Source organism: Thermodesulfobacterium sp. TA1, assembly GCF_008630935.1.
Lineage (GTDB): Bacteria > Desulfobacterota > Thermodesulfobacteria > Thermodesulfobacteriales > Thermodesulfobacteriaceae > Thermodesulfobacterium.
Genome location: NZ_CP043908.1, coordinates 1,364,761 through 1,826,133, shown reverse-complemented (window position 1 = coordinate 1,826,133; position 461,373 = coordinate 1,364,761). Strand labels below are relative to the sequence as shown.

417 protein-coding genes, 15 tRNA genes, 3 rRNA genes, 2 other RNA genes, 8 pseudogenes, 2 CRISPR repeat arrays and 2 riboswitches (2 of these 449 cut by a window edge) are annotated in these 461,373 nt (G+C 36.5%); of the genes and pseudogenes, 240 read left to right on the top strand and 205 right to left on the bottom strand.

Annotation, left to right across the window (positions count from 1 at the left end; all coding sequences use genetic code 11):
- The 6 genes in view from F1847_RS09150 to F1847_RS09125 are tightly spaced (at most 53 nt apart) and all read left to right on the top strand, a layout consistent with a single transcriptional unit that may run on beyond the window.
- Positions 1-1,543 carry the 3' portion of an amylo-alpha-1,6-glucosidase gene (locus F1847_RS09150; protein WP_150072731.1) on the top strand. Its footprint begins 410 nt before the window's first position, so the window shows 1,543 of its 1,953 coding nt (coding positions 411-1,953); its start codon lies off the left edge, out of view; its stop codon occupies positions 1,541-1,543.
- 23 nt (positions 1,544-1,566) lie between these two features.
- On the top strand, positions 1,567-2,865 hold the full coding sequence (locus tag F1847_RS09145) for a glycosyltransferase family 4 protein (RefSeq protein WP_150072730.1): 1,299 nt from the start codon (positions 1,567-1,569) through the stop codon (positions 2,863-2,865).
- 5 nt (positions 2,866-2,870) lie between these two features.
- Positions 2,871-4,073: a glycoside hydrolase family 57 protein gene (locus tag F1847_RS09140; protein ID WP_150072729.1), complete on the top strand. Its 1,203-nt coding sequence runs from the start codon at positions 2,871-2,873 to the stop codon at positions 4,071-4,073.
- 3 nt (positions 4,074-4,076) lie between these two features.
- Complete coding sequence (gene glgP, locus F1847_RS09135; RefSeq protein ID WP_150072728.1) at positions 4,077-6,644, top strand: alpha-glucan family phosphorylase; 2,568 nt, start codon at positions 4,077-4,079, stop codon at positions 6,642-6,644.
- Positions 6,645-6,697: 53 nt separating this feature from the next.
- The gene (locus F1847_RS09130; protein ID WP_150072727.1) at positions 6,698-7,309 is read left to right on the top strand and encodes a twin-arginine translocase TatA/TatE family subunit; all 612 of its coding nucleotides are present in this window, start codon (positions 6,698-6,700) and stop codon (positions 7,307-7,309) included.
- Between the two features lie 45 nt (positions 7,310-7,354).
- The gene (locus tag F1847_RS09125; RefSeq protein ID WP_150072726.1) at positions 7,355-7,675 is read left to right on the top strand and encodes a YtxH domain-containing protein; all 321 of its coding nucleotides are present in this window, start codon (positions 7,355-7,357) and stop codon (positions 7,673-7,675) included.
- 5 nt (positions 7,676-7,680) lie between these two features.
- On the opposite strand, the gene F1847_RS09120 is transcribed toward F1847_RS09125, so the two are convergent.
- Positions 7,681-8,484: an NAD(+)/NADH kinase gene (locus F1847_RS09120; RefSeq protein ID WP_150072725.1), complete on the bottom strand. Its 804-nt coding sequence runs from the start codon at positions 8,482-8,484 to the stop codon at positions 7,681-7,683.
- 184 nt (positions 8,485-8,668) lie between these two features.
- On the opposite strand from F1847_RS09120, the gene F1847_RS09115 reads away from it, so the two are divergent.
- From F1847_RS09115 to rsmD, 4 genes are all read left to right on the top strand, one after another.
- Positions 8,669-8,742 (top strand) — tRNA-Pro (locus F1847_RS09115).
- Positions 8,743-8,800: 58 nt separating this feature from the next.
- A complete protein-coding gene (locus F1847_RS09110) occupies positions 8,801-9,250 on the top strand; it encodes an S-adenosylmethionine decarboxylase family protein (RefSeq protein ID WP_150072724.1) in 450 nt (149 codons plus the stop codon).
- On the top strand, positions 9,247-10,068 hold the full coding sequence (locus F1847_RS09105) for a spermine synthase (protein ID WP_150072723.1): 822 nt from the start codon (positions 9,247-9,249) through the stop codon (positions 10,066-10,068). The genes F1847_RS09110 and F1847_RS09105 overlap by 4 nt, the downstream gene beginning before the upstream one ends.
- 13 nt (positions 10,069-10,081) lie before the next feature.
- A complete protein-coding gene (gene rsmD, locus F1847_RS09100; RefSeq protein ID WP_150072722.1) occupies positions 10,082-10,666 on the top strand; it encodes a 16S rRNA (guanine(966)-N(2))-methyltransferase RsmD in 585 nt (194 codons plus the stop codon).
- Here the strand turns inward: rsmD and F1847_RS09095 are convergent.
- Genes F1847_RS09095 through F1847_RS09080 form a run of 4 tightly spaced genes read right to left on the bottom strand, consistent with a single transcriptional unit; the run spans position 10,635 to position 14,275 of the window.
- Positions 10,635-11,360: a hypothetical protein gene (locus F1847_RS09095; protein ID WP_150072721.1), complete on the bottom strand. Its 726-nt coding sequence runs from the start codon at positions 11,358-11,360 to the stop codon at positions 10,635-10,637. The genes rsmD and F1847_RS09095 overlap by 32 nt on opposite strands.
- A gap of 12 nt (positions 11,361-11,372) precedes the next feature.
- Positions 11,373-12,212 carry a fumarate hydratase gene (locus tag F1847_RS09090; RefSeq protein ID WP_150072720.1) on the bottom strand — a complete coding sequence of 280 codons (840 nt, stop codon included), beginning with the start codon at positions 12,210-12,212 and terminating at the stop codon, positions 11,373-11,375.
- Positions 12,205-13,122, bottom strand: coding sequence for a glycoside hydrolase family 3 protein (locus F1847_RS09085; protein ID WP_168194320.1), 918 nt, complete (start codon positions 13,120-13,122; stop codon positions 12,205-12,207). Before F1847_RS09085 ends, F1847_RS09090 begins: the two co-directional genes overlap by 8 nt.
- A gap of 34 nt (positions 13,123-13,156) precedes the next feature.
- The gene (locus F1847_RS09080; RefSeq protein WP_150072718.1) at positions 13,157-14,275 is read right to left on the bottom strand and encodes a cysteine desulfurase family protein; all 1,119 of its coding nucleotides are present in this window, start codon (positions 14,273-14,275) and stop codon (positions 13,157-13,159) included.
- A 139-nt stretch (positions 14,276-14,414) separates the two neighbouring features.
- Here F1847_RS09080 and rgy point away from each other — a divergent pair, with 139 nt between their 5' ends.
- The 3 genes from rgy to F1847_RS09065 all read left to right on the top strand — a co-directional run bounded on the left by rgy (position 14,415) and on the right by F1847_RS09065 (position 19,634).
- On the top strand, positions 14,415-17,915 hold the full coding sequence (rgy, locus tag F1847_RS09075; RefSeq protein WP_150072717.1) for a reverse gyrase: 3,501 nt from the start codon (positions 14,415-14,417) through the stop codon (positions 17,913-17,915).
- 84 nt (positions 17,916-17,999) lie between these two features.
- Complete coding sequence (gene ccsA, locus F1847_RS09070; protein ID WP_150072716.1) at positions 18,000-18,902, top strand: cytochrome c biogenesis protein CcsA; 903 nt, start codon at positions 18,000-18,002, stop codon at positions 18,900-18,902.
- Positions 18,903-18,920: 18 nt separating this feature from the next.
- Positions 18,921-19,634: a CBS and ACT domain-containing protein gene (locus tag F1847_RS09065; protein WP_150072715.1), complete on the top strand. Its 714-nt coding sequence runs from the start codon at positions 18,921-18,923 to the stop codon at positions 19,632-19,634.
- Here F1847_RS09065 and F1847_RS09060 read toward each other — a convergent pair.
- From F1847_RS09060 to F1847_RS09035, 6 genes are all read right to left on the bottom strand, one after another.
- Complete coding sequence (locus tag F1847_RS09060) at positions 19,620-21,491, bottom strand: transglycosylase domain-containing protein (protein ID WP_150072714.1); 1,872 nt, start codon at positions 21,489-21,491, stop codon at positions 19,620-19,622. The two genes, F1847_RS09065 and F1847_RS09060, sit on opposite strands and share 15 nt — an antisense overlap.
- A 72-nt stretch (positions 21,492-21,563) precedes the next feature.
- Positions 21,564-21,680: ribosomal RNA gene (gene rrf, locus F1847_RS09055) — 5S ribosomal RNA — on the bottom strand.
- A 61-nt stretch (positions 21,681-21,741) separates the two neighbouring features.
- A 23S ribosomal RNA gene (locus F1847_RS09050) occupies positions 21,742-24,767 on the bottom strand.
- Positions 24,768-24,847: 80 nt separating this feature from the next.
- Positions 24,848-24,923: transfer RNA gene (locus tag F1847_RS09045), tRNA-Ala, on the bottom strand.
- A gap of 39 nt (positions 24,924-24,962) precedes the next feature.
- Positions 24,963-25,038: transfer RNA gene (locus F1847_RS09040), tRNA-Ile, on the bottom strand.
- 83 nt (positions 25,039-25,121) lie between these two features.
- Positions 25,122-26,695 (bottom strand): 16S ribosomal RNA (locus tag F1847_RS09035).
- The 16S, 23S and 5S rRNA genes sit together here with 2 tRNA genes alongside, the layout of an rRNA operon.
- Before the next feature lie 601 nt (positions 26,696-27,296).
- Here F1847_RS09035 and F1847_RS09030 point away from each other — a divergent pair.
- Both F1847_RS09030 and mtaB read left to right on the top strand, forming a co-directional pair.
- Positions 27,297-28,091: a RimK family alpha-L-glutamate ligase gene (locus F1847_RS09030; protein WP_150072713.1), complete on the top strand. Its 795-nt coding sequence runs from the start codon at positions 27,297-27,299 to the stop codon at positions 28,089-28,091.
- Positions 28,088-29,422 (top strand): tRNA (N(6)-L-threonylcarbamoyladenosine(37)-C(2))-methylthiotransferase MtaB, encoded by a 1,335-nt coding sequence (gene mtaB, locus F1847_RS09025; RefSeq protein ID WP_150072712.1) that lies wholly within the window; start codon positions 28,088-28,090, stop codon positions 29,420-29,422. Before F1847_RS09030 ends, mtaB begins: the two co-directional genes overlap by 4 nt.
- On the opposite strand, the gene F1847_RS09020 is transcribed toward mtaB, so the two are convergent.
- Both F1847_RS09020 and F1847_RS09455 read right to left on the bottom strand, forming a co-directional pair.
- Complete coding sequence (locus F1847_RS09020; RefSeq protein WP_150072711.1) at positions 29,398-29,970, bottom strand: CDP-alcohol phosphatidyltransferase family protein; 573 nt, start codon at positions 29,968-29,970, stop codon at positions 29,398-29,400. The two genes, mtaB and F1847_RS09020, sit on opposite strands and share 25 nt — an antisense overlap.
- 48 nt (positions 29,971-30,018) lie before the next feature.
- Positions 30,019-31,563 carry an AAA family ATPase gene (locus F1847_RS09455; RefSeq protein ID WP_150072710.1) on the bottom strand — a complete coding sequence of 515 codons (1,545 nt, stop codon included), beginning with the start codon at positions 31,561-31,563 and terminating at the stop codon, positions 30,019-30,021.
- Positions 31,564-31,663: 100 nt separating this feature from the next.
- Here F1847_RS09455 and topA point away from each other — a divergent pair, with 100 nt between their 5' ends.
- From topA to F1847_RS08990, 5 genes are all read left to right on the top strand, one after another.
- On the top strand, positions 31,664-33,316 hold the full coding sequence (topA, locus tag F1847_RS09010; RefSeq protein ID WP_150072709.1) for a type I DNA topoisomerase: 1,653 nt from the start codon (positions 31,664-31,666) through the stop codon (positions 33,314-33,316).
- A 112-nt stretch (positions 33,317-33,428) separates the two neighbouring features.
- Positions 33,429-33,501 (top strand) — tRNA-Lys (locus F1847_RS09005).
- Between the two features lie 121 nt (positions 33,502-33,622).
- Positions 33,623-33,844: a 50S ribosomal protein L31 gene (gene rpmE / locus F1847_RS09000; protein WP_150072708.1), complete on the top strand. Its 222-nt coding sequence runs from the start codon at positions 33,623-33,625 to the stop codon at positions 33,842-33,844.
- Positions 33,845-33,846: 2 nt separating this feature from the next.
- Positions 33,847-34,953, top strand: coding sequence for a peptide chain release factor 1 (gene prfA, locus F1847_RS08995; RefSeq protein ID WP_150072707.1), 1,107 nt, complete (start codon positions 33,847-33,849; stop codon positions 34,951-34,953).
- A gap of 22 nt (positions 34,954-34,975) precedes the next feature.
- A complete protein-coding gene (locus F1847_RS08990) occupies positions 34,976-35,329 on the top strand; it encodes an Mth938-like domain-containing protein (protein ID WP_150072706.1) in 354 nt (117 codons plus the stop codon).
- A 6-nt stretch (positions 35,330-35,335) separates the two neighbouring features.
- Here the strand turns inward: F1847_RS08990 and F1847_RS08985 are convergent, their stop codons facing one another.
- Positions 35,336-36,550: a hypothetical protein gene (locus F1847_RS08985; protein WP_150072705.1), complete on the bottom strand. Its 1,215-nt coding sequence runs from the start codon at positions 36,548-36,550 to the stop codon at positions 35,336-35,338.
- Positions 36,551-36,804: 254 nt separating this feature from the next.
- Here F1847_RS08985 and F1847_RS08980 point away from each other — a divergent pair, with 254 nt between their 5' ends.
- The 5 genes from F1847_RS08980 (at position 36,805) to F1847_RS08960 (ending at position 42,331) form a co-directional block, all read left to right on the top strand.
- Positions 36,805-37,998 carry a radical SAM protein gene (locus tag F1847_RS08980; protein ID WP_150072704.1) on the top strand — a complete coding sequence of 398 codons (1,194 nt, stop codon included), beginning with the start codon at positions 36,805-36,807 and terminating at the stop codon, positions 37,996-37,998.
- Between the two features lie 232 nt (positions 37,999-38,230).
- A complete protein-coding gene (locus tag F1847_RS08975) occupies positions 38,231-39,304 on the top strand; it encodes a glycosyltransferase family A protein (RefSeq protein ID WP_150072703.1) in 1,074 nt (357 codons plus the stop codon).
- Positions 39,301-40,359, top strand: coding sequence for a glycosyltransferase (locus F1847_RS08970; RefSeq protein ID WP_150072702.1), 1,059 nt, complete (start codon positions 39,301-39,303; stop codon positions 40,357-40,359). Before F1847_RS08975 ends, F1847_RS08970 begins: the two co-directional genes overlap by 4 nt.
- A 206-nt stretch (positions 40,360-40,565) precedes the next feature.
- On the top strand, positions 40,566-41,336 hold the full coding sequence (gene rfbF, locus F1847_RS08965; protein WP_150072701.1) for a glucose-1-phosphate cytidylyltransferase: 771 nt from the start codon (positions 40,566-40,568) through the stop codon (positions 41,334-41,336).
- Positions 41,330-42,331, top strand: coding sequence for a GDP-mannose 4,6-dehydratase (locus F1847_RS08960; RefSeq protein WP_168194319.1), 1,002 nt, complete (start codon positions 41,330-41,332; stop codon positions 42,329-42,331). Before rfbF ends, F1847_RS08960 begins: the two co-directional genes overlap by 7 nt.
- Here F1847_RS08960 and F1847_RS08955 read toward each other — a convergent pair.
- The 8 genes from F1847_RS08955 to F1847_RS08920 are packed head-to-tail and all read right to left on the bottom strand — an operon-like array spanning position 42,270 to position 50,802.
- Positions 42,270-43,364: an NAD(P)-dependent oxidoreductase gene (locus F1847_RS08955; RefSeq protein ID WP_150072699.1), complete on the bottom strand. Its 1,095-nt coding sequence runs from the start codon at positions 43,362-43,364 to the stop codon at positions 42,270-42,272. The two genes, F1847_RS08960 and F1847_RS08955, sit on opposite strands and share 62 nt — an antisense overlap.
- Entirely contained in the window at positions 43,352-44,485 is a 1,134-nt protein-coding gene (locus tag F1847_RS08950; RefSeq protein ID WP_150072698.1) for a radical SAM/SPASM domain-containing protein, read from the bottom strand. Before F1847_RS08950 ends, F1847_RS08955 begins: the two co-directional genes overlap by 13 nt.
- A 3-nt stretch (positions 44,486-44,488) precedes the next feature.
- A complete protein-coding gene (locus F1847_RS08945; protein WP_150072697.1) occupies positions 44,489-45,622 on the bottom strand; it encodes a class I SAM-dependent methyltransferase in 1,134 nt (377 codons plus the stop codon).
- Complete coding sequence (locus F1847_RS08940) at positions 45,619-46,122, bottom strand: NUDIX domain-containing protein (RefSeq protein WP_150072696.1); 504 nt, start codon at positions 46,120-46,122, stop codon at positions 45,619-45,621. The genes F1847_RS08945 and F1847_RS08940 overlap by 4 nt, the downstream gene beginning before the upstream one ends.
- A gap of 13 nt (positions 46,123-46,135) precedes the next feature.
- A complete protein-coding gene (locus tag F1847_RS08935) occupies positions 46,136-47,938 on the bottom strand; it encodes a thiamine pyrophosphate-binding protein (protein ID WP_150072695.1) in 1,803 nt (600 codons plus the stop codon).
- 24 nt (positions 47,939-47,962) lie between these two features.
- Positions 47,963-48,538, bottom strand: coding sequence for a hypothetical protein (locus tag F1847_RS08930; protein ID WP_150072694.1), 576 nt, complete (start codon positions 48,536-48,538; stop codon positions 47,963-47,965).
- Between the two features lie 2 nt (positions 48,539-48,540).
- Entirely contained in the window at positions 48,541-50,070 is a 1,530-nt protein-coding gene (locus tag F1847_RS08925; RefSeq protein ID WP_206202408.1) for an N-acetylneuraminate synthase family protein, read from the bottom strand.
- Between the two features lie 21 nt (positions 50,071-50,091).
- Positions 50,092-50,802 (bottom strand): sugar phosphate nucleotidyltransferase, encoded by a 711-nt coding sequence (locus tag F1847_RS08920; RefSeq protein WP_150072693.1) that lies wholly within the window; start codon positions 50,800-50,802, stop codon positions 50,092-50,094.
- An 800-nt stretch (positions 50,803-51,602) separates the two neighbouring features.
- Between F1847_RS08920 and rfbH the strand changes: the two genes are divergently transcribed.
- The gene (gene rfbH / locus F1847_RS08915) at positions 51,603-53,258 is read left to right on the top strand and encodes a lipopolysaccharide biosynthesis protein RfbH (RefSeq protein ID WP_206202407.1); all 1,656 of its coding nucleotides are present in this window, start codon (positions 51,603-51,605) and stop codon (positions 53,256-53,258) included.
- Between the two features lie 136 nt (positions 53,259-53,394).
- On the opposite strand, the gene rpe is transcribed toward rfbH, so the two are convergent.
- From rpe to F1847_RS08895, 4 genes are all read right to left on the bottom strand, one after another.
- Complete coding sequence (rpe, locus tag F1847_RS08910) at positions 53,395-54,051, bottom strand: ribulose-phosphate 3-epimerase (RefSeq protein WP_150072692.1); 657 nt, start codon at positions 54,049-54,051, stop codon at positions 53,395-53,397.
- A 12-nt stretch (positions 54,052-54,063) separates the two neighbouring features.
- A complete protein-coding gene (locus F1847_RS08905; RefSeq protein ID WP_150072691.1) occupies positions 54,064-55,809 on the bottom strand; it encodes a hypothetical protein in 1,746 nt (581 codons plus the stop codon).
- A 33-nt stretch (positions 55,810-55,842) separates the two neighbouring features.
- Complete coding sequence (metE, locus tag F1847_RS08900) at positions 55,843-58,098, bottom strand: 5-methyltetrahydropteroyltriglutamate--homocysteine S-methyltransferase (protein ID WP_150072690.1); 2,256 nt, start codon at positions 58,096-58,098, stop codon at positions 55,843-55,845.
- A 137-nt stretch (positions 58,099-58,235) separates the two neighbouring features.
- Positions 58,236-58,517: riboswitch (cobalamin riboswitch) on the bottom strand.
- Between the two features lie 479 nt (positions 58,518-58,996).
- Positions 58,997-59,233: a hypothetical protein gene (locus tag F1847_RS08895; RefSeq protein ID WP_150072689.1), complete on the bottom strand. Its 237-nt coding sequence runs from the start codon at positions 59,231-59,233 to the stop codon at positions 58,997-58,999.
- A 240-nt stretch (positions 59,234-59,473) separates the two neighbouring features.
- Here F1847_RS08895 and F1847_RS08890 point away from each other — a divergent pair, with 240 nt between their 5' ends.
- From F1847_RS08890 to F1847_RS08865, 6 genes are all read left to right on the top strand, one after another.
- Complete coding sequence (locus F1847_RS08890; RefSeq protein WP_240702798.1) at positions 59,474-60,352, top strand: radical SAM protein; 879 nt, start codon at positions 59,474-59,476, stop codon at positions 60,350-60,352.
- A 10-nt stretch (positions 60,353-60,362) separates the two neighbouring features.
- Positions 60,363-62,369 carry an excinuclease ABC subunit UvrB gene (gene uvrB / locus F1847_RS08885; RefSeq protein WP_150072687.1) on the top strand — a complete coding sequence of 669 codons (2,007 nt, stop codon included), beginning with the start codon at positions 60,363-60,365 and terminating at the stop codon, positions 62,367-62,369.
- A 31-nt stretch (positions 62,370-62,400) separates the two neighbouring features.
- Positions 62,401-63,780, top strand: a complete 1,380-nt coding sequence (gene rsmB / locus F1847_RS08880; RefSeq protein WP_150072686.1) for a 16S rRNA (cytosine(967)-C(5))-methyltransferase RsmB — start codon at positions 62,401-62,403, stop codon at positions 63,778-63,780.
- A 15-nt stretch (positions 63,781-63,795) separates the two neighbouring features.
- Complete coding sequence (locus F1847_RS08875; protein WP_150072685.1) at positions 63,796-64,317, top strand: ferritin; 522 nt, start codon at positions 63,796-63,798, stop codon at positions 64,315-64,317.
- A gap of 23 nt (positions 64,318-64,340) precedes the next feature.
- On the top strand, positions 64,341-67,760 hold the full coding sequence (gene dnaE / locus F1847_RS08870; RefSeq protein ID WP_150072684.1) for a DNA polymerase III subunit alpha: 3,420 nt from the start codon (positions 64,341-64,343) through the stop codon (positions 67,758-67,760).
- 133 nt (positions 67,761-67,893) lie between these two features.
- Positions 67,894-68,619: a CBS domain-containing protein gene (locus F1847_RS08865; RefSeq protein ID WP_150072683.1), complete on the top strand. Its 726-nt coding sequence runs from the start codon at positions 67,894-67,896 to the stop codon at positions 68,617-68,619.
- On the opposite strand, the gene F1847_RS08860 is transcribed toward F1847_RS08865, so the two are convergent.
- From F1847_RS08860 to F1847_RS08820, 8 genes and pseudogenes are all read right to left on the bottom strand, one after another.
- Positions 68,602-69,426 (bottom strand): EAL domain-containing protein, encoded by an 825-nt coding sequence (locus tag F1847_RS08860; protein WP_150072682.1) that lies wholly within the window; start codon positions 69,424-69,426, stop codon positions 68,602-68,604. The genes F1847_RS08865 and F1847_RS08860 overlap by 18 nt on opposite strands.
- Positions 69,398-70,444: a GGDEF domain-containing protein gene (locus tag F1847_RS08855; protein ID WP_150072681.1), complete on the bottom strand. Its 1,047-nt coding sequence runs from the start codon at positions 70,442-70,444 to the stop codon at positions 69,398-69,400. Before F1847_RS08855 ends, F1847_RS08860 begins: the two co-directional genes overlap by 29 nt.
- Before the next feature lie 9 nt (positions 70,445-70,453).
- Complete coding sequence (locus F1847_RS08850) at positions 70,454-71,017, bottom strand: hypothetical protein (RefSeq protein WP_150072680.1); 564 nt, start codon at positions 71,015-71,017, stop codon at positions 70,454-70,456.
- Between the two features lie 110 nt (positions 71,018-71,127).
- Positions 71,128-71,553, bottom strand: a complete 426-nt coding sequence (locus F1847_RS08845; protein ID WP_150072679.1) for an arsenate reductase ArsC — start codon at positions 71,551-71,553, stop codon at positions 71,128-71,130.
- Positions 71,554-71,603: 50 nt separating this feature from the next.
- On the bottom strand, positions 71,604-72,296 hold the full coding sequence (locus tag F1847_RS08840; RefSeq protein WP_168194318.1) for a Crp/Fnr family transcriptional regulator: 693 nt from the start codon (positions 72,294-72,296) through the stop codon (positions 71,604-71,606).
- Between the two features lie 22 nt (positions 72,297-72,318).
- Positions 72,319-72,951 (bottom strand): flavodoxin family protein, encoded by a 633-nt coding sequence (locus F1847_RS08835; protein ID WP_150072677.1) that lies wholly within the window; start codon positions 72,949-72,951, stop codon positions 72,319-72,321.
- 112 nt (positions 72,952-73,063) lie between these two features.
- Positions 73,064-73,351, bottom strand: a pseudogene (locus tag F1847_RS09605) (transposase).
- Positions 73,352-73,416: 65 nt separating this feature from the next.
- Positions 73,417-73,674, bottom strand: coding sequence for a hypothetical protein (locus F1847_RS08820; RefSeq protein ID WP_150071130.1), 258 nt, complete (start codon positions 73,672-73,674; stop codon positions 73,417-73,419).
- Here F1847_RS08820 and F1847_RS08815 point away from each other — a divergent pair.
- On the top strand, positions 73,630-74,829 hold the full coding sequence (locus F1847_RS08815; protein ID WP_150071129.1) for an IS110 family transposase: 1,200 nt from the start codon (positions 73,630-73,632) through the stop codon (positions 74,827-74,829). The two genes, F1847_RS08820 and F1847_RS08815, sit on opposite strands and share 45 nt — an antisense overlap.
- 3 nt (positions 74,830-74,832) lie before the next feature.
- Here F1847_RS08815 and F1847_RS08810 read toward each other — a convergent pair whose 3' ends face one another.
- The 4 genes from F1847_RS08810 to F1847_RS09595 are packed head-to-tail and all read right to left on the bottom strand — an operon-like array spanning position 74,833 to position 75,826.
- Entirely contained in the window at positions 74,833-75,093 is a 261-nt protein-coding gene (locus F1847_RS08810) for a transposase (RefSeq protein ID WP_150072675.1), read from the bottom strand.
- Positions 75,078-75,218, bottom strand: coding sequence for a transposase (locus F1847_RS09600; RefSeq protein WP_150072674.1), 141 nt, complete (start codon positions 75,216-75,218; stop codon positions 75,078-75,080). Before F1847_RS09600 ends, F1847_RS08810 begins: the two co-directional genes overlap by 16 nt.
- On the bottom strand, positions 75,194-75,544 hold the full coding sequence (locus F1847_RS08800) for a hypothetical protein (RefSeq protein ID WP_150071514.1): 351 nt from the start codon (positions 75,542-75,544) through the stop codon (positions 75,194-75,196). The genes F1847_RS09600 and F1847_RS08800 overlap by 25 nt, the downstream gene beginning before the upstream one ends.
- 42 nt (positions 75,545-75,586) lie before the next feature.
- Positions 75,587-75,826 (bottom strand): Slp family lipoprotein, encoded by a 240-nt coding sequence (locus tag F1847_RS09595; RefSeq protein WP_150072673.1) that lies wholly within the window; start codon positions 75,824-75,826, stop codon positions 75,587-75,589.
- Between the two features lie 280 nt (positions 75,827-76,106).
- Here F1847_RS09595 and F1847_RS08790 point away from each other — a divergent pair, with 280 nt between their 5' ends.
- The 5 genes and pseudogenes from F1847_RS08790 to F1847_RS09590 all read left to right on the top strand — a co-directional run bounded on the left by F1847_RS08790 (position 76,107) and on the right by F1847_RS09590 (position 80,165).
- On the top strand, positions 76,107-78,128 hold the full coding sequence (locus F1847_RS08790) for a TonB-dependent siderophore receptor (protein ID WP_168194315.1): 2,022 nt from the start codon (positions 76,107-76,109) through the stop codon (positions 78,126-78,128).
- 25 nt (positions 78,129-78,153) lie between these two features.
- Positions 78,154-79,173 (top strand): ABC transporter substrate-binding protein, encoded by a 1,020-nt coding sequence (locus F1847_RS08785; protein WP_150072671.1) that lies wholly within the window; start codon positions 78,154-78,156, stop codon positions 79,171-79,173.
- 203 nt (positions 79,174-79,376) lie between these two features.
- Complete coding sequence (locus F1847_RS08780; protein ID WP_150072670.1) at positions 79,377-79,655, top strand: hypothetical protein; 279 nt, start codon at positions 79,377-79,379, stop codon at positions 79,653-79,655.
- Positions 79,656-79,669: 14 nt separating this feature from the next.
- Positions 79,670-80,029 (top strand): annotated as a pseudogene (locus F1847_RS08775) (transposase); the annotation flags it as partial.
- A complete protein-coding gene (locus F1847_RS09590; protein ID WP_150071512.1) occupies positions 79,923-80,165 on the top strand; it encodes a transposase in 243 nt (80 codons plus the stop codon). The pseudogene F1847_RS08775 and the gene F1847_RS09590, both read left to right, overlap by 107 nt.
- Positions 80,166-80,457: 292 nt before the next feature.
- On the opposite strand, the gene dapA is transcribed toward F1847_RS09590, so the two are convergent.
- From dapA to F1847_RS08715, 11 genes are all read right to left on the bottom strand, one after another.
- Entirely contained in the window at positions 80,458-81,339 is an 882-nt protein-coding gene (gene dapA / locus F1847_RS08765) for a 4-hydroxy-tetrahydrodipicolinate synthase (RefSeq protein ID WP_150072669.1), read from the bottom strand.
- Between the two features lie 22 nt (positions 81,340-81,361).
- Positions 81,362-82,219 carry a diaminopimelate epimerase gene (dapF, locus tag F1847_RS08760; RefSeq protein ID WP_150072668.1) on the bottom strand — a complete coding sequence of 286 codons (858 nt, stop codon included), beginning with the start codon at positions 82,217-82,219 and terminating at the stop codon, positions 81,362-81,364.
- Between the two features lie 36 nt (positions 82,220-82,255).
- The gene (aroB, locus tag F1847_RS08755; protein ID WP_150072667.1) at positions 82,256-83,335 is read right to left on the bottom strand and encodes a 3-dehydroquinate synthase; all 1,080 of its coding nucleotides are present in this window, start codon (positions 83,333-83,335) and stop codon (positions 82,256-82,258) included.
- Between the two features lies 1 nt (position 83,336).
- Positions 83,337-84,140: a tryptophan synthase subunit alpha gene (trpA, locus tag F1847_RS08750; RefSeq protein ID WP_150072666.1), complete on the bottom strand. Its 804-nt coding sequence runs from the start codon at positions 84,138-84,140 to the stop codon at positions 83,337-83,339.
- Positions 84,137-85,336 carry a tryptophan synthase subunit beta gene (gene trpB / locus F1847_RS08745; RefSeq protein ID WP_150072665.1) on the bottom strand — a complete coding sequence of 400 codons (1,200 nt, stop codon included), beginning with the start codon at positions 85,334-85,336 and terminating at the stop codon, positions 84,137-84,139. Before trpB ends, trpA begins: the two co-directional genes overlap by 4 nt.
- Positions 85,337-85,424: 88 nt before the next feature.
- A complete protein-coding gene (locus F1847_RS08740; protein WP_150072664.1) occupies positions 85,425-86,225 on the bottom strand; it encodes a RimK family alpha-L-glutamate ligase in 801 nt (266 codons plus the stop codon).
- 2 nt (positions 86,226-86,227) lie between these two features.
- Positions 86,228-86,497: a hypothetical protein gene (locus tag F1847_RS08735; protein ID WP_206202406.1), complete on the bottom strand. Its 270-nt coding sequence runs from the start codon at positions 86,495-86,497 to the stop codon at positions 86,228-86,230.
- A 12-nt stretch (positions 86,498-86,509) separates the two neighbouring features.
- Positions 86,510-87,955, bottom strand: coding sequence for a M48 family metalloprotease (locus F1847_RS08730; RefSeq protein ID WP_168194314.1), 1,446 nt, complete (start codon positions 87,953-87,955; stop codon positions 86,510-86,512).
- 29 nt (positions 87,956-87,984) lie between these two features.
- Positions 87,985-88,077: transfer RNA gene (locus tag F1847_RS08725), tRNA-Sec, on the bottom strand.
- 17 nt (positions 88,078-88,094) lie between these two features.
- Positions 88,095-88,192, bottom strand: an RNA gene (ffs, locus tag F1847_RS08720) — signal recognition particle sRNA small type.
- A 43-nt stretch (positions 88,193-88,235) separates the two neighbouring features.
- Complete coding sequence (locus F1847_RS08715) at positions 88,236-88,661, bottom strand: hotdog fold thioesterase (protein ID WP_150072662.1); 426 nt, start codon at positions 88,659-88,661, stop codon at positions 88,236-88,238.
- 129 nt (positions 88,662-88,790) lie between these two features.
- Here F1847_RS08715 and F1847_RS08710 point away from each other — a divergent pair, with 129 nt between their 5' ends.
- From F1847_RS08710 to F1847_RS08700, 3 genes and pseudogenes are all read left to right on the top strand, one after another.
- Positions 88,791-89,141, top strand: a complete 351-nt coding sequence (locus F1847_RS08710; protein WP_150072661.1) for a hypothetical protein — start codon at positions 88,791-88,793, stop codon at positions 89,139-89,141.
- Positions 89,123-89,173: pseudogene (locus tag F1847_RS09585) on the top strand (hypothetical protein); the annotation flags it as partial. The gene F1847_RS08710 and the pseudogene F1847_RS09585, both read left to right, overlap by 19 nt.
- Before the next feature lie 7 nt (positions 89,174-89,180).
- Complete coding sequence (locus tag F1847_RS08700; protein WP_150072660.1) at positions 89,181-89,423, top strand: transposase; 243 nt, start codon at positions 89,181-89,183, stop codon at positions 89,421-89,423.
- A gap of 122 nt (positions 89,424-89,545) precedes the next feature.
- Here F1847_RS08700 and F1847_RS08695 read toward each other — a convergent pair whose 3' ends face one another.
- The 5 genes from F1847_RS08695 to F1847_RS08675 all read right to left on the bottom strand — a co-directional run bounded on the left by F1847_RS08695 (position 89,546) and on the right by F1847_RS08675 (position 98,744).
- Positions 89,546-92,131 carry an ATP-binding protein gene (locus tag F1847_RS08695; protein WP_150072659.1) on the bottom strand — a complete coding sequence of 862 codons (2,586 nt, stop codon included), beginning with the start codon at positions 92,129-92,131 and terminating at the stop codon, positions 89,546-89,548.
- Positions 92,132-93,376: a DUF1156 domain-containing protein gene (locus F1847_RS08690; protein ID WP_206202405.1), complete on the bottom strand. Its 1,245-nt coding sequence runs from the start codon at positions 93,374-93,376 to the stop codon at positions 92,132-92,134.
- A 150-nt stretch (positions 93,377-93,526) separates the two neighbouring features.
- Positions 93,527-93,901: a nucleotidyltransferase domain-containing protein gene (locus F1847_RS08685; RefSeq protein ID WP_150072658.1), complete on the bottom strand. Its 375-nt coding sequence runs from the start codon at positions 93,899-93,901 to the stop codon at positions 93,527-93,529.
- 8 nt (positions 93,902-93,909) lie between these two features.
- Positions 93,910-95,445 carry a DUF1156 domain-containing protein gene (locus tag F1847_RS08680; RefSeq protein WP_150072657.1) on the bottom strand — a complete coding sequence of 512 codons (1,536 nt, stop codon included), beginning with the start codon at positions 95,443-95,445 and terminating at the stop codon, positions 93,910-93,912.
- On the bottom strand, positions 95,442-98,744 hold the full coding sequence (locus F1847_RS08675) for a helicase-related protein (protein WP_150072656.1): 3,303 nt from the start codon (positions 98,742-98,744) through the stop codon (positions 95,442-95,444). Before F1847_RS08675 ends, F1847_RS08680 begins: the two co-directional genes overlap by 4 nt.
- A gap of 227 nt (positions 98,745-98,971) precedes the next feature.
- Between F1847_RS08675 and F1847_RS08670 the strand changes: the two genes are divergently transcribed.
- The 4 genes and pseudogenes from F1847_RS08670 (at position 98,972) to F1847_RS08655 (ending at position 99,962) form a co-directional block, all read left to right on the top strand.
- Positions 98,972-99,322: a hypothetical protein gene (locus tag F1847_RS08670; RefSeq protein ID WP_150072655.1), complete on the top strand. Its 351-nt coding sequence runs from the start codon at positions 98,972-98,974 to the stop codon at positions 99,320-99,322.
- A pseudogene (locus F1847_RS09580) lies at positions 99,304-99,354 on the top strand (hypothetical protein); the annotation flags it as partial. The gene F1847_RS08670 and the pseudogene F1847_RS09580, both read left to right, overlap by 19 nt.
- Before the next feature lie 7 nt (positions 99,355-99,361).
- Positions 99,362-99,604, top strand: coding sequence for a transposase (locus F1847_RS08660; protein WP_150072524.1), 243 nt, complete (start codon positions 99,362-99,364; stop codon positions 99,602-99,604).
- A gap of 85 nt (positions 99,605-99,689) precedes the next feature.
- A complete protein-coding gene (locus tag F1847_RS08655) occupies positions 99,690-99,962 on the top strand; it encodes a DUF2934 domain-containing protein (RefSeq protein ID WP_150072654.1) in 273 nt (90 codons plus the stop codon).
- 4 nt (positions 99,963-99,966) lie between these two features.
- Here the strand turns inward: F1847_RS08655 and F1847_RS08650 are convergent, their stop codons facing one another.
- Genes F1847_RS08650 through rmuC form a run of 3 tightly spaced genes read right to left on the bottom strand, consistent with a single transcriptional unit; the run spans position 99,967 to position 103,536 of the window.
- A complete protein-coding gene (locus F1847_RS08650) occupies positions 99,967-100,182 on the bottom strand; it encodes a heavy-metal-associated domain-containing protein (protein WP_150072653.1) in 216 nt (71 codons plus the stop codon).
- A gap of 21 nt (positions 100,183-100,203) precedes the next feature.
- Positions 100,204-102,627: a heavy metal translocating P-type ATPase gene (locus F1847_RS08645; protein ID WP_150072652.1), complete on the bottom strand. Its 2,424-nt coding sequence runs from the start codon at positions 102,625-102,627 to the stop codon at positions 100,204-100,206.
- A gap of 24 nt (positions 102,628-102,651) precedes the next feature.
- A complete protein-coding gene (rmuC, locus tag F1847_RS08640) occupies positions 102,652-103,536 on the bottom strand; it encodes a DNA recombination protein RmuC (RefSeq protein ID WP_150072651.1) in 885 nt (294 codons plus the stop codon).
- Positions 103,537-103,868: 332 nt separating this feature from the next.
- Here rmuC and F1847_RS08635 point away from each other — a divergent pair, with 332 nt between their 5' ends.
- The 4 genes from F1847_RS08635 to F1847_RS08620 all read left to right on the top strand — a co-directional run bounded on the left by F1847_RS08635 (position 103,869) and on the right by F1847_RS08620 (position 106,599).
- The gene (locus tag F1847_RS08635) at positions 103,869-104,450 is read left to right on the top strand and encodes a hypothetical protein (protein ID WP_150072650.1); all 582 of its coding nucleotides are present in this window, start codon (positions 103,869-103,871) and stop codon (positions 104,448-104,450) included.
- Between the two features lie 9 nt (positions 104,451-104,459).
- The gene (pal, locus tag F1847_RS08630) at positions 104,460-105,044 is read left to right on the top strand and encodes a peptidoglycan-associated lipoprotein Pal (RefSeq protein ID WP_150072649.1); all 585 of its coding nucleotides are present in this window, start codon (positions 104,460-104,462) and stop codon (positions 105,042-105,044) included.
- A 21-nt stretch (positions 105,045-105,065) separates the two neighbouring features.
- Positions 105,066-105,614, top strand: coding sequence for an OmpH family outer membrane protein (locus F1847_RS08625; protein WP_150072648.1), 549 nt, complete (start codon positions 105,066-105,068; stop codon positions 105,612-105,614).
- Positions 105,615-105,678: 64 nt separating this feature from the next.
- Complete coding sequence (locus F1847_RS08620; protein WP_150072647.1) at positions 105,679-106,599, top strand: ROK family protein; 921 nt, start codon at positions 105,679-105,681, stop codon at positions 106,597-106,599.
- On the opposite strand, the gene tsaE is transcribed toward F1847_RS08620, so the two are convergent.
- Together tsaE and F1847_RS08610 are read right to left on the bottom strand one after the other, a co-directional pair.
- On the bottom strand, positions 106,535-107,005 hold the full coding sequence (gene tsaE, locus F1847_RS08615) for a tRNA (adenosine(37)-N6)-threonylcarbamoyltransferase complex ATPase subunit type 1 TsaE (RefSeq protein WP_150072646.1): 471 nt from the start codon (positions 107,003-107,005) through the stop codon (positions 106,535-106,537). The two genes, F1847_RS08620 and tsaE, sit on opposite strands and share 65 nt — an antisense overlap.
- Before the next feature lie 17 nt (positions 107,006-107,022).
- A complete protein-coding gene (locus F1847_RS08610; RefSeq protein WP_168194313.1) occupies positions 107,023-109,563 on the bottom strand; it encodes a pitrilysin family protein in 2,541 nt (846 codons plus the stop codon).
- A gap of 332 nt (positions 109,564-109,895) precedes the next feature.
- Here F1847_RS08610 and F1847_RS08605 point away from each other — a divergent pair, with 332 nt between their 5' ends.
- From F1847_RS08605 to F1847_RS08555, 11 genes are all read left to right on the top strand, one after another.
- Positions 109,896-111,662: a formate--tetrahydrofolate ligase gene (locus tag F1847_RS08605; RefSeq protein ID WP_150072644.1), complete on the top strand. Its 1,767-nt coding sequence runs from the start codon at positions 109,896-109,898 to the stop codon at positions 111,660-111,662.
- Between the two features lie 14 nt (positions 111,663-111,676).
- Positions 111,677-112,582 carry a bifunctional methylenetetrahydrofolate dehydrogenase/methenyltetrahydrofolate cyclohydrolase FolD gene (gene folD / locus F1847_RS08600; RefSeq protein WP_150072643.1) on the top strand — a complete coding sequence of 302 codons (906 nt, stop codon included), beginning with the start codon at positions 111,677-111,679 and terminating at the stop codon, positions 112,580-112,582.
- A gap of 77 nt (positions 112,583-112,659) precedes the next feature.
- A complete protein-coding gene (locus tag F1847_RS09300) occupies positions 112,660-114,129 on the top strand; it encodes a 4Fe-4S binding protein (RefSeq protein ID WP_206202404.1) in 1,470 nt (489 codons plus the stop codon).
- A 16-nt stretch (positions 114,130-114,145) separates the two neighbouring features.
- The gene (locus F1847_RS08590; protein ID WP_150072642.1) at positions 114,146-114,481 is read left to right on the top strand and encodes a hydrogenase iron-sulfur subunit; all 336 of its coding nucleotides are present in this window, start codon (positions 114,146-114,148) and stop codon (positions 114,479-114,481) included.
- A 12-nt stretch (positions 114,482-114,493) separates the two neighbouring features.
- On the top strand, positions 114,494-115,162 hold the full coding sequence (locus F1847_RS08585; protein WP_150072641.1) for a methylenetetrahydrofolate reductase C-terminal domain-containing protein: 669 nt from the start codon (positions 114,494-114,496) through the stop codon (positions 115,160-115,162).
- Positions 115,163-115,175: 13 nt separating this feature from the next.
- Positions 115,176-117,323, top strand: coding sequence for an acetyl-CoA decarbonylase/synthase complex subunit delta (locus tag F1847_RS09390; RefSeq protein ID WP_150072640.1), 2,148 nt, complete (start codon positions 115,176-115,178; stop codon positions 117,321-117,323).
- Positions 117,324-117,351: 28 nt separating this feature from the next.
- Positions 117,352-119,571: an acetyl-CoA decarbonylase/synthase complex subunit alpha/beta gene (acsB, locus tag F1847_RS08575; protein ID WP_150072639.1), complete on the top strand. Its 2,220-nt coding sequence runs from the start codon at positions 117,352-117,354 to the stop codon at positions 119,569-119,571.
- A 36-nt stretch (positions 119,572-119,607) separates the two neighbouring features.
- A complete protein-coding gene (gene acsC, locus F1847_RS08570; protein ID WP_150072638.1) occupies positions 119,608-120,966 on the top strand; it encodes an acetyl-CoA decarbonylase/synthase complex subunit gamma in 1,359 nt (452 codons plus the stop codon).
- Between the two features lie 22 nt (positions 120,967-120,988).
- Positions 120,989-121,885 (top strand): dihydropteroate synthase, encoded by an 897-nt coding sequence (locus F1847_RS08565; protein ID WP_150072637.1) that lies wholly within the window; start codon positions 120,989-120,991, stop codon positions 121,883-121,885.
- The gene (gene folE2 / locus F1847_RS08560; RefSeq protein WP_370516792.1) at positions 121,867-122,676 is read left to right on the top strand and encodes a GTP cyclohydrolase FolE2; all 810 of its coding nucleotides are present in this window, start codon (positions 121,867-121,869) and stop codon (positions 122,674-122,676) included. Before F1847_RS08565 ends, folE2 begins: the two co-directional genes overlap by 19 nt.
- 117 nt (positions 122,677-122,793) lie before the next feature.
- Positions 122,794-123,495, top strand: a complete 702-nt coding sequence (locus F1847_RS08555) for an RNA methyltransferase (RefSeq protein WP_168194312.1) — start codon at positions 122,794-122,796, stop codon at positions 123,493-123,495.
- On the opposite strand, the gene F1847_RS08550 is transcribed toward F1847_RS08555, so the two are convergent.
- The 4 genes from F1847_RS08550 to F1847_RS08535 all read right to left on the bottom strand — a co-directional run bounded on the left by F1847_RS08550 (position 123,463) and on the right by F1847_RS08535 (position 126,741).
- Entirely contained in the window at positions 123,463-124,056 is a 594-nt protein-coding gene (locus F1847_RS08550) for an indolepyruvate oxidoreductase subunit beta (RefSeq protein ID WP_150072634.1), read from the bottom strand. The genes F1847_RS08555 and F1847_RS08550 overlap by 33 nt on opposite strands.
- 3 nt (positions 124,057-124,059) lie before the next feature.
- Positions 124,060-125,754 carry a thiamine pyrophosphate-dependent enzyme gene (locus tag F1847_RS08545; RefSeq protein ID WP_150072633.1) on the bottom strand — a complete coding sequence of 565 codons (1,695 nt, stop codon included), beginning with the start codon at positions 125,752-125,754 and terminating at the stop codon, positions 124,060-124,062.
- 33 nt (positions 125,755-125,787) lie between these two features.
- Positions 125,788-126,444 (bottom strand): lytic transglycosylase domain-containing protein, encoded by a 657-nt coding sequence (locus F1847_RS08540; protein ID WP_150072632.1) that lies wholly within the window; start codon positions 126,442-126,444, stop codon positions 125,788-125,790.
- Positions 126,445-126,667: 223 nt separating this feature from the next.
- Positions 126,668-126,741 (bottom strand) — tRNA-Arg (locus tag F1847_RS08535).
- 86 nt (positions 126,742-126,827) lie between these two features.
- Between F1847_RS08535 and F1847_RS08530 the strand changes: the two genes are divergently transcribed.
- The 10 genes from F1847_RS08530 (at position 126,828) to lpxC (ending at position 136,253) form a co-directional block, all read left to right on the top strand.
- Positions 126,828-127,601 (top strand): glucose-1-phosphate thymidylyltransferase, encoded by a 774-nt coding sequence (locus F1847_RS08530; RefSeq protein ID WP_150072631.1) that lies wholly within the window; start codon positions 126,828-126,830, stop codon positions 127,599-127,601.
- 14 nt (positions 127,602-127,615) lie between these two features.
- Positions 127,616-128,479 carry a peptidylprolyl isomerase gene (locus F1847_RS08525; protein WP_150072630.1) on the top strand — a complete coding sequence of 288 codons (864 nt, stop codon included), beginning with the start codon at positions 127,616-127,618 and terminating at the stop codon, positions 128,477-128,479.
- 27 nt (positions 128,480-128,506) lie between these two features.
- The gene (locus tag F1847_RS08520) at positions 128,507-129,124 is read left to right on the top strand and encodes a ribonuclease H-like domain-containing protein (protein ID WP_150072629.1); all 618 of its coding nucleotides are present in this window, start codon (positions 128,507-128,509) and stop codon (positions 129,122-129,124) included.
- Positions 129,096-130,583, top strand: coding sequence for a DegQ family serine endoprotease (locus F1847_RS08515; RefSeq protein WP_150072628.1), 1,488 nt, complete (start codon positions 129,096-129,098; stop codon positions 130,581-130,583). Before F1847_RS08520 ends, F1847_RS08515 begins: the two co-directional genes overlap by 29 nt.
- A gap of 5 nt (positions 130,584-130,588) precedes the next feature.
- A complete protein-coding gene (locus tag F1847_RS08510) occupies positions 130,589-131,521 on the top strand; it encodes a SurA N-terminal domain-containing protein (RefSeq protein ID WP_150072627.1) in 933 nt (310 codons plus the stop codon).
- A 4-nt stretch (positions 131,522-131,525) separates the two neighbouring features.
- Positions 131,526-132,296 carry a DNA repair protein RecO gene (gene recO, locus F1847_RS08505; protein WP_150072626.1) on the top strand — a complete coding sequence of 257 codons (771 nt, stop codon included), beginning with the start codon at positions 131,526-131,528 and terminating at the stop codon, positions 132,294-132,296.
- A 1-nt stretch (position 132,297) separates the two neighbouring features.
- On the top strand, positions 132,298-132,978 hold the full coding sequence (locus F1847_RS08500; protein ID WP_150072625.1) for a TIGR00730 family Rossman fold protein: 681 nt from the start codon (positions 132,298-132,300) through the stop codon (positions 132,976-132,978).
- Complete coding sequence (locus F1847_RS08495) at positions 132,969-133,937, top strand: aspartate carbamoyltransferase catalytic subunit (protein ID WP_150072624.1); 969 nt, start codon at positions 132,969-132,971, stop codon at positions 133,935-133,937. Before F1847_RS08500 ends, F1847_RS08495 begins: the two co-directional genes overlap by 10 nt.
- Positions 133,921-135,204, top strand: a complete 1,284-nt coding sequence (locus tag F1847_RS08490; RefSeq protein ID WP_150072623.1) for a dihydroorotase — start codon at positions 133,921-133,923, stop codon at positions 135,202-135,204. The genes F1847_RS08495 and F1847_RS08490 overlap by 17 nt, the downstream gene beginning before the upstream one ends.
- Before the next feature lie 155 nt (positions 135,205-135,359).
- On the top strand, positions 135,360-136,253 hold the full coding sequence (gene lpxC, locus F1847_RS08485) for a UDP-3-O-acyl-N-acetylglucosamine deacetylase (RefSeq protein ID WP_150072622.1): 894 nt from the start codon (positions 135,360-135,362) through the stop codon (positions 136,251-136,253).
- A 5-nt stretch (positions 136,254-136,258) separates the two neighbouring features.
- Here lpxC and F1847_RS08480 read toward each other — a convergent pair whose 3' ends face one another.
- Complete coding sequence (locus F1847_RS08480) at positions 136,259-137,185, bottom strand: L,D-transpeptidase family protein (RefSeq protein WP_150072621.1); 927 nt, start codon at positions 137,183-137,185, stop codon at positions 136,259-136,261.
- Here F1847_RS08480 and cysS point away from each other — a divergent pair.
- The 8 genes from cysS to F1847_RS08440 are packed head-to-tail and all read left to right on the top strand — an operon-like array spanning position 137,174 to position 145,372.
- On the top strand, positions 137,174-139,498 hold the full coding sequence (cysS, locus tag F1847_RS08475; protein WP_150072620.1) for a cysteine--tRNA ligase: 2,325 nt from the start codon (positions 137,174-137,176) through the stop codon (positions 139,496-139,498). The two genes, F1847_RS08480 and cysS, sit on opposite strands and share 12 nt — an antisense overlap.
- Positions 139,498-140,148: an endonuclease III domain-containing protein gene (locus F1847_RS08470; protein WP_206202403.1), complete on the top strand. Its 651-nt coding sequence runs from the start codon at positions 139,498-139,500 to the stop codon at positions 140,146-140,148. The genes cysS and F1847_RS08470 overlap by 1 nt, the downstream gene beginning before the upstream one ends.
- Positions 140,149-140,157: 9 nt before the next feature.
- On the top strand, positions 140,158-141,045 hold the full coding sequence (locus F1847_RS08465; protein WP_150072618.1) for a DMT family transporter: 888 nt from the start codon (positions 140,158-140,160) through the stop codon (positions 141,043-141,045).
- Positions 141,046-141,054: 9 nt separating this feature from the next.
- The gene (locus F1847_RS08460) at positions 141,055-141,570 is read left to right on the top strand and encodes a cob(I)yrinic acid a,c-diamide adenosyltransferase (RefSeq protein WP_150072617.1); all 516 of its coding nucleotides are present in this window, start codon (positions 141,055-141,057) and stop codon (positions 141,568-141,570) included.
- Entirely contained in the window at positions 141,567-142,628 is a 1,062-nt protein-coding gene (mqnC, locus tag F1847_RS08455) for a cyclic dehypoxanthinyl futalosine synthase (protein WP_150072616.1), read from the top strand. Before F1847_RS08460 ends, mqnC begins: the two co-directional genes overlap by 4 nt.
- Before the next feature lie 2 nt (positions 142,629-142,630).
- Positions 142,631-143,857: an amidohydrolase family protein gene (locus F1847_RS08450; RefSeq protein ID WP_150072615.1), complete on the top strand. Its 1,227-nt coding sequence runs from the start codon at positions 142,631-142,633 to the stop codon at positions 143,855-143,857.
- On the top strand, positions 143,850-144,689 hold the full coding sequence (locus tag F1847_RS08445; RefSeq protein WP_150072614.1) for a menaquinone biosynthetic enzyme MqnA/MqnD family protein: 840 nt from the start codon (positions 143,850-143,852) through the stop codon (positions 144,687-144,689). The genes F1847_RS08450 and F1847_RS08445 overlap by 8 nt, the downstream gene beginning before the upstream one ends.
- Entirely contained in the window at positions 144,689-145,372 is a 684-nt protein-coding gene (locus F1847_RS08440; protein ID WP_150072613.1) for a ubiquinone/menaquinone biosynthesis methyltransferase, read from the top strand. Before F1847_RS08445 ends, F1847_RS08440 begins: the two co-directional genes overlap by 1 nt.
- Before the next feature lie 4 nt (positions 145,373-145,376).
- Here F1847_RS08440 and F1847_RS08435 read toward each other — a convergent pair whose 3' ends face one another.
- The 21 genes and pseudogenes from F1847_RS08435 to acs form a co-directional block, all read right to left on the bottom strand.
- Positions 145,377-146,600: a methyl-accepting chemotaxis protein gene (locus F1847_RS08435; protein WP_168194311.1), complete on the bottom strand. Its 1,224-nt coding sequence runs from the start codon at positions 146,598-146,600 to the stop codon at positions 145,377-145,379.
- Between the two features lie 49 nt (positions 146,601-146,649).
- Positions 146,650-146,892 carry a transposase gene (locus F1847_RS08430; RefSeq protein ID WP_150072611.1) on the bottom strand — a complete coding sequence of 81 codons (243 nt, stop codon included), beginning with the start codon at positions 146,890-146,892 and terminating at the stop codon, positions 146,650-146,652.
- A gap of 1 nt (position 146,893) precedes the next feature.
- A pseudogene (locus tag F1847_RS09575) lies at positions 146,894-146,956 on the bottom strand (hypothetical protein); the annotation flags it as partial.
- Complete coding sequence (locus F1847_RS08420) at positions 146,932-147,279, bottom strand: transposase (protein ID WP_150072610.1); 348 nt, start codon at positions 147,277-147,279, stop codon at positions 146,932-146,934. The gene F1847_RS08420 and the pseudogene F1847_RS09575, both read right to left, overlap by 25 nt.
- A 19-nt stretch (positions 147,280-147,298) precedes the next feature.
- Positions 147,299-147,442: a hypothetical protein gene (locus F1847_RS09245; protein WP_168194309.1), complete on the bottom strand. Its 144-nt coding sequence runs from the start codon at positions 147,440-147,442 to the stop codon at positions 147,299-147,301.
- A 71-nt stretch (positions 147,443-147,513) separates the two neighbouring features.
- Positions 147,514-149,184 (bottom strand): (Fe-S)-binding protein, encoded by a 1,671-nt coding sequence (locus F1847_RS08415; protein ID WP_150072609.1) that lies wholly within the window; start codon positions 149,182-149,184, stop codon positions 147,514-147,516.
- A 23-nt stretch (positions 149,185-149,207) separates the two neighbouring features.
- Positions 149,208-150,071 carry a respiratory nitrate reductase subunit gamma gene (locus F1847_RS08410; protein WP_150072608.1) on the bottom strand — a complete coding sequence of 288 codons (864 nt, stop codon included), beginning with the start codon at positions 150,069-150,071 and terminating at the stop codon, positions 149,208-149,210.
- Between the two features lie 107 nt (positions 150,072-150,178).
- Positions 150,179-150,646 carry a 4Fe-4S dicluster domain-containing protein gene (locus F1847_RS08405; protein WP_150072607.1) on the bottom strand — a complete coding sequence of 156 codons (468 nt, stop codon included), beginning with the start codon at positions 150,644-150,646 and terminating at the stop codon, positions 150,179-150,181.
- A 13-nt stretch (positions 150,647-150,659) separates the two neighbouring features.
- Positions 150,660-151,589: a respiratory chain complex I subunit 1 family protein gene (locus tag F1847_RS08400; RefSeq protein ID WP_150072606.1), complete on the bottom strand. Its 930-nt coding sequence runs from the start codon at positions 151,587-151,589 to the stop codon at positions 150,660-150,662.
- Complete coding sequence (locus F1847_RS08395; RefSeq protein WP_150072605.1) at positions 151,577-152,035, bottom strand: NADH-quinone oxidoreductase subunit B family protein; 459 nt, start codon at positions 152,033-152,035, stop codon at positions 151,577-151,579. Before F1847_RS08395 ends, F1847_RS08400 begins: the two co-directional genes overlap by 13 nt.
- 3 nt (positions 152,036-152,038) lie before the next feature.
- Positions 152,039-153,154 carry a proton-conducting transporter membrane subunit gene (locus F1847_RS08390; protein WP_150072604.1) on the bottom strand — a complete coding sequence of 372 codons (1,116 nt, stop codon included), beginning with the start codon at positions 153,152-153,154 and terminating at the stop codon, positions 152,039-152,041.
- Positions 153,151-154,911 (bottom strand): NADH-quinone oxidoreductase subunit L, encoded by a 1,761-nt coding sequence (locus tag F1847_RS08385; protein ID WP_150072603.1) that lies wholly within the window; start codon positions 154,909-154,911, stop codon positions 153,151-153,153. The genes F1847_RS08390 and F1847_RS08385 overlap by 4 nt, the downstream gene beginning before the upstream one ends.
- Position 154,912: 1 nt before the next feature.
- Entirely contained in the window at positions 154,913-155,314 is a 402-nt protein-coding gene (locus tag F1847_RS08380; protein WP_150072602.1) for a 4Fe-4S dicluster domain-containing protein, read from the bottom strand.
- Positions 155,315-155,326: 12 nt separating this feature from the next.
- The gene (locus F1847_RS08375; RefSeq protein ID WP_150072601.1) at positions 155,327-156,424 is read right to left on the bottom strand and encodes a nickel-dependent hydrogenase large subunit; all 1,098 of its coding nucleotides are present in this window, start codon (positions 156,422-156,424) and stop codon (positions 155,327-155,329) included.
- Positions 156,417-156,776: an NADH-quinone oxidoreductase subunit C gene (locus tag F1847_RS08370; RefSeq protein ID WP_150072600.1), complete on the bottom strand. Its 360-nt coding sequence runs from the start codon at positions 156,774-156,776 to the stop codon at positions 156,417-156,419. The genes F1847_RS08375 and F1847_RS08370 overlap by 8 nt, the downstream gene beginning before the upstream one ends.
- A 3-nt stretch (positions 156,777-156,779) precedes the next feature.
- On the bottom strand, positions 156,780-157,760 hold the full coding sequence (locus F1847_RS08365) for a thiamine pyrophosphate-dependent enzyme (protein WP_150072077.1): 981 nt from the start codon (positions 157,758-157,760) through the stop codon (positions 156,780-156,782).
- Between the two features lie 4 nt (positions 157,761-157,764).
- Positions 157,765-158,934: a transketolase C-terminal domain-containing protein gene (locus F1847_RS08360; protein WP_150072599.1), complete on the bottom strand. Its 1,170-nt coding sequence runs from the start codon at positions 158,932-158,934 to the stop codon at positions 157,765-157,767.
- A 1-nt stretch (position 158,935) separates the two neighbouring features.
- Positions 158,936-159,229, bottom strand: coding sequence for a 4Fe-4S binding protein (locus F1847_RS08355; RefSeq protein WP_150072075.1), 294 nt, complete (start codon positions 159,227-159,229; stop codon positions 158,936-158,938).
- Between the two features lie 14 nt (positions 159,230-159,243).
- Entirely contained in the window at positions 159,244-159,792 is a 549-nt protein-coding gene (locus F1847_RS08350) for a 2-oxoacid:acceptor oxidoreductase family protein (protein WP_150072598.1), read from the bottom strand.
- 10 nt (positions 159,793-159,802) lie between these two features.
- Complete coding sequence (locus tag F1847_RS08345; protein ID WP_150072597.1) at positions 159,803-160,876, bottom strand: DRTGG domain-containing protein; 1,074 nt, start codon at positions 160,874-160,876, stop codon at positions 159,803-159,805.
- Between the two features lie 49 nt (positions 160,877-160,925).
- Positions 160,926-163,019, bottom strand: a complete 2,094-nt coding sequence (gene acs, locus F1847_RS08340; RefSeq protein WP_150072596.1) for an acetate--CoA ligase alpha subunit — start codon at positions 163,017-163,019, stop codon at positions 160,926-160,928.
- A gap of 683 nt (positions 163,020-163,702) precedes the next feature.
- On the opposite strand from acs, the gene F1847_RS09440 reads away from it, so the two are divergent.
- The 7 genes from F1847_RS09440 (at position 163,703) to F1847_RS08310 (ending at position 171,744) form a co-directional block, all read left to right on the top strand.
- Complete coding sequence (locus F1847_RS09440) at positions 163,703-163,825, top strand: hypothetical protein (protein WP_255449521.1); 123 nt, start codon at positions 163,703-163,705, stop codon at positions 163,823-163,825.
- 324 nt (positions 163,826-164,149) lie between these two features.
- The gene (locus F1847_RS08335; RefSeq protein ID WP_150072595.1) at positions 164,150-165,913 is read left to right on the top strand and encodes an L-lactate permease; all 1,764 of its coding nucleotides are present in this window, start codon (positions 164,150-164,152) and stop codon (positions 165,911-165,913) included.
- A complete protein-coding gene (locus tag F1847_RS08330; protein ID WP_150072594.1) occupies positions 165,903-167,294 on the top strand; it encodes an FAD-binding oxidoreductase in 1,392 nt (463 codons plus the stop codon). Before F1847_RS08335 ends, F1847_RS08330 begins: the two co-directional genes overlap by 11 nt.
- A 3-nt stretch (positions 167,295-167,297) precedes the next feature.
- Positions 167,298-168,587 carry a (Fe-S)-binding protein gene (locus F1847_RS08325; protein ID WP_206202401.1) on the top strand — a complete coding sequence of 430 codons (1,290 nt, stop codon included), beginning with the start codon at positions 167,298-167,300 and terminating at the stop codon, positions 168,585-168,587.
- The gene (locus F1847_RS08320; protein WP_150072593.1) at positions 168,587-169,123 is read left to right on the top strand and encodes a lactate utilization protein; all 537 of its coding nucleotides are present in this window, start codon (positions 168,587-168,589) and stop codon (positions 169,121-169,123) included. The genes F1847_RS08325 and F1847_RS08320 overlap by 1 nt, the downstream gene beginning before the upstream one ends.
- 66 nt (positions 169,124-169,189) lie before the next feature.
- Positions 169,190-171,307 (top strand): L-lactate dehydrogenase (quinone) large subunit LdhH, encoded by a 2,118-nt coding sequence (gene ldhH / locus F1847_RS08315; protein WP_150072592.1) that lies wholly within the window; start codon positions 169,190-169,192, stop codon positions 171,305-171,307.
- Positions 171,308-171,309: 2 nt separating this feature from the next.
- Positions 171,310-171,744 (top strand): PPC domain-containing DNA-binding protein, encoded by a 435-nt coding sequence (locus F1847_RS08310; protein WP_150072591.1) that lies wholly within the window; start codon positions 171,310-171,312, stop codon positions 171,742-171,744.
- Positions 171,745-171,793: 49 nt separating this feature from the next.
- On the opposite strand, the gene F1847_RS08305 is transcribed toward F1847_RS08310, so the two are convergent.
- Both F1847_RS08305 and F1847_RS08300 read right to left on the bottom strand, forming a co-directional pair.
- Positions 171,794-172,813, bottom strand: coding sequence for an alpha-hydroxy-acid oxidizing protein (locus F1847_RS08305; RefSeq protein WP_150072590.1), 1,020 nt, complete (start codon positions 172,811-172,813; stop codon positions 171,794-171,796).
- A 151-nt stretch (positions 172,814-172,964) separates the two neighbouring features.
- Positions 172,965-173,858, bottom strand: coding sequence for a universal stress protein (locus F1847_RS08300; RefSeq protein ID WP_150072589.1), 894 nt, complete (start codon positions 173,856-173,858; stop codon positions 172,965-172,967).
- Positions 173,859-174,351: 493 nt separating this feature from the next.
- On the opposite strand from F1847_RS08300, the gene F1847_RS08295 reads away from it, so the two are divergent.
- Positions 174,352-174,699 carry a hypothetical protein gene (locus tag F1847_RS08295; protein WP_150072588.1) on the top strand — a complete coding sequence of 116 codons (348 nt, stop codon included), beginning with the start codon at positions 174,352-174,354 and terminating at the stop codon, positions 174,697-174,699.
- Positions 174,659-175,129 carry a hypothetical protein gene (locus F1847_RS08290; RefSeq protein WP_168194308.1) on the top strand — a complete coding sequence of 157 codons (471 nt, stop codon included), beginning with the start codon at positions 174,659-174,661 and terminating at the stop codon, positions 175,127-175,129. Before F1847_RS08295 ends, F1847_RS08290 begins: the two co-directional genes overlap by 41 nt.
- A 3-nt stretch (positions 175,130-175,132) precedes the next feature.
- Here F1847_RS08290 and F1847_RS08285 read toward each other — a convergent pair whose 3' ends face one another.
- Positions 175,133-176,452, bottom strand: a complete 1,320-nt coding sequence (locus F1847_RS08285) for a sigma-54 dependent transcriptional regulator (protein ID WP_150072586.1) — start codon at positions 176,450-176,452, stop codon at positions 175,133-175,135.
- A complete protein-coding gene (locus F1847_RS08280; protein WP_150072585.1) occupies positions 176,431-177,705 on the bottom strand; it encodes a nitrogen regulation protein NR(II) in 1,275 nt (424 codons plus the stop codon). Before F1847_RS08280 ends, F1847_RS08285 begins: the two co-directional genes overlap by 22 nt.
- Before the next feature lie 215 nt (positions 177,706-177,920).
- Here F1847_RS08280 and F1847_RS08275 point away from each other — a divergent pair, with 215 nt between their 5' ends.
- Positions 177,921-178,832, top strand: coding sequence for a cation diffusion facilitator family transporter (locus tag F1847_RS08275; protein ID WP_150072584.1), 912 nt, complete (start codon positions 177,921-177,923; stop codon positions 178,830-178,832).
- Between the two features lie 13 nt (positions 178,833-178,845).
- On the top strand, positions 178,846-179,934 hold the full coding sequence (locus F1847_RS08270) for a DUF763 domain-containing protein (protein WP_150072583.1): 1,089 nt from the start codon (positions 178,846-178,848) through the stop codon (positions 179,932-179,934).
- Here the strand turns inward: F1847_RS08270 and F1847_RS08265 are convergent.
- Positions 179,931-180,683 (bottom strand): MBL fold metallo-hydrolase, encoded by a 753-nt coding sequence (locus F1847_RS08265; RefSeq protein WP_150072582.1) that lies wholly within the window; start codon positions 180,681-180,683, stop codon positions 179,931-179,933. The two genes, F1847_RS08270 and F1847_RS08265, sit on opposite strands and share 4 nt — an antisense overlap.
- Positions 180,684-180,858: 175 nt before the next feature.
- On the opposite strand from F1847_RS08265, the gene F1847_RS08260 reads away from it, so the two are divergent.
- Both F1847_RS08260 and thiE read left to right on the top strand, forming a co-directional pair.
- Positions 180,859-181,551 (top strand): anaerobic ribonucleoside-triphosphate reductase activating protein, encoded by a 693-nt coding sequence (locus F1847_RS08260; protein WP_150072581.1) that lies wholly within the window; start codon positions 180,859-180,861, stop codon positions 181,549-181,551.
- 4 nt (positions 181,552-181,555) lie between these two features.
- On the top strand, positions 181,556-182,182 hold the full coding sequence (thiE, locus tag F1847_RS08255; RefSeq protein WP_150072580.1) for a thiamine phosphate synthase: 627 nt from the start codon (positions 181,556-181,558) through the stop codon (positions 182,180-182,182).
- Here thiE and F1847_RS08250 read toward each other — a convergent pair.
- The 3 genes from F1847_RS08250 to F1847_RS08240 all read right to left on the bottom strand — a co-directional run bounded on the left by F1847_RS08250 (position 182,179) and on the right by F1847_RS08240 (position 184,470).
- Positions 182,179-182,817: a flavodoxin family protein gene (locus F1847_RS08250; RefSeq protein WP_150072579.1), complete on the bottom strand. Its 639-nt coding sequence runs from the start codon at positions 182,815-182,817 to the stop codon at positions 182,179-182,181. The genes thiE and F1847_RS08250 overlap by 4 nt on opposite strands.
- Positions 182,818-182,823: 6 nt before the next feature.
- Positions 182,824-183,027, bottom strand: coding sequence for a hypothetical protein (locus F1847_RS08245; protein ID WP_150072578.1), 204 nt, complete (start codon positions 183,025-183,027; stop codon positions 182,824-182,826).
- Positions 183,028-183,270: 243 nt separating this feature from the next.
- Entirely contained in the window at positions 183,271-184,470 is a 1,200-nt protein-coding gene (locus F1847_RS08240; RefSeq protein WP_150071129.1) for an IS110 family transposase, read from the bottom strand.
- On the opposite strand from F1847_RS08240, the gene F1847_RS08235 reads away from it, so the two are divergent.
- Positions 184,426-184,683, top strand: a complete 258-nt coding sequence (locus F1847_RS08235; RefSeq protein ID WP_150071130.1) for a hypothetical protein — start codon at positions 184,426-184,428, stop codon at positions 184,681-184,683. The genes F1847_RS08240 and F1847_RS08235 overlap by 45 nt on opposite strands.
- A 42-nt stretch (positions 184,684-184,725) precedes the next feature.
- Positions 184,726-188,516: a CRISPR direct-repeat array (repeat unit 35 nt; unit sequence GTCGCAATCCCTTTTTAAGTAGGGCAGGTTTCAAC).
- Positions 188,517-188,929: 413 nt separating this feature from the next.
- Here F1847_RS08235 and cas2 (F1847_RS08230) read toward each other — a convergent pair.
- The 18 genes from cas2 (F1847_RS08230) to F1847_RS08145 all read right to left on the bottom strand — a co-directional run bounded on the left by cas2 (F1847_RS08230) (position 188,930) and on the right by F1847_RS08145 (position 205,435).
- Complete coding sequence (gene cas2, locus F1847_RS08230) at positions 188,930-189,175, bottom strand: CRISPR-associated endonuclease Cas2 (protein ID WP_168194307.1); 246 nt, start codon at positions 189,173-189,175, stop codon at positions 188,930-188,932.
- A 22-nt stretch (positions 189,176-189,197) separates the two neighbouring features.
- Complete coding sequence (gene cas1 / locus F1847_RS08225) at positions 189,198-190,073, bottom strand: CRISPR-associated endonuclease Cas1 (RefSeq protein ID WP_150072576.1); 876 nt, start codon at positions 190,071-190,073, stop codon at positions 189,198-189,200.
- Positions 190,074-190,082: 9 nt separating this feature from the next.
- Entirely contained in the window at positions 190,083-190,343 is a 261-nt protein-coding gene (gene cas2 / locus F1847_RS08220; protein WP_150072575.1) for a CRISPR-associated endonuclease Cas2, read from the bottom strand.
- Positions 190,328-191,008, bottom strand: a complete 681-nt coding sequence (locus F1847_RS08215; protein ID WP_150072574.1) for a hypothetical protein — start codon at positions 191,006-191,008, stop codon at positions 190,328-190,330. The genes cas2 (F1847_RS08220) and F1847_RS08215 overlap by 16 nt, the downstream gene beginning before the upstream one ends.
- Before the next feature lie 409 nt (positions 191,009-191,417).
- Positions 191,418-192,008: a DUF996 domain-containing protein gene (locus tag F1847_RS08210; RefSeq protein WP_150072573.1), complete on the bottom strand. Its 591-nt coding sequence runs from the start codon at positions 192,006-192,008 to the stop codon at positions 191,418-191,420.
- A 44-nt stretch (positions 192,009-192,052) separates the two neighbouring features.
- Positions 192,053-192,880, bottom strand: a complete 828-nt coding sequence (locus tag F1847_RS08205; RefSeq protein WP_150072572.1) for a hypothetical protein — start codon at positions 192,878-192,880, stop codon at positions 192,053-192,055.
- Between the two features lie 58 nt (positions 192,881-192,938).
- Complete coding sequence (locus F1847_RS08200; RefSeq protein WP_150072571.1) at positions 192,939-193,691, bottom strand: complement resistance protein TraT; 753 nt, start codon at positions 193,689-193,691, stop codon at positions 192,939-192,941.
- Between the two features lie 10 nt (positions 193,692-193,701).
- Positions 193,702-195,072: a CRISPR-associated CARF protein Csx1 gene (gene csx1 / locus F1847_RS08195; protein WP_150072570.1), complete on the bottom strand. Its 1,371-nt coding sequence runs from the start codon at positions 195,070-195,072 to the stop codon at positions 193,702-193,704.
- Position 195,073: 1 nt separating this feature from the next.
- Positions 195,074-195,988, bottom strand: coding sequence for a CRISPR system precrRNA processing endoribonuclease RAMP protein Cas6 (cas6, locus tag F1847_RS08190; RefSeq protein WP_150072569.1), 915 nt, complete (start codon positions 195,986-195,988; stop codon positions 195,074-195,076).
- The gene (csm5, locus tag F1847_RS08185; protein WP_150072568.1) at positions 195,985-197,130 is read right to left on the bottom strand and encodes a type III-A CRISPR-associated RAMP protein Csm5; all 1,146 of its coding nucleotides are present in this window, start codon (positions 197,128-197,130) and stop codon (positions 195,985-195,987) included. The genes cas6 (F1847_RS08190) and csm5 overlap by 4 nt, the downstream gene beginning before the upstream one ends.
- Positions 197,117-198,058 carry a hypothetical protein gene (locus tag F1847_RS08180; RefSeq protein ID WP_150072567.1) on the bottom strand — a complete coding sequence of 314 codons (942 nt, stop codon included), beginning with the start codon at positions 198,056-198,058 and terminating at the stop codon, positions 197,117-197,119. The genes csm5 and F1847_RS08180 overlap by 14 nt, the downstream gene beginning before the upstream one ends.
- Before the next feature lie 31 nt (positions 198,059-198,089).
- Positions 198,090-198,827, bottom strand: a complete 738-nt coding sequence (gene csm3 / locus F1847_RS08175; RefSeq protein WP_150072566.1) for a type III-A CRISPR-associated RAMP protein Csm3 — start codon at positions 198,825-198,827, stop codon at positions 198,090-198,092.
- A 35-nt stretch (positions 198,828-198,862) separates the two neighbouring features.
- The gene (csm2, locus tag F1847_RS08170; protein ID WP_150072565.1) at positions 198,863-199,336 is read right to left on the bottom strand and encodes a type III-A CRISPR-associated protein Csm2; all 474 of its coding nucleotides are present in this window, start codon (positions 199,334-199,336) and stop codon (positions 198,863-198,865) included.
- Positions 199,323-201,902 carry a type III-A CRISPR-associated protein Cas10/Csm1 gene (gene cas10 / locus F1847_RS08165; protein WP_150072564.1) on the bottom strand — a complete coding sequence of 860 codons (2,580 nt, stop codon included), beginning with the start codon at positions 201,900-201,902 and terminating at the stop codon, positions 199,323-199,325. Before cas10 ends, csm2 begins: the two co-directional genes overlap by 14 nt.
- Positions 201,903-201,967: 65 nt before the next feature.
- A complete protein-coding gene (locus F1847_RS08160; RefSeq protein ID WP_150072563.1) occupies positions 201,968-203,446 on the bottom strand; it encodes an SAVED domain-containing protein in 1,479 nt (492 codons plus the stop codon).
- Complete coding sequence (locus F1847_RS08155; RefSeq protein ID WP_150072562.1) at positions 203,433-204,251, bottom strand: hypothetical protein; 819 nt, start codon at positions 204,249-204,251, stop codon at positions 203,433-203,435. The genes F1847_RS08160 and F1847_RS08155 overlap by 14 nt, the downstream gene beginning before the upstream one ends.
- Before the next feature lie 36 nt (positions 204,252-204,287).
- Entirely contained in the window at positions 204,288-204,986 is a 699-nt protein-coding gene (locus tag F1847_RS08150) for a hypothetical protein (protein WP_150072561.1), read from the bottom strand.
- Positions 204,983-205,435, bottom strand: coding sequence for a hypothetical protein (locus F1847_RS08145; RefSeq protein ID WP_150072560.1), 453 nt, complete (start codon positions 205,433-205,435; stop codon positions 204,983-204,985). The genes F1847_RS08150 and F1847_RS08145 overlap by 4 nt, the downstream gene beginning before the upstream one ends.
- 248 nt (positions 205,436-205,683) lie before the next feature.
- Between F1847_RS08145 and F1847_RS08140 the strand changes: the two genes are divergently transcribed.
- The 12 genes from F1847_RS08140 to F1847_RS08085 all read left to right on the top strand — a co-directional run bounded on the left by F1847_RS08140 (position 205,684) and on the right by F1847_RS08085 (position 220,389).
- A complete protein-coding gene (locus tag F1847_RS08140) occupies positions 205,684-206,781 on the top strand; it encodes a Xaa-Pro peptidase family protein (RefSeq protein WP_150072559.1) in 1,098 nt (365 codons plus the stop codon).
- Between the two features lie 25 nt (positions 206,782-206,806).
- Positions 206,807-208,825 (top strand): ferrous iron transport protein B, encoded by a 2,019-nt coding sequence (feoB, locus tag F1847_RS08135; protein WP_150072558.1) that lies wholly within the window; start codon positions 206,807-206,809, stop codon positions 208,823-208,825.
- Positions 208,826-208,879: 54 nt separating this feature from the next.
- Positions 208,880-210,583, top strand: a complete 1,704-nt coding sequence (locus F1847_RS08130; protein WP_150072557.1) for an FAD-dependent oxidoreductase — start codon at positions 208,880-208,882, stop codon at positions 210,581-210,583.
- The gene (gene hisS, locus F1847_RS08125) at positions 210,580-211,905 is read left to right on the top strand and encodes a histidine--tRNA ligase (RefSeq protein WP_150072556.1); all 1,326 of its coding nucleotides are present in this window, start codon (positions 210,580-210,582) and stop codon (positions 211,903-211,905) included. The genes F1847_RS08130 and hisS overlap by 4 nt, the downstream gene beginning before the upstream one ends.
- The gene (gene trpE, locus F1847_RS08120) at positions 211,896-213,392 is read left to right on the top strand and encodes an anthranilate synthase component I (RefSeq protein ID WP_150072555.1); all 1,497 of its coding nucleotides are present in this window, start codon (positions 211,896-211,898) and stop codon (positions 213,390-213,392) included. The genes hisS and trpE overlap by 10 nt, the downstream gene beginning before the upstream one ends.
- Positions 213,393-213,395: 3 nt before the next feature.
- Positions 213,396-214,049, top strand: a complete 654-nt coding sequence (locus F1847_RS08115) for an aminodeoxychorismate/anthranilate synthase component II (RefSeq protein WP_150072554.1) — start codon at positions 213,396-213,398, stop codon at positions 214,047-214,049.
- Positions 214,050-214,056: 7 nt separating this feature from the next.
- Complete coding sequence (locus F1847_RS08110; RefSeq protein ID WP_168194306.1) at positions 214,057-214,779, top strand: 1-acyl-sn-glycerol-3-phosphate acyltransferase; 723 nt, start codon at positions 214,057-214,059, stop codon at positions 214,777-214,779.
- A 3-nt stretch (positions 214,780-214,782) separates the two neighbouring features.
- Positions 214,783-217,203 carry a DNA gyrase subunit A gene (gyrA, locus tag F1847_RS08105; RefSeq protein ID WP_150072552.1) on the top strand — a complete coding sequence of 807 codons (2,421 nt, stop codon included), beginning with the start codon at positions 214,783-214,785 and terminating at the stop codon, positions 217,201-217,203.
- 162 nt (positions 217,204-217,365) lie between these two features.
- Entirely contained in the window at positions 217,366-218,472 is a 1,107-nt protein-coding gene (locus tag F1847_RS08100; RefSeq protein WP_150072551.1) for an inositol-3-phosphate synthase, read from the top strand.
- 14 nt (positions 218,473-218,486) lie between these two features.
- Positions 218,487-219,644 (top strand): LL-diaminopimelate aminotransferase, encoded by a 1,158-nt coding sequence (locus F1847_RS08095; protein ID WP_150072550.1) that lies wholly within the window; start codon positions 218,487-218,489, stop codon positions 219,642-219,644.
- 17 nt (positions 219,645-219,661) lie between these two features.
- The gene (gene folK / locus F1847_RS08090; RefSeq protein ID WP_150072549.1) at positions 219,662-220,150 is read left to right on the top strand and encodes a 2-amino-4-hydroxy-6-hydroxymethyldihydropteridine diphosphokinase; all 489 of its coding nucleotides are present in this window, start codon (positions 219,662-219,664) and stop codon (positions 220,148-220,150) included.
- Positions 220,147-220,389, top strand: a complete 243-nt coding sequence (locus F1847_RS08085; RefSeq protein ID WP_150072548.1) for a YHS domain-containing protein — start codon at positions 220,147-220,149, stop codon at positions 220,387-220,389. Before folK ends, F1847_RS08085 begins: the two co-directional genes overlap by 4 nt.
- Here the strand turns inward: F1847_RS08085 and F1847_RS08080 are convergent.
- Positions 220,386-221,417, bottom strand: a complete 1,032-nt coding sequence (locus tag F1847_RS08080; protein WP_150072547.1) for a rod shape-determining protein — start codon at positions 221,415-221,417, stop codon at positions 220,386-220,388. The genes F1847_RS08085 and F1847_RS08080 overlap by 4 nt on opposite strands.
- Positions 221,418-221,519: 102 nt before the next feature.
- On the opposite strand from F1847_RS08080, the gene F1847_RS08075 reads away from it, so the two are divergent.
- Positions 221,520-223,904, top strand: a complete 2,385-nt coding sequence (locus F1847_RS08075) for a DUF2344 domain-containing protein (protein ID WP_150072546.1) — start codon at positions 221,520-221,522, stop codon at positions 223,902-223,904.
- Between the two features lie 23 nt (positions 223,905-223,927).
- Positions 223,928-225,190, top strand: a complete 1,263-nt coding sequence (locus F1847_RS08070) for a diguanylate cyclase (RefSeq protein ID WP_150072545.1) — start codon at positions 223,928-223,930, stop codon at positions 225,188-225,190.
- Positions 225,191-225,271: 81 nt separating this feature from the next.
- Here the strand turns inward: F1847_RS08070 and F1847_RS08065 are convergent, their stop codons facing one another.
- Together F1847_RS08065 and F1847_RS08060 are read right to left on the bottom strand one after the other, a co-directional pair.
- Entirely contained in the window at positions 225,272-226,258 is a 987-nt protein-coding gene (locus F1847_RS08065; RefSeq protein WP_150072544.1) for a radical SAM protein, read from the bottom strand.
- Positions 226,251-227,363, bottom strand: a complete 1,113-nt coding sequence (locus F1847_RS08060) for a 3-deoxy-7-phosphoheptulonate synthase (protein ID WP_150072543.1) — start codon at positions 227,361-227,363, stop codon at positions 226,251-226,253. Before F1847_RS08060 ends, F1847_RS08065 begins: the two co-directional genes overlap by 8 nt.
- A 226-nt stretch (positions 227,364-227,589) precedes the next feature.
- Between F1847_RS08060 and F1847_RS08055 the strand changes: the two genes are divergently transcribed.
- The 6 genes from F1847_RS08055 to F1847_RS08030 all read left to right on the top strand — a co-directional run bounded on the left by F1847_RS08055 (position 227,590) and on the right by F1847_RS08030 (position 234,258).
- Positions 227,590-228,804, top strand: a complete 1,215-nt coding sequence (locus F1847_RS08055) for a glycosyltransferase (RefSeq protein WP_150072542.1) — start codon at positions 227,590-227,592, stop codon at positions 228,802-228,804.
- A complete protein-coding gene (locus tag F1847_RS08050; protein ID WP_150072541.1) occupies positions 228,801-229,916 on the top strand; it encodes a glycosyltransferase family 9 protein in 1,116 nt (371 codons plus the stop codon). Before F1847_RS08055 ends, F1847_RS08050 begins: the two co-directional genes overlap by 4 nt.
- 9 nt (positions 229,917-229,925) lie before the next feature.
- Entirely contained in the window at positions 229,926-230,660 is a 735-nt protein-coding gene (locus tag F1847_RS08045; protein WP_168194305.1) for a lipopolysaccharide kinase InaA family protein, read from the top strand.
- 215 nt (positions 230,661-230,875) lie between these two features.
- Positions 230,876-232,462 carry a hypothetical protein gene (locus F1847_RS08040; protein WP_150072539.1) on the top strand — a complete coding sequence of 529 codons (1,587 nt, stop codon included), beginning with the start codon at positions 230,876-230,878 and terminating at the stop codon, positions 232,460-232,462.
- A gap of 10 nt (positions 232,463-232,472) precedes the next feature.
- On the top strand, positions 232,473-233,531 hold the full coding sequence (locus F1847_RS08035) for a glycosyltransferase family 4 protein (RefSeq protein ID WP_150072538.1): 1,059 nt from the start codon (positions 232,473-232,475) through the stop codon (positions 233,529-233,531).
- Positions 233,494-234,258, top strand: a complete 765-nt coding sequence (locus F1847_RS08030) for a hypothetical protein (protein ID WP_150072537.1) — start codon at positions 233,494-233,496, stop codon at positions 234,256-234,258. Before F1847_RS08035 ends, F1847_RS08030 begins: the two co-directional genes overlap by 38 nt.
- 128 nt (positions 234,259-234,386) lie before the next feature.
- On the opposite strand, the gene F1847_RS08025 is transcribed toward F1847_RS08030, so the two are convergent.
- Genes F1847_RS08025 through F1847_RS08000 form a run of 6 tightly spaced genes read right to left on the bottom strand, consistent with a single transcriptional unit; the run spans position 234,387 to position 241,055 of the window.
- Positions 234,387-236,879: a PEP/pyruvate-binding domain-containing protein gene (locus tag F1847_RS08025; RefSeq protein WP_150072536.1), complete on the bottom strand. Its 2,493-nt coding sequence runs from the start codon at positions 236,877-236,879 to the stop codon at positions 234,387-234,389.
- 6 nt (positions 236,880-236,885) lie between these two features.
- Positions 236,886-237,263, bottom strand: a complete 378-nt coding sequence (locus F1847_RS08020) for a response regulator (protein ID WP_150072535.1) — start codon at positions 237,261-237,263, stop codon at positions 236,886-236,888.
- 40 nt (positions 237,264-237,303) lie between these two features.
- Positions 237,304-237,684 (bottom strand): response regulator, encoded by a 381-nt coding sequence (locus tag F1847_RS08015; protein WP_150072534.1) that lies wholly within the window; start codon positions 237,682-237,684, stop codon positions 237,304-237,306.
- A complete protein-coding gene (locus F1847_RS08010) occupies positions 237,681-239,393 on the bottom strand; it encodes a PAS domain-containing sensor histidine kinase (RefSeq protein ID WP_150072533.1) in 1,713 nt (570 codons plus the stop codon). The genes F1847_RS08015 and F1847_RS08010 overlap by 4 nt, the downstream gene beginning before the upstream one ends.
- Positions 239,390-239,704, bottom strand: a complete 315-nt coding sequence (locus tag F1847_RS08005) for a NifB/NifX family molybdenum-iron cluster-binding protein (protein ID WP_150072532.1) — start codon at positions 239,702-239,704, stop codon at positions 239,390-239,392. The genes F1847_RS08010 and F1847_RS08005 overlap by 4 nt, the downstream gene beginning before the upstream one ends.
- A 1-nt stretch (position 239,705) precedes the next feature.
- Complete coding sequence (locus F1847_RS08000) at positions 239,706-241,055, bottom strand: sigma-54-dependent Fis family transcriptional regulator (RefSeq protein WP_150072531.1); 1,350 nt, start codon at positions 241,053-241,055, stop codon at positions 239,706-239,708.
- A gap of 804 nt (positions 241,056-241,859) precedes the next feature.
- On the opposite strand from F1847_RS08000, the gene F1847_RS07995 reads away from it, so the two are divergent.
- The 6 genes from F1847_RS07995 (at position 241,860) to F1847_RS09430 (ending at position 247,920) form a co-directional block, all read left to right on the top strand.
- Positions 241,860-242,348: a hypothetical protein gene (locus tag F1847_RS07995; protein ID WP_168194304.1), complete on the top strand. Its 489-nt coding sequence runs from the start codon at positions 241,860-241,862 to the stop codon at positions 242,346-242,348.
- Between the two features lie 137 nt (positions 242,349-242,485).
- A complete protein-coding gene (locus F1847_RS07990; RefSeq protein WP_150072529.1) occupies positions 242,486-243,745 on the top strand; it encodes a sulfite exporter TauE/SafE family protein in 1,260 nt (419 codons plus the stop codon).
- Positions 243,746-243,747: 2 nt separating this feature from the next.
- On the top strand, positions 243,748-244,488 hold the full coding sequence (locus tag F1847_RS07985) for a hypothetical protein (protein WP_150072528.1): 741 nt from the start codon (positions 243,748-243,750) through the stop codon (positions 244,486-244,488).
- A gap of 3 nt (positions 244,489-244,491) precedes the next feature.
- Positions 244,492-245,283, top strand: coding sequence for a universal stress protein (locus F1847_RS07980; protein ID WP_150072527.1), 792 nt, complete (start codon positions 244,492-244,494; stop codon positions 245,281-245,283).
- Positions 245,284-245,348: 65 nt separating this feature from the next.
- The gene (locus F1847_RS09435; RefSeq protein ID WP_150072526.1) at positions 245,349-245,879 is read left to right on the top strand and encodes a PEP/pyruvate-binding domain-containing protein; all 531 of its coding nucleotides are present in this window, start codon (positions 245,349-245,351) and stop codon (positions 245,877-245,879) included.
- A gap of 13 nt (positions 245,880-245,892) precedes the next feature.
- Entirely contained in the window at positions 245,893-247,920 is a 2,028-nt protein-coding gene (locus F1847_RS09430) for a PEP/pyruvate-binding domain-containing protein (RefSeq protein WP_255449524.1), read from the top strand.
- A 70-nt stretch (positions 247,921-247,990) separates the two neighbouring features.
- Here F1847_RS09430 and F1847_RS07965 read toward each other — a convergent pair whose 3' ends face one another.
- The 10 genes and pseudogenes from F1847_RS07965 to F1847_RS07920 all read right to left on the bottom strand — a co-directional run bounded on the left by F1847_RS07965 (position 247,991) and on the right by F1847_RS07920 (position 255,187).
- A complete protein-coding gene (locus tag F1847_RS07965) occupies positions 247,991-248,233 on the bottom strand; it encodes a transposase (protein WP_150072524.1) in 243 nt (80 codons plus the stop codon).
- 7 nt (positions 248,234-248,240) lie between these two features.
- Positions 248,241-248,297: pseudogene (locus F1847_RS09570) on the bottom strand (hypothetical protein); the annotation flags it as partial.
- A complete protein-coding gene (locus F1847_RS07955) occupies positions 248,273-248,623 on the bottom strand; it encodes a hypothetical protein (RefSeq protein ID WP_150072522.1) in 351 nt (116 codons plus the stop codon). The pseudogene F1847_RS09570 and the gene F1847_RS07955, both read right to left, overlap by 25 nt.
- Positions 248,624-248,678: 55 nt before the next feature.
- Entirely contained in the window at positions 248,679-249,110 is a 432-nt protein-coding gene (locus F1847_RS07950) for an ACT domain-containing protein (RefSeq protein ID WP_150072521.1), read from the bottom strand.
- A gap of 14 nt (positions 249,111-249,124) precedes the next feature.
- Positions 249,125-250,429: a phenylacetate--CoA ligase family protein gene (locus tag F1847_RS07945; RefSeq protein WP_150072520.1), complete on the bottom strand. Its 1,305-nt coding sequence runs from the start codon at positions 250,427-250,429 to the stop codon at positions 249,125-249,127.
- Positions 250,430-250,457: 28 nt separating this feature from the next.
- Positions 250,458-250,877: an ACT domain-containing protein gene (locus F1847_RS07940; protein ID WP_150072519.1), complete on the bottom strand. Its 420-nt coding sequence runs from the start codon at positions 250,875-250,877 to the stop codon at positions 250,458-250,460.
- Positions 250,878-250,887: 10 nt separating this feature from the next.
- Positions 250,888-252,189 carry a phenylacetate--CoA ligase family protein gene (locus F1847_RS07935; RefSeq protein ID WP_150072518.1) on the bottom strand — a complete coding sequence of 434 codons (1,302 nt, stop codon included), beginning with the start codon at positions 252,187-252,189 and terminating at the stop codon, positions 250,888-250,890.
- 31 nt (positions 252,190-252,220) lie between these two features.
- The gene (locus tag F1847_RS07930; RefSeq protein WP_150072517.1) at positions 252,221-254,152 is read right to left on the bottom strand and encodes a molybdopterin biosynthesis protein; all 1,932 of its coding nucleotides are present in this window, start codon (positions 254,150-254,152) and stop codon (positions 252,221-252,223) included.
- Positions 254,152-254,904, bottom strand: a complete 753-nt coding sequence (fdhE, locus tag F1847_RS07925) for a formate dehydrogenase accessory protein FdhE (RefSeq protein ID WP_150072516.1) — start codon at positions 254,902-254,904, stop codon at positions 254,152-254,154. Before fdhE ends, F1847_RS07930 begins: the two co-directional genes overlap by 1 nt.
- Positions 254,905-254,929: 25 nt before the next feature.
- Positions 254,930-255,187: a hypothetical protein gene (locus tag F1847_RS07920; protein ID WP_150071130.1), complete on the bottom strand. Its 258-nt coding sequence runs from the start codon at positions 255,185-255,187 to the stop codon at positions 254,930-254,932.
- On the opposite strand from F1847_RS07920, the gene F1847_RS07915 reads away from it, so the two are divergent.
- Entirely contained in the window at positions 255,143-256,342 is a 1,200-nt protein-coding gene (locus F1847_RS07915; RefSeq protein ID WP_150071129.1) for an IS110 family transposase, read from the top strand. The two genes, F1847_RS07920 and F1847_RS07915, sit on opposite strands and share 45 nt — an antisense overlap.
- A gap of 141 nt (positions 256,343-256,483) precedes the next feature.
- Here the strand turns inward: F1847_RS07915 and F1847_RS07910 are convergent, their stop codons facing one another.
- Together F1847_RS07910 and fdnG are read right to left on the bottom strand one after the other, a co-directional pair.
- Complete coding sequence (locus tag F1847_RS07910) at positions 256,484-257,212, bottom strand: 4Fe-4S dicluster domain-containing protein (protein ID WP_150072515.1); 729 nt, start codon at positions 257,210-257,212, stop codon at positions 256,484-256,486.
- 66 nt (positions 257,213-257,278) lie between these two features.
- Positions 257,279-260,326: a formate dehydrogenase-N subunit alpha gene (gene fdnG, locus F1847_RS07905; protein WP_150072514.1), complete on the bottom strand. Its 3,048-nt coding sequence runs from the start codon at positions 260,324-260,326 to the stop codon at positions 257,279-257,281.
- Positions 260,327-260,665: 339 nt separating this feature from the next.
- On the opposite strand from fdnG, the gene F1847_RS07900 reads away from it, so the two are divergent.
- The 26 genes from F1847_RS07900 (at position 260,666) to F1847_RS07780 (ending at position 286,763) form a co-directional block, all read left to right on the top strand.
- The gene (locus F1847_RS07900; protein ID WP_150072513.1) at positions 260,666-260,965 is read left to right on the top strand and encodes a ferritin family protein; all 300 of its coding nucleotides are present in this window, start codon (positions 260,666-260,668) and stop codon (positions 260,963-260,965) included.
- A gap of 82 nt (positions 260,966-261,047) precedes the next feature.
- Positions 261,048-263,180, top strand: coding sequence for an LPS-assembly protein LptD (locus F1847_RS07895; RefSeq protein ID WP_168194302.1), 2,133 nt, complete (start codon positions 261,048-261,050; stop codon positions 263,178-263,180).
- Positions 263,144-263,635, top strand: coding sequence for a 23S rRNA (pseudouridine(1915)-N(3))-methyltransferase RlmH (locus F1847_RS07890; RefSeq protein WP_150072511.1), 492 nt, complete (start codon positions 263,144-263,146; stop codon positions 263,633-263,635). The genes F1847_RS07895 and F1847_RS07890 overlap by 37 nt, the downstream gene beginning before the upstream one ends.
- Positions 263,636-263,732: 97 nt before the next feature.
- Entirely contained in the window at positions 263,733-264,935 is a 1,203-nt protein-coding gene (locus tag F1847_RS07885) for a hypothetical protein (protein ID WP_150072510.1), read from the top strand.
- A gap of 2 nt (positions 264,936-264,937) precedes the next feature.
- Positions 264,938-265,594 carry a TmcC family electron transfer complex membrane anchor subunit gene (gene tmcC / locus F1847_RS07880; RefSeq protein ID WP_150072509.1) on the top strand — a complete coding sequence of 219 codons (657 nt, stop codon included), beginning with the start codon at positions 264,938-264,940 and terminating at the stop codon, positions 265,592-265,594.
- Between the two features lie 10 nt (positions 265,595-265,604).
- Positions 265,605-266,933 (top strand): (Fe-S)-binding protein, encoded by a 1,329-nt coding sequence (locus F1847_RS07875; RefSeq protein WP_150072508.1) that lies wholly within the window; start codon positions 265,605-265,607, stop codon positions 266,931-266,933.
- A 1-nt stretch (position 266,934) separates the two neighbouring features.
- Entirely contained in the window at positions 266,935-268,545 is a 1,611-nt protein-coding gene (hmcA, locus tag F1847_RS07870; RefSeq protein WP_150072507.1) for a sulfate respiration complex hexadecaheme cytochrome HmcA, read from the top strand.
- 147 nt (positions 268,546-268,692) lie between these two features.
- Positions 268,693-269,655 (top strand): 4Fe-4S dicluster domain-containing protein, encoded by a 963-nt coding sequence (locus tag F1847_RS07865; RefSeq protein WP_150072506.1) that lies wholly within the window; start codon positions 268,693-268,695, stop codon positions 269,653-269,655.
- 2 nt (positions 269,656-269,657) lie between these two features.
- Complete coding sequence (nrfD, locus tag F1847_RS07860) at positions 269,658-270,848, top strand: NrfD/PsrC family molybdoenzyme membrane anchor subunit (protein WP_150072505.1); 1,191 nt, start codon at positions 269,658-269,660, stop codon at positions 270,846-270,848.
- Between the two features lie 156 nt (positions 270,849-271,004).
- The gene (locus tag F1847_RS07855; RefSeq protein WP_150072504.1) at positions 271,005-273,092 is read left to right on the top strand and encodes a molybdopterin-dependent oxidoreductase; all 2,088 of its coding nucleotides are present in this window, start codon (positions 271,005-271,007) and stop codon (positions 273,090-273,092) included.
- A 16-nt stretch (positions 273,093-273,108) separates the two neighbouring features.
- The gene (locus F1847_RS07850) at positions 273,109-273,615 is read left to right on the top strand and encodes a 4Fe-4S dicluster domain-containing protein (protein ID WP_150072503.1); all 507 of its coding nucleotides are present in this window, start codon (positions 273,109-273,111) and stop codon (positions 273,613-273,615) included.
- Complete coding sequence (locus tag F1847_RS07845) at positions 273,599-274,114, top strand: NADH-quinone oxidoreductase subunit B (protein WP_150072502.1); 516 nt, start codon at positions 273,599-273,601, stop codon at positions 274,112-274,114. The genes F1847_RS07850 and F1847_RS07845 overlap by 17 nt, the downstream gene beginning before the upstream one ends.
- On the top strand, positions 274,111-275,316 hold the full coding sequence (locus F1847_RS07840) for an NADH-quinone oxidoreductase subunit D (RefSeq protein WP_150072501.1): 1,206 nt from the start codon (positions 274,111-274,113) through the stop codon (positions 275,314-275,316). The genes F1847_RS07845 and F1847_RS07840 overlap by 4 nt, the downstream gene beginning before the upstream one ends.
- A complete protein-coding gene (gene nuoI / locus F1847_RS07835) occupies positions 275,313-275,879 on the top strand; it encodes an NADH-quinone oxidoreductase subunit NuoI (RefSeq protein ID WP_150072500.1) in 567 nt (188 codons plus the stop codon). Before F1847_RS07840 ends, nuoI begins: the two co-directional genes overlap by 4 nt.
- Positions 275,876-276,259 carry an NADH-quinone oxidoreductase subunit A gene (locus F1847_RS07830; protein ID WP_150072499.1) on the top strand — a complete coding sequence of 128 codons (384 nt, stop codon included), beginning with the start codon at positions 275,876-275,878 and terminating at the stop codon, positions 276,257-276,259. Before nuoI ends, F1847_RS07830 begins: the two co-directional genes overlap by 4 nt.
- A complete protein-coding gene (locus tag F1847_RS07825; protein WP_150072498.1) occupies positions 276,241-276,741 on the top strand; it encodes an NADH-quinone oxidoreductase subunit C in 501 nt (166 codons plus the stop codon). The genes F1847_RS07830 and F1847_RS07825 overlap by 19 nt, the downstream gene beginning before the upstream one ends.
- A gap of 3 nt (positions 276,742-276,744) precedes the next feature.
- Positions 276,745-277,758: an NADH-quinone oxidoreductase subunit NuoH gene (gene nuoH / locus F1847_RS07820; RefSeq protein WP_150072497.1), complete on the top strand. Its 1,014-nt coding sequence runs from the start codon at positions 276,745-276,747 to the stop codon at positions 277,756-277,758.
- Between the two features lie 9 nt (positions 277,759-277,767).
- The gene (locus F1847_RS07815; RefSeq protein ID WP_150072496.1) at positions 277,768-278,289 is read left to right on the top strand and encodes an NADH-quinone oxidoreductase subunit J; all 522 of its coding nucleotides are present in this window, start codon (positions 277,768-277,770) and stop codon (positions 278,287-278,289) included.
- A complete protein-coding gene (nuoK, locus tag F1847_RS07810) occupies positions 278,276-278,581 on the top strand; it encodes an NADH-quinone oxidoreductase subunit NuoK (protein WP_150072495.1) in 306 nt (101 codons plus the stop codon). The genes F1847_RS07815 and nuoK overlap by 14 nt, the downstream gene beginning before the upstream one ends.
- 1 nt (position 278,582) lies before the next feature.
- The gene (locus F1847_RS07805) at positions 278,583-280,058 is read left to right on the top strand and encodes a monovalent cation/H+ antiporter subunit D family protein (RefSeq protein WP_150072494.1); all 1,476 of its coding nucleotides are present in this window, start codon (positions 278,583-278,585) and stop codon (positions 280,056-280,058) included.
- The gene (locus F1847_RS09240) at positions 280,055-280,204 is read left to right on the top strand and encodes a hypothetical protein (protein WP_168194301.1); all 150 of its coding nucleotides are present in this window, start codon (positions 280,055-280,057) and stop codon (positions 280,202-280,204) included. Before F1847_RS07805 ends, F1847_RS09240 begins: the two co-directional genes overlap by 4 nt.
- Before the next feature lie 12 nt (positions 280,205-280,216).
- Entirely contained in the window at positions 280,217-280,468 is a 252-nt protein-coding gene (locus tag F1847_RS07800; RefSeq protein ID WP_150072493.1) for a hypothetical protein, read from the top strand.
- A complete protein-coding gene (locus tag F1847_RS07795) occupies positions 280,458-282,230 on the top strand; it encodes a Na(+)/H(+) antiporter subunit D (RefSeq protein ID WP_150072492.1) in 1,773 nt (590 codons plus the stop codon). Before F1847_RS07800 ends, F1847_RS07795 begins: the two co-directional genes overlap by 11 nt.
- A gap of 12 nt (positions 282,231-282,242) precedes the next feature.
- Complete coding sequence (locus F1847_RS07790) at positions 282,243-283,718, top strand: NADH-quinone oxidoreductase subunit M (RefSeq protein WP_150072491.1); 1,476 nt, start codon at positions 282,243-282,245, stop codon at positions 283,716-283,718.
- Positions 283,719-285,113: an NADH-quinone oxidoreductase subunit N gene (locus F1847_RS07785; RefSeq protein ID WP_150072490.1), complete on the top strand. Its 1,395-nt coding sequence runs from the start codon at positions 283,719-283,721 to the stop codon at positions 285,111-285,113.
- 60 nt (positions 285,114-285,173) lie between these two features.
- Positions 285,174-286,763 (top strand): methyl-accepting chemotaxis protein, encoded by a 1,590-nt coding sequence (locus F1847_RS07780; RefSeq protein ID WP_150072489.1) that lies wholly within the window; start codon positions 285,174-285,176, stop codon positions 286,761-286,763.
- Positions 286,764-286,768: 5 nt separating this feature from the next.
- Here the strand turns inward: F1847_RS07780 and F1847_RS07775 are convergent, their stop codons facing one another.
- From F1847_RS07775 to trxB, 4 genes are all read right to left on the bottom strand, one after another.
- Positions 286,769-288,145 carry a sigma-54 dependent transcriptional regulator gene (locus F1847_RS07775; protein WP_150072488.1) on the bottom strand — a complete coding sequence of 459 codons (1,377 nt, stop codon included), beginning with the start codon at positions 288,143-288,145 and terminating at the stop codon, positions 286,769-286,771.
- Positions 288,135-289,613, bottom strand: a complete 1,479-nt coding sequence (locus F1847_RS07770) for an ATP-binding protein (RefSeq protein WP_240702788.1) — start codon at positions 289,611-289,613, stop codon at positions 288,135-288,137. The genes F1847_RS07775 and F1847_RS07770 overlap by 11 nt, the downstream gene beginning before the upstream one ends.
- 109 nt (positions 289,614-289,722) lie before the next feature.
- Positions 289,723-291,378, bottom strand: a complete 1,656-nt coding sequence (locus tag F1847_RS07765; RefSeq protein ID WP_150072486.1) for a PhnD/SsuA/transferrin family substrate-binding protein — start codon at positions 291,376-291,378, stop codon at positions 289,723-289,725.
- The gene (trxB, locus tag F1847_RS07760; protein ID WP_150072485.1) at positions 291,362-292,309 is read right to left on the bottom strand and encodes a thioredoxin-disulfide reductase; all 948 of its coding nucleotides are present in this window, start codon (positions 292,307-292,309) and stop codon (positions 291,362-291,364) included. Before trxB ends, F1847_RS07765 begins: the two co-directional genes overlap by 17 nt.
- A gap of 132 nt (positions 292,310-292,441) precedes the next feature.
- On the opposite strand from trxB, the gene hypB reads away from it, so the two are divergent.
- From hypB to hypF, 4 genes are read left to right on the top strand one after another with little or no spacing between them, the layout of a single operon-like run.
- On the top strand, positions 292,442-293,245 hold the full coding sequence (gene hypB, locus F1847_RS07755) for a hydrogenase nickel incorporation protein HypB (protein ID WP_150072484.1): 804 nt from the start codon (positions 292,442-292,444) through the stop codon (positions 293,243-293,245).
- A gap of 10 nt (positions 293,246-293,255) precedes the next feature.
- Entirely contained in the window at positions 293,256-294,266 is a 1,011-nt protein-coding gene (gene hypE / locus F1847_RS07750; RefSeq protein WP_150072483.1) for a hydrogenase expression/formation protein HypE, read from the top strand.
- Between the two features lie 9 nt (positions 294,267-294,275).
- Entirely contained in the window at positions 294,276-294,626 is a 351-nt protein-coding gene (hypA, locus tag F1847_RS07745; RefSeq protein ID WP_150072482.1) for a hydrogenase maturation nickel metallochaperone HypA, read from the top strand.
- Positions 294,616-296,868, top strand: coding sequence for a carbamoyltransferase HypF (hypF, locus tag F1847_RS07740; RefSeq protein WP_150072481.1), 2,253 nt, complete (start codon positions 294,616-294,618; stop codon positions 296,866-296,868). The genes hypA and hypF overlap by 11 nt, the downstream gene beginning before the upstream one ends.
- Here the strand turns inward: hypF and F1847_RS07735 are convergent.
- Positions 296,789-297,313 carry a HyaD/HybD family hydrogenase maturation endopeptidase gene (locus F1847_RS07735; RefSeq protein ID WP_150072480.1) on the bottom strand — a complete coding sequence of 175 codons (525 nt, stop codon included), beginning with the start codon at positions 297,311-297,313 and terminating at the stop codon, positions 296,789-296,791. The two genes, hypF and F1847_RS07735, sit on opposite strands and share 80 nt — an antisense overlap.
- 639 nt (positions 297,314-297,952) lie before the next feature.
- On the opposite strand from F1847_RS07735, the gene F1847_RS07730 reads away from it, so the two are divergent.
- Entirely contained in the window at positions 297,953-300,172 is a 2,220-nt protein-coding gene (locus tag F1847_RS07730; RefSeq protein WP_168194300.1) for a sensor histidine kinase, read from the top strand.
- Between the two features lie 25 nt (positions 300,173-300,197).
- On the opposite strand, the gene F1847_RS07725 is transcribed toward F1847_RS07730, so the two are convergent.
- A complete protein-coding gene (locus F1847_RS07725; RefSeq protein ID WP_150072479.1) occupies positions 300,198-301,397 on the bottom strand; it encodes an IS110 family transposase in 1,200 nt (399 codons plus the stop codon).
- Here F1847_RS07725 and F1847_RS07720 point away from each other — a divergent pair.
- Both F1847_RS07720 and F1847_RS07715 read left to right on the top strand, forming a co-directional pair.
- Positions 301,353-301,610, top strand: a complete 258-nt coding sequence (locus F1847_RS07720) for a hypothetical protein (protein ID WP_150071130.1) — start codon at positions 301,353-301,355, stop codon at positions 301,608-301,610. The two genes, F1847_RS07725 and F1847_RS07720, sit on opposite strands and share 45 nt — an antisense overlap.
- Positions 301,611-301,638: 28 nt before the next feature.
- Positions 301,639-302,058, top strand: coding sequence for a sigma-54 dependent transcriptional regulator (locus F1847_RS07715; RefSeq protein ID WP_150072478.1), 420 nt, complete (start codon positions 301,639-301,641; stop codon positions 302,056-302,058).
- Here the strand turns inward: F1847_RS07715 and F1847_RS07710 are convergent.
- From F1847_RS07710 to F1847_RS07695, 4 genes are all read right to left on the bottom strand, one after another.
- Positions 302,049-304,616, bottom strand: coding sequence for a PEP/pyruvate-binding domain-containing protein (locus F1847_RS07710; RefSeq protein ID WP_168194299.1), 2,568 nt, complete (start codon positions 304,614-304,616; stop codon positions 302,049-302,051). The two genes, F1847_RS07715 and F1847_RS07710, sit on opposite strands and share 10 nt — an antisense overlap.
- A gap of 98 nt (positions 304,617-304,714) precedes the next feature.
- Positions 304,715-305,329, bottom strand: coding sequence for a transposase (locus tag F1847_RS07705; protein ID WP_168194298.1), 615 nt, complete (start codon positions 305,327-305,329; stop codon positions 304,715-304,717).
- Positions 305,278-305,412, bottom strand: a complete 135-nt coding sequence (locus F1847_RS09565) for a transposase (protein WP_150072786.1) — start codon at positions 305,410-305,412, stop codon at positions 305,278-305,280. Before F1847_RS09565 ends, F1847_RS07705 begins: the two co-directional genes overlap by 52 nt.
- Entirely contained in the window at positions 305,394-305,582 is a 189-nt protein-coding gene (locus F1847_RS07695; RefSeq protein ID WP_150071618.1) for a hypothetical protein, read from the bottom strand. The genes F1847_RS09565 and F1847_RS07695 overlap by 19 nt, the downstream gene beginning before the upstream one ends.
- Before the next feature lie 351 nt (positions 305,583-305,933).
- Between F1847_RS07695 and F1847_RS07690 the strand changes: the two genes are divergently transcribed.
- The 6 genes from F1847_RS07690 to F1847_RS07665 are packed head-to-tail and all read left to right on the top strand — an operon-like array spanning position 305,934 to position 312,159.
- The gene (locus F1847_RS07690; protein WP_150072476.1) at positions 305,934-306,674 is read left to right on the top strand and encodes a GntR family transcriptional regulator; all 741 of its coding nucleotides are present in this window, start codon (positions 305,934-305,936) and stop codon (positions 306,672-306,674) included.
- A gap of 17 nt (positions 306,675-306,691) precedes the next feature.
- On the top strand, positions 306,692-307,213 hold the full coding sequence (locus F1847_RS07685; protein ID WP_150072475.1) for an HPP family protein: 522 nt from the start codon (positions 306,692-306,694) through the stop codon (positions 307,211-307,213).
- 10 nt (positions 307,214-307,223) lie between these two features.
- A complete protein-coding gene (locus F1847_RS07680) occupies positions 307,224-308,735 on the top strand; it encodes an SLC13 family permease (RefSeq protein WP_150072474.1) in 1,512 nt (503 codons plus the stop codon).
- Between the two features lie 10 nt (positions 308,736-308,745).
- Positions 308,746-309,456 carry a hypothetical protein gene (locus F1847_RS07675; protein WP_150072473.1) on the top strand — a complete coding sequence of 237 codons (711 nt, stop codon included), beginning with the start codon at positions 308,746-308,748 and terminating at the stop codon, positions 309,454-309,456.
- A gap of 9 nt (positions 309,457-309,465) precedes the next feature.
- Positions 309,466-311,196 carry an SLC13 family permease gene (locus F1847_RS07670; RefSeq protein ID WP_168194297.1) on the top strand — a complete coding sequence of 577 codons (1,731 nt, stop codon included), beginning with the start codon at positions 309,466-309,468 and terminating at the stop codon, positions 311,194-311,196.
- Between the two features lie 30 nt (positions 311,197-311,226).
- The gene (locus F1847_RS07665) at positions 311,227-312,159 is read left to right on the top strand and encodes a universal stress protein (protein WP_150072472.1); all 933 of its coding nucleotides are present in this window, start codon (positions 311,227-311,229) and stop codon (positions 312,157-312,159) included.
- Between the two features lie 7 nt (positions 312,160-312,166).
- On the opposite strand, the gene F1847_RS07660 is transcribed toward F1847_RS07665, so the two are convergent.
- The 15 genes from F1847_RS07660 to F1847_RS07600 all read right to left on the bottom strand — a co-directional run bounded on the left by F1847_RS07660 (position 312,167) and on the right by F1847_RS07600 (position 325,927).
- Positions 312,167-313,138 carry a biotin--[acetyl-CoA-carboxylase] ligase gene (locus F1847_RS07660; protein WP_150072471.1) on the bottom strand — a complete coding sequence of 324 codons (972 nt, stop codon included), beginning with the start codon at positions 313,136-313,138 and terminating at the stop codon, positions 312,167-312,169.
- 32 nt (positions 313,139-313,170) lie between these two features.
- A tRNA-Ser gene (locus tag F1847_RS07655) sits at positions 313,171-313,262 on the bottom strand.
- A gap of 193 nt (positions 313,263-313,455) precedes the next feature.
- Positions 313,456-313,626 (bottom strand): hypothetical protein, encoded by a 171-nt coding sequence (locus F1847_RS09235; protein ID WP_168194296.1) that lies wholly within the window; start codon positions 313,624-313,626, stop codon positions 313,456-313,458.
- Positions 313,627-313,757: 131 nt separating this feature from the next.
- Complete coding sequence (locus tag F1847_RS07650; RefSeq protein ID WP_150072470.1) at positions 313,758-314,525, bottom strand: tetratricopeptide repeat protein; 768 nt, start codon at positions 314,523-314,525, stop codon at positions 313,758-313,760.
- A 3-nt stretch (positions 314,526-314,528) separates the two neighbouring features.
- Positions 314,529-316,124: a hypothetical protein gene (locus F1847_RS07645; RefSeq protein WP_150072469.1), complete on the bottom strand. Its 1,596-nt coding sequence runs from the start codon at positions 316,122-316,124 to the stop codon at positions 314,529-314,531.
- The gene (locus F1847_RS07640) at positions 316,060-316,539 is read right to left on the bottom strand and encodes a hypothetical protein (RefSeq protein WP_150072468.1); all 480 of its coding nucleotides are present in this window, start codon (positions 316,537-316,539) and stop codon (positions 316,060-316,062) included. Before F1847_RS07640 ends, F1847_RS07645 begins: the two co-directional genes overlap by 65 nt.
- Before the next feature lie 4 nt (positions 316,540-316,543).
- Positions 316,544-316,981, bottom strand: coding sequence for a hypothetical protein (locus F1847_RS07635; RefSeq protein WP_150072467.1), 438 nt, complete (start codon positions 316,979-316,981; stop codon positions 316,544-316,546).
- Positions 316,978-318,297, bottom strand: a complete 1,320-nt coding sequence (locus tag F1847_RS07630) for a hypothetical protein (protein ID WP_150072466.1) — start codon at positions 318,295-318,297, stop codon at positions 316,978-316,980. Before F1847_RS07630 ends, F1847_RS07635 begins: the two co-directional genes overlap by 4 nt.
- Positions 318,294-319,190 (bottom strand): ExeA family protein, encoded by an 897-nt coding sequence (locus F1847_RS07625; protein ID WP_150072465.1) that lies wholly within the window; start codon positions 319,188-319,190, stop codon positions 318,294-318,296. Before F1847_RS07625 ends, F1847_RS07630 begins: the two co-directional genes overlap by 4 nt.
- A 1-nt stretch (position 319,191) precedes the next feature.
- Positions 319,192-319,365 (bottom strand): hypothetical protein, encoded by a 174-nt coding sequence (locus tag F1847_RS09230; RefSeq protein ID WP_168194295.1) that lies wholly within the window; start codon positions 319,363-319,365, stop codon positions 319,192-319,194.
- Between the two features lie 4 nt (positions 319,366-319,369).
- Entirely contained in the window at positions 319,370-320,569 is a 1,200-nt protein-coding gene (locus tag F1847_RS07620; RefSeq protein ID WP_150072464.1) for a type II secretion system F family protein, read from the bottom strand.
- Positions 320,569-322,209: a GspE/PulE family protein gene (locus F1847_RS07615; protein WP_150072463.1), complete on the bottom strand. Its 1,641-nt coding sequence runs from the start codon at positions 322,207-322,209 to the stop codon at positions 320,569-320,571. Before F1847_RS07615 ends, F1847_RS07620 begins: the two co-directional genes overlap by 1 nt.
- A 7-nt stretch (positions 322,210-322,216) precedes the next feature.
- Positions 322,217-323,998, bottom strand: coding sequence for a prepilin-type N-terminal cleavage/methylation domain-containing protein (locus tag F1847_RS07610; RefSeq protein ID WP_150072462.1), 1,782 nt, complete (start codon positions 323,996-323,998; stop codon positions 322,217-322,219).
- Between the two features lie 48 nt (positions 323,999-324,046).
- Entirely contained in the window at positions 324,047-324,655 is a 609-nt protein-coding gene (locus F1847_RS07605; RefSeq protein WP_206202400.1) for a prepilin-type N-terminal cleavage/methylation domain-containing protein, read from the bottom strand.
- 141 nt (positions 324,656-324,796) lie between these two features.
- On the bottom strand, positions 324,797-325,927 hold the full coding sequence (locus F1847_RS07600) for a YhjD/YihY/BrkB family envelope integrity protein (protein WP_150072460.1): 1,131 nt from the start codon (positions 325,925-325,927) through the stop codon (positions 324,797-324,799).
- Between the two features lie 343 nt (positions 325,928-326,270).
- Here F1847_RS07600 and F1847_RS09375 point away from each other — a divergent pair.
- The 10 genes and pseudogenes from F1847_RS09375 to hydE form a co-directional block, all read left to right on the top strand.
- Positions 326,271-326,666 (top strand): annotated as a pseudogene (locus F1847_RS09375) (hydrogenase iron-sulfur subunit); the annotation flags it as partial.
- A 102-nt stretch (positions 326,667-326,768) separates the two neighbouring features.
- Positions 326,769-327,095 (top strand): NADH-ubiquinone oxidoreductase-F iron-sulfur binding region domain-containing protein, encoded by a 327-nt coding sequence (locus F1847_RS09370; RefSeq protein ID WP_240702887.1) that lies wholly within the window; start codon positions 326,769-326,771, stop codon positions 327,093-327,095.
- Between the two features lie 26 nt (positions 327,096-327,121).
- Positions 327,122-328,885, top strand: a complete 1,764-nt coding sequence (locus tag F1847_RS07590) for an NADH-dependent [FeFe] hydrogenase, group A6 (RefSeq protein ID WP_150072458.1) — start codon at positions 327,122-327,124, stop codon at positions 328,883-328,885.
- Between the two features lie 23 nt (positions 328,886-328,908).
- A complete protein-coding gene (locus F1847_RS07585) occupies positions 328,909-330,285 on the top strand; it encodes a [Fe-Fe] hydrogenase large subunit C-terminal domain-containing protein (RefSeq protein WP_150072457.1) in 1,377 nt (458 codons plus the stop codon).
- A gap of 31 nt (positions 330,286-330,316) precedes the next feature.
- Positions 330,317-330,640 carry an iron hydrogenase small subunit gene (locus F1847_RS07580; protein ID WP_150072456.1) on the top strand — a complete coding sequence of 108 codons (324 nt, stop codon included), beginning with the start codon at positions 330,317-330,319 and terminating at the stop codon, positions 330,638-330,640.
- 109 nt (positions 330,641-330,749) lie between these two features.
- The gene (locus tag F1847_RS07575; RefSeq protein ID WP_150072455.1) at positions 330,750-332,198 is read left to right on the top strand and encodes an aspartate ammonia-lyase; all 1,449 of its coding nucleotides are present in this window, start codon (positions 330,750-330,752) and stop codon (positions 332,196-332,198) included.
- A complete protein-coding gene (hydG, locus tag F1847_RS07570; protein ID WP_206202399.1) occupies positions 332,189-333,694 on the top strand; it encodes a [FeFe] hydrogenase H-cluster radical SAM maturase HydG in 1,506 nt (501 codons plus the stop codon). The genes F1847_RS07575 and hydG overlap by 10 nt, the downstream gene beginning before the upstream one ends.
- Positions 333,669-333,929 (top strand): hypothetical protein, encoded by a 261-nt coding sequence (locus F1847_RS07565; RefSeq protein ID WP_150072454.1) that lies wholly within the window; start codon positions 333,669-333,671, stop codon positions 333,927-333,929. The genes hydG and F1847_RS07565 overlap by 26 nt, the downstream gene beginning before the upstream one ends.
- Positions 333,926-335,206, top strand: coding sequence for a [FeFe] hydrogenase H-cluster maturation GTPase HydF (hydF, locus tag F1847_RS07560; protein ID WP_150072453.1), 1,281 nt, complete (start codon positions 333,926-333,928; stop codon positions 335,204-335,206). The genes F1847_RS07565 and hydF overlap by 4 nt, the downstream gene beginning before the upstream one ends.
- Positions 335,167-336,204 (top strand): [FeFe] hydrogenase H-cluster radical SAM maturase HydE, encoded by a 1,038-nt coding sequence (gene hydE / locus F1847_RS07555; protein ID WP_150072452.1) that lies wholly within the window; start codon positions 335,167-335,169, stop codon positions 336,202-336,204. The genes hydF and hydE overlap by 40 nt, the downstream gene beginning before the upstream one ends.
- A 36-nt stretch (positions 336,205-336,240) precedes the next feature.
- Here hydE and F1847_RS09425 read toward each other — a convergent pair whose 3' ends face one another.
- The 9 genes from F1847_RS09425 to rnpB form a co-directional block, all read right to left on the bottom strand.
- Positions 336,241-336,639, bottom strand: coding sequence for a sulfite exporter TauE/SafE family protein (locus F1847_RS09425; protein ID WP_150072451.1), 399 nt, complete (start codon positions 336,637-336,639; stop codon positions 336,241-336,243).
- A 13-nt stretch (positions 336,640-336,652) separates the two neighbouring features.
- Positions 336,653-337,927, bottom strand: coding sequence for a sulfite exporter TauE/SafE family protein (locus tag F1847_RS09420; RefSeq protein WP_150072450.1), 1,275 nt, complete (start codon positions 337,925-337,927; stop codon positions 336,653-336,655).
- A 180-nt stretch (positions 337,928-338,107) separates the two neighbouring features.
- A complete protein-coding gene (locus F1847_RS07540) occupies positions 338,108-339,550 on the bottom strand; it encodes a putative nucleotidyltransferase substrate binding domain-containing protein (RefSeq protein ID WP_150072449.1) in 1,443 nt (480 codons plus the stop codon).
- Between the two features lies 1 nt (position 339,551).
- The gene (locus tag F1847_RS07535) at positions 339,552-340,199 is read right to left on the bottom strand and encodes an exonuclease domain-containing protein (protein ID WP_168194294.1); all 648 of its coding nucleotides are present in this window, start codon (positions 340,197-340,199) and stop codon (positions 339,552-339,554) included.
- A 14-nt stretch (positions 340,200-340,213) separates the two neighbouring features.
- Entirely contained in the window at positions 340,214-342,031 is a 1,818-nt protein-coding gene (locus F1847_RS07530; RefSeq protein WP_150072447.1) for a putative nucleotidyltransferase substrate binding domain-containing protein, read from the bottom strand.
- A gap of 1 nt (position 342,032) precedes the next feature.
- A complete protein-coding gene (gene actP, locus F1847_RS07525) occupies positions 342,033-343,571 on the bottom strand; it encodes a cation/acetate symporter ActP (RefSeq protein ID WP_150072783.1) in 1,539 nt (512 codons plus the stop codon).
- Between the two features lie 20 nt (positions 343,572-343,591).
- On the bottom strand, positions 343,592-343,885 hold the full coding sequence (locus tag F1847_RS07520; RefSeq protein ID WP_150072446.1) for a DUF485 domain-containing protein: 294 nt from the start codon (positions 343,883-343,885) through the stop codon (positions 343,592-343,594).
- Positions 343,886-344,019: 134 nt separating this feature from the next.
- Positions 344,020-344,610, bottom strand: a complete 591-nt coding sequence (gene yihA / locus F1847_RS07515; RefSeq protein ID WP_150072445.1) for a ribosome biogenesis GTP-binding protein YihA/YsxC — start codon at positions 344,608-344,610, stop codon at positions 344,020-344,022.
- A gap of 24 nt (positions 344,611-344,634) precedes the next feature.
- Positions 344,635-345,024, bottom strand: an RNA gene (gene rnpB / locus F1847_RS07510) — RNase P RNA component class A.
- A 131-nt stretch (positions 345,025-345,155) separates the two neighbouring features.
- Here rnpB and F1847_RS07505 point away from each other — a divergent pair.
- The 7 genes from F1847_RS07505 to F1847_RS07475 are packed head-to-tail and all read left to right on the top strand — an operon-like array spanning position 345,156 to position 354,376.
- Positions 345,156-346,154, top strand: coding sequence for a carbohydrate kinase family protein (locus F1847_RS07505; RefSeq protein WP_150072444.1), 999 nt, complete (start codon positions 345,156-345,158; stop codon positions 346,152-346,154).
- Positions 346,155-346,173: 19 nt separating this feature from the next.
- Complete coding sequence (locus tag F1847_RS07500) at positions 346,174-347,502, top strand: TldD/PmbA family protein (RefSeq protein ID WP_150072443.1); 1,329 nt, start codon at positions 346,174-346,176, stop codon at positions 347,500-347,502.
- A 27-nt stretch (positions 347,503-347,529) separates the two neighbouring features.
- Complete coding sequence (gene purF / locus F1847_RS07495) at positions 347,530-348,906, top strand: amidophosphoribosyltransferase (protein WP_150072442.1); 1,377 nt, start codon at positions 347,530-347,532, stop codon at positions 348,904-348,906.
- A 2-nt stretch (positions 348,907-348,908) separates the two neighbouring features.
- On the top strand, positions 348,909-350,375 hold the full coding sequence (locus F1847_RS07490) for a menaquinone biosynthesis decarboxylase (RefSeq protein ID WP_150072441.1): 1,467 nt from the start codon (positions 348,909-348,911) through the stop codon (positions 350,373-350,375).
- Between the two features lies 1 nt (position 350,376).
- Positions 350,377-350,868 (top strand): metallophosphoesterase, encoded by a 492-nt coding sequence (locus F1847_RS07485; protein WP_150072440.1) that lies wholly within the window; start codon positions 350,377-350,379, stop codon positions 350,866-350,868.
- Between the two features lie 10 nt (positions 350,869-350,878).
- On the top strand, positions 350,879-352,576 hold the full coding sequence (locus tag F1847_RS07480; RefSeq protein WP_150072439.1) for a proline--tRNA ligase: 1,698 nt from the start codon (positions 350,879-350,881) through the stop codon (positions 352,574-352,576).
- Positions 352,577-352,579: 3 nt separating this feature from the next.
- Positions 352,580-354,376, top strand: coding sequence for a KUP/HAK/KT family potassium transporter (locus F1847_RS07475; protein ID WP_150072438.1), 1,797 nt, complete (start codon positions 352,580-352,582; stop codon positions 354,374-354,376).
- Here the strand turns inward: F1847_RS07475 and F1847_RS07470 are convergent.
- Positions 354,373-357,027: a cytochrome ubiquinol oxidase subunit I gene (locus F1847_RS07470; protein WP_150072437.1), complete on the bottom strand. Its 2,655-nt coding sequence runs from the start codon at positions 357,025-357,027 to the stop codon at positions 354,373-354,375. The genes F1847_RS07475 and F1847_RS07470 overlap by 4 nt on opposite strands.
- Positions 357,024-358,067, bottom strand: coding sequence for a hypothetical protein (locus F1847_RS07465; protein WP_150072436.1), 1,044 nt, complete (start codon positions 358,065-358,067; stop codon positions 357,024-357,026). Before F1847_RS07465 ends, F1847_RS07470 begins: the two co-directional genes overlap by 4 nt.
- A gap of 143 nt (positions 358,068-358,210) precedes the next feature.
- Between F1847_RS07465 and F1847_RS07460 the strand changes: the two genes are divergently transcribed.
- Entirely contained in the window at positions 358,211-359,068 is an 858-nt protein-coding gene (locus tag F1847_RS07460) for a universal stress protein (protein ID WP_150072435.1), read from the top strand.
- On the opposite strand, the gene dnaB is transcribed toward F1847_RS07460, so the two are convergent.
- The 7 genes from dnaB to purB form a co-directional block, all read right to left on the bottom strand.
- A complete protein-coding gene (gene dnaB / locus F1847_RS07455) occupies positions 359,052-360,434 on the bottom strand; it encodes a replicative DNA helicase (protein WP_150072434.1) in 1,383 nt (460 codons plus the stop codon). The genes F1847_RS07460 and dnaB overlap by 17 nt on opposite strands.
- A 9-nt stretch (positions 360,435-360,443) precedes the next feature.
- Positions 360,444-360,890 (bottom strand): 50S ribosomal protein L9, encoded by a 447-nt coding sequence (rplI, locus tag F1847_RS07450; protein WP_150072433.1) that lies wholly within the window; start codon positions 360,888-360,890, stop codon positions 360,444-360,446.
- A gap of 19 nt (positions 360,891-360,909) precedes the next feature.
- Positions 360,910-361,161, bottom strand: coding sequence for a 30S ribosomal protein S18 (rpsR, locus tag F1847_RS07445; RefSeq protein WP_150072432.1), 252 nt, complete (start codon positions 361,159-361,161; stop codon positions 360,910-360,912).
- 1 nt (position 361,162) lies between these two features.
- Complete coding sequence (gene rpsF, locus F1847_RS07440) at positions 361,163-361,519, bottom strand: 30S ribosomal protein S6 (RefSeq protein WP_150072431.1); 357 nt, start codon at positions 361,517-361,519, stop codon at positions 361,163-361,165.
- Between the two features lie 64 nt (positions 361,520-361,583).
- Positions 361,584-361,655: transfer RNA gene (locus tag F1847_RS07435), tRNA-Val, on the bottom strand.
- A gap of 25 nt (positions 361,656-361,680) precedes the next feature.
- Positions 361,681-362,073 (bottom strand): (deoxy)nucleoside triphosphate pyrophosphohydrolase, encoded by a 393-nt coding sequence (locus tag F1847_RS07430; protein WP_150072430.1) that lies wholly within the window; start codon positions 362,071-362,073, stop codon positions 361,681-361,683.
- Positions 362,074-363,399 carry an adenylosuccinate lyase gene (purB, locus tag F1847_RS07425; protein ID WP_150072429.1) on the bottom strand — a complete coding sequence of 442 codons (1,326 nt, stop codon included), beginning with the start codon at positions 363,397-363,399 and terminating at the stop codon, positions 362,074-362,076. It lies immediately after the preceding gene.
- 162 nt (positions 363,400-363,561) lie between these two features.
- Between purB and F1847_RS07420 the strand changes: the two genes are divergently transcribed.
- Together F1847_RS07420 and F1847_RS07415 are read left to right on the top strand one after the other, a co-directional pair.
- On the top strand, positions 363,562-364,716 hold the full coding sequence (locus F1847_RS07420) for an MFS transporter (RefSeq protein ID WP_150072428.1): 1,155 nt from the start codon (positions 363,562-363,564) through the stop codon (positions 364,714-364,716).
- Between the two features lie 141 nt (positions 364,717-364,857).
- On the top strand, positions 364,858-365,526 hold the full coding sequence (locus F1847_RS07415) for an HAD-IA family hydrolase (protein WP_150072427.1): 669 nt from the start codon (positions 364,858-364,860) through the stop codon (positions 365,524-365,526).
- Here the strand turns inward: F1847_RS07415 and F1847_RS07410 are convergent.
- A complete protein-coding gene (locus tag F1847_RS07410) occupies positions 365,523-365,975 on the bottom strand; it encodes a putative metalloprotease CJM1_0395 family protein (protein ID WP_150072426.1) in 453 nt (150 codons plus the stop codon). The genes F1847_RS07415 and F1847_RS07410 overlap by 4 nt on opposite strands.
- A gap of 129 nt (positions 365,976-366,104) precedes the next feature.
- Between F1847_RS07410 and F1847_RS07405 the strand changes: the two genes are divergently transcribed.
- Positions 366,105-366,187: transfer RNA gene (locus F1847_RS07405), tRNA-Leu, on the top strand.
- Between the two features lie 13 nt (positions 366,188-366,200).
- On the opposite strand, the gene F1847_RS07400 is transcribed toward F1847_RS07405, so the two are convergent.
- The 10 genes from F1847_RS07400 to pstS form a co-directional block, all read right to left on the bottom strand.
- Entirely contained in the window at positions 366,201-368,084 is a 1,884-nt protein-coding gene (locus tag F1847_RS07400) for a pilus assembly PilX N-terminal domain-containing protein (protein WP_150072425.1), read from the bottom strand.
- Between the two features lie 2 nt (positions 368,085-368,086).
- Complete coding sequence (locus tag F1847_RS07395) at positions 368,087-369,100, bottom strand: PilW family protein (RefSeq protein WP_150072424.1); 1,014 nt, start codon at positions 369,098-369,100, stop codon at positions 368,087-368,089.
- On the bottom strand, positions 369,085-369,495 hold the full coding sequence (locus tag F1847_RS07390; protein ID WP_150072423.1) for a hypothetical protein: 411 nt from the start codon (positions 369,493-369,495) through the stop codon (positions 369,085-369,087). The genes F1847_RS07395 and F1847_RS07390 overlap by 16 nt, the downstream gene beginning before the upstream one ends.
- Positions 369,483-369,992: a type II secretion system protein gene (locus F1847_RS07385; RefSeq protein WP_168194293.1), complete on the bottom strand. Its 510-nt coding sequence runs from the start codon at positions 369,990-369,992 to the stop codon at positions 369,483-369,485. Before F1847_RS07385 ends, F1847_RS07390 begins: the two co-directional genes overlap by 13 nt.
- Before the next feature lie 165 nt (positions 369,993-370,157).
- A complete protein-coding gene (surE, locus tag F1847_RS07380) occupies positions 370,158-370,922 on the bottom strand; it encodes a 5'/3'-nucleotidase SurE (protein ID WP_150072421.1) in 765 nt (254 codons plus the stop codon).
- An 8-nt stretch (positions 370,923-370,930) separates the two neighbouring features.
- On the bottom strand, positions 370,931-372,079 hold the full coding sequence (gene argJ, locus F1847_RS07375) for a bifunctional glutamate N-acetyltransferase/amino-acid acetyltransferase ArgJ (RefSeq protein WP_150072420.1): 1,149 nt from the start codon (positions 372,077-372,079) through the stop codon (positions 370,931-370,933).
- Positions 372,080-372,082: 3 nt separating this feature from the next.
- Positions 372,083-372,844, bottom strand: a complete 762-nt coding sequence (gene pstB, locus F1847_RS07370; RefSeq protein ID WP_150072419.1) for a phosphate ABC transporter ATP-binding protein PstB — start codon at positions 372,842-372,844, stop codon at positions 372,083-372,085.
- A 12-nt stretch (positions 372,845-372,856) separates the two neighbouring features.
- Positions 372,857-373,732 carry a phosphate ABC transporter permease PstA gene (gene pstA / locus F1847_RS07365; protein ID WP_150072418.1) on the bottom strand — a complete coding sequence of 292 codons (876 nt, stop codon included), beginning with the start codon at positions 373,730-373,732 and terminating at the stop codon, positions 372,857-372,859.
- Complete coding sequence (gene pstC / locus F1847_RS07360; protein WP_150072417.1) at positions 373,720-374,661, bottom strand: phosphate ABC transporter permease subunit PstC; 942 nt, start codon at positions 374,659-374,661, stop codon at positions 373,720-373,722. The genes pstA and pstC overlap by 13 nt, the downstream gene beginning before the upstream one ends.
- A gap of 118 nt (positions 374,662-374,779) precedes the next feature.
- Positions 374,780-375,814, bottom strand: a complete 1,035-nt coding sequence (gene pstS / locus F1847_RS07355) for a phosphate ABC transporter substrate-binding protein PstS (RefSeq protein WP_150072416.1) — start codon at positions 375,812-375,814, stop codon at positions 374,780-374,782.
- Positions 375,815-376,041: 227 nt separating this feature from the next.
- On the opposite strand from pstS, the gene F1847_RS07350 reads away from it, so the two are divergent.
- From F1847_RS07350 to rsmI, 5 genes are all read left to right on the top strand, one after another.
- On the top strand, positions 376,042-376,716 hold the full coding sequence (locus F1847_RS07350; protein ID WP_150072415.1) for a response regulator transcription factor: 675 nt from the start codon (positions 376,042-376,044) through the stop codon (positions 376,714-376,716).
- Between the two features lie 3 nt (positions 376,717-376,719).
- Positions 376,720-377,757, top strand: a complete 1,038-nt coding sequence (locus tag F1847_RS07345) for a HAMP domain-containing sensor histidine kinase (protein ID WP_150072414.1) — start codon at positions 376,720-376,722, stop codon at positions 377,755-377,757.
- A gap of 69 nt (positions 377,758-377,826) precedes the next feature.
- A complete protein-coding gene (locus F1847_RS07340; RefSeq protein WP_150072413.1) occupies positions 377,827-378,387 on the top strand; it encodes a DUF996 domain-containing protein in 561 nt (186 codons plus the stop codon).
- 49 nt (positions 378,388-378,436) lie between these two features.
- A riboswitch (cobalamin riboswitch) is annotated at positions 378,437-378,716 on the top strand.
- A 15-nt stretch (positions 378,717-378,731) separates the two neighbouring features.
- The gene (locus F1847_RS07335; RefSeq protein ID WP_150072412.1) at positions 378,732-380,612 is read left to right on the top strand and encodes a TonB-dependent siderophore receptor; all 1,881 of its coding nucleotides are present in this window, start codon (positions 378,732-378,734) and stop codon (positions 380,610-380,612) included.
- A 156-nt stretch (positions 380,613-380,768) separates the two neighbouring features.
- The gene (gene rsmI, locus F1847_RS07330) at positions 380,769-381,608 is read left to right on the top strand and encodes a 16S rRNA (cytidine(1402)-2'-O)-methyltransferase (protein WP_150072411.1); all 840 of its coding nucleotides are present in this window, start codon (positions 380,769-380,771) and stop codon (positions 381,606-381,608) included.
- On the opposite strand, the gene ispG is transcribed toward rsmI, so the two are convergent.
- The 3 genes from ispG to F1847_RS07315 form a co-directional block, all read right to left on the bottom strand.
- On the bottom strand, positions 381,595-382,695 hold the full coding sequence (ispG, locus tag F1847_RS07325) for a flavodoxin-dependent (E)-4-hydroxy-3-methylbut-2-enyl-diphosphate synthase (protein ID WP_150072410.1): 1,101 nt from the start codon (positions 382,693-382,695) through the stop codon (positions 381,595-381,597). The two genes, rsmI and ispG, sit on opposite strands and share 14 nt — an antisense overlap.
- A 2-nt stretch (positions 382,696-382,697) precedes the next feature.
- Positions 382,698-383,510: a YkgJ family cysteine cluster protein gene (locus F1847_RS07320; RefSeq protein WP_150072409.1), complete on the bottom strand. Its 813-nt coding sequence runs from the start codon at positions 383,508-383,510 to the stop codon at positions 382,698-382,700.
- Positions 383,511-383,558: 48 nt separating this feature from the next.
- Positions 383,559-383,630 (bottom strand) — tRNA-Thr (locus F1847_RS07315).
- Between the two features lie 172 nt (positions 383,631-383,802).
- Here F1847_RS07315 and cas6 (F1847_RS07310) point away from each other — a divergent pair.
- Entirely contained in the window at positions 383,803-384,537 is a 735-nt protein-coding gene (gene cas6 / locus F1847_RS07310) for a CRISPR-associated endoribonuclease Cas6 (protein WP_150072408.1), read from the top strand.
- 24 nt (positions 384,538-384,561) lie between these two features.
- Positions 384,562-391,927: a CRISPR direct-repeat array (repeat unit 30 nt; unit sequence ATTTCAATTCCTCATAGGTAGGCTTAAAAC).
- 380 nt (positions 391,928-392,307) lie between these two features.
- On the opposite strand, the gene cas3 is transcribed toward cas6 (F1847_RS07310), so the two are convergent.
- The 5 genes from cas3 to F1847_RS07285 are packed head-to-tail and all read right to left on the bottom strand — an operon-like array spanning position 392,308 to position 399,136.
- Complete coding sequence (gene cas3, locus F1847_RS07305; protein ID WP_150072407.1) at positions 392,308-395,001, bottom strand: CRISPR-associated helicase Cas3'; 2,694 nt, start codon at positions 394,999-395,001, stop codon at positions 392,308-392,310.
- Positions 395,001-395,822 (bottom strand): CRISPR-associated protein Cas5, encoded by an 822-nt coding sequence (gene cas5 / locus F1847_RS07300; protein ID WP_150072406.1) that lies wholly within the window; start codon positions 395,820-395,822, stop codon positions 395,001-395,003. The genes cas3 and cas5 overlap by 1 nt, the downstream gene beginning before the upstream one ends.
- 15 nt (positions 395,823-395,837) lie before the next feature.
- Positions 395,838-396,866, bottom strand: coding sequence for a type I-B CRISPR-associated protein Cas7/Cst2/DevR (gene cas7i / locus F1847_RS07295; protein ID WP_150072405.1), 1,029 nt, complete (start codon positions 396,864-396,866; stop codon positions 395,838-395,840).
- Positions 396,859-397,224: a hypothetical protein gene (locus F1847_RS07290; RefSeq protein ID WP_150072404.1), complete on the bottom strand. Its 366-nt coding sequence runs from the start codon at positions 397,222-397,224 to the stop codon at positions 396,859-396,861. The genes cas7i and F1847_RS07290 overlap by 8 nt, the downstream gene beginning before the upstream one ends.
- The gene (locus F1847_RS07285) at positions 397,208-399,136 is read right to left on the bottom strand and encodes a hypothetical protein (protein WP_150072403.1); all 1,929 of its coding nucleotides are present in this window, start codon (positions 399,134-399,136) and stop codon (positions 397,208-397,210) included. Before F1847_RS07285 ends, F1847_RS07290 begins: the two co-directional genes overlap by 17 nt.
- A 316-nt stretch (positions 399,137-399,452) precedes the next feature.
- Here F1847_RS07285 and cas4 point away from each other — a divergent pair, with 316 nt between their 5' ends.
- The 9 genes from cas4 (at position 399,453) to F1847_RS07240 (ending at position 404,413) form a co-directional block, all read left to right on the top strand.
- Positions 399,453-399,953: a CRISPR-associated protein Cas4 gene (gene cas4 / locus F1847_RS07280; protein ID WP_150072402.1), complete on the top strand. Its 501-nt coding sequence runs from the start codon at positions 399,453-399,455 to the stop codon at positions 399,951-399,953.
- Between the two features lie 18 nt (positions 399,954-399,971).
- Entirely contained in the window at positions 399,972-400,937 is a 966-nt protein-coding gene (cas1b, locus tag F1847_RS07275; RefSeq protein WP_150072401.1) for a type I-B CRISPR-associated endonuclease Cas1b, read from the top strand.
- A gap of 3 nt (positions 400,938-400,940) precedes the next feature.
- A complete protein-coding gene (gene cas2, locus F1847_RS07270) occupies positions 400,941-401,225 on the top strand; it encodes a CRISPR-associated endonuclease Cas2 (protein WP_150072400.1) in 285 nt (94 codons plus the stop codon).
- 75 nt (positions 401,226-401,300) lie between these two features.
- The gene (locus F1847_RS07265; protein WP_150072399.1) at positions 401,301-401,651 is read left to right on the top strand and encodes a hypothetical protein; all 351 of its coding nucleotides are present in this window, start codon (positions 401,301-401,303) and stop codon (positions 401,649-401,651) included.
- On the top strand, positions 401,633-401,767 hold the full coding sequence (locus F1847_RS09560; protein WP_150072782.1) for a transposase: 135 nt from the start codon (positions 401,633-401,635) through the stop codon (positions 401,765-401,767). Before F1847_RS07265 ends, F1847_RS09560 begins: the two co-directional genes overlap by 19 nt.
- Positions 401,752-401,952 carry a transposase gene (locus F1847_RS09415; protein WP_150072398.1) on the top strand — a complete coding sequence of 67 codons (201 nt, stop codon included), beginning with the start codon at positions 401,752-401,754 and terminating at the stop codon, positions 401,950-401,952. The genes F1847_RS09560 and F1847_RS09415 overlap by 16 nt, the downstream gene beginning before the upstream one ends.
- 136 nt (positions 401,953-402,088) lie before the next feature.
- A complete protein-coding gene (locus F1847_RS09555; protein ID WP_150072397.1) occupies positions 402,089-402,334 on the top strand; it encodes a transposase in 246 nt (81 codons plus the stop codon).
- A 446-nt stretch (positions 402,335-402,780) separates the two neighbouring features.
- Positions 402,781-403,752: a 4Fe-4S dicluster domain-containing protein gene (locus F1847_RS07245; RefSeq protein WP_150072396.1), complete on the top strand. Its 972-nt coding sequence runs from the start codon at positions 402,781-402,783 to the stop codon at positions 403,750-403,752.
- The gene (locus F1847_RS07240) at positions 403,742-404,413 is read left to right on the top strand and encodes a formate dehydrogenase subunit gamma (protein ID WP_150072395.1); all 672 of its coding nucleotides are present in this window, start codon (positions 403,742-403,744) and stop codon (positions 404,411-404,413) included. The genes F1847_RS07245 and F1847_RS07240 overlap by 11 nt, the downstream gene beginning before the upstream one ends.
- Here the strand turns inward: F1847_RS07240 and ftsY are convergent.
- The 6 genes from ftsY to F1847_RS07210 form a co-directional block, all read right to left on the bottom strand.
- Positions 404,397-405,464 carry a signal recognition particle-docking protein FtsY gene (gene ftsY / locus F1847_RS07235; RefSeq protein ID WP_150072394.1) on the bottom strand — a complete coding sequence of 356 codons (1,068 nt, stop codon included), beginning with the start codon at positions 405,462-405,464 and terminating at the stop codon, positions 404,397-404,399. The genes F1847_RS07240 and ftsY overlap by 17 nt on opposite strands.
- Positions 405,465-405,490: 26 nt before the next feature.
- A tRNA-Ser gene (locus tag F1847_RS07230) sits at positions 405,491-405,580 on the bottom strand.
- Positions 405,581-405,685: 105 nt separating this feature from the next.
- Positions 405,686-406,684 carry a ketol-acid reductoisomerase gene (gene ilvC / locus F1847_RS07225; protein WP_150072393.1) on the bottom strand — a complete coding sequence of 333 codons (999 nt, stop codon included), beginning with the start codon at positions 406,682-406,684 and terminating at the stop codon, positions 405,686-405,688.
- 102 nt (positions 406,685-406,786) lie between these two features.
- Positions 406,787-407,626, bottom strand: coding sequence for a DUF4198 domain-containing protein (locus F1847_RS07220; RefSeq protein WP_150072392.1), 840 nt, complete (start codon positions 407,624-407,626; stop codon positions 406,787-406,789).
- 3 nt (positions 407,627-407,629) lie between these two features.
- Complete coding sequence (locus F1847_RS07215) at positions 407,630-408,118, bottom strand: hypothetical protein (RefSeq protein WP_150072391.1); 489 nt, start codon at positions 408,116-408,118, stop codon at positions 407,630-407,632.
- Positions 408,119-408,185: 67 nt separating this feature from the next.
- Entirely contained in the window at positions 408,186-408,980 is a 795-nt protein-coding gene (locus F1847_RS07210; RefSeq protein ID WP_168194292.1) for a 16S rRNA (uracil(1498)-N(3))-methyltransferase, read from the bottom strand.
- Between F1847_RS07210 and F1847_RS07205 the strand changes: the two genes are divergently transcribed.
- Positions 408,967-411,228: an exodeoxyribonuclease V subunit beta gene (locus F1847_RS07205; RefSeq protein WP_150072389.1), complete on the top strand. Its 2,262-nt coding sequence runs from the start codon at positions 408,967-408,969 to the stop codon at positions 411,226-411,228. The two genes, F1847_RS07210 and F1847_RS07205, sit on opposite strands and share 14 nt — an antisense overlap.
- On the opposite strand, the gene F1847_RS07200 is transcribed toward F1847_RS07205, so the two are convergent.
- Both F1847_RS07200 and F1847_RS07195 read right to left on the bottom strand, forming a co-directional pair.
- Positions 411,174-411,812: an HAD family hydrolase gene (locus F1847_RS07200; RefSeq protein WP_150072388.1), complete on the bottom strand. Its 639-nt coding sequence runs from the start codon at positions 411,810-411,812 to the stop codon at positions 411,174-411,176. The genes F1847_RS07205 and F1847_RS07200 overlap by 55 nt on opposite strands.
- Positions 411,813-411,818: 6 nt before the next feature.
- Positions 411,819-412,778, bottom strand: a complete 960-nt coding sequence (locus tag F1847_RS07195; protein ID WP_150072387.1) for a polyprenyl synthetase family protein — start codon at positions 412,776-412,778, stop codon at positions 411,819-411,821.
- 258 nt (positions 412,779-413,036) lie between these two features.
- On the opposite strand from F1847_RS07195, the gene sat reads away from it, so the two are divergent.
- The 21 genes from sat (at position 413,037) to rpoC (ending at position 435,550) form a co-directional block, all read left to right on the top strand.
- Positions 413,037-414,410, top strand: a complete 1,374-nt coding sequence (sat, locus tag F1847_RS07190) for a sulfate adenylyltransferase (protein ID WP_150072386.1) — start codon at positions 413,037-413,039, stop codon at positions 414,408-414,410.
- A gap of 33 nt (positions 414,411-414,443) precedes the next feature.
- On the top strand, positions 414,444-414,803 hold the full coding sequence (locus F1847_RS07185) for a hypothetical protein (protein WP_150072385.1): 360 nt from the start codon (positions 414,444-414,446) through the stop codon (positions 414,801-414,803).
- Positions 414,804-415,048: 245 nt separating this feature from the next.
- Entirely contained in the window at positions 415,049-415,540 is a 492-nt protein-coding gene (gene aprB, locus F1847_RS07180) for an adenylyl-sulfate reductase subunit beta (protein ID WP_150072384.1), read from the top strand.
- Between the two features lie 31 nt (positions 415,541-415,571).
- Positions 415,572-417,572 carry an adenylyl-sulfate reductase subunit alpha gene (gene aprA, locus F1847_RS07175; RefSeq protein ID WP_150072383.1) on the top strand — a complete coding sequence of 667 codons (2,001 nt, stop codon included), beginning with the start codon at positions 415,572-415,574 and terminating at the stop codon, positions 417,570-417,572.
- Between the two features lie 119 nt (positions 417,573-417,691).
- A complete protein-coding gene (locus tag F1847_RS07170; RefSeq protein ID WP_150072382.1) occupies positions 417,692-418,930 on the top strand; it encodes a CoB--CoM heterodisulfide reductase iron-sulfur subunit A family protein in 1,239 nt (412 codons plus the stop codon).
- Positions 418,931-418,933: 3 nt separating this feature from the next.
- Positions 418,934-421,135: an FAD-dependent oxidoreductase gene (locus F1847_RS07165; RefSeq protein ID WP_150072381.1), complete on the top strand. Its 2,202-nt coding sequence runs from the start codon at positions 418,934-418,936 to the stop codon at positions 421,133-421,135.
- A 12-nt stretch (positions 421,136-421,147) separates the two neighbouring features.
- Positions 421,148-422,344: a quinone-interacting membrane-bound oxidoreductase complex subunit QmoC gene (gene qmoC, locus F1847_RS07160; protein WP_150072380.1), complete on the top strand. Its 1,197-nt coding sequence runs from the start codon at positions 421,148-421,150 to the stop codon at positions 422,342-422,344.
- A 54-nt stretch (positions 422,345-422,398) separates the two neighbouring features.
- Positions 422,399-422,481, top strand: a tRNA-Tyr gene (locus F1847_RS07155).
- Positions 422,482-422,502: 21 nt separating this feature from the next.
- A tRNA-Gly gene (locus F1847_RS07150) sits at positions 422,503-422,575 on the top strand.
- Between the two features lie 21 nt (positions 422,576-422,596).
- Positions 422,597-422,672: transfer RNA gene (locus tag F1847_RS07145), tRNA-Thr, on the top strand.
- Positions 422,673-422,715: 43 nt separating this feature from the next.
- Positions 422,716-423,915, top strand: coding sequence for an elongation factor Tu (tuf, locus tag F1847_RS07140; RefSeq protein ID WP_150072379.1), 1,200 nt, complete (start codon positions 422,716-422,718; stop codon positions 423,913-423,915).
- 27 nt (positions 423,916-423,942) lie between these two features.
- Positions 423,943-424,113: a 50S ribosomal protein L33 gene (gene rpmG, locus F1847_RS07135; protein WP_150072378.1), complete on the top strand. Its 171-nt coding sequence runs from the start codon at positions 423,943-423,945 to the stop codon at positions 424,111-424,113.
- Between the two features lie 3 nt (positions 424,114-424,116).
- Positions 424,117-424,193, top strand: a tRNA-Trp gene (locus tag F1847_RS07130).
- Between the two features lie 26 nt (positions 424,194-424,219).
- Complete coding sequence (gene secE, locus F1847_RS07125; protein WP_150072377.1) at positions 424,220-424,441, top strand: preprotein translocase subunit SecE; 222 nt, start codon at positions 424,220-424,222, stop codon at positions 424,439-424,441.
- A 1-nt stretch (position 424,442) separates the two neighbouring features.
- Positions 424,443-424,970, top strand: coding sequence for a transcription termination/antitermination protein NusG (gene nusG / locus F1847_RS07120; RefSeq protein WP_150072376.1), 528 nt, complete (start codon positions 424,443-424,445; stop codon positions 424,968-424,970).
- 15 nt (positions 424,971-424,985) lie between these two features.
- Positions 424,986-425,411, top strand: coding sequence for a 50S ribosomal protein L11 (gene rplK / locus F1847_RS07115; RefSeq protein ID WP_150072375.1), 426 nt, complete (start codon positions 424,986-424,988; stop codon positions 425,409-425,411).
- A gap of 11 nt (positions 425,412-425,422) precedes the next feature.
- Positions 425,423-426,145 (top strand): 50S ribosomal protein L1, encoded by a 723-nt coding sequence (rplA, locus tag F1847_RS07110; RefSeq protein WP_150072374.1) that lies wholly within the window; start codon positions 425,423-425,425, stop codon positions 426,143-426,145.
- A gap of 161 nt (positions 426,146-426,306) precedes the next feature.
- Positions 426,307-426,834 carry a 50S ribosomal protein L10 gene (rplJ, locus tag F1847_RS07105; protein WP_150072373.1) on the top strand — a complete coding sequence of 176 codons (528 nt, stop codon included), beginning with the start codon at positions 426,307-426,309 and terminating at the stop codon, positions 426,832-426,834.
- Between the two features lie 38 nt (positions 426,835-426,872).
- On the top strand, positions 426,873-427,265 hold the full coding sequence (gene rplL / locus F1847_RS07100; protein WP_150072372.1) for a 50S ribosomal protein L7/L12: 393 nt from the start codon (positions 426,873-426,875) through the stop codon (positions 427,263-427,265).
- Positions 427,266-427,379: 114 nt separating this feature from the next.
- Positions 427,380-431,465 (top strand): DNA-directed RNA polymerase subunit beta, encoded by a 4,086-nt coding sequence (rpoB, locus tag F1847_RS07095; protein ID WP_150072371.1) that lies wholly within the window; start codon positions 427,380-427,382, stop codon positions 431,463-431,465.
- Between the two features lie 23 nt (positions 431,466-431,488).
- Complete coding sequence (rpoC, locus tag F1847_RS07090) at positions 431,489-435,550, top strand: DNA-directed RNA polymerase subunit beta' (RefSeq protein ID WP_150072370.1); 4,062 nt, start codon at positions 431,489-431,491, stop codon at positions 435,548-435,550.
- Between the two features lie 94 nt (positions 435,551-435,644).
- On the opposite strand, the gene rpsO is transcribed toward rpoC, so the two are convergent.
- Positions 435,645-435,914, bottom strand: a complete 270-nt coding sequence (gene rpsO / locus F1847_RS07085; protein WP_150072369.1) for a 30S ribosomal protein S15 — start codon at positions 435,912-435,914, stop codon at positions 435,645-435,647.
- Between the two features lie 174 nt (positions 435,915-436,088).
- Between rpsO and F1847_RS09290 the strand changes: the two genes are divergently transcribed.
- The 9 genes from F1847_RS09290 (at position 436,089) to F1847_RS07050 (ending at position 450,139) form a co-directional block, all read left to right on the top strand.
- On the top strand, positions 436,089-436,241 hold the full coding sequence (locus F1847_RS09290; RefSeq protein ID WP_206202397.1) for a hypothetical protein: 153 nt from the start codon (positions 436,089-436,091) through the stop codon (positions 436,239-436,241).
- A complete protein-coding gene (locus F1847_RS07080; RefSeq protein WP_206202396.1) occupies positions 436,225-436,629 on the top strand; it encodes an IS1595 family transposase in 405 nt (134 codons plus the stop codon). Before F1847_RS09290 ends, F1847_RS07080 begins: the two co-directional genes overlap by 17 nt.
- 397 nt (positions 436,630-437,026) lie before the next feature.
- A complete protein-coding gene (locus tag F1847_RS07075; protein WP_240702785.1) occupies positions 437,027-437,500 on the top strand; it encodes a Spy/CpxP family protein refolding chaperone in 474 nt (157 codons plus the stop codon).
- 4 nt (positions 437,501-437,504) lie between these two features.
- Complete coding sequence (locus tag F1847_RS07070) at positions 437,505-444,221, top strand: hypothetical protein (protein ID WP_150072368.1); 6,717 nt, start codon at positions 437,505-437,507, stop codon at positions 444,219-444,221.
- 1,029 nt (positions 444,222-445,250) lie between these two features.
- Positions 445,251-448,193 (top strand): hypothetical protein, encoded by a 2,943-nt coding sequence (locus F1847_RS07065; protein ID WP_168194291.1) that lies wholly within the window; start codon positions 445,251-445,253, stop codon positions 448,191-448,193.
- Between the two features lie 11 nt (positions 448,194-448,204).
- Positions 448,205-448,501 (top strand): hypothetical protein, encoded by a 297-nt coding sequence (locus tag F1847_RS07060; protein ID WP_150072366.1) that lies wholly within the window; start codon positions 448,205-448,207, stop codon positions 448,499-448,501.
- 69 nt (positions 448,502-448,570) lie between these two features.
- Complete coding sequence (locus F1847_RS09225) at positions 448,571-448,723, top strand: hypothetical protein (RefSeq protein WP_168194290.1); 153 nt, start codon at positions 448,571-448,573, stop codon at positions 448,721-448,723.
- A gap of 37 nt (positions 448,724-448,760) precedes the next feature.
- Positions 448,761-449,075: a FecR domain-containing protein gene (locus F1847_RS07055; protein ID WP_150072365.1), complete on the top strand. Its 315-nt coding sequence runs from the start codon at positions 448,761-448,763 to the stop codon at positions 449,073-449,075.
- Positions 449,075-450,139 carry an ankyrin repeat domain-containing protein gene (locus F1847_RS07050; protein WP_168194289.1) on the top strand — a complete coding sequence of 355 codons (1,065 nt, stop codon included), beginning with the start codon at positions 449,075-449,077 and terminating at the stop codon, positions 450,137-450,139. Before F1847_RS07055 ends, F1847_RS07050 begins: the two co-directional genes overlap by 1 nt.
- Before the next feature lie 131 nt (positions 450,140-450,270).
- On the opposite strand, the gene F1847_RS07045 is transcribed toward F1847_RS07050, so the two are convergent.
- Positions 450,271-451,470 (bottom strand): IS110 family transposase, encoded by a 1,200-nt coding sequence (locus F1847_RS07045; RefSeq protein WP_150071129.1) that lies wholly within the window; start codon positions 451,468-451,470, stop codon positions 450,271-450,273.
- On the opposite strand from F1847_RS07045, the gene F1847_RS07040 reads away from it, so the two are divergent.
- From F1847_RS07040 to rfaE2, 12 genes and pseudogenes are all read left to right on the top strand, one after another.
- A complete protein-coding gene (locus F1847_RS07040; protein WP_150071130.1) occupies positions 451,426-451,683 on the top strand; it encodes a hypothetical protein in 258 nt (85 codons plus the stop codon). The genes F1847_RS07045 and F1847_RS07040 overlap by 45 nt on opposite strands.
- A 25-nt stretch (positions 451,684-451,708) precedes the next feature.
- Complete coding sequence (locus F1847_RS07035) at positions 451,709-451,987, top strand: hypothetical protein (RefSeq protein ID WP_150072363.1); 279 nt, start codon at positions 451,709-451,711, stop codon at positions 451,985-451,987.
- 220 nt (positions 451,988-452,207) lie between these two features.
- Positions 452,208-452,432 (top strand): hypothetical protein, encoded by a 225-nt coding sequence (locus tag F1847_RS07030; RefSeq protein WP_150072362.1) that lies wholly within the window; start codon positions 452,208-452,210, stop codon positions 452,430-452,432.
- Positions 452,433-452,452: 20 nt separating this feature from the next.
- On the top strand, positions 452,453-452,740 hold the full coding sequence (locus tag F1847_RS07025; protein WP_150072361.1) for a hypothetical protein: 288 nt from the start codon (positions 452,453-452,455) through the stop codon (positions 452,738-452,740).
- 40 nt (positions 452,741-452,780) lie between these two features.
- Positions 452,781-454,391: a hypothetical protein gene (locus F1847_RS07020; protein WP_206202395.1), complete on the top strand. Its 1,611-nt coding sequence runs from the start codon at positions 452,781-452,783 to the stop codon at positions 454,389-454,391.
- Positions 454,392-454,446: 55 nt separating this feature from the next.
- A complete protein-coding gene (locus tag F1847_RS07015; protein WP_150072360.1) occupies positions 454,447-454,626 on the top strand; it encodes a hypothetical protein in 180 nt (59 codons plus the stop codon).
- Between the two features lie 107 nt (positions 454,627-454,733).
- On the top strand, positions 454,734-455,456 hold the full coding sequence (locus F1847_RS07010; RefSeq protein ID WP_150072359.1) for an SIMPL domain-containing protein: 723 nt from the start codon (positions 454,734-454,736) through the stop codon (positions 455,454-455,456).
- 100 nt (positions 455,457-455,556) lie between these two features.
- Positions 455,557-455,829: an acylphosphatase gene (locus tag F1847_RS07005; RefSeq protein ID WP_150072358.1), complete on the top strand. Its 273-nt coding sequence runs from the start codon at positions 455,557-455,559 to the stop codon at positions 455,827-455,829.
- Positions 455,829-456,968, top strand: coding sequence for a M20/M25/M40 family metallo-hydrolase (locus F1847_RS07000; RefSeq protein WP_150072357.1), 1,140 nt, complete (start codon positions 455,829-455,831; stop codon positions 456,966-456,968). The genes F1847_RS07005 and F1847_RS07000 overlap by 1 nt, the downstream gene beginning before the upstream one ends.
- On the top strand, positions 456,952-457,665 hold the full coding sequence (locus F1847_RS06995) for a ComF family protein (protein ID WP_150072356.1): 714 nt from the start codon (positions 456,952-456,954) through the stop codon (positions 457,663-457,665). The genes F1847_RS07000 and F1847_RS06995 overlap by 17 nt, the downstream gene beginning before the upstream one ends.
- Positions 457,665-458,222, top strand: a pseudogene (locus F1847_RS09550) (carbon-nitrogen hydrolase family protein); the annotation flags it as partial. The gene F1847_RS06995 and the pseudogene F1847_RS09550, both read left to right, overlap by 1 nt.
- 234 nt (positions 458,223-458,456) lie before the next feature.
- The gene (gene rfaE2 / locus F1847_RS09545; RefSeq protein ID WP_370516791.1) at positions 458,457-458,861 is read left to right on the top strand and encodes a D-glycero-beta-D-manno-heptose 1-phosphate adenylyltransferase; all 405 of its coding nucleotides are present in this window, start codon (positions 458,457-458,459) and stop codon (positions 458,859-458,861) included.
- On the opposite strand, the gene flgM is transcribed toward rfaE2, so the two are convergent.
- Positions 458,845-459,162, bottom strand: a complete 318-nt coding sequence (flgM, locus tag F1847_RS06985; RefSeq protein ID WP_150072355.1) for a flagellar biosynthesis anti-sigma factor FlgM — start codon at positions 459,160-459,162, stop codon at positions 458,845-458,847. The two genes, rfaE2 and flgM, sit on opposite strands and share 17 nt — an antisense overlap.
- A gap of 293 nt (positions 459,163-459,455) precedes the next feature.
- Here flgM and F1847_RS06980 point away from each other — a divergent pair, with 293 nt between their 5' ends.
- The 3 genes in view from F1847_RS06980 to panD are tightly spaced (at most 12 nt apart) and all read left to right on the top strand, a layout consistent with a single transcriptional unit that may run on beyond the window.
- Positions 459,456-460,316 (top strand): murein L,D-transpeptidase family protein, encoded by an 861-nt coding sequence (locus F1847_RS06980; RefSeq protein WP_168194287.1) that lies wholly within the window; start codon positions 459,456-459,458, stop codon positions 460,314-460,316.
- A 3-nt stretch (positions 460,317-460,319) separates the two neighbouring features.
- Entirely contained in the window at positions 460,320-461,168 is an 849-nt protein-coding gene (gene panC / locus F1847_RS06975) for a pantoate--beta-alanine ligase (RefSeq protein WP_150072353.1), read from the top strand.
- A 12-nt stretch (positions 461,169-461,180) separates the two neighbouring features.
- On the top strand, positions 461,181-461,373 hold the 5' portion of the coding sequence (gene panD, locus F1847_RS06970; protein ID WP_150072352.1) for an aspartate 1-decarboxylase. 173 nt of this gene lie beyond the right edge of the window; the window shows 193 of its 366 coding nt (coding positions 1-193); its start codon is at positions 461,181-461,183; the stop codon falls past the right edge of the window.

The following is a 461,373-nucleotide window of genomic DNA, read 5'->3' as shown; positions in this document are numbered from 1 at the left end:
AATCCTAAGACCTAAACTAAGCTTTAGAGACCACCATCAAGTAATTAACCGAGCGGATTGGGGGAAAGGGTTTGTAGAGGTTGAAACAAACTCCTATACAGGAATGGTAATAAAAGACCGGTTTTCTCTTTTTATCTATCTTTCTAAAGGTTTCTTAACCAGAGAGGACCTTTTTTATTATCAAGTATTTTATCCTATCGAAGAGATAAGAGGATATGAGGCTACCGAAGACCTTTATGCTCCTTTTAAAATAGAGGCTGAGCTAAAAGTCAAAGACAGCCTAAAAATCGTTTTTTGTGACGAAACGATAAAAGACTTAGAAGAGGCTTTAGCTCAAGTTGAAAAAAGATATCAACCACTTCCGGTGCTTATTCCACATAAAAAAGAGGTTTTTTCTCGCAAGGAATACTTTAAAATTTTAGAACAGATGGTAGAGGATTTCTTATTGGGAGATGACATAATCGCTGGGTTTCCTTGGTTTTATTGCTGGGGAAGGGATACTTTTATAGGTATTCCTGCGGTTTTTTATTTAGAACAAGGAAAAGAAAGAGCGTTAAAAATTTTTAAAAACTATGCCCGAAGGATGATAAACGGAGTTATTCCTAATGTAATAGAGGATGAAAACGAGACCAATTACAACTCGGTGGATGCAACCCTTTGGTTTGGACTAAGAATATTTCAGTTTTTAGAAACTTTTTCTCATGAGTTATCTTCATCTGATAAAGATGAGTTGTTTTCGGCAGTTAAAGAGATAATAGAAAATTTTTGCACTAATCCAGACCTTCCTTTTTTGTTAGACCCTGAAGATGGTTTTATAGAGATACCTCCTCAGACAAACAAGGCCTTAACTTGGATGGATGTGGTTTTAGATGGAGTGCCGGTAACTCCTCGTTATGGAAAACCTATAGAAATTCAAGGTTTATGGTACAATCTTTTAAAGTTTGCCGAAAAACATTTAGACAAACCATTTTTAAAAAAACTTCGCATCTTAAACCTTCTTAGACTTCAAGAGAAAAACTTTAATAAGTTTTTTAATGGAGAACTGTGGGCAGACCGTTTGTTTAATCAGGAACCGGTTTTTGAAATCAGACCTAACTATCTTATTGCCCTTTCTTTACCATTTGATATAGCAGAAAAACAAGCGATTAAGAAAGGGATTGAAATGGCTAAACAGGAGTTAGTAACTCCTTTTGGGCTAAGAACCCTTTCTCCTAAGGATCCTTCTTTTAGAAAAAAATACTTTGGTACCCAGAGGATGAGAGACCTTGCTTACCATAACGGCACAGTTTGGGTATGGCTTATCTATCCTTATGCTGAGGTGCTTAAAAAGGTTTATGCTGAAGACAAAGATAGGTTAAAGCTGGAGCTTGAAGGTTTGGTAAAAGTTTTTAGAGAGGGAATAACCCGAGGTAAAATGGGAGGTGTTCCTGAATTGTACGACGGTGAAAATCCTGGTTATCCCAAAGGTGCCCATGCTCAATTTTGGTCTGTAGCCGCCCTTTTTTTAGTAGAAAAAGCGATAGAAGAATTAACTACGGTGTAAACCTTTAAAGAGGATAAAAGGACATGAAAGTTTTAATGCTAACCTGGGAGTATCCTCCTTTTATAGTAGGTGGGCTGGGAATGGCTTGTTATGGGCTTTTTAAAGCCTTGGCTAAAAAAGAAATTAAAATTTATATGATACTTCCCACCCAAGAAAAAATTTTTTTTGAAATTTCTTCTTCCTGGGAAGCGGATTTTCCTTTAGCTAAATCCACTGCAGAAAAACAGCTAAAGCCGATACCTTTAAAGTTTTATCAGTTTACTTACTTAGAACCTGAAGGGGCTTATTTAGATACCCTTAAGTTTCTTATCCAAGAAGCATGTGAAAAAATACCTCTTGTAGCGAATAAACCTACTTTTAAACCCCTTCCTGTTGAGGCTTTAGAGCGGATAGAGAAACTACTTAACCAAGGGAACGACATGTTAAGCAGGGTGAGAAGGTACCATCAAAACGTTTTAGAGGTAGCCAGACATCTGGATTTTGATTTAATCCATGCCCATGATTGGATGACCTATCCTTCTGGACTATTTTTAAAGCATCTTCTTCAAAAACCACTTGTTGCCCACATACATGCTACAGAATTTGACAGGGCCATCGGCTATGGGCACCCTGTAGTACATGAGATAGAATGTTTAGGGCTAAATTTGGCAGACCGAGTAATAGCTGTTTCTAAATACACCGCCCAAGTAATAAAAGAACATTATAAAGTGTCGGAAGATAAAATCAGGGTTGTATATAATGCCTTTACCGCTTATACTAAAGAACCTAAGAAGATAAAAAAGTTTAAAAGTCCTGTAGTACTTTTTTTAGGAAGACTAACCCCTCAAAAAGGTCCTAAAATCTTTTTAGAAATAGCCAAAAAAATTCTTAGACAATATCCTAAAAAGGTTAGATTTTTGATAGCAGGGGCTGGGGAAATGGAAAGAGAGCTCATGCTTGAGGCTGCAAGCGAAGGTTTTGGCACTCAAATTTTGTTTACCGGTTTTTTAAACAGACAGGAAGTAGAAGAGGCTTTAAGTATGGCAGACATAGTGGTTATGCCCTCTGTTTCTGAACCCTTTGGAATAGTAGCTTTAGAAGCTATGCATTTTGGATGTGCTCTTGTTATCTCTAAACAATCAGGTGTCTCAGAGATTTTAAAAAATGCCTATACGGTTGATTTTTGGGATGTGGACAAGATCGTAACCATCGTGGTTGACCTTTTAAACCATCCAGACAAACTAAAAGACCTTCAAGAAAAAGCTAAGACTGAGGTAAAAGACTTTACTTGGGATAAAAGAGCTGAAGAATTGATAAAAATCTATAAAGAACTAAATGCCTAACTCCTATGCTTTATATAATATTTTATTTTCAAGTACATCAACCTTTTCGGGTAAAACGGTTTAACTTTGTAACCCTTAACCAAGGTTCTGACTATTTTAACGATGAGCTTAATGCAGCCGTTTTTAACAGAGTCGCGGAAAAATGCTATTTACCTACCAACAAACTTTTTAAAGAGCTTATAGAAAGGGCTGACGGAAGGTTTAAGATAGCTTATAGCCTTACCGGGACTTTTATCGAACAGGCCAAAAAATTTAGACCAGAGGTTTTAAAATCTTTTATAGACCTGGTTAAAACCGGTGCAGTGGAACTCCTTAATGAAACCTATTACCATTCTTTAAGTTCTATTTTTGATTTAGACGAGTTTGTAGAAGAAGTATTAGAGCATGCAGAGCTTGTCAAAAAAGAGTTTGGCTTTATCCCTACTACTTTTCGGAATACAGAGTTGATTTATTTTGATAAGCTTTCAGACATCCTCTTTGCTACCATGCCTCAAATAAAAACCATTTTAATAGAAGGAGCTGACAGGATTTTAAAAGGGGACTCTCCCCTTTATCCAAGGATTTCTGCCAATCATGCCCATTTACTTTTGTTAAAACACTACAAACTTTCAGATGACATAGCCTTTAGGTTTAGCGATAAAAGTTGGAAAGAATATCCTCTTACTCCTCAAAAATATCTCTCTTGGATAAAGGATTTGATGCTTACAGAAAAGGAAGGAAAAAATCTTTATTTAAACCTCTTTATGGACTATGAAACCTTTGGGGAACACCAATGGCCAGAGACAGGAATATTTGAATTTATAAAAGAGTTCGTCCTTTTAGCTTTAAAGGAAAAAAACTTAAAATTTCTGTGGCCTTCAGAGGTAAAAGACACTTTAAACTATACTCTTTGTCCTCTTTCTGTACCAAATCCAACTTCTTGGGCAGACACCGAGAGGGATCTTTCTGCTTGGCTTTCTAATTCTCTTCAGTGGAATGCCATGAAGACCTGCTATGAACTTATTAAAAAGGCTAAAGAGGAAAAAAGACAAGACCTCTTACCTATACTTAAAAAGCTCTCTACTTCTGACCATTTCTATTACATGTGTATCAAGTATTTTCAGGATGGGGATGTCCATAAATATTTTTCTCCTTACTCTTCCCCAGAAGAAATTTATCGGTATTATATGAGTATATTAGCAGACATAGAAAATAAATTAGAGGAATAAACAATGCCGTTTAAAAAATTTTTTGTTTATCCTCATATCCCTAAGGAATTAGAAAATCTTTTAAACATTTCTAAAAATCTTTGGTTTTCCTGGAATTATGACGTTCTTTCTGTTTTTTATAAAATAGATCCAGACCTTTTCAGAAAGGTTGAACATAACCCTTTTAAGTTTATCTATTATCTTCCTAACACCAAACTTAGAGCCTTAGCCAAAGACCAAACTTTTCTTATGGATTTAGAAGACCTTTGGGAGGCCTTTAAAGAATATCAAGAGTATGTACATCCAGAGATAAAAAAACATCGTTTAGGACCTGAGGATAAAATAGTTTATTTTTGCGCTGAGTTTGGGCTACATCCCATTTTACCTTTTTATGCCGGGGGTTTAGGGGTATTGGCTGGCGACTTTTTGATGTCTGCTTCGGACTTAGGTCTTCCTATGTTAGGAATAGGGCTTGTTTATCAACATGGTTATTTACGACAAGAAATAGACCATGCAGAAAAAACCCAAATAGAATCTCTGGATCCTTTAGACTTGTTTTTAAACTTTTTGGATGAAGTGAAAAATCCTGACGGAAGCCCCCTTATCTTATCTGTTAATCTTATGGGTATAGAGGCTAAACTAAGGGTTTGGAAAATTAAAGTAGGAACGGTTCCTTGTTATTTTTTAGATACTAACCATCCTGAAAATCCTGAAGAAATTAAAAATATTCTTAGGTATCTCTATCCAGGAGACTTAGAAAAAAGAATACAACAAGAGATCATCCTTGGTATAGGAGGGTACAAACTTCTAAAGGCCTTACACCTTGAACCCAAGATATATCATCTTAACGAAGGACATTCTGCTTTTGTGCTTTTAGCCAGATTAAAAGACCTTTTATCTCAGGGGTTTTCTTTAGATGAAGCAACTATGCTTATTAAAGAAACTACGGTGTTTACTACGCACACTCCGGTTATTGCAGGAAATGAACATTTTCCTAAAGAGCTGGTTAAAAAATATCTCTGGGAAGAAATAGAAGAATTAGTAGAAATAACCAAAGACAAAACCATACTTTCGGAGTGTTATAAAAAAGGGTTCTTAGAAGGGAACACAGAAATTTTCTGGCTACCAGCCTTAGCTATCAACAGTTCCTCTAATGTTAACGCTGTTTCTAAGCTTCATCAAAGGACCACAAAAAAGATGTGGCATTCTCTTTTTTCAGAACTTCCGGAAGAAGAGGTTCCTATAGACTATATAACTAATGGGGTGCATTGGAGGTGGTTAAGCGAGCCTTTTTATAATCTTTTTAAAAAGTATCTTGGACCTAACTTTATTTATATGTCTCCTGATGACCCAACCTGGAATGAAATCCTAAAAATTCCTGACGAAGAGGTCTGGGAAGCCCATAAAAAAAATAAATATAGACTTCTAAACTTTATCAAAAACCAATTAAAGGAAGAAGCTCTTAAGTTAAACCTACATGAAGAAGAAAAACAAAGTTTTCAACTTCCTAAGGCTCAAGACCTTATCATAGGCTGTGCCCGAAGGATTACAGCTTATAAAAGGAACTCTTTGATACTATATCATAAAGAAAAAATTTTAAGGCTCCTCAAAGAAAAAGATATAGTGCTGGTTTTTGCAGGTAAAGCTCACCCTAAAGATATAGAAGGAAAAAATATCATTAAAGAAATCTTAACTTTTAGAGAAACCTATAAACTTTACAACAAAATCTTTTTTTTAAAAAACTATAACCTTCATTTAGCGCGATATTTAATTTGGGGGGCAGATGTTTGGCTTAATACCCCCTTTAGACCGATGGAAGCTTGTGGAACCTCAGGAATGAAAGCCGCGATGAATGGGGTGCTAAATTTAAGTGTACTTGATGGGTGGTGGCCAGAGGGATATAACCGTCTTAACGGATGGGCCATCACCCCTAAGGAAGGCTTACCTCTTTATAACGATTATGAGGCCAACCAATTATACAATCTATTAGAAAAAGAGGTGTATCCACTCTTTGTAGAAAGGGACGAAGAGGGTATTCCTAAGGATTGGGTAAAAATGATGAAACAAAGTATGTATATTGCCTGTAAAAATTTTTCTACCAACAGGATGTTGCTGGAATACGTAGATAAATTTTACGCTCCTATCATAGAAAGGTTTAAAAAGCTTTCACAAAAGGGGTTTACTCTTTTAAAGGCTTTGGCTGAAGAAAAAAGAATACTAACCGAAGCTTGGGAAAAAATAAAATTTATAGAAGTAGAAGAAAACTTAGAAAAAAGTTTTTTACAAGAAGGAAACGAGGTTACAGTCTCTGCTAAAGTCTTTTTAGGAGGTTTAAATCCCGAATTAATAGAAATACAGTTTGTGATGATAGAAGAGATAGCTTGTGTATGTGAGGTTGGAGGAGAAGAGGAAAAGGAAAAATATGTACGAAGTTTACCTCTTCGGCTGGTAGAAATTAAAGATGGTATTGGAGTCTATCAAAAAACCTTTTATCTCCAAGCTCCAGGACCTAAAGAGTACAACTTTAGGATAGTGCCTAAAAATCCCTATCTTAGAAGGTATTATCCCAACTTAATAAAGTGGATTTTTTAATTTTCGTACTTATATTGTACATATAATACAAACACCTAAAAAAAGGAGGATCTATGGAAACTTTGATCTACCTTTTAATCTTACTTGCCTCTGGATTGACAGCATTAGCCATCTATGTCCTTTATAAAGTAAACCAAACCATAGACCGTTTAAATGCAAGATTGGAAGAATTAAGCCCTGTATTAAACAACCTTAAAGATGCTACAGACAAAGCCTCAACTACTTTGAGCTCAGCTCAACAGGCTATTACCAACTTAAACGAAGTTTTAATCGGATTAAAAATTATCCCTGAAATAGCAAAAGAGTTGGGTGAGAGTATTAAAGATTTTGAACGGTTTTTAAAAAACCAAACCGAGGTCATTACAGATGAGGTTAAAGAAATTTCTAATAAGGTAAAAACCAACTTAGAGCTTACTAAAGATAACTTAGAAAACATAAAATCCGCTACTTCTCAAATCAAAGGCTTAACCGAAAAGGTTATCTATGATTTAACCCCTGTTGTTAATTCAGTTACGGAACTTGGTCAAACCTCTAAAATAGTTTTAGAACAATTAAACCAGCAAATTAAAAAGGTATATGTAGAAGGAACCTCTTTAGCTTACGGAGCCAAAGAACTAATATACCAAATAAAAAAAATATTCCCTTTGCCTAAGTTAAAAAAGTAGAAAGGTTAGGTTTATAAGACAAAAATTATAAAAGGAGGAGGAGAAATGGAAGGGAAAAAAACAGCTGTTTTAGTTGCCTTTTTAGGAGGGGTAATAGTAGGAGGGATTGCAGCCATTCTTTTAGCCCCTGCTAGCGGTGCTGAAGTTAGAAAAAAAATCAAAGAAGAGGTAGACGAAGCCATAGAGAAGGTTAAAACAGAGGCTGAAACCTTAAAATCTAAGGCTGAAGAAATTACGTCGAAAGCTAAAGAAGTACTTGAGGCTAAAAAGGAAGAAGTTAAAGAGGCCATCGAAAAAAGTAAAGAAACTTTAAAAGAAAAAAAGGAAGAGCTGGCTTCTAAACTCTTAAAAAAAGAAGAGGTGTAAACTTTTTACCAGTTAAACTTGGATTTTAGTATATTAAGATAATTTTTTTCTGATAAACTAAAGATTTTAAGAGGTTTAGGTGCTTTTTTAAAACGAAGGGGTTCATCTTCTCTGATTACTAAGTTAGTTTGTCCGTCTATAAGAAGGTGAACCTCTTCGTTTTTTCCTTCTCTTTTTTTATGTAAAACTACTACTGTCTCAAAATGGTCAGGGATAACAAAAGGACGTAGGTTTATTTTAAATGCACAAATCGGGGTACAAACAAAAACTTTAGCTTCTGGATGGATAACAGGACCACCGGCTGAAAGATTATAAGCCGTAGAGCCGGTGGGGGTAGAAATAATCAGCCCATCCCCAGGAATGTTAGTAAGAAAACAATTTTCTATCTGGAGGCTCAAATAAATGACCTTACCTAAAGGACCTTTCATAATAGCCCCTTCGTTTAAAGCAATAAAGGTTTGGTTTTCGTAAGTAATTTCTAAAAGCGTTCTTTCTTGGATTCTAACCTCTCCCTTTTCTAATAAAGTTAAAAATACCGGTAGTTCTTCTAGACATATCTCGGTTAAAAAACCAAAATTGCCTAAGTTTACCCCTATTAAAGGTAGGTCATATTCGTAGGCATAAGGTACAGCCCGCAAAAAAGTGCCATCTCCTCCAAGCACAAGGATAGCTTTAAATGTTGCGACTTCTTCTAAAGGTAGGTCTGAAATTTTTTCTAAAGGGACAAGAAAAGTCTCTTTTCTTTTGATCTTTTCAAGAACTTCTTGCAGTTTTTGGGGGTCTTTTATTAAGTAAAAAAGTTTTAGCATAATATAATTTTATTCAGAACCTTAAGAAAAGCAATAACCGTGATTAACCGTTATAAACCTCTAAAAACCCTTAAAAACCTATTATAAACTTAAAGAAATAAAAATTTTGCTTAGGCTCTTGACATTTTTTAAAGTTTTTTTATTATAGAGGTTAAACAGAAATAGGTTATTTTTGTCTTTTGATCGGGACGTAGCGCAGCTTGGAAGCGCACCCGCTTGGGGTGTGGGGGGTCGGCGGTTCAAATCCGCCCGTCCCGATTTTTTTATTGGTATAAAAAATAAAATACCGGGCACCTTGCCTGGGAGGAGGTGAGTGATGAGCACAGTTCAAACCCTTAGTCAGGTGGAAAGATTAAATACCTGCCTTACCCAGCAAGGTGCGCTTAAACGATGTGTCTGGTCTTATCATATCATCGCTGAATTCTGGGGTTCCCCTTTTGAACTTCTGGCGGAAGCACCAATAGTAGAACAAGCTCTAAAGGATGCGGTATCTAATAATGGGAGCAAAAAAGAAGTTTTTGCCATAAGCTATCAGTTTCAACCTTTTGGGGTTTCTGCTCAAGTAAACTTAGGTTGTTCTCATGTATACATACACACTTGGCCAGAAAAGGGTTATTCTGCTTTAGATATTTTAGCAGAAAATAAAGAAGAAGCCCATAAGATTTTAGCTAAACTTCAGCGCAACCTCCAACCTAAAAGCATTTACATCGCTGAATTCGCAAGAGGGATTTCTGAAGATAATTTATCAGAGGGAGGAGAAACTTGACTGGAAACTTTTGGTGGCGTGAAAAAATCTTCAAAGACTTTGGACATGCCTATAAAGTTGAATTAGTTTTTGAAGAAAAGGGATTACAAGAAATACAGATTTTTAAGAACCCCTCATGGGGTTATTTTTTTGTTTTAGACGGTATTGTTCAGTTTACGGAAAAAGATGAATTTATTTATCATGAAACCATAACCCACCTTCCTGCAAGTCTCCTCCCCTCCCCACCTGAAAAAGTAGTAATTGTAGGAGGTGGGGATGGAGGAGTTTTAAGAGAACTCCAAAAAATTCCTACCTTAAAAAAATTAATCCAATTTGAAATAGATACCTTGGTGTTTAACCTTTGTCAAAAATATTTCTTTAAAATCTCAGGCGACTATAATGACCCAAGGGTTAGTCTGATTATCAAAGATGGTTACTTAGGTTTAAAAGAAAGCCCTTCAGAAGAATTTGATCTAGTAATAGTTGATTGCACCGACCCTGTAGGGCCAGCCAAAACTTTATATACCGTTGAGTTTTATCAAGAAGCTTTAAGAGTTCTTAAATCTTATGGGGTTTTTATTCAACAGGCAAGCTTACCGGCTTATTTTCCCCATATCATAAAAGAGGCTTACCCTAAAATCTGTCAAGTGTTTCCGTATGTAAAAATAGTCAGATGTTATGTACCTTGTTATGGGGAAGAGATTGCCTTTTTCTTAGCTACTAAAGAACCTAAAGACTGGTTTAATCCTAAGCAAATCTTCCAGGGTAGATATTATCATCCTGGATTAAACCCTTATTATTTTTCGTTACCTCAAACATGGTTAGAAATCCTTAAGTAAGGAACCTTTTGTTTTGAAAATTACAGGAGGATTTTTAAAAGGCCAAAAACTTTTTCTTCCTCCTTCTAAAACTTTAGAAATAAGACCGCTAAGAAGCAGGATTAGAAAATCGGTTTTTGACCTTTTAGGTCAGGACCTTTCTGGGATTAAGGTTTTAGACCTGTTTGCAGGAACAGGGGCCCTTGGAATTGAAGCCATCTCCAGAGGAGCAGAGCTGGTCTTTTTTATAGACCTTAATGAATTAAGTCTATCCCTCATCCGTAAAAACTTAGAAAAATTTAAACTTACTGATAAGGCCTATGTATTAAAGCTAAAACTCCCGGAAGGTCTTACTAAGCTTAGTAAAAACTATCCTGAGGTTAAGTTTGACTTAGTGTTTATTACTCCTCCTTATAGAACCGGGCTTAGCCTTAAAACCCTTAAAGCCTTACCGCTAAATCTTTTAACCTCAGAGGCAACAATTATGGTTGAAGAAGCTAAGGAAGTAAACCTTCCTGAAAAGACAATTTCATTTTTTTTAAAAGACAAAAGAACCTACGGGGAAACCTCTCTCTATTTTTATCAACCTATCTGTCTAAACAAAGAGGAGGGCTCTTAGGTCCTGGGATTTGAGTTCCTCTAAAGTTTAAAAGACTTCTTACCCGATAACAAGCTTTTCTTATAGCTGAACCCCGGTCTAAAAACTCTTCCTTTCTTACATAAAAGGTTTCCACTTTTTGACCTGAAGTTCGCTCTAATTCATAAGTAATAGGATAGTCAAGAGGCATTCCTTTTATGTCATTTTCTGGTTTTTTCCAAATCAAACGTACTGCATCTTCTGTTAAAACCTGACAGGTTATATTTTCCGGAAAAAGAGGAGGATTATGCCAATACAAAGTATTCGGAAACTCAACCCAGGTAGTTTTAACCAAAAAGTCTTTTTTAATCTTAACTCGATATCGGTACCCGTAACGATGTTTTACCTGATAATCTTGATAAACATACAGGTTACCCGCAGAGTGAAGTTTAGGGGAAAGTTTGATTTCATAAGTTTTGATTTTAGGTCTTCCCTCATCTAAAGGAAACTCCTCTTTTTCTATGATAAGAGAGCTTATTTTTACAAGAGGATATCCTCCTTTGGTTTCTGTAGGAAGAAAGATTATTAGTTCAAAACCTGCTTCTGTGGGTTTTACCTCAAAGGAAAACTCCTTAGGCACACTTTTAGAAGGAGGTAAGGGGGGATTTTTTTTACCACAACCGCTAAAAAGAACAAGGACTAAAAAACTTAATACCACCCAAACGACCTGTTTCATGTAGGCTCCTTTTTATAAAAGTTTTATTTTAGCTATTCGGTAGGCATGACACTGAAGGTTTACCGCTACAGGAAGGCTTGCGATGTGAGAAGGATAGGTTTCTATGTGCACCCCTAAGGCGGTGGTCTTACCTTTTAGGCCTAAAGGTCCTATCATAAGGGTGTTAATCTGGGTGAGAAGTTCTCTTTCCAAGCAGGCTATTTCAGGGTTAGGATGTAGCTTTCCCAAAGGTCTAAAAAGAGCCCTTTTAGCTAAAAGGGCTGCTTTTTCAAAAGTTCCTCCTATCCCTACCCCTACGGTTATCGGAGGACAGGGATTAGGTCCAGCCTTTTTAACGGTTTCTACTACAAACCTTTTAATACCTTCTACCCCAGCAGACGGAGGCAACATCACAAGGGCACTCATGTTTTCACTTCCGCACCCCTTAGGTAAAACCTCAATTTCTAAAACCCTTTCCGGGACTATCTCGTAATGTATAACCGCCGGGGTGTTGGTCCCTGTATTCTTTCTGGTAAGAACCTCACAAACAGAGGCTCTAAGCAATCCTTCTTTATACGCTAAAAAAAGACCTTCGTTAACAGCTTTTTCTAAGTTCTCTATCTTTACCTCTTCTCCCATCCTAACCCAGACTACTGGAATCCCTGTATCTTGACAAATAGGTAGGTTTTCTTTTAAGGCTATCTCTGCATTTTCTATCAAAACCTCTAAAACCGCCTTAGCTAATGGTTCTGTCTCTTCCTCTAAGGCCTTTTTCAAAGCTACCAACACTTCTTCGGGTAGAATTTTGCAGGCCTTTATGTAGGCTTCTTTTACTTTTTCTACTATTTCCTGATAAGCAACCTCTCTATCCATAAAATCTCTCCTTAAGTCTGTTTAACAGATACAAACTTTCAGAAAGTCTCGCTTTTAAGGTGGGGCTTTTTTCTATCTCGGTTTTTATGTCAAACAAACAGGAGGCTAATTCGTTCAAAGACCCACAAAAGATAAGTAGGTTATGCCCACTTGCCAAACTTAGGATTATTCTTTCAGCAAGTTCCCAACTTCCTAAAGCTCCCATGTTTAAATCATCAGTAACTATTCCTCCTTTAAAACCAAGCTGTTCTCTTAACATCTTAACAGCCTTTGAAGAAAAGGTAACCGGAAAATCTTCTAAGGTTTTAACCACAAGATGGGTGGTCATCAAAAAAGGCGCTTCTTTTTCTGCAAAAAACCGGAAAACCTCTAAGGAAGGTTGACTAACTTTTTCCTTTTGAGGAAGGGCTTTATGCGGGTCGATGTTAACTTCATCTAAACCAGGAAAATGTTTAACACAAGTAAAACACCTTAGTTTTTTATGTTCTGAGATTACTACTTCGCCTAATAGCTTAACCAATTCAGGGTCTTTACCGAAGGTGCGAGACCTTATAAACTCTTCTGCCTCAGCTCCTACTAAATCTACTACAGGCGCAAGGTTAAGGTTAAGACCCTTTTCTATAACTGCTTTAGCCAGGCTTTTTGCCCAGTTTTTTACCAAAGATATATCCCCGCTTTTTTGATAAGCTAAACTAATCTCTAAAGGAGAAGCAAAATCTCCGGGGATCCTGCAAACTCTTCCTCCCTCTTGGTCTACAGCTAAAAAACCTAACTCTCCTAAAGATTTAAGTCGGGTTAATATCTCTTGGAAATCACCTTGGAAATGTTCTTTAAAAAAGATGAAGTTAACGAACTTAAGATCTCGATATAGTTCCCTTTCTTCGGTAGACAAATCCTGTGGTTTTACCAAAAAAACTTCCCCTATACATTTAAACATATAACTTTTAAACAAAATAATCTTGGAAAAATTTTATTGTTCTTTCTATGTCTTCAAGGGTAGTATACCTTCCTAAAGAAAACCGTATAGTTCCTTGGGCTATTTTTTCGTTTACCTTCAAGGCAATAAGTGTGTTAGAACCTTTACGGTCATGGCAAGCAGAACCTGTAGAGGCACATATCTCTGGAAGGTCTTCTAAAATCTTTCGTCCGTCTTTTCCTACAAAAGAAATGGTTAAAGTATTCGGGAGGGTCTTTTCAGGCAATCCATAACGATAAAGATTAGGATAAACTTCTTTAAGTCCTTGATACAGGGTTTCTTTCAAAAAATTTAGCCTTTCTGCCTCAAAGTTTACGTCTTTTTTAGCTATCTCTGCTGCTTTAGCCAAGGCAGCTATCAGCCCAACCGGTTCAGTCCCAGGTCTTATACCTCTTTCCTGCCCACCTCCCCAAAAAAGAGGAGAAAGAGAGACCCCTTTTTCTACAAAAAGTCCTCCTATTCCTTTAGGGGCATACATCTTATGACCTGCAAAAGATAAAAGATGACAGCCTATTTTTTTTACATCTACCGAGATTTTACCCACTGCCTGACAAGCGTCTGTATGGAATAAAATTTCCCTTTCCCGACAAATTTTAGCGATCTCTTCAACAGGCTGTATAGTGCCTATCTCATTATTAGCTAACATCACAGAGACTAAAAAGGTATGTCTTTTTATTCTTTTTAATACCTCGTCAGGCTCTACATATCCTTGAGGATTAACAGGTATAAAATCTACCTCAAAACCCATTTCTAAAAGCTTAACAACCGGATTTAAAACCGAAGGATGTTCAAAGGCGCTTACTAAAACATGTCCTTTCCCTTGGGTTAAAGCTATTCCTAACAAAGAAAGATGGTTGGACTCTGTCCCTCCAGAGGTAAAAATTATTTCTTCTGAAAAAGCGTTTAAAAGACTTGCTACCTCCTCTCTAAACTTTTCAAGGGATTGTTTGACCCTTTTCCCTAAAGCATGTCCTGAACTTGGATTGGCAAATTCTTCTGAAGAATATCTATTAAAGGCTTCTAAAACCTCTGGTAAAACCGGGGTAGTAGCGTTATAATCTAAATATATCGGCTTTAAATCCTGCATAAAGTTTAATTTAAACTATTTTATAAGGATTACAACAAAAATTTAGTTTATTTTGTAGTCCTTGATATTTAAGTAGACAACCTTTAAAATCTAATATATATTTTAAGCCTTTGAACTACAAAAACATAAGGGGTTAGAGATGCTGTATTTTATCGATAATGGATGTCCCAATTGTAAGGGGATGGTCTCAGATGAAAGGTTAGGAAAAGGATTGCCTTGTGTATCTTGTCTTCCTGAGGAAAAAATTCCTGCAAATCCTTCGATTACATCGATTTGTAAAACCTTAGACCAAGAAAAAACCTTAAAATATCTAAAAATTTTTGGAGAGGTAGAAAAAAAAGTAACCAAGTTCAAAAAACTGTTTAAAGAAATCATAGAAGCTGAACCCTCTTCTTTACAGATAAACTGGGCTAAAAGGTTTTTCTTAGGGGAATCCTTTGCTATCATCGCGCCTACCGGTACTGGTAAATCAACCTTTGGACTATTAGGTGCTCTTCTTACCTCTAAAAAAGCCTTGATTATCGTTCCTACTAAAATGTTAGTTAATCAAGTAGAAACCAAAATAAACGAATTCCTTGATAAAACCTCTTCCAGCGCTTTAAAGAAAAAAAGGATTTTAGCCTATACCGGCAACAAAAAAGAAAAGGAACTTTTAGAAAAACAAAACTTTGATGTGTTTATTTGTACGTCAGCTTTTATGCACAAAAACTTTGAGGTTCTAAAAAAAATAGATTTTTCTCTTATCTTTGTAGATGACGTAGACTCTTTTTTAAAAAGTAGCAAAAACGTAGACAATCTGTTTTTGTTGTTGGGGTTTTCTGAAGAAGAAATAAGGCTGGCTTTAAAAAGAGAAAAAACGGAAGATGACTATTCAGAGCTTTTAAAAATCAAACAAAACCATAGAAACCATCAAAAACAGCTTATCATTTCTTCTGCTACGTTAAGACCAAGAACTAACAGAGTCTTTCTATTTCAGAACCTGCTTGGGTTTGAAATCACCAGGTTTATTTCTACCTTAAGAAAGGTGGTTGACACCTGTTTGGATTTAGGAGAGCCAAGGGATATCCATAGGCTTTCTGAAGAGGCGATAAAACTGGCAAAGGCCTTAGGTAAGGGTGGTTTAATTTTTATAGAAGAATCCTATGGAAGGGCTTATGTAGAAAAGTTTACCGAAGAACTTAGAAAAATGGGAGTAAAAGCTATTTCCTATTTAGAAACCTCTGAGGAGGAACTTTTAACTAAACTAAAACAAGGGGAGGTTGAGGTAGCGGTAGGTCTTTGTCATCTTGGCAATCCTTTAGTGAGAGGGTTGGATTTGCCTGAAATATTAAGATATGCAATATTTTTGGGGGTTCCTAAACATGTCTTTCCTCTTTCTACAAGCGGAGAAACCTTTTCCCTTTCTGCTACCCCTCAATTTTTACACAGTCTTCTTTTATCCCTTATGCCTCTTTTTAAGGATGAAGAGCGAATTACTGCCATCTCTTATGTAAACTATCTTAAGAGATTTTTAACCTTAAAAGAAGAGGATCTGCCTAAGTATGAAGGACTATATAAAAAAGTACTTTCTATCAAAGGGTTTTTAGAGGAAAAATTACAGAATCCTGAGTTTATAGAAAAACTTAAAACCAGTGAAGAAGTATTTTTAGAAAGAGACGAAAAAGGGGGGTACAACCTTATCGTAGGTAATGCCTCGTCCTATCTTCAAGCTTCGGGAAGGGTTTCAAGGCTTACCACCAAAGGGCTTATGCCTGGAATTTCGGTTATTTTGGTAGATAGTTTGAAAGCTCTAAACAGCCTTAAAAAAAGACTAAAGTTTTATTTGAGCGAAGAATTAGAGATAAAAGAAGTAAGCTTTAAACAAATAATCGAGCTTGACATCAAAATAAAAGAAGAAAGAAAAAAGATTTCAGCTGAAAAAATAGATTTTAAAAACTATCTCCTTATCGTAGAGTCCCCTCACAAAGCTAAAACGATAGCTAATTTTTTTGGAAAACCCTCTGTTAGAAGGTATAATAATCTCTGGATTTACGAAATCCCTATGGAAAACACCTTACTTTCTGTTTGTGCCTCTTTAGGGCATATATATAACCTTTCAAGGAAAAAAGGGATTTTTGGGGTTTTAAAAGATAATGGCAATTTTTATCCTGTTTTTAACACCATAAAAATAGATAGAGAGAAAGGAGAACAGTACATAGATGATGAAGAGATAAAAGAAAAGGAAAACCTCTTTGATAAAGGAGAAATCATAGAAGGGCTAAGGGTGCTTAGTTTTTGTTCGGACCAAACCTTTATTGCTTCTGACCCTGATTCTGAAGGAGAAAAGATTGCTTATGACCTTTACATCAACCTTAAACCTTTTCAAAAAAACATAAAAAGACTTGAATTCCACGAGGTTACTGTAAGAGCACTAAAACAAGCTTTAAGCGCACCTCAAGAAATAAACCTTCCTCGAGTTAAAGCTCAATTAGCCAGAAGATTAGCTGACCGCTGGGTTGGTTTTTCTCTTTCTCAAGAACTGTGGAAGGTTTTCCAAAAAAATTATCTTTCTGCCGGAAGGGTCCAAACTCCGGTTTTAGGTTGGGTTATAGAAAGAGAAAAATTAAGTAAACAATATAAATATAGAGTAAACTTTACGATAAATCAACATCCCTTTTCTATCGAGGTTGAAGACAAATCAGAAGCAGAAAAAATAGAAAAACACTTGCCTCAGGCTAAAATCAGCTTAGTAGGACAAAAAGAAGATGAGTTTTCACCTCCCCCTCCTTACACTACAGATACCATTTTAGAGGAGGCTTACCACTTTTTCAAATTTTCTACCTCTTATACCATGTCCCTTCTGCAAGAACTTTTCGAATTAGGGCTCATCACTTATCACCGTACAGATTCAACTCGCATTTCAGAGGTAGGAAGGTTTCAAGTAGCCAAGCCTTATATCTCAGAACGTTTTGGAGAAGAATTATTCTCTCCTCGAGAATGGTTCAGTGAAGGAGCCCATGAAGGTATAAGGCCTACCCGTCCTTGGGATGTAGAAGAATTAAAACTAAGGGTAGCCCATGGACTTCTTTCTTTTAAAAAATATAAAGATAGTTTTAGAATCTATGACCTTATCTTCAGAAGGTTTCTGGCAAGTCAAATGAGAAAAACCAAAGTCCTAAAAAAAACGCTTAAACTAAACCTCCCCTTCTTTACCTGGGAAGAAGAAGTAATAGTAGAAATCCTACTTAATGGTTATGATTTAATTTGGATTAAACCTCAGCTCTTTCCTGTCTCTTCTTCTTTAAAAATAGAAAACATCTCTTTAACCAAAATTCCAAAAGCCTTTCTGTTTAACCAAGGCTCCCTTATTCAAGAAATGAAAAAAAGAGGATTAGGAAGGCCTTCTACTTATGCAGAAATCGTCTCTACCCTTTTAAACAAGTATTATGTTTATGAGTTAAAAACCGGTGGGCTGGTTCCTACCTCCTTAGGGAAACAAGTTTATGAATACCTAAGCTCAAGATTTAACGCTTACGTCTCAGAAGAATTTACCAGAGAGTTAGAAACCTTTATGGATCAAGTAGAGGAAGGTAAAAAGGAGTGGGTAGAAATTTGTTATACCCTTTTACCTCTTTTAAAGGAGTTAAACATCATCTCTTAAAAACTAAAAAAATTATTAAGTTGTTGTTTTTTTGCCCTTTTTTAGTATACTTTAAATCTAATATCTTTATTAGGGGGCTTTTAAATGAGGTTTAAAAATATAGTTTTTGGTTTTCTGCTGGCTTTATTTGTTTATTTGGGGTTTTTTAGAACAACTATATTTCCAGAAAATAGTTTGATTTTTAGTTTGGCTACTTTTGTTTATTTTTTGGCAGCTTTAGTCTATTTTATTTATTGGATTTTTAAATGGGAAAAAGGCGGCTTTATAGGGTCTGTTATCGGATGGACTGGATTGTTTTTAAACCTTACCGCCTTTTTAGTAAGATGGTACCAAACCCATCAAGCTGGGTTTGGTTATGTTCCTCTTTCTAATCTTTATGAATCTTTAGTTTTTTTTGGTTTATGTATCGCTTTGATCTATCTTATCATAGAGTTTAAATTGCCTTCTAAGGCTTTAGGAAGCATCGTCTTTACCATAACAGCTCTTATCATGGCTTATGCTTCTCTTAAAGCTAATACTGAAATAAAGCCTCTTGTTCCAGCCTTAAAAAGCAACTGGTTAATAGCTCATGTTATCACATGCTTTTTAGGTTATGGGGCTTTTGCTGTGACCTTTGGTTTAAGCGTTTTCTATTTAATAGGTAGGAATAAATATCTTTCAGACCTTTTTCAAATTTCTTTAGAAAATTTTATTTACCGATTGATGCTTTTTGGATTTTTCTGGCTTTCCTTAGGTATCATAACCGGTGCTGTTTGGGCAGACCAAGCTTGGGGAAGTTATTGGAGTTGGGACCCAAAAGAAACCTGGTCTTTTATTACTTGGCTTATCTATGGTGGAGCTATTCACCTTCGTTTTCTTAAAGGTTCTTGGGGTGGTAAAAGACTTGCCTGGTTAAACATCATAGGATTTGCCTCAGTGCTTTTTACTTATTTTGGAGTAAACTTTTTATTGTCAGGGTTGCATAGTTATGCAACCCCTGGATCATAAAAACTGGAGGAAATACCAATGTTAGTAAAAGATTGGATGACCGAACCAGTAATTACCTTAGAAGAAGACGAACCTGTAACCAAAGCCATCCAACTCTTAAAACAGTATAAAATAAGAAGAATTCCTATTACTAAAGAAGGTAAATTAGTAGGAATCATAACTCATACCGACCTCAAAGAAGCCACCCCTCCCCAATTTGCAGGAATAGATTTAAAAGAGCTTTATGAGTTGTTTTTAAGCCTTAAGGTAAAAGACATCATGACCCCTAACCCTATTACTGTATCTCCAGAAGATACTATAGAAAGAGCTTCTATTCTTATGCTTGAGAATAAAATCTCTGGGCTTCCTGTGGTTAACGAAAACCTTTATGTTATAGGTATTATCACTCAAGTAGATATTTTCAAACTTTTTGTACAGCTTACAGGAGCATACTTTAGCCCTTATCATGTAGCCCTTTATGCAAATTCTCTAAATGCTGTTCCTGAAATCTTAGAAATTTTTAGAAACCTACAAGTTAACATCTATACTATTTTTGTTTGGAGAGATGAATTGTGTATAGAGGATACTTGTAAAAGAAGGATCTTTATTCGTTTTCAAGCAGTAGGTGAACAAAAAATAACTGAACTTTTAGAAAAACTCGGAGCCAAATTTCAAATCGTTGAATTTAAAAAAGATGATATAAGTAATATCTCTCCAAAACCAAAAGAAGAAAAAAATCTACTGATTTTCTAACCCTTCTTTAGTAGAATTATTTAAGGGCTGAATATAGACAGGAAAACCTTGAGGTATATGATTTGTTCCTTTCATCACGCTTAACCAAACAGGACAGGCAATCCTTCCTCCTGTTTCACCTCTTTCTAAGGTTTTACCAACATCATATCCTACCCAAACTCCACAGGTATAAGTAGGAGTAAAACCTACAAACCAAGCATCTTTATAGTCTTGAGTAGTACCTGTTTTTCCTGCTGCTGGCACCCCTAAGGCTCGAGCACAAGTCCCCGTACCATAAAGTACCACCGCTTGCAAAAAATCGTTCATCACCGAGGCAGTATAAGGAGAAATTACCGGTTTAGTAGCTACATTAGCCTTGTAAATCGGAGCTTTAGCAAACAGGCCGTCTCTTACCTCTTCTATAAATTTAGGCTTTACCATATTACCTAAATTAGGAAAAATAGTATAACTTCTGGTAAGCTCCATTGGAGTTAATTCATAAGTTCCAAGGGCTATACTATAATTTAGATCCTTTGGGATGTTAAGTTCTAACCTCTGAACCATATTATAAATTCTTTCTTTCCCCAACATCAAGGCTAATTTTACTGCTACCACGTTTCTTGATTTTGCAAGGGCATCTTTTAAACTAATAGGGCCTAAATATTGGCCATCATAATTACCAGGGGTCCAATCTTTTCCTTGATTGCCTCCTGGCAAAGATATAGGTTCATCTTCTATAATATCATCTGGAAATACCACACCATCCTCTATAGCCTTAGCCCAAATAAAAGGTTTAAAAGCAGATCCGGGCTGTCTTTTGGCTAAAAGTGCTCTATTATATGGAGACTGAAGATAGTTCTTACCTCCGATAAGAACCCTTACTCCTCCGTCTCTGTTTGACAAACAAACCACAGATACTTCTGGAGGTTCTCTATTAACAAACATACGACTAATAGTATTCATTAAATTCTCATAAGCCTTTTTTTCCCAGTTTAAATCGAGGGTGGTATAAACCACCAATCCCCCTTTTTCTAATACTTCTGCTGGAAACAGTTTTTTTAATTCTTCTTTTATAGCATCTAAAAAATAGGCAGCATAAGCAGGGATGTTTACATTTTTAGGGTTTAAATGGATAGGCTGAGAAGAGATAGCTTGAGCCTTTTCAGGAGAAATAAACCCTACCTCTGCCATTCTTTTAAGAACATAGTTTCTTCTAGCAAGAGATAAGTTGTAATTCTCAAGAGGACTATATTTAGAAGGCGCAGCAGGTAATCCAGCCAAAACCGCTGCTTCGTTTAAATCTAACTCCCAAACATGTTTATTAAAATAGGTCAAGGCAGCTGCCTCTACACCATAAGCTCCTTCACCTAAGTAAATATGATTAAGATATATGGTTAAAATCTGGTCTTTAGTTAAATATTTTTCTATTTGCCAAGCTAAAAACATTTCTTTAATTTTTCGATTAAGAGTTCTTTCAGGAGAAAGAATAAGAGATTTAACCACCTGTTGAGTAATGGTGCTTCCTCCCTGAACAACCTTTCCGTGAATTATGTTTTTATAAAGCGCTCTTAATAAACCCCAAAAGTCTATGCCTTTATGCTTATAAAAATTGGCGTCTTCTGCAGCTAAAAAAGCCTGAATTACATGAGGAGGAATTTTATCTATAGGAACAAAAATGCGTCTTACAGGTCCGATAAATCCTACCAAGTTGCCATTAACATCATAAACCAAATTTGCTTGATCAGGGTTATAATTTTTAAGTTTTGAAACACTTGGTAGACTAACCTTTAGATAGATAAAGCTTGTAGCTAACAATATAGAAAAAAACAAAAAAAATGATAAAAATAAAATAGCTATCAACTTAAAGTAAGAGTTCATAGAAATAATATTATAACTTGATTTTTAGTTTTGAGAATGTTTTTAAGAATTTTTCATTGAAAACAAAAAAATCCCGGGCACCGACCTACTCTCCCAGGGAGGTAACTCCCCAGTACCATCGGCCCTGGAGGGCTTAACTACCGTGTTCGGAATGGGAACGGGTGTGGCCCCTCCGGTATAGGCACCCGGGAAACTTTAATATTTTTTAACAAGTGAATAGGGTATCCTTTAGAACTTTTAAGCTGGTACTGCAGTCAAGCCGCACGGGCGATTAGTACCAGTAGGCTCCACCCATTGCTGGGCTTCCACCTCTGGCCTATCAACCAGGTAGTCTCCCTGGGCCCTTCAGGGGGTGGGTTGCCCCACCCTCGGGAGGCCTAATCTTGGGGTAGGCTTCCCGCTTAGATGCTTTCAGCGGTTATCCCTTCCGCACATGGCTACCCGGCTGTGCTCCTGGTGGAACAACCGGGACACCAGAGGTGCGTCCACCCCGGTCCTCTCGTACTAGGGGCAGATCCCCTCAAGCCTCCTACGCCCACGGTGGATAGGGACCGAACTGTCTCACGACGTTCTGAACCCAGCTCACGTACCCCTTTAACGGGCGAACAGCCCGACCCTTGGGACCTTCTCCAGCCCCAGGATGGGATGAGCCGACATCGAGGTGCCAAACCGCTCCGTCGATGTGAACTCTTGGGAGCGATCAGCCTGTTATCCCCGGGGTAACTTTTATCCGATGATCGACGGCCCTTCCACTCAGGACCGCCGGGTCACTAGGCCCGGGTTTCCCCCCTGCTCGGCCTATCGGCCTCGCAGTCAAGCCCCCTTATGCCCTTACACTCAACGGTGGATTTCTATACCACCTGAGGGGACCTTTGGGCGCCTCCGTTACCTTTTAGGAGGCGACCGCCCCAGTCAAACTGCCCACCAGGCACTGTCCCTCGGAAGGCTTTCTTCCGCAGGTTAGAACCCTGAGGCAGGAAGGGTGGTATCTCACCGGTGGCTCCACAGGGGCTGGCGCCCCTGCTTCACAGCCTCCCACCTATCCTGCACATCCTACCCCAAGGTTCAATGCCAAGCTGCAGTAAAGCTCCACGGGGTCTTTCCGTCCCACCGCGGGTACTCGGCATCTTCGCCGAGACTACAGTTTCGCTGGGCCCCTGGCCGAGACAGCGCGGCAGTCGTTACGCCATTCATGCAGGTCGGAACTTACCCGACAAGGAATTTCGCTACCTTAGGACCGTTATAGTTACGGCCGCCGTTTACTGGGGCTTAAGGGCAGAGCTTCGCGGAATTAATTTCCGCTAACCCCACCCCTTCACCTTCCAGCACCGGGCAGGCGTCGGGCCCTATACGTCCTCTTACGAGTTAGCAGAGCCCTGTGTTTTTGGTAAACAGTCGCCACCGCCGTTTCCCTGCAACCCGCCTCGGCTTCGACCGCGAGGGCCTACACCTAACGCGGGCACCCCTTCTCCCGAAGTTACGGGGCCAATTTGCCGAGTTCCTTAGCCAGGGTTACCCCACGCGCCTTGGCAGATTACTGCCCGCCCACCTGTGTCGGTTTGCGGTACGGTCACCAGGGCTTCAACGACCACGAGGTTATTTCTTGGCAGCGTGGTCCGAGCTCCTTCCTGAGGTCCGTAGACCTCAGTTACTTACTCCCCCTCACCCTCCGGACCGGGATTTACCTCGGTCCATCATCGGGCTAAAGGTTTGGAGGGCCAACCATACAGCCCCGGAGCCCTTCCCTTCTGCGTCACCCCTTGGTCTCCACCCTGGTGGCGGGGGAATATTAACCCCTCTTCCCATCCCCTACGCCTTTCGGCCTCAGGTTAGGGGCCGGCTAACCCTAGGCGGACGACCCTTCCCTAGGAAACCTTGGGCTTACGGCGGGAGGGATTCTCACCCTCCTTATCGCTACTCGTGCCCGGATTCTCTCCTCCAGGACCTCCAGTAGCCCTTACGAGCTACCTTCATCGGCAACTGGAGTGCTCCCCTACCGCTGAAAGACTCAAAGCCTTTCAGCCCGCAGCTTCGGCGCCTGGCTTTAGCCCCGAGTAATTTTCGGCGCACCCCCGCTCGCCCAGTGAGCTGTTACGCACTCTTTAAATGATGGCTGCTTCTAAGCCAACATCCTGGGTGTCAAAGCAGAGGCACATCCTTTCCCACTTAGCCAGGACTTAGGGGCCTTAGCTGGCGGTCTGGGTTCTTGCCCTTTTGTCCTAGGACGTTAGCGCCCTAAGACTCACTCCCGAGCTGCGCTTACCGGTATTCGGAGTTTGCCTGGGTTTGGTAGGCTGGTAAGCCCCCTAGCCCAAACAGTGCTCTACCCCCGGTAGCGACCACTCGAGGCTGCACCTCAATGCATTTCGGGGAGAACCAGCTATCACGGGACTCGATTAGCTTTTCACTCCTACCCACAGCTCATCCGAGGAGTTTTAACCCTCCACCGGTTCGGGCCTCCAGTGGGGATTAGCCCACCTTCACCCTGGCCATGGGTAGATCGTCCCGTTTCGGGTCTGCCGCCAGCGACTTAACGCCCTTTTCGGACTCGCTTTCGCTACGGCTCCGCCTCAACGGCTTAGCCTCGCCACTGACGACAACTCCCGGGCTCATTATGCAAAAGGCACGCCGTCAGGAAGAGTTGCCCCTTCCCTCCGACTGCTTGTAGGCTAGCGGTTTCAGGTTCTATTTCACTCCCCTCCCGGGGTTCTTTTCACCTTTCCCTCACGGTACTAGTGCACTATCGGTGTGCGGGTAGTATTTAGCCTTGGAGGGTGGTCCCCCCTGATTCACACGGGATTCCACGTGTCCCGTGCTACTCGGGATCTACACCCAGGGAGATTGCCTTCTTTTCGCCTACGGGGCTTTCACCCTCTCTGGCGGGCCTTTCCAGGCGCCTTCGGCTAAGAAGGCAATTTTGTAACTCCCCGAGAGGTTCGTGGCCCTCTCCGGTGTAGTCCCACGACCCCAGACAGGCAACGCCCACGAGCTTTTACACCTGCCTGGTTTAGGCTCCTCCCCTTTCGCTCGCCGCTACTCAGGGAATCTCGGTTGATTTCTTTTCCTCGGGGTACTGAGATGTTTCACTTCCCCCGGTGTCGCCTCCATAGGCTCTTAACCTATGGATGGCTGGGTATTACCCCAGCCGGGTTTCCCCATTCGGGCATCCCCGGATCAACGCCTGTTTGCGGCTCCCCGGGGCTTATCGCAGCTTACCACGCCCTTCATCGCCTCCCGCACCCGAGGCATCCACCGCTAGCCCTTAGTAGCTTGACTACAGGAACCAGCTTAAAGATGCTAAAGGATACCCATATTCACTTGTCAAAGATCTTTTTCATCCACCACTTGTCATTAAGTGGTGGAGGTGAACGGATTCGAACCGTCGACCTCCGGCTTGCAAAGCCGGCGCTCTCCCAACTGAGCTACACCCCCACAGTCCTTCCTCCTAAACCCATCCTCTAATCAAGAGAATGGGCCTAGGAGGATTCGAACCTCCGACCTCACGCTTATCAGGCGTGCGCTCTAACCTGAGCTGAGCTATAGGCCCGCAATCCGCTCACCTAACCTTTTTCAAAGATCTTAAAATTTATATAGAATAGCGTCCGCAAGGAACTCCTTCATACTCCTTAGAAAGGAGGTGATCCACCCCCACCTTCCGGTAGGGGTACCTTGTTACGACTTCACCCCAGTCACCAGCCCCACCGTAGGCGTCCCCCTCCAGACAAAGTCTGGTTAGGGTAACGACTTCGGGTGGAGCCAGCTTCCGTGGTGTGACGGGCGGTGTGTACAAGGCCCGGGAACGCATTCACGGCGGCATGCTGATCCGCCATTACTAGCGATTCCGGCTTCACGGGGTCGAGTTGCAGACCCCGATCCGAACTGAGGAGGGCTTTCTGGGATTAGCTCCCCCTTGCGGGTTCGCAACCCTCTGTACCCCCCATTGTAGCACGTGTGTAGCCCTGGGCATAAGGGCCATGAGGACTTGACGTCATCCCCTCCTTCCTCCGGGTTATCCCCGGCAGTCCCCTTAGAGTGCCCGGCCAAACCGATGGCAACTAAGGGCAGGGGTTGCGCTCGTTGCGGGACTTAACCCAACATCTCACGACACGAGCTGACGACAGCCATGCAGCACCTGTGCTAGAGCGCGTAGAGATAAACCCTACGCTCCCCCAGTGTTTCCACCAGGGTACAACCCTAGCATGTCAAGCCCAGGTAAGGTTCTTCGCTTTGCATCGAATTAAACCACGTGCTCCACCGCTTGTGCGGGCCCCCGTCAATTCCTTTGAGTTTCAGCCTTGCGGCCGTACTCCCCAGGCGGGACGCTTAACGCGTTAGCTACGGCACAGAGGTTTTAACCCCCACACCTAGCGTCCATCGTTTACAGCGTGGACTACCCGGGTATCTAATCCGGTTTGCTCCCCACGCTTTCGTGCCTCAGCGTCAGGATCTGTCCAGCTGGCAGGCTTCCCCACCGGTGTTCCTCCCGATATCTACGGATTTCACCCCTACACCGGGAATTCCGCCAGCCTCTCCAGCCCTCAAGCCAGACAGTATCATAGGCCTTTCCGGAGTTGAGCTCCGGGCTTTAACCTATGACTTGTCCGGCCGCCTACGCACCCTTTACGCCCAGTGATTCCGGGCAACGCTTGCCACCTGCGTATTACCGCGGCTGCTGGCACGCAGTTAGCCGTGGCTTTCTCCTGGAGTACCGTCAGTCCAGATAGGTTGTTCACCTATCTGGAGTTCTTCCTCCAGAACAGGGGTTTACGACCCGAAGGCCTTCTTCCCCCACGCGGCGTCGCTGGGTCAGGCTTTCGCCCATTGCCCAAGATTCCCCCCTGCTGCCTCCCGTAGGAGTCGGGCCCGTGTCTCAGTGCCCGCGTGGCCGACCACCCTCTCAGGCCGGCTACCCGTCGTAGCCTTGGTGAGCCGTTACCTCACCAACTAGCTGATGGGCCGCGAGCCCCTCCTCAGGCAGGAGCTTGCTATGCAGAGGCCCCCTTTCATCACCGAGCTTGCGCCCGGTGACTTTATCCGGTATTGTCTACCCTTTCGGGTAGTTATCCCAGACCCGAGGACAGGTTACTCACGTGTTACTCACTCGTCTGCCGCGGTACTAGGGCCGAAGCCCTTTCCCGCACGACTTGCATGGGTTAAGCGCGCCGCTAGCGTTCGCCCTGAGCCAGGATCAAACCCTCAGGAAAAAATTTCCCGGCCCTACCTGTCAAAACAGGCAGACCGCAATAGACTTATCAAAAAGGAATTGCGGAGCCCTTGCGAACGCTATTCAATTTTCAAAGACCACTACTTTTAAAAAATAAAACAAATTTTTAATTTGTCAAGAGAGATTCTTAAAAAGAACAAAAAAGTAAAAACAGATATTTAATTTAACATGCTTTACTTTTTTGTCAAGAGGTATTTTGCTACCTCTAAACCAAAATTCTTAACAAAGAGCAAATCATCACAAAAATAAAATTTAAACCTTTTTTTCAAATTGTCAAGAGGTGTTTTTTGTTTTTTTTACTTTTTCTTTTAACAAAGAGCAGGTTTAAACTTTTAAAGAAGTTAACATGTTTTTTTATTTTGTCAACCTCTTCATGTCGTGGTCCCTTTATGTTTTTTCAAAAAAGCACTGCTTTGTCATATTTGGCAAGACAGAGCTATCCTCATTAAGGGATGTGCCGTGTTTTTACCTAAAGGTCTATTAACCAAGTCGAACATAAAAAAGAATTGTAGCACTTTTTTCCGGGTTTAAACTTTTTTAATTATAGCAATCTTTTTAAACAGAGTTAAAATAACGTCTCTATGATAATATCTTTTTTACCCATATTTAAAGGTGATGTCAACTACTTTCAGTTTGAACCCTTAGATAGGGGTTTTTTTGATCTTTTATCTAAAGCTCAGGCAGTGATTTTTCCGCCTACGGTCACTCAAGATCTTTATTTTTTGGTTAAAAATTTAGGGATTCCGGTTTTTCCTGAATATACTTTAAGGTTTCAATATCCAGGGAAAATAGGCCAAATTTTTATGTTAAAACAACTTAAACTTCCACATCCAGACTGTATAGTATTGCCAAGACTTTGTGGTTTAGAAGAAAACCCTTATCGTAAAGGCATAAAGGTCAGTTTCCCTGTGGTGGTAAAAGGTAATTGGGGAGACGAAGGCACAGAAGTTTTTTTATTAAGAAATAAAGAGGATTTTCAAAAAATATTGCCTTTGGTTAAAGCTTGGGAGAGGTCTGGAAGATTTGGAATAATCTTTCAAGAATACGTGCCTGAAGAGTTTGATGCAAGAAGTATAGTTATAGGAGATAAAATATTAGTGTTTTTTAGGGCTGGAGGATTTAAGAAAAACTTGGTCCAAGAAGGGGTTATCATCCCGCCTCCTCAAAGGGGATTAAGTCGTAGAGTGGTTGAACTTACCAAAAAAGTGATGGCTAAAACGGGTTTTAATCTGGTAGCCATAGACTTTTTGTTTAAAGACAAAAAACCTCTTATAAATGAATTTAATTTTACCTTTGGTAGGCGTGCCTTAGGGGAAAAACGTTATGAAATCCTTCTTAAAAGGGCGATTAAAAAATTTTTAAACGAGGTTTTATGAAGTTTTTTATTAAAACCTTAGGTTGTAAAGTTAATCAGGTAGAAAGCGCCTATATCGTAGAAAAACTTCAAGAAAAAGGGTATAAACTTGCAGAAAAAGAGGAAGAAGCTGAGATTTTTATTCTCAATTCTTGTGTGGTAACAGCTAAGGCTGAGGCTGAAGGAAGGAAAATCATCAAGCGTTGGTCTAAACTAAATCCAAAACTAATCGTGGTTGCAGGTTGTTATCCTCAGGCCTACAAAGATGCTCTTTTTTCTTGGGTTCAAAAACAACAAATTAAAAACCTGGTTTTATTGGGTCAAAAAGAAAAACTAAAAATAGAAGTTTTTTTAGAAATGCTCTTAAAAACCTCCCACTTTTCTGAGCCTAAGGTTTTTATTCAGGATCTTTTTCAAGAAAAAGGAACTGAAGTTCTTTTTATAAAAAGGTTTTTTTCTCATTCAAGGGCCTTTGTCAAGGTACAAGATGGTTGTGACCAGTTTTGTAGCTATTGTATCGTGCCTTATGCACGGGGTGCTCCTAGAAGTGTTTCTTTAGAAGAGGTCTTAGCAGAAATAGAACGACTTATCCAGGCTGGTTATGAAGAAATAGTGCTTACAGGGATTCATCTTGGTCAGTGGGGAAAAGACTTAACCCCTGTTAAAAGTTTAACTGACCTTCTCTGGGAGATAGAAAAACTTTTCGCGAAACAGAAAAAAGACCTAATCTTAAGGCTTTCTTCATTAGAGGTAAGAGAAATAACCTCTAGTTTTTTAGAGTTTGCTAAAAACAGTGCTTTCTTAGCCCCTCATTTTCATATTCCTTTGCAAAGTGGTTCTGACAGGATACTACGTCTTATGAACAGACATTATACCTCTAAAGAATACTTAACGATTTTAGAAAAACTTTATAACCTTTATCCTCAGGCTACATTCGGGGCAGATGTTATCGTAGGTTTTCCCTCAGAAACAGAAAAAGACTTTTTAAAAACCTTAGAGGTTATCGAAAACTCTCCTCTAAACTGGTTACACCTTTTTCCTTTTTCCCCAAGACCAGGGACTCAGGCTGAAAAGCTTACTCCTAAGGTTAAGCCTGAAGTAATAAAAGCGCGGATAGAAATTTTAAAAAATATAGGCAAGAAAAAAAGGGAGGATTTTCTAAACCAAGAAGTAGGGAAGGTTAGAAGGGCGGTAGTTGAAACCATTAACGAATCTGAGATAAAAGGCCTTTCAGAAAACTACATCTCTCATAAAATAGTCCTCCCACCACCTTTCCCTTTATCAAAAGGAAAGATTTTAAAAGTTAGGTTTATGGCTAAAGAAGGAGATTATCTGTTAGGAAAAGTTTTATAAATCTTTATAAAAAGCAAGGTATAATGAAATCCTGAGGCTAACGTAAAAAAGATAACCAATTGTCCAAACACAAAAATAAACGTTGGGTCTAACGGGTAGACTAAAAGATGCACGATATAAGTAAAGATAAATCCTAATTGCATGGCAGTTGAAATTTTTCCCAAGTAGCTTGGCTGAAATTCAGCTTTTCTTGAAGACCTCAAATAAAGATAGATAGCTCCAAGAAGTATCCCAAGATCTCTAACAAAAACTATTAAAAAAAAGTCTAACGAAAGTAGACGATCAAAATAAAGCAAAAAGAATACTATGTTTATAAAAACTTTGTCTGCTATAGGGTCAAGAAGCTTCCCCAACTTGGTTTCCCAGTGAAAATTCCTGGCAAAAAACCCATCTAAGGCATCGCTAATAACTCCTGAAAAAAGTAGAAGTAAAAGAATATAAACAGGAAGGTTTTGGATCCAAAAATAAGGGAAGATGATGGCAAGAACAAGTCGATAAAGACTTAAAAGATTAGGAAATTTTAGTAGGTCTTTAAGCAGAGGCTTCACAAATTTTAAATAATACCATTATTTAAAAAAAAATAAAGGGTTATCGGCTTAATCATTAGAAATTTCAAGGATTTTTTCCAAGTTAAAAATCCTTTCTTCGTTACGAAGTCTGCAAAAAGCCCTAAGTCCCAAGAAAGGTTTTCCTTTATAAACCACTTCCTTTATCTCAATGGGAAGAACTTTTCTTCTGGTTTTAATATCCGAGCTTTTAAGATAAACAATTTCTATTTCTTTTTTTTCTTGTATAGCCTTTTGAATAAGGGCTATTTTTTCGTTTAAATCAAGTTTTTCTTTTGCTTTTAGATATTGAAGACTGGTTAAAAATTTTACTACTTTACGGTCTAACTTAACATGTCCTTTTTTAACCGGTTTAGTAAGGACAATACCTTCTAAACTGGTGCAACGGGAGAGGGCTACATAAAGTTGTCCATGGGCAAAGGTGCCTCTTTCAAGGTCTATGACTACCTTTTCAAAGGTAAGTCCTTGGCTTTTATGGATGGTTATCGCCCAGGCGAGCTTTAAAGGGAACTGAGTAAAAGACCCTACAGGCTTTATCTCAACCTTGGAAGAACCTTTATCAAAGTAATGTTCATAAACATCCCATTTAAATGGGGTTACTTCTATCTCGTAGCCTCTTTGTAGCTCCACTCCTATCAGCAAGTCCTCAGGGTCTATATAAACCACCCTACCTACATCTCCGTTTACCCATCTACCTTGAGGGTCGTTAGCTAACAAGATAACCTGAGCTCCTTCCTTTATTTTTAACCTTATCGGTGCAGGTAAATCTTCTGTTTCTATTTTACCTGAAAGTTTACCGTAAAACTCAAAAGTCTTTCCTTTTAATCTTTCTAACTTAGCAAGGTTAATTTGTTCTGCTTTAGCATTAGTAGTAGTAAGATAGACGTAAAAGTCTTCTTCCTTTGGCTCAAAATTAGGTATGACCCTTTGGTTAAGCCTTTCAAAGGTTTCCTCTTCTACTATACCGTTTCTTATTTGGTTTAAAATTTCGATAAAAGTTAAATCTGTCTGGCGGTAAATCTTTTCAAACTCTACAAATTCAAAAAGGTTTTGTTTAAAGGCCTTAGCCGAAAAGAAATAAGGGGTTTCATAAAGATATTTAAATATCTCCTTTTCTTTTGAGGTCACTACCGGTGGCAACTGGTATAGATCCCCTATAAGCACCATCTGAACCCCTCCAAAGGGCTTCCTTGGAGAGGGTCCCCATTTTCTTAAAAAAGCCTCTATACAATCGAAAAGGTCTGCCCTTACCATAGAGATTTCATCTATAATGAGGGTTTCAAGGTTTTTATAAACTTCTCTTAGCTCATCAGGTGGTTTAAGTTGATAGACTTTTTCTAAGGTTATGTCAGGTCTAAAACCAAAAAAAGAATGAATCGTTTGTCCTCTTACATTAAGAGCTGCTACCCCAGTGGGTGCAAGTACTGCCATAGACTTGGGCAGTTTTTTTATCAAATACCTAAGAAAGGTAGATTTACCAGTTCCTGCACGACCGGTTATTAAAAGATTTGGGGAGGAATTGGCAATAAGGTCCCAAGCCCTTTGAAACTGCTGGTTAAAATCAAGGTCTTTCATGAGAGTCCTTAAAAAATTTTAATCCTTTTTCTTTAAATTAAAAGTCGCACTTCATTTTCTTTAATAGCCTTTATTGATAAAAAGTGTTAGAATTAAACCTATGGCTAAAAAACTTTTTATCGTCGAATCTCCTACTAAGATAAAGACCTTACAAAAAGTCCTATCCTCAAAAGATTTTATCTTTAGAGCAACTTTTGGTCATATTAAAGATCTTCCCTCAAAAAGCTTAGGGGTTGACCTAAACACCTTTCAGCCTTCTTTTTATTATCTTAGTTCTAAAAAAAAGGTGCTGGAAGAACTTAAAAAATTGGCTTTAAAAGTAGAAGAGGTTTACTTAGCTACTGATCCAGACAGAGAAGGAGAAGCCATAAGTTTTCATCTGTATGAATATCTCAAGTCTATCAAAGAAAATCTGATTTTCAAAAGAGTTGATTTGATAGAGATTACTGAACTTGGGATTAAACAAGCACTGCGTTCGGTAAGAAGCCTTGATACAGGGCTTTATCTTGCCTATCAAACCCGAAGGGTTTTAGACCGACTGATAGGCTATCTTCTCTCTCCAAAACTTTCTAAGGCTCTTAAACTACCTCTTTCTGCAGGAAGGGTGCAAAGCCCTGCTTTAAGGCTTATCGTAGAAAGAGAAGAAGAGATAGAAAGTTTTGTTCCAGAAACGAGCTTTTCTTTGAGGGTTAAGGTCCAAGACAATAAAGACAGGGTATACGAACTTGAGCTCTGGTTTAAAAAGGGATTGTATAAAGATAAAGACAAAAAAAGCTTAGAGGAATTTTTTGCTAAGCATCTAGCTGGGCAAAGCATTATCTTAAACAAAATTACTGAAAAGAGGTTGGTTAAACAGCCTCCTTATCCCTTAAAAACTACTACTCTTATTGAAGTGGCTGGAAGTTCCTTAGGCTTTAGCCCTAAAGAAACCATGATTCTTGCCCAAGGGCTTTATGAAAAAGGGCTTATTACCTATATGCGTACCGATTCCGTAAGGGTTAGCCCTCTTGCGAAAAAGGCTGTTAAAGATTTTATACTTAAAACCTTTGGGAAGGAATATCTTGGGAAAGAAAGAAGGGTTAAAACCTCTAAGTTTGAGCAAGGAGCCCATGAATGTATAAGACCAACCAATCTTTTTAAGGACCCTGCGTTTTTAACCTCAAGAGAAAAAGCCCTTTACGAACTTATAAAAGTCTTCTTTATTGCAAGTCAGATGCGTGGGGCGGAATTTTTAGAGTTAAGCTATGTGTTTGGCCAAGACCTTTTGCCTAAGGGGTGGTTTTTGTTTACCAAACGCAAGGTGCTTGTTTTTGATGGCTTTTTAAGGGTTCTAAAAGATGAGAGTTCCTATGAAAACCCGCTTGATTTAAAGGAAGGCGAGAAACTCCAAGTGCTTTCTTTTGAGATAAAGGAGCATAAGACCAAACCTCCAGAGCGTTATACCCCTCACAGTCTGGTTAAAAAACTTGAAAGTTTAGGAATTGGTAGGCCATCAACCTATGCAACCATTTTGGACATTCTTTTTAAACGGAATTATATAAAAAAGGAAGGGAAACACCTAAAACCAACCGAATTAGGTAGGTTGGTATGCCAAACCCTTTTAGATGGGGCTCCGGTTTTTATGGACTATAAATATACCGCTGAAATGGAGGGAAAGCTTGACTTTGTGGCTAAAGGTGAGGCAACTTACGAGGATTTGGTAAAAAAAACCTATGGTTTAATCAAAAATTGCCGTTTTTCGCCCAATCTTTAAGAAAAAAATTTATAAGCGGCTTTTATATATAGTCTTATTTAAAAATTTAATCAAACAAATCTGAAACAACCTTGACAAAAATCTATAAAAGAGTAAATTAATAATACCACTTGGGCCGTTAGCTCAAACGGTAGAGCAATGGACTCTTAATCCATAGGTTGGAGGTTCGAGTCCTCCACGGCCCATTTTATTTTTAGTTCTTTTTTTCCTAGTTATCATTTCAAACCTACCTAAAGCTTCCTTGAGTTTTTTAAAATATGAGGTATATTTTAAAACTGAAAAAAATTTAAAGAGAGGTGTAAAGGAATGAAAAAGGGTATTCATCCAAAATACTATCCTGATGCAGTTATTAGGTGTGCCTGTGGTAACGAATTAAGGGTAGGGTCTACCAAACCTGAAATAAAGGTAGAAATCTGTTCTAAATGTCATCCTTTCTTTACCGGCGAGATGAAGTTTGTAGACACTGAGGGAAGGATAGAAAAGTTTATGAAAAAATACTCTAATTTTTATCAAAACAAAGATAAATAAGCATGAGTTTATCTAACCTTTATTTACTAAAATTAGAAACGATAGAAAAAAAATTTGAAGAATTAGCAGAAAAACTTTCAGACCCTGCAATCATTTCAGACCCTTCATTATATGCTAAGCTTGCCAAGGAACATTCTGAGCTTGAGGAAATTGTATCTACTTTTAAGGAATATAAAAAAGTTCTTAAAGAAATAGAAGAAAACAAAACTATCATCGAAGAAGAATCTGACGAAGAACTGGTAGAATTAGCCAAAGAAGAATTAAAAATCTTAGAAAACCGGGTAGATGAACTGGAAAAATTGCTTCCTATACTTCTTCTTCCCAAAGACCCAAATGATGAAAAAAACGTTATCTTAGAAATCAGAGCAGGAGCAGGGGGAGAAGAGGCAGCACTTTTTGCGGCTGACCTTTTGAGGATGTATCAAAGATATGCTGAAAGAAAAGGATGGAGGTTTGAAATTCTTGATACTAATGACACCGGGCTTGGAGGATTTAAAGAAGTTGTGGCTAAAATAGAAGGGAAAGGAGCTTATTCTCGTTTAAAATATGAAAGTGGGGTTCATAGGGTCCAAAGGGTCCCGGTTACGGAAAGTTCTGGAAGGATTCATACTTCTACGGTAACTGTAGCTGTTCTTCCTGAGGTAGATGAAGTAGACGTGGACATCAATCCTGATGAACTTAAGATAGAGACCATGAGGGCAAGTGGACATGGTGGGCAACATGTTAACCGAACCGAAAGCGCCGTAAGGATTACTCACATACCTACCGGGATAGTAGTTACCTGCCAAAATGAAAGAAGTCAACACCAAAATAAAGCCACTGCTATGAAAATCTTACGGGCAAAGCTCTATGAACTTGCCCAAAGGCAACAACATGAAAAAATACAAAAGGAAAGAAGGTCGCAAGTAGGTACAGGAGAACGTTGTGAAAAAATAAGAACTTACAACTTTCCTCAAAACAGGGTCACCGACCACCGTGTAGGCATCACCATCTACAACTTACCTGAGGTTCTTGACGGGGATATAGACCAATTCATAGACGCTTTAATCGCTCATTTTAGGGCAGAAATGTTAAAACAAGAAGAAAACAACCTTAGTATGGCGGCTTAATCCCTCGAAAAGGGATGAGAAAATGATCGAACATTATAGCTTTGGTAGTCTTACTTTCAAAGGACAAAACTATAATAAAGACCTTATTATCATCAAAACCAAAGATGGAGAAAAAATCTTTAGTTCTTGGTGGAGAAAAGAAGGACATAGGCTTCAGGTCGAAGATTTAGAAGAGGTGTGGAACGAAAAAATCAAATTTTTGATAATAGGGACAGGTGCAAAAGGACTGATGCAAGTTGACCCAGAGGTTGAACGTAAAGCCAAAGAATTAGGCATTATTGTTGAATCCTTTGATACTCAAAAGGCCACAAACAGATTTAACGAGCTTTATTCTCAAGGGGTTGAATTAGCAGGGGCCTTTCACCTTACTTGTTAGCACACCTCAGTCCCAACTCCAAGGATTGTTTTTATCGGTTCTGTTTTGAGAATTAGGAATTTGTTTAAGAGGCTGTTCTGGCATCTTTCCTTGAGAAGGCAAAGCTTGAGGCTGGGGACTGTATCCTTGATTAGCAGGGGATGGTTGAGATTGATAGGTTGGTAAAGGTAGATTTTGAGAAGGAGTTGGTGGAGTAGATGGAGTTGGTGATGGGGTAGGGGTGTAAGGCTGTGGTGGGAGCTGAGGCATCTGGATTACCTGAGTCTGATAAAACTGTGGGGTCTTTTCTTTTCTTTCTTTTATGAAAGGAAACTGAGAAAGAAATTTAGAAAGTATGCCTTCGTCTTCTTCCTGGTAGTAGTAATATGGAGGAGGAGAGTAAGGATAATAAGGAGTCCCGGGATAATAACCTGGATAAGGAGCTGGATAACCGGAGGTTGCGTTGGTCTGGTTTGACGAAGAAGGTTTACGCTTAGTTTCTTCATCTTCAGCCCAGCCAACAGTACCTTTGGTTACATCTATTACCAACCCTTTTGATAAGGATTCCTCGACATCTACGTCAGTAAAACCCTTAGCCCTGGTTACCTTAGGCTTAGATTCTCCTGTCCTTGGAGGAAAAAGATAAGGATAGTAATAATAATAACCTCTTTCAGGATGTTCTTTACTTATACCATAGGATGACATAGCATACATCGGTTCAGCACGATAAAAATCTTCTTCTGTGCCCTCTACGTAAACCTTAGATTTAAAAGCAAAACGAGTAAGCTGAGGGATAATCTCTGAAACCCCTTTTAACTCTTGGAAAAATTGAACCGGCTTTTTGGGGGAGGTTAAACTCATCATCTGAGCGTCTATACTAACCGATTCTCCTAAAACTGTAACACTTCCCCAAACCACATAATCTGCGTTAAATTTCTGCCCAAGAGACCGAGCGATTTCTTTATTGATCTTAGGAAGTCCTGTTAGTTCCATTTTTACCAATTCATAATCCACTACCTCGATCTTATTAGGGGTAAACAACCTACTAACCAACATCTCAGGAATAGCCTCTTTTAGATAAGATAAATCTTTATCTGCATAAACTTCAAAAGGAAGAATAAGGACCTTCTTTACAGTGCCGTTATCCTTAATGTTTTCTTCAGCCATCACCAAAGAAGCCCCTATCCACAAAAAACTTAAAATCAAGTAAAGGTTTATCAAAAGCCTAAGCATTTTTTTCATAACCACCTCACCTTACTCAGAAGTTGTAAACCTTTACTTAAAAGGTTAACCTATTTTTAAGTTTTGTCAAAAACCAAAAATTAAACACTCTAAAAATATTATCTCCTTCTCTCTAAAATACAATTCCAAATGGTCTACACTTTCCATCACCTTCTCAGGTAAAAAAACTGAAAAGTAAGCTTTAAAAGTAAAAACTTGACTTTTTGTGAAATAGAATTATTTTATTTTATAAAAAATGTTATTTAAGATCCAACATGATAACATTAGAAGAATTTCTTAAAGATTCTTTTCCTATAATTTATCACATTACGGTTACTGGAAAATGTAACGCAAGTTGTGAAGGTTGTTTAAACGGTTTGATTTACGGGGAAAGGAACTCTTTTGCTTCTTCTTGGGAAGAAGCTCCAGAAAAGACTTTTCAAGCAGTAGATTGGCTTTTACATAAAACTAACGGTAATCCTGTTTTTATAGCCTTTTATGGAGGGGAGCCTCTTCTTGTCTTTGAAAAAGTGAGGGAGATTTTCTATAAACTCAGGGCCCTTCATCCTTATAAACACCTTAAGTTTGTACTTTATACCAACGGAACCCTTTTAAAAAGGGTGGTAAAAGATGACCCCGAATTTTTCAAACGTCTTGATTTACTAATGGTTTCTATCGATGGGACAAAGGACCAGCATGAAAGGGTCCGAAAGGGTACTTCTTTACTTCAGATTGAAAACAACTTAGAATTTTTCAAATCTCAAAGCGATACCAAAGTGCTGATGTGGTCTACCTTGCGGGAAGAGATGAGTTTTCAAGACTGTTTAGAAGAATTTTTAAAACTTTATCAAAGAGGGGTTGTTGACTTTTTCTTCTGGCATCTTATAGAAAGGGACTATCCTATAAAAGATTTTATATCTTTTAGAGAAAATTATTTAAAAGACCTTACCTATCTTTTAGATAGGTTTGTAGTTGATTTATCTAAAGGGACGGTTTTACCTGTGCTTCCACTGGCTGAGCTTATGTTCTTTTTATTAAAAGGGATCAAGCGTGGGCAAACAGGATGTGGAGTAGAAAAACTAAGAAGCTTTGATGTGCTTTCAGGCAAGGTTATTCCATGTGTAGACATGGGAGAAAATCTGGTTTTAGCTGATTTTCGAAAAAATGAGGTTGAAACATTAGATTTTTCTAAAATCCAAAAAGAGCTTTTATCCTTGGTTTCCTATAAAGAGTGGTTAGGTTGTAACCTTTGTGAAGCAGAGTTTTTCTGCGGAGGAAGGTGCCCTGTGCTTATTAAAACCTCCCCTGAAAGGGCTAAACAATATTGTATCCTAATAAAAGACCTCGTTGATTTAGCAAAGAGTTTTTTACCGGAGGTAAAAAGAGCTCTTAAAGCTTCTCAACTATCAGAAGAAAGTCTGTACTATCCCTATGGTTACCTTAATCTTCTAACCGATGTAATTCCCTAAATATATGATTCTTAACTAAACTGCTTCCCATTTCTTGATTTTATTTAGGCTTTATATTATAATTTAATTCCTAAGGTTTCAAATTTAGGAAATTTATTAGAATTCATGTTAAAATTAAAAAATTTTGATATAAACCTAAAGATTAAAGTTCTACTTTTAGGTTTTTTTAAATCTTTAAATCTTTTAAAGTCTCTTATAAAACTTCCGAAAAAATAATTATAGGGGAACAAACATGAAAAAACTTTGTTTTGCTATTCCTACCTGGAATAGAGCTAAAAAACTTGAAAAATGTATACTCTCTATAGCTAATCAAATCCTTGAGCTTGGCGAACAAAACAACATCGGTATCTTCGTCTCCGACAACGCATCAACAGACGATACCCCTAAGGTACTATCAAAGCTTAAAAAAAAATTTCCCTTCCTCGAATATACCAGACTAAATAAACATGTAGATACCGCCGATAGCGGAGAAATTGCTTATCGCTTAGCTCAAGGAGAATATCTCTGGATTTTCGGTGATGACGATATCCTACTTAAAGATGGCCTAAAGGCTGTCTGGCATATCTTAAACACTAAAAACGCTCACCTTATCCATGCCGGTAACGGGTTTTTAACCCCTCATAGCTATAAAATATATGAAGGCTCTGTACTTGAATTCGCTAATAAAATGGGGTTTAATCAATTTATTGGATGGGCAACCTCGATAATCATTAAAAAAGATATCCTTATCCAATACATGTCTTTACCTCAATACCCTAAATACAAAGAAAGTGCTTATACTCATGTCTTAGGTATCTTACATGTAGCCTCCAATTCGCCTGCGGTTGTATTAGACTTCCCAATATGTCAACCCATAGAACCTCAAACTTCGGAAGATGTAAAAAGATGGGCTTTAAATAATATATTTTGGAGAACTATACTTACTATTAAGGGATTTAAAATTCTTTTTGACCTTGGCATTTTAAAGGAAAAAGTTAACCCTATGTTTTTTAAATACGATAGGTTTTATTTTTGGGATAGATGTATATTTTATATGATTAACAGCCATTTAACAGGTTGTCCCTTTCCAGACGAGGGGTGGGATTTGATTTTATCAATATCCGATATGATAGATAACGAAGAAATGGCAGAAATTATTAAAAATCGTGTTATGGAATCAAGGGAACAATGTGAAACCTTAAAAAAGATCAACATGCAGATTAAAGAAATTCAAAACACTTTAAACGAAATGTTAAAAGAACATAGCAGAAAAATATTTGAGTGGGGAGGATGGTGGAAAGAAGCTCAACAAGGGGAACAAACATGAAAAAACTTTGTTTTGCTATTCCTACCTGGAATAGAGCTAAAAAACTTGAAAAATGTATACTCTCTATAGCTAATCAAATCCTTGAGCTTGGCGAACAAAACAACATCGGTATCTTCGTCTCCGACAACGCATCAACAGACGATACCCCTAAGGTACTATCAAAGCTTAAAAAAAAATTTCCCTTCCTCGAATATACCAGACTAAATAAACATGTAGATACCGCCGATAGCGGAGAAATTGCTTATCGCTTAGCTCAAGGAGAATATCTCTGGATTTTCGGTGATGACGATATCCTACTTAAAGATGGCCTAAAGGCTGTCTGGCATATCTTAAACACTAAAAACGCTCACCTTATCCATGCCGGTAACGGGTTTTTAACCCCTCATAGCTATAAAATATATGAAGGCTCTGTACTTGAATTCGCTAATAAAATGGGGTTTAATCAATTTATTGGATGGGCAACCTCGATAATCATTAAAAAAGATATCCTTATCCAATACATGTCTTTACCTCAATACCCTAAATACAAAGAAAGTGCTTATACTCATGTCTTAGGTATCTTACATGTAGCCTCCAATTCGCCTGCGGTTGTATTAGACTTCCCAATATGTCAACCCATAGAACCTCAAACTTTGGAAGATGTAAAAAGATGGGAAAAAGAAAACATTGGCTGGAGATATTTTCTTACTGTTGAAGGATTAAAACTCCTTTTTCAGGCCGGTATTTTCAAAGAAAAATTGCCCTCTCTTTTTTTTAAATATCTTGATTTTTATCTCTGGGATAGATTTATTATCGTTATGATTTTCACCCATTTAACAGATAACCCCTATCCAGAAAAAGGATGGAAACTAACTTTAGATATAGCGGATATGCTAAAAGATGAAAATATGGCAAACTACATAAAAAAAAGAGTTAACGAAGCAAGAAAATTATGTGAACAAAGAAAATTTTTACTTTCTCAGTATGAAAAAGTTTATAAAAATTTACAAAAACTTTATATAACCCTTAATAATCCAATGTTTGAAAATGGTGGCTGGTGGAAAGAGCACGGATAAAGAGTCAACTGTTATAAAATAGGAGTTAAGCATGAGAGATATCTTGAATAAAAAACTTATAAAAAGCAAGATTAAAGAAAGAGCTTTTTTACGATTTTTGTCTCGCATACTATCCTCCCAAGTAACTCAAAGGGTTAAAACAAATGAACTTTAAACCAAAATATATAAAAATACCTAACATAAACATTGTGGGAGGATGATAAACCATGAAGGCTGTAATCCTTGCAGGGGGTTTAGGAACAAGACTTGCTGAGGAAACTAATATTAAACCTAAGCCAATGATAGAAATCGGTGGTAAACCTATACTGTGGCATATCATGAAAATTTATTCTGCTCATGGAATAAATGATTTTATCATCTGTACAGGGTATAAAGGATACAAAATTAAAGAATACTTTGCTAATTACTTTCTACATATGTCAGATGTAACCTTTGACATTAAAAATTATCAAATGATTGTACATTGTTCTGAAGCCGAACCCTGGAGAGTAACTATAGTTGATACTGGAGAACATACAGAAACCGGGGGAAGGCTTAAAAGAGTAGCCAAGTATCTTGAAGGAGAAGAAATCTTTTGTTTTACTTATGGAGATGGAGTTGCTGATGTAAACATAACCGAAGAAATAAATTTTCACAAAAAACATGGTAAATTAGCCACCATACTTGCGGTAAGGCCACCAGGAAGGTTTGGAGCTTTAGAAATTAACGATAATTTAGTGATTAATTTTCAAGAAAAACCTCCAGGAGATGGAGCTTGGATTAACGGAGGATTTTTTGTGCTTTCAACCAAAGTTATTGATTTAATAAAAGGAGACCAAACTTCTTGGGAGCAAGAACCTTTAAAAATTCTTGCTAAGAAAGGAGAGCTTGTTGCTTTTAAACATTATGGTTTTTGGCATCCTATGGACACCCTTAGGGATAAAAGATACTTAGAAGATCTTTGGGCAAGTGGGAAGGCACCTTGGAAAATATGGTAGATTTCTGGATTGATAGACCGGTTTTTGTAACTGGAGCTACAGGTTTACTAGGCAGTTGGCTTGTTAAAAGGCTTGTTGAGGTTAAGGCAGATGTAATATGTTTAATAAGGGACTGGGTACCTCAAAGTGAGCTTATCCTTTCAGGGTTCCTTGATAAGGTAAAGGTAGTAAGAGGAGATGTAAGGGATCAAGAACTCATTGAAAGAGTTCTTGGAGAATATGAGATTGATACGGTTTTTCATCTTGCCGCTCAGACGATTGTTGGGATTGCCAATAGGAACCCTGTTTCTACCCTCGATACTAACATAAGAGGGACTTGGGTACTCCTTGAAGCTTGCAGACGTTCTTCAACGGTAAAACAAATAATAGTTGCCTCCTCAGACAAAGCCTATGGAGAACATAAAATCCTACCTTATACTGAAGAAAATCCTCTGCAAGGTAAGCATCCCTATGATGTAAGTAAATCTTGTGCTGACCTAATCGCCCAAATGTATGCCTATACCTATAGGCTTCCTGTAGTAATAACGAGGTGTGGGAATCTATATGGAGGAGGAGACCTAAACTGGAATAGGCTTATACCTGGTACTATCCGTTCGATTTTAAGGGGGCAAAAACCTTTAATACGCTCAGACGGAAACTATGTGAGAGATTATTTCTATGTAGAAGATGCTGTTGAGGCATACCTTTTGCTTGCTCAAAAACTTTCTGAAGATAGAAATTTAATAGGAGAAGCTTTCAATTTTTCAAATGAAGAACCAATAACAGTTATTGAACTGGTTAATCTGATTATAAAATTAATGGAAGCTAATTTGACCCCTTTAATACTTAACGAAGCTTCAAATGAAATACGTGAACAATATTTAAGCTCAAAAAAAGCAAGACAAATTTTAAAGTGGAAACCACTTTTTTCTCTTGAAGAGGGATTAAATCTAACTATAAATTGGTATAAAAATTTTTTTGTGCTGAAAGATAAAATAAAAAAGTTTTTTTTATAGCCTCTTCTAAAGTTAAGGTTTGTTTTAATCCAAGTTCTGTTTGAGCTTTTTTAGTAGAAGGAATATACCTATCAACCCGCTTCTCTGGTGAAGCCTTCCCTTGAACTATAACGTCCACAGATTTACCTGTCAATTCTTTATATATCTCAGCTACTTTAAAAGCGAGGTCTTTGATAGTTATTGGTTCTTCTGAACCAACATTATATGGATCACAGTTTTTACCTTTAAAAAGAATAGTCCATAACCAAACGATCAACTCAGAAGCGTACATGTAAGATCTTACAGCACTTCCATCGCTTTTAACAATAATAGGCCCACCCATTAAAGCATCTCTTATAAAATTTCCTACAGCATAATGTAAATTCAATTGCAAATAGGGGCCAATAAAAGTAAAACATCTTGCTATTTTAATATCCATATTGTGTTTTTTAGAATAAACTGTACATAAAAATTCTGATACTTTTTTCCCGATACCTACTTCTGCGTTAGCTTCATTAATATTAGGTGATCCATTATATTGTTCATCTAATGATGATATAGATGGTGGTTGTTTACCATAAACAGCACCGCTACTTATGTATAAAAAACTTTTTGTATTATTATAAGCGGCGAAACGCAAAATATTTCGTGTACCATCTAAAATAATACTCAATCTTTCTTCAGGGTCCTCACATAAAAATTTGCTTTCTGCAGAAGCACTTGCTCCATGGATAATAAAATCGAATTTTTCTTTAGGGTATACAAAGGATCTAATATCACCTGTAACATATTTTAAACTTAAGGCATTGATTAGATGGGGATGTTTTTGCTTAAAAGCTTCGTAATTTCTTGTTAAAATTGTTGCCTGGGCATTAAGGTTTAATCTTTCATTAATCCATAAAAAACTCTCTAACATCCATATTCCAAAAAAACCTGTACCACCGGTTATAAAAAAATTAGCTTTATACGCATTAACCCACAAATCTTTAGTATTAATTAAAATATAGTTTAAGTCTTCTATAGGAAGGGTATATATATTTTTTATGTTCTCCATTTTAAAAAGCCTTCTTGTGTTTCAATAGCCTTCAACTCTTGTTCATTTTTAATAAAATCTTCTTCCGTAAATACTTTATACCAGGGTACAGGTAAGGGATTACCGTATATTTTTTTTACTACATACTCTTTTATAAAATATCGATCTTCTGCTATCAAACAGGTATCAACATATTTTCCAAACCATTTTATCTTTAAACCACGATTAATGATATCTTTTAAAGGTTCTTCGAAAAAATTTCCAAGAGAAACATGAATATAAGGGCAGGGCATTATATCACCATATTTAGTTATAGAAACCATTCTTTTTACTGCTATACATCCTAAATCTAACCCATATCCTGGGGTTAAATGGGTAAAGACATTATATTTTTTCTCCAGCTCTCTTACATAATCCATATCCTTTCTGTCCACAAGTACATCAAAGTTTCCCTCCCAAGCTCCAACAGGTTTAGCATAAGTTACAAAAACTCCTACTCCTTTTGAATTTAAAAATTCTAAAAATTTTATAAATTCTTCTGATCTTACCCTTTGTTTGGTCACTACTGTTTGAATGATTATGTTTAATCCTGCTTTTTTTGCTGATTCAAGGGCTCTCATACATCTTTGAAATGAACCATCTTTATGACGAAATTCGTCATGGTTAGAAGATTCAAGGCTATCAAGACTTAATTGTATCTTATCTACCCCTAAATCTCTCAAAAAAATTGCTTTTTTTTCATCAAGTAGCCATCCATTAGTATCTATAGTAATATAGAATTTCTGTGGATCTATGGCCTTAATAACTTCTTCAAGGTCAGGAAAAACTAAAGGTTCACCTCCTGTAATTACTATATGAGCTAAACCCATCTCGTCTGCCTGTTTTGATAATTCTTTAACCTCTTCTGGAGTAAAATACCTTGCGGTGTCTTTTTTCCTTAGTTTGGTAATACAGCAGTGTTCACAAGAAAAGTTGCATTTATAATCATATTGAAATTGAAGGATTGCTATGCTTTCGCCTTTTCTTACTTTATCTTGAAATGCTAAAATTTTTTTATAAACATAAGGTTTTTCTTTTTTTAACCTTTCTCTTTTATCAACTTCTCCTTCATGTACTTTTAATTTTAAAATTTTCTTTTCCATTAACTACCCTCTATTTATAATTTTTAAACGATTGCCTTTTATCATCCCTATAGGTTGTTTTATTTTCATTTCATTAATTATAATATTAGCTACTTCATCTGAATAACTACCAGCCATAATCAATATGCAATCAACAGGATCTTTCAATAGCCTTTCTGGTGCATAAATTGGAATATGGGTTGCAGGTGTATATTTGTTCTGTTTAAAAGTAGCAGAATCAACCACATAGCTAACTTTATTCTTTAAATCAAGTAAGGCAAGAAGTGCAAGTGATTGATGCCCTGCCCCCCAAACCGCTACTTTTTGATATTTTTTGATGAAATTTTCAACGGCAGCTTTAATATGATTAAGCGTTTCTTCAAAATAAAAATTAAGCTTTCGTTTTTTTCTAACGATAGCCGAAATTATGTAGTCATACCATATTTCTTTTATTTCTAAAACCTCAAACCCGTTTATTTCCAAAGTGGTTTTAAGAGTATCTTTAGTAAAATAAAAAATATGGTCTGTAATGAATTCTGAAAATAATTTCTTTCTTGCTATCATATCAAAATTAGGAACTTCTATCAATCCTAAACCTTCATCAGAAAGGTTCCTCCAAATACCTCTTAAAAATTGATTGGGATTTGGTATGTGCTCTAAAAAACTTAGGCACAAAAAAACATCGTATGGAGCTCCTTTTATTTTATATCGTTCATTTTCTATAAAACCTCTAAACACCTTTAAACCTTTATTTTTACAAACTAATACCGATTCTTCAGAGTATTCGAGACCATAAACTTCTACAGATAATGAATTTAGTATTTCAAGATATTCACCCTTTCCACAACCGATTTCAATAATTTTTTTGTCTTCAAGATCATATTTTTCTATAAATCTTCTAAAATAATCTTTTCTAAAATTAACCATATCTTTAGATATACCTATAGCTCTAATAACTTCTCTATAATAATTAACCGGCTTTCTATTAAGTTGAATCACACCACACCCTGAACATTGAAAAACTTTTAGGGTTAATCCTCTGTCTTTTTGCAAGCCTTTCTTATCTGGTAATTGTTGAGCACTCTTAGGTTGGTTTTTTAATTCAAAAATCGGCTTTTCAAATAATCTATTTTTACAGATTCTACAAGTTTTTCTCATAAATCTATATATTTTTTATAAATATGATGGACCTTAATCAAATTTTTAGGACAACCCTTATGCCACATCCACTCTCCATTTTTAGGTCTGCCAAAGCCTTTATATTTAATTTTTTCGGAAGGAGGTGATAAAAGTTTACATTTATATAATAATGAAATAAAATGTCCCCTTTCTTTTCTTTCAACTATAATCTCATTTATACAAAGAGGTTCGGCTTCAAATTCCACCTTAGCTCCTAATTCTATAAGCGCAACTTTGTTTATTCTTTCTTCTATTTTTTCTTTATACCGAATTATACCTCCAGGAACATGCCACCCTGGACCATAATATTTATCCTCTCTCCATGTCAAAAGGGTTTCATTTTTCTCATTTTTTATTAACAAATCCACATTTATAAGAGGAGTTATTCTACTAATTAAAAGAAAGATTTCTTCTGGTAAACCCTCAGAAGGATTAGCTATAAAACTTTCAATTTTTTCGATTAACTCTTTTAACGTCATTTAGACAAAATATTTAAGTATCGTTATCAAATTGAAGCTCCTTTTCTAACTCCTCTTTTTCTAAAAATGGCCATAGGTCTTCAAGTGGTTTAGATTCTATAGAGCCGTCTTCTTTGATAACTGAAGATAGCCTTGGAGCGATTTGCAAATCGGGATCGATCATAATTTCACACACGACAGGACCATTCATATCCAAAACTTCTTTTACTCTATCTTTAAGATTTTTCTGTTCTGAAATTCTAATAGTCTTTATACCATAAGCAGAAGCTATTTTACAAGTATCTGGAAGGGTAAGACCACTAGAAGGGTCGCAACAAACCAACCTCCCTTCAAAAAATCTTCTCTGCGTATTTCTTATGGAACCATAACCATTATTGTTTAATACAAATACCTTTATAGGAAGATTAAGCCTTTTGATCGTTTCTAACTCCTGCAGGTTATGTTGGAGGCCACCATCTCCTACTATACATATAGTTCTTTTCTTACCACTGGCAATACATACCCCTATGCTTTGAGGAAGCCCAAACCCCATTGAACCGAGTCCTGGAGAATTTATCACTCTTTGTCCTTTTTTTATTCTTATAGCTTGACAAGTTATCTCTGAACAACTTCCAGAACTTCCAGGCACTATAATATCGTCTTCGTTCAATAAATTAGACAGTACGTCAATAAAGGCATAGGTGTTTACATATGGCGAATCTTCAAGATATTCTGGCAAAATAACAGGATATTTATCTTTCCAGTATTTACATCGCTCTAACCATGGACTCCTATTAACCTTTTCGACTTTATCTATTTGTTTTAAAAACTCTTTTAAAAAGTCCTTTGCATCTGCAACTATTGGTAAATCGACCCCTTCAAGCTTTTGTATTTCCTTTTCATCGATGTCAACAATAACCTTTTTGGCATTTTTGGCAAACCATTTATAATTATATCCTACCTGAGAAAGATCAAGACGTGCACCGACAGAAATCAAAAGGTCTGCACTTTGAAGTATAAAATTGGCATATCTTGAGGCAATAGAACCAGGACGGCCAAAATTTAACTCATGATCTTCTGGGATTATATCGATTAATCTCCAAGTAAGAAGCACAGGTATCTTAAGTATCTCTATTAGCTTTAAAAATTCCTCTTCTGCCTTCGCAAGTCTTATACCCTTACCTGCTAAAATTACCGGTCTTTTAGCTTTGTTTAAAAGTTTTATAACTTCTTTTACTAAAGACTCTAAATTAAGAGAAGACACTTCATTAGAAATAAAACTTGTAGGTTGAAATCCTTCCAAAGAGTTTTCATCGATTACACTACCTTGCACATCAAGAGGTATATCAATCCAAACAGGACCAGGTCTGCCTGATTTTGCTAAATATATTGCTTTTTCTAAATGATATCTAATACTTTCCGGCTCCATTATAGTAAACGCATATTTCGTTATAGGCTTAACCATAGATACAATATCTACCTCTTGTACTCCCATTTGTCTAACACCTTTACCTAAACTCATATCTTTTCTTTTTACCTGTCCAGAAATAACCAAAAGAGGAGTAGAATCAATCCAACTTGCTGCAACACCAGTTATAGCGTTGGTTCCACCAGGCCCTGTGGTTACTAAAGCTACTCCAAGGTCATTTTTATATTGTGCATATCCATCTGCAGCTATAACTGCTGCCTGTTCGTGAAGACAGCAAACATAGTTAAGTTTGGCATTCCTACCAAGGGAATCAACCAAATGCATACAACCTCCACCTGGAAGAAGAAAAATCGTATCTACCCCAAGGGAGGCTATAAAATTGATAACATAATCTGAAAGCTTAATCATAGCTATAAAGCTTAACCCAACCTTTTATTTGGAATCAAAAATCAATTCTAATGTTTCTTTTTCGGTATTTTTTGAACTATTCCAAGGCGCAGGAAACAATATAGTAAATATTCCTAATGCCTTTGCTTGATTAATATTTTCTTCGTTATCATCGATAAATATGTCAACCTTTCCTAACCACTTTAAAAAATCCGCTTTATTTTGGTCATAGATCGGTGCAGTAATATCTTTTCTACTTGAAGGAACAAAATGAAAGGTTCTTATCCATTTCCCAAAATGTTTAAACACCCACTGAGAGGTAGTTGAAGCAGTAGATATAGGGGTTGAAGTAATCGCTATGTGACGAAATTTTTCCCCATATGTTTTAAACCATTTTAAAACCTCTTCTCTTGGTTGCATCTCTTGATAAAAATTAGAAAGTCTAAACTCATCAAGGGAAATAAGATACTCATCAAGAGATATGCCTAAAATTTTGTAAGGTGGATTCTCTTTCAAGTTTTGATATTTTAAATTTAAATTTTTTCCCATTTTATACCACTCAAACCAGCTTTCCATCAAGTTATTTAAAACATCATCTACATCCCAAGCAATGATTTTCATCTTTAATATAACCTTAACAGCCAATCTGTCCAGACGATGATGGGAGTTTTTCTATTTTTATTTAAAACGATAGTTTCGTCCTCATAAAAAGAATCATCAGGATAATGGGTAGTAGATATTTCTTCAAAAATAACCCCTATATCCGTTTTAAAAGAATGCTTAACCCCTCTTTCCACAATAACCACATCACCTTTCCTGCAAAATTTTCTTTCGTCATTTAAAGTTATTTCCATTTCACCAAATAGAATATGAAAAGCTTCCTCTTTTTTTTGGTGATAATGGACAGGATGTTTCTGATTAGGAAGAAGAATTATTAATTTTTTACAGTACTCACGGTTTATACAATTAATAATAACAGAACCAATTTCTTCAAACCGGTCAATCCCATAATGATGGGAAATCTCCATCTCCAGTTTATTAGGCAAAGGCACTCCACTTTTAACCAATATATCTCCGACTTTTTTTACAATCTCAAAAACTCTTCCTCTAAGCTCTCTGAAACTTACATCTGAATGCAAGATAGCCTCTCCTGGTTTTATGTCTTTTAACGCAATATATTCATGATACTTAGACATGTCGTTTGCAACCAGCTGACCCTCAAAATTAGGGATTGCAAAAAATGTATTAGAAATGTCTATCCTTTCTCCTTTTTTGATATCTCTTTTGGCAAAGACTCCTCTTTGCAAACCTTTTAAGTCTAATTTTTCTTTTTCCGTCGGTATATATCTTTGACCTAATAGACCACACATACTAAAAGCATCTGTGGCTGACTCAAGCCATTTTCTAATCTGCTCTGGTGTAGCAGAATAAGCGTTTATACCGTATTTTTCCGAACTTATAGCTACATGCTTTTCAAAGATTTTTGCCCCTTTAGCTATCGCAATTTTTATAGAATCAAAATTATCTGGTGATTCATGGGTAGAATACCCAATAGGAATATTAGGATATCTATTTTTTAAAAGGTCTATTTGATTTAATTGAAGATTTTCCTTTCTTGTAGGATACTCTCCTACACAATGCATAAGCGCAAAAACCTTTTTCCTATTTTCAAAAAAAAGTACGACCCTGTCTATGTCCTCAAGCGAGGCACCTGCCGTTGAAGCTATAATCGGTAAGTTTGTTTTCACGATTCTCTCAAGTAAAGGCCAGTCTGTAAAAGAACAGCTTGCAATTTTTATTATGTCGTACCCATGCTCTTCAACCAAATCAACGGATTTTTCATCAAAAGCTGTACAAATGGTTAAAAAACCTAATCTTTGGGCCTCTTCTTTTAAAATTTTCCTTTGCTCTGGAGTTAAATTTGTTTCTTTAAACCTTTTAATATATTTAAATTCTGTGGATTCTTTATAATTTGGATGAATAAAACTATCTAAATCACGATATTGAAATTTAAACGCAAATTTAAACTGAGGAAAATCTTTACATATTTTATATAATTCATTAATTATACGCAAACCATGTTCAACATCCCCCATATGATTGTTTGCCATTTCAAAAATAAAAAGATTATCAAAAATTTCATTATTATACATTTTTCACCTCTTAATGTATATTTATATTCCTTTAAAAATATTCTCTATAATTTGTTTATCTTTTATGGTCTCAACCGAAGACCAAAAGCCTTTATGTATGTAAGGAATACATTTATTCTCTTGGATTAAAGGTTCAATAATATCATTATGTAAATGTGTTTTATCTCCTTCTATCAATTTTAAAATTTTAGTTGAAAGCACAAAATATCCCCCACAAAGATAGCAATCATCACTATCTTTAAAATAACTATGCCCAGGATAAGGTCTTACCGATAGATAAGTACCTAACTTTCTATGTTTAAAATGATAATATATCTCATCAGCTAAATTAGCATCTGTCAGACAATCTCCATAGGTAAGTAAAAAGTATTCATCCTTTTCTAAATATTTAGATATACGTTTTAATCTACCTCCTGTTTCAGTATCTTCCCCTGTATCAATTAAATAAACCCTCCAAGGTTGAAGATCGCCTCTTGCAATTTCACAATATAAACTACTAGATGAAAATTTTTTTACTTTATAGGCTTTTTCCAAAAAGTATTCCTTTATCATTTCTTGTTTATATCCTAAACAAAGGATAAATTCATTAAATCCATGTCTAGAATATAAATTCATGATATGCCACAGTAACGGATAACCTGCAAGTTCAATTAAAGGTTTAGGCCGAAATTTTGTTAATTCTAAAATCCTTGTGCCTCTTCCACCTGCTAATATTACTACTTTTAGTAGCATAAACTACTCCTAAAATTTTTTCAAGTCTTTAAAATTTATCATAAAAGCCTTTTCTAAATGTTTACTCTCGGTCTGGGGTATCTTTCTCCCCTCTTTTTCTCAAAACCAAAAGTCAAAAGTAGAACTCTCAAATAAAATCTATTAGACCTTGTTAATTTTATATGATAAACCATCAAAATACCTAGCTAATCTCTATTAGGCTTATCTATCTCTTATTTTCTTTTGTTTTTTTTAAAATCGGAACAATTTTTAATTTCTTTAGCATATTATCTCTCTTGTTGTCTTTACACTTTTTTTGCCTTAGCCTCCTCTTTTTAACCTATTTAAACCGCTTAACCTGCTTAAACTTAACCTCTCCTATCTATCTTTATAAATCAAACATATCTATCCCTTAACTTGAGCTTAATCCAATAATTTTGGACCTCTTTTTACTTCCCTTTTTAATCTATAAAGCCGGTTATTCTTGGCACATAAATTATGATAACTTAATGAGCACCACATTAAAAAAGTTTTTGGTTGTGTTTCAATACTTTTATTTGGTAATCTAAAGTTGAGCAGTCTTTCAGGAATAGAAGGCTTAAATGTATTCAGAACAAGAGACAGAAACTTTCGCAGTGTATTTTTGCCTTACAAGAATATACAGAAGACCCAAAAGAACTTATAAAAACACCTTTCATGACTGAGGGGTAAAAAAACCGTAGAAGGATACGGTATGCTTTAATATTTAAAACTATACTTGCTTTTATAATAATTTGAGTAAAATTTTATATATAAAAATTAAAAACTTAGGAGATTTTACGATGGAAGATAATGATCATTTTTTGGCTATTAAGGATGGTAACATTGAGGTAGGAGATATTGTCGAATTTGAATTAAACGGAATTTTACACACTGGGATTATAGTATCCATTCTTTCAAAAGAAAAAGTTCTTATTGCTTTTTCATGCAAAGATAATGACAATTTCAATTTATATTTAAGATTATTATCTATAGAAAAAAATGATTTATCTTTTGGTTTTATTGAAGATAAATTAATGTTTGATCTTACCAATGTTTCCTCAATTTTAGTATTTAATATAACAAAAAAATTTGCTAAAATAAACGAAAACAAAGTCAAAGAACTTTTTTCTTTTTATTCCCAAAATCTTGCTAAAAATTATTATAAAACTATACATAGTAAAAAACATGTATTCAAACCAGGAGAATCAAAAATTAATTATGCTCAAAGAATATTTGATGAAAAAGAAATTTACAACTTATTAGAAGCTTCTTTAGAATTTTGGCTAACAGAAGGTAGATATTGTGAAGAATTTGAAAAAAGAATCGCTAATTTTTTAGAGGTTAAACATGTAATACTCGTTAATTCAGGTTCATCAGCCAATCTTTTAGCTTTTATGGCTTTAACTTCTCATGAACTCGGAGAGAAAAGAATAAAAAGAGGAGATGAAGTTATTACCACGGCTACCGCTTTTCCTACAACCATCTCTCCTATTATACAATATGGAGCAATACCGGTATTTGTAGACATAGAATTACCTACATACAATATTGATTGTAAAAAATTAAAAAAAGCTTTATCTAAAAAAACAAAAGCCATTATGTTAGCTCATACGTTGGGTAATCCGTTTAACATAGAAGAAATATTATCTTTTTGTTATGAAAACGATTTGTGGTTAATTGAAGATAACTGTGATGCTTTGGGTTCCAGATATTTTTACAAAAATAAATGGAAATATACCGGAAATTTTGGTCATTTAGCTACGTTAAGTTTTTATCCTGCACATCAAATTACAACCGGAGAAGGTGGTGCTGTATTAACTAACGATGATAAACTTGCCAAAATCGTTCGATCTTTAAGAGATTGGGGTAGGGATTGTTGGTGTAAAACCGGTCAAGATAACACTTGTAAAAAAAGATTTAAATGGAAACTTGGTGAACTTCCTTATGGTTATGATCATAAGTATATATATTCTCGTTTTGGGTATAATCTTAAAATGACAGAGTTACAAGCATCGATTGGATGTGCTCAAATAGAAAAGCTTCCCTTTTTTATTAAACGTAGAAAAGAAAATTGGCAGTTACTAAAAGATCTACTTTCAGACCTTTCAAATGTTTTTATCCTACCAGAACCTACTCCTAACTCAGACCCATGTTGGTTTGGATTCTTACTAACCATCAAAAACGATAAAAAAATATTAAGAGAAAAATTAGTAAAGTTTCTTGAAAACAATAAAATCCAAACGAGGGGGTTATTTGCCGGAAATATCCTTAAACACCCTTGCTTTAAAGACCTTCAGTCATCTAAAAAAAGTTATAAAATAATCGATAAACTAAATAATTCAAATAAAGTCCTTCTGAGCAGTTTTTGGATAGGTGTATCCCCTGGAATTACAGAGGAAATGATATATTATATGACTAACAAGATAAAAGAAGGAATAAAAGTTGCTAAAGCCTGATTTTATATAAAAAAAACCGTTAAGTAATAAGGATTTTAGCTTTAATTTTTAAATAGAGAACCTCCCTCTGTATAGGTTTTATAAAATGTATAGAACAAAACTTATCTAACTTAGTAATAATGAAGTTTGAACCATTTTATATACAAATTTCATTTTTTAAAGTTTCCATAAAGACTTTATAGTCTTTAGACCCAAAAAAAGCAGACCCCATAACTAAGATGTCTGCACCAGCCTCAGCTATAACCTTAGCGTTTTCTAATTTTACTCCTCCGTCAACCTCTACCAAGGTTTTTAGTCCTTTCTCTTTTATCAAACTTTTTGCCTTTTTAATTTTTTCTAAGCAAAAGGGAATAAACTTTTGTCCGCCAAAACCTGGGTTTACAGACATGATAAGAATTAGGTCTAAGTCCTCTAACAAGTCTTCCACCAAGCAAAGAGGGGTTGCAGGGTTTAAGGCTACCCCTGCTTTTACCCCCAATTCTTTAATCTGCCAAACGGTGCGATGAAGATGGGTGCAAGCCTCTACATGAACTACCAGATAATCTGCCCCAGCCGTTACAAAATCTTTAACATATCTTTCTGGAGAAACGATCATCAAATGGACGTCAAGGGGAAGGTTGGTAGAGTTTTTCACCGCCTCTACCACCAAAGGACCTATAGTAATGTTAGGAACAAAATGGCCGTCCATAACGTCTACATGAATAAGGTCTGCCCCGGCTTCTTCTGCTAATTTCACCTCTTCTCCCAGTTTTTTAAAATCAGCCGACAAAATAGATGGTGCAATCCAAACCATAACCCCTCCGTTTTATAAACTTTTTAAATTTTCTAACAAAAACTCTTTTACCACCCTATCCCAACTAAGTTTGCTTTTATATCTTTCAGCTTCTTTAGAGTGCTTTTCTCGTTCTATACGATTTTTTGGTATTTTAGCAAAGATTTCTTCAACCTTACTTGCTAAAACAAACTCTTCTAATCCCCGTCTTTGTTCTTCGGTTAAATCTTTCAAACGTTCTACAGAAAATTTTTCACCTATTGAGATAAAGTCTACTCCATAAAAGGGTTGTCCTTCCTTAGCAAAACTTTTTTCAAGAAAAAAGTAGACCCCACAAGAGGTAGAAGGCACTGATATCCCCCCAAAGGGAAGCACCTCTATGTGGGCTATTCCAAAAGGTTCATAGATAGACATCCCCAGTTCTAAGTCAGAGGCAATCCTTAGGTCTATGGTCTCTAAATCTTCTTTTAACACAAAAGGACACTTATAGTTAGAAAACCCTACCTGATTGATAAAAAGGGCTTTTATATTTTTAGCCTTTTGATTAAACCTTTCAACCCATCGATAAACCTCTATTTCATAACCTATGAGGTCAGGCCATCCTTCTCTATGTTCAAAAGGCCAAGGATAAGACTTAACCATCTTCTCTACCTCATGAGGTGGGCGCCCCTGACCTACTAAAGAGGAAAGCAAAATATATATTCCCTTAAGGTTGTGTTTACTTAAGAGGTCGTCTAAGTAAGCTAAAAAGATAAAGTCTCTCCAAATCCCTTTACTCTTAACTAAACGACAGATATGAGTAAGATAAAGGTCAGGCACAAATCCATAATAGCAGCTAAGCCATCTTCCTAACTTTTCCCTTGAGATTTCTTTTCTATCAAAATCTACATGATCTGAAGAAACTCCGTTATATACCAATCTTATTTTTTCTTCTTCTACATCAGGGCATAAGAATCGGTATTCTTCTACTACCCAATCTCCAACCGCAAATATCTGATCAACCCTTTTAGCAAGTTTTACCAAAGGGGTACGGTACCAATCGTCTTGTGGACCAAAAACCTCTTCTAATGAAAGGTTTGCTTCCTTAGCTTTTTTAAGGATGTTGTAAAAGCCTATGTCTCCTCCGCCGAGGTTTTCTACTATCCTTCTTACCGGCGCTACCTCATGGGCATAAAAAATCCTTTTATGCCTTTCTGGTTGATAGTCAGGATGAAGTTCTAAACTTAATAAAGTGGGTACACCCATGTATTCATGTCCAAAAAACACCATTTCCTTAGCTGAAGAAAAGATTAGTTGAACCAAATCTAAAAAGGGTAGGGCTATCCTAAAATACTGTTCATAGTCCCAATCTTTTTCATATTGATCTGAAGAAAGACCAAAGTTTTCCCAAAAAAGATACTTGTAAAAATTAAGGATGTCTTTTTTTACATGGGTTATGTCTACCAAAAGAATTTCTACCGTAGCTTTTCTTTCAGGATTAAGTTCGTTGACGATCCTTCTTTTTCCATATACCACATCTATGTTGTATTTTTCTAAAATAGGTTTAAAAAGAACTCCAAAATGTCCGGTATCGTAATGGTCTTTACTGCTGTAAAAGACTATCCCGTCTTTTCCTAAACGAGTGCTTGGAGACCCTAAATACTCAAAAAGAGGGCCATAAAGCAAGGTTTTATCAAAATAAGAAAGATAGGAAGGGGAGGTGCAAAGGTTGTTTATCACCTCCCCTATACCACCTATCTTATAAAGGGCTTCATGGGTTACATGGATGGCTACCCTCATTCTAAAATTTAGTTTACCATAAAAAACTTAAACTCAAAATTGTTGTCTTAGCTCTTTTGCTACCTCTACTAAGTTTCTAAGTGCAGGGATTACCTCTTCCCATCTTCTGGTTTTTAATCCACAATCTGGATTTATCCATAAAAGTTCCTTAGGTAAGATTCTTAAAGCCCTTCTTACTATTTCTTTCATTTCTTCTTTAGTAGGAAGGTTCGGAGAATGAATATCATAAACTCCAAGCCCAACCTGTCTATCCCAGCCTGGGAAGGTTTCAAAGGCCTCTATGATTTCTCCCTTGCTTCTTGAAGCTTCTATAGAGATAACGTCAAAATCCATCTGCGCGATGTAGGAGATGATTTCGTTAAACTCTGAGTAGCACATATGGGTATGGATTTGGGTCTCAGGATTTGCTTTAGCACAAAGTCTAAAGGCTTTTATAGCCCAGCTAAAGTATTGGTCCCAGTCCTTTCGTTTAATCGGAGCCCCCTCTCTAAAGGCTGGTTCATCTATTTGAATAATTTTAATCCCTGCTCTTTCTAAATCTTTTACTTCATCAAGCAAAGCTAAAGCTATTTGATAGGCTATTTGTTCCTTTGGAAGGTCTTCTCGATAAAAACTCCAGTTTAAAATGGTTACCGGACCTGTAAGCATACCTTTTACCGGTTTTGAGGTTAGACTTTGAGCATAGTTAATCTCCTCTAAGGTCATAGGGGCCTTTCTCCAAACATCACCAAAAATAATAGGAGGACGATAAACCCGCGAACCATAGGAAAGCACCCAACCTTGTTTGGTGGTAGCTATTCCTTCAAGTTTTTGGGCAAAAAATTCTACCATATCTGTCCTTTCAAACTCTCCGTGGACAAGAACGTCAAGCCCGAGGTCTTCTTGCAGTTTAATCACCTCGGCGATTTTTTGTTTGATAAATCGCTGATATTCTTCAAAACTTATCTCTCCTTTGTTAAACTTAGCCCGTGCGGCTCTTACCTCCTCAGTTTGAGGGAAAGATCCGATGGTAGTAGTAGGAAAAAGAGGAAGTTTAAGCCTTTTTTGCTGAAGTTTTATTCTTTCTGAATAAGGAATGCCTCGAGTAAAATCTTCTTCTGTAAGTTGAGAAACTCTTTTATTTATTTCTTCTTTCTGTCCAAAAGAAATTTGCACCTTCCTTTGGATGTCGGCTATTAAGTTTAAGGCCTCTTGGTCTCCTTCTAAACCTCTTTTGATAAGCTTTAGCTCTTCTAATTTTTCTTCGGCAAAAGAAAGCTTGTTTGTCAATTCGGCAGGTAGATGGTCTTCACCTACTAAAGAAACGGGAAGGTGAAAAAGCGGGCAAGAGTTGGCTATTACCAAGTCTTGAGTAAACTGCAAAAGGTTTTCTACTTCTCTAAGTTTATCCTCAAGTTTAGCCTTCCATACCTGTCTTCCGTTGATAATCCCTGCTATAAGAACCTTATCCTTAGGAAAACCTACAACTTTTAGATTGGCCAGATTTTCTTGGTTTGATACCAAATCCATTCCCAACCCTTTAACCGGAAGCTCTATAAAAGAAGAATAATCAGAAACACTATCATAGTAAGTCAATATCCATAAATCTATATCCCCAGAAAGTGCTTCATAGCTTTTTTTCACCAAACTCCATTCCCAAGGCTCTAAATCCATCACTAAACCAGGTTCTTCTATCAACACAGTTTTAGCCCCGGCTTTAGCCAGACTTTTTAATACCTCTTGATAAACAAGATTTAATCTTTCTAAAGCCTCTTCAAACACCTTAGGTTCGTTTATCTTTTCTACCTTAATCCCCTCGGCAGAAGGTTTTATCAGTTTAGCCAATTTTAAAAAAGTAAAAGGGCCTATAAATTTAGGAAAAGTATCAATCCCATGTTTTTGATAAAAAAGAAAATCTTTAAGCGGAAAGTTTTCTAAAAGAGAAAACTCTAACTTTTCTATCTCTGGAACCAGATAATGGTAGTTGGTGTTAAACCATTTGGTAAGTTCAAGGGCCTGTTTACCTTTAGCCATTTCAAAATAAGTCTTAAGACCTTGATAAGGTTGAAACCTGCCTGGAATGGCTCCCACCATAATCGCTGTATCCAGGATAAAGTCATAAAGTGAAACCTCGTTTGAAGGGAAAAGGTCCACGTTAGCCTGATAAACTTCAGCCCTTTTAAGTTTTAAATCCTCTATGCCCTGATAGAATTCTTCTTCAGAAAGCCCCCCTTTCCAAAAACTTTCAAGCAATCTTTTAAACTCTCTTTGTTTCCCAAGCTTAGGGAAACCATAGGCCAAGGTTTGCATAGTATTCTCCCTCCTTTATAAGAGTTTTGAAATTAAAAATGAGCCACCAAGTACTGATTAAACCTAACCTCTAAAAGGATGTAAAAGGACAAAAATAGACTTTAAGGCGGTGATTTGCTCATGGTTTTACCCCCCTCGAGGTTTTTTAAAGGCTGGATAGGTCTTCCGGCTTCCGGATCAACCTACTCGCCGCACCTTCCCGGTGCCTTTCGGCACCAGTGGTCTGTCGGCTAAGAGCTTTTAAACAAAAAGGCTCTTAGCCCAGAGAAGGAAGCCTCCTTTTGGGTTTTTAACCTACTTGGGACCTCCTTCCCCATCCGCAAACGATGCGGACAAGCGGCTTTCGTCCCCGGTCACGGCTGCGGGGCAGCGGGGGATTTTCACCCCTCTTCCCTTACATCCAGCCTTTTATGCCTAACTTTTACCACACCCTATGTTTATGTCAATAAGTCTTTTTATTTAGCTTAACCAGATAGCCCTATCCCACACCGCCTTATAAATCTTTAACACAATATTATAAAGAACATAGACGATTTAAAAAACCGCTATCGTCAGAAGACAAAAATAGCAAACCTTTCTATCACAAAACCAAAAGCCATTATGCCCATAATCGTTCTTATACAGGAAAGCAAAATTCTTTCCTCAGCTAGTTGAAGCCTTCTATTATGGACCTGAGGATGGAGTTTTTCCTTTATCTTGACGACTCGTAAAAAAACCGCCTTTTATATAAAAAAGTGTTTTTACAGAATTTATCAAAATTCGAAAAATCTTAAGGTTAGGAGTCAAAAATATAGTTTTGGGAATTTATGCTTTAAGACCTTGGAAAAAGCTTTAGAAAAGATCGGGCTGCCTCTCGGCAGCCCTTCTATCACCAATTTTTACTAAGTTTTCTACTCTTTTAGCAGCCTTCTACTTTTTTCTTGCCCCCAGCAGGCTGAGTGGTTTTATCTGGAGTAGCCCCTTTATTTTCTGCCTTTTTGCAAGCCTTTTTAACGGCTTTTTTCTTGGCTTTTTTCTCTACCTTTTGCTCAGTAGCATTACCTTTGGCAACCTCTGGCGAGGTGCCTTCTCCTGCTGCCCAAACAGGAGAGACAAAAAGTGCTAAAGCGGTCAATAAGCCTAATGCTTTTTTCATGGCCCAACCTCCTATGTTGGTTTTATTTTGCTAAATAAAAATATCAAAATTTATGCCTGATTTTTCTTTTTATAGATTGGGTATAAAGCTTGCCTATTTAAAGAAGTATTATTTTATATGACATATTTTGGTATACCCGTTTTTTGCAATCGATGCAAAAACTGCAAAAATTGCTTAAAACCATCTAACCCTAAAGCATAGACCTGATGAGATAAGCCTTAGGTTGAATTTTAAAGTAGTTTGCTTATATTTAATCATATGTCCTATATCTCTCTTTTTGACCCCTGGCAATCCCCGGTTTGTACTTGTCCGCCTAAATATTCTTTAAATCCCTATACTGGATGTGGACACGGATGTCTTTATTGTTATGCAAGCTCTTTTATCAAGGATTTTTATTCTCCTCGCCCAAAGAAAGATTTTTTAAAAAAAGTAAAAAAAGAGTTGTTAAAGCTTCCTCCAGGTAGTCTTATCTCTCTTTCTAATTCTTCAGACCCATATCAACCTTTAGAGAAAACTTATAAACTTACTCGAAGTTTTTTAAAACTGATCTTAGGTCTTCCTTTAAACCTACTTATCATTACCAAATCTAACTTAATTCTTAGGGATTTAGACCTTTTAAAGAAACTCAAGGTAGCAGTCGCCATAACCTTTACTACCAAGGATTATCAAAAAAAACTTGAGCCATGGGCTCCCCCTTTTGAAGAAAGGCTTTTGGCTTTAAAAACCCTATATAAGGCTGGTATACCTACGATCGCAAGGATAGACCCTATTATCCCAGGAATTAACGAAGATGAAAGCTTAGAGCTTTTAACCGAGGTTTTACCCTTTGTAAAACATGTGGTAACCAGCACCTACAAAGCTAAACCTCAATCTTTTAACCGTTTAACCAAAGCTTTCCCTGAGCAAGCAAGAAGGTTAAAGACCCTTTATGTAAAATTGGGAGAGAAAAAAAAGGGAGGAGTTTATCTTCCCGAAGAATTAAGAAGAGGTTTGATAAAAAGGCTTTATCAAAAGGTTAAGGAAATAAACGAGGTTAGTTTTGCCACCTGTCGGGAAGGGTTACCAGAGTTTGAGCTTAACGAAAGATGTGATGGAAGCTTTTTGATAAAAGGAGGTTAAGCAAAAAAGCATGGGAGGAAAGAAGGCAAACTTTAGTTTAAAGGCTGAGGTCGAGCCTAAGGGAGACCAGCCTAAAGCCATAAGAACGCTGGTAGAAGGCATAGAACAAGGGATAAAACATCAGGTTCTTTTAGGGGTTACCGGTTCTGGTAAAACCTTTACGATGGCTAACGTCATAGCTCAGGTAGGTAAACCTACCTTGATTATAGCCCCTAACAAAACCTTAGCAGCCCAGCTTTATAATGAGTTTAAAAGACTTTTTCCTGAAAATGCGGTAGAATATTTCGTATCTTATTATGATTATTATCAGCCAGAGGCATATGTGCCGGTTACCGATACTTATATAGAAAAAGACGCTTCTATCAACGAATTGATAGACCGTTTAAGACATTCTGCCACGGCTGCTGTGCTTTCGAGAAGGGATGTGATTGTTGTAGCCAGCGTTTCTTGTATTTATGGATTAGGTTCTCCTCATGAATATTTTCAGAAACACCTTTATCTAAGACGTGGTCAGACCATTTCAAGAGATGAGTTGCTAAGGGCTTTGGTTACGATGCATTATGAAAGGACTGACCTTGAGTTTACCAGGTCTACCTTTAGGGTAAGAGGAGACATTATAGAAATTTTTCCTTCCAACGAAGAAAAACGGGCAGTAAGGATTTCTCTCTGGGGAAACGAAATAGAAGAGATAAAGATTATAGACCCTTTTAGAGGTAAAGTTTTGGGGAAAGTAAACGAACTGCTCATTTTTCCGGCTACTCATTATGTAACCTCAGAAGATAAACTAAAGGTCGCTATAGAAGAAATAAAAAAAGAATTGAAAGAGAGGGTTGAGTGGTTTAAAGCTCAAGGGCAGTTTCTTTATGCAGAAAGGCTTGAAAAAAGGACTTTATATGACTTAGAGCTTTTACAAGAAGTAGGATATTGTAAAGGGATCGAAAACTACAGCCGATATTTAGACGGCAGAAAACCCGGAGAACCTCCTTATACCTTGCTTGATTATTTCCCAGATGATTTCTTAATTTTTATAGATGAAAGCCATATAACCATCCCTCAACTAAGAGGCATGTACCGGGGAGACCGTAGTAGAAAGGAGACTTTGGTAGAATATGGTTTTAGATTGCCGTCAGCCCTTGATAACCGTCCTTTGACGTTTGAAGAGTTCGAAGAAAGGGTTAATCAGGTAATCTATGTATCGGCTACCCCAGGAGATTATGAGATAGAAAAGGCTCAAGGAAGGGTTATCGAACAAATCATCCGTCCTACAGGGCTTCTTGACCCCAAGGTAGAGATAAAAAACTCTGAAAATCAAGTAGAAGACCTGTTTTTTGAGATAAAAAAACGGGCAGAAAGAAACGAGCGAGTCCTTGTTTGTACCCTTACTAAACGTATGGCTGAGGAACTTACCGAGTATTATCAAAATCTTGGTATCAAAGCCTGTTATATGCACTCTGATTTAAAAACCCTTGAAAGAGCAAAGATTATAAGAGATTTGCGTAGAGGGGTCTATGATGTGCTAATAGGTATAAACCTTTTAAGAGAAGGCTTAGACCTGCCTGAGGTTTCGCTTATCGCTATTTTAGACGCCGATAAAGAAGGCTTTTTACGTTCTGAAAGAAGTCTTATCCAGATGATAGGAAGGACGTCAAGAAACGTCAACGGCACAGCCATACTCTATGCTCAAACGATTACCCCAGCTATAGAAAAAGCTGTAAAAGAAACTGAGCGTAGAAGAAAACTGCAAGAAGAATACAACCAACGGCATGGTATCATTCCTCAAACCGTGGTAAAATCCTTAGATGACCCTTTGATGCGGATGGTAGAAGCAGACTTTGTAAACTTAGAAAAAGTGATTGAAGTTTCTGAAGTCTTTGAAAGCCTTGAAGATTTACAAAAAGAAATAGCAAGAGTTGAAAAAGAGATGAAAGAAGCAGCTAAAAACTATGAGTTTGAAAAAGCAGCAGTATTGAGGGATCGTCTTTTTACCTTAAAACAGATGGCCCTTCAGTGGACATAAAACTTTAAAATTTTTTAAAAAGGGAAACAATATGCCAAGACTACCCAAAACTAACCCTCGTGCCGTAGCCTTAAAGGTGCTTATTCGTTGGGAAAAAGGAAAACCTCTTTTAGATGAAGTCCTCTCCCAGGTTTTAACTAAAAGTGTTTTACCAGACGAAAGAGATAGAGCTTTGGTAGGTGAACTGGTAAACGGGGTTGTTAGACATCTCTATTATCTTGATTTTCTTATCGCAAGGTTTTCTGAACATCCCTTAGATAAAATGGACCCAGAAGTAAGAAATCTTCTACGTTTAGGTGCGTATCAACTGTTATATACTCGTATACCAGAAAAGGTAGCCATAGCAGAAGGTCTAAAAATACTCTCTCAAAGAAAAAGAGGAGAATGGATAAGAGGCCTGGTAAACGCCATTTTACATAAACTACTTGAAAACAAAAACTGTTTGCCTGAACCACCTGATTTTAATAAAATTTATTATCTTTCGGTTAAGCATTCTTTTCCTGAGTGGTTGGTAAAAAGATGGCTTAAAAGGTTTGGAGAAAAAGAAACCGAGGTTTTACTTAAAGCCAGTAATGAAAGACCTGCCTTAGTAATACGGGTTAATCTCTTAAAAGTCTCTCGTGACAATCTTTTGATTTATCTACAAAAAGACCAAGTACCAGAAGCTAAGGCTTGTCCTTATACCCCTTCAGGGATTGTGCTTGAAGGTTTTAGAGGTAAAGTTACCGAGCTCAAACCTTATCATTTCGGCTGGATAAGTGTTCAAGACTCAGCCAGTCAGCTGGTAAGTTACCTTTTAAATCCAAGGCCTGGAGAAAGAGTGCTTGACGCTTGTGCAGGGGTTGGAGGGAAAACTACCCATTTAGCTGAACTTATGCAGGATAAAGGCACCATTTGGGCTTTTGACCTTTATGAATGGAGGATTGAAAAACTTAAAGAAAATTTTCAAAGATTAGGGTTAAAACTCCCCCAGGTTTTTGTTGGTGATGTAGTAGAAAAACTTAACGAAATTAAACCCCCTCTTTTTGACCGTATTTTGATAGATGCTCCTTGCACAGGGACAGGGGTAATAAGAAAACATCCAGACATAAAATGGGCTCGAACAGAAGAAGATTTTTTGAAGATTCCAGAAAGACAGCTTAGACTACTTGAAGGTTTATCTCCTTTTCTTAAAAAAGGTGGTATAATGGTATATGCAACCTGCAGTTTAGAACCAGAAGAAAACGAAGAGGTAATGCAAAAGTTTTTACAATCTCATCCTGAGTTTGTGATAGAAGACCCTCTTAAAGTGCTTAGCCGAACCTGTCCAGAAAAAGTAAAAGAGCTTTGTTTAGAAGGTAAATACTTAAAAACCTATCCGCATAAACATGGCTTAGACGGCTTTTTTGCCATAAGATTGAGAAAAACTTAAAAAGGAGGAATAACCATGAAAAAAGAAATCGAAGCAGCTTTAAACGAACAAATTAAGTGGGAAATCTATTCAGGCTACCTTTATCTTTCTATGGCGGCCTATTTTGACGATTTAGGTTTAGAAGGTTTTTCTAAATGGATGAAAGCCCAAACCGCTGAAGAGTTTATGCATGCGATGAAGTTCTATAAGTTTCTTATAGAAAGAGACGGAAAGGTAGTTTTACAAGAAATTCCTGCCCCTCCTACCAACTGGAAGTCTCCTGAAGAGGTTTTTGAGTTTGCTTATAACCATGAAAAAGAGGTTACCAAAAGGATCAATCAACTGGTTAGTTTAGCTAAAAAACTTGAAGACTATGCTACAGATAATTTCCTTCAGTGGTTTGTAAACGAGCAGGTAGAGGAAGAAGCCTCTTTTAAGTCTATCCTCTCTAAGCTTAAGCTTATCAAAAACGACCCTCAAGCTTTATTTTATTTAGACAAAGAACTTGGACAAAGACCTTTAGACTTAAACCAACTCTTTTTAACCCCAAATGAATAAAACTCAACCATTTTGGAAAACCTATGGGAGAATTTGTCCACCTTCATCTTCATACTGAATGGAGCCTGCTTGACGGTGCTATAAGGATTAAAGATTTAGTTAAAAGACTTTTAGACTATAATCTTCCTGGATGTGCTATCACCGACCATGGAACCTTATATGGGATTATTCATTTTTACAAAGCTCTAAAAGATGCAGGACTAAAACCTATCATCGGATGCGAGTTTTATGTAGCAGAAAACTCCCGAGTTGATAAAAAGGTATCCAAACGGGGTGAGGCGGGGCATCACTTAGTCCTTTTGGCTAAAAACGAGATAGGCTATAAAAATTTACTTAAGCTTGCCTCTCTGGCTTATTTAGAAGGTTTTTACTACAGACCAAGGATAGATAAAGAACTTTTAGCCAAACATCATGAAGGATTGATAGCCCTTTCAGCCTGTTTGGAAGGAGAAATTCCTAAACTCCTTTTGTTTAATCAAACAGACAAAGCAGTAGAAGTAGCCAAATGGTTTAAAGAATTGTTTAAAGAGGATTTTTACCTTGAAGTCCAAAGAAACGACCTGCCAGAACAAGAGATTTGTAATCAAAAAATTTTAGATATAGCCGAAAGCCTTAACATAAAATGTGTAGCTACCGCAGACTGTCATTACTTAGATAAAGAAGATGCCTTAGCCCATGAGGTGTTACTCTGCATCCAAACAGGACACAAGCTTTCTGACCCAGACCGGTTTAAGTTTAACACCGATAAGCTTTATTTAGCAAGTGCAGAGGAAATGAGAGAAAGGTTTAAGGACCTGCCGGCTGAGGTCATTACCAATACCTTAGAGGTCTTTGAAAAAGTTAACTTAGAGCTTAAAACCGGAGAGGTCCTTTTCCCAAAGGCTAAAATCCCTGAAGGGGAGACTGCAGAAGATTGGTTTGCTAAAAAGGCAAGAGAAGGTCTTGAAAAAAGGCTTTTAGAATTAGAACAAAGAAACCAACTGGCTGCGGACAAAGAGGTTTATCGTCAGAGATTAGAACAAGAATTAGAGGTTATCATCGAAAAAGGATATGCCAGCTACTTTCTTATCGTTTCTGACTTCATAGAGTGGGCACGGTCAAAAGGAATACCAGTCGGTCCAGGAAGAGGGTCTGCAGCAGGTGCCCTTACCTCTTATGCCTTAGGGATTACCAACCTTGATCCTATAAGATGGGGGCTTCTTTTTGAAAGATTTTTAAACAAAGAACGTCCAAGCCTTCCTGATATAGACGTTGATTTTTGTATGGAAAGAAGAGATGAAGTTATAGAATATGTAGCCCAAACCTACGGAAAAGACTACATCGCTAAAATTGCAACCTTTGGTCAGTTAAAAGCTAAACAGGTGGTAAGAGACGTAGGCAGAGTCTTAGGGTTTAAACCTAAAGAAATAGACCCTATCGCTAAAATGATAAGCGCAGGACCTGATGTGTCTTTAGAAAAAGAGCTTGAAAGACCAGAATTTCAAGAACTTATGCAAAAAAACGAAGAGATTAAAAAACTTTTTACACTGGCTAAAAGATTAGAAGGCCTTCCGAGACATGCAAGTCAGCATGCAGCCGGAGTTATCATCTCAGGAAAATCGATCATAGAAGTAGCCCCTTTGATGAAAGGAGAAGAAAACGAAATTTTAGTCCAGTTTGACATGAAGGCCTGTGAAACCGTTGGCCTTATTAAGTTTGATTTTTTAGGGCTTAAAACCCTTACCATCATAGACAAAACCCTTAAACTTATCCAAAAATACGAAGGGATAGAAATAGATTTAAACCAGATACCGCTTGATGATCCCAAAACCTTTGAATTACTGAGAGCTGGAGAAACTGACGGAGTGTTTCAGTTAGAATCTCAAGGGATGAAAGACCTTTTAAGAAGGCTTAAACCTTCTGATTTTAACGACCTAATAGCGGTTTTAGCCCTCTATCGTCCAGGACCTTTAGAAGGTGGTTTGGTAGACCAATATATAGAGACTAAACATGGTAGAAGAAAGCCCGAATATCCTCATCCTCTTTTAGAACCGATCCTTAAAGAGACCTACGGAGTCATTGTTTATCAAGAACAGGTCATGCAAATAGCCCAAGTGATGGCAGGTTATAGCCTCGGAGAAGCAGACCTTCTCAGACGCGCCATCGGAAAAAAAGAAAAAGAATTGATGGAAAGTTTAAAAGAAGAGTTTGTTAGAAGGTCTGTAGAAAGAGGGATACCAGAAAATACTGCTAAGACGGTTTTTGACCTGATAGAAAAATTTGCTGACTACGGATTTAACAAGAGTCACTCTGCAGCCTATGCCTTGGTAGCTTATCAGACCGCCTATTTAAAAGCTCATTATCCTGTTTATTTTATAGCTTCTATTCTTACTTACGAAGCTAACAAAAGCGAAGAAGTAAGTAAATACATCTCAGTAGCTACTGAAATGGGTATCTCCATACTTCCTCCTGATATAAACCTAAGTGAAATAGGTTTCTCAGTAGAGAAAGGGGCTATACGTATAGGACTTCAAGCCGTAAAAAATGTAGGGGAAGAAGCAGTAAACGAAATCATCAATAAACGACCTTACCGTTCTTTTCTGGATTTCTGCAACAAGGTAGACACCAAAAAGGCCAATCGAAAAACCATAGAAGCCCTTATAAAGGCCGGAGCTTTTGACAGCATAGAACCAAACAGAGCAAAACTTATGCACAACCTACCTTCAGTTCTTTCTTTTACCTCTCAAAACAAGTTTTCTTCTTTATTTGGGCAAGCCACCCTTTTAAATCCAGCCACTTCTTATACCTTAGAAGAAGTTCCAGAATGGGATTTAGACACTAAACTTGCTTTTGAAAAAGAAGCCTTAGGATTCTACCTTACAGACCACCCAATAAAAAGACTTCGCCCTTGGATAGACATTTTTACCCCCTATAATTTAGAAAATATTTCCCAAGTAGAAGATGGCTCTCGGTTAATTTTGCTTGGGTTGGTTTCTGAAGTAAAGCTTAAACAGACCAAAAACGGGGACAAGATGGCTATCCTTAGGATAGAAGATGAGTTTTCTTCGGCAAGAGCACTGATTTTTCCAGACTTATATAAACAAAACTTTTCCGTTTTAAACGAAGGAGCCATCCTTTGGGTACGCCTTACCGTAGATAAAGACGAAGAATCGTTAACCCTTTTAGTAGAGGACCTTGCTCCTATCAACGATTTCAAGCTGTTTAAAGAAGGGGTACTCAAACTTATTATTCCTTCTAATCTGATTAACCAACAGTTTTTAGAATTTTTGAAAAACTTTTTAAACAGAGAGGAAAAAAACGCATTACCTATAAAACTCCAATTGCATTATCCTGATGCTATAGTACACTTTGAACTAAACGAAGCTAAGCTTTCCCCTTCCTATGAGAACCTCTTTTTACTTTTAGATAATTTTCCCCAGCTAAAAATACTCTTTTCTGAATAAGATTCTCCAAAATTCCCTTATTCTTTCAAACTAAAAGAATAACCTCAAATTACCCTTGATTTCATTTACAAACCTTCTATAATAGAAATTATATAGCACAGGTTTTAAAATTTTAGCACAAAAGGAGGATAAAATGCTGGTTAAAGATTGGATGACAGAAAACGTAGTAACTTTAGAAGAAAACGAAACCTTAGAAAAGGCTTTTAAGCTTTTAGAAGACTTTAAAACTTTTAGAAAAGTTCCTATTACTAAAGAGGGCAAACTTGCCGGAATAATAACCCTTACAGACATAAAAGGTCTTTTACCCTATAAGGCTAAGGAATTGATTAAAGACCCTAAGTTTGAAGAATTTTTTGATCAACTAAAAAAAATTCCTATTAAAGAGGTTATGACCAAAGACCCTATCTACACCTATCCTGATGAAACCATAGAGAAAGCCTCGGTTATTATGCTTGAAAACAAGGTTTCGGGCCTACCGGTAGTAGATAAAGCCCATAGAGTCGTAGGTATCATAACCGAGACCGATATTTTTAGGTTTTATACTTTGGTTTCCGGGGTTTATTTTGCCCCTTATTTGATGGGAGCCCTTATTGGATGCGTAGACGATATAAAAAGCATAAGAGATGTGCTTAACAACAAATTAGGGGCAAAGATTTCAAGTATTCTCATGTGGGATGCCCTTTTTCTTCTTAGTCATGATACCAACCTTAAAGACGTGATGGTTAGGTTTCAGCTTTCTAAACCTTTAGCCGACGTAGAAAAAAGTGTTATAGAAGCTTTTAATGAATACGAAACCATTAAGGTTCTTTTTGTCCGTAAAGATACGATAGAGGATGTGCCTTCAAGAAGATGGAAGTAAACCCTCATAAGTATTATACCACAGTTTATTAGAAATTATTAACTCTAGCTCTTTGATTTTCTTTTCTGCTAAAAATAGGGCTTCTCTTGGGTTTGGATTTGGATAAGAAAAAAAATATCCTTGGGCTAACGAAATGTTGTACTGTTTTAAAAATAAGGCCTCTTCCCAAGTTTCTACCCCTTCTGCAATGTTTAAAAAATCTAACTTTTGGCTAAGGATATCTATAACCTCTAAAAGTTTTTGTTTTTTCTCACCATTAGGGAGGTCCTCTATAAAGGTTTTAGCTAACTTTAAATATTGAATATCTAAACGGATCAATCTTTCCAAATTTGAATGCCTGGTTCCAAAGTCATCAAGGGCTATAGAAAATCCGTAATTTAAGTATTTTTCTGCAAAAGCAATCAGTTTGTCTGTATGGATTATTTTGGCTTCGCTTATTTCAACCACTATAGCTTTAGGATTTATGCCGTAATATCTGATTCTTTTTTTTATCCAATTAGTTCCTGCAAGCCCAAGGTCTATGGTTTCGCTGTTAACATTCAGAAAAAGGAGAAAATCCTTTTCCAGTCCAAAATCTTTAAATTTTTTCATAGCAAGGTCTTTACAAGTGCGGTCAAATTCTATCAAAACCCCTTCTTTTTTAGCCAGCTCAAAAAGAACATTAGGAGGGATGATAAGGTTTTTCTCTTGGTTTATTCCTCTAACCAAGGCCTCAAAACCTAACACTTTGCCTGTAAAAAGGTTGACTACAGGTTGAAAATAAATATCAAGGTTTCCCTCAATGAGTAACGGCTTTATTTCTTGCATAAAATTCTTCTTCCTCAGACTTATCTTTTCTTCGGTCTTTAAAGATTACGGACGTTCCTGCTTCTTTAGACAAAGCTTTAGCCTTTGCTTTAACCTCTGAAGCAATCGAGGCTAAATGAGCATAAGAGGTTATGTTTCTATTCAAACTACTTACTATCGACAAGGTAAGAGAAAGGAGAGGGAAAGTTCTTTCTTTACCTTCTCGGTCCTTAGACTGGTATCTTCCTACCAAGTAGTCCTTTCCGTGAAATTCAGGCAAAAAAGCTTCAAATCCCTTCTTAATCCTTTCAGCTATTGCTAAGGAAGCTTCTGGAGAAGTTACTACTATAAAGTCATCCCCTCCTATATGCCCAACAAAAGAGTTTTTCCAGAGACTAACCGCCTCTTTTATCACCTTTCCCAAGACAATGATTACTTCATCTCCTTTAGCAAAACCATAGCGATCGTTAAACGGTTTAAAATAGTTGATGTCTATATAGATTACCTCAAAAGCCTCTCCTTTCTCTATCTTTTCTTCTATAACACTTTTTATGGCCCAGTTTCCAGGAAGCCCGGTAAGGGGATTAGCATCTTTGGCAAGCATAAGAGATTTTTGAGCTAAAGCCTCTACTAAAAGAGAGACAGAAACCACCCCAAAATATCGGTTGTTATCAACCACTATGATGTCGTCATAGGTATCAGGAGGTTTTCTCTGTTGGAGTTTTATACCAGCCTCTTCTATGGTATTAAAGGCATCAAGAATGAGCCCTGGTGGCTCCATTATTTCTAATACCTTTTTATTTCCGTTAAGATGGATGCCATATCCATACTTTCCTAAAACAATATGTTCAAGAAACCTTCTTCTTTGTAGTTGTCCTACCACAAATTTATCTTGGTTTATTACCGGTATAAGGTTAAGTTTTTCATCCTGCATAAAAAGCAAAAAAGCCTCTCTTACAAAAACTTGATGATAAATCGGTTGAACTCTAACAGCTATATCTTTTAATCTTCTATCTAATAAAAAAACATCCACTATCATCCACAATCTTTAAGCCGCTAAATAGTTTTTCTTAGAAGAAAAACTATTGAAAGAATTTTGCGATAGATATCTTTTGGAAAGATACTCCTTAGGACCACTTATAAAATAAATTCCTAAATCTCCTATAGGAGCAATTCTATAATTAAAAGAAAGGTTTAACATTCCCCAAAGAGGTTGAATAGAGTTCACAGACTTAAAGCATTCTTGTTTTTTTAACTGAAACCTTAAGCTTGTTTGGTTTAACTCCTCTAAAACCTTTTGGGTTAATCTTTGTGTAAGTTCTTGTAAAGTTTTTAGACAAAAAGGCTCTAAATCCTTAAGTAAATTAAAATCTATCATAAAGTGAGGATATACCTTTTTAGCATAGTTCACCACCAAGTTTTTTTCTGCGGTTATCACTAAAACCATACCTAAAAAATCGTTTTCATACCATTCCTTATAGGAAAAATCTTTTAACCCTCCGGTTTTCTGGTAGTTAAAAAATTCAGTAAGTACAGGGACCTTATCAAACATCTCTATTCCCCACGCTTTTACAGACTTTTTTACAAGATTTACAAAAAATTCTTGATTCATCAGCCCACCTCCTCTTTTGGTTTTTTGACCTATTTTGAAGAAGATAATAAAGAAAAAAGGTTAAAAAAAGGTTAAAAACTTTTTAAATTTTGATAAAAATGGGAGAAGATTTAAGGACGCTTAAAGGAAAAGATTAGAATTTTTACCCTCTCTTTTATCTCGTCTCTTATTTTACGAAAAAATCCCAATTTTTCTTCCTCTGTGCCCTTGGCTTTAGCAGGGTCGTCAAGCCCCCAATGTTCTCTTTTTTGAGCAGGAAAATATGGGCAGGTTTCTTGAGCGTCTCCGCAGAGGGTTATAACCAGGTCAACCTCTGCCAAAGGGATTTCTTCTATAGACTTAGGATACTGAGAGGTTATGTCTATGCCATCCTCTGCCATGACCTTAATGACTAAGGGGTTAACCACAGGTTCAGGTTTTGAACCAGCAGAATAGACCTCTACGTTAACCCCATATAGATTAGCAAAGTGTTTAGCATATCCCTCTGCCATCTGACTCCTTGCAGAATTTCCTGTGCAAATAAAAGCTATTTTCATCCTTTATTTTCTCCTCCTCTTAGAGTTATCCTTCCTTGAAGGTTAAACCATTAGTCTCGGCCTTCGTTTAAGCTACAAGAGTTTGGGTTAACCCAAATGTATTTGCCTTCAACCTTTATAACCCCTTCTTCTTCAAGTTTTTTAAACAACCTGGAAAGGGTCTCTGGAGTAATCCCTAACAAAAGAGCCAGTTGAGCCTTTGGAATCTCAAGTTTTATAACCCTATCTGGCGACGATTCAGAGGCTTTATAAAGAAACTTCATCAATCTTTCTTTAGCGTCTTTTAAGGTTAGATTTTCCAAATTAGATAGCATTTCTTTTATTTTTAAAGCAAAAGTAGCTAAAAGAATAAGGCAGAGGTCTGGAGATTGAGAGATTAGGTTTTTAAAAAGTTTTTTTTCAAAGAAAATGACCTCGCTTTCGGTAAGGGCTTGAGCCCACACTGGATACTCTTCAAACCCTGCCAGTACTATCTCTCCAAAAATTTCTCCAGGTCCATAGATGTGAACTACCATTTCCTTACCTTCGGGAGAAAGCTTGTAAATTTTAATCCAACCCTCTTTTATTAAATAAAACCCAGTGGCTTTATCTCCTTCAGCAAAAAGATGAGTTTTCTTGGCTAATTTTTTTACCACACAGAGGTTGCTAATCCTTTCGAGATCCTTTTCAGAGAGTCTGGAAAAATAAAAAGTACTTTTTAAAAAAGCCTTTAAATTTTCTTGGTTTACAGTTTTATGTTCCACGTGGAACATTCCGCTAAACAAGTTATCTGATAAAGTTGGTAAAGGTTTTTATTTCTTTTTCAGGGGCAAGGTTTTTAGACCTTTTACCTTGGGTAGTTTTAAGCAGCCAGGCCAGATTTTTAGCTAAAACCCTTACGATTTGTCTTCCTTCTTCGTCCTGTAAAACCTCACCTGGGGTGAGTCCAAACACGCCATTCCAGTAATTAGAGGTAGCTACCACCATCTCGGCATAAGTAAGGTAGTGTAAAAGCTGGTCATAAGTGGCTACTCCGCCTGCCCTTCTACAAACCGCAAGCGCAGCCCCTACTTTATGCCTAAAGAGGTTTCCGTTAACCCCAGAAACCAAAAAGGCTCTATCTAAAAAACATTTCATCGTTCCTGTTATTCCTGAAAAATAAACAGGAGAAGCAAGAACTATTCCGTCAGCCTTTTTCATCTTCTGTATCCAATCGTTTACCTCATCTTCTATCGCACATCTTTCATTCTGTTTTTTTCTGCAGGTATAACAGGCAAGACATCCTCTTATAGGTTTATCTCCTACCTGAATAATTTCTGTCTTTATCCCTTGGGAAAGCAGTTCTTCGGCCAAAAGTTCAAGCGCCTGTTGGGTATTACCTTTCTTCCTCGGGCTTCCATTAAAGGCTATTACCTTCATTACCTCACCTCATTAGTAATTTTCTATTTATTTTAGCATCTTTTTAAATTTTACAAAAGACCTGCTTATTTTTGATGTGGACATTTCAATAACTGTGTCCATAGTGTCCCTTTTATTGTGTAAAAATTTTTCCGGGAAAGGCATGGTAGTTCCCAAATTCAATTTCATTAAACCCTCTTAACTTCCTTGAGTTTAACCTCTCATTCAGTTCTTTCAAGATTAAATATAACAACCTCTCAACAGAGCCTTCATCCGGAAATACTTCTATTACCTTTATCCTCCTTTTTATCTCTTTCGCTAACCTCTCAACCTAATTAGTTGTATAAATAAACTGCCTTATCTCTCTCGGATACCTCAAAAAGGTTAATAATGCATACGCTTTATCCTCCCATTTCTTCACTACCTTAGGATATACCTTACCCCATCTTTCCCTTAATCTTAATATCCCCTCCTGCAATTTTTATGTTAAGGTTTGTTTAACACATTTTGTTTTGTATAATAAAACAAAAGCTTATAAGTTAGAGAGGGACAGGGACTCCATTTTTGGTAGGCCTTTGAGCCTCTTAAGGAGTATGTCCCTCTGTCCCTCAACACCCGATAAGTTGGTTGGGCTACCAAAGCCCCAGCTACTCGGGAGGATGGTGTGAGGGACAAAAATCTTAAAAAGGAGGTAGCATCATGACCCATTACATCGGTGTTGACATTTCTAAAGATAACTTCCACTTCTGCATCCTTAACCATGAAGCTAAAACCCTCTCCTCCGGCAAACTCTCTATGTCTCTTCAAGGCTTCTCTGATTTCTTTAACCTTCTCAAAACCCTCTCTGACCCTATCGTTGTTATGGAATCCTCTGGTAGGTTCCACATCCCCCTTTACTGCTTCCTCGTTGAAAAAGATATCCAAACCTTCATCCTTAACCCTAAAATCGTCCACAGATTCTTTGAATTTATCTCCGCTAACAACCCCTCTAAATACGACACAAAAGATGCCAAAATCCTTGCACTCTTCGCTCTTAATAACCCTGAATTCCTTAAATCCTATCCTGAAAACTCTGAACTCCGTAGTGCTTCTCGTCTTATCCAAAAACTTAAACATGAACTTGCTGAAGCTAAAACTCAAATCAAATACGCCCTCACTGTTCTTTTCCCAGAAGCTGAAAAGCACTTTAATATTTACTCCCACTCCTTCCTTAACATACTCCTTAAATTCCCCTCTGCTAAAACCCTTAAAAAAGCTAAACCAAATGAAATTTCCGAAATTATTAAATCCTCTGTTCCTAAAGGTAAAACCCCTTCCTTTTCTCCCGATGAAGTCATAAACCTTGCTAAAAACTCTATCGGGGTTGACAATCCTTATCTCTCTCAAACTCTTATCATCTACATCGAAAAACTCTTTTTCCTTGAGCCAAGAATAAAAAAGCTTGAAGAGATGCTTGTAGAGAAAATGGATGAAGACCAGCAAGAACAAATTAAGCTCATTTCCTCTATAAAAGGTATTTCCTCTAAACTTGCAAGTCTCTTTTTGGCTGAAATCAGAGACGTAAAAAGATTTTCTAATGCCAAAAAGCTCATAAAGTTTGCGGGCACAGACCCAGTAACAAAACAATCTGGTAAGTATAAAGCTAAGATGAGCATATCTAAGCAAGGGTCGAGCTTTCTCAGAAATGTTCTTTTCCAGATGGCGGTAGGTGTAGTAAAATGGAATTTTTACTTCAGATCCTATTTTATACGTAAGAAGAAAAACTTTGGCAGTTATAAGAAAGCTATGATAGCAGTTGTAAACAAACTTATAAGAGTTATCTATGCAATTTGTAGAAAAAAAACTTTCTTTAATCCTGCTTTTTCTAAGTTCCCTGTTCTGGAGGTCTCTCATGTTTAATTCCTATTTTCTGATAGTTGACTCCTTAGCTCTTTCTTCTGTTTCTGCTCTATATATCCTTTTTAAATCTTCTGCAAATAAACCTCTATCTTTTGCCCGCACCTTATTTAAAGAATTCCTTACAGTATGTAATACACAAAGTTGCCATTCCGAAGCTGGATAAACCATCTTTATGGCATTTTCTATCCCAGGCAAATCATCCGTAATAAAAAGTTGAACTTTCTTTACCCCACGCCGATTTAACTCTCTTAAAGGTTTTCCCAATTCTTGGCACTCTCTCCTTCAGACCCAAATATCCAAAATCCAAGTATCTCTCTTCTCCCATCAGGCTTTATCCCTAAAGCTAAATATACTGGCTCCTTTGCTACCTCATTTCGCCGAATAGACAAATAAGTTCTTTAACTTCATCTTCAGTCACCTTTATTAACCGGGAAATGCTTTTCAGCCCTCCTTCTTTCAGGAAGTAGGAAGGCACGAAAAGTAAATCTCTGGTATAAAAACCATTTGCATAGTCTTCTTGCTCTTCTAAATAAATCCTTCTTTCTTCAAGCATAAGGTTTTCTAAAAGGTTTTTAATAAGATTGTTGACTTCTTGCTGAAAAAGGTTTAGAATTTCTTCTATAGGTTGTTTTGTTAAAGTTTTAGTTTTTTCTTTCACGGTAGCTTCCCCTCCTTTCTGGTAGTTTTGGTTATTATGCATTGGGGAAGCTACCATACCCTTCCCTTTCCCTCAAGTCTTTACACAATTAATGAGACACTACCAAAGGAGTTGAACTATTTCTAAGAGAGTGAGCTCTTCTTTATTTAAACAGCTTACAATTTTTCCGCCCCAGAGTATTTGAGAGTTTTGGTAAATTTCAGGAGAGCTTAAGACCAAGGATAGAGTGATATCTTTTTTAACTGGGATTTCCCTAAATTCTTTTGGTAAGGTAGCACATCCTTGGAGGATAAAAATTAAAACTAAACCAAGAATCAATGAACGCAAGATATTAATCATTATAAAAATTATATTCTACAAAAAAAAGTTTTTTCAACTATTGACAAAAATAAAATTTTTGTTATAAAAAATTTTGGGAAGTATAATTTTTATTAAAAAAGTAATTATGGAAAAGTTTTAGGTTTTTTGGTGCAAAAAATAAAAGTATTTGGAATTAGGGAGTCTAGTCAAGGTCTTAAAAAATATCTACTAAGCCAAGACACAAGAGAAAATTATACAGTTGAACGACTTTCCTATAAGGTGAAGAGAAGAATATAAATGAAAAATGGGGGGGATCAATATGAAAAATTTAAGGATTATTTTTCTGTGTATTTTTAGTTTAATATTTTACAGTATAGTCAAAGCAGAGGAAAAAAGTAGTGTATCATCTTATGAACTTAAAGAAATAGTTGTTACTGAATCAAAATATCCTCAAACTTCTCAAGAAATTACGCATAAGGTTGATGCAGTAGAAAAAGAAGAAATCAAACAAATAAACCTTCCTAATAGGAATCTTGCAGAGGCAATAAAGTATCTACCAGGTAATTTTGTAAATCCTCTTTCAAGAAACGATGCTAATTGGGGTTCTTATGGAGGACTTGGTCCAAAATATAATAGCTGGCTTTTAGATGGACTTCCAATTGATTCTTTTGTTGATCCGATGAGTCTTGATTTTATTTATCTTGATAGAATTGAGGTTCACAGAGGTCCAGCATCTGTTCTTTATCCAAATTATATGACGATGGATTTTGCTGGTAATGAAATTCCTTTAGCTGGAACAACTAATTTGATTTTAAAGGATAAGATAGAAAAACCCTTTACAAATATTTCGCTTGGTTATGGTAGCTGGGAAACAATAAATGCTAGAATTTATCACGAAGGGAATGCTGGTCCCTTTAATTTTTTTATCGGAGCTAATTATGAACAGTCAGATTACACTAATTACGGGACAAAAGATTCATGGTTAAGCATGATTGATGACCCAGAATATAAGAAAATAAAGGCTTATTTTAAAACTACTTATTTTTTTACGAGAGATACAAAGCTTTCTATGTTTGCTCATCATACTAAACATGATGGAGATACAGGTAGGCCTCATAGAGGCTATGACCATCAATACGATATAATAAATTTAAATTTTGTAGTACCTCTCAACAATGATTTAGACCTTCAGGTTAAAGGTGGCTATAGATACTACCACAGGTCTTGGGAGGAAGATAATTATCCAGCTAATTTGAGTTTAAGAGAAGAAGCAGGCGTTAAACAAAACATATATCCGTTTGATATTGTCTTACATTTTAAACACTGGGGTAAAAGTTTACTTACTTTCGGATTTGATACACAATACTCAACCTATAAAACTTATGCAAAAATTGGCGGAGTTAAAAACATTGGAAATGATGTAAAAGCAAAAAATTTTGGCTTTTATGTTCAGGAAAAAATAGTGTATAACAAATGGGTTTTCAGATTAGGAGCAAGATACAACTATACAAAACACAGTTATGACCTTATAAGTGGAGTTAAACCTTCCGTTGATGAGAAGTCTTGGGAGAAAGTTTTATGGAGTTCTGGTATACGGTATAACATTACTGATAAAATTGGAATTTATGCAAATGCAGGTTCAAGCTTTCTTGTGCCTTCAGCAAAATCTGTTGGTGGAACATTAAGACCTGAAGACAGAGGTGTTCCAGGAAGACATGGACAGCTTCCAAATCCTGGGATTAAACCAGAGAAAGGATTAAGTTTTGATTTAGGTACAGATATTTGGTTAACTAATAATCTTAACTTGGGCTTTAGGGGATTTTATCATATTGTAAAAGATACAGTTGTTACAAATGTGGTAAGCACAAACCCTTCACAGTCTCAGGATATAAATGCTGGAAAATCCTATACACGTGGTTTAGAGTTTGAAGTTAACCATTTTATAAGTGAAAAATTTAAATGGTTTGTTAATTTTACCTATACAGATACAAAAGTCAATAATAGAATTGACATAAATCAGGATAATAGTGATATCCCTTTTGTTCCAGAATTTATAACAAATATTGGATTTAATGCAAAACTTCCATACTATTTTACTGTTTCTTTCTATATTCAGTATGTAGGTAAATATTATGATACCACTGATAAGTTAAGTAGAAGAGATTTTGGAGATTACGCAACTGTAAATCTTAATATGCAAAAAATTTTCTATAAAAATGAAAAATACTATTCAAATTTAATTTTTGAGTTAAATAACATATTTGATAAGAAATATGAAATGCCATGGCAGTTTCAAGACCCTGGTTTCAATGCTATGGTAAGGATGGAGTTTAATTTCTAAAACAAAGGGGTTAAAAATTATATACTTGTCTAATAAAATTATGAGAAAAAAGATAATATACTTTATTTATACAGTTTTAATTGTTATTTTGTTTTACAATTCTACTGAAGCTATTATTATAGTTCAAGATTTTAGAGGTAAAGACATTATTTTGAAAAAGCCTGCAGAAAGAGTTGTCTGTCTCATTGAAAGTGCTTTAACAGGAATTTATATGCTTAACCAGCAACATAAAATCATAGGAATTCCTACAAATGTTTATGAAGAGGGTTACTATTACAGTGAGACATATAAATATTATGCTTCCTTAGATGAAAGAATTAGAAACAAGAACATACCTGCTGTTGGTAATTGGGAGAAAGTAAACATAGAAAAAGTACTTTCTTTAAAACCAGATTTAATTATAATTTGGGCAAGCCAAACTGATGCCATATCAACTTTCGAAAAATTAGGAATTCCCGTTTATGGAGTTTTTATAACAAAATTAGACGATGTTTATAAAGAGATTTTGGATTTTGGAAAACTTTTGGATGCAGAAAAGCGGGCAAAAGAGCTTGTCGAATATGCTCAAAGAGAAGTTAAATATTTTAAGAATATATCATCTAAAATACCAAATAAGAAAAAAGTATACTTTAGTTGGGCGCAACATAATTTCTTACAGACTTCATGTAAGGGAAGTATTGTAGATGAATTGATAACTTTAGTAGGAGCAAGAAATATTTGCTCTCACATTAAAGGAGAGTCGGTTACTTTAAATATTGAGAAATTAATCTATCTTAATCCAGATGTTATTTTAATGTGGTACAGCAAGTCATTAACTCCTTTGAACATTAAAAGTAATAAACAATTACAAATGATCAACGCTATAAAGAAAAATTCAATTTTTCAATTTTCAGATACTTTTTCTTTTGATTTATGGACTTTAAAATTTTTGTATGCCACAAAGTTTATGGCTAAAAATATATATCCTGAAATTTATAATTATAACTTAAAAAAAGAATACCAAAAGATTATGAGTTTCTTATATGGGAAAAATTTTTTATTATAAAATTTAACAAAACAAATCTAAAGTTTTATAGGTTGTACTGCACCCCATTTGTCAAGATATTTTTTATGTCCAAAAGTTGTAGAGGTTATGCTACCCTCCTTAACCTTTCTTCCTCATATCTTGCCTCAAATTCCTCCGGACTCAGATATCCAAGTCGGTAGTGTCTCATTAATTGTGTAAAGCCTTGAGGGAAAGGGAAGGGTATGGTAGCTTCCCCAATGCTTAATAACCAAAACTACCAGAAAGGAGGGGAAGCTACCGTGAAAGAAAAAACTAAAACTTTAACAAAACAACCTATAGAAGAAATTCTAAACCTTTTTCAGCAAGAAGTCAACAATCTTATTAAAAACCTTTTAGAAAACCTTATGCTTGAAGAAAGAAGGATTTATTTAGAAGATCAAGAAGATTATGCAAACGGTTTTTATACCAGAGATTTACTTTTCGTGCCTTCCTACTTCCTGAAAGAAGGAGGGCTGAATTAGACCTTACATCTACTGTTATTACCCTTTATGCAGTGGGAGTAAGCACAAGAAAAATTTCTCAGTTTTTGGAAAGTATTTATGGCGCATACTATTCACCTCAAAGCATTTCCCGGTTAATAAAGGTGACTGAAGATGAAGTAAAAAGTTGGAGGGAAAGAGCTCTTTCAGAGGAATATTTGGCAATATTTTTAGATGGAACTTATTTGTCTATTCGTCGAAATGAGGTAGCAAAGGAGCCAGTATATTTAGCTTTAGGGATAAAGCCTGATGGGAGAAGAGAAATACTTGGATTTTGGATATTTGGGTCTGAAGGGAAGGGGGTTAGCGAAAGAGATAAAAAGGAGGATAAAGGTAATAGAAGTATTTCCGGATGAAGGCTCTGTTGAGAGGTTGTTATATTTAATCTTGAAAGAACTGAATGAGAGGTTAAACTCAAGGAAGTTAAGAGGGTTTAATAAAATTGAATTGGGGAACTACCATGCCTTTCCCGGAAAAATTTTTACACAATAAAAGGGACACTATGTTCTCAAAAGAATCCTTACACAATAAAAGGAACACTATGTACTTAGGTGAAGCCACTTAAAGGATTTTCCTATTTTATGAATTACTTAAGTACGTTAAAATCCGTCTTAAGGTATAAAATCAATAAATGTCTATAAGAAGGGAAGGTCATAACTAATAAGGTGCTGGGTTAAAAAGCAGTAGGAGTACAAGACCATAAATCTGGTTTTAACGAAACTAATTTTTAAGAGAATCTCAAAGTTAAGAGGATGTTCCACGTGGAACATCCTCTTAACTCTTCTTATATAAGTCTATATTTTTCTTTTAAAAGTTTTTTTACCTGTTCTGCAGAGGCTTCGGTTAATCCGGCCAAAGGTAGTCTTACTTCGGGGGTCTCAATCTTACCCATCAACCAGAGGGCATGTTTGGCAGGAACAGGGTTGGTTTCTATAAACATAGCTTTATAAAGAGGATAAAGATAAAAATTAAGTTCATTAGCCTTAGCGATATCTCCGTTTAAGGCATACTTCATAAGGGTTGCCATCTCCTTAGGGGTTATGTTCGCTACCACCGAAATCACTCCTTTGCCTCCTAAGAAAACCGTAGCCAAAGCAGTAAAGTCATCTCCTGAAAGGACGATAAAGTCTTTAGGGCATTTTAACAACAACTCGGTAATCTGCTTAATGTCTCCGCAAGCTTCTTTGATGGCAACGATGTTTTCTATTTCTGCAAGTTTAGCCGCGGTATCAGGTAGCAGATTAACCGAGGTTCTACCTGGGACGTTATAAAGAATAATAGGAATTTTAGTGCTTTTAGCGATATAGCTATAATGAGCATAAAGACCGTTTTGAGTAGGTTTGTTGTAGTAAGGGGTAACGATAAGGGCTGCATCAAATCCCATTTCTTCAGCAAGCTTGGTGTATTCAAGAACCCGGGCTGTGTTATTAGTGCCAGTTCCTACGATAAGAGGGACCTTTCCTTTAGCTTCTTCTAAGGCTATTTCCATAACCCTTTTTCTTTCTTCTTTTTCCAGCGTCACTGCTTCTCCTGTGGTTCCAAGAACCAGGATACCATCTGTTCCTTGTTCAAGATGCCAGCGGATCAGCCCTCTTAATGAAGCTTCATCTACCTTTCCGTCTTTAAATGGTGTAACTAAGGCTACTATAGAGCCCTGTAGGTTCATTTTAGGTTCCCTCCTGCAATTTTTATTTTAACGCATCTTCTAAAGTTACACCTTTAAACACAAACAGGGTATCCCCTTCTAAGTAAATTTTATTTTCTTTTTCTTCTATGTAAACCGTAAGGATTTCTCCACCTCGAGTAAGGACGTTTACCGGAGAGGTAACCAACCCAAGTTTATAGGCGATGTAAGCTGAAGCCGCAGAACCGGTGCCACAGGCCAGGGTTTCTCCTTCTACACCTCGTTCATAAGTCCTTATTTGTATAACCTTTTTTCCTTCCTTTTCTACGATGTTAATAAAATTTACGTTGGTTCCCGCAGGACTAAAAGCCTCATGATATCTTATTTTAGGTCCGATTTTGTTTACAGGGGCGTTTTCTATGTCTTCCCAAAAGATAACTGTATGTGGGACACCGGTGTTTACAAAATGAGCTAAAAACCAATCATAATCAGTCCTGAGTACAAGGTTTAACTTTAAATCCTTAGGAGAAGTAAGGGCTACTTTTACGCGCTTTCCTTTAACCTCAGCATAGATAAGCCCAGCTTTGGTCTCAAAATAAAAAGGACTTTCGAAAAGCCCAAGTTCAGTTACCAGTCTTGCCACACATCTTGCTCCATTACCACACATTTCTGCTTCGCTACCGTCTGAGTTATAAAACCTCCAGGCAAACTTAGCCTGTGGGTTAGAAGGTCTCTCAATCAAAATAAGACCGTCTGCAGATACTGAAAATTTAGAACGACATAATTTTTTGGCAAGCTCACTTCCTTGTTCTGGGGTTATGTCTTGGGAAAAGTTTAAAATGACGATAAAATCATTGCCTGAGGCACAAAGCTTATAAAAGCCTATTTGACCAACTTCTGTTTTAGTTGTGGCTTCCTCCATAGGAACCTCATTATTTTTTATATTTTTTTTACAATTTTAACTTAATTCTTCTAAAACTTCAAGAATTTTAGGAAAAGGAGGGTCTTCATAGAAAAAAAACTTCCCTATCCGTTTAAGAAGGACTATGGTTAGTTTCCCTTGGGCTATCTTTTTATCTTTAGAAAGATGGTTAATCAATTTCTCTGGAGAAACAGAAGAGGGAAGTTTTAAAGGATAAGAGAGTTTAGCTAAAAGTTTTTTTATAGGGTAAAAAACCTCTTTTTCTGCTATGCCGAGAGTTTCTGAAACTCTGGCTTCAACCAACATTCCGATAGCTACCGCCAATCCATGGGGGATAGAGTAGTTTAACTCTGTTTCTATGGCATGCCCTATAGTATGACCAAAGTTTAAAACCCGTCTTAACCCAGCTTCTTTTTCGTCTTTAGCTACCACATAAGCTTTAATTTTACAGCTTTCATAAATAATATACTGAAGGTCTTCTGGAGGAAGTTCAAAAAGGGTTTCTCCTTTACGGGCTATAAAATTAAACAAATTTTTTTTTAAAATGCAGCCGTATTTTATTACTTCGGCAAGCCCGTTTTGGATTTCTTTCTTAGGCAAGGTTTTTAAAACTAAAGGGTCTATATAGACCTTAGCAGGTTGATAAAATGTCCCAATAAGATTTTTACCTTCTGGCAGGTCGACCCCGGTTTTCCCTCCTACTGAAGAATCTACCTGAGAAAGAAGCGTGGTTGGTACCTGCACATATTTTATGCCTCTGAGGTAGATACTTGCAAGAAACCCTGTAATGTCTCCTACTACTCCGCCTCCTAAGGCTATAAGGAGGTCTTTTCTGTCAAACCTATTTTGTATAAGTTTTCTGGCTAAAGAGACCACCGTTTCTATGTTTTTAGACTTCTCACCTGCCGGAAAAGAAAAAAGTTCGGCTTTAACGTTAGCTTTTTCTAACTGGGATAAAAGTTTTTCTCCGTAAAGAGATTTTACTCTATCGTCGGTAATAATCGCTACTTTACCAAAAATTAGTGAGTCTTTTAAGTCCTCGGCTATTTTATCAAAAACCTGAGGTTTGATGAGGATTTGGTAGGGTGGTTTAGTTTTAACGGTCAACACAGACATGTTACAAGTCTTTCAAACTTTTGAGAAAGGCTTTTATCTGTTTAGGAGAGTTTTTTCCTTTTTCTTCGACGATTTTTACGATAGCACTACCTATTATAAAGGCGTCTGCGAAAGGATAAAGAAGTTTAATCTGTTCCTTTTTAGAGATCCCAAAACCTACTGCTAAAGGTAGGTTCTCTCCGCAGATTTGTCTTGCCTTTTTTAATCTATCTGCTAAATCTTCTGGAAGAGTATCCCTGGCTCCGGTTATTCCGGTTATAGAAACATAGTAAAGAAAACCTTTGGTATATTTTACGATTTTTTTTATACGTTCTTCTGAAGAGGTAGGAGTAGCAAGAAATATGGTTGCCAGTCCTTTCCCCTGATTAACTTTTAGCCAAGGTTTAGCTTCTTCTATCGGTAAATCAGGGATGATAAACCCAGCAAGTCCTGATTGCAGTGCATAGTCTACTGTTTTTTCAAGGCCAAAACGAAAAATAATATTATAATAGGTCATGCAGACTATCGGGAAAGGAAAACCTTTTTGGTTGAGTCTTGCGATAAACTCAAAATAGGCTTCAAAAGTAGGCTGATGGTCGAGTGCACGGATGATGGCTTTTTGAATGGTTGGACCATCGGCTACAGGGTCTGAAAAAGGGAATCCTAACTCAACGCAGACTGGCTCAACCTCTGCGAGCTCCCAGAGTATAGCCTCAGTAGTTTCAAGATCAGGGTCCCAGCAACATATATAAGGAATAAGGGCTACTTCACCTTTAGCTTTGAGCCTATCTATAGCCTTTTTTATGGCTAAGGCATTTTTTTTCATAGGGCGTGCGCTTCCTCTAAGTATTCCTTTACTGAGGCTACGTCTTTATCTCCTCTTCCAGAAAGGGTTATTACTACTATAGAACCTTGGGGAAGGTCTTTAGCGATTTTTAGTAGATAAGCTACCGCATGGGCAGACTCAAGGGCAGGAATAATTCCCTCTTTTTCAGAAAGAAGTTGAAAGGCCTCAAGGGCTTCATCATCGGTAACTGACACATATTCAGCCCGCCCAGATTCTTTAAAATAAGCATGTTCTGGCCCTACACCTGGATAATCAAGCCCGGGGGCTACAGAGTGAGCTCCTTTTATCTGTCCTACCTTGTCTTGGAGAAGATAGGTAAGCATTCCATGTAAAACACCGGGTTCTCCTACGGCTAGAGTAGCTGAATGATGGTCTGTGTTTAACCCTTTTCCTGCGGCTTCAACTCCGATAAGCCTTACCTGAGTATCAAACCTAAAGGGATAAAAAGTCCCCATCGCGTTAGAACCGCCCCCTACACAGGCAAGCACAATATCTGGGAGACGGCCTTCTTTTTTAAGTATTTGTTTTTTTATTTCGTTTCCTATAATACTTTGGAAATCCCTTACTATCATCGGATAAGGATGAGGACCTACTACTGAACCTATTACATAAAGGGTAGAGTCTACGTTTGTAACCCAATCTCTTAAAGCTTCGTTTATGGCATCTTTTAAGGTTTGAGTACCAGAATAGACAGGAACTACCTCAGCCCCTAAAAGTCTCATCCTAAAGACGTTTAATTTTTGTCTTTCTGTGTCTTTAGCCCCCATATAGACTACACATTTTAACCCTAAGAGGGCACAGGCAGTAGCAGTGGCTACCCCGTGTTGTCCTGCTCCGGTTTCAGCGATGATACGAGTTTTACCCAATCTTTTAGCCAAAAGAACCTGACCGATGGTGTTGTTTATCTTATGGGCACCGGTATGAAGGAGGTCTTCTCTTTTAAGATATACTTTAACCTTACCCCCAAGATAACGAGAAAGATTTTCTGCATAATATAAAGGTGTTGGGCGACCGGCATATTCTTGAAGAAGGTATTTCCACTCTTTCCAAAAAGAAGGTTCTTTTTTTAGGTTAAGATAGGCTTTTTCTAAATCATAAAGCAGAGGGATTAAGGTTTCAGGAATAAACCTCCCTCCAAAACCTCCGAAATATCCCTTCCGATTAGGCCCTTTCATCTTAACTTTACAATATACTTCTTTTTTATTTTTTGACAACTTATTTAAAAAATGTGTAAGACCTATATTACGTGGTTAAAACACAGGCTTAAGGGGTGAGGTATAAAATTGGGTTGAATTTTTTTTCCCATTCAGAGTAATATTTTTGATGGAGATTGTTTATTATTTGGGTATACTGCTCGGTTGAAATCTTAGCTCCCTTTATTCCCCCTTTAAGGTTTATTTCTGAAAGATAAGGGCCTTTTTCCTCTATGTAAATAAGATCAAGATGGGCGTAAGGGAATTTTCCTCTTTCCATAACCTTTTGGCAAAAGGACAATTCTTCTTCTGAAAGTCGATAGGGAATAGATACTCCTCCCCAAAAGATGTTTTTTCTAAAATTAAGGTCGTTTACTCGCTCATAGGCTTCTACATAAAGATCCCCTAAGATGATAACCCGTACATCTCGGATGTTAGGATAAAAAGGTTGTAATACAAAGGGAAAAGGTAAAACCGGAGTGCCTGCGACGTTAAAAATTTCTTCTAACGAACCCCACAGCCTTATCCCTAAACCGCAGTTAGTTTGGTCATCCTTGGTAATAAATTTTTCAAAATTTTTATTTTGAGCAAGTTGAGTAAGGCTTGCAAGGAGGGTGTTTTTGTCTCTTACGACAAAAGTAAAAGGAGGCATAAACTCTTTTAATATTTCTGCCTGAAAGGTTTTGGAACTACATAAAAGTTGAGACAAAAAAGAGGGAAAGGCCTCTACCTTTCGGTAAATAAGGTCTATGATAAGCCCATGTTCTTCTTTTTTTAGGGGTAGTCTTATTCCTATAAGGTCTCCTTCTTTTAATTCAGAAAAATGCTTTCTAAAAGCTTGGTAGCTTAAAACTATATAGTAAGGCCTCATGTCTATTTATTCCGCAAATGGGTAAGGTCTGTGTTGCAGTTAGCACAGAAAAACTTAACCGGTCCCATAACCTCTACCTCTTCTTCTAAAGCTTCTAAACTGCCGTCTTCGTTCTGTAGGTAATAAATAAAGATGGTTGCGTTTTCGATTACCTCGTAGAATTCCTCATTGTTTTGACAATTGGGGCAGACGATTTTTTCCTTATATAAAATTTTTATGGGCTTTTTGATTTTAATCCTATGTTTTCTGATAGATGAAAAATTCTCTGCCATCAATCAACCTCTCTATTTTTTGTGTTTTATCTGAGCTATAGCCTTTTCTACTTCTAAATACATTTTATCTGTTTTAGGTAAAAAGGAAAGGGCTTTTTCGTAATGATAAAGCGCTGGCTTTAAATCACCTTTAAGTTGATAGTGTTTGGCAAAGTAAAAATGAGCCTCTCCCATCTTGTTTAACTGTGAAGCTAATTTTCCTAAGTTATAAAAAAAGTATGGGTCATAGCTAAGGGAAGAAAGGCTTAGAAACTTTTGCATAAGTTTATAAGCTTTTTGAGGTTCTCCAGTTTCTGCTAAGGCTAAAGCCTTTAGATAATCCAGTTTAGTAAGATAAAGGGTTTCATAAGGCTTTGAAGGGGTAATAGGTGGTATTTGATTTAACACGTTTAAGGCCTGTAGATATTCTCCTGAGGTTAAGTAGATGTCAGCTAAGTCTAAGAGAAAATAAGGCTTAAACGGAAGACCTTGTAAAGCCTTAACCAATTCAACCAAAGCATCCTTAAAATATCTCTGTTCTTTTAAAGCTAAGGCTAAGGTATATCTTGTCCAAGGGTCTTCTTTTTGGCTGAGTTCTACTTTTAGATTGGTTATCAAGGATGCCAAATCCTTCTTTTTTGAAAACACTTGAGCTTTAACCAGTAATCTTTTAAAATAATTCGGGTCTTCGGCTATTAGGTTTTTAGGAGACCTATCTGTGGTATAACGTTCAGCGAGGCTTATCAAATAGGCTACTCTTTCTTGAGGCAAAGGGTGGGTTAAAAGATATCTATACTCAAGCTCTATCGCCAGGTTGCCTTTTTTAGAGAGCCTTTCCATCACCGTTGCCATGCCCCAAGGATTGTAACCAGCCTTGGTTAAAATTTGAAAACCGGTCCTGTCTGCCTCTTCTTCATCAGCCCTGCTGTAAGCAAGAAGTCTCGTTTGAGCTATGGCCATAGAAGACAGACTTAAAGCGGCAGCCTTTTCCCCTCCCAGTATAATTCCTGCTAACGTTGCCGCTGTAACCAGAACTTGCATTTTTTTGATGTCCTCTATCCTCCTTGCGATATGCCTACCAAGGTTATGGGCCATTTCATGTGCCATAATACCTGCAAGCTCGTCTTCAGATTCAATACTGTTAAAAATACCTGAATTAATAAAGATATATCCTCCAGGTACAGAAAAGGCATTAAAACTGGGGTTGTTTATCAAAAAAAACTTAAAATCAAAAGGAGAAAAGGTTAGCCCCTTTTTTTTGAGCTCCTCTCCTATGGCATTAATATATAGGTTTAATTCTAAGTCATCTATAAACTCTACCTCTTTCGTAAGCTCAAACAAAACCTCTTTACCTATCTTGTCTTCTTCTTCTAACGAGATAAGGGCTTGGGCTACCTGCGGAGGGAACAATAAAAGAAAACCTAAGAATAAAGCAAGAAGGATTTTTAGTTTTAGGATGTAAGACCTGGTTTTAAGCAAAAAGGGCATTTTATTTTATAAAATTAAGGTGGCGGAGGCGTATGGGAATTGAACCCACCCACCCCTTTTGGGGGTGCACCGGGTTTGAAGCCCGGGAGAGGCACCAGCCCCCTCACGCCTCCTTTTTATCCCAAAAAGGGGCTATTGGGAAACCTGCGGCACCCGGAGAGCCTGGCTACCGTTGCTCCCTTTCGGGCCTGGCGGGGTTCACCAGGATCCGTCGCACAGGTCCCAATAGCCTTATTTTAAAATATACAACATTTTTTTAGATCTTAAACCCCTAAAAATATTCCTCTTTTCGATAAACCTGTCCGGTAAACATGGCAATCAGCCGTCCTGTTTCTTTTTCGAAAACCTTTACCTCATAAACCCCGGTTCGCCTGGTGAGGCTTAACTCCTTGGCTTCAGCGTAAAGATACTCTCCCTCTTTGGCTGAAGAGGTAAAGTAAATGGTAGAAGAAATGGCTAAAGCTAATTTTCCATGAGAGTTTGAAGCAATGGCAAAAGCAAAATCTGCAAAAGAAAAAAGGGCACCTCCTTGACAAACCTTAGCCGCATTAAGCATGTCTTCTCTAACCTTCATGCCTATTAAGGCATATCCAAAATCTACGTCTATCAAGTCTACCTGCAACCACACAGCAACCTTATCTTGGTTTCTCATAAATCTAGCAATCTCCCAAACCTTTTCTTTCTTCTGGACTTCCATCTGTTTCCTCCAATTTTATCCTATATTTATTTTTACAATCCATAATTTATATCTTTAATAAGTTTTTTACCAGAGCCAAGGAGGTAGTGTCTCATTAATTGTGTAAAGACTTGAGGGAAAGGGAAGGGTATGGTAGCTTCCCCAATGCATAATAACCAAAACTACCAGAAAGGAGGGGAAGCTACCGTGAAAGAAAAAACTAAAACTTTAACAAAACAACCTATAGAAGAATTTCTAGACTTTTTTCAGCAAGAAGTCAACAATCTTATTAAAAACCTTTTAGAAAACCTTATGCTTGAAGAAAGAAGGATTTATTTAGAAGAGCAAGAAGACTATGCAAACGGTTTTTATACCAGAGATTTACTTTTCGTGCCTTCCTACTTCCTGAAAGAAGGAGGGCTGAAAAGCATTTCCCGGTTAATAAAGGTGACTGAAGATGAAGTTAAAGAACTTATTTATCTATTCGGCGAAATGAGGTAGCAAAGGAGCCAGTATATTTAGCTTTAGGGATAAAGCCTGATGGGAGAAGAGAAATACTTGGATTTTGGATATTTGGGTCTGAAGGGAAGGGGGTTAGCGAAAGAGATAAAAAGGAGGATAAAGGTAATAGAAGTATTTCCGGATGAAGGCTCTGTTGAGAGGTTGTTATATTTAATCTTGAAAGAACTGAATGAGAGGTTAAACTCAAGGAAGTTAAGAGGGTTTAATGAAATTGAATTGGGGAACTACCATGCCCTTCCCGGAAAATTTTTTACACAATAAAAGGGACACTATGAGGTCTTCTGGCTTCCATGGTAAAATTCTTATATTTTCAAATCCTTTTTTATCAAAAAGTTCTTCAATCAATTATCTACTTCCCTTTATTTTAGGTAATTATTCAAAACTCAATCTAATTTCTCTTCTTCTATTTCTAAGCCAAGTTGTTTTATTGTTTCTATAATTTTGTCTTCGTATTCTGATTTAAGCATTTCTCCGTGCTTAGCTGATACCTCTATTTTTATATTGACGCTTTCAAATTTTTCATTGATAAGGTTTATTGTTTTAACAATGTTAGAGAATTTACCAGGAGTAATATTGAATTTAAGCAAAAGTTTACTAATTTTTGGTAGCGATACTTGTCTTTTTATTCCTTCAACTAATTCTTCTTTTTTGACAATCTCTTTCTTTTCAAATTCAGGTAAAGTCGGCTTTATAAATTCTATTGCAATTTCTTCTTTCGTTTTAAGGCTAATTTCTTCTCTACTTTCTACGCATAATTCTGGATTAATAATAACTTCCTTTTCTTCAAAATAAGGTTCCACATCAGTTTTTATATATTTACAAACTGGTTCCCCATTTTCTAAATAACCAAGCCCAAAAATCCCTTGTTTTACTCCCTCTCTAAGAGCATTTATAAGCACGCTTTTGTCTTTTATTCTTACTTCTCCGGGAGTTTTATAAAATGAATCAAGAATATTCTTTGTTTCTACATAAGCTTTCTCTCTTAAGTATTTCTCCTTCAGATAATGAGCACTTAATTTTTCAATAATCTTTCCTTCTTCTCTTAATCTTTCGTATATTTCTTCAGATATTATCTTTTTAGCTCCATAAGTAGGGATACCTAAATCCATTCTTTCAGGTTCATCCTTTTGTGGCAGATAAACAATACGGTAAACATACCTTATTCTTTCTTTAACATATTTTTCTGTCTCATTGATTTTATTTTCCACCTTTTCTTTTTGGTCAGTACTCAATTCAAGTGTTTTGTCCTTTTCTATTCTTTGCCAAGCAAGTCTCTCTTTTAAAGTTTTTTCGAAATTTACTTTTTCAGACTCTAAAGGACATAAGAATATCAATGAATTCCGATAAATTCTTGGTCTATCTCCATAGGTTTCTATAAATTTTCTAATTTTTTCACTGTTAATGTCTCTTAACACAATTAACTTCAATTTTTCCGTATCTGAGACATCTACTGGCTGTTCAGGCCAAATGTAGATATCAAAATGTTCGGTTTTCTTAAAAGCTTCACGCACTAATTTTTCTTCCTCCTCTTTAAGTTCCGTATCACTTATTGCATCTATCTTATTAAGCAAAATGCGATTCAAATTGGGTTTATTCGTGAAAAACAAAAGACTTTCAGAATCTGATAGATAAAATAGCGTATCTTTGAGTTTTCCTACGGTTTCTACAATTATACTGCTTTGAATACCAGTTTCTGCACAAGAAAGTTTTATTTCTCTTTGTGTTGCTCCTCTTTCCTGCCCACCAGAAAAGGAATACATAAAGATTGCTGTAGCTACTCTTGTGCCAAATTGATAAGAAAGATAAGAAGAACCGAGAGACGTATCAACCTTTTTTGCACCTGAATCAATTGACGTAATGTCAGCAGCTATAACACTATCATATTCTGGACCAATATGTTTAACCAATTCTTTTCTTATTTCTTCATTTTTAAGGTCAAAGTCTCCAAGTCTAATAAAAGGTTTCTGAGAATTTTTCAGAGATTGGACAACTAAGGCAAGTAATCTCAATACTCCCCTTGTCCTTTGAAAAGTTGTGAAAGAGCCCCAACGTTTGTATAAGACATCTATAACTTCTGGCTGAAAGGGATAACTTGCTTTAAACCTTTCCCGATATATTATTTTATCTATAGGTAAAAAACCCTCCCTTTCCGTATAATCAATAAATTCTTGTATTGTCTCTTCAGCTAATTTTTCATCAACATACTTAAAAAGTCTTCTTCTAATAACATGAGCTACTTCCTCATCTTCTACGGGTGTTAACACTTTTTCCATTCTTCCTACAACCTTCTGTAATTGTTGGAATCTCTTCTCAGCAACATCATCAAAATGTTCAAGCAAACTGGAAGGTAAAGTAAAAACCAAAACAGCTTTGGGGAGAGTAGCTAAGGTTTCGGTAAGCTCTTGCATAAAAGAAACAGTTTGAGTGCCTAAGGTTGTATCTCCAACTTTTATTCCATCTGCCTTGGTAGTATATTGTAAAATTTCATCCATAAGGATTAAAAGCGGCTGATATTTTTCCAACAGAGCTTTTAATTTTTCTTTTCCAGGAGAGATTTGTCCTCTAAGAAAAACCACTTTTCCGGTGAGTTGTTTTTCTATTTCTTCCCAAAGGAATGTGTCTTTTGGATCAAAGGCCGTTCCAGATAAGACTACCACATTAGCGTTAAACTCAGTTTTAGCCTTGTGATAAAGAGCTATCAAAGAATGAGTTTTTCCACCACCAAAGGGAGTTTGAAGTTGAATTACAGGGTCTCCACCTTTTCCTTCAAGTCTTTTCTTAACAACTTCAATCAAATAAGCTATACCTTTGGTAAGATATGTTTTTCTAAAAAATTCGTTACACTCTTGATACTCAAATGGAGCTTCACCTTTATGAACTTGCCATAAATCAGCAGCAAAAATATCCATTGTAAGCTGATTTTTGAGCACATCCTCATGGGGATGTGCTATGGTAATAAAAGGTCTCATTTAAAACAACCTCCCTTGTTTTTCTTGAAAGTTGTTTATTTCTATTATAAGTTTATCTTTTCCAGATAAAAATCCATCAAGAAATCTCTTCTCTTTGCTGTCTAAAGGAAGAGTTTCGGATATGGCTTGAGCAACTCTATAAAAAACTTCTTTATTACCCCAGCCACTTTCACTTAAAACTTTTTTCATCTCTTCCCTTTTACCTTGACCCCATAGTAAAAGTACATAATGAAGCACATCAATCAAGTCCTTTTCTCTTAAACTTTCAATTTCTTCTATCCTTCTTTCCTGAGGTCCCAAAACTTTTATATAATTTTTATCTTTTTTAATAAAACCCTTATTCCATTCTCTTTCTAAGTTAACACCTATGCTTTGTGCAAGCTTTCTTGCTTCATCGAATTCTACTTTTGCTTCTCCAAATGTCCATCTCCAAAGCAGATAAAATCTTGTAAGCGGGGAGAGCTCACCTGCGATGCCGTTGTGTAAGATCTGCCGAACTGCATAGTCAGTAACCACTTCCCGCACAAATTCAAGTAGCTTTTCAGCTCTTATAACATTTCCCTCATAATCCATAACCTTTTCGTATTTTCCAAAGACCTCAATTGCAGACCCAATACCAGCAATAAAGAAGTCTGCCCCAGAAATACCCTCAAGCCAAAGCTTATCAAGCTTTTCATTGAGATACCTCCTAATCTCATCCTTTACTTCACTAAACCAACCTACATCTTTTCTTTCCATTTTTCTGCAGACAATGTAAATTGATGAGGCAAGGGCAGCAGAATCTTGAGCCCTTAATCTTGATCTCATCTCTGTATCAATAGGCCAGCTTGCTATAGGAACTAAACCCGAATCTAAAAGGGAATTTATAAGGGTTTCCCAGCCACCGGTGGACTTGTGGGTATAAACAATTACTGCTATGCCATTTGGTTTTAAAACTCTATAAATTTCTTGGAAAGCTTTTCCAAGCATTTCCTCAAAATACCTCTTTCCTGCCTCAAAACCACCCTCACTGTGAGAATAAGCAACTATTTCTTTTGACTTAGGAGTTAAAGGTGTAGAAAATAGCTCTGGATATAAGTCTCCAATGCTTCTCTTTAACCAAACGTAGAAAAAGTCAGAAAGATAAGAGTAAGGCACATTATCATAATAAGGTGGGTCGGTAAAAACTGCATCAAAGTAGTTATCAGGATAAGGAAGTTCAGTAGCAGATGCTTGAAAAATCATTGGAAGATTAAGCTTTTTCATTTTTGTTCTCCCTTTACCTTTTTATAAAACTATAATAAAAAGACTCCATTGCCAGTGTATTGTAAACAAAATAATCAGAAATATCCTTAGTTGCTACAAATTTTGCATTATTCGTATGATTCTCAAACCTTATAACAAGATCAATGATCCTCATTTTAAAACCATTCTCTTAATTCTTTCGTATGTATTAGACATTTCAAGATATTCATGAAGAACTTTAAATCTTATCTCAAATAATTTTCTTTCGTCTTTACAAAAAAGCACTTTTCCAGTTTTTAAAACTTCAAACTGAATGTGTAAAGGTAGGCGATGAAAAAGCACAACATCAAAGACTGGTGAATACATACTTCCTATATCAGCTTCTAAATCTTTGCTTTGTCTTTCAAGAATTACCGCAATATCGACATCTGAAATCCCTTTCATCTTTCCAGTTGCATATGAGCCAAAAAGAATGATAGCCAGAACATCTGGGAATTCTTTGAGCTTTTCTATCAAAGAATTAAAAATTGCAGTTTTCTTATCCATACTTATTCTTAAACCTCAACCGGTGGGATTTGGGTAAGATGGGAGAGAACTTCTTGTATTTGTCCGGACATACTTTTCCAGGTTCCTGTCAAAATTGGAGAAAAAGGATTAAGTTCAGAGTAATCCCAATTCATAGGTAGGGCTTGTCTTGTAAATATATGTGTAGAAAACTCCCACTGAGGATGCCAGGCTGCCATAGAAGTTTCAAAATCTGCCATTCTTGAAACTGTAATAGCCAAATAACTCACCACCGCCTTTGCATACTCCTTATCGTATCCTTCTTCAATCATCTTATTATAAGCAAGACGAACCTTTTCTGTGAAAGTAATAAGCGCAAGTTTTTGGCGTGAATTGAAAAGGTCGCCCCATTTTAGCATTCCATAAACCCACACATTAATAACGCCAAAAGTTACCGGTACACGGGTTATTGGTTCATCCGGCACAGGGTCAATTCCCCATTCATCCATAAGTTTTGCTCTTTTCTCTTCAAGGTATCTTTCTGCTTCTTTGAAAGCTTTTAAGTCTCTTTGAGTTGCTAATCTGTAAGTTTTTCCTGGTCTATGGGGATGGTGTAAGACCACAGCAACCATTCTCTGCCCTGCCTTTCCTTCCTGAAAAAGCTTTCTTACCTTGTTGTCATCAACTATGCTACCGCAAACCGGACACTCTGCAATTGCTCGGGCAACCGTTCCTTTCTCTAGCTTAAAATCATAAGGGATGTTTGGTTTAAAATTAGGAATTGATGATTCAATAATCTTCCAGGCTTTTCCATCGTGTTGGATAATAGCAAATTCAACTCTATTATCAAATACATAAGGAAATAGAGAGATTTTCTTGTTTTCTTTCTTTGCAAGCCAAAACTGGCGCATAAGTGGAATTTCAGCCCCACATGATGGATTTTGACAAGAAATTGTCCTTGCCCATATGTAACCAACAGGAATTGAGCCATCCTCATCAGGTGGATAGAATTTTCCTATCTCCTCCTTTGCTAGTTTTAAAACCCATTCTCCCCACCTTTTAACATCTGCAATTAGTGAACTTTCTTCTTTTTCGGCTTTAAACAATCCTTCATTTTCTCTGTTTTTTCTTAGTCTTCCATATTTCTGCGGATACTCAAGTGTGCACTTTAAAATTAGAACTGCAACTGGATTGTATTCCACGGCATGTGTTTCCATTCCAAGCCTTAAACACTCTAAAGGAATTGAACCACCGCCAGCAAAAGGGTCTAAAACTTTTAAAGGTCTTCCACCATTTGCTTTTAAAATGTCTTCTCTTGCCTGTTTGATAAGTTTTTCGTTTAAAGAATTTTCCCACTTAGAAAGTTGAATTATAAATTCCTTTTTTCTTTGAATTTCGGAAGCACTTTCAGGAACTGGAATTAGAGAGGCATAAGCGGTTGCCCTTGATGAGGCAAGAGGACGCCTTGCCCACCAAATATGAAGGGTTGAAATATGTCCATGCCTTATGTTTTTCTCTCTTGCAGATTCTTCGCTAACCTCTTTTATTGGAAAACAAACTTCTATAAAACTCTTTTTCTCGCTCATACCCTTTCTCCCTTTTTCTTCCATTCTTCTAATGGGACTATAAATCTAACTACTTCCACTTTTTCTTTAGTTTTTAAATTTTCTGCAGGGTTGTTTATTATGTAAAGTGTAGGGTTTGAAATTGCATTACAAACTACATACAGCCAATAATTTTCTTTAAATCTCTTTGCCTTTAACCATTCGTTAACTGTCAAAGCAACATCACCTTCATCTTTTCTTGCTTTAACCTCTATATACCTTATTTCATCCTTTCCTTTTGACCTTATATCAAAACCGAGATTCTCCCTTGAAACATCTTCAGGTTCTCTTCCCTGATTTCTCTCATATTCCATAGCAATCTCCATACCAATCCTTTCTATCTCCTCATCGCTTATCATCTCGTCAACAATCTTAGGTCTTACTAAAACTGCCCCAATAAACCTCGGCATTGAAATGGATAGAGATTTTTCTTGTTCTATTTCTTTTTTTAATTCTTCTAAAGCTTGCATATAATAAGTTTTCCTTTCTTCTTTATTTCTTATAACTAAATCCACTTTCTCACCCTTTTCACCTCTTTCAAAGAGTTCTACAAGTTCTTCGTCCAATTTTCTTATGAAATATTCTAAAGACTTAATGCCATATTTACGTTTTATTTCTGCTTGTCTTTCCCTTTCATTTCCTACTTCTTTTTGGTAAAGTTGTATTAATTTAAGTGAAAACTTCTTGGCTTCCTCTTTTCTTTGTTCAATGCCATCAACAGATAAAGAAGTATTTTCTTCGTCAACCGGAATTAAATCCCATAAAATAGCTGGGTTTATTTCTCTAAAATCTTTTCCGTCATCATATATAGCAAAAATTCTTTTACCTGCTATTTCACCTTTTCCATCTTTTACTTCACCTTCGAAAAACCATATAATACCATTATATCTTCCTTCTGGGTCTTCAAAAATAGCTCCCTTTTGTAGTTTATTAAAGAAGTTTTTATTAACCCATTCTATCAAGGCTTCAAGCAAGGGATGTCCAAAGGATATAAACTCTGCATCTGGATTTTTAAAAGCCTTTTCTTTATCAAAGGTTGCTTTAGGATAGGTTGAAAGACTTAAATTCAACTTCTCTGCTATTCTTTTTAATTCAAATGGAATTGATTCAATACTGATAAAACCATCTTTTCTTATGTGATACCTTCCCCCTGCTCTTTGGAAAGCCTTTTTAAAAAATTCCTCTACATATTCTGGAATAAGTCTATTCTCTTTTGCCTTTTCAGAAAGTTCTCTTATTCTTGTATAGTCTATAAACTTTGTAGCAAGGCTTTCACCCAAGGCTTCTTTAACTCTTTTGATATATTCTTCATCCACCTTAATATCCAATTCTTGAATTATTTCATCTAATGTCCGTGCCTGAGAGACAGCTTCTAAGATAAGTTGATAAAGATTTTTTCCAAAGAATACATCACCGATAACATCAAAAACTCTGTCACTACCAAGCTTGTTTCTAATTTCCTCAAGTTTTTCAAAAAGTTTTGCTAATACTTCACCTTCTCTTGTATCTACTGCAACAAGATTAAATATGTAAACATCCTTTTGCTGTCCATATCTATGGATTCTTCCTATTCTTTGCTCAAGTCTATTTGGATTCCAAGGTATATCGTAGTTTATCATAAGGTGACAAAACTGTAAATTGATACCTTCTCCTGCAGCTTCAGTTGCAACCATAATTTGAGTTTTATCTCTAAAAACTTTTTCTGCGTTTACCCTTTCAGGAAGGCTCATACCACCATGTATATAGTTAACTGAATAACCCCAGGATTTAACTTTTTCTACCAAATATTCTAAGGTATCTCTTGACTCTGTAAAAATTAAAATTTTCTCATTTCCTCCTATTTTTCTTATTTCTTTAAATCCTTCTTCTATAGCCTTTTTTAGCTCATTAAGCTTAACTTCATTTTCTTCTTCCAATATTTTCTTAGCTTTCTCAATCAAGCTTTTAATAGTTTCTATTTCTTCTTTTAATTCTTTCTTATTTCTTGCTAAGCTTAAAGTTTCCCATTTTTTTTCTTCTTCCCATCTTTCTTGTTCTTGATAATCTTCAATTTCTTCTATATCTTTTAGGATAGGCATCCTCTCATTTAAATCTGGTTCTGAAAGTAGTTCCTCAAGTCTATTTTTTCTTCTTTCAAGGGATCTAAGAAGGGCATAAGTGCTTGAAGCCATTCTTCTTTGTAAAATTAAAAGGGCAAAAGCTACATTTCTCTTTTTATCAAGAGTTAAAGCTTTATTATACTGTTCAATAACATACCTTGAGAGTTCATTGTAAAGATTTTTTTCTTCATCAGAAAGCCTAAATTTAATGGTTTTGGGATAACGATTTGTAAATAAGGGTTTCCCTTCAAAATCTCTTAGATCTTCTTTAAGCCTCCTTATAAAAAGTGGATTATCTTTATTATTGATAGATTTTTCTACCATTTCTGATGTAGCAAAAAATCCAGGTTTTAATAAGTCAAGGAGTAGTCTAAAGTTTTCCGGATCTCCTTTATGAGGAGTAGCAGTAAGAAAAAGTAAATAAACTGAAGTTTTTGATAATACTTCTCCTAATTTATACCTTTCGGTCTTTTTAGTTCCTTCTCCATATTTATATGCAGCCATTTTATGAGCTTCATCAACTATAGTAAGATCCCAATTAACAGTTTGAAATAAAGGTAAAATTTCTTCTTGTTTAGCAAAATCCATAGAAGTTATAACTTGGTTTTCTTTAAGTAGAAAATTTTCTCCATAAAGAGACCTTAAAGAATGTCTATCAAAAACCACAAAAGTTTCTTGAAAACGTTCTTGCATTTCTCTAAGCCATTGGTCTTTTAAATGACCTGGAACAACTATCAAGATGCGTTTGGCAAGTCCTCTCAATTTGAGCTCTTTAATAATAAGCCCAGCCATAATTGTTTTACCAGCACCAGGATCATCAGCAATTAAAAATCTTATGTGAGGAAGCTTAAGAATATAACCGTAAACAGCTTCAATTTGGAAAGGTAAGGGGTCTACTTTAGAAATATTTACAGCAAGAAGAGGGTCAAAAAGAGAAGCATAACGGAAACGAAGAGCCTCAAGAGTTAAAAAGGCTTCAGAACCTTTACCAGAAAAATTTAGAACAAAAGCTTTTGTTTTTATTTTTGAAAAATCCTCCCAAGGAATGAAATCATCAATATATTTTCGTGATTGAATTGTTGAACCTATGATGTGATAACCTTCATCAAGTTTCTCAATTTTTTTAACTTCTAATGGTTCTGGCCAAAAAGGACCTTCAATTATTGCTCCTTCTTTAATCATAAAATTATTTAGTGTTTACATATTTTTGTAAAATAATTTTTAAAAAATTTTAAAAGTTTTTTGAAAAAAATCAAGAAAATTTCATCCTGTGTGGTTACTAAAAAAAATCTCTCCTAACCCTCCTGATCTCAAAACAATTTCAGAAATGAAATAAATTATCTTCTCTCTTAGAAAAAATTTGGTAGTGTCTCATTAATTGTGTAAAGACTTGAGGGAAAGGGAAGGGTATGGTAGCTTCCCCAATGCATAATAACCAAAACTACCAGAAAGGAGGGGAAGCTACCGTGAAAGAAAAAACTAAAACTTTAACAAAACAACCTATAGAAGAAATTCTAGACTTTTTTCAGCAAGAAGTCAACAATCTTATTAAAAACCTTTTAGAAAACCTTATGCTTGAAGAAAGAAGGATTTATTTAGAAGAGCAAGAAGACTATGCAAATGGTTTTTATACCAGAGATTTACTTTTCGTGCCTTCCTACTTCCTGAAAGAAGGAGGGCTGAAAAGCATTTCCCGGTTAATAAAGGTGACTGAAGATGAAGTTAAAGAACTTATTTATCTATTCGGCGAAATGAGGTAGCAAAGGAGCCAGTATATTTAGCTTTAGGGATAAAGCCTGATGGGAGAAGAGAGATACTTGGATTTTGGATATTTGGGTCTGAAGGGAAGGGGGTTAGCGAAAGAGATAAAAAGGAGGATAAAGGTAATAGAAGTATTTCCGGATGAAGGCTCTGTTGAGAGGTTGTTATATTTAATCTTGAAAGAACTGAATGAGAGGTTAAACTCAAGGAAGTTAAGAGGGTTTAATGAAATTGAATTGGGGAACTACCATGCCTTTCCCGGAAAAATTTTTACACAATAAAAGGGACACTATGAAAAGTCCTTGATAATTTTTTAAAAAATATATATAAATTTTAATTAAAACACTAAAATTTTTAGGAGGGGGTATGGATAAAAAGGCCTTAGAAGATGAAATCAGGATGGTAGCTTATGAGCTTTACGTAAAAAGTGGTTGTATACCAGGTAGGGATTTAGACAACTGGTTAGAGGCTGAAAGGATCGTTTTGGCTAAATATGGACTAATCCAAAACCAACCTTCTCAAGAAACAAGCCCTGGTTTAGCCCCTGAAGAAAAACCTAAATCCAAAGGGAAGTGTAAAAAGAAAGCAGAAGAAGGCACCGGGGTTAAAAGAAAAGGGCGTTGCAAGAAAAAGGAATAAATAATCATTCTGTTTCTGTTATTTTATAACCAAGTTTTTCTATTGCTTTAGAAACTTTATTAAGGTCTAATTCTTGAAGGACCTTTAAGGTGACCTCTTTTTTATTTCTGTCTGCTTTAACCAAAATAAGTTCAGGAAAAAGGGTTTTTAGTTCTTTTTCGATAATCATTTCACAATGAGGGCAGGTCATACCTTCTACTTTTAAGGTGTAAACTTTCATCCTTTTCCTCCTACTGAGTTTTTATAGGTTTATCTTTTTTAGCCGTAACGAATTAATAAGCACAAAAAGTGAGCTAAAGGCCATCGAAGCTGAGGCAAAGACGGGTTTTAACAGGATTCCAAAGAAAGGGTAAAGTACTCCCGCAGCTACTGGGATAAGAATAAGGTTATAGAAAAACGCCCAGAAAAAGTTCTGTTTTATCTTTTTGTAGGTTATTGACGCTAAATTTAGAGCTTTTAAGAAGTCTCTTAGGTCGTCTTTTACTAAAATTATGTCTGCAGTAGCTGAAGCAACCTCAGTCCCAGACCCTATAGCCACACCAAGATGAGCTTTAGCTAAGGCTGGGGCATCATTTACTCCATCTCCTACCATAGCTACCACCTTTCCTTTTTCCTTTAATTCTTCTATTTTGAGGGCCTTTTCTTGAGGCAAAACCTCAGCCCAAAATTCATCAATTTGTAGTTTGTGAGCCACTTCCTTAGCAGTGTCCCAAACATCTCCGGTAAGCATACCTACTTTAATACCTTTGGATCTAAGGGCTTGCAATACCTCAAATGCCTCTGGTTTAATTTGGTCCACAAACCACACTACGCAACACAACCTTCCGTCTACAGCTACCAAAATATAAGATCCCTTTTCCTGGTTTTCTTTTTCTAAAAGACTATCTAATCCTTCTAAGGAGACCCCTGCCTCTTCTATAAGGCGTTTATTACCTACTAAAATTTCTTTTCCCTCTAATTGAGCTACAACCCCTTTCCCAGGGAGATAGTAAAATTCCTCTGGGTCTAAAATATCTACACCTATTTGTTTAGCATAGTTTAATAAAGCCTTACCTAAAGGGTGTTCTGAGTTTTTTTCTGCAGAGGCAGCCAATTTTATAGCCTCTTTTTCTGAGCAATTTGAAATCACTTTAATCTTACTAACCACTGGTTGACCGTAAGTAAGGGTCCCTGTTTTATCAAACACTACATAGTTTAAGCGGTTAGTATATTCTAAGGACTCAGGATTTTTGATAAGAATGTTTTCTTCTGCAGCTTTTCCTGTAGCCACAGCAATGGCTGTTGGAGTAGCAAGCCCTAAAGCACAAGGACAGGCTACCACTAAAACCGAAATAGCGTTCATCAAGCTAAAGGTTAGACCATACCCTAAAAAAAACCAAACGATAAAGGTAAACAAAGAAATTCCTATAACCAGTGGTACAAACACCGAGGCTATCCTGTCCGCGAGTCTTTGAATAGAAGGTTTAGTTGCCTGGGCTTCCTTTACTAACCTTATAATATGGGCTAAAACGGTATCTTTTCCTATTTCTGTAACCCTAAGCTTAAAACTTCCGGTGAGGTTTAACGTCCCTCCTATAACCTTATCTCCAGTTTTTTTTTCCACAGGTAAGCTTTCTCCAGTAATAACTGACTGGTCTACCAATCCTATGCCTTCTATGATGTTTCCATCTAATGGAATCCTCTCTCCTGGTTTAACCAAAAGTATATCACCTACTTTAACTTCTTTTATAGGAACCTCTATTTCAAAACCCTCTTTAATAACTCTAGCTTTAGAAGGTTGAAGAGAAGCAAGTTTTTTGATGGCCTCTGTGGTTTTATGCTTGGCCTTAGCTTCAAGTAGACGTCCAAAAAGAATAAGTGTAATGATTACCGCTGCTGTCTCATAATAAACCTGTGGTTGCTGACCATAGGCCAAAAAGATGTTAGGAAAAAAGGTAGCTAAAAAACTATAGCCATAGGCTGCGCCTGTACCAAGGGCTATTAAGGTATTCATGTTAAAAGAAAGGTGGGTCAACCCCTTGAACGCTGCTTTAAAAAAACTACCTCCTCCATAAAAGACCACCGGGGTGGTTAAAATAAAAAGAACATAATTAAAAATTTCTCTTTTCTCCAGATGCCAAAAGATATGGGTTAGCATATCTAAAAGGATAAAACCGGTTAAAACTGCACTTATCAAAAAGCGTTTTTTTAATTCTTGTTGTTCCTTCTTTCTAAAAACTTCTTCATAAAATTCCACTTCTTCTTGTAAAATAACCGCTTGATCGTAACCCAACCTTGAGAGGATTTTTTTTATGTCTTCTTGATCGACCAAGGTAGGTACATAATCTAAAACCAGTTCTTCTGTGGCTAAATTGGCTGAGGCTTTTATTATTCCAAAAACTTTTAAAACTTCTTTTTCGATTGCTATAGGGTCTCCTAAAGATAATTTTTCTATCTTAAATGCCACCCGTTGAACCCCTAAGTCATAACCTCCTTTTTGCAGGGTTTTTCTTATGACTTTTAAATCAAGGCTGGACTGTTCCTCAACCTCTAAAACTGCTTTTTCAGTGATTAGGTTTACGCTTACCTTTTTTACCCCCGGAATTTTAAGAAGAAGGTCTGTTACTCTTTTAACGCAAGCTGCACAAGTCATCCCAACGATAGGTAGTTCAAAAACTTTACCCAAAAGACCTCCTATTTTATAAAACTTCTAACCGGTCTTTTCTTTAATCCTTTCTATATCTCTTTTTAACAAAATTAGGTTGTTTCTTACCCGAGAAAAAAGGTTTTCAACCGAACGAATTTCTTTAAAGAGTTGTTCTAAGTCTTTTTCCATTTCATAAAACCCTTTTTCTAACTTTACTAAAACCTCAGCAAAATCTGAGGCTTCTACTACTTGCCCAAACCTTTCCCAGAAGAAAAATACAAACATCAAAAAAGATAAAAGCAAACCATAGGGTACAAGTATGATTTTGTCTTTTTCTAATTCCTCTAAAAGTTTTGTCTTAACGAAATCATAAATTCTGTCAGGAAAGGTCATAACAGCAAAACCTACAGATTTTTCGTCTTTGGTATAAACCACTATCTCTTTAGCTCTTTTTTTAATCTTTTTTATAAGGTCTTTTATCTCTTCCTCTGAAAGTTTTTCTTTGCTAAGAATCTCTGGGGAGACAACCTTTGAATCTATGGGTAGATACTTTCCATTTTTTAAAGCAAAGGCAAATTCTACCTCTGATGAGCCCATCTTAAGGTTTCTTACAAGAAGGTTTGGGGGCAAAAGACTTAAAATCTCTTCTACTGCTTTTTCACCACCTTTTCCTGACTTTCTACTTAAAAAAATAGCGTTAAGCTTAGCTACATCCTCACTTACTCCTTTAAGCACCTCTTCTGCCAGATAGAGCTTGGTTAGGTCTCGTTTGATTTCCTGAAGGTCAGACATCCTTTCTTTAACTGAAAATAAAGGTTCTGCCAGGCTTTCTATTTTTTGTTGAAAAAAAGAAAATTTCTCGTCTACATAAGCCCTTACCTTAAAATAAAAAATCCCTAAGACCACAACTACCCCCAAGAAAAACAAAACCAACCAAAGATATTCCATAAATTATTATTATAGTTTATTAATAAATTAACGCAATTCTAAATAAGCAAATATTGGGGCTATTATTTTGACGACCTTTGTCTTTTCCGGTTAATTTATATGTTTAAAAACACTTTAAAGTTTAGTTTAAAACCATGTCGAAAACCAAAAAAGTTTTCGACATGGTTTTAAACTAATTTATCTTCTTCTTTTTGACAAAAGTTTAAAACCTTAAAACCTTGTTTAATTCTTATCTTCAAAATTTTTGTTCAAATAATCCAGGTTCATCATCTAACATCTTTTATTTTTTTTCTTTTAAATTAAAATCTTTAAAAATAATTAAAGAATAAACCATGTTGAAAAATCTAAGACTGATTAAACATTTAGACCCAGACCCAACCGCTTTAATGAAAGAGAAAATCCAAACTGCTGAAGAACTATTTGAAAACTGGAAAGATTATTTTTATCGAGATGATAAGTTTTTAGATTATTTAAAAAGATATGAAAAAGCAGTAAATCTTTCTAATCAAACGATGTTAAACTTAGAAACTTTTAACGAATGTTATGTTTGTTCGGTGATAGACAAAAAAGGTTGTTGTAAAGCTGGTATTGAAGCAGAGGTTACGATAAATATTTTACTTTTAAATCTTTTCTTAGAAAAACCTATTCCTAAAGATAGGGAGATTCCACTTAAATGCTTTTTTGTAGGACCTACAGGATGTAAAATCTTTGCCAGGCCTTTTATATGTAGGGATTATTTTTGTCGTCGTTTGCTAAATAAACTTTCTCACGCTGATTATACCTTAATAACCCAGATTCTAAACGATGAGCTAACTTTACTTTATGAAATAACGAGATATATTAGAAAACAATTAGAGTTTTTATTGGGTGATTTTTTATTAGAGTTAGACATAGTAGGTTATTGCTGGGAATAGGAGGATGCCGTGAAATTATGGGGATTTTTAATATTGACTCTTTTTTTATTGGTTAGTTGTGCTAAAAAAGAGGTTCCTCCTATAGTTGGAGGTACGGAAATTCCTGTCGTTCAACCTTCTCCAACTTCTCAACCTCAAAATCAGGTAGAGATTGATAAAAAAAAAGTTTCTTCTGAAGAAGAACAACCTTTTTCTTCTGAAGAAGAAAAAGGTTGTGAAAAAGAGGATTGGGAAAGGTGGATGTTGTATGGAAGAAGCACTCTACCTCTTAAAGCGATTTTTTTTGATTATGATGACTACTCTATAAAAGAAGACATGTGGGACCCTATAAAGCATAACGTTAAATATCTTCTTCAGCATAAAAACCTAAAGGTTGAACTACAAGGAAATTGTGATGAAAGAGGTACTAACGAATATAATATGGCACTTGGGGCTAAAAGAGCTCAAGAGGTAAAAAAGGTTTTGATTAAATTAGGGATAGACGAAGAAAGAATTAGTACCATAAGTTTTGGAGAGGAAAGGCCTTTAGCTAAATGTTCTAATGAGACCTGTTGGTCTATAAACAGAAGAGTTGATTTTGTTATCATCGAATAAGTAAAATAAAAGGAGGTATTTATGGAAAGAAGGGTGTTTTGGATTTTTTTTGTTGTTTTTTTGTTTTTTGGATTTTTTAAAGAGGTAAAGGCTGAAACATCTTTAAAGATAGGGGTTATAGATATTAAAAAGGTAGTTAATAAATCTAAATATGGAGAAGAAGTCATTCAAAAACTTCAGAAAAAATATGAGGAGCTATCTTTAAAAGTTCAAGCCAAGGCTAAAGAAATAGATGCCATGAAAGAAGAGCTTGAAAAGAAGGGCTCTCTTCTTTCGCAAGAGGCCAGAGAAAAAAAACAGGCTGAATATCAAAAGTTGCTAAGAGAACTCAAAAGTCTTCAGGAAGACGCCCAGTATGAGATGCAAGAATATGAAAAACAACTTCTTGATCCAGTCTTTAAAGAGTTAGAAAAGGTGCTTAAAGAGTTTGTTCAAAAAGAAGGGATAGACCTGGTTTTAGAAAAAAATCAACCTGGGATATACTATATTTCACCTAAGGTTGATTATACAGAGAAGCTGATAGAAAAGTTTAACGTTTACTACGAAAACCTAAAGAAAACTCAAAAATAGTAAGTTTTAACTTAGGTTCCTCGGGTAGTATGCCCGAGGAATTATTATATTTTTTTATCTTAAAATGTTATTAGCTGACATAGGGGGCACAAACTCAAGACTTGCCGTTTTAAAAGGTAAAAGATTTTATCAACTAAAGATTTATCGAACTAAAGGATACAAAAACCTTTCCAGCCTGATTAAAGAATATTTAACAGAGATTAGGGTTGATTTTCCTATTGAAAAGGCATATTTAGCGGTTGCCGGACCGGTTGTTGAAGGTAAAGCCAAGCTTACCAACTTAGGCTGGCAGGTATCCTCAGAAGAACTCAAGAAAAAGTTTGATTTTAAGGAAATTTTTTTAGTAAACGACCTTCATGGTTTGGCGCTTGGGTCTTCTTTTTTATCCCCCAAAGATTTTAAAACCTTAAAAAAAGGAAAAACCAAAAAAAGGTTTCCTAAGGTTTTTTTAGCCCCTGGGACAGGTCTTGGGGTTTCGGTGTTGATAGAAAAAGATAAGGTTTTACCTTCAGAAAACGGGCACATACCTTTTTGTGCTTTAAAAAAAGAGGAGTTTCTTTTTCTAAGCTACTTAGAACAGCAGCAAGAGGAGGTTTGTTGGGAAAAAGCCCTTTCAGGGAAAGGGGTTTCTCTTTGGTATGATTTTTATTTTAAGCAAAGGTTATCTCCTGAAGAAATTTTTACGCTTGCTAAAAAAGGAGACCAAAAAGGAATTAAAATCGTAGAAATCATGTTAGAGCTTTTAGGAAGAAAAACTTCGGAGTTAGCCCTGACTTTTTTGCCAGAAGGAGGTATTTATCTTTCAGGTGGTTTGGTTTTAGGACTAAAGGATTTTTTTAACCAAAAAAACTTTTTAGATAAGTTTTTAACAGGTTATTTTAAAAACCTTAAAATGGAGTTCTTGTTAAAACGTTTTGCGGTTAAGTTGATAACCCATCCTTATCCAGTTCTATTAGGAGGTCTTGCCATTCTCCATAACCGATAAAAGTGAGCTTTCTTTTAGAAAGGTCCAAATATTCAAAATACACCTCTAAAAAATCTTCTTTTAAAGGTTCGGTGAGACGGTCAGCCCATTCTATGATTACTATACCTTCGTTTAAAAATTCATGTAGGCCTAACTCTTCTAATTCTATGTGGTCTAAACGATAAAGGTCTACATGATAAATGGTATATTTTCCTTCGTATACATTAATCAAAGAAAAGGTTGGACTGGTTACGTAAATGTCTGGGTCTACCAATAAACCTTCTGTAATACCTTTTACGAAGGTAGTTTTCCCGCACCCAAGGTCTCCATAAAGAAGGATTAAGTCCCCAGGCTTTAAGACCTTAGATAGCCTTCGGGCTAATTCTATAGTCTCTTCTTCGTTTTCGGTAATAAAGCTAATTTCCATTTATAACTTTAAAAAGGTTATTTTCCTAAAATAAAAAGCACAGCTTTATCCTTTTGCAAATAAGTTTTTATAAAATTCTTTATATCCTCTTGTTTAAGAGATTTTAACATGGTTTCGTATTTTTGGCTATAGTCCCACCCAAGGTTTAAAACCTCGTTTACTGCCATATCCTCAGCCTTAGAAAGGTTGCTTTGTAATCCAAGTTTGAGTTTACCTAAGAGCCTGTTTTTGGCTCTTTCTATTTCTTCTTGGGTTAGACCATTTTGAGAAATTTCTTCTAATATTTCCCAAAATCCTGCTATGGCTGCTTCTTCTTTTTCAGGAGAGCAACCTATATAAAGCACAAAGGCAGATTTTTTAGGATAAAAAACCGTAAAAGAGGTTACGCTGTAGGCAAGAGCGCGTTCATCTCTTAAAATTCTAAAAAGCCTTCCGTCTTGCCCTGAAAGGGCACTGCTTAAAACCTCTAAAACCAGCTTTTCTTTAGAGGTCAGTCCAGGGGTTTGAAAACCAAGTAAAATTTGGTTTTGGAAGGTCTCTTTTTTAATTTTTTGAAACCTTTGAGAAGGTAGTTTAGGTTCTTCTTCTTCGGAAAAAGGAGCAGAAAAGGGTTTCCAATCCTTTAAAATAGTCTCAAGTTTTTGCTTTAAGATAAAGGGGTCTACGTCCCCTACTATGGTTAATACCCCTTTATTTGGATTGACAAACCTTTGATAAGCCTGTTTTAGGTCTTCTGAGTTAAAAGATTGATAAAACCTTTGGTCTCCAGCTATATTTAAACCATAAGGATGGTCAGAAAAAAGGATTTTTAAAAATTGAGTTACTGCCAAGCTAATAGGACTGTCTTCTTGCATAAGAAGCATAGAAATAAGTTCAGGTCTGGCTTTTTCACATTCCTCTGGTTTAAAAGTAGGATAAAGTAAAATTTCTTTAAAAAGCTCTAAGGTTTCCTCAAGGTTAGAAGAAAGAGAAAGGGCTTTTATTCCAAAGGTGTTTCTACCAGAAAACCCTTTTATACTGGCACCTAAGGATTCAAGCTTAAAGTTTATTTCTTCTGCACTATATTTTTGGGTGCCTCTTGTCCAAATAAGGGTTAAGGCCTGAAAAAGTCCGTTGGTTTGAGGGGTTTCAAACCTTAAACCTCCTGGAAAGGCTAAGGTTATACCTATAGTAGGTAGGTCTTTTCTTGGATAGATAAACACCTTAAGCCCATTTTCTAAACTAAAACTCTTTATGGTTTTTTCTTTTTTTACGGAGATAAGGTTTTTAAGGTATTCTTCAGTAAAAAGCCTTTTTTCAGAAAGGAAACCACCTACCATTTTGTTAAAGTCAAAATATTTTTTAGCTGCTTCTTTTAGGTCTTCAACGGTTGCCTCGTCTATTTTCTTTTTATACCACAGGATATCCTTATAGGTTCCTCTGTTTAATTGAAAAGCAGAAAGGGTGCTTGAAAGGCCCTCAGAAGTTTCTGCGTCAAACACAAAGTCAGAAAGGAGTTTTACCTTGGCCTTTTTTAATTCCTCTTCAGTAACTCCAAAATCTTTGATTTCTTCCAGTTCTGTTATTAATTGAGAAAGAACCTCTTTAAACTTTTCTGGGTCTGCCGTTCCAAAGATTTCTATCAACCCTGGTCCAGCAGGGGTAAAGGCAGACATAGAAATAGTTTTTACTAAGTTTAGGTCTCTTTTTAACCTCACATAAAGCCTGGAAGACTCTCCTCCTCCTAAAACTTCTGCCAAAAGTTCTAAAATAGGTGCGTCTTCATCCTTAAACGAAGCCCCAGGAAAGGTTAAAGCAAAATAACCCTCTTTTACCGGTCTTTCTACCCATACAAGCCTTGGTTTTTCTGTAAAAGGTTCCTTAGGAAACTTAACCTTTTTAAGCGTCCTTTTAGGAAGGTTGGTAAAATATTTGTCTACTAAGGCAAATAAACGGTCTTGGTTCACCTTTCCTATAACTGAAAGAACCATGTTTTCGGGAGTATAAAACTGGTTAACAAAGGACAAAAGGTCTTCTCTTTTAAAGGACCTTACCGTTTCCTCATAACCAATGATAGGCCTCCTATAAGGATATTTCTGATAAGAGGCCTTCATCACCTCTTCCCACAACACCACATGAGGGTTATCAAGCCTCATCTTCATTTCTTCAATCACTACTTCTTTTTCCCTTTCTAACTCTTTGGGGTCAAAAAAGGGATGAAAAACCACATCAGAAAGGATGTCTAAGGAATTTTCTAAAATCTTGGCTGGACCGGTAGCATAATAACAAGTATAATCAAAAGAGGTAAAGGCATTCATGTAACCACCAAGAGCCTCTATCGTTCCCACGATATCTTCAGGTTTTTTGGTCTCAGTGCCTTTGAAAATCATATGTTCTATCAGATGGGTAAGCCCTGCTTGTTTTTCGTTTTCGTAAGCACTTCCCACCTTAACACAAAGCTTAACCGTAACCACGTCTTCCCGGTCATAAGGATAAAAAAGAACAGTAAGCCCGTTTTTTAATTTTTTTTCTACCACTTTATTTACTATGTAATCAGAGTTCTTAGCTGTAGCCTCCATCCAAAATCCTCCTAAAAATAAAATAATAAAAAGCAATATCCAAACCGCATGTTTTAGCATTTCCAGACCTCATGTTTAAAAAAAAATTAATTAAGAATAATAATAACACATATCTAAATTTTATCCACAAAAAGCACTGTTAAGAGATTGGGTTGCCCTTTTAAGGGAGTTTATTTTCTTTTCTTATTTTTAAAGCTTTAAAAACCGAGCGCTTCAAGAAGTTTTTACACAATAAAAGGATTAAAAGGGATATAATGTTTTATTTTTAGATTGACGAAATCAGGTTTTTGTTATAAAACATATAGGCTAAAGACAGGAAATAAGAGGTTTTTATGAAAAGAAAAACAGACCCAACGAAGATGTCTACCTGGGAGATAGCCTATCAAGCTGAGAAACAAATGAAAAAAGTTTTTGAACTTGCAGAAGAGGCTGGGATCTTACCAGAAGAGCTTATCCCTTATGGCTACTATCTGGCTAAGGTTGATTATGCTAAAGTAATGAAAAGGTTAAAAAACAAGCCTAATGGTAAGTATATAAACGTTACGGCTATAGTTCCCACTCCTTTTGGAGAAGGTAAAACTACTACCACCATAGGTCTTATCCAGGGTTTGGCTAAAAAAGGAAAAAAAGTAAGTGGTGCTATTAGACAGCCTTCTTCAGGTCCTACGTTTAACCTTAAAGGAGGAGGGACTGGAGGTGGTTTATCTCAAGTAATACCTTTAGAAAAAATTTCTTTTGGGCTCACCGGAGATATAAACGCCGTGATGAACGCCCATAACCTTGGCATGGTAGCCCTTACCTCAAGGCTCCACTACGAAGAGATGTATTCAGATGAAGAGTTTGCAAAAATAGGGCTCAAAAGACTTAACATAGACCCAAAAAGAGTAGAGTTTCCCTGGATAATAGACTTTTGTGCCCAGGCTTTAAGAAAGGTGCTGATAGGTCTTGGTGAAAAAAAAGATGGCGTTTTGATGGAAAGTAAGTTTTGGATAGCACCTGCTTCAGAACTGATGGCCATTCTTTCTATTGTTAAAGATTTAAAAGATTTAAGACAAAGGGTAGGCAATATAGTGTTAGCTTATGATAAAAAGGGAAAACCTATCACCGCTGAAGACTTGGAAGTAGCAGGAGCGATGACAGCTTGGTTGGTAGAGGCTATAAATCCCACCCTTGCTCAAACGATGGAAGGTCAACCTGTTTTTATCCACACCGGGCCTTTTGCCAACATAGCTTTAGGACAATCTTCTATCATCGCAGACTATTTAGGATTAAAACTCTCAGACTATCATATAACTGAATCGGGTTTTGGGGCAGAAATAGGGTATGAAAAGTTTTGGAATATTAAATGTAGGTTATCTGGTCTTTCTCCTCAGGCTGTGGTATTGGTAGTTACTTTAAGGGCTTTAAAATACCACGGAGGAGCACCTATACCTCAAAAAAATAAACCTCTTCCCCAAGAGTATCAATCTTTAAGACCAGACTTAGTAGAAAAAGGATGTGAGCTTTTATCCCACTGTATAAACATCATCCAAAAAAGCGGTATAAAACCTGTAGTTTGTATCAATCGGTTTACCTATGATTTTAAAGAAGAAATAGAGGTGGTTAAAAGATTTTGCCAAGAAATGGGAGTGGTTGCGGTTTGTTCAGACCACTGGTTAAAAGGAGGAGAAGGAGCCCTTGAACTGGCTGAGGCAGTGATAGAGGCCTGCGAAACCCCAAACAATTTTTCTTTTCTTTATGAAAGCAAAGAAACTTTGCAGGCTAAAATAGAGAAAATCGCGAAAGAAATATATGGAGCAAAAGAGGTATGCTTTTCTCCCTTAGCCGAACAAAAACTAAACCAACTTAAAAACGAAGACCTTTCAGAGCTTTTTGTTTGTATGGCTAAAACCAGTCTTTCACTTTCAGACAATCCTAAATTAAGAGGGGTTCCTAAAGATTGGGTTTTTAACGTGAGAGATATCATGGTTTTTAGAGGGGCAAGGTTAATAGTTCCTATTTCTGGTGAGATAAACCTTATGCCTGGAACGGTTTCCAATCCAAGGTTTCGTAAGATAGAGGTTGATTTAAAAACAGGAAAAATTATAGGAATTGAATAAAGGGGTTAAAGACTATGGAGGCTAAAATTTTAAAAGGGACAGAAGTAGCAAAAAAAATAAGAGAACAAATTAAAAAAGAGGTAGAAGAGTTAAAAGAAAAACATAAAATAACTCCAGGTTTGGTTACTATTTTGGTAGGAGACAATCCAGCTTCAGTTTCTTATGTTACCGCTAAACAAAGATTAGCTAAAGAATTAAGTTTTTATTCAGTGCAAGAAACCCTTCCAAGAGACATTTCAGAAAAAGAACTATTAGCCCTTATAGAGCGCTATAACCAAGACCCAAACATCCATGGTATTTTGGTTCAGCTTCCCCTCCCTAAGCATATAGACGAAAAAAAGGTAATTTGCACCATAAACCCTGAGAAAGACGTAGACGGTTTTCATCCTTTTAACTTAGGAAGGTTGGTTATGGGTAGTCCTACGTTTATTCCTTGCACACCTTACGGTATTTTGCTTCTTTTAAAAGAAGCTGGAGTAGAGGTAGAGGGTAAAGAGGTGGTTATCATCGGAAGAAGTAACATCGTAGGTAAACCTTTAGCCATACTTCTTATGCAAAAGCTTAAACCTGTAGGTAATGCAACGGTTACGGTTTGTCATACCGCTACTAAAGACCTTGTTTTTCATACCAGAAGAGCAGACATCCTGATAGTAGCAGCCGGTAGACCAAGGTTTATTACAGCAGACATGGTAAAAGAAGGGGTGGTGGTGATAGATGTAGGGGTTAATAGGATCGGAACTTCTCCTGAAGGCAAACCTATCCTTTGCGGAGATGTAGACTTTGAAACGGTTAAACAAAAAGCCTCTTTGATTACCCCGGTTCCTGGAGGAGTTGGTCCGATGACGATTACCATGCTGATGAAAAATACCTTAGAGGCGGCTAAAGCCATAAAAGGACTTCCATCAGAAGTTCAGTTTTAGTAAAATCTCGATTTTTTATAGTCTTTTGGTATAGATATGTTATAATAACTTTAAAATTTTTTTAGCCGAGGTATACCTTGTTAGACGCTAAGGAACAGTTAAAAGACTTAGGGTTAAGTCTGGTTAAGGACTACGGTTTACATCTTTTTAAGCTTAAAGGATATCTGTTTAAAATAGAAAAAGCCTTATTTTCTGGAAATTCTATATCTTTAAAAAAACCAGAAAAATTAAATCTTTTAATTCGCCTTTTAGGATTAGAGGCTAATCTTCCCGAAAGGGTTTTGTTGAGTGAAACCATAAAAAAACTTTTAAGACTTTTTACTGATAATAACCTGCTAAACCAGGCAGGTGTTTTCTTTCCTCAAGAGATGTTTTTTCAGCTAAAAGACCAAGGGCTTTTACCTGATGGTATAGAAAAAGAAATAGCTTTTACCTATGATCAGATTTTTTCTAAAAAGATAGAAGAAGCTACTTTTAATAAACAGTTGATGAAGCTTTCTTTGGCTTATGTTTTTGGGGTAGAAATTTTTAGGTCTTGTTTTCAGGGTCTTGGGTTGAGTTTTGTTGAGGAAGACATAGAAGAAGAGGAAAAGGAAAGGTTTATAGAAGGGATCGGATGTGAAGACTTGATGCACACCCTTGGGGGAACTTTTCGGGCTTCCTTAGGTCCTATTAATGAAAACTTAAAAGCAGGCTATCTAAAAGGTTTGGTATTATTTGAAGGCTCTTTTTTAGAAGAACCTTATGTTTCTTTAATTAAAGGACTTTTAAAAGAAAACATATGGGTATGGTATGTAAAAGGAGATACAAAAGAAAACGGAAAGAAAAAGGCAATTTTTTTTGAGTGGATGGAGGAGGCTGGGGATAGGCTTAGAGAGTTTTTAGAAGCTTTTGGGTTGCCTCCGGTATTAGGTTTAAGAGGACAGGCTGAGGTTTTTTCTATCATGTCGGAAATGGTATCTTATGGAGGTTTAGGAAAAACTTTTGCAGAACTACCTTTGGTGGTTTTAAACTGTTCTGAGAAACATCTCAAAGGGGAAACCCCAGGGCTTTTTATTCCAGCCTTTTTAGGTTTAGGGGTAGAGGTTTTAGGTATAGGAAAGGAGTTTTTACCTTTTAATCTGTTTAGTAAAGGGTTTACCTTTTTTGAAGGGGTTAGCCCGATAGAACCGATTTTAGAAGTCATTTTGCAAAAGATAGAAGCAAAAAGAAAAGCTTTAGGTATAGAACAGCCAAAGCCTCGTGTGCTTTTTGACATGGAAATGAGGAGGGCTTTATCTTCTTCAGAGCATATATCTTTTTATCAAAAGGTGGTTTTACAAAGTATAAGGAATAGGTTCCCCTCTAAGGTTTCACCGCTAAAAATAGCTGAGCTAAACCGACAAAGGTGTATCACCTGTTTTGCCTGTTTAAAGGTCTGTCCTTTTTCCGCCATTTTTATAGACCATGGTTTAAACAGCCTTTTAATAGATTTGCAAAGATGTACAGGTTGTGGTGTTTGTGTGGGAGAATGTCCTTCTGAGGCAATAACCATTAAGGTCGTTTAACCCTTATGGAGGAAGAATGAAGATAAAGACTTTGGTTTTTGGTTGCAAGGAGCTTGGGTTAGAAGAAAGGTTTAAGGAAAAAGAAAACATAGTTTTTAAAACTTTAGACTGTGCAGGAAGTTTAACTTCAGTTGAGTTGTTGAAAGTTTTGGAAGAGGGATTTCAGCAGGTGTTTGTTTTAGCCTGTAAAAAAGGTATATGTAAGGGAAGGATAGGAAATCTTAGGGCAGAAAAAAGGATAGAGACCATAAAAAAATTTTTAGGAAGATGGGCAGAAGACTACAGGATAAGGTTTGATTATTTTAGTAAAGAAAAGGAAGATGCTTTGTGGAAAGAGGTTTTTAAAGTTTAACGGAGAAGGCTTATGGTAATTACTGAGTTAAAACCTGTAGAAAAACTTTGGGAAATTTTAAGTAAGTTTAAAAAGGTTTTAGTTTTAGGCTGTAGAGGATGTTCTGGGATTTGTGCTACCGGAGGGGACCGGGAGGTAAAGCTTTTGGTTTCAAGTTTAAACCTTATAGCGGCAAAGGAGGATAAAAAGTTTACCGCAGTTGGAAAAACCCTTATCAGGCAGTGTGATCCTGTAGGATTAAAGGGTTTACCTGAGGTTGCTAAAGAAGCCGACGCAGTATTAAGCTTAGCTTGTGGGGTAGGAGTAAACTTAATAGCCGACCTTTATCCTGAGTTAAGGGTTTATCCTGGAACCGATACCTTGTTTATAGGAGCACATCTTGGGGTTGGGGTCTGGGAGGAGAGATGCCGAGCCTGCGGAGATTGTTTTATCGATAAGACTGCAGGGCTTTGTCCGATTGCCAGATGTCCTAAAGGCCTTTTGAATGGACCATGTGGAGGGTCTCAAACAGAAAGATGCGAGGTCAATCCGGAAATACCTTGTGTTTGGTATGAAATCGTTACGAGACTCCAAAATAGAGGAGAACTTAACAATCTTGATGAGATTTTTCCTCCAAAGGATTGGAGGACAACCTACGGAGAAGGTCCAAGAAAAAGAGAAAGGGAAGACCTAACATTTTAATGGGAGAGGTCAGGTGAGGTTTAGAAGTCATTTAGAAAGGGTTTTAAAATCTGGTTATATGGCTATTACTTGTGAATTTGCTCCACCGAAGAACGCAAGTCTTGAGCCTTTAAAAAAGAAGGCAAGGGTGCTTAAAGGATATGTAGACGCAGCGAATGTGACTGACTGTCAAGTTGCCATGGTAAGGCTTTCAAGCTTAGCAGGTTGTTTAGCCCTTATGTCTGAGGGTATAGAGCCTATCCTGCAGATGACCTGTAGAGATAGAAACCGGATTGCTATGCAGTCAGACCTTCTTGGAGCTTGGGCCTTAGGAATAAAGAATCTTTTCTGCACTACAGGAGACCATCCAAAGTTTGGTAACCATCCCGAGGCAAAACCGGTGTTTGATCTAGACTCTGTTCAGCTGATAGCGATGGTTAATAAACTTAAAGAAGGAAAGTTTTTAAACGGAGAAGAAATAAAGGGAGAAAGGCCAGCCTATTTTTTAGGGGCTACAGAAAACCCTTTTGCTGATCCAACAGAATATCGTGTAAGAAGATTGGCTAAAAAAATTAGGGCAGGGGCTGAGTTTATTCAGACTCAGTTAGTTTATGATGTAACCAAGTTTAAACAGTTTATGTATATCGCCCACAACGAAGGACTTACGGAAAAGGCATATATCTTGGCTGGTATCGTTCCTCCTAAATCTTTTCGTATGATCGAATATATTAAAAGCAATTTGCCAGGGTCTTGCGTTCCTGAAGATTTGGTTAAAAGGATGCGCGAGGCTAAAGACCCCTTAGAAGAAGGCATCCAGATAGCGGTAGAGTTGATAGAAAAAATAAAAGAAATTCCTGGAGTAAGAGGATTTCATTTGATGGCTATAGGCTGGGAAGAGTACTTGCCTGAAATCCTTAAGAAAACAGGTTTTTATCCTCGTCCCTTACCTCCAGAAGACCTCGTAGAAGAGCAGAAGATCTTTTCTTTTAAAGACGAAGATAAAAGGCAGTTAGAAGAGGAGATAAAAAACTTGAAAGCTCATCTTTTAAGGCTTGAAACCTTAATTACAGGGAAAAAGGAGGAGCCAGTAAAAGAAAGGCCTTTAGAAAAACCGGTTGTTTCAGTAATGCCCAAAGAGCCGGTTTTAGTAAAGGAACCCGAGGCAAAAACTTCTGCTCCAAAGCCAGAACCCATAAAGATTATAAAAGGCGAATATCGCAGTGTTTCCGAAAGGATAAGAGGGCTTCCTGAAGAGTTGTATCGTGAACTTAGTTCAGGCAAGATTAGAGAAATATTCTTTGGAAAGGGAGACAAAGCATTAAACGTCGGAGGAGCTGAGGTTTTACCTTTTCATGGCTTTGAGGGTAATTTAGGCCAGCCGTTAAAGGTCGCTATGGAGGTTTTAGACGTAGTTCCGGAAGATTATCCAGAGGTGGTTGCTAAATACTTTAGAGATGTATGGCATGACCCAGGGGCTTGGGCTAAAAAATGTGTAGAAGAATATGGGGCAGAAGCCATCTGTGTGTACTTATTAGGTACAGACCCTAATTATTTAGACTTGGGACCAGACCATGCCAAAAAGGTTATACAAAAGGTTAGAGAAGCGGTAGAGGTCCCGTTGATTATATGGGGGAGTGATAATCCAGAAAAAGACACAGAAGTGCTTAAAGAGGTGGCAGAGGTTATAAAAGATGACAACGTATTTTTTGGGCCTATAGTTGAGGAAAATTACCGTACTTTAGGTGCGGTGGCCTTGGGTTATCAACTGCCGGTAATAGCCCAAAGTCCTATCGATGTAAACATAGCCAAACAGTTAAACATTTTACTTGAAAACTTAGGGGTGCCTTTAGAAAAAATCATCATGGACCCTTCTGTAGGGGCTCTTGGATATGGGCTTGAATATACCTACTCTGTGATGGAAAGAATAAGGCTTGCTGCCCTTTATGCCAACGACCAAAAGCTTCAAAACCCTTTTATCTGTAATATAGGTAGAGAGGTATGGAAAACTAAAGAGGTAAGCCTTCCTTCTGATGAGCTTATGGGAGAGGCTGAAATGAGAGGGGTGATGATGGAGACAATCACTGCCTTGTGTCTAGCTTTAGCAGGAGGGGAACTTTTTATCCTCAGACATCCCAAAACAGTAGCTTTAACCAAAAAAATGTTTAGTCTATTTTGGACTTAATGTGATCAAAAAACTTAAGAGGTAGGCGATGTCTAAGATAGTTTGTGAGATAGGTATAAAAGGGGCTTATTTGATTTTTGAAAAGGCCTTAGAGGAATATGAAGAAGCTGTAAAGGTTTTTGGGAAAGAAAAGGCTGTTGGGTTTCCTAATACTGCTTATTTTTTTCCTATAATCTATGCGCTTTTAGGATATCCTGTAAAAAGGTTAGGTGATTGTGGAGAGGTTTTGGAAGAGATTAAAAAGCTTTTGCCTAAGGATAGTTCTTCTGATTTTTTCTTTTGGGGTAAGGCTTTAGATGCAGGCATTGTAGCCCTTTTTGCTGAGGAAATTATCGAGGCTATTAGATATCTTAAACAACCGGATTTTTATTGTCTTTCTGAGGATCCTGAAGAGGGCAAACTTTGGCTTGGTGCGGCAGATGACGTGGTTTTTAGAAAAAGAGGGGTTGAGTTTGTAGATGGCACAGCCCCTGGTTTTGCAGCTATTTTAGGGGCTCCTGAAGACATAGAAAGTGCTATAAAAATCATCAGAGAGCTACAAGAAAAAAATCTGTATGTATTCCTTCACGGGACAGGGAAAGGGATTAGTTTAGCAGAATTACTTGCTAAAGAAGGAGTTCAACTTGGTTGGTCAACCAGGCTGGTTCCTTTTGGTCCTGAGATAAGTTCTGTTGCCTTTGCTATAGGATTTGCTTGCAGGGTTGCCATGTCTTTTGGAGGTGTTAAACCAGGAGAAGCACAAAAAAATCTTCTTTACAACAAAGACCGAACTTTTGCCTTTGTGTTGTCTTTCGGTGCTCCCTCTCCAGAGTTGGCGGCTAATGCCTTGGGTGTTTTTAACCTGGGATGTCCGGTAATAACCAACGTGGACCTACCTGAGATAAAAGTTCCTGGAGTATGTCTTTATGAACATTTAGTGGCTAATGTGCCTGTTGATAAGATGGTGGATACAGCCTTAGAGGTAAGGGGGCTTAAAATTACCTCGGTTAAGCTTGATATTCCTGTAGCCTATGCAGCCTCTTTTGAAGGAGAAAGGGTCAGGAAAGAAGACTTGTATTTAGAGTGTGGAGGTGGTAAAACCTTAGGGGTTGAGCTTTTGGTATCTAAACCTTTAGACGAGGTAGAAGATGGGAAGATAGAGGTTATAGGTCCAGACATTTCAGACCTAAAAGACCTTTCAGAACAGGGACCTCCTTATAGGTTGCCTTTAGCGGTGGTGGTTGAGGTAGCAGGGGCTAACATGCAAGAAGATTTTGAACCTATCATAGAAAGGCAGTTCCATTATTTAATAAACTATGCCCAAGGGGTTATGCATGTAGGACAAAGGCATTTGATGTGGCTTAGGATATCTAAACAAGCAGTAGAAAAAGGTTTTACCTTTAAACACTTAGGCTTAATACTTTATGCCAAGATTAAGGAAAAATTTAGCGCCATCTTGGATAAAGTGCAGGTAAAAATATATACTCGAGAGCCTGAGGTTAGAGAGATTTTAGAGAAAGCTAAAGAGATTTATCGGGTTAGAGATGAACGGATTGCTGGATTAGTTGACGAAAAGGTAGACGTTTTCTATTCTTGCACTTTATGCCAGAGTTTTGCTCCTTCTCATGTATGTGTAATTACCCCTGAAAGAGTGGGTATGTGTGGGGCATATAACTGGCTTGATGGCAAAGCAGGTTATGAGATAAATCCTACAGGACCTAATCGTCCCATTCCTAAAGGAGAAGGTTTAGACCCGGTTTATGGATATTTTTCTGGGATAAACGAATTCGTTAAAGAAGCTTCCAGAGGTAAGGTACAACAGGTAGCCCTTTATAGTATTATGAAAGACCCTATGACTGCTTGTGGATGTTTTGAGTGTATCGCTGCTGTACTTCCTGAGGTAAACGGAATCATGATAGTAAACAGAGACTATACAGGGCTAACCCCTACAGGGATGAAATTTTCTACCATGGCAGGAATGGTAGGAGGTGGAGTACAAACCCCAGGATTTTTAGGGGTAGCTAAACATTATATAGTATCTCCCAAGTTTTTAATGGCTGAAGGAGGGCTTAAAAGGGTTGTATGGATGCCTAAAAACTTAAAAGAAGAGTTAAAAGATAAACTTCAACAAAGGGCAGAAGAGATAGGAATTCCAGATTTGGTAGAAAAGATAGCAGACGAAACAGTGGCAAACACTGAGGAAGAGGTAAAAACTTGGGTAGAAAAGGTTAATCACCCGGTTTTAACCCTTCCTCCTTTGATAGAATAACAAAAATAGAAAGCAAGGATTAAAGGGGTAGTTTAGATGGCGCTTACAGGCATTCAAATAATGAAACTTCTTCCCAAGAAAAACTGTAAAGAGTGTGGGTTTCCTACTTGTCTTGCTTTTGCGATGAAGGTGGCAGCAGGACAGGCAGAGATAGACCAATGCCCTTATGTAGACCCTAAGGTTAAAGAAGAAATAGCCGAGGCAACCGCACCTCCTATAAGGACGGTTGTTATAGGAACTTCAGAAACACCTTATAAATTAGGAGGAGAGACCGTCCTTTTTAGACACGAAAAAAAGTTTGAAAACCCTCCTCTTATCGGAACCTATTTAAATACCTCTATGGAAGACCAAGAAATTACAAGACGGATTAAGGCTTATCAACAGCTTAGATGGGAAAGGGTAGGCAACCTCCTTAAGCCTGAAGTCGTTTGTGTTAGAGATGAGGGAAATGGAGAGAGATTTATAACCCTTATAAAAAGGGTAAGGGAAGAACTACCAGAGTTGGCTATAGTTTTAGATTCCCGAGACATAGAAACAGTAAAGCAGGCTATAGAGGCATGTGGAGGCTCGATTCCCCTTGTTTATCCAGGAAAAGTAGAAAATTTATCTTCTTGGGGGCAAATGGCTTTAGAAAAAAAGGTCCCTTTGGTGGTTTCTGCAAATTACTTAGGAGAGTTGGTCCCTTTGGTTGAAGGATTAACCAAACAGGGTTTAAAAGACTTGGTTTTAGACAGTGGAGCCTTACATCCTAAGGAGCTTTTCGAGGACTTAGTTATCATAAGACGTGCAGCAATAAAAAAACGGTTTAAACCTTTTGGCTTTCCGGTGATAACCTTTATGGATAGGTATACAGGAGACCTTTCTGAGCAATATCTTTTAGCCAGTATTTTTGTAGCCAAATATGCCAGCATTATTTTGGTTTCAGACCTAAAGGCTGAGTTGTTATTCCCTTTGTTGGTAGAAAGGTTCAACCTTTATTCAGACCCACAGAAACCTTTGGTGGTAGAAGAGGGGATTTATCCTATAAACGGACCAGATGCGTTTTCTCCGGTGGTAGTAACCTGTAATTTTGCTTTAACCTATTTTATCGTGTCTGGAGAGATAGAAGGAAGTAGGGTTCCTTGTTGGCTTTTAGTAAAGGATACAGACGGGCTTTCTGTGCTTACTGCTTGGGCTGCAGGAAAGTTTAATGCAGACAACATCGCAGAGTTTGTGAAAAGGTCCGGTATTGCCGAAAAGATAAAACACAGAACTTTAGTAATACCTGGATATGTAGCCAGCATCAAAGGGGAGCTGGAAGAGGAGCTCGGAGGTTGGGAGGTAGTGATAGGTCCGAGAGAAGCAAATGGATTACCTACAGCCTTAAAAGAGTTAGCAAAAAAACTTAGATCTTAAATAAAACTAACCGAGGGAAAAAATGGAAAAAAAAGTGGTTTGTGTAGGAGAAAGCATCAACATTATGTCTAAAACCATAGGTCCTGCCATCAAAGCCAGGGAAGCGGAGCCTATAAAAAAAATGGCAAAAGAGCAAAAAGAGTTAGGGGCAGATTATTTAGACCTTAACATAGGCCCAGCCAAAAAAGACGGAAAGGAGCTTGCAGTTTGGATAGTAACGTTAGTGGAATCAGAGGTAGACCTTCCCATATCTTTAGATACTACCAACGAAGAAGCTATGGCTGCAGGACTTAAGGTTTCAAAAGCTCCCAAACGGTTTTTGATGAACTCTATCTCTGCTCAAAAAGAAAGGATGGAAAGACTCATCCCCCTTGCTGCAGAGTACGGGTGCGAGGTGGTAGCGCTTTTATGGGGGGATGAAGGTTTGCCAAGGGATGCCAACGAACGGGCTGCTTTAGCAGTAGACCTTATTATGAATCTTAACGAGGCAGGTATTCCTAATGAAAAAATTTGGGTGGACCCTATCATTACCCCTATTACCTTAGGGGCAGAGCAGATAATAGAGGCTTTAAATTTTCTTAGTATGCTACAAGATTTGGCCCCAGGAGCTAAAAGCATCGTAGGCCTTTCCAACGTTTCTAATGGGATCAATCCTAAACTAAGACCTTATCTAAATAGAGTGCTGCTTATGATGCTTATGAAGTATAATTTATATGCAGCCATTTTAAATGTATATGACCGAGAACTTGTAGAAATAGCCAAAGGATTACATCCCGACTGGGTAAGGTTGGTGGAAAGGATTATGGATGAAGAAGAAATAGACCCTAAAGATTTAAGCCCTAAAGAGTTGGAGATTTATAAAACTACCAACGTGCTTCTTGGGAAAAACATCTTTTCAGAATTTTGGTTAGAACTCTGATGAAGCCAGAACTAATTGACGTACAAAGTCTTCCTCCAGAAGAAAAGATAGATATAGACAAAGTAGGAATTAAAGGGTTTAAACATCCGGTTACAGTGCTTGACCGAGAAAAAGGGCTACAGCATACGGTAGCAGAGCTTAATCTATATGTGGACCTTCCTTCTAAGTTTAAAGGCACTCACATGAGCCGATTTATCGAGGTGATAAACGAGTTTAAAGGGGAGATTCATGTAAAAAACGTGATAAAACTTTTGAAAAAACTCTCTCAAAGACTTTCTGCTAAAAGCGCACATTTAGAGATGTTTTTTCCTTATTTTTTACAAAAAAAAGCCCCGGTTACTCAGATTTCTTCTTTGATGGAGTATCAAGGTATTTTGTTAGCCAGTTATACTGAAGGCAAGAAAGACCTGATTATAGGAGCTAAGGTTCCGGTGATGACCCTTTGCCCTTGCTCTAAATCTATCAGTCGTTTTTCAGCCCATAATCAAAGAAGCTTGATTACCCTTAAGGTACGGTTTAAAAAGTTTATTTGGTTAGAAGAGTTGATAGAAATAGCTGAATATTCAGCCTCAAGCCCGGTTTATTCTCTTTTAAAAAGACCAGATGAAAAGTTTGTTACAGAGGTCGCTTATGAAAACCCAAGGTTTGTTGAGGATGTGGTAAGGGCTGTGGCCAAACGACTTTGGGAACATCCTGAAGTAAGCTGGTTTTTTGTAGAAGTAGAAAACTTTGAGTCTATTCATGCTCATAACGCCTATGCTTGTATAGAAAGGACTAAGTCCGAGTTTTAAAACCCCATGAAGTTTGTTTCTTCAAAATCAAACCCGGTCTTTAAATTTCTAAAGTCCCTAAAAGAACCTAAAGCACGGAAGGAGCATCAATCCTTTCTCTTAGAAGGTTTTTCGTTTGTGCAAGAGCTTTTACAACAAAGAGACAAACAAGTTCTTTTTCTGGTTTTAGAAAAGGAACGGCTTAAAAGGTTAGAACCTTTACTAACTTTGGCAAAACAAGCTAAAATTCCGATAATAGTGTTAGATGCTGCGCTTTTTAAAGAAGTTGCCGTCTCGGAGACACCTCAAGGGGTTTTAGCCGTAGTTAAAATTCCTACTCATAAAAATTTTTCTGAGGTTTTAGAGACCAGCCCTGCTTGCGTCGTGGTTATGGAAGAGATACAAGATCCTTCTAATGTAGGGGCAATCATTAGAACAGCTTCAGCGGTAGGGGCTTCGTGTGTGTTTTATACGAAAGGGACCGCAGATCCTTTTTCTCCTAAAGCGGTAAGAGCAAGCGCTGGAGCGGTTTTGAACCTTCCTGTAATAAAAATAGAAAACCTATTAAACCTAACCCCCACCCTTAAAGAAAAAGGGTTTAAATTAGTCGCAACCGTAGTTAAAGGAGGAGAGGACCTTTTTACTTTTTCTTTTCCTAAGAAAACAGTCCTTCTTTTAGGTAATGAGGCCAAAGGACTTTCTGCAGAGGGGATGGTAGCTTCAGACTATAAGCTAACCATCCCTATCATAGGAAAGGTAGAATCTCTAAACGTAGCCGTAGCCGCAGGCATTGTGCTTTATCAATGGTTAATCCAAAGATTTTATATAGTTAAAACCTAAATCAAAGGCCTTTAGGTTTACCTGATGAAGTTTTTCAGGTAAAAGTGCTATCATGGCAGAAACTAAGGCCTCTTTATCTATAGGAAATAGTTCTAAGGCTGTAGCTGCGCCTAACATCACCATGTTTAGGGCTTTAGTAGACCCAGCTTCTTTAGCCAATTCTTCTCCAGGGATAAAGAAGATGTGGTTAAAGTAAGAAGATATCTCTTCAAACAAGGGGGTTAGGTCTGGATAGGTAGACAATCCTTCTTTAACAGCCAAAGGTAACACAGGATTTTTGCTTATCAAAAATTTGGTATCCTTTTTAGCTCTTTGGACAAACCTTAAAGCCTCAGCAGGTTCAAAGGCTACGATAAAGTCTGCCTCTCCTTCTGAGGTATAAGGACTTTTCCCAAACAGACAAATAGAGCTTTCAACCACACCTCCTCTTTGAGCCATCCCATGGACCTCAGAAACGATGATAGGAAGGTTGGCCTTCAAACAAGCCTCTCCTAAAACCCTCGTAAAAAGAACAATACCCTGTCCACCTACACCTACCACCAAACCTTTTATCTTTTTCATAGCTTAACTCCCTTTTTGAGATTTTGTTTTGTATAAAATACAAGGGGCTTTAGAAATAATTACCGAAAGCTCTCTTTTTTCAAACAACGGCTGGATAAGCTCTTTTGCCTCTTCCTTTTTATAAGGATTGATTTCTACGCAAGGGATATCAAGGGCATCTACGATTTTTTTAATAGGTATGATTGGATGGTCTTGGATAATAGGAGATTTTATCGTTTGAGAAGGCACAGGCTGATGCCCGGTCATAGCGGTGGTGTCGTTGTCAAGAACCACTAAAGTAAAGTTATGTTTGTTAAACTTAGCGTTAACCAAAGGAGAAAGCCCAGCATGGAAAAAAGTAGAATCTCCGATAAAGGCTACCACCCTTTGGTCAGTAGCGACATCAAACCCACAAGGGGTACCTACGCTTGAGCCCATACAAAGAAGATAGTCTGCCATGTTTATAGGAGGTTGAATTCCTAAGGTATAGCAGCCTATGTCAGTAGGATAGATGGTATGTTCCTCTATACCCATCTCTTGTAAAACTTCTTTTATTAACTTATAGGTTTCTCTGTGAGGACAACCCGGACAGAGAACCGGAGGTCTTGCAGGAAGTTTGGTTGAAAAATCAAAAGGAGGAACCTCGATTTTAAAACCTTTTATGTTAAAAGCCTTAGCCAAGGCTTCTTTGACCTGGGTAGGGGTAAACTCAAAATATCTGGGTAAAAGTTTCTCTTTCTTACCTAAGATTTTAGTCTTAAGTCCATGGGTATAAGATATTACCTTCAAATTGTCTTCCAAATAAGGTTCAAGCTCTTCAACCACCACACAGGTTTCTACTTGAGAGAGAAAATCTAAGGCTAATTTTTCAGGGAAAGGATGGGTAAAGGTAAGTATAAGTAAAGAGACATCTTCTATTAAACCCAGGTCTTCTAATGCATCTAATACATAGTTAACCGCAACCCCTGAAGCACATACCCCAAGTTTTCCTTTAGGTATGAACTGATTAAGACTAAAGGAACTTGCTAAGTTTTGCATCTCCTCTAATTTTTCTAAAAGAAGTTTGTGTTGTTTTCTGGCTACTGCAGGCACAGGGACAAACCTGAAAGGATCTTTTTTAAAAAATCCTTTTTTAAAGGTTTGATAAAAATCAAAAGGCACGGTTTCTACTTCTACCTGCCCTCTGGCATGGGATACCCTGGTGGTAGTCCTTAAGACCACAGGCAATTTAAACCTTTCAGAAAGAGAAAAGGCTTCTTTGGTTAGAAGATAAGCGGTTTGAGGGTTATAAGCTTCAAACATTGGCACTTGAGCAAGCTTTGCATAATAACGGTTGTCTTGCTCGTTTTGACTGGAATGACAAGAAGGATCATCTGCGGTAACCACTACCAATCCACCTTCCACCCCTACATAAGCTAAGGTCATAAAAGCATCACTTGCCACATTTAACCCTACGTGTTTCATACAGGTAAGGCTCCTTAAACCACAGGCAGAAGCAGCTCCTACGATTTCCATCGCTACCTTTTCGTTTACCGCAAACTCAAAATAAAGCCCAGCTAAGTCTTTTTGTAGCTGAAAAAGATTGTTTCCTATTTCTGAAGAAGGAGTCCCTGGATAAGCAGCCCCTACCTGGAGACAACTTTCTACGGCTGCTCTCACGATGGCTTCATTGCCTAACAGAAATTTTTTACAGTTTTCTCCCTTTAAAATAGGATGCATAAACCCCTCCGTTTTTTTAATGGTCGTTAGTTATTAACGTTTAAAAAGTGAATAATAGTATAACACGTTTTTTACATAGTTTTGGGTTTCTGGATAAGGAGGTATACCTCGATAAGTTTTTACTTTCTCAGGTCCAGCATTGTAGGCTGCAAGGGCTAAAGTAAGGTCTTGAAACTCATCAAGAAGCATCCTTAAGTATTTGGCACCACCTTTAAGGTTTTCTAAAGGATGATATGGATCTTCAACCCCAACCAGTCTTGCAGTTTGAGGCATAAGCTGCATGATACCCATCGCACCTTTAGGAGATACAGCCCTTGGATTAAAGGAAGACTCAACCTTAGCAATGGCCTTAAGAAGGGCAGGGTCTAAAGAAAAGGCACGCCCTATCCTTTCGAACCATTCTTCATATTCAGACGGCACTTTAGTATAAAAAGAAAAATTAGTCCCTGAGGGTTTAAAAGAAAGATTTTTTAAAATTTTAGGACGTTCTTTAAGCACAAGTTGACAAGAAACAGTAGATAAAAACTTTTGAGAGTTGGTAAAAAACTCTTCACCGGTTTCAGGGTCTTTACATCGGTAGATATGAGCTAGAGAAAAACCAGATAAAAACCAAAAGATTATATTAAAAATTAAAGTAGAAATTACCAAACTTAAAAATCTACACCCAAAAAAATGGAAAATAGACTTCATCTTTTTCATAGTAATTTTACAATTATAGTATAAAATAAAGTAAAAGTCAAGAAAAGGAAATATTTTGAAAGATTAGCTTATTAAGCTATAAAGCATATTTTAAGGTTCGGAAACTGATTAAGAATAAACTAAGGAATAAAAGGATTAAACTTAGCGATAAGAATGAAAGTACGTAAGGTCTTTAATAAAAGAAAAATAAAGAAAATAAATTGAATTAAAGAAGCGCCCCCGGAGGGACTCGAACCCCCAACCTACGGCTTAGAAGGCCGCTGCTCTATCCTGTTGAGCTACAGGGGCGACTTGGTCGCTTAAATATATTTTAAAATTTTAATCAATTTTTCTGTTTTGACAAGTCTTTTTTTGGGTTTATAATTATTTCTAACATGATTAAATTAGTAGATTTTTTTGAAGACTTAGTAAAAGAAAAGATAGCCTCTCTTTTTGAAGGGTCTTATCCTTGGGAAGCCTTAAAAGCTTTAAAGACCTTTTTAAACGATATTGTGCCTTCTCTTCCTAAGGAGGTTCCTTTAAACTTGCCCTTGCCGGAAACTCTTTTGCTTACTGAAGAAGGAGAGGTTCTTTCTTTTAAAGAGTTAGAGAAGGGCGAAGATGGTTTTTATTTTAAAGGAGAAAAGGTGGAAGGAGCCCTTCTTATGGCAGGTGCCTTTTTATCCAGTGAAAAAATCTATTTTGAAAAAGGGGTGAAGGTTGAGCCCTTTGCCATCATCCAAGGGCCTGCCTATTTTTCGCAAGGGACAGAGGTTAGGCAAGGGGCTTATGTGAGAGGAAGCGTTTATACCGGGGTGGGTTGTGTGATAGGGCATACCACCGAGGTAAAAAATTCTATCTTTTTGTCTCAAGCTAAGGCTGCTCATTTTGCTTATGTAGGGGACAGCATTCTCGGGGCTCAAGTTAATCTTGGTGCAGGCACAAAATTAGCTAACCTAAAGTTTAACAAAAAAGAAATCATCTTTACGATAGAAGGGGAGGTTATAAAGACAGGTCTTAAAAAATTAGGAGCTATTTTAGGGGATGGTTGTCAGACTGGTTGTAATTCTGTTTTGCAACCAGGAACGATTTTAGGAAAGTTTTCTTTTGTTTTCCCAGCACGGGTGGCTGGACCAGGTTTTTTTGGTCCTTTTACTAAAATAAAATAGTTTGGAGGGTTTAGATGAAAAAGTGCTTATTGTTATGTGTTTTGGTTTTGATGTTTGTTTGGGGTAGACAAATCGGTTATGGAGCAGAAGCTAAGGTTTTAGCAGAGGTTGGTCCTTATAAGCTTTATGAGGAAGAGGTAGAGAAAGTACTTAATCAGGACCCTCAGGTTCAGGAACTTATCAAGTCTTCTCCAGGGGCTAAGGAACAGATTAAGAAAACTTTGGTAGAAAGATGGATAACCTTAAGTTTATTAGGCCTTGCAGCCAAGGATGAAGGATTGGATAAAACTCCAGAGGTGCAGAGAGAACTTGCAAACATAGAAAAACAAGTATTGGCTCAAAAGTATTTAAAAGCTAAGCTTGCAGGAATCAAGGTGTCTGAAGAAGAATTAAAAAGCTATTATGAAAAGAATAAAGAAAGATATGTAGAGCCTGAGGCAGTTGAACTAAAACATATATTGGTTTATCTATCCCCTAAAGCTAAAAAAGAAGAGGAAGAAAAGGCGCTTAAAAAAGCTAATCAAATCAGAGCCCAGCTGCTTAAAGGGGCTAAGTTTGAAGATTTGGCTAAAGCTTATTCAGATGACACCCAATCTAAGAACCAGGGAGGAAGTCTGGGGATTATAAAAAAAGGTGAAACCGACCCACAGTTTGAGGCGAAAATTTTTAGTCTTAACCCCGGAGAAATAAGCCAGCCTATTAGGTCTAACTATGGATACCACCTTATTAAGGTGGTAAAAAAGATACCTGCTAAAACTTTAACTTTTGAAGAGGCCAAACCCTTAGTGGAAAGAGATTTAATAGAAGAAAAGGAAGAGGTTTTGATGAAAGACTTGATCCAAAAACTTTCTCAAAAATATACCCCTAAGATATATTAAATTAAAAAAATAGATTAAATAAAGGAGATGTTAGAACTGAAAGGCATAATAGATAGAGAAGCCTTAAGTTTAGTAGATCTTTGTCTTCTTTGTGCTAAAAAGACCTCTTCTTTGTTGTTTTTAGACATAGAAACCGAGGGATTATCTAAGGAAAAAAACGACATAACCCTAATAGGGATTTACACCCAAGGGAAATATTTACCTTTTATTAAAGGGTTTAATTTAGAGCGTTCTCTTTCTCTTCTTAAGGCTTCTCCTGTATGGGTTACTTTTGGCGGAGAAAGATTTGATCTTCCTTTTATTAAAAAACGCTTCTCTGATCTTTCTATGCCGGTTGTTCATTTAGACTTGTATATTCTTTCTAGTTTTGTAGGTTTAAAAGGAGGGTTAAAAAAGATAGAAAAAGCTTTAGGAATAAATCGAGAGACAGACGGTATGAATGGATATGATGCGGTAAAATTATGGCAAAGATGGATAGAAGCTAAAGACAAAAGGGCTTTAAGAAAACTTATTCTTTACAACAAAGAAGATGTAGTAAATCTAAAAAAAATTTTTGAATATGTAGTTAACAAGCTTGTTGAGCAAAAAGGTGAAGGGCAAAAGGGAGGTGGAAAAGATGAGGTCAACCGTTTGGTGGCATTTTAGAAAATATAAGGTCATCTTATTGGTTTTGTTGTTCTTTGCCTTAGGGTTTGCCAGCAAGGCTTTTTTAGAAAAAAGCAGTTTTAAGTCAAGGCTTATTGCTCAAGACGGAGAGAGGATAAACCAAGAAAGTTTAACCCATGCCATTAAACTTTCTGAAGCCTTTTCGTATTTAGCAGAAAAGACAGCTTCAGCGGTAGTCTATATAGAAACCGAAAGGACGGTAGAAGTTAATCCCTTTCCTTTTGATTTTTTTAGAGATCCATTTTTTAGAAATTTTCCTTCGTTGCCAAGATATAGAGAAAGGGGCGCAGGATCAGGTTTTATTATTTCCTCTGATGGATACATCGTTACCAACAATCATGTAATCCAAAACGCTCAAAAAATAACGGTTAAACTTCTTGATGGTCGTTCTTTCTCAGCAGAAAAGATAGGGGCAGACCCTCTTTCAGATGTAGCCTTGTTAAAAATAAACGCTAACAACCTTCCTACCCTTTCTTTTGGAGATTCAGACCTTATTAAAACAGGGGAGTGGGTGATAGCGATAGGCAATCCTTTTGGTCTTACTCATACCATTACCGTAGGGGTTATAAGTGCTAAAAGCAGAAGCGGTATAGGTATCTCAGACGTGGAAGATTTTATTCAAACTGATGCAGCGATCAACCCTGGAAATTCAGGAGGGCCTCTTATCAACCTTAAAGGAGAAGTTATAGGAATGAATACCGCTATATTTAGCCGGTCTGGCGGGTATATGGGAATAGGTTTTGCTATTCCAAGCAACATCGTAAAAACGGTAGTAGAACAACTTAAATCTAAAGGTAAGGTAGAAAGAGGTTTTTTAGGGATAACCATCCAAGACTTAACCCCCAATCTTGCTAAGGTCCTTGGGATTAAAAACGTTTCTGATGGGGCGGTGATAACCGAGGTAATGCCTAATTCACCGGCTTATAAGGCGGGCTTAAAAGAAAAAGACGTAGTAGTAGGGTTTAACGGAAAAACAGTTAAAAATGCTTTGGAGTTGAAAAGTTACATCTTACTATCCAAACCAGGGACAGAGGTAGTGCTTGACGTGATTAGAGATAATAAACTAGAAAAAATTAAGGTTATAGTGGGGTCTCCTCCTGAAAATGCCTTTATTTCTAAGGCAGAATTAGAAGAAGCCCAAGAGATTTTAGAACAGTTGGGGTTTTATGTTGAGGAACTTACTCCAGCCCTTGCTAAAAGGTTAGGCCTAAAGCAAACCAAAGGTGTAGTGATAACAGAAGTTATCCCTGAATCTCCGGCAGATTATGCAAACCTAACCCCAGGTATGGTAATAGACGAGGTAAACGGAGTAAAGGTTAATAACCTTAAAGATTTTTTGAAAGGGCTTAAAAAAGCGGTTAAATCTAAAACGGTCTTGCTTGGAATAAGGGTAAACGGAGGGCGAAGGTTGGTTTCTCTTAGTTTAGAGGAGATGTAATCGCTATGAGACATAATTTACTAAAAGGATTTCTATTGTTTTTCTTTTTAGTTATTCCAATTTTTTCTTATGCTCAGGCGGTGGTTAAAATAAACCAGATAGTTGCAGTAGTAGGAGAAGAGTTTTTAACCTTATATGAGCTTGAGGACCTTTGTGCTCCTTTTTATCAAAAATTCTTGAAACCAGAAATGTCTTCAGAAGAGAAAGAAAAAGTCAAAGAAGAAATCAGGAATAAGGTTTTAAACGATTGGATAGAAGATACACTGGTAGGTTTAGAGGCTAAAAAATATGGGTTTAAGGTAGAAGACGAAGAGATAGAGGCTTATTTGAAAGAGGAAATTAAGTCCTTGGGAGGGGAAGAGAACTTCAAACAAAGGTTAAAAGAAAAAGGTCTAACCTTAGAGGAGTATAAGAAAAAGATTAAGGATATCCTTTTAAAGATGAGGCTTGTGCATTTTATGTTAAAAGAAAAGATTGTAATTACTGACGAAGACCTAAAGCCTCTTTATGCAGAGGAAATAAAAAGATATGATAAATCTTTTAGATACTGGCTTTCTGTTTTTATTACTAAAGATGAAGGTTTAGCTAAAAGTTTGTATGAGGAGTTGGTTAAAGGTAAAACCTTTGAAGACCTTATAAAGAACCTTTCTAAGGAAAAGGGGATGTTTTTTAACGAAAGTTTTAAAGAAGAGGAGCTTGATCCTAAGGTTTTACAAAAGGTCAAGGAGTTAAAACCAGAGGAGATAGCAGAACCTTTAAAGGTAGGAGATAATTTTTATCTTATAAAGCTGATTAAAAAAGGAGAAAATGAACCACCGGCTTTTGAGGAACTAAAGCCGAGACTTAAACAAAAACTGTTTGAAGAAAAAGCCCAAAAGTTTATAGAAAAATGGATCAAAGAATTAAAAGAGAAAAGGTATGTAAAGATTTATCTTTAAAAGGATGCTTTTTTCTATTGAAGGTTTAGTCCTTTCCAAGGAAAAGGTTGGTGAGATAGACCTTTTAGTAGAAACCTTAACCCCAAAAGGAAAGGTTTGGGCGATAGCTAAAGGGGCTCAGAAAAGCAAAAGAAGGTTTGTCAACCTTTTAGAAGATTTTAATCTTTTAACCCTTCATCTAAGGCGTAATTTTAAAGGAACTCTTCCTATCTTAGAAAAAGCTGACCTTCTTTTTATCCCTGAAAGCCTTTGGGAGGACCTTGAAAAATATGTTTTTTTTTCTTATTTAGGAGAGGTGCTTTCTAAGGTAAGTTTTAAGGGCTTAGAGGTGGAATATTTTAATTTTATTAAAGATTGGATAAAGTTTTTAGATAAAGAACCTAAAATAACCCTTTGGCATAAAGTTTTTTTTGAATGGCAGATGCTTGGTTTTTTAGGATGGAGTCCTCAGGTTGAGGGTTGCGTAAAATGCGGTTATCAACCTAAAAGAATTTTTTATTTTTCTGTAAGGGATGGAGGGGTGCTTTGTTATCGGTGTAAAGAAGAAAACGCTTTTAGGCTTACTTTAGAGCAAGTTGAGGTTTTGAAAATTTTTAGTAAAATGTCTAAAAAGCCTAAATTTTTAAAGGAACCTATGAAAAAAAACCGTTTATCTTCAGAAGTTTTGATGATTTTAAACAAAATTAGCGAAAGATTTTTTCAGTATTTTTTAGTATTTGACGTGATATCTCTAAAAATGGTAAAAGAAACTTTAGGTATGGAGGTAGTAAGCTAATATGGAAAAATTGCTAAATGAGAAGCTTTTTGAAGAAAAGCAATATGTGTTAGAAGGCCTTGCAGCTAAGGAGTCATGGAGACTTTTTAAGATTCTTGCTGAGTTTGTAGAAGGTTTTGAGGTTCTTCCTCGGGTTTATCCTGGGGTTACAATTTTTGGGTCTGCTAGAACTCCTGTAGACCATCCTGATTATCAGAAGGCGGTAGAGTTAGGTAAATTATTGGTTAAATCAGGTTTTTCGGTGATAACCGGAGGTGGGCCAGGAATTATGGAGGCGGCTAATAAAGGAGCGGCTGAGGCTAACGGATATTCTGTAGGGCTTAACATCAAGCTTCCTTTTGAACAGATACCTAATCCTTACGCCAACATAAGATTAGATTTTAAGTATTTTTTTATTAGAAAGGTAATGATGGCTAAATATTCTGTAGCTTTTGTGTTTTTCCCAGGAGGGTTTGGTACTTTAGACGAGATGTTTGAGGTTTTAACTTTAGTCCAAACCAAAAAGATAAAACCAGTACCTATAGTCTTGGTAGGAAAAGAGTTTTGGTTGCCTCTTTACAATTGGTTAAAAGAGTATCTGCTTGTGCAGAACAAAATTTCTCCTAAGGATATAGAGCTTTTTAGGATTGTAGAAACGCCAGAAGAAACCTTGGAGTATATAAAGGAATACTTATGGATTTAAGTCCTAAACCTCAGCATCTTTTGGACATAGCGTCTCTTTCTTCAGAGGAGATTATAAGTTTTTTAGAATTAGGCGAAACGCTTAAAGAGGTGTTAAAAAGACCCATTCCTAAGGTGCCTACTCTTAGGGGCAGGTTGGTGGTTTTGCTTTTTTATGAGCCTTCTACCAGAACTAGGTTTTCTTTTGACCGAGCAGCTAAAGCCCTTTCTGCCGATATTCTTACTTTTTCTGCTAAAGGTTCAAGTATAGAAAAAGGGGAGAGTCTGCTTGATACGGTGAAAAATTTAGAAGCTATAGGGGCTGAACTTTTGGTGATAAGACATCCGATAGAAGGGGCTCCGCATTTTATCGCCAAACACTCAAAGATTTCGGTAGTAAATGCAGGAGACGGAACGCATGAACATCCTACTCAAGCTTTACTTGACCTTCTTACAGTAAAAGAAAAATTAGGCACCTTTTTAGGGCTAAAAGTGGCTATTTTAGGAGACATAAAACACAGCCGAGTAGCTAGGTCAGACATCTTAGCCTTTCAAAAGATGGGGGCAAAGGTCTATGTTTCTGGGCCTGCCCATCTTTTGCCTACACCTTTAGAGGAAGATTACTTTAGAATTTCTTCGGATGGTTTTAAAGTTTGTTATGACCCAAAAGAGGCTTTAAAAGAGGCAGATGTAGTAATTGCCCTTAGGGTGCAAAAAGAGCGCCATGGCAAGGCACTTGTTCCCAGCTTAGTAGAATATCAAACCTTTTTTGGTTTAACCTTTAAAAATTTAGACCTGTTAAAACCTGGTGCTCTTCTTATGCATCCAGGTCCAATAAATTGGGGGGTTGAGTTGTCTCCAGAAATAGAAAAATATCCTTTTCAAGTTATCCTTGACCAAGTAGAAAACGGCGTAGCCATAAGGATGGCTATTTTGCTAAAACTTTTGACAGGTGGAAAACCCTATGAAGCTACTCATTAAAAAGGGAAGGATCATAGATCCTTCTCAAGGAATAGATCAAGTAGCAGACCTTTTGATTGAGGAAGGGAAAATAAAAGGAATAGCAGACGAAATACCTTCAGACCCTTATACTAAGGTTTTTTGGGCTGAAGGTAAATGGGTTTTGCCTGGGTTGGTTGATATTCATGTTCATTTGAGAGAACCGGGTCAGGAATGGAAAGAAGATATAGAAACAGGAACAAAGGCAGCCCTTTATGGAGGGATTTTAAGGGTTGCCTGTATGCCAAACACCAACCCTCCTAACGACAATCCAGAAATTACTGAATATATCTTAAAAAGGGCTCAAGAAAAAGGCTATGTAAAGGTTTATCCTATTGCCTGTATCACCAAAGCTCAAAAAGGAGAAGAAATTGCTGAATTCGGAAGGCTTAAACAGGCTGGAGCTGTAGCTGTGTCCGATGACGGTAAATGGGTCCCTAATTCAGAGGTGATGAAAAGGGCGATGCTTTATGCCAAACAGTTTGACCTTACAGTGATTTCTCATTGTGAAGATCCTTTTCTTTCTCAAGGGGGTCAGATAAACGAAGGCTATTTTTCGGCTAAGTTAGGACTAAAAGGGATTCCTTGGTCTGCTGAGGTTTCTGCTGTAGTAAGAGACCTGCTTTTAGCCAAGGAAACCGGCAAAGCCATCCATTTGGCCCATCTATCTTGTAAAGAAGTACTTCCTTTTCTAAGATGGGCTAAAGAAGAAAACGTGCCTTTTACCGCTGAAACTTGCCCCCATTATTTTACTTTAACCGAAAAAGAAGTAGAAGAATACAATACCTTGGCAAAGGTTAATCCACCTTTAAGAACTGAACAAGATGTAATAGCCATCAAACAGGCTCTAAAAGAAGGTTTGATCCAGGTAATAGCTAGCGATCATGCCCCACATAGCGTGTTAGAAAAAGAGGTAGAGTTTAATTTAGCCTCTCCGGGAATGATAGGCCTTCAGACATTACTTCCTTTAAGTGTGCGGTTGGTTAAAGAAGGTTGGCTTACTCCCTTAAAACTGGCAGAATATCTGATAAGTAATCCAGCTAAAGTGATAAACGTCGATCCCCCGAGCTTTAAATCTGGGAAAAAAGCAGAAGTTATCCTTTTTGACCCTGAGAAAACATATGTTTTAGATGAAACCCTTATTCAGTCTAAAAGTAAAAATACCCCGTTTCTTGGAAAAAAGCTACAAGGGATAACCTTATTAGCGGTTATCGAAGAAAAGGTTTGGGATTTTACTCAAGGTGTGTAGTTTTTTACACAGGTGTTAAATTTTTTATTCATCATCCTTAAGTTTACCCCCTCTAAAGCCTAATAATTTTCTTGTTTTTTTCAGGCATATTTTTTGAAAATAATAAAACGTAGACTAACTTAGACTGATTAGCTTAAGGGAAAGGAGTGCTTTAAATGGAATATCAAAAGACTTTATCAGAAAAGATAAGTTTAGAGGGACAAGGTATTTTTACAGGAAAAACGATAAGGGTAGAGATAGAACCTGCAGGGATAGATACAGGGATAGTGTTTATAAGAGAAGATTTAGCTCATAAACCAGAAATTCCGTTAAAGATAGAAAATGTGGTTGGGCTTGACGGAGCTACTGCCCTTACTGACGGCACTCATTTTATTTATTTGGTAGAGCATCTGTTATCGGCTTTACATGGGTTACAGATAGACAACGCCATCGTCAAGGTATATGGAGAGGAGGTTCCACTTTTAGACGGGTCGGCATATCCTTGGGTAAGAAAAATTCAAGAAAAGGGTTATCAATATTTGTTTTATCCCAGAAAAAAGTTTAGGCTTAAAAAGCCTTTTTATTACAAAAACGGCCATGGGGCCTTGGTGTTTAAACCAGCAAACACTTTAAAAATCAAGGCTTCTATCTCTTTTGACCATCCGGTAATAGGATATCAAGAAATGGAGTTAGAAATTAACCCAAGAAACTATTTAAAAGAGGTCTGTTTTGCGAGGACCTTTGGTTTTAAAGACATACTTTTAGAAAGGATAAAAAAGGGTATTTTAAAAGGTGGAGACCTGTCTAGTGCGATTATCCTTGACCAGGAAAAGGTCTTAAACCCAGAGGGACTTAGAAGTGAAGACGAGTTTGTAAGACATAAGGTGCTTGACTTAGTAGGGGATTTGTTTGCTTTAGGAAATTCTTTAATGGCTGAAGTAGAGGCGACGTCTTCTCATCATAGATTACACATAGAAGCTTTAAAAAGTCTTTATGCTTCAGGTTTGTTAGAAGAGGTAGAAGAGAGGGCATTAACTTTTTTGCTATTGTCTAAAAGGAAGAGGTTTTAGTTTCTTTAGTTAAAGGATTTAACCTCTCCTATTTGGTGGACCAGTCCGTCTGGTTGTTCAAATATTTTTTCAAGTTTTATCAGGTCTATTTTATAGTCTTTATCTTCTAAAAGTTGGTCTAGTTTTTTTAAGACATAAACCAAAGGATTTTTTATCTGGTTTTCTATGTCAGGGAAGGCCTGAAGATAGATTTTGTTTTTTTCGATAGATAGTTTATAAGGCTCGTAGATAATGAAGACCTTGGTGCCTATAGGCACGTTTTCGAAAAGAAGTTTTATATGTTGAGGATACATTCTGATGCATCCATGGGTAGACCTTCTACCGATGCTGTAGATTTTATTGGTTCCATGGATGGCATAAAGTCCTTTTGAAAGATAAAGTGCATGGCTTCCCATAGGATTATCAGGTCCAGGGGGTACCACATCTGGAAGCGTAGGGTCTTCTGCTTTGATAGAGGGGGGAGGATACCAATAGGGGTTTTCTTTTTTATTATAAATAAAATAGGTGTCTATAGGGGGAAGTTTTCCTTGGTCTCCGATTCCTATAGGGGCTATAAACAGAAAAGGATAGTTAAAGAAATAGAGACGCATTTCAGGAAGGTTTACCAGTATATAAGGAGATTGAGATTTAAACATAAACTCCTGAGGAACCAACACCTGATATGGGATGATGATGGTTTGGTTTTCTTTAGGTATCCAAGGGTCAACCCCTGGGTTGGCAAGGACTAAATGTTGATAACCAACCTCAAACTTAACGGCTAAGTCAACCAGGGTGTCGCCTTCTTTTATGGTATAAACTTGATCCTCAAGGTAAACGTATTTTTGGGGAACCATAGGAATAAACTGTAAAGGAGAGGCTGTAGCTTGGAAAGTTGATAAGACGAGGTAAAATAAAACCATTAAAATTGGAGGAAAAAGGAAATGCGGTTTCATAATGTTTTGCAAAAAATAGGTAATACCTCAATAATTAAACTATCTAAGTTAAAAGTCAAGTCTTCGGTAGAAATTTGGGGAAAGATTGAAAGTCAGAACCCTGGGGGGTCTATTAAAGATAGACCAGCGCTTTTTATGATAGAAGACGCAGAAAAAAAAGGCCTTCTTACTAAAGAAAAAATCGTCATCGAGGCTTCGAGTGGAAACACAGGTATAGGACTTTCTTTAGTATGTGCGGTTAAAGGTTATAAATGTATGATTGCTATGTCAGAGTCAGCTTCGATTGAAAGAAGAAAGATTATGCAGGCCTTTGGGGCAGAAATCCTTCTTACTCCAGCAGAAAAGGGAACTGACGGAGCGATAGAAGCGGTATACGAACTACTAAGAAATGAGCCTGAAAAGTATTTTTGCCCTGACCAGTTTAACAACGAGGCCAACTGGAAAAGTCACTACTATACTACAGGTCCGGAAATTTGGAGAGACACCGAGGGTAAAGTCACACATGTAGTCTGTGGTCTTGGAACCACAGGCACAGCTATGGGAATAGCCAGGTTTGCTAAAGACCATAATCTCCCGTTTAAAGTAATAGGGGTTGAGCCATATCCTCACCATAAGATACAAGGTTTAAAAAACATGAAGGAGTCTTATCCCCCTGGTATTTATAATAAAAAACTTCTTGAAAAGGTAATAAACATAGAGGACGAAGAGGCGTTTTTTTGGGCAAGATGGCTAGCTAGAGAAGAGGGAATTTTTGTAGGAATAAGCTCAGGGGCAGCTTTAGCAGGGGCTTTAAAAGTAGCTGAATCTTTAGACCAAGGGTTGATAGTGGTTATCTTTCCTGATGGGGGCGAGCGCTATCTTTCTACCCCTCTTTGGACTTTTGAGCCAAAAGACCAAACGATAGAAGCTAAAGCAGACCTTATCGTTTTCAACACCCTTTCTGAAAAAAGAGAGGTCTTTACTCCTTTAGTACCTCGGGAGGTTAAGATATACACTTGTGGTCCTACCTTAAACCTTCGTCCTCATGTAGGGCTCTATAGAAGGCTTATTACCGCTGACATACTTAAAGAATATTTAACCCTTAAAGGCTATAAAGTAAAACATGTGGTAAACCTTACGGATTTTGACGATAAAACGATAAAAAAAGCTTTAGAAGAGAAAAAAAACCTTTATGAAATTACTAAGACTATAGAAGAACAGTTTTATCAAGATGTCAAGTTTTTAAACCTTAAGGAGGCAGACTTTTATCCAAAAGTAAGTCAACATCTAAAGGAAATGGCAGATGTAGCTTTAAAAGCTATTGAGAAAGATAAAGCCTATGTAAAGTATGGAAGTGTTTATTTTGATATTTCAAGACTTGAGGATTATGGGAAGCTTTCTAAGGTAGACCTTTCTCGGTTAAAGCCAGGGGCTACTATAGACGTTGAAGAATACGATAAAGAAGAGCCTTTTGATTTTGCTCTACTTAAAAGGGTACATATACTTGAGTTAAAAGCAGGCTATTTTGTTGATACTTCTGTCGGAAAGGTTAGACCTACTTGGCATATCCATTGTGCAGCTTTAATCCTTAAGTATTTAGGAGAAGAGATAGACTTTTTTACCAGTGGGATAGACCTTCTTTTTCCTCATCATGAAAACACCAGAGCGGTGTTAAAGGCTTTAACAGGAAAAGAGACGGTTAAATACTGGCTACATACTGGGATGGTTTTTTATCAAGGAAAAAAGCTTTCTTCTGAAAATAGGGTAACCATAGAGGATGTAATACAAAAAGGATTTAGCGGGAGAGACCTTAGGTTTTATTTTTTAAGGACCCACTATAGAAATCCTTTTAATTTTAGTTGGAAAGGGCTTGAGGAAAGCGCTAAAATCCTAAGGAAGATCGACCAACATCTTTGCTTACTTGAGGCTTCTGTTAGACCGGAAAAAGAGGCTTCTCACCCTTGGGAACTTTTAGAGAGTTTTACTAATAATTGGGAAAGGGCTTTAAAAGAAGATTTAAACACTCCGGTGGTTATTTCAGAACTTATTTCTTTTCTAAAAAAACTTTATCCATACTTAAAACAAGGGGTTTCTCCAGAGTTTAGAGAAAAGGTCTTGGAAAACCTGAAAAAACTTAACGGGGTTTTAAAGGTTTTAAGGTTTCCCAAAAAGGTCGAAGAGGAAGAAGTGTTGAAGTTAGCCTGTTTAAGAGATGAGGCAAAAAGGTCAGGTAATTTTACAGAGGCAGACAGAATAAGAAATGAGTTGTTAGCTAAAGGTTTCTGGGTTTTTGACCTTCCCTGGGGTACAGAAGTGATTGCCCTGGAGGAATGATGAAGAGGAAAACTACCGAGATTTTACAAGAAATTTATGATAGGTTGTTTGCTTTTTTTGGTCCACAAAATTGGTGGCCTGCTGAGACCCCTTTTGAGGTTTGTGTAGGGGCGATCCTTACTCAAAATGCTACTTGGAAAAACGTAGAAAAAGCCATCAACAACCTTAAACAAAAGGGATTTCTTAATCCTCAAGCGCTTTATGAACTTTCATTAGATAAGTTAGCAGAGCTTATCAAGCCAAGTGGATTTTACAATCTTAAGGCCAAAAGGCTTAAAACCTTCGTAGAGTTTTTAGTAGTCAACTATCAAGGGGACCTTAACCTTATGTTTCAGCAACCATTACCTAAAATACGAGAAGAGTTATTAAATCTTAAAGGATTAGGGAAAGAGACGGTAGACAGCATCCTTCTTTATGCAGGCAACCTTCCAGTGTTTGTGGTTGACGCCTATACCTACAGGATTTTAAATCGACATCTTTTAATTTCTGAAGAAGCCAATTATGACGAAATACAGGCGTTTTTTATGGAAAACCTTCCGCTTGACCCTGCTCTTTTTAACGAATACCACGCTCTTTTAGTAGCTTGTGGTAAGACTTTTTGCAAAAAGGTAACCCCAGTTTGCGATCCCTGTCCTCTTAAAGGTATTTAGGTTGGTTTTATGCTGGGTTTTGTCTTTGCCATCCTTGCAGGTTTTTTGGTAGCGTTAAGTGATGCTTTAAATAAAAAATATTTTTCTCATTTAGGCACAGCTTATATGGTGTTGGCAAGGACTGTAGGGGCTTTACCTTTTCTGTTCCCTCTTTTTTGGTATCTTACCTTGGTTAAAGGAGAGGGGTTGGCCTATTTTTCCCCTCAGTTTGTTTTGGTAGTAGTAATTTTGCTTTCTTTAGAGGTTTTGGCTACCTTTCTTTATATGAAAGGCATAAAACTTTCCCCTCTTTCTGTGTCTTTGCCTTTTCTTTCTTTTACCCCGGTATTTATCATCCTTACCGGATATTTTTTGCTGGGAGAAAGGGTGTCCCTATACGGAGCTATAGGGATTGGATTGGTGGTAATGGGGAGTTATATAATCAACCTACCTTTAGCTAAAACCGGGATTTTAGAACCCATAAAAGCTATAAAAAAGGAAAAAGGAAGTTTCCTTTTGCTTCAGGTAGCTTTGCTTTATTCTATTACGTCGGTGCTTGGGAAAAAGGGGCTTCTTTTAACCGATCCTTGGTGGTTTTCCTCTTTTTATTTCACTTTACTTGGGATTTCTGCCGGTTTGGTAGTAAAAGTTTTATATCGCATAAAGGTGTGGGAATTTTTTAAAACTCAAACCAAAGGGGTTTTATGGGTAGGTTTAACCCAGGCGCTTATGTGCTATTCTCATATGTTAGCCTTAAGCCAGCTTGAAACTGCGTATATGATCGCTCTTAAAAGAACTAGTATTCTCTTTTCGGTATTATTAGGTTATTGTTTTTTTAAAGAGGCTTATTTTGGTACAAGGATGATAGCCGCAGGGCTGATGTTGTTAGGGGTTTTTTTGATAATGTTATTAAGATAAGAGGAGAAGATGGGGTTTAAAGGCTATATTCAGGTTTATACCGGAGACGGTAAAGGAAAGACTACGGCAGCCGTAGGTCTTACTATCAGAGCCTTAGGGGCTGGGCTTAAGGTAGCCTTTCTGCAGTTTTTTAAGGACGGGACTACTTCTGAAGTAAAAATATTAAAAACTTTGCCTAATCTGTATTATCAGCACTACGGACAAAAAGGTTTTGTAAGTGATATCACCCCGGAGTTAAAAGAAATTATTCAAAAAGGTTGGGAAGAGGCTAAAAGGCTGGTTTTTTCTAAAGAGTATAATATAATTGTTTTAGACGAATTTACCTTAGCCTTAAACTGGGGTTTGGTTGAGAAAGAAGAGGTTTTACAAGTTTTAAAAAATAAGCCTGAAGAAGTAGAAATAGTTATTACCGGAAGAAAGGCTCCAGAAGATTTATTAAGCTTAGCGCATTTAGTTACTGAAATGAAAAAGATAAAGCACTATTATGACCAAGGGGTTTTAGATAGGTTAGGGATAGAAAGATGAAAAAAGATATAGTGGTTAAAAAAGTGCTTGAAGGTAAAAGATTGAATAAAGAAGAGGCTTTAAGCCTTTTTGAAATTCCTATAGAAGAACTTGGTTTTTTAGCTCGAGAGGTTAGGTTTAGACTTAATCCAGACCGTGTGGTTACTTATGTGGTTGATAGAAACATCAACTACACCAACGTTTGTATCTCCGGATGTAAGTTTTGTGCCTATTATAAACCACCTAATTCTAAGGAAGGCTATGTGCTTTCTTTTGAAGAGTTAGGAAAAAAAATAGAAGAAACCATAAGTTTAGGAGGTTATCAAATCCTTTTGCAAGGAGGGCTTCATCCTGACCTTCCTTTTTCGTTTTACGAAGACATGTTACGTTTTATCAAAACCACCTTCCCTCAGGTTCATGTACATGGTTTTTCTCCTCCAGAGATAGTGTTTTTTAGTAAAAAGTTTGGGTTAAGCATTACAGAGGTTTTAGAAAGATTGATTAAGGCAGGGCTTGATTCTATACCTGGAGGGGGAGCTGAAATCCTTTCAGACCGTGTAAGGAAATTTCTTTCTCCTAACAAGGCCACGGCAGAGGAATGGCTAAACGTGATGGAAATAGCTCATAAACTTGGGCTCAAAACCACCGCTACGATGATGTTTGGACATATAGAGACTCAAGAAGAAATCATAGAGCATCTTCTTAAAATAAGGGATCTTCAGGATAAAACCAGAGGTTTTACCGCGTTTATTCCTTGGACTTTTCAGCCTAAAAACACAGGTTTAAGCCATTTGATAAAGGCAGGAGCAGCTTATTATTTAAAGGTATTGGCCATTTCTCGGATAGTGCTTGATAACGTCAAAAACCTTCAAGTTTCTTGGGTTACCCAAGGGCCTCACATAGCTCAGATTGCGTTAGAGTTTGGAGGTAATGACTTTGGGTCAACGATGATAGAAGAAAACGTAGTAGCTGCTGCTGGGGTTTCTCATCGTATGAGTGAAGAAGAAATCAGACATCACATCCTTAGCGCAGGCTATATTCCAAAAAGAAGAAAGATGGATTATACCCTTATAGAATAAAGATGAAAGAACTTCAGGTCCTTTCTTATCATCATCTTTTACTTCGGGCTAAATGGGTGGTTCCTGTAGATAGTCCTTCGATTTTAGACGGAGCGGTAGAAATAAAAGAGGGAAAAATTGTTAGGGTTGGTAAGTTTTCAGACCTGTTTAAAGAAACCTCTCAGGCTAAGTTGATAGATTTTGGGGAGACGATAATCCTACCTTGTCTTGCTAACCTTCACACCCATCTTGAACTCACCAGTTTTAGGTTTAGGATTAGACCTTCAGGAAGCTTTTTTGGCTGGGTTAAACAGGTTATCAAGCTTAAAGAAGAGACTTCCCCAGTAGAGTTAAAAGAAGGGGCTAAACTTGGTCTTTCTGAACTGTGGAGAGAAGGAGTAGGCATAATAGGAGAGGTTACCAACTCAGGGCTTACCTTAGACCTGGTTTGTCAAACCCCTTTATACGGATATATTTTTCGAGAGATTATAGGGTTTAAAGGTGGGGTTAAACTTCAACCGCTTGAAGACTATTTTTCTAAAAACAGGATTAAAACAACCTATTCAGCCCATGCCCCTTATACGGTTTCTCCGTTACTTCTGCAAGCTATAAAGGCCTATACCAAAAAGAGGAACCAAATCTTTGCGATTCATTGCGGAGAGTCTAAAGAGGAAGTAGAGTTTTTAAAAACAGGAGAAGGGGCAATTAAAAACTTACTAAAAGAAAGAGGACAATGGAACGAAAGCTTTTGCTCCCCAGGGCTAAGCCCAGTAAAATATTTAGCCAGTTTAAACCTACTTGACGAAAAAACCTTACTCGTCCATTTAGTGCAATTAGAAAAGGAAGACTTAGAGGTGCTAAAAAGACATAAACCTAAAGTGTGTGTTTGCCCAAGAAGTAATCTTTTTACTGGAGTAGGACTTCCTAACCTGCCTTTGCTATTAGAAGCAGGGCTTGAAATAGGAATAGGCACAGATAGCTTAGCCAGCAACACTTCCCTTTCCGTTTGGGAAGAATTAAAAACCCTTTATTCAGCCTTTCCAGACATCCCTCCAGAAATCTTCATTCGGATGGCTACTTTAAACGGAGCAAAAATTTTAGGTTATGAAAATTTAGGGGCTATTTGCCCAGGATACCTTCCTAATTTGTTGGTAATCGAAGTTTTTGATTACCTTACCGACAACCCTCAAGAAATGTTGAGTTCTCTTCTCAACGCTAAAAAGGAGGTTTTATATAGGTTCTATGGATAAACTAAAAATAGGGATTCCTCTTTATATAAACACCTTACCTTTACTTTTTTACCTTCCTAAAAAGAACCAGGGAATAGAACTAGTATTAGAGGTACCAAAAAGACTTAACCAACTTCTTAGACAAATGACCCTTTGTGCTAGCCTAAGTTCAAGCGTAGTTTATGCAAAAAACCCTAAGGAATTTTTGATTTTACCAGACTTGTCTATCAGTGCGGTAGGAGAGGTAAAAAGCGTGGTGCTTTATCACGAAGAGTCGCTATCTTTGTTAGATGGTAAACCTATAGGTATAACCCCTGAAACCGAAAGTTCTTTTTTGCTTTTAAGGGTCTTGCTTGAAGATTTTGTTGGTGTCAAACCTAAATATATAGAGCTTACTAAAAACTGGAAGGATTTAACAGAACAAGAAAAAAAGGAATTAAAAGGTTATTTAGCCATAGGAGATGAAGCTTTAATCCTCCAAAATGAAGAAAATAGGTATCTGATAACCGATTTAGCCGAGCTTTGGTTAAAATATACTAACTTTCCTTTTGTTTTTGCTCTTTTTATCATGAAAAAAGAGTTCATGAACCTTAAGCGAGAGATTACCAGTTTTTGTTTAAACCTTTATTACGCCAGAGCCAAGGCTTTTTCAAACCTAAAAGAGGTGGTAGATCGAAGCCATCTAAAACTCCCCAAGGATTTTGTCCATCGGTATCTTACTCACTTAGAGTATGATTTTTCAGGGCTAAAACAAAGAGCCTATCTTTATTTTTGTGAGCTTTTATATAAGAAAAAATTAATACCTGCCCTTCCTGAACTTAACTTTTTTAGTTTAGGAGATAGGCTTATATAATGAAGGTAGAAAAAGATTTTGTAAAACGTAAGTTTGATCGGATAGTCAGAAGATATGATTTAGTAAACCTAATAGGAAGCTTGGGGCAGGATAGACTATGGAGGAAAAAGGTTGCTTCTCTTTTAGCCGACGCCCCTCATCCTTGGCTTGACCTTTGTTGTGGACCTTTTACGTTAACCTTAGACCTCTACCATGAAAACCGATTAGCCCCAGTTTTTGCCCTTGATTTTAGCTTTGAGATGCTTTTTTTTGGTAAAAACCGGATAAAAGATACCCTTATCTATCCTATCTGTGGAGACGCAGAAGACTTGCCGTTTAAAAACAGCTCTTTTGGGGGAATTTCTATTGCCTTTGGTTTAAGAAACCTTCCTAACAAAGAAAAAGCTTTAAAAGAGTTTTTTAGGGTTTTAAAGCCAGGAGGAAGGCTGGTCATCCTTGAGTTTTCTTGGCCTAAAAATTTTTTTATTCAAAAGTTTTATAATTTTTACTTAAGTTATTATATGCCCTTTTTAGGTGGGGCTTTAACCGGAGACAAAGAGGCCTATAAATATTTAGCAAGTTCTATAAAATCTTTCCCTTCTCCTCAAAAGGTAAAAACCCTGCTTTTAAAAGCAGGGTTTTCAGAAGTAAATTTTATCCCTCTAACCTTTGGGATCGTAACGTTATATCAGGCGATAAAATAAAACCTTAATCTTTAGCCTTATGTAATCCTACCGCCTCTTTTAGAGTTTCACTTTCTTTTAGGACTTGAGCGGCTATCAATCCGGTATTTTCTTGAGCTTTATAGAGATTTTTTATTCTTTCTGTTATTTCGTTTAAATCCTTAGAGATGGTTTCTGTGTTAAACGAGATAGCCTCGCTTGAGTTAGCAATAAAGTCTATTTTTTCTTTTAGTTCTTGCGTTTTTTCAAAGATTTCTTTTAACATCCTTTCGGTTTGATTAGCTTTTTGTGTGCCCTGGACTAATTTTTCTACCGAACCCCTCATCACCTCTTCTACAGAGATTACCTTGTTTTGTATTTCTTTTATAACTTCTGCGATTTTTTCTGTAGCCTTGGTAGTATTATCCGCTAATTTTCTTACCTCTTCAGCTACCACAGCAAATCCTTTTCCATGTTCTCCTGCTCGAGCAGCTTCTATAGTAGCATTAAGGGCTAACAGGTTGGTTTGTTCGGCAATATCTTTTATCAACATAACTATCGAACCTATCTGGTCTGAACTATTTCTTAATTCGTTAATCACTAAACCTAATCTGTCAAACGTTTCTTTTAGACTTTCTACGTCTTTGGATAGTTGTGAAGAAAGTAGCATACCCTCTTTTGAACTTTCTGAGGTTTCACTGCTAAAGTCTCTTATTTGAGATAGGTTTTGAACGATGTTGGCTAAAGACTCTGTGATTTGATTAGCAGATATGGTCATCTGAGTAGATCTTTCGGTAAGAAACTTTAAATTTTCGATAAGTTCGGTTGAAACCTTGGAAATATTTGTCGAATATTTAAAAAGGTTCTCTGAAATATCCTTAGCCTGAGAAAAAAACTTTCTTCTCTTAAGAATAATTTCATGTAGAAGCTGAGAAGCTACCCCAAGTTCGTCTTTACTGTAAACGGTTATGTCAACGGTAAAATCTCCTTTGTGTAGGGTAGCCAATACCTGTTTTAGTTCGTTAGCACTTTTTACTAATTTATCTATAATTTTCCATCCCCAAAATACCTCTACTAAAACAGCGGTTAATGAGAAAAGAGATAAAAAAATAACTCTATAGTCTAAAAAATCTTTAAGTCTATCTTCTTTTATAACCGATTTTACTTCCCAAGATAAATATAAGAAACCAGCGTTAACCAAAAATAGCACCACAACGCTAAAGATTAGTAAACCCCAGAGTTTATTTTTTATTTTCTCCTGTTTTTCCATCTCTTTCACCCCCTTCTTTAGTTTAAAAAAACTTTTCATAGTGTCCCTTTTATTGTGTAAAAATTTTTCCGGGAAAGGCATGGTAGTTCCCAAATTCAATTTCATTAAACCCTCTTAACTTCCTTAAGTTTAACCTCTCATTCAGTTCTTTCAAGATTAAATATAACAACCTCTCAACAGAGCCTTCATCCGGAAATACTTCTATTACCTTTATCCTCCTTTTTATCTCTTTCGCTAACCCCCTTCCCTTCAGACCCAAATATCCAAAATCCAAGTATCTCTCTTCTCCCATCAGGCTTTATCCCTAAAGCTAAATATACTGGCTCCTTTGCTACCTCATTTCGACGAATAGACAATTAAGTTCTTTAACTTCATCTTCAGTCACCTTTATTAACCGGGAAATGCTTTGAGGTGAATAGTATGCGCCATAAATACTTTCCAAAAACTGAGAAATTTTTCTTGTGCTTACTCCCACTGCATAAAGGGTAATAACAGTAGATGTAAGGTCTAATTCAGCCCTCCTTCTTTCAGAAAGTATAGCAGGACGAAAACCACCATTCCTGACCCGGGGCACTTTTAAATCTTGGACCTTCCCATACTTTGTAAGTAAATCTCTTGTATAAAAACCATTTGCATAGTCTTCTTGCTCTTCTAAATAAATCCTTCTTTCTTTAAGCATAAGGTTTTCTAAAAGGTTTTTAATAAGATTGTTGACTTCTTGCTGAAAAAAAGTTTAGAATTTCTTCTATAGGTTGTTTTGTTAAAGTTTTAGTTTTTTCTTTCACGGTAGCTTCCCCTCCTTTCTGGTAGTTTTGGTTATTAAGCATTGGGGAAGCTACCATACCCTTCCCTTTCCTTCAAGGCTTTACACAATTAATGAGACACTACCAAACTTTTTAGTATAGCTTAAACATTAAAACATCTCTTCAAAGTTTAAAAACGGAGGGATGTCTGCCATGGCGTTGACTACTAAGTCTACCAATCCGCAATGGGTTATTCGATATTTCTCAAAAAGTTGATAAGTATGTTCCATCTCTCTGATGGTTCCTTTACAGTTAGAACAGGTAGCCACTACCAGTTTGATTTTGTCTTCTGTAAGAACATCTTTAAAGGTTTCTATTATCTGACAAAGTTTTACTTTAAGGCCTACTTTTTTTCGAAAAACTGGAAAGTTTAAACTTCCCATGATAGCAAACCCACTCCCTCCTCCGCAACAATAATTTTTAACCCCGGTTGGATTCATTTCCTTAAACCTTCCTTGAGGGACTACTTTTTTTAAGACTTCTCTTTGAGGTTTTACAATACCCATAAGTCTTACGATGTTACAAGAGTCATGTAAAGTAAAATAAAAATCGTTTCTTGAGGGGTCAAGCTTAAGTTTTCCGCTTTTTACTATTTCCCAAACCAAAGGAATGCAACTTTCTTTTTTTATCTCAGCTAAAGGAGAACTTGCAGGAAGCAACCTATCTAAAATTACACAAAAAACCTTATGCGCATGCCCACATTCTCCGACTAAAATTTTTTTAACCCCTAAGGAATGAGCTATTTTTAGATGATTGACTGCAATCCTTGCCAGTTCTATGTCATCATACCAAGCCCCATAGTTAACCCCATCATAGCCTAAGGGTTCACTACTTATGGTGTAGTCAATGCCTGCAGCATCAAACAAGATAAAGAATGCTTCCATATGGTCTGGCCAAGAGATGTACTCCCCTGCGTTATGAATAAAAAGATATTCTGCCCCCTTTTTATCTACAGGGATTTTTATTTTTTTCCCCGTTTTTTCTGCTATCTCTTCTTCTAAGAAGGTTATGGTATCTTTTATGCCTTGAGGGTTCATTCCGGTAGATGACCCAGCTTTTAGATGAAGTCTTGTCCCTTTTTGATAAACCTCAGGAGGAGCCCACCCTAACTCTTGACTAAAAAGTTTTCTTAATTCTCTGGCAATAAGCCCGTTGTCTACCCCTATAGGACAGTAGACAACACACCTTCTACAAAGGGTACACCGATACGCTAATTCAAAAAGCCTTCTTATAAGGTCATAACTAACCTCAATTTCTTCTCCAAACCAGGAATTTAATTTTCCAGTAAAAGTAAAATGTTTTTCATAAATCCTTCGTAAGACTTCAGCCCTAAAGTTAGGCCTGTATATTTCTTTTCTTCCGCTGGCTAAGTATAGATGACAGGCATCCGCACAGGTATTACATTTTACGCAATTTTCTAAAGATAGCTTGAGAGGTCTGATAAACGTCCAGTTAGACTTAGGGTTTAATAATTTAGAAAGGCCGTTTAAAAACCTTTTTACCACCTCAGCCTTTTCTTCCTCAGAAACAGGGTCTGGTTGAGGGAACATGGTATAGCCGTCTAAACTTAAATTATAGGTTTGATACCAACTTTCTGGGGTTTGGTCTTTGATCTCTTCTATACCAGGAATTTTTAGCGCTTCCTCTTCTTCTATCTTAACCAAAGGCTGTTTGCCAGGTTGGGCTAACGCTTTAAAACAAACCTCACATCCCTTAATCTCTTCTTCTAATTCATTTTTTATAAATTCTAATTCATTTTTTATAAAATTGCAAAGGCTCATCTCCTACTCCTCCTTTTATAGGTTTAATTTTGTGCGTTTTCAACCCAGTTTTTTTCAGGTTTTATGTGAGAAGCAGCCCATCCTACTTGATAATTCAACTGTTTTTGTATAAGCCTTTCTATTTTTGACCCTTTGGTCTGAGGTGCGTCATCCCATAGTATTTTGTGGTAAGTTAGATATTTAGCCGGTCCATGAAAAAACTTAGAAAAGGGAAGATATAATATAAATATATTAAATATAAGAAAATGCCAAAATATCCAACCTTTAACGTTAACCTCCTCTGGGTTAAAAGTAACGATCGCTTTAAAGTAAGAAAGGGCTACTTTTAGCCCTCCATCGGTAAATACCATTAAAAACCCTGTAAGGAAAAGAGCCAATAAAAGAAGTAGATTAATCCGGTCGATCGGGCTGGTATAAAGCTTAAGAGAGGGGTTAAAAAGCCTTTTAAAAAACAATCCCAAAACCCCTATGCTTCCTATCCCATACCCTAAAAAACCAACAAGCTTAATAAACCCTAAAGGTAAGGTAAACTTTGTGTTAATTAGGAGTAAACCTATGAATAAAAACATTAGCCATAAACCCCAATGAAGCCCCAGAGACCATAACCATAGCCCATAACGGTTATAAACTTTAACCCTTTCTAAAAAAAAGATTTCCTTTAAAGGCTCGAGCCACTCTCCTAAAAGGTCTTTTTCAAGCCTTTTTTCATACCAACCTAACTCTTCCATATAAGAACCACCATATTTTTTCTTTTCTCCAGGTTCATGAGGCACAGGATAAACCTCCCACCTTATGTTGATAGGTAGCCGGTAAAAACGATAAAACCTATAGATAATCCCTAAAATCCCTAAAAAAAAGGCGATGTAAGTAAACAACATAAGCCCCATATTTATACCTCCTTAGCATATATTTTTCTTTTTTTTATTTACTTTATAAGTATAAATATAAAAACCATATGTAAAAATTGTCAATCTTTTAAATTGGGGCTTACAAATTAAATCTGTTGTCTTCTACATTTAGGGCAAAGATTAAGATAGGATGGTATGTTTTTAGGAGGTTTACCTAATAGTCTTTCTAACAAAAGTTCCGGTTTAGGCATAGGCTCTCCGCAGTTTTCGCACTTTACCAGTTTGATTTCTGTAATTTCCATGTATTCATTTTTGGATATAGCCGTGCCTATCAGCCTGGGGATAAACTGCATAGCCCCAAAAGGACAGGCGTCAGCACAGTCCTTGCATGCAGTACATTTACACTTATTTATTATAAAAAGACTACCTTCAATCCTTATGGCATCAGAAGGGCATACATAAATACATAGTCTACAGCCTACGCATCTTTCCCCTCTATGGGTAGGATAACCGCGATAGGTAGTCCTTACTTCCTTAAGGCTTTTACCTTTAAACTCGATGGTTAAAGGTTTTTTAAACAGGTTTTTTAAAAGCCAGCCTGCAAGTTTTAGCATCTTCCTTGTCCTTTTACCAGGTTTTTAGTATCCAAGTTATTACTAAAAGTCCAGTGGCTAAAGGTATTAGATGTTTTAAATAAAGGGATGAAAATTGAGAAAGTCTTAGCCTGGCAGTTAGGTTTTCTACAAAACCAAACGCAAAGGTTAGAGAAAAAGCCCCTAATAAAAGTAAAATCAACCCGATTTTTGGAGAGATTTTTAAAACAGGAAGATAAAAAAAGGAAAAAAGAGAACCAAAAATCGCAAGTTCAAGTAGATAGTTAAGCTTAAAAAAAGCAAGGGCTAAGCCAGAGGCTTCGGTTAAAGGTCCTTCTAAAATTTCTGCTTCAGCATCTGGTATAGAAAAGGGATTCAATTTAAGTTTGGCAAGAACGGCAAATACAAAAAAGGGAAGGGTTAAAAGCTTTATTACTATGTCTAAGGGAGACCAAGCTTCTGCAATGGTTTTTATACAAAAACTATAAGGGGGGTCTCCAAGGAGGCTTAGAGTGGTGATAACCATGATAAAAAGGGCGTTGTAGTAAAAAAACATCTGTCCTGCTCTGGCTGCACCTACCATTCCGTAAGGAGACTTGGTAGAGTATCCAAAGATTATTTGGGCAAGAAGTGGGATTTCGGTTAGGTAAAAAACTAAGATAAGGTCAAAAGAAAAGGCTGTTTTTTCTTGATAAAAGGGATAAGGCATAAGAAGAAAACAGAAGATAAGGGTTATGGTAGGAATAAAAGGAATAAGAAGATACACAGAAGGAGCTACACCATAAGGTTTGGTGATGGTTTTAACCATAAGTTTGTTTAGGTCATAAAAAGGCTGGGTTATAGGAGGTCCTATTCTTAGCTGCATCTTAGCTTTAAGCTTTCTTTTTACACCCTCTAAAAGACCACCTAAAATAAAACCAAAAAATAGCCCTGGGTATAAAAACAGCTCTTTTAAAAACTCCATAGTTCTTCCTCTTCAGATAAAAATTGTGCCGCCCTTAAGATGCCTTCTAAAATCATGTTGGGGTGAGCAGAGCATCCTCCTACATACACATGCACAGGTATAAAGTTATCAACCGGTCCTAAGACATTATAACTTTTGGCAAACACCCCTCCACTAAGAGAACAAACCCCTACACTAACTACTGCTTTTGGTTTAGGCATCATATCATAAACCCTTAATAATGGGTCTCTGGATTTGCTAGTAACAGGGCCAGTAACCAACAAGATGTCTGCATGTTTAGGACTGCCTACCAGTTTTATCCCAAATCTTTCGGCGTCATACTTAGAGGAAAAAAGAGCTAAAATTTCTATATCGCACCCATTACAAGACCCGGTGTTTACATGAAAAACCCAAAGGGACCTTTTTTGAGAATACCTAAAAAACTGCTTGATAGGGTCTAAAAGCATTTATTACCACCCCTTAAAAAAACTTAGCATAAAAAAACTTAAAACTATCGTTAGGCTCAAAAACATAATTAAACCTGATTCAAGTTTAGGAAGAGGACTTTTAACCTTTTCTTCCTCTTCAGCCCCTAAAAACAGACTATGATAAGCCCTTATAAAATAGACCAACGTAAGACAACTTCCTAATAACATAAACCCAAAAAGTGGTTTAGAAATTTTAAGTACCTCTTGATAAAGGAAGAGCTTTCCCCAAAAACCTGGAAGGATAGGAACACCTATCAAGGTTAGAGCAAACACTAAAAAAGAGAAAGCTAAACCAGGATAATACTTAGCCAGTCCTTTTATCCTTCCTAAAAACAAGGGATGGTTGTTTTTTTCTATCTGGTAAACTATAAAGAACAAACCTAACTTAGCGATAACATGGTTAATCCACAATATTATAGCTCCATAAAGGCTTGCAGGAGAAAAAAGGCTTAACCCTATTAAAAGATATCCAGTATCATCGATCGTAGCATAGGCTAAAAGCTTCTTTAAGTTTCTTTCACAAAGGGCAAGCCCTGCTCCAAAAAGTAGGGTTAATATTCCTATAAGGAGTAAAAGCTCCTTTAACATAAGGAAAAACTGAGGAAAAAGGGAAGCTTCTTCTATTACCCGCCATAAAAGCACAAAGTCTATCAGCTCAAAAGAGCAGATAAAAAATCCAGCGGTTATAGCATCTATAGTTTTTACCACTATCGGAAGCCAAAGAAAAACAGGAAAAACCGCAAGTTTTAAAAGAAAGGCTATACAAAGTAAAGCCAACCCTTGAGGGGTATGAGCAAAGACCGTTTTCCCTAAGATAAGTAAAACCAAATAGATCCCTTCAACTAAACTTAAAACTTTAAAGGCGGTTTTATACTCTAAGAGATAAACCAAGGCTAATATGGCTACTACACTAAGTCCGTCAAACCAGATGGCATAAGGGGTTTCATACCAAAGTAAATATAGATTAGAAAAAGCTAATAACAGAACGCAAGCAAGGATAGCACCTTTTCTTTTAAAGTCTCGTAAATAAAAAATTCCACAAGAAAAGGTAATAATTAAGTAAATAAGGCTTAAAAAGGGGGTTAATGCCTTTATCATACTCTACCCCAAAACTTTTCTACCTTGTTTATGGTTTCATAAACTTTGGTTATTAACCTTTCTATCCAATTAAAAAATTTTACGATATATTGGTCTGGGTCTGCTTTTTGATAAAAAGATGCCAAACGAGTTTCTATGTCAGCCACAAAATCATCAGCGGTAGGGTTAAAGACCTTTTCATCTTCCCCACCTTTAAAAACCTCTGTTTCTTTTACGATACCTTGAGGTTTAATCCAGGCTAAATAAACCAACCCACCTAATCCTAAAGAAAAGAAAACTAGAAGTCCTATTAGAGGCGTAGGAAGCTGATACCAACTAAAGCCGACATGGGTAAGACTAAGTAAGGATAATACAGGATTTATAAGAAAGTCTATAGCTATTTGAGGAAAAATTCCAAAAATTACACAGGGGATCCCTAAAAGAGCTCCGCCTGTTATCATGAGTTTAAAAGGTTTTTCGTTAAGGGTTGAGACTTCCGTTTTAGGATTTCCTAAAAACGCGGTATCAAGGACCTTGATAAACGAAAGGGTGGTTAAGGTGCTTATGATAAGCCCTAAGGCTGCAGCCAAAGGATGGTTGGCTTCTATCGCAGCCTGGTAAAACATCCATTTACTTACAAAACCGTTAAACCCAGGTATTCCGGAAATAGAAGCAGCACCTATCAGATAAAGAAAGGTGGTTTTAGGAAGTTTAGAGGCAAGCCCTCCCATTTTAGAGAGGTCTCTGGTATGGGTTGCTTGTTGTAGAACCCCTGCTACCAAAAAGAGTAGCCCTTTAAAAAGGGCATGGTTTAGGGTATGAAAAAGGGAGGCCGCTAATCCAAGAGAGGTCCCAAGACCTATCCCTGAAACCATATATCCTATCTGACTTACCGTATGATAGGCTAAAAGCTTCTTAACGTCTGCTTGTTTAAGGGCAAAAAGAACCCCTATAAGAGAAGAAAACATCCCTAAATAAATCAAGAGATTTTGCCAAAAGTAGGTAAAGCCTCCAAACAGAAAGTAAAACTTAAACAAAAGATATACCCCACATTTAACCAGACAGGCTGCGTGTAAAAGGGCACTTACAGGGGTTGGGGCGTTCATCGCATAAGGTATCCAAGTATAAAGAGGCCATTGAACAGATTTAGCTAAAACCGCAACCAAAAGTCCAGCTAAAATTAAGTCTTGGTAAACTTTGGGGTCTGGAGAAAGATAAAACAAGAGAAGCCCTAACAAAAAGCCATATCCAGCTATATGGGTTATTAAAAAGGCTTTTTTGGCAGAAAAGCTTGAAAGTTCAGACCGATACCAAAAGGCTATCAACTGATAGGAACATACTCCGGTAAGTTCAAAAAATATGTAAGACCAGAAGAGGTTTTCGCTTAAGACCAGTCCTAAGTAAGACCCTATGAAAAGCTGAATAAACGTGTAAAACCTACCAAACCCTTCCTTTTCATGGGTCATGTATTTGATAGCATAAAGATTAATCCCCACGCTTACATAGGCACCAAACAGAGCAAAGAAAAGGTTTAACCCATTAGCCTTAAAAACCAAATCAAGGTTAATGAAGTTTTTTGCCCAAGGAAAAAGAGAAAACCTCCAAAAACTTTCCCCAAACTGGATAAACTCAAAAAAGACCAAAGTCAAAAAAATCAAGGAACCAACCGAGGTGATAAAGGCTATACTTCCGTGAAACCTTGCGCTGTTTATTCTATAAAATAAACCAGAAATTAAGGCCCCAAAAAATAAAACTAAAACACTAAAAGCAAGAAACATTTTATTTCTCCTCTACAGTGATGGCTTTAGTTCTACAAACCTTGGCACAAGAAGGGTTAAACCCTTTATCTTTACATAGGTCGCATTTTTGTGCGATGATAGGATTGTATTTGTTAAAAGAAGGAACCATTTCTATAGCCCCTGAAGGACAAAGGTAATAACAGATTTTACAACCTACACATAAAGAAGGGTCTATAATATAGGCGTCTCCTTCCTTGGTTATAGCCCCCACAGAGCATACCTTAGCACAGATGCCACATTGATTACAAGCAGAGATTTTTATTTTTTCTCCCTTTTTAAAAACAAAAATCCTCGGGGCGGTTGAACCGTGCACTTTCATACAAATTTTTTCGCAAGCAGTACAACCTTTACAAAGGGAAGGGTCTATTTTTAGTCTTAACATCCTAAAGGACCTCTATCTTTGCATACACGAAAAACATGGGTCAATGCTACCTGAAATAAGGGTTACGTCTGCTACATCTTGGTTTAGTAAAATCTTGTTTAGGGCATAAATGTTCACAAAACTCGGAGCCCTTATTTTTACCCGATAAGGGATGTCAGACCCATCGGTTACACAGTAATAGATAAGACCTCCTCTTGGGGCTTCCCATCTACTTATTCCTATCCCTTTAGGAATAGAGGTAAACTTTTTGGTTAAAATAGGTCCTTTGGGAAGGTCTTTCAAAATTTGGTTTATCATCTTAAAACTCTCTACCATTTCAAGCAGTCTCACCTTAACCCTGCTTAACACATCCCCGTCTTTTTCTAACACCTTTTGAAACTCAAGAAATTCATAGGCTGCACCAGGCATAGGGGCATCTTTTCTTAGGTCAAGGGGTACTCCTGATGCCCTGGCCACAGGCCCTACTACCGAAAACTCTACGGCATCCTGATAGGTTAAAACCCCTATTCCTTTGGTGCGACCAACGATGGTTGGATTGGTAAGCACCGCCTCTATAAGGTTGAACACTTCTGGTTCAAGATTTTCGATCAGTTTTTTAACCGCCTCTATTTCATCTTCTGTTAGGTCTTTTCTCACCCCACCTATGGTGTTAAAGGCATAATTTCCTCTATGTCCGGTTATTCCTTCCATAAGGTCTTTTACGGTTTCTCTTGCGTTCATACATCTCACAAAAAGAGTTTTAAATCCCATGATTTCACAAGCAATAGCGGTGTTTAAAAGATGAGAATGGATCCTTTCAAGCTCCCCTACCAAGGTTCTTAAATATCTTGCCCTCAGGGGGACTTCAATCCCGGCTATTTGCTCTAATGCCTGAACAAAACAAGTAGGATGGGAATGTGAACAAATCCCACAAACCCGTTCTACTATAATAATTCCTTGATAAAAATCTTTATTGGCTAAAAGAAATTCTATAGCACGATGGACATATCCTATCTGAAGGCTTACGCTTTTTACTATATTACCTTCTGTCTCTAACTTGAGCTGTATAGGCTCTTCTAAGGCTATATGAATAGGTCCGATGGGAAGGACAAACCTTGATTGATTAGCCATGTTTTTTCTTAAGAACTTTTTGTTTTTCTACTTCTAATAAAGGAAATTTTTTCATCCCCGAGGCTAAGAGAAGTTTTTTCTCTTCCTCGGGGTAATCAGTAAATTCTATACCATAAAGCTCCATCACTTCACGTTCTGACCATTCAACCGCAGGATACACTTCTTTTATGCTCTCTAAAACCTCAGAAAACCCAGCCTCGTAAGTTATGTCTTCAATCTTGCCGTTTAGGTCAAAAAGATGTTTTACTATTATCCTTTCTCCGGTTTCAGGGTTTAGATAAGCTACGGTAGTAATATAGCGAGCACCTAAGTCCTTCATTTCCTTAGCTTTTTCTAAAAGATTGAGCCTCATACATTACTCTTCTTGGTTTTGTTTTGTTTCGGTTTTTTCTTCTCCGAAGCATTCGGCGAGTTTAATTAGTTTTTCGTATTCTTCGTTTACTCTTTGTTGGATGTAGGTTATTTGTTCTGGGGTAAGGTGTCTAAACCTTCTTTGGAGTTTAAGGTATTCTTCTACGGGTTTAGGTTTGTCTATTTTGCGGTTGATGATGTATTTTCCGTCTATTACTTCGTAGAGAGGGAAGACCCTTGTTTCTACCGCAAGTTTAGCTGCAAGTAGGCTGTCTTCGCTTTTACATCCCCAACCGGTGGGGCAGGTTGCGAACACATGGATAAAGGCAGGACCGTTTATCAGGGCAGCTTTTTTAACCTTATTCATCAGGTCAAGAGGGAAGGCTGGGTTAGCGGTAGCGGCATAAGGTATGTTATGGGCTACCACGATGCCCATTAGATTTTTTTTCCAGGTGGTTTGGCCTTTGATGACTTTACCGGCAGGGCTTGTGGTGGTGTGGGCTCCGAAGGGGGTTGCTCCAGACCTTTGGACCCCTGTGTTCATGTAGGCTTCGTTATCAAGGCAGATGTAGACAAAGTCATGGCCTCTTTCAAGGGCACCAGAGAGCCACTGGAGACCTATGTCAAAGGTAGCTCCGTCTCCGGCAAAGACGACGATGTTTATTTTTTCTTTGGACTTAATTTTACCTTTTCTTTTAAGGGCTTTGATGGCGGCTTCTATGCCTGAGGCGACGGTAGCGGAGTTTTCGAAGGCAACATGTATCCAGGGGACTTCCCAGGAGGTATAAGGGAATGGACTTGAGATGATTTCCATGCAGCCGGTTGAGGTGACGGCGATGGTGTTTGGGCCTAAGACTTTAAGGGCGAGTCTTAGTGGGAGTACGGTGCCGCAACCTTGGCAGGCTCTATGGCCTTGAGCAAAGCCTTCATACTGAGGTAAGTTTTTCATGGTAAAGGGTTTAAAGTTTTTAAGTTCTGGTCTCATAGGCTTACTCCTTTACACCGTATATTTCATAGGGTGTAGATGGTTTTTTAGCAAGGGTTTCAAAGGTTTTTTCGAAGATTTCGACGAAGTCTTCTTTGGTAACGTCTCTGCCGCTTAGGCCTGCGATGAGGTTAAGGACCCGAGGTCTTTTGTTAGACTGGTAGAGGGCAGACCTTACTTCTATACCGACAGGGCCACCGGTAGCAGCATGGCTAACGGCTCGGTCAACCACGCAAAGGGCTTTGACTTTACCGATAGCCTTGATGAAGTCTTTCATTGGGAAGGGTCTCCAGAGTCTTATTCTTACCACACCTACTTTTTTACCTTTAGTTCTGAGGAGGTCGACGGCATTCATGGCGTTTTCAGCAAGGCTTCCCATGATGACAAGGCCTACTTCGGCATCTTCCATTTGATAGGTTTCAACAGGAAGATATTTTCTGCCGGAGAGTTTTTCGAAGTCTTTCCAGGCTTGGACGATGGTTTTGTAGCTGGCTTTAAGGGCTTCGTCTTGGGCCTTTTTGGCTTCGGTATAGATTTCAGGGACTCCGATGGCACCGATGGTGATAGGTTTTTTGGGGTCGAGTTTGTATTTCATTTTAAGTGGAGGGAGGAATTTATCGAGTAGAGTTTGGTCTAAGAATTCGATAGGTTCTACCACATGGGATAGGATGAAGCCGTCGATGTTTACAGCAACAGGAAGTAAGGTTTTTTCAGCGACTTTGTAGGCATGGTAGATGAGGTCAACGGCTTCTTGGCCGTTTTCAGCGAAAGTATGTATCCAGCCGGCATCTCTCATGGACATGACATCGGAGTGGTCGTTCCAGATGCTGATAGGGGCAGAGACAGAGCGGTTGACAAGAGCCATAACGATAGGCAGGCGTAGAGCAGGAGCGATGTAGAGGTTTTCGTACATGAGAAGGAGGCCTTGTGAGGAGGTAGAGGTAAAGGTTCTAGCCCCTGTTGCAGCAGCACCGATGCAGGCACTCATGGCAGCATGTTCAGACTCAACAGGTATGTATTCGGCATCAAGCTCGCCGTTGTTAACAAGTTCTGCGAGGTGTTCGACGATATGGGTTTGAGGGGTAATAGGGTAGGCTGAAATGACGTCAACATTACACTGGGCTACAGCCTCAGCCACGGCAACGGAGACTTCTTTAGCGATTTTTTTAGCCATGTTATTCCTCCTCTAAGACCATGGTAATGGCTTTTTTAGGGCAGTGTGCGGCACAGATACCGCAGCCTTTACAGTAGAAAAGGTTAGAGATGAAGAAGCCTTCTTGGTCTGGTTGGTAGCAGATGTCAGGGCATAGGATATAGCACATACCGCATTTGATGCATTTATCTTTATCGAGGACGGGTTTGAAGGCTCTCCAGTCACCGGTTTTAAACTTTTTGGAGTTACCAGGCTCAAGGATATACATACCTGGTGCGAGTTGTTTCCAGCTTACGAGGCCTTGTTCTTTAGGCATGGCTTAACTCCTTATTAGTAGATTTTGGTTTCATCGATAGCCCTTTTGAGGGCATTGATGTTTTTTTCGGCAAGGCGTCCGAAGCGAGCATTTAGGGCTTCTTCGATGGCTGATAGGGAGATGAGGCTTGTGGCTTTAAGGAAGGCACCGAGCATGGTGGTGTTGGTGATAGGGAGTCCGAGTTCTTCGATGGCGATTTTGGTGGCATCAACGGCAGCGATTTTACCTGGGAAGTTGTTAAGGAGTTTACGTAATTCGGGTTCAGGGAGATGGGAGTTAAGGATAGCGATACCAGAGGATTTAAGGCCTTGGGTGATGTTAACGATTTTGGGTAGAGTGGGGTCAAGAACGAGGATGACGTCAGGTTCATAGATTTTTTCTCTTGAGCGGATAGGTTTTTTGTCGATTCTTGCGAAGGCTTGGACCGGAGCCCCTCTTCTTTCAGGTCCGAAGCTTGGGAAGGCTTGAGCATAATCACCCTGGGAGATAGCAGCCACAGCGATAAGCTCGGCAGAGGTAACCGCCCCCTGCCCACCTCTTCCATGTAGTCTAATCTCAATCATATCCCACCTCTTATTGTGGTTTATTGTTGTTCACTTTAGATAAAAACCTTTCTAATTTGAAGTCCTTAGCTATCATCTCTTTAGCCCTTAAAGCTTTGCCTTTTTCTTTAAGAATGGCTTTACCTACTAAACCTTGTATTTTTTCAACCGAGGAAAAGGTATCAAGAGAAGTAACCACCACAGGCACCCCTTTGGTCTTAGCTATGTTAACCACCATCTCACTTGGGTATAATCCTCCTGTCAAAAGTAAACACTTAGTAGAGGTCTCTAAGGCTAAAATCTGAATGTCTGTCCTGTTTACACCGGTTATCACCACCTTGTTAGGTATCCTCAAAAAATACCTCATCGCATTCTCAGGGTCCATCGCACCGATCGTTATGTTCTCTACAAACTCATCAAGCTTATCCTCACAACACACTATCCCTCCGTTAACCACCTCAAGCAACGTCCTAACCGTTACTGCCTCAAGCAACTTATCCCGCTTAAATACCCCTAAAACCTCTACCCCTTTCCCTTCTAAATAAGACACCACCTTCTCCTTTACATAAGGATACTCCTCAACAGGGACCTTGTTTATCACCGCACCCGCAAAACTTGCACCCAAAAGCTCCCTTATCCCAAGGATATCGTCTACCGAGGTCTCCCCATCCCAAAGCTGAACTATTACTCCCTTGGCATCTAACTCTTTTATCAAATGAAAACAATCTATCCCCAGGCTGTAGCCTTCAAAAATGTTGTCTCCTCCTACGACAAAAAGATAATCTTTAAGTTCAGCTTGTTTTTTTATCACCTCTTTTATCTGTTGGTCTAAACTTACACCTTCTCCTTCAAAAAGTTTATACTGGATATCATAAGTAAACACAAACGGGCAGGACCACTCAACCGGGTCTTCACTTTCTAAGACCTGATGGATAAACATGGCTTCTTCGTCAAGGATCTTATCTCCTACCTTTATCGGAACTTTACCTATTAGCTTCATGTACCCAACCTTATTACCTTTTTCTTTAAGGTTTAAAGCCAGTCCTAAAGCTAAAACGTTTCTTCCGGTAAAAGGTCTGTTTGACACTAAAAATATAGCCTTCATATCTATACCTCCTGTTTTTTTCAGAGATTTAACCTAATGTTTATAACTATTACCCTATAATTATTCTTGCGTCTAAAGCTACACCTCCTACTTCTTTTACCAAGTAAGGGTTGATGTCTATTTCTTTAATGATAGGGAAATCTTGGACCAACTGAGATAATCGAAGTATTTTGTCTACTATGGCGTCTTTGTCGCAAGGCTTTTCTCCTCTTACCCCTTCTAATAGTTTTTTGCCTTTTATTTCTGTTAACATTTCGTAGGCTTCTTTTTTGCTTACCGGTGCAAGTCTAAAACTTACATCTTTTAAGACCTCTACATAGATTCCACCTAAACCAAACATTAGCATATGTCCAAAGGTATTATCATAAGTTACCCCTAAGATTACTTCTTTTCCGCCGCTTACCATTTCATAGATGTTTACCCCTTTAATATAAGCCCCAGGTATAGCTCTTTTAACGTTTATCGTCATCTCAAAAAAGGCTTCTTTTACTTCTTTTTCATCTTTAAGACCTATTTTTACGCCTCCAACATCAGTTTTATGGACGATATGAGGGGAACTAATTTTCATAACTACAGGGTAGCCGATTTGTTCTGCAATTTTAACCGCTTCATCAGGGGTTCTGGCAAGACCTCTTTTAGGAAACTCAATCCCATAGAAACTTAATATCTTCATGGCGTTTTCTTCTCCTATAACGTTTACTCCGGCATCTCTAAGAGTTTCAAGGATAAGATTTATTTCTTTTTTAACCTCTTCAGGGATAGGGAATCTTACATATTCCTCTTCTTCTCTGTTTTTATATTTTACGTAGCTTACTAACTTACTATAAGCACTTACAGCTATTAATGGGTCTTCATAGCAGGCTATATTGTTTTGTTTTAAGTAAAGGGTTGCTTGTTTGACCTTAGGCCCTCCGATAAAACAGCCTATAAAAGGTTTTGCTGTCTCTTGACTTTTTTCAACCACTATTTTGGCAATGTTTTCTACATCTGTCATGGCTTGAGGAGTAAGGATTACACAAACTCCATCTACGTTTGGGTCAATTATCGCCCTTTCTAAAACCACCAAATATCTTTCTGAAGTAGCATCTCCTATTACATCTACAGGGTTGTAAAGGGCAGCCGTAGAGGGTAGCCTTTCTGCTAAGTATTCGATAGATTCCTTAGACATAGGATAGAGCTTAAGCCCGGTTTTTTCTGCGGTATCTGCCGCTATAATTCCAGGACCACCTGCGTTGGTAACAATAAGTAATTTTTCTCCTGCAGGAAGTTTTCCACTTTTAAAAATCTCAGCAACTTCAAAAAGTTCTTTTATCCCCTCAACTCGTATCACTCCAGCTTTTCTGAAGGCTTCACTGAAAGCCCTATCTGAACCGGCTAAAGCCCCTGTATGTGAAGAAGCCGCTCTAGCACCAGCCTCAGTAGCACCAGATTTTATGATGATAACCGGTTTTTTCTTGGCTACCTTTTGGGCAACTTCTATAAAACGTTTGCCATCTTTGATATCTTCTATGTAACCAAGGATGATATCTGTGTCTTCATCTTCCCCAAAATAGTCTAAAAAATCTGTTTCGTTTAAGTCAGCCTTGTTCCCAAAACTTACGAACTTTCCAAAACCAAAACCACTTCCTATTGCCCAATCTATCAAAGCTACCCCTAAAGCCCCAGATTGAGAAAAAAAGGAAACCCTACCTTTAGGTGGAAGCTCTGGGGCAAAAGTAGCGTTCATCCCTATTTCAGTGTTTATTACCCCCAAGCAGTTGGGACCTACCATCCTAATCCCATACTTTTTAATCGTTTCTATAATTTCTCTTTCAAGCCTTGCCCCCTCTTCACCGGTTTCTTTAAACCCTGCAGTAATCACCACCACCCCTTTCACTCCAGCCTCTCCGCAATCTTTTAACACAGAAGGGACTACTTTAGCCGGAACCACGATTATGGCTAAGTCTATCTTTTCCTTTACAGACGATACCGAAGAATAACACTTAAGCCCAAGTATTTCTTTCCTTTTAGGATTTATAGGAAAAATTTTGCCAGTATATCCTTGGGTTAAAAGGTTTTTTAGGATGACATGCCCTATCTTTTTTTCCTCCTCAGAAGCACCTACTACCGCTATGCTTGTAGGCTTAAAAATGAAATCCAACATCTTTTACCCTCATAAAGTTATTTTTTTCACATTATCTTGTCTCTTTTTGCCCTTAAAATATCTCAGCTGTTTGCAAAAGTCAAGCGGAAAAATTTGTTAAAAATTAGGATTAAAAATTTTAAGCTTTTAAAATTGTGTTATTTCTTCATTTTTTATTAAAATTTTCAAAAAATCTTAATAGTTTACTTTTTAAATACTTTTTTATATAATCTCGTTTCTTTTAAAATATATTATAATATATTGTTGACATAAAATATTTTCTTTAAAGTTTTGTTGATGTGTTCTACGGTAAAAACTTTTACTGTTTGGTTAAGTCTCTAATTTTGGGATTAAAATTTTTAGGTTGGCTTTAAAGATTTTTGCGTAAAAGTTTTAAGGTAAAAGGTATTGTCTCATTAATTGTGTAAAGCCTTGAGAAGGATAAAAGGCATGGTAGCTTCTCTAAAAACAAACAAAGATTACTGACTTTTTATTCTTTAGAAGAGATTTTAAAACTTTTTTCATAAGGAATTCAGCACGTATTTATCTTGAACAATAACAAGAAAGCTAAAAACGGCTTTATACCAGAAATTTATACCAGAAATTTACTTACAAAGTGTGGGGAAATTGAAGGCTTAAGAGAGCTTCAGGTTATAAATCAGGTCATAAAAGAGACTTTGGTTGTTTTATGAGGAAGTAAAGGCTTGAAATGGAGGAACGAATCAGGCTTTGAGAAGGTAGAGAAGGAGATTAAAAGAGGCACTATGCTTTCCGCAGTAATGATTTTTATGGTAGTTCTTATTATGACAGATTTTTTAGGGGTTTAGGTAAAGATCCTAAGAGAAAAGTCTGCAACAGAAACCTTTGAGGGAAAAGTTTCAGAATAGTTATTATAATAGTCACCTAATGCCATTTGCTGTCCTGAAACTCTTTTTAAAAGTTTCAGGACAATTTTTTATTTTTAGCAAAATAGAAATCTCAAAAAAAAAAGAAAAAAAAACAAAAAAAAGAGCTTGTGATATTTTTATCTAAAGTTTTAAAGAAATTTAATAAAATACTAAAAAAATTAGGACTTGACTTAGGTTTAAAAAGGTTTATAAGTTGCAACTAAAGAAGTAGTATTTTTAAAATTTTTAAAAGGAGGTATGGTTATGGCCTGGCAGATGGATGTAAATCCTTTAGGTAATCTTGGTTTATCAGCTTTGGTAGCATCCATCCCGATTTTTTTCCTTTTTTGGGCTTTAGCCTACAAAAGGATGAAGGGGCATTGGGCTGCTGTAGGTGCTGTCTTTATAGCTTTAATCATAGCGGTAGTAGCCTACAAAATGCCGGTTAAATTAGCGGTACTTTCTACTCTTAATGGTTTTCTTTTTGGGCTTTGGCCTGTTTCATGGATTGTAATCACCGCTATTTATCTTTATAACCTTTCGGTAGAGACAAAGCAGTTTGAAATCATTAAAAATTCGTTAGCAGCGATAAGTAACGACCGAAGGGTGCAGGCTATCCTTATAGCTTTTTGTTTTGGTGCTTTCTTAGAGGGTGCTGCTGGTTTTGGTACTCCGGTTGCTATTTCTGCAGCCATGCTTGCAGGTATTGGGTTTAATCCGATATATGCTTCTGGTATAGCTCTTTTGGCAAATACTGCTCCAGTTGCCTTTGGTGCTATAGGAATTCCGATAGTGGTTGGTGCTCAAGTGTCTGGTGTTGACCTTATGGCTTTGTCTAAGATGGTAGGAAGACAGCTTCCTTTCTTTAGTGTGCTTATTCCTTTTTATATGTCGGTAGTTATGGCAGGTTGGAAGAAAACTTTAGAAATTTGGCCGATACTTTTAATTTCTGGTGGTTCCTTTGCCATAACCCAGTTTTTAGTTTCTAACTATTTAGGGCCCTATCTTCCTGATATTTTATCTGCTATTGTAACCATTGTTTGCACCGCTATTTTTGTAAGAATTTGGCATCCTAAGGAAGTTTGGACTTTTGAACATGAAGGTGTGGTAGAGAAAGCAAAACTTCAGTATACCTTGGGTCAGGTTTTTAGGGCTTGGGCTCCTTTTATTCTTCTTTCTATTTTTGTTGCTGCCTGGGGTGTTAAATCGGTCAAGGCTGCTTTAGACCAAATTTTAGTTTTAAAATTCCCTATAGCTGGGCTTGATAAAGAGGTAATAGACCATGTGGGAAAACCTAAACCAGCCGTTTATGTATGGAACATCTTTAGTGCTGCAGGAACAGCCATTCTTTTTGCAGCCATTCTTTCTATTCCTGTAGTTGGAGCCTCAATTTCTACCGCTATCAGAGTAGCAGGTAAAACCCTTAACTCTCTTAAATGGGCTATCTTTACTATAGGAACTATTTTAGGTTTTGCTTATCTTATGAATTTTTCTGGTATGGCAATTACCTTAGGTTTGGCTTTTGCTTCTACCGGAATTTTATTCCCGCTTTTCTCTGCCTTCCTTGGTTGGTTAGGGGTTTTTATGACTGGTTCTGATACCTCTACCAGCGCACTTTTTGGAAAACTTCAAGAAGTTACGGCAAGACAGATCGGTATTGACCCAGTTCTTACGGTAGCAACCAACTCTTCAGGTGGAGTTATGGGTAAAATGATTTCTCCCCAGTCTATAGCCGTGGCAACTGCAGCCACCGGTCTCAGCGGAAAAGAAGGAGACATTTTTAGGTTTACTTTTAAACATTCTGTCATTTTAACCTTTTTGATGGGTGTGCTTGCCATGTTGCAGGCTTATGTGTTTACTTGGATGATTCCTGTATGGGAAAAAGCTGTAGAAACCGCTAAAGCTGCTTCTGCCGCTCAAGTTGCTCCCCAAGAAGGATATAACATACTTATAGCTACTTTTGTAGCTTCAATTTTATTGGTTATCATCTCAAGGGTTGTAGGTAAGGGGGCAAATTATGTTAAGTAATACATTTATTAAAGCTTGTGTTTCTTTGTTGGGAGAAGAAAACGTCTTAACCAAAGAGGCAGAACTTATCACCTATAGTTATGATGCCACCCCGGGGATCCCCCGGGAAATCCCTGGGGCGGTGCTTTTTCCTCAAACTACAGAACAGGTGCAAGGAATAGTTAAGCTTTGTAGAGAACATAAAGTGCCCATCTATCCAAGAGGGGCAGGCACTTGTCTAAGCGGAGGGCCTGTCCCTCTAAGCAAGGGAGTGGTTATTTCTTTTCAAAGGATGAATAAAATTTTAGAAATAGATACCGATAATCTTACAGCCACCGTTCAGCCTGGGGTGATAGTTGCTACCCTTAATGCTGAAGTAGCCAAGTATGGTTTGATTTATCCTCCAGACCCAGGTTCCATGGCAGTAGCTACCATCGGTGGAACAGTAGCGGAAAACGCAGGTGGTTTAAGAGGTCTTAAATATGGAGTAACCAAACATTATGTAATGGGTATGGAGGTAGTTCTTCCTACAGGAGAGGTTTTTAGGTTTGGAGGAAAAACGGTAAAAAACGTTACTGCCTATGATTTCACCGGGCTTTTTGTAGGGTCTGAAGGGACCTTAGGTATTATTACTGAGGTTATTTTAAAACTTATTCCAGCCCCTAAATATAGAAAATCTATGATTGCCTTTTTTGATACTCTTGAAGACGCAGGACAGACGGTTACAGACATCATCAGGGCTCACGTTATTCCTGCAACCTTAGAAATTATGGATAACGTTACCATAAGGACGGTAGAAAACTTTGCCAAGGTAGGATTACCAACCGATGTAGCCGCGCTTTTATTGATAGAGGTTGACGGAAACGGAAAAGATGGGGTAGAAGAAGAGGCACAGAAGGTAGTAGAGGTTATTCAAAAGAATAAAGGAAGGTATAAGGTGGCAGAAACAGACCAAGAAAGAGATAATCTATGGGCTGCAAGAAGAGCAGCCCTTCCTGCTTTAGCTCAAGTAAAACCAGCTACGGTTTTAGAAGATGCAACCGTTCCGAGGACTAAAATCGTAGACATGTTGAAGGCTGTTCAGGAAATTGCTAAAAAATACAACCTTACCATAGGTACCTTTGGACACGCAGGGGATGGAAACCTTCATCCTACTATTCTTGTTGACCCTATGGATAAAGATGAAATGGCAAGGCTTGACAAAGCGATAGATGAGATTTTTGACGTAGCCTTAAAGCTTGGAGGGACCCTTTCTGGTGAGCATGGAATCGGGGTTGCCAAGAAAAAGTATTTGAAAAACGAGCTCGGTAGCTCAGGGATAGAGGTTATGAGAAGGCTAAAAAAAGCTTTAGACCCTGATAATATTTTAAACCCCGGTAAATTAGTCCCTATGGAGGATTAAACAGTGGGTAAAAGTATCTTTGAAAATGACGAGCTTTTAAAGAGAGAACTTATAAGGTGTATGAAATGTGGTAACTGTATGGCTGTTTGTCCTGTTTATGGGGCTGAGATAAGGGAAAGTGCTGTTGCCAGAGGGAAAATCGCTTTAGGAGAGGCCTATTTAGAAGGTAAAATAAGGGACAAAGACTTGATGAACCTTATCTATAACTGTCTGGTTTGTAAGTCTTGTATGCTTGCCTGCCCTACAGGAGTCAAATACGATAAGATTATCTTAGGGTTAAGGCATAAACTTGCTAAGGACATGGGTAAGCCCTGGGTTAAAAAATTAGCTTTTTGGGCCTTAACCCATCCTTCGCTTTTTGATACAGGACTAAAGGCTTTTTCCAAAATCCAAGGTTTCTTCTTAGAGAAACGAGGACCTAAACTCAGGGCTCCCAGGGCTTTTTTAAGAACCTTTGGAAAAAGGTTTGATGAAGATTTCGTCCTTCCTGAGTTTGCCTCTAAAGCCTTTAGAGATAGTGTAAACGAGGTGTTAGACGTTCCGAAGCCTCAGGCAACTGCCCTTTTTTTTACAGGATGTTCTATAAACTATCTTTATCCTGAAATCGGAGAGGATATCCTTTTGGTGTTAAAGAAAAACGACATAAAGACCCTTATCCCTAAAGGTCAAAATTGTTGTGGTATGCCGGTTATGGTCCATGGAGACATTGAAAAGGCTAAAGGATTGGCAAAAAACAACTTAGACCTTTTTGAAAGGTTGAACCCTGATTACATCGTCACCGGGTGTGCTTCTTGCGGAAGTGCGTTAAAACATGAATATCCTTTAATTTTTGAAGGAGATTCAGAATATGAAAATAAGGCCAAAAAATGGGCAGAAAAGGTCTATGACATAACCACTTTTATTTTAAAGGTAATAAAGTTTAAAAAACCTCAGGCTGAGCTAAAGCTTAAAGTAACCTATCACGACCCATGTCATCTTAAAAAATCTATGAAGGTTTGGACAGAGCCAAGAGAAATTTTAAAATCTATTCCTGGTCTTCAGCTTATAGAGATGAAAAAGCCAGACGCCTGCTGTGGAAGCGGAGGTTCTTATCATTTAGCCTATGCCGATACAAGTTTAAAAATACTTCAGTCTAAGATGGAAGATGTAAGGTCTACAAAGGCAGAGGTAGTGGCTACCGAATGTCCGGCCTGTATGATGCAGTTAGGAGAGGGAGCCCAAAGATATAAGGTTAATGCCAAAGTAAAACATGTAATAAGTTTACTTGCTGATTCCTATAGGAGGGAAGCCTAATGTTTGAATTATTTAAAGAAAAAGCCTCTGCTTTGATGGCAGAGGTGCATGCCTTTAAAAACCGAAAGGACGCTTTAGAGTTTGTTAAAAATTTTATTAGAGAAAACACCATGCCTGAAGACCAAAAGGCTGTGGTTTGGTATGACACCTGGTTTCTTGATGGAGTAAAAAAGGAAGACCTTTTAGCAGAAATCCCTCAGATTTCCTTTGAGATTACCCCAGAAATAGCTAGCAAGGCCAAAATCGGAATAAACGAAGTAGACGGAGCGATAGCTGAATCTGGGTCTTTGATAGAGGTTTCTAACCGTATACAAAAAAGGTTGGTCTCAGCTTTACCAGAGATACATATAGCTATTTTGCCTAAGAGTAAGATTTTACCAGACCTAAAAACCGCCCTTCGGTCTTTCCATCTTCATACCCATCCTCATATCACCCTTATCAGCGGTCCCAGTAGAACGGCAGACATAGAGAGGGTTTTAACCATAGGAGTTCACGGACCAGAAAGGGTTATTATAGTTTGTATAGAAAATTTATAAGCCAAAGATTTTTATAAAAACAAAGATATTGTCTAACAAAGTTATAAAAATTAAAGGAGTGTAACCATGCTTAAAGAGGAAATTAAAAAGGCTTTAGAAAATCCTGTTATCACTAAAGCGCTAACCAATTTTTATGAAGCCTATGTGGTAGCTCGGGAAAAGGCTTATACAGGGCTTGATTTTGAAAAGATAAGAAACGAAATCGTAAGGGTAAAAAGTTATGCTGCTGAGAATTTTGATAAACTGATTAAAAAATTTACAGAACAAGCCACCAAAAGAGGGGCTAAAGTTTTTTACACCAAGGACCCCAAAGAGGTTATTAACTATATTTTAGAGGTAGCCAAGGCACATAATGTAAAGACTATCGTTAAATCAAAGTCCATGGCAACAGAAGAGATTCACCTTAACAAACATCTGCAAGAAGCAGGAATAGAGGTGTTTGAGACAGATTTAGGAGAGTGGATTATCCAACTTGCAGGTCAGAGACCATCTCACATGGTTTTGCCTGCTATACATCTTACTCGATATGAAGTTTCAGACATCTTTACCAAAAAAGTAGATGCCGTTGAGCCTGACATCAAGAAGATGGTAAAGTTTGCCAGAAAAAATTTAAGAGAGAAGTTTCTTAAAGCAGACTTAGGTATAACCGGAGCCAACATAGCGGTAGCCGAGACAGGAAGCATAGTAATTTTTACCAACGAAGGGAATGCAAGATTGGTTTTAACCTTACCTAAGGTTCATATAGCGGTTGTAGGGATAGAAAAATTGGTAGACAAGCTGGAAGACATAGACCCTATCGTAAAAGCTTTACCGAGAAACGCCACCGCCCAACCTATTACCACTTATGTATCTTTTATTACCGGAGAAAGAGAACACTGGGACGGAACTAAAAAAGAAGTCCATATCATCCTTTTTGATAACGGTCGTTCTGAGATGGCTAAAGACCCAGTTTTTAAAGAGGCTTTACAGTGTATAAGATGTGCCTCTTGCTTAAACGTATGCCCTGTTTTTAGGTTAATAAGCGGTCTTGTATTTGGAAGGGTTTACACCGGAGGAATAGGAACCATCCTTACTGCCTGGACTGAGGGCCTTAAGGCCACCAAAGACATCCAAAACCTCTGTATCCAGTGCGGTAACTGTGTGAAGATATGTCCAGGAAAAATAAACATTCCAGACCTAATCTTAGAGATAAGAAGAAGACTTGCAGAAGAAGAAGGTTTACCTTTAAAGATAAGGGCGATTTATTCTGTTGTTAATAATCGTAGGCTTTTCCACACCGCTTTAAGAATGGCTTCAAAACTACAAGCACCTTTTAAACAGGGTGCTTTTATCAGACATCTACCTTTAGCTTTTTCCGAACTTACTCAAGAAAGAAGCCTTCCTGCTATAGCAGAAACACCTTTTAGAGACCGTATTAAAAAAATTAAACAGCCAGAGGCTAAACAAAAGGTTGCCTTTTTTGCCGGTTGCCTTATAGACTTTGCCTATCCAGAGATAGGAGAGGCTTTGGTTAAGCTTCTTAACAAGGCAGGAATTCAGGTGGTCTTTCCTCAAGACCAGACTTGTTGTGGAGCCCCTGCACTTTATAACGGTGTTATGGATGTTGCCGCAAACAATATGTTGCAAAATCTAAAGGCCTTGGAACAAGAAAATCCAGATTTTATTCTTTCAGCCTGTCCTACCTGTACTTTAGTTTTAAAGAAAAAAGGCTTGTTGGCTTTAAGAAACCAAAAAGTTTCTTCAGAGGTTTTAGCGAAAGCAGAAAAGATGGCTGAAAAGGTGGTAGATACCTCTTATTTTATTAATAAGCTTATTAAAGAAGGAAAGCTCACCTTTAGCAAACCGTTAGAAGAAGACTTTACTTATCATGACCCATGCCATCTTAAGCGTTCTTTAAACATCTGGCAAGAACCGAGAGAGTCTTTGCAAAAAGCAGGGCTAAAGCTAAAAGAGATGTTTGAGTCTGATGTATGCTGTGGTATGGGTGGTTCTTACTCCCTTAAATTTCCAGAAATTTCTGTTAAAATTCTTGAAAGAAAATTGAAAAACATACAAGATACAGGGGTTAAATTAGTATGCACCGATTGTCCTGGATGTATAATGCAGATAAGAGGAGGAGCTGATAAGAAAGGTTTAGACTTTAAAGTAAGGCACTCCTTAGAAATTTTGGCTGAAAGGTTATAACCATGGATGTTATAAGAGAGTATAAAGTAAAAAGAATTATTCAGGGTAGGATTCCTAAGGGAGAGGACCTATTCAAATGGTTGACAGAGAAGGCTAAGGAGCTCAACATCAAGGCTGGTATGGTTTCAGGTATCGGAGCTGTAACCAAGGCTACCATAGGGTATTATGATCAAATCAAGAGAGAGTATATAATCAAAAATTTTAACCAACCTATGGAAATTTTAAGTTTAAAGGGAAACATTTCGGTTAAAGATGGGGTCTCTTTTGCTCATCTTCATGTGGTGTTAGGTAAAGAAGATTTTACCGCAATAGGGGGTCATCTTTTTGAAGGGTCTGAGGTTTTTGCCTTTGAGTTTGAGATAGTAGAGTTTGAAGGCGAGGCCTTTACAAGGGGTTTTGACGATCAGACGGGTTTATATCTTTGGCAAAAAACCTAAAGATTGCTGAGGCGGCCTAAACTAAAATCAGGCCGCCTTCTTTAATCTTTTACATCTTAACCAAAATACTTGCTGGCACGTCTTTAACCGAAGCAACCCCGGTTAATAACATCGTTTGAATAAGTTCGTTTTTTATTTTATCAAAATACAACTTAAGCCCTTCTCTCATTCCACCAAACACTGCAATTACTACCGGTCTTCCAATAAGCACGGCATCAGCACCAAGGGCAAGTAGTTTAAGGACATCTGCTCCGCTTCTGACCCCTCCGTCTGCTATTATGGTCATTTTTCCTTTAAACTTTGCGGTAATTTCTGGTAAAACATCTGCTACCCCTGGGGTATGATCCAAAACTCTACCTCCGTGGTTAGAAACCACGATACAGGAAACCCCGCAATCATAGGCAATTTCAGCATCCTTTACCGTCATAATACCCTTAAGGATAAAAGGAAGTTTGGTTGCTTTTACCAATTCTTCTATTTCCTTAGGGGTTTTAGGACTTACAGGTTGTCCTTTTAAAGCCATGGTGATAAGCCCTGCACCGTCTATGTCAACCCCTACAGCCAAGGCCCCAGCCTCTTCTGCCATCCTGATCCTTTTAATGATTTCTTCCTGTGCCCTGGGCTTAATGATAGGGATACCCTTTCCTTCAAACTTTTTAATAGCATTAATACCGCTTGAATACATTAAAGGGTCTGCTCCGTCTCCTGTCCAGCCGATGGTTCCAGCCATGAGAGACCCGGCTATTACTTCTTCGGTATAGACGTCTTCTGTTATTGCTCCGCCCATGTTATAAGTAGTTCCAGTGATAGGGGCAGCCATAACCGGTAGAGATAAGGTTTGACCAAAAAGTTCTATCTCAGTAAGAGGGGATTTAACTTCGTGAATTGCCGTGAGGTTAAACTTGTATCTGTTTAAAGCCTCTAAATTTGCCCTGAAGGCAGAACCTGTTCCTAATCCTCCCATTCCAGGCACTTCTCCAGCACAGGCAACTCCATTGCATACTGGACAAACCTTGCAAAAGCCCTTTAGTTTTTCCCTGGCGTTTTTTCTTACCTCTTCCCAGGTCATACCCTCCTCCTTGTAAATAAATATAGTAAAGTAAGTAATAACTTACCACTATTATAGATTTTTTTCAAGCGATAGATTCCAACATTATGGTTCAATAGAATGGGAGGCCCCTCAGTTAAAAAATCGAGGGGTTAGAAATAATAAAAGTTTTTTATTTTACGACCAAAACCGGCAAGGCACCGGCTGAAAGAACCCTCTCTGTTACGCTTCCCATCAACAATCTTTTAAGCCCGGTTTTTCCATAAGTACCCATTACCAGGAGTCCAGAGCCTGTTTCTTGGGCTACCTCAAGGATTTTATCTTCTACCGCCCCCAGCTTTAAGAACCAGTCTATTTTTACACCTTCTTTGTTGGCTTTATCCACCAGATTTTCCAGATATTTTCTTCTTTCTTCAGAAAGTTTGTCCAACACATCCGGGGCAACTCCATAGGTTTCTACAGGGAGGTCTATCACCGATACCACTGACAGTTTGCTCTGATGGGCTTTAGCCAAGGTTATGGCTTTAGCAAAGGCCTTTTCAGCAAAAGAAGACCCGTCTACTGCTACCAGTATTTTTTCTAAGTTTATGGTTCGAGGATAAGGAATAATGAGGACATCTACAGGACTATAACCTATCACCCTGGCTGCCGTGCTTCCTAAGAAAAAGGTTTTAAGTTTACTACTACTCCGTCCCATGATGATTAAATCAGCTCCAGTGTTATAGGCTAAGTCTACAATCTTCTGATAGGCCTCTCCTTTTTCTAAAAAACACTGAGCTTCGATTCTTTTTTCTGATAAGACATTTTCTACCTTTTTGATGAGTTCTTGATAGGGTTGAATTATCTTAATGGGTAAGTCAGTAAAGATTTCTTCAAATCCTGGAAGGGTTTTTCCTGGAAGGTCTTCTACGGTGGTTATGAGCAAATCATCCGTATAAAGAGGAGCTACCGTCACTATAGCAGCCTTAGTAGAACTTGTCTGAAGAAGTTTAAGTGCCTCGAGAAAAACATGCCAGGACTGTTCTGATGTATCTAAAGCTATCAAGGGTTTCTGATAGGGCTTCATAACCCACCTCCAAAGTTTATCATTTTTTTATTAACATATTAATAACATAATCATCTACAAAATATTTTAAAGAAATCCTGGAAAAAAGTAAAGCCCTATTTTAAATTATTGGGTGGTTATTAGTTTAAAGGCTTGGTTCCACGGTTTGATTGGTTTTTAAGATTTTTCTTCTAATAACATGTTATCCTTGGCTGAAAGACCAATAATATTTTATATATTACTTAAAGGTCTTAAGCGAAGTTTTTTTACTATCATAACTGGGGTTTTTTTATAGGGGTTTTGAGGTTAGAGTTTTATGTTAGGTATTGTCCTTGGCTACACTTTGTAAATTTTACAACCCGTGCTTTCGTAAAAATTTCAAGTTTTTTCGTTTTTTTTTAAATTCCTTTTTCGGAAAACAGCCCAAGATTAAGGGTATTTTGAGAGAAAATTTTTAGGCATGATTTTTGATATAAATAGTACAAAGATAAAAACTAAACCAGGAGGTGTGGTTATGAACATCAAAAAGACTTTGGCGGTAGCTTTAGGGATTGGTACTCTTTTAACCGGTTCAGCCTTTGCTCAAAAAGGTATGGGAGGAACAGGACGTCCTATGTATCCTCCGGTTGAGCCTGCTAAGTTGCAAGAGTTTTGCAAAGACGTACAACCTCTTTATCAAAGGGAGGCTCAATTAAGGGCGGAGCTTCGTTCCATTATCCTTCAGCCTTCTCCTAACTGGGATACTATCCTTGCAAAAGAGCAAGAACTTGCTAAAATCCGTGTAGAGATCATGAAAAAAGGGCATGAAAAGGGGTTACCACTTGGTAAAGTTGGTATGTGGAGAAAATACTGCGGGTGGTAAGATGAGGTATAAAGCCCGGGGTTTTATCCCGGGCTTTATTGTTTTTTTAGGTTTTCTTTTGATTGTTTTTTTTGTCCCAAGTCTTAGGGCACAACCTTTTATTTTGCCTAAAGAAATTCCTTATGACCCTAATTTAGAGATTACGTTTAAAGGTAGGATCCTAAAAATATATCTTCCTCCAAGGGGATTAGCTGCTCTGGAAGTAGAAAGAGAAGGTAAAGCTTATACCGTTTTTTTGTGTCCGGTGAGTTATTATCGTTTCTTAAAGCCAGACTTTAAAGAAGGGGATAGGGTTGAGATTACCGGTGCTAAAACATTTTTCCCAAGGTATGGAATTATCTTTATGGCAAGGCATATAAAAAACTTAGATACCGGAAGCCTTTACCTTTTCAGAAGTCCTGTGCCTCCTTATAAACCTGTTTGGGAATAGTCTCTATTGGTTTATCCCAAATTCCTTAAGCTTGTTATAAAGGGTTTTTAAAGAGATACCAAGCAGTTTGGCTGCTTCAGGCTTGTTGCCTTTGGTAACCTCCAGGGCTTTTAGTATGGCTTTTTTCTCTAAGTTTTTAATCTGTAAAGCATCTTTAAGTTCTAACTCCTCTTTTAAAATTTCTCTTTCTTTAGAGAAAAATTCTACCTCAAGTGTTTCTCCCTTGCTAAGCAATATCGCCCTTTCAAGTAGATTCTCAAGCTCTCTTATGTTGCCGGGAAAATGGTACTCTTTAAGTTTTTCCCAGGAAGTTTTACTTAAAGGTTTTAAAGGTTTTCCCAGTTTTTGACAGATGTTTTCTAACAGATAATTTACGATTTTTTCTAAATGTTTTTTTCTTTCTCTAAGGGGTGGGAGATAAAAAGAGAGAACGTTAATACGATAAAACAGGTCTTCTCTAAACCGCCCCTCAGCTACAAGTTTTACTAAATCTTTATTGGTAGCCACGATAAATCTGGCGTTAGTTTTTAAGGTTTCAAGCCCCCCTAACCTTTCAAAGGTTTTGTCTTGAAGAACCCTCAAAAATTTAGCCTGAACAGGCAAGCTCATCTCAGAGATTTCATCAAGAAAAAGGGTTCCTCCTCTTGCAACCTCAACCTTGCCAGGTTTTGTTTTGAGGGCACCGGTAAAAGCCCCTTTTTCATAACCAAAAAGTTCAGCCTCTACCAGGTTTTCAGGTAAGGCAGCACAATTTATCTCTACAAAAGGTCCTTTTTTCCTGCTTAGAACATGAATAACCTTAGCTATTAAACTTTTCCCTGTGCCTGTTTCCCCTAAAAGACAAACGGTGGTATCTGTAGGGGCAATTTCTACCAATTTTTCATAAAGGTCTTCTATACCTGCAAAAACCACATCGAACGGAGGTAAACCTTCGGTGCTTTCAAAACTTTTTGTGTTTTTTAGGTAATTTTTTACCTTAAACAGCAGTTCTTCTGGAGAAGAAAGCGGTTTGGTAAGATAGTCTACAGCCCCTGCTTTCATCGCTTCAACCGCCGAAGGAATGGTCCCAAAGGCGGTAATCACGATAAAAACACTTTCTGGAAGAAGCTTTTTAGCCTTTTTAATAAAGGTGATACCGTCCATCTCAGGCATTTTAAGGTCGGTGATTACTATGTCAGGTTTAAGTTCAGGAAGTTTAAGCAAAGCGGTTTCAGGATGATGAAAAACCCAAACAGTGTAGTTTTCTTCTTGAAAGGTCATTTCCAAAAAACTGGCAAAAGAGGTATCGTCTTCTACGATGGCTATCGAGGGATTTTTAGCCATACTTCTGTTCCATAAGCGGGTTGAGATTTTAATTCTATACTAAGGTTTAGCTCCTCACAAAGTTTTTTTACTATGGTTAATCCAAGTCCCATCCCTTTTGCCTTGGTAGTAAAAAAGGGCTCCCAAACCTTGAGAAGTAATTCTTTAGGTATTCCCTTTCCATAATCTTTAATATAAATAATATAGAAATTTTTTTCAGAATTTAAACCCAGGTCTACCCTGAGACTCCCGTTTTCTTGAGAGGCTTGCCAAGCGTTTTCTAACAGGTTTATCAAGATTTCTTTGAGTTTATCTTGGTCTGTAAACACTAAAAAGTTTTCTCCCCGAAGGTTTAACCTTAGGTCTGCCTCAGGATAAAGAAGTTTAAAGGTTTCTACTACCTCGGTTAAAAGTTCTTTTAAGTTAAAGTTAGAAGGATTGATTAGCAATGGGTGGGTATAAGAGTTTAAAGTTCGCAAGAGATTTTCCATCCGAAGGGTTTCTTTAAAGATAAAATTAAGGGCTTTTTGGGTCTTTTCTTCTGGGTTTTTCTTAAGGATAAGCTGGGTAAAGCCTTTAATACTGGCTAATGGGTTTTTCATTTCGTGTGCAAGCACCTGAGAAATAAACCTCCAGCGTTCAAGGTCCTCAACCTGTCTTATCAACCTTTCAGTCTTTCTAAAAAACCAAAACCCTATTCCTCCTATCCCTATAAAAACCAATCCAAGTAAAAACTCTAAATAGATATGTCTTCTTGCATAACTTAACCTTTCTTCAACAGGATATACATGTAGCGCTACCCTTAACACCGCTTGTTCGTTTTTAAGTCTGATAAGGTTTTCATAGAGAAAGAGTTTTTCTTCTGTTAAAGAGGTTTGATAAAAACTTCGAGGAAAAGGGGGCCTAATAGGGACAAATTGTTCTATCTTTTGGCCTATAAGTTCGGGATTAGAATGAAGTAAAGCTGTGCCGTTTTTGTCATAGATAGCTACATAAGCTACTCCTTCCCACTCGTTACCCAAAAGAAGTTCAACAAAAAAATTTCTTTCCTTTTTTATTAAGTCTAAGTTAAAGTTTTTAATCAAGCTTTTAAGGGTAATCTCAACACCTATGGCTTGTAGTTTAAGAGCGTTTTCTAAGGTTTTTTCTATGTTTTTGTAGTTGTAAACCCCTGCGATGAAAAACAAAAATCCGGCTATTAGAGAAACCCCTAAAAACACCCAAGATAAAACCGAGGTTTTAAGATAACGTCTGAGTTTATCGTTTTTCCCCATCAACTTTTAGCTTAACCTAAAATTTGTAAATTGTAAAACCTAAGAGAAAAGCCTGTGGTAATTGATAAAAGAAAGAGGCTTTTTTAAAGAAGAAAACAAAATAGCCTTTCGTTTTTGTCTTAAAAACGAAAGAGTTCTTTTAGATAGAGGAGTGTATGCTTGACAAAAAGGAAAAAAGAGACAAATTTGGTATAAAACTAAACAGGATATAGAGGATGCACCCTCACCATCATCACTCTGATCATTCTGAGATTAGCGGAAAAAATCTTTTTTATGTAGTGGTCTTTAACTTAGTGATAACCTTGGTTGAGTTTGTCGGTGGGTTGGTTTCAGGAAGTATGTCTCTTTTGTCTGATGCCTTTCATAATCTAAGCGATGCCATGTCTATAACCATTACGTATTTTGCCTATAAGTTTTCTCTAAAAGGGCCAGATGAGAAAAAGACTTTTGGCTACAAACGGATAACCATCTTAGCCAGTCTTTTTAATTCGGTTACCCTGCTGGTAATATGCATTTTTTTGGTAAAAGAGGCGGTTGAAAGGCTGATTAATACTCATCCTATAGAGATTAAGACGGTGTTTATTATAGGTGGTATAGGACTCTTAGGCAACCTTTTAAGTTTGCTGTTTTTAAAGGGAGCTGCCAAAAAGGACCTTAACGTAAAGTCGGCTTATCTTCATATTTTAGGAGATGCTTTATCTTCTATAGCGGTGATTATAGGAGCGCTTTTTATCTATTTTTGGGGTATGGTAAGGATTGACCCGCTTATAAGTATATTGATAGCGGTTTACATAGCCAAAGAAAGTTTAGAGGTTTTGTTAAAATCCGTCAACATTATTATGCAATCAACCCCGACTCATGTAGAACCTACTAAAGTGGTTGAGGAGTTGATGAAAATCCAAGAAATAAAAGATGTGCATCATGTTCATCTATGGAGCCTTGATGATAAAAACCATTTTTTTGAAGGACATGTTAACCTAAAATCAGACCTAACCGTAACCCAGACGATGCAGGTTTACCAAAAGATAAAAGATAAGTTGCAAAAATTAGGTATTAACCATGTGACCGTCCAGTTTGAATACAACGGTTGTCCAGGATGTGAGGTAGTGCCTAAAAAAGCTCTTTAGACAGGGGAGACAAATGGTAAGCAGAAGCGTGGTGGATTTACCTTTACATGGAGGAAAGTGCCCTCCTTGGCTTTTTGAAAGAATGATTAGGCTAAGCAGAGCGTTTTTGTTGCTGGTCTATCAGGAGTTTGGTCCAAAGGAGTTGATTAAAAGGCTTACCGACCCTTTTTGGTTTCAGGCTTTGGGTTGTTTGCTTGGTTTTGATTGGCATTCCTCAGGATTAACCACTACGGTAGGAGGGGCTGTAAAAGAGGCTTTAAAACCTTATTTTAGAGACCTTGGAGTTTATGTCTGCGGAGGAAAGGCTAAGAGGGCTTTAAATACCCCTCAAGAAATCATCTTTTGGGGCGAAAAAGAGGGGCTCCCTCAAGAGGCCTCCAAACTGGTAACTCTAAGCAGACTTACCGCAAGGATTGACAATAACGCCATCCAGGATGGTTTTCAGCTTTATTTTCATCTTTTTATCTTTTCTAAGGAAGGAGATTGGGGGGTTATACAGCAGGGAATGGATGAAAAGACTTCTTATGCCAGGCGTTATCAATGGTACAGCCAAAAAATCATCGACCTTTGCGAAAACCCTCATGCAGGGATTGTATCTCAGATAAAAAAACAAGATGTGCTTAACTTGGTAGCTAAAGAAAGTAAACCGGTGCAAAGTTGTTTAGTAAATCTGGTTAAAGAAGACTTTAGTTTAGTGATGAAGGAACTGACCCCTAAGGTGCATCTAATCTTTAAAAAAGAACATGCCTTAACCCCGCAGGATTTATCTTTTAAGTCTCTTAGAAAAATTTGGGAAAAGGTTTACGAGAACCCTCCTGCTGATTTTAAGGATTTGATTTTAAGCCAAGGGATGGGGGCCAAGGCTTTAAGGGCTTTAACCTTAGCCTCAGAGCTGATTTATGAGGTGAAGGCTTCAAGAGAAGATCCGGTGGTTTATAGCTATGCCCATGGAGGAAAAGACGGGCATCCTTATAGACTAAACAAAAAACTCTATGATAACACCATACAGGAGTTAGAAGAAATATTAAGAAAGGCCAAGTTAGGCGAAACAGAAAAACTTGAAATGTTTAGGAGACTTCCTAAGCTTTTTAACTTAGTTTAAATTTTAAGACTCATTCCATCATAACAAGCTTTGATGGGTAAACCTAACTCTTGGCTTAGCTGTTGGGCGACTTTAAAAGGGTTAGCCCTAAGCATGGTCATCCCAAAATGGGTAAGGATAACTTCTTCAGGCCTGATTTGGGTTAAAAGCCTTTTTACATCAGGTATGCTAAGGTGTAAAACCCCCTCCTTAGGGGTATATCTTACGGTATTAATAACCAGTATGTTAGCCTCAGAAAATTCTTCTGCCAGTCCCTCAAAATAAGCCGTATCGGTGAGAAAACCTATGGTTTTGCCTTCTGGTAAATAAAAAATCAGACCGTGGTTTTCCGCATTATGTCTAAGCAAACAAGTGGTTTTTAACCTAAAAGGCGGGTCTTCGTAAACGGTATGAGGTCTCAAGATTTCTAATCTTTTAAGATAGGGTTTAAGGTAGGACAGCAAAATCCCTTCGTTTAAGGTGCTTTCAGTTAAAAACACACTTCCTCTTTTTTTAAGACCACCTTCTACAACAGCGTCAACAACTATGTTTAAGTCTGCCGAGTGGTCCAGATGTTGATGAGACACCACTATGGTTTGGATTTTCTCTATCGGGATTCTCTTTTTAGCAAGGTAAACTAAAGTTCCTGGACCAGGGTCAAGAAGAAGATAAGAGTTATCAATCCTGATGACCGTTCCGGCTGAGGCCCTAAGCTGTTTAGCAACCACATAACGACCACCGGCAGTCCCCAGAAAGATTACCTCTACCATCGCTAAAATTTTATAATTTAATTAAAAAGAGGTCAACCTACTTTAAAGGCTTTTATTTCTCTATCCGGCAAAAGCAAGAGGTCTTTTGCTCTACTTTAGCATAAATTTAATATCTTGCCTGATTTTTAATAAAGGTTTATATTTTCGATAGATTTAGGATGGCGGTGAGGAAAAAATGATTAAAGGGTTTATAGGTACAAGTCTGGTAGACTATCCTGGAAGGATTTCTTCGGTGGTTTTTACGTATGGTTGCAATTTTAGGTGTCCTTTTTGTTATAACATAGATTTGGTTTTGCCTGAAAGATATAAAAAGTTAAAAAATTTACCTGAGTCCTGGGTTATAGAGGAAATCAAAAGAAGAAAGGGGTTTATCAAAGGGGTGGTTATTACCGGAGGAGAGCCTACTCTTTGGGGTAAGAAGTTGATAAGGTTTGTGGAAGAAATCCGGATAGAGACCGGTCTTCCTGTTAAACTGGATACCAACGGAAGCCAGCCTGAGTTGGTTAAAAGTTTGGTAGAGGATAGATTGATAGATTTTTGGGCGGTAGATTTTAAAACCTCCCCTGCAAGGTATTTTGAACTTGAAGGAGATTTTAGGTTAGTAGAAGAAACTTTTAAGGTGTTAAAAGAGGTTGCCGACCAAGTTGAAATAAGGATTACCCTTTATCCTCCCCTTTTAACAGAAGAAGATTTAGAAGAGATGGTGCCTTATTTATCTTGGTTTAAAAGGATTGCTTTGCAAAAGTTTGTGCCAGAACACACCCTTAAACAAGAAGCTCTTGGTCCGGTCAATCCGAGTTTTTACCACAAGGTAGCAGAGTTTTTAAGAGAAAGACTCCCTGAGGTTTCTCTGATAAAAAGGTTTTAGGTTTATGGACATAAGAGGTTTTTACGCGATAACCGATGAGGTCTTAACTCCTTATCAAGACGGAAAGGTCTTTCTTATGGTAGAAAAAGCCCTGAGAGGAGGGGCTAAGTTTATTCAACTTAGGGATAAGACCACACCTTTAGAAAATTTAATATACTTAGCTTTAGAATTAAAGAAACTTTGTCATAAGTTTAACGCCTATTTTATCGTTAACGATAGGGTAGAATTAGGTGCTCGTGTTTCAGCCGATGGAGTCCATATAGGAAAAGACGACGCCTCACTTGCTGAGGTTAAAAAGTTTTTTAAAGGTCCTATCATAGGGGTTTCTTGCTATGGAGACATAAAAAGAGCAGTAGAGGCTGAAAAACAAGGGGCTACCTACGTAGCTTTTGGTAGTTTTTATCCATCTCCTACCAAACCTAACGCTAAGATAGTAGATAAAAATATAATTCCCATGGCTAAAAAAATCTTAAAAATCCCTGTTTGTGCAATAGGAGGAATAACCTTAGAACAGGCGTATGAGTTGGTAAAATTAGGGGCAGACATGATAGCAGTGATAAGCGACCTTTGGAAGTCAGAGGACATAGAAGAAAAAGCAAGAGCTTATGCTAAACTTTTTAATTATGTCTAAGGAACTGGGTCTAAATTAAGTCCTAAAAAACGTGCTAACTCATCTTTTGGTTTAGCCAAGTCTTTTTTTTCCAGAAGGCAAACCTTTTGCCCTAAGACCTTAGCTTTTTCTAAAAACTCTGGGTGGTTTAAAATTTCTCCTTTTTTATCAATCCCTCTTATAAAAATGCCTCCTATATATTCCCCGTCTATCGTATCAAGAACATACTTAAAACTTCTTACTAAGCATTCAAAAATTTTTTTTCCTTTGGTTGCCCCTAAAGCTAAAAGAATTCCTTTAGGTTTTTGAGAGGGGGCAGGATTTTTAAGAAGATATTTAGACACCCAAAAAGCTTGAAACCTTTCAAAAAAAGCTTGGAGAAAAGAAGGATAGGTATAGAAAAAGATAGGGGTTGCTATTACCAAAAAATTAGTTTTTAGCACCTTAGAATAGACCTCTGTCAGGGCATCTTCTAAGATACAGGTTCCGTCTTTTTCACAACCTCCACATTCAATACAGGGCATAAACTTTAGCTCAGCTAATCTAATTTTTTCAGCGTTTATTTTAGGTGGGTTAAGTCCTGATAAAAAGGAATTTAGTAAGATTTCTGAATTGCCTTGTTTTCTTGGGCTTGCATGGACGGCAAGAAGATACATTTATATTTATTTGGTAAGGGTTTTTTTTATCACAGAGAAAACTTGGCTAAAAACTTCTTCAAACGTAGCGGGAGAACAGCGTCCCATTTCTATAAATTTAATGACTATTTCTTTTGTGGTTTTGAGAGTAATCTCATCTAAAGGGGAAAGTTTTAAATCTTCTAAGGATTTAGTTTTGTTTTCTAAGTTTACTATTTTATTATGGTTCATTAGGCCTCACCTTTTAAAGGATTTAAAGAAATAATAGCCTGACTTAAAAATTTTGCAACTCTTTTACCCCCATTTTAACCTTTTTAAAACAGGCTTAAGCCTTAAGTCCTTTCATTTAGACATCTACGGAAAACCTTTAAAAGAAAAAGTTTGCAATCCCTAAGTCGCAATCCCTTTTTAAGTAGGGCAGGTTTCAACAATTAGAAAAAAATTTAAAAGGAGTCAACTATCAGAAAATAGGAATTAAACATGAGAGACCTCCAGAACAGGGAACTTAGAAAAAGCAGGATTAAAGAAAGTTTTTTTTCTACAAATTGCATAGATAACTCTTATAAGTTTGTTTACAACTGCTATCATAGCTTTCTTATAACTGCCAAAGTTTTTCTTCTTACGTATAAAATAGGATCTGAAGTAAAAATTCCATTTTACTACACCTACCGCCATCTGGAAAAGAACATTTCTGAGAAAGCTCGACCCTTGCTTAGATATGCTCATCTTAGCTTTATACTTACCAGATTGTTTTGTTACTGGGTCTGTGCCCGCAAACTTTATGAGCTTTTTGGCATTAGAAAATCTTTTTACGTCTCTGATTTCAGCCAAAAAGAGACTTGCAAGTTTAGAGGAAATACCTTTTATAGAGGAAATGAGCTTAATTTGTTCTTGCTGGTCTTCATCCATTTTCTCTACAAGCATCTCTTCAAGCTTTTTTATTCTTGGCTCAAGGAAAAAGAGTTTTTCGATGTAGATGATAAGAGTTTGAGAGAGATAAGGATTGTCAACCCCGATAGAGTTTTTAGCAAGGTTTATGACTTCATCGGGAGAAAAGGAAGGGGTTTTACCTTTAGGAACAGAGGATTTAATAATTTCGGAAATTTCATTTGGTTTAGCTTTTTTAAGGGTTTTAGCAGAGGGGAATTTAAGGAGTATGTTAAGGAAGGAGTGGGAGTAAATATTAAAGTGCTTTTCAGCTTCTGGGAAAAGAACAGTGAGGGCGTATTTGATTTGAGTTTTAGCTTCAGCAAGTTCATGTTTAAGTTTTTGGATAAGACGAGAAGCACTACGGAGTTCAGAGTTTTCAGGATAGGATTTAAGGAATTCAGGGTTATTAAGAGCGAAGAGTGCAAGGATTTTGGCATCTTTTGTGTCGTATTTAGAGGGGTTGTTAGCGGAGATAAATTCAAAGAATCTGTGGACGATTTTAGGGTTAAGGATGAAGGTTTGGATATCTTTTTCAACGAGGAAGCAGTAAAGGGGGATGTGGAACCTACCAGAGGATTCCATAACAACGATAGGGTCAGAGAGGGTTTTGAGAAGGTTAAAGAAATCAGAGAAGCCTTGAAGAGACATAGAGAGTTTGCCGGAGGAGAGGGTTTTAGCTTCATGGTTAAGGATGCAGAAGTGGAAGTTATCTTTAGAAATGTCAACACCGATGTAATGGGTCATGATGCTACCTCCTTTTTAAGATTTTTGTCCCTCACACCATCCTCCCGAGTAGCTGGGGCTTTGGTAGCCCAACCAACTTATCGGGTGTTGAGGGACAGAGGGACATACTCCTTAAGAGGCTCAAAGGCCTACCAAAAATGGAGTCCCTGTCCCTCTCTAACTTATAAGCTTTTGTTTTATTATACAAAACAAAATGTGTTAAACAAACCTTAACATAAAAATTGCAGGAGGAGATAAAAAAATGGAAAAGCAAAAGTCGCAATCCCTTTTTAAGTAGGGCAGGTTTCAACTGTACAAATTATTCAGGATTTAGAAAAAAAGGCTAAAGAGACTTGTCGCAATCCCTTTTTAAGTAGGGCAGGTTTCAACATTATTCTTATAGCAAAGAAGGAAAAGCTTTAATCTTAAGGTCGCAATCCCTTTTTAAGTAGGGCAGGTTTCAACATGTTTGGGATTATTTTTAAGATGATAATATCTCCTTTAGTCGCAATCCCTTTTTAAGTAGGGCAGGTTTCAACCAGAAGAAAAGCAAATTTTTTTAAGATATGTTTTCTCGCGTCGCAATCCCTTTTTAAGTAGGGCAGGTTTCAACTTAAAAAATCTAGAAAAGCTGCTAAAAAAGATAAAAAAGGGGGGTCGCAATCCCTTTTTAAGTAGGGCAGGTTTCAACACGTATCATGGAAGGACTGGAAGAAGAGGGAAGGAAGGTTTTGTCGCAATCCCTTTTTAAGTAGGGCAGGTTTCAACAAGAAAATTTAAGAGTAAGGAAGACTTTACAGGAAGAGTCGCAATCCCTTTTTAAGTAGGGCAGGTTTCAACATGTGGATATGATTTCTCTGACATTAAAGGATACTATTTGTCGCAATCCCTTTTTAAGTAGGGCAGGTTTCAACTAAAAATGATAATGCTTTACAAAGATATTACCACTAAACAACTTGTCGCAATCCCTTTTTAAGTAGGGCAGGTTTCAACTTTATAGTCTCTCGCATGTTCTATCTCTAAGAAGCTAGCCGCGTCGCAATCCCTTTTTAAGTAGGGCAGGTTTCAACATGTGGATATGATTTCTCTGACATTAAAGGATACTATTTGTCGCAATCCCTTTTTAAGTAGGGCAGGTTTCAACTAAAAATGATAATGCTTTACAAAGATATTACCACTAAACAACTTGTCGCAATCCCTTTTTAAGTAGGGCAGGTTTCAACTCTTACTGCTAGTCACTATTCTAAATTAATGCAAGAATGTCTTGTCGCAATCCCTTTTTAAGTAGGGCAGGTTTCAACCCGATAATAACGACATATTTTTTGAAATAGCAAAAAAACTATTTGTCGCAATCCCTTTTTAAGTAGGGCAGGTTTCAACAGGTATAAAAAATGATTATAGAAAAAGAAAAATTATTTTTTAGTCGCAATCCCTTTTTAAGTAGGGCAGGTTTCAACAAAGGATTTTACATTTTAATTAATGGTAGTTTATTCATAAGTCGCAATCCCTTTTTAAGTAGGGCAGGTTTCAACAAACTAAAAAAAGGAGGTTTAAAATGAAAGGATTTTATTGTCGCAATCCCTTTTTAAGTAGGGCAGGTTTCAACATAAGCTTTGAAAAAAGGCTATCATTAAAAGGTAGCGAAAAAAGCCAGTCGCAATCCCTTTTTAAGTAGGGCAGGTTTCAACTCTTTTCTCAAAGTTTACAAATAATGTATCTCTAATTAGTCGCAATCCCTTTTTAAGTAGGGCAGGTTTCAACTGTACAGGATAATAGATAACAGATATTTTAGTTTTGAATGTCGCAATCCCTTTTTAAGTAGGGCAGGTTTCAACTATAGAAGAGATCTAAAACTAATATATACCGCAAATAACATGGGTCGCAATCCCTTTTTAAGTAGGGCAGGTTTCAACATTTCTATATTAAAAAAATCTTGTATTAAGTCTATACCAGTCGCAATCCCTTTTTAAGTAGGGCAGGTTTCAACCCAAATAGAAAAATAAAAAAAATTAAAATAAGAGGAGGTGTAGACATGTCGCAATCCCTTTTTAAGTAGGGCAGGTTTCAACAGAGGCAAGCCATTAAGCTTGCCTCTTAATCTTTTTTTAATGTCGCAATCCCTTTTTAAGTAGGGCAGGTTTCAACTTTTTACTAAACCTGAAACCTTGAATAACCTTAAGTCGCAATCCCTTTTTAAGTAGGGCAGGTTTCAACAGATGAAAGACTTTCTTTATCGAACTTTGAACCTCGATAGTCGCAATCCCTTTTTAAGTAGGGCAGGTTTCAACAATAATATAGAGATTGAAAAATGCTAATAGAAAAAGAAAAATTGTCGCAATCCCTTTTTAAGTAGGGCAGGTTTCAACCGGTTAAATAGCTTTGAGTTAAAAAGATTTCTGAAAAGTCGCAATCCCTTTTTAAGTAGGGCAGGTTTCAACAAATCAAAAAAAAAGGAGGTAAGTTATGAGAGGATTTTAGTCGCAATCCCTTTTTAAGTAGGGCAGGTTTCAACTAGCTACTCCGTTATGGTTATATCTTGATAGTTTTTTGTCGCAATCCCTTTTTAAGTAGGGCAGGTTTCAACTTTGAGAAAGCCAATAAAATGAAAAGCTTTCTTTACGTCGCAATCCCTTTTTAAGTAGGGCAGGTTTCAACTAAAAGACTCTCTTTTCGTAACTTTTGAGAAAAAGTGTCGCAATCCCTTTTTAAGTAGGGCAGGTTTCAACAAATTAGATAACTTTTTGATAAGCTTTATTGTTTATAATGTCGCAATCCCTTTTTAAGTAGGGCAGGTTTCAACCTGAAATAGAAATAGATGATCAATTTATCAAAAGTTTAAATGTCGCAATCCCTTTTTAAGTAGGGCAGGTTTCAACTTTTAAAAAATAAAAAATAAAAAGAATAAAAAATATAAGTCGCAATCCCTTTTTAAGTAGGGCAGGTTTCAACATATATATGGTTTAGGTTGGTATATGGTATATAGAAGAGATCTAGTCGCAATCCCTTTTTAAGTAGGGCAGGTTTCAACTATTAAAATATAATTTTGTAATATTAAAAGATATAGACTTGTCGCAATCCCTTTTTAAGTAGGGCAGGTTTCAACACTGAAAAGTCCCAAAAGATGAAGTCTTACATCAAAAAAGCTTGTCGCAATCCCTTTTTAAGTAGGGCAGGTTTCAACCTTTAAGCTAATAAAAAAAGAAAAGTATAGTATACCATTGTCGCAATCCCTTTTTAAGTAGGGCAGGTTTCAACAATAATCCATATTTATTTAAAATAAAAGAAATACTCGGTCGCAATCCCTTTTTAAGTAGGGCAGGTTTCAACATAAAAGAGATAGAAATACCAATAAATGAAATATTGAGTCGCAATCCCTTTTTAAGTAGGGCAGGTTTCAACAATGACTTGAAAAAAATTAAAAAAAAATAAAAAATATAGTCGCAATCCCTTTTTAAGTAGGGCAGGTTTCAACCTAAAAAAAGGAGGAGGTGTAAAATGAAAGGTTATTATGTGTCGCAATCCCTTTTTAAGTAGGGCAGGTTTCAACCTAAAAAAAGGAGGAGGTGTAAAATGAAAGGTTATTATGTGTCGCAATCCCTTTTTAAGTAGGGCAGGTTTCAACTTTTGTACCCAATCAAACACTAAGCACTATTGCTAAGTCGCAATCCCTTTTTAAGTAGGGCAGGTTTCAACATCAAAAATTCTAAAATATCAAATATCAATAATCTTTTTGTCGCAATCCCTTTTTAAGTAGGGCAGGTTTCAACATTTTAGGGGTTTAAAAAATTAAAGCCCCCAGTAGGTGTCGCAATCCCTTTTTAAGTAGGGCAGGTTTCAACCAGAAATACTAAATACAATAAAAATGAAATACAAAGTCGAGTCGCAATCCCTTTTTAAGTAGGGCAGGTTTCAACAATAAACAAGAACAGGAACTTTAGATTTAAGATAAGAATTTCTAGTCGCAATCCCTTTTTAAGTAGGGCAGGTTTCAACAAAACAAAAAAATTTAAGGAGGAGGAGGTAAGAAATGAAGTCGCAATCCCTTTTTAAGTAGGGCAGGTTTCAACCCTAACTACTTAAAACCTTGATTTTATCAAGGTTTTTAAAATTTAGTATAAAACTAATTTTTACAAAACAGCCCCTCGCAACCCGCATGAATTCTAACCTCCAGAGCCAGCGATACAAACTTTTTCTTACATAAAATCAATAACTTATAAATATACCTTTTACCTCTTCTAACTGCGATTGAAACTCAAAAACACAGCCTTTAAAACCACCTTTTGTAATCCACATAATTACTTGCTTGTAAGGTAGCCTGTTTTTCATATAGTTGTTTACTAAATATACTTACATACACCCTTAACCAAACCACACCAGCCCCATAATTTTCCCTTGAAACTTTTGCCTTTTCACCTGCCCTGCCCGGCTATTCTATTGTCAAAGAACAACCTTTATTGTTTAAATATTAACACAAAAATTTTTAAAAAACAAACCTCATTTTTTCCCAATCTGTCCCGATTTTTAGTATTTTACCCTTAGAATTTATTCTAAACACAGAAATTCTAAAATTTTTTTCCTCTTCCTCTTGTAAAATCTTTATTAATTTTTCAAAATGTTCTAAACTTTCGAATACACTCCACTGGACATGAACTCCAACTTTTTTCAGGTTTTTTCTAACTTTATTTCTTACTTTTTCAGTTTCATAATCATAAAGGATTACTCTCACATATAACCCCCATTTATACCGTTTAAAATTCAACCCCTTCAAACTCTATTAAAAACTCTTTTAAAAGCTCTAAGAGGTTTTCTTTTATGTTGCTAAATTCAGTTAGCACTTTTGCAATAGATGATTTTTTTAACATTATACAATCGTCTTTTTTCATAAAATCATCCGAAGTTATAAGTTTGTTTAGTAAAATTTCTCCGCAAAAATGGGTAAGCTTAGGCCGGATTATTTCCATAAGGTCGGAAGAAAAAGCAGCATGAGAACCTCTTTTAGAATGAAGAAAAGAAATATACGGATCAAAACCTTTTAAGAGAATAAGGGCGGTTGATAAATTGTATCCAAGGGTATAAATAAAACTTAATAGTGCGTTTACTTCATCCTTGGGTGGATGATAGTTCCTTTCTCTAAAAGTGAATGAGGTAGGTCTAATCATTTCTTCAAATTTTTGAAACATCAGTTTAGAGACCTGACCTTCTAAACCCAGTAAAACTGCATAATCACTTACCTTCTCCACTTTTACTTTAAAATGCTCAAGATTAATATCAAAAGTATATTCTATTTCCAGACATTTTCTCTTAATCAAATACTTTGCAATATCAAGTCTTTTTAAAAAATAAAGTCCAACCTGTTTTAATCTTCTTTTTGTTGTTTCACTGCCGATAGGAGGTAAAATCTGGGCTTTTATTTGACCGTATATAGTGAGCAAAAGGATAGGAATTTGTTTTTTCATACAAAGAGATATGGCATCGGAGGTAAGCTTTACTTTGCCAAAAATAAGAATGCCATCTATATTAGAAAGAGGGATACTACTTTCTGTATGAGCGGTTTTAATAAATAGTCTCTCAGCCTTTCTACTTAGTTCTACATAGTGGTTGTATATAATAACTGTTTGCTTCATAAAAAACCCTTAAAAAACAAAAATTTTCCAGGGCTCAAGTGGATAGCCTTTAAAAACTTCTGGGGGGTCAACAGGATAAAAAAAGACTCTATCTGTAGTTTTATCTACCAGTTTTGAAATCTCTTCGTAAAGGAAACCTATCAGGTTTTCGTCTGCTTCAGGTAGATAAAATGCGCTGTATTGAATGCGATAGCCAAATTTTTGTAAAATTCTTGCAACTTTTAATCTTTTCTTGTGCTCTGAGATGTCATAAACTATAAGATAACCCATATTAAGTCCCTGCTAACCCCGGTTTGAATTAAGTTAAAGTAAGGAATTTTTAATAATGGTTTAGCATGTTTCCAAAGTAGAAAAGAAAGAAAGCTTCTTGCTATACAAGCTTCATCTACAAGTCTTTCCCCTAAGAGTAAGTCTGTAGTAGATTCAAAGATAGTAAAAATAAAGGCAGGGGCAAAAAAGAAGTCATCCAAAAAATCCTGTCCATAAATATAGTCTATGATCTTAGGTAAAGAAGATGGAATCCCGATTTTTGTAAAAAACAAGGTGGTTAATATGGCACAAGCAATACTGTAATATTTATAATATGCCTCAATTAAGAGAGAAACCTCTTTAATAAGAGCTTTAAAAGGTATAAATTCATTAAAGGTTTTACCGTAAAGTTTATGTTCTCTATATTTGAGGCCTAAGATAGAAATCGTTCTGATTTCTTCTCTTATTTTTTCGCGGTTTTTAAGATATTTTGCCATTAAAGAATTTTCAATCTCCGGAGATCGTTTAAAATTTAAATAATATCTGAAATATTTTTCTTCTTTGTTTATAACAATTATTTGCCTTTTCCCTACATTAACTATATCTTTAGTAAAACTTATAATAGAAATTACTTCATGGGAAAACTCTACCTTCTGCCCATAGTATACGATTACTTTTCCCTTCATCTTTAGGCTTTTTTTTTTGGGTTCTTAATTAATTAAAAATGAGTAAAATTGATGAAATCTGACAGAATTTTTAACCAAATATAGAGGTTTCAACTTTTTATCTCGTATTTAGCAAAGAGGGGTGGTTGGGTTTTAATGATTGTGTGTGGAGGGTAGGAGGAAGAAGAAAGGTAAAAAAGACACTATAACCTTAACATTGATAACTGGATTAAGACTCTTTTTAATCAAGCAATAAGGATTTTCTGCAATAATTCTTTTGCCATAATATACCAAGCTAAAGGATTTAACTAAAGATTTTTTAAGTGCTGTGGTTATGGTAGATAGACTACCTATAGCACCTGAGATGTGTTTTGGGTTAGATTTGAAATAAAATAAAAATAAAATCATTTTTAACCTATTTTATCAGGGTTTAGGTTTTTTCCGACAAGGATTTTGAAGTTATGTCTTCAGGTATTGTAAAGAAACCGATGGCAATCAATACAAAAGCTATTAAATCAGCTAAAGTACTAAGAAAAACTACAACAAATAAAATTGCACTAATAAAATAAAGAAGCCCACCATACCGAAACAGTTTTATCTTAGTATATTCATAAAGTAAATCCATTGCCTTTTTAAAGTAATATGAACTATAAAGATAAGAAAGATATAAAACTATTATAAAAATTATCGGTATGTTATTTATAGTAGGCTTTTCTTCCAAAGAAATTTCCATTAACTCAGTAAACAAAGATGACAGAGATGTCCCTGTGATGACCCCTGCGATTAATAAAACCAATAGCGCTAATGTTATCCCTGCAAGTATTATTACAAAGGATTTTAAAATATTTTTAAAAAGGCGTTTATCATTGAAAATATCTGACATTATATTTAAAGAAATTAGTAAAAGCACAGAACCAACAATCCATAAAATTATCTCAACTTCAGGCAAAAAGGCTGTTAACGCTAAAAGTATAGAACTAATAACACCAAGTATTTTTGCATTAGAAAGCCTTTTTTCCATCTTTTGCCCCCTTTAAAGAGTATTTTTCAGGAAGCTCAACCTGCTTAATTAGGCTTTTTTTCTAAAACACTCGGAATTAGATTTCTTCCTTTAGGTCCAAATTCTTTTTCGATCCAAATGATTAAGTTTCTTATGTTTTCATATAAAAGAACACGGTAATCAATCGCAACCTTTTGGTTAAGTTCTTCATTTAAGAATCCTGTCATATTTTCTAAAGAAGAAACAATTTCCTCTTTGCTGGTGTTTTCTTTATAATCTTTTATTATCAACGATGAAAAATTCTTCTCAAGATGATAAGGAGGACAGACAATTTTCATATACCCTGTAAACCCTTCTACATAACAAAAAGGTTGCTTCTCTTCTCGGTCTAAAATTTTAATTATTTTGTCTCTATTAGACTTACCACTTTGGTAAACATACATTTCATGAAACATTAAAAATCCTAACCCATCACCGTAAATTCTCTTTAATACTGCTACTTCTTTTACGTTGCCATCTAAAAACAACAAGGTAAATTTGTTTGGATTTGCTTTTTCTAAAGGAGTTTTAGGATAAATACGAAATATCTTGCCTTCATACCAATCTTTTTTTCTAAAAACAATTTTGTTAGCCTCAAGATACTTGTTACGACAATTTTCCACTTTTTTGTAAAGCGTATAATAAAGATTTTTGTCTTCTTCGCTTAAATACTTAAAAGGTTTGTCTATGTTTTTTAAAATTAAATCTGCAGTTCCTCCAACCGCCGCCGTACAATCCTCTAAACTTATTTCCTCTTTATTTTCACTTTTAAAAAACCAAGCAAAACTCTTTGAAAAAGAAACAAAGAAAAGAAAAAAGCTAAACATAAACGCAATGAATACTTGCTTCTTCATAACCTTACTTGCCTCCTTCCTTTTATTCTGTAGTCTTAATCCGTAGTCTAATCAGTGCTTAGAAAATTCCTGCTATTTGCAATGCAAGCATTCTCGTTACTTCTCTTGCAGCCTCGTCCCTTTTTAAGTTAGTTTGAGTAGCCGTTACGGCAAGTTTTGTTCTGTAAATCTGATAGTTTTTCTTATACTCTTGTTCTGTAGTAATAACCGTAGAAGTTCCTTGAGAAGCATTGGTTACGACTTTACCTACAACTGGTTTATCTGTCCTTTCCATTATTTGAATGTCTACTACTCCTGCAAAGGTTTCAATCTTTATCGCAGAACCGATCAAAGCACCTCCAACATAACCAACACCTGCACCAATAGCAGCAAGGATTAACGCATCAACATCCCTTCCTCCAGCAAGACCTCCTGCAACAGCACCTGCCAAAGCACCACTGGTTGCCCCATCTTTTGCCGCTGTTTTCCTGTAATAGTCAAAGTAAAGCACGTTTGTCTGGAGGATATAATCTGCTTGAGCAGGATCGTTTACTACATTATATCCCTTGCTTGCTAAGTTTTGAGCAATAGCTTCTTTTAAAACATTAGTATCGACTTCCTGTAGTTGAGAAGTATTTCTTACGTCAACAAAAACATTCCTGTACTGCAATTTTTTTGTTACGTCAAGAAAAATGGTATCGCTCATTTTGTAGTTGGTGTAAAGGTTGCGATACTCAATAGCTTCAGGAATGGTTGCACAACCTGTAAGTTGAAAAATAAAGAATAAGATTAACAAAAGACTGATAAATTTAGAAAAACCTCTGTTTCTCATAAACACCCCCCTAATTTTTAATTAAAATTTCTTCTATCTTTTGCAGTTCCGTTTTATTATATTTTATAAATAGGGTTTCTTCATTTTTTCTGACATAAACACAATTTCTTTCAAAACCGCAATGAGCAAGAAAATTGCGGTCGTTTATTTTGTCGCTTTCTCCTTTAATAAATTCTCGCAGGAGTTTGTAGTCTTCGGTAATCAAGTGGTTTATTCCTCCTCTTTCCGGTTCCTTTTCAAAGGTATTGTTTATTTCATGAGAGAGATATGGGATGTTTTGAATTAATCCAAAGCATCGATAAAGGCTATCATTACCTAAAAACTTACTTTTAATTTCGGTAAGGGAAACTTCTTCTTTTTTAAAAATGTTATAAGTTTGTAAAACTCTAACTATTCCTTTATAAAGAGATAACATAAGAAAAGCACTACTAAATAGGTTGAAATCTAAGTTTGGTGTCGTTTGGTAGTTTGCAGTCAATCGGTCTTTTACTAAAGTTGATATAACAGAGATACCTTCTTCAATTTTTTCTTCTGGATGGTATTCCCAGGTATAGAGTACAAGTGGGGTATTGTTTTTGATAGCTGAGTAAAAGAAATAACCATAAGAAAAAAGTTCGTTTAATAAATTTTTCTTTTTTCGTAATTCTTTAGCTTCTCCGGTCAAAAGTTTAGCAAAAGCACCGTATCCATCATTAAGGCTGTTATTATGAGGAGTTTCTGGATAATGGAAAAACGCTTTTACCTTTAAAGGGAATTTTTCGCGAATCATAAACTTTCTATCATATGGAGGTAAAATCGGGTCAGAGAAAGTTATATAAACTTGAAGATCGTCGTTCTTAGAATGAAAGTTCTGGAGTTTGTAAAAGGTGAAAAATAATCTCCCTGCTTCAAGAAGGGCTGAAACATATATATTATGTCCGCTTGAAATATCAAGGTAAAGCTCTGAAAAAGGCTCTTTTTGATAGCGAGAAACCAAGTCTATAAAAATTTCAAGGATAAGGTCTTCTAAAGTGGCGAAAAAGTTAATCCCTTCATATTGTCCTATGCTGTGAATTATTATAAAATCATCAGCTATTTTTGAATGAGGATGTTCCATAAAGTATTTACGAGGATTTACGAAATAATTTTCTGGGTTAGTTAAAATATTGTTTATTGTATTTTTTAAAACCTCAGGAAATTGGGTATTGTTAAGAAAAGATTTGTTTATTAAAAGACTTACTGGATAAATAAGAATTACCTTAGATTTTTCTTTATTTTCTTCAAAATGTTCTTTTAAAACAAAAGAGCTAAGCTGAGCAGAATATTCTTTATCTTTATAAAAAAAATTAATGTTTTCAAAACTTTTTGCATCAAGCCTTCCTATCTGATAAATTAGCTTCATACTACTCTCCTGAGGTTAGGATTTTATATTTTCCAAGCCCAAAGGAGGTATTTTTACCTGCATGGAATATCTCCCCTGCCTTAAGCAAGGTATAAAAAGGGCTAAGTTCTCCAGCAAAGGTTATATCTCCTATTAGGCCCCCGAGAACCATCCTACGGTTCTGTCTATAAGAATATCGCTCCCAATCAAACCATTTAAGGTTTGATTGAACTGTTTTTATCTTTTCCGCAAGATTTATTAACCCTTTAACCGGTATCTCTGGTATGTTTTCAGAAACATGAAAATAGTATAAAATGGTAATCCTTCTTAAAAGCGCTCTTATAATATGATGAAATTCTAAGTTTTTTACCAATTTTTTTCCGTAGATTAGTCTTAAAGGTGTAAGAAGTTGCAAAGTAAGCTCAGAAATAGACGGATGGTTACTGTTAAGGTCAAAGGTTATAGACTGTTTAAAGATACCCGTAGAGGAATAGTTAGTAATAAAAAATTTCCTATTGCCTTTTCCTATTCCATGTTCTCCTGCTAAACGCATAGCAAGAATAAAATGAGGTTCGTAAGCTGTAGCCTTTCCAATTAGAACGATTTTAATAGAAAAGGTTTCGCCTTTTTTGTATAAAGTTTTTTTTTCTTCTGGTGGTTTTATAACAAAGGGATGAGGTATAGAAGGATATTTGTGCAAATTAAAAGGTAGAGGCTTCTCAGGATTAGGTATGGTTTCAAAAATATAGGCATAGTAGCAATTTAGATAAAGAGGACATTGACGACAATCTTTGTAGGTTTTTAACACACAAAGAGCTTTTCTTAAAGTCCTTCCTATAACCCCTCTAAAAGAGGACCCTTTAAAAGAGGGTAAATAAAGTTCATCTTCCGGCTCACAGTCAAGGTTTAAAATTTTATAGGGTATTTCTACTATCATACAATCTTCTCAAAATAAAGAATAGCCCATCCAAAGGGCATAGCATTTGATATATCTTGTTTTCTTTCACTTGCAAGCCAGATGGTCGTTGGTGATGTGCTATATTCTTTTCTCCCTCCAGCTTTTTTGATTAGGATTTTTCTTATACCCTCTATGGTCATAGCCTCTGCACCGGAATGTTTACCAAGTTTGATAAAAACAGCTTTCTTTTCTTTAATTTGGGTTTTATGAAAAGGGTTTAACACAAACATTTTAAAGTTTAAGTTTTTATGAAGCTTATACTCTTTTTCTAAGATAGATATAAAATGTTTATGTATACTGTTTTTAAGTTCATCAAAATTAATTTTATCTCTATTTGTAGCTTGTGTTATTTCCATAGTGCCTTCAAAATAAGCCCCTGGAGGAATAACCTCTATAGGAAGGGTAAGTCTCCCCTTAGGTTCTCCTTTTTCTTTACTAACGTTTACTTTATATAAAATTTTAGTATCTATCGGGTTTTTAAGATTTAAGTCAGAAATTTTTAACGACCCAAAGGGGTCTTCTGAAGGGTTGTTATATTTTAACAAATTTTTTTCTAATTCATTGAATAATCCGTTTATTTCTTTAGGACGAGTGTTTACGTTGATCTGGGATATCTTTTGGGCTAAATCTTTTATGCTTTTTTCTTCTATCTTTTGTCTTAGTAAAGCCTCTAAATAACCTGTTCTTAAAGTGCCTTTGAGGGAGCTTCCTGGTATTATAGGTTGGTCTGTGTAAGGGTTAAAATAAGTTCTTGGGATTTCAAAATTGTTAAAATTTTGAATAATATCTTTTTGAGGTAATTTTAAGACTTCTTCATATCTTTTAGCAAGCTCAGAAGGTATAGCATATTGTTTAATGTTAGAGAGTCTTTTAACTCTATCTTTTATCCGATAGGCATAAAATTTATATAAATCCACTAAAGCAGATACATCTTTTTTGTTTGAGATTTTGTTAAGCTCAGTCCTTTCTTCTGGAGATAACTTTTCTAATAAGTCGAAAAGATTAAACTTTATTAAAATTTGTTTCTGGCTGTCTATTACAAATTCAAGAGGAGAAAATACTTCATCACATCCTATATGAATAGGGCTTAAAACTTCGATGGTTATTTTATATTTTTCCATGATTTACCTCCACAGGTATAACCAAAGAGTATCCTTGTGTTACTGCCTCTTCTAATATAGAGGAGACGTTAAATATAGCCCTTCCTATGTAGGCTTTCTTTTCAAAATTTTCAGGAATTAGTATAGCTCCTTCATCGGCTAATAAAACCGGAGCTTTAAAGGGATTAGCAGAGGAGCTCAACACATCACCATGTCTTCCAAAACGTAAAAAAGGCTCATAAAATATTTGAATATATCTAACCTTTTCCTCAGGAAGGACAGGTGATAGCGTATAGTAAGCGTTTTCAGTGTTTTTAATTTGAGAATAAAAATTTATTTCTTTATAGTTTACAACTTCAAATTTTCCCCAACCAGCCGTAGCATCTTTTCCAAACCCAAAACTTCCTATTCTTCTTAGAGCCTCAACTACTCCTTCAATAGGAAGGTCTTCTCTTACACCAACAAAAATTGCAAGCTCTGTCATATACCAGGTTTTAGGCACAACAAAGGGAGCAAAACCACTTCTACTTGTTGTGCCAGAAAATCTATTAATCGTACACCTAACCTGTTCATCTTCACTCAAAATTGTATCCAAGGGGGATATATATTCGATTTTGTTAAGAGGAGGGAGAGGTGGTTGGTAAACGAAATATTTTTGATTTTTTAAGTCTTTTCTTTTGCTTATTAAGTCATCTTCGGATAGATCGTATAAATAGTGTAACGGTAATGACGGTTTTTTGAGATATATTTTGCCATCCGTGTAGGGAAAAGCTGAAGAAATGATGCAAAATGGATTTGTTGAATATTCACTAAGTAAGGTATCTAAATCTTTACCCAGCAAGGTTTTATCATAAAGAATTTGCCAACAAAGCTGACCAAATAGGGTGTCACCTTTTAAAGGAGTTCCAAAGCCGGTTAAGGGTTTAATGTTTATTTGATAAGTTCTCAACTTACCCCTCCTAAGAACACTTTAACATTATTTAAGTAAAAAGTTGAATTTTATCGAATTTTTCTTTTATTTTTTCATCTTCAAACTCAAATTTTATTCTCCCATATCCTCTTGAGCCACAACCACCAAGGTAATCAAGTTCAAGAAGTTTCAACCCTTTTAATAGAGCCTCAAGAAGTTTTTCATCCTCTGTATTATAGATCTTTAAAGTAATCTGAAAATCAAACTCTGCTCCAGCAGGCACTCTTTCTATAAAACGAGGATGTTCTGCGGTTCCGGTTATTCTGTTTATACGGTTTTCGGCTTTTATTTCTGTAAACGGTAAACATTCATTGGTAATTTTTTTCTTAAAATCTTCGGTGAAGAAACAATCAGCAAAGGCAACCCTTGTTGGACCTATCTTTTTAAGAACATCTTCTCCTGAACCTGAAAGCCCAAAAAGTTTTAAAATGAGCGTTGCTTTTTCTTTAATTTCGTTTGGGATGGAATTATTGTTTAAGAGTTTATGAGAGGTTATACCACCACTATTAGGATCGACATTTTCAGAATAAGTAGGAAGTCCAAGATAATATTCAAGTAAACTTCTAATTTTTCCTTTTAAGCTTGACCCAGGTATATAGGGCTCGTTTGTGAGGGGATTTTTAACTACTAAGTTATCAACCCCACCGATATGCATTTCAGTATTACCTGAACCGATGTGCAAACCGGTTAAAAGTTTAATTTTACCTTTAATTTGATAAATTTTTTGAAGTTGAAGTGTTTTTTCCATGCTTAACCTCCTTTTTTTCTAATTATAATCTTGTGTTAATCATCCTTTCTATGATAACGATAAAATCCCATAAAAGCCTCAAAGAAGTTTTTAAACACTTCAAAATCTTCCCAAGTTTCAATTTGATTTAGACATTTTTCTATCATGTCTTTAAAGGCGTCGTTTATATGTTTTCTTCCTAAGGAATAGTAAGCTTTAGCTCTCAGTAATTTTATATAAGGTAAAAATTGAGGAAAACTTTCTTTTGTTACCTTTAAACGGTCGTAAAATAATAAAATTTCATCATAGAACTTACGTAATTGAGACCGTTTATTGCGTTTTGTATCTTTACTAATAATTTCAGAACATTGGTAGGCTATATCAGAAAAAAGTAAAGGGTTTACCAATCCTTCTTTTTTGTTTTCCCAAAATTTTATTTCAGGCAACGGTTGGGTATTTTCTTGTTGCCTTCTGTCTAAGTTCTGTCTTTGATTGAAACTTTGATTGTTTCTAAATTTACTTTGAGTCATATCCTGCCCTCCTTGTAGAGTATAGTATTTGCCAGAGAGGCAATCTAAAAGCCTCTCCGTGTTTTTCTAAAGCGTTTTTAATTTTTATTATAAAATCTTCCATCTTTTGTGCTCTTTCCTCTTTTTTTAATAACCTTTTTTTATCAAAATTTCTGACAGTAAAATAATAAAATAAACTCGGCCATAAAAGATTTTCTAACTCCTTTAAGTCAATCTTTGAATTTGTGTTTTTATCTGCCATACTTATCATTCTTTTAGCTTCTTCAACCATTTCAAGGATTTGGTTGAGTTTGTACAAATAACTTCTACTCAAAATTTCTTTTTGGTTGCTACAAAGAGATATAAGATAATCTTTGAGATTTTCTAACTCGGGAATGTCTTCCCAGGATATACTTTTTCTAAAAATGTTTAATCTATTTTTCCCATCTTTTTTGGCTTGGGAAAGTGCGTTTTCTGTTTTTTCTGCAAGTTCAATAATCGGGAGGTTAGGTTTGGTAAGAACATATCCGGCTGATATGGTAAAAGCAGAATTATTACAAACATACTTCTTAAAAAGCTCGTTAACTTTTAAAGCAAAAGCATAGCACTCTTTCCATGGGCCTATAAAAAATAGGTCGTCTCCTCCGGAGAATACATTATATATTAATTTGTATTGGGTTTGACAAAGATAAGGTAAATAATAGGCAAAGAATAGGTTTAACATACGAGATAGAGTTAAATAACGAGAAAAAGTACGTTTGCTTTCAGGCAGTCCGCGATAGAAAATTGTTCCCAGATTATCTACATCTGCTTTAATTACTCCAAGTGCTTCTATTCCGTAAATCTTATTATCGTCCCCTTTGGTTAATGATTTTTTAGCAAGTTCCTCTAAGGTTAAAATTTCTTTGCTTTCTTCATCGTAGGGTACATAAGCATTAATAAACTTTTTAGCAAAGATGTCTTTATTGTTTTCTTTTTTATCCTTAGGTAAAGATAAATCCCAGATATGAATAAGGCCTTTTTCTGAGAGTAAACCTCGAATAACATCAGGGTTGTCTTCAAAGGTTATCCAGTATTTATTAAAAATAGGAATAGAATTTAACATGTTTTTATTTTTTTCAGTAAAAACTAAGATATATTTCTTTTTTACTAAAGACTCACCTAATTTTTTATGGTCATTACATAAACGACAAACGTGAATAATTTCCTCTTGTTCATCTTTTATGAATTTTTCTTGAATTTCAGCAGGTCTCTTATCACAAATCTTACAAACACCTGCTCCTGAAAATTTTTCAAAATAATTTTTTATCACGCCACCATATCTTAAAAGGTCAAATTTTTGGTACTTCTTTTCTTCGGATTTGCGACCTAAACGTTTCATGAGGTTATTGTATCCATTTTCATATAATAACTCTTCAGGTTTAGCCTCTGTATATACTAAACCTATGGAGGCTTCTCCAAAATAATGGTCGTAAAACCAATCGTTGATTTTTAGCTCTAATTCTTTAAGTTTAGTTTTTATTTCTTCTATATTAGGGACTAAAAGTAAAAATTTGCCGGCAGCAGAAAAAAGTAAATTGACAAAAGGCAAACCTAATTCTCTCAAAAGGTAATCAGCTACTAATTCTGTGTAAAGAGATACCATAAAAGAGCGGCCTCTTAAAATTTTGGCAGCCCATTTTCTTGTTTCTCCTCCAGAGGCAAAAATAAATTTTTGGATACCATAGAAATTGCCTTCTATAAATAGAAATTTTTCTTCTTTTCTATTTTGGACATGACTTTCTGAAAGGGTGTTGGTTTTTGTATGATATAAATATAACGTTGAGGCAAGGCTTGCGGTGAAATAAGCATGATCATAAAGCGAGATGTCAGTTGGGATTTTCTCGAACTTATTAGTAGAGGAGATTCCAACCGTTGCCGAAGGCACAAATAAAAAATATTCTAACATCAAAGTATTTAAACTTTCTAACCAAAGTTCAGGCCTACCTTTTTGAGAAGAAAGCTGTTTGAATTTTTGGATGAAGTTTTCCCAGATATTTTTATATTTTTCTTTGGAAACCATCTTCCCAATTCTATCGGTTGGGAAAATACTTTCAGGTTTTAATTTATCAAGGTTGTAGGCAAATTTGTAGTTCTCTAATTTCCCTTCTTTCCATTTATTGTCTAAACTAACATCCTCAAAAAGACTTAGGAGTGGGACATCTGCTGAGGTTTCTCCTTTTTCAGGATTGGTTTCTTCTATAAACCTTCTCCTTTCGTATCCACTACTTAATTGATCGGCTTCACTAATGATTAATTGCCAAATTGACTCAGGTTTATGATGTTTAGCAGCTAAGTTAATAAGCGAATAATCTGCGTTTTCTTTTTGTAAAAAATAATTGGGGATAAATTCTTTTAAATCTTCTATAAATTTAGCAGTATATAGCACATGGTTGTGGGTGTAATATCCACTATAACTAGGCTGATATAAGTCACGATTTTTTTCTAAAAATTCAGCGGGCAATTTTTCTCCTGTTCTTTGATAAACTTTACCTAAGTCATGAAGTAGTGCAGCTAAAATGGTTTTATAAAGGATTGGATCTTTCATAAGACTACTCCTTTTAATAAACTTTTTGTTTTACTTTTTGTTTTATAAAAATCAGCATTTTTAACCTAATCTGACCTTTTTTCTCTAATTTTTCTTAAAAATTTAAAATCGATAACCGGTTGATATAAATTTTCACCTTTTTGAAAGTTGTAAATCTGGCCATCTACATAATGACCAAAGGCAAGCCCTATCATAAAAGCTACAACAACAGGACATGAGAAGAAAAAGTGATAACTATTAAAAGAATATTTTTCTCTGACATCTTGGATAAAGCTTGCAGCTTCTTTTGCCACTTCACGAAAAGTTTCTATCGGTAAATTTCCTTTAAACTCCGTTTCAAGAATAAGAAAAGATGGCTCTCTTAAAATTGAGGAAACATACTTTTTAACATCTGCGGTTGGTTCATGGTGAGAAAAGTTGAGCACAATCACTAAATCTTCTCCCTTTTTTTCAAAAGAAGGTTTTAAGTATTGATAAACCTTTAGCCTTTCTTTAAAGAATCTTGGCTCTTCGACCTTTATAGGATGGTATTTAGTTTCTCCTTCTATCGTTTGATAATGATAAAAAACAAAGGGGTCAAAATGAGAAAAAAGAACCCCAAAAGCAAAACCAAGGGAAACAGGCCCTCTTAAGCCTAAATGATAGGTTTTTATACCAGGCAAGCAGGTTTTTATACGGTCTATTTTTTCAGCAAAAGTTTTACAGGTTTTTTCCCAGTCTTCTTTAGAGTTAAGTTGTCCTGTGATTATATAAAAATTGTCTTCTTGAAGATTATAAAAAAGTTCAAGACCTTTTAAGATTTCAAACTCAGCTAAAACTTTAGTCCCTGTATAGGAATTTAAAAACATATTAAACTCTTCTTTTCCTGATGAGGTTACATAAAAAGGAATATCCCATCTATCGTTTTCAAGATAGGTTTTAATGGCGTTAAAATGTTTTACTTGTAATGGAGTTATTAGTCTAAGGTTATTTTGTTTAGTGTAATTTAATTTTTCTTTAATGTGGTCTACCTCTAAAAGGTCTCCTTTGGAATTTAAAGCACCTGTAAACCTTAAATCTTCTGGAATTTTAGCTATAGAAAGTGCTACCGCTAAAGGAAGCATAAAACTTTTCCCGGTAAAATAGGTTTCAAAAAAAACCGCAAAACTTGTTCCTAAAAATTTTTTTATCGTTAATAGAGGACTTCTTAATTCAGGAAGGTTGGTTATGATTTTAGAGGTTTCAGGAATAGCCAAACCTTTATAGGGTTTTACTGAAATTTTAGCCTTTTCTACCTCTTTTTCTACAAGCAAGACTTCAAAGATTTTTTCTTTAGCTGTAAGTATTTTTTGGGCATCAGAGTTTTTTATATTTAGGGCGCGAGCTATAATTTTGGGGCTAATAACATCCTTTAAACGTGTCTTTACATAATGTATTAACTCAAATTGGATTTTAGGAGAAAAAAGGTCCCACCTTAAAAATAAATCCTCTATGTATTCATCAAGCAGACCCTGCCAAAGAAACTTTAAAAGATGATCCTCTTCAAAGACTTCAAACCTGAACATCAAGCTCCTCCTCAAGAAATGAATAATCAAGAAGGGCTGGAAGGGGCTCTAAAATAAGTTTATCTTTTTTCAATTCTCCTTCAAAAAACTTTTGGCCTTTTATCCAGATAGAAACGTTTTTTCCTATAAATTCTTGGGGTAAATAAATAATTAGTCTCGCATAAGACTGAAGTTTTTCTATTAAAGCCAAAAAGTTTTTCCCTTTAAATACTTCTTTAGAAGAAGCTGCTTTTTGAAAGCAATATTCTTTAAAAGTTTCTTCTATAGAAGGAGAAAGCTTAATTATTTGAGGAGATTCTTCGTATTCTTCAAGTTTTTCGAGATAATTAAGAAGACTTGCCGTATTGAAAGGTGCAAGCCGTTGCATGACTAAACGAATGTATTCTCCTTGAAGGGTTTTAGGGATATTAGTTTTTTCTGCGTAAGATAGAAGCTTTTCTATATCTTCCATCTTCAATGTCCCTATTTTCTTTAGGAACTTGCTAACGAAAAGATCTTCTAAATAAATCCAAAACGGCAATGCTACCAATAAAGTTTTACTCTCTGGAATTCTCAAAAGAGGGGTTTCTTTTGAAAGCCAACCTAAAGAAATCTCTTCAGTTAGCACGACCGCTTTGTAAAGTTTTTCTTGATAAAAAGACATTTCTTCTACGATTACAAAATAAACGGGTGGCATAGCTTGAATAACCCTCAAGTCCCCAACCTTGACAGGTTGAGGATTCTTAACAGGTAGCAATTCAATTTCTTCGGATGAAATAGTTCTGTATAACTCAAAATCTTTTTTTATCTGGTCTTCCAAAGGCATAAAATTTATCCTTTTATAAATTTTAAAAAGGCACAGTTATTTCTTACTTTTTAATAAATCAAGTTTTTCACAAATTTCTGACTTAATAACCTCAAAAAATTTATAGGTATTTGTGTCCTCTAACAATTCTCTTACTAAAATTTCTTTAAGCTTAGGCTTTAATCTTTCCCATCTTTTATAAAAGGCATCTCTTTTTTCGGAGGTTTGATTTTTATGTTTATAGATATTCTTTAATATATACCAGCATAAGGTTTCAAGTTCTTTTTTGGTTAAAGATTGTTTTAAAGAAAAACTAAGATGTAGAAGGGTTTGGTCTTCTAAGTAATTAATAAAAACTTGGGGTATACTTTCTTCAAGCTTTAGTTCCTTTTCTTCTTGGTCTTTTTGAGAAAAAAGGTCCTCAAAGTTTACTTCTTTTTCCAATACCCTAAACCCTGAAGAAAGATGATAGTATATCAAGTTTACAACCATAGCAAAGAGATAGTTTTCGTGAATAAAGTTTAGACTAAGAAGGGTATCTTTTTGATATACGATTTTTACAAAAAGCTCTTGGGATAAAGCTTCAAGATAATCAGGACCATAATATTTAGCAAAAACTTTTTCTATATAAGAGGTAAAATGGGTTTTAAAAGCTCTTTTGAGCAGTTTCTTAAAGTCTTTCTTTAGTAATTCAAAATCTTTAGGTGAACACTGGTTGTTTAATAATTTTTGTAATATCGGTTTATAATCTTTCATCGTTTTGTAGTATCAGAAGAAGAGTAAAAATGGTTTACAATAAGTGTGTCTAATATTTCTAAATCTTCACAGCTTCCACAATAGATAAAATCAGAAAGTAGGTCTTCGGGAGATTTAAGGGATATACAAAGGGGTTTACCTAAAGGAGAAATGACATAAGAAGTATTATAAAAAGGAAATTTGGAACAAATTTTTTGTTTCTGAAAACATAGAGATAAATCGATTTTTAGAGGGGATATATAAGAGGCGGTTAGAAATACAAGTTTATAGTAACCTGTCTCGGCTTCTTTCCAAAAAATACAAGGACGGATTTTTTTAGGGTTGGAACTCCCAAGGCAGTTATAGACTTTGTCTAATTTTTTGAGAAGGGTATTAGGAATAAGGCCTAAATGTTTGCGAAAAGGCTGGTTTAATTCAAAAAATAAAGGCAAAGCCTTAATCTTTTTCATACGGCTTTTTTAAATATCAATCTTTTTATGTGATATTTTTTATATAATTTATAAAAATTTGTCAAGCATAAATTTTTGAGATTATGGTTATTATTTAAAAATAGATAGGAAATTCCCTTGCTTTCGTTTCAGTTTTTTCATAATTTTTTTAAATCTTGCAAAAATCATGATTTGCAGTAAATTTCTAAATTTAGATTGAATTTCAATTTTGACAAAAAGAAGTCAGAATTTGATAAAAGAGGGAAAAAATGGAAGAAGAAATAAAGGAAAGGTTGGCAAAAGTTCGGGCACAGTTTGAAAATTGGGGGGTAGAAGGGTTTCTTTTCTCCTCGCAAGCCAATGTATTTTATCTTTCTAATTTTAGGTCAACTAATGCTTATGTCTTGTTAACTAAGGAAGAGGCTTGGTTTTTGACTGACCCGCGCTACTATGAAAAAGCACAAAAGGAGCTTACAGGTTGGGAGGTTGTTGAGATAAAAGGGGACACACTAAAATTTCTAAGAGATGCTATCCGAAGGATAGGGATTAAAAGGTTAGGTTTTGAAAAGGACAAGGTAAGCTGTGCCTTTAAAGAGGGGCTTAGAACCAGAGGTGTTAAACTGGTGGGGATGTTTGAGCCTTTAAGCCAGCTAAGGATGATAAAGTCTAAAAAGGAGCTTGAGGTTTTAAAAGAAGGGGTAAAAAAGACAGATGAGTTGTTTTATAAAACCTTACAAGAGATAAAAAATTTCTTATCGGATGGGCTTGTTTTTACAGAGCTTACCTTAAGAGGGGTTTTGGTTTCTCATCTTTTTTCCTTAGGGGGAAAAGGAGAAAGTTTCCCTGCGATCATAGCTTTTGGTAAAAACAGCTCTGTTCCTCATTGGGAGACCTCGGAAAGTTCCCTTTCTAAGGAAGGGGTTTTGCTTTTAGACTTTGGGATGATGTGGAAAGGATATGCCACCGATTTTACCCGTACGGTTTACTTAGGAGACCCTCCGGCTGAATTTAAAAAACTTTATACTATACTTAGAGATGCTTGGTGGTTGGGTTTTGAGAAAGTAAGGGTAGGAGAAAGGATTGCTGAGATAGACCGGGTGATAAGAGAATATTTAGGGGAAAAAGGGCTTGCTAAGTATTTTATTCATGCTACTGGGCATGGGATAGGGGTTGAGGTGCACGAGGCACCAAGGGTGGTTTATACTGCAGATCCAAACTTAAGGATAGAAGAAGGGATGGTTTTTACGATAGAGCCAGGGATTTATTTTCCTAATAACTTTGGTATAAGGCTTGAAAACATGGTTTTTGTAGAAGAAGGAAGAGGAAAGGTAGTTTCTGAGGTCCCTTTAGATTTAATAATTATATAATTATTAAGTAAAAAGGACGGTTAAAATGAAAACGATAAGGGTAGCCTTGGTAGGTAATCCTAACGTAGGAAAAACAAGTATTTTAAACCATTTGGTAAGGTCTAACCTCAAGATAGGCAACTGGTCTGGGGTAACCGTTGAGAAAAAAGAGGGGAAAACTTTTTTTCAAGACTATGAGGTTTATTTTATAGACCTTCCTGGGGTTTATACTTTAGAGCAGGCGGTTTCTGAGGATGAAAAAGTAGCGGTTGAATTTTTGCTTTCAGGAGAGTATGACGTTATCCTTAACGTAGTAGAAACCCCAAAAATAGAAAGAGACCTTTATCTTACCTGTCAGCTTTTAGACCTGGGTAAACCTATGGTATTAGCCCTTAATATGATAGATGAGGCCCAAAAGTTAGGGATTTCTATAGACATAGAAAGGTTGTCAGAGCTCTTAAAGGTTAGGGTGATAAAGACCATAGGTAGGACAGGAGAGGGGGTAAAGGACCTTTTACCTGCGGTGGTTGAGGCTTATGAAAAAAAGACCATACCTTTTCAAATTTCTTATCCTCAAGAAATAGAAGAAAGGCTTAAAACCTTAAGCTTTTCCGAAGAAGAACCTTTAACCAAGTTTGAGAGGCTACGTTTGCTGGAAAAGCAATATCCAGAGCTAACGGATTTGATAAAAGACAAAAGGCTTAGTTTGACAAGAGGGGTGGCTAAAGAGGTAGTTAAACGCAAACTTATCCCAAAAGAAAATTTTACAGAAACTTTAGATCGGATTTTACTGCACCCGGTTTTTGGTTTTTTGTTTTTTTTCCTAATTATGTATCTTTTTTTTAAAATCTCTTTTGATTTTTCTAAGCCTATCATAGACTGGATAGACGGATTTTTACAAGACTTTTTGGCTCCTCTTTGTTATCAATTTTTGGAAGGGTTGGGGGTTTCAGAGTTTTTCAGAGATTTTATAGCTAATGCGTTTTTTGGTGGGGTAGGGGTGGTGCTTTCTTTTTTACCTTTGGTTGCGGTGATGTATTTCTTTTTAACCCTTCTTGAAACTTCAGGCTATCTTCCGAGGGTTTCCTTTTTGATGGATAGGTTTACCCATAAGATAGGGCTTCATGGACAAAGTGTTATTCCTCTTATCTTAGGGCTTGGGTGTAATGTACCTGCTATACTTGCAACCAGGACTTTTCAAGAAACTAAAGATAAACTACTGGTTATGGCTATGATTCCCTTTATTTCTTGTCCTGCAAGATTGGTGGTTTTTTCTTTCTTTGCCTTTACCTTTTTTCAAAACCCTGTGGGGCTTATTTTTGGGTTGTATCTTCTGGGTATTGTTTTTTCAGTATTAACAGGGTTTGTTTTAAGAAAAACCCTTTTGAAAAAAGAGTTATCTCATTTTGTGATGGACCTTCCTCCTTATAGGATGCCTGCTTGGAAGACTGTGTTTAACATAACCAAGGTTTATGTTAAAGAATTTATCTATAGGGCTGGGACGGTTATCTTTGCGGTTTCTCTTTTGGTGTGGTTGCTTTTAAACCTTCCTTTTGGAGAGAAAAACATAGAAAATACCTATGCAGCAAAGCTTGGCAAGGCTCTAAGCTATGTCCTTTCTCCTATAGGGCTTGGAGATTGGAGGATAAGCACTTCTGTCGTTTCTGGATTTTTAGCCAGAGAGGCTATTTTAAGTAATTTAGGGGTTATAGTTTCTGAAGAAAAGGAAAAAGCCTTTGAAAGGATAGACCCAAAAGAGAAGGCTAAAGAACAGTTTTTAAAATTAGGAGAGGCTTTAAAGCAAAGTTTTGCTTCCTTTTTAAGCTTTTTTCCTTCTTCTTTTTCGGTAGAAGAAGAGGAAGTAGGGCTTAAAGAAAGGATAAAAGGCCTTATAGATTTTAGGCAGGCTCTTTCTTTGTTGGTTTTTGTGTTGATTTACAACTCTTGTGCGGCAACGGTTATCACGATGGCAAGAGAAGGTAATCTTAGGTTTGCTTTAGGGTTTTTAGTCTACAGTTTTGTTTTAGCATGGTGGATTAGCTTTCTTGTTTTTAGATTAGTTTAAAATAATTCATTTTATGTTAAAATGCATAAAACACAATCAACTGAGGGGGGATAAATGCGTGTTTTGGTAATAGGGGCTGTAGCTTGTGGAACCAGGGCAGCTTGTAGGCTTAAGAGGTTGCGTCCAGACGCAGAAATCTTGATGATAGATCAAGACCAGTATATTTCTTATGGCGGATGTGGTATGCCCTATTATCTTACTGGAGATGTGTCTCATATAGATGAGCTGAGAAGAACCACCTTTCATGCCATAAGAGACGAACGTTTTTTTAAAGAAGCTAAAGGTATAGAGGTTTTAACCAGGGTCAAGGCAGAGGAAATAGACCGAAAGAAAAAAACCGTTAAGGTAAGATGGTTAGATACAGGAAAAACTGAAGAGATAGTTTATGATAAATTGGTGATAGCTACCGGCACCAAACCTAAAATTCCTCCTATTCCAGGGGTTGAGCTTGAGGGGGTGCATACCCTTTCTAACCTTCATGATGCGATAAAAATTAAAGAGAAGCTGGTAAAAGGAGAGGTAAAAAGCCCTTTAGTCATAGGGGCTGGTTTTATAGGGCTTGAGGTGGTAGAGGCTTTTGGGGAATCCTGGGGGCTTCCGGTAACTTTATTAGAATATTTTCCCCAGGTTTTGCCAAGGCTTATAGACCCTGTTCTTTCAAAAATTGTAGAAAATCATTTAAGGACAAAAGGGGTCAAAGTGGTTTTAAACGCACGGATTAAAGAAATAGTGGGAGAAGGAGGCAAGGTAGTCGGGGTTAGAACAGAAGACAGTTTTTATCCAGCAGACTTGGTGCTTTTAGCTACAGGAGTAATCCCGAATACAGACTTGGCTAAGCAGGCAGGACTTTTGGTTTCTCCTATTACTGGGGGGATAGTGGTTAATGAGAGGATGCAAACTTCAGACCCAGATATCTATGCAGGCGGAGACTGTGTAGAGGTATTACATCTTATTACCGGAAAAAAGATGCTTATGCCTCAAGGGTCATTAGCTAATAAGCAAGGGAGGGTTATCGGAACTAACCTCGCAGGAGGATATGCTAAGTTTAGAGGGACGATAGGAGCTTTTATTTTAAAATGTTTTGATATGGCTATAGGGGGCTGTGGGATTAGTTTGGGGGTAGCCAAGGCAGAAGGTTTTGTAGATGCCACCTATGCCCTTAACATCCAGCACGAAAGAGCTCATTTCTTTTCTATAGGTTGTTCTTATTATCATCTGGTTTTTGATAAAGGAACCGCTAAGGTTTTAGGTTTCCAATCAATAGGTCCTTACACAGATGGCACTTTAGCAAGGGTGCATGCTATGTCAGCATTACTTTTAGAAAGACCTTCAATCCAAGATGTAGTAGAGCTTGAGCTTGCATACTCTCCACCTTTTAACACCGCCCTTGACCCGATTAATATGACAGGGCATGTAGCGGAAAATTTGATTTTTGAAAGGTTTACCCCTATAGAATGGGATGAAGTATTGAAAAGGCTTAAGGAAAAAGATCCAAGCTTGTTGATAGTAGATGTTAGGACCCCAGAAGAAGCCAAAGAGATGGTTCAGAAATATCCAAATTGGATTAACATTCCTTATCAAATCGCACGAGAGAAGATAAAAGACCTTCCCAAGGATAAAGATTTGGTAGTGGTTTGTAGTGTAGGGACAAGGTCTTATGAAGTGGTAAGATGGTTAAAAGCTGAGGGATATGAAAGGGTTTTTATGCCGATGGGAGGGGTGGTTCTTGCTAAATCATGGGGGGAAGATATTAGATGAGACTGCAGGCAGTAAGAGGTTTTAAAGACTGGTTGCCAGAGGATTTTGTAAAGTACGAATATTTAATAGATAAGGCACGCTTTTGGTGTAAACTTTTTAACTTTAAAGAGATAAAAATACCTATTCTTGAAAAAACCGAGCTTTTTGTAAGGTCGATAGGAGAGGTTACAGATATAGTCCAAAAGGAAACCTATTCTTTTGAGGACAGAAATAAAGAGTGGCTCACTTTACGTCCTGAAGCCACGGCTGGTATCTGCCGGATGTTGATAGAGCATGGACTTTATGTAAGGCCTAAGCCTTTAAAGTTTTTTACCATAGGTCCTATGTTTAGGCATGAGCGTCCTCAAAAAGGTAGGTTGAGAGAGTTTTATCAGATAGACCTTGAGGTTTTTTCAGACCTAAATCCTTATTTAGAGGCTGAGGTTCTTGCTTTAGCCTTAAACATTTTAAAAAGTCCTTTGTCTGAGGTTTCTGAGAGGTTAAACGACCTTTATACTTTGGAGTTAAACACCCTCGGTTGTCCTGAGTGTAGACCCAAATACAGGGAGGTTTTGTTATCTTTTCTAAAGCAACATAAAGAAGGACTTTGTGAAACCTGTAAGGGAAGGATAGACAGAAACCCTTTAAGGGTGCTTGATTGTAAAAATGAAGGGTGTAGGCAGGTAGTTTCTGAAAGTCCTTTGATTACAGAGTTTTTATGTGAGGCTTGTAAAGCTCATTTCTTAGAACTTAGAGAAGCCTTACAGTTTTTAGGAATAGAATATTCTTTAAATCCCAGGTTAGTAAGAGGTTTAGATTATTACGTAAGGACTATTTTTGAGGTTAAGGCTAAAGGCTTAGGGGCTCAAGATACGGTTTGTGCAGGTGGTAGGTATGATTATTTATTGAAAGAGCTGGGTGGGCCTGAACTTCCGGCCATAGGGTTTGCTATAGGCCTTGAGAGATGGGCTATTTCTGTTTTTGGGGATGAGGAAAAGCAAGGTCTTCTTGACCCAAAGTCTTTGGCAAATAAGCTTTGTCCTGAGCTGTATTTAATTTTTTTGGGTAAGCCCTTGATTAAACAAGGGATTATTCTTTCTCAGAAACTTAGAGAAAAAGGTATAAGGTGCGAAGTTACTTATGAAGAAAAATCACTTAAAGCCCAGCTTAAAAATGCAGATAAACTGGGAGCTAAGCATGTTTTGCTTTTAGGAGAAAAAGAGTGGGAGGAGAAAAAGGTCGTTTTTAGAGATTTGAGACAGAGTACACAAAAAGAGATAGGTTTTGAAAACTTAGAAGACCTGGCAGACAAGGTGTTTAAAGAGATAAAAGGATGGATTTAAAAATTTCCCCTACCAAAGAGGTTTTTGAAAACCTTGCCCAAACATATAATCTAATCCCTGTTTACACAGAGGTCCCTTGTGATTTAGACACTCCTATTTCGCTTTTTTACAAGTTAGGGGAAGGGAAAAGATATGCCTTTTTACTTGAGAGCTTAGAAGGAGGAGAAAAGTGGGCAAGGTATAGTTTTATAGGGATAGACCCTTATCTGGTGTTTAAAAGTAAAGGCCAACAGGTCTGGCTTTTTGAGAGACAAAATGAAGGTCTTATCCTTAAAGATAACTTTTTTAGCGCCAACCCTTTTAACGAGCTAAGAAAGTTAATCAAAGGAGTAGATTGTGCGTTGGTTGATGGTTTACCAAGGTTTTTCGGAGGGGCAGTAGGTTTTATAGGTTATGAAACGGTAAGATTTTTCGAAAAAATTCCTGTAGGAGAAGAGATTTTAGGGTTTTCTGACCTACATTTTATGTTTCCAGAGGTGGTTTTAGTTTACGATAGGTTTAAGCATGCCCTAAAGATCGTCTATAATGTAAGGATTGACCAAAAAGAGAAGGTTTCTAAGGTTTATCAAGAGGCGGTAGCTAAGGTTTGTGAGATAAAAGACCTTATCTTTTTTTCTAAAATTGTTTATCAGCCTTTCGAAATAACCTCTATCGCTTCTCCTCAACCAGAGATTACTAAAGAAAAGTTTTGCTCCATGGTAGAAAGAGCAAAAAAATATATTGAAGAAGGAGATATCATTCAGGTAGTCCTTTCTCAGCGGTTTTCTTTTAAATCTAAGGTTCCTCCTTTTCTTTTTTACAGGGCTTTAAGGAAGGTAAATCCTTCGCCTTATCTATTTTTTTTAAAACTTGACGATGAGGTGCTTATCGGTTCTTCTCCAGAAATTTTAGTAAGAATGGAAGGCAGTTTGGTTGAGACAAGACCTATCGCAGGCACACGAAAGAGGGGAAAAACAGAACAAGAAGATAAGGAGTTGGAAAAGGATTTAAAAGGAGATAAGAAGGAATTAGCTGAACATATCATGCTGGTTGACCTTGGGAGAAATGACCTTGGTAGGATTTGTAAATATGGGACGGTTGAGGTTTATGAGTTGATGGTGGTTGAACGTTATTCTCATGTGATGCATCTTGTTTCAGGGGTTAAAGGTGAGGTTATTCCAGGGTTAGACATGTTTGACGTCTTTGCCGCTACTTTCCCTGCAGGGACGGTTTCTGGTGCTCCCAAAATACGGGCGATGGAGATTATCGCTGAAATTGAAAAGAAGGAAAGAGGTCCTTATGCAGGTGCTGTAGGATATTTTGGTTTTTCAGGTAATATGGATTTTTGTATTACTATAAGGACTATTTTCCAAAAAGGAGAGGTTTGTTATCTTCAAGCAGGAGCAGGGATAGTGGCTGATTCTGACCCTGAAAAAGAATACGAAGAAACTTTAAACAAGGCTAAAGCTATGTTTAAAGCTATAGAAATCTTAAGAGAGCTGGTTTAAACCATGAAACGGGTGGTAGTAATAGATAATTATGATTCTTTTACCTATAATCTGGTTCAGCTTATCGGGATTATGCTTGAGAAAATCTGGGGAGGGGAAATAAAGGTTTTCAGAAACGATACGATTACTGTGGAAGAGGTGCTTAGTCTAAAACCAGATTATTTGCTGATTTCTCCAGGTCCTTGTACTCCTAAGGAGGCAGGGATTTCGGTTGAGCTTATCAAAAAGGCGGCAGGAAAGATTCCTATCTTAGGGGTTTGTCTTGGACATCAAAGTATAGCTTATGCCTTTGGGGCAAAAATAGTTAAGGCTAAGAGGCTTATGCATGGTAAGGTTTCTCAGGTTTTTCATGACGGGAAAGGTATTTTTAAAGATTTACCTAATCCCTTTCAGGCTATGCGATATCATTCCTTAGCCGTGGACCCAGATACCTTACCAAATTTTTTTGAGATTACCGCTCAGGCTGAGGATGGAGAGATTATGGGTATAAGACACAAAGAATGGCCTATAGAAGGTGTGCAGTTTCATCCAGAATCTATCGGTACTTCTCTTGAAAGATGGATGAAATATTCTTTTCCCCCAAAAGATTGGGATTTTTCTAAAGATGACCTTCCAGAAGGGGTGATACTTTTGAGAAACTTTTTAACTGCTTATTAGTGCTATGATGGAAAGGCTGGGGGAGATTTTAAGAAACTTTTTTTGCTGGATTTACTGTGTGATTACTGTTCCTCTGTTTGGAAGTTTAGTCTTGGTGATAAGAAAGCATTTTTGGGCAAGGGTTTGGTGTAAAGGGTTGTTAAAGGTTTTGGGAGTAGAAATAAAGGTTTATAAGGAGGTTGACCTTCCTAAAGGAATCTATATTTTTATGGCCAACCATCAAAGTCAACTTGATATTCCTGTTTTAGAAAAAGTGCTTGAAGATTACAACATAAGATTTTTAGCCAAAAAAAGCCTTTTTAACATTCCTTTTTTTGGTTGGGGATTAAAGGTCTTAGGGTATGTGCCTGTAGAAAGGGAGGACCCTAAGGAGGGGTTTAAAAGTATATTAGCTTGTGTAGAAAAGATTAAAGAGGGTGTTTCTTTGGTGGTTTTCCCTGAAGGCACGAGAAGTAAAGATGGGGAGGTTTTGCCTTTTAAGTTAGGTGGTTTTTTAATCCCGATTAAAGCGCAAGCAAAAGTAATACCGGTAGCTATTTGGGGAACCAAAGAGGTTTTACCTAAAGGGTCTCTTTGGTTAAGGGTAGGAAGAAAAAGGAGGATAGGGGTTTACTTAGGAGAGCCTATAGACACTACCGGTCTAACTTTAAGAGATAAACACCTTCTATCCCAAAAGGTAAGAGAAGCGATTTTACAAGGGATAGAACGCCTTAAGAAGGAGGTTGAGTAAGGTATGGCGGAGATTATTGCTGTTCCTTTAGAAGAGGAGTTAAAAGAGTCTTATTTAGACTATGCGATGAGTGTTATTGTAGGTAGAGCCCTTCCTGACGTAAGAGATGGGTTGAAGCCGGTGCAAAGAAGGATTCTCTATGCTATGTATGAGACAGGAAACGACTGGAACAAACCTTATAAGAAAAGTGCAAGAATAGTAGGAGAGGTGATCGGTAAGTATCATCCTCATGGAGACATGCCTGTATATGAAGCTATAGTAAGGATGGCCCAAGACTTTAGCATGAGATATCCTCTGATAGACGGGCAAGGAAACTTTGGGTCTGTAGACGGAGATTCCCCTGCTGCGATGAGGTATACTGAGGTAAGGCTTGCCAGGATCGCCCATGAGCTTTTAGCAGACATAGAAAAAGAGACCGTAGAGTTTACTCCTAACTATGATAATACCTTAAAAGAACCTTTAGTTTTGCCTTCTAAAATTCCTAATCTTTTGATAAACGGTTCTGCAGGTATTGCTGTGGGAATGGCAACCAACATCCCCCCTCATAATCTTTCTGAGGTAATAGACGGACTGATTTTTCTTTTAAGGAATCAAGAGGCTTCGGTAGAAGACCTTATGCAGTATATAAAAGGTCCGGACTTTCCTACCGGGGCTTACATCGTAGGTACAGAAGGAATTAAACAGGCCTATACCACAGGAAGAGGGATTCTAAAACTTAAGGCAAGATATAAGATAGAACGGGAAAAGGATAAGGTTAGGATTGTTTTTGATGAAATTCCCTATCAGGTAAGCAAAGCTAAAGTGGTAGAAAAGATAGCTCAACTGGCTAAAGACAAAAAGATAGAAGGTATAGCAGAAGTGAGAGACGAGTCTGATAGAGAAGGAATAAGGATTGTAGTTGAGCTAAAAAAGGAGTGGGCAAACGCCCCTTATACCATACTTAAAAAGATTTATGATATGACCCCGCTTCAGACGACCTTTGGGGTTATTATGTTGGCTTTAGTAAACGGCAAACCTGAGGTGCTTACTCTTAAGGATATTTTGTTAAACTTTTTAAACTGGCGTAAAACCGTTGTTATAAGAAGGACCCAGTATGACCTTAGAAAATCCAAAGAAAGGCTTCATATTTTAGAAGGATTTTTAAAGGCTCTTTCTCATATAGATGAAATTATAGAACTTATAAAAAAGTCTCAAACTCCTAAGGAAGCCAAGGAAGCCCTTATTAAAAGGTTTGGTTTTAGCGATATTCAGGCTCAAGAAATTTTAAACCTAAGGCTGCAAAGATTGACCGCTTTAGAAAGAGAAAAAATCCTTCTTGAATATGAGGACATCAAAAGAGCTATCAGCTATTACGAAAAAATTTTAACCCATGAGCCTACGCTTTTAGCGGTGATAGAAGAGGAATTAAAGGAGATAAAAGAAAAATACGGAGACCCAAGAAGAACTAAGATTATCTCTGAAGAAGAACCAGAGGAGATTTTACAAGAAGAAAAGCTACCTTCAGAAGAGGTCTTGTTTCTGATAAGCGAGGAGGGATATGTAAGAAAACTACCTTTAGACCTCTTTAGCCCTCAAAAAAGAGGAGGAAAAGGAAGTTTAGCTTTTAGCACTGATGAAAAGTTAAAGGTAGCCATCCAAACAGATACAACGACTCTTCTGTGGGTTTTTACCGAAGAAGGTAAGGTATATCCTTTAGACCTTAAGGATATTTCTTTTTCTGGAAAAACCGGTAAGGGAACTCATATTAAAAATTTAATACCTAATATAGAAAGTCCTGTTGCTTTTGTGCTTCCTGCCACTGAAGAGGGTTATTTAGTTTTAGTTACAGCTAAAGGTATTGTAAAAAAAATTGAGGTAGAGGAGTTAAAGAATTTAAGAAAAAATGGACTTATTGTAATAGGGTTAAAAAAAGGAGATAGACTTTGTAAAGGTGTAATAACCTTTGGCGAAGACCGTTTAATTTTACTTACTAATAAAGGGATGAGCCTTCATTTTGAGGAAAAAGAACTTAGTGTAACCAAAAGGCAGGCAGAAGGGGTGATAGGTGTTAGGTTAGAAGAAGACGACGAGGTTTTAGATTTGATAAAGACTTCTCAACAAGGGTATCTTTTTACGATTACAGAAAAAGGTTTTGGCAAAAAAACTCCTTTTTCAGAGTATAGGATGCAGGGAAGAGGAGGAAAAGGTATCATTGCACATGGGATAAACGAAAAAACAGGAAGGTTAGCAGGTGGAGCGGCTGCTTTTGAGAAAGAAGATTTTGTGGTTTTTTCCAGCTCAGGTAAGGCGATAAGGATTTCCTCTCAAGATATACCTCAGCAAGGTAGAGCTACTAAAGGGGTAAGGATAATAACCCTTTTACCCGGAGAAGTAGTGGTTGGGATCACTAAAATTAAAATAGAAGAAAAAATTAAAGAGGATTAGAGAAACTAAGTAGACGTAAGTATAAACCTAAGAGGTAAGAAGAAAGAGAGGTAAAAGGATTGAAAAAACAAAAAATTTTACAAAGGATCTTTATTTTAGATTGATATTATCAAGGTTTATGATATTTTTATAATTTTGAAAAATTGTTTGGGAGGATCTATAATGTCTAACAAGGTAAGGGTAGCCATCGCAGGGGTAGGTAACTGTGCCAGTTCTTTAGTTCAAGGGGTTTTCTACTATAAAGAAGCAGACCTTTCAAACATTCAAGGAATAATGTTTCCTGAGATAGGTGGATACAAGCCTTCAGACATTGAGTTTGTAGCTGCTTGGGATATAGATGCAAGAAAAGTAGGAAAAGACTTATCTGAGGCTATTTTTAGTCCCCCTAACTGCACTACCATATTTTACAGAGAGGTTCCCAGGCTTAAAGTAAAGGTAAGAAAGGGTAAGGTTTTAGACGGTGTAGCTAAACATATGTCTAATTTCCCTGAAGATAAAAGCTTTCAGATATCCTCGGAAAAGGAAGACGCATTGGAAGATGTTGTATCAATTCTTAAAGAAACACAGGCAGACGTTTTGATAAACTATGTTCCGGTTGGGTCTGAGCAAGCAGCCAGATTTTATGCTGAAGCCTGTTTAAGAGCAGGGGTTGCTTTTGTAAACGCTATGCCTACTTTTATAGTTTCTGACCCTGAATGGGGAGAAAGATTTGAAAAAGATGGTATTCCAGCGGTAGGGGATGACATTAAGTCTCAACTTGGTGCTACCATTTTACATCGGACCTTAGTTCAACTTTTTGTAGACAGAGGAATTCCTCTAAAAAGAACCTATCAATTAAACTTTGGTGGAAATACAGACTTTTTAAACATGTTAGAAAGAGACCGTTTAAAAACCAAAAAGGTTTCTAAGACCGAGGCAGTAACCAGCATTCTTCCCTATGATATCGGCTGGGAAAATGTGCACATAGGTCCTTCAGACTGGGTGCCTTGGTTAAAGGATAAAAAAATTGCTTATATTCGGCTTGAGGGGGAACATTTTGGAGGTGTGCCTCTTTCAGTAGAGGTTAAGTTAGAGGTCGAGGATTCTCCTAATTCTGCAGGGTCTGCTTTAGATGCGATAAGATGTGCTAAGCTTGCCAAAGATAGGGGTATAGGTGGTCCGTTGATTTCTATTTCAGCTTATACGATGAAACATCCCCCTAAGCAGTTTCCTGATCATTTAGCCAGACAAATGGTTTTAGAATTTATCGAAGGAAAAAGAGAAAGATAAAGGAGGAGGATTAGATGGAACTTTCTAACAGATTAAAAAAAGTGCCTCCCTATCTCTTTGTAGAGATAGACCGTTTAAAATCTGAAAAACTTAAAGAAGGGGCAGACGTTATAGATTTAGGGATAGGAGACCCTGATTTACCTACCCCAGCTGAAATCATAGAAGTGGCTAAAAGGGCCTTAGAAAAACCAGAAAACCATAAGTATCCTTCTAATGCAGGCGCCTTTTTTTATCGTAAGGCCTGTGCAGACTATATGAAAAGAAGATTTGGGCTTGATTTTGACCCAGATACCGAGGTAACTACCCTTATAGGGTCTAAAGAAGGAATAGCTCATTTTCCGATAGCCTTTATCAATCCAGGAGATGTAGTCCTTTGTCCTGACCCAGGTTATCCTGTTTATCATTTAGGGGCTATTTTTACTGATGGAGAGCCTTTTTATCTTCCTCTTACATGGGAAAACGACTTTTTACCTGATTTTAGTAAGGTTCCTACAGAAATTTTAGAAAAAACCAAGATTTTATGGTTAAACTATCCTAACAACCCTACCGGAGCTACCTCTCCTAAGGAATTTTTTAAAGAGGTAGTAGCCCTTGCCAAAAAATATGGGTTTATCATAGCTCATGATGCGGCTTATATAGAGATGTATTATGAAGAACCACCTATTAGCATCTTTGAGGTTGAGGGGGCTAAAGAGGTAGCCATAGAGTTTCACAGCCTGTCTAAGACCTTTTGCATGACCGGTTGGAGGATAGGTTTTGCAGTAGGTAATGCATCTTTAGTTTCTGCTTTAGCCAAGGTAAAAAGCAACATGGATTCAGGTGCTTTTACTGCCATTCAAGAGGCAGGAGCCTATGCCTTAAACAACCTCGAGAAAATAACCCCACCTTTAATTAAGGTTTTTAAAGAGAGAAGAGACTTTTTGTGTGCTGAACTTGAACGTTTGGGCTATCAGTTTAAAAAACCTTCAGCCACCTTTTACCTTTGGGTAAAGGTCCCAGGAGGAATGAATTCAAAAGAATTTTGTAAAAAAGTTTTGCAAGATTTAGCCATAGTGGTAACCCCAGGGGTAGGGTTTGGTGCGGCTGGGGAAGGTTATTTTAGAATAGCCCTTACAGTTGACATAGAAAGAATGAAGGAGGCAGTAAGGCGTTTGGCTACCCTCAAGGTTTAAAAAAGGCGGTCCTTAGTTTGGGGTCAAACTTAGGTAATCGTAAGGAAAACTTAAAAAAAGGTTTATTTTTTTTACAGCAGACAGGTTTAAAAGTAAAAGCTCTTTCTAATGTTTATGAAACCTCTCCTTGGGGGTTTAAAACCCCCAATTCTTTTTATAATTTGATAGCCTTAGTCGAAACTTCTCTTTCTCCTTGGGCTTTGCTTTTTGAGATAAAGAAGATAGAAGCTTCTATGGGTAAAATACCTAAACTTTTAAAGGGCGATTATCAGGATCGATTGATAGACATAGACCTTATTTTTTATGAGGACTTAGTCTTAGATACCAAGGTTTTAACCTTACCTCATCCTTTAGCCCATTTAAGAGACTTTGTTTTAGTGCCGGCTTTAGAGGTTATTCCAGATTGGGTCCATCCAATATTAAAAAAAACTACTCAGAACCTTTTTGAAGAGAAAACTCGTCTTTTTTTATCCAAAAAACTTAAAAAAATAGGCCCTTTGTTATGAAGCTTTTTTTACTTTTGGTTTTGATTTTTCTAGTTTATTATTTTTATTTTAGAAAAAGAAAAAACTTGATAAAACAAAAGAACAAACCAGAGGTAGCAGACCTGGTTTTGGATGAGGCTTGCCAGACTTATATAAGAAAAGAAGAGGCATTAAAGATAGAAATTCAAGGAAAGACTTATTATTTCTGTTCTAAAACTTGTCTTCAAAAGTTTTTAGAGAAATTAGAAGGTCGTTATTAAGCCTGTACCATTACTTCTTTCAGCCTATCTATTTCATCCAGGGCTTTGCCTGCTCCTAAGGCTACACAATGGAGGGGGTTTTCTGCTACGAAAACGTTTAATCCTGTTTCTTTTTGGATTAGTTTGTCTAAATTTTTAAGCAAGGCTCCTCCACCGCTTAAGACAATACCTCTGTCTACCATGTCGGCTGCTAATTCAGGAGGGGTCTCCTCAAGGACCTGTTTAATTACTTGGATTATCATGTCTACAGGTTCTTTGATGGCCTCTTGTATTTCTTTGGAGGTAATCGTTATGGTTTTGGGGATTCCTGTTACTAAATCTCTTCCTTTTATTTCCATCGTAGCATAAGGTTCTTCAGGTAACACATCTCCTATGTTGATCTTAATCTGTTCTGCGGTTGCTTCCCCTATCAAAAGGTTGTATTTTTTCTTGATGTAAACCGCTATGGCTTCGTCTATTTTGTCTCCTGCTACCTTAAGGGAATGGCTAACCACTATCCCTCCGAGAGAAATAACCGCAACCTCGGTGGTGCCTCCCCCGATGTCTACGATCATGTTAGCTACAGGCTCGGTTACCGGCAGTCCTGCTCCTATCGCGGCTGCCATAGGTTCTTCTATCAGATAAACCTCTCTTGCCCCAGCGGTTTCTGCGCTTTCTTTTACCGCCCTTCTTTCTACTTGAGTGGTCCCAGAAGGCACACTTATGATAATCCTTGGCTTTACAAAGTAGCCTCTGTTATGTACCTTTTGGATAAAGTATCTTATCATGGCTTCGGTTACTTCAAAATCTGCTATCACTCCCTCCCTTAATGGTCTTATAGCTTTGATACTGCCAGGAGTTTTACCTACCATTTTTTTTGCTTCGTCTCCTACCGCTATTACTTTTTTAAACCTTCCGTCCTCTTTAACCGCAACTACAGAAGGTTCGCTAAGGATAATTCCTTTTCCTTTTAAATAAATGAGGGTATTGGCTGTTCCTAAGTCTATAGCCATATCTTTAGAGAATAAGCTAAAAAATTTACTTAACATCTTTTTACCTCTTAATTTTTAGTTTTCTAAATTTTAAAACCTTTTTTGAAAATTAAAAGTTTGTGGTAAGCTTAAAAAAAACTAAAGTTCAGAGAAATATTGATGGAAAAACCTGAAACAACTGACTATCCTTATCAACTTTTGATAACCGTTAGGAAACCGTCTCGTTATTTGGGGGAAGAACCCTTTTTTAAGAAAAAAGATTGGGAAAAAGCAGAGCTTAAGGTTTGTTTATGTTATCCAGACCTTTATGAAATAGGTCGTTCTCATTTGGGGATAAACATTTTGGCTTATTTGATAAATCAGCAAAAAACCTGGTTAGCAGATTTAGCTTTTGCAGTTGCTCCAGATTTAGAAGAAGCGCTAAAAACACAAGGGTATCCTTTATTAAGTTTAAATTACCGAAAACCTCTTAAGGCCTTTGATGTGATAGGAATAAGTTATGCTTATGAGCTTTCTGTTACCGGTATTTTACAGGTTTTAGACCTTTCAGTAATTCCTTTAAGGGCAAACCACAGAGATAGAAAGGTCCCTTTAATTTTGGGAGGTGGTCCAAGTTGTGGAAACCCAGAGCCTATAGCCGAGTTTTTTGACGCCCTTATTATAGGAGAGGCAGAAGAGGTTATTTTTGAGGTTTTAGAGATTTATAAACGCTGGAAATCAACCCAAAAATCTCGCCAATCCCTTTGGGAGGAGCTGGCTCAAATAGAAGGAGTTTATGTTCCCGAGATTAAAAACAGGACTAAAAGACGGATTTTAAAGGATTTAAACCTGGAAACTTTGAGTTGGGAGTTTGGGACACCTTTGATAGAACTTTCTCATGACAGGGTCCCGATGGAAATCTCCAGAGGTTGTACCAGAGGCTGTAGGTTTTGTGAGGCAAGTTTTTATTATCGTCCTGTAAGAGAAAAAAGCCCAAATTATATAATAAACCAAATAAAGAAAAATTTTGAAGGCACAGGACTTACCGAGGCCTCTTTAATGAGTCTTTCTGCAGGAGATTATACCGTTTTAAAACCTTTAATCAATAAACTAAAAGAAGAGTTTTATTTAAAAACATCTTATAGGAAATATGCCTTTTCTTTGCCATCTTTAAGGGTAGGTAGTATAGACGCTGAACTTTTAGAGTTTATCAAGCTTGGAAGAAAAACAGGGCTTACCTTTGCCCCTGAGGCAGGGACAGAAAGATTGAGAAGGGTTATCAACAAAGACATAGACATCAACCAGTTGATAGAAGACATAAGGCTTGCTAAAAAGCATGGCTGGACCAAGATAAAACTTTATTTTATGATAGGCCTTCCTACCGAAGAAGAGGAGGATTTAGAAGGGATTTATCAGCTATATCGTTTGATAAAAAAAGAAGTTCCTCAAATCGGAATAACCGTTTCAGTTTCTACTTTTATTCCTAAGCCTCACACCCCTTTTCAGTGGGAAAGACAGATTTCTATAGATGAAACCTATAAAAAGATTAGATATTTAAAAGAAAGATTAGGTAAAAATCTTCGTTATCATCAGCCAGAACAAAGTTTTCTTGAGGGGGTTATTGGGAGAGGAGATAGAGGTTTGTCTTTTTTAATAGAACGAGCCTATCAAAAGGGAGCCCGGTTTGATAGCTGGAAAGACTTTTTTAATTTTAACCTATGGGTTGAGGCGGCTAAAGAATTAGGTATTGACTTAAACGTTTATTTAAGAGAAAGGTCTTTGGAAGAGGACCTCCCTTGGGACCATATAGATTTAAGAATTTCTAAAGAGTATCTGATAAAAGAGAGAAAAAAAGCTTACCAAGGAGAGATTACTAAAGACTGTAGGTTTGAAAAATGTAGCAAATGCGGAGTTTGTCAGAAAGGGATAAAAAATTTATTGAATAATGCCGAAGAGTCTTCTTTATACTTGGTCTCAGATTTAGAGATTAAATCTGAGCGCTCTTCTGAAAATCCTAAGGAATACTGGTATGAGATTTATTATACCAAAAAAGACAAGGCGGTTTTTCTTTCTCAGCTTGAAGTAATCAGGCTTTTTGTATTGGTCCTTAATAAGCTTGGGTTTCCTTTAGTATATACTTCAGGGTTTCATCCTCACCCTAAAATCGTGGTAGAAGACGCCCTTCCTATAGGTGTTTTTTCTGAAAAAGAAGCTATAGGGGTTGCCATGTATGAACCAGGACTTTCTTTCAAGCTTAAAGATTTAGAAATTTATCCAGGTTTACGTATTATTGAGGTGTTTGAAAGACCCTTTAAGCCTACGTTTCAAAGAGAACAAAAGGTTTATCAAATTATTCCTCTTGCAGAAAAAGATTTTTGGTTAAACCGACTGTCAAACCTTTCTTTTCCTGAAGGAATAGAGATAGAATTGAAAGAAAAAAGCCTTTTAATTAAGGCCTATATTCCAAACTTTTCTTTGCTAAAGTTTTTAAAACAAGTTTTAACCCTTGACAACCCACTTTCGTTTTTTAAAATTATTAAATTGTCAAAATATTTAGAGGATTAGAAAAATTTTTATTGATAAAAACTATGCAAGAAGCAGAAAATACTAAAATTCTTTTGGTAGATGACGACCGTTTTATTTTGAAAGCTTTAACCAAGCTTATTTCTCAAAGGCTTTCTTTGGAAGTCCTTACTGCAGAAAGCTTAGCAGAACTTAAAACATGTTTAGAAAAAGAAAAAGAACTTGCTCTTGCAGTGTGCGATTACCATCTTCCAGATGCAGAAAAAGGAGAGGCTATAGATTTTTTATTATCTAAAGGGGTACCTACGATAGTTTTAACCGCATCTTATGACGAAAAACTTAGAGATACTATTCTTGATAAAGGAGTAGTAGATTATTTAGTCAAAGGTATTCCTAACGTTAGCGAACACATTATCGTTAGCATAAAGAGGGCTTTAAAAACCTTTAAAACTAAGGTTTTAGTAGTAGAGGATATGCCTGTTGATCGGAGGATAATTTCAGACATTTTAAAAAAGATGCTTTTTCAGGTTTTAGAAACTTCAACTCTTAAAGAAGCTAAGGAAGTCTTTAAAAAAGAACCTCAGATTAAACTTATGATATTAGACTATTATTTTCCGGAAGAGGATGCATTAGAGTTTTTGTATGAAATTAGGAAGACCTATCCTAAAAGTGATTTAGGTATTATCGTTGTTTCAGGTATGGTTAAAACAAAGATGATACCCGTTTTACTAAAAGCTGGAGCAAATGATTTTCTTAAAAAGCCTTTTAGTCAAGAAGAGTTCATGGTAAGGGTGTACAATACTTTAGAGCTTATCGAATTAATTCAGGAATTGGAATTTCTTGCTTATCATGATCCATTAACAGGTCTTTATAACCGGCGATACTTCATGGAAGAAGCTCCTAAGTTTTTAAGCATAGCTAAGAGAAAAAATTTAAAACTTGCCTGCTTAATGATTGACATCGATGATTTTAAAAAGATTAACGATACTTACGGGCATGAGGTGGGGGATTTAGTTTTAAAAGACTTGGCAGAAAAACTTAAAAACACCTTTAAGAGAAAGGAAGATATCGTGGCCAGGTTTGGAGGTGAGGAGTTTATAGTTTTGGTTGTTTATTCAGAAAAACAGGCTTTGATTGATTTTATAGAATATTTTAGGAAAAAGGTTGCCTCTACCCCGTTAGACTTAAAAGAAGGAGACTTGATAAAGTATACTGTTTCTATCGGTGTTGAGCTTGAGATTAAGGATAGGTTAAAAGATATGTTGACTTCTGCAGATAAGAAACTTTATGAAGCCAAAAAACGGGGAAAAAACTGTATAGTTTTTTAAACCCTTTATCTAACCCTGTCTTGTCTTAGTTTCCTTTGTGTTTAAGCTTTTTAGCTAATTGCTTTAATTGTCGAGGAAGGTTTAAAAATTAAAAGGAATTTCTATAGTTCTGGTCTTTGGGCAGGTTATACAAACTGAAGGTTTAGAAGACGATGGATGGGTGTTCCTAAACTTTTGGTATTCCTTTTTGTTCCAAATGGTTTTAAGGCTTTCGTCTTTTATGTTGCCAAAATAAAGATTTTTTTTATAGGCAGCTGGAATTCCTGTAAAAACACAAGGAGAGACCATCCCAAGAGAGTTAATAAAAAGAGTTTTTATCGGATTTTCACTGCAGACCTCCCTTTGGAAAGAAGGAGAAGGAAGGTTAAAGACCATCCTTAAGCCTAAGGATTTAGCTTCTTCTGCTACTTTCTCTGCTCGCGATTTTAAAACCTTAAATTCGTCTTCTGTTTGAGGAACAAGACATTCCTTTTGTAATTCCTCATCAGGGACTAAATCAAGCAGACTTACCACTATTTCTTTTATCCCAAGACCAGTTAAAAAATTAGGTAGTTTTTCAAGCTCGTGTTCGTTTGATTTAAGCAGCATGTAAGCTATATGAACTTGAGGTTTTTCTTGTTTTAAAATTTTCTTAGCGGCGTTTATTTTTTCTATAGCATTTAAAACCCGTGTTAGAGAAGTACCTTTTCTTAGACGGTCGTTGGTCTCGATTCCGGCTAAAGAAAAGGCTATGATGTCTACTCCGGAAAGTATTAATTTTTCTGCAAGATTGTCATCGATTAGGGTTCCGTTGGTGGTAAAACCAACCATAGCCCCTTGAGACTTAGCAAGTCTTACCATCTCAAAAAAATTTGGATTAAGAAGGGGTTCTCCCCAGCCTTGCAAATAAACCAGTCGGGTCTTTTTTAAATAAGGAAGAAAAGATTTAAAGAGGTCCAAACTTAGGTTGGTGCCTAACCAATTTTTTTGCCATACCGTATGAGGGCAGTACAAACATTTAGCGTTACAAAGGCCTGAAACCTCTACCTGTATCCAATCAAAGGAGGGTAAAAACCAGTTTTTAAACACTTTTTTGGTTAACCATTTTTTTAAGCTCTAAATAGGTTTCTCTTACTTTATATACATATTCAAGATAAAGAGGAAGTTCGGTTAAAGGTAAGGCCTGGGGACCATCGCATAAAGCCTTTTCAGGGCAAGGATGAAACTCTACCAAAATGGTATTGGCTCCGGCAATAACCCCTTGTGCGGTGACATGGTAGATGTCCCTTATGCCGTCTGGAGCCTTTACCCTTGACCCTATAGGATGAGAGGGGTCTATACATACAGGCATTCTGGTAAGCCTTTTTACTACCGGTACATGGGAAAAGTCTACCAGGTTTCTATGAGGATCTCCCAAGTGGGTCCTTACGCCTCTTAAACAAAAGATGATGTGAGTGTTGCCTTCGGAGGCTATGTATTCTGCAGCATTAAGGCTTTCTTCTAAAGAAAGTCCATATCCTCTTTTGTAAAGCACAGGAAAGTCTAATTGTCTGCCTACAGCTTTTAAAAGTTCAAAGTTTTGGGCGTTTCTGGTGCCTATTTGTAAAATAACCCCACAAGGATGTCCTGTGAGGTCCAAAGCCTCTCTAATTTCATCTATATGATGAGGAGAAAGTACCTCCATCACTATTACCTTAATTCCATACTTTCCTGCCAAGTCAAACAACCAAGGAAGACATTCTTTTCCAAGCCCTTGGAAATCATAAGGTGAAGTCCTTGGTTTATAAGCCCCCATTCTGGCACAACATACCCCATTTTCTTTTAAGACCTTAAAAATAGCTTCGGCGTTTTCATAAGTATCTACAGCACAAAGTCCCGCAAAAACATGAAAAGACTCTTGACTAAACTTTAGGTCTTTATAGGTAAAGCCTAAATCTGTAAGGACCCCATGTCTTCCGATTAGTCTATATTTAGCCGTAACCTTTATTGCCTTTTCAACACCAGGTAAACTTTCTATTTCCTCTTGAGATACCATATAGTCCTCTCCTATCAGATGTACTTCAAGCAGAGTACGAGTAACCCCTTTGTTTTCTATAACTTTTATCTGCAAGTGAGGAAATCGTTCAAGATATTTTAGTAAGGATTGAAATTCAGGACTTTCCTGGGTGACATGAGGTTCCATGATGATAATCATACTAAACTCCTCCTGTAAGTTTTTAAGACTTTTAATCTAAAAAATTAGTTAATACCTATTTAAAAAATTTGCAACCCCCATTTTTTCTTCCTTTAAAGTAAATTACAACTCAAAGGAGTCTTATTTTAGAGGCTAAATGTATAAAAGGTTTTACAACACTTTTAAAAAGTCTTTTTTAAGCTATAATTTGACCTAAAACTGAGGAAATGGTTTAGGATTTAGAAGTATGAGTCATAAGATCTTAATTCTTGATACCGGAAAGGAATGGGGTGGGGGTACAGTATCTTTAATCGAACTTTTGAAACGTATCGACAAAAATAGATACGCATTTACTGCTCTATTTTATCATAATTATAACAAAGGTACTGAATCTAATATTAAAAAGGAGTTAGAAAATTTAGGGATAAATTTTATTTTACTTCCTCCAAGGCCTAAATCTATAAAGTATAAAATAGTCAAAGAGGCGCTTCGAATCTTCTTTTTCTTTAGTAAAGCTTTAAGACAATATGCAATATTTTGGGTAGATTACTTTTTTCGTGTAAAACCTAAGGCTAAAATCATCGCTCAGATCATAAAAGAATTAAACATAGATTTAATATACATGAACAATCAACCTGCTACTAACCTTGAAGGAATTTTAGCCGCTAAGATTACAGGTATTCCTGCAGTCCTTCATTGTAGAACGATGCCTAAGTTGAACCGATTTTTAATTAACCAGATTAATGGGGGGTTAGAAAAAATCATTTGTGTTTCAAAAAATTTGAAAGATTTTTTATTGGAAAAAGGGGTTATACCAGAAAAATGTGTGGTAGTTTATGACGGAATAGATATAAATCTTATACCATCTAAGTCTTCAGAAGAGATAAAACAAGGCTTAAAGCTTTCAGAAAAAGAAATTATCATCGGTACCGTAGGAACTTTGCGTAAAATAAAAAGGATGGATGACCTGATAGAGGCGATTTTTTTAGTTAAACCCAAAACCGATAAACCGATAAAATTAGTGGTGGTAGGGGATGGACCTGAAAGAAATTATTTAATAGAATTAGTTCAAAAAAGGGGTTTAGAAAAGGAAGTTATTTTTACTGGTTTCCAATCTGATGCGATTTCTTATATAAACTTTTTTGATATTTTTGTATTAGCCTCAGAAAGAGAGGGCTTACCTCGTGTGATTTTAGAGGCTATGTTAATGGGGAAACCGGTTGTGGCTTCTAAGATACCAGGGGTGGTTGAACAGGTAATCGAAGGTGAGACGGGATTTCTTGTTCCTCCTAAAAACCCGCAAGCTTTTGCAGAAAAAATCTTAACATTGATAAATGACCCTGAATTAAGAAGAACTTTAGGGGAACGCGGGAGAAAAAGGATTTTAGAAAGGTTTGCGATGGAGAGGTACGTAAAAGAAGTTGAAAAAGTTTTTGAAGAAGTTTTAAGGAACGATTTATGATTTATCTTTTTCTTAGTTATCTATTTTTTCCCTTGATTAAACTTTTAAGTTTATTAAGAGGAAAAGACAAACCTTTTAAAAAGATTTTAGTTATTCAAGCGGCTAAAATAGGTGATTTTATTTGTTCTACTCATCTGTTTAGGGAAATTAAAAAAACTTACCCTAATTCTCGTTTAACCGTTATGGTAAATCCTATAGTAAAAGAAATTGCTGAACTTAATCCCTATATAGATGAGGTTATCCCTATTTCCTCAAAAGGATATAAAGGGTTTTTAGGAAAAATTAGACTTGCTAATTTGATAAGGAAAGGACGATACGATGTTGGTATTACTCTTAATCCTAACCTACCTTTTACTATAGGGATGTTATGGGGATTAATACCTATAAGACTTACGGTAATGCCTAATTTTTGTGGATTAACCTTTAGGCTTGCCTCTAAATTTTTTACCAAGCTTGAACCACATGCTTCCGGAAGATTGGTTGTGGAAACTTATTTAAAACTTTTAAACCATATAGATATAAAAACCGATAATATAGCTAAAGAGGTATACCAAAGCATAGAAGCTGATAAGCGGGTATCAGAATTTTTAGGATTAATAAACAAACCGCTTATTGGGATAGCAGTGAGTAGTGGTAATAAACTTAAAGAGATAGCTTCTAAAAAAATTGCAGAAATCATAGATCAAATTTTAAAAGAGATAGATGCTTATATTGTTTTGATAGGGTCTGCTCAAGATAAGTTAAAAGCACAAGAGGTTTTAAGTTTGGTAAAGGTTAAAGAAAGGATTTTAGATTCAACCGGAAGGTTTAATTTAGGGGAATTACCGGCTCTAATTAAAAAACTTTCAGTTTTTATAGGGGTTGATACAGGAATAACTTACATGGCAGATGCTTTAAAAGTGCCTATAGTTTATATACCTGGACCTATAGATACTTCTGAACAACGTCCTGTTGAAAGTAGAATGATATCCATTTTTCATAGGTTAAGTTGTATGCCTTGTAGTTTTGTTTTTAAAACTACAAGTTTTTGTAAATACAATAGTAAAGATTGTATTAATTTAGTAACTTCCGAAGAAATTGTTTTAGCGGTTAAAAAGTTATTAGAAAATTAAAAATAGATGATGTCTATCACATTGGTGTTTGGTTTTGAAGTGGTTATAGAACATCTTTCTTTTTTTTATAAAATTTTTGATAAAAAATCTCAAAATTTATTTCTTCCTAAACCTTTTTTTGAACGAGAAAAAAGATATCGAAAGGTTAAAGGTTATGAGGTAGACGGTCAGAGGTTTTATATAAAAAAATATAGTAACTGTTTTGAAGAAGCAAACTCTGAGTGGAGAAATCTCTTAAGGTTAAGGGAGTTAGGATTTTCTGTGCCAGAACCTTTTTTTATACGAAAAAGGCCTGATAAGCTAGAAATAGCAACTTTTGAGTTAAAAGGAAAACCTCTTTCGGAATTACTAAAAAATAAAGAATTGCAAGCTAATCTTATCTATAAACTTGCTGAGCTACTTTCAGCCTTACATTTAAAGAGGCTTTACCATCAAGATTGTTATTTAAATCATTTTTTTTGGGAAGAAGAAACTGAAATCCTCGGATTTTTGGACGTATCAAGGGTTTTATCAAATCCGCGATTTTCTTTAAAATATCAAATTAAAGACCTCGCACAACTTGGATATTCCTTTGAGGAATACTTTGGAGAAAAAGGGGCTTTTCTTTTTCAAAAATTTTTATCTCGTTATCTGGAACTTTCTAAGTCTAAGCCCGCATGGCTTGTAAAATTCTTAGTAGAGTTTAAAATTTGGCTAATCAGAAGAAGAACTAAACGAGCAAGATTAAAAGGTAAAAAATTATAATTTATAAATAGAGAAAAAACAAAACAGAAGACTTAGAAAGTAAAATATATTGTTTTCAGGCGATAGAGTTTTAAAGAACCTCCTTAGATAAAGAAAGTGTTAGTGAATTGAGCAAATTAAATTAGGTGGGAACCTAAAAAAGGTTAGAATTTTTATGCCAAAAGAAATTTTAAAACAATGGGAAGAGAGGTTTAAAAATTTACAGGTGCTTAATCATGAAAGCAAACGATGGAATTTTTCCCAAGGAAAGAAAGGATAGGTTTGTTTTATTAATAATTCTATTTTTGGGATTTATTTTAAGATTAATCGAATTTTTTAACCTCCCTATCATCCAACGAGATTCACCTCTTTATCTTTATCAGGCCATGGTTCTTGCTACAGGTAATTTAAGTCTTTTAGACCTTTGCGGCCTTTCCTCAAGGATAAAAGAAATAAACCTTTTCTCCGTAGCTATGGTTCCCTTTTATTATCTTTTTAAAGATTGGGAAATAGCAGGGAAGGTGGTTTCTTTAATCTCAAGTTCTTTATCCTTAGTTTTACTTTATCTTATTTTGCGAAAGTTTTTTGAAAAACCTATCCTTTATTTGGTTTTGCTGGTCTATGGCTTAAATCCCACTCTAATAAAAGAATCTGCAGAGGTGATGAGAGAGTCTTTTTTTACCGTTTTGGTTTTATTGGGTGTTTGGTTGTTTATCAAAGGTTATCAAAGCTGGGATAAAAGAAGAATTTTCTTTTTTGTTTTGGCAAACCTTTTTTGGGTTTTATCCTCTTGGGTAAGGGTTGAAGGGATATTTTTAATAGTCCTTTCTTTTTTATATATTTTAGGTTCTCTTATTTTTTCTCAAGACAAAAAATCCTCTTTGGCTAATTTGTTTAGTTTTTCTGTGATACCTTTTATCTTGCTTTTAGGCATTATATGGTATGTAAGCTTTTATAAAGGATTTTTATTGATTGAACTAAAAGGGAAAGTAGCTTGGTTAAACCCTTTTGAACAACCCTTTGCCAAGGCTCTAAAAAATTTTAGGTACCTCGACATCCCTATGCCTTCTCCTTATTTTTGGGATATACTCAAACAAAACCTTTGGCTTGTTGCTTTTGGCACTACTTTTTTTTATAAGTTTATACCAGCCTTACATTTCCCAAATTTTCTTTTATTTTTAGCCGGGTTTAAAAATCTAAAAAACTTTATTAAAGAAAAACCTTTAGTCGTATATTTTTTAGTTCTTTTTGTGGGCTATTTCTTAGGGCTTTGGTATTTTACTTTTACCAAATGGTATATGGAAAAAAGATATATGTTACCCCTTCTTTATTTTGTAAGTCCCATAGTTGCCTTAGGAATAGCTAATGTTAAAAATTATTTAGAGCAAAGATTTGGGCTATCTTCTAAGAAAGTTGGGGTTTTACTTATAGTTTATATTGTTCTTTTCTCAAGCCTTAAGGTTTTTCAGCCAGAAAGGGTAGATAAATTGTGGCTTAAACAAGTGGCTTTAGACATAGCTAAGGTTATTCCAGATGAAGAACTAAAAGACTGTTCAGAAAAGGCTTGTAAAAACTTGGTTTTTACCCGAGAAGGAAGGATTCTCTTTTATATAGCAAACCATACAGGATTTATTTTGTGCCCTGCGATAGAAAGCAAAGAAATTTATGTAAAACTTGGGAAAAAGCCTGTTGATGAGGTGGTAAACTATATAACCTCTAAAGGCTATAAGGTTGCGGTGTTAGAAAAGGAGGTTTTTAAAGATAAAACCCTAATTTTAAAACAAACCTTAGAAGCTTTAGGCGTTAAAGTTTACGTCCTTTAAGATTTTATCGATGGAAAAACTAATTCTCTTAAGACCTAAAATCGGGTTTGGGATTGGAGGGGCAGAGTCTCATGCTGGAATGGTTGTAGTAAAACTTTTAGAGCGAGGATTTAAAGTAGGGGTGGTTGCTCATACTATAGTTTTCCCCGAAGAAATCTTAAAAAAGCTTGAGGTTTATAAAGTTAGATGGAGAGGTTTTGGTTCAGTTCCAAAACAGCTTTTGTTTATTTATCAGGCAAAAAAAATCTTGGATAACCTTTCTGACTACCGACTTATAAGCTTTTTCCGTTATCCATATCCTTCAGACCTTTTTATTCTTTGTGACCCATTAGTTGCCTTTCTACAAAAACAAAAGAGGTCGATTTTAAAAAATTTTAGCTTTCGTTATAAAATCCTTTTAAGCCTTGAAAAGGAAGCCCTTTCTAAGGCCAAAAAGGTGGTCTCACTTTTTTCTTTAGGGAAAGATCTTGTGAAGGAGTTTTATCCAGAAATATATGAGAAAACAATAGTTTGTTATAGAGGAATGGATTTTAAAAGATTTAATCCTGAGCTAAAGAAGTTTAAAGAGGTTTTTAGAAAAGAATTGGGTTTCTCTAAAGAAGATTTTTTAATACTTTTTGTAGGTTATGATGCCAAAAGGAAAGGGTTACCCCTTTTACTTAAAATTTTGTCAGACCTTCCAGAAAGGGTTAAACTTTTGGTTATAGGTATAGAAGGAAGGTCTACGTCAAGGGTGGTTTATTTAGGTAAGGTAAAAGAGATAGAAAAATACTATGCTATGGCTGATTTGTTTGCCCTCCCTACTTTGTATGATCCAGGAGCCCTTGCAACCTTAGAAGCTTTAGCCACAGGAACCCCTGTTGTCACAACTCCCTATGATGGAACAAGCGAGTTTGTGAGAGAAGGGATAAACGGGTTTGTGGTAGAAAGGACAGAAGAGACTTTTAAAAAGGCGATTTTAAAGGCTTTAGTCCTTAGGTTCGACCCTGAAAAGGTTTATCAAACGATTAGTCATCTTACTTGGGATGGTTATGTGGACTGTCTTATTTCCCAACTGGGAATCCTTTAAATATTATTTTTTTAACGAAAAGGCTAAAGAGGTTTTAAACCAGCTTATAACCGTACCTTTGACTTTTAAAAACACAAAAACTACACCTTCTCATAAAAATTTTAGTATAAGTTTTGGTGCCTCAGAAAACCCTGAATTTTTTCTCAAGGCTTTTGTTCCCAGATTCTTTAAAAAGAACCGGGTTAAAGCCTATTTAAAAGTGATAAAAGCCTTAAAAAGATGTAAGGTTCCTTTGGTTGAACCTTACTTTCTTTTCTGGAAAAATCCTCAGTGGGCTTATTTAAAAAAAGAGTCTTTTTATGGTGGGGTGATTTTTCCTTTTTTTTCAAAGGGTTTTTTAAATTTTAAAGCCTTTACAGAAAACCCCAACCTTTTAGATGATTTGGTTGTTTTTTTGTTTAGCCTGCATCAAAAAGGGGTTTTTGTAAGGGATACTAAGTTTTATAATTTTTATCATACCGAAGAAGAGGGCTTTAAGATTTTTGACCTTGATGGGGTAAAGGTGTATTCAAAGCCGCTTGATAAAAAGAAACGCTTGCGAGATTTGGCCTCCCTTGCTATGACATTAGAATGGAGAGGTATGAACGATGCAGTAAAAAGGATTTGGGAGGTATATAAAAGGTTTTTTCCTGGGTTAACTGAAGAAGATTTTTGTTTTTTTAAAAAACAGGTAGAAAAAAGAAGGGAAAAAAGGATAAAACATTTAGCTCGAAGAGAAAATTCTTAAAAAAGGTTTTGAGAGATCTATTTAAGAAGAAGTTTCCTTGCCATTTTGAGTAGAAAATAGAAATTTTCTTTTAGATGGGAGAGAAACGTTATAAGTTATTTATAAAGACTGTTAAATTGTTTAGAATTTTATTGCTTTGGTAAATGGTCTTTGATAAAATCTTCTATGTATTTCTGGGTTATTAAGTCGGCATAAAGAGCTACGTCTAATTGTTTAGTATATGCGGTTAGCTTGCCTAAAACCTCTAAGGTTTCTAAAATTTCTCTTTCTTCGTATTTAGTTAATCTTGCTTCTAACACATCCTCCTCAATCTTTACACAAAAACCTAATCTTTTAAGGACTTCTTCAAAAATTTTTAGTCTTCTTAACCTTCTTAAACCTTCAGCCCCACCACCCTTGAAGAAAAATTTTATATAATTATCGTTTATGTTTTCTCCGATGTAAGTCTCTATTATAGAAAAGTGATAACCCATTCTAATACTGAGGTTAAGATAATTTTGGGTGATGATACAAAAACTTTTTTCTCCCATAGCTAAAAGTTCTTCTTCAGGGGTAATGGTGGTGGTAAAAATCAGACCTAAAAATCCTTTAGCATCTATAGGAGGTGGTTCTGGCCATTTTATGTTTAACATACCCTTTAACACAGCAAGCAAAGGTTTAGATTGTATATCTTCTAAAGTGATATGTTTTTTTTGAGGGTCTTTTAGACCATCTTCTATGTCTAAAATCAAGATTTGGATAGGTAAACCTATTTGCAAAACCGAGGGTTCTAAATCTTTGTTTTGATAGGTTTCCCCTAGACTAAAAAATTCTTGCATGGCCATTTCATGGGCAAAACGGGTAATGTCGTGGATGGTTCGACAGTTTTCCAGTTTAAAGTCAGAGTGTGAGGGAAGGGTGAGGTTTAAAGGGGTTATGAGTTTTAATAATTCAGTTAGGGAATGGTAAAGAGAAGAGTTTTTAAATCCTAAATTTTTTAACCTTTGGTATTCGTTTAAAAGTTCTTCTACTTTACCTTCATAAATCTTTCCATGGATAGCGTCAACGGTTATCTCTTGACCAGGTTTTAAAATCTGGGTAGCGATTTTTGTATTAACTATCATAGGAACCCCATATTCTCTCGCAATAGAAGCCATATGCCCTGTAGGGCTTCCTATATCGGTTACTACTGCCGAGGCTTTTTCCATAACTACTGCATATTGAGGTCTGGTGTGCCGAACAATCAAAACCTCCCCTTTTTTAAAATCAGTTAAGTTTTTATCTTCTTCTAACAAGAAAGCTTTTCCATAACCTACCCCTTTAGAGGCAATTGTCCCACCTTCAAGAAGAACTTTGTAACCTTCAGGATTAAAGGTTAACTTTGTTTCCCAGTTTAGTTCTTGGTTTAATTTTAAGCGTCTTGTTTGAAGAAAGTATAATTTACCTTGCTGGTCTATACTCCATTCTATATCTCGGGGGGTTTGGAAATGTTTCTCTAATTTTAAGGTTTTTTCGGCTAAGTCAAAGATTTCTTCCTCGGTTAATAAAGGGGAAGAATGGTTAGAGGTTTTAACTTCTAAAATTTTTAAGGAGGATTTTTGGACTAAATAAGTCTCAGCAGAGGTTAAACCAGAAACTAAAACATCCCCTTTTCCCTTTACCGCAGTAATTAGCAGATAATCCCCTGCTGGGTTGTTAGGATCAATCGAGTAAGCTACTCCACTTACCTTTGCTTCAACCATACATAAAAACCCTACAGCCATTACTAAGAAATCTTTAGGGACCCCTTTAGACCTATATCCAAAAAGCGCATGGGTGTTAAACAAGCTGGCTATCACTTCTTTATATTTTTCGATCAACTCTTCTTTGGTTACATCTAAGAAGGAACTAAACTGTCCACCAAAAGTAAGTTCTGTATCTTCTAAAACAGCGCTACTTCTTACCGCTAATTTAGGTAAATAGCCTATTTGTTTTACTAAGCGATCATAAGCTTTAAAGATAAAGGCTTCTAAATTTTCAGGAACTTTGGATTCTAATACCAAGGCTTGAAGGTCAGAAGAAAGTTTTTCTAAAGTCTTTAGGTCTTCGGTATTATAGGCTTTAACAAGAAGAGAGTTTATTTTTTCTTCTAACCGGTTTTGTTTTATAAAATATAAAAAGGCTGAAGTAGTGAGGACAAAACCTTCTGGAGTAGGTAGTTTTAAGACGTTTTTTAGCTCTCCTAAATTAGCCATTTTTCTTCCAGCACAATTGACGTTTGCCCTAGTAATTTCGGTTAAAGGATAGACAAACTCAGTTTTGACAATCTCTAATTTAGGATAAAGAAGACTTTCTATCTGTTCTTTTAAGGTCTGGTATGTTTGATAAAGGGAGGAGTATTTGTTTTGGGAAAGGGCGTTGAGATGGAAGATAATTTTTTCGGTATTTGATAAAATTTCATTTGTCTTTAAAATAAGATATTTTCTGTCAAAAGGCTTACCGGTTGCTTTTTTTTCTTCAAGCTCAGCTATCGTTTTTAAAATTTGATTATTAGCGTTTAACAAGTTTTTAAAATGACTGTATTTTTCTTTAAGTATTTGTCTATAATTTTGTGAGACTTTATTTTTAGAAAAATGTTGAAAAAGTTTTTTTAGAAAGTCCATATAATTTTATTGAATTTTAGAATCTCTGTAAACAATCCTAATTTTTTCTATCAATTCCTCTAAATCTATAGGTTTTAAACAGTAATCCTTTGCCCCTAATTTTATACTTTCTAAACCTACCTTAGCAGATGCATGTCCGGTAAGTAAAATCACTGGGATGTTATAAAGTTTTTTAATCTCTTTTAAGCATTCAATTCCGTCTTTGTCAGGCATTAAAACATCAAGAACGATTACATCTACTTGATTTTGTTTTAACACCTCCAACCCGTTATTACAACTTATTGAAGTAAATACGGTAAACCCTCTTTTAGAAAGTCTTTTAAACATAATGTCTAAAAAATCTTCTTCGTCATCGATGATTAGTAACGATATTTTTTCTTCCATGGGAAGACCTCACTTTTGGATTATGTGTTTTCTTTATTTTTTAATCTTTTTTATTTTTTAAACATTCGTTAATTTTAGATATCAATTCTTCGAGTTCAATAGGTTTAAATAAGTAATCACAAATCCCTTTTTTCATACTTTCTATTGCTACACTAACCGAGCCATGTCCTGTAATCATTAATATAGAAGCATAGGGAGCGACTTTTCTTAAAATTTCTATCCCTTTAATTCCGTCTATTTTAGGCATTTTTAGGTCTAACAAGATAATATCTGGTATCCAGTTTTGTTCTAATAAAGCCAAAGCTTCTTCGATACTTTCTGTAAACCTGCTCTCAAAATCTCTTAATTCAAGCCTTTCAGCTAAGGTTTCACCAAAGTCTACCTCATCGTCTATGATTAAAACTTTAGGCTTTATCTTCATAAAAAACCGCCTCCCTCAGTCTTTATAGGCAAAACAATCCTAAAAGTAGTACCTTTGTTAATTTCACTTTCTACAGAAATGGTCCCTTCAAACTTTTTAATAATTTTATAGGTAATAAATAACCCAAGTCCTGTGCCTTTTTTCTCTTTATCCAACTTAGTAGTAAAAAAAGGCTCAAAAATCTTTTTGACCCTTTCTGGAGGCATACCTATACCGTTATCTTGTACTACAATTTCTATCCAATTTTCATCAAGTTGAGAAGTTTTAATTTTGATTATTCCCTCTTGTCTTTTAGCCTCAACTATGGCGTCTATAGCATTGTTTATCAGGTTAAAAAGTACCTGCTGCATTTGTCCACAATCTGCTAATATAGGGGATAAATCAGGTTGCAACTCTTTTTCAAAACGGATATTATGATAACTTGCTTCTTTTTCTAAAAAACTCAGACACTCATTTATTACCTCGTTTAGATTTACCAAATCTAATTTGTGGGACATTTTTCTTGCAAAACCAAGCAAGCGATAGATAATAGATTTAGCCCTTTCTACTGCTTTTTCTATTCCCTCTATTTGTTTTAAAAGTTTGTTCTTATAAGGTATTTCCCCTACTTTATTTACTAAATCTTTGATAAGACCCACTTTTTCGTTAATAATAGCCAAAGGATTGTTTATTTCATGGGCTACTCCTGCAGAAAGTCTTCCTAAAGAGGCTAATCTATTGGCATGCTCAGCCTTGATTAAGGCAGCTTCCCTTTCGTTTTCAAATTTTTTAATCATTTTAGTTATCCATATTCCAAGGTAAATACTTACCGGAATTAAAATCAAAATGTTAAGCGTACAGATAGCTAAAAGGGCCTGTAAAAAAAGATTCCAAGATGATTTGTGTTGATAGTTATATCGATCTATTACTAAGAACCATGGGGTCTCTTGGATGTTTACTATAGACCTTATTAAATATTTGTTCTCAATTTTTAGCTCTTGTACTACCACCTCTTTTTCATTGTAAGGGAAATCCTCTATATTAATATAGCCCTGGTTAAATTTTAAGTCTAAAATAGAACTTTGTACTTCCTTTTTTTCGTTTAGCAGAAAGGCATTATAAACTTCATCGGTTTTAATATTACATAAAAACCAATTTAAAGTTTCTTTATCGATGCTTGCCCTTAAAACCCAGTACTTCTGTTTCCCTTTTATATTTTGGCTAACAGCTATGATAAAATGAGGGATGTTTCTATAGCCTAATACTACCTCACTTATATAAACTTTTTTGCTTAAGACTTTTTGATACCAAGGTATATTCTTGTAGTCTTTACCGACTAAATTAATAAACGGACCTGAATAGGCTACTTGAATTCCATCAGGTCCTATTACGCTTAAGTCTACCAAACCTTTATGCTTTTTTTTGAGTTGCTCAAAAATATGGTCTAAAGTGTCTTGATTAGAAAGCTCTTCAAAAGAATAAACCTCAGCAATTAAGACTATAGTATTTTTAAGTTGAGCTAAGTAGGATTCGATGGTTTGCTTAACGTTATAGGTATAAAGATGGGCTTGTTTTAAAGAATCTTCTTGAATTAGACTTTTATATTTATAATAACTTACCATGGTTAAAAGAAAAATTGGGGTTAGAGAAAGGAGTAAAAAAAGCAACGTAAAAATAGTCTGAAAATTTTTAAACCGGAGCCCTAAGTTTTTTAATTCTAACCTATTCACTTTATGATTTCTCCTTCCTTCAATTGGTGTTGAATCGCCTTTTTTAGCACCTCCTTTACCGGGCCTATAACCCTGTCTATTACTTTAATTTTTTTCCACAACAAATACTGGTAGTAAGTTTCTTCTATTCCTCCACAAACCACCAAATCTACGTTTTCTGCTAAAATAAAACTACAAAGCTCCTCGGCTGAGGAACGAGGAAGGATAACAGTCCTTACTTTTTCTCCTTTGTTTTCAGCAATAAGTACCTCCCTTGTAAGGTCAAACCTTGGGGCTACCTTGTCCTTTTCTACCGTTATTAATATTTTCATCTTATTCTAACCCATATTTTTTTAATTTTCTCCAAAGAGTGCTTCTTGACCAACACAGTTTTTTAGCTGCTTCACTTTTTTTACCTCCACAGCTTATCAAAGCTTCTATAATTCTTTGTTTTTCAAATTCAGACCAATTAAAATTCTCTTCCTTGTTATTCTTAAAATCTGAGACTGGTTTCTGCGGTTGTTCTGTCTCTTCTTTTAGGCTATGCCATAAATAATCTGGAAGGTGCTTTTCTGTTATCAATCCATCTGGACAGACATGCACGGCATATTCTACTATGTTTCTCAACTCTCTTATATTCCCAGGGTATTTGTAAGATTTAAGCACCTTTAAAGCCTGTTCAGAAAATCCCTTAATTTTTTTATGGGCCTTTTCGCTAAATTCCCTTAAAAAATAGTCGGCCAGAATTAGAATATCCTCCCCTCTTTCTCTAAGTGGAGGAAGTTGTATTTTTAGAACGTTTAATCTATAAAATAAGTCTTCCCTAAACTTTCCCTCTTTAACCATCTGCCTTAGGTTTTTATTGGTAGCTACTATAACCCTTATGTCTACTTTTATCTTTTTGGAACTACCAAGGGGATAAAACTCTTTATCGTCTAAAAAAGTCAGTAGCTTTACTTGAAGGGTCAATGGTAAGTCTCCTATTTCGGTAAGAAAAAGGGTTCCACCGTTGGCTAATTTAATCATTCCTGGTTTGTCAGTGTTAGCTCCTGTAAAAGCCCCTTTTACATGACCAAAAAGCTCTGATTCTAAAAGGGTCTCTGGAAGGGCTCCACAGTTTACCTTGATAAAAGGATGGTCTGCTCTGGGAGAAAGTTTGTGTATTACCTCAGCTAACAAATCTTTTCCTGTGCCGGTTTCTCCTTCTATCAAAAGAGTAGCATCAGACGCAGCAAAAACAGGCAGCATATCCTTTATTTTTAAAATAGCCGGGCTGTTACCCAAAATTAAGTCTTCTCTGGTTTGGGGCAAAAAGATTGCTTTTCCTTTTAGCAGAGAAAGGTCCTCTATTATCAGTAAAACCCACCTTTTGTCTTCCTGATAAATAACTTTTCCGAAAATTTTTACAGGCAATCTTCTTCGATTAACATCTATGATGTCTCCTTCTATCGTAAACCTTTCTCCTTTTTTAACCTCATTTAGTAGCTCTTTAAACACATTAATCCTTATAACCTGATTTACCTCTAACCCTTGTACTTCTTCAGATTGATAACCGGTTAAAGCCTCTAAGAGAGAATTTATACGTACTATCCTTAATCGGTCATCTAAAAACGCAGCCCCATAAGGAACGGCTTCTAAAATTTCTCTAAGACCTATACTAATATCATCGGTTTTACTTTTCATATTTTATATAATACCTGGAAAATAAAAGTTTGTTTTTTCATCTAAAAATTGAATTTAAAAATTTTTTTACCAAAAATCAACCTACAACAAACCGGATATATACCCTGCTTAGGTAATAATTGCCATAAAAAAGATTTGTTTCAAGTTTTATCCTAACAAGAGGACCCTTCCTATTATAACTAAATAAATCAAAAGATCCATTCTAAAAACTGGAAAATCTTTCTTGTGCTTACCTTTTTATAAGAAATGGAAAGGAAAACCTGCAGTAATTTTTGTATGTTAGCTTTTGAGAAAGCTACCAGCTTTTTTATTCTTTAAACCTTTTTATACGATTCACGAAATATTACTGAGAGTGTCTTTGTAGTTTTAAATCATATTTTTTATTTTTCAGATATATTTTAAAAATTTAACATTATTAAATTTTTAGAAACATTTTGAAACGTTTTAAAACGTTAAAAAGTTTTCAGTTTTTAAAACTTGTGATGAAATCTAATTTGAAAAGAGTAAAGCATTAGGCACGGTTATTGATAACTATTTAATAAAACCAAAAGGAGTAAAAGAGAAATAAGAAATTACTCATAGATTTGTTAATACTTGTTTATTAATACTTGGGAGAACAACCGGGCAGCTATTATGTTTAACGAGATAGGTGAATTTGATAAAGCGAGGAAGTTTATGAGGATAAAAAGTGTTATGGTTAAAAAGGTTATGGATGTTAAAGGAATTATACCAACTTTTGTATTTATGGAGTATTTTTAGAAAATATTATAAAAAATTAAACATATGAGTTTAAAGAATGTACAAGTGTTTATAAAAACTGAGGATAAGGAATTAGAAGAAATTATGAAAGGAATTATGTTGGAGATGGGGGCTAAGGTGGTTGAGGTTAATGATATATCTGAGGTTGATTTTAGAAAAATAGATGTGCTAATCCTTGATACTCGTGAAATATCAGATGAATGGTTGTTTGAGTTTATCAATGAGGTCAAGAAAGTAAACCAGAGGTTAAAGGTGATGATCGTAACTTGTAAAAACAATATTAAGTCTTCGATCTTAGTGATGAAAGTAGGAATTACTGAAGAGATTTTTTTTCCTATAGAGGTAAAACAATTAAAAAACAGGCTTAAATCTTTGTTGAAGTCAGCAGAAAAAGAGAAAAAAGAAGGATTTTTTTCAAATCTACAAAAAAGTTTAAGGGCGTTAAACTTTGTCGATAGAAGGAAGCTTGTGAGAACTAAAGAAAAAAGAAAAGAAACTTTGAAAAAGGTAGAGAAAAATGAGAAAGAAAATTAGAATTGTTTTAAAGACTTGGGGGGTGATATTTATGTGATAAAGAGTAAAAAATTACTTTTAGTAATACCAACAAAAATCGTAATTTTATAAAAAGGTAAAAACGACAACTTCAAACAAAAATTAAGAGGGGGGAGAAGATGGGGAAATTAAGAACGCTTTACGAGTTTATGATGGCTGCAAGTGTAGCTCAAGCACGTTGGGAAAAGGAAATGGCAGACAATATTTTTCGAAACAAAAAACGGTTATTACTTCTTTTGGTGTTATTGTCTCCAATCTTAGTTACATCCCTTTTAGGGGCGGCTGATATTCTTGGAGGTAAAAAGGCTTATGCACCTTCTCACTACACCCCGATAGTTTTTTGGGCGTCTACAGTGGTAGGGTTTGCTGCTGGACTTATTACAGGATGTATAGGTGCAGGAGGAGGTTTTATCATTGCTCCAGCCCTTATGTCTGCAGGAGTGAAAGGTATCATGGCAGTAGGAACCGACCAGTTTCACATCTTTGCTAAAGCTATCATGGGAACGGTGTTACATAAAAAATTAGGTAATGTATCGGTAGCTTTGGCCTTATTTTTCATTATAGGGTCTATCATAGGTGCTACCACCGGTGGTTATATCAACAGATTACTTTACTCTAAAGACCCAGTGCTTAGCGATGCCTTTATCAGTATAATTTATGCGGTAATTTTAGGTTTTTTAGGCTTTTATGCTATGTATGATTACTTTAGCACTAGGAGAAAGATAAAGACTGGTGCAACCTCAGCCTCTCAAGGGGCTCACAGTGGGCCTATCGGTACTACCAAATTAGCCATAAGGCTCCAGCAGGTGCCTATTCCTCCTATAATTAAGTTTGATGAAGACTTCGGTGGAAGACAGATTTCAGCCTGGTTTATCATCGCAGGTGGTTTTGTAGTAGGCTTTTTGGCAGCCATCATGGGTGTAGGTGGTGGTTTTGTTACCTTTCCGATGTTTGTTTATATATTTGGTGTGTCAACCTCTACTACAGTCGGAACAGACATTTTCCAGATTATTTTTACCGCAGGATATTCTTCTCTTACTCAGTATGCTATCTACGGATATGTTTTTTATACCTTGGCCATGGGTCTTTTGATAGGTTCTTTGATAGGTATCCAAATAGGAGCGCTTACTACTAAAGTAGTTCCTGGGATTACCATAAGGGCTTTTTATGCCTTAACCATTATGGCAGGATTTTTTAACAGGGTTTCTGTTTTACCTGATAAATTTAGGTCTTTAAACCTGATTACTATTTCAAAGGATGTTTGTGATATTATCATTTTTGTTGGGAACATCTTGTTCTGGGGAGCTATAGGTTTATTTGGTTTTTGGGTCGTATTTAGTTTTCTAAAAAACATCAAAACTTTAAGAGAGGAGGGATAACCATGGGAGCTATAAAAAAGAAAGAGTTAACACTTGGAATAATTTTTACTTTGGTGTTTATAGGTATTTTGGTTATTGTGTTTCAGCCTTATTTTGGTAGAGGCCAAAACTTTTTAGCCTATGCAGATGATCTTTTTAACAGCTTAGCCAAAGGTTCTGCTTATTTTATACCTAAGATAAAACCTACTGTAGAAAAGTTTAAAGGTGAGATTTTAGATATAGAGATTAACCTTAAAAAGCCTGACGATACACCGGAAAAACTTCAATCCAGAATAGCTTTAAATATAAAACTTTACACTACGGCAGGAGCACAGGTAGAGGATAAAGGAGACGGTAAAATTAGAATAGTAGGGGATTTGGGACAGATCCTAAGTTCTGCTTTGGAAGACTCAGAGGCTATGTATTGGAATAAAGGAGAAATTATTAAACAAAAGTATGGGGTTGAAGACGAGAAAAAGATGTTTAGACAGTGGCATAACAGTTTGGGTGCTATCAATAAAAAACTTACTTTACAAAAAAAGACAGAAATGGCTCAAATTGTTAATACCGTCGTTACTAAGGCTATAGAGCCTGCTTACAACTTTTATGGAATTGCTCCTGAAAGTGTAAAAACCAAATATGGGCTTTTGGCAGGCCTTTTGGTTTTTTATGTGTTTTATACTGTTTGGTGGGGTTTTGCGATAATGTATCTTATGGAAGGTCTTGGTCTTTCTACCAAAAAAGGTAAAAAGAAGGAGGTATAAAAAATGGAAAAGATACTTATCGCTACCGATGGGTCTCAGGCGTCTGAAAAGGCTGCCAAGTTGGGTTTAAAATTTGCAAAAACTTTCAACAGCAAGGTTTATGGCTTAAGCATAGCAGAGGTTATACCCGTTGGGCCTGAATTAATGGAAATTTATCCTAAGTTAGTAGAGGTTTTGGAAAGAAAAGCCTTTGAGGCCGTAGGATTTATCAAGGCAGAGGCTGAAAAGGAAGGTATCTCTTGCGAAACCTTTGTATTAACCAGTTCAGACCCTTCAGAAATAATTTTATCTAAACTGGAAGAGCTGGGAATTTCGCTTCTTATGATGGGAAGAAAACATACTTTAGGAAGGGTTAGCAGAACCATCATCGGTAAGGCAAGCGTTCCTGTTACGGTGGTGCCAGCAGAGGCTTGTTTAACCTTAGAAAAAGTGCTTCTTGCCACCGATGGTTCGGTTTATAGCCAAAGGGCTGCCTTTTGGACGGTTGATTTTTGTAAGAAATTAGATATTGCTCTTTATGTAGTATCGGTAGCTAAAATAGATAATGAGGTTTCTTTTGCAGAAGAGTGTGTTAAAACTGTAGAAGAAAAGGCTAAAAATCAGGGTGTAAAAGTGGAAACTTTAGTGGTTAAAGGAGAGCCTTTTGAAAAAATTTTGGAAGTTTCTTCTCAGAAGGAAGTTAATCTTATAATTATGGGATGTAAAGGTAAAACAGGTTTAGAAAAGATATTGATTGGTAGTGTAGCTGAAAGGGTAGTAGAAAATTCTAATGTTCCAGTAGTGTTGGTAAAATAATTTAAAAATTGGGTCCTTCTGGGTTTGTGCTTAAAATCCCAGAAGGGCCGTGTTAGGAGATCTTGGTGAATTTGATAACCAAGTTTACTTCTTTATTTAAAAGAAAAACATCCTGTTCAAAACTACCCCAGTCTTTTTGTTTAGAAGAAGAGTTTAAAAAACGGTATAAGCTTTTTCGCGAGATTATTTTAGCCAACAATCAAACCTTAGAAATCATGGCAGAATTTGAAGAAATCTTAAGCTTGAACAAGCCTTTTAACCTTAATTATCTAAAAAGTAGGTGCACTACATTATTGGTAAATGTTTACAAAATGATTCAGGCTTTAATCAATCTTACAGGAGGGCGTTATAAAGATTTAGAAGTGGTTTTTAACCGTCTTTCTTCTGAAATTGAGGAAATTTTAGCCTCACGTAAAGAAAATCCTTTAGAGAAATCTTTTGTATTAGACCTTTCAGAGATTACTCTAAAAGACATAGACTTAGTTGGGCAAAAGATGGCAACTTTAGGAGAGATTAAGAATAAATTAGGTTTGGACGTACCAGAAGGTTTTGTAATTACTTCTTCTGCTACGATGTATTTTCTAAAAAAAAAATAATCTTGATAGAGAGATAGACCGTTTATTTACTCTTTTAGAAGGGGTAGAGGATTTAGAAAGTTTATATAAGACTTGTGCTCGGATAGAAAAGCTTATCCTAAGGGCTTCTATCCCTAAGGAATTAGAAGAAGAAATCATGAGGCACTATAAAAAGATTAGAGAAAAATATGGTCCTGAGGTGTTGGTTGCCATGCGTTCTAGCGCTATAGGTGAAGATTCTATTCATTTTTCTTTTGCTGGACAGTATAAAACTCAGTTAAAAGTTTCTGCAGAGGCATTATTAGATACATATAAAAAAATTTTAGCCAGTAAATATCATGCTTCAGCCGTGGTTTATCGGACACAAAAAGGTTTGAGAGACGAAGATATAGTGATGTGTGTGGGATGCATGGTGATGGTAGATACTCGAGTAAGTGGAGTAGCCTTTTCCTGTAGCCCTTATGAACCTAAAACTCCTTGTTTAGAAATATACGCTACTAAAGGGCTGGCTGAAAACATCGTACAAGGCAAACAAGAGGCAGACTATTATAAGATATGTAAAACCACCGAAAAGGTGATAGAAAAAAGGTTGGTTCAAGAAAATCAACCAGTCCTTACGGAAAAAGAAATAAAAAAACTACGAGAACAAATTTTAAAGATAGAAAAACATTTTGGGTGTCCTCAGGAAATAGAATGGGGAATAACCCAAGATGATAGGTTGTTTATCTTACAAAGCAGACCTCTTTTGCTTTATGAAGAAGAAACCGAGGAAGATATTTGTCTTGAAATCGAAGGAAAAGAGGTTTTGGCAGAAAGTGGTATTTCTATTTATAAAGGGGTAGCTTGTGGTAAGGCTTTTATTGTTAGGACAGACCTTGACATTCTTACTTTTCCTGAGGGAGCGGTTTTAGTGGTTTTAGAACCTTTGCCTAAATGGGCTACGCTTTTAAAGAAAGCTTGTGCCTTGATTTGTGAGAAAGGACATCCTGCTACCCATTTAGCTATAGTGGCAAGAGAACTTAAAATTCCTTCTTTATTTGGAGTAAAAGACATAACTACTAAACTTAAAAATGAGACCTTGATTACGGTTGATTGTACTCGTAAAAAAATCTATTTAGGCTGTTGTGAGAGCTTGCTGAAAACCCAGATTCCACAGTCTAATTTTATGATCCATAGTCCTGTTTATAAAATCTTTAAAAAGATAACTGATTTGATTCTTCCTTTGAACCTTACCGACCCAGATTCTCCTTTTTTTAAGCCACGATACTGTAAAACCCTTCATGACATTATCAGATTTTGTCACGAAAAAGCTGTAGATGCAATGTTTTCGTTAGGGATAGATTTAGATTTAACTGAAAAAAAGGCAAAAAGATTGGTTAGTAAAACTCCTGGAAGTTGGTGGATAATAAACTTAAAAGATGGTTTTAAAGAAACCTTTGACCCCAAAAAAAAGAAAATTACTTTAGAAGAGATCGAGAGTATTCCTATGAAAGCTATTTGGGAGGGTATGATAGCTAAACCCTGGGAAGGACCTCCCCCTTTAGACTTCAAAGGCTTAGGCAGTGTTTTCTTCTGGTCAACGATGAGACCTGAATTGGACCCAGCTTTAGCTTTTGAGCCTAGAGAGAAAAATTATGTAATGGTATCAAAAAACTTTTGTCATCTTGGGATGAAATTAGGCTATCACTATACCACAGTAGAAGCTTACATAGGAGAGTTTATCTCAGAGAATTATATTTATTTCTACTATAAAGGAGGAGGAGCTGACCCAGAAAGAAGATTATTAAGAATAGAGTTTATTTCTGAAATACTTGAAAAAATCGGATTTTACACAGTAATAAGATTGGATGCACTTTTTGCGCATATAGAGAAAAATCCAGCAGAAGACCTTTATCAGAGGTTAAAGGTGCTTGGTTATCTTTTGATGCATACCAGACAGGCTGATATGATAATGTCAAATCCATCTTTAGCAAATACTTACAAAAAACAAATATACGAAGATATAACCCATCTCTTTGGGGGTAATCTTGGTCTAGACACAAATTTTTTTCATATCAATTAACCTGTTATAGTTTTATAATAAAAAACCAATGATCATGCCTTAAAAGAGCCACAAAAACATAGTGTCCCTTTTATTGTGTAAAAATTTTTCCGGGAAAGGCATGGTAGTTCCCCAATTCAATTTCATTAAACCCTCTTAACTTCCTTGAGTTTAACCTCTCATTCAGTTCTTTCAAGATTAAATATAACAACCTCTCAACAGAGCCTTCATCCGGAAATACTTCTATTACCTTTATCCTCCTTTTTATCTCCTTTGCTAACCCCCTTCCCTTCAGACCCAAATATCCAAAATCCAAGTATCTCTCTTCTCCCATCAGGCTTTATCCCTAAAGCTAAATATACTGGCTCCTTTGCTACCTCATTTCGACGAATAGACAAATAAGTTCTTTAACTTCATCTTCAGTCACCTTTATTAACCGGGAAATGCTTTTCAGCCCTCCTTCTTTCAGGAAGTAGGAAGGCACGAAAAGTAAATCTCTGGTATAAAAACCGTTTGCATAATCTTCTTGCTCTTCTAAATAAATCCTTCTTTCTTCAAGCATAAGGTTTTCTAAAAGGTTTTTAATAAGATTGTTGACTTCTTGCTGAAAAAAGTTTAGAATTTCTTCTATAGGTTGTTTTGTTAAAGTTTTAGTTTTTTCTTTCACGGTAGCTTCCCCTCCTTTCTGGTAGTTTTGGTTATTATGCATTGGGGAAGCTACCATACCCTTCCCTTTCCTTCAAGGCTTTAGACAATTAATGAGACACTACCTAAATATTTTAGAGGTCTTTGATTTCCTCCCAGGTTAAAAGGTGTACTCCTTTTTCTTGTAAGATAGATATGGTTTTATCCAGATTGTTGGTCCTTAAAACTACTACAGCCTTTTCTCCAGATTTTTCTACAAAAGCGTAGAGGTACTCTACGTTTATATCTGCGTCATAAAGATACTTAAGCACCCCTGCTAAACCTCCAGGCTCATCTTTTACGCCTACGGCTACCACGTTGGTTATCTTTGTGGTAAAACCTGCTTCTTCCAAAACCTTTTTAGCCTCTTCAGGCTGAGGGACTATCATCCTAAGTATCCCAAACTCAGAGGTGTCGGCTATAGACAAGGCCCTTATGTTAATCCCGTGGTCTGCTATAGCCTTTAAAGCTTCATAAAGCCTGCCCTTTTTATTCTCTAAAAAAACAGATATTTGTTTGATTTTCATGTTTTCCCTCCTTTTTATTTGAGATTGCGTTTATCTATAATCCTTTTAGCCTTACCCTCACTTCTCGGAATAGATTTGGGCTCAACCAAGGTTACTTTAACCCTTACTCCTACGGTCTCTTCTATCCTCTTTTCTAAACGTTTCCTTAGATTTTCTATGGTTTTTACGTCGTCAGAGAAAATCTCCTTAGACATTTCTACCTGGACTTCTACCTCATCAAGATAATGTGGACGGGTAAGTACTATTTGGTAATGGGGTTCTACTCCTTGTACCTCAAGTATAGCCTGTTCTATCTGATAAGGAAAGATCATAACCCCTCTTACTTTTATCATGTCATCAGACCGTCCCTTAATACGCTCAATCCTAACCAAAGTCCTTCCGCAGGCACATTTTTCTGTATGAAGGGTGGTGATGTCTCTGGTTCTAAACCTTATCATCGGCATACCTTCTCTGGTTAGGCTGGTTAAGACAAGTTCCCCCTCAGTACCTTCAGGAAGAGGTTCTCCGGTCTCAGGGTCTATGATTTCTGGATAAAAATGGTCTTCCCACACGTGAAGCCCTTGCTGAGCAGGACACTCATGGGCTACCCCTGGGCCGATGATCTCGGTTAATCCATAAACATTATAAGCTTTAACACCCATTCTGTTTTCTATCTCTTTTCTCATTTCCTCTGTCCACATTTCAGCCCCAAAACTTCCTAACCTTAATTTTAAGGTTGAAAGGTCTATACCCATCTCTTCCTTAGCATATTCAGCCAAGTAAAGCGCATAAGAAGGGGTGCAGGCTATAAAAGTGGTCCCAAAATCTTTCATCAACTCTATTTGCCGTCTGGTGTTACCAGCTGAAGCAGGAACCACCGTTGCCCCAATCTTCTGAGCACCATAGTGAAACCCTAAACCTCCGGTAAAGAGCCCATATCCATAGGCTATCTGCACGACATCATCTTTAGTAACTCCTATCATAGCAAGAGACCGAGCCATCACCTCAGCCCAAAGGGTTAAGTCTTTAACCGTATATCCTGCTACTACCGGTTTTCCAGTGGTACCACTTGACGTATGGATTTCAACCACCTCAGAAAGGGGGACAGCAAACAAACCAAAAGGATAAGCCTCTCTCATGTCTGTTTTGCTGGTAAAAGGAATATACTTTATGTCTTCCAAAGTCCTTATATCTTCTGGTTTGATCCCAGCTTCGTCAAACTTTTTACGGTAAAAAGGAACCCGCTCATAAACCCTCTTTACCACCTCTTTAAGTCTTTGAAGTTGAATTTCTCTTAATTCTTCCCTTCCCATACACTCTAACCGTTGATCCCAAAACATTACCTTACCTCCTTTAAAGGACTTTTTCTTAAACTAATTTTAAAAGATTAAACCCATTATCTTTTAATTTCTTCAGGGCCTCCTCAAAGTCTTCTACCTCAAAGATAAAATAAGCTTTTTCTCTACTTTCTGCCACATATACCAAGGCGTTTTCTATATTTATTCCTTTAGACGAGATAAACTTTACTACTTCATAAAGCCCGCCTGGCTGGTCTTTCATCTCTATACCTAACGCAGGATTTAAAGCTACCACAAAGCCATGGTTTTTAAAAAGTTCGTAAGCCTCTTGAGGTTTATCTACCAAAAACTTTATAATCCCAAAATCTCTGGCATCGGTGATAGAAAAACCAAGAATGTTTATCTGGGCTTCTGCCAGTAGTTTGGTTATTTTTTCAAGCTTACCAGGTTTATTTTCTACAAAAATAGAGATTATTTCTACTTTATACATAAAAACCTCCTTATAAGGTTCTTTTATCTATTACCCTTTTGGCTTTACCCTCACTTACAGGCAAGGTCCCAGGTTCTAACAACTCTACTTTAGGCTTTACCAGTATAGCCTCTCTCAGTTTTTCTATAATTTCTTCTTTAAGTTTAAGCAGTCTTTCTATTCTTCCGTCGAAAAACTCTCGGTCTATCTCTACCCTTACTACCATCTCATCATAGTTTTCAAGGACGATCTGATAGTTTTGCGCTACCCCTTTGATACCCATCAAAACCGCCTCTATTTGCTGCGGAAAGATGTTTACCCCTCTGACGATAAACATGTCGTCTGCCCTTCCTAAAATCCTACTTATTCTTCTATGGGTCCTTCCACAGGAACAAGGTTCTGTGTAAAAGAAGGTAAGGTCCCTTGTACGATAACGAATAAGCGGCATTCCTTCACGGTTAAGTGAGGTTAAAACCAGCTCTCCCACCTCGCCTTCTTTAACAGGCTCTCCTGTTTCAGGGTTGACTATTTCTGCCAAAAAGGCATCCTCCCAGATATGAAGACCCTGTTTAAACACACACTCAAACCCTACCCCAGGACCTCCCATTTCAGACAACCCATAGCAGTTGTAAACGTCTATCCTTAAAAGTTCCTCTATCTTCTTTCTGGTTTCCTCAGTATAAGGTTCTGCCCCTAAGTATGCCCTTTTAAGGTTTAAATCTTTTTTAGGATCTATTCCTTTGTTTAGAAGCACCGAGGCTACATAAAGGGCATAGCTGGGGGTCATATGAAAACAGGTGGTCCCAAAGGTCTTCATAAGTTCTATCTGCCTTTCTGTGTTCCCCGGCCCAGCAGGTATTACCAAAACCCCTACCTTTTCAGCTCCATAATGCATCACCAAAGCTCCGGTAAAGAGACCATAGGTCATAGAATTCTGAAGGACATCGCCTCTGGTAGTTCCTGTCATCACCAAGGCCCTTGCTATCAACTCTGCCTGGGCGTCTATGTCTTTTTTGGTAAAAAATAAAGCCTTGGGTTTTCCAGTAGTCCCACTTGAGGTGTGTAATCTCACCACCTCTTCTAAAGGCACAGCTAAAAGGCCATAAGGATAGTCTACAAAAAGGTCTTCTTTAGTAGTAAAAGGTAAACGCACCACATCCTCTAAACTTTTTATATCTTCAGGTTTTACCTTGGCTTCTTCAAATTTTTTACGGTAATGGGGTACCCTCTCATAAACTAACCTTATCACTTTTTTAAGTTTCTCTAACTGAAGCACCCTTAACTCTTCCTGAGGTAAAGTTTCTGCTTTTTGGTCCCAAAAGTTTACCTCCACCTTACCTACCTCCTTTTATTATCTTTTGTTTTTAACTTTCATACATAACTTTTCCCATATCCCTTACATCATAACCACCAAGACTTAAAACCATATTTCTAAACCCTTCATCGTGTCTTACAATATCTAAAAAAGCCTGGATTATTTCCAAATCTAAAAACTCTTTGGGAATAACTATATCATAGCGTTCTTCGGCAACGGGGATAAAATCTAAATCCAGAGCCTTAGCCGCTGCATAAATACCAAGCCCTACATCTGCCCTTCCACTGGCAACCGCCTGTGCAATCCCCATATGTGTATACTCGTCTTGGTCATAACCTCTTATCTGAGAGGGGTCTATACCAAGGTCTTTTAGATGCTTATCCAATAGAAGCCTTGTTCCGGAACCAGCCTGTCTATTGATGAAAACCACATCCTCTCGTGTAAGGTCAGAAAAACTGAGAATATTTTTAGGATTCCCCTTTTTTACGATAAACCCTTGCACTCTGTATACAAGGTTTATCAGTACTACCGGACGTTCTGGTAAAATTTTCTTTATAAAAGGTACGTTATATTCTCCGGTAGCCTCGTCTAAGAGATGGGTTCCTGCAAGATGGGCTTCTCTCTTTTTAATAGCTATTAGTCCTCCCATAGAGCCTACATGGGCTGAGGATAGAGAAATATGCGGATATCTTTTCCGCAAAAAGTTGTAGACTATATCTAAGGTATTGTCATGGCTACCTATACATACCAAGGTATAGTCTATCTCTTTTTTGTTTCTCCAAAGAAACACCTCTACCTCTTTGCCAGGAGACAATCCTTCAGAACCTGCAGGTATCCAAAGATAACCATCTGCTCTAACCACCGACATAAGAAGTCCAGCCCCTCTCCCTAAAGGAGAAACTATGTATTTATCTCCTACTTTACCCACTTTAACCCTCACAAACTCATCTACCCCAACAGGAGATGCAAGCTGACGGGAAAGAAGCCCTTTTATTTTTTCTTCTTTGGTAAGAGAAGTTCCCAGATAAAGCTCAAGAAGGGGCCTTACAAAAAGCTGATAACAAAAAATAGCCGATACAGGATAACCTGGTATTCCTAAAACCGGTTTATCTTTACAAAAGGCTGCGATAAAAGGTTTGCCAGGCTTGATGGCTACACCGTTTATTATTATCTCCCCTAAATCGTTTAGAACCTTGTAAGTAAAGTCTTCTTTTCCATAACCTGATCCAGCGTTTAAAAGTACTAAATCGTTTTCTTCTAAAGCTTTTTCTATAGCAGACTTTATAGAATGTTCTTCATCTTTAGCTATAGGATAAACCTTAACCTCTGCCCCATCTTGTTCTAAAAGCCCTTTTAAAACCGAAGAATTATACTCTATAAGAAATGGGGGGGTGAGCCCCTCTTTTTCAGCTTCTTCAGGAGGAATTAACTCAGACCCAGTAGGAATAACGCCTACCTTAGGTTTTCTTCTTACCAAAACCTCTAATATCCCACTTGCAAGCATAGCCCCCACTTCAAAGGGCCTTATAAAATGATTTTCAGGAATGATCATCTCCGTAGCCACGATGTCTTCCCCAACAGGACGAACGTCATGATAAGGTGGATAAGCCTTGTATATTTCTATAGAATCTCCTTTTAAATTTACTTCTTCTATAGGAATAACCGTGTCAAACCCTTCAGGTAAAGGGTCTCCTGTTTCTATCCAAACAGCCTGAGTCCCTATTTTTAGGGGCACCGGGTCTTTTTCTGTAGCAGTAAAAGTATCCTTAGACCTAACTGCATAACCATCCATCGCAGCCGAATGAAAATAAGGAGACGACCACTTAGCAAAAACAGGCTCAGCAGTAACCCTACCTAACGCCTCTTTTACTTTTATCTTCTCAGCCTCAAGAGGATAAACTACCTTTTGTTTAAAAACTTTAATCAACCTATTAATAGCCTCAGTAAGACTTAATACCTCATGAAAAACTTTTTTCCCCATTACTTTATCTCCCTTATACCCAAAATATTGGGGGACCTTCTAATAAAATCACGCTCTTGAGCAATCACCTCTAAAGGAAGGCTGATTAAATCTATAAGATAAGGGTCAGGATGTTTAAGATAAATAGGGATGGTTTCCTTAAAACTCTTAATATAGCTCTTGCAATCTTTACAAAGTTCAACCCTTATCTCATCTTCGTCTACTAAAAGGTCTATTTTGTCGCACTCTCTATGCCCACAATAACTACAACCAATCCTAAATCCCTCTTCTTTATACCCACAAATAGAACAAAGAAAATGACGTTTATTGTTTTCGTCTATTAAGGATAAAGAATAAGGTTCTCCACAAATAGGACATCTATTGTTTACTTTTGGACTAAGGTTAGGTCTTCTTTCTGAAGCAAGTTTTCTAAAAAGAGGAAGGCTCAACAAAAAAAGCATTCTTTTTATCTCTTCCTCAGGGACTTCTTTTTCCTCAGATAAGTTTAGGTCCCATAATTCTCTTGGGTTATTTAACACCTCTTCCCCTTTATTACCTAAAATCTCCTTTAAATAAGAAATAAACTCATAAGGTACTTCAAAGGTTATGCCAAAACTTTCTAAAAGTTTATCCAAACTTTCAGTGGGGGCACTGTTTTCAAGAATTTTTTCACAATCCTTATTAAACCTAACTACCTTTTCATACAAGCTTAAAACTCCTTCTAAATGAGGTCTTTCCATCTTAAGCTGATCTATCCAAACCTTTAATTCCATTTTTACACCTCCTGCAATTTTTATGTTAAGGTTTGTTTAACACATTTTGTTTTGTATAATAAAACAAAAGCTTATAAGTTAGAGAGGGACAGGGACTCCATTTTTGGTAGGCCTTTGAGCCTCTTAAGGAGTATGTCCCTCTGTCCCTCAACACCCGATAAGTTGGTTGGGCTACCAAAGCCCCAGCTACTCGGGAGGATGGTGTGAGGGACAAAAATCTTAAAAAGGAGGTAGCATCATGACCCATTACATCGGTGTTGACATTTCTAAAGATAACTTCCACTTCTGCATCCTTAACCATGAAGCTAAAACCCTCTCCTCCGGCAAACTCTCTATGTCTCTTCAAGGCTTCTCTGATTTCTTTAACCTTCTCAAAACCCTCTCTGACCCTATCGTTGTTATGGAATCCTCTGGTAGGTTCCACATCCCCCTTTACTGCTTCCTCGTTGAAAAAGATATCCAAACCTTCATCCTTAACCCTAAAATCGTCCACAGATTCTTTGAATTTATCTCCGCTAACAACCCCTCTAAATACGACACAAAAGATGCCAAAATCCTTGCACTCTTCGCTCTTAATAACCCTGAATTCCTTAAATCCTATCCTGAAAACTCTGAACTCCGTAGTGCTTCTCGTCTTATCCAAAAACTTAAACATGAACTTGCTGAAGCTAAAACTCAAATCAAATACGCCCTCACTGTTCTTTTCCCAGAAGCTGAAAAGCACTTTAATATTTACTCCCACTCCTTCCTTAACATACTCCTTAAATTCCCCTCTGCTAAAACCCTTAAAAAAGCTAAACCAAATGAAATTTCCGAAATTATTAAATCCTCTGTTCCTAAAGGTAAAACCCCTTCCTTTTCTCCCGATGAAGTCATAAACCTTGCTAAAAACTCTATCGGGGTTGACAATCCTTATCTCTCTCAAACTCTTATCATCTACATCGAAAAACTCTTTTTCCTTGAGCCAAGAATAAAAAAGCTTGAAGAGATGCTTGTAGAGAAAATGGATGAAGACCAGCAAGAACAAATTAAGCTCATTTCCTCTATAAAAGGTATTTCCTCTAAACTTGCAAGTCTCTTTTTGGCTGAAATCAGAGACGTAAAAAGATTTTCTAATGCCAAAAAGCTCATAAAGTTTGCGGGCACAGACCCAGTAACAAAACAATCTGGTAAGTATAAAGCTAAGATGAGCATATCTAAGCAAGGGTCGAGCTTTCTCAGAAATGTTCTTTTCCAGATGGCGGTAGGTGTAGTAAAATGGAATTTTTACTTCAGATCCTATTTTATACGTAAGAAGAAAAACTTTGGCAGTTATAAGAAAGCTATGATAGCAGTTGTAAACAAACTTATAAGAGTTATCTATGCAATTTGTAGAAAAAAAACTTTCTTTAATCCTGCTTTTTCTAAGTTCCCTGTTCTGGAGGTCTCTCATGTTTAATTCCTATTTTCTGATAGTTGACTCTTTAAACTGTTTTTTTACTACATTATTATAATAACTTAAGATAAAAAAGAAAAAAGGGGAGAAAGTTTTTCTCCCCTTTTTTAAGGATAAAAAAAGTTTTAAAAACCGGTTTTTATTTTATCCTTTTAGCAACCCGATATCCTTAAGCACAGAAGGAGAAAGAGCTACACCCTTTTCTATAAGGGCTCTCAACATCTGTCCCATGGCAATCAAGTTTTCAGGTTTTTTCGGATTTTCAGCCAGATTATATTCTTTAGGAGAAGCCTTTAAAGCATATACTACCCCTAATCCTCCTAAGTCTGTCTCGCCATAAAGCACAGTATAACCTTCTGTCTTAGCTTCTTTTATCAAGCTATCACGGTCTCCATACTTTATAGCACCTGTGGGACAAGTCTTCGCACAAGCCGGGGTAAGACCTGCCTTTACCCTGTCTATACAGAAATGACACTTTGAAATCTTACCGTTTTTATCGTATCTCGGAATGTTAAAAGGACAAGCTGCTTGACAAGCTTGACAACCTATACACTGGGTCTTATCATAATAAACTATCCCAGTATCTGGGTCTTTTTTCAAGGCTTTTACAGGACAGATTTCTACACAAGCAGGTTCTCCACAGTGTAAACATCTGTGGCTTACAAACAGCCACTGGACTTCGTTTTTTTCGTTTACTTTTTCGATAAACCGAATACGGTTATAAGTATAACCTGTAAGGTCTGGGGGGTTCTCATGAGTTCCATTGTTTTTAGTCTCTTCTGCTGGAAGGTCGTTCCAAGATTTACAAGCTACCTGACAACCTCTACATCCTATACAAAGGTCTGGGGTTATTAATAAAGCTTTGCGTGCCATACCTTTCCTCCTTTAGATTTTTTAAGGGAGGTAGGGAGAAACTCCCTCCTCCCCTCTATTTTCAAATTAAGCTTTTCTTATGTTTACGATAAAGCACTTTGTCTCTTGGATAAAAGTATTTGGGTCAACTACATTAGGTGTAAGTAGGTTAGCGCTGTCTCCTCCTTTACCATTCTCAGGAAATCTCCATCCATAATGCCAAGGTATACCTATAACATGACATTTTTTACCCTGTACTACAAGAGGCCTCATTCTTTCTGTAACGATAGCTATCGCCCAGATTTCTCCTCTTGGGCTTGATATAATTACTCTATCCCCACTTTTTATACCTTTTTCTTTAGCAAGCTCTGGGTCTATTTCCGCAAAAATTTGTGGTTCAAGCTCAAGTAACCACGGTGTGTGTCTGGTCATAACACCTGTCTGCCAGTGTTCAGTTACCCTGTAGGTAGTTCCTACATAAGGATATTTGGGATCTAATCCTACCACAAACTTATCCTCTGGGCTATCATAGGTCCTAGCAACCGGGTTAAAATGGACCTTAGGATAAAGTAGGTTCTTAAAAGGCGACTCTACCGGCTCATAATAGGTGGGGAATGGGCCATCTGCTAAACCAGAACCAAAAATAGTCCCCACACCAAGAGGCTTCATGATAAAAGGAAGGACCCCACCTTCCATGGCTAAAGGTGGTTGTGGACCATCAGGGATATCTCCTACCCATTTCTTAGCTTGAGCATCCCATTTTATAACCTGTCTTTGTGGATCCCATGGAGTACCCATCGGGTCTACACTTGCCCTATTGTAAAGGATCCTTCTGTTAACAGGCCAACACCAAGCCCAGTTAGAATATAAACCAAGTCCTGTTGGGTCTTCTTTCCCTCTTCTTTTCATCATATTACCTGCATCAGTAAAAGCTGCAGAGTAAATCCAATTACCACAAGCAGTAGAACCATCATCAAGTAAAAACACAAAAGAAGCAACTTGTTGTCCCTTCTTGTAAGATTTTTTATCTATAGGATGTGAAGCTACATCTTGAGTATAATAACCGTTTATTTCTTTAGCTACTTTCTCTATATCTACATGTTTTTCTCCATAATTCCAATTAAGCTTAACTATCGGGTCAGGAAATACCCCACCCTGTTTTTGGTAAAGTTGTTTAATCTTTAAATAAAGTTCATTTATAATTTCAGCATCAGGTAAACACTTTCCGGGAGGTTCAACCGCTTTATACCTCCACTGGGCTAACCTTCCTGAGTTGGTAATACTTCCCTGTTTTTCTACCGATGAGGCGCAAGGCAAGAAAAAGACTTCTGTCTTAACCTTCTTTGGGTCCATTCCAGGACCTTTCCAGAAAGATGAAGTTTCGTTGTCCCAAAGGTTGACACAGACCAACCAATCAAGCTTAGCTAAAGCCTTTCTTACCTTGTTAGCATTGGCACTTGAACAAGCCGGATTTTGTCCCCAAGCAAAAAATCCTTTTATTTTGCCTTTATACATAGCATCAAAGATGTCATACCAGCTATAGGTTTTATCATCGTCAAGCTTTGGAAGATAACTATAACAAAAATCGTTTTCTTTGGTTGCATTGTCTCCATAAAAAGCTTTAAGCAAGCTCACGATATATTTAGGTCTGTTTTTCCACCAATTAAGGCTCTTAGGTTCGGCAGTTTTGGGTGTATTTTTTTCTATATAAGTCTTTAAATCAACCCAAGAAGCCTTTGGGGTCGGAAGATAGCCTGGTAAGATGTGGAAAAGAATCCCCATATCGGTTGAGCCTTGGACATTGCTTTCTCCTCTTAAAGCGTTAACTCCACCTCCAGCCATCCCAACATTACCAAGAAGAAGTTGAATGATAGACATAGATCTTATGTTCTGAACTCCTACTGTATGCTGGGTCCATCCCATAGCATAACAAATAGTAGCTACTTTATTTGGCTTTCCGGTTGAAGCGATAATCTTATAGGCCTCAAGGATTTTTTCTTTAGGTGCCCCTGTAATCTCAGAGACTATATCTAAAGTATAACGGCTATAATGTTTTTTAATAAGCTGAAAAACACAGTTTGGGTCTTTTAGTGTAGGATCTTTTTTAGGAATACCTTTTTCGTCTAATTGATATTTCCAAGTATTTTTATTATATTTTCTTGCTTTAGGGTCGTATCCTGAAAAATAACCGTCTAAATCCTCAGGACCTTTAAAATTTGGGTCTACTAAGTAGGAAAGGTCTGTATAGTTAATCACGTATTCTTTGAAATAGAGTTCGTTATCTATAATGTATTTAATAAGTCCACCTAAAAAGGCTATATCTGTTCCTGGACGAATAGGTACATAAAGGTCTGCTTTAGAAGCTGTCCTGGTAAATTTTGGGTCTATTACTAAAAGTTTAGCACCTCTCTCTTTTTTAGCCTTTAATATCCATTTCATAGAAATAGGATGGTTTTCAGCAGGATTACCTCCCATAACGATGATCACATCGGCGTTTTTTAAGTCAACCCAATGATTAGTCATTGCGCCTCTTCCAAACGACTCTGCCAGAGCCGCCACGGTGGCGCTGTGTCATATTCGCGCCTGATGCTCTATGTAAACAAGGCCTAAAGACCTCATCAATTTTTGTAAAAGATAGCATTCTTCGTTATCAAGTGCAGCTGAGCCTACATGAGCGATAGTCTCAAGTCTATTAATCACTCGTCCTTTTTCATCCTTAATGATAAAATACTTATCCCTTGTAGCCTTTACCCTTTTTGCTATCTCAGATAAAGCCCATTCCCAAGAAACCTTTTTCCATTCAGTAGCCCCTGGAGCACGATAAAGAGGCTCTGTAACCCTATAAGGATTGTTAGCCATTTGAACCAACGAAGCACCTTTTGGACATAAAGCTCCTTCATTAATAGGACTATCAGGGTCACCCTCAACCTGAACTACCTTCCCTCCTTTAGCATAAACGATTAAGCTACACCCAACCGAACAATAAGGACAAACAGAAGTAGTTTCTTTAGCATTTTTAATCTTAAGCTCGGTAGCAGCATAAGCCTTAACAGGAGAAAGGTCTATAGAAATAGAGCTTAAAACTAAAGAACCTATAGATAACTTTAAAAAATCTCGTCTACTTATTCCACCCATAATTATACCTCCTCTTTTTATTTACTTCTTAATATTAAATTTTTAAGTTAACTTAAAAAAATAATCAACAATCAAAAAAGAGAATTATAACCTATTTTAAATAATTATTTCACCTTTTTTTTCTTTTTTTTTAATAAAACTTAAATTTTCTTTATCAATCAATTTAGATATTGAGAGTTTCTTTTTCTGCCCAAAAGATAAGCAAAAGGCTTCTTCTAAAATTTTTAACCTTGGGTCGTTTGATATGGTAAAGAGGTTGCTTGCTTTTTAAAAGAATACAAGCTAAAATACTCTTATAAAATAAATTTTAAAAAATCTTTTCTTAAAGGAGGAAGAACTATGCTTTCTAAGATTCCTTTTGACCTTTCCAGGCTTGACGAAGAAGATTTAGATAAACAGATCCTTAGAATAGCCTTGATGGCAGAGCTTGACGCTATCAATCTTTATGAACAGTTGGCTTCATTAACCGAAGATGAAAACTTAAAGGCTATCCTTCTTGATATAGCCAGAGAAGAAAAAACCCATGTAGGCGAGTTTTTATCGATGCTACTTATCAAGGATGAAGAGCAAGAAGAAGAGTTAGAAGCCGGCGAAGAAGAAGTGAACGAACTTTTAGAAGGAGAAGAAGAGGAAGAATAACCTTTTAGACCTTCAGCTTTAAATATAGACTTATTAACTTATCATGAAATATTTAAGTTGCTTAAGATTTTATGGAGTCTTTTTGGTTTTAATTTTAGGAAGTATTGTTTTTACTTTTTTTTCAGTTTTTGCTTCAGTATCTAAGCCTCTTGAAGTTACCGCTCAAAAATTACAAGCTTTTAACAACTTTAAAACCTTGGTAGCCGAAGGAGATGTAGTCATTCAGACTGATAAAATGCTTGTCTGGGCTAAAAAGGTTACCTATGAAGTTCCTACTCAATACCTAATCCTTTACCAATATAAAATCTTTGATTTTACCCAAAACGCAACCGTTGAGGGAGACCAAGCTTTTTTAGACCTGAGAAATGAAGAACTTTGGGGTAACAATGTTTTTATGTATTTAAAAAAAGAAGGTATTCGAATTAAGGCTAAAGACTTGCATAAAAATGCCTTAAATGAATACTTAGCTAAAAGTGCCTTAGTCAGTACTTGTGAGTTTGATTGTGAAAATGAAAGGGATTTTCCTCCTTGGAGTTTAGAGGTTAAGGATTTTATTCTGACCCCAGAAGGGATAAGTAGTGGTGAGGCTACAAAGTTTAAGATAAAAAAACAAACGGTAGTTTATTTTCCTAAAACCGCTTATGTGCCCAAGGTAAGTCTTCCTATGACCCCTCAACGAAGTACCGGTTTTTTGTTCCCAAAGTTTGTTCAAGGTAATAGGTTAGGCTTGGGGATACAACTTCCCTTTTTTTGGCCTTATACCGACCAGGTTGATTTTACCTTTTCTCCCATGTTTCTTACTAAAAAAGGCCTGCTTTTAGACTTGGAAACTCAGTTTAGGTTGCTTGAGCCTTTAGAAGGGATACTAAAATTAAGGTATCTTAAAGACGATGAAAAAGCACTTATTGAAACTATTGGCACAGAAAATAAAAAGCATAAGTGGTGGTTTGTAGGAAAGGTTGATTACGCACCTAAACCAAATTTAGATTTTCATTTAGACATAGACCTTGTTTCTAATAAAGACTTCTTAGAGGAGTTTGACGTAGGAGAAAACGGCTTTTCTTCTTCTAAAATCCTTTTTTTAGAAAGACTTCAAAGGTCATTAGAAGAAAAAACTCAAGAATATAGGACCTCCCGTTTTTGGGGACAATATTACCGTGGTAGCCTTTATTCAAGGATAGAAAACACTTATCTGGATTATCACGGGAATTCTGATAAAGATTCTGTGCTACAGCCTCTCTGGGTTTTTCGGCTAAATCTTTTACCTTTTAAGACTTTGGGAGACCTAATTACAAGCCTTAGTTTTAATCACAACTATAGTTTTAGAAAAGAAGGTTATTATGGGCACAAGATAAGTTCGAACTTAGAGCTTGCCTATCCTTTTAAAACCTCTTTTTTGTTTAACGAACTTAAAGCAAGTTATACTTTAAATTATTATAGTTTAGATGACCCTAAAGGGTTTGAAAAAAGTACCTTTAATAAGTCTTATTATGATGTTTCTTTTACTTCGTATGCCCAGTTTTTTAAATTTTATGAGGTTGACCTTCCGTTTAACCAGAGGATAGATTTTTTACATGTTTTTAAGCCTTATATAGGATATTATTTTAAGAAAAAGCCTTCTGAAGAGGTTTTTCCTGTTTTTAACTATGAAGACCTTACTAAGGAAGAAATAAACACCTTAGAATACGGGTTGTGGCAGGTTTTCAGACTAAAAAATCAGCCAGATCTTTTGAAGTTAAAGGTTTATCAACAATATCAGTTTAACGCAGAAGAAATTCCTACGGCTATTTCTTCAGAAAAAAGGAAATTTTCCGATTTAAGCCTCCAGATATTGGTTAACTATGCCCCAAATTTTTCCTTAAGATATGATGGAAGCTATAACTTTTACGGTTTGGGGTTTAAAAAGCATTCTCTTTCTTTGGGAATAAACGACAGGTTTATCGACCGAATAGGATTAACTTTTCAAGACGATAAGGCCTGGAATTCTCGGCAACTAACCTTATACCTCTCTCAACGTCTTGCTCAAAGGTTTCAGACAGATTTTTATCTAAGCCGAAATCTGATACGTGAGGAAAACACCGAAATGAGGTTTGGTCTTACTTATCTACACGACTGTTATTTGTTGGGAGGAGGAGTTTCGGTCACCCCCAAAGATACTAAATTTTTCTTTAGGGTAGAATTAAAAGGGTTAGGAGGTTATGGATTAGAAAAATAAAGGTTTTAGCCCCTGGACCTTTAAAGTTTAGCTTTGTAAAAGAAGGGGTCGATTCTTATGTAGAAAAAATTTCACCTTTATGCCCCATAGAGGTTTGTTTTCCTAAGGTAAAAAGTGGAATACAAGATAAAGAAGAAAGACTAAAGTTAGAAGGCAAGATCCTAAAGAAACATCTTAATGGGAATGAATTTTTAGTAGTCTTAGACGAAAGAGGACAAAGCCTAAATACAAAAATCCTTGCTATGAAGATAGAAAAATGGCTTGAAGCCTCTAAGGATTTATGTTTTTTAGTAGGAGGACCAGAAGGTTTGTCCGATGAGTTTAAGCAAAGGGCAGACTTCCTTCTTAGTCTTTCTTCTTTAACTCTTAATCACGAAATAGCCTTGCTTGTTTTAATGGAAGCTCTTTATAGAAGTTTAACCATATTAAAGAAAATTCCCTATCATAGGGAATAATTTATAAAAAATCAACCAAAAAATAAGATTTTTGGCTGTAATCCTCTAAAAAAGCTCTTGACTTTTATTCTCATTAACGCTAAATAGTTTAGCTAAGATGACCCCTGTAGACCTTCGTTGGCTGGAGAAATACGTTAATTTTTCAGAGTTAGTGGTTAGTCCCTTAGGAGATAACATAGCCACGGTGGTTGAAGACCAAGAAGGGCAAAGTTTTATCTGGGTTAACGGAAAGATAATAGATGAGCCTTTTGAAAAGGTTAATTTCCTCCAGTTTGTCTCTAACGGAAGTTTAATCGCCTCGGTGCAAAAGGACGGTCTATGGACGGTCTGGAAAGATGGGGTTTTGTGGGAAGAATTTTTTGAATACCTTTGGAATTTGAAATCAGACAATTCTGGGAAAAAGGTCCTGGCTAATGTTAAAGTAGAAGGAAGTTATACGGTTTGTGTAGACGGAACTTCCTGGAGCAACTCTTTTTATGATGCAAGGGACCTTTTTGTTTCTCCAACAGGAAGTAAGGTCGCCACCTATGTAAGGTTAGAGAACTATCCGGTTTTAGAGATTTTTAATTTTGCCAAAGGTATGTGGTCTTTGGCGATAAATGATTCGTACTGGGATAGAAGGTTTTTAGCTGTGTTTGGTTGTGATTTTAGTCCTCAAGAGTCTAAAGTAGCCGTAGCTGTAAGGTTACCTGATAGAAGTTTTACCATAGCAGTAGATGGGCTTTTATGGGACAAGACCTTTTATCAGGTCTGGGAACCAAGGTTTTTAGATGAAAATCAGGTGGTAGCTCCGGTAAAAACCGATAAGGGATGGGAGCTATACTGTAATGGGAGTTCCTTTTGGGGAAGACCTTTTGCCCAGTTGTGGAACCTTAAGGTTTTTCCTGAGAAAAAGAGAGTAGCGGCGGTGGTAGCGTTAGAGTTAGGAAAATGGACCTTAGCAGTAGACGAAAAAGTCTGGAGGATAACTTTTGGACAATGTGTGTTAGCCCCCCATTTTAGTCCTGATGGAGAAAGGGTAGCGGCCGTGGTAAGAGACCAAGATAAATGGGGATTGGCAGTAGATGGGGAGTGTTGGGATATAGTTTGGGAAAAAATAGGGGACCCTGTTTTCAATCCTCAGGGCAGTAAGATTGCGGTTAAGGCAGAAAAAGATAATAGTTATTATTTAGTAGTAGACAATAAAGTTTTAGAAGGACCTTATAGTTATCTTTGGGACCCTGTTTTTTTAGAGGAAGATAAGGTTTTAGTAAGAGGGATAAAAAATAAGGTTTATTTTACTAAAGAAGTGAAGGTTTAACGATGTCTTTTTTTGAATTGGTAAGAGGGCCTTTAGCTTGGGCAGCCTTTTTAATATTCCTGTTAGGTTCAGTTTATAATCTTTATGTTTTTTTTAAAAAAGCCCAAAAAGATAAAGTGCTTTATGGATATTTTAGTCTAAAGTATACCCTTAGGTCCTATTTATTCTGGCTTTTACCTTTAGGTAGCTATAGCATGAGGCAAAGACCTCTTTTTACCCTTATAAGTTATTTTTTCCATGTAGGCCTTTTACTAACACCTATTTTTTTCTTAGGGCATATCGAACTTTGGAAAGAATCTTGGGGGATTAGTTGGTGGGCCTTACCTAATCTGGTTTCAGACTTTTTAACAGGCCTTACTATTATCTGCGGGTTAATCTTGTTAGCAAGGCGTCTTTTGGTAAGGGATGCTAAGTATTTAAGCACTTTTACAGACTATGTTTTTTTGATTTTAGTGATTTTAGTGTTTTTAACCGGATTTTTAGCTAGATATCAGATTTTGTTTAACTATCAGGTGATATCAGGTATACACATTTTATTAGGAGAAATAATGTTAGTTTTAATTCCGTTTACTAAGCTTTCACATATCTTTTATTTTTGGCTAATAAGGGCGCATACTGCCTCAGAGTTTGGAGCGGTAAGGCGATCTAAGGATTATTAAGGAAGAGGTTATGGAAGGGTTTGTAAGAAAACCAGTATCAGACATAGGGATAGATAAAGCGATAGAGCGTTTGGACCAACAAAAGATTAGAAGGGCGATAGAAAGGGTTTTAAACCAAGAAGCTACCGTTAGGTTCAAGACCTTTTTAGAAACCTGCATGCATTGCGGGCTTTGCTCTGAGTCTTGCCATCATTATTTATCCCATGACAGAGACCCAAGCTATGCCCCAGCAGCCAAGGTAAAACTTACCTTAGGGGACCTGATAGCAAAGAAGGGTAACATCGCTAAACAAGACCTTAAAAGGTATGCCAGGATTGCTTTTACCGAGTGTAACCTTTGTCGTCGTTGTACCCAGTTTTGTCCTTTTGGGATTGATATTGCCTATCTGATTTCTTTGGTTAGGAGGCTTTGCGGGGTTTTAGGGGTAGCCCCTCAGTTTATCCAAGACCAGGTTTATAGCCATATGGCTTCTTATAACATGCTTTGGTTTAAGCAAGATGAATGGATAGACACGATACAATGGATAGAGGATGAGCTTAGATATGAGATAAAAAATGCCAGGATTCCTTTAGGTAAAAAAGACGCAGATATTTTGTTGCTTATCCATGGGCTTGAGGCTAAGTACATGACCCCACTTCTTTCAAACATGCTTAAGATAATGCTTGCCTCTGGAGTTGATTTCACCTTACCTGATACCGATGGTTGGGACTATACCAACAAATCTCTTTATATGCATGATTTTGAGACGATGACTTTAATAACCAAAAGACATTATGAGATAGCCTCTAAACTTAGAGTAAAAAGGATTTTAATAACCGAGTGTGGGCATGCTTACCGGGCAGCTCTTTATGAATCGGCTAGACTCTTAGGCTGGAAAGAACCCCCTATTCCTTTTCTCCATGCGGTAGAATTTTTTTATGAAATCTTAAGTCAAGGAAGAATAAAGATTGCTCATAAAGTTAAAGAAAAGGCTACCTTACAGGATCCCTGCAATATAGTAAGATATAGAGGGTTAGGAGAAAAGCTCAGGTTTATCGTAAAAGAGCTTTGCGAGGACTTCGTAGACATGACCCCTAATCAAGAATATAACTATTGCTGTAGCTCAGGGGGAGGTATGGTAGATGCAGGTCCTCCGTGGAAAATGGCAAGAATAGAAGGGGGTAAAGTAAAAGTAGAACAGATAAAAGAAACAGGAGCCAAATTGGTGATAGCTCCCTGTCATACCTGTCATAAAGGGATAGAGGACTTGCTAGAACATTATAAAGTTGATGCTCATGTAAAATTTTTGGCTGACCTAATAGCAGAACATATGGAAATCCCTGAGAGGTTAAGGCCTTAAAATGAAAGGAAGCAAAAGTTTGGTAGGTCTGATAGCAGGTTTGTTTATGTTGGGTTTAGGCTGGTTTTTTAATCCTTTAGGCTTAACCGAAACGTTAAAATCGCACAAACATCCTTTGGATTCCTCAGAAGTAAAGGGCAATGTTCTTCTTATTAAACATTCGGAAATTTTTGGTGATTTAGAGTATGCACCGGTTTTGTTTCACCATGGAAAACATGTAAAATCCCTTGAAAAGGAAGGTTGTAATGTTTGTCATCCTTCAGGAGAAAACGGCACTTTGCGTTTTGTCTTTCCGAAAGAGTTTTTATCCCTTAAAGACCCAGAAAAATTAAAGGACCTTTACCATCAAGCCTGCATCCAATGTCATCAGCAAAAGAAGTCTGAAGGTAAACCTTACGGACCGGTTAGGCTTTCTTGCGGAGACTGTCATGTTAATCGATATTTTAAAAAAGATATAACCTATCCTATGTTTGATTTTGATTGGGTCTATCATGCAAATCATGTAAAAGAGTTAGACCAAAAGTGTGAAAAATGTCATCATACCTATGATTTAGAAGAGGCTGATAAGACAAGGACTTTAAAGTATGTTAAAGGTAAAGAAGAGTCTTGCTATTACTGCCACGACTTTAGTAGAAAAAGAGGTCCTGAGTTAACCCAGATTTTAAAGGTAGCTCAAGAAAAAGGCTTGAGCCTTTCTCAGGCCTACCATGGGTTGTGTTTAAACTGTCATGTTGATCTTAAAAAGGAGGATAAAAAGGCTGGACCGATCACTTGTAGTGAATGTCATAAAGGTGAGACTAAAACCTTAGAAGCCCTTGCACAAGCCCCAAGGCCAGATAGAGGACAAAAAGATTTTTATTTTATGGAGTTTTCTAAAGGTTCTAAGATGCAAGGGGTTGTTTTTAACCATAAGGTCCATCAGTTTACAACCAAAAAATGTCGAGATTGTCATCATGAAAGGCTTGAAGCCTGCCGTAATTGTCACACTTTAGAAGGTATTCCTAAAGGTAATTTTGTCAACGCCGTTACCGCCTTTCATTCTCTTTATTCAGAAAGGACCTGCCAGGGATGCCATCAAAAGGAAATAAAGGCAAGGGCAGAATGTTTAGCCTGTCATCATTTGGATAAAAAAGATACTTCTCGCACAGAGATAGCCTCTAAGGATTCTTGTTTTAAATGTCATACCGGCAAACAAAAGGCTATTTTTAAAACCTTAAAGCCTTATTCTGGTAAAATAGAACCTAAGATAGAGATAGAGGTTTTATCAAAAGAGTTTGAAAAGGCTATCCTGCCCCATAAAAAAATCATAGAAAGCTTGAGTAATAAGACCTTAGATAACAGGCTCTCTGTTTATTTTCATCAGGAAGAGAAAACTCTTTGTAAAGGGTGTCATCATAAGGCAAGGGTAGATGAAAAGACAAAAGGGCAAGAGCTAAAATGTGTTAACTGCCACGGAATAGAGTTTAACCCTCTTCATCCTGAAAGACCAAGACTACAAGCGGCTTACCACGGGCAGTGTATAAAGTGCCATGAATATCTAAGGATAGAAAAAGCGATGACCTGCGATAGTTGTCATACATCGAAGAAAGAGAGGAGTATAATTAGGTTTTAAGGAAGTGTTAAGGGGTAAAAAATGTATATTTGGGAAAAACTTTTTAGTTATCATGGAGCAGAATACGTAATTTCTGGAGCTGCTTTTTTTGTTTTTATATTACTTTTTTTATGGTTTAAACCTAAGAAAAAATTTTAGGAAAAGGCTATGAATAGAAGGGATTTTTTAAAAGGTATTGTAGGTTTACCAGGATTTTTGACGATAAATCTTAACCTTAAGCTTAATGAGGAAGAGGAAAAAGGTTTTAAAGCTACCCATACCAAGGCTAATACCAAGAACTGGGAAATTTATCGCAAAAGAAAGGACACTAAACAAAAGCCTCAAGAAGGCGGCTATGCAGTACTTTTTGATGTTACTAAATGTATAGGTTGCCGTAGATGTGAATGGGCTTGTAATGAATGGAATAAAAATCCTAACCAACCTATAGAAAATTTTGAAAAATCAAGGTTTGAGAAAAATTCGGTTTTCGAAAAGATTAGAAGGCCTTCAGCAGGGGCTTTTACGGTAGTAAACAGGTTTGAGGTGAACGGAAAGGTAGTTTATGTGAAAAGACAATGTATGCACTGTTTAGATCCTGCCTGTGCTTCTTCTTGCTTTGTGGGGGCTTTTACAAAAACAGAGGAAGGGGCGGTGCTTTATAATCCTGAAGTATGCGTAGGTTGTAGATATTGTATGATTGCCTGTCCTTTTGATATACCAGCCTATGAATACTATGACCCTATAACCCCTCAAGTTACTAAGTGCACGATGTGCTTTGATAGGGTGGTAGAGGGTAAGGTCCCTGCTTGTGTAGCGGTCTGTTCTGCAGATGCCCTTAAGTTTGGTAAAAGGGAGGAGTTGTTAAAAATAGCGCATAAATTGATAGCAGATAATCCTGATAGGTATTTCCCTAAAGTTTATGGAGAGGATGATTTTGGGGGAACCAGTTGGTTATACCTTTCTCCTGTGCCTTTTGAGGCTATCGGGTTGCCAACCGGCTATAAACAAAGCCCGGCGGTTTATACCAGAAACTATCTTTTTGCCGTAAAAGTTTTAGAAATTTTAGCCTCTCCTGTGTTGGCTTATTTAGCCTATAAGATGGTTTTTAAGAAGGGGAAGGACGGAGAGTAAAGATGGAAAAGGTTGAGGCAAAGGGTTTTAAACAAAAGCTACTTTTGGCTCCTGATTTTAAAACCTATATCGTCGGGCTTTTTACCCCTTGGAATCTGATAGCAGGCATTATTTTACTTTTCGGATTTTATGCCATAGCCTATAGGCTGATTTTTGGGCTCGGTCCTGCTACCAATTTAAACAACGATTATCCTTGGGGGCTTTGGATTGCCTTTGATATCTTAGCAGGTATTGCCCTTGCTGCTCCGGGTTTAACGGTAGGAACCGCGGTTTATCTTTTTGGGATGAAAGAGTATAAAAGTTTTGCCAAACCAGCCATTCTTTCAAGCCTTGTAGGTTATGTTTTTGCGGTCATAGCCCTTCTTTTTGACCTTGGAAGATATTATAGGGTTTTTTATCCTATAATATGGTCTTGGGGTTTAGAATCGGTGCTGTTCTTGGTTGGTTGGCACTTTTTCCTTTATATTATGATATGTTTAGTAGAATGGTTTCCGGTTTTTTTTGAGTGGTTAGGTAAAGAAAAGGCTAAAAATTTCTTTGCTTCTTTAGGGGTTTGGGCTACGGCTTTTGGGGTAATAATAGCCGGTGGACATCAATCAGCCTTGGGTGCGCTGTTTTTGATAGCACCAACTAAGGTGCATCCTCTTTGGTACTCACCTCTTTTACCGTTGTTTTTCCTTATTTCTGCGATAGCGGCAGGAGTTTCGATCGTGGTGATAGAAAGCACCATCACCCATCGTTTTTTTAAACAAAACCTTAAAGAGTTTAACCCAGAAATGTTTGATAGAAAAACCTTAGGCCTTGGAAAAGCTCTTGCCGTGGTTTTAAGCTTGTATTTATTCCTGAAGGTTTTGGACCTGGTCCATCAGGAAAAATTAGGTTACTTTTTTTCTTCTTATGGTATCCTCTTCGTTTTAGAACATTTAATTTTTGTGATATGTCCCCTGGTTTTGCTTTCGTGGGCGATAAAAGCGGAAAAAGCCTTTTGGGTAAGGATTTCTGCTTTTTGGGTAGCTTTAGGGATAATTTTTAATCGTGTGGTGGTTTGCCTTATAGCCTATAATTGGTATATTCCGTGGCAACAAAAATATTATCCTTCTTGGATGGAAGTAGCCCTTTCTCTTTCGATGGCAACCATGATTGTTCTTTCTTCAAGGTTTATGCTTAGAAGACTTCCGATCCTTTCAGAATAAAAATTGTCCCTTTTGGCACAATTGTTATGTGCATTAAGCTTATAGATTCTCTATAAAACCTCTTTAAATCAAAAAATTTTTACTTTATTTTTTAGGCACAATTTTTGCTAAAAGATTCCAAAAAGGTTTGAATAAATCTGAAAAGCGGAGGGGCACATGAAGAAACAGGTTTTTTCGGTATGTGGTATGTGTTCTGCTCGGTGTCCTATAAGGGTTGAGGTAACCGACGGAAGGGTTACGTGGATAGAGGGTAATCCTTATGCTGCCGGGATTGAAGGAGCTCTTTGTGCTAGAGGGGCTGCTGGTTTGGTTCATGTGTATGATTTTGAACGACCTCAAGGCCCGATGGTTAGAACAGGAGAAAGAGGGTCTGGGGAGTGGAAAAGAGTTTCTTGGGATGAAGCTTTAAGTTATATATCTAACCGATTGTCTGAAATCATCGGTAAATATGGGGCTAAATCTGTAGCTCTTTTAGACAGAGGAGGCGGACTTTTTGGAGAGATGCAAAGGGTTTTTATTAGGGCCATAGGATCTCCTAACTATTTTAACCATGATGACCTTTGCAGAAAAAACGTAGACCTTGCCTTACAGAGTTTAATAGGTATCCAAAGGAATCAGATTAGTTACGATTTTGCCAATGCCAAACATATAGTTTCCTTTGGTAGGGCTTTTTTTGATGCGGTAGTCGTAAAAGAGGCTAACAACGTGCTTAAAGCCTTAGAAAAAGGCGCTAAACTTACTTATTTTGACCCCAGGGTAAACGTTACCGCTACCAAGGCTACAAGGTATTTAAAGATAAGGCCAGGTACAGACTACGCTGTGGTGTTAGCCCTTATTCATCAGATATTAAAAGAAGACCTGTATGACAGAGATTTTGTGTCTAAGCACATGTTGGGGCTTACAGAATTGGAAGATTTTATCAAGCTATATAGCCCTAAATGGGCTGAAGCAGAGTCTGGAGTGCCTGAATATCAGATTATAAAGCTGGCAAGAGAGCTTGGGGAGGCAAAACCAAGGGCTATAGTATATCCTTATTGGTTTGGTGCAAGGTATATGGATTCGTTTTACTTTGCCAGGGCGGTTTGGATACTTAACTTTTTACTTGGGAACTTAGACCAGAAGGGTGGTTTAATTTTAGCTAAATCTCCAAAGGAAGTAGGGGCTCAACCTCTAAAAAGTCTTTTAGACCCCATCCCTGCTCCTCAGGACAAGCGAATAGAAGCTGAATCTGGGAAGGGCTTTTTATATGACGGTGCAGGACATATTTTACACCTCTTTAAGGCTATCAAGACTGGAGAGCCTTATCCTATAAAAGCCCTTTTTGTTTACAGGTATGATCCCTTTGCTGGAATGCCTTTAAAAGATATTAAAGAAATCGTCCAAAATTTAGAACTCTTAGTTCATATCCCTGTAGACTATGGAACTACCGGTTGGTTTGCAGACGTAATCCTTCCAGAATCAACCTATCTTGAAAGGGATGATATCATAGGCTTACAAAGAGGGGCTAAACCTGCTTTTATCGTAAGGAGAAAGGCCATAGATCCAGTTTTTGACACCAAGCCCAGATGGTGGATTTTTACCCAGTTATGTAAAAAACTTGGTTTAGAAAAGTATGTTCCTTATGAGACCATAGAAGACATCTGGAATTATCAATTAGAAGGAACAGGAGTAAGAATAGAGGATTTTGACGCAAAAGGGTTTGTGCCTCTTTGTAAGGAGCAGATACTTTATTCTAAGGACCAGTTAAAGTTTAAGACCCCTTCAGGCAAGATTGAAATAGTGTCTTCTAAAATGCAAGAAAGAGAGGTCCCTAATTTTTATCAATATAAGACCCCAGAAAAACCAAAAATTGAAGAAGGCGAGTTTCGTCTTATTTTTGGAAGGGCGGGGATGCATACCCATGTAAGGACCCAAAACAATCCATTGTTAAACGAGATTAAACCAGAAAACGAGCTTTGGATAAATACCGAAGTGGCTGAAAAATTAGGTATAAAGGACGGGGACTTAGTAGAGGTCTCTTCAGGAGATTTTACAGGAAAAATCAAAGCTAAGGTAACCCCTCACATCCATCCTGAGGCGGTGTTTATGATTAGGGGTTATCAGAACGACATTCCTTGGCTTACCAGAAGCTATGGTAAAGGCCTTAACGAGGGAAGATTGCTCAAAGGAGCTTTTGATAAGTTTGGGGCAGGAAGTCATACAGGTGTTCTTTTTGAAACCTTTGTAAAGGTTAAAAAAGTTTAAAAAAAGGAGGGAGCTTATGAGCCTTTACTATATATATCAAGACCATAACAGATGTATCGGTTGTTTTGCTTGTGAAGTCCATTGTAAAACCAACAAAGGGCTTGGACCAGGCCCAAGGCTTTGCAGGATTATCCCTACAGACATTAAGTCTTTAAACGAACAGGTAGTTCAGAGGTTTATTTTTATGCCTTGTTTTCATTGTGAAGACCCTTGGTGTGTAAAGGCTTGTCCTACAGGGGCTATGCAAAAGAGGCCTAAAGACGGTATAGTTTTTGTAGAACCAAGTCTCTGCGTAGGTTGTAAAAACTGTATTACTGCCTGTCCTTGGGGTATCCCTCAGTTTGACCCAGAAACCGGAAAGGTAGTGAAGTGTGATTACTGTAAGGACAGGATTGACCAAGGGCTATTACCAGCCTGTGTGACTAAATGCACCACCCATGCCTTAAAATGGGTTTCCGCCCAGGAAGCTTCAACCCTTAAAAGAGAAAAGTTTGTAAAGGAAGCCTATGTCAACCTATACTAATCGTGAGGACCACACGGTTGAGATAGCCGAAGGGGTAAAACTGGTTAAAGGCACAGATAGCGTTCTTATCACCACCCTTGATAAACTTATAAATTGGGGCCGGGCTAATTCTCTCTGGCCCCTTACCTTTGGTCTTGCCTGTTGTGCTATAGAGATGATGGCAGCCGGTGCCAGCCATTATGATTTTGATAGGTTGGGGGTGCTTTTTAGGGCTTCTCCCAGACAGGCAGACCTTATGATTGTAGCTGGGACGGTTACTTATAAAATGGCTCCTATCGTAAGAAGAATTTATGACCAAATGGCAGAACCTAAGTTTGTGATTGCTGTCGGAAGCTGTGCCTCAACCGGAGGGATTTTCCAAACTTATAGCGTCCTTCAAGGGGTAGACCAGATCCTTCCGGTAGATGTTTATATTCCTGGTTGCCCTCCACGACCAGAAGCCTTTTTCCAAGGTATCATCAAATTACAAGAAAAAATTTTAAAAGGTTATAAAGGATGAAAGGGTACACTTTAGAACAGATAGAACCCTCTAAGTTTGTTCTGCAGATGGGTCCTCATCATCCTGCTACCCATGGAGTTTTAAAGCTTTATTTAGAGCTTGAGGGTGAAAGGGTTTATCGTTGTAGGCCTGAAGTGGGTTATCTTCATCGAGGCATAGAAAAGCTGGCTGAGACCAAGACCTATCCTCAGGTTGTCCCTTTGACCGATAGATTAGATTATATAGCTAGTATGATAAACAACATAGGTTATTGTTTGGCGGTAGAAAGACTCCTTGGGATAGAACCTCCTCCAAGGGCTAAATTTATCCGCACCATGGTAGCTGAATTGTCAAGGATAAGCAACCATCTTCTCTGGTTAGCCACCCATGCTCTTGATATAGGAGCGATGACGGTCTTCCTTTACTGTTTTCGAGAGAGAGAACAAATCCTTTGGTTTTTAGAAGAAATTTGTGGTGCCAGGCTTACTTTTAGTTATCCAAGGATAGGTGGGGTAAGGGTAGACGTAGAAGAAAAAACCTTAGAAAAAATAGACAGGTTTATCGATGAGTTTTTAGATAAGGTTAATGAATACGAGGGATTGCTTACAGAAAATAGGATTTGGATAGCCCGAACCAGAGGGGTGGGGGTAATAACCCCTGAAGATGCCTTGGCCTATGGACTTACAGGCCCAAGCCTTAGGGGGTCAGGAATAAACTACGATGTAAGAAAACATTTTCCTTATGACGCTTATAGCGAGGTAGAGTTTGAAGTTCCTTTAGGAAGGCATGGAGATACCTATGACCGCTATCTATGCCGTATTCAAGAGATGAGACAGTCTGCGAGAATAGTGAAACAATGTATTCAAAAAATGCCAGAGGGAAGCATACTTGCCGAAGAGGCCTTAGATTTAGACCTTCTCCCTTTTGGTAAAAAGAGGCTTCATCCAGAAGGGTGGTTAACCGGTAGTTTTATTTCATTTTTAAAAGAAAAAGAACTTTTGTTACCTCAAGGAGAGGTTTATTCAGCGGTGGAGGGTGCTAAAGGTGAGCTGGGATTTTATATTATTAGCGACGGTACAGGTAGACCTTATCGGGTAAGGATTAGAGTTCCTTCTTTTATACACATTGCAGCTATTCCCAAAATGTCAGAAGGGCAATTTTTGGCTGACGTAGTAGCCATCATCGGGACCCTTGACATCGTGATGGGAGAGGCGGATAAATGAGACAATTGATTAAAAAACTTCTTTTAATAGACCTGATAAAAGGGCTTTTAATTACCTTAAAAACCATTTTTACCCATCCGGTTACCATCAGATACCCTAAACAAAAAAGAGAAATAACAGAAGGTTTTCGAGGGAGACACGCTTTAGTCAGAGACCCAGAAACAGGCAAGGAAAGATGTGTAGCTTGCTTAAGGTGTGTTAGGGTTTGCCCTTCGCAATGTATTCGTGTGGAGTATACCGAAGACCCAACCTCAGGTGCAAGGGTTCTAACTAAATACGAAATAGAGGCCTTTCGATGTATTTATTGTGCTTATTGTGTAGAGGTCTGCCCTGTAAACGCCATCGTGCTTACAGAATATTACGAGTATGCAGTTTACGATAAAGAAGAAAACTACTTTACCAAGGATAAACTACTTCAAAACTGGGATGAATTCATAGCTGGATACAAAGGAGACTCTTATCTAAACAAATTTTGGTATTTAAAAGGGATTGAGAGAAGGCGGCTACCCTTTGAAAAAAGGTTCCCTAAGCCTATAAATGTTAAAATGGAGGCTAAGCAGTGACCCCTGGGACCTACCTACCGCTAAAATATCTTCCTGTGTTTTTGATGTTAATCTTAGCTACTGTTTTTGCCTTTGCTGCCATCTTTATCAATCGGTTGCTTGCACCCAAGAAAAAGACTCCTACAAAGCTTATGGCCTACGAATCAGGAAACCTTCCTTCAGGAGAAGTAAGAGAAAGGTTTTTTATAGGATATTATGTGTTAGCCATTCTTTTTGTGGTATTTGACGTAGAGTTGGTTTTTCTTTATCCATGGGCTTTGGCGTTCAATCATCTTAGCACAGTAGGTTTTTGGGGAATGTTGTTTTTTATCATTCTTATTCTGTTAGGCTACTTTTATGAAATTAAGAAGGAGGCCTTGGAATGGTTGAAGAAGTCTTAAAAGGTTTACAAGAGAATTTTAAAGAAGAAATCGTAGAAATAGGAAGTTTTAGAGGGCAAACTTTTGTAGTAGTAAAAAAAGAAAAAATAAAAGAAATTTTGGGTTGGCTTAAGATTAATTGGAGTTTCAACCATCTTCAAGACCTTTTTGGTGTAGATTTTTTAGGTAAGACACCACGTTTTGCGGTGGTTTATCAACTTTATAGTCTTCCTAATAAGACCCAGTTAAGGATAAAGGCCTTGGTTGAAGAGGATGACCTTAGTATAGACAGTGTGGTAGACCTTTGGCCGGTTGCTAACTGGCTGGAAAGGGAGTGTTATGACATGTTTGGGATAGTCTTTAAAGGGCATCCTGATTTGCGAAGGATTTATATGCCTGAAGACTGGGAAGGCTATCCTTTGAGAAAGGATTATCCTGTTAGAGGTGAAGGGGATTGGCAAGGAATAAAAGACCTATTAAGTCAGATACACAAGGAAGGATAACCCATGGATAAGGTTTTAGACCTTTATCAGTTTGGGATTTTGATTTTTAAGACTATATTGGTTTTTGCCATCACGTTAATCCATGTGGCTTTTACCACCTATGCTGAAAGGAAAATAATCGGAAGGGCGCAAGCACGTTTTGGTCCTAAGGAAGTAGGTCCGCATGGTATTCTTCAGCCTTTAGCAGATTTTTTAAAGATTTTTGGTAAAGAAGACATTATTCCTCAAGCAGCCTATAAGACGGTTTTTAAAATAGCCCCGGTTATAGTTTTTGCTTTTACTACGGTAAACTTAACGGTCCTTCCCTTTGAACAGGGTTTTATTTTGGCAGACCTTAATATAGGGGTTCTCTTTATCTTAGCTTCAGCCAGCTTAGCGGTATATGGGATTATCCTTGCAGGTTGGGCGTCTAACAGTAGATATTCCTTCTTAGGGGGCTTACGGTCAGCTGCTCAGGTGTTAAGTTATGAAATTGCGTTAGCCCTAAGTTTAGCTTCGGTAGTCTTGATGGCAGATTCTCTCAAGCTTAATGATATAGTCCTTGCGCAATACAACTCGGTTTTTGGCTTTTATGCCATTCCCCAGATAATAGGTTTTGGGGTTTTTGTGATTGCTGCCTTTGCTGAAACCAATAGAACCCCCTTTGACCTACCTGAAGCAGAAACCGAGCTGGTAGCAGGATATCTTACCGAATACAGTGCCTTTAGATATGCTCTATTTTTCCTTGGAGAATATACTGCCATGTATGTGATGGCAAGCCTAATTTCATTGTGTTATTTAGGTGGGTGGACGGTACCTAAGTATGTAATCGCTTTACTTCCTTTTTTAGAAAAAGTGCCAGGGATTATTTGGTTTTTGTTAAAGGTTTATTTTTTCATTTTTCTTTACATCTGGGTTAGAGCTACCTTTCCAAGATATAGGTTTGACCAACTGTTAAACTTAGGGTGGAAAGTTTTAATTCCTTTGGGGTTTGTAAACCTTTTTATCACTATTTTGATAAAAAAGTTTAGTGCTTAGGGGAAAACAATGGTTTTAAAGGCTATTTTTCTTTATTTTGCGGTAGTGATCTTAGGTACAGGTATTTTAGGTATTACTCAAAAAAATCCGGTAAAAGGTTTACTCTGGATTTTGGTGATGCTTGTGCATTTAGGAGGTATTTATCTTTTGCTTAATGCCGAATTTTTAGCGATGGTTCAGATCATAGTCTATGCAGGTGCTATTTTGGTGATGTTCCTGTTTGTTATTTTCCTTTTAGACATAAAGGAAGAGGAAAAGGGAGAGGTGTTTTTGAAGTCTTGGCAGACAAGGGTATGTGCTGTTCTTTTGTGGGTGTTTTTGGGTATAGTAGGGGCTTTAACTTATAAAACCCATCATCAAGGTCCTTATACCATAGAGCTTATAGAAAAGGAAGGGCATGCCAAGGTTTTGGGTTTGATTCTTTTTAGCGATTATGTGTATCATCTTATCTTGTTAGGTTTTATCCTTTTTGTCCCTTTGCTTGGGATAGGGCTTATGCTCTTAAGGAGGAAGACGGATGGTTCCTCTTAATTGGTATCTTATCTTAAGTTTTTGTCTTTTTGGGATCGGGCTTACCGGGTTTCTTATCAGAAAAAACCTGATCATGTTGCTTATTTCTATAGAAGTAATGCTTAATGCGGTTAATCTGTCTTTAGTAGCTTTAGGTCATTACTTACAAGACTTAAAAGCTCAAGTAATCGCCCTTTTTATCATAGGTTGTGCTGCCGGAGCGGTAGCAGTAGGGCTTATTATATTAGTTATAGCCTATCGGAATAAACCAACTCTAAAGATAGAAGAATTTAATCTTTTGAGGGAAGACTAAGATGACGGTAGAAACCTCTATCACCCCTTTACTGTGCGTGCTTGTGTCTTTATTGGCCATACCTTTTATCCTCGTTACCGGAGAAAAAAAACCTAACTTAAGGGAATTTTGGTCTGTCTTAGCAGGAGTGATTAAGTTTTTGTTAGTTTTATCGATGGTCCCTACCGTTATTTCTGGGAAAGTTTTGGAGTTTGAAGTCTTTTCTATCCTTCCTGGCATTTCTTTAAAGTTTAAAGTAGACGCGATGGGACTTCTTTTTGCCCTTGGAGCTTCTTTTTTATGGATAATTACTACTTTTTATTCCATAGGTTACATGAGAGGACATCATGAAAAAAAGCAAACCAGATATTATGCCTGTTTTGCTGGGGCTCTTTCTTCTACGATGGGGGTTGCTTTTTCGGCTAATCTGTTTACGATGTTTCTCTTTTATGAAGCCCTTACGTTTGTTACTTATCCTCTGGTTGCTCATCATGAAACTCCGGAAGCCAGGGCTGGTGCCAGAAAATATGCTATATATCTTATAGGGGCTGCCAAACTTTTGTTGGTTGCAGCCATAGTCATTACCTACCTTTTGGCAGGAACCCTTGAATTCCAAAAAGGCGGGATTTTTACTGAGAAGATAGTAGAGGCTCATCGAGGACTTTTAGGAGTGGTTTTTCTTATGTATTTTTATGGTTTTGCCAAAGCTGCGGTTATGCCTTTACATGGCTGGTTGCCTGCGGCGATGGTAGCACCTACTCCGGTTTCTGCCCTTCTTCATGCGGTAGCGGTGGTTAAAACCGGGGTTTTTACTGTGCTAAGAACGATATTTTTTGTATTTGGCTCAGAGACGATGAAGCTACTTTCTACCACAGACTTAGCCCTTTTTATGGCAGCCTTTACCATAACTACCGCTTCAGTCATTGCTCTTACAAGAGACAACCTTAAAGCTAGACTGGCTTATTCTACGGTTAGTCAGCTTTCTTACATCTTGCTTGGCGCCCTTTTACTTACTTACCATGGCATGATAGGAGGTATTATCCACATTTCTAACCATGCTTTCGCTAAAATCACCCTCTTTTTTTGTGCTGGTTCTATCTATGTTTGCGCTCATAAAACCGAGGTTAGCCAGCTTGATGGTATAGCCAGAAGACTTCCTATTACGATGGCAGCTTTTACGATCGGGGCTCTTGGAATGGTAGGTATACCTTTAGTAGGAGGCTTTATTACCAAGTGGTATCTTTTGCTTGGTGCCATAGAAGGAAAAAACCTTTGGGTTTTATGGGTACTTCTTTTTAGTTCTTTACTTAACGCAGGTTACTTTTTTCCTATAGTTTATAGGGCTTATTTTAGAGAATATAAAGAGAAACCTGGAGGCCATCCGATTAAAGAAAACCCCTTTATGGCTACTGCTTTATTGATTACTGCACTTATTAGTATAGTTTTGGGAATTTATCCAAACTTTTTAATAAATCTTGCTGCGGAGGTTATCAAGTGAATTTAGTTGGGGAAAATGAGACCACGGAAAGACAAATCTTAAAACACGACCCATGGCCAGGGTATCGAAGGATTTTTTACATAGTTTTGGCCCTTACTACCCTTTATTTGTTTTTAATCTTTTATTTTGGACATAAACCTCATTAACGGGGGAATTTTATGGAAGAAGAAAAGAAAGGGTTTTTTGATTATAGAGAAAACATAAAAAAGTTTTTAAAAGGTTTTTATTTGTTTCTGGTTTTACTGATAGGGGTAGATTTTTTTGTCCATAAGCATGCTTATTTTGGTTTTGATGGCTATCCTTCTTTTTATGGGGCTTTTGGGTTTGTAGCCTGCGTATGGTCGGTGCTTATAGCTAAACATTTTTTAAGGCCTTTGGTAATGAGGAGGGAAGACTATTATGGTGATTAACCTACCTCCTGCGTTTATTCTGATTTTAGGTAGCTTTTTAATTCCCTTTTTAAAGGGAAGGATAAAAACCATTTATCTTGTAGTCCTCCCTCTCCTGACTTTTGTTTATGTGCTGTTTTTATCTGAAGGGGTTTCTTGGGTTTTAAGGGCGTTTGATTCAGAGCTTGTGTTTAAAAGGGTAGATAGGCTTTCTCTGCCTTTTGGTTACATCTTTTCCTTGATTACTTTACTAACCGCTATTTACAGCCTTCATGTTAAAGACAACCTGCATTTAGTTGCAGGTTTTATTTATGCAGGTTCAGCTTTGGGGGTAGTTTTTGCAGGAGATTTGGTTACCCTTTATATTTTTTGGGAAATTATGGCTTTAGCCTCAACCGTAGTAATACTTACAGCAAGGACGAAAAAGGCTATCTCTGCAGGTATGAGATATCTATTGGTGCATTTGACGGGTGGTTTGTTGCTTTTAGGAGGAATAATACTATGGTTTAAGCAAACAGGGTCTTTAAGGTTTGAATATATAGGATTAAACAGTTTAGCCTCTTGGCTTATTTTTTTAGGTTTTGGGGTTAATGCAGCCTTCCCTGTCCTTCATGCCTGGCTTCCTGACGCTTATCCTGAATCTACTGAGACAGGTACTGTCTTTCTTTCAGTTTTTACTACTAAGACTGCGGTTTATGTTTTGGCAAGAAGTTTTTCAGGGACAGAGCTTTTGATATACATAGGGGCATTGATGGTTGTTTTCCCTATTTTTTACGGGATTATAGAAAACAACTTAAGAAGGGTTTTATCTTATGTTATCATCAATCAAGTAGGATTTATGGTCATAGGCATAGGAATAGGAACTACGCTATCTCTTAACGGAACAATAGCCCATGCATTATGTCATATTTTATATGATGCTGTGCTTTTTATGGCGTTGGGGGCTGTTTTATATAGGACAGGCAAGATAAACACTACCGACCTCGGGGGGCTTTATAAATACATGCCGTTAACTGCTATTTTTTGCATCATAGGGGCTGCTTCTATTTCTGGATTTCCTTTAACCAGTGGATTTGTAAGTAAGTCTATGATTATTTCTGCTGCTGGTGAAGGAGGATTGCTTATTATTTGGTTAGCTCTTCTTTTGGCTTCTGCAGGTGTTTTTCTTGTTGCAGGAATAAAGGTGCCTTATTTTTCTTTTTTTAGTTATGATTCTGGTTTAAAACCTAAGGAAGCGCCACCTCACATGCTACTTGCCATGGGTATAGCAGCTTTTCTTTGCATCGGAATAGGGCTTTTTCCAGGTTTGTTTTACTCTATCCTTCCCTATCCTGTAGCCTATCATCCTTACACTCCAGCCCATGTGATAGACCAGATTCAGCTTCTTGGTTTTTCAGCTTTAGCCTTTACTTTACTTGTGCTTTCAGGTCTTTATCCTCCTGAGATAAGGTGCATAAACCTTGATGCTGACTGGTTTTATCGTAAGGCTACCTCTTGGTTTTTGACCCTGGCAGAAAAGGTGGTGGCTAAGGTAGACTATCAAATAATAGGGGAGGCGTATGAAAAGGTTTTTATAAGAGGGATGTTAAGGTTAGCGAATCTTTCTAAAAAAATTGATGTTTCAGGGGTTGACGGAACCTATCATGCTTTAGCTAAAGGTTCTTTACAACTAAGCGAAATAATAAAGGTAATTCAAACAGGAAAGGTTTCAGACTATGCTTTTCTAATGATAATAGGGTTGATTGCTTTGCTATTACTTTTAGCTTTGCCTATGCTTTTTTAAAGGAGTGGTGTAATGGGTGGGGTAGGCTATCCTATTCTTTCTTATCTTATTTTTTTACCTTTAGTTGGTGCAGTTTTAATTTTTTTAGTAAAAAAAGAAGGATTAGCTAAGTATATCGCTTTAGGGACTACGCTTTTAAATTTACTTTTAGGTATTCCTCTTTGGTTTAACTTTGATAAAACTAACCCCAATTTTCAGTTTTTAGAAATCTATCCTTGGATTCCATTTTTAAACTCTTACTATAAGGTTGGAGTAGATGGGATAAGCTTTCTCTTTGTGTGGTTAACCCTTTTTATCAGCGTTTTATGCGTGCTTTGTTCATGGACAGCCATTAAACATAGGACTAAAGAATTTTACGCTTTGCTTCTGGTGATGGAAACGGTTATGATAGGGGTTTTTTGTGCCCTTGATATGTTTTTGTTTTATGTGTTTTGGGAGGCCATGCTGATTCCGATGTTTTTACTGATAGGTATCTGGGGAAGTCAAAACCGGATTTACGCCTCGGTTAAGTTTGTTATTTTCACTTTTGCTGGCAGTGTCCTTATGTTAATAGGTCTTATCGTTCTTTATTATGTAGGAGGCAAAACTTTTGACATCATAGAGCTTTCCAAGGCAAACCTTCCGTTAAACCTCCAATACTGGCTTTTTTTAGCTTTTTTTGCTGCTTTTGCGGTAAAAGTCCCTATGTTTCCCTTCCATACCTGGCTTCCTGATGCCCATACAGAAGCCCCTACCGCGGGTTCGGTTATTTTAGCCGGCATCCTTCTTAAGGTGGGTGCCTATGGATTTTTAAGGTTTACCCTTCCTTTTTGCCCAGAGGCTACCCTTGGATTAAAAGATTTTATGCAAATACTTTCGATAATAGCTATTATTTACGGAGCCTTGGTAACCCTTATGCAAACAGACTTTAAACGTCTGATAGCCTACTCCAGTGTAAGTCATATGGGATTTGTTACCTTAGGTATTTTTACCCTAAACCAAGAGGCTATAGAAGGGGCGGTTCTTCAGATGATAAACCATGGAATAGTAACCGGTGCACTTTTTATGTGTATCGGGGCTATCTATGAAAGAACTCATACCAGAGATCTAACTAAATACGGAGGACTTGGTAAGGCTGTTCCTGTTTTTGTGGTTTTTTATACCCTTTTCTCTGCTGCAGCCATAGGTTTTCCAGGCACTAATTCTTTTATAGGTGAGTTTTTAGTAGCCTTAGGGGTTTTTAAGGATAAAATGTCCTTAGGTGCTTTTTTACCTTTAGGTTTTGTCCTTGGAACTGCTTATATGGTGTGGCTTTATTATCGGGTGGTGTTAAAAGAAGTGCCTTCTGAGATTAAAGACCAGCTTTATGACCTTAATCTAAGAGAGGTTGTAATGTTTTTGCCTTTAGTTTTTCTGGTTTTTATTTTGGGACTTTATCCTCAGGTGGTTTTAAGCGTGATGAAAATTCCTATAGCCCAATTGCTTGAGTTTTTAAACAAAGGGCTTTAGATGAGGCTTTTTGAGGAGGTAACGATGGAAACCTTGATACCTATCTTTCCAGAAACCCTTTTTGTGGGTTTTACTTTGGTTTATTTTTTGGTAGGTCTTTGGATTAAAGAAAGAAAAATTCATACCTTATTGGTAGTAGTCTTTTCTGTTTTAACCATGTTTTCTTTATCTATTTTTCAGGGAGAAACCTTTAAAGGAATGTTTGTGGCTGACCCTTTTAGTCAAACGTTAAAATTAGTGTTTTTGATAAACCTTGGTTTGTGTAGCCTTATGGGCATGCATTATCCTAAAATAAAAGACGAGGTTTTTTATGAGTTTAACCTTCTTCTTATGCTTAGCACCTTGGGGATGATGTTTATGGTTTCTTCAAGAGAACTTTTAAGTCTTTTCCTTTCCTTAGAGTTTATGTCTCTTTGTCTTTATCTTTTAGCAGGTTTGGTTGTAACAGACCTTAAATCTAACGAAGCCTCTCTTAAGTATTATCTTTTAGGAAGTATGTTTTCTGCTTTGTTTGTTTTGGGAATTTCTATTTTTTTTGGTGTTTTTGGGGGAACTCACTTTTTAACCATTTCAGAGAAAGTTTCTTTATTTGCAGATAGAACCTTTTATCTGTTAGCCGGAGTAGTTTTAGTCCTTTCTGCTTTAAGTTTTAAGGCAGGGCTTGCGCCTTTTCATCAATGGTCTCCTGATGTATACGAGGGAGCACCTACACCGGTTACAGCCTTTATGTCCGTGGGACCTAAGGCTGCAGCAGTAGGAGCTATGGCAAGATTTTTGATAGAATCCTTGTCTTTAGCACCTAACCTTTGGATAGGACCTTTAATTTTTATAGCCTTTTTAACCGTAGGGATAGGAAACATCTTAGCTTTAAGACAAAACAACCTTAAACGTCTTCTTGCCTATTCCTCTATAGCCCATGCAGGTTACCTTCTCCTTGCGGTGATAGCTTGTTCAACTACCGGTTTAAAAGCCATAGCTTTTTATGCTTTAGTTTATGCCTTTATGAACCTTGGTGCCTTTGCTACCCTTATAGCCTTTCCTCAAGGAGAAAGGATAAATTCTTTTCAAGGACTTTCTCAAGTTAGCCTTTTTTTAGCCTTTGCTATGTTGGTTTTTCTCTTTTCTTTGACCGGACTTCCTCCTTTTGGGGGGTTTGTAGCCAAGTTTTTTGTTTTTAAGTCTATCATAGAGGCAGGCTATACTTGGGTAGCGGTAGTAGTCATCCTTTTTAGCATCCTTTCAGCTTATTATTACTTAAGGGTCGGAGTAAAGATGTTTTTTTACGAAGGAGGATTAGTAACACTTTCTGTTCCTTTTACTTTAAGATTAGTCCTTACTTTTACCCTGATTTTTACCACTTTACTTGGGGTTTTCCCTGTTTTGTTTGCTTCTTAAAAAAATTTTTTTGGAATATTATTTTATTTAAAGATAAAATAGATTGCAGGAGGGTAAAACATGCAGATTAAACGTCTTTTTCAATTAATAAATTTAGGTATTGTAGTAGTATTGATTCTTCAAATAGGGGTATGGTTTTACTCTAATCAGAAGTATAAAAATACTTTAAACCGTTTAATTGAAAAAGAAATTGTCATTTTAAAAAATACAGAAAAATTGTATGGTTTAGGGTTGCAAACAGAACAAGCTACCAGAAATGTTTTTATAAACCCTAAGGATGAAAAAGCCAAGAAGAACTACCAAAAAGCCCATGAAGATTTTATAAAAACAATGGAGGAAACTTTAAAGTTAACTACCCATCCTGAAATTAAAAAACTTTTACAAGAGGCTTATCAGCTATGGCCTAAAGCTCATGAAATGAAACTTAACGCTCAAAAACTTTCTGAAGAAGGAAGGTTTGATGAGGCTAAAAATCTTATCGTAGAAGAAACCAAGGTATGGAGGCAGATAAAAGACAACCTTCTTAAGGCTTCTGAAGTTCAAGAAAAGGAGTCTAAAATCTATAGTTTAATGGTTGTAAGCCAAATTCAACGACAATTTATGATAACTATAGGTATCCTGCTGGTTTCTTTATTAGGTTTAAGTTTCTTAATCTACTTTTCTTGGAATATGGTAGACAAAAAACTTCAAGACTCTTTGTCTAAATTAAAAAAATTAGAGCAGGGGGATCTTACAGAGGATACTTCTGTAAGGGTAAAGGATGTAATAGAAGAGGTTTATTTAAATATCGTTGCCAGTCTGAAAGGTATAATATTAAAAATAAGAGGAACCGTTAAAGACACTGGGGTGGAATTTAAAAAAATAAAAGATAATACTGATAGATTATATGAAGGTTTTAGGGGATTGGCTGACCAAACCAATCAAGTAGCAGCTTCAGCTACTCAAATAGCCCAAACCACCATAGATGTAGCCAAAAACGCCCAAGAGGCAAGTGAGACAAGTAAACTTTCTAAAGAAAGGGCTGAAATTGGCAAAAGTTCAGTGGAAAGGGTATCTGAAGTAGTAAAGGAACTGATGAATAACATGAATGACCTTGCTGTTGCTATTGAGGAATTGGGAAAAAGCTCTGAGGAAATCGGCGATATTGTTAATGTAATAAGAGATATTGCTGACCAAACTAATCTTCTTGCCTTAAATGCAACGATTGAAGCTGCTCGAGCTGGAGAACACGGCAAAGGTTTTGCGGTAGTAGCTGAAGAAATAAGAAGACTTGCAGAACGTACGGCTAAAGCCACCGGAGAAATAACCGAAAAAATTAAAAACATGCAACAAAGAACTACCCTTTCGGTAAACGCAATGTACCAGAGTAGCGAAAAGGCTAAGGAAGCAGACATGGCCTTGTTAGAAGCTAAAGAAGCACTCTCTAAAATCCTTGAAGCCGCTGAAAAAACGATGGATATGGTCCAAATGATAGCCTCAGCTACCGAAGAATTTTCAGTAACTTCTGAAGACATGGCTAAAAGCGTAGACACGATAAGGGAACAGGTGCAAAACATAAACAGGTTGGTAGAAGAAGTAGTGACTTCTATAGAAAAGATTTCAGAGGGAATTAAAGAACTTGAGGCTTCGGTAGAATGGTTTAAAGTTTAAAATGTTTAAGAGGCCTCTTCTTCGTCTTCTTCCTCATCCTTAATGGAAGAGACGGGAAGGAGGCCGTGGTTTTTCATCTTAGTTCTTAGTTGTTTTCTTGAAATCCCTAATAGCTGAGCAGCTTTAGTTTGGTTCCATCCGGTTTCGTTTAGTGCTTTAAGAATAAGGGTTTTTTCCATTTCTAATAGGTTAAAGGTATCCGTAGGAAGAATTTCTTTTTCTCCCTTTTGACCTAAGAGCCTTTTAGGTAGATGTTTAAAAGAAATCACACCAGATGTAGAAAGAATAACAGCACGCTCTACTACATGAATAAGCTCACGGACATTTCCAGGCCATTCATAGTTTATTAACACCTCCATTACTTCAGGCTCTAATGTAGGAATTGGGCGGTTGTTTTCCTGAGCAAACTTTTGGACAAAATGCTGCACAAGAAGTGGAATGTCCTCTTTCCTTTCTCTAAGAGGAGGTAGATGTATTCTTACTACGTTTAACCTCCAATAAAGGTCTTCTCTAAAGGTCCCTTCTTTTACCGCTTTTTCAAGGTCTCTGTTGGTTGCAGCAATCACCCTTACATCTACTTTAATCTTATTAATACTCCCTAATCTTTGAATCTCTTTTTCTTGTAAGAACCTTAAAAATTTTTTTTGAAGGGATATAGGTAATTCTCCTATCTCGTCGAAAAAGACTGTACCTCCGTTAGCCAGCTCTAAAAGACCGATTTTTTTATCTGTAGCTCCAGTAAAGGCTCCTTTCTCATATCCAAAAAGCTCACTTTCTAAAAGGTTTTCTGGGATGGTTGTACAATCTACCACTATAAAGGAACGGTCTTTCCTTTTAGAAAGCCGATGAATAGCTCTTGCTACCAGTTCTTTACCGGTACCAGATTCGCCAGTAATAAGCACATTAGAACTGGTATCTGCTACCATGTCTATAATATAAAAAATTTCTTTCATTGCCTGACTTTTGGCTATGATCTCTGGAAACTTATGAGAGATGTTCGGTTGATAGCTGAAGGTTTCATGTTTTAAAATAGCTTCTCTTATGGTTTCAAGGAGAAGGTCAGGGTCAACCGGTTTTACTAAATAATGGAAAGCTCCTAACTTCATCGCCTCTACAGCTTTTTCTATCGTTCCGTAGGCTGTAAGCATGATTACCGGCAATGTAATATTTTCTTGTTTTAGCCAACGCAACATTTCTATTCCATCCATACCAGGGAGCCTATAATCAAGCAGGATACAGTTGGGTTTATGCTTTCTAAGCTGAACAATACCTTCTTCTACCGTTTGGGCAGTGATTACGGTATAATTGTGTTTTTTAAGAATAGCGGAAATGGTTTTTAGGCTGTTTATTTCGTCGTCTATAAAAAGTATTTTATGGCTCATGTCTTATAGGTAAATATACTTTAAATTCTGTTCCCTCACCTTTTTTGCTAAAAAAGGTTATTTTACCTCCATGTTCTCTAACGATCTTTTCTACACAGGCAAGACCTAATCCTGAGCCTGTTACCTTGGTAGTAAAAAAGGGTTCAAACACTTTGTCTTGAAATTCCTCTGGTATCCCTTCACCTGTATCTTTTACAGAAATTACCACAAAATTTTCTTCTTTCTTAGTAAACACCCAAATTTTATCACCTTCTTTAGTAGCCTCTTCAGCATTTACCAACAGGTTTAATAACATCTGTTTAATTTGATAAGGGTCAAAATAAAACTCAGGAATAGAAGAATCTAAGATTACTTCTATTTGTTTGTTTTCTTCATCAAATTCAGTTTTAACCAAGTTTATCACTTCCTTTATGATAGTATTAATTTGTAGTTTTTCAAGTTTTAATGGAAGGGGTCTTGCATAGGTTAAAAAGCCGGTTATAAGTTCGTTTAATCTTTGGGTTTCCTTGTCTATTATTGAGAGAAATTCTTGTAAAACTTTTCCTTTAAAGTTAGCTTTAAGATAAGAACAAGCAGCTTTGATAGAGTTTAACGGGTTTTTGATTTCATGCGCTACAACCATGGCCATTTCTGATATCACTGAGTATTTTTCTAATTTGATCTTCTCTTGAGTAGCTCGTTCAAGTTGTTTCATGTAAGTTTTTAAATCTATGAGCATTTTGTTAAAGCTTTCGATTACATAACCTAATTCGTCTCCACAAGAATACTTATAAACAAAACAGTCTTCACACTGTATTTTTAAGGTTCTTTTGCACCATTTTCTTGTATCTTCATAGAGCCAACATCTTGTTTTTCCATAAGAAGGACATCGGTAATCCTTACATTGGTAAAAATCTTTACAAAGAATAAGATTTTCGTTTTCACAAAGCTCAAATTCATTAGCTTGAACCTTTTGTATACTACTTTTGAGTTTAGCAAGAGGTTTTATAAGGGTAGTTGAAATAAAATAAGAAACCACCAAGGCTATCAATAAAAAAACCCCTGAGACAAAAACCATGTAGTTTCTTAGGGTTCTTACTGATTGCTCTACGAAAACCTCCAGTTCTGTCTCTAAAACCCCGACCCTAACCGTCCCTAAGGAGAAGTCTTCTTTAAAAACCGGACGATTAAAGTGTTTAATTCCTTTATCGTCTGTTTTTTCCCAAGGTTTAAAAGTGTTTTGGTCTAAAGAAATAAACGATCCTAATTGAGACGGATCGGTATGGGCAACCACCCTTCCGTTTTTATCTACTATCATTACATAGGTTATACCTGGAGTGGTCTTAAGAGCATTAACCTTTTCTTCAAGCTTTAAAGGGTCAAAAAACACCAGCCAGTCAACTACTTCTAAAGAGAAGGATTCTAAACTATGATTTAAGTTTTTATAGTATTGCTCTTTTAGGGATTTTTTTTGATAGTTTATTATCAAAAAGTTTACACTGAAAAGTAGTAAAATTATCACAAGTAAAAACGAGAAAAAAATTCTATTTCTAATACTAACATTTCTTAAAAGTCTATATAAGAAAGAGAAAAGGTTTTTAAGGGGTGATATATTTTTTAAGTGGTTCAAAAATCTTTTCATCAACCGGCTTAAACTCCTTTACTTTTAAATTTTTTAAAATAGAAGTAGGTAGATGGATGATGGTTTCTTGAACTGTTTTAGTAAGTTCTTCGTCAGCTTTTACCACTGCCCAAGGCCAGTTAGGGAGAAATTCGGTAGGGGTTAAGACCCTGATTTGAGAGAGGTCAACCTCTTTACCAAAAACACCGAGGGCAGACTCTCTTATAAACCCAGCATCAGCTTCTCCTTTGTAAACCCCAATAATTACCCTTTCTTGCCTTTTAACATCTATCAGTTTAAAATCCCTTTTTAGATCGTATCCTCTTTTTTCTAAATAGATTTTTTGAGACAAAAAGCCACCGGCTGAATACGGAGAAACTATCAAAATTCTTTTATTTTTTAGTTCTCTGATTGTTTTTAAAGGACTATCTTTTTTTACGATAATAACCCCTCTAAACCTATCTCCTCCGCAGATGTCGCTCGGTTCGTCTACACAATCTTCCCCTACTGTTAAGGCTATTGCTTTAGCATGGCCGGTTTTAGATAAAAAGGCATATACATAAGGGTTTTGATAAGCAAAGTGTACCTCTCTTTTTTTTACCAGAGAGATAAACTCTTCAAAATTTCTTGGGATGACTATTTTGAACTCTTTTCCTGTTTTTTCTGAAAGGTATTTCATCAGAGGTTCAAACCTTTGATAGATGGTAAGAGGGCTATAAAGAGGAAGGATAGCAACCTTTACGGTGTTCGGACCATATTCTATTAAGTCCTTACCTTTAAATAACTTAATCAAAACCCTTATGTAGTCAAAATCTCTGTCTTCTGCAGGTATAAGTTTTTCAACCTTCAAAGCCTTTAAAACCTCAGCGGGAAGGTTAGAAAGAAGGTCTTTTATTTGTGTTCTTGCTTCTAAGGACTGGGTTGAGGCTATCAAAAACACAGGTACTTTTTCAGAGGATTTGATGATTTTAAGCCCAGCGTTTAAATAAGATTGAGCTACTACTTCACTTAAAGCACCTACTTCATGGTCTCCTATCAACACCGAAAGAGCGATCCTTTTGTCCTGACCTAAAAATTCTACTTTTTTGAAGTCTTTTAGCGAAAGCTCTAAGTCCTTTAACATAGAAAGAGGGATGAGATAGTTAAAAGATGAGGTTTGGTCTCCTAAAGCAAGCCTTTTTTGGGTAGCATCAAAAATCCTTTCTATACTGGAGTTTTCTTTGGTTACAAAAACACTGCTTGACTCTCCATAACCACCCTTAGGTTTAACCAGTGGGAAAATTTTTTGTGGATAAAGGGCTTTTAATTCACAATAAAAAGCAGGGTCTATCAACAAAAGATGGAGCCGTTCTTCTTTTACTTTTCTAACCATCTCCTCAAAATCAGCAGAAATGTCTATCAAAACAGGCCTTTTAAGTTTTTTTTCTAAAAAAGATTTAAGAGGATAAACCTGTAAAAGGGTTTGTTGAGGGGAACTTATGTTTAAAACTCCTATGACTAAAGGAGGTCCAGTTAAAGTCTCATAACCTTGACTCTCAGAATTTTGTTGGACTTTATCTTTAAAGCAACCAGGCAACAAACCTAAAAGAAAAAAAATTAGTACTAAATAAAAGAATTTAACTAGTTTTGACATGTGCTATGTATTCCTTAGCGCTAAGGGCGGCTAACGCGCCTTCTCCACAAGCAATTATTATTTGTCTAAAAGGTTTGCTTACGCAATCTCCACAAGCAAAGACACCTTGTTGTGAAGTTTGCATTGCTTTATCGGTTAGGATAAAACCCTCAGGGTCAACTTCAACCAATCCTTTTAACCAAAAGGTGTTAGGTTCGTATCCTATAAAAATAAAAATCCCCGCTACCTCCAGAAAAATTTTTTCTCCAGTAAGTTTATTCAAAACTTTTATCTTTTCCACCTTTTGGTTTCCTTCGATAGCTTCAACCGTTGAGTTCCAAAGTATCTCAATTTTAGGATTTTGTAAAACTAACTTTTGTAAGTAAGGTTCAGCCCTAAATTTATCTCTTCGGTGGATTAAGAAAACCTTTTTTACAAATTTAGTAAGGGTTAAAGCTTCTTTTAAGGCAGAGTCCCCACCTCCTACTACCGCTATTACTTCGTCTTTAAAAAAAGGTCCGTCACAGGTAGCACAAAAAGAAACCCCTTTACCGATAAATTCTTTTTCTCCTGGAATTCCTAATCTTTTAGGAGATGCACCCAAAGCCAAAATAACCGCATAACTTAAGGTATAGGTTCCGTCAGAAAACCAAATTTTAAAAATTAGGTTTTGATTTTCTATTTTTTCTATTTTTACAACCTCCTTTTGCACTAAGTTTAAACCTAATTTTTCTACCTGTTTAACCATCTTTTCTATTAGTTCAAAACCAGAAATTCCTTCAGGAAATCCAGGATAGTTTTCTATCTGGTCTGTAAGAACTACTTGTCCTCCTAAGAAATTTTTTTCTACCAAAAGGGTGTTTAAAAGGCCTCTTTGGGCATAAAGATAGCTTGTAAGTCCAGCAGGACCCCCTCCTACTATAATAAGGTCATAAACTTTAGTTTCGTTCATTTTCTATTTTTATTAATCCTTTTTATATTATAAGGTTAATAAATGTAAAGGTTCTATTTTAAGCTTCTTCTATTTTACTTTTTTTACTTTTATATTATAATTTCTTTTTAAATTTTATTAAGAGGTGAAAGGATGTGTAAAGAGTGTGGCTGTGGGCTTGTTCCTCCTTCTAAAGAAGGGGTAGAAGGACATCATAACCATCATGAACACCATCATAAACATAATCACGGTCATCCTCATGAGCACCAACATGGACCTACTCCGTCTAAAGAGACTTTACAACTTCTTGAGGACATCATGAAGTATAACGAATTTCAGGCAAGGCACAACCGAGAACACTTTGAGGAATATGGTATATATGCGATAAACCTTATGAGTGCCCCTGGGTCAGGTAAGACTACCTTGTTAGAAAAAACCATAGAGGCCCTTTCAGGCAGGTTAAGGATAGGGGTGATAGAGGGAGACTTAGAAACCGAAAGAGATGCTGAAAGAATAAGGAAAAAAGGAGTCCCTGTTTATCAAATAACCACCGGTAGCGCTTGCCATTTGGATGCTTCTTTAGTGCATAAAGCTATGCACAAACTTCCTATGGACCAGGTAGACCTTCTCTTTGTAGAAAACATAGGGAACCTTGTTTGCCCGGCAAGTTATGACCTCGGCACCCATCTCAACGTAACCCTTCTTTCTGTCCCCGAAGGAGAAGACAAGCCTGAAAAATATCCCCTTATTTTTAAGGTTTCTCAATTAGTGATTATTACTAAAGTAGACCTGCTTCCTTATTTTGACTTTGATTTAGAAAAAGTAAAGTCTCAGATTCAAAAAATAAACCCTAAAACCCAAGTTATCGCCCTTTCTGCTAAAACTGGAGAAGGGTTTGACCTTTGGATAAAATTTTTAGAAGAGACTTATCAGCAGTATAAAGAATCTTTAAAATAGAGGAAGGTTTATGTTAGGGGAAAAACTTTTATTAGCCCATGGAGGCGGTGGAGAAGAGACTTTATCTTTAATAAAAGATTTTATTTTAAAATATTTTTCCAATCCAATCCTTGAATCTCTTGAGGATTCAGCCTTAATAACCAATCAATTTTCTAAGTTAGCTTTTACTATAGATGGTTTTACGGTAAAACCTATCTTTTTTAAAGGAGGTAATATCGGAAAGCTTGCGGTTACCGGCACTGTCAACGACTTGGTAGTGATGGGGGCTAAACCGTTATACCTTACCGTAGGGTTTATCATAGAGGAGGGGTTTAAGATTAAAGACTTAGAAAAAATTTTAGAATCGATGAAGCAAGAGGCGATTAAAAACGAGGTTAACATCGTAGCAGGTGATACAAAAATAGTTCCCAAGTCAGAGGTAGACGGGATTTTTATCACCACCTCTGGGATAGGGGAGGTGGTTTGTCCTGGGATTTCTTGTAAGAACCTTAAGCCCGGAGACCTAATTATCGTTTCAGGCCCTATAGGTGATCATGGTGCTTGTATTTTAGCAGAAAGAGAAGGAATTAAGGTAGACATAGACTTGGAAAGCGATTGTGAAACCTTGTGGCCACTTTTAAAACCACTTTTTGAAAGCGGGATTGAAATCCATGCCATGAGGGACCCAACAAGAGGAGGTCTTTCAGCTACCCTTCATGAATGGGCTGACAGCTCTCAAGTAAACTTGATGGTAGAAGAAGAAAAAATTCCAGTAAGACCTCAAGTAAAAGCCTTTTGCGAAGCCCTGGGGTTTGAGCCTTATCATCTTGCCTGTGAAGGTAGGGTAGTGATAGCCTTACCAGAAAAAGAGGCTTACAGGGCTTTAGAGATTTTAAGGTCTCATCCCTCTGGAACTGAAGCCAATATCATAGGACAAGTACTTGATTATAGTCCTTCTCCTCAGGTTCTCTTAAAGACTTTATATGGCACCCATAGAATTTTAGAAAATACTTCCGGGGAACTTTTCCCAAGGATTTGTTAAGGTAAGACCATGCACGAGTTTTTTATCGTCCAAAACGTAATAAAAACCGTAGAAGACCTTGTGGTTAAATATCCTGGAAAAAAAGTAGTCAAAGCGGTGTTATTGATAGGAAAATTTTCGGGGGTGGAACCTGAACTTTTGCAGACCGCCCTTGATTTTTTTAAACAAGGAAGCGTTTTAAAAGATGCAGAAATCGTTATAGAGATAGAAGATCTAAAGCTTAGATGTAAAAATTGCCAGCAAGAATTTTCTAAAGATAAATGGGATATAACCTGTCCTTTCTGTGGGTCCTTTGAAACCGAGGTCCTTTCAGGAGAAGAGATGTTACTTAAAAGTTTAGAATTAGTCGATGAAGATTAGATATCAAATAAGGATAAACGGAGTAGTTCAAGGGGTTGGTTTTCGTCCCTTTATCTATAACCTTGCTAAATCCTTAGGTTTGGCAGGTTTTGTCAGCAATGACACCAACGGCGTTTTTATAGAGGTTGAAGGAGAGGAAACAGTCCTTAAAGAATTCTTAGACAAGTTAGTCAAGGAAAAACCTCGCCTTTCTCAAATTTATCGTATTGTCTGCGAAAAACTTGAACCTATAGGCTATAAAGAGTTTTTTATTAAGAAAAGTCTAAAAGACTCAGAAATAACCTTAGACATCTTGCCTGATGTCGCTACCTGTGAATTTTGTCTAAGAGAGTTGTTTGACCCAAAAGACCATAGATATCGCTATCCTTTTATCAACTGCACCCTTTGTGGCCCCAGGTTTACCATCATAGAAGCTTTACCTTATGACCGAGAAAAAACGGTGATGAAAGAGTTTGTTATGTGTGAAGACTGCTATAAGGAATATACCGACCCTACCGACCGCCGTTTTCATGCTCAACCTATAGCCTGTCCGGTATGCGGACCTTATCTTGAGTTCTATGACGTTAACCAAAATAAGATAGCAGAAAAAGAAGAGGCTTTAGCTAAAGCAATAGAAGCGATTAAGCAAAAACAAATCGTAGCGGTTAAAGGGTTAGGGGGATTTCATTTAATTTGTGATGCTACAGATGAAAAGGTGGTAGAACTTTTAAGAACCAGAAAGAGAAGGTCTAAAAAACCTTTGGCGGTTATGTTTCCAGATTTATCACAACTTGAGACATATTGTATTTTGACCCCTGAAGAAAAAGAACTTTTGCTCTCACCTGCTCAGCCGATAGTGCTTTTAGAAAAAAAAATCGATCTCTTACCTGAGGTTATCGCGCCAGGTTTAAAAAAAATAGGTGCCTTTTTACCCTACACACCCCTTCACCATCTAATTTTAAGAGAGATTAACCGACCTTTAGTGGTTACCTCTGCTAACCTTTCAGATGAACCGATAGTTATAAGTAACGAAGAGGCTTTTGTGAAACTTGCTTCTTTGGCAGACTACCTTCTTATGCACAATAGAAAAATCCTTAGAAGGGCCGACGATTCTGTCCTAAAGGTAATAGCTACTGGACCGGTGTTTATCAGAAGGGCACGAGGATATGCACCTTTACCAGTATTTTTGCCTTTTAACGTAAAAAAAAGGGTGCTTGCGGTAGGGCCTCGAGAGAAAAACACCTTTGCCCTTGCTTTTCAAAACAAAATAGTTTTAAGTCAGCATATCGGAGACATAGAAACTTTAGAAGATTTAAAGGATTTTGAAAAGACCCTTTTTGATTTTATCAAGCTTTACGAGTTTGAGCCAGAGATAGTGGTGGCAGACCTACATCCCCATTACGAAACTACTAAATGGGCTGAGAGGTTTGCCAAAGATAATGGGCTTGAGTTTATTAAGGTCCAACACCATTTTGCCCACATCCTTTCTTGTATGGCAGAAAATGAAATCTTCGATGAAGTCCTTGGGATTGCTTGGGATGGAACAGGGTATGGGGAAGACCAAACCGTTTGGGGAGGAGAGTTTCTTTTAGTAAAAAGTAACCGATTTCAGCGAGTTGGTCATTTTAGACATTTTAGGCTTATAGGAGGAGAAAAGGCTGTAAAGGAGCCAAAAAGAATAGCTCTTGCCTTAATGCTCGAAATTTACGGAGAAGAAGCTTTAAACAAGGACTTACCTTTTCTTAAGGAATTTTCTAAGGAAACCCTAAAACTTCTTTATCAGGCCTGGCAAAAAGGTCTAAATTCTCTTCTAACCTCCTCTTGCGGAAGGTTGTTTGATGGAGTAGCTGCTCTGACAGGTCTAAACTTTATCAACCACTATGAAGGAGAATCTGCTATGCAATTGGAAGATTTGTTTCTACCGAGTTTGCAGGATACCTACGAGATAAAGATAGAAAAAGAAGATGGGGCTTGGATTTTTGATTGGGAGGCATTAGTAAAAGGAGTAGCCTTTGAAAAGGCACCTTTATCGGTAAAAGCTACTAAGTTTATAAACACCTTAGCTAAGGTTTGCGAAGAGATAGCCATAAGGGTAGGAGTAGAAAAGGTGTGTCTTTCTGGTGGGGTAATGATGAACAAACCTTTGGTAGAAAGAATTATAGAAAGGTTAACCCAAAAAGGTTTTAAGGTATACTTGCAGAGAAAAGTTCCTCCCAACGATGGAGGTCTTTCTTTGGGACAGGCTCTATACCCCAATCTTTAAGTTGTAAAAGAACCGATTCAATCAAACGAATAAAGTTGTGCTTTACAGGGTCAGAAAAGCCATAATTCATCTCAAGATTTGCAGGCTCTAAACCCAAAACCACCAATTCCTCAGGGAAAAAACCACGCATCTCAGCTAAAGTAAGGATATCTAAAAAACTGACTTCATGAATAGAAAGTTTTTCTAATACTTGTTTGGGTAGGGTTTCTTTGGTAAACTTGTGAAGGGTTCCAGGAGGACTTCCTTGAGATATAGCATCTATTACCAAAAGTTTTTTCGCCTTTTCTATATAAGGAAGAAGCTGAAAACTTCCTACCCCGCCGTCGACTAATTCTACGCTTGAAGGGAACTCAAAGCATTCTTCTAACACTTTAACCGCTAAAACCCCAATTCCTTCGTCTGCAAGTAAAACATTCCCTATCCCTAAAACTATAATCTTATCCATTTTTAAATTTTTAATGTTTTAGGGCAAAAATATTTAGGGTAAAAAATAAATATAACATAATCTTTCGAAAAATTAACAGACAGACTTGTTAACATTTTTCATAGTTCCTCTTTGTATTGCGTAAAGACTCTTTTAAGGAGGGCATGGTAATTAGCAATTTAACCTTCATTAAATCCTTTCAACCTCCTTGAGTTTAATCTCTCATCTATTAGCTTAACCCTCCCCTAAAAATACCTCTATCACCTTTACTTTTCTTCTTTTTATCTTTTTTGCTCTACTCTTAAGTTGATTCGTTACGCCATCCCAAGCCTTTACTTCCTCATCACACAACCACAGTCTCTTTTTTAACTTGAGGTACTCTTAAGCCTTCAATTTCTACTATACTAATACTTCTTTCTTCAATAATAAGATTTTCCAAAAGGTTTTTAAGTAGGTTGTTGAGCACCTTATGAAATAAGGTTAAAATTCCTTCTAAGGAATGAAAGGGTAGGTGATTTTCGTATGAATCTTTATGGAAACAGGCATATCACTTATTATTCCTCAAGTCTTTACCCAATTAATGAGACACTACCTCTTTGATTTTTAAAATATTAAGAATATATTTAAAATAATTAAAGTCAAAAAATTAGGGTAATACTGATGATTTACAAAAATTTTATAGATAAGTTAATACCTCTTATAGAAAAGTATCATCCATTCAACTTAAAATACTTCAAGCTTATTTTCACAGTGGTAATGATTTTTTTACTTGGTATGGGTTTGTTACTTGGATGGTTTTCAACCATAAAGATTAGAGAAATTGTTATTGAAGATTTTAATCAACAGCAACTAATGCTTGCAAGGTATGCTGCAAGTCAGATAGAAAACTCTATTGAGTTATTAAAAAGAGAGCTTACGCTTCTTAGTCTTTCACCTGCAATTCAGTATTCAGAAAAACCAGCTTTAATAAACAGAATGAATATTACCTTTTTAAGCGCAAAATACGAAGGTGTTAGAGAAATAAAATTTATTGAGGATAAAATTAAAAACACATACAAAGTTATGGAAGCTAATAAATGCATTATTAAAAATCTTCAAAATGAAGATATAGAATTTTTAAATTGGGCATCTCTTAAGCAGAATAAGGGTAAAATATTATTTACTGAAATAATAAAATGCACAGATGAGGACAATTCTCAAAAGCTTATTATGAAAATGGTAACCCCAGTATGGCAAGTATCAATAGATGAATCTCATCCTGTTGCAACAAATAAGTTTTCAGGTGCTTTAGTTTTTACAGTAGACGTTACCCATTTAGTGAGTAAAGTTGCAGCGAAAATAATGTCAGGAAAAACAGGATATGCATGGGTAATAGACAACAAGGGTACTTTTCTTTATCATGAAGAAAAGTCGTTTATAGGTCAAAATGCCTTTGAAGCAAGAAAAGCTAAAAAACCAACCATATCCTTTACAAGGGTTAATGAAATTCAAAAGGAAAAGATGCTTAAAGGTGAGGAAGGAACAAGTTGGTATATTTCAGGATGGCATAGAGGGGTTGAAGGAGAAATAAAAAAACTTATTGCCTATACTCCGATAAAGTTAAAAGAAGAACCAGAACCTGTAATATGGTCTATTGCAGTTGTTGCACCTATAAGTGAAGTGGAGGGGGCTATTAAAACAGTTCATTTTCAGCAGATGCTTCTCCAAGGAATAATTATTTTTATCATTTTATCCGTTGGATTTTTTGTAAATTTTATTCTTGTTACCTGGTCAAATATTCTTGAAAAGGAAGTTGCCAAAAAAACAGTAGAGTTGAAAAAATCAGAAGAAAGATACAGATCTTTAATAGAAAATGCTGAAGATATAATATTTACCTTAGATTCAGAAGGAAAAATAACTTCAATGAACAAATTTGGATTAGAATTTTTTGGAAATAAAGAATCTGATATAATTGGTAAAAACATAGTAGATATTTTTATTCCTGATGGAGAAATTCTCATGATAAATGTTAAGCAAATATTTAAAACTGGTGAGAGTAAACAAATTATCCATAAAATAATATTGGATAATAAAGATTTTTGGTTTAATACAAATTTAAGAGGTTTAAAGGACGAAAAAGGAAATATTTATTCTATTTTAGGTATTGCAAGAGATATAACTGATCGAAAAAAAATGGAAGAGCAGAGTTATTACACAGAAAAACTTGCTTCTTTAGGTACTCTTGCTGCAGGTGTAGCTCATGAAATAAACAACCCCCTTGCCATAATTCTTGGATTTACAGATATTTTACTTGAGAAACTTCCACAAGATTCTCAGGAGTATGATGTTTTAAAAACAATTGAAAAACAGGCAATAAATGCAAAAAGAATTGTGGAAAACTTATTAAGTTTTGTAAGGCATAAAGAGCATAAGGAACAACTTATTAATATTAACGATTGCGTTGAAACAGTTTTAGCAATAATGAATAATATGATCGTAATAAACAATATTGAAGTAGCAAAAGATTTACAACAAAACTTACCATTTGTAAAAGGAGATGCAGGTGAATTACAACAGGTTTTCTTTAATATAATTAATAATGCAATTTATGTGATGAAAGGTGGTGGAATATTAAAAATTTCTACCAGATATGATGGTGAATGGGTTGAAATTAGTATATCTGATACAGGATATGGTATTCCCAAAGAATATAGAAACAGAATTTTTGATCCATTTTTTACCACAAAAGAGGTTGGGAAAGGAACAGGTCTTGGTTTATGGGTTTCCTATAACATTGTTAAAAAACATAATGGTATAATTACTTTTGTAACTAAAACTAAAGAAGAATCTGAACAGACAGGAACTACATTTATAGTAAAATTGCCACCAATAAAAGATTAAGGAGTCAACTATCAGAAAATAGGAATTAAACATGAGAGACCTCCAGAACAGGGAACTTAGAAAAAGCAGGATTAAAGAAAGTTTTTTTTCTACAAATTGCATAGATAACTCTTATAAGTTTGTTTACAACTGATATCATAGCTTTCTTATAACTGCCAAAGTTTTTCTTCTTACGTATAAAATAGGATCTGAAGTAAAAATTCCATTTTACTACACCTACCGCCATCTGGAAAAGAACATTTCTGAGAAAGCTCGACCCTTGCTTAGATATGCTCATCTTAGCTTTATACTTACCAGATTGTTTTGTTACTGGGTCTGTGCCCGCAAACTTTATGAGCTTTTTGGCATTAGAAAATCTTTTTACGTCTCTGATTTCAGCCAAAAAGAGACTTGCAAGTTTAGAGGAAATACCTTTTATAGAGGAAATGAGCTTAATTTGTTCTTGCTGGTCTTCATCCATTTTCTCTACAAGCATCTCTTCAAGCTTTTTTATTCTTGGCTCAAGGAAAAAGAGTTTTTCGATGTAGATGATAAGAGTTTGAGAGAGATAAGGATTGTCAACCCCGATAGAGTTTTTAGCAAGGTTTATGACTTCATCGGGAGAAAAGGAAGGGGTTTTACCTTTAGGAACAGAGGATTTAATAATTTCGGAAATTTCATTTGGTTTAGCTTTTTTAAGGGTTTTAGCAGAGGGGAATTTAAGGAGTATGTTAAGGAAGGAGTGGGAGTAAATATTAAAGTGCTTTTCAGCTTCTGGGAAAAGAACAGTGAGGGCGTATTTGATTTGAGTTTTAGCTTCAGCAAGTTCATGTTTAAGTTTTTGGATAAGACGAGAAGCACTACGGAGTTCAGAGTTTTCAGGATAGGATTTAAGGAATTCAGGGTTATTAAGAGCGAAGAGTGCAAGGATTTTGGCATCTTTTGTGTCGTATTTAGAGGGGTTGTTAGCGGAGATAAATTCAAAGAATCTGTGGACGATTTTAGGGTTAAGGATGAAGGTTTGGATATCTTTTTCAACGAGGAAGCAGTAAAGGGGGATGTGGAACCTACCAGAGGATTCCATAACAACGATAGGGTCAGAGAGGGTTTTGAGAAGGTTAAAGAAATCAGAGAAGCCTTGAAGAGACATAGAGAGTTTGCCGGAGGAGAGGGTTTTAGCTTCATGGTTAAGGATGCAGAAGTGGAAGTTATCTTTAGAAATGTCAACACCGATGTAATGGGTCATGATGCTACCTCCTTTTTAAGATTTTTGTCCCTCACACCATCCTCCCGAGTAGCTGGGGCTTTGGTAGCCCAACCAACTTATCGGGTGTTGAGGGACAGAGGGACATACTCCTTAAGAGGCTCAAAGGCCTACCAAAAATGGAGTCCCTGTCCCTCTCTAACTTATAAGCTTTTGTTTTATTATACAAAACAAAATGTGTTAAACAAACCTTAACATAAAAATTGCAGGAGGAGGATAAAGGATGGCTGAAAAGATTTTAATAATTGATGATGAGCCAGATATGCTTAAACTTCTATCTATGATATTAAGAGAAAAAACACCTTATGAAGTTTTCACTACAAATAATCCTATTGAAGCAGTTGAGTTGGTAAAAAGGGGGGAGTTTGACCTTATTATAACGGACCTCAAAATGCCAGGACTTGATGGTTTACAACTTCTTGAGGAAGCAAAAAAGAAAGATGAAGATATACCTGTAATTATAATTACAGCTTATGGGACAATTGATGCCGCCACAGAAGCAATTAAATTGGGAGCTTTTGATTTTATAACTAAACCTTTTAAAAAAGAACAGATACTTTTTACTATTGAAAAGGCTATAAAATGGTTAAAGGTGCAGAAGGAAAATAGAATATTAAAAGAGAAACTAAAATCTCAAAGCTGATTTATTTTTTCTTTCATATATTTTTTTATAAAATCATCTGTATACATTTGTGCTACTGCATCGTTAAAAAGTACCATATCAAGCTGTTTTGTATAAGCTGTTAATTTTCCAAGTATTTCAAGAGTATTTTCAATTGTAGATATATCATATTTAAGTAAAATAGCATCTATAACATCTTCTTTCAGAACAACTCTGAATCCTAATTTTTTAAGGATTTCAGTTATTAATCTTACTCTTCTTAATCTTCTGTCAAGAGCTGCGCCCCCGCCTTTAAAGAAAAATTTAATGTAGTTATCATTTATGTTTTCACCAGCATAGGCTTCAATCAATGAAAAATGATATCCCAATCGAATACTAAAATTCATATAGTTTTTAGTAACAATACAGAAACTTTTTTTCCCTGTTTCTTTAAGCTCATCTTCTGGAATAGATACAGTATGAGCAACCATTCCAAGAAATCCTTTTATATCAACAGGAGGAGGCCCTGGCCATTGCATTGATTGCATCCCTTTAAGTATGGCTTTAAAAGGAATGGAATATATATCCTCTGGGGTAGCCTTTTTTATCCCCTTTTTCAATCCTCCTCCTATATCAAGAACCAAAATTCCAATTGGTATTCCTGCCAAAAGAGGAATAGCATAAATTTCACTTTCTTCATATTTATTCCACATGGTAAACATCTCATGCATGACCATCTCATGACAGAATCTTGTTATATCATGAAGAGTTTTACAATTTTCAAGCTTGAAATCTTCACTTATAGGATCTACAAGATTCAGCGGAACAACAAGTTTTAAAACCTTTTCAAGAGTTTTAAATATTAAGGTATCTCTAAAAGGTTCTTTTTTTTGTTTACTATAAGCTTCAATAAGTTCATTTACTTTGCCTTCATAGATTACACAATTTATAGCATCTACAGTAATTTCCTGCCCATGTTTTATGGTTTTAGTTGCAACTTCTGTATTTAGTATTGTTGGAACATTGTATTCTCTTGAAAGAGATGCCATATGACCTGTTGGACTTCCAATATCAGTAATTATGGCAGATGCCTTATTCATAACTACTACATATTTTGGATTTGTATGTTTTGCAACAAGCACATGTCCTTCGGGAAAATTATCAAGTTCTTCATCTGATTCCAAAACAAAGGCTTTTCCATATCCAACACCTTTGCAAGCAGTAATACCTTTGTCAAGAAGAATATTGTATCCCTTTATCCTTGTCGGTAGATATACTTTTGTTTCAGACTTTTTCTCAAGAATTCTTAGTTGCCTTGCCTGAAGAATAAAAATATTTCCTTCTTCATCAATTGCCCATTCAATATCTTGCGGAAACCCGTAATATTCTTCAATTTTTATGGCTAATTTTGATAATTCAAGGATTTCTTCATTGCTTAAGGAGTTTGAAGAAATATTATCAGGCAAAGGAATTTCCTCTATACCTCCTTTTTCCCTGCAAATAAGCATTTTATTTTGTTTCCCAGGTAGTTTTTCAATGATTTCTCCCTTCCTATTCACTATATAGGTTTCAGCAGTTACAGTTCCATCAACAACTAATTTGCCGAGTCCTCTAACTGCATTTATTATTATGTTATCGCTTTCGGGATTGTTTGGATTACATGAATATATAACCCCACCAGCTCGAGCATTTACCATAGAAATAACTCCTACTGCCATGACCATTTCTGTTTCAGAAAATCCCTTTGTTTTATAGTAAAAAATCGCTCTTGTATTGAAAAGACTTGCAATAACCTTTTTATAATAGTAAAGAATCTCTTCTTCTGGAATGTTTAAGAAAGAGGAGTACTGCCCTGCAAAACTAAAATCAGAGTCCTCATAAATTGCACTACTTCTAACAGAGACCATACATTTTTTATTGAGCTTTTTACATAGATTTTCATAAGCTAATTTTACTGAATTTGCAATTTCTTCAGGAACTTCTGAATTTATGATTAATTCTTGAATTTTTTGGCTTCCCTCATTTAAGCTTTCAATTTTGTTGATATTAATACTTTGTAGGATTCGAGAAATTTGCTCTTTAAGCTGAACCTTTTCAATAAATTTTAAAAATGCGTAAGATGTAATAGCAAATCCCTCAGGAGTAGGTATTCCAAGAATATTTTTAAGCTCTGCAAGATGAGCAACCTTTCCTCCTGCAATTAATACGGAGTCTTTATTAAGCAATTCAAGAGGTATAGTAAAATCAGTTTCTAGAATTTCAATTTTTGAAATTAAAATTTTTTCTATTTTTTCTTTAATTTCGGTATAGATTTTTTCTAACTGTAAATACTTTCCATCAGAAAGAGCATTTAGATTTTTAATAATTTCATTTACTGCATCTAAAACATCCTTCACATTAGTTTTGACATAATGCATGTCAAAAAGATACTCTCCGGAAAGTTTTTCTTCCAGGTCTGCCATTATGCTTAAGGCCCGGTTATTTTCATTAAGAACTTTTTGAAAAAGTGAGTATTTTTCTTTTAAAACCTGTCTTAGTTTTTCTTTCTCTTCAATTTTTTTCTTAGACTTAAAAAGCCCAAACAAATCCGTTATTCTCATTATAAAACCCTCAAAAATCCGTTATTTTTACTATAAATGATTTTATTTGTTTTACAACTGTTTTTAAAATCCCTGTATATCTCCCCATAGTGTCCCTTTTATTGTGTAAAAATTTTTCCGGGAAAGGCATGGTAGTTCCCCAATTCAATTTCATTAAACCCTCTTAACTTCCTTGAGTTTAACCTCTCACTCAGTTCTTTCAAGATTAAATATAACAACCTCTCAACAGAGCCTTCATCCGGAAATACTTCTATTACCTTTATCCTCCTTTTTATCTCTTTCGCTAACCTCTCAACCTGATTAGTTGTATAAATAAACTGCCTTATCTCTCTCGGATACCTCAAAAAGGTTAATAATGCATACGCTTTATCCTCCCATTTCTTCACTACCTTAGGATATATCTTACCCCATCTTTCCCTTAATCTTAATATCCCCTCCTTAACTCTTTCTTCTGTTTCTGCTCTATATATCCTTTTTAAATCTTCTGCAAATAAACCTCTATCTTTTGCCCGCACCTTATTTAAAGAATTCCTTACAGTATGTAATACACAAAGTTGCCATTCCGAAGCTGGATAAACCATCTTTATGGCATTTTCTATCCCAGGCAAATCATCCGTAATAAAAAGTTGAACTTTCTTTACCCCACGCCGATTTAACTCTCTTAAAGGTTTTCCCAATTCTTGGCACTCTCCCTGGCATACCCAAATATCCAAAATCCAAGTATCTCTCTTCTCCCATCAGGCTTTATCCCTAAAGCTAAATATACTGGCTCCTTTGCTACCTCATTTCGACGAATAGATAAATAAGTTTTTTAACTTCATCTTCAGTCACCTTTATTAACCGGGAAATGCTTTTCAGCCCTCCTTCTTTCAGGAAGTAGGAAGGCACGAAAAGTAAATCTCTGGTATAAAAACCGTTTGCATAGTCTTCTTGCTCTTCTAAATAAATCCTTCTTTCTTCAAGCATAAGGTTTTCTAAAAGGTTTTTAATAAGATTGTTGACTTCTTGCTGAAAAAAGTTTAGAATCCCTTCTATAGGTTGTTTTGTTAAAGTTTTAGTTTTTTTTTCACGGTAGCTTCCCCTCCTTTCTGGTAGTTTTGGTTATTATGCATTGGGGAAGCTACCATACCCTTCCCTTTCCCTCAAGGCTTTACACAATTAATGAGACACTACCTATCTCCTAAATATTTATTTAATCATTTATTCTATAATAATTTTTAAAATTTTTAACTTTGCCTCTTGACAAAAATCCTAACTTCATTATAATAATTTTGTTATATTGTAATAACATTATTATAATACAATAATAGGAAAAAAATGGTTGAGTTAATCAGTAGAGATGAACATGAAAAGCTTTATCTGCAAGTATTTGATATTTTGAAAAGAAAAATTGAAAGTGGGGAATGGAAGCCGGGGAAAAAGATTCCCACTGAAGAACAACTTTGTAAGATGTTTAATGTAAGTAGAGCAACTGTAAGAAATGCTGTTTTGGAACTTGTAAGGCATGGTTATTTAATAAGAAAACAAGGTAAGGGAACCTTTGTGAGGAAGAATTTTATTTCAGAAGGTTTGCTGATGACAACAATTTTTAAAAAGCTTTGGGTTGAAGATGAATCAATTTTTAGAAAAGAAGTTCTTGCAAAAACTGTAATAATGCCAGTTGGTGATTTAAGTAAGGAACTTGGAGTTTTTGAAAATAAACACATCATATATCTGAGAATTCTTTGGCAAAGCGATAATGAACCTTCAATTTTACAAGAATCCTTTGTTCCCTTTAATATATGTTCTCACCTTCTTGAGGAAGACGTTGAAACTCAGTCAATTATTGACCTCTTTGAGAAGAAATACAGTATAAAGATTACAAAGGTGCATAACTTTTTTGAACTAAATTCTTTAGATAAAGAGCTTGCCCAATTTCTTCAGATTGCTGAAGACACCCCAGTGATTTTAATAACTCAAAAAGTTTTTTCAGGAAATACAGTAGTTCTTTTGAATAAATTTTACAAGAAAAATGACAAAAATAAGTTATTTATAGCTTTTCAAAGACAAATACTATAAAACTTAGGAGGTGTAATATGTCAGATGGAAAATTAGTTAAAGATGTAATGCTTGGGATATTTGAGTATCCTCACATTCCTTACTGGTTTAGCATTGAGCAAACTATTAAAGTTGTTAAGGCTTCTTTTATTCAAACTAAAAAATATACAGAACCGCTTACTGTACTTGTGTTTGATGAGAAGTATAATCTATTAGGAACCGTTACACTTAAAGATATTTTAAAAGGAATTGAACCCCTATTTCTTAAAGCACCTGCAAAAGCACAAGTACCAGAGGAAGAAAAAACAGGGCTTGCCATAGTATGGGATAGTCTTTTTAATCAAGAATCAAAAAAGCTTGCTAAAAAACCAGTAAGCGAGATAATGGTTCCAGTAAAACATTTTGTTGGACCAGAAGACCCTATTACAAAAGCTGCTTATCTAATGATTCATTACGATTTGCCTGTTTTGCCAGTGATTGAAGAAAAAAAGAAGTTTGTTGGAATTGTAAGAATGATTGAAGTTTTTGATGCTATATCAGAAGAAATAATAAAAGAATAGGAGGGGAGAGATGTCTGAGAAAAGAAAAATCGAAGGGTTATCAGAACCACCACCAGAGATTTATGTTGCAAAGGAAAAAAGAAAAATTAATTGGAAAAAAATACTTTTTATTTTTCTCGGTTTAGCTTGTTTTTTTATAGTATATTTTTCACCACCTTGGCCGGATGCAGTAGACCCTACAGGTAAACACTTTCCTCTTACACAGCAAGCTAAAGGGGCAATAGCTTTATTTCTTTTGGCAGGTATATGGTGGGTTTTTGAAGTTGTACCTATAGGTGTTACGGGTATTGCAATTGGTGTATTTCAGGCTCTTTTTGGGATACGTTCAGCAAAAGATGCCTTTCGTGATTTTATGGACCCAGCTGTTATGTTTATTTTTGGTTCCGTAGTTATTGGAATCGCTTTTACTAAAACAGGACTTACAAAAAGGATTGCCTATAGGATGCTTGCAATAGTAGGTGAAAGAACAGGCATGATCCTTTTAGGATCGTTTATAGTAACAGCTTTATTAACTCATTTTATGGCACACACCGCAGCTGCTGCCACAATGTTTCCCATCTTACTTGCTATAAATGCTTTATATGGTGAGGGAGATAAACCCACAAAGTTTGGAAAATCTTTGTTTATTGGAATGGCTTATGCTGCAGGTGCAGGAAGTATTGTTACCTTTCTTGGTGCAGCAAGAGGACCTGCTGCAGCAGGAATGTTTAAAGAATTTACCGGAAGAGACATAGGATTTTTTGAATTAACAAAATATATGTTTTTAATCGGTTGGTTGATGGTTTTCCTAATCTGGGTTTATTTCATGATTTTTCTTAAACCAGAAAAAAACATTATACCAGGTTTAAAAGATAAAGTTAAAACAATGGTTAAAGAACTTGGACCTATGACAGGTCAAGAAAAATTTGTGATCCTAACTGTTATAGCGGTTGTTTGTGCGATGTCAGCTCAGTCCTTTGTTCCAGCTTTAAAACCTCTTGATCGTTCGGCTATAATACTTTGCTCAACTTTACTTTTCTTTCTTGTAGGTATTTTAACGATAAAAGAACTTGAAGAAATTCCATGGAATATAATTCTCCTTTTCAGCGGGGCAATGAGTATTGGTTTTTGTCTCTGGAAAACAGGGGCAGCTCAATGGATTGCAATAAACTGGTTAGGATTGTTTAAAAATGCACCATGGATTGTTTTTGTTTTGGGTGTGGCTACTTTTGTTTTGCTGATGACCAATTTTATAATGAATGTTGCAGCCATCGCTATATCTCTGCCTGTTTCTTTAGTTATTGCTCAATATTTAGGTGTTGCCCCTGATGTTATACTTTATGCTTCTTTGGTTACCGCGGGAATGCCTTTCTTATTTTTAATTGGTGCAGCTCCAAATGCGATTGCCTACCAGTCAGGACAGTTTACGCTAGAAGAATTTTTTAAGCACGGTATTATAATGAGTATTGTATTGATTATTGTTCTTGCAATTTTTCTTGTTACAGTTTGGCCACTGCTTGGAATGCCAATACTTTTAAAATAGGGGGTGAACTATGGTTATAAAGCCTATTTTAGAAAGGCTTTTTGGAAGATTTTACAAAGAATATGACTTTGTAAAGAAATCCTACGATGTTTTGAAAAGCTTTGGATTTACATATGATAATGCTATCGCATCTGTATGTGTTTGTAGAGATGAGATTTCACAAACAGTAAGAAGCCATGTAAAAAGAATGTGGGGTGAAGCCTTTAATTTTTCTAGTCTTGCTGGACTATTTACAGCCGGCAAGACGGGTATGAAAGCATTTATAAGTCATGCACCACAAGTTGATGGTAAGGAAAGATATGTTTTTTATGCTTTTTCTCACATTGCAATCGATGAAAATGAGAACTTGGGCGTTTGTAAAAGAAAAGGGCTTGAAAAATCTCATGCCTGTGGTGCTTTGTGTCTTTTTTTAAATGAACTTTCATCAAAAAAAATAAGTATCAGGTTAGATGAAAATGACCTTGAAGAAAGTATTTTAAAAAGGAGATTGTTAAGAGAAATTCCTTACGGTGAAATTCCTGACCTTCTAACCCTTACAAAGATTACTCTTAAAGTAATTAAAGAAGACCTTGAAAACGTAATAGAAAAGGTTGTAGACCCTCAAAAATCCGATTACGCTGTTTTTACCGGTATTCAAGTTCATGGACCAGAGGAGAACTATATTGTTCCTGATGAAGCTTATGTAGTATTTAACGGTGAAAAGAAAAAACTTGAAATTTAGGAGGTTTTTATGAAGTGGCCATTTATATTTTTATGGCTTTTTTGGATGTGTTTTTTTAATGTATTCGCCTTTGCAGAAGAGACACAAAAAGATTTAGATATATTTTATATTTCAGGAAAAATCATTGATTCTCACAAAGAACCTGTAAAAGAAACAGAAATTAGATTACTTGTTGATGGAAAACCTCATAAATTGATAGTAGAGGATAAAGAAATTGATAAAACCGTTACTTCCTCTCAAGGAACTTTTCAGATTGAATTCCATCTTCCGAAAGGTGTTATCGAAAAGGCTAAAATTCAGCTTGAGATAGTAAAAAGTTCCTATAAGAAAACATTGGTTGAGTTTAAAAAAGAGGATTTTGCGGTTAAAGGAAATCAATTTTACCTAACTAAGGACATAATGATTGAAAGAAAACTCGGACCTGCTTTTTGGATCGCAACAGCAGTTTTTCTCATTGCCTATGCTCTTATATCCTTTGAACTGCTTCACAGAACGGTTGCAGCCATGTTAGGTGCGGCAACCATGCTTATTTTAACCTATACCCTTGGCACCTTTAATCCAGAGTTTCATATCATTTCCTTTGAAAGAGCTATCCAGGCAATAGACATGAATGTAATTTTTCTTCTTATGGGAATGATGGTAATAATCGGAGTACTTAAACATACAGGGATCTTTCAGTGGTGTGCTTATATGTCTTATAAAATTGCAAAAGGAAATGTTATGGCTCTTGCAATCATCTCTTGCTTTTTTATAGCCGTTACCTCTGCTTTACTTGATAATGTAACTACAATGCTTCTTTATACACCTGTTTTAATAGAAATTGCCATAGCTTTAAAAATTAATCCTTTGAGTTTGCTTATTCCAGGTATAATGGCATCAAACGTTGGCGGAACTGCAACCCTTATCGGTGACCCACCTAACATTATGATTGGCTCATATACAGGCCTTACTTTTATGCAGTTTGTATATGCTCTTACCCCCGTTGTTCTCATCTGTATGATAGCTTTAATAATTTATAATAAATTTTTCTATTCAAAGGAATACCAAAAAGGAAAGGTTGAAAAAATAGATGATTTTATAAATTATTTAAGAGAAGAATATAAAATCAAAGATAAAACCCTTCTTAACTATGGCCTTTTAACTATGGCAATCGTTATCTCGTTTTTTGTAACCCATGGAATTTGGCATATGGAAGTAAGTATTCCCGCTTTGTTTGGTGCTGGGGTGCTGTTTACCTATGCAGTTTTAACTAAAAAAGTAAAAATGTTGGAATTGATTGAAAAAGATATAGAGTGGACAACCCTTTTATTTTTTATTTTTCTCTTTATAATCGTTGGAGCGGTAGAGGAAGTCGGGTTGCTTGCGGTTATCGCAGATTGGGTTCATAATCTTTCTGCCGGAAATTTAACCGTTGCTATATGTCTAATTTTGTGGGTTTCCGCTATAATGAGTGCCTTTGTAGATAACATTCCCTTTACTGCAACCATGTTGCCTATAGTTTCCTACCTTACAAAGGTAATTCCAGGTGCTGAAAGTAATGTTCTTTGGTGGGCGCTTGCTTTAGGGGCCTGTCTAGGAGGTAATGGCACAATAATTGGTGCTTCTGCTAACGTTGTAACTGTAGGAATTGCTGAGGCAGCAGGCTACAAAATAAGCTTTTTTGGATTTATGAAGTACGCTTTTCTTTTTATGGTAATTACTATTATAATTAGTAATATATGGCTTTTACTCTTTTACTAAGGTTTTATTTTAAAAAATGAGGGGGAAAAAATGAATAAATGTTATTTTGATAAAGTTTTATTACCGGTTGATGGGAGTCCAAATGCATTAAGAGCGGTTAAATTTGCTGGGGCTTTACTAAAAGGGATTGAATCCTTAAACATTACTTTTCTTTACGTAATGGCAGGTGGGTACTTAAGTGAACACATGAAAAATGTTGATTTTAGGGCAGAGCTTATAAAGGGTTCAGAGGTTTTTAAAAAGATTAAAGAGAAATATGTTGAAGAAAATATAATGCCTTTTATGTCTGAGTACGAGAAGATTTTAAAAGATGCTGGATTTAATGGTTTAATAGAAAAAAGAATTGAAGAGGGAGACCCTGGAAATAAAATAATTGAAATTGCAAAAAAGGAAAATTTCCAGACAGTAATACTTGCAAGAAGAGGAATGTCAGAATTAAAGGGTTTTTTTCTTGGAAGTATATCAAGTAAAGTTTTGCATGGATTGATAAATCACAATGTATATCTTGTTGGAGAAAAGGTAGTAGAAGAAACCCCTGTTTCCCAGGTTTTAGTTCCTGTTGATGGTTCGGAATACTCGATGAAAGCAGTAGAGCATGCAGTATGTGTAGTAAAAATGGTTAAAAGTATAAATAAAATTACCCTTTTAAGGGTTGTTAATCTTTCTTTTTATCTTGAAAGAGTAAGGGAGGGTATAGATCCTGAGCAAGAAGCCAAAGAAATCCTTGATAAAGCTAAAAATAAATTTTTAGAGGAAGGGATTTCTCAAGACTTAATTATAACTAAAGTTTCTCTTGGTTTTCCTAAAGAAGAAATAGTTAAAGAAATAAAAGAAGGTGGTTATGACCTTGTAGTTATGGGTAGGAAAGGCCGTTCAGCCCTTAGAGAAATCGTTCTTGGCGGAGTAAGCTCATCAGTTATAAGTAGATGTTTAGAGCCAACCATTGCGATAATAAACTTATAATACCTAATTAAGTGGTTCTTAAATGGATACAATCTCCTGAATAGATTTTTACTAACGAAGGGGCTCCTGTTTCCAAAATAAGGGCCCCGTCTTCTGCTATATCAATAGCTATTCCGATTAGTTCTTCTTGAGGTTTTATGATTTTAACCTTTTTGCCTAAGGTTAAACAAAGTTCTTTCCATGCCTTTAAGATTTCTTCAGATGTGGTTTGGGAATATTTTTCAAAATTTTCTATGATTTCTATGATGATTTCTGTTCTATTCCAAATTTTGTTAGTAAGCTCTTGTAAAGAAATACCGGTAGGTTCTAAAGGACTAATTTGATTGTTAACGTTTATTCCTATTCCTATTATAGCATACTCTATTTGGTCTACTTCAGCCTTTAATTCAAGCAAAATTCCTGCAACTTTCTTTATTTCTTCATTTTTTAAAAACACTACATCGTTAGGCCATTTCAGATAAAAAGGAAGCTGGGTTGTTTCTCTAAGGGCTTTAACTACACATAAACTCGCAAGGTAAGTAAGTATAAAACTTTCTCTTAAAGAAAAAGAAGGTCTGATTAATAAACTCATCCATATTCCGCCTTCGTTTGAAAGCCATGACCTTCCAAGCCTTCCACGTCCAGAGGTTTGTATTTCAGCTATAACTAAAAAATTTTTTTCTTTTTTAGCCAGTTCTTTGGCTACTTCCATCGTAGAAGAAACAGACCGAAAGTAGTAAACTTTATCTACCAATCCTATCTTTTGTTTTTTTAGAGCTTGTTCTATTTTTTCAGGTAAAATTAGGTCTGAGGTAGGCTTGAGAGTATAACCTTTTTTGGTGGTTACAATAGGGTATCCTTCTGCTTTTAAGGCTTGAATATACTTCCAAACAGCCGTTCTTGAGATTTCAAGCTTTTGTGCCAAAATTTCTCCTGAAATAAAAGAAGATTGAGACAAGAGTTCTAAGATTTTAAATTTTTTAAGGTTGTAATTACGCATTTATATTAGGATATACTTAAAAATTTTAGCAACGGAGGAGGAGGGATTCGAACCCCCGGAAGGGGCTTAACACCCCTTCAGCCGATTTCGAGTCGGCCCCCTTCGTCCACTCGGGCACTCCTCCTTTTTTTATAAACTTTAAACAGTTATCCTTTTTTGTCAACTTATCCTTATGAGGTTGTATTTCATGGTGTTCCTTTTATTGTGTAAAAATTTTTCCGGGAAAGGCATGGTATTCCCCAATTTCATTACATCCTCTTAACTTCCTTGAGTTTAACCTCTCATTCATCTCTTTTAAGATCAAGTATAATAATCTTTCAGGAAGTAGGAAGGCACGAAAAGTAGATCTTTGGTATAAAAACCGTTTGCATAGTCTTTTTGTTTAGAAATTCTTTTATAGGTTGTGCGGTTAAAGTTTTGTTTTTTTTAATGGTAGCTTCCCCTTCTTTCTGGTAGTTTTGGTTATTAAGCATTAGGGAAGCTACCATACCCTTCCCTTTCCCTCAAGTCTTTACACAATTAATGAGACACTATCAGGACCCAACAATCTGGATAAAACCATATCTATCTTACAAGAAAAAGGAGTCCACCTTTTAACCTGGGAGGAAATCAAAGAATTTTAGTTAAGGCTTTTACAAAGTTCTTCAAGATGGGTTATTTGTGGAGGTAATGTAAGGGGAGGTTTTATTTTTTTTATTTCAGAACAAGCCTTTTCTTTATCTCCCTTTTTTAGATAAGCTATAATTAGATTATAACGAATAATTGGGTCGTTTTTTAAAGAAAGTGCTTTATGAAAGACTTTTATGGCCTCTTCAACGGCTCCGATTTCAGTTAAGCAACCACCTAAATTGTTCATTACTAACGGATCTTCCTTTTCTTTTAAATAATTTTCATAATAAACAATAGCCATTTGATAATTTCCTTTTTTTCTTTCTTCTTCAGCCAAAACAAGAAGATTGTTTAATAAATCTCCTTGGGTTAAGAGAAATCCTTCTATAACCTGTGGTTGAGAAGATGTTTGAGGTAATTTAGAAGGAGAGATAGCAGGGTAAGAAAGTTTGGTTTTAATCTTTAGGGGAGAGGAGAGAGTTTTTTCAGGAATTTTTTTAGATAAAGAGGGGGATGGGGAAGAGGAATTTGTTTGATTATGCACAGTTTGTGTATAGTTTTGAACTAAATTAGAAATAGGTTTATTTAGGGTAGATTTTTCAGTAGATTTTTTAACAAAACTTTTGATATAGTAACTAAAAAGGGTTATACCTATTCCAGAGACAAAAGTTATGATAAGAAAAAATAAGAGCTTTATTTTAAGTTTTTTTCCCTGAAGGTTGCTTTTTTGAGGGTTAGAAGTCTTTAATTTTTTTATGATTTCGTAAAAATTACTCATAGTTTAAACTATGTCTACCTTTATAATAATTACCAGCTCTGTTTTTTGTTTAGATTTTTGGTTAGTTTTAAAAATATTCCCCAATATAGGTATGTCTCCTACTCCTACAAGTTTTTTTTCATTATTAATTTCTTTTTCAAGGATAAGTCCACCTAAAACTATTATATCACCAGGGTTTACTTTTATAATAGAAGTAGCTTCTCTCAAGTTAACCTCAGGGAGGGTTATTGAGGTATCTTGCCCAAAATCCTCTCTTTTTAAAGAGAGGATATCACTTTTAATAGGTACTATGTGAAGCAAAATTTCTTTTTCTTCTGTAAGATAAGGTGTGACAGCTAACATTACTCCTTCAAAAATAGCCGAAGTGGTTATATTGGTTTGAACCTGGGCGGTTTGTTGGGAAGAAACTAAATTTCTGGTAATCTCCTTTACGAACTCTACAGATTTACCTACGCTTATCAAAGCAGGTTGTCCATGGATAACTCTTAAACGAGGATTAGAAAGTAGATTGATGTTTCCATATTGTTTTAACAAGTTTAAAATCAAATTAATGTTAGGGCTTCCTGTAATCGTAAGAGAAAGGCTGGGTTCATTAGTTTTAGTGCTAAAACGAGAAGTAACTTCGTTAAACCTTACTGAATTTTTGCCTAAGGGGAAATTTGAAATTTCTATCCAATCTATACCCAAATTATGCTCTTTGTTTAATACTACTTCTACAATTTTTGCTTCAATAATTACCTGATTTTTATATTTTGATTTTATATCATTTATAAAATTATAAATCGCTTTTATATGACTTGGCCTATCTTTTACATATAAAGTACCTGTAAGTCTGTTTAATGTATAGACTCCGTTTTCGCTTATAAGATCCTTTAAAGAACTTTCTATTTGGTTATAGATGTCTATCTGTTTTTTGTCAATTTGTCCTTTTATTTCATATTTACCTTTTAGAGAGGAGCCTCCGATAGATGCAGAAGAACTGCCACTAGAACTACCTGTAGAACTTCCTAAATTGGTTGCTCCTCCAAGGACATCACCTCCTAAATTAAAATCACTTTCTTGGACTACATGTAAAAAACTTAAAGAAAAGACTTTTTCTTCAAACGGCACCACGTAAAGTACCCCTTTTTTGATTTGATAATGGAGGTCTAAGGATTCCAAAATAGCCTCTAAAATGTTTTTTAAAGGTTGTTTTTTAAACTGAAAGCTGATTTTCCTAAATTCTTGAGGAACATTTTGATAAACCTCAGGAGAAATGATTAAATTAAGCCCAGCTTCTTTAGCAAGAAAATAAAGCACATTTTCAAAGCTTTCATCTTTAAAAGAAAGAGTAAGTATTTTGTTTTCAAGAGGAGAAACCTCTGTATAAATAGGGGATAGCTTAGGGAGACTATATGTTGTTTGTTTAGTATTAGAAGAGTTTGAAGTAGAACTCTCTTTTAAAGTTTCATTAGCATAAAAGGTTTGTAAAAATTTAGAAGAACTTTTTTCTATCTCAGGTTCTTTTCCCGCACAGCTTACTAAAAAAATAATACTAAAAACTAATAGTTTGTCCCAAAAAAAGCCTTTTAATCTCGCCCTTAATTTGTAGGTCCACATAATAATCACCTATTTTTACTATTTTTATATCTTGAGTTAAATTACTTCCTTCTGTAAAATATTTATCGTTTATTATACATTTTTTCTTATTTCCTTCTATATAAATCATGCTTAAATTTAACATATAGGGTTTAATTGTGGTTAAAAGGGTTTTTTCTTTGGAAGGTTCAGTTTTTTTGGCGTTTACAAAAAGGTCTTTATTTACCGCAGTTTTTTCTATAAGCTGAAAAGGTTTTAAATAATTCAAGGCATTAATTTCGTTGATGATTTCTATATAGCTTGAAGATAGGTTAATTACGTAAAAAGGGGTAGAAAAGACTTTTTGTTTGATAAGAAAAAACGAAAAACAAGTAAGAACTATTAACAAGAAGCAAGGACCCCAAAATATTAGGTATATTTTATAGTTTTCTTTCATGGTTTCAATCTAAAAGGTATTTTACCCTTTCTCCAGAAATGGTCATTATATAAAGGCAATCGGTCCCTAACGTTGTATTATAATTTTTTTCGCAGGGAGAGATTATAGCTTCGTTTAATCTAAAAAAACTTCCTTTGTGAGAATATAAAGAAGAAATATTATAAAGCACAGAATTAAGATCGTTTATTTCAAAAACTATGTTAACCGGTATTATTTGTTGCTCTATGATTTTTTCTGTATTAATCTTAACCATCCCAAGATAAATGTTTTGAACTTGTGAAATTAAGATTTGTTTGCTTTCTATAAGAGCATCGTATCTTTTTTGATTGTTGAATAGCTTTAGAAAGGTATAGCTTAAAAAAGATAAAGAAAATGCAAAAACCAGTAAAATAATGTACCAGGAAACTAACTGTTTTTGATAAATTTTTACAAGTTTTCTCATCTTATTAAATCTGCTTCTAAGTTTAGAATACCTTTATTTTCTCTACCAAAAAAATGTAAGTTACTTTTTTCTATTTTAAAATGTTTTTTAAAGTGATTGATTAGTTCATCTGTTCTTTTTTGTGTAGTTATCATATCTCCTTTTATTTCAACTTCAATAAAAATTTTGTTATTTTTATCTACTTTAAGATTTTTTAAAATTAAATTTTCATTCCATATTTGGGAGAGCCATAATAAAAACTCATCTAATTTTAAACTGGTTGTTTTTTCTTTTTCTAAAGAAAGATAGGTTTTGATTTTAGGAAGAGAAGATTCTGGTATTTTATAAGCGATTTCACTAATGACTTTATTAGTATTTAGAATTTCAGCTTCTATCTTTTTTTCTAAATCGGAGTTTATTTTATAAAAATATAAACATAACAAAATGTTAATCCCGGTTAATCCTAAAATAACAGGGGTCAATTTTTCAATCCAATTTATTTGAGTCAAAAATAGTTTTTCTAAGTTGGGTAGAAAATTAAAATTTTGGTCTAAAGTTATAGCTCCAAAAATTTCAGGATAAGAATAAGCTTCTTCAAAGGTTTTTAGGTTTAAGTCTATTAAAGAAAGTTTAGTTTTTTCAGCAATTTCTTCTTGATTTATTTTGTTTCGTTCTTTACCTAAGAAAAACAGCCCCTTTATGTCCTCTTGGAAAAATTTATATACATAGTCTTTTAACGATAAAATGTTTTCTGAAATAATTTGAGTAGAAATTCCGATAAATTCATCTAATACAGAGAATTTTATGTAAAGTGGGGCTTTTTGATAAACTACTAAATACCAAACTTCGTTTGGATCTAAAATAACGAGTAATACAGGTAAACTGATACTTTCTGAATAAAGTTGTTTTTGGAACCAACAAAAAATAGAGAGTATTTTATGGGTTATTATTTCTACTCTTGCTTGGACATTTCTTAATTTTTCTAAGTAATTATTAATCAATTTTTCTTCTATACCAAAAACAAAAACTTTTGAGCTCATCTCAAGGGTTTCAGTAACTTTATAAATCGTTTTAGGAGGACTGAGGAAAATTCCACTTTCTTTTACTCGGTTTTCCGCTTGGACTTTGATAAATTCTGAAATTTTCCCAGGGATTTCTATATAGTCTGCAAAAAATATTTGAGGTTCTAAGATAAGATAAACTTTTTGTTTTTTGATTTGAGAAAGTTCTATTTTAGGTAAGAACTCAAATTTTTTAAATTGTCTATCAAACTTGAAACCTTCAAAAAAGTCTTCTTTTAAAGGTTTTATTATCCAGACAGATTCTTTTTTTATCATCTTTTCCAAAATTTTAGCCAATTTTTGTTAGATTTTAACGGAAAAACTTCATCGGGAAAAGATCTTTTGGCAGTTTTAAGATGTTTTTTCTTAATTTTTTGAGACTTCTCAGCATAAGCTACTAATAAAGTTCTGTCCATAAGCTTATTGATAAGCCTTGGGATACCTTGTGTAAATTTGTATAACAGTTTTTCAAAACCTCTTTCAAAAGATATCACAGGATATCCTGCCTTAAACAAACGAAATCTAACATATTCAGCTGTCTCTTCTTGGTTAAATGGTGTTATGTTTTCCCATATGGTAATTCTTTGAGATAATTGATATAGTCGGTAGTTTTTTAATTTAGTGGTTAATAGAGGTTGTCCTACCAAAAAAAACTGGATTAATTTGTTCCTTTCAGTTTCAAAATTGCTTAAAAGCCTCAATTCTTCTAAAGTTTCTATAGGAAGATTTTGAGCTTCGTCTATTATGATAAGTAAGGTTTTATTCTCCTTTTCTAACTGTTCCAAATATTTTTGTAAAAGGTTTAAAAGTGTTTCTTTAGAAGGGGGATTTTCTTTTTCCGAGATAAACTTTAATTTTTGAGAAATAGTTATTATGAGTTCATTGGGAGAAAGAGTAGGAGTAAGAAGAAAAAGTGTGTAATAACTTTCTGGTAAAAGATTTAAAAGTAGTTTAATAAGTAAAGTTTTTCCAAGCCCTGGTTCTCCGGTTAGCACCATAAATCCTTCTTTCTTTAAAAAACCATATTTTAAAACCTCTATCACCTTGATATGGGTTGAAGAAGGAAAAAAATAGTTTGGGTCAGGGGTAAGGGAAAAAGGTGGTTCTTTTAATCCAAAAAAATTTAAGTAATCAAAAATTTGTTTTTCTTGAGAGTTCCAAAGGTTCATTTTATAATCTTCTGTAAAGGTAAAGTAATAATAAAAAACTTCCTACTATAATAGAAATCTGAGCAGTTCTAACCTCAAAGATCAATCTTTCATAAGTTATATTAGGGTCAATACTAATAAGAAAGAAATAACCTAAACCTATTAAAAAAAGAGCTAATATTAAGATTATTATCATATTTTTACATTTTGCCAATTTGAGAAATAAGTTCATATATTGGTCCAATAAGAGCTATAATTATGATTAAAAAAATCATACCGGCTATAGCGATAATAAGAGGTTCAAGTATTTTACTAATGGTTTGGATTAGGTTTTGCACCTCATTAAAATAATAGTTTGAAAGTAGTTTCATTTGTTCGTTAAGTTTTCCAGTTTTTTCTCCCACGTTGATTAACCTTATATCAAAAGAGTTGAAAATTTTTTCTTCTTTTAAAGCATCACTTAGAGTTATACCTTCTGTTATTTTTTCTTTTATATTTAAAATAATTTTTTTAGTAAGTTGGGTATTTAAGGAACTATACATTAAATCAAAACTTCTTAAAATATCTACACCGGCTTCTAAAAGTAATGAAAAATATTCAAAAAAGAAGGCAAGAAAACTTGACCTTTTTACAAAACCTATAAAAGGAAGTTTTAATAAGATCTTCTCTATTTTATGCTGTGTTTTTTGATGTTTATAAAGTATTAATAGAAATAGGATTACAATCAACGAAACAGAAAATATCAAAACATAATGTTTTTGAAAAACATCTACTATTTTCATCAAAATAAGAGTAGGAAGAGGTAAGGTAATGTGCATTTGTTTAAAAACATCTAAAATCTTGGGTAAGACGTAAAGCATCCAAAAGAGAAAAGCTGTTGAAATAGAAAATAAAACAAAGATAGGATACATCATAGCCCTTTTCGTTTGAGAGACAATTTCGTCTATACGGTAAAGATGTTTGGAGGCATCTTCTAAGGTTTTATCGATTCTTCCTGTTTCTTCACCTATTTTTATCAGAAAAATCACTACAGGAGGGAATATTTGAGTTTGTTTAAACGCTTCTGATATAGGAGTTCCTCTTAATATTTCTGCTATGATTTGAGCTATTTTTCTTTTTAAAATAGGATTATTTACGGTTTCATATAGATCCTTTAAAGCTGAAAGTAGTGGCACCCCTGCAGAAAGCAAAAAAGCTAAGTTGTGACAAAAATCTGCTAAATCTTTTCTTTTTACCTTTTTAAACAAAAATTTCAAAGATAAAGAAGAAGTTTTGTATTTTAAGGGGATAAGTCCTTCCTGATATAGATAGTTAAAAAACTCTTCTAAGTTTGAAAGCTCTATCTCTCCTTTTACTATTAAGCCTTCTTTGTTTAAAGCTTTATATCGGTAAATAGGCATTATCCTACTACTCTTTTTATTTCTTCAACCGTGGTTAAACCGTTTAAAACTTTAAGTTTAGCATCTTCTTTTAAAGAGGGTATGTTTTTATTTTTCATAAGATCTAAAAATTCTGGTAAGGAAGCGTCTTTAGAGAGAAGTTTTATAAAATCTTTATCTATGTAAATGATCTCTGAAATTACAGTCCTTCCAAGATAGCCTTTAAATCTGCAGGCCTCACAACCTTTACCTCTATAATAGGGTATATCTTCAGGTAATTCATAGTAATTTAATAAAGTAGGATCTGGTTGATATTCTTCTCTACAGTAAGGACAAATTTTTCTTACCAATCTTTGCGCTAAAAGACCTACCAAAGTAGAAGCTATCATTTCTGAAGAAATTCTTAGGTCTTTTAGACGAAAGATAGTTGAAATGGCGTTGTTGGTGTGTAAGGTAGAGAGGAAAAGATGTCCGGTAAGGGCAGCTCTGATCGCCATTTGAACGGTTTCTTCGTCCCTTATTTCTCCAACTAAAATTACATCTGGGTCTTGGCGTAGAAAATGTCTTATAGCTTTTGCAAAGGTATAACCGATTTCCTCATGAACTTGAGTTTGTCTTACCAAAGGTAAACTATATTCTATAGGGTCCTCTGCAGTAAGAACGTTTTTTTCAAGAAGATTTAAAGTCCTGAGACAAGCAAACAAAGTAGTAGTTTTCCCAGAACCTGTAGGACCAGTAACTAAAAACATTCCATAAGGAGAAGCCATTATCTTGTGGATAAGCTCAATTTGCTCAGAGGAAAACCCTAAATAAAAAAGATGCTGAGCATAGGCCCCTGAAGGTAAAAACCTTAAAACCAAGTTTTCTCCAAAAGGAGTTCTTACGCTTGAAAGTCTTAAGTCAAAGCTTTCTCCTAAAAAAGAAAATTGCATCCTACCGTCTTGAGGAAGTCTTGATTCTGCTATATCCATCTGTCCTTTTATTTTAACCACATTGACTAATTTCCCATATACAGTCCTGGGAAAAACTATTAAAGGTTCAAGTACTCCATCTATCCTTAGATAGATTTGAACGCTTTTTTCGGTAGGGGTAATATGGAGGTCTGTAGCTCGTCTGATGATGCTTAAAATTAGAATTTTTTCTAAAAGTTCTTCAGCGTTAAAGTCTGCTTGAGGGTTAATTTTTAATCTTTCAACGATAGTATTAATTTGATCCTCAATAGGGTTTTCTAAAAAATAATAGAATTTTTCTATAGCTTTGTTTATCTGCAGAGAAGAAGCTATTACAGGTGTGATTTTTAACCCTGAAACCCTTGAAGCTGCCTCAATCAGTTGAAAGTTAAATGGATCCGATATAGCTAATTCAAGAGTCCTGTCTTGTTTTAATCTTATAGGTAAAACTTTATGTTTTCTTGCAAAAGAAGGAGGGATTAAATTTAAGGCATCCTTAGAAGGAGAAAGTTGAGAAAGATCTACAAAAGGTAATCCACTTTGTTCGGCAAGAGCGATGGCAATTTCCAGGTCAGTTACCAGTCCAATCCTTACTAAAACCTCTCCTAACTTTTCTCCAGTGGCTTTTTGTTCAAGTAAAGCAAATTGAATATAATCTTCTGTGATAAACCCTCTTTCTTTAAGAAGTTGTCCTATAGGTTTTCTTTCCATATAATTTTCAATAAAAACCTATTCCAAAATCTTTGATTTCAATATTTTGATTTCTACCTCCGGTTGCTTCAGTAAAACCAAACTTAACAGAAGACATTGTTTGAGGTAATTGAAAACAGTGTTGAATCGTAGGGTTTGAGGCATAGTCTTGGGTTAAATCATTACAGTTACTACAGTCAATCCAGGCCTTTAAAAGAGCATAGTTTTGAGGATTATTTCCGCAGTTATTACAAGATGGATTACACCCTGTATGTATTTCAACTCTTGCCGTATGTTCAATTCCATCTTCTAACCAGGTTGTAACATTGGTTCTATAACATCCATTAGACGTACAACTTGGATTATCTCCCATTAAGGTATAAGTATTATGAGTAACCGTCCCTCTTTTCACGATAGCTACATGGTTGTAATTTATAGGATCATTTCTTCCTGAGTTTGGATAAACATCAAATTCTACGGCTATAGAGTCATAATTTAAACCTAAAAATCCAAGCCCTTCTCCAGCACTTCCACAGACATTAGTTGGCATATTGCCATCAACTACCGCGAAAGTAAAACCATCTGCATAACCTGTAGAATAAGGAGAGGTATCAACTGTAAGAAACTTAAACTTAAAATAAGCTCTCAGTTTTTTACCGTTTAAGGTGTAAGAAGAAGGGAACCAAAAACATCCATATGTATTTCCTGTGTTCCCTCCTAATAACAAAGTATTTCCGATAACTTGAACCGCAGAGGGATTATTTTCATTTTCTTGAAATTGGTTTATGTTGTCGGCAAAGGATATTTGAGCTCCTATCGTACCCGTGGAATTAGAAGATGTTTGAGGATTTATCGTAAGTATAAGGGTTTTTTGAGCTATATTGTCGTTGTTACCTGATTGGTCTTGATCGTCTCTTACAAAAATACTTAAATAAAAACTACCACTTTGGTTAGGAGTACCGGTTAAAGTGAGAAAGTCTGCCTGTCCCCAAGAATTTTCAGGTAAAGCCGTACAATTGTTTGAGGTAGCGGTGGGGGTTAAGTTTATTCCTGGTAGAGTTCCGTTTACTTCTACACACCATTTATACTTTCCATTTCCGTTGGTAAAAGGTACCCCACCTTCTGCATAAATTATAGCATTATAGATAGTATTCACATAACCATAAGGGAGTTCATTGTTTAGAATTTTAAGTTGGGCTCCTTGACACCCCATTTTAATTCTTAATTCTTCTAAGGTTACCCATTTTACTATATCATCATACTCTTCGGGTCTGGTAAAATCATATGGATAATCATCTATATTTTGAGTCCCTTGAGGATAAACTCTATAACATGTCTTCCCTGTAGGACAGGGAGGATTGGTTAAATTTCCTGTTTGGATATTATAGTTAGGACCACCACTTACGACAATAAAAGCTACATTAGGAATTTGAAAATTGCAATTAGTGTCTGTACAAACTATTAGATTGGTAGTTTTTTTACCGCATATTCCTTCTGCTGGATGGTTTGGGTTAGAGGTTAAAGAAGGATCAACAAAGTAATTTAGAGGCTTATTCCATGGATCATTTGGATTTCTTATAGTTCTTGAAAATTCTAACAGAGTGGGAAGTCTGTTTGTTTGGGTGGCAAAACCTATTAAGGATTCAACCGCCGCATTAACAACTTCTCTGGCCTCTGTGATTTTTGCTCTCTGGGTAAGTACACCTACTAAGCTTGCCCCTAAACCTATAAGTAAACCCAAAATAACTAACACGATAGCTATTTCTATGAGGGTAAAACCTTTAGAAAATTTCTTTTCAAAATTCTTCATGTTAAAATTAAACCTCCCCCTTTAAAGGGGAGAGATTTAACGTTTAGTTTATAAGTTTAGCCATATGTCTAAATATCCAGAAGAAGGATAATTATTACCATTGCAAGATGTTCCTGCATAACGAGCTATAGAACCGGTTGTGCATTTACCATCATCCATAGCTCGGTCAATAGCTTCTGCGGCTTGAGCTTCTATGTTTCTAAGGGTAAGCCATAATCCTGACCTTGTTTGACCACCGATAGTATAAGTACCGGTAAACATATCGATCGATCCTCCAAAGATATGCTTAGGAAGAAGGTTAGCAGGAGTTGATTCATTAGGATCTCCACTTATTATATTAGCATATCTTAGATGCCTCCAAATATAACAAGATTCTTCACCAGCATTGTCACAATATCCTCCAGCTACCAATCCATCTCCGTTTCCGTTAGGAGCCCCTGACCATTTATTAGAAGCAGTTGGGTCATCTCCAGGGTAATAACCATATTTATCATAGTAGGTATAAAAAGCTGCAGCGAATTCTTTTATTTGGCTTTGAACCCTCTTTACTTTAGCATTATATATCAATTCTTGTCCCTTAAGCACTGCCCCTAAGATGATACCAATAATAACCAACACAATCGCTAATTCTACCAAAGTAAAACCCTTACTTTTCATAATCCCCCCCCTTAATTTTGCTTTTATTGTAACAAAATAAGCGTTAATATAAAATTTGTCAACTTAATATTTACAATTTTTTTATTGTTAAGCTATTTATATTAAAGTTTATTTATTTGATAAATATATCTCCTTTAGTAATTAGTTTAAAAAGTCTTTTAGAGTAAAATGAGGGGTTTGTTCTTTCCAGAGAGTAAGTTTTTTTACGAAGTCTTCAGGAAAGATTTTAGGAAGATCTTCTTCGTAGGGTTTGATTTCTAAGGTTAAGACCTCTAAGAGGCTTATTTTTTCTGGGGCTTTGGCTAAGAAAACCTTACCTTCTTTAAACACTACTAAGCCTTGGTTTTCAAGGTTTTGTAAAATGGTTTCCAACTCTATAGGACAAATTTTAAGGTTTTGACAAAGAGTATAAATCTCTAACGGTCCTTCAGAATAAAAACTTTTCCCTAAAAGATACATCACAAACAAGGTAAAAAGATTTTTAGGGACTTTTTCAGTGTCTAACTCCCAACCCTTTTTTTCTAAGAACACGATAAGCTCAGCCCCTAAAAGAAAGACTACCCAGTTGATAAAAATCCAAACTAAAAAAAGCGGAAAAGCGGCTAAAGACCCATAAATTTTAGAATAACCTACCGCATACTTAACATAGACCGAATAAAGATAAGAGGTTGTGAACCAAAGACAAGTAGAAAAAATTGCACCGATAAGTGCTTCTCTTTTAGGTACATCTTTAGCAGGAAAGAAAAGATAGATTAAAAAGAAGAAAAGGACTAAAAATAAAAAATTTAAAACAATAAAAAATTTTCCTATGTAAGAAGAAAAAATAAAGGGTACTACAAAAATAAAAGGGGTAAGGGTGATGCAAAGCCAAAAGAAAAGTACCCTTTGGTAAATATTTCGCCTTTTGTTGCTTTCGAAGATTTTATTTAAGATGTCTTCTATCTGAAACAAAAGGCCGATACTCATTAAAAAATAAAACAAAATGCTAAACTTTCCTAAGGGAAAAGTTTCAAGCTTTTTAATTAGTTTAATCAAAAACTGGGTTGCCTTTTGAGTAGCTTCAGGGGTTAAATATTGGGTTATTTGAACCAACAGTTGGTCTAATATTTTTTCTGATGGAATAAAAATTTTAGCCACAGACAAGATAAGGCCTAATAAGGGGATAAGGGTTAAAACGGTATTAAAAGAAAGTCCCTGAGCATAGACCAAAACCTCATCCTTTAAGATTTTTTGAAAGAAAGCTTTAAGAAAAGAAAAAGATTCCTTATACATAGCCCATCTTATTATAACCTTTTTTAAAAAATAACCAAACCTTTTTTATTTTTCACCTGAGCTAAGTAGGACCTTAAGTTTTATTTTATCACTTAACTTGATTTGCTTAGAAGTTCCCAAGCGTAAAGGACCAAAACAGACGATTTATTTAGCATGAAAATATTATAAAACTAAAAAATATGTGAAAAATTGCAGAATAATTTAAAAAATTAGGAAAAATAGTTAAAAATTTTTAATAATTGAGAATAAAAAGATTTGACTTTTAAAATTAAATAACATATTTTTAAAAATTGTAATACAAAGAGAAAAATAGATTAGGCTAAGTTATCTAAGGAGGGAGATGATGTGTCAAAGATTTGAACCTAAGATAATCGTTATTGCTTGTAATTGGTGTACCTATGCTGGGGCTGATTTGGCTGGTTCTTTAAGATATTCCTATCCTTCTAATGTTTGTATTGTAAGGGTGCCTTGTTCTGGAAGGGTAGAGCCTGAGTTTGTTTTTCACGCTTTTTTTAGTGGGGCAGATGGGGTGCTTATCGGAGGATGTCATCCTGGGGATTGTCATTACCGGTACGGTAACTACTATGCCCATCGTAGATACAATCTTTTACAAAGGTTTTTAGAGGTTTTAGGGATTGAAAAGGAAAGGGTTAGGCTTGAATGGATTTCTGGGGCAGAGGGTTTGAAGTTTGCTCAAGTAGCAACGGAATTTACCGAAAAGATTAGGTCTTTAGGACCTATCAAAATTGAACGAAACCATCTAATCGATTGGAAAGAGCTTAGTCGAGTGGTGGCTGCGGTTGGTTCTGCAGGTAAGGTTTTTTGGAACGAAGCCAAATGTATGACTGAGGTAGTTCTTTCTTTCTTGGACTTTGTGCAAAAAAACTCCTGTGCTCAGTGTATTCCTTGTAGAATTGGTACAAAAAGAATTCAAGAGGTTTTATCAGGTATTTTATCAGGGAGTATAAATGGAGAAGCTGAGAGACTTCTTCACCTTTTAGCAGAAGACATAGGTTATTCTAGTAAGTGTGACCTTGGGAGGCTTGCAGGTAAGGCTGTTAAATATGCCCTTAATTGTTGTTATGAAGATATATTGGCTCATAAAGAAGGTATTTGTAAAGAAAACATCCCAGGACATCCTGGATGGGATAAAGTGGTCTCTTTGTAAAAAATTGAATTAATGGAGGTGAAAGCATGAAAGAAGTGCAATTAACCATCGATGGAATAACCGTTAAAGTTCCTGAAGGGATAACCGTTTTAGAGGCTGCTAAAAAGGTAGGGATAAAGATTCCTACTCTTTGTTATTTGGACGGGGTAGGGTTGCGTCATATAAAACATGATGTAGGTGCTTGTAGAGTTTGTGTGGTTGAGATCGAGGGTAAAAACGATTTGGTTTCATCTTGTAATACCCCGGTAGAAGAGGGAATGGTGGTTTATACGCATACTCCAAGGGTGCTTTCTGCAAGAAAGATGAACCTTGAGCTTATGTTAAGTGATCATCATTTGGACTGCCCTACTTGTTCTAAAAATGGAATATGCGAGTTACAAGCTTTATGTGCTGAACTCAATATAAGAGAGATAAGACCAAAAGGGGAGAAAAAAACTTATGAAATAGATGATTCTTCTCCTTCTATCGTAAGAAATCCTAACAAGTGTATTTTGTGTCAAAGATGTATTACTGCTTGTAAAGTTTTACAAACGGTTGATGTGTTAGAGATTTATGGTAACGGGTTTGAGGCAATAGTAAGACCTTTGGGTGGCAAACCCCTTATTGAAACCAAGTGTGTAGCTTGTGGGCAGTGTGCTTTGGTGTGTCCTACGGCGGCGATTGTAGAAAAAGACGATACTTATTTAGTTTGGGAGGCTTTGAAAGATCCCAAAAAACATGTAGTGGTTCAAACTGCACCTGCAACCCATGTAACCATCGGTGAGGCTTTTGGGTTGCCTCGCGGTACAGACATTACAGGAAAAATGGTTACCGCACTTAAAATGCTTGGGTTTGATGCAGTTTTTGATACTAATTGGTCTGCTGACCTTACTATTATGGAAGAAGGATACGAATTAATCCATAGGATTAAAAACGATGGAGTGCTTCCTCAGTTTACTTCGTGTTCTCCTGGATGGATTAAGTTTGTTGAAGAGTTTTATCCTGACCTGATACCTCATCTTTCAACCTGTAAGTCTCCACAGCAGATGTTTGGAGCAATAGCAAAAACCTATTATGCAGAAAAGAAAGGAATAAATCCTGAGGACATTTTTGTGGTTTCTATCATGCCTTGTACTGCCAAGAAGTATGAAGCAGCTCGTCCTGAGATGGTTTCTGCCAGAAAGTATTGGAATAATCCTAATATTTCCAGAGATGTAGATGTGGTGCTTACTTCAAGAGAACTCATCAGGATGTTTAAAGAGGCTGGGATAGATTTTGCGAACCTTCCAGATAGTCCTTATGATCCTATTATGGGAGAAGGTACCGGTGCTGCTCAAATTTTTGGGGCTACCGGAGGGGTGATGGAGGCAGCTTTAAGGACAGCCTATGAAGTGGTTACAGGAAAGACTTTGCCTAAGCTTGATTTCGAAGAAGTAAGGGGTATGAAAGATATTAAAGAGGCTGTAGTTGAGATGAACGGGTTAACGGTAAAGGTTTTGGTAGCCCATTCCTTAGGTGCGGCAAGAAGGTTGATGGATAAAATAAGAGAAGGTGAGTTAAAGGATTATCATTTTATAGAAGTAATGGCTTGTCCTGGAGGATGTATAGGAGGTGGAGGTCAACCTATTCCTACTACTGTAGAAGCTAGAGAAGAGCGTATTAGAGGAATTTATGAGAGGGATAGAAAATTACCTATCAGGAAGAGCCATGAAAATTCAGAAGTTCAGGCAATTTATCAAGAATTTTTAAGAGAGCCTCTTGGAGAAAAATCTCACAAACTTTTACATACCCATTACACCCGTAGAGGATAAAACACAGATTAGGAGGTAAAAATATGGTGGGCAAGGTTAGAACTTTTAAAGCAGAAAAAGGGATAACTCAAGATGTTGGAACTTATAGGAAAGGGGAACTTAAGGGTATCCTTAGGATTAATGAAGATTTATGCGTGGGATGTGACACCTGTAAGAGCGTCTGTCCTGCTAAAGCTATCAATGGTAATCTTGGAGAAAAGCATTCTATTGATTTTGATAGATGTATAATCTGTGGGCAGTGTTTGGTTAATTGTCCTTTTGATGCTATAGAACAGATGAGCTTTGTGGATGAGGTAGTAGGCAAGTTAAAGGACAAACAAACGAAGGTGGTTGCTATCATAGCTCCTGCAGTAAGAGTGGCCATAGCCGAGGAATTTGGGGCTAAACCTGGAACTTTAACCGTAGGAAAGCTTTGGAGAGCCCTTAAAAAGGCTGGTTTTGAGATTTACGATAATAATTTTGCAGCCGACCAGACTATTTTAGAAGAAGGAACCGAGCTTTTAGCAAGAATTGCCGCCCATGCTGGATTAAAAAAACTTCCTGTTTTTCTTTGGGATAAAAAAATAGAACTTGATGTAGAGGAGTTTAAGCATAAACCACTACCTCAATTTACTTCTTGTTGCCCTGGTTGGGTAAGGTATGCAGAAATTTACTATCCTGATCTTTTGCCTTATCTTTCGAGCTGTAAGTCTCCTCAGCAGATGGCAGGAGCAACCGCTAAGACTTATGGGTCTAAGGCTGTGTGGAAGGTTTCAGTCGAGAAGATCTATACTGTAGGGGTTATGCCTTGTACTGCTAAAATTTTTGAGGCTTTTAGACCTGAGTTTAATTCAGCAGGAAGGTACCATAAAAACGAAGCCATGAGAGACGTAGATGCTGTGCTTACTACAAGAGACCTTGCTGAGGTATTTAGACGGCTTAATATCGATTTTATGAATTTACCAGAAGAAAGGTTTCCTAAAGATTTTATGTGGTATTCAGGAGGAGCAACTATTTTTGGAGTAAGCGGAGGGGTGATGGAGGCGGCGGTTAGGTTTGCTTTTCATGTGCTTTCTGGAAAATCACCGTCTCCTACCTCTATGGAATGGGAATTCCAAGATGTAAGAGGGCTTACTAATCCTATTGTGAGAGCTACTCTGACCATACCTTTGAGGCCTGAATATCAAAAGGTTTTTAATGCTAAAGAGTATAAGTTTAAAGTGTGTACCATAAACGGTATTGGATGTGATGGAGCTCATTTGAAGCCTGTATTAGAAGAGGTGCTTAAAGGGAAAAGTCCATATCACTTTATAGAAGTAATGACTTGTCCTGGAGGTTGTATCAACGGAGGAGGGCAACCTAAACCCTCTATGAGTATGGGGTTTATACAAAAAATGCTTTATAAATTGGCTAAGGCTTAGATTTTAGTAATTTTAAAGAGGGGGTGTTATCATGGGAGAAATAACCAGAAGAGATTTTATAAAGATTTTAGGAATAAGTTCTGTGGTTTTAGGGGTTGGGTTGCCTGAGACAGTATATTCACAAGAAACAACCAAAAACTTTTTTGAGACCTCTGTAGGTAGGGAAAAGCTTGAACTTATTAAAGCCAGACAAACCAATCTTTACAAAGACGATAAAATAGTGAGAGAAAAGTTTAAATTGGCGGCAAGTCATGAAAACCCTATGATAAAGAAATTTTATCAAGAATTTGCCCATTATCCGTTAAGTGAAATAAGCGAGATGCTTTTACATACTCATTATAAAAAAAGAGGATAAAGCTTATTTTCCCCCAAGGGGATAGAAACTTTAAGGGAGGCCCCTCTGCATACCCTTCCCCTCCCTTCTTCCCCAAGGGGGGTATTTTCTCAGGAGGTGATTTTACCAATTGTTTAGAAAAGAAAAAGATTTTTTAGGAGAAAGACTTCTTCCTAAAGAAGTTTATTATGGTATCCATACCTTAAGAGCTTTAGAAAATTTTTCTCTTTCTGAAGATAAGGTTCATAGAGAACTTATCTGGGCTATAGGTTTAGTAAAAAAAGCTTGTGCTTTTGCAAACAAAGAGCTTGGTTTTTTAGACGAAAAAAAAGCCTCTGCTATTTTACAGGCATGTAGTGAACTTTCTGAAGGAAAGTTTGACGATCAAATTTTGGTTCACCCTTTGGCTGGAGGTGCGGGGACATCATTTAACATGAATGTTAACGAAGTAATAGCCAACCGTGCCCTTGAAATTCTTGGTTATGCTAAAGGACAATATGAAATTATCCATCCCATAGAGGTAGTAAATCTTAATCAATCTACTAATGATGTTTTTCCTACCAGTATAAAGGTAGCGGTTTTAAAACTTTTAAAAGAGTTAGCTCAAGAAGTAGCTCTTCTACAAGGAGAGTTTCAGAAAAAAGAAAAAGAGTACGCTAAGGTATTAAAAGTAGGTAGGACAGAAATGCAAGATGCTTGTCCGGTAACGGTGGGACAAGAATTTGGTGCCTGGGCTGAAGCTTTAAATAGGGACTGGTGGAGGCTTAACAAAGCCATAGAAAGGGTTAGACAGGTTAATTTAGGTGGGACAGCGGTAGGAACGGGGTTAAACTGCCCAAGAGATTTTGTAGAAATAGCCATAGAAAAGTTAAGAGAATTTACCGGGCTTCCGGTAGCGAAAGCAGAAAACCTATTTGAGGCTACTCAAAATGTAGACACTCTGTGTGAAGTTTCAGGCTTTTTAAAAACTTTAGCATCAAATCTTATAAAGATAGCAGGAGACATAAGATTTTTATCTTCTGGACCCAAGGCAGGAATAGGAGAAATAAAACTACCGGCTTTACAACCGGGATCTTCTATCATGCCAGGAAAGGTAAATCCAGTTATTCCTGAGATGGTAGCCCAAGTTGCTATAAAAGCTATTGCTTTAGATCATGCTATAACCTTGGGATGTAGCCTTGGGCATTTAGAATTAAACCCCTTTTTACCTTTGATTTCTCATGAACTTATCACAAGTTTAAGGCTTTTAAAAAGTTGTTGCCAAAATTTTAGAGAAAGATGCATAGCAGGTATAAGCGTTGATGAAGAAAGATGTAAAGAATTGTTTGAAAAAAGTGCTTGTGTGATTACTGCTTTTTCACCTTATTTGGGATATGAAGTTTGTGCTGAAATTTATCAAGAAGCTATTAGGACAGGTAAAAGGGTAGAGGATTTACTTGTAGAGAAGGGCTATTTTGTTGAGGAAGAACTTAAGATAATAGTTCAGCCTCAGGAGCTTACTACCCCTGGGGTTGCAGGATTAGAAAAAATAAAAGAATACGTTTTAAAAAATCAGCGGAGGGATAAGCAATGTTTTTAAGTTTTGAAATGGCAGAAGGGTTGAATGTGGGTAATCAAATCATAAAAGAGGACGAGATAGAAAGATATTTAGATAATGGAAAGGACTTTATCAACGATGAAGAAATTTGGGAAAAGCTAAAAAATGCTAATCCAGACCCAGTAAGGGTGAGAGAAATTTTAGCTAAATCTCTTTCTATTGAAACTCTTGAACCAGACGAACTTGCTACCTTAATTAATGTTAAAGATCCAGAACTTTGGGAAGAGATGTTTGCTACTGCAAGGGAAATAAAAAAGAAAGTTTATGACAACCGAATTGTTACCTTTGCACCGCTTTACTGTGGAAATCTTTGCATAAACAATTGTCTATATTGTGGTTTTAGAAGAGAAAATAAAGTCATCAAAAGAAGGGTTCTTACTATAGAAGAGGTTAAGCGTGAAGCAGAGGTTTTAGCAGGTGAGATAGGGCATAAAAGATTAATAGTTGTGTATGGAGAACATCCTGCTACCGGCGCAAAATATATAAGAGATACGATAGAAGCCATCTATTCGGTAAAAGTAAAGACTAAAAATGGATACGGACAGATACGCAGGGTTAATGTTAACGCTGCTCCTATGTCGATCGACGAACTCAAAATGTTAAAAGAAGTTGGTATAGGAACCTATCAAGTTTTTCAAGAAACTTATCATCATGAAACATATGCTTATGTTCATCCCGAAGGCACGGTTAAACATCATTATCGATGGAGGCTTTACTGTCATCATAGGGCTTTAGAGGCAGGGGTTGATGATGTAGCCTTTGGGGTTCTTTTTAGACTTTATGATTGGCGGTTTGAGTTGATGGGGCTTTTATATCATGCAAGAGACCTTGAAAAAAAGTTTGGAATAGGTCCACATACCATTTCTTTTCCAAGACTTGAGCCTGCTGCCAATACCCCTTTTGTTCAAGAAGCAAGATATAAAGTTTCTGACGAGGATTTTAAAAAAATAATTTGTTTAATAAGACTTGCTGTTCCCTATACAGGGATGATACTTACTGCGAGGGAGCCTGCTCCCCTAAGAAAAGAAATTTTAGCTTTAGGAATTGTTACCCAGACGGATGCTTCAACCAGAATAGGAATAGGTGCTTATTCCGATAGATATACAGAACAAGAATTAGAAAGACAACAATTTCAATTGGGGGACACCAGAGGTCTTGATGAAGTAATAAGAGAACTTGCTGAAATGGGATACATTACCAGTTTTTGTACTGCAGGATATCGTTGCGGAAGAACAGGAGAAAGGATCATGGATCTTTTGAAAACAGGTAAAGAACGTATCTTTTGTAAACTTAATGCTGTTCTTACGTTTAAAGAATGGCTTGATGATTTTGCTTCAGAAGAAACAAAGAAAGTAGGGGAAAAGGTGATTCAAAAAGAAATAGAAGAATTAAAACAAATGGTTTCATCAGGTGTTTATAAAAAACTTTTAGAGTATTATCAGAGGATTGAAAATGGAGAAAGAGACCTTTATTTCTAAGTTTATAGTTCTTGCTGAGGAAATAAAGAAAAAATATGGAGTAAATCTTTGGTTGGTTGAGGTGCTTGGAAAAAGGCATTCTTATTTAGCTGGACATAAAGAAGACGGTTTTTTGCCTCCAGAACCTCTCTATCTTAACGAAAGGTTTGCTGTGGTTTCTAATGAATGGGAGAAGATACCAGAACATGAAAAAGAAACTTTAATAAAGATTTTAAAAGAGGAACTTTTAAAATGAACATCCCCCGAGGACAGAGGCTTCATATAGCCTTTTTTGGAAGAAGGAATGTTGGTAAGTCCTCTTTAATAAATGCTTTAACCGGTCAAGAACTTGCTATCGTATCAGATGTTCCAGGCACCACTACTGACCCGGTAATTAAGGCTATGGAAATTCTTCCTTTAGGCCCTGTCGTAGTTATAGATACTGCTGGGATAGACGATGTGGGAAAACTTGGGGAATTGAGAAAAAAGAAGTCTTATGAAGTTTTAAACAAAACTGACTTGATTTTATTAGTAATAGACCCCAAGATAGGTTTGGGTGAATTTGAAGAAGAAGTAATAAAACGGGCTCAAGAATATAATACACCAATAGTTTATGTAATTAATAAAATAGACCTTTATCCTGAAGCTAAAAATGGAGCTTTTTTAGAACCAAAAGTTTTTGTGAGTGCTTTAACCGGAGAGGGGATAGACGAACTTAAACAAGTAATCATAAAACATGCTCCTAAGGATTGGGCTCTTCCTACTATCGTAGGAGATTTAATCAATCCTGGTGATGTTGTGTTTTGCGTAGTACCGGTAGATAAAGCAGCACCTAAAGGAAGACTTATTTTGCCTCAACAGATGGTTATAAGGGATATTATAGACAATGAGGCAATAGCTTTTGTAGTAAAAGAAAGAGAACTTGCTTATGCTTTAGAACAGCTTAAGAAAAAGCCAAGTTTAGTAATAACAGACGCTTCTGTTTATACCAAAGTTTCAGCAGACACTCCACCTGACGTAAGACTTACCTCCTTTTCTATACTTTTTGCACGATATAAAGGCGATTTGCAAACTTTGGTAGAAGGGATACTTGCTATAAAGAACCTTAAACCCGGAGATAAGGTTTTGATAGCTGAAGCTTGTACCCATCATCCTTTAGAGGATGATATAGGAAGGGTAAAGATTCCAAGATGGCTTAGGGCACAAGTAGGCCAAGACCTTGAAATAGAAGTAAAAGCTGGAGGTGGCCCTCTTCCTGAAAACCTTGAAGAGTATAAGCTGATAGTTCATTGTGGAGCTTGTATGCTTAACAGAAAAGAGATGCTTTCAAGAATTATGCAGGCAAAAAGGGCAGGGGTTCCTATCGTAAACTATGGGGTGATATTGGCTCATATGCACGGAATTTTAAAAAAAGCCCTTTCTCCATTTCCTCGTTTACAAGAATTGGTTTCTTTAGAGGAAAAGGGATATAAAAAAATAGCAGAAGACCTAAGATGTATAAAATCCTTTCTTACCGAAAGAGTAAACCACTGAACGAAGAAACAATAATAGAAAAATCCTTATCAGGGGTAGGTTTTACCAGAGAGGAGCTTACTTTCCTTCTTTTAGAGGCTGACCCTGAATGGGTTTATGATATTGCTAATAAAATAAGAAAACAATTAAAAGGAAATATAGTTTATCTTAGAGCAATCATAGAATTTTCTAACTATTGTAAAAATAATTGTCTTTATTGTGGGATAAGAAGGGATAATAAAAAACTTAAACGTTATCGCATGAATGAAGATGAAATCCTTGAGGTAGCAGAGAAACTGGTAAATAATGGCTTTAGAACTATTGTTTTACAATCTGGAGAAGACCCTTTTTGGAGTGCTAAAAAACTGAGTAATGTAGTAAGGAAACTTAAAAAGTTAGATGTAGCAGTTACTCTTTCTATAGGAGAATTAAGTTACGAAGACTATAAACTTTTAAGAGTTGCCGGGGCTGATAGGTTTTTACTTAAACACGAAACAATAGATGAAAAACTTTTTAGCTGGTTAAAACCAGATACTACCTTAAAAGAAAGAATTCAGCGTTTGTATTGGTTAAAGGAACTTGGATATGAAGTAGGTGTTGGATGTATTGTTGGTCTTCCAGGACAGAGAATAGAAACCTTGGTTGATGACCTACTTTTTTTACAAGAACTTAAACCAAATATGGTAGGGCATGGTCCTTTTATTCCTCATCCTCAAACTCCTTTAGCTTCTTTTCCTTCTGGATTTCCTTACTTGACCCTTAAACTTATTACCTTAACCAGGATAATTCTTCCTAAAGCCAATATTCCAGCAACTACCGCTTTAAACGTTTTAGCACCAGACTTAAGGTTTAAAGCTTTTTTGGTTGGTGCTAATGTTCTTATGCCAGACTTAACCCCGACAAAATACAAGCTACATTATGAAATCTATCCAGGAAAAGGAACATACCAGACTAAATTAGAAGACTATTTTGAGTTCTTTGAAAAAATAAACTTAAGGACCGACCTAAGATTAAATTAGGCCGGTCCCTAAAATATAAAAGTTAAATAAAAAACACTAAGGAAGAATATTTAAAAGTTTTAATCCGAGATAGGTTATACCGATTGCAGCTACTCTTTTAACCCAAATGGGACTTAATCTTTTAGCAATTCTTGGTCCTATAAATCCACCGGCTATTGCTCCTACAGCCATTACGGCAAACAACAAAAGGTCGGTTTGTCCAAAGAGGAAATAACGTGAGCTTGCCATAAGGGTGTTAAAAAAGATGGCTAAAAGAGAACTTCCAACTACTACGTAAATCGGAAGTCCCATGATAACCGTCATAAGTGGAACCACAAAAGGTCCTCCTCCGAAACCACCTAAACTTGAAGCAACAGCGATTAAGAAACCTCCTATGGCACCAACTATCATGTTAGCATAAAACTCTTGTCCCCAAAACTCTATCCTTAACTTCATAGTCCTTTACCTCCTAATTAGATTTTTTTTCCTTAGCTTCTTTAGCACGTTTCATGTATTCTTGAAGAATAGCTCTTTCTTTCTTGTTCTTCTCTAAGTAACCTGGGGTTGTCTGCCAAACAAGAAGGACTGCTAAGATTAACAATATAATACCAAAGATAAATTTATATTCATCTAACGTAACAAACTGGTTTAATAGAGGACCTATAAATCCACCAAGCAACATAAAGATACCTACTCCGATTCCAAGTTTCCAATTGATAAATCCAATTTTTGAATAGTTGTAAATACCAGAAGCTTGGCTAAAAAGCACAGTAGGCATGACTGAACCAGCTACTACACCGTGAGGTAAGCCATAAATAAGGATTAATAATGGGTTTAAAATGAACCCACCACCTGCTCCCATGATTACTCCAAAAGTACAGATGATAAAAGCTAAGGCGAGAGGCCCAAAAACATTAGTAGAAGTACCAGCTACAGGGAAATAAACCGTAGGAAAGGAGATATCATGGATTAATTTTATAGGCTCACTTTTAACTTCTTTGCTGGCTACCGCTAAAACGGTAAATTCACCTTTGGGAGCACTCCCAGGAATGGTTATTTCTGCCTCAAAGGTTCCGTCAGGGTTATGTTTGATTTGAGCAAGTCTAAAGATTTTGTTAAAATTTCTAAACCTGGTTTGAATTAATCTTGCAGCTTCTTTACTTATTTCTTTTTTATCTGTGAGGGGTTCTAACTTAATACCTCTTGAGCCTATAATCGCCCTTAATACCGTGGTTTTCCAAACGTCGATTTGTGTAATTTCTTTCACAGGAGTAATAAAGGCTACGTTAGCATTACTTTCCTTTAAAAATTCTCCGATTTTCCATTTTTTGTTCTGTGCATATTTCTGATAAATTTCTTTTATCGGTTTTTCTTCTACTGTTCCATTTTTGTCTATTTTAGCCACATAGTCATCGGCAATCCAAACTTGATAAAAAGCTGGTATTTCTTTACTTAAGTAAAATTTAAAATCCTTTCTATCAAGTCTACTTACTTGAACCTTTTCCTTAGAGGTAATCTCGATAAAGTTTACCCTGTAGCCTTCAGGCACCTTTCCTGTAAGTTTGATTTTTTCATCACCTTTAAAAGTGGTTTTATCAACCTGTAATTCAATTTTTAAAAGTGGTACCTCAGTCACAGGTTTGATAATACTTTCCTGCGGCTGAGCAAGAAGGGTTTTAGAGAAAAACATAAAAAATAAAAGCGAGAGTATCCAGTAAAAACTTAGCTTAAGCTTGTACCGCATAATCTAACCTCCTCCTTTTTGTTTTTTTAGGGAAGGCGTTAGCAAAGATTATGCCAAAATAAGATAACTTTTTTGCTTTAAAAATTAGGAAGTTTAAAAGGTTAAAACTATATAGATTTTTAGACTTTGTACCTTTAAGTCCAAAGGTTGGCCCTTTAAGGACAAAGCTTAAGAAGGGGTTTAAGTAAAGAACCTAAGGTTATACTTTCTGAAAAGAAATTCCTGAAAGGTTTTTATCGTTTTGAAAACTTGTTTTAATTGATTTCGTTCATTTTTAGAAAGTTCTTGAGGGTTTAAGTAGTTGTCAGGAGGTTGGCCTTTTTTAATCTTTTGGGCTTGATTCAAGAATTGAAGAGACAGGATAAACCTGTATCCTTCTTTTAATTCAGAAGCAAAGTCTAAGGAAAGCACTCCCTCTTTTTTTAAAGCCTCTATTCGGTCAAAGGTGTTTGTTTGCCAAATGTTATATTCTAAGGCTAAAGTTCTTACTCCTTGAACTATAGGGAAAATGCCTGCTTTTTTAAGGTCTAATTTACCTTTATTAGGTCCCTCTTTCTCAGTAATAAATCTTCCTAAAAAGTTAAGGGGTGGTTCAAACCTTATAGCCTCTGCTGCAAGACAAATAATAAGCCTTTTGTTTTGGTTTATTTTCTCGGTTATCCATTCTTTAAGCTCTTTTTCTATCTCTTCATCTCCATAAACCATACGAAAATCTAAAAAAATACAAAGATTAAGCAGAGCTTCTTTTTGGGAGCAATCAAGCCAGTTAGAAAGCCTGTTTTTCCAGGTTTTCAAGTCCCCTCGCCAAAGTGGATTAGAGACCATAACCCCACCAGGGCAAGGAGGAAAGCCTACCTTTAAAAGATTGTCTATAAAGGTTGAAGAGAAACGTTCAAAAAACCGGTCAACTTCTTCTTTTTTCTCTTCAGATAAATCCTTATATATTAAGGTGTTATCTTGGTCGGTTTTAAGACTTTGTTCTTTTCTTCCTTCACTTCCAAGGACAAAAACCCCAAAATTAGAAGGGGGTTTTCCTTCTAAATCTTTTAAGGTAATCTCTATAGTTTTCTTGATAAACAAATCGTTTATTTCTGCAAGATATTTTCCTAAGTATTCTGGATTAAAACCTTCTGCAATTTGGTTTAACACACCTTCTTTAACTAAGGTATAAAGCCTTGCTAATTCCTCAAGGTCGTGGGATAACTCAACTTGATAAAGGAGGGAAACCAAGTTTTTACTTTGAAAACTTATAATATCTGTATCTTCAAGTATTCCTTGGAGGATCCCTTTTTCAAAAACAGCAACCTTTCTAACTCGGTTTTCTGCCATAAGAAGAAGGGCTTCAAAAAGTAGGTTTTCTGTAGTAAGGCTTATAAGGGGAAAGGTAGCTATTTCCTTAGCTTTTATCTCTGAAGGGTTTTTCTGGGGATAAACTACCTTTTGTAGAAAGTCTTTTTCAGTGATAATCCCTAACCCTTCTTTGCCTTGAACCACTACAAAACTATAATCTTTTTCTACCATAAGTTTTACTACTTTGTCTAAACGGTCTTCTTCGTGAACGATAAGAGGAGTTTTTAAGGGAAGGTTCTTTAAAGGTTGGTCAAAAAGAGAATTCTTAAACATTTCAAATAATCTTTAAAGGTAGTTTTTTAAGTTTTTTATTTTGGTAAGAATAAACTAATTTTAAAAAAAGCAAAGCGGTCATGTAGGAGTCTTCAAGGGCTGAGTGAAAATAAGTCTTGGGAAGGTTGTATGCTTCTAATAGTTCGATAAGCTTGGGAATCCTGTCTAAGCTTTTTTGAGGATAAAGGTCTAAAACATCCAACCCGTAAAAAGAAACTTTAAGGTTTAGTTCTTTTTGAAAATGTTTCTTTAACATTTCTATATCAAACTCTAAAAAATAGCCTACCAAAACAGAACCTTTTATAAATTCTAAAAGTTTAAGGAGAGCTTCTTTTTTTTCAAGTCCTTGTTTGAGTTTATCAGGGGTAATCCCATGTATCTTAATAGATTCTTCAGCCTTAATTAAGTCGGTTTTTAAATAGAGATGTAGCCTCTCAGAAAAGGAAAGGGTAAGATCACGGATTTTATAAGCACCAACCGAGAGGACTTCATCCTTTTTTAGATCAAGCCCTGTAGTTTCCGTGTCTATTACCACAAAGGTGGTATCTTTAACCTTTTGGTTAAGGTCTACCTCCCAACTCAAAGTTTTTTTTTGGCTGAAAAGTCGTTGATAGGTAGCTTTTAAAGTTGTTTGTAACACCTGCCACACCTTTGGTTCCTTTGTTAACTGAGATAACTTAACCGGTATTTCTCAAAAAGCATCTTTTGTAAGTTTTCTATAAACTTAAAAACCTCTTTTAAAAGATTTAGGTCCCCTTTTTCCAGGGCTGCTGGGTCTAAATAGTCATGAATTTCTTGATGCTTTTTAAAGTTTTCTACTTGAGTTTTAAACCTCAAGGTAGTAAGGAATCGGTATGCTTCTTTTAAGTCTTTAGCTGTTTCAGACTTAATACTTCCCGTAGCTTCTAACTGAGAGATTCTTTTAAAAGTGTTTACATTTTTAATCCCTTGTTCTAAGCTGAGAACCCTTACTACACACACCAAGGGTAAAACTCCTGATTTAAATAGATTTATTTTACCTTTAAAAGGTCCGGTTTTTTCTACTAAAAATTCTTTAAAAAAGCCCAAAGGAGGTCTTAGTTTTACCGCGTCTAAGGCTAAGTAGGGTAAGATCCTGTCGCTTTTTTGTATTTTTTGTAAAATCTGTTGGTGAAAAAGGTTTTCTTCCTCAGTCGATAGGTTTAGAAGACGAAGGTCAAAAAAGTTGGCTTTTTTACCTATATCTTTTAGGTCTGGGTATACTATCCATCTGAAATATGTTTCTTTCCATTCTTCTAAGGTTTTTAACCAATAGGGTTGGGTTAAATATTGCTCTTCTATCTCGATCCCTAAAAATTTCAGATTTTTAGCTAATAAAAGGCCTATTTCAAAAAGGTCATCCTTAGGATGATTTTTTATTAGAAAAATCTTTAGCGTGGTTCTAAAACTTGCCTCTCGTCTTCCGTGAGCTCCTATGACCATAATCTTGGGTTTTTCAGGATATTTTATTTGTTCAAGGGTAAGGTCAATCCCCCTTTTAATAATTCCATCTCTTATCTCGGCAAGGTACCTTCCTATCAATTCAGGGTCTTTTTCTTTTATCGCAAAGTCTATGGCAGAATAAAAGCTGTGATAATAAAGCTTTTTCAGGTCTTCTAAAGAGTTGGTTCTTTCTATTTCTTTGGTAATAGTAATTAGGTTTTTACTACCAAGAGAGATGATGTCTGTATCTTCTAAAATACCTATAGGAAGGCCTTCGTCAACGACTACTATTTTTCTTATTCGATGTTGTGCCATAATAAGCATGGCTTTTGACAAAGGAGCTTCTTTTTCTAAACAAACCAATGGATGTGAGGCTATATCCTTAGCTTTGGTTTCTTTTTTATCTAATCCTTGGTAAAGAATTTTTTTTAGAAGGTCTCTCTCAGTAATAATTCCATATCCTTTTTCTAATTTTACCAAACAAGCAGTAACGTTTTTCTCAACCAATTCTTTAATTACTTTTTCTACTGAATCTTGCCCGTCTATGATTATAGGAGGTTTTATGGTTAGTTTAGCAAGGGGAACAGAACTAAAGGCTCCCCATTGGTCTTTTTTTTGCTCTAAAGCTTCAGCAAGTTTTTGAGCAAGCTTTTGGGTATAAAAGGTCTGTACTACTGGGTATTTCTGAAAGAGATCTAAAAAATCTTCTTTTTTAAAAAGAAAAACCACGGTGTCTTCTACTGCACGGGCTGAATGGTCAAGACGTTGGCCAGTTATCAGAGGAAGATACCCAAAGGTTTCTCCTTCTTGCAGTTGGTCTATGATATTCCCCTCTTTTTCTAAAACTACATATCCCTTTCTTACTAAAAAGAGATGTTCAGCTGGTTCGTTTCCTCTATAGATGATCTCGTTTTTGGGGTAGACCTTTACTTTTAGTTTTTCTACCAATTCAGTTAAGATAGAAGGGGGAAGCCCCCTAAAAGGGGGCACTTCTCTTAAAAATCTTTCTGCATCAAGCATCTTATTCTATCCCAACACCAAGGTAGGTTCTAACCTTTTCTTCTTCAAATTTCTCTTGAGCTTCTTTCTCTGGAGTTAAAAGAGAAACCAAGATAGCTATGATAAAACTTGCCGGCATAGAGATAAGGGCAGGGTTTTTCCAAGGAAAGATAGGGGCAGGGTTTTTAAAAATATTTACCCAAACGGTAGGGCTAAGTATGATAAGCACCACCGAAAGAGTAACCCCGGTTAAAATTCCAGCCACCACACCGGCAGTAGAAATCCTTTTCCAAAAGATAGAAAGCAAAAGAGAAGGAAAATTGGCGCTTGCAGCTATAGCAAAGGCAAGACCAACCATAAAGGCGACGTTTTGGCCTTTAAACACTATTCCAAGAAAGATAGCAAGAAATCCCAAGATAAGAGTAGCAAATTTAGCTACCCTTACCTGTTCTTCTTCAGTAGCCCTGCCTTTTTTGATCACGTTGGTGTAAAGGTCATGGGAAAGCGCTCCAGCGCCTGCAAGGGTAAGACCTGCAACCACCGCAAGTATAGTAGCAAAAGCCACTGCAGCAATAAATCCTAAAAACACCGTTCCTCCTAAAGCTTCAGCCAAAAGAGGAGCTGCCATATTTCCGCCTTTTTCTATGGTTTTAATCAGGTCTTCTCCTACTATGGCTGCTGCACCAAACCCTATGATAAACGTAAGGATATAAAAGTATCCGATAAAACCTGTGGCATAAAATACAGATTTTCTGGCTTCTTTGGCGTCAGGAACGGTGTAAAACCTCATGAGTATGTGAGGAAGTCCTGCAGTTCCAAACATGAGTGCTATTCCAAGAGAAAGAGCATCCCAAGGGTTGGCTACAAGCCCACCAGGGAGAAGTCTTTTTTCTCCGTATTTTTGAGCAATATAACCAAAAAATTCATTAAAGTTAAACCCAAACTTAGCCATGGCTAAGATGGCAAGCAAAGTAGCCCCGCTAAGCAAAAGACAAGCCTTGATAATCTGAACCCAAGTAGTAGCAATCATTCCCCCAAAAAGCACATAGATTAGCATGATACATCCTACCAATATGACCGCAATCTCATAAGGCAATCCAAACAAAAGTTTAACAAGAGAACCTGCTCCTACCATCTGGGCTATAAGATAAAGAAGAACCGTAGCTAAAGCTCCAAAAGAAGCAGCAATCCTTATGGGTTTTTGTTTAAGCCTATAGGCTACCACATCGGCAAAGGTATACTTACCAAGGTTACGCAACTGTTCTGCTATAAGAAACATCACTATAGGCCAACCTACCAAAAATCCAATAGAATAGATCAACCCATCATATCCTTTTAAGGCTACCAATCCAGCAATTCCCAAGAAAGAAGCAGCACTCATGTAGTCTCCTGCTAAGGCAAGACCGTTTTGAAACCCTGTAATACTTCTTCCTGCTGCATAGTATTCAGAAGTGGTTTTAGTTCTTTTGGCTGCCCAATAGGTAATATAAAGGGTAATTAAGGTAAATAAAAAGAAAAACAGAATAGAAACCGCGTTTGGTTGTCCCAAGGTTGTTTGCATTTCCATCTTATCCCTCCTTTTTAACTTTCTTTAATCTCTTTTTTAACGTCTTCCACCAGCTTATCATATACATTGTTAGCCCAAAAAGTGTAAACCCCTGTTAATAACCAAGAAATAATGATAACTAAAATTCCTATAGGGATACCTAAAGGGATTACATCGGTTACTTTTATGGCTAAAACCTCTTTTTTAAATGCTAAGAAATAAATAAAACCGTAGTAAACCGCTAATTGAATAAGGGTTAGCCAAAAAGCTACCTGGTTCTTTTTGGAAACCAGGTGCTGAAATTTTGGTGAATTTAGCAAATCCTTCATTTTACCTCCCCCCTCTTTATGATTTATATTTTAAGATGCAAGTATTGTGCCTATCTATAAAACATAGTATTTATAAAACATAGAAAGAAAAAAGTTTAAAACTTTATAAAACATATTGGGGAGAAATTCCTCAATTATATTTTTAAACCTAAACAAGCAAAAAGATATTTTCGCAAGTGATCTATACCTTGTTTTTCCTTACAAGAAGTAAGAAAGAACGGGGTTTCTTGAGAGAGTTTGAAGGTTTTTTGATAAAGAGAGGTTTGAAGTTCTATTTCTTTAGGAGATAGGGTATCTATTTTATTTAAAACGACGCAATATGGTTTTTTAAGGTAGTTGACAAATTTTATCAAAGCAATGTCTGCTTCATCAGGTTTACGTTTTATGTCAAAAATAAGGATAAGGCACCTAAAATCTCTTATAGCTTTAAGATAACCTTCGATCAAACGTTGCCAATGTTTTTGAACTTCAGGAGGAACCTTAGCAAACCCATATCCTGGTAGGTCTACTAAGTAAAACCTAAAATCAACCCTAAAGAAATTTAAGGCTTTGGTAAACCCAGGGGTAGAGGATACTCTGGCTATTTTTTTACGGTTTAAGAAGGCATTAATCAAAGAAGATTTTCCTACGTTAGACCTACCTAAAAAGGCAATCTCAGGAAATTCTGGAGGAGGGAGGTCTTCTAATTTAAAAACACTTTTAATAAATTCTATGTTTTTAAACATGTTTAGGTTCGAAATTTTTAGAAGGGGCAGGGTTTAAGTAAGCCGGGTTCTGTTACCTGAGGAAAAAATCCTCAGGCGGTGATTATTTCTCTAAGGAAGAGGGTTACCCCTCTTCTCAAGCGGCCTACCTGAGCCTTAACGGGCGGGGCACCCATCGGCTCTGTTTGGCCTTGCTCCGGACGGGGGTTGCCGTGCCACCAGGTGTTACCACCCAGTGCGGTGGGCTCTTACCCCACCTTTTCACCCTTGCCCGCACCAGAAGGCATTTAACCTTCTGGCCGCTGGCGGTCTGTTTTCTGTGGCCCTTTCCAGGGATTACTCCCTCCGGGTGTTACCCGGCGTCCTCCCCTATGGAGCCCGGACTTTCCTCCCCAGAAGGTTTTATCCCTCTGGGGCAACCACCTCTTAAACCCTGCCCTTTTACAAAAAATAAGTTTTTTTTAAAATTTTTCAACCAAAACCGATTTTTCCTTTTACATAGCTGTTAAAAAAACTAACTTTCAAATTAAAATTAATAAATAAACAACTCAGACAAAGAGGTAAAAATGGACGAAAATTTGAACGATTTTTTGAGGTTTGATTTTATAGGCTGTGGGGCCCTTAATTGGGATATTTTTTTTGAGTTAGAAGACTTGCAAATTTTAAAAGAAAAAAACATACATGCTTCCCCAGGAGGAGAAATAGCTTTAGAAAGGAAAGATTTTATAGAGGTACTAAATTTTTTAGAGAAAAGAGGAAATTTTTTGTTTGAAGGAGGGGGAGGTTCGGCAGCTAACACCCTTTATGCTCTTAGCCTTTGGGGTTTTAAAGGAAGTTTTTTAGGGGCTGTAGGAAAAGACCCTTTTGGTAAAAAAGTTTTAGAGGAGTTCTCATCAGTTGGCCTTTCTTTAGAATATATTATAGAAAGAGGAACTACCAGTTTGGCTTTGATAGTTCTAAGCCCTGCTAAAGACAGATTTATTCTCGTAAGTCCAGGAGATGCAGAAAATTATCTACCTGTTTTAATTGAAAAAAATTTGCCTAAAGGAGATTATCATTTTTCTTCTTTTGCTAGTGCCCCGGGACGACATTTTCAGGTCCAACTTCTTACTCAGATAAACCGGATTTCTTTTGACCCAGGTAGGATATATGTTTCCCTTGGTTGGGACGACCTTTTATCTTGGTTAAAAGCTACTAAATATCTTTTTATTACTGAAGAAGAGTTAGGTCTGTTAAAAAAGGCTCCTGATTCCCTTTTAAACTTAGGGATAGAAAAGGTGTTTTTAAAACAGGGTAAAAATGGTGCTATGGTGTTCACTAAAGATAAAGTTTTTAAAAAGCCTAGTTTAAACGTTGACAAGGTGGTTGACAACACAGGGGCAGGAGATTATTTCAACGCTGGGGTGCTTGCTGGTATATCCTTAGGATTTAATGAAGATAAGGCTTTAGAACTTGGGATTTACGCAGCGGGTATGAGTTTGAGGGATTACGGTAGGAGAGGTTGTTTAGATAAAAGGGAGTTTCAAAATTATGTAAGTTTGTTAAAATTAACAGGAAAACTTTAATTTATAACAGGTGCTAAGTATGTTAGTTTCTGACCATAAGTTTTTAAAAGATTCAACTAAGAAATGGTTTAAAGATGCTCTTTACGGAGATTTTTACGTAGAAAGAGTAGAGACGTTAAAAATAGTCGTTGAACCAGACAGAATAGATGAAATCAACTGGGGGATAGAGGAAGGGTCAGCTCTTAGAAAAATCACTTCAGACTTTACCAATCAGGTTTACTTTTCCAATGGGATTTTAGAAGAAACCTTAAAAGACGAAGTTTTTAAAAAACAGGCAAGCCATAAAGAGGAAGATATATCAAAGATTTTAAAGACCAGACTTGAGTACTTAGAAGCATTAAAAAAGAGGGTTTGGTTTACTAAAGAAATAAAACATTACCGTTTAATTTTTAGTGAGGTGAAAAAAGATGTCTGGGTGATGACTTCAGAGGGAAGTTTTTTTTCTGATAGAAGGGAATATACCAAATTAGGGGTCATCGTAGTAGCAGAAAAGGACGGAAGGCTTGAAAGGGGATATGAAGTAGCAGGAAAAAGCCTTATTTTTGAAAAGGCTAAAGACTTAGAAGAATTTTTACTCCTTCCTGAGCGGGCTTCAAGGTTAGCTATCACCATGCTTTCAGCAAGAAAGGTCCCTGCTGGGATTATGCCTGTAGTTTTAGCAGGGGAGGCAGGGGGCACGATGATCCACGAAGCGGTAGGCCATGGTCTTGAGGCAGACCATGCAGAGGAAGGTCTTTCTGTCTATGCGGGTAAGTTAGGGGAAAAGGTAGCAAGCCCTTTGATTACCGTGATAGATGACCCTACGATACATGGTCTTTATGGATCTTATAATGTTGATGACGAAGGGGTTTTAGCGCAGCAGGTAGTGTTGATAGAAAAAGGAATTTTAAAAAGCTATCTTTATGATAGATTAACTGCCTTGAAACACCAAAAAGCCCCTAATGGGCACGGAAGAAGACAAGATTATCGTTCTGTTCCTATACCCAGGATGGCAAACACTTATATAGCTAAAGGGTTTAATAACCCAGACGAAATTCTTAAAAGTATAGAGAAAGGACTTTTGGTTAAGAAAATGGGAGGAGGGGAGGTAAACCCATTAACCGGAGATTTTGTTTTTGAGGTAAGAGAAGGTTATTATATAGATAAAGGAGAAATAGCCTATCCGGTAAAAGGGGCTACTTTGGTGGGTAATGGCCCTAAAGTTTTAGAAATTATAGACATGGTAGGAGATGACCTGCATTTTGAACCTGGTGTTTGTGGAAAAGACGGCCAAGGGGTTCCTGTTTCAGACGGTCAACCAACTTTAAGGGTCCCTGAGTTAACCGTAGGAGGTATCATAGAGGAGTAAAAGTAGTAACCAGAGAGGTGAGATCTTATGTGTGGACTTTTTGGAATTTTTGGGGTAGAAGAAGCGGCTAATTATACCTATTTTGGGCTTTACTCACTTCAGCATCGAGGCCAAGAAAGCGCGGGTATGGCTGTTTATGACGGAGAAACCATTAGAGAGTGGAAAGCTTTGGGGTTGGTTAGTGAAGTTTTTAACGAGCAGATTTTACAAAAACTTAAGGGTAGGATAGCCATCGGACATGTTAGGTATTCCACCACCGGGTCAAGTGTGGTGCAAAACGCCCAGCCTTTTTGTGTAAACTTTGCCAAAAAAAAGATAGCTATAGCCCATAACGGAAACTTAGTAAATGCCTATCAGATTAGATGTGGTTTAGAAGAAGAAGGACACATCTTTCAGACTACGATGGACAGTGAAGTGATTGTCCATCTTATAGTAAGAAACCTTAAAAAAGGTTTGATTGAAGCTATCTCAGAGACGATGAAAAAGATAAAAGGGGCTTATTCTGTTTTATTGCTTTATGAAGATACCTTAGTTGCCTTTAGGGATCCATGGGGGTTTAGACCTCTTGCGTTGGGAATGCTCAACGGAGGGTATGTCGTAGCCTCTGAAACCTGTGCTTTTGACCTCATAGGGGCTCAATACCTAAGAGAGGTAGCTCCAGGGGAGATTTTGGTGATAACCCAAGAAGGACCTCAGTCTTATTTTCCTTTTAAAAAGGAAAAATTTCCTAAAAGTCATTGTGTATTTGAATTCATCTATTTTGCCAGGCCTGATAGTTATATCTTTGGTAAAATGGTTTATCCTGTGAGAAAGCAATTAGGTAAAAACCTTTATAAAGAATGTCCTTTAGAAGCGGATTTTGTGATGCCCTTTCCTGATTCAGGAACTTATGCAGCGATCGGATATTCTCAGGCAAGTGGAGTCCCGCTTGAGTTTGGGATGATAAGAAATCATTACATAGGAAGGACTTTTATCCAACCTTCTCAAAGACTTAGAGACCTTTCGGTAAGGATGAAGTTAAATCCAGTAAGAGAGCTTATTAAAAATAAAGAGGTCGTCGTAATAGACGACTCTTTAGTGAGAGGAACTACCAGTAAAAACCGGTTTAGAGGAATAAAAGAACTTGGACCTAAAAAAGTGCATTTTTTGCTTTCTTGTCCTCCGATAAGGTTTCCTTGCTTTTTTGGAATAGACTTTCCCTCGAGGTCAGAGCTTATCGCTGCTAAACATAGTGTAGAAGAGATAAGAAAGTTTTTAGACATCGATACACTTTACTATTTAAGTATAGAAGGATTGGTTGACGCCTTAGGTGATTTAAGAAACAAACTTTGCTTAGCCTGTTTTACCGGTGAATATCCGGTAGAGGTTGATTTTAATTTTAAAAAGGACATCGCTGAGGGCTAAAGATGAAAAATTTTAAAGATTTACAAGGTTTTTTAGAGATACTTGAAAGGGAAAAAGAACTGATCAAGGTTAAAGAAGAAATATCTACTGAACTGGAGATTACAGAGATCACCGATAGAGTGTGCAAGGCTTTTGGCCCAGCTCTTTTTTTTGAAAAGGTAAAAGGTCATAAAATCCCAGTAGTTACTAATCTGATGGGGAGTTATAAAAGAGTATGCTTAGCTTTAAGGGTAAAGGACCTTGATGAACTTGGAAGGGAAGTGGCTGAGTTTATAGAAGTGGCTAAACCAGGTTCTCTTTTAGATAAGTTAAAACTTGTGCCGAAGCTTTTCAGGGCTTCTAATCTTTTTCCTAAAAAGGTAGAAAAAGCACCTTGTCAGGAAATCGTATGGGAAGGCGACAAAGTAGACCTTTATAAACTTCCGGTGCTTAAATGTTGGCCTAAAGACGGCGGTCCTTTTATTACCCTTCCTTGTGTGATTACAAAAGATCCTGAAACCGGCACCTACAATGTAGGTATGTATAGAATGCAGGTTTTTAGTAAAAATGAAACAGGGATGCATTGGCAGATACATAAAACAGGTGCCAAACATCATCAGAAGGCAGAAAAAAGAGGAGAAAGATTACCGGTAGCAGTAGCCATAGGTCCTGACCCTGCAGTAATCTATGCCGCTACGGCTCCTTTACCTGAAGATATAGACGAATTCTTGTTGGCAGGTTTTTTAAGAAGGTCTCCTGTAGAGTTGGTTAGATGCCTTACTGTGCCTCTTGAAGTACCTGCAGAAAGTCAAATAGTCCTTGAAGGTTATGTAGAGCCTTATGAACGAAGGCTTGAAGGACCTTTTGGGGACCATACAGGTTATTATACCCCTCAAGATTATTATCCAGTTTTTAAGGTTACTTGTATTACCTTTAGAAAGGATGCTATTTATCCTGCTACTATCGTAGGAAAACCTCCTCAAGAAGATTGTTTTCTTGGAAAGGCAACAGAAAGATTGTTTTTACCTTTGCTAAAAAAAATACTCCCAGAGATAGTAGATATTAACCTTCCTTGGGAGGGAGTTTTTCATAATTTAGCCTTTGTTTCCATAGATAAAAGATATCCAGGACATGCCTTTAAGGTGGCTTCAGCTCTGTGGGGGCTTGGGCAGATGATGTTTACTAAAATTATCGTAGTGGTTGATAAAGAGGTAAACGTTCAAGATGTAAGCGAGGTTTTGTTTTATATGTCAGGAAATGTAGACCCAGAAAGGGATATAATGATAGTAAAGGGACCGGTTGATGCCTTAGACCATGCAAGTCCCTATCCAGCCTATGGGTCAAAGATGTGTATAGATGCCACCAGAAAATGGAAAGAAGAAGGTTATTTAAGGGAATGGCCTGAAGAAGCGGCGATGGTTCCAGAGGTTAAGTCTAAGGTAGAAAAGGTGTGGAAAAAAATCGAGGAACAGATAAGGAGGTTAAAATAGGATGGTGGTTGCCATCATAAGTGACACCCACGATAACCTTCCACATACCGAAAAAGCCATCAAGATAGCTTGCGAAAAAGGTTGTGAAATATTGTTTCATTGTGGAGATTTGATTTCACCTTTTATGATACCTCTTCTTGCCTCTTTTCAAAAAGATGTTCATTTTATCGTCGGAAATAACCGGGGAGATATAGCCCTTATGTGTGAGCATCTTAAAAAATATCCTTGGGTGCGTTTTCATGGAGAACATGCCTTTTTAGAGGTAGGTGGTTTTAAAATAGCTATGGTTCACTATCCTAAGATGGCTTATTCTTTGGCTAAAAGTCAAGATTTTGATTACGTTTTTTGTGGTCATACCCATAAGTTTGAAGTTCAAGAAATAGGAAAAACCTTGCTTATTAATCCAGGTGAGATTTTAGGCAAAGAGGGTCCACCTACGATGGTAATTCTTGGTTTAATTACCAGATCTTGGGAAAAAATAGAACTTGGTTAGGAGGGTAACCATGAGATTAAGCCGATATTTTTTACCAACCCTAAGGGAGGACCCTTCTGAGGCTGAAACTGTAAGTCATAAACTTCTTTTAAGGGCAGGGATGATAAGAAAGGTGGCTTCAGGGATTTATAACTTTTTGCCATTAGGGTTTAAAGCTTTAAAAAAGATAGAAAATATAGTTCGGACAGAGATGGATAGAGCAGGGGCTTTAGAAATCCTTATGCCTTTGGTTCAGCCTGCTGAGCTCTGGCAAGAAACAGGTCGGTGGGATCTATATGGTAAAGAACTTTTAAGAATAAAAGACAGAAAAGACCATGATTTTTGTCTTGGACCTACCCATGAAGAGGTGGTAACCGACATCGTAAGAAGGGACGTTAAATCTTATAAAGACTTACCTTTAATCCTTTATCAGATTGCCGTTAAGTTTAGAGACGAGATACGTCCCAGGTTTGGTATTATGAGGGCAAGAGAGTTTATCATGAAAGATGCCTATAGTTTTGATGCTAACGAGGAAGGTTTAGAAAAAAGCTATCAAAAGATGTATGATACCTATCATAGGATTTTTGAAAGTTGTGGGCTTAGGTTTAAGGCGGTTGAGGCCCATACTGGAGCTATAGGAGGGGATGTCTCTCATGAGTTTATGGTGCTTGCAGAAACAGGGGAAGACACCATAGCCTTTTGTGAGGCCTGCGGTTATGCTTCCAACATAGAATTAACCCCTGCCGAAACCTCAGAGACCTATCCTTATGAGTCTTCTAAACCTTTAGAAAAGGTATATACACCTGGAGTAAGGTCGGCTAAGGAAGTAGCAGATTTCTTAGGCTTGCCTGTGGCAAAGATTACCAAAACTTTGATTTACATCGTAGAAGAAAAAGAGGCTGTGGCTGTTTGTATAAGAGGAGACCATGAGGTAAACGAAGTAAAACTTGAAAAGCTTTTAGGTGGAAAACCTTTCAGGATGGCAAGAGACGAAGAGATAAGAAAGATAGCAGGGGCAAACCCTGGCTTTATAGGACCTAAGGGATTAAGGATAAAGGTGATCGCAGATAAAAGCCTGGTAGGATATCCTAACTTTGTGATAGGAGCAAACGAAGACGAGTATCATTACATAAACGCAAACTTGGGTGATACTTTTCAACCAGATATCATAGCAGACATAAGAAAGGCAACCGAGGGGGATCTTTGTCCACGGTGTAAAAAAACTTTAAATTTTTTAAAGGGTATAGAGGTGGGTCATATATTTAAGCTTGGCACCAAGTATAGCCTTCCCATGAAGGCGATGTTTCTTGACAGAGACGGTCAGATGAAACCATTTATCATGGGATGTTATGGAATAGGGGTTAGTAGAGTGCTTGCTGCCACCATAGAACAGAACCATGACGAAAAAGGCATTATCTTCCCTTGGCAGATAGCCCCTTTTCAGATAGGTATTATATCTCTAAAGGAAAGTTTTAAAGAAAACGCTGAGAAATTATATCAGGTGTTAAGCCAAAAATGGGATGTTTTGCTTGACGACCGAGATGAACGCCCAGGGGTAAAATTTAATGACTTAGACTTAATAGGGGTGCCTCTTCAACTTATTTTAGGGAAAACCTTTGAAGAAAGGGGAGAGGTAGAAGTTAAACAAAGAAAAACAGGAGAAAGGGTATACCTTAAGCCGGAGGGGATAGAAAGTTATGTTCAGGATTTACTGAAAAAAGGAGCTTAAGTAATGCAAAAAGTAATAAAGGCTATGGGGCTTGTTTTTGGAGACATAGGAACAAGCCCTATCTATACCTTACCGGTTATTTTCCTTTTTTTGCCTCCTACTAAAGAGAATGTCTTTGGGGTTTTATCTTTAATTTTTTGGACTTTAATCATTATTCCTACGGTTCAATATACTGTTTTAGCCATGAGCCTTAGTTTACGCGGAGAAGGAGGCACCTTAATCCTTTCAGAAATTTTGCGTTCCCTTTTAAAAAGTCGTAAAAGGTTGTTAGGGGTGGTTACTTTTTTGTCTTTTATAGGGATTTCCCTACTTATGGGCGATGGAGTGATTACTCCTGCGATAAGTATAATGAGCGCAGTAGAGGGAATATCTTATATTCCAGGGTTAAGGCCTTTAGAACAGATGGAGGTAGTCCTTCTTAGTGTTTTGATTGCTTTCGGATTATTTTATTTTCAAAAGAGAGGTACAGAGAAGGTTTCAGGTTCTTTTGGGCCTATCATGAGCCTTTGGTTTTTAAGCCTTTTTACCTTAGGTTTCCTACAGATTTTATCCAGACCCGAAGTCATCTTAGCACTAAATCCCCTTTATGCTATAGAGTTTTTTCAGCAAAATGGTTGGAAGTCTTATTTGATTTTGGGAGAGGTTATTCTTTGTGCTACCGGTAGTGAAGCCATGTATGCTGATATGGGCCATCTTGGGGCAAGGCCTATCAAAAGAGCTTGGTATTTAGTTTTAACCGCTTTGGTGGTCAATTACTTTGGGCAAGGAGCTTTTTTGTTAAACCATCCTGAGGCAAAAAGCATCCTTTTTGAGATGTGTTTAAATACCTTTGCTCCAAGTTATGTGCCTTTTCTGATTTTAGCTTTGATGGCAACCGTGATAGCTTCACAAGCTATGATAAGCGGTATGTTTAGCGTAGTGTATCAAGCGATGTTTGCAAGATATTTGCCTATTATGAAAGTAAAGTATACCTCTCCGGAGCTTCATTCTCAAATTTATATAGGATCGATCAACTGGTTACTTTTTTTAGCTGTAATTTTTATTATGTTTGAGTTTAAAAGTTCTTCCAGTTTAGCTGCAGCTTATGGTCTTGCTGTTACTGGAGATATGACTATCACCGGCCTTTTCCTTATTACTATTTTTTATCTTAAAAAACGATATGCATATCTATCTTTTGCAATATTGACTACTTTTACTACTTTTTTATACTTTATTTCTACTCTTTTTAAGCTTCCTTATGGAGGTTATTGGGCTTTAGTGCTTGCTGGTATACCTTTTACCATAATTATCCTTTATACACAAGGACAGAAAAAACTTTACCACAGTCTTACCTTCTTAAGTCGCGAAGAATTCGTTAAACAGTTTAGTAAATTTTATAAGGAAAACCCTAAAATTTCAGGTAAAGCCCTTTATTTTATCCGTGATCCTTATTCTTTTCCACCTTATGTGATTGAAAACATCTTTGTCCACGGCATAGTTTATGAAGAAAACATTTTTGTTTCTCTTATAAGGAAAAACGAACCTTATGGGATTACTACCAGTTTTTTAGAGGAGATCTGTCCTGGAGCCAAACTTTTTGAAATCGCCTACGGTTACATGGAAATCCTTAAGGTTGAAGACATCTTAAGGGAACAAGGCATAGATGAAAGAGTAATTTTTTATGGACTTGAGGATATTGAAACCCAACATCCTATTTGGAAAATTTACTCCTTTATCAAGCAGATAAGCCCTCATTTTGTTAAGTTTCTAAACCTGCCTCCAGCTAAGCTTCACGGAGTGTTGACCAGGATCGAGCTTTAAGGTAACACTTGGATATTTCTAAAAGTTCTTAAGATGTTTGGATGATGTAAGGGGGTCCTCATTTTTTTCTTATGACAAACTTCACATCTAAAGTTAGCACCTATTGGAAGAATGTTTTTTTGATATTGTAAAGGTTGGAGGTTATCTCTACTAATACCATAGGGGTTAAAAGCAGGATAAATAGTATGAGGAGATCCATGACAAGTAAGGCAAGGAAGTTTTTGAGTATTTTCTTTTCTTACCCGGAAAAGGTCTGAAACTCCCTCAGTCCAATAATTATAAGCCTTAGCTTCTTTAATTGGTTTTTTAAAACCTTTATGACAGGTTAAACAATCTGGCTGTTGTATCCAAGGTTTTCTTGGTTTTATCTTTTCCTTAGGAATATTAGGATTTAGATTAGCAAGCAAAAACTTAGCGGTTCTGCTGCTCTTTTCTCCAAGAAGAAGGGCTGTAGCATGAAAGTCTATGTTTCCGTGACAATCTATGCATTCAAGACCTAATTTTTTATGAATGTCACGGTAGCATTTAGTATTAGCTTGGGGATGGTCTGGATGACATAGATAACAGGCTTTTTCATCTTTATAGGGCATATAATTGGCATGCCACCCATGCATAGATGTAGAAAAATTCTTGTGCCCTTTAATCCCTTTACTTCCTACGATAAAATCAGGATGACATTTCTGGCAGAAAACAGGTTTGCCCTGAAGGGCAGATTGATAAAAATTGGTTTGATGGTTTTTATCATGGGCTTTAAGGATGTTGATAGCCGTTTGGTCAGAGATTCCTGCTATGTCATTCCATCTTAGCCCACCGTCATGACATACATAACAACGAAATTCAGTGGCTACAGGAGAAACTACTTTAGTCCGTTGTAAAACCTTTCCTGAAGATTGGTCTATAAGTTCTATTACAAAAATAGGATAAGGATTGTAGGTGCCATCGTTTTTATAAGGTAAAACAGGTAATCCTTTGGCTATAAAAACCTTTCTTTTATCGTCCCAATCAAAGGTACCATTAAGCCCCTTACCGGTTAAGCCTAAATTTTTAGCAATGGTTTGGTTAAATAACGGTTGAGCGTAATCCCATAAAAGAACGTGCTTAGAGGGGGTTTCAAAACCAGGTTCAACCCTATAAACCAATTTAATCCCTTGGTTTACTACCTCGGGTTTAAGTCCTCTTTTAATAACCACTGCTTCTAAAGTGCTTCCCGGAGGTAGAAAGCTAAACCACCGGTCTGCATCAGTTACACATTTCATCCCAAGAGGACTAAAAACAAAAAGGGCATATTCGTCTTTTTCAGGGTTAAAGGCTAAAGGTTGTTCCTTGAGCTCTTTGATAGCAGGTTTAGGTTCTGGAGTTTGTGCTGCTTTGCCTAATAGACCCTCGGCAATAAACGCTGCCAGAGCCTCCCTTTCTTTTTCTGTCCCTACAAATTTAGGCATATAACCCAAGACTTTTCCTTGCCCGTATAGTTGAGAAATAATCCCAAAATAGGTTAGGCCTTCAGCTTTTTTTACGATATCATTTCTTAATCCTTTTACGGTGTGACAAGATAAACATTGAAAATTAAAAATTTCTTTTCCTGCTAAAAGTTTGTTTTCTTCTGTAATTTCTTTAACCGAAGCCCATCTGGTATACTTTAAAAAACCCTTTTCATTAACCTTTGTTTCGTCTTCAACCTTTAACCCAAAGGAATATAGATAATCGTAAATAACATAAGGTCTTCTGGCATATTCTCTTAGGTGTTCAAAGCCTCCTATCCAAAGTAAACCTATAAAAAGGAGTAAAAAGCCTAACATACGCTGTAAAATAAGACCTACTCTTGCTAAAAGAAGCAAGGACAGTAGATAGAGTAAGACAGAAGAAAGATAAAGGACTTTTTTTGCCAGCAAAACCTGTCTGTTAAACTCAAAATTAACTACCTTAGAAACCTCTGGGACCGTTGAAAAATACCAAATACTTGAAAGAACTAAAATCGGTAAAGCTACATAGAGCCATTTTATGTTATATTTCAAAAGAACTTGTCTTTTATCTTTAGGAGCAAAAAACAAGGTGCTTAAGATTCCAAAAAGCCCTGCCATCATAAGGGTTATCCCAGTGCGGAAAAACAGGCTTGGGAAGCTTGAAGGGTTAAAAAATCCATGCCATGGATTTTTAGTTTCAACCCATTGTCCTGGGGTTAACATAAAACAAATAATACCGTTTATGATAAAAAGGCTCATCCAGGCAGAAAAAGCATAAACTAAAGCTACCCTAAGACGGTCTTTATCAGACAACTTTTCAAACTTGTAGTGATAAACCAAAAGGGCTATTATTTCTACAAAGAAAAACACCCACTCCATCGCCCAGAAAAATACAAACTGGTTGATAAGGATAGAAGTTGCTTCAGGACTTGCAATCCCTATGATAAACCAAATACCTACACCTGAGACGCCTCCTAAGACCATCGTTAACAAAACAAAGAACCAGGTGTGTTTACGAACAAACTCACGTAAACTTTGGTCCTTTGTTAGCACAGAAAGTCTGTCAGTATACCAGAGATAAATCCCACCCCCTACTGCAAAGTGAGAAATAAATACATGAATTACTGCGATGATACCTACCCAAAGCCCAGGGTTAATAAAGTAGCTCTCCCAAACAGGGTAGTTCATCTTTCCTTTACCTCAGGCTTAGAAAAAGCGAGTTTTATAAGATAATAAACCATAAGAACTCCTAACCCTAAAACCATTAAAAATACCAAAAAAATATCGGTTTGAGAGGAAACAGGTAAACTTTCAGTTTGGTATTGTGTACCCAGTTGTAAGGTTCTAAGATGATACCTGTTTATTACCATAAAAATAAGGGTTAATCCTAAAAAAGTTAGGGTAAGTTTTAAGTTTGCTTTTTTGCTAAAGTATAAAGAAAAAACAGCTAAGACTAAGCTAAAGTAGAAAAATCCAGCAACCTTAGGGACTTTACCTAAAAAAGAATTTCTTATGTCAGCCGGAAGGGTTAATAAAAAGGCTAAACCTATTCCTAATTGAAATAGGGTTGTATAGAAAAATAGATTTAAACCTTTTGAAAAGGAGGCTTTATCGTTTTTTAAAAAACCTAAAATCCCAAGACTAAGCCCACTTATGGCTAAAGAAGCTATCAAGAAATGAAGGTACTTAAAATATAAATAAGGAATGTCTAAGGGAAGATAAGTACCTTTTTTGTTGGTAAAATATATATTCCATGTCTGTGGATTTTCCATCAAAGTAAGGTTATTTGCCAGAACAAAAGCAACATAAAGAAGGACAAGAAATTGGATAAGAATAAAGCGCTTAAAAGGTCTTTGAGAGGAAATTTTTTTAGAAATAAGATAGGAAAGATAATAAACCAAAATCACCAAAGGAATGATAAGCATCCAATGCACAGCAATTAAAATCGAACTACTGTAAAAAAGAGGACCGTAAACTACTTGCAGAAAAAGTAAAGCAGGAATGGCCATGTTGATGGCTAAAGCAAAAAAGATAGGACTTTTCTTAAGAAAGAAAACCGCAGTTTCAGGTAAAAACTCCTTTCTAAATTGTTGATAAGCAAAAAGCAAGGTCCATCCTAATATAAGGTTTATAAGCACAATGTGGATAAGGAAAAAAGTTTGCTCTAACAAGATAAGGATTTGGGGATAAAAAGGAAGTTTTTCTGGATAAAAAATGAAAGGTCCCATATAAAAAATTTTATGAAAAATTGAAATAAAAGTCAAGAAGAATAATAAAGAGTTTGAGGTGATATTTTCTCTTGACTAATTTTAAAAATTTATTAAAAGTAAAAAATATAGATTAATTTGACTAAATTAAGGGAGGGTAAAAGATGTGTAAGTTTAAAAAAATTTTGGTTGCCCTTGATGGGTCTGATGCGAGTAAACACGCCTTTGAAGAGGCTTTGAAATTTGCTAAAGAGTATGGTGCAGAAATTATGGCTGTAAGTGTTATCCCTCCTTATAAAGGATTGGTTAGTTCTCTTTCTATCTTTGGACATATTAAAGAGAACATTAAAAACACTTATGTTAAGGCTTTAGAGGAGGCTAAGAGTTGGGCTGAAGAAGTACAGGTTGATCTTAAAACTTTTTTGGAGGAAGGAAAACCCTGTGAAAAAGTTATAGAGATAGCGGTAAAAAATGATTGTGATTTAATAGTTACTGGCCGTAGAGGAACTACCAGTTTTGAAAAAATCTTGATTGGTAGTACTGCAGCTAAGATAATCAATGACAGCCCGATAGATGTCCTTATCATTCCTAGAAAGACTGTTATGAAAATCAAAAAAATATTAGCAGCCACAGACGGATCGGTTCCAGGCAATAATGCGGTTAAAAGGGCAGGAAAAATTGCCAAAGCCTATGGTGCTACCTTAAATATCGCTTCGGTTATTCAGTTTCCGCCTGAAGCTATTATTGGAGAGGAAGAACTTTTTGACATTTTGAAACAAGAACTTGAAAAACAGTTAAATCCAATTGTAACAGAACTTAAAGAGTTAGGCGTAGATCCCCAAATTTTTATAGAAAAAGGAGAGCCTCATGCCGTTATGGTAAACGTTATCAAAAACATAGATGCTTCCTTACTTGTAATAGGTGCTGATGAAGAAACAGGAAAAAAGCTTATTGGAAGTGCTGCTCAAAAAATTATTGCTAACTCGCCGGTACCTATTTTAATAATTAAGAAAAACGGATAGTAGGGTCTAAATTTTCAAAAGAGGTATATTGAGAAAAGTAGGCAAGTTTTACTACCCCCATAGGACCATTACGCTGTTTACCGATGATGATTTCAGCTATTCCTTTTTCCGGGCTTTCTTTGTTATAAAACTCATCTCTATAAATGAAGAGAATAACGTCTGCGTCTTGTTCTATAGCTCCTGATTCTCTTAAATCAGCCAGCTGAGGTCTTTTATCTGGACGTTCTTCTACCTTACGGTTTAACTGAGAGAGGGCTACCACAGGCACGTTGAGTTCTTTAGCCAGAGCTTTAAGCCCGGCAGAAATTTCTGATATCTCTTGTTCTCTTCTTTCCTTTCTTTCAAGCCCTTTCATCAACTGAAGATAGTCTATTACGATTAAACCTAAAGAAGTTTCTTTTAACAGCTTTTTAGCTTTAGCCTTAACTTCTAAAATGTTAATCCCAGGGGTTTCGTCTATGTAAATAGGAAGCTGGCTTAAGGTTGAGGCAGCTTGGGCTATTTTTTGCCATTCTTGAGGTTCAAGTTGTCCGGTTCTGAACTTCTGAAAATTTACCTTAGCTTCGGCACAAAGCATTCTTGCACAAAGCTGTTGTTTACTCATTTCTAAAGAGAAAATAGCCGCCCCAATGTTAGCTAATTTAGTTGCTTTCCTTACTATATCTAAGGCTAAGGCGGTCTTTCCCATACCAGGGCGGGCGGCTATGATGATAAGGTCTCCTTTTTGAAGCCCTGCGGTCATCCGATCTAATTCATAAAAACCTGTGGGAATACCGGTTATAAGGTCGCCTTTTTGGTAGATGCTTTCTAAATATTTGATGGTATCTTTTACTACCTCTTTTAAAGAGGAAAAGCCCTCTTTTTTTCCGTAGTGAGAAAGCTCAAAAAAGGCTTTTTCTGCATAGCTTAGAAGCTCTTGAGAATCTTCCGCCGAATAATAAGCCCTATAAATGAGGTCTTGGGAGATGTTAATGATTTCTCTTAGAAGACTTTTTTCTTTTACTATTTTGGCATAGTAAAGGATATGGGCAGAGGTAGGAAGAAGACTAACTAACTCAGCTAAGTATACGGCCCCCCCTATTTTTTCTAAATCTCCTCTTTTCTCAAGTTCGTTATGAACGGTTACGATGTCTATAGGTTCGTCCCTTTCAAAAAGGGAAAGGAAGACACTGTAAATCAGTCTATGAGGTAAGGCGTAAAAATCCTCTGGTTTGATTAAATCAAGAACTTTTACTATAGAAGGAGGGTCTATAAAAATACTAGCTAAAAGATGTTTTTCCGCTTGAAGGTCTTGAGGGGGTAAGAGCTCAGGAGGTAGCCCCTCCCCAAGCTCTTGCTTAGACTTTATTCTTTTTTTAGTTGGCATTTACAATGTTTACTTTTCTTCTAATACTTCTAACTTTATGTTTACTACTTTATCAGAAGAAAACTTAATAGGTATTTCGTAGGTGCCTAATTTTTTAATAGGCTCTTCTAACTCGATAAACTTTTTGTCTATTTCAATTCCCTTTTCTTTTAAAGCACTTACTATGTCAGCTGCCGTAACCGAACCAAAAATCCTATCTTCTTCTATTTTGCGTCTGTAAATCGTCAACTCAATTCCTTCAAGCTTTTCAGCTAAAGATAAAAGTTTTTTACGTTCTCTTTCTGCTTTAGCTAAAATGAGCTGTCTTTCTTTTTCCAAGGCTTTTATGTTTTTTTGGTTGGCAGGGATGGCAAAACCTTTAGGTATTAAATAGTTCCTAGCATATCCGTCTTTTACTTTTACAATATCACCTGCTTTTCCCAGTTTGGGAACATCTGTTCTTAATATTACTTCCATCGGTTATCCCCCTATCTAATTATTCTATCTCTACTTCAGCTACAAAAGGTAAAAGAGCCATTATCCTTGCCCTTTTTATAGCGTTAGTAAGTTGTCTCTGATGATAAGCACAAGTTCCCGTTTGTCTTCTATGAACTATCATGCCTTTTTCGTTTAAAAAATGCTTGAGAAGTTCAGCGTTTTTATAGTCTATCTTAATGTTTGGATCAGCACAAAACCTACAAAACTTTTTTTTGGCAAAGGCTTTCTTTTTTATGATGGTGTTCTCCATTTTATCCCTCCTGTTGTTCTTCTTTAGCAGCAGTTTCTGGGGTATATCTGTCTTCCAACTTAACTACGATAAACCTTACAACTCGTTCGTCTATCCTAAAATATTCTTCTAAAGCTTTAGGGGTATCTGCTAAACCGTAAAACTCCATCAAGACATAATACCCATTTTTTCTTTTAGCAATAGGATAAGCAAGCTTCTTTAACCCCCATTCTTCTACCTTTAAAACATCACCTTCTTTAGAGTTGATAATTTCTTTGACCTTTTCTAAAACTTGATCCTTTTCTGGTACTCTGTCAGGATGAATGATAAAAAGCGTTTCCCATTTACGAAACCGTTTAATAGGTCTCCATAAAGCCATTTTTACCCTCCTTTTGGTCCGGTTTTTTGGGCCCCTTGTCTCATCAAGGAGCAAGGAGACAAAATGGGCGGTGCAGGATTTGAACCTGCGACATCCACCGTGTGAGGATGGCGCTCTACCCCTGAGCTAACCGCCCAAAAGCCTCAACCTATAAAATTAACCTATTTTTTATTTTTGACAAGAGTTAATTTTTCCAGCAAAACCTTATCCGCAGGACAGAGGGTTAAGTTTTCTAATTCTTTTAACTCAACCCATCTGACCTCAGAAGGTTCCAAAAGACAAACTTCATCTTTTATCTTTGCTAATAAAAGGTAAAGTTCTATCTCTTCCTCAGGGTATACATAGGTTGTTTTGGCTAAAACCTCTCCTACCCAAGTTTCTACTCCTAATTCTTCTTTTAATTCCCTCTTTAGCGCTTCTTGTAAACTCTCTCCGTTTTCTACCTTTCCTCCTGGAAACTCCCACAGTCCTCCTCTTTTTTTCTTGGCAGGCCTTTTTACTACCAAAACCTTGCCGTCCTTTTCTATAAAACCTGCAACAACTTTAACCGCCATCTAACCAAAAACCCTTGCAAAAATTTGGTCTACATACCTTAAATAGTATTTCACATCAAAAATACCCTCTATTTCTTCTTTGGTTAAAAATTTCCCTATCCTTGGGTCTTCAACCACCAAGTCTTTAAAGTTAAGGCTTTTATCTTTCCATACTTTCATAGCCAATTCCTGCACGATTTTATAAGCCTCTTCCCTTACCATGCCTTTTTCTACTAAAGCCAGCATCACTTGTTGAGAAAAGGTGAGGCCCCTTAAAAGGTTAAAATTTTTCTCCATGTTTTCAGGATATACCACCAAGTTTTTTAGCAAGCCCTCTAAACGAGCTAACATAAAATCTGCGATGGTAGTAGCGTCAGGCACGATAACCCTTTCAGCCGAAGAATGGCTGATGTCTCTTTCATGCCATAAGGCAACATTTTCAAGTGCTGGGATTAAATAACCTCTTAAAAGCCTGGCAAGCCCGCAGAGATTTTCAGAAAGGATAGGGTTTCTCTTATGAGGCATTGCAGATGACCCTTTTTGTCCAGGCGAAAAAAACTCTTCTGCTTCAAGCACCTCGGTTCTTTGAAGATGCCTTATTTCTGTAGCTATTTTTTCTACTGTAGTCCCTAAAATAGCAAGAGAGGCCATGTATTCGGCATATCTATCTCTTTGGATTATCTGATTAGAAACCGGAGCCGTTTTTAGTCCCAGTTTTTCGCAAACATAAGCTTCCACTTCTGGAGGCACGTGAGCAAAAGTTCCCACCGCACCAGAGATTTTTCCATAAGAGATACACTCAAGGGCGTTTCTCAGCCTTTTTTCGTTTCTTTTCATCTCTTCGTACCATAGCGCAAGCTTTAATCCAAAAGTAATAGGTTCTGCATGGATACCGTGAGTTCTTCCTATCATTAGAGTATCTTTAAATTCATAGGCCCTAATTTTAAGCACCTCTTTTATTCTTATTAAATCGTCTAAGATGATCTCCATAGCCCTTTTCATCAACCAGGCCATAGCGGTATCAAGCATGTCAGAAGAGGTCATCCCAAGATGAAGATATCTTGCGGAAGGTCCTATAATTTCAGCCAGATGGGTTAGAAAGGCTATCACGTCATGCTTAGTCTCTTTTTCTATTTCTTCTACCCTTTTAACGTTTGCTTCAGTAAAACCTCCTTCTTCTAAATAAGGAGCAAGCTTTTCTTTAATTTTCTGATAATCCTCTTCTGGTACTTTACCAAGTTTGTACCAAGCCTCACAGGCGTAAAACTCTACCAGACACCAGGCCCTCAGTTTTTCTTCGGGACTCCAGAGTTTAGCCATCACCGGGCGGGTATATCTGGGTATCATCTTGGTCCCCCCTTTTTTAGTTATTTGCTTATAGATAAATATAACATAAGTTTTTAGGTTTTTTTATAGAAGTAAGGCAGAGTTTTTAAAAACTCAAAAATTGGGCTTGAGGTTTTATTGGTTTAGTGTAATTATTACTCAAATAAAATAAAAAATGTAAAAATGAAGCCGGCTACCTTATTTATCGTTTTGCTCGGTTTGGTAAGCTTGTTTTCAGACATGACCTATGAAGGAGCAAGAAGTATCACCGGTCCTTTTCTTTTAACCCTTGGGGCTTCTGGTGCGGTAGTAGGGTTTGTTTCAGGGGTAGGGGAGTTTTTAGGGTATGCTTTGAGAATTGTTTCAGGCTGGTTTACCGATAAGACAGGTAAATATTGGGGAATTACCATAGTAGGATATTTAACCAATCTATTAACCATCCCGGCATTAGCCTTGGTTGGACAATGGCAATTAGCGGTTATGCTAATTATGTTAGAAAGGATTGGCAAGGCGATAAGGACCCCAGCAAGGGATGCGATGCTTAGCCATGCAACCATAGAAATCGGCAGGGGATGGGGATTTGGCCTTCATGAGGCGATGGACCAAATCGGGGCTATGCTTGGTCCGTTGATAGTAGCTCTGGTTTTTTATTTAAACGGTGGTTATAGAGAGGCCTTTGGGGTTTTAATTATCCCTGCGGTTTTGGCCATATCTATTTTGCTTTGGGCTAAGTTTTTATATCCCTCTCCTAAGGAATTGGAGGTAAAAACCCTGCAGGTAGAAACCAAAGATTTAAGTAGGGTTTACTGGATTTATCTCATAGCGGTTGCTTTAAACGGGGCAGGATACGCTGATTTTCCTTTAATCGCCTATCATTTCAAGAAGGTAGGTATAGTTGCTGAACAATGGATACCTGTGTTTTACGCGATAGCCATGGGGGTTGATGCCTTGACTGCGCTTTTATTTGGATACTTGTTTGATAGAAAAGGCCTTTCTGTTCTTATTTTTTCGATTGTTTTATCAGCAGGTTTTGCTCCTCTTTGTTTTTTGGGAGGGTTTTACGGAGCAGTCCTTGGGATGATTTTATGGGGTATAGGTATGGGCGCACAGGAGTCTATCATGAGGTCAGCGGTTGCTTGGCTTGTACCTAAGGAAAAAAGAGGAATAGGATACGGGGTTTTCAACACAGGATATGGATTGTTCTGGTTTTTAGGTAGCACGGTTTTAGGTCTGTTGTATGATTTTTCTATTTTTGCCCTTATACTGACTTCAGTAGTACTTCAACTTTTAGCTATACCTTTGCTTTTAAAGGTCAGAAAATATTATGTTAAATTTTAAGCTTAACTTGGTTTTTAAGCTAACATCTTTAAAGATTTTTAAAAAAAATTTTTTAGGGTCCAAAGAGAAAAATTTACCTTGGTAGAGGTAAAAAAAGAAGAAGGGATTTGAAAAACCGAAAAGGTATGAGAAAATAAATATATGCGGATAAACTCGATAAAAGCAGTGTTTTTTGATGTGGAAGGAACATTTTTACAGATTTCTCCTTCGGTAGGAGAGGTTTATGCCCGGTTTTGGAGAGAAAAGGGGTATGAAGTTTCTCCTTCTGAGGTGATGGAAAGGTTTGTTAAAGCTTTTAGAGATAAATTTAAACACGATAGGGTTGACCGCTGGACCCAGGAGCTTTGTAAAAAAGGCTGGTATCAAGTGTTTGAAAAGACCTTTGAGTCTTTTAAAAATGCCCCTTGTTTTGATGAGGTTTTTCAAAAAAGCTGGGATTTTTTTGCTACCAAAGATTGCGTAGTTTTAGCCGAGGATTTTCCAGAAATTTTAAGACTCCTAAAAAAAGAAAAAATAAAAACTGCGGTAATTTCTAACTGGGATGCAAGGTTAAGAAACATCTTGAGAGAGCTGGGGTTAGAAGATCTTTTGGATGAGGTTTTTATAGGTTGTGAAGTAGGCTATCTAAAGCCTGATTTAAGACTTTATCAAACGGCCTTGGAAGTCTTGGGGGTGAAACCAGAAGAAACCCTTATGATAGGAGATTCTATAGAAAATGACGTAAAACCTGCTAAGGCCTTAGGTATACTTACCTATCATTATCAGGGAGAGCCTTTTTTAGAGGTTTATCGGAAAATTTTTCAGTTTTAGGCTTTGGTATTTAGAAGTTTTCCTTTGGGTTGGGATTGTTCCTTTTCTTTTAAAAGGGCTAATTCCTGTCTGGCTTTTATTTCTTTAATCGTTGCCGCCTGGGCTACTTGAAGGTCTTGAGGTGATGGGTCTGCAGGGGCTAAAGCTGCAGCCCTTACGATTTGCATTTTTCTTATGGTTTTTTCTGGTGAGTCTTCCTCTGAAAGGTCTATACTTACTTCTCCTCCTGTGATGTAAAACCTTCCGTCAGGACCTCTGGTATACTCGTAATGAACGCTTCCTGCATACTTACCACCGACGGTTTTATGCGCCATTTCATGGGAGATCACTTGTTTTTCTCTGATCTTAAGTTTTTGTATCAACATCCGGACTTTGAGGTCCTCTAAGGTTTCGGCCCTTTTACTAAACCAAGGATTAACCGGTTCTGAGCCTGCAGGTTTAACATCCATATTTTTATTATAATGCAAAATTAGTTTATAGGGAATGAATTTAAAAAAGAAGATGCAGGTTGTTTCTTAAGTCCTCTTGAAAAGAAAGGTTTATCTATTAAAATATTTGGGAGATTAATAGAGGCTTTTGCGGGAGTGGCGGAATGGTAGACGCTCCGGACTTAGGATCCGGTGGGGATTTCCCCGTGAGGGTTCAAGTCCCTCCTCCCGCATTACTTAAAGGGTTTACCAAGTGGTCATCCTGGTTATAATAGAAAAATAAGCTGGGGTTGGTTTCTCCCTTATACACTCAACCTTTCTTACAAACCAAAAGCCTCTCCTACTGAGAGGGTCATATCTCAAAGAATTGATAGCATCAAGTTTAAACTGGAAGTTGGTATTTGAATTAAAACCTATTCGAAGGGAAAGATTAGGGGGAAAATTTCTTACTAAAAAGCCTCTTATAACACTTACACTACCTAATAAATAGTTTACATCCTGACCAAAATAAATTCCAGCTATATAAAAATTGGAAGACCTTACGATAGAATTATTATTTATTACGATAGAGGTTAAAGGGGTTCTATCGGGTAAAAGATAGGTTCCGTTGCCATACATGCCTATATAAGCATTGTAGCTACCACCATACCAACCACATCTATAGTAATTAGACCCTGTATAACAAGGATTTTGATTAGGGTCGCTTGTATTTCTTACACAATTAGGACAAGCATTAGCATAAAGATACAAAAGAGTTCTAAATGCATAAAAATGATTGTTTACAAACCGTATATGTCTACTTATGATTTTAGAATCATAAAAATAGGTTGTTCTACTGTTTATGAGGTTTTGAGGTGCGTTAGCGTTATTATTTTCTGTTTCGTGGTTAAGAACTTGGATAACGGTGGAATTATTAATGGTTATACCTGAGGATATATTAACGGTTGCGTTGGTTAAGATCCTTGTAAAGTTTAATCCATTTGAAATGGTTAAGGGTCCTCCAGAATAGATGTTTAAACGATACCTCCACTCTCCCAAAGAGGTCTGAGAAACTGGTAAGTTACCGTTGAGATTGTTTATAGTTCCCCCTTTTGGTAAGAAAATCGTAACCCACCGAGAAGATATGTCTGTACCTCCACAATTTGAAGGTAAAGTTCCAGTAAGCGTAATTGTACTACTTGTTGTAAACACGATAGTATAGTTTCCACATGTTGGATTGGGATAATAATAATCACTACAGAAGTTATTAAGGTTATAAGAAGTACTATTATTGATAAAACTGCAGGGGATAGATGTTATAGAAGAAGGGGAGCTTAAATCTGATTTTAGAGTAGGATTTATCACAGGTTCTCCATAGGGAGAAAAATAAAAATCGGTTGCATTGTTTGAAGGCTGATCGTTAGGATACGGAGTAAAATAGGTTTGATTATTATTTCTATAAACCCATCCATAAGTGTCTCTTAGAGCGTCTGTTAATCCGTAATTACATCTGTAGTTTGGGTTGTAGAAGTCAGAAGCAAAACAGTTTACATTAAAAAAAAGTGGAACAAGGTCTCTAAATGCGGCATTAGTATAAGTGGGTGGATTCCCCCAAATTCCTGTACTACTTGTTTGTGGACAATATCGAGGAGTTGCGCTTCCTAAGTTTATAGTTCCACTTGAGGCTATGAAAGCAGGAACGGTGCAGTTATTGGCTGCATCGCAGCCTGTAAGCAACCCACCAGAATAAGAAGCACTAACCCCGCCTCTTACCGTATACAAACCAGCTCCATAAAATCCTTGTATGATAGTAGTTTTAAAAACCCTTGAACTTCTTGCCTGACCTTCAGCCCTTAAAAAGCAGATGTTAGTACTTTGGGTAGAGGTTACTTTACAGGTGGTTCCATAGGGAAGTTGATATCCTAAACCTGAAGCGGTATACTCTTGGTTACCACAAAAGCCTGTTCGGTTTATTTCATCTACCGCAGCCAAAAGACAGACATTAGCCGCTTTTTCTGCAAGATAAAAGTTCTTTTCCGCCATACTTGTTTGATAAGAAATATAAGAAAGAGTAATGGCAGCAGTCCCTATAACACTTAAAACAAAACATAAGATTAGGGCTGTAACCAAAGCAAAGCCCTTTTTTTTCATTTTTACCTCCCAAAAAATCTTTCAACCCTTATAATTTTGGGAGTTTCAGTCCCAAATTTTCTCTCTGTGGTAACTACCTCTATTCTCACTAAAACCCCGTTATTCTGAGATAAAACCTTAAAACTGTTTACCCTTGCTATAGGCATAGCAGGTTCGTTACTATTACAGCTTGAGGCTACGTCTGTTGCCTCTACATAAAGCCAAAGGTTGTTTTGGTCGTTTGGGTTTTGATTACAAAAAAAGTGTATTAGATGAGGAGTTCTTATGAGAAGGTCTCCTCCTTCTAAATTTATTCTATCGGTTAAAATTCTTTGGGTTCCGTTGTAATCTTCTATCCTACCATCATAGACAGTAGCTTGAATGTTTAGTTGAGCATTGTCTGGATTGGTTTCACGGGAACAATCAAGATTGTTTTGGGATAGCCCTGAAAGGCTAAATACTATCGGATATTCATTAGTTGTAATATTAAAGACGTTAGTATTATAACAAGCTGAACCATTAGAGGTTGTATCTTTGTTAACAAAATGAGACCTTCTTCTCCATATATGATAACAGTTATGTCTACTTTCTATGCTTAACCTACAACTCATGACAGCTACATTATCTGTTCCGACAACTCTGGTAATAAATCCTTCTCCTCCGAGGGTTCCGTAAAACCAAACTTCATCGCAAGGGTTGTTTTGCGCTAATCTTAAGTAAAGAGAGGTTTGAGGAGGATAAGGAAAACGGGAGGTGGAGTTGTTATCAACCAAAACTTGAGTACAAGTTTCAGGATTGTTTAGGTTTGAACAGGGGACCCCAAACCCCCATCTTTGAAAAAACCATTCAAGTTGTGCAAGTCCACCTTTGGTTTGTTCTTTCACCGAGGTAAGATATCTTATTTGAGTAAAAGTATTTTGTGCAACCCAATAAAATCCAAACATGGCAGCTATAACCAAAAGACCTATAAATGAAGCAATCAAAAGTTCTATAAGAGAATACCCTCTGGTTTTTAAACATCTTACTGAAAATTGCATACCATATCCCTAACCGTGTAGTTTTTATTTAATACCGTCGCTCTTGATTCTACCAAAGCACAAGACTTGGTTCCACTTCCTTCAGAAGGAGGGGTAGAGGGTATATTACCGGTTATGATAGAAGTAGTGACAATAACGGTTATCGTGCTGTTTGTATTGCCGGTTGACAAGGTACATGTATAATTTTGGTTAGTACCTATCAACGTTCTATTGCCACGGACTGCTTCTATCCCTGATAATGCAGCCTGCCAGGCACACATCCCTAAGGTATCATCTCTTGTGGTTAAGACACTTGAGGTTATAAGATGAGCTATGGATATAGCAACGATAATTACTATAAAAATCGATATTAAAACTTCTATCAAAGATATACCTTTAGTCCTTAGTTTGGGCAACTTCTACATCCTCCGTTTCCGGTTTCTACCCTTATTCCCCCAAACCTACTTATACACAACAGAAAATATACGTTTTTTTCACTGTTATAAACACAAACATTACCGTTAAAAATAGCAAAACCTCTTGGGTCAAAGGAAGCTCCGCTTCCAGAAAATCTAACAAAAGAAGTATCTTTATCTTCAATCTGAAGTGTTCTTATAGGTGTACCTGTACAGATATAAGTTCTAGCTGTGCCCGTATCAAAAATTTTCACCGTTCTCTCATCATCTACACAAATTCCTATGTTAGTGCTTCTTTCCATAGCAAGAATTTTTGCTTGTCTTACAAGAATTTCTAAAGAATTACAGTAATTTTGATATTTAGTATACCTTATAAACTTGGACATATAAGGGATAGATAGGCTAACCAAAATTCCTATAAGAGAAATTACGGCTAAAAGTTCTACTAAAGAATAGCCTGAATTAGAAAGTCTATTTTTATGGTTGCAGGTATCCACAATCAAAACCTTTTAAAATTTTTTCTTTAATTTTTATTATTCTTCTATTTTAGTATAAGTCAAGTTTTGGTTTCTAAAAAAAACACCGCTATATACCTTTGGTTCGAGGTAGAAGAGGTTTTTACTTAAAACGGAAAGGTAGGCTTTTTATTAAAATCTAATTTATTAAAAATCTAAGCTAAAATTTAAGTGATGTTTTTTTAAAATTTTGAGGTAGTTATGGTTGGTTAGGTCAAAGTGTATCGGGGTAATGGTTATGTAGCCTTGTTTTAGGGCGATAACGTCTGTGTCTGGGTCGGTTTCTGTGTGCTCTTCTGCTCCTTGCCAATAGTAAGCCTTTCCATGAAGGTCAAACCTCTTCTCAAAAACTTCTTTAAGTCTTGCTTTGGATTGTCTTACAAATTTTATACCTTTTATCTCTGAGGGATTGCAGTTTGGGAAATTAAGGTTAAGACAAAAGGGCTTGCTTAGAGGTAATTGTTTTAAGACGTCTAAAAATTTAGCTATAAAATTGGCAGCAAAACAATAGTCTATATCTTCATAGCTGTCTATAGAAACTGCTAAAGAGGAGTATCCTAAAATTTTGGCTTCAGTGGCTGCTGAGACCGTTCCAGAATAAACTAAATTAACCCCAACGTTAGCCCCTCGGTTAATCCCTGAAATCACAAGGTCTACCGGTCCGATAAGTTCATAGATGGCTAATTTTACACAATCAGCAGGGGTACCACTTACGGCATATCCCCAAAAGGTTTTTCCTCTTTTTACCTTGGTTACCCTAAGGGGATAATGGATAGTGATGGCATGTCCTACAGCACTTCTTTCTGCCTCAGGGGCTACGATATAAACCTCGTGTTCTAAGGAAAGGGCGTTATAAAGTGCACAAAGCCCTTCTGCGTAGATACCGTCGTCGTTGGTAAGCAGGAGCTTCATTCCTAAAACTAAGTGCGATAATGAGCGTTTATTTTTATGTATTCTTCAGTAAAGTCGCTTGTCCAGACCTCAAATCCCTTTTTACCTTCTTTTAGTTTGATAAGGAGTTCTACTGTTTCTTTTTGCAATTCCTTTCTTAATTTTTCTTCTTCAGTTATTACCTGAAGGTTTTTTATCCAAGTAAGGCCGTTTAAATAGATTTCAACCTTTTCAAAGTCAAAGGGAATGCCTGTTTTACCTAAGGCGGCAAAAATCCTTCCCCAGTTGGCATCTTCTCCGTAAACCGCGGTTTTTACTAAAGGAGAGTTGGCAACCGAAAAGGCAAAAGCCTTAGCGTCTTCTTTGGTCTTTGCACCTTTTATTATGATTTTAATTACCTTGCTGGCACCTTCTCCGTCTTTAACGATAAGATAGGCGAGTTCTTGGGCAACCTCTAAACAGGCTTTCTCAAAGTGATTCCAATTTTTAAGGTCTTTTAAATTGCTACAAAGCATGTAAACCGTGTCGTTGGTGCTGGTATCACCATCAACGGTTATCCGGTTAAAACTTTGGTCTACTATTTTCGGAAGAAGTTTCTTTAAAGTTTCCTTTGAGACTTTGGCATCTGTAAGGATAAACCCAAGCATAGTTGCCATGTTAGGGGCAATCATTCCGGCGCCTTTAGCTATCCCAAGGATAGAAACCCCGTCTTCTAACACACGGTAAGATATTTTAGGAAAGGTATCAGTGGTCATGATAGCTTGAGTAAAGTCTAAATAACGGTCTGGAGAAAGCTTGTTTAGAAGCTCAGGGACTTGAGAAAGCATCTTTTCTAAAGGTAATTGTTCTCCTATTACCCCGGTTGAGGCAGGAAGAAAGCTTTGAGGTTCTAATTTAAACCCTTTGGCTACCTCTTCTAACAGTTTTTTAGCCCTTTCTATCCCTTCTTCTCCGGTGCAAGCGTTAGCTACCCCACTGTTAACCACTACCCCGTGTAAGTTTTCTCCTTTTATCAATCTTTTGCCTAATACTACAGGGGCTGCCTGAACGGTATTTTTAGTAAAAACACCCCAGGCTGTGAGTTTATGCGGAGAATAAATCAGCCCAAGGTCAAACTTATCTAATTTTTTTATACTACATTTTACCGCAGAAAAAAGAAATCCTTCTGGTGCCTTCATGGTTTATCCAAACCTTCCTGTAATATAGTCCTCTGTAAGTTTTTTATCTGGGTTGGTAAAGATTTTTTCGGTAGGACCTACTTCTATAAGCTCGCCTAAATACATAAAAGCGGTATAATCTGAAGTTCTTGCCGCCTGCTGCATGTTGTGGGTAACGATAACTATAGTAATTTTACTTTTAAGCTGGACGATCAAGTCTTCTATCTTGGCGGTAGAAATAGGGTCTAAGGCTGAAGTAGGTTCATCAAAAAGAAGGACCTTAGGTTCAACCGCTATAGCCCTTGCGATACAAAGCCTTTGTTGTTGCCCTCCTGAAAGAGAAAAGGCACTTTCTTTAAGCCTATCTTTAACCTCGTCCCATAAGGCGGCATCTTTAAGTGCAGCCTCTACCCTATCTTTAAGCTCTGAACCTTTTACTCCCTTTAACCTTAAACCATAGGCCACGTTGTCAAATATACTCATAGGAAAAGGGGTGGGTTTCTGGAAAACCATCCCTATTTTTGACCTAAGCTCTATAAGGTCTATTTTTTTATCAAGGATATTTTTCCCTTCAAAGATTATCTCCCCTTCATATCGGTTGCCTACATAAAGGTCATGCATCCTGTTTAAACAGCGAAGAAAAGTAGTTTTCCCACAACCAGAAGGGCCGATTAAGGCAGTTACCTTATTTCGATAAACTTTCATGTTTATGTTCTTAAGAGCAAGGTCTTTTCCATAATAAAAATTTAAAGTTCTAACCTCTATCTCTAACTGCTTGTCGTCCATATCAAGGTTCCTCTAAGTTTTTTTTCTTTTAAAGATGTTAAAAAATCCGAAGTTTGAGTGGACTAACCCTTTAGCTAATACAGAAAGGATTAGCACAAAAAGGGCTAAACAAAAAGAGGCAGCCCAAGCTTGGTTATGCCAAAACTCATAAGGGCTCATAGCATAATCAAAAATGGTAACCGTAAGCGAAGCCATAGGTTTAAAAACATCAAAGGAAAGATAGTGATTGTTAAAGGCGGTAAAAAGTAAAGGGGCTGTTTCTCCAGAAATCCTTGCCATCCCAAGGAGGACTCCGGTTAAAATACCAACCTTAGCTGACCTTAAAACCACATCTTTTATCAGCTGCCATTTAAAGGCTCCTAACGCATAGGCAGCTTCTCTTAAGGTAAAGGGAACTAATTTAAGCATCTCTTCGGTAGTTTTACTTATAACCGGGACCATAAGCATGGCTAAAGCTAAAGCCCCTGCTAAGGCGTTAAAATGCTTAAACGGGATCACAAACAAGGCATACATCACCGCCCCCATGATGATAGAAGGGGTGCTTACCATGATGTCAGTGATATTCCTTAATACTTTAAAAAGTCTCGAATCTCTTCCGTATTCAGAATAATAAATCCCAGAAAAAATCCCGATAGGAATCCCTATCAAGCTGGCTATAAAAGTGATGATAGCATGTCCGATGAAGGCGTGTCTTAAACCGCCTTCTTCTACTCCTGGAGGTCCAGGATCTTCTAAGAAAAGTGAAAGGTTTAGGTGCTTAAATCCATTAATAAAAAGGGTGCCTAAAATCCAAAACAACCAAAAGAGTCCATAAATAGCCGCAACTAAACATAAAAAAAGCATCATCTTACTTAAGATTTTTCTGCGATAAAGGACTATTTTTTCCATCTTTTCTCTATTCTTAAAATCATAAGTTTAGCCAGTATTAACACTCCAAAAGAAATCACAAATAAAAACAGAGAGAGGTAAAAAAGCGATGAGAGATATAGAGGAGTATCTGCTTCGGTAAACTGGTTGGCTAAGGCTACAGTAATCGTAGTAAAGGGTTCAAGCAGGGATTTAGGGATTTGAGGCACGTTTCCTGCCAAAAAGGTAACAGCCATCGTTTCTCCCAAGGCTCTTCCTGTAGAAAGGATAAGACCCCCTGCAATACCTGAGGCGGTATAAGGAATAACTACATCCTTTACCACCTCCCATTTGGTAGCCCCAAGTCCATAAGCCGACTCTTTCATTACCGAGGGGACGAGATTAAAGGCATCTTTTACCACCGAGGACATAAACGGAATAATCATGATAGAAAGCACGACAGAGGTAGTAAGCACATCAATCCCGGTAGGATTTCCTGAAAAAAGTTGGGAAAGAACAGGAAAGGGAGAAAAGATTTTTTGTAAAAAAGGTTCTATGTCTTCTCTCATGTATTTAGCAAATACCAAAAAACCCCACATACCATAAATGATGCTTGGTATGGCGGCTAAAAGTTCTATGGCTGTAGCAAAAATACCTTTGAGCCATGAAGGGGCAAGCTCAGTAATAAAGATAGCAATTCCCATTGAGATAGGGGCAGCAAAAAGGATAGCTATAAAGGTGCTTATTAAGGTGCCAACAACCATCGGAAGGGCCCCAAAGCTTTCTCTCACAGGGTCCCACTCTGTAGAAGTTAGAAAGTGTAAAAATCCGAAGTTTTTGATAGCAAGTTTAGATTCATATAAAAGGATTAAAAATATAACAAAAGGAAAAAGAAATCCGGTAAAAATAGCCCAAAAACCTAAAAAATATCGGGTGAGAATCTCCGTTATATAAGCTAAACGTTTCTCCATAATTTGTCCTATCTATTTTGAGTTTATTTTAACATAAAAAGTTTAAATAGAAAGATATTAAAAATAAAAGGGTCTCCTCCAAAAGAGGAGACCCTTAAAAAGAAATTCAAAGGAATCCTTAGTTGACTTTATGTTTTTCCCAGTATTTATAAATCATGCTTTTTACATTTTTAGGAAGGGGAATGTAGTATAGTTGTTGGGCAATACCATCTCCTTTTTCAAAGGACCATCTAAAAAATTTAGTAGCTTCCTTAACCCGAGGGCTGTCTTTAACCAAAAGCACGAAAGAAGCACCTACTATAGGATAGGAGTTCTTACCTGGCTGATAGGTTAAATCTTCGTAAAAGTCTTTATCCATAGACCATTTAGCATGAGAGGCTGCGGCTTGAATGGTTTCTACACTGGGAGCTAAATAATAGGTTTTATCTCTGTTAAGTAATCTTGCTACTGGAAGCTTATTTTCCTTGGCGTAGGTATATTCTACATAACCTATAGACCAATTGTTTTGTTTTATGTAGTTAGTGACCCCGGGGTTACCTTTGGCACCTATCCCCACCGGCCAATCAACTGAGGTACCTGCGCCCACTTTATTTTTCCACTCGGGACAGGCTTTAGAAAGATAGGTAGTAAAAAGCCAGGTAGTTCCTGACCCGTCTGACCTTCTAACCACAGTAATAGGAGCATCAGGAAGCTTGATATTAGGATTAAGTTTTTGAAGATAGGGATCATTCCATTTAGTGATTTTCCCAAGATAGATGTCACAAACCGCTTTTTCATCAAGGTTTAAGGATACTTCTTTTAATCCAGGTAAATTATAAGTTAAAACTACGGCCCCTATGATAGCAGGAAATTGGGCTAAATTATACTGTTTTAGTTCCTCAGAGGTTAAAGGTTTATCGCTTGCCCCAAAATCAACGGTTTTTGATTGAGCTTGTTTAATACCTCCTCCAGATCCTATCCCTTGGTAGTTTACTTTTATACCGGTAGCCTTATGATATTCATAAGCCCAGGCTTGAAAAACCGGTTGCGGGAAAGTTGCTCCTGCACCTGTAATCTCAGCTGCTTGAGCGCTTGCCGTGGTAAAAAATCCAATCCCAAGGGCTAAAGAAACCAACTTTTTAAACCATCCTTTTTTGTTTGCACCTTTTTGCATCTTTTAAACCTCCTTTTTATTTTGGTTTGTAATTAACGATAAACATGTTTTGTTAAAATTTGGTTAAAACTTTATGAAAGTTTGTTTAAAACGGAATAAAGATAAGAGAACTTTTAAAAGAGGTAGGCTTGGTTAAAACTTTATACGGCAAAGTAGAGGATTTTTAAAAAGCCTGAGATAGATGGTTGACATATACCAAAAACTTTTTATCTTTATGGTAAAAAGTTATGAAGAAAATCCTTATAGTAGAAGACGACCAAGACATAGCAAACCTTATTTCAGAGACGCTTTTAGCTCAAGGGTTTAAACCTTATGTGGTCAATTCTCTTGCTCAGGCTTATTCTTTCTTGCTACAATCTTCAGTAGACTTGGTAGTGCTTGATTTAATCCTTCCAGACGGAGACGGAATAGAGCTTTTAAAATATCTTAAGTTTACTTCTAAGTTTTCTAAGACTCCGGTAGTTATAGTCTCAGCCAGAGGAGCTGAGTTAGACCGAGTTTTAGGGCTTGAGTTAGGGGCTGATGACTATGTGGTAAAACCCTTTAGTTTAAGAGAACTAACCCTTAGGATTAAAAAACTTTTAAAAAACGAAGGTTTCTCCTCTTCTCAGGTTAAGGTAGGACCTCTTCTTCTTGATAAAGAAAAAAAGACCATCTCTTTAGAAGAAAAACCTTTAATCCTAACCCCTACAGAATACAAAATTTTAGAGCTTTTAATAGAAAATCCTGAAAAAGTCTTTTCAAGAGAAGAGCTTTCAAGTCATCTTTGGGCATTAGAAAAAGATTATTACTCGCGGGTGGTTGACGCCTATATTTGCCGATTAAGAGATAAACTTGGAGATTATGGATACCTGATAGAAACGGTAAGGGGATTTGGGTATAAACTTAAAAAAAATTCGTGAAAAATGGAACTATTTCTTATTTTTTCTATTGTATTAAATTCTGCTTTTGGTTTAGCTATCGTTTTTTTTATCAAAAACATAAAAAGGGCTAAAAATCAAATAGAAGAGTTAAAGCAAACAAAAAGTTTTTGGGAAGAGACCCTCTATCAATTAGAAATACCGGTTTTTTTGGTAGATAATAAAGAGGAAACTCAATGGCAAAACAAAGCTTCTTTAAGCTTTTTCGGAGACTTAAGAGGCAAAACATTTCAGATAGATTTACAGAAATTTTATCCCAAAAAATGGGAGGTTAAAACCTTATCCTTACAAAAAGGGCAAAAGGTTTATCTTTTGATAGACAAGTCTGAAGAAGAGATTTTTAAAAAAAGTTATACTATAGCCCTTTCTTATCTTTCTCATGAAATCAAAACGCCTTTTACCATCCTAAGAGGATATGCTGAAAAACTGGAGGCTGAAATCCTTAGCTCAAGCCAATACCCTCAGCTTCATACTTATTTTATTACCTTTAAAAATGCCTTAGACAAGATTGAGCGTTTGACTTCTAAACTTTTTACTTCTTTAGAATACTTGGTCAAAGACCTACCGTTAAAAAAAGAGCGTTTTGATTTAAGGATCGCCTTAGAGGAGGTAATTTTTTGGATAAAACCTTTATGTGAGGATAAAAACATAAGTTTAGAAGTAGAACTGCCGGAAAACCTATGGATAGAAGGGGATAAGGACTGGATGATGCAAGCCCTTATTAACCCTATAGAAAATGCGGTTAAGTTTACCCCTAAAAACGGTAAAATAACCATCAAATCTTATGTTAGGGAAGACCAAAAAATAAACATTCTTATAAGAGACCAAGGACCTGGGGTCAATCCTCAGGACCTGCCTTTCTTAGGGATGCCCTTTTTTAAATCCAGTGCTGAAAAAGGCTTGGGTTTTGGACTCTTTATCACCAAAAAGGTGATAGAAGCCCATCAAGGCAAACTTAAGTTTAGTCTACCTCCACAAGGAGGGCTTGAAGTTTTGATAGAACTACCGCTATGTAATCAGTAAGATTGGTGGTATAAGTTTTTAAAACTGCTTAGAATAGATTCTAAACTCCAAAGAGAGGGAGGTTAAGCCATGAAAGATAACCTGTCAATGTCAACTCCTAAGTTAATCGGAGGAATTGGATCGATATTGTTAATCTTAACCATGACCCCTTATTTTGGGATTGCTGCTGGGCTTGTAGGTATTGTACTTTTACTTATTTCTTTTAATATGTTTTCTAAAATATTTAATGACCCTCAGATTTTTAAGAACGCTCTCCTTTCTTTTATTTTTACCATAATAGGGGGATTTTTCGTTATATTTACCGTTGGGCTAACGTTTTTTTCGTTATTTACCATGATGGGATCTCATTTTCATTCTTTTCACATGTTTCCGCACGTTGGAATAGGTACTATTTTTGTTTGGATAATTCTCTATATATTACTGGTTATTAGTGCATATTACTTAAAAACTTCATTGTATTTACTCTCTTCTTATACAGGGGTTAATTTATATAAAACCGGAGGGTTTTTGTATTTTATCGGTAATATATTAATGATTATAGTGATAGGTGTTTTGATAAACTTGGTAGCTTGGATATTGATTGCCGTTGCCTTTTTCACCACCCCTGAAGAGATAAAGAGTGAAGCGTAGTTTTTGGTTTGTTGACAAATTTTAAACCCATGTTATTTACATATGTTGTTTAATTATAGCGGGTTGAAGTTGCGGAAGAGGGGTGAAAATCCCCCGCTGCCCCGCAGCCGTGACCGGGGACGAAAGCCGCTTGTCCGCATCGTTTGCGGACGGGGAAGGAGGTCCCAAGTAGGGGTAAAAACCCAAAAGGAGGCTTCCTTCCTTGGGCTAAGAGCCTTTTTGTTTAAAAGCTCTTAGCCGACAGACCACTGGTGCCGAAAGGCACCGGGAAGGTGCGGCGAGTAGGTTGATCCGGAAGCCGGAAGACCGCTTCGACCCAGAAAAAAACCCGAGGGGGTGAGGTCATGGGAAAAAATCTATTAAATCAGCTTAGCTTCTTTTTGATGGCAGGAATTTTAGCTTCTCCTGGCTTTTGCACAGAAAAACCCAAACCAGAAGAGTTTAAAGAGCTTCCTGAAGTAGTGGTTTCCGCGGATAGGGTTGAAGAGCCGATAAAAGAAACTACCGCTAAAGTAACGGTTATTACTAAAGAAGAACTTAAAAAGAAAAATTTTGTGTTGGTTACTGATGTTTTACGAACCCTTCCTCAAGTATATGTGAGGGCAAACGGAGGTCCTGGACAGACAGCAGGAGCAATTTTGTCAAGAGGGGCTAAATCTTATCATACCTTAGTTTTGATAGATGGGTTTAAAGTTAATGACCCATCCTTAGGGATGTTTGATTTTGGAAGCTTAACGGTTGATGATATAGAAAGGATTGAAATCGTAGAGGGTCCTCAAAGCACCCTTTATGGGTCTGAGGCTGTAGCCGGTGTGATAAACATCATAACTAAAAAAGGCAAAGGTAAACCTAAGGTAGGAATTTCTTTAGATGCGGGGTCTTATGGAACTTACAAACCTTCCTTTGAGGTAGCAGGAGAGTTTAAAGGCTTTGATTTTAGGTTAAATGCCTTTCATTACTATACCGATGGTTTTTCAGCTTCTCGTTATGGAAGTGAAAAAGATGGGTTTAAAAACTCCTTTGTTTCTACTAAGATGGGGGTTAATTTTCATCCTAAAGCACGGTTTGAAGTTTTGGGAAGGTATAGTTATGGCAGGACAGAATATGATGGTTATGATTTTCGATATAACTTAATAGACAAAGATTATGTTAGAAGAGAACATCACTATTTAATAGGTGCTAAACTTGATTTATCTCTTCTTCATAATTATAAACAGACTTTTTCTGTTTATAAAAACCGTTTTCAGAGGAAATTTTACGAACCTGATGGTTGGTTTCCTTATAATCGTTATACACCCTCAGCTGAAGGTTTTTCTTGGGAGAATTTTTTAAGCTTAGGGAAGGCTTATTCCTTGGTGTTTGGGGTAGACTTTAAGAGAGAAAAGGTAGAGATGTTATCAGAAAGTAGTTTAGGATTAACAAGTTATGATGAAAAAAGAGAACATGTAGGGATTTTTGTTAATAACAAATTTTCCTTTTTAGAAGAAAGACTTATTTTTAACGTAGGTTTAAGGCATGATGATTATAAAAACTTTGGAGAAAAAACTACTTATAGGTTAGGATTTAGGTATATAATTCCTCAGATTGAAGTAGTTTTAAAGGCTAATTACGGAACAAGTTTCAGGGCCCCAACGTTTGATGATCTTTTTTATCCTAATTACAGTAATCCAAACCTTAACCCAGAAGAGTCTAAAGGTTGGGACCTTTCCTTAGAAAGAGTCTTTTTTAAAGAACGACTTCTTTTAGGAATAAGTGCTTTTTATCAAAAATATAAGGACCTTATCCAGTTTGACCAAACAACCTGGAAACCTGAAAACATCGGAAAAGCTGTTATTAAAGGGGCTGAAGCCTATCTTAACCTAAGACTTACTCAAAACTTAAGCTTTAAAGCTAACTATACCTACTTAGACGCCGAGGACAGAGATAAAGGAAAATACCTTGTTTACAAACCTTCTCATAAAGCAGGGGCTACTTTAGAATACTCTTGGAAAAATTTGACACTTTTAGCTGATTATGTTTATACAGGAGAAAGGTTTCACGATAAAGATAATACGAAGAGCTTAAAACCTTACTCTCTGGTAAACCTTTCTGCCAATTATTCTTTTAACCCTAAGCTTAAGTTTTATTTTAGGATAGAAAACCTCTTTAACGCTAATTACGAGGAGGTAAAAGACTACGGGACCCCTGACAGGTCTATATATGGTGGTATAAAGTTTGACTACTAATATTTACTAAACCTAAACTATCAGGACCTTTTGTTTGATGATTGAAGTTTTTTAATTAAAAAAATCGCTTTTTTGAAAAAGCCTTGATAATCGGTTGCCCTTTTTTACTATTTATGATAATAGTTAAATTTATTAATCCTAAAACATAGGTTTAAAATGGAAAAAACAAAAGGAACTTTATATGTAGTTGGAGTGCCTATAGGTAATCTTGGGGACATTACCCTAAGGGCGTTAGAGGTGTTAAAAAGTGTTGAAATCATCGTTTCTGAAGACACAAGGTCTGTAAAAAAACTTCTTACTCATTATGGATGTGGTCCCAAAAAGCTGATAAGCCTTTATAAAGAGGTAGAGGTTGAGAAGACATATAAAGTGCTTAAGCTTTTAGAAGAAGCTAAAGATGTGGTTTTTACCAGTGAAGCAGGTTGTCCTCTTATTTCAGACCCAGGGGCTTATTTGGTAAAAGAGGCTCATAAAAGAGGCGTTAAAGTAGTTCCTGTCCCTGGGGTCTCATCCCTTACTTGTGCTCTTAGTGTTTCTGGGGTTGAATTAACCAAAGGTTTTATTTTTCTTGGTTTTTTGCCTCGTAAAAAAACCGAGCAAAAAAAAGTTTTAGAAAACTTGCCTGAAAACTTGCCTATCGTTATTTTTGAAAGTCCTCATAGGATGGGAAAAACCGTTAAAAACCTTCTTGAAATTCTCGGAAACCGTGAATGTTTTTTAGCTCGTGAGCTAACCAAACTTCATGAAGAGCTTCTTTGGACAGACCTTGAGACTTTAGCTCAAAGAGAAAATTTTTTAGGGGAAATTACCCTTATCATCCTTCCCCGAACAGATAAAGAAGAATCGGTTTTGTTAAAAAAAGGGCTTTCAGGGCTAAAAAAAAGAATAAGGGAGTTAAAAAAAGAGGGTTTAAAACCCAAGGAAATAGCTAAAATTTTAGCAGAGGAGTATAATATACCTGCAAAGGAGGTTTATCAGCTTATCACTGAGGGTTGATTAGTCTTTCAGGATGTTCTTTAAGAAAGGTCTCTACTTCTTTAAAGAATTCTTCAAGAAGCTGGGTTTCAGGCACTTTTTTGATTATTTTTCCTTCTCTAAAAATTACCCCAACCCCTTTACCTCCGGCAATACCTATGTCAGCCATCTTAGCCTCACCAGGCCCGTTGACAACACACCCCATAACCGCAAGTTTAAGATTAGCTTTAATTCTTTTAGTCCATGCCTCAACCTTTTGATAAAGCGAAAAAAGGTCTATTTCACATCTTCCGCAGGTAGGACAGGCTATAACCTCTGGATAAAGGGTTCTAAGCCCTAAGTTTTTAAGGATTTCATAAGCTACGTAAACCTCCTCTACCGGGTCTGCGGTTAAAGAAACCCTTAAGGTGTCTCCTATCCCTTTTAACAGGAGATAGGATATAGCCATGGTGTTTTTTATGGTCCCTGGTATAAGCCCTCCTGCCTCCGTAACCCCTACATGCAAAGGAAAATCAGATTTTTTAGAAAAGGCTTGATAAGCCTTAATGGTTTCCCACCAGTTAGAAGATTTAAGCGAGACTTTTAAGTTATGGTAATCCACTGTTTCTACCACGTATTCAACCCATCTTAAGGCACTTTCTACCATCGCTTTATAAGAAGGAACTTTATATTTTTTCAAAATTTCAGGTTCAAGGGATCCTGCGTTTATCCCTATTCTTACACAACAGTTGTAGTCTTTACAGATTTTAAGCAACCTTTCTAAATTAGCCTTGTTTTTAAAAGTCCCAGGGTTTATTCTTATGCCTGCACACCCTGCTTTGACGGCTTTTTCTCCTAACAGGGTAGCAAAATGAAGGTCAGCAATAACAGGGATAGGGCTTTCTTTTACTAAGTCTTTTAAGGCTTTAGCGGACTTTTCATCTGGAACAGCAACCCTAACGATTTCGCATCCAGCTTCAAAAAGTTTTTGAATTTGGGACAGAGTAGCATTAAGGTCTGCTGTAGGGGTATTGGTCATGCTTTGAACCCTGATGGGACTATCTCCACCTACAGAAATTTTACCAACCCAGACCTTACGAGTAACCCTTCTCTTGATTTTAGGATACATTTTTAGAAAGGTTTTACCTTTTTAACCGCCGGGCTTTCTTTCCTTCTTTTTACCAGATTTTCTCCAAAAAGAACGGTTTTAAGCCATTTGAATCCGAACTGCAAAAGCTTTAAATCATCTTTCTTGATTTCTTCTAAGGTTTTTTCGTCAACCTCAAACATATCTAAAAACTTGCTCTCAAAAACAAAGCTTCTAAACCTTTCTGGATTGGTGCTAACCATGAAAAACAGCTGAAGGCTTTTTTCTGGCACAGAAATCGGTCCAAGAGATTCTTTTTTCATGATGATTTCTGCCCATTCCAAAATAGGGTCTTCAAGACCAGGTATGCCTTGAGATTTACGATATTCATCAACCGTCATTTCCTCTCCAGAATCAAGTCCTTGACAAAAACCCTCTTTTACTAAGTAGTAAATTTCTTCGTTTTTTCTTTTATCTTTATTTCGAAAAAGCCCAAAACCTAAGGGATAATATCTACAAGCAAGAGGCCTTACTTCATAGATGTTACATCCACCATCTCCTAAAAAAGGACAGGTTTTTTCTTCGTTTTCACTCATCTTTAGCCTTGCTATCGGAAGTCCCGATTTAGGAAGAATAAAAGGCTCGGTGTATTGAAGCAGAAATTCATCTGTAGTAAGCCCAAGCTTATCCCTAATCCTTATGATGTCATAAGGGGTAAGGGGTAAAAACAGGTCTGAACAACAAAGTTTAAAACAAGGAACCCCAGGATGACATTGAAAAACAAATTTTGACTTTCCTGTAAGCCTGATAGGCACAAGAATTTTATCTAAACCTCTTAAATTTTGTAAAGCTTCCATCGGTAAACTCCTTTTCTGATTTTTAGTTGAACCTAAAAGGTTATAAAGAGCCGGCGGAGGGTTTCGAACCCTCGACCTGTGGATTACGAATCCACTGCTCTACCGCTGAGCTACGCCGGCGTTTTTTCCTATATTTTTTAAATTTTAATACCTTTTTAAATTTTTAAAAGAGAAGATAGATTTCGAAGTTTTGAGTTTAGATTTTTATCAAGGCCTCAAAAGATAGTGCAAAAGATTCTGTTATATTTTTCTGAAACTTGACCCTTTTTAAATTATTTATAGAATTAATTTAATGAGATTAGCCATTACTTTTGTTTCTGAAAAGGAAGCTGTTTTACCTATTCATTATAACGAAGTTTTGCAAGGGCTGATTTATCATCTTTTAGACAGAGCCCTTGCTGAAAAACTTCACAACGAAGGGTTTGTTTACCAAAAGAGGAGGTTTAAATTTTTTACCTTTTCTCGAATTTTTGGAAAATTAGAAAAAGAAAGAGATAAGTTTAAAATTTCTTCGCCTTTCAAGTTCTTTATCTCATCGCCTTATACAGAAATGCTTTTGAGTCTTACCTCAAATTTTTTGTATAATAAAGAGATACAGCTTGACGTAAACAGAGTTTGGCTTGAGTCTATAAAGGTTCTTCCATCCCCTGAGATAAGAAAAGAAATCCTTATACGGATGCTATCACCTTTGACAGTTTATAGCACACTTTATGGTGCTGATGGTAAAAAGAAGACTTATTACTATCATCCAAACGAGAAAAATTTTTCAATGCTTGTGAAGGAAAATATCATAAAGAAGTATAAGGCATTTTACAAGAAGATGCCACCTTCAGAGGAGTTTTTTATAGAGCCTATTAAGCTGGAAAAGGGAAACGAGAAGATAATTATTTACAAGGGTTTTGTGATAAAGGGATGGATGGGAAATTTTGTGCTAAGGGGAGATCCAGAACTTTTAAGACTTGCTTACGATGCAGGCCTTGGTGCAAAAAATTCCCAAGGTTTTGGAATGTTTGAAGTTATAAAATAAAAATTTTATTTTAATTAAAATTTTCTTTCAATTCCTCATAGGTAGGCTTAAAACATCCACTATTTCTTTATTTTCTAAAAATATATCGAAGTTTCAATTCCTCATAGGTAGGCTCGCAACACTTAGTTGAAAAATTGAGAAAGTTTTTAGAAAGTGTTTCAATTCCTCATAGGTAGGCTCGCAACGGAGTTAATAGATTTATACGATGAAGAATTAGCAAAGTTTCAATTCCTCATAGGTAGGCTTAAAACCTATCAAAGGTAAAATGTTTAACAAGCTAAAAGCTTCTTTCAATTCCTCATAGGTAGGCTTAAAACCAGCTAAAGTATCATTATAAATAAACGCTCCATAAAGCTTTCAATTCCTCATAGGTAGGCTTAAAACTATATAAAACTAGTTTAACACTTGATTTTTCGCATCCATTTCAATTCCTCATAGGTAGGCTTAAAACACCGCACAACACCCGGCACTTTCTTACCCTCCTCAATTTCAATTCCTCATAGGTAGGCTTAAAACATCAAATAATCATAAACTCTACTTATTATTTCTTCATTTCAATTCCTCATAGGTAGGCTTAAAACTCTATCTGTAGAAGTCAGTTCTACTTTAAACTTGTAATTTCAATTCCTCATAGGTAGGCTTAAAACCCCTCGGAAACCTCACCTTTACACTTCCTACCTGAACATTTCAATTCCTCATAGGTAGGCTTAAAACTATAAAAAGAAACTATATACAGAGAGACAGTAAAAACATTTCAATTCCTCATAGGTAGGCTTAAAACCCATCAAATCTTTTACATAATTTATCTGCTTCATAGAATTTCAATTCCTCATAGGTAGGCTTAAAACATTATTTAATTATTGCAGAAAAAAAGACGTTAGCAGATTTCAATTCCTCATAGGTAGGCTTAAAACGTGTAAAAGCGACAAATCTTGCTCAGTTTCTGAAAAATTTCAATTCCTCATAGGTAGGCTTAAAACCATCCCCAAAGCTGTGGATTAGTTATCAGCGTTACAAATTTCAATTCCTCATAGGTAGGCTTAAAACCAGGCTGACGGTAAACATTTTTTTTGATTTTTTTTTATTTCAATTCCTCATAGGTAGGCTTAAAACCAAGCCGAAAACCCTTTACTGGAACCTTACCGTTAAGATTTCAATTCCTCATAGGTAGGCTTAAAACCTCACGTAAAAAAGAAGCTCCAGCTAAGCTTTCTTTATTTCAATTCCTCATAGGTAGGCTTAAAACTACGAAAAAGCTTTTTGCCTTAACTTGCCTTCTCCAATTTCAATTCCTCATAGGTAGGCTTAAAACACAGCAGTCAACTAAAAAACCGGCTGAAGTTCTCGATTTCAATTCCTCATAGGTAGGCTTAAAACCTAACTGCCCCTCGTCGTCCAACGGGGGCTTTTCCTTATTTCAATTCCTCATAGGTAGGCTTAAAACTTGAGCAATCGCTTAAGAAACCGCGAGAGATCCTCGCATTTCAATTCCTCATAGGTAGGCTTAAAACTCGTTTACTACAATCGACGTAGCCCCCCGCGGGTCATTTCAATTCCTCATAGGTAGGCTTAAAACTTGAAGAAAAATTCAAACAATTCATAATCATGAATCGATTTCAATTCCTCATAGGTAGGCTTAAAACGCAGCGTTTTCGTGCAAAACGAAAAGGAGCAGGCATATTTCAATTCCTCATAGGTAGGCTTAAAACTTCAAACGGAAGAGGTTCATATTTAGGACAAACAGCATTTCAATTCCTCATAGGTAGGCTTAAAACGCCTGTTTATATTCCGAATGAAGATTGCGAACGTTTATTTCAATTCCTCATAGGTAGGCTTAAAACTTGTAAATTTTTAAATGGTGTATTAGTTGTTATAAAAATTTCAATTCCTCATAGGTAGGCTTAAAACAGTGTTTTTGTTAAAAAGCCAAATAGGGAAAATGCGATTTCAATTCCTCATAGGTAGGCTTAAAACCAAAAGCCGTTTTTCTTCTTTTTCTAAACCCTTTTTATTTCAATTCCTCATAGGTAGGCTTAAAACTTTCACTGAAAAGTGAAAAAAGGATGTAGGACATGTATTTCAATTCCTCATAGGTAGGCTTAAAACGAAGAATTGATTCGTAATGACGAATTTTTCACAGAGATTTCAATTCCTCATAGGTAGGCTTAAAACCGGGAAGTATTCAAAGTAGTCCTCATTAGGTACATGTATTTCAATTCCTCATAGGTAGGCTTAAAACTCTTGGTAAAAAGAACGGAGGTTCATCTTTATAAATTTCAATTCCTCATAGGTAGGCTTAAAACCGTTCAGAGCGGATGGTCAAAACAAACTTGATGTAGTATTTCAATTCCTCATAGGTAGGCTTAAAACAAAATATATATCACTTCTGTGACGACCCAAATTGTGATTTCAATTCCTCATAGGTAGGCTTAAAACTGAGTTTGATTACGCGCAAATGGCTGAAATTAGAATATTTCAATTCCTCATAGGTAGGCTTAAAACAAGGCAAATACAATACCAACATAAAGAAGAAGAGCAATTTCAATTCCTCATAGGTAGGCTTAAAACAAACTACTTCATCCTTCTTGCAAGAGAGATTTGGTCATTTCAATTCCTCATAGGTAGGCTTAAAACTGAGGTAGTAGAAAACAAGGATAAAATAGTAGTCGTATTTCAATTCCTCATAGGTAGGCTTAAAACCACATGGATGCCATATCTCTGTTGGTGGTGTATGCTGATTTCAATTCCTCATAGGTAGGCTTAAAACCCTTGTTAAGACTAATAAAACATCCACATCCACACCACATTTCAATTCCTCATAGGTAGGCTTAAAACCCGTGCAACTGATAATATATCTACTTTTGTTTCATTCATTTCAATTCCTCATAGGTAGGCTTAAAACATTGAGCTAAGAAATCAAAAAACTCCAAATCATTATTATTTCAATTCCTCATAGGTAGGCTTAAAACGAAGAGAAAACTTCTGAATGAAGAGGATATAGCGAGATTTCAATTCCTCATAGGTAGGCTTAAAACGAAAAGTCTATGGCTTTTTTACGATTAAACTTCAACTATTTCAATTCCTCATAGGTAGGCTTAAAACTAGTATAATATTAGAAAATTACTATCTTTCAACCAAATTTCAATTCCTCATAGGTAGGCTTAAAACATGAAGAGATAGCAAAGTTAGCTAAACAGAGAGGCATTTCAATTCCTCATAGGTAGGCTTAAAACCCCTGTCCCCCATGCTCCCCAAATGAGGGCATGCACATTTCAATTCCTCATAGGTAGGCTTAAAACTAGCAAAGGAGGTGTGTTATGAGTACAAACAACTTTATTTCAATTCCTCATAGGTAGGCTTAAAACAAAGACCTTGAGCAATTTAACGATGGATCTTATTTATTTCAATTCCTCATAGGTAGGCTTAAAACTCGTAGACAGGGCTTGGTATGTAATTTTTCTTTTTATTTCAATTCCTCATAGGTAGGCTTAAAACAACGTCGAACTCAAATCCATTTGTTTTTATTGTAAAATTTCAATTCCTCATAGGTAGGCTTAAAACGAGTTTGCTTTAGGTTCTTAGTGTTTTGTTTTTTTTATTTCAATTCCTCATAGGTAGGCTTAAAACTAGGCTTTGCGATAAAAAACCTTCCTTTATCAATAATTTCAATTCCTCATAGGTAGGCTTAAAACGGATTTGTTTGATGTAACTGTAAAACCGAAAGACAGCATTTCAATTCCTCATAGGTAGGCTTAAAACTCGTTAAATCATTACCGTGGAAAAGAAATCCAAGAATTTCAATTCCTCATAGGTAGGCTTAAAACTACGATTAGTGCATTAATTCAAGAAATGAAGCTTCAATTTCAATTCCTCATAGGTAGGCTTAAAACAGAGAAAGAGATGTTGAGGAAGTTGTATGTAGAAGAATTTCAATTCCTCATAGGTAGGCTTAAAACTAATTGCGAAAAAGATATATGATGAGATGAAAGAGAGATTTCAATTCCTCATAGGTAGGCTTAAAACCTTAAAAAGCACTATAAAGACATTTATAAAGATCTTATTTCAATTCCTCATAGGTAGGCTTAAAACCGGAATAATAAATATTTTCTCGTTCCATTGCGGGGTAATTTCAATTCCTCATAGGTAGGCTTAAAACCCTTCAGAGAAAAAGAAGAGCAAGAAAACCTACCTATTTCAATTCCTCATAGGTAGGCTTAAAACGCTTAATGACATAATTTTAGATCCCTTCGCCGGCTCATTTCAATTCCTCATAGGTAGGCTTAAAACGAGACATTCTCTCCTGAAAGTGTCCCCTCATTTTTGATTTCAATTCCTCATAGGTAGGCTTAAAACATTTTTGTTATCATCAAAAATACCATTATCGACGTAATTTCAATTCCTCATAGGTAGGCTTAAAACCTATGTGTCTCATTATCTGTTGCAAAAACGACAAAATTTCAATTCCTCATAGGTAGGCTTAAAACATTTTCTCCAAAGCTCATAGCCCCTCTGCCAACCTGATTTCAATTCCTCATAGGTAGGCTTAAAACGATTTAGCAGTCTATCAATGTATTTGGTTATAAAATATTTCAATTCCTCATAGGTAGGCTTAAAACAATTACTAAACAATTCATAAAGGGGCTTTACACGGCATTTCAATTCCTCATAGGTAGGCTTAAAACTAATAAATAAACAAGCCAATATGCAAAAAGCCCCAGATTTCAATTCCTCATAGGTAGGCTTAAAACCATAACGGACACTTGAATTTCGGTATGTTAGGAGAATTTCAATTCCTCATAGGTAGGCTTAAAACCTTATCCTGTCAGAAAATAAGTTCCTTTTTTCTTCATTTCAATTCCTCATAGGTAGGCTTAAAACTGGGTGGCAGCAAAAGCTGCCACCTGGGACACCAAAATTTCAATTCCTCATAGGTAGGCTTAAAACAACATTTTACACATTTAATATCAAAACAACCAAACAATTTCAATTCCTCATAGGTAGGCTTAAAACTGGGGTCATCATGCTTGCCAAAGACTTCGACAAATAGATTTCAATTCCTCATAGGTAGGCTTAAAACTATAATGATGATATGAGGTGTTTATTTGAAAGTATAATTTCAATTCCTCATAGGTAGGCTTAAAACAGAATTACTGTTGATGAAGCTCGGGAATTACTCCAAATTTCAATTCCTCATAGGTAGGCTTAAAACTTCATATAGTTGACGATCTAAAACCTCGCCGCCCTCATTTCAATTCCTCATAGGTAGGCTTAAAACAAGCTTCTTCTCTTCAAAAATACCCCGCATCGATTTATTTCAATTCCTCATAGGTAGGCTTAAAACAGCTCTATTTATTGAAAATAATCAATTAGAACTAATATTTCAATTCCTCATAGGTAGGCTTAAAACGTTAACGAAGAAGAGATAAAAAGAGCAGAAAAAAAGATTTCAATTCCTCATAGGTAGGCTTAAAACAGGTATTCACTTTGCTTTAAAGCAAAGATTACCAGAATTTCAATTCCTCATAGGTAGGCTTAAAACTTGAAAGAGAAATCAACGAAGATTATGTCTTAGTGATTTCAATTCCTCATAGGTAGGCTTAAAACGAAGCTTCAATGGGTAGAAATATAACTAATATAAGGGATTTCAATTCCTCATAGGTAGGCTTAAAACGCTAAGAAATCAAAAAATTCTATATCACTATCAGGTTATTTCAATTCCTCATAGGTAGGCTTAAAACATAACTGCCATCCACCCCAAACGGCTCACCAAAAATTATTTCAATTCCTCATAGGTAGGCTTAAAACAGATTTAACAGATGCGGTTATTGGTGAGACATTTATATTTCAATTCCTCATAGGTAGGCTTAAAACCGAAAAAATCTGAGTATGTCCCTGAGCCTGTCTATGATTTCAATTCCTCATAGGTAGGCTTAAAACTGAGGAAAAAGTTTATAAAGTCATTGACAAATACGAAATTTCAATTCCTCATAGGTAGGCTTAAAACTTATCAATAATGGATACTTCCCATTCCTCACCTACTTATTTCAATTCCTCATAGGTAGGCTTAAAACTTTATTCATTTCTTCTAATTTCTATTTCTATTACAGATTTCAATTCCTCATAGGTAGGCTTAAAACTCTTCTCCAAAGTCCGTAAATCCCATCCCATCCCGGATTTCAATTCCTCATAGGTAGGCTTAAAACTCTTCTTTCAGGAATTGACGCACCAGCTATTTCTAAATTTCAATTCCTCATAGGTAGGCTTAAAACTTCAAATCCAGCGACATATACCGCTGAAACCTTATCATTTCAATTCCTCATAGGTAGGCTTAAAACAGTTTGCGTGAATACCAAGCCCTATGAAAGATCCCGATTTCAATTCCTCATAGGTAGGCTTAAAACACAAGCAAAGTTTGCACAGAAGACAGAAAACTCGTAATTTCAATTCCTCATAGGTAGGCTTAAAACATGCTGAAAAGAATTGACAAGGCTATTCAATACATAAATTTCAATTCCTCATAGGTAGGCTTAAAACTTCTCGTCTTCTATTTCGTCAATGCGGGGGAGGATGATTTCAATTCCTCATAGGTAGGCTTAAAACCTTGCGTAGGTCTGAAGATTGATTAATAACCTTTCATTTCAATTCCTCATAGGTAGGCTTAAAACTCCACAAAGAGGACACTTACGAAAAATATTTTCTTTATTTCAATTCCTCATAGGTAGGCTTAAAACTCCAAGCAATGAAATCCTCTACAGCCTTTTCTACTATTTCAATTCCTCATAGGTAGGCTTAAAACAGTTCTTAGGAGACGAGCTTGTAGAGCTTGAAGTCAATTTCAATTCCTCATAGGTAGGCTTAAAACTCTGGACTATAAACTTCTACATCCGCTATGTCCTGAATTTCAATTCCTCATAGGTAGGCTTAAAACGCAAAATGGGAAGTGTTCTTGCAAGAGCAATGCTTGCATTTCAATTCCTCATAGGTAGGCTTAAAACGAAAGGGACCAGCTTTAGAAAAAGTAGCACAAAAAAATTTCAATTCCTCATAGGTAGGCTTAAAACCGAAATATGTTTGCTTTTAAGTGTTTAAAAGTAAAATTTCAATTCCTCATAGGTAGGCTTAAAACTTAAAGGAATTTTTAGCGGCGATTTTGCGGGAGGCGATTTCAATTCCTCATAGGTAGGCTTAAAACAGAAAATTAAGATATATCTGCACAAGACGTCTGAGTATTTCAATTCCTCATAGGTAGGCTTAAAACGTTTAAAGTTTCGTCGTAAATAACAATTTCGTCCTTATTTCAATTCCTCATAGGTAGGCTTAAAACAGGGAATGTATAAGTTTTATAAACTGCAAAAAGAAAATTTCAATTCCTCATAGGTAGGCTTAAAACCGTAGTTTAAATTTAAAATATACTTTAATTTCAAAAAAAATAAAATCTCATTTTTGCGTCAACTTATAAGCAAAGAATAAAAATTTATTAAATTAATCAACTTTTATTCAATTGTCAAAGAACAGAAATTTTTTACTAAGTATTTTAAAAAATCTGTTTGTCTCATCCCGTCTAAGCATTAAAACACAGTGTTCTTTTTATTGTACAAAAATTTTTTAGAGAAAGCACTGTAGTTTATCAACTTTCTATACTTTCGTCTCAATATCTCTTTTTTCACTTTTTTACTTCAAAATTTTAAATCAATCTCTAAGAATTTAAATACTTTTCAGAGGGGTTAAAATAATTAAAATAAATTATGAAATTGGTCCCACCTTTAAAATTTAGATAATATTATCAAAATATACTTCTTCTTCCTCTTTTTTGAGTATTTTATCAATTCCATACCAGTATACTTCTTCTGCTTGCTCTCTTGAAAGTTTTAAAACCTGAAATCCTTTGAATTCATGAGTTCTTAAGTTTGAGAGTTTCCCACCTTCCCAGTAAAATACTGGGATGTTAATCGAATACTCGTAAAGGATTTTCTTAAGCATCCATTTAGTTTCTATTTTATTTAAACCATTTGATAACTTCTTATTAAGTTCGTCCACAATTTCTTCCCATGTTATTTTGTTTAAATCTAGATTTTCAACGATTTCGGCAAACTTTTCTGTTAATTCATCTCCATAATGCTTCATAATTTCAGGAATTACCACTTGAATTCCAGCTATTCTTCTAAAAACCCGCTGTGCTTGACTCTTTTTTTCAACTGTAAAGTATTTCAGGAAATCTAAGTTTTCTCTGATTTTTTTAATGTAAAAATCCTTAAGTGTTCCTTGATAACCTTCAACTTCGACTTCTCTGTTGAAAACTTCATTTACCATTGCTCTCTCATCGTCGTAGTTCAGAACTTTACCTTCGAATTCTTTTAAAACCTCGATTGTTTTTTCTATAACTTTTTTATCATAAATCGCTTTAGTTCCTTTGTCTATTTTTGTTTTACCTTCTTCTTGCTCTCCGGCAAAAATAACGATGTTTGGCTCTTCTTTATTATAATCTTGATCCTTATTTCTATAGACTCTACCCCATCTCTGGATTTGACTATCTATAGTTGAAATCTCCGTAATCATTGCGTCAAAATCTAGATCAACCGAGGCTTCGATAATTTGAGTTGCAACAACAATAGCTGGCTTATCTGGGTTTATTTTTTCACCTTCTTGTTTTAGTTTACTAATCTCTTCTTCGTTTTTGTTAGGTTTGATGAGTTCCTTAATCAACTTAATGCGCCTACTTTTTTCTTTCTCGATTAATCGGGAGTGCAAAAGAAAGATGTTTGGATAATCTTTGTTTTTTAACCATTCGTAGATAGCTATTGCCTTGCTAACATTGTTTACGACTATGAACATGTTTTTGTCTTTGAACTCATCGAGCCATAACTCAAGTTCATCCGATATATCTATATCTTTTTTACCTTTTTTTAATTCTTTATCTTTTTTATCATTATCTACGTATTTAACAAGAGCCTTATCTACAACCTTAATCTTATGCCTCTTGATGTTGTAGTTCTTGACATTTTCTTTAATATCCTGCAAATCTATAAAATCAAACTGCAAATCTGTAAAATCAACTTCACCTTTAAGGAACGGTTCAAAGTAAGGTGGCAGCGTTGCTGTCATCACAATCACAACACCACCAAGTTTTTGGACAATTTGAAGCGTTTTCACTATTATGGATGCCATTTCTTCATCATAAGTCTGAACTTCATCAATCACTATAGAAGATAATGGATAGACGGCCAAAACTTTATCCGAACCGTAGTAGTTTAAAGATGTTAGAAAAACCTGATCTGGCGTAGTTAGTAAAATTGGAGACGATAAGAGTTTTGCTGCGGTTAACTTCTTTTCTATATCTCCCGATTCATAAACTTTTTCTCTCCCCAGATATTCTATGAACGCAGTAGAATGCAAAACATCAACGAATTCTTTTTCGAAATATGCATGATCCGCCTCTCTGAATCTAAAAAAAAGATCATTTAACGCCACTCTAAGGGGTAAGGTGTAGATCAGCTTTCTATTATTTTTCTCTGCCCATAACAGTGCAAATTCTGTTTTTCCAGAACCTGTAGGTGCCACCAGGACTATAGGCTTTAGAGGATCTATTTTTTCTAAGATGTTTTCTTGCCATAATGAATCTGATTTAACTTTGGTTTTTATCCTCTCTTTCAGAGTAGTATAAACATCTTCCATATTGTTTATTTTCTCTAACTCTAAATCAACGCCACCGCTTGCAGAATAATCGCATCTCCTCAAACAACCAAGAAATAGCATAAAATCGTAATCTGGATTTTCATTGTTAATGTTATAAAAATCTGCGAATTCAGATATATCGTCTTCGCGATTTTCTATTTTTTCAAGAAGGTCTTTTGCTCTTTCAAAAACGTTGATTTTTTGAATCTTACTAACAGCTGATTTTATAAAATCTTCTTCAAATTTTTCGTTGATTTCGTTTAAAAGATCATTTAAGAAATCATCAATTTCATCCTTTTTCTCAATCAAGAACTTTAAATATAGCATTATGTTCTCACGATAGTCTTCTACAATTCCCATGAGGTCTTTCTCATTTACAAAGTACCCGTTATAGTGATGGAGTAATACAGCAGTTCTAATTTTCGCGTTCCATTCACTGTTATCTAAAAGTATAGAAGCCCAGATAGAAGACAGTACTTCGTGATCCTTCAGATTAACATTTCGCAATACTTTAAGAAATTCCTTAACTTTTTCCCACTCTTCAGAAGCTTTGTCATACACCATTTTTTGAAATTCGTAATTTACTTTTCCTAAATCATGTAAAATTATAGCCGTTGCTAAAGCCTCAAAAAATTCGATGTCTTTTAACTGCTGGCATTTTATGGATTCTTTGTTTGCATCTATAAAATTCTTTAATTGTTTTGCTCTTTGTAGGGCCTCAATTATGTGCTCTTTAAACAAAAGGCTCTCTTGGCCTTCGGATTTTGCCCTTAACAAATCTATTAGCTTCATCACAACCACCCGAATTCTGAAGGGATCTTAAATATAAGATTTTTTCCGTTCAGGTTTATCTTAAATGTCTCAACTTTAACTTCTTTGCTTAGATAAACCACATAATCAAGCCCTGTGTAGATAACAGTTTCAAAACAAACCTTTCTTTCAGTTTTTTTGTTGATTTCTGCTTTGTTTTTGACAGGCTTGCCATCATTCCAAAATTCCACCCTAACTGGAATCGAGTAAACAGGAAACTTCTCGTTTTTTATTGGAAAACGTTTTCCATTGGCTTTCAGCTTAATATACGTTGGATACGTTAACCAGATGTTTTTCTTTACAGTTTTTGTTTCTATGTTTTTGGGATTTATGTCCAATACTTTTCTTATGTACACAACATCCTCGCTTCTTCCGAGGGACAGTATTTTATTAGGTTTTTCCAAAGCATAATGTATTTCATCGACGATTTCCTTAGGTCCTTTAATAAAGAAGTAGAGATGACCATTAAAAAGTTCTTGCTGGTGAACCGGAGTTCTCTGGGCTTTAATACCCTCATTGTATAGTAGTTTCCCCTGATTTATTACTTTTAATTTACTATCAACCTCTACATACCCCTTGATTAACTGCTGGTAGTTCCAGAACACACTCTCAAATCCTCCGTGAATGCTGACTCTTAGTTTCCAGAACTCAAGCTCATAATACCTGTCAGTTGCATTTTGCAGCATTCCTATTACCGTGCTTTTGGGCGGTAGAGGATATGATTGCGCATAGTAAAAAGTGAATAGGTTCCTGTATTGTGAAAAAGGTTGGAACAGTTCAACGTATATTATTTTCTCATTCATATTTATCTTTTTAATCTAATTTTCTGTTGACAATCTTAATGCTTCTTCAATTTTTTTAATAATATCTTCCTTTGCCTTCACTTCTAGTTCTTCTTTCTTCGGTGTGTAATCGCAAAAGTCTTTTCGATAGTAAATATACAATCCGGCGTTGTTGTCAACGTTATCCGTTAGCCCTATCTTGAACAATGGCATCAACCCTTCTTCAATTTCATTTTCAACTATTTCTGTATCTCCCTCTTTCCTATAAGTCCTCTTAACTTTATAGTGCGTTTTTCTCTCTAACATTATTTTGTCAATGAATGTCTCGTATCTTCCGTCCCTATAGATACCAAGCACAACAAGCCATGGTGAAAGGTCTTCTCTTCTCCCCTTGATGTCTCTTTTTAGGTTTAATACCGTCTCAATTAACTGAACAACTCTTTCTTTTGCCGTATTCTGATCGATCACAATATCTCCTATCTTTTCATCTCCGTGTTCCTCTTTAAGATATTTTCCGATTCTTTCGACATCTATTGTAATGTTGTATACGTAAAAGTCAGGTTTTTCTTCAATCGTCACTGGATTGCTACCCTTACCACCTGCTCTTCTGACCATATCCAAATTTGCCATAGTATGCGCATCGAGATTTGTAGGTGTCAGTGATATGGCATGACTTATTTTTACAGGTGAGGTTCTTGTTAAAGCTGCCTGCTCGCTGCCTTTTTCTGCAATCATGAATCCAAACAGATCAAATTCGGGAAATTCCTTGAAAATTTTTTCTAGGAACTCCTTGTCTTTCTTTTTAAGTCTTACAACTTCTCCTTTTTCCACATGTAATTCGTTTTGTCCTGCCAACTTCCATTTTTCGGGAAATAGCTTATTCGCCCAGTGCAATATACTGTATCTAAGTGCGTATCTGCTTACCAAAACATATTGTCTACCATCCCATTTTGTTATCTTCTTAAGTTCTTGGTAGTTTGTCCCTCCACCCCAATCGTAGTTTAAGGAGTTGCCATAAAAAACTATATCCATCGAAATATACTTAACGTTGGATTCATTACTCATTGGAATCACCTCCTATTTCTGTTTTAGATTCACCAGACATTATACCCATAACAATTGCATAAGCTATTTTATCAAAATTCTCCACTGTTTCGTGTTCAAACTGAAGAGTGCTTAGGAGCTCCGCAAATTCCTTCACTTTTTCACTCTTCTCAACACTTATGTTGTTGACGTTTTTCAGAATTAGCCATAAAAATCGTTTTCTGTCGTTCGTTTTCAATGCGTTTAGAAGGTCGTAAACGAGCCTCTGCCTTGATTTTTCAGTGCCTATGTTGCTGAATACTTCTCTTGTTAGATTTCTCAAATTTTTCAACTCCCACGGTTTTACCGAATAAAATTCATATTCATTCTTCTTCTCCATCAGCTTCACCTCCTCCAAGCAGACCTGCAACCAAAATTAGAGCGTAATTTTTCCAGCTTAGATCGTTAGAGAGTATTTTATCGAATATAAAACTCATTAGAGTTTTAACAACTTTTTCTTCCCCCTTTTTCTCAACAAGAGCTTTTAAAACCGTGTTTACAAACCGGTGTTTATTGTCTCTCCTTATTGCACTTAGTAAAAGATTAGCATAACTTTTTCTCTCATCACTATCTTCAAGTATTTCACTAATTGTTCTAACCGCACCAAAAGCTTTTATCGCATCATCCTTTATTTCTGATAAAAGCTGTCTGTAGCTATTAAAGAAATAATCTCCGAACAATCTGTTATCATGCCCAAATTCTCTTACTTTTGCATCTACTATGCTCGCGTAAACCATTCTTCTTTTTATTCTTCCGACACTTTCCTCACTCAAGTTTAACCTTTCTGCTAAGTAAAGATGAATGTTGTTTATAAGATGCGGTAAAAGGGGTTTTTGTTTTATAAATTCTTCAAGGAGCCAAACCTGCTGTTCTATTTTCCCGTTTGACGCTTTTACAGCTATATTTCTATTTATAGTGTCTCTTATCGTATCATCGAGGATTATGCTTGCCTGTAGTTTTAAAATTCCTATGTATTCTACTCCTATTAAATCCTGTTGAGAAAGGGATTTGTATCGGATTAAATACATATTTTCGAGAACCCAAGTTGTTTCGGTTTCAACCAATGTGTCTATTATCGCCTGCCAAGTCAATCTAAGTATCTTCAGATTTTTATCGCTATCCTTAATATAAACTTTAATCTTTTTATTAATCCGATATGTGAAATCCAAATCATTGCTATAGAAAAACACATTACCGATTCCTCTTACGTTAACAAAAGCATTCAAGAAATTAATAAGATAAACAAATAAGTATGGCACATCTTTCAGTATTGTTTCTGCTCTAAATTTAGTATATGAAATATTAGGGAACTCTTTATCTGACGGTAAAAATTTGCTGATGGTTTTATCGATTTTAGATAAATAATCTGAATAACTTGTGTCGCCATCTAAAAGATTTTTTAAGTCTTCCAGCTGTTCAAAAATTCCTTTTGAGTTGTTGAAAAATAGATAGTTTTTGAAGAAACTACTGTCAATCGGGATTCTATAGAATACGCTCTTGTCTTTAGAAACATTTTTCGACTTAACTACATCCCAAATTCTGTTAAGGTAATTTTCGAGTTCTTTGTGTTTCCTTACAATATTTTCAATTTCTTTACGAAGATCATCATCCGTAAAGTTGCCTAAATTTTCTTCTAAGCATCTTATATCATCAATTTCTAAATTATGTGATCCTTCTTTAATAAATTCTTTACGTTTTCCGAGGACTTCCTTAATTTTTTCTTTAAAATTATTGTTTTTTAATATATTACCTATCAACTCCTCTCTGTCCCTAACTAAATTTATGTACCCATCATCAGCATATTGAGACTTTACTTTACCTCTCGCGTCCTTTACCTTGCCTCCCTTATAGCATTCTGATTCGTGCATTATTTCTAATTTCTTTTCAACCCAAGTCTCCCTAAAAAGTTCAGTAATAAACTTCCACCAAATTTCTTCTAAAATTTTTTTGCCTAATCCTTTATTTTTCTCTATAAAGCTAATCGCTTCCGTTTTTAATTCTTTCTTATCTTTTTTTGAAAGGTTATAGAAATAAGCAAACGGAAAGTATCCATAATACACGACCTCTGGTTCTTCACTAATTCTTTCTCTTAGTTTTTCTAAATCCCACCCATAAACTTCTTCCATCAAATTCACGAACCCCAAAATCCCTGCATCGATAAACCAGTTGCCGGTAAATTGAAGTTGATTCGGATTATTAGAAGATTTGCCTGATTTTTGGTTTACATGTTCCTCAATTCTTGGTTTACTCATACTTTCTTTATCATTTAAAACATTGCTGTTCTTATTTTAAAAAGCCTGCCTTATAAATCACCTCAAGAGGTCATCTACTTTGGTAGTTGTTCCTTTTGCACCTTCAATTAATCGTTTTATTTTGCAAAATTTTTTTTCGTAATGTTATAGATAACAAAATGTGTTGGTTATTATTTTTTTTAATTTTCTTATTATTGAAAAATTGTAGTTTTTAAAATTTTTCTGTCAAGTTTAAATAAATTTAATTTTTAGCCGAAAAAAATTTAAAAAGCAGTCTTTTTTATGATAAATTAAACAAAAATGGAGATTTTTAAAAATGTTGAAAGAAAGTTTCACAGGCACACAGGTAGCTTATTATGTAGTCTGTAAAAGAAAACTCTGGCTTTTTTCTCATCAGATAAGTTTTGAAAAATATTCTGATTATGTGGAGCTTGGTAAATTAATAGATGAAGAAGCTTTTAAGAAGGAAAAGTATAAAGATATAGAACTCGGAGATGTAAAAATAGATTTTATAAAAACAAAAGATGGGATTGTGGTTCATGAGATAAAAAAGTCAAGAAAATTGGAGCCTGCTCATATTTGGCAGGTTAAGTTTTATATATACAAACTGAAAAAATTGGGGATAAATTGTTCTTCAGGAATTATTCATTACCCAAAACTTTTCAAAAAAATTGAGGTTAAATTTGTTGAGGAAGACGAAAGAATAATCGAAAATTTTAAAAAAGAGATAAACCAGATTTTAAATTCTCCTCTACCTCCTACAATACAAAAGCCTTACTGCAAAAATTGTAGTTACTATGAATTTTGCTATAGTTAAAATTATAGAGGATTTAAGATGAGATCTTTTTACCTTTTTTCTTCGGGCAAACTTGAAAGAAGAGAAAACACCCTTTGTCTATCTACTTCAGAAGGGAAAAGATTTATTCCTGTTACTCAAGTGGAGCAGATTTATCTCTTTGGAGAAAACACCCTTAACACAAAGCTTGTAAATTTTCTATCTCAAAATGGTATTCTACTTCACTTTTTCAATTATTATGGATATTACACCGGAAGTTTTTATCCTCGAGAAACAAACATATCAGGCACAGTGATAGTAAAACAAGTTGAGCATTACCTAAACCCTTCTCAAAGGCTTTATCTGGCTAAAGAAATCATTGCTTCTGCAATCCATAATATTCATAGAATTCTTGAAAAAAGAGAGTATGAAAAAGAAATTTTAGGCTTAAGAAAATGTGAAGAAGAAGTGATGCAAGCTAAATCTATAAATGAAATAATGCTTATAGAAGCAAAGGCTCGTAGAATTTATTATTCTACTTTTGAAAGGATCACCAATTGGGAATTTGGCGAAAGAAGTTTTAGGCCTCCCGAAAACCCTTTAAACGCTTTAATTTCTTTTGGTAATTCAATGCTTTATACCACCATTTTAAAAGAGATTTACCATACCCAACTTAATCCAGCGGTGAGTTTTTTACATGAACCGTTTGAAAGAAGGTTTTCTTTAGCTCTTGATATTTCTGAGATTTTTAAACCTTTGATAGTAGACAAATTAATTTTTCGATTAATAAATGAAGGGTTAATAAAACCTTCAGATTTCTTAAAAGAGGTAGAATTTGCTTATCTTACTGAAAAAGGAAGAAAAACCTTTGTTTATCATTTTGATAAATTGTTAGAATCTACAATCTATCATAGAAAACTAAAAAGAAAAGTAAAGTATAAAACATTAATCAAGCTTGAGCTTTATAAATTGATAAAACATCTTTTAGGAGAAAAAAAATATAAAGGATTAAGGGTCTGGTGGTAAAGGATGAAGGTAATCTTAATCTACGACATTGAAACGATTGAGCCTTCTGACCAAAAAAGATTAAACAAAGTTCGTAAAATAGCAAGAAAGTATCTCTATCATGTACAAAAGTCAGTATTCGAAGGAGATTTAACAGAGGGGCAGCTTTATAAGCTTGAAAAAGCAATTTTAGAAGTAGTAGATAAAGATAAAGATAGCGTGATAATTTATAAATTACCCGACACTGTAAAATGGGAAAGAATAATTTTAGCAAGAAAAAATTTTGACTTTGATAGTAACGTAATTTAATTTTTACGATTTTGGCTGAGTAGAGGTTGGTAGTGTCTCATTAATTGTGTAAAGACTTGAGGGAAAGGGAAGGGTATGGTAGCTTCCCCAATGCATAATAACCAAAACTACCAGAAAGGAGGGGAAGCTACCGTGAAAGAAAAAACTAAAACTTTAACAAAACAACCTATAGAAGAAATTCTAAACTTTTTTCAGCAAGAAGTCAACAATCTTATTAAAAACCTTTTAGAAAAGCTTATGCTTGAAGAAAGAAGGATTTATTTAGAAGAGCAAGAAGACTATGCAAATGGTTTTTATACCAGAGATTTACTTTTCGTGCCTTCCTACTTCCTGAAAGAAGGAGGGCTGAAAAGCATTTCCCGGTTAATAAAGGTGACTGAAGATGAAGTTAAAGAACTTATTTATCTATTCGGCGAAATGAGGTAGCAAAGGAGCCAGTATATTTAGCTTTAGGGATAAAGCCTGATGGGAGAAGAGAAATACTTGGATTTTGGATATTTGGGTCTGAAGGAGAGAGTGCCAAGAATTGGGAAAACCTTTAAGAGAGTTAAATCGGCGTGGGGTAAAGAAAGTTCAACTTTTTATTACGGATGATTTGCCTGGGATAGAAAATGCCATAAAGATGGTTTATCCAGCTTCGGAATGGCAACTTTGTGTATTACATACTGTAAGGAATTCTTTAAATAAGGTGCGGGCAAAAGATAGAGGTTTATTTGCAGAAGATTAAAAAAGGATATATAGAGCAGAAACAGAAGAAAGAGCTAAGGAGGGGATATTAAGATTAAGGGGAAGATGGGGTAAGATATATCCTAAGGTAGTGAAGAAATGGGAGGATAAATCGTATGCATTATTAACCTTTTTGTTTGAGGTATCCGAGAGAGATAAGGCAGTTTATTTATACAACTAATCAGGTTGAGAGGTTAGCGAAAGAGATAAAAAGGAGGATAAAGGTAATAGAAGTATTTCCGGATGAAGGCTCTGTTGAGAGGTTGTTATATTTAATCTTGAAAGAACTGAATGAGAGGTTAAACTCAAGGAAGTTAAGAGGGTTTAATGAAATTGAATTGGGGAACTACCATGCCTTTCTCGGAAAAATTTTTACACAATAAAAGGGACACTATGATAGAGGTTTATTAATTGTGTAAAAATTTAAAAGGAAAAGATATGGTATTTTCTTCAGTAGATAGAACCTTTAAATAAACCCAAATGTAAGAGAAGCTGTCATAATAATAAGAAATAGAATCTCTTAGCTATTTAGAGGAGAAAACAAGGGAGGAGGTTTAGCGGATTGATTTTGCAGAACTATCATGTTTTTTCAAAAATTTTTACGCAATAAATTCTTATTGAAATCGTCAGAATAAAAAATCAAATATTGTACGAAAGTTGAGTCAGCCGAGAAGTGGTCAAATTTTACTGAACTTTGTTTAACTAAAAACCAAAAGATAAAACCAACCTGTATGGAGGGAGAATATTAAATTTTTTAATTAAATAAGTTGACTTTTTAAGTAAACATTTTATTATTATTTTAATAGCTCTCAAAGGGAGGTAAACAAAAATGAAGCTTACGCGAAGGCAGTTTTTTGGTTTAAGTGGAAGTTTACTTGGTGCAGCCCTTATACCTAAGGAAACCTATGCTATAACCGGAAAGTATGCCACCCTTATAGACCTTACCAAATGCGATGGTTGTCAAGGTGAAAAAATTCCCCTTTGCGTTAAGGCCTGTAGAGAGGAAAATAAGGAGAGGTTTCCTGAGCCTAAAAAACCTATTCTTCCTTATTGGCCCCGAAAAACCTACGAAGACTGGTCAAACAAAAGGGAGGTAATAGACACTCTTACCCCCTATAACTGGCTTTTTATCCAAAAAGTAGAGATAGACAGACAAACCCTCTATATACCAAGACGCTGTATGCATTGTGATTCTCCTCCTTGCGTAAAGGGTTGCCCTTTCGGGGCTTTGACTAAACAGCCTGAAGGTAACAGCGTAATAGACCACAATCTTTGTTTTGGAGGAGCCAAGTGTAGAGATGTTTGCCCTTGGCATATTCCTCAGCGTCAGGCAGGGGTTGGAATTTATTTAAAGCTTCTTCCCAAGTATGCCGGGGGAGGGGTAATGTATAAATGTGACCTTTGCGATAGCAGGATTAAGAAAGGAGAAGAACCAGCCTGTGTGATAGCCTGTAAAAACAAGGTTTTTTACTTTGGGGAAAGGAAAAAGGTTTTTCAGATGGCTTATGAAAAGGCTAAAAAAGAGGGCCTTTTTGTGTACGGAGACGTGCAAAACGGAGGAACTTCAACTTTATATTTATCTCCTGTTCCTTTTGAAAAGGTAGACCAGTATCTTGCCCAAACCAAGGCAAGGTTTCGCATGCCGGTAAAAGTGTCAAACATATATCAACAAGAGATTAACCCTATAGGCAAAGGTGTTGTAGCGGGTGCTGTGATTGCAACCTTAGCAGGTATAGCAGGGGCTTTGGTAACCAAGTCAAAAGAACAATCTGAAAAAAAGGAGGGTAACCATGGGGAATAAAATAAAAAGATATGGAGTTTTAATAAGGCTTGAACATTGGACGGTTGCCTTATCAGGCATAGTGCTTATTTTTACTGGACTTGGTTGTTTGCCACTTTTTAAAAGATATTACATTACTGAAATCCCAGGTTTTCACTGGACGGCTGATTTTTATACGGTAACCAAGGTACATTACATAGCAGCCATCTTTTTTGTGATGGCAGTGCTTTTTCATATCTTTTTCCATGGTTTAAGAAAGGATTTTGGGCTTCTCCCAAAGCCAAGGGATTTTATAGATTCTTTTAAGGTAATCTTTGCATCTTTTGGTATAGGGAAAGAACCACCGTGTGATAAGTGGCTTCCTGAGCAAAGGGTCGCCTATTTAGGGATTGGTTTGACTACTTTGATAGTAGGGGGTACAGGGTTTTTGAAGGTGCTTAAAAATTTGGAATGGGTGGTTTTTTCTCCAAAAGCAGAAACCCTCTTAAACCTTACACATACTATAAGTGGTGGAGTTTTTATTTTGATGTTTCTTATTCATGTGTTTTTTGTTTTAGCCGTCAAACCTAACTGGCCCTTACTTAAAGCGATGATTACCGGGTATGTAGACGAAGAATACGTTAAAAAGAGACATCATCTATGGTATGAAAAAATAAAAGGAAAGATTAATCTGGAAGGATAGCATTTACAAAACTTTCTTTATTAAAGGGAACAAGGTCTTCAGCCTTTTCCCCTAAACCTATAAACCTTATAGGCAGATTAAACTGATGAGAAAGGGCTATCGCTATGCCACCTTTAGCCGTTCCGTCCATCTTAGTAATGATGACGCTGTGCACAGGAATGGCTTCGGTAAAATGTTTAGCCTGACTTAAAGCATTTTGGCCTGTGGTAGCATCAAGCACCAAGATGTTTTCACAAGCCTCAGGGCTTACCAGCTTATGCATAACTTTTACCATTTTTTTTAGCTCTTCTATAAGGTTATATTTGGTATGAAGCCTTCCTGCAGTATCTACCAAAACTATGTCTATGTTGTTTTTTTGGGCATAGGTTATACCTTGATAGATGACAGCTCCAGGGTCAGCCCCTTCTTGAAGGGCGATAACCGGTGCCTCTATCCTTTGCCCCCAGGTTTTTAACTGGTCTATGGCTGCTGCCCTAAAGGTATCGGCAGCCACCAACACCACAGAAAAACCGCTTTCTTTTAACCTTTTTCCGATTTTAGCTATGGTAGTAGTTTTCCCAACTCCATTGACCCCAAGAAAAAAAAGGACAGCAGGTTTAGCTTGAGGGGGGAAGGGAGTTTCTGCCTCTTTTAAAAAGGATAACATCTGAGATTTAAGAAACTTTTTAAGCTCTTTAGTTGTAAGGGTTTCACCGTTTAATACCCTGTCTTTAAAAGGTTCTATCAAGGCTAAGGTAGTTTCTACTCCAAGGTCTGAAAGGATAAGTTTTTCTTCTACCTCTTCTAAGGTTTGCAGGTCTACTACTCGGTCGACTTCAAAGACCTCAGAAAGGGCTTCAGAAAGGCGTTCCTTAGTTTTAGAAAGCCCTTTTTTGAACTTTTCTATCAGGTTTTCTTTTTTAAAGAAACTGAAAAAACCACCTTTTTCTTCTTGAGGCTCTTGTTGAGGAGATTCTATCTCAGAAGGTTCTGGAGAGGTTTGAGATATAGTTTGTGATTCTTGTTGAGGTTCTTTTTTCTCTTCTTTTTTTCTTCTAAAAAAATTAAACATCCGTTAGACTTTTAGGCTTTGATAAACGGAGGAGGAGGGATTCGAACCCCCGGAGGGAGGCAAACTCCCTCAACGGCTTTCAAGGCCGCCCCCTTCGTCCACTCGGGCACTCCTCCAATTGGTAAATATAATACAAATCTAAAAGAAGTAAAGCAGGATTTAAAGGAATTATGGAGAAAAAACCCCAGGGATCCCCCCAGGGTTTGAACCTTAAAAGAATTTTATTCTTCAGGTTTTTTAATCCATGGCATCATGGCACGAAGCTTTTTCCCCACCTCTTCTATCGGATGTTCTCTTTCTATTTTACGCAGGGCGTTTAGCACCGGTCTTCCTGCCTGATTTTCAAGTATCCATTCTCTGGCAAATTCTCCGGTTTGGATTTCCTCAAGTATCCTCTTCATTTCAAACCTTACATCTTCGTTGATAATCCTTGGGCCTCTGGTAAGGTCTCCATATTCAGCGGTATCACTAATAGAATACCTCATAAAAGAAAGTCCACCTTCATAGATAAGGTCTACAATAAGCTTAAGTTCATGAAGGCACTCAAAATAAGCCACCTCAGGCTGATATCCAGCTTCTACTAAGGTTTCAAAACCTGCCTTGATAAGCGCGCTAACTCCACCACAAAGTACTACTTGCTCTCCAAAGAGGTCTGTTTCAGTTTCTTCTTTAAAGGTGGTCTCTATAACCCCGGCCCTAGTTCCTCCTATACCTTTAGCATAGGCTAAGGCCTTCTGAAAGGCCTCTCCTGAGGCGTCCTGATGCACAGCTACCAAGCAGGGAACACCGGCACCTTTAGTAAACTCCCTTCTAACTAAATGCCCAGGTCCTTTAGGGGCTACCATAGCTACGTCCACATCAGCAGGAGGCACTATTTGGTTATAATGAATGTTAAACCCATGGGCAAAAAGCAACATCTTCCCAGAGGTTAAGACAGGTTCTATTTCGTTTTTATAAACCGATGGCTGGTCTTGGTCTGGAAGGAGTATCATAATAATGTCAGCTTTTTCGCAGGCCTCTTTTACAGAAACAGGTTCAAAGCCATCTTTTTTAGCTCTTTCATAGCTTTTTCCACCTTTTCTAACCCCAACTATCACGTTAAGCCCAGAATCTCTTAAGTTTAAAGCATGGGCATGTCCTTGGCTTCCATAACCTAAAACCGCTATGGTTTTCCCTTTTAAAACCTCTAAACTCACATCTTCGTCTTTATAAACCTTCATAGAACACCCCCTAAAAAGTTTAGTTTGTTATATTTTAGCACTTAATCTTTTTTTTAAAAATTTTTACTCTGTAATAAAAAAATATTAATTTATAAAAGTCTTTTATTTTTGCTTAAAGGGAGGTTCGAAATATTCCAAAATGCTCTCTTCTTTTTTATCTGGAAATACATAAAGCCAGAAATGATGTATTAAATAAAAAGGATATCTTTGGTTTCCGTAAGTCTTTTCTCCTGAACGGACCTTAAAGGTTATTACCCACCAACCAGGGTTTTCTAAAGAAACTACAAAAAAACCGTTTTTAGAAAGTTTTACCTTCTTTTTAAGGTAAGGATAGTTTATCTGACCGTAAGAGTCCTTAGGAAGGTCTTCTTCTTTTAAAAAGATAGGAGAAAAATATTCAGCCTCTACCTCCCCTGAGGATAAAGGTTTATTTTTATACCAGATTTGACCCCAAAAAACCCCATGTTTTCTAAATCCATAAGGCCTGGTATAAGGCTTGATTTCGAGTTCAAAACCACAAAGTTTTTCCCAATGGGTTTCTTTTACCACATGAAAAAAGGTTTTAACCAAAAATTTCCCTACTGTTTGGTCTCTAAGTAAGGTGTAGTCGCTTTCTAAACAAAAGAGGTGGTCTCCTTGGGTTTTAGGAGAAAATTTTACGTTATAGCCTATTCTTTTGGTGTTGAGCGCTTTATCAAAGAATTCACTCTTTAAAAAAATAGGTTTTTCGACTGTCCCGTTAGGTAGGATGGTATAAAGGTTTTTTGGGGTTTTGAGGTCTAAAATTAATCCAAAGGCCGGTTCTGCTGCTCCAAGATAAAAAAGTTTTTCCTTATTAACTGCACCATAGTTGTCAGGGAGAGATATTAGGAAAACTTTATAACTAAACCCTACTCCTGGAAAAAGCAAAAGTAAAAGGAGTAGTAGCCCTAAAAAAGGCATTTTTTAGGTAAACCTGTTAAGTATCCAAGAAATGATAGCGCTTTTTAGCTGAAGTTCCTGCTCAGGGGTAAGGCTTGTTAACCAATATTTTATCCATTTCTGTAGTCTACTAATATGAATCTTAGGGGGTTTATCTCCGTATACCAACTCTAAGGCCCTTAAATACCAGATAAAAATAGCTTGTAAAGACATAAAACGATATTCTAAAGTAATAGGATAAAGCACCTCATAAAAGGCTCTGTTAGCAAACTTTTTATCAGGTTCGTTGGTAAACTTTCTCACGTTAAGTTTGGATACAGTGGTTACCTTAACATCTTCTTTTTGCTCTAATTCCTTCAAAGCTTCTAAATTTTTTTCTAAAACAACAAGTTTTTCTTGATTTTGTTTGATGATTTCGTCTTGGAGCGCAAGGAGGGCTAACGGATTTTCCCTTTCTCTATAGTATTTAGCCAACTTTTGTTTTAATACAGACTTGCGCGAACGTCCTCCCATAATATCTCCTCTTATAAAGATTATCTTTCTCTATCAAACCACATTTTTGTTTTTTTTCAACTATTTTTCAACCTTTTAATCCCAAAGATAAGGTTAAAAAACCTATAATACTTGCTAAGGCCAAAAAGGCGGTTTCTGCTCTTAGGATATAAGGAGAAAGACATATACGTAAAAACCCAATCTCATTAAGCATGTCCTCTTCAGTTTTTTCAAAACCACCTTCTGGTCCGGTTATAAACACGATGGTATGGGCTTTTTTGATTTCAGTTTTTAAGTTTTCTATATTAAGAGAAGAACCTAACCCTCCTACTAATTTTAAACTGTCTCTCCAAGGAAAATCTTTTAAAAAAGTGTTTAGTTCTACCGGAGAAAGTATTTCAGGCATAAAAAGTCTTCCCGACTGTTTTAAAGCTTGTTTAGCCTTATTTATAAGGCGAGGTATGAGATTTTTAGAAGGCTTAGCTACACTAAACGTGCTATAAAAAGGCACAAAAACTTCTACCCCAAGCTCTGTACTTTTTTCTACCAACCATTCGGTTTTGTCCCCTTTTAAGATAGGTAAAATACCTATTATTTTAGGGGCTCTTTGTTTTTCTTCTCTTGTAAGCCTTAAGATTTTTACCTTAACCTTAAAACTTTTTCCGTTTTTGATAATCTCTTTGTATTTAGCCTCAAACTCTTTCCCTTTTCCGTTTATTAAGAGAATTTTGTCTCCTTGATGTTTTCTTAAAACCTTAACCAAATGAAAACTTTCTTCTTCTGAAAGAAACCCTTCTTCTCCTGAAAATTCGAAAAAAAACCTATTTCCACCTTGAAGGTTCATAGAACTTATAATACAATAAGTTTTGATGGGGTCAAACATCATTCTCTATAAAGCCAGTGCAGGTAGTGGTAAAACCTACAACTTAGCCTTAAAATTTCTTGAGTTTGTTTCTAAAGAAGGTAAAGAGTCGTTAAGGAACCTTTTAGCGATCACTTTTACTAACAAAGCCGCTTTTGAGATGAAGCAGAGGATAATAACCTTTTTAAAAGAAATAGTTAAACAAACTGAAAAAGGCAAAGATTTAAGTGCTCAACTAAACCTTTCTCCTGAAAAAGCAGAAGAACTTTTGGTTTACCTTTTTTCTAACTATGATTACCTTCAGGTAAAAACCATAGATAGTTTTTTGCTGACCCTTTATAAAGCTATTTCATATGAACTTGGATTAGAAACAGACTTTAAGGTTAGCACTTATATCAAAGAAGAGCTTATAGAAAAGGCTCTTACCAGTTTTTACCCATACATCGAGCAAGACAAAGACCTAAAAGACCTTTTAGAAAAGTTTATCGAAACCTTATTGATGGATAAGGAAAGCCTTAAAATTAATTTTAAAAATACTTTTGTTTTAGATTTAAAAAAGATTTTAGAAAAAATTACCTATCATAAAGAACTTTTAACCTTTTTAAATAAAGAGGAGTTGATTCAACATTTAGAAGAAAGAGGAAAGATTTATTTTAAATTTTATTCGGTTCTGAGAAGATTTTTAGAACAAACCTTTTTTGAAGAAAAAGAAATTTTTATAGGGCTGTGGAAAGAAAAAATAGCCAGCTTTCTTTTGAAAGAAGAACAGGGGATTCTTCCTTGGGTTTATGTTAAGCTTGGTAATCTTAAAGGGGTCATCATAGATGAGTTTCAAGATACAGACCGCCTTCAATGGGAGGCCCTTCAGCCTATAATAGAGGATTTAGTAAGTAAACAAGGTCTTTTGGTTTGTGCCGGAGACCCTAAGCAGTCAATCTTTCAATGGAGAGGGGGAGACCCAACCCTTTTTAAAGAGGTTTTAGAAAGATTTAAATATTATGAGATAAAAGAAGAGGTTTTAAGTAATAACTACCGAAGTAGTAGGGTGGTAATAGAGTTTAACAACCGATTTTTTGAAAAACTTAAAGAAGAACCGATAACTCAAGAAGCTTTGGTAGACCTTGTTTTTGCAAAAAGAGATAACGAAGAGGACAAGAAAAAAGTTCTTAAAAGTATAACAAATGAATTCCAAACCACTTTTGAACATGTTTCTCAAAATCCGGTGCAAACCTATAAAGGTAGGGTAGAAGTAAGAACGATTAGTATAGATAAAACCGCTTCGGATAGTTTTGTAGAAAAGGCAAAAGAGGAGATTCTTAGGATTTTAGAAGAGCTTAAGCCTCAGGAAGGCTTAAAGGATGTAGCTTTATTACTTAGAGAAAACAAGGAGGTAATAGAGTTTTCCTCTTTCCTCATCTCGCAAGGATTTCATGTGTTATCAAGTTCCTCTTTACATCTAAAAGAATCTTTAGCAGTAAACACTTTGGTTTCTATACTAAAGTTTATAGCCTATCCAGACGATGAGGTTTCTCTTGCAACCTGTCTATCAGGCCCTGCTTTTCCTGAAGGTAAGGAAATTTTAGAAGAATACTTAAGTTGGCTGATTAACGGAAATAGTTTTACCCTTCTTTCTTTTCTCAAAGATATAAAAGCCGATTTTTGGAAAACCCGTCTGTCCCCACTTTTAAGCCTTAAAAAAGGTCTATCTTTATATAAACTGGTGTTAGAATTAGTGAAAACTTTAGAAATAGAAAAACAATTTCCTTTAGAATTAGCCTACCTTTATAAATTTTTAACGGTAGTGTTTACTTTAGATAGAAGAGGAGAAGGGCTTGAAGAGTTTTTATTGTATTGGGAAAAATATTCAGAGGATGAGCTTGACATTCCTCAAGTAGAAAATTGTATCAAGGTTTTAACCCTTCATAAGGCTAAAGGTTTAGAGTTTGAAACGGTAATCCTGCCTTTGGGATGGACAGAAAATCGGTTTAGCTCAGACCTTAAGTTGGTTTTTTATAATGGCAAGGTTTTTTACGGAAAAAAAGAAGAATTACCTGAAGAAGGAAAGTTGGGATGGTATTTAGACAAGGCAAAAAACAGGCTTGAACTTCTAAATCTTCTCTATGTGGGTCTTACTAGGGCTAAAAAAAACCTTTTTATTCTTTGCCCAGACCAAATAGGAGGTTTTTCTCCTATAATAAAGATTTTTAGAAAGGTTTATGATCTTTTAGAAAAAGAAAATTTAGAAATTAACAACTCTTTTAGTTCATAAAAATTTTCTACATAATAATCAGCTTCTAATTCCTTGTTTTTAAAGGCTACTAAAGGAACTTTACAGGTTTTACAAAGTGTCTCATCTACCTTAGAATCACCTACATAAAGGGTTTCTTCAGGTTTTACCTTAAAATGTTCTAAGATTTGAAGAAGGGCTCTTGGGTCGTTTTTAGGAATGATAGCTGCACTCATAACATAATCAAAATATTCGGTAAGGTTGAAATGAGACAATAAAGGATAGGTAGAAGTGGTGCGGTTGGTGCACAAAGCTATGTATAAATAGTTTTTGGCCCAGCTTAAAAAATCCTTAAGGCCCTTTTCCATGACTAAATAGTCAAAAAAAAGCGAATAAGAAATTTCTTTTTGTATGTTTTTAGCTAATTCAAGCTTTTCTGGGATATCCCTAAAAAGATAGGCTAAACACTCATTTACTGAATGCATGTGGACAAATTCTATCTCTTCCGGGGTCATAGGAGGCCTTCCTACCCGTTCTAAAATATAATTGTAAAAATAGGTATTAGCTTGTTTGGAATCAAACAGAACACCGTCGCAGTCTAACACCAAAAGTTTTAGTATGCCCATAAGGTTTTATTTCTTCCTATTAGTAAGATAGTCTGTGATAAAAATAAGCATCTGTTTATAAAGGTTTTCTGGAATTCCATCCAAAGAATGTTTAGCTTGATTAATATAATCTAAAGCCTTTTCTTGGGCAAGTTTAAACCCTTGATTTTTTTCTATAAGATTTTTAGCTTCTTCAAAAAATTCATCCTTAGGCTCAGGAAGGGTTAAAAGTTCTAAAAGCCTCCTTTTATCCTCTGACGAGGCTTGTTTTAAAGCATAGATTACAGGTAAGGTAATTTTTCCTTCTTTAAAATCCCTCCCTAAGTCTTTCCCTGTTTCCGTGCTAAGATAATCCAAAAGGTCGTCTATGATTTGAAAGGATAGCCCTAAGTATTTCCCAAAATTTTTTAATTTTTCCCTTTCTGCAGGGGAAGCCCCACCTATAATAGCCCCTACTTCACAACAAGCAGATATAAGGGCTGCGGTTTTTCTAAAAATAACCTCTTCGTATGCCTCTTCTGAGATCTCTGTTTGATAAAGATTTAATAGCTGAAGCACCTCTCCTTCGCTCATAATGAGGGTGGTTTCGGTAATAACTTCCATTACTTCAGGATTTCTTAATTCACTTGCAAGTTTTAAGGCTCTGGCATAAAGATAATCTCCTACTAAGATGGTAGCTTGATTTCCCCAAAGATTTCTTGCTGCTTTTCTTCCTCTTCTAAATTCTGCTGAGTCTACTACATCGTCATGTAATAGTGTTGCTGCATGTAAATATTCAAAAAGTATAGAAGTGCGGTATAGGTTTTCTGAAAGATTAGGAGAAAAAAGTTTAGCACAAATTACTGTGAGAAGGGGTCTTATTCTTTTACCACCAGCAAAAAGCACATACTCACTTACTTGATTGATAAAAGGCACTTGAGAACTAATAAATTTTTTTAGGTTTTCTTCTATCAATCCGATCTCTTTTTTAATTTTTTCAACGATCATCTTTTCCTCTTATTTTCTTTTTGAGGAATTATAAAACATAAACCCCTTTTTGACAATTGAGTTTTTATAATGTATAAATAAAAGAAAAAGTTTAAAAAATTATAAAAAATGGACATTTAATAATGTTTTTATCTTGTGGTAAGCTGAAAACAGTCTTAAATGCCTTTTATTTCCTTTGACTTTAAAACTTAATTGTTTAATAATTTGAAAATAATTCAATAATGTTGGTAAAATAACTCAACTGAAAGGAGGGTTGCTATGGAACTTTATTTTAACAGACCCATGCCTCATGGTGGGCGCTTAGTAGAAAGGGTGCTCAAGGATAAAAAAGCGGCCAAAAAGATTGTGCAGGCTTGTGAAAAGGCGGGTGCAGTTTACGACATTAAGCCCACCCTGCATTACAAGAGAGGGACACCGGTAAGAAATGTTTATCGTGAAATCATGTCTGTTTGTTATGGATTTTTTAGTCCTGTGGAAGGTTCTATGACTTCTGCGGAGTTAGAGTCTGTACTTTCTAAAAGAAGGTTGTTAAGTGGTTGGGTTTTCCCTTATCCTATTCTTTTTGACATATCAAAGGAAGACTATCAGAAGCTTGGTGTAGATTCAGGAGACAGATTGCTTCTTAGGTTAAAAGGAAAGCCTTTTGCTATTTTAGACATTGAAGAGGTTTATGAGATAGACCCAGCAGAGCTTGCTGATAGAACCTTTGGAACTCCTGAGGCTAATCCCGAAGTAGTAAAAGAAAGATTTGATGATAAACATCCTGGGTGGGTTATTTATAGAAGCCATCAGCCTGTTATTTTAGCTGGAAAGTTTACTATTATTAACGAGCCTATTTTTAAACCACCTTTTGATAGGTTCTGGATTCCTCCAAGGAAATGTAGAGAGATTTTTGAGGAAAGAGGTTGGAGAACTGCTATCGCTCATCAGACCAGAAACGTGCCTCACGTTGGGCATGAAATGCTTATGAAGGCAGCAGCTTTTACTGGTGATGTGGAGCCTTGTCATGGTATTTTGGTAAATGCTATTATCGGTGTTAAAAGAAGGGGAGATTATCCTGATGAGGCTATTTTAGAGGCTCATGACATGGTGAATAAGGCTGGTTATATTAAGCCCAATAGGCATCTTGTGTCCTTTACTCTTTGGGACATGAGGTATGGTAACCCCTTAGAGAGTTTACTCCATGGTATCATCAGGCAGAATATGGGTTGTACTCATCACATGTTTGGTAGGGACCACGCAGCCGTAGGCGAGTACTATGATAAATTTGCTACTCAGATACTTTGGCTTAAGGGTATTCCAAGTTATGGTTTTGATAAACCTCCTACACAAGTTGAGGGTGGTTTACAGATTAGGCCTCAGAATATGAGAGAATTTTGGTATTGTCCAAAATGCAAGGAAATGGCTTACAGTGAAAATTGCGGACATGATAAAGAAAAGCAGAAGCTTAGCGGTAGTTTAATTAGGGGTTTGGTAGCCGAGGGTGTTCAGCCTCCAGCTATCATCATGAGGCCTGAGGTGTTTAAGACCATCGTTAAATGGTGGAAAAAGTTTAACTATCCTTTTGTTAACGAGAAGTATGTCCAGTATAAGGAAGAGACCTTGGAAGTTGATGTTCCTGACATTGATTAATTAAAAATTTTTAAAAACATAGGGGGTGACAACATGGAATACATTTTGGAAGTATTTTTAGATGACTACAGATTGGCAAAACTTAAGGGAACACCGGTTGAGGCTAATATAGAGGCTGTGTTTGGTGGGGAGCTTAAGGTGGTAAGGGTTAAGGTAGGCGAAGATGTAAAGAATGATATATTGAAGGCCTTCGAAACCGCTCGTATCGACTCTCGTGCTTGTATAACCGATACTCCTGTAGCTTTTAAAAGAGCCCTTTTTGAAGAGATAGCTAATCAAAAGACTTTGGGAGAAGAAGTGGTTAAGGCTGTTTTGGCTAACATCGATAAGATTAAAGAGTTAGCCGCTAAGGAAGCTGAATATCTTCCTGCTCCAGAAATAGAAACAGAGTAGTTTGAATTTTTAAGGAGAAAGGGTTATCCCTTTCTCCTTTGTTTTTTATTCGTTCTTTTAAAAAGTAAAAATAGAAAAAAGAGAAATAAAAAAAAATAGAAAGAAAAAATAGAATAAAAGGTTTTAAACAAATTTTTTTGTTTAAAGATTAGTAATTTTAACTTTTTTTACAGGTTGACTTTTAATTAAAGTTGTTTATAAAGATATAAAAGTTTATAAGAATAAAACCAAAAAGGAGGTTGGCTATGCCAAGTTATGTGAACCCTGAAAAGTGTGACGGTTGCAAGGGTGGTGACAGGACAGTTTGTATGTACATTTGTCCTAATGACCTTATGATTCTTGACCCTGAGGCTATGAAAGCTTATAACCAGGAGCCTGACCAGTGCTGGGAGTGCTACAGCTGTGTAAAAAGCTGTCCTCAGGGTGCTATAGCCATTAGGCACTATGCTGATTTTGCTCCTTTAAACGGAACTTGTCAGCCTATGCGTGGTACTACTGACATCATGTGGACCATTAAGTTTAGAAACGGTGTGGTTGTCAGGTTTAAGTTTCCTATTAGGACTACACCTGAAGGTTCTGCTGACCCAACCGTTGGCAAACCTGCTCCTGATTTATCTAAAATCAATACCAACCAGCTCTTTACTCAGGTAGCCGATGGTGTAGAACCTAAAAAGCCTGAAGCCGTTCTTAATAAGAAGTTTGAAGTTGGTGCTCTTGGTAAGGTTGCAAAATACTAAAAAATTTTAAAAATAAAAGGAGGTGGCAACTATGCCTAAGATTTGGTCTTATAATGCTGGTTTGGCTTGTGCAGAACCTGAAATAGTAGAAAAAGAGACAGATATTTTATTTGTTGGCGGCGGAATGGCTGCTTGTGGTGCCGCTGTTGAGGCTGTCCAGTGGGCTAAGCCTGCTGGTTTAAGGATTATTCTTTGTGATAAGGCTGCTATGGAAAGGTCTGGTGCTGTGGCTATGGGTCTTTCTGCTATTAATACTTACATAGGAGAAAACAAACCTGATGACTATGTTAGAATGGTCCGCTGCGACTTGATGGGTATTGTTCGTGAAGACTTAGTTTTTGATGTTGGTCGTCATGTAGATGATACTGTTATTTGTTTTGAGGAGTGGGGTCTTCCTATTTGGAAAAAAGATCCTAACACCGGTAAGACCTTGGATGGAGCTGAAGCCAAGGCTAAGGGATTAACCTTAAAGAATGGAGCTCAACCTGTTCGTTCTGGTCGTTGGCAGATAATGATTAACGGAGAATCTTATAAGGTTATCGTGGCTGAGGCTGCCAAAAATGCTCTTGCCAGCTATGATAAGGCTGAGATTATAGAAAGATGCTTTATCGTAAGACCTTTATTAGATGCTAACGACAAGGGTCGTTGTGCTGGTGCTGTTGGATTTTCTGTTAGGGAAAACAAGATTTATATCATCAAGGCTAAGGCCACTCTTCTTTCCACAGGTGGTGCCGTTAATGTTTTCCGTCCTAGGTCTATAGATGAAGGTAAAGGACGTGCTTGGTATCCTGTATGGAACCCTGGAACTGGTTATGCTATGTGTGCTATGACTGGTGCTAAGCTTGTTCTTATGGAAAACAGATTTATCCCTGCTCGTTTCAAGGATGGTTATGGTCCTGTAGGTGCCTGGTTCTTGCTCTTCAAGGCTAGGGCTACTAACGCTTTTGGTGAAGACTATGTAGCTAAACATAAAGACGAACTTAAGAAATTTGCTCCTTATGGAGAGGCATCTCATATCGGTACCTGTTTAAGAAACCATGCTATGCTTATTGAAATGGAACAGGGTCGTGGTCCTATCTATATGCACACTGAATGGGCTCTTCAGGAAGCTGCCGAAAAGATGGATAAAAAAGAGTTCAAACACCTTATCGCTGAGGCTTGGGAAGACTTCTTAGACATGTGCGTAACCCAGGCTGGATTGTGGGCTTGTTTAAATATTGAACCTGAAAAATTACCTTCTGAGATCATGCCTACCGAGCCTTATCTCCTTGGTAGCCATGCTGGTTGTGCAGGTGCTTGGGTATGTGGTCCTAACGAAGATTGGGTACCTGAAGAATATAAAGCTCCTTGGAAAGAAATCGGGCTTTATAACAGAATGACCACCATAAAGGGTCTTTTCTGCGCTGGTGACACTGTTGGAGCTTCCGGACATAAGTTCTCCTCTGGTTCTCATGTAGAAGGACGTATTGCTGCTAAGGCTATGGTTCAGTACTGCCTTGATAACAAAGACTATACTCCAACCATCAAAGAAACTCCTGAAGAATTGAAGAAAGAGATCTATGCTCCTTGGTACAGGTTTGAAGAGTTTAAGAATGCTTCTACCCATTATGAAATCAACCCCAATTATCTTATTCCTCGTCATATTCAGGCAAGGCTTATGAAGATTATGGACGAATATGTGGCTGGTACTTCCACTTTCTATAAGACCAATAAAGTCATGCTTGAAAGAGGTCTTGACCTTCTCAGGATGCTTAAGGAAGACATGGAATATGCTGCTGCCAGAGACTTACATGAACTTATGAGGGCTTGGGAAAATAGACATCGTGTATGGACTGCTGAAGCTCACCTATTACACATTCTCTTCCGTGAAGAAACTCGTTATCCTGGCTACTTCTATAGAACTGACTTCCTCGCCCTTGACGATGCTAATTGGAGATGTTTCACACTTTCTAGCTGGAATCCTGAAACCAAGGAATGGACTTTAGAAACTTATCCTTATGTTCAGATAATTCCTGACCCACTTGGACCGTAAAGAGTTAAATAGAAGTAAGAGGGGGGGCTTAGTCCCCCCTCTTTTTTATTTTTTTTTTCAGAATAAAACCCTTTTAGTAAAAGGGTTTTATTCTGAAAAAGTGTTTAGGAGGTTATAATATGGCTAAACCTATATTAGTGGTAGGTGGTGGTATAAGTGGAGTGACTGCTGCGGTAGAAGCAGCAGAAGTTGGTGCTGACGTTATTTTGGTAGAAAAGCAACCTACTTTAGGTGGAAGGGTAGCTCAACTTAGGTATTATTTTCCAAAGTTGTGTCCACCTACTTGTGGGTTAGAGATTAACTACAGAAGGATTAAGAGTAACCCAAAGATTAAAGTATATACTATGGCAGAGGTTTTAGAGGTAGGTGGAGTCCCCGGAGATTATAAGGTTAAGGTAAGAATATCTCCTCGATATGTTAATGACAACTGTACTGCTTGTGGGGAATGTGAAAAGGTTTGTGAAGGAGAGAGGGTAAATGATTTTGATTTTGGACTTTCTAAAACCAAAGCCATTTATCTTCCTTATCCTGTTGCTTTTCCTATGAAATATGTTTTAGATAAAGATGCCTTAGCCCCTGGAGATTTAGAAAGGATTATGGCAGCTTGTAAATATAACGCTATAGATCCTGAAATGAAGGAAGAGGTTTTAGAGTTAGAGGTAGGTTCTATTATCTGGGCTACCGGGTGGAAACCATATGATGCTACTAATCTTGATAATTTAGGTTATGGAAAGTATGCTAATGTAATAACCAATATGCAGATGGAAAGGATGGCTTCTCCGTGGGGACCTACTCAAGGAAAGATTGTTAGACCTTCAGACAACGAACCTCCTAAGAAGGTAGCCTTTGTTCAGTGTGCTGGTTCTCGAGATGAAAACCATCTGCCTTTCTGTTCTTATATCTGCTGTTTAGCCTCGTTAAAACATAGTCTTTATTTGTCTGAGCAATATCCTGATACAGAATCTTATATTTTTTACATAGACCTTAGAACTCCTGGTAGATATGAAAAGTTTTTGAAAAGGGCAGAATCTGAGGCTAAAATAAATTTTATTAAGGGTAAAGTAGCCAAGATAGAGGAAGATCCTGAAACTAAAGATTTGATTGTTACTGCAGAAGATACCATTTCAGGAAAACGGATAACCCAAAGGGTTAATTTAGTGGTATTAGCTCTTGGTATGCAACCAAGTTTAGCTTCTGCAGAAATTAAAGGTGTAAAGGTTGATCCAAATGGGTTTGTCCTTGAAGATGAGGGGATGTTCAGTTGCGGTTGTGCTAAGATGCCTTTAGATGTTATGACTTCAAATGAAACGGCTACTGGCGCAGCTTTAAAAGCTATTCAAATTATAAAAAGGGGGTAAAAGATGGAAAAAATAGGAGTTTTTATATGCTCTTCTTGTAATATAGGTAATCGTTTAGAGTTAGCTGAGTTAGAAAATGCTGCTAAAGAGCAAGGTGCAGCAGCTGTATATACTAAAGAGTTTTTGTGTTCTAAGGAAGGAAGAGCTTTTATAGAAGAAAAAATAGCTCAAGATGGATTAGACTCTGTTTCTATATGTGCTTGTTCTCAAAGGGTAAACTATGATGTTTTTTCCTTTGACCATGTAGCTGTTGACAGGGTGAGTTTGAGGGAAGGAGTAGTTTGGAGTAGGTTTTTGGTGGGAGAGAACGGAGAAATTTTAGAAGATACTGCAGAATATGTTAGTGGTGTTTCGTTTAAAGATGAATTGATGGCTTTAGCCAAGGATTATGTAAGAATGAGTGTGGCTAAACTGCAGACCTATAAAAAACCAGAGCCTTTTAAGCCTGAAGAAGAGATTTCTAAAACTATTTTGGTTATCGGAGGAGGTGTAGCTGGTTTAACCGCTGCTTTAGAAGCAGCTAAGGCTGGTTATGAAGTGGTTTTGGTAGAAAAAGAAAAAGAGCTTGGTGGTTTTGTGGCGAAGATGAAGGCTCATTGTGAGGTATCTCCTCCGTTTCAAAATCTTGTTCCTCCTGTAGTAAATGATTTAATTTCTCAAGTAGAGGCAAACGATAAGATAAAAGTTTATAAAGGAGCGGTGGTAACTAACATAGCCGGTGCACCTGGTTTGTTTCAAGTAAAGATAAAACAGGGGGGAAAGGAAGAAGAGGTAAAGATAGGTTCTATAGTCTTAGCAGCTGGTTTTAAACCTTATGATGCAAGTAAGCTTACAGATTTAGGCTATGGAGTTATTTCTAATGTGGTGACAAATGTTAAGTTTGAAGAGATGGCTAAAAATGGGGCTTTGGTAAGACCTTCTGATGGATCCCCTGTCAAAAGTGTGCTTTTTATTCAGTGTGCTGGACAAAGGGATGAAAACCATCTGTCTTACTGTTCTGGATTTTGTTGTTTAGCCTCCCTCAAACAGGCTAAATATATAAGAGAGGCAGATCCTGAGGCCAAAGCTTTTATCGTTTATGACCATATGAGAACCATGGGTATTTTTGAAAACTTTTACAAGACCCTTCAAGATGACCCAGGAGTTTTTTTAACCAAAGGTAAGGTGGTTTCTGTAACCGAGGGAGAAAATGGAAAGGTAAAAGTTTTAGTAGATGAGACTTTGTTGGGAGAGAAGATAGAGGTAGAAGTTGATTTAGTAGTATTGGCTATAGGTATGGTTCCGGTTACTGCTGAAGAACCGGTGCTTAATTTAGAATACAGGCAAGGTCCAGGCTTACCTGAGCTTGAGCTTTTTTACGGATATGCCGATTCTAATTTCATCTGTTTCCCTTATGAAACCAGAAGAACTGGAATTTATGCAGCAGGTGCGGTTCATCAACCTATGACCATCCAGCAGGCGATAGAAGATGCTAAAGGTGCTGCTTTAAAGGCTATTCAGTGTTTGACTGCTATAGAAGAAGGACATGCTGTACATCCAAGGACTTGGGATTATGCCTATCCAGAATGGGATTTAAAGATGTGTACTCAATGTAAAAGGTGTACTGAAGAATGTCCTTTTGGAGCTTTAAACGAGGATGAAAAGGGTAATCCTATGCCCAACATTACTAGATGTCGCCGTTGCGGAACTTGTTTTGGTGCTTGTCCTCAAAGAATTATTAACTTTAAAGACTATTCTGTGGACATGATTTCTACCATGATCAAAGCTACAGAAATGCCAGAACAAGGTTATGAACAGTATAGGCTTATGGCTTTTGTTTGTGAAAACGACGCCTTACCAGCGTTAGACATGGCTGCCTACCAGAAAAAATCACTTCCAGTAGCTTTTAGGATTATTCCTGTTAGATGTTTAGGAGCGGTTAACGTAGCATTTATTAAAGACTCGATGAGTAAGGGATATGATGGTATTCTTCTTTTAGGTTGTAAATATGGTGAAAATTATCAGTGTCATTTTATAAAAGGTAGTGAGCTTGCAAATAGGCGTATGGAAAACGTAGCGGAAACTTTACAGCAACTTGCATTAGAGTCAGAAAGAGTTACTATACATACAGTGGCTATAGATGAAGTAGATATAGCAGTAAACAAGATGCAAAACTTTGCTGAAGAAATTAAAGGATTTGGTGAAAATCCATTTAAAGGCTGGTAAGGAGGATAAACTATGAGTAACGGCGTTTTAAAGGTAGATCCAGATTTAAAGGCTATTAAAGAAATACAAGAGATAGGTGGTGATACCGTTAAAAAATGTTATCAGTGTGCTACTTGTGCTACAGTATGTCCTCTTTCTCCGGAAGAGGCTCCTTTTCCAAGAAAACAGATGATTCTTGCTCAATGGGGATTTAAGGACAAACTCTTAAACGACCCTGCAGTTTGGTTGTGTCATCAATGTGGAGACTGTAGTAAGTACTGTCCAAGGGGGGCTCAACCTGGGGATGTTTTAGGGGCTTTGAGATTGTTGGTAATAAAAGAAGCAGTGCCTTTAAAGTTTTTACATACCTTTTTTAACAACAGTTGGGGTATTTTGGTTTTACCTGCGATTGCTTTATTTTTTATACTTTTAGCTACCTTAGCTACTTTTCAGGGAGTTCCCAACTTTTTCGATGCAAGCTCTTTCCCTTACGGTGGTCCCAACTATGATCTTTGGATTTTCCATTTACCAGCAAGGGTGTTGATGATAGACGTGGTGTTTTTACCACTTGCGGCATTTGTTATTATTATGCTTGCTTCAGCGATAAACAAAATGTGGAACTCCTATTTAGATACTTATAAAGTTCCACAGGCTTACAGATATAGTATGTGGACTATTTTAAAGAGTTACTTTATCCCCGCTTTAGTAGAGATTTTATCACATGCAAGATTTAAAAAATGTAATTCTAATCACTGGAGAGCTAACCCTCATATGTTGCTGATATACGCTTTTATTATTTTAGCCATCACTACAGCGATCGTTTTCTTTATGGCAGATGTTTTGGGTTTTCATACCCCTTGGAACCCTATAACCCACCCTGTTAAATGGTTAGGTAATTTTGGAGGAATTTTACTTCTTTATGCTATTATAGCTATAATGATAGGTAGAGGAAAAGCTGAAGCAGAAAAAAGTGTAAAAACCAGTTATGCTGACAGCTTTTTGATCAACCTTATTTTAATCATAGGTTTGACAGGGTTTGGTATAGAAATAGTACGTAGTATTCCTTCTATAGAATCTATAGTTTCTTTAGTTTATTTAGCTCATTTAGTTGCGGTCTTTATTTTATTTTTAGGGGTGGCTTATTCTAAGTTTGCCCATTTAGCTTTTAGGACAACTGCAGTGATGTTTGATTTATATTATAAAGATATAACTCAAAAGATGGCTCAATAAACGCTTGGTTCTCTTGACAAAATTTAATTTTAAGTTAATTTTATAGAAAAACAAGGAGGGGTACCCGAGCGGCCAAAGGGGCCGGGCTGTAAACCCGGTGGCTTTCGCCTTCGGAGGTTCAAATCCTCCCCCCTCCACTTTTATTATTTGAAATATAAGCGGGCGTAGCTCAAGTGGTAGAGCATCAGCCTTCCAAGCTGAGGGTTGCGGGTTCGAGTCCCGTCGCCCGCTCTGAGGAAAATTAAATGGGGTGCCCACGTAGCTCAGGAGGTAGAGCACTTCCTTGGTAAGGAAGAGGTCACCGGTTCGAGTCCGGTCGTGGGCTCCAGTTTTTATTTAAATAACCTATTTTAGGATAGGAGGAAGGTGAGATGGCTAAGCAGAAGTTTGAGAGGAAGAAGCCTCATTTAAACGTGGGTACGATTGGGCATATAGACCATGGGAAGACTACGTTGACCAGTGCTATAACCAGGGTTTTGTCTACGAAGGGTTATGCGCAGTGGATACCGTTTGATAGCATAGACAAGGCTCCTGAGGAGAAGGCGAGAGGTATTACGATTCAGCTTGCGCATGTTGAGTATGAGAGTGACAAGAGGCATTATGCGCATATAGATTGTCCTGGGCATGCTGACTATATTAAGAACATGATAACTGGGGCAGCGCAGATGGATGGATCTATTTTGGTGGTTGCGGCAACGGATGGACCTATGCCTCAGACGAGGGAGCATGTGTTGCTTGCGAGGCAGGTTAACGTTCCTGCGATAGTGGTGTTTATGAACAAGGTTGACATGGTAGATGATGCGGAGTTATTGGATTTGGTGGAGTTAGAGGTTAGGGAGTTACTTAGCAAGTATGGATTTCCTGGGGATGAGGTACCTGTGGTGAGGGGGAGTGCGTTGAAGGCGCTTGAGTGTGGATGTGGTAAGGAGGAGTGTGAGTGGTGTGGTAGGATATGGGAGTTGATAAAGGCGATGGATGATTATATACCTGAGCCTGTGAGGGATGTGGAGAAGCCGTTTTTGATGCCTGTAGAGGATGTGTTTAGTATATCTGGTAGGGGTACGGTTGTTACAGGCAAGGTAGAGAGGGGGGTGCTTAAGCCTGGGGAGGAGATAGAGATAGTGGGGCTTAGGCCTACGGTGAAGACGGTGGCGACTAGTATTGAGATGTTTAGGAAGATATTGGATGAGGCGTTACCTGGGGACAATGTAGGTGTATTGTTGAGGGGGATAGGCAAGGATGAGGTAGAGAGGGGTCAGGTATTGGCGAAGCCTGGGAGTATAAAGCCTCATACGAAGTTTAAGGCAGAGGTATATGTTTTGAAGAAGGAGGAGGGTGGTAGGCATACGCCGTTTTTTAACGGGTATAGGCCTCAGTTTTATTTTAGGACGACTGATGTGACTGGGGTGGTGAAGTTACCTGAGGGTGTGGAGATGGTGATACCTGGAGACAATGTGGAGTTAGAGGTTGAGTTGATCAAGCCTGTGGCGTTGGAAGAGGGGTTGAGGTTTGCGATTAGAGAAGGTGGAAGGACTGTTGGTGCTGGTGTAGTAACTAAAATAATAGAATAAATAATAGAATAATAGGGGTTTTAAGGGATGGCTAAAAAGGGAGAGGTAAGGGTTATTATTCATTTACAGTGTACAGAATGTAAAAGAAATAACTATACTACTACTAAAAACAGAAGAAACACTCCTGACAGGTTAGAACTTAAAAAGTATTGTCCTTGGGATAGAAAACATACGGTTCATAAGGAAGTTAAAAAATAGGGTAGGCCAGTAGCTCAACTTGGCAGAGCGTCGGACTCCAAATCCGAAGGCTGGGGGTTCAAGTCCCTCCTGGCCTGCCAATTTTTATTTTACTAAGGTAGGATTTATGGCGATTAAAGACACGAGTTTAAACAAAGAAAATTTTTGGGATAGGGTGGTAAGATTTTTAAAAGAGGTTAAAATAGAAGCTAAAAAAATTACTTGGGCACCTAAAAAACAGGTTTTAATGAGTACGCTTATGGTAGTTGTTTTTAGTCTTTTTATAGGTGCATATTTGGGAATTTTGGATATAATATATAACTTTGTAATTTCTATTTTGGTGAGGTAAAGTGAGTAAGGTTTGGTATTCGGTGCAGGTTTGGTCTGGTTGGGAGGAAAAGGTTAAAGCCTTGGTAGAGGAGCTTTTGGTTCGTAAGGGCTTAACCGAAAAGGTAGAGCGGTTTTTTGTTCCTCCGCCTAAGGAGATAGAGGTTAATTTTTCTCCTGAAAAGCAGTATTCTAAGCTTTTTTATTCTGGTTATTTTTTGATGTTCGGTGAGATTGATGATGAGTTGAAAGAAGAATTGAAGAGGGTTGAAGGGGTTTTAGATGTTATAGGTGGTGATAGACTTTATGTTTTTAGGACTGAGGAAGTAGAAAAGCTTATTTCTCAGTTGGTGGTAGAGGAGATAAAGCCTAAACCTCGTTATCAGTTTGCTCAGGGTGACCGAGTAAGGATTACAGATGGACCTTTTGCTAACTTTATAGGGATAGTAGATGAGGTTAAACCTGATAAAGGTAAAGTTAAAGTATTGGTAAGCATTTTTGGGAGAGAAACTCCTGTAGAGATAGAGTTTGCTTATTTACAGAAGATTTAAGGGGGATAGAGGAGTATGGCTAAAAAGGTGATAGCTCAGATAAAATTGCAACTTCCTGCGGGGCAAGCAACTCCTGCGCCTCCGGTTGGCCCAGCTTTGGGTCAACATGGTGTTAACATCATGGAGTTTGTAAAGGCTTTTAATGAGAAAACTCGTGGTCAGGAAGGCTATATTATTCCTGTAGTGATTACGGTTTATGCTGACCGTTCTTTTACTTTTGAGTTGAAGACTCCGCCTGCTGCAGTACTTATCAAAAAGGCTATAGGGATTGAGACAGGGGCTCATGCACCTGGAAAGGAGATAGTGGGTAAGATTACTAGAAAACAGTTAGAAGAGATAGCTAAGATGAAGATGCAGGACCTTACAGCTGCATCCTTAGAGGCTGCTATCAGGACTATAGAAGGTACAGCTAGAAGTATGGGAGTTCAAATCGTAGATTAAGGAGAGGTGGTATGGCTAAGCACGGAAAAAAGTATAGAGAGGCTTTAGCTAAGGTAGATAGGACAAAAAAATATAATTTTGAAGAGGCTGTTAAACTTGCCTTAGAGACAGCTTCTGCTAAATTTGATGAGACGGTAGAGGTAGCGGTAAAGTTAGGGGTTGACCCAAGGCATGCAGACCAGATGGTTAGGGGTTCTGTGGTTTTACCTCATGGAACTGGGAAAACTGCAAGAGTATTGGTTTTTGCTAAGGGGGATAAGGCTAAAGAGGCTTTAGAGGCTGGTGCTGACTATGTAGGTGATGAAGACTTGATAGAAAAAATACAGAAAGAAAATTGGCTTGATTTTGATAAGGTAATAGCTACACCGGATATGATGCCTGCTGTTAGTAAGGTAGGTAAGATTTTAGGTCCAAGGGGACTTATGCCAAGTTCTAAAACAGGAACCGTAACCTTTGATGTAGCTAAAGCCGTTAAGGATATAAAAGCAGGTAAGGTTGATTTTAAGGTTGATAGAGGAGCGGTAGTGCATGTTCCTGTAGGTAAGGTTTCTTTTGGTGAAAAAAAACTTTTAGAGAACATGGCTGCCTTTTTTGAGGCACTTTTAAAGGCTAAACCTTCTGCGGCTAAAGGGCAGTATATAAGAAGTGTTGCTATATCTACTACGATGGGTCCTGGTATTAAGGTTGACCCAAACGAAGTGAGGAATTTAATCCAGAGATACTCTGGAGATTAAAAATGTTTGTGCCCCTTGAGGTCCTTCAAAGCAAGGGTGACTCTTGGGGCCAAAGATTAGTAGGTGCCTAAGTGAAAGGCTTAAATGGGGGAGCTTCCTCAGCCTACTATAGGCGAAAGGGTACCCTTTCAGTTGGTGAAATTTTATAAGGAGGTATAAACTTGCTTACCCGGGCTCGTAAGGCAGAAATTATCAAAGATGTGAGTGAAAAATTTGCTAGATCACAGGGGGTTTTTGTAACCTCGTTTAAAGGGTTTACTGTAGCTGAAAGTAACGAGATAAGAAAGCTTGTAAGAGAAAAAGGGGGAGAGGTTAGGGTTATAAAAAATACTCTTATAAGGATTGCTTCTGAAAACACTAATTTTAAGGCAGTAAACGACTATGTAGAAGGTCCTACGGCTTTAGTTTTTGCTTATCAAGATCCTGTAGAGATAGCTAAGGTTTTAAGTGGTTTTATAAAAAATCATCCATCTTTACAGATAAAGGGTTTTGTAATACAAGGTAAGGGTTATAAGCCAGAATACCTTGAAGATTTAGTGAAACTTCCTCCAAGAGAGATTTTATTGGCTCAAGTGCTGGGGACTATTCAGGCACCTGTTTCTAATTTTGTTGGGGTTTTGGCTGCTATTATCAGGAAATTCCTTTATGCACTTAAGGCTATTGAAGAGAAAAAGGCTAAAGGTGAGTAAAGTTTAAAAATAGAAAAAATAAAAGGAGGGATTAGGAAATGCCAGTAACCAAAGAAGAAGTTATCGAGTTTATTGCCAACATGAGTGTTTTGGAGCTCTCTCAGTTTATCAAAGAATTAGAGGAAAAGTTTGGAGTAACTGCAGCTGCTCCAGTAGCTGCAGTAGCAGCTGTGGGTGCTGTGGCTGGTGCTCCTGCTGAAACTGCTCAGGCTGAAGAAAAGACCGAGTTTGATGTGGTGTTGACTGATGTTGGTGGCAATAAGATTAACGTCATTAAGGTAGTAAGGGAAATCACAGGATTAGGTTTAAAAGAAGCTAAAGATTTGGTTGAAGGTGTGCCTAAGCCTGTAAAAACTGGTGTTAGCAAGAACGAGGCCGAAGAGATTAAGAAAAAATTAGAAGAAGTAGGTGCCAAAGTAGAAATCAAGTAAGCCTTGTATAGCTTAAAACTTTATTTTCTACAATCTAATTTTTCTAAGGGTTTCCCCTATCCCTGGGGAAACCCTTTTTGTCATTTATAAAATTTCAGGGAGGGGATCAAAAAAATGCTAAACAACCAAAGAAACTTACCGGTTCGTAAAAATTTTGCTAAAGTAAAACAAATTCAAGAAGTACCTTATCTTTTAAGGATACCTAAGGAGTCTTACAATAAGTTTTTACAGGCTAAAACCCCTCCAGAGCATAGAGCTGATATAGGCATTCATAGATGTTTAAAGTCAGTCTTTCCGATAAGAGATTATTCTGAGACTGCGGTTTTAGAATACATAGATTACAAAATTTTAGAACCAGAGTACGAACCAGAAGAAGCTAAAGATAAAGGCTTAACCTATGAAGCTCCGATTAAACTAAAGGTGCGTTTGGTAACTTATGATTTAGACCCTGAAACCAGGGTAAAGAGCATTAAAGATGTCAAAGAGCAAGAGGTTTATTTTGGAACCATTCCTCTTATGACTGAAGATGGAAGGTTTATCATAAACGGGACTGAACGCGCTATCGTTAATCAACTTCAGAGGTCCCCTGGTGTTATTTTTGAAAAAGAAAAGACTCATGCGAAGGCAGGCAGGCTAACCTATATTGCTAGGGTTATCCCTGTAAAGGGTTCATGGTTAGATTTTATTTATGATTATAAAGGTAGGTTTTTTGTAAGGATAGATAAAAGAAAAAATATTTTAGCTACCATCTTTCTTAAAGCTATGGGTATGAGTGAAGAAGAAATTTTGTCTTTATTTTATCCTACTGAGAGATATCTAATCTTGGACGAGGGTGTAGAAAAAATCTTAGATTACGAACTTTTAGCCGGCCAAAAGGTAGTAGCTGATATTGTTAATCCCAACACCGGGGAAGTTATCGTTAAGAAAGGCAAGGTAATTACTGCAGGTTTGATAAAAAAATTAAAAAGAGCAGGGATTTATTCGGTAAAACTTCCTGATGAGGCTTTGATAGGAAAGATTTGTGCTAAAGAAGTGGTAGATCCTGATACTGGAGAGGTGATTTTAGAAGTTAATCAAGAAATAACGAAAGAAATATTAGATTTGCTTAGGGAAAAGGGAATAAAAGAGGTAAATGTTCTTTTTGTAGACCTTCATTATTATACTTCATCTGTGAGAGATGCATTAAAAACAGATAAAATAAAAAACAGGGAAGAGGCTCTTATTGAAATTTATAGAAAGATGCGGCCTTCAAGTCCTGTAAATTATGAAGTGGCAGAGGCTTACTTTAGGTCTCTCTTTTTTGATCCTGAAACTTATGACCTTTCTGAGATAGGACGTTATAAAATTAATTTGCGTTTAAACTTGGACATTCCAATAAATCAGAGGATACTTACGCAAAAAGATATTATTGCTATTTTAAAAGAGTTGATAAGGTTAAGAGAAAGAGAAGATGAAGGAGACGATATAGACAGCCTTTCTAACAGAAGGATTAGGGCAGTAGGAGAGTTGGTAGAAAACCAGTTTCTTATCGGTCTTATGAGGATGGAAAGGGCTATAAAGGAGAAACTCCAGCTTCAGGAGCTTGAAGAGATAACTCCTGTAGAGCTTATCAACAGTAAGCCTGTGGTGGGTGCGGTAAAGGAGTTTTTTGCTCAAGGCCAGCTTTCTCAGTTTATGGATCAGACAAACGTTCTTTCTATGCTTACCCACAAAAGAAGACTTTCTGCTTTAGGTCCAGGAGGTTTGACCAGAGAAAGGGCAGGATTTGAGGTTAGAGACGTTCATCCCAGCCATTACGGAAGAATTTGTCCTATCGAAACACCTGAAGGTCCTAACATAGGTTTAATCGTTTCTCCAACTACTTTTGCTCAAACCAATCCTTATGGGTTTTTAGAAACTCCTTATCGTTTGGTTAAAGAAGGTAGGGTGACGGATCAAATCATCTATTTAAACGCTGCTGAAGAAAAAGATTTAGTAATAGCTCAATCTACTATTAGATTAGATAAAGAAGGTAATATTTTAGAAGAATATGTACCTGCTAGAAAGAACGGAGAATTTATCATTGCCCATAGAGATGAGGTTGATTTGATAGACCTTTTACCTGCTCAAGTGGTAAGTGTTTCCAGCTCTTTGATACCTTTTCTTGAGCATGACGATGCTAACCGTGCGCTTATGGGTTCAAACATGCAAAGGCAGGCTGTGCCTTTGATTAAGACTAAAGCTCCTTTAGTTGGTTCTGGGATGGAGAGAGCAGTAGCCTTAAATTCTGGTATGGTTATAGTAGCTGAGGCTGATGGAGTAGTTGAAGATGTTGATAGCACCAGAATCGTAGTAAGATATGATACTAAAGAAGGGGAGCTTCCAGAGGTAAAGATTTACGAATTGATAAAGTGGAAAAAATCTAACCAAAACACTTGTTTCTCACAAAGGCCTATAGTCAAACCAGGACAAAGGGTTAAAAAAGGAGAAATCTTGGCTGATGGTCCTTCTATTAGTAAAGGAGAATTGGCTTTGGGTAAGGATGTTTTAGTAGCCTTTATGCCTTGGAGAGGTTATAATTTTGAGGACTCTATCATAATTTCTGAAAGATTAGTAAAAGAAGACGTATTTACCTCTATTCACATAGAGGAGTTTGAGTGTGTAGCTCGAGAGACCAAGCTTGGAAGAGAAGAAATTACCAGAGACCTTCCTAATGTAAGCGAAGAACTTTTAACCAATTTAGACGAAAGTGGTATTATAAAGATAGGAAGTTATGTAAAACCTGGAGACATTTTAGTAGGGAAGGTGACACCTAAGGGTGAGACTACCCTTACACCTGAAGAAAAGTTATTAAGGGCTATTTTTGGAGAAAAGGCCAAAGATGTGAAAGATACCTCTTTAAAGGTACCGGCTGGTATAGAAGGTATCGTAATTGATACTAAAATCCTTACCCGTAAGGGATTAGAAAAAGACATTAGGGCTAAACAGAAAGAAGATGAAACTATAGCAAGACTATTAAGAAATCAAGCAGATGTTTTAGAGGTCCTTTTTAGGCATACGGTAAACAGGCTGGCTTATGTTTTGAACGGAGAATTAGCTACTGCAGAATTAGAAAGAGAAGGCCAGATTTTTATCAATAAAGGGGAGGCCCTTACCTTAGAAAGATTAAAAAACTTGCCTACCTCTCTATTACCTAAGCTGAAAGATATAGTTCCATCTTCTAAGAAAGAGTTGATTACTGAAGTAATAAAGGCCTATGAAAAAAAGAGAAAGGAAATCATAGAAGAGTACGAAGCCCATATTAATAGGATTAAAAAAGGAGATGAATTACCCCCTGGTGTTTTAAAAGTAGTAAAGGTTTTTGTGGCGATGAAAAGAAAACTTCAGCCAGGAGATAAGATGGCAGGAAGGCACGGAAACAAAGGTGTTGTTTCTAAAATTGTTCCTATTGAGGATATGCCTTATCTTCCTGATGGAACACCTGTAGACATGATACTTTCTCCTTTGGGTGTTCCTTCTCGTATGAATATCGGTCAGCTTCTCGAAACCCACTTAGGTTGGGCTTGTAAAGAGCTGGGTAAAAAACTGGCCAAGTTAGCCCAGGAATATCAGATAGAAAGCGTAAAGGCCCTTTTAAAGGAAATTTTTTACGAAGAAGAATATGAAAAATTGGTAGAAGGTAAGACAGACGAAGAGATATTAGAGCTTGCTAAGGGTTTTGCCGATGGTATTCCTATTGCTACCCCTGTTTTTGCAGGAGCTAAAGAAGCTGAGATAAAGAAATGGCTGTCTTTAGCTGGGTTGAATGAAAGTGGAACTACAGTTCTTTATAACGGAATGACAGGGGAACCCTTTTATGAACCGGTAACCGTAGGATATATGCATATGTTAAAGCTCCATCATTTGGTTGATGATAAAATCCATGCTCGATCTACAGGACCATATTCTTTGATAACCCAGCAACCTCTTGGTGGAAAGTCTCAGTTTGGTGGCCAAAGATTGGGAGAGATGGAGGTTTGGGCAATAGAGGCTTATGGAGCTGCTTACACTTTACATGAATTTCTTACTGTAAAAAGTGATGACGTAGAAGGACGGACCAAGATGTATGAAAAATTGGTAAAAGGTAAAAACTTTTTAGAAGGAGGCATGCCTGAAAGCTTTAAGGTGTTAACTAAAGAGCTACAAGGTCTTTGTTTAGATATAGAACCTATAGAAGAATAAAAACCAAAGGGGGTGTTTAAATAATGAAGGAGCTCCTTTCTATTTTAGAAAAACCTAAGGATGTTATGAAAATAAAAGCTTTAAAGATAGGTATAGCTTCTCCAGAAAAAATAAGGGAGTGGAGCTATGGAGAGGTAAAAAAACCAGAGACAATAAATTACAGGACTTTAAGGCCTGAAAAAGATGGTCTGTTTTGTGCAAAAATTTTTGGTCCAGTAAGGGATTATGAATGTATTTGCGGAAAATATAGAGGAATGAAACACAGAGGGGTTATCTGTGAGAAATGCGGAGTTGAGGTTATTCAAAGTAAAGTTAGAAGAGAAAGGATGGGGCATATTGAGCTTGCAGCTCCTGTTGCTCATATTTGGTATTTGAGGAGTATTCCCTCTAAAATCGGTATTTTGCTTAATATGACCCTTAAAGAGGTTGAGTCCATCCTTTATTTAGAACGCTACATAGTTATCGAGAGCCAGCTCGAAGAGTTTCCTGTTGGAACCATTTTAACCGAAGATAAATATTATACGTTAAAAGAGATGTATGGTGACCAGATAGTAGCTGATACTGGGGCTTCTGCTATTTATGAACTTTTAAGAAATTTAGACCTTGATAAACTTATTCAAGATATTCAGATTGAATTACAAACCACCCATAGTGAGGCACGTAAAAAGAAATTAAGCAAGAGGCTTCAAATAGCTAGAGCGTTTAAGCAGTCTGGCAACAAGCCAGAATGGATGATTTTAAAAGTAATTCCAGTTATCCCCCCTGAGTTAAGGCCTTTAGTTCCTTTAGAAGGAGGAAGGTTTGCTACTTCAGATTTAAACGACCTTTACAGAAGGGTGATAAACCGTAATGTAAGATTAAAAAAACTAATAGACCTTGATGCACCTGAAATTATTTTGAAAAACGAAAAAAGAATGTTACAAGAGGCTGTGGATGCCCTTTTTGATAACGGAAGAAGAGGACGTCCTGTAATGGGTCCTAACAGAAGACCACTTAAAAGCCTTTCTGACATTCTTAAAGGCAAACAGGGTAGGTTTAGGCAGAACCTTCTTGGTAAAAGAGTAGATTTTTCAGGTAGGTCTGTTATCACGGCTGGTCCTGAATTGAGAATGTATCAGTGTGGTTTGCCCAAGAAAATGGCTTTAGAACTTTTTAAACCTTATATATATGGATGGTTAGAAAAGCACGGTTATGCTACTAATATTAAGACCGCAAAAAGATTGGTAGAAGAGGAACATCCTGCAGTTTGGGATGCCCTTGATGAGATAGTCAAGGAATATCCTGTGATGTTGAACCGTGCACCTACTTTGCATAGGTTAGGTATTCAGGCTTTTGAACCTGTATTGATAGATACCAAAGCACTACAATTACATCCTTTAGTTTGTGTAGCTTATAACGCAGACTTTGACGGAGACCAGATGGCGGTGCATGTGCCATTGTCAGTAGAGGCACAGATAGAAAATAGGGTACTTATTTTGTCTACTAATAATATACTTCTTCCTGCAAACGGTATTCCTGTAGTTTATCCTACCCAAGACATGGTTTTAGGTATTTATTACATGACTTTAGAACGTCCTTTTGTTAAAGGAGAGGGTAAAGTCTTTAGAGATAAGGACGAGGTTATCCTTGCTTATCAAACTGGTGCACTTCATCTTCAAGCAAAAATAAAAGTAAAAATTGACGGCAAACTTATAGATACCACGGTGGGGAGGATATTGTTTTCTACGATCGTTCCTGAGGAAATTCCTTTTGAGGAGTATAACAAACCTTTAACCAAAAAAGAGCTTCAGAAGTTGATAGATATTTCCTATCGTAGAGCAGGTATTAAAAAAACGGTTATCTTTGCAGACAAGTTGAAAGACTTAGGTTTTATGAAAGCTACTGAAGCAGCTCTTTCTATCTCAGTTGATTACCTTACCATCCCTAAGAAAAAGGCAGAGATTTTAGCTGAAGCCGACAAAAAGATCGCTGAGATTTGGGAACAGTATAGAGAAGGTTTGATAACCGAGAGCGAGCGTTATAACAAGGCTATAGACATTTGGTCTAGCGCTACAGAGCGTGTTACTGAAGAGATGATTAAAGAAATGGAAACCAAAGAATACATAGGGCCTAACGGAGAAAAAATAATAGGTCCTAGTTTTAACCCTGTTTATATCATGGCTTTTTCTGGCGCTCGTGGTTCTAAGGATCAGATAAGGCAGCTTGCAGGTATGAGAGGTTTGATGGCCAAACCTTCTGGCGAGATTATCGAAACCCCGATTAAGAGTAATTTTAGGGAGGGACTCTCTGTTTTGGAATACTTTGTTTCTACCCACGGAGCCCGTAAAGGGCTTGCAGATACAGCTTTAAAAACTGCTAATGCAGGATATCTTACAAGAAAGTTAGTTGACGTTGCTCAAGATTGTATAGTGACTGAAGAGGATTGTGGAACGATAGACGGTATAGAGGTAGGGCATCTTATTGAAGCAGGAGAAATAATCGAGCCTGTTTGGGACAGAGTTTTAGGAAGGGTAGCTCTGGAAGACATCTTAGATCCTGTTACTGGAGAGATATTAATCGAGGCTGATCAGGAAATCGACGAAGAAGGGGTTAAAAAGCTTAAAGAAGCAGGTATAGAAAAGGTTATGATAAGGTCTGTACTTACTTGTGAGGCAAAGCATGGAGTTTGTAGAAAATGTTATGGAAGAGACCTTGCTACCGGAAAGTTGGTAGAGATAGGAGAGGCAGTAGGGATTATAGCAGCACAATCTATTGGAGAACCTGGAACTCAGCTTACGATGAGAACCTTCCATATTGGAGGTGCTGTAGGCAAGGCCTTAGAGCAAAGCGAACATAGGGCTCAGTCAAGAGGTTTGGTCAAGTTCCTTAATCTAAGGTTAGTAAGAAGAGAAGATGGTAATTTAGTTGCTTTGAACAGACAAGGAGAAGTAGCTATCGTTACCCCGGATGGAAGGATTTTAGAAAAATATCCTGTTACTTATGGTGCTAAGATAAAGGTAGAAGAAGGTCAAGAGGTAAGACCAGGAGACCTTTTGGTAGAATGGGACCCTTATACTACACCTATCATTGCTGAGGTTTCTGGAAGGGTTAAGTTTGGGGACATCATAGATGGTGTAACCGTAGATGAAAAGATTGACGTAACTACCGGTAGGGCAAGTATTATAGTCAGAGATTACAAACTTACTGACTATAGACCAAGAATATCTCTTAAAGACGATAAAGGACGGACGATAGACCTTCCAGACGGAAGAGGTAAGGCAAGATACGAACTTCCGGTAGGGGCGATTATTAGTGTTCAGGAAGGAGATTTTGTAAAAGCAGGAGATATTATAGCTAGGATACCAAGAGAGACCCTTAAAGCTAAAGACATCACCGGTGGTCTTCCTAAGGTTACTGACCTTTTTGAAGCACGAAAACCTAAAGAATATGCCACCATTACTGAAATTGACGGAACGGTAGTTTTTGAAAAAGAAGCAAGGGGTAAAAAGAAGGTGGTTATCCAGCCTGAGGTAGGAGACCCCTTGGAGTATTATATTTCTAAGGGTAAACATATTTTGGTAAGAGAAGGAGATGTGGTAAAGGCTGGAGATCCTTTGATAGAGGGTTCTCCTAATCCTCATGATATTTTAAAAGTAAAAGGAGTTAAAGGGGTCGCTCGATTTTTGGTTGAAGAGATCCAAGAGGTTTATAGGCTTCAAGGCGTTAAGATAAACGACAAACACTTTGAAGTTATCGTAAAACAGATGCTTAAAAAAGTTAAGATAAAAGACCCAGGAGATACCAATTTCATGATTGGTGAGTATGTAGATAAAGTCAAGTTCGAGGAAGAAAACGAAAAAATAATAGCTTCTGGAGGAAAACCAGCTGTAGCTGAACCTGTTATCCTTGGTATTACCAAGGTTGCCTTGCTTACTGATTCCTGGTTGTCTGCAGCTTCTTTCCAAGAAACCACCAGGGTGCTTACTGAAGCTTCTATCGCAGGTAAAGTAGATTATCTAAAAGGATTAAAAGAAAACGTAATCATCGGAAGGTTGATCCCTGCTGGTACAGGAAGAATTGTTTATGAACAAAAAGGTTGGGTGTAAAGAGAAAAGAGAAAAAAATAAAAAGACATAATAAAAAGGGGCGGGTTAAATCCGCCCCTTTTTATTTGTAAAGGTTTAAAATATTCTTAAAGAACTACTTTTTAAGCCCTATTTTTTGAAGCAAAGCCTGATATCTGTTGAAATCGGTTCTTTTGAGGTAATTTAAAAGGGCCCTTCTCTGACCGATTAATTTCATAAGACCCCTTCTTGAATGAAAATCCTTGCGATGGATTTTGAGGTGCTCTTCTAGTTGCTTTATCCTTGCAGTTAACAAAGCAATCTGGACTTCAGGCGACCCTGTGTCATTTGGGTGACGCTGAAAAGTTTGGATAATCTCTTGTTTTAACTCTGGGTCTAAAGGCATAAACTCAACCTCCTTTTTGTATTTTTAAGCCTGAGGAAGGGTTACTCCACCCCCAAGCAATTTCTTTAAATATACCCTATTTTTGTAAAAATACAAACAGCGTTAAACTATTTATCTTTGGTGATTGCTCAAAATATTCCACCTCTGTTATAATTTATTCGGGAGGTGGGAACTATGAACTTAGCAGAGCTCGTAGAAATAGCATCCTCTGAAGAAAAGGCAGAAGAATTCTTAAGAGCTAAAGGTGTGCTTAAAACCTTTACTTGTTGTCCCTTTTGTGGAAACAAAATTTGGAGGGAAGAAGAGAGGGATGGGAGCAGAAGGTAAGATACCAGTATTTGGAATTCTTGAAAGGCAAGGAAAAGTAAAAGTAGAAGTAGTTAAGGATGTATCTTGTGAGGCTCTGTTAAAGGAGACGATAAAGAAGGTAAAGAGGGGGAGTTTAATTTACACAGACAAATTTAGGAGCTATGACGGACTTGTGATGTATGGTTTTAGACACGAGAGAGTAGACAAGAGTATAAGGTCTGCAAATGGGAAGGTATATATAAATGGGATAGAAGGATTTTGGAGTTATGCCAAAGAGAGACTTCTTAAGTTTCATGGAGTAAGCAGGGAGAATTTTGTGTATTACTTGAAAGAACTTGAATTCAGGTATAATAGTAGAGATAACTTAGATGAAATGGTGTATTTATGTTTAGGTGGAATAAAATGAGGAATCACCTTTCAAAATAGTAACTACAGAGAGCTTATGAAGCTGTTGAATAACCTTATACTGAACCCCATAGGGACTGGACACACCAAAGTTGTAGAGGTTAAACTCTCTTGTTAGGCAGGGATAAAATATTAAGACAGGAGGTGTGAGATGAAACAGAGGAAATGGACGGCAGAGAGAAATTAGCAATAGTCTTTATCTCAACAACTTTAGGGTATAAAAAAATGTCTTAACAAATGGGATGCAATAGGAAAATTAAAAAAAATAAAGAAAAATTAAATATAATATCATATAATTTCTTTAATTTCCCAAAAAAAGCTTAAAATTTTGGTTGACAAAATTCTAAGAGTTAATTATATTATACTTTTAATTATATAGAATTAGGATTGGTTATAAAGTGATAGGATTTTTGAAATTTGACTTTTATTTCAAGATTTCATCATTTATATCAACTATTTCAACTATTAGGAACATTGTTTTAGCTTTTGTTTTAGCATTAAGTCTGGTTGTTTATGCGTATTCTCAGGAGGTGGTTAAGGGAGGTGTTCCTCAAGCAAGAAAGACTATTCTTGATTTTAAGGAGGAGCTTAAGCTTAATGAGAAGCAGGTTAAGGAGATAGAGAAGTATTTGCAGGGATTTTTTAAAAAGGAGCAAGAGTTGTCAAGCAAGATTAGGGAGAAGGAGGCAAGGTTTAAGGAGATGTTAAACAGTGATTGGGACATCAAAGAAATAAAGAAGCTTGTCAAGGAGATACATTGTCTTCGTGGGGAGCTGATAGCAGAGGAGCTTGAGACAGGGAAGAAGATAGACGGGGTGTTAAACGAGGAGCAGAGGAAGAAGTGGAGGGAGATTAGAATAGGAAGGAGGTAAAGTGATGGACAAAGAGAATAAGAATAGGAAAGAAAATTTTGGACAAAGAGTAGGGGGGAAGGAGGTGTGTGATAAGAGGTTTAAGTGGTATTTAGATTGGTTGGTATTGGGGTTGTTTATTGTTTTGATTTTAGGAGCGAGTGGTTCTATGACAGTTGGGCAGGAGATAGGAGTTTATTTGAATGGGTCAAATAGTTCCTATACGTTGGAGGAGGATCTTAACATAATCAATAACACAGGGGCTAATACTTTTGGGATATTTGTAGATAATGATACAAGTAATATATTTTCTGATTTAACCATTAATGCAACGCTTGAAGTTACACAGACAAACTCAACTGCAGGTAATAAAACCATAGGTATTTTTGCAAATGGTGCTATTGAAGAAGGATCTCAGGTAAGGCCGATTGGTAATTTAACTATAACTGAGAATGGTACCATTCAAGTATTAGCAGGTGGGGTTGGGGGATCTTATGTATATGCAGCTGGAGTGGATACAGGAAGCATAGGGGATTTAACAAATAGCGGGTCAATTACAGTAAGTGCGAGTGGGGGATCTTATGCAAGGGCATATGGAGTGGATGCAGATAACATAGTAGATTTAACAAATAGCGGGTCAATTACAGTAAGTGCGAGTGGGGGATCTTATGCAAGGGCATATGGAGTGGATGCAGATAACATAGTAGATTTAACAAATAGCGGGTCAATTACAGTAAGTGCGAGTGGGACAGATAATGCAAGTGCATATGGAGTGGTTGCAGATAACATAGTAGATTTAACAAATAGCGGGTCAATTACAGTAAGTGCGAGTGGGGGATCTTATGCAAGGGCATATGGAGTGGATGCAGATAACATAGTAGATTTAACAAATAGCGGGTCAATTACAGTAAGTGCGAGTGGGACAGATAATGCAAGTGCATATGGAGTGTATGCAGGAAGCATAGGGAATTTAACAAATAATGGTACCATTCAAGTTTTAGCAAATGGCACAGAAGTATTAGCAGGTGGGGTAGTTGTTGGTAATGTTACTAACCTTATAAACGAAGGTCGTATAGATGTTTTTGGTAATGTGACTGATTCTTCAGGGCAACTTATGCTTGCTGGAGTTTATGCTTTAAATGCAACTAATTTTGTTAATAGTGGAAATATAAACGTAAATGGAACTGGTGGCTATGTAAACTATGCGGATAATAACATACCTGTAGGGGTTGAGATAGAGAGTGTAGGTAATTTTACGAACACTGGGAATATATTGGTATCTATAGAATCGATTAATGCGACAGCAGTAGGGGTTAAGTCAGAGGATATAGGATATTTCAATAATACTGGAAACATATCAGTATTTACCAATTCAACTGGTGGGGAATGGTCAGCAGTAGTAGGGGTAATGGCAGGATTACCGGAAGAAATAGAAGGTGGGGAATCTGGGGAAATAGGTATATTCATTAACGATGGGAATTTAACGGTAAGTGGATATGCAGATGGAGGGGAGCTTAATGCAGTAGGGGTAGCAGTATTTAATGGGACGATAGGAGAGTTTAGGAATTTAGAAGGTGGGAAGATTGAGGTTTATGGGGAGAATAATGGAGGGAGTGCGAATGTAATAGGTGTTATGGCAGGTGGTGAGGAAGATTATATAGGTCAGATAGGCAATTTTACAAACGAAGGGAGCATAATAGTAACAGCGAAGGGAGTAGATGAGGTAACAGCGTTTGGAGTATCTACAACAGAGGATATAGGCAATTTCACTAATACTGGATTAATAACTGTGAGTGCAATTTCAACAAATGGAACTACAGAGGCAGCTGGAGTGGATACAGGAAGCATAGGGGATTTAACAAATAGCGGGTCAATTACAGTAAGTGCGAGTGGGGGATCTTATGCAAGGGCATATGGAGTGGATGCAGATAACATAGTAGATTTAACAAATAGCGGGTCAATTACAGTAAGTGCGAGTGGGGGATCTTATGCAAGGGCATATGGAGTGGATGCAGATAACATAGTAGATTTAACAAATAGCGGGTCAATTACAGTAAGTGCGAGTGGGACAGATAATGCAAGTGCATATGGAGTGGTTGCAGATAACATAGTAGATTTAACAAATAGCGGGTCAATTACAGTAAGTGCGAGTGGGGGATCTTATGCAAGGGCATATGGAGTGGATGCAGATAACATAGTAGATTTAACAAATAGCGGGTCAATTACAGTAAGTGCGAGTGGGACAGATAATGCAAGTGCATATGGAGTGTATGCAGGAAGCATAGGGAATTTAACAAATAATGGTACCATTCAAGTTTTAGCAAATGGCACAGAAGTATTAGCAGGTGGGGTAGTTGTTGGTAATGTTACTAACCTTATAAACGAAGGTCGTATAGATGTTTTTGGTAATGTGACTGATTCTTCAGGGCAACTTATGCTTGCTGGAGTTTATGCTTTAAATGCAACTAATTTTGTTAATAGTGGAAATATAAACGTAAATGGAACTGGTGGCTATGTAAACTATGCGGATAATAACATACCTGTAGGGGTTGAGATAGAGAGTGTAGGTAATTTTACGAACACTGGGAATATATTGGTATCTATAGAATCGATTAATGCGACAGCAGTAGGGGTTAAGTCAGAGGATATAGGATATTTCAATAATACTGGAAACATATCAGTATTTACCAATTCAACTGGTGGGGAATGGTCAGCAGTAGTAGGGGTAATGGCAGGATTACCGGAAGAAATAGAAGGTGGGGAATCTGGGGAAATAGGTATATTCATTAACGATGGGAATTTAACGGTAAGTGGATATGCAGATGGAGGGGAGCTTAATGCAGTAGGGGTAGCAGTATTTAATGGGACGATAGGAGAGTTTAGGAATTTAGAAGGTGGGAAGATTGAGGTTTATGGGGAGAATAATGGAGGGAGTGCGAATGTAATAGGTGTTATGGCAGGTGGTGAGGAAGATTATATAGGTCAGATAGGCAATTTTACAAACGAAGGGAGCATAATAGTAACAGCGAAGGGAGTAGATGAGGTAACAGCGTTTGGAGTATCTACAACAGAGGATATAGGCAATTTCACTAATACTGGATTAATAACTGTGAGTGCAATTTCAACAAATGGAACTACAGAGGCAGCTGGAGTGGATACAGGAAGCATAGGGGATTTAACAAATAGCGGGTCAATTACAGTAAGTGCGAGTGGGGGATCTTATGCAAGGGCATATGGAGTGGATGCAGATAACATAGTAGATTTAACAAATAGCGGGTCAATTACAGTAAGTGCGAGTGGGACAGATAATGCAAGTGCATATGGAGTGGTTGCAGATAACATAGTAGATTTAACAAATAGCGGGTCAATTACAGTAAGTGCGAGTGGGGGATCTTATGCAAGGGCATATGGAGTGGATGCAGATAACATAGTAGATTTAACAAATAGCGGGTCAATTACAGTAAGTGCGAGTGGGACAGATAATGCAAGTGCATATGGAGTGTATGCAGGAAGCATAGGGAATTTAACAAATAATGGTACCATTCAAGTTTTAGCAAATGGCACAGAAGTATTAGCAGGTGGGGTAGTTGTTGGTAATGTTACTAACCTTATAAACGAAGGTCGTATAGATGTTTTTGGTAATGTGACTGATTCTTCAGGGCAACTTATGCTTGCTGGAGTTTATGCTTTAAATGCAACTAATTTTGTTAATAGTGGAAATATAAACGTAAATGGAACTGGTGGCTATGTAAACTATGCGGATAATAACATACCTGTAGGGGTTGAGATAGAGAGTGTAGGTAATTTTACGAACACTGGGAATATATTGGTATCTATAGAATCGATTAATGCGACAGCAGTAGGGGTTAAGTCAGAGGATATAGGATATTTCAATAATACTGGAAACATATCAGTATTTACCAATTCAACTGGTGGGGAATGGTCAGCAGTAGTAGGGGTAATGGCAGGATTACCGGAAGAAATAGAAGGTGGGGAATCTGGGGAAATAGGTATATTCATTAACGATGGGAATTTAACGGTAAGTGGATATGCAGATGGAGGGGAGCTTAATGCAGTAGGGGTAGCAGTATTTAATGGGACGATAGGAGAGTTTAGGAATTTAGAAGGTGGGAAGATTGAGGTTTATGGGGAGAATAATGGAGGGAGTGCGAATGTAATAGGTGTTATGGCAGGTGGTGAGGAAGGTTATGTAGGTCAGATAGGCAATTTTACAAACGAAGGGAGCATAATAGTAACAGCGAAGGGAGTAGATGAGGTAACAGCGTTTGGAGTATCTACAACAGAGGATATAGGCAATTTCACTAATACTGGATTAATAACTGTGAGTGCAATTTCAACAAATGGAACTACAGAGGCAGCTGGAGTGGATACAGGAAGCATAGGGGATTTAACAAATAGCGGGTCAATTATAGGGAGTGCGAATGGGACAGATTATGCAGAGGCGTATGGAGTGGTTGCAGATAACATAGGGGATTTAACAAATAGCGGGTCAATTACAGGGAGTGCGAATGGGACAAATGCAGATGCATATGGAGTGTATACAGGAAGTATTGTAAATTTAACAAATAGCGGGTCAATTACAGGAAGTGCTAGTGGGACAAGTTTAGTAAGAACATATGGAGTGTATGCAGGAAGTATAGGAAATTTAACAAATAGCGGGTCAATTACAGGAAGTGCGAATTCAGAATATACTGCATATGCATATGGAGTGTATGCAGGTTATATAGGCAAATTTACTAGTAATGGATCAATAATCGTAAATGCAACTGCAACAGGTGGGAATGCAACTGTGTATGGAGTGTATGCATATGATATGGGAAATTTTACGAATGAAGGGACAATAGATGTGAGAGCCACAGCGACAAATGGGACTGCAAAAGCTTATGGATTATATGTTGACGAAGATACCATAAATAACTTTACCAATAATGGCACCATTAAGGTGATAGCAACTGGTAAGGACACAGAGGCAACTGGTGTATACGCAGTGGTTCTTACAGAAGATCTTTTAAATGAAAGTAGTGGAACGATTAAAGTTTCAACTATAGGAGAGCAGTCAGCAAAGGCAACAGGATTATATATTGAGAAAGCACAGACTGGTTCAACAATCCTTAATAAGGGGATCATTGATATATCTGCTAGCTCTTCAAGTGGGACAGTAAACAGCTTTGGAATCTATTTAAAAGATTCAGAGATAACTCTTATAAACAATGGAACCATTACAGTTTCTGCAAGTGGAAATGTAGATAAGGTAGCTGGAATTTATATTATTAATTCAACAGTTGAACTTTCAAACCCTGGTGAAATAGTTGTTTGGGGAGATGCTCTTTCTGGGAAAAAGCTTCGCACCCTTTATGTAGATTCTGGCTCTAATGTAACTCTTAAAGACAAGTTTGCCATCACTTTTGGAGCGCCTGGTACTGGACCTAATACAGCTCCCATTTACGTTGAAAGTGGTTCATCACTTGGTCTTAATAATGCAACCTTAGTTGTAAGACTTTGGAATAATAGTGCTCAATACATAGTTGTAGGCACTCCTTATAATTTAATAGAAAGTAATGGGACAGTAAATGGTAATTGGGGCGAGTTAGAGAAAGGCTATACAAATCCACTTATTGATGTAGCATGGTATGACCCAAATATAACTGATAAAGATGCACAGATTATTTTTAAATATTTAGCTTTGAACAAACCAGAAGAAGCATTAGGATCAGTTAACAGTATGATAGGTGGAGTTATAGTTAATTCAATTATGGTAGATAGTATCTTTACTTCTCTGCCTATTACTTCGCCTTTTATTCTTGTGAAAGGTTATCAGCCAGTGATGCTTGCGTCTGCTGGCATAAGTGATGTTGGAGCTGGATATAGTCTTGGTGGAGTTGAATATCGTGGTGGCATGTGGTTTAAACCTCTTTATACTCATGTTTCTGCCGATGACCTTGGTTTTGATACCAATACTTATGGATTTAACATCGGATTAGGAGGTTTTCTTACAAAGAACTTTTCTTTAGGTATCTATGCCAATTATTTGAGAGCTGAATATGACTATAGTAGAAGATCAGCAAAAGATGGTGACTCTGACATCTTTTCACTTGGTATTACAGGTATGTGGATAATGATGAAAGATTCCTATTTAAGATATAACATGTATGGATTTAGTAGTTCAAATGACTATAATGGACGTACAGGACTAAATTTGGAGCTTAAAGAGAAGGCAAGTTATACCATGAAAGGTGTCCATGGGGAAATACTTCTTGGGAAAGTTTATAGAGGGAAATTAAATGTAATTCCTGAGATAGGAATAAGATATACTTACTACAATCCCGAAAGTTTTTGGACAAAGGTTTATGACAGTGCTGGGAACAGGGTAACAAGTTGGGATAGATATTATGATCCTGATAGCAAACATATGTGGAAAGGAGTGATAGGGGTTATGCTTGCTTCCGAAGCAAAGGCAGGTGCAATGCCAGTTAAACTTTATGCTTATGGAAGATTGGAACAGGCATTTGGGAAAAATGATATAAGTGCGGTTAACTATATGAGAAGTGACCCAACAAGATGGAAATTATCAAGGGAGATAAATAGAACGACTTTTATTGTCCAGCTTGGAGGAGAATTTAGGCTTCAGAAGAACCTCGGTCTTGAGATTTCCGGAAGAGGAGACTTTAATGGAGATTACACGGGCTACTCTGGGTCAATGATGCTAAGATATAATTGGTAGTTGTTTTAGGGTAAAGATTGATAACAGAGCCCCCTCTTGGGGGCTTTTTTATTACCGTTAAATTTTTTTTAATTTTCTATCTCCTGGGTTCTCTATTTCTTTTTGTTAAAGAGGTTTATCTTTCTTAATACCTGTAGCCCTTCAACATGATATTACCAGACACGATTATTGAAATAGCACTTAACTCAATGAGCCTATAAGGCAGCTTCAAGAATTCCTTTGATCAGAGTCAAAATTCTGGGCAGAACATGATTTCCAGAGGTCATTAGGGTTTCCCGCTTTGGGCATCCTTCTCAGTCTCCGATATACCTCCCTTTTTCTTCGTGGTTCATGTGGTACTTCTTCTATCAGAAGCTTCCTTAGGCTTTCGTAGCTAAGAGTGGTATTAAGGAAGCCTCTTTAAAGGTGAGCTTTCCTGCTAAGGCATCCGAGAGGATTTTGTATCTATTGGTTTAATATTTCAAAATAGTAACTACAGAGAGCTTATGAAGCTGTTGAATAACCTTATACTGAACCCCATAGGGACTGGACACACCAAAGTTGTAGAGGTTAAACTCTCTTGTTAGGCAGGGATAAAATATTAAGACAGGAGGTGTGAGATGAAACAGAGGAAATGGACGGCAGAGAGAAATTAGCAATAGTCTTTATCTCAACAACTTTAGGGCATAAAAAAATGTCTTAACAAATGGGATGCAATAGGAAAATTAAAAAAAATAAAGAAAAATTAAATATAATATCATATAATTTCTTTAATTTCCCAAAAAAAGCTTAAAATTTTGGTTGACAAAATTCTAAGAGTTAAGTATATTATACTTTTAATTATATTATACTTTTAATTATATTATACTTTTAATTATATTATACTTTTAATTATATAGAATTAGGATTGGTTATAAAGTGATAGGATTTTTGAAATTTGACTTTTATTTCAAGATTTCATCATTTATATCAACTATTTCAACTATTAGGAACATTGTTTTAGCTTTTGTTTTAGCATTAAGTCTGGTTGTTTATGCGTATTCTCAGGAGGTGGTTAAGGAGGGCAAAATTTTATCTCTTTCTGTAAACATATCCAAGGAAAAACCTGCCTTGGGTGTTACGATTCAATCGTTTCAAGATAGGTCAAAAATAGCCTTTAAAGGTTCTTCAAGAGAAAGATTGATAGATAAAGCAAATAAAAAGGGAGACCTTCTTGATAAAAACAGTCTTTTAGCTAAAACTTCTGCGATCAATGTCTTAGACGGGATTTTTATCGATAAAAACACAGGAGAGATTACTTTGGTAGGACATTACGACCCAAAATACAAAACAGGACCTCTCCCCTACGTTCAAGTTTTGGACGAGGCTCTTAGGTATCCTTATCCATCTTTTTCTTTAGACCCAACTAAAAATACATACAGGGCATTAGAAGAAATCAAATCTATCTTTGATCAAGAAATGGATAGGGTAGGTCGAGACCTAAATTATGGAGCTAATTGGTTATCAGGTATATTGAAAGAAATTTTGTATTCTTCTCCACCTTTACCAGAAAAACAAATACTTTTAGCAAGGCTAAAAGTATTTTCGATTACCCCCGAAGAATTTGAGGCTTATCTTAATTGGGAGCCAAAATCTAAAAAATGGAAGTTCAACAATAGAGAACAACTTGAGCAGTATCTACATTTACAGGAGCTTTTTTATAAAATTTTTATGGCTTTAGGGCTTGAGGGAAAATATGGAAAAGCTATGGTTCAATTTTGGGGATTTCAAAAGTTTTCTGAAGTTTATGGTATGGAAAACGCAGGACATTGGTTTAGAGAGATTTATGAGACGCTGGGTCTTATTGATGAGTTTGAAAGGATAAGAAGTGACTTTAATTCCGGAAAAATAGACAACTGGGAGGCTTCTCGTAATTTATTGTTTTTACTTTATAAAAATTTGCTTAGAGGTATGGGGGTAAAAGAAGAGGTAATAGAAGCAGCTATTAAAAGGGCTCCTCTAAGAGGAAATTGTGACCAAGAATTAAGCGAGTTTGCCAACCAAAAATTTGAAGAAATCCAAAGAGAATGGATGATGAAGACCGTCTTCTATAACCTTGTTTTAAGCGATTCCTTTATAAAAAAAAGGTTTAAAATTCCTTCTATCGAAGTGAAACCAACGTATTTTAATCTATCCTCAGATACTTATATAGCTAAAGCCTTTTTTTATGCAGATTATACGCTTAAGTATGTAACCACTTTAAATCTTGAAACAGCATCCCTTAAAGATTTTTATCCCTTTGTTGTCTACCTTACTCAAAAGGTTAATGAAAAAGGTAAGGGTAAGGAGTTTCAAAAGATTAAAAATGGACTTGATCGTCATTGGATTTTTCCTAGAAAGGTAGAATTAAAAATCAGTCCTGATAAATCCGCTGTTTACTTTGCAAGGTCAGAGGTAAGAATAGGTAGTGAGCCTTTAAGTTCAGATATGCCCTCTTGGTATGTCGAAATTTTAAAGGAATATGCAGAGATGTTAACCAGTAGATATGAAGAGTTTTCTCAGATTTTCCCTTCATTACATACCATGAGAGAAATCCAAAAGGTCTTAGCCTTAGCCAGATGGCTAAAATCCAATAATTTAAAAGTAACTCTTCCCTCTTACCAAAGAGTTGATTTAGAAGAATTGGTTGGAGTAACCGGGACTACAGTTGCTACCTTTTGTTATTCAAAAGAAACCGACAGTTTTTCTTTCTTTGTCGAAAATCATGGTGGAGGGGTTGATTATCGAGACACAACTAATGCGTGGATAAAGGGAAATTATATAGAAACTAAGGATGCCATTCATCAGCTGGCAGCAAGTTCAGTTTTGGCAGAAAAAGCAGTGGCTTCAGCCCTTGCAGGAGACCTTGAATCAGCCAGAGACCTTGCCGAAAAAAGCGCACAAGCCATGATAGGACGAATCGACCTTTCATCTTTAGGTGTAAAGGTGCCTTTATATGTGAATCCACAACTAAACAGTCTACCTGTAGGGTCTCAAGGAGTTTTTAATAAAAAGCTATTAGAGGTGGTAGCAGCTAACTTAGATGAATATGCACGGTTAAAAAAGGAGATTAGCTCAGCTGAGAGTTTTAAACATACTGAACCAGAAAAGTATAATCAAATTTTAGCTAAAGCCAAGGAAGAAGAGGCTAAGATAAAGACTTCTTTACAAAAACTTAACGATTTATTAAATCATTACCGACAAAATCCTTTAGATTATCAAACAGTAGGACAAAAAATAGTGGAACTAAAACCTGATCGTCCATTAGTAATAGACCCCACAGTCTTTAAAAGAAAACCTCAAACTTCTACTTTAGAGGATAAACCTGAGGAGGTAGAAAAACGTGCCGAGAAACTAAAAGAAGAAAAACTCTTGCCTGACGAAACAAAGCTTGGAGAAGAACTGGCTGACCTTAAACATAAACTTTACTTGGCAAAAATCAACTTAGACAAACTTAATAAGGGAATGTTAGAAAATATTAAGGAGTTTGAAAGCTGGAGAGAAGAGACTGAAAAAGCTATCTTAAGAAGCGAAGAGAGGTTTAAAGAGATCATGTTAGACCTGTTACAGGACAATTTGTTTAAGCGGTTAGAAAAGCATTTTAAGAAATCTCCTAAACGAGAGAAGGAGATTAAAAGATTTAAAGATCTTTTAGCTACAAAAGATTTTGCTGATTGGGCTTCTGTTGAAGATCATACTTTTGAAGACCTTGCAGAGGGGATAGTAAAAGCTGTTAATGCTATACCTGGTATAGAGGATAAGATCAAAGATTTAGCTAAGGTTTTATCCCATTTTGTTAATACAGGGCTGGATTTAAAGGTGGTTTTTACTCACTGGACAAAGATGAAGGAGTTTGAAAAGAATTTAGATCTTTACTATAAAGCTGTATCCGCCCAAAAACAGTACATAGAAAAATGCATGAAACGTATAAAAGAGATAGAAGGGGAGTTACAAAAGCTTAATCAAAAATCTTAAAGGGGGGCATCATGAAAAGATTCTTAAAGAAGGGCATGTTTGGTATGGTTTTTGTTTTGTTTATATCGGGAATAGCTTATGGTGGAGATTCTGCTTATGACCAAGCCGCTGGAACCTCAGGAGACAGCTGGAGGGCAGAACAACATTCAACATCTTCTGGAAATTATAACGATCTTGATAGCTCTTGGGAGAGAGCAAGAAGAGAGGCAAGTCAAGGGTTTGATACTGGAAGGTCTAGCAATCTCTCTGGTGGTGTGCAATATATACCAATCCCTAAGCCAAAGATTGATAACAATCTATCAAAATAGCATTAAAAGAAACAGAACAAAAGCGTATTAGAAGAATCGTATACATAAGTAAAAAGATTAAAAGTAATTATGAAAATTTTTAAATACTTAATCGTATGGATTTTTTATAGCAGGTGGATACAAGAGGACTATAACAAGCTCTATGTGCACTTTAAGCTTGGGTACATGAGCCCAGAAGAATTTGAAGCAAAATATGAGGAAAGGATAAGAAAGGTAGCATGACCTCTAAAACTTTAAGGCATAAAAAATGTCTTGACAAATGGGGTGCAGTAGAAGAATTCAAAAATCCATAAAAAAACTTAGAATTGAATTATGTAAGATTACTGTAGGGAGGCCGAATTGTAGTAAAGTACCTACTGATGCTGTTACCACACCCAGAGGAACTGAATTTGTTGTGGAAAGAGAAGATGGGCACATTATAAAAATTTCGGTAATAGAAGGAGAAGTTGAATTTACCGATAATATTAAAAATAAATCCTATTTGATACAAGAAGGCTACGAAGCTATAATAAATTTAGGTGAGACTATAACTATAAGAAAAATAGAAAATCTTGAAAGGTGGTGGGAGAAATGATGGAAAAGGGTCAGCATAGAATATTGATAATCACAATAATTTGTGCTTTTTTTGCAGGATACTTCTTTCTTTTCCCATCTGTCTCATATTCTCGATCTAATGATGAAATATTCCAACGATATTTCGTTGACAAAGGATCAGAAATGAAGAAAGGCTCGGACAATATTGAATTAATGAAAAAATACATCCTTAATCAAAAGGATGTAAACGTTCGTGATGACAATGGTAAGACTTTGCTTCATTACGCAGCCCGAGAGGGAGACCTTAACATGGTCAAAATTCTTTTGGCAAAAGGAGCTGATATTAACGCCAAAGATAAAGATGGCAGAACACCTCTCCATGATGCTATTGCTTACAATTTTATGAATGAAGATTTTATTATTTTTCTTATAGAAAATGGTGCTGATTTTAATTTGAAAGATAACAGAGGAGAGATCCCGCTATATGGACTTGCTTTCGGAGAAAGAGACTATAAAAAAATCATAGAAATTTTTGAGGTTTGCCTTAAAAAGGGCTGGGATATAAAGAAATCGGTCGGAGCAAATTTTTTAAATGAATTTCTCAGGAGAAAACATAAAGAAGTTTCTTTGTTTCTTTTAAAACAAGGAATTGAGTTTAATGACGAATCTCTTAAAATTGCTATAATAAAAGGCTATGATGATATTTTTCATATTCTTGCAGAAAAAGGAGCCAATCTAAAACAAAAAAATATTATAAAATTTACCTGTATGGCTGATATAGAAAACGTAAACATTATAAAGATTCTCATAGAAAAAGGCAATATTCCAAATGAAGAAGATGTTGATGCTTGCACTTTTAAAGGTCATAAAAGTGCCGCTATATTTCTAAGTGATTTTATTCAAAGAACTCAAGGAAAAAAGATTGATATTAAAAAGAGATGTTACTTACCACCTCTACCAGGAACTTGTAAGGGTCTGTTTGAAGGAGCATATTTTTCTAATTTTGACAAAACCTGCCATACATTTGTTCATGGCGGCTGTGGGGGTCATGTTGTACCTTTTGATTCTATTGAAGCATGCAAAAAAATCTGCGAGGGAAATTGAAGTGAGCAAATCACAGATATATGAGAGGGGACATGAAAAAATGAGTTATAAGGCTATATGCAGACCCCCATAGAGGCTGGATAAATTAAAAAGGCCAACTAAATAAGGAGTCAACTATCAGAAAATAGGAATTAAACATGAGAGACCTCCAGAACAGGGAACTTAGAAAAAGCAGGATTAAAGAAAGTTTTTTTTCTACAAATTGCATAGATAACTCTTATAAGTTTGTTTACAACTGCTATCATAGCTTTCTTATAACTGCCAAAGTTTTTCTTCTTACGTATAAAATAGGATCTGAAGTAAAAATTCCATTTTACTACACCTACCGCCATCTGGAAAAGAACATTTCTGAGAAAGCTCGACCCTTGCTTAGATATGCTCATCTTAGCTTTATACTTACCAGATTGTTTTGTTACTGGGTCTGTGCCCGCAAACTTTATGAGCTTTTTGGCATTAGAAAATCTTTTTACGTCTCTGATTTCAGCCAAAAAGAGACTTGCAAGTTTAGAGGAAATACCTTTTATAGAGGAAATGAGCTTAATTTGTTCTTGCTGGTCTTCATCCATTTTCTCTACAAGCATCTCTTCAAGCTTTTTTATTCTTGGCTCAAGGAAAAAGAGTTTTTCGATGTAGATGATAAGAGTTTGAGAGAGATAAGGATTGTCAACCCCGATAGAGTTTTTAGCAAGGTTTATGACTTCATCGGGAGAAAAGGAAGGGGTTTTACCTTTAGGAACAGAGGATTTAATAATTTCGGAAATTTCATTTGGTTTAGCTTTTTTAAGGGTTTTAGCAGAGGGGAATTTAAGGAGTATGTTAAGGAAGGAGTGGGAGTAAATATTAAAGTGCTTTTCAGCTTCTGGGAAAAGAACAGTGAGGGCGTATTTGATTTGAGTTTTAGCTTCAGCAAGTTCATGTTTAAGTTTTTGGATAAGACGAGAAGCACTACGGAGTTCAGAGTTTTCAGGATAGGATTTAAGGAATTCAGGGTTATTAAGAGCGAAGAGTGCAAGGATTTTGGCATCTTTTGTGTCGTATTTAGAGGGGTTGTTAGCGGAGATAAATTCAAAGAATCTGTGGACGATTTTAGGGTTAAGGATGAAGGTTTGGATATCTTTTTCAACGAGGAAGCAGTAAAGGGGGATGTGGAACCTACCAGAGGATTCCATAACAACGATAGGGTCAGAGAGGGTTTTGAGAAGGTTAAAGAAATCAGAGAAGCCTTGAAGAGACATAGAGAGTTTGCCGGAGGAGAGGGTTTTAGCTTCATGGTTAAGGATGCAGAAGTGGAAGTTATCTTTAGAAATGTCAACACCGATGTAATGGGTCATGATGCTACCTCCTTTTTAAGATTTTTGTCCCTCACACCATCCTCCCGAGTAGCTGGGGCTTTGGTAGCCCAACCAACTTATCGGGTGTTGAGGGACAGAGGGACATACTCCTTAAGAGGCTCAAAGGCCTACCAAAAATGGAGTCCCTGTCCCTCTCTAACTTATAAGCTTTTGTTTTATTATACAAAACAAAATGTGTTAAACAAACCTTAACATAAAAATTGCAGGAGGTGAATTTATGAATAAACTAACATTAGTACTCAGTTTTACTCTTTTATTATTCATTACAACTTTCAAAGGGAAAGCTGACAATTCAATGTATGAAGTAAATAAATCTACAAAAAATTTTGAGGTTAATGAGCCCTCTGAGATAGAAAAAAGTTCTAAGTATGAGAAGTGGTTAAAAGCTGCTAGGGAAGCTGAAAAGGAACGCAAGGAAAACCCAAGACTTAAGAATTCTCCAAAATATCCAGTTCCGAACATTGATAAAAAAGGACAATATGGAAGAGGAAAATAAGTGAGGAATGATACCAACATTCATTTTAAGCACTTTAAATTTTAGATAGGAGGTCGAAGATGAAAAAAATTTTCGGTATAATGTTAATATAGAGACTAATAAAGATCAAAGTATGAGAAGTGACAAAAAACTTCTAAGGGAGCTGAAAAGGAATGTAAGGAAATCTGAAACTTAAGAATAAGCAGGGAAAGATTTTAAAAAATAATCTGGAGGTAGGGCTATGAAAAAAACAGTTTTGGTTCTTAGTTTCCTAGTTTTTTTTATGAGTAACCTTTGGGCAACAGATATTCAAAATAAAGAATCTACCACCAGCAATGAGAATTGCGAAAAGGTTTGTAAAAAATGGGAAGAAAGAAGATTTTGCCAGCCTGATCCTGTTTTCCCTGGTAAAAAAATCTGTGGTGTGTATAAAGTATGTGTAGAATGGGAAGAAGTATGTAATTAAATTTAGAAGGAGGTTAAAACATGAGGAATAAAGTATTATCTATTTTTTTGCTTTTAATATTCCTTGTTTTTTCTGTTTCAATAAGTTTTGCAAATACTAAAGATGATAAAAAAAGAATAACAAAAATAATAATAAGTGGTTATGGCAAAAATTGTGATGCTGCTTTAGAAGATGCTATAAATAAATGTAAGGATAGAAAAGGAGAGGTAACTTTTGTTGGAATATGTTCGGAATTGAAAGATGAATCAGAAGATCGTCGTTGGAAACAAGATATTTATTGTAAAATTGAGTATGAAATAAAGCAATAAATTAAATAAATTTAAAAAAATTAAAAATGTGAGGAACAACATGATAAATTTTATAAAAACAAATCTAATGTATAGTATAAATCTTCTTTTAATAACAACAGTATATATTTTTTTGCTTACGATAAAATCAACTATAGCTTCAGAAAGCCCTGATACTCTAAATGAAGAAACCATTAAGAACTTTAGATATCATTTAAAGTATTCAGGGCAAACAGTGACATTAAAAAATGGGGAGTATAAAACTCAATTGAGACCTGGTAATGAAGAAGATATCAAAAATTACATCAGCGTAAAAATAGAAAAATATGGTATTTTTAAACCAAACTTTTCATTACCGTTTGCTATAGTTATACTTTCTGAAAATTTTGGGGGAAGTGGTGTTTTTTTTGAAATAACCGCACTTGTAAATGAAAATGGCAAAATCATGCAAACTAATTCAATAAAACTTGGAGATAGAGTGGTAGTAAAAGATTTAAAATTTCAGCCAGGATTTGTTACTTTTCGTGATAGAGAGAGAGACTCAATATATTTATCACTTCTTACCCATAGAGAAACCGATCCTTCTTGTTGTCCAACCAAATTAGAAACGCTTTGTTTTACCTTAGTAAGAGATGAAAACAAAGAAATGAAATTATTGACCTGTGAAGAAGCAGATATAAAATATCCTTTACCTCTTGTAAAAAAGCCAGCTATTTATCTTTATCCTACTAAGACTAAGCAAATAGAAGTTTATCTAAATCCTAAGGGTTGGTTAACTAAAACTATTCCTTCTTATAATGGGTTTTGGTCGGTTAAAGCCAATCCAAAGGGAATCATAGATGATAAGTACGAGTATTTATTTTATGAAGTAGCGTTGAATACACCTTTAGACTTACCAAAAGAAGGATGGGTGGTTAAAACAGAGGAACTTAACCGTTGGTTTGATAAAATATTACCTAAGTTAGGTTTGAATAGAAAAGAAATTAAAGATTTTAAAGACTATTGGTTAAAAGAATTAAAAGGTTATCCGTATTTTAAAATAATGTTATTAAGCAGAAATTTTTTGGATGATAGTTTGGCCATTTGGATTAAGCCAAAGCCAGATAAAATTATTAGGGTTATTTTGGCGTTTGAGGGTATCCAACAAGAAGAAAAAATAAAAGAACCTGTAATAAAAACTCCAAGAAGAAAAGGATTTACTGTGGTTGAATGGGGAGGCATATTAATAAATGAATTAATTTATGAAGGGAATAATCCTGATATTAAGCCATACATTGAGGTGAAAATAGGTGCTTATCCGCGGTTATTAGCTACTCAAAAGGTTTATTGTGCTAAGACTGAGCCAGTGTCAGCTCTTACGGTTGATGGTCGTGTTTCAATGATTTTAGAACCTGGTTCCTGTTTTATGGTTGAAAAAGATACGATGTTTGAACTTAAAAATAAAGAATGTATCATCAATTTACTTAAAGGAAGGGCTTCTGTCAGTGTAGTTTCAGAAAAAATTTATGTTGAGAATAAAATCAAGTCTTTGAAGGAGGAAAATTCTGTTGTTGAGGTTGAGGTGGACGATAAAAACTTTCCTGGTTTAAATGTACGGATTTTTTTCCGGGTGCAGAATGGACCTCCGATTGAAGTAGAAAGTGGAAAATTTAATTTAACCACCTTAGATTAATAAAGAAGATATAACCATTAAAAAACTATTATTATCCGGGTTAGCTTCAATTTTTATGATATTTGTAATTTACAACTTAAGCTATGCTGATATTTCCTCATCTGGTTCCTCTAATAGCACCGCAGCATCTGAGGAGAATAAGGAGATAGGTATTATCCAAAAAATCGAAGATAAAATAAAAGAAATAAAAGGGCCACTCTGCTCCATCTCCTTTTTATATTTGAGGAGGGCCTAAAACAAATGGAGTCCTTGTCCTTCTCTAACTTATAAGCTTTTGTTTTGTTATATAAAACAAAAGGTATTTAAGTAAAACCTAACATAAAAATTGCAGGAGGGATAAACATGAAAAAGATAGTCTTTATTAGCATCTGGGTTGGTTTATTATCTATGATTAATGTAGGGAAAGCTTTAAGCGAAACAAACATTGACCCTAAAAAAGTTACCAGAGTTAGTATAGTTCTTGAGCATAAAAGAGAGATTCAGCCTGATATTTTAAGCCTTCGGATTAATGTAAAAATTAAGGCTAATAAGGAGACCGATGCGATTAATATTCTTGGAGATGCGGATAAAAGGATCAGAAAACTGGGATTAAATTATAAAGGTGGTGATTACAGGATAGAACAAAATTGTTGGTGGGCAAAAAAAGGACAAGTATGTGAGGGGGTTAACGGTTATATCACCTATAATTTTGAGCTAAGAGATTATAAAGAGCAGAACGTGCTTTATGAAACTTTAAACAAAATAAAAGAAACCTATCCAAGCTTAACTTTTGAGGTTTCTGAACCGGTATGGATTGCTTCTCAAGAATTAACAGATAAAGTGCAGAAAGAAATCAAATTAGAGTTGGTAGAAAAGGCTCAAGACTTTGGGGAAGCCTTAACTGAGAAATTAGGCAAGGTTTGTCGCGTTACTTCTATTAGTTTTACTGTAGGGCGTTATCTTCCTATCACCTATCGATTTACGATGTTAAAAAGCGCTGAACCTTCTAGTATCGAAGCCCCTGAGCCTATGAAGGATGAAAAAACCGTAGAGGTCTCAGCAAACGTAGATTATTTGTGTGAATAGATTTTTTATAGTAACCACAAAAGCCCTTATTAGGCTTGACTTTTGTTTAAGGTTTATTATACTTCAGTTTTATATAAAGGTAAGGAAAAGAGGAGCCCTTATGAAAAGGGTGCATGTTTATATTTCAGGTAAGGTGCAAGGGGTTTATTTTAGGGCTTATACAGAAGAAGAAGCAGTAAGGCTTGGGGTAAGAGGTTGGGTAAGGAACCTTCCTGACGGAAGGGTTGAGGCGGTATTTGAAGGGGAAGACGAGGCGGTTGACCAGATGGTAGCTTGGTGTCATAAAGGTTCTCCTTATGCTAAGGTAGCCCATGTAGAGGTAATAGAGGAGCCTTATAAGGGAGAGTTTAAAGACTTTAGGATAATACGCTAATGATAGATGTAGACCGGCTGGTTTTAGAGTTTAGCACCCTTCTTTCAATAGAAAGCCCTTCTAAAAAAGAAGGGAAGCTTGCTCATTACTTGGCTGACATCTTTGAAGCCTTAGGTTATCGCTGTTTTTTTGATAAGTCTGCTGAAAATACCGGCTCAGAGGTAGGTAATCTTATCGTTAAAATTCCCGGAGCTATTCCTGCTTCTCCTGTTTTCTTTTGTGCCCATCTTGATACGGTTGGTCCTTGCGAAAACCCTAAAATTATCTTTGAAAACGGAGTTTTTAAAACCGACGGAAGGACTATTTTAGGGGCAGATGACAAATCAGGTATAGCTGTGCTGGTTGAGTTAGCCAAGGTTCTTAAAGAGAATTCTATCCCTCATCCTCCTTTAGAGTTTATCTTTACTACCTGCGAAGAGATAGGACTTTTAGGGGCTAAGTTTCTTGATTTAGAGTTGATAGACGCTAAAGAAGGTTATGTTTTAGACAGTGAAAATCCAGAGGTGATTACCATCGGTGCTCCTTCTTCCTATAAGTTTAAAATCAAGGTTAAAGGAAAGGCTGCCCATGCAGGACTTGAACCAGAAAAAGGGGTTAATGCTATCTATGTTCTATCTCAGGTGTTATCTAAGCTAACCCCAGGAAGGATAGACCAAGAAAGCACGATGAACATAGGTATAGTCTCAGGAGGGAAATACGTAAACATCGTACCAGAAACCGCAGAGGCAGAAGGAGAGATAAGAAGTCATAACCCTAAAACTTTAGAAAAGATGATACAACAGATAGAAAACCTTTGCTTAGAGGTGGAAAGTTCTTATCAACCGAAAGTAGGAGATCTCCCCAAGCTTTCCGTAAGTTTTGAAAAGTTATATCAAGCTTTTTTTATTTCTTTAGAAGACTCAATTTTAGAACCGATAAAACAGGCAGGAAAAAGACTTAGATTAAACCTTTCTTTTATGAGAAAAGAAGGTGGTTCTGACGCCAACATATTTAATGAAAGAGGTAAAAAGGCTGTAATTTTGGGCACAGGGATGCAAAAAGTCCATACTACCGAAGAATTTATTTTGGTAAAAGACCTGGTAAAGGCTGCGCAACTTGTGCTTGAGATTGTAAAGGCAAAGGGTGAGGCTTTTAGATAAGGTTTTTGATTTTATTTTTCCTGAGTTTTGTGAAATCTGCAATCAACATCTTGAAAATCAAGCGATACTGGTTTGTCGGTCATGTTTAGCCAAACTTCCTTTTTTAAGACTTGTTTGCCAACGGTGCGGAAGTTTAGTTTCTGAAAGTTTACTTGAAAAGGGTATAGAAAAATTAGAATATTGTTCCTATTGTTTAGAGAAAAATTTCTATTTTGATAGGGTTTATGCCCTTTTTCAGTATAAAGAACCTGTTTCAGAGTGGCTGGTAAGGATAAAGTTTGCTAAAGACTTTAGGTTAGCCTATGGTTTAGGAAAGTTGTTAAGAAGTTTTTTTGAGTTTCTACTTGAAGGCACCGATTTGGTCGTTCCTGTGCCTCTTTCTAACGAGCGTTTAAAAGAAAGGGGGTTTAATCAAAGTGCGCTTTTAGTTTGGGGTTTTACCAAGAAAAAACCTTTATCAGGCCTGTTATCAAGGGTTAAGCCTACTAAACCTCAGACCGAACTTTCTGGTAGAGAGCGTTGGGAAAACGTAAAAGGGGCTTTTTTGGCTAAAGATTCAGTAAAAGAAAAGAGGGTGCTTCTTGTAGATGATGTGATGACCACCGGGGCTACGGTTAACGAAGCAGCCAAGGCTTTAAAACTTAAAGGGGCTAAAGAAGTATATGTATTGGTGGTGGCAAGAAATCAACTAATATAATGAGGAGAAAAAGGATGTTAAAACTTTCTTTAGTTCAGATGATGCCCTCTTCTGACCTAAAACAAAACGTGGCTACTATTAAAGAGTTTTTAGCTAAAGCCAAAGGAGATCTGGTGGTTTTTCCTGAATTAGCCCTTACCGGTTATGAAGTAGATTTTTCGGCTTTAAACCAAGAAAGTGTGTTAGCCCTTCTTTCTGAGGTCACCCAAGTTATTTCAGAAGATAAGGTAGTTCTTTTAGGGGCACCTTGGTATCAAGAAGAAAAAATTTTTAATACTATCTATCGGTTAACCAGAGACCAAATAGAACCTTTAGCTCAAAAGTTTCTTCTTTTCCCAGGGTTAGACGACCCTTTTTCTCCTGGGTTAGGGATAAGGGTTATAGAGTTAAGGGATGTTTCTATAGGTTTATTGGTCTGTTTTGAGCTTAGGTCTCCTGAAATAGCAAGAGAACTTATAAAAAGCGGGGTTGATTTTCTTTTAGTTTTTGCCCTTTGGCCTTTAACTCGAATAACCCATTGGTTAACTCTTTGTGTGGCAAGGGCGATTGAAAATCAAACCTATTTGGTAGGGGTAAACGGCTATGGATATTCTTTAATGGTTTCACCTAAAGGCGAAAAGACAGAAAATCTTCTTGATGATAAACCAGGGATTTGGGAGTTATCTTTGCCTTTAGAACCTATATCCCTTCCTTATCCTCTTAAAACGCCATTTTTTGACAGAAAAAATAAGCTCAAAACATTAGAAGAGCTTAAAAAACATATAGTGAAAAGAAAGGCTAAAGGACAGAAGATGGTTTTTACTAATGGCTGTTTTGACATACTTCATGCTGGTCATGTAGACTACTTAGAGAAAGCCCGGTCTTTAGGAGATTTTTTAGTAGTAGGGCTTAACAGCGATCTCTCAATAAAAAAGATCAAAGGACCAGAAAGACCGATTAACCCTCAAACCTTTAGAGCTAAAGTACTCTCTGGTCTTGAATGTGTAGACTATATAGTAGTTTTTGATGAAGAAACCCCGGAGAGGCTTATAAAAGAATTAAAACCAGATTTTTTAGTAAAAGGAGCAGACTGGGAAGAAAATAAAATAGTAGGAGCAGACTTTGTAAAAAGTTATGGTGGAAAAGTAGTACGGATTAAGTTTTCTTACCAAGTTTCCACTACCAATTTGATAAACCAGATTAAGCAATCTCGTTAAGAAGACTACCTACCATAGCCCTGGCAATCTCTCTATTAGAAACATTATAGGTGCCAGCTTCAATTTGAGCTTTAATTTGAGAAACCTTCTCTTCTCTTATTTCAGGGAGAGAAGCAGCCTTTTTCACTGCATTTTCAACCACCTTTTTAGAAGAAAGTTCAACCACTGCAGGAGATACCTCCTGAGGTTTACCCTCACCTTTTCTCCTAACTTCTGAGGCAAACGCTTCTTCTTTTTTCTTAGCCTCTTTTAAGTTTTTAAGGTTTTCAACATTTACTCCTAAGATATCGTTGATCTTCATCTATTATCACCTCGCTTTTTTAGGTTTAAATTTAATATCGGAACATCTCCTCAATTCTTTAGGCCTTATTATAATAATAAACATAAAATTTTTTTTGTCAAATCGTTTAAATTTCCATTTAACCTTTATTTATTTTTCCTTTGAGCTTAAAAGAGCTGTTTTCTTCATAGATCCTTTAGGTTTGCTTCAGAAAAACAAGATTAGGTAAAAACCTTAGTTTTTCATCCAAAGTTTTGTGGTCTTAACGGTTTAGCGTGCAAGATAGGTTAAAAGGGTTATACTTAAAAAGGATGGTGAGGTTAAGGTTAAAAAAGTTTTTTTGGCTAAGTATGGTTTTTCTTTTTTTGAGTTTTGGGGAAACAGGCTATAGTTATACTCTAACTCTTTTGATAGATAAAGCAGAAAGAACGTTAAAGCTTTTGGAAGGTAATAAAACGCAAAAGGTTTATTCTATAGGGATTGGTTTACACAGTTTACTTCCTAAGGAGAAAAGAGGGGATTTTTTAACCCCAGAAGGAATCTATAAGATAGTTGAGATAAGACCTTCTAAGGTTTATAATTATTTTATAGAAATAAACTATCCTAATTTAAACGACCTTGCTTGGGCTTATTATAAAGGTTTTATTTCTAAAGAACAGTTAGAAAGTTATCTAAAAAAAATTTTAGCTGATGAGAGGGTAGAGCATACACCTTTAGGAAGCAAAATAGGGATACATGGAGGGGGTAGTTATAAAAAGGAAAAAGGGCAGAAAAACTATTTCTGGACCCAAGGATGTATAGCTTTAGAGGATAAGGATTTAAAAGACCTTTTAAAAAGGATTTCTGAGGGCCAAAAGGTAATTATCATAAATTCTCAAAAATCTCTTTATGAAATTTTAAAAAAACTGGTTTATCCTATTAGAATAAAACCTTTGGATTTTTTTGAAGGTGAGTTATATTTAAAACTAAACGAACAAGTGTTTTTAAGTTTTAGGCTTCAAGAAACCTACAGAGGTACTCGTTTTTTAGAGGTAAAAAGATGGGAGCAAGGAGAGCTTAAACAAGTTTTGATAAGCGATGCATTAGGAATTGTTAAACAAGAAGAGAGTTTAAAAAGACTTCTTTTAGAAAACTTAATAAATTTATTAAACCCTTATAAAAATTTGGAGTATTAAGCTATGGCTGAGGTAATAAGGGCTATCCCTGAGATGAAGAATAAAAGTAAAGAGTTAAAAAAAGCAGGTTATAAAATAGGTTTTGTGCCGACCATGGGTTATCTTCATGAAGGGCATCTCTTTTTAGTAAGAAAAGCTAAGGAATTAGCTGATAAAGTAGTGGTAAGTATTTTTGTCAATCCTCTTCAGTTTGGTCCAAGAGAGGACTTTAAGGAATATCCAAGGGATTTTGAACGAGATTTAGGTTTGTTAAAAAAAGAAGGGGTAGATATAGTGTTTGCTCCTTTAGAAGAAGAAATGTATCCTCCAGATTATCAAACTTATGTAGAGGTGGTAAGACTTACCGATAAACTTTGTGGGGCTTTTAGACCAGGTCATTTCAAGGGAGTAACTACGGTAGTATTAAAGCTGTTTAACATAGTTCAGCCTGACATAGCCGTTTTTGGAGAAAAGGATTATCAACAGCTTTTAGTAATTAGACAGATGGTAAAAGACCTAAACCTTGATATAGAAGTTATTGGACATCCTGTCGTGAGAGAGCCAGATGGGCTTGCGATGAGTTCAAGAAACATATATCTTTCTCCTAAGGAAAGAGATTCTGCCTTAAGTTTAAACAGGGCTCTTCAACTGGCTGAAAAACTTGTCAAAGAAGGAGAAAGAAACCCCGAAAAAATAAAAAGAAGCCTTTCTGAGTTTTTAAAGATGTATCCTTATATAATCGTTCAGTATATAGAGGTTGTCGACCCAGAAACTTTAGAGCCAGTAGAGATTATAGAAAAACCTGTACTTTGTGCTATTGCAGCCTATGTAGGTAAGGCAAGACTTATAGACAACAAAATTATAGAACCTTAAGGAAGACAACAAATGTTGATAAAACTTTTAAAAAGTAAAATACACTTGGCTACCATAACCGATAAAAATCTTTTTTACGAAGGGTCTATTTCTGTAGATAAGGAATTAATTAAAAAAGCTAATCTTAGACCATTTGAAGCTGTCTGGGTCTACAACCTAAACAATGGAATCAGGTTTGAAACCTATCTTATAGAAGGGAACAAGG

What these genes read in the sequence shown, in the direction of transcription:
- F1847_RS09145 (WP_150072730.1), top strand. Translation starts at nt 1,567, where the DNA reads ATGAAAGTTTTAATGCTAACCTGGGAGTATCCTCCTTTTATAGTAGGT.
- F1847_RS09140 (WP_150072729.1), top strand. Translation starts at nt 2,871, where the DNA reads ATGCTTTATATAATATTTTATTTTCAAGTACATCAACCTTTTCGGGTA.
- glgP (WP_150072728.1), top strand. Translation starts at nt 4,077, where the DNA reads ATGCCGTTTAAAAAATTTTTTGTTTATCCTCATATCCCTAAGGAATTA.
- F1847_RS09130 (WP_150072727.1), top strand. Translation starts at nt 6,698, where the DNA reads ATGGAAACTTTGATCTACCTTTTAATCTTACTTGCCTCTGGATTGACA.
- F1847_RS09125 (WP_150072726.1), top strand. Translation starts at nt 7,355, where the DNA reads ATGGAAGGGAAAAAAACAGCTGTTTTAGTTGCCTTTTTAGGAGGGGTA.
- F1847_RS09120 (WP_150072725.1), bottom strand. Translation starts at nt 8,484, where the DNA reads ATGCTAAAACTTTTTTACTTAATAAAAGACCCCCAAAAACTGCAAGAA.
- F1847_RS09110 (WP_150072724.1), top strand. Translation starts at nt 8,801, where the DNA reads ATGAGCACAGTTCAAACCCTTAGTCAGGTGGAAAGATTAAATACCTGC.
- F1847_RS09095 (WP_150072721.1), bottom strand. Translation starts at nt 11,360, where the DNA reads ATGAAACAGGTCGTTTGGGTGGTATTAAGTTTTTTAGTCCTTGTTCTT.
- F1847_RS09090 (WP_150072720.1), bottom strand. Translation starts at nt 12,212, where the DNA reads ATGGATAGAGAGGTTGCTTATCAGGAAATAGTAGAAAAAGTAAAAGAA.
- F1847_RS09080 (WP_150072718.1), bottom strand. Translation starts at nt 14,275, where the DNA reads ATGCAGGATTTAAAGCCGATATATTTAGATTATAACGCTACTACCCCG.
- rgy (WP_150072717.1), top strand. Translation starts at nt 14,415, where the DNA reads ATGCTGTATTTTATCGATAATGGATGTCCCAATTGTAAGGGGATGGTC.
- ccsA (WP_150072716.1), top strand. Translation starts at nt 18,000, where the DNA reads ATGAGGTTTAAAAATATAGTTTTTGGTTTTCTGCTGGCTTTATTTGTT.
- F1847_RS09065 (WP_150072715.1), top strand. Translation starts at nt 18,921, where the DNA reads ATGTTAGTAAAAGATTGGATGACCGAACCAGTAATTACCTTAGAAGAA.
- F1847_RS09060 (WP_150072714.1), bottom strand. Translation starts at nt 21,491, where the DNA reads ATGAACTCTTACTTTAAGTTGATAGCTATTTTATTTTTATCATTTTTT.
- F1847_RS09030 (WP_150072713.1), top strand. Translation starts at nt 27,297, where the DNA reads ATGATAATATCTTTTTTACCCATATTTAAAGGTGATGTCAACTACTTT.
- mtaB (WP_150072712.1), top strand. Translation starts at nt 28,088, where the DNA reads ATGAAGTTTTTTATTAAAACCTTAGGTTGTAAAGTTAATCAGGTAGAA.
- F1847_RS09455 (WP_150072710.1), bottom strand. Translation starts at nt 31,563, where the DNA reads ATGAAAGACCTTGATTTTAACCAGCAGTTTCAAAGGGCTTGGGACCTT.
- topA (WP_150072709.1), top strand. Translation starts at nt 31,664, where the DNA reads ATGGCTAAAAAACTTTTTATCGTCGAATCTCCTACTAAGATAAAGACC.
- rpmE (WP_150072708.1), top strand. Translation starts at nt 33,623, where the DNA reads ATGAAAAAGGGTATTCATCCAAAATACTATCCTGATGCAGTTATTAGG.
- prfA (WP_150072707.1), top strand. Translation starts at nt 33,847, where the DNA reads ATGAGTTTATCTAACCTTTATTTACTAAAATTAGAAACGATAGAAAAA.
- F1847_RS08990 (WP_150072706.1), top strand. Translation starts at nt 34,976, where the DNA reads ATGATCGAACATTATAGCTTTGGTAGTCTTACTTTCAAAGGACAAAAC.
- F1847_RS08985 (WP_150072705.1), bottom strand. Translation starts at nt 36,550, where the DNA reads ATGAAAAAAATGCTTAGGCTTTTGATAAACCTTTACTTGATTTTAAGT.
- F1847_RS08980 (WP_150072704.1), top strand. Translation starts at nt 36,805, where the DNA reads ATGATAACATTAGAAGAATTTCTTAAAGATTCTTTTCCTATAATTTAT.
- F1847_RS08975 (WP_150072703.1), top strand. Translation starts at nt 38,231, where the DNA reads ATGAAAAAACTTTGTTTTGCTATTCCTACCTGGAATAGAGCTAAAAAA.
- F1847_RS08970 (WP_150072702.1), top strand. Translation starts at nt 39,301, where the DNA reads ATGAAAAAACTTTGTTTTGCTATTCCTACCTGGAATAGAGCTAAAAAA.
- rfbF (WP_150072701.1), top strand. Translation starts at nt 40,566, where the DNA reads ATGAAGGCTGTAATCCTTGCAGGGGGTTTAGGAACAAGACTTGCTGAG.
- F1847_RS08960 (WP_168194319.1), top strand. Translation starts at nt 41,330, where the DNA reads ATGGTAGATTTCTGGATTGATAGACCGGTTTTTGTAACTGGAGCTACA.
- F1847_RS08955 (WP_150072699.1), bottom strand. Translation starts at nt 43,364, where the DNA reads ATGGAGAACATAAAAAATATATATACCCTTCCTATAGAAGACTTAAAC.
- F1847_RS08950 (WP_150072698.1), bottom strand. Translation starts at nt 44,485, where the DNA reads ATGGAAAAGAAAATTTTAAAATTAAAAGTACATGAAGGAGAAGTTGAT.
- F1847_RS08945 (WP_150072697.1), bottom strand. Translation starts at nt 45,622, where the DNA reads ATGAGAAAAACTTGTAGAATCTGTAAAAATAGATTATTTGAAAAGCCG.
- F1847_RS08940 (WP_150072696.1), bottom strand. Translation starts at nt 46,122, where the DNA reads ATGACGTTAAAAGAGTTAATCGAAAAAATTGAAAGTTTTATAGCTAAT.
- F1847_RS08935 (WP_150072695.1), bottom strand. Translation starts at nt 47,938, where the DNA reads ATGATTAAGCTTTCAGATTATGTTATCAATTTTATAGCCTCCCTTGGG.
- F1847_RS08930 (WP_150072694.1), bottom strand. Translation starts at nt 48,538, where the DNA reads ATGAAAATCATTGCTTGGGATGTAGATGATGTTTTAAATAACTTGATG.
- F1847_RS08925 (WP_206202408.1), bottom strand. Translation starts at nt 50,070, where the DNA reads ATGTATAATAATGAAATTTTTGATAATCTTTTTATTTTTGAAATGGCA.
- F1847_RS08920 (WP_150072693.1), bottom strand. Translation starts at nt 50,802, where the DNA reads ATGCTACTAAAAGTAGTAATATTAGCAGGTGGAAGAGGCACAAGGATT.
- rfbH (WP_206202407.1), top strand. Translation starts at nt 51,603, where the DNA reads ATGGAAGATAATGATCATTTTTTGGCTATTAAGGATGGTAACATTGAG.
- rpe (WP_150072692.1), bottom strand. Translation starts at nt 54,051, where the DNA reads ATGGTTTGGATTGCACCATCTATTTTGTCGGCTGATTTTAAAAAACTG.
- F1847_RS08905 (WP_150072691.1), bottom strand. Translation starts at nt 55,809, where the DNA reads ATGAGGGTAGCCATCCATGTAACCCATGAAGCCCTTTATAAGATAGGT.
- metE (WP_150072690.1), bottom strand. Translation starts at nt 58,098, where the DNA reads ATGCAAACCTTGGCCTATGGTTTCCCTAAGCTTGGGAAACAAAGAGAG.
- F1847_RS08895 (WP_150072689.1), bottom strand. Translation starts at nt 59,233, where the DNA reads ATGAAAAAAGCATTAGGCTTATTGACCGCTTTAGCACTTTTTGTCTCT.
- uvrB (WP_150072687.1), top strand. Translation starts at nt 60,363, where the DNA reads ATGGGAGGAAAGAAGGCAAACTTTAGTTTAAAGGCTGAGGTCGAGCCT.
- rsmB (WP_150072686.1), top strand. Translation starts at nt 62,401, where the DNA reads ATGCCAAGACTACCCAAAACTAACCCTCGTGCCGTAGCCTTAAAGGTG.
- F1847_RS08875 (WP_150072685.1), top strand. Translation starts at nt 63,796, where the DNA reads ATGAAAAAAGAAATCGAAGCAGCTTTAAACGAACAAATTAAGTGGGAA.
- dnaE (WP_150072684.1), top strand. Translation starts at nt 64,341, where the DNA reads ATGGGAGAATTTGTCCACCTTCATCTTCATACTGAATGGAGCCTGCTT.
- F1847_RS08865 (WP_150072683.1), top strand. Translation starts at nt 67,894, where the DNA reads ATGCTGGTTAAAGATTGGATGACAGAAAACGTAGTAACTTTAGAAGAA.
- F1847_RS08860 (WP_150072682.1), bottom strand. Translation starts at nt 69,426, where the DNA reads ATGCAAGAAATAAAGCCGTTACTCATTGAGGGAAACCTTGATATTTAT.
- F1847_RS08855 (WP_150072681.1), bottom strand. Translation starts at nt 70,444, where the DNA reads ATGATAGTGGATGTTTTTTTATTAGATAGAAGATTAAAAGATATAGCT.
- F1847_RS08850 (WP_150072680.1), bottom strand. Translation starts at nt 71,017, where the DNA reads ATGAATCAAGAATTTTTTGTAAATCTTGTAAAAAAGTCTGTAAAAGCG.
- F1847_RS08845 (WP_150072679.1), bottom strand. Translation starts at nt 71,553, where the DNA reads ATGAAAATAGCTTTTATTTGCACAGGAAATTCTGCAAGGAGTCAGATG.
- F1847_RS08835 (WP_150072677.1), bottom strand. Translation starts at nt 72,951, where the DNA reads ATGAAGGTAATAGCCTTTAATGGAAGCCCGAGGAAGAAAGGTAATACC.
- F1847_RS08815 (WP_150071129.1), top strand. Translation starts at nt 73,630, where the DNA reads ATGACCCATTACATCGGTGTTGACATTTCTAAAGATAACTTCCACTTC.
- F1847_RS08800 (WP_150071514.1), bottom strand. Translation starts at nt 75,544, where the DNA reads ATGGTAGCTTCCCCAATGCATAATAACCAAAACTACCAGAAAGGAGGG.
- F1847_RS09595 (WP_150072673.1), bottom strand. Translation starts at nt 75,826, where the DNA reads ATGATTAATATCTTGCGTTCATTGATTCTTGGTTTAGTTTTAATTTTT.
- F1847_RS08790 (WP_168194315.1), top strand. Translation starts at nt 76,107, where the DNA reads ATGAAAAATTTAAGGATTATTTTTCTGTGTATTTTTAGTTTAATATTT.
- F1847_RS08780 (WP_150072670.1), top strand. Translation starts at nt 79,377, where the DNA reads ATGGTAGCTTCCCCAATGCTTAATAACCAAAACTACCAGAAAGGAGGG.
- F1847_RS09590 (WP_150071512.1), top strand. Translation starts at nt 79,923, where the DNA reads ATGGGAGAAGAGAAATACTTGGATTTTGGATATTTGGGTCTGAAGGGA.
- dapA (WP_150072669.1), bottom strand. Translation starts at nt 81,339, where the DNA reads ATGAACCTACAGGGCTCTATAGTAGCCTTAGTTACACCATTTAAAGAC.
- dapF (WP_150072668.1), bottom strand. Translation starts at nt 82,219, where the DNA reads ATGGAGGAAGCCACAACTAAAACAGAAGTTGGTCAAATAGGCTTTTAT.
- aroB (WP_150072667.1), bottom strand. Translation starts at nt 83,335, where the DNA reads ATGTCTGTGTTGACCGTTAAAACTAAACCACCCTACCAAATCCTCATC.
- trpA (WP_150072666.1), bottom strand. Translation starts at nt 84,140, where the DNA reads ATGAAAAAAAATGCCTTAGCCATAAAAAAGGCTATAGATAGGCTCAAA.
- trpB (WP_150072665.1), bottom strand. Translation starts at nt 85,336, where the DNA reads ATGAAAGGGCCTAATCGGAAGGGATATTTCGGAGGTTTTGGAGGGAGG.
- F1847_RS08740 (WP_150072664.1), bottom strand. Translation starts at nt 86,225, where the DNA reads ATGAGGCCTTACTATATAGTTTTAAGCTACCAAGCTTTTAGAAAGCAT.
- F1847_RS08735 (WP_206202406.1), bottom strand. Translation starts at nt 86,497, where the DNA reads ATGGCAGAGAATTTTTCATCTATCAGAAAACATAGGATTAAAATCAAA.
- F1847_RS08715 (WP_150072662.1), bottom strand. Translation starts at nt 88,661, where the DNA reads ATGGAAGTCCAGAAGAAAGAAAAGGTTTGGGAGATTGCTAGATTTATG.
- F1847_RS08710 (WP_150072661.1), top strand. Translation starts at nt 88,791, where the DNA reads ATGGTAGCTTCCCCAATGCATAATAACCAAAACTACCAGAAAGGAGGG.
- F1847_RS08700 (WP_150072660.1), top strand. Translation starts at nt 89,181, where the DNA reads ATGGGAGAAGAGAAATACTTGGATTTTGGATATTTGGGTCTGAAGGGA.
- F1847_RS08695 (WP_150072659.1), bottom strand. Translation starts at nt 92,131, where the DNA reads ATGAGACCTTTTATTACCATAGCACATCCCCATGAGGATGTGCTCAAA.
- F1847_RS08690 (WP_206202405.1), bottom strand. Translation starts at nt 93,376, where the DNA reads ATGAAAAAGCTTAATCTTCCAATGATTTTTCAAGCATCTGCTACTGAA.
- F1847_RS08685 (WP_150072658.1), bottom strand. Translation starts at nt 93,901, where the DNA reads ATGGATAAGAAAACTGCAATTTTTAATTCTTTGATAGAAAAGCTCAAA.
- F1847_RS08680 (WP_150072657.1), bottom strand. Translation starts at nt 95,445, where the DNA reads ATGAGCGAGAAAAAGAGTTTTATAGAAGTTTGTTTTCCAATAAAAGAG.
- F1847_RS08675 (WP_150072656.1), bottom strand. Translation starts at nt 98,744, where the DNA reads ATGATTAAAGAAGGAGCAATAATTGAAGGTCCTTTTTGGCCAGAACCA.
- F1847_RS08670 (WP_150072655.1), top strand. Translation starts at nt 98,972, where the DNA reads ATGGTAGCTTCCCCAATGCATAATAACCAAAACTACCAGAAAGGAGGG.
- F1847_RS08660 (WP_150072524.1), top strand. Translation starts at nt 99,362, where the DNA reads ATGGGAGAAGAGAGATACTTGGATTTTGGATATTTGGGTCTGAAGGGA.
- F1847_RS08655 (WP_150072654.1), top strand. Translation starts at nt 99,690, where the DNA reads ATGGATAAAAAGGCCTTAGAAGATGAAATCAGGATGGTAGCTTATGAG.
- F1847_RS08650 (WP_150072653.1), bottom strand. Translation starts at nt 100,182, where the DNA reads ATGAAAGTTTACACCTTAAAAGTAGAAGGTATGACCTGCCCTCATTGT.
- rmuC (WP_150072651.1), bottom strand. Translation starts at nt 103,536, where the DNA reads ATGGAATATCTTTGGTTGGTTTTGTTTTTCTTGGGGGTAGTTGTGGTC.
- F1847_RS08635 (WP_150072650.1), top strand. Translation starts at nt 103,869, where the DNA reads ATGTTGAAAAATCTAAGACTGATTAAACATTTAGACCCAGACCCAACC.
- F1847_RS08625 (WP_150072648.1), top strand. Translation starts at nt 105,066, where the DNA reads ATGGAAAGAAGGGTGTTTTGGATTTTTTTTGTTGTTTTTTTGTTTTTT.
- F1847_RS08620 (WP_150072647.1), top strand. Translation starts at nt 105,679, where the DNA reads ATGTTATTAGCTGACATAGGGGGCACAAACTCAAGACTTGCCGTTTTA.
- tsaE (WP_150072646.1), bottom strand. Translation starts at nt 107,005, where the DNA reads ATGGAAATTAGCTTTATTACCGAAAACGAAGAAGAGACTATAGAATTA.
- F1847_RS08610 (WP_168194313.1), bottom strand. Translation starts at nt 109,563, where the DNA reads ATGGAGGCTACAGCTAAGAACTCTGATTACATAGTAAATAAAGTGGTA.
- F1847_RS08605 (WP_150072644.1), top strand. Translation starts at nt 109,896, where the DNA reads ATGAAAAGAAAAACAGACCCAACGAAGATGTCTACCTGGGAGATAGCC.
- folD (WP_150072643.1), top strand. Translation starts at nt 111,677, where the DNA reads ATGGAGGCTAAAATTTTAAAAGGGACAGAAGTAGCAAAAAAAATAAGA.
- F1847_RS08590 (WP_150072642.1), top strand. Translation starts at nt 114,146, where the DNA reads ATGAAGATAAAGACTTTGGTTTTTGGTTGCAAGGAGCTTGGGTTAGAA.
- F1847_RS08585 (WP_150072641.1), top strand. Translation starts at nt 114,494, where the DNA reads ATGGTAATTACTGAGTTAAAACCTGTAGAAAAACTTTGGGAAATTTTA.
- acsB (WP_150072639.1), top strand. Translation starts at nt 117,352, where the DNA reads ATGTCTAAGATAGTTTGTGAGATAGGTATAAAAGGGGCTTATTTGATT.
- acsC (WP_150072638.1), top strand. Translation starts at nt 119,608, where the DNA reads ATGGCGCTTACAGGCATTCAAATAATGAAACTTCTTCCCAAGAAAAAC.
- F1847_RS08565 (WP_150072637.1), top strand. Translation starts at nt 120,989, where the DNA reads ATGGAAAAAAAAGTGGTTTGTGTAGGAGAAAGCATCAACATTATGTCT.
- F1847_RS08550 (WP_150072634.1), bottom strand. Translation starts at nt 124,056, where the DNA reads ATGAAAAAGATAAAAGGTTTGGTGGTAGGTGTAGGTGGACAGGGTATT.
- F1847_RS08545 (WP_150072633.1), bottom strand. Translation starts at nt 125,754, where the DNA reads ATGCATCCTATTTTAAAGGGAGAAAACTGTAAAAAATTTCTGTTAGGC.
- F1847_RS08540 (WP_150072632.1), bottom strand. Translation starts at nt 126,444, where the DNA reads ATGAAGTCTATTTTCCATTTTTTTGGGTGTAGATTTTTAAGTTTGGTA.
- F1847_RS08530 (WP_150072631.1), top strand. Translation starts at nt 126,828, where the DNA reads ATGATTAAATTAGTAGATTTTTTTGAAGACTTAGTAAAAGAAAAGATA.
- F1847_RS08525 (WP_150072630.1), top strand. Translation starts at nt 127,616, where the DNA reads ATGAAAAAGTGCTTATTGTTATGTGTTTTGGTTTTGATGTTTGTTTGG.
- F1847_RS08520 (WP_150072629.1), top strand. Translation starts at nt 128,507, where the DNA reads ATGTTAGAACTGAAAGGCATAATAGATAGAGAAGCCTTAAGTTTAGTA.
- F1847_RS08515 (WP_150072628.1), top strand. Translation starts at nt 129,096, where the DNA reads ATGAGGTCAACCGTTTGGTGGCATTTTAGAAAATATAAGGTCATCTTA.
- F1847_RS08510 (WP_150072627.1), top strand. Translation starts at nt 130,589, where the DNA reads ATGAGACATAATTTACTAAAAGGATTTCTATTGTTTTTCTTTTTAGTT.
- recO (WP_150072626.1), top strand. Translation starts at nt 131,526, where the DNA reads ATGCTTTTTTCTATTGAAGGTTTAGTCCTTTCCAAGGAAAAGGTTGGT.
- F1847_RS08500 (WP_150072625.1), top strand. Translation starts at nt 132,298, where the DNA reads ATGGAAAAATTGCTAAATGAGAAGCTTTTTGAAGAAAAGCAATATGTG.
- F1847_RS08495 (WP_150072624.1), top strand. Translation starts at nt 132,969, where the DNA reads ATGGATTTAAGTCCTAAACCTCAGCATCTTTTGGACATAGCGTCTCTT.
- F1847_RS08490 (WP_150072623.1), top strand. Translation starts at nt 133,921, where the DNA reads ATGAAGCTACTCATTAAAAAGGGAAGGATCATAGATCCTTCTCAAGGA.
- lpxC (WP_150072622.1), top strand. Translation starts at nt 135,360, where the DNA reads ATGGAATATCAAAAGACTTTATCAGAAAAGATAAGTTTAGAGGGACAA.
- cysS (WP_150072620.1), top strand. Translation starts at nt 137,174, where the DNA reads ATGCGGTTTCATAATGTTTTGCAAAAAATAGGTAATACCTCAATAATT.
- F1847_RS08480 (WP_150072621.1), bottom strand. Translation starts at nt 137,185, where the DNA reads ATGAAACCGCATTTCCTTTTTCCTCCAATTTTAATGGTTTTATTTTAC.
- F1847_RS08470 (WP_206202403.1), top strand. Translation starts at nt 139,498, where the DNA reads ATGAAGAGGAAAACTACCGAGATTTTACAAGAAATTTATGATAGGTTG.
- F1847_RS08465 (WP_150072618.1), top strand. Translation starts at nt 140,158, where the DNA reads ATGCTGGGTTTTGTCTTTGCCATCCTTGCAGGTTTTTTGGTAGCGTTA.
- F1847_RS08460 (WP_150072617.1), top strand. Translation starts at nt 141,055, where the DNA reads ATGGGGTTTAAAGGCTATATTCAGGTTTATACCGGAGACGGTAAAGGA.
- mqnC (WP_150072616.1), top strand. Translation starts at nt 141,567, where the DNA reads ATGAAAAAAGATATAGTGGTTAAAAAAGTGCTTGAAGGTAAAAGATTG.
- F1847_RS08450 (WP_150072615.1), top strand. Translation starts at nt 142,631, where the DNA reads ATGAAAGAACTTCAGGTCCTTTCTTATCATCATCTTTTACTTCGGGCT.
- F1847_RS08445 (WP_150072614.1), top strand. Translation starts at nt 143,850, where the DNA reads ATGGATAAACTAAAAATAGGGATTCCTCTTTATATAAACACCTTACCT.
- F1847_RS08440 (WP_150072613.1), top strand. Translation starts at nt 144,689, where the DNA reads ATGAAGGTAGAAAAAGATTTTGTAAAACGTAAGTTTGATCGGATAGTC.
- F1847_RS08435 (WP_168194311.1), bottom strand. Translation starts at nt 146,600, where the DNA reads ATGGAAAAACAGGAGAAAATAAAAAATAAACTCTGGGGTTTACTAATC.
- F1847_RS08430 (WP_150072611.1), bottom strand. Translation starts at nt 146,892, where the DNA reads ATGGGAGAAGAGAGATACTTGGATTTTGGATATTTGGGTCTGAAGGGA.
- F1847_RS08420 (WP_150072610.1), bottom strand. Translation starts at nt 147,279, where the DNA reads ATGCTTAAAGAAAGAAGGATTTATTTAGAAGAGCAAGAAGACTATGCA.
- F1847_RS09245 (WP_168194309.1), bottom strand. Translation starts at nt 147,442, where the DNA reads ATGGTAGCTTCCCCAATGCTTAATAACCAAAACTACCAGAAAGGAGGG.
- F1847_RS08415 (WP_150072609.1), bottom strand. Translation starts at nt 149,184, where the DNA reads ATGAGCCTTTGCAATTTTATAAAAAATGAATTAGAATTTATAAAAAAT.
- F1847_RS08410 (WP_150072608.1), bottom strand. Translation starts at nt 150,071, where the DNA reads ATGGGGCTTATGTTGTTTACTTACATCGCCTTTTTTTTAGGGATTTTA.
- F1847_RS08405 (WP_150072607.1), bottom strand. Translation starts at nt 150,646, where the DNA reads ATGCTAAAACTTGCAGGCTGGCTTTTAAAAAACCTGTTTAAAAAACCT.
- F1847_RS08400 (WP_150072606.1), bottom strand. Translation starts at nt 151,589, where the DNA reads ATGGAGTTTTTAAAAGAGCTGTTTTTATACCCAGGGCTATTTTTTGGT.
- F1847_RS08395 (WP_150072605.1), bottom strand. Translation starts at nt 152,035, where the DNA reads ATGCTTTTAGACCCTATCAAGCAGTTTTTTAGGTATTCTCAAAAAAGG.
- F1847_RS08390 (WP_150072604.1), bottom strand. Translation starts at nt 153,154, where the DNA reads ATGATAAAGGCATTAACCCCCTTTTTAAGCCTTATTTACTTAATTATT.
- F1847_RS08385 (WP_150072603.1), bottom strand. Translation starts at nt 154,911, where the DNA reads ATGTTTCTTGCTTTTAGTGTTTTAGTTTTATTTTTTGGGGCCTTAATT.
- F1847_RS08380 (WP_150072602.1), bottom strand. Translation starts at nt 155,314, where the DNA reads ATGTTAAGACTAAAAATAGACCCTTCCCTTTGTAAAGGTTGTACTGCT.
- F1847_RS08375 (WP_150072601.1), bottom strand. Translation starts at nt 156,424, where the DNA reads ATGGCTAATCAATCAAGGTTTGTCCTTCCCATCGGACCTATTCATATA.
- F1847_RS08370 (WP_150072600.1), bottom strand. Translation starts at nt 156,776, where the DNA reads ATGAGGCTCAATCTTTTAGAAAAAGCTAAGGAAATGAAGGACTTAGGT.
- F1847_RS08365 (WP_150072077.1), bottom strand. Translation starts at nt 157,760, where the DNA reads ATGAGACCAGAACTTAAAAACTTTAAACCCTTTACCATGAAAAACTTA.
- F1847_RS08360 (WP_150072599.1), bottom strand. Translation starts at nt 158,934, where the DNA reads ATGGCTAAAAAAATCGCTAAAGAAGTCTCCGTTGCCGTGGCTGAGGCT.
- F1847_RS08355 (WP_150072075.1), bottom strand. Translation starts at nt 159,229, where the DNA reads ATGCCTAAAGAACAAGGCCTCGTAAGCTGGAAACAACTCGCACCAGGT.
- F1847_RS08350 (WP_150072598.1), bottom strand. Translation starts at nt 159,792, where the DNA reads ATGATTGAGATTAGACTACATGGAAGAGGTGGGCAGGGGGCGGTTACC.
- F1847_RS08345 (WP_150072597.1), bottom strand. Translation starts at nt 160,876, where the DNA reads ATGAAGGCTATATTTTTAGTGTCAAACAGACCTTTTACCGGAAGAAAC.
- acs (WP_150072596.1), bottom strand. Translation starts at nt 163,019, where the DNA reads ATGTTGGATTTCATTTTTAAGCCTACAAGCATAGCGGTAGTAGGTGCT.
- F1847_RS08335 (WP_150072595.1), top strand. Translation starts at nt 164,150, where the DNA reads ATGGCCTGGCAGATGGATGTAAATCCTTTAGGTAATCTTGGTTTATCA.
- F1847_RS08330 (WP_150072594.1), top strand. Translation starts at nt 165,903, where the DNA reads ATGTTAAGTAATACATTTATTAAAGCTTGTGTTTCTTTGTTGGGAGAA.
- F1847_RS08320 (WP_150072593.1), top strand. Translation starts at nt 168,587, where the DNA reads ATGTTTGAATTATTTAAAGAAAAAGCCTCTGCTTTGATGGCAGAGGTG.
- ldhH (WP_150072592.1), top strand. Translation starts at nt 169,190, where the DNA reads ATGCTTAAAGAGGAAATTAAAAAGGCTTTAGAAAATCCTGTTATCACT.
- F1847_RS08310 (WP_150072591.1), top strand. Translation starts at nt 171,310, where the DNA reads ATGGATGTTATAAGAGAGTATAAAGTAAAAAGAATTATTCAGGGTAGG.
- F1847_RS08305 (WP_150072590.1), bottom strand. Translation starts at nt 172,813, where the DNA reads ATGACCTGGGAAGAGGTAAGAAAAAACGCCAGGGAAAAACTAAAGGGC.
- F1847_RS08300 (WP_150072589.1), bottom strand. Translation starts at nt 173,858, where the DNA reads ATGAAGCCCTATCAGAAACCCTTGATAGCTTTAGATACATCAGAACAG.
- F1847_RS08295 (WP_150072588.1), top strand. Translation starts at nt 174,352, where the DNA reads ATGAACATCAAAAAGACTTTGGCGGTAGCTTTAGGGATTGGTACTCTT.
- F1847_RS08285 (WP_150072586.1), bottom strand. Translation starts at nt 176,452, where the DNA reads ATGGCTAAAAATCCCTCGATAGCCATCGTAGAAGACGATACCTCTTTT.
- F1847_RS08280 (WP_150072585.1), bottom strand. Translation starts at nt 177,705, where the DNA reads ATGGGGAAAAACGATAAACTCAGACGTTATCTTAAAACCTCGGTTTTA.
- F1847_RS08275 (WP_150072584.1), top strand. Translation starts at nt 177,921, where the DNA reads ATGCACCCTCACCATCATCACTCTGATCATTCTGAGATTAGCGGAAAA.
- F1847_RS08270 (WP_150072583.1), top strand. Translation starts at nt 178,846, where the DNA reads ATGGTAAGCAGAAGCGTGGTGGATTTACCTTTACATGGAGGAAAGTGC.
- F1847_RS08265 (WP_150072582.1), bottom strand. Translation starts at nt 180,683, where the DNA reads ATGGTAGAGGTAATCTTTCTGGGGACTGCCGGTGGTCGTTATGTGGTT.
- F1847_RS08260 (WP_150072581.1), top strand. Translation starts at nt 180,859, where the DNA reads ATGATTAAAGGGTTTATAGGTACAAGTCTGGTAGACTATCCTGGAAGG.
- thiE (WP_150072580.1), top strand. Translation starts at nt 181,556, where the DNA reads ATGGACATAAGAGGTTTTTACGCGATAACCGATGAGGTCTTAACTCCT.
- F1847_RS08250 (WP_150072579.1), bottom strand. Translation starts at nt 182,817, where the DNA reads ATGTATCTTCTTGCCGTCCATGCAAGCCCAAGAAAACAAGGCAATTCA.
- F1847_RS08245 (WP_150072578.1), bottom strand. Translation starts at nt 183,027, where the DNA reads ATGAACCATAATAAAATAGTAAACTTAGAAAACAAAACTAAATCCTTA.
- F1847_RS08240 (WP_150071129.1), bottom strand. Translation starts at nt 184,470, where the DNA reads ATGACCCATTACATCGGTGTTGACATTTCTAAAGATAACTTCCACTTC.
- cas1 (WP_150072576.1), bottom strand. Translation starts at nt 190,073, where the DNA reads ATGAAGCAAACAGTTATTATATACAACCACTATGTAGAACTAAGTAGA.
- cas2 (WP_150072575.1), bottom strand. Translation starts at nt 190,343, where the DNA reads ATGGGTTATCTTATAGTTTATGACATCTCAGAGCACAAGAAAAGATTA.
- F1847_RS08215 (WP_150072574.1), bottom strand. Translation starts at nt 191,008, where the DNA reads ATGAAGGGAAAAGTAATCGTATACTATGGGCAGAAGGTAGAGTTTTCC.
- F1847_RS08210 (WP_150072573.1), bottom strand. Translation starts at nt 192,008, where the DNA reads ATGGAAAAAAGGCTTTCTAATGCAAAAATACTTGGTGTTATTAGTTCT.
- F1847_RS08205 (WP_150072572.1), bottom strand. Translation starts at nt 192,880, where the DNA reads ATGAAGAAGCAAGTATTCATTGCGTTTATGTTTAGCTTTTTTCTTTTC.
- F1847_RS08200 (WP_150072571.1), bottom strand. Translation starts at nt 193,691, where the DNA reads ATGAGAAACAGAGGTTTTTCTAAATTTATCAGTCTTTTGTTAATCTTA.
- csx1 (WP_150072570.1), bottom strand. Translation starts at nt 195,072, where the DNA reads ATGAAGCTAATTTATCAGATAGGAAGGCTTGATGCAAAAAGTTTTGAA.
- cas6 (WP_150072569.1), bottom strand. Translation starts at nt 195,988, where the DNA reads ATGATAGTAGAAATACCCTATAAAATTTTAAACCTTGACTGTGAGCCG.
- csm5 (WP_150072568.1), bottom strand. Translation starts at nt 197,130, where the DNA reads ATGGAAAAATATAAAATAACCATCGAAGTTTTAAGCCCTATTCATATA.
- csm3 (WP_150072566.1), bottom strand. Translation starts at nt 198,827, where the DNA reads ATGGAAAAAACACTTCAACTTCAAAAAATTTATCAAATTAAAGGTAAA.
- csm2 (WP_150072565.1), bottom strand. Translation starts at nt 199,336, where the DNA reads ATGACTCAAAGTAAATTTAGAAACAATCAAAGTTTCAATCAAAGACAG.
- cas10 (WP_150072564.1), bottom strand. Translation starts at nt 201,902, where the DNA reads ATGAAAGATCCAATCCTTTATAAAACCATTTTAGCTGCACTACTTCAT.
- F1847_RS08160 (WP_150072563.1), bottom strand. Translation starts at nt 203,446, where the DNA reads ATGTTCAGGTTTGAAGTCTTTGAAGAGGATCATCTTTTAAAGTTTCTT.
- F1847_RS08155 (WP_150072562.1), bottom strand. Translation starts at nt 204,251, where the DNA reads ATGCCTTTGGAAGACCAGATAAAAAAAGATTTTGAGTTATACAGAACT.
- F1847_RS08150 (WP_150072561.1), bottom strand. Translation starts at nt 204,986, where the DNA reads ATGAAAGATTATAAACCGATATTACAAAAATTATTAAACAACCAGTGT.
- F1847_RS08145 (WP_150072560.1), bottom strand. Translation starts at nt 205,435, where the DNA reads ATGAAAAAGATTAAGGCTTTGCCTTTATTTTTTGAATTAAACCAGCCT.
- F1847_RS08140 (WP_150072559.1), top strand. Translation starts at nt 205,684, where the DNA reads ATGGAAGAAGAAATAAAGGAAAGGTTGGCAAAAGTTCGGGCACAGTTT.
- feoB (WP_150072558.1), top strand. Translation starts at nt 206,807, where the DNA reads ATGAAAACGATAAGGGTAGCCTTGGTAGGTAATCCTAACGTAGGAAAA.
- F1847_RS08130 (WP_150072557.1), top strand. Translation starts at nt 208,880, where the DNA reads ATGCGTGTTTTGGTAATAGGGGCTGTAGCTTGTGGAACCAGGGCAGCT.
- hisS (WP_150072556.1), top strand. Translation starts at nt 210,580, where the DNA reads ATGAGACTGCAGGCAGTAAGAGGTTTTAAAGACTGGTTGCCAGAGGAT.
- trpE (WP_150072555.1), top strand. Translation starts at nt 211,896, where the DNA reads ATGGATTTAAAAATTTCCCCTACCAAAGAGGTTTTTGAAAACCTTGCC.
- F1847_RS08115 (WP_150072554.1), top strand. Translation starts at nt 213,396, where the DNA reads ATGAAACGGGTGGTAGTAATAGATAATTATGATTCTTTTACCTATAAT.
- F1847_RS08110 (WP_168194306.1), top strand. Translation starts at nt 214,057, where the DNA reads ATGGAAAGGCTGGGGGAGATTTTAAGAAACTTTTTTTGCTGGATTTAC.
- gyrA (WP_150072552.1), top strand. Translation starts at nt 214,783, where the DNA reads ATGGCGGAGATTATTGCTGTTCCTTTAGAAGAGGAGTTAAAAGAGTCT.
- F1847_RS08100 (WP_150072551.1), top strand. Translation starts at nt 217,366, where the DNA reads ATGTCTAACAAGGTAAGGGTAGCCATCGCAGGGGTAGGTAACTGTGCC.
- F1847_RS08095 (WP_150072550.1), top strand. Translation starts at nt 218,487, where the DNA reads ATGGAACTTTCTAACAGATTAAAAAAAGTGCCTCCCTATCTCTTTGTA.
- F1847_RS08085 (WP_150072548.1), top strand. Translation starts at nt 220,147, where the DNA reads ATGAAGCTTTTTTTACTTTTGGTTTTGATTTTTCTAGTTTATTATTTT.
- F1847_RS08080 (WP_150072547.1), bottom strand. Translation starts at nt 221,417, where the DNA reads ATGTTAAGTAAATTTTTTAGCTTATTCTCTAAAGATATGGCTATAGAC.
- F1847_RS08075 (WP_150072546.1), top strand. Translation starts at nt 221,520, where the DNA reads ATGGAAAAACCTGAAACAACTGACTATCCTTATCAACTTTTGATAACC.
- F1847_RS08070 (WP_150072545.1), top strand. Translation starts at nt 223,928, where the DNA reads ATGCAAGAAGCAGAAAATACTAAAATTCTTTTGGTAGATGACGACCGT.
- F1847_RS08060 (WP_150072543.1), bottom strand. Translation starts at nt 227,363, where the DNA reads ATGATTATCATCATGGAACCTCATGTCACCCAGGAAAGTCCTGAATTT.
- F1847_RS08055 (WP_150072542.1), top strand. Translation starts at nt 227,590, where the DNA reads ATGAGTCATAAGATCTTAATTCTTGATACCGGAAAGGAATGGGGTGGG.
- F1847_RS08050 (WP_150072541.1), top strand. Translation starts at nt 228,801, where the DNA reads ATGATTTATCTTTTTCTTAGTTATCTATTTTTTCCCTTGATTAAACTT.
- F1847_RS08045 (WP_168194305.1), top strand. Translation starts at nt 229,926, where the DNA reads ATGTCTATCACATTGGTGTTTGGTTTTGAAGTGGTTATAGAACATCTT.
- F1847_RS08040 (WP_150072539.1), top strand. Translation starts at nt 230,876, where the DNA reads ATGAAAGCAAACGATGGAATTTTTCCCAAGGAAAGAAAGGATAGGTTT.
- F1847_RS08035 (WP_150072538.1), top strand. Translation starts at nt 232,473, where the DNA reads ATGGAAAAACTAATTCTCTTAAGACCTAAAATCGGGTTTGGGATTGGA.
- F1847_RS08030 (WP_150072537.1), top strand. Translation starts at nt 233,494, where the DNA reads ATGTGGACTGTCTTATTTCCCAACTGGGAATCCTTTAAATATTATTTT.
- F1847_RS08025 (WP_150072536.1), bottom strand. Translation starts at nt 236,879, where the DNA reads ATGGACTTTCTAAAAAAACTTTTTCAACATTTTTCTAAAAATAAAGTC.
- F1847_RS08020 (WP_150072535.1), bottom strand. Translation starts at nt 237,263, where the DNA reads ATGGAAGAAAAAATATCGTTACTAATCATCGATGACGAAGAAGATTTT.
- F1847_RS08015 (WP_150072534.1), bottom strand. Translation starts at nt 237,684, where the DNA reads ATGAAGATAAAGCCTAAAGTTTTAATCATAGACGATGAGGTAGACTTT.
- F1847_RS08005 (WP_150072532.1), bottom strand. Translation starts at nt 239,704, where the DNA reads ATGAAAATATTAATAACGGTAGAAAAGGACAAGGTAGCCCCAAGGTTT.
- F1847_RS08000 (WP_150072531.1), bottom strand. Translation starts at nt 241,055, where the DNA reads ATGAAAAGTAAAACCGATGATATTAGTATAGGTCTTAGAGAAATTTTA.
- F1847_RS07990 (WP_150072529.1), top strand. Translation starts at nt 242,486, where the DNA reads ATGGGGAAATTAAGAACGCTTTACGAGTTTATGATGGCTGCAAGTGTA.
- F1847_RS07985 (WP_150072528.1), top strand. Translation starts at nt 243,748, where the DNA reads ATGGGAGCTATAAAAAAGAAAGAGTTAACACTTGGAATAATTTTTACT.
- F1847_RS07980 (WP_150072527.1), top strand. Translation starts at nt 244,492, where the DNA reads ATGGAAAAGATACTTATCGCTACCGATGGGTCTCAGGCGTCTGAAAAG.
- F1847_RS07965 (WP_150072524.1), bottom strand. Translation starts at nt 248,233, where the DNA reads ATGGGAGAAGAGAGATACTTGGATTTTGGATATTTGGGTCTGAAGGGA.
- F1847_RS07955 (WP_150072522.1), bottom strand. Translation starts at nt 248,623, where the DNA reads ATGGTAGCTTCCCCAATGCATAATAACCAAAACTACCAGAAAGGAGGG.
- F1847_RS07950 (WP_150072521.1), bottom strand. Translation starts at nt 249,110, where the DNA reads ATGAAAATCAAACAAATATCTGTTTTTTTAGAGAATAAAAAGGGCAGG.
- F1847_RS07945 (WP_150072520.1), bottom strand. Translation starts at nt 250,429, where the DNA reads ATGTTTTGGGATCAACGGTTAGAGTGTATGGGAAGGGAAGAATTAAGA.
- F1847_RS07940 (WP_150072519.1), bottom strand. Translation starts at nt 250,877, where the DNA reads ATGTATAAAGTAGAAATAATCTCTATTTTTGTAGAAAATAAACCTGGT.
- F1847_RS07930 (WP_150072517.1), bottom strand. Translation starts at nt 254,152, where the DNA reads ATGGGGAAAAAAGTTTTTCATGAGGTATTAAGTCTTACTGAGGCTATT.
- fdhE (WP_150072516.1), bottom strand. Translation starts at nt 254,904, where the DNA reads ATGGAATTAAAGGTTTGGATAGATCAGCTTAAGATGGAAAGACCTCAT.
- F1847_RS07915 (WP_150071129.1), top strand. Translation starts at nt 255,143, where the DNA reads ATGACCCATTACATCGGTGTTGACATTTCTAAAGATAACTTCCACTTC.
- F1847_RS07910 (WP_150072515.1), bottom strand. Translation starts at nt 257,212, where the DNA reads ATGGCACGCAAAGCTTTATTAATAACCCCAGACCTTTGTATAGGATGT.
- F1847_RS07900 (WP_150072513.1), top strand. Translation starts at nt 260,666, where the DNA reads ATGCTTTCTAAGATTCCTTTTGACCTTTCCAGGCTTGACGAAGAAGAT.
- F1847_RS07885 (WP_150072510.1), top strand. Translation starts at nt 263,733, where the DNA reads ATGACCCCTGTAGACCTTCGTTGGCTGGAGAAATACGTTAATTTTTCA.
- tmcC (WP_150072509.1), top strand. Translation starts at nt 264,938, where the DNA reads ATGTCTTTTTTTGAATTGGTAAGAGGGCCTTTAGCTTGGGCAGCCTTT.
- F1847_RS07875 (WP_150072508.1), top strand. Translation starts at nt 265,605, where the DNA reads ATGGAAGGGTTTGTAAGAAAACCAGTATCAGACATAGGGATAGATAAA.
- hmcA (WP_150072507.1), top strand. Translation starts at nt 266,935, where the DNA reads ATGAAAGGAAGCAAAAGTTTGGTAGGTCTGATAGCAGGTTTGTTTATG.
- F1847_RS07865 (WP_150072506.1), top strand. Translation starts at nt 268,693, where the DNA reads ATGAATAGAAGGGATTTTTTAAAAGGTATTGTAGGTTTACCAGGATTT.
- nrfD (WP_150072505.1), top strand. Translation starts at nt 269,658, where the DNA reads ATGGAAAAGGTTGAGGCAAAGGGTTTTAAACAAAAGCTACTTTTGGCT.
- F1847_RS07855 (WP_150072504.1), top strand. Translation starts at nt 271,005, where the DNA reads ATGAAGAAACAGGTTTTTTCGGTATGTGGTATGTGTTCTGCTCGGTGT.
- F1847_RS07850 (WP_150072503.1), top strand. Translation starts at nt 273,109, where the DNA reads ATGAGCCTTTACTATATATATCAAGACCATAACAGATGTATCGGTTGT.
- F1847_RS07845 (WP_150072502.1), top strand. Translation starts at nt 273,599, where the DNA reads ATGTCAACCTATACTAATCGTGAGGACCACACGGTTGAGATAGCCGAA.
- F1847_RS07840 (WP_150072501.1), top strand. Translation starts at nt 274,111, where the DNA reads ATGAAAGGGTACACTTTAGAACAGATAGAACCCTCTAAGTTTGTTCTG.
- nuoI (WP_150072500.1), top strand. Translation starts at nt 275,313, where the DNA reads ATGAGACAATTGATTAAAAAACTTCTTTTAATAGACCTGATAAAAGGG.
- F1847_RS07825 (WP_150072498.1), top strand. Translation starts at nt 276,241, where the DNA reads ATGGTTGAAGAAGTCTTAAAAGGTTTACAAGAGAATTTTAAAGAAGAA.
- nuoH (WP_150072497.1), top strand. Translation starts at nt 276,745, where the DNA reads ATGGATAAGGTTTTAGACCTTTATCAGTTTGGGATTTTGATTTTTAAG.
- F1847_RS07815 (WP_150072496.1), top strand. Translation starts at nt 277,768, where the DNA reads ATGGTTTTAAAGGCTATTTTTCTTTATTTTGCGGTAGTGATCTTAGGT.
- nuoK (WP_150072495.1), top strand. Translation starts at nt 278,276, where the DNA reads ATGGTTCCTCTTAATTGGTATCTTATCTTAAGTTTTTGTCTTTTTGGG.
- F1847_RS07805 (WP_150072494.1), top strand. Translation starts at nt 278,583, where the DNA reads ATGACGGTAGAAACCTCTATCACCCCTTTACTGTGCGTGCTTGTGTCT.
- F1847_RS07800 (WP_150072493.1), top strand. Translation starts at nt 280,217, where the DNA reads ATGGAAGAAGAAAAGAAAGGGTTTTTTGATTATAGAGAAAACATAAAA.
- F1847_RS07795 (WP_150072492.1), top strand. Translation starts at nt 280,458, where the DNA reads ATGGTGATTAACCTACCTCCTGCGTTTATTCTGATTTTAGGTAGCTTT.
- F1847_RS07790 (WP_150072491.1), top strand. Translation starts at nt 282,243, where the DNA reads ATGGGTGGGGTAGGCTATCCTATTCTTTCTTATCTTATTTTTTTACCT.
- F1847_RS07785 (WP_150072490.1), top strand. Translation starts at nt 283,719, where the DNA reads ATGAGGCTTTTTGAGGAGGTAACGATGGAAACCTTGATACCTATCTTT.
- F1847_RS07780 (WP_150072489.1), top strand. Translation starts at nt 285,174, where the DNA reads ATGCAGATTAAACGTCTTTTTCAATTAATAAATTTAGGTATTGTAGTA.
- F1847_RS07775 (WP_150072488.1), bottom strand. Translation starts at nt 288,145, where the DNA reads ATGAGCCATAAAATACTTTTTATAGACGACGAAATAAACAGCCTAAAA.
- F1847_RS07765 (WP_150072486.1), bottom strand. Translation starts at nt 291,378, where the DNA reads ATGTCAAAACTAGTTAAATTCTTTTATTTAGTACTAATTTTTTTTCTT.
- trxB (WP_150072485.1), bottom strand. Translation starts at nt 292,309, where the DNA reads ATGAACGAAACTAAAGTTTATGACCTTATTATAGTAGGAGGGGGTCCT.
- hypB (WP_150072484.1), top strand. Translation starts at nt 292,442, where the DNA reads ATGTGTAAAGAGTGTGGCTGTGGGCTTGTTCCTCCTTCTAAAGAAGGG.
- hypE (WP_150072483.1), top strand. Translation starts at nt 293,256, where the DNA reads ATGTTAGGGGAAAAACTTTTATTAGCCCATGGAGGCGGTGGAGAAGAG.
- hypA (WP_150072482.1), top strand. Translation starts at nt 294,276, where the DNA reads ATGCACGAGTTTTTTATCGTCCAAAACGTAATAAAAACCGTAGAAGAC.
- hypF (WP_150072481.1), top strand. Translation starts at nt 294,616, where the DNA reads ATGAAGATTAGATATCAAATAAGGATAAACGGAGTAGTTCAAGGGGTT.
- F1847_RS07735 (WP_150072480.1), bottom strand. Translation starts at nt 297,313, where the DNA reads ATGGATAAGATTATAGTTTTAGGGATAGGGAATGTTTTACTTGCAGAC.
- F1847_RS07730 (WP_168194300.1), top strand. Translation starts at nt 297,953, where the DNA reads ATGATTTACAAAAATTTTATAGATAAGTTAATACCTCTTATAGAAAAG.
- F1847_RS07725 (WP_150072479.1), bottom strand. Translation starts at nt 301,397, where the DNA reads ATGACCCATTACATCGGTGTTGACATTTCTAAAGATAACTTCCACTTC.
- F1847_RS07715 (WP_150072478.1), top strand. Translation starts at nt 301,639, where the DNA reads ATGGCTGAAAAGATTTTAATAATTGATGATGAGCCAGATATGCTTAAA.
- F1847_RS07710 (WP_168194299.1), bottom strand. Translation starts at nt 304,616, where the DNA reads ATGAGAATAACGGATTTGTTTGGGCTTTTTAAGTCTAAGAAAAAAATT.
- F1847_RS07695 (WP_150071618.1), bottom strand. Translation starts at nt 305,582, where the DNA reads ATGCTTGAAGAAAGAAGGATTTATTTAGAAGAGCAAGAAGACTATGCA.
- F1847_RS07690 (WP_150072476.1), top strand. Translation starts at nt 305,934, where the DNA reads ATGGTTGAGTTAATCAGTAGAGATGAACATGAAAAGCTTTATCTGCAA.
- F1847_RS07685 (WP_150072475.1), top strand. Translation starts at nt 306,692, where the DNA reads ATGTCAGATGGAAAATTAGTTAAAGATGTAATGCTTGGGATATTTGAG.
- F1847_RS07680 (WP_150072474.1), top strand. Translation starts at nt 307,224, where the DNA reads ATGTCTGAGAAAAGAAAAATCGAAGGGTTATCAGAACCACCACCAGAG.
- F1847_RS07675 (WP_150072473.1), top strand. Translation starts at nt 308,746, where the DNA reads ATGGTTATAAAGCCTATTTTAGAAAGGCTTTTTGGAAGATTTTACAAA.
- F1847_RS07670 (WP_168194297.1), top strand. Translation starts at nt 309,466, where the DNA reads ATGAAGTGGCCATTTATATTTTTATGGCTTTTTTGGATGTGTTTTTTT.
- F1847_RS07665 (WP_150072472.1), top strand. Translation starts at nt 311,227, where the DNA reads ATGAATAAATGTTATTTTGATAAAGTTTTATTACCGGTTGATGGGAGT.
- F1847_RS07660 (WP_150072471.1), bottom strand. Translation starts at nt 313,138, where the DNA reads ATGCGTAATTACAACCTTAAAAAATTTAAAATCTTAGAACTCTTGTCT.
- F1847_RS09235 (WP_168194296.1), bottom strand. Translation starts at nt 313,626, where the DNA reads ATGGTAGCTTCCCTAATGCTTAATAACCAAAACTACCAGAAAGAAGGG.
- F1847_RS07650 (WP_150072470.1), bottom strand. Translation starts at nt 314,525, where the DNA reads ATGAGTAATTTTTACGAAATCATAAAAAAATTAAAGACTTCTAACCCT.
- F1847_RS07645 (WP_150072469.1), bottom strand. Translation starts at nt 316,124, where the DNA reads ATGTGGACCTACAAATTAAGGGCGAGATTAAAAGGCTTTTTTTGGGAC.
- F1847_RS07640 (WP_150072468.1), bottom strand. Translation starts at nt 316,539, where the DNA reads ATGAAAGAAAACTATAAAATATACCTAATATTTTGGGGTCCTTGCTTC.
- F1847_RS07635 (WP_150072467.1), bottom strand. Translation starts at nt 316,981, where the DNA reads ATGAGAAAACTTGTAAAAATTTATCAAAAACAGTTAGTTTCCTGGTAC.
- F1847_RS07630 (WP_150072466.1), bottom strand. Translation starts at nt 318,297, where the DNA reads ATGATAAAAAAAGAATCTGTCTGGATAATAAAACCTTTAAAAGAAGAC.
- F1847_RS07625 (WP_150072465.1), bottom strand. Translation starts at nt 319,190, where the DNA reads ATGAACCTTTGGAACTCTCAAGAAAAACAAATTTTTGATTACTTAAAT.
- F1847_RS09230 (WP_168194295.1), bottom strand. Translation starts at nt 319,365, where the DNA reads ATGATAATAATCTTAATATTAGCTCTTTTTTTAATAGGTTTAGGTTAT.
- F1847_RS07620 (WP_150072464.1), bottom strand. Translation starts at nt 320,569, where the DNA reads ATGCCTATTTACCGATATAAAGCTTTAAACAAAGAAGGCTTAATAGTA.
- F1847_RS07615 (WP_150072463.1), bottom strand. Translation starts at nt 322,209, where the DNA reads ATGGAAAGAAAACCTATAGGACAACTTCTTAAAGAAAGAGGGTTTATC.
- F1847_RS07610 (WP_150072462.1), bottom strand. Translation starts at nt 323,998, where the DNA reads ATGAAGAATTTTGAAAAGAAATTTTCTAAAGGTTTTACCCTCATAGAA.
- F1847_RS07605 (WP_206202400.1), bottom strand. Translation starts at nt 324,655, where the DNA reads ATGAAAAGTAAGGGTTTTACTTTGGTAGAATTAGCGATTGTGTTGGTT.
- F1847_RS07600 (WP_150072460.1), bottom strand. Translation starts at nt 325,927, where the DNA reads ATGTATAAGGAATCTTTTTCTTTTCTTAAAGCTTTCTTTCAAAAAATC.
- F1847_RS09370 (WP_240702887.1), top strand. Translation starts at nt 326,769, where the DNA reads ATGACTGAGGTAGTTCTTTCTTTCTTGGACTTTGTGCAAAAAAACTCC.
- F1847_RS07590 (WP_150072458.1), top strand. Translation starts at nt 327,122, where the DNA reads ATGAAAGAAGTGCAATTAACCATCGATGGAATAACCGTTAAAGTTCCT.
- F1847_RS07585 (WP_150072457.1), top strand. Translation starts at nt 328,909, where the DNA reads ATGGTGGGCAAGGTTAGAACTTTTAAAGCAGAAAAAGGGATAACTCAA.
- F1847_RS07580 (WP_150072456.1), top strand. Translation starts at nt 330,317, where the DNA reads ATGGGAGAAATAACCAGAAGAGATTTTATAAAGATTTTAGGAATAAGT.
- hydG (WP_206202399.1), top strand. Translation starts at nt 332,189, where the DNA reads ATGTTTTTAAGTTTTGAAATGGCAGAAGGGTTGAATGTGGGTAATCAA.
- F1847_RS07565 (WP_150072454.1), top strand. Translation starts at nt 333,669, where the DNA reads ATGGAGAAAGAGACCTTTATTTCTAAGTTTATAGTTCTTGCTGAGGAA.
- hydF (WP_150072453.1), top strand. Translation starts at nt 333,926, where the DNA reads ATGAACATCCCCCGAGGACAGAGGCTTCATATAGCCTTTTTTGGAAGA.
- hydE (WP_150072452.1), top strand. Translation starts at nt 335,167, where the DNA reads ATGTATAAAATCCTTTCTTACCGAAAGAGTAAACCACTGAACGAAGAA.
- F1847_RS09425 (WP_150072451.1), bottom strand. Translation starts at nt 336,639, where the DNA reads ATGAAGTTAAGGATAGAGTTTTGGGGACAAGAGTTTTATGCTAACATG.
- F1847_RS09420 (WP_150072450.1), bottom strand. Translation starts at nt 337,927, where the DNA reads ATGCGGTACAAGCTTAAGCTAAGTTTTTACTGGATACTCTCGCTTTTA.
- F1847_RS07540 (WP_150072449.1), bottom strand. Translation starts at nt 339,550, where the DNA reads ATGTTTAAGAATTCTCTTTTTGACCAACCTTTAAAGAACCTTCCCTTA.
- F1847_RS07530 (WP_150072447.1), bottom strand. Translation starts at nt 342,031, where the DNA reads ATGCTTGATGCAGAAAGATTTTTAAGAGAAGTGCCCCCTTTTAGGGGG.
- actP (WP_150072783.1), bottom strand. Translation starts at nt 343,571, where the DNA reads ATGCAAACAACCTTGGGACAACCAAACGCGGTTTCTATTCTGTTTTTC.
- F1847_RS07520 (WP_150072446.1), bottom strand. Translation starts at nt 343,885, where the DNA reads ATGAAGGATTTGCTAAATTCACCAAAATTTCAGCACCTGGTTTCCAAA.
- yihA (WP_150072445.1), bottom strand. Translation starts at nt 344,610, where the DNA reads ATGTTTAAAAACATAGAATTTATTAAAAGTGTTTTTAAATTAGAAGAC.
- F1847_RS07505 (WP_150072444.1), top strand. Translation starts at nt 345,156, where the DNA reads ATGGACGAAAATTTGAACGATTTTTTGAGGTTTGATTTTATAGGCTGT.
- F1847_RS07500 (WP_150072443.1), top strand. Translation starts at nt 346,174, where the DNA reads ATGTTAGTTTCTGACCATAAGTTTTTAAAAGATTCAACTAAGAAATGG.
- purF (WP_150072442.1), top strand. Translation starts at nt 347,530, where the DNA reads ATGTGTGGACTTTTTGGAATTTTTGGGGTAGAAGAAGCGGCTAATTAT.
- F1847_RS07490 (WP_150072441.1), top strand. Translation starts at nt 348,909, where the DNA reads ATGAAAAATTTTAAAGATTTACAAGGTTTTTTAGAGATACTTGAAAGG.
- F1847_RS07485 (WP_150072440.1), top strand. Translation starts at nt 350,377, where the DNA reads ATGGTGGTTGCCATCATAAGTGACACCCACGATAACCTTCCACATACC.
- F1847_RS07480 (WP_150072439.1), top strand. Translation starts at nt 350,879, where the DNA reads ATGAGATTAAGCCGATATTTTTTACCAACCCTAAGGGAGGACCCTTCT.
- F1847_RS07475 (WP_150072438.1), top strand. Translation starts at nt 352,580, where the DNA reads ATGCAAAAAGTAATAAAGGCTATGGGGCTTGTTTTTGGAGACATAGGA.
- F1847_RS07470 (WP_150072437.1), bottom strand. Translation starts at nt 357,027, where the DNA reads ATGAACTACCCTGTTTGGGAGAGCTACTTTATTAACCCTGGGCTTTGG.
- F1847_RS07465 (WP_150072436.1), bottom strand. Translation starts at nt 358,067, where the DNA reads ATGGGACCTTTCATTTTTTATCCAGAAAAACTTCCTTTTTATCCCCAA.
- F1847_RS07460 (WP_150072435.1), top strand. Translation starts at nt 358,211, where the DNA reads ATGTGTAAGTTTAAAAAAATTTTGGTTGCCCTTGATGGGTCTGATGCG.
- dnaB (WP_150072434.1), bottom strand. Translation starts at nt 360,434, where the DNA reads ATGCCAACTAAAAAAAGAATAAAGTCTAAGCAAGAGCTTGGGGAGGGG.
- rplI (WP_150072433.1), bottom strand. Translation starts at nt 360,890, where the DNA reads ATGGAAGTAATATTAAGAACAGATGTTCCCAAACTGGGAAAAGCAGGT.
- rpsR (WP_150072432.1), bottom strand. Translation starts at nt 361,161, where the DNA reads ATGGAGAACACCATCATAAAAAAGAAAGCCTTTGCCAAAAAAAAGTTT.
- rpsF (WP_150072431.1), bottom strand. Translation starts at nt 361,519, where the DNA reads ATGGCTTTATGGAGACCTATTAAACGGTTTCGTAAATGGGAAACGCTT.
- F1847_RS07430 (WP_150072430.1), bottom strand. Translation starts at nt 362,073, where the DNA reads ATGGCGGTTAAAGTTGTTGCAGGTTTTATAGAAAAGGACGGCAAGGTT.
- purB (WP_150072429.1), bottom strand. Translation starts at nt 363,399, where the DNA reads ATGATACCCAGATATACCCGCCCGGTGATGGCTAAACTCTGGAGTCCC.
- F1847_RS07420 (WP_150072428.1), top strand. Translation starts at nt 363,562, where the DNA reads ATGAAGCCGGCTACCTTATTTATCGTTTTGCTCGGTTTGGTAAGCTTG.
- F1847_RS07415 (WP_150072427.1), top strand. Translation starts at nt 364,858, where the DNA reads ATGCGGATAAACTCGATAAAAGCAGTGTTTTTTGATGTGGAAGGAACA.
- F1847_RS07410 (WP_150072426.1), bottom strand. Translation starts at nt 365,975, where the DNA reads ATGGATGTTAAACCTGCAGGCTCAGAACCGGTTAATCCTTGGTTTAGT.
- F1847_RS07400 (WP_150072425.1), bottom strand. Translation starts at nt 368,084, where the DNA reads ATGAAAAAAAAGGGCTTTGCTTTGGTTACAGCCCTAATCTTATGTTTT.
- F1847_RS07395 (WP_150072424.1), bottom strand. Translation starts at nt 369,100, where the DNA reads ATGCAATTTTCAGTAAGATGTTTAAAAACCAGAGGGTATTCTCTTATA.
- surE (WP_150072421.1), bottom strand. Translation starts at nt 370,922, where the DNA reads ATGAAGCTCCTGCTTACCAACGACGACGGTATCTACGCAGAAGGGCTT.
- argJ (WP_150072420.1), bottom strand. Translation starts at nt 372,079, where the DNA reads ATGAAGGCACCAGAAGGATTTCTTTTTTCTGCGGTAAAATGTAGTATA.
- pstB (WP_150072419.1), bottom strand. Translation starts at nt 372,844, where the DNA reads ATGGACGACAAGCAGTTAGAGATAGAGGTTAGAACTTTAAATTTTTAT.
- pstA (WP_150072418.1), bottom strand. Translation starts at nt 373,732, where the DNA reads ATGGAAAAAATAGTCCTTTATCGCAGAAAAATCTTAAGTAAGATGATG.
- pstC (WP_150072417.1), bottom strand. Translation starts at nt 374,661, where the DNA reads ATGGAGAAACGTTTAGCTTATATAACGGAGATTCTCACCCGATATTTT.
- pstS (WP_150072416.1), bottom strand. Translation starts at nt 375,814, where the DNA reads ATGCAAAAAGGTGCAAACAAAAAAGGATGGTTTAAAAAGTTGGTTTCT.
- F1847_RS07350 (WP_150072415.1), top strand. Translation starts at nt 376,042, where the DNA reads ATGAAGAAAATCCTTATAGTAGAAGACGACCAAGACATAGCAAACCTT.
- F1847_RS07345 (WP_150072414.1), top strand. Translation starts at nt 376,720, where the DNA reads ATGGAACTATTTCTTATTTTTTCTATTGTATTAAATTCTGCTTTTGGT.
- F1847_RS07340 (WP_150072413.1), top strand. Translation starts at nt 377,827, where the DNA reads ATGAAAGATAACCTGTCAATGTCAACTCCTAAGTTAATCGGAGGAATT.
- F1847_RS07335 (WP_150072412.1), top strand. Translation starts at nt 378,732, where the DNA reads ATGGGAAAAAATCTATTAAATCAGCTTAGCTTCTTTTTGATGGCAGGA.
- rsmI (WP_150072411.1), top strand. Translation starts at nt 380,769, where the DNA reads ATGGAAAAAACAAAAGGAACTTTATATGTAGTTGGAGTGCCTATAGGT.
- ispG (WP_150072410.1), bottom strand. Translation starts at nt 382,695, where the DNA reads ATGTATCCTAAAATCAAGAGAAGGGTTACTCGTAAGGTCTGGGTTGGT.
- F1847_RS07320 (WP_150072409.1), bottom strand. Translation starts at nt 383,510, where the DNA reads ATGGAAGCTTTACAAAATTTAAGAGGTTTAGATAAAATTCTTGTGCCT.
- cas6 (WP_150072408.1), top strand. Translation starts at nt 383,803, where the DNA reads ATGAGATTAGCCATTACTTTTGTTTCTGAAAAGGAAGCTGTTTTACCT.
- cas3 (WP_150072407.1), bottom strand. Translation starts at nt 395,001, where the DNA reads ATGAAGCTAATAGATTTGTTAAGGGCAAAATCCGAAGGCCAAGAGAGC.
- cas5 (WP_150072406.1), bottom strand. Translation starts at nt 395,822, where the DNA reads ATGAATGAGAAAATAATATACGTTGAACTGTTCCAACCTTTTTCACAA.
- cas7i (WP_150072405.1), bottom strand. Translation starts at nt 396,866, where the DNA reads ATGAGTAATGAATCCAACGTTAAGTATATTTCGATGGATATAGTTTTT.
- F1847_RS07290 (WP_150072404.1), bottom strand. Translation starts at nt 397,224, where the DNA reads ATGGAGAAGAAGAATGAATATGAATTTTATTCGGTAAAACCGTGGGAG.
- F1847_RS07285 (WP_150072403.1), bottom strand. Translation starts at nt 399,136, where the DNA reads ATGAGTAAACCAAGAATTGAGGAACATGTAAACCAAAAATCAGGCAAA.
- cas4 (WP_150072402.1), top strand. Translation starts at nt 399,453, where the DNA reads ATGTTGAAAGAAAGTTTCACAGGCACACAGGTAGCTTATTATGTAGTC.
- cas1b (WP_150072401.1), top strand. Translation starts at nt 399,972, where the DNA reads ATGAGATCTTTTTACCTTTTTTCTTCGGGCAAACTTGAAAGAAGAGAA.
- cas2 (WP_150072400.1), top strand. Translation starts at nt 400,941, where the DNA reads ATGAAGGTAATCTTAATCTACGACATTGAAACGATTGAGCCTTCTGAC.
- F1847_RS07265 (WP_150072399.1), top strand. Translation starts at nt 401,301, where the DNA reads ATGGTAGCTTCCCCAATGCATAATAACCAAAACTACCAGAAAGGAGGG.
- F1847_RS07245 (WP_150072396.1), top strand. Translation starts at nt 402,781, where the DNA reads ATGAAGCTTACGCGAAGGCAGTTTTTTGGTTTAAGTGGAAGTTTACTT.
- F1847_RS07240 (WP_150072395.1), top strand. Translation starts at nt 403,742, where the DNA reads ATGGGGAATAAAATAAAAAGATATGGAGTTTTAATAAGGCTTGAACAT.
- ftsY (WP_150072394.1), bottom strand. Translation starts at nt 405,464, where the DNA reads ATGTTTAATTTTTTTAGAAGAAAAAAAGAAGAGAAAAAAGAACCTCAA.
- ilvC (WP_150072393.1), bottom strand. Translation starts at nt 406,684, where the DNA reads ATGAAGGTTTATAAAGACGAAGATGTGAGTTTAGAGGTTTTAAAAGGG.
- F1847_RS07220 (WP_150072392.1), bottom strand. Translation starts at nt 407,626, where the DNA reads ATGCCTTTTTTAGGGCTACTACTCCTTTTACTTTTGCTTTTTCCAGGA.
- F1847_RS07215 (WP_150072391.1), bottom strand. Translation starts at nt 408,118, where the DNA reads ATGGGAGGACGTTCGCGCAAGTCTGTATTAAAACAAAAGTTGGCTAAA.
- F1847_RS07205 (WP_150072389.1), top strand. Translation starts at nt 408,967, where the DNA reads ATGGGGTCAAACATCATTCTCTATAAAGCCAGTGCAGGTAGTGGTAAA.
- F1847_RS07210 (WP_168194292.1), bottom strand. Translation starts at nt 408,980, where the DNA reads ATGTTTGACCCCATCAAAACTTATTGTATTATAAGTTCTATGAACCTT.
- F1847_RS07200 (WP_150072388.1), bottom strand. Translation starts at nt 411,812, where the DNA reads ATGGGCATACTAAAACTTTTGGTGTTAGACTGCGACGGTGTTCTGTTT.
- F1847_RS07195 (WP_150072387.1), bottom strand. Translation starts at nt 412,778, where the DNA reads ATGATCGTTGAAAAAATTAAAAAAGAGATCGGATTGATAGAAGAAAAC.
- sat (WP_150072386.1), top strand. Translation starts at nt 413,037, where the DNA reads ATGGAACTTTATTTTAACAGACCCATGCCTCATGGTGGGCGCTTAGTA.
- F1847_RS07185 (WP_150072385.1), top strand. Translation starts at nt 414,444, where the DNA reads ATGGAATACATTTTGGAAGTATTTTTAGATGACTACAGATTGGCAAAA.
- aprB (WP_150072384.1), top strand. Translation starts at nt 415,049, where the DNA reads ATGCCAAGTTATGTGAACCCTGAAAAGTGTGACGGTTGCAAGGGTGGT.
- aprA (WP_150072383.1), top strand. Translation starts at nt 415,572, where the DNA reads ATGCCTAAGATTTGGTCTTATAATGCTGGTTTGGCTTGTGCAGAACCT.
- F1847_RS07170 (WP_150072382.1), top strand. Translation starts at nt 417,692, where the DNA reads ATGGCTAAACCTATATTAGTGGTAGGTGGTGGTATAAGTGGAGTGACT.
- F1847_RS07165 (WP_150072381.1), top strand. Translation starts at nt 418,934, where the DNA reads ATGGAAAAAATAGGAGTTTTTATATGCTCTTCTTGTAATATAGGTAAT.
- qmoC (WP_150072380.1), top strand. Translation starts at nt 421,148, where the DNA reads ATGAGTAACGGCGTTTTAAAGGTAGATCCAGATTTAAAGGCTATTAAA.
- tuf (WP_150072379.1), top strand. Translation starts at nt 422,716, where the DNA reads ATGGCTAAGCAGAAGTTTGAGAGGAAGAAGCCTCATTTAAACGTGGGT.
- rpmG (WP_150072378.1), top strand. Translation starts at nt 423,943, where the DNA reads ATGGCTAAAAAGGGAGAGGTAAGGGTTATTATTCATTTACAGTGTACA.
- secE (WP_150072377.1), top strand. Translation starts at nt 424,220, where the DNA reads ATGGCGATTAAAGACACGAGTTTAAACAAAGAAAATTTTTGGGATAGG.
- rplK (WP_150072375.1), top strand. Translation starts at nt 424,986, where the DNA reads ATGGCTAAAAAGGTGATAGCTCAGATAAAATTGCAACTTCCTGCGGGG.
- rplA (WP_150072374.1), top strand. Translation starts at nt 425,423, where the DNA reads ATGGCTAAGCACGGAAAAAAGTATAGAGAGGCTTTAGCTAAGGTAGAT.
- rplL (WP_150072372.1), top strand. Translation starts at nt 426,873, where the DNA reads ATGCCAGTAACCAAAGAAGAAGTTATCGAGTTTATTGCCAACATGAGT.
- rpoB (WP_150072371.1), top strand. Translation starts at nt 427,380, where the DNA reads ATGCTAAACAACCAAAGAAACTTACCGGTTCGTAAAAATTTTGCTAAA.
- rpoC (WP_150072370.1), top strand. Translation starts at nt 431,489, where the DNA reads ATGAAGGAGCTCCTTTCTATTTTAGAAAAACCTAAGGATGTTATGAAA.
- rpsO (WP_150072369.1), bottom strand. Translation starts at nt 435,914, where the DNA reads ATGCCTTTAGACCCAGAGTTAAAACAAGAGATTATCCAAACTTTTCAG.
- F1847_RS09290 (WP_206202397.1), top strand. Translation starts at nt 436,089, where the DNA reads ATGAACTTAGCAGAGCTCGTAGAAATAGCATCCTCTGAAGAAAAGGCA.
- F1847_RS07080 (WP_206202396.1), top strand. Translation starts at nt 436,225, where the DNA reads ATGGGAGCAGAAGGTAAGATACCAGTATTTGGAATTCTTGAAAGGCAA.
- F1847_RS07070 (WP_150072368.1), top strand. Translation starts at nt 437,505, where the DNA reads ATGGACAAAGAGAATAAGAATAGGAAAGAAAATTTTGGACAAAGAGTA.
- F1847_RS07060 (WP_150072366.1), top strand. Translation starts at nt 448,205, where the DNA reads ATGAAAAGATTCTTAAAGAAGGGCATGTTTGGTATGGTTTTTGTTTTG.
- F1847_RS09225 (WP_168194290.1), top strand. Translation starts at nt 448,571, where the DNA reads ATGAAAATTTTTAAATACTTAATCGTATGGATTTTTTATAGCAGGTGG.
- F1847_RS07055 (WP_150072365.1), top strand. Translation starts at nt 448,761, where the DNA reads ATGGGGTGCAGTAGAAGAATTCAAAAATCCATAAAAAAACTTAGAATT.
- F1847_RS07050 (WP_168194289.1), top strand. Translation starts at nt 449,075, where the DNA reads ATGGAAAAGGGTCAGCATAGAATATTGATAATCACAATAATTTGTGCT.
- F1847_RS07045 (WP_150071129.1), bottom strand. Translation starts at nt 451,470, where the DNA reads ATGACCCATTACATCGGTGTTGACATTTCTAAAGATAACTTCCACTTC.
- F1847_RS07035 (WP_150072363.1), top strand. Translation starts at nt 451,709, where the DNA reads ATGAATAAACTAACATTAGTACTCAGTTTTACTCTTTTATTATTCATT.
- F1847_RS07030 (WP_150072362.1), top strand. Translation starts at nt 452,208, where the DNA reads ATGAAAAAAACAGTTTTGGTTCTTAGTTTCCTAGTTTTTTTTATGAGT.
- F1847_RS07025 (WP_150072361.1), top strand. Translation starts at nt 452,453, where the DNA reads ATGAGGAATAAAGTATTATCTATTTTTTTGCTTTTAATATTCCTTGTT.
- F1847_RS07020 (WP_206202395.1), top strand. Translation starts at nt 452,781, where the DNA reads ATGATAAATTTTATAAAAACAAATCTAATGTATAGTATAAATCTTCTT.
- F1847_RS07015 (WP_150072360.1), top strand. Translation starts at nt 454,447, where the DNA reads ATGATATTTGTAATTTACAACTTAAGCTATGCTGATATTTCCTCATCT.
- F1847_RS07010 (WP_150072359.1), top strand. Translation starts at nt 454,734, where the DNA reads ATGAAAAAGATAGTCTTTATTAGCATCTGGGTTGGTTTATTATCTATG.
- F1847_RS07005 (WP_150072358.1), top strand. Translation starts at nt 455,557, where the DNA reads ATGAAAAGGGTGCATGTTTATATTTCAGGTAAGGTGCAAGGGGTTTAT.
- F1847_RS07000 (WP_150072357.1), top strand. Translation starts at nt 455,829, where the DNA reads ATGATAGATGTAGACCGGCTGGTTTTAGAGTTTAGCACCCTTCTTTCA.
- rfaE2 (WP_370516791.1), top strand. Translation starts at nt 458,457, where the DNA reads ATGGTTTTTACTAATGGCTGTTTTGACATACTTCATGCTGGTCATGTA.
- flgM (WP_150072355.1), bottom strand. Translation starts at nt 459,162, where the DNA reads ATGAAGATCAACGATATCTTAGGAGTAAATGTTGAAAACCTTAAAAAC.
- panC (WP_150072353.1), top strand. Translation starts at nt 460,320, where the DNA reads ATGGCTGAGGTAATAAGGGCTATCCCTGAGATGAAGAATAAAAGTAAA.